General features: G+C 32.6%; 427 protein-coding genes, 3 tRNA genes, 2 pseudogenes and 2 riboswitches (2 of these 434 only partly in view). Of the genes and pseudogenes, 97 read left to right on the forward strand and 335 right to left on the reverse strand.

Features of this window, described 5'->3' with window-relative positions; translation table 11 throughout:
* Positions 1-66, reverse strand: partial view of a 30S ribosomal protein S14 gene (gene rpsN, locus LG295_RS08020; protein WP_107531360.1) — the beginning only. The gene continues 204 nt to the left of window position 1, outside the view; the window shows 66 of its 270 coding nt (coding positions 1-66); the start codon lies at positions 64-66; the stop codon falls past the left edge of the window.
* 150 nt (positions 67-216) lie between these two features.
* Here rpsN and rpmG point away from each other — a divergent pair, with 150 nt between their 5' ends.
* A complete protein-coding gene (rpmG, locus tag LG295_RS08025) occupies positions 217-366 on the forward strand; it encodes a 50S ribosomal protein L33 (RefSeq protein WP_017724369.1) in 150 nt (49 codons plus the stop codon).
* 399 nt (positions 367-765) lie between these two features.
* Here the strand turns inward: rpmG and LG295_RS08030 are convergent, their stop codons facing one another.
* Positions 766-2,253, reverse strand: a complete 1,488-nt coding sequence (locus LG295_RS08030) for a catalase (protein WP_107555683.1) — start codon at positions 2,251-2,253, stop codon at positions 766-768.
* Positions 2,254-2,479: 226 nt separating this feature from the next.
* On the opposite strand from LG295_RS08030, the gene LG295_RS08035 reads away from it, so the two are divergent.
* Positions 2,480-3,925: an amino acid permease gene (locus LG295_RS08035; RefSeq protein ID WP_107531362.1), complete on the forward strand. Its 1,446-nt coding sequence runs from the start codon at positions 2,480-2,482 to the stop codon at positions 3,923-3,925.
* Positions 3,926-4,215: 290 nt separating this feature from the next.
* Positions 4,216-4,530: a hypothetical protein gene (locus tag LG295_RS08040; RefSeq protein WP_017724366.1), complete on the forward strand. Its 315-nt coding sequence runs from the start codon at positions 4,216-4,218 to the stop codon at positions 4,528-4,530.
* Between the two features lie 263 nt (positions 4,531-4,793).
* Here the strand turns inward: LG295_RS08040 and LG295_RS08045 are convergent, their stop codons facing one another.
* From LG295_RS08045 to LG295_RS08060, 4 genes are read right to left on the reverse strand one after another with little or no spacing between them, the layout of a single operon-like run.
* Positions 4,794-5,600: a Cof-type HAD-IIB family hydrolase gene (locus LG295_RS08045; RefSeq protein WP_107531363.1), complete on the reverse strand. Its 807-nt coding sequence runs from the start codon at positions 5,598-5,600 to the stop codon at positions 4,794-4,796.
* Positions 5,601-5,644: 44 nt separating this feature from the next.
* A complete protein-coding gene (gene thrB / locus LG295_RS08050; RefSeq protein WP_107531364.1) occupies positions 5,645-6,565 on the reverse strand; it encodes a homoserine kinase in 921 nt (306 codons plus the stop codon).
* Position 6,566: 1 nt separating this feature from the next.
* Complete coding sequence (gene thrC, locus LG295_RS08055; protein ID WP_107531365.1) at positions 6,567-7,628, reverse strand: threonine synthase; 1,062 nt, start codon at positions 7,626-7,628, stop codon at positions 6,567-6,569.
* Positions 7,629-7,633: 5 nt separating this feature from the next.
* Positions 7,634-8,914, reverse strand: a complete 1,281-nt coding sequence (locus tag LG295_RS08060; RefSeq protein ID WP_318832912.1) for a homoserine dehydrogenase — start codon at positions 8,912-8,914, stop codon at positions 7,634-7,636.
* Positions 8,915-9,102: 188 nt separating this feature from the next.
* On the opposite strand from LG295_RS08060, the gene LG295_RS08065 reads away from it, so the two are divergent.
* Positions 9,103-10,470 carry an aspartate kinase gene (locus LG295_RS08065; protein ID WP_318832913.1) on the forward strand — a complete coding sequence of 456 codons (1,368 nt, stop codon included), beginning with the start codon at positions 9,103-9,105 and terminating at the stop codon, positions 10,468-10,470.
* 82 nt (positions 10,471-10,552) lie between these two features.
* Here the strand turns inward: LG295_RS08065 and LG295_RS08070 are convergent, their stop codons facing one another.
* Positions 10,553-11,146 (reverse strand): hypothetical protein, encoded by a 594-nt coding sequence (locus tag LG295_RS08070; protein ID WP_107531368.1) that lies wholly within the window; start codon positions 11,144-11,146, stop codon positions 10,553-10,555.
* 112 nt (positions 11,147-11,258) lie between these two features.
* On the reverse strand, positions 11,259-11,729 hold the full coding sequence (locus tag LG295_RS08075; protein ID WP_199193402.1) for a hypothetical protein: 471 nt from the start codon (positions 11,727-11,729) through the stop codon (positions 11,259-11,261).
* Between the two features lie 270 nt (positions 11,730-11,999).
* Between LG295_RS08075 and LG295_RS08080 the strand changes: the two genes are divergently transcribed.
* Positions 12,000-12,863 carry an NERD domain-containing protein gene (locus tag LG295_RS08080; protein WP_318832914.1) on the forward strand — a complete coding sequence of 288 codons (864 nt, stop codon included), beginning with the start codon at positions 12,000-12,002 and terminating at the stop codon, positions 12,861-12,863.
* A gap of 367 nt (positions 12,864-13,230) precedes the next feature.
* On the opposite strand, the gene LG295_RS08085 is transcribed toward LG295_RS08080, so the two are convergent.
* Positions 13,231-13,767: a thermonuclease NucI gene (locus LG295_RS08085; RefSeq protein WP_325999036.1), complete on the reverse strand. Its 537-nt coding sequence runs from the start codon at positions 13,765-13,767 to the stop codon at positions 13,231-13,233.
* Positions 13,768-14,045: 278 nt separating this feature from the next.
* On the opposite strand from LG295_RS08085, the gene LG295_RS08090 reads away from it, so the two are divergent.
* Positions 14,046-14,237, forward strand: coding sequence for a hypothetical protein (locus LG295_RS08090; RefSeq protein ID WP_107531964.1), 192 nt, complete (start codon positions 14,046-14,048; stop codon positions 14,235-14,237).
* Between the two features lie 400 nt (positions 14,238-14,637).
* Here the strand turns inward: LG295_RS08090 and LG295_RS08095 are convergent, their stop codons facing one another.
* The 7 genes from LG295_RS08095 to hflX all read right to left on the reverse strand — a co-directional run bounded on the left by LG295_RS08095 (position 14,638) and on the right by hflX (position 22,450).
* Positions 14,638-15,507: an AraC family transcriptional regulator gene (locus LG295_RS08095; RefSeq protein ID WP_318832916.1), complete on the reverse strand. Its 870-nt coding sequence runs from the start codon at positions 15,505-15,507 to the stop codon at positions 14,638-14,640.
* Positions 15,508-15,953: 446 nt separating this feature from the next.
* Positions 15,954-16,151 (reverse strand): hypothetical protein, encoded by a 198-nt coding sequence (locus LG295_RS08100; RefSeq protein WP_107530901.1) that lies wholly within the window; start codon positions 16,149-16,151, stop codon positions 15,954-15,956.
* A gap of 998 nt (positions 16,152-17,149) precedes the next feature.
* Positions 17,150-17,578 carry an organic hydroperoxide resistance protein gene (locus LG295_RS08105; protein WP_107530902.1) on the reverse strand — a complete coding sequence of 143 codons (429 nt, stop codon included), beginning with the start codon at positions 17,576-17,578 and terminating at the stop codon, positions 17,150-17,152.
* 389 nt (positions 17,579-17,967) lie between these two features.
* Entirely contained in the window at positions 17,968-19,308 is a 1,341-nt protein-coding gene (gene glnA / locus LG295_RS08110; protein WP_107530903.1) for a type I glutamate--ammonia ligase, read from the reverse strand.
* A gap of 20 nt (positions 19,309-19,328) precedes the next feature.
* Positions 19,329-19,697, reverse strand: coding sequence for a MerR family transcriptional regulator (locus LG295_RS08115; protein ID WP_017724349.1), 369 nt, complete (start codon positions 19,695-19,697; stop codon positions 19,329-19,331).
* Positions 19,698-19,959: 262 nt separating this feature from the next.
* On the reverse strand, positions 19,960-21,198 hold the full coding sequence (locus tag LG295_RS08120; RefSeq protein ID WP_318832917.1) for a methionine gamma-lyase family protein: 1,239 nt from the start codon (positions 21,196-21,198) through the stop codon (positions 19,960-19,962).
* A gap of 16 nt (positions 21,199-21,214) precedes the next feature.
* Entirely contained in the window at positions 21,215-22,450 is a 1,236-nt protein-coding gene (gene hflX, locus LG295_RS08125; RefSeq protein WP_107530905.1) for a GTPase HflX, read from the reverse strand.
* A 104-nt stretch (positions 22,451-22,554) separates the two neighbouring features.
* Here hflX and LG295_RS08130 point away from each other — a divergent pair, with 104 nt between their 5' ends.
* Positions 22,555-23,028, forward strand: coding sequence for a glutathione peroxidase (locus tag LG295_RS08130; RefSeq protein WP_107530906.1), 474 nt, complete (start codon positions 22,555-22,557; stop codon positions 23,026-23,028).
* A 503-nt stretch (positions 23,029-23,531) separates the two neighbouring features.
* Here LG295_RS08130 and hfq read toward each other — a convergent pair.
* From hfq to LG295_RS08235, 21 genes are all read right to left on the reverse strand, one after another.
* Complete coding sequence (hfq, locus tag LG295_RS08135) at positions 23,532-23,756, reverse strand: RNA chaperone Hfq (RefSeq protein ID WP_107530907.1); 225 nt, start codon at positions 23,754-23,756, stop codon at positions 23,532-23,534.
* Position 23,757: 1 nt separating this feature from the next.
* Complete coding sequence (gene miaA, locus LG295_RS08140) at positions 23,758-24,705, reverse strand: tRNA (adenosine(37)-N6)-dimethylallyltransferase MiaA (protein ID WP_404475635.1); 948 nt, start codon at positions 24,703-24,705, stop codon at positions 23,758-23,760.
* Between the two features lie 19 nt (positions 24,706-24,724).
* A complete protein-coding gene (locus LG295_RS08145; RefSeq protein ID WP_318832919.1) occupies positions 24,725-25,651 on the reverse strand; it encodes an alpha/beta hydrolase in 927 nt (308 codons plus the stop codon).
* 194 nt (positions 25,652-25,845) lie between these two features.
* Positions 25,846-27,519: a glycerol-3-phosphate dehydrogenase/oxidase gene (locus LG295_RS08150; RefSeq protein WP_107530910.1), complete on the reverse strand. Its 1,674-nt coding sequence runs from the start codon at positions 27,517-27,519 to the stop codon at positions 25,846-25,848.
* Positions 27,520-27,663: 144 nt separating this feature from the next.
* A complete protein-coding gene (gene glpK / locus LG295_RS08155; protein ID WP_107530911.1) occupies positions 27,664-29,166 on the reverse strand; it encodes a glycerol kinase GlpK in 1,503 nt (500 codons plus the stop codon).
* 182 nt (positions 29,167-29,348) lie between these two features.
* Positions 29,349-30,167 carry an MIP/aquaporin family protein gene (locus tag LG295_RS08160; RefSeq protein WP_107530912.1) on the reverse strand — a complete coding sequence of 273 codons (819 nt, stop codon included), beginning with the start codon at positions 30,165-30,167 and terminating at the stop codon, positions 29,349-29,351.
* Between the two features lie 171 nt (positions 30,168-30,338).
* The gene (locus tag LG295_RS08165) at positions 30,339-31,379 is read right to left on the reverse strand and encodes a S66 peptidase family protein (RefSeq protein WP_325999031.1); all 1,041 of its coding nucleotides are present in this window, start codon (positions 31,377-31,379) and stop codon (positions 30,339-30,341) included.
* Between the two features lie 171 nt (positions 31,380-31,550).
* Positions 31,551-32,084: a glycerol-3-phosphate responsive antiterminator gene (locus LG295_RS08170; RefSeq protein ID WP_017724338.1), complete on the reverse strand. Its 534-nt coding sequence runs from the start codon at positions 32,082-32,084 to the stop codon at positions 31,551-31,553.
* Positions 32,085-32,095: 11 nt separating this feature from the next.
* Positions 32,096-34,102: a DNA mismatch repair endonuclease MutL gene (gene mutL, locus LG295_RS08175; RefSeq protein ID WP_318832920.1), complete on the reverse strand. Its 2,007-nt coding sequence runs from the start codon at positions 34,100-34,102 to the stop codon at positions 32,096-32,098.
* Positions 34,103-34,114: 12 nt separating this feature from the next.
* Positions 34,115-36,769 (reverse strand): DNA mismatch repair protein MutS, encoded by a 2,655-nt coding sequence (gene mutS, locus LG295_RS08180; protein ID WP_318832921.1) that lies wholly within the window; start codon positions 36,767-36,769, stop codon positions 34,115-34,117.
* Positions 36,770-37,205: 436 nt separating this feature from the next.
* Positions 37,206-37,694: an energy coupling factor transporter S component ThiW gene (gene thiW / locus LG295_RS08185; RefSeq protein ID WP_107558227.1), complete on the reverse strand. Its 489-nt coding sequence runs from the start codon at positions 37,692-37,694 to the stop codon at positions 37,206-37,208.
* A gap of 41 nt (positions 37,695-37,735) precedes the next feature.
* Entirely contained in the window at positions 37,736-38,095 is a 360-nt protein-coding gene (locus LG295_RS08190; RefSeq protein WP_107530917.1) for a RicAFT regulatory complex protein RicA family protein, read from the reverse strand.
* Complete coding sequence (gene miaB / locus LG295_RS08195; protein ID WP_107530918.1) at positions 38,095-39,636, reverse strand: tRNA (N6-isopentenyl adenosine(37)-C2)-methylthiotransferase MiaB; 1,542 nt, start codon at positions 39,634-39,636, stop codon at positions 38,095-38,097. Before miaB ends, LG295_RS08190 begins: the two co-directional genes overlap by 1 nt.
* A gap of 474 nt (positions 39,637-40,110) precedes the next feature.
* Complete coding sequence (locus LG295_RS08200) at positions 40,111-40,407, reverse strand: MTH1187 family thiamine-binding protein (RefSeq protein ID WP_107530919.1); 297 nt, start codon at positions 40,405-40,407, stop codon at positions 40,111-40,113.
* Positions 40,408-40,515: 108 nt separating this feature from the next.
* Positions 40,516-41,412 carry an NAD(P)/FAD-dependent oxidoreductase gene (locus LG295_RS08205; RefSeq protein WP_318832922.1) on the reverse strand — a complete coding sequence of 299 codons (897 nt, stop codon included), beginning with the start codon at positions 41,410-41,412 and terminating at the stop codon, positions 40,516-40,518.
* 65 nt (positions 41,413-41,477) lie between these two features.
* The gene (locus LG295_RS08210) at positions 41,478-41,867 is read right to left on the reverse strand and encodes an Rrf2 family transcriptional regulator (protein ID WP_318832923.1); all 390 of its coding nucleotides are present in this window, start codon (positions 41,865-41,867) and stop codon (positions 41,478-41,480) included.
* Positions 41,868-41,939: 72 nt separating this feature from the next.
* On the reverse strand, positions 41,940-42,563 hold the full coding sequence (locus LG295_RS08215; protein WP_404475640.1) for a poly-gamma-glutamate hydrolase family protein: 624 nt from the start codon (positions 42,561-42,563) through the stop codon (positions 41,940-41,942).
* 117 nt (positions 42,564-42,680) lie between these two features.
* Entirely contained in the window at positions 42,681-43,313 is a 633-nt protein-coding gene (locus tag LG295_RS08220; RefSeq protein ID WP_318832924.1) for a poly-gamma-glutamate hydrolase family protein, read from the reverse strand.
* Positions 43,314-43,797: 484 nt separating this feature from the next.
* On the reverse strand, positions 43,798-44,664 hold the full coding sequence (locus LG295_RS08225) for a 2-oxoacid:ferredoxin oxidoreductase subunit beta (protein ID WP_107530924.1): 867 nt from the start codon (positions 44,662-44,664) through the stop codon (positions 43,798-43,800).
* Complete coding sequence (locus LG295_RS08230; RefSeq protein WP_318832925.1) at positions 44,665-46,425, reverse strand: 2-oxoacid:acceptor oxidoreductase subunit alpha; 1,761 nt, start codon at positions 46,423-46,425, stop codon at positions 44,665-44,667.
* Positions 46,426-46,540: 115 nt separating this feature from the next.
* Positions 46,541-47,329: a TIGR00282 family metallophosphoesterase gene (locus tag LG295_RS08235; RefSeq protein ID WP_107530926.1), complete on the reverse strand. Its 789-nt coding sequence runs from the start codon at positions 47,327-47,329 to the stop codon at positions 46,541-46,543.
* A gap of 166 nt (positions 47,330-47,495) precedes the next feature.
* Between LG295_RS08235 and LG295_RS08240 the strand changes: the two genes are divergently transcribed.
* A complete protein-coding gene (locus LG295_RS08240) occupies positions 47,496-47,711 on the forward strand; it encodes a hypothetical protein (RefSeq protein ID WP_107530927.1) in 216 nt (71 codons plus the stop codon).
* 218 nt (positions 47,712-47,929) lie between these two features.
* Here LG295_RS08240 and rny read toward each other — a convergent pair whose 3' ends face one another.
* The 17 genes from rny to rbfA form a co-directional block, all read right to left on the reverse strand.
* Positions 47,930-49,489: a ribonuclease Y gene (rny, locus tag LG295_RS08245; protein WP_017724323.1), complete on the reverse strand. Its 1,560-nt coding sequence runs from the start codon at positions 49,487-49,489 to the stop codon at positions 47,930-47,932.
* A 485-nt stretch (positions 49,490-49,974) separates the two neighbouring features.
* Positions 49,975-51,024: a recombinase RecA gene (gene recA, locus LG295_RS08250; protein ID WP_107531839.1), complete on the reverse strand. Its 1,050-nt coding sequence runs from the start codon at positions 51,022-51,024 to the stop codon at positions 49,975-49,977.
* Positions 51,025-51,197: 173 nt separating this feature from the next.
* The gene (locus tag LG295_RS08255; RefSeq protein WP_107558232.1) at positions 51,198-52,340 is read right to left on the reverse strand and encodes a CinA family nicotinamide mononucleotide deamidase-related protein; all 1,143 of its coding nucleotides are present in this window, start codon (positions 52,338-52,340) and stop codon (positions 51,198-51,200) included.
* 206 nt (positions 52,341-52,546) lie between these two features.
* The gene (pgsA, locus tag LG295_RS08260) at positions 52,547-53,122 is read right to left on the reverse strand and encodes a CDP-diacylglycerol--glycerol-3-phosphate 3-phosphatidyltransferase (RefSeq protein WP_107531837.1); all 576 of its coding nucleotides are present in this window, start codon (positions 53,120-53,122) and stop codon (positions 52,547-52,549) included.
* 51 nt (positions 53,123-53,173) lie between these two features.
* Positions 53,174-53,566: a RodZ family helix-turn-helix domain-containing protein gene (locus LG295_RS08265; protein ID WP_107531836.1), complete on the reverse strand. Its 393-nt coding sequence runs from the start codon at positions 53,564-53,566 to the stop codon at positions 53,174-53,176.
* A 31-nt stretch (positions 53,567-53,597) separates the two neighbouring features.
* Positions 53,598-54,428: a YmfK family protein gene (locus LG295_RS08270; RefSeq protein ID WP_017724318.1), complete on the reverse strand. Its 831-nt coding sequence runs from the start codon at positions 54,426-54,428 to the stop codon at positions 53,598-53,600.
* A gap of 131 nt (positions 54,429-54,559) precedes the next feature.
* Positions 54,560-55,264, reverse strand: coding sequence for an elongation factor P 5-aminopentanone reductase (gene ymfI / locus LG295_RS08275; protein ID WP_107558233.1), 705 nt, complete (start codon positions 55,262-55,264; stop codon positions 54,560-54,562).
* A gap of 2 nt (positions 55,265-55,266) precedes the next feature.
* Positions 55,267-56,559 (reverse strand): EF-P 5-aminopentanol modification-associated protein YfmH, encoded by a 1,293-nt coding sequence (gene yfmH, locus LG295_RS08280; RefSeq protein ID WP_107558234.1) that lies wholly within the window; start codon positions 56,557-56,559, stop codon positions 55,267-55,269.
* Entirely contained in the window at positions 56,559-57,848 is a 1,290-nt protein-coding gene (yfmF, locus tag LG295_RS08285) for an EF-P 5-aminopentanol modification-associated protein YfmF (RefSeq protein ID WP_107531840.1), read from the reverse strand. The genes yfmH and yfmF overlap by 1 nt, the downstream gene beginning before the upstream one ends.
* A 10-nt stretch (positions 57,849-57,858) precedes the next feature.
* The gene (locus LG295_RS08290; RefSeq protein WP_107558634.1) at positions 57,859-58,572 is read right to left on the reverse strand and encodes a GntR family transcriptional regulator; all 714 of its coding nucleotides are present in this window, start codon (positions 58,570-58,572) and stop codon (positions 57,859-57,861) included.
* 2 nt (positions 58,573-58,574) lie between these two features.
* Positions 58,575-61,025 carry a DNA translocase FtsK gene (locus LG295_RS08295; protein ID WP_318832926.1) on the reverse strand — a complete coding sequence of 817 codons (2,451 nt, stop codon included), beginning with the start codon at positions 61,023-61,025 and terminating at the stop codon, positions 58,575-58,577.
* A 308-nt stretch (positions 61,026-61,333) separates the two neighbouring features.
* Positions 61,334-63,007: a ribonuclease J2 gene (gene rnjB / locus LG295_RS08300; RefSeq protein WP_017724312.1), complete on the reverse strand. Its 1,674-nt coding sequence runs from the start codon at positions 63,005-63,007 to the stop codon at positions 61,334-61,336.
* Positions 63,008-63,422: 415 nt separating this feature from the next.
* A complete protein-coding gene (gene pnp / locus LG295_RS08305) occupies positions 63,423-65,516 on the reverse strand; it encodes a polyribonucleotide nucleotidyltransferase (RefSeq protein WP_107531818.1) in 2,094 nt (697 codons plus the stop codon).
* A 341-nt stretch (positions 65,517-65,857) separates the two neighbouring features.
* Positions 65,858-66,127, reverse strand: coding sequence for a 30S ribosomal protein S15 (gene rpsO / locus LG295_RS08310; RefSeq protein ID WP_017724310.1), 270 nt, complete (start codon positions 66,125-66,127; stop codon positions 65,858-65,860).
* 103 nt (positions 66,128-66,230) lie between these two features.
* Positions 66,231-67,202 carry a riboflavin biosynthesis protein RibF gene (ribF, locus tag LG295_RS08315; RefSeq protein ID WP_318832928.1) on the reverse strand — a complete coding sequence of 324 codons (972 nt, stop codon included), beginning with the start codon at positions 67,200-67,202 and terminating at the stop codon, positions 66,231-66,233.
* 13 nt (positions 67,203-67,215) lie between these two features.
* Positions 67,216-68,133: a tRNA pseudouridine(55) synthase TruB gene (gene truB, locus LG295_RS08320; protein ID WP_318832929.1), complete on the reverse strand. Its 918-nt coding sequence runs from the start codon at positions 68,131-68,133 to the stop codon at positions 67,216-67,218.
* A 260-nt stretch (positions 68,134-68,393) separates the two neighbouring features.
* Positions 68,394-68,741, reverse strand: a complete 348-nt coding sequence (rbfA, locus tag LG295_RS08325; RefSeq protein WP_026113574.1) for a 30S ribosome-binding factor RbfA — start codon at positions 68,739-68,741, stop codon at positions 68,394-68,396.
* Positions 68,742-69,371: 630 nt separating this feature from the next.
* Here rbfA and LG295_RS08330 point away from each other — a divergent pair.
* Positions 69,372-70,244 carry an HTH domain-containing protein gene (locus tag LG295_RS08330; protein WP_107531815.1) on the forward strand — a complete coding sequence of 291 codons (873 nt, stop codon included), beginning with the start codon at positions 69,372-69,374 and terminating at the stop codon, positions 70,242-70,244.
* A 446-nt stretch (positions 70,245-70,690) separates the two neighbouring features.
* On the opposite strand, the gene LG295_RS08335 is transcribed toward LG295_RS08330, so the two are convergent.
* The 26 genes from LG295_RS08335 to ylqF form a co-directional block, all read right to left on the reverse strand.
* Positions 70,691-71,689, reverse strand: coding sequence for a hypothetical protein (locus tag LG295_RS08335; protein ID WP_107531814.1), 999 nt, complete (start codon positions 71,687-71,689; stop codon positions 70,691-70,693).
* Between the two features lie 397 nt (positions 71,690-72,086).
* The gene (gene infB, locus LG295_RS08340; RefSeq protein WP_325999015.1) at positions 72,087-74,195 is read right to left on the reverse strand and encodes a translation initiation factor IF-2; all 2,109 of its coding nucleotides are present in this window, start codon (positions 74,193-74,195) and stop codon (positions 72,087-72,089) included.
* A 4-nt stretch (positions 74,196-74,199) separates the two neighbouring features.
* Complete coding sequence (locus tag LG295_RS08345) at positions 74,200-74,517, reverse strand: ribosomal L7Ae/L30e/S12e/Gadd45 family protein (RefSeq protein WP_101094237.1); 318 nt, start codon at positions 74,515-74,517, stop codon at positions 74,200-74,202.
* The gene (rnpM, locus tag LG295_RS08350) at positions 74,514-74,798 is read right to left on the reverse strand and encodes an RNase P modulator RnpM (protein WP_038678381.1); all 285 of its coding nucleotides are present in this window, start codon (positions 74,796-74,798) and stop codon (positions 74,514-74,516) included. Before rnpM ends, LG295_RS08345 begins: the two co-directional genes overlap by 4 nt.
* 17 nt (positions 74,799-74,815) lie before the next feature.
* A complete protein-coding gene (gene nusA, locus LG295_RS08355) occupies positions 74,816-75,988 on the reverse strand; it encodes a transcription termination factor NusA (protein ID WP_107531925.1) in 1,173 nt (390 codons plus the stop codon).
* Positions 75,989-76,011: 23 nt separating this feature from the next.
* Positions 76,012-76,479, reverse strand: a complete 468-nt coding sequence (gene rimP / locus LG295_RS08360; RefSeq protein WP_107531924.1) for a ribosome maturation factor RimP — start codon at positions 76,477-76,479, stop codon at positions 76,012-76,014.
* Between the two features lie 352 nt (positions 76,480-76,831).
* Positions 76,832-81,148, reverse strand: a complete 4,317-nt coding sequence (locus tag LG295_RS08365) for a PolC-type DNA polymerase III (RefSeq protein ID WP_318832932.1) — start codon at positions 81,146-81,148, stop codon at positions 76,832-76,834.
* Between the two features lie 411 nt (positions 81,149-81,559).
* Positions 81,560-83,260, reverse strand: a complete 1,701-nt coding sequence (locus LG295_RS08370) for a proline--tRNA ligase (protein ID WP_107558050.1) — start codon at positions 83,258-83,260, stop codon at positions 81,560-81,562.
* A gap of 20 nt (positions 83,261-83,280) precedes the next feature.
* Entirely contained in the window at positions 83,281-84,567 is a 1,287-nt protein-coding gene (gene rseP / locus LG295_RS08375) for an RIP metalloprotease RseP (RefSeq protein WP_318832933.1), read from the reverse strand.
* Positions 84,568-84,961: 394 nt separating this feature from the next.
* Positions 84,962-85,744, reverse strand: a complete 783-nt coding sequence (locus LG295_RS08380) for a phosphatidate cytidylyltransferase (RefSeq protein ID WP_107530594.1) — start codon at positions 85,742-85,744, stop codon at positions 84,962-84,964.
* A 17-nt stretch (positions 85,745-85,761) separates the two neighbouring features.
* A complete protein-coding gene (locus tag LG295_RS08385; RefSeq protein WP_107530593.1) occupies positions 85,762-86,523 on the reverse strand; it encodes an isoprenyl transferase in 762 nt (253 codons plus the stop codon).
* Positions 86,524-86,753: 230 nt separating this feature from the next.
* A complete protein-coding gene (gene frr / locus LG295_RS08390) occupies positions 86,754-87,308 on the reverse strand; it encodes a ribosome recycling factor (protein WP_107530592.1) in 555 nt (184 codons plus the stop codon).
* Positions 87,309-87,325: 17 nt separating this feature from the next.
* Positions 87,326-88,048, reverse strand: a complete 723-nt coding sequence (pyrH, locus tag LG295_RS08395; RefSeq protein ID WP_017724293.1) for a UMP kinase — start codon at positions 88,046-88,048, stop codon at positions 87,326-87,328.
* A gap of 131 nt (positions 88,049-88,179) precedes the next feature.
* Positions 88,180-89,058 (reverse strand): translation elongation factor Ts, encoded by an 879-nt coding sequence (gene tsf, locus LG295_RS08400; protein WP_017724292.1) that lies wholly within the window; start codon positions 89,056-89,058, stop codon positions 88,180-88,182.
* Positions 89,059-89,151: 93 nt separating this feature from the next.
* A complete protein-coding gene (rpsB, locus tag LG295_RS08405) occupies positions 89,152-89,940 on the reverse strand; it encodes a 30S ribosomal protein S2 (protein ID WP_318832934.1) in 789 nt (262 codons plus the stop codon).
* A 348-nt stretch (positions 89,941-90,288) separates the two neighbouring features.
* Positions 90,289-91,062: a GTP-sensing pleiotropic transcriptional regulator CodY gene (gene codY, locus LG295_RS08410; RefSeq protein WP_017724290.1), complete on the reverse strand. Its 774-nt coding sequence runs from the start codon at positions 91,060-91,062 to the stop codon at positions 90,289-90,291.
* A 23-nt stretch (positions 91,063-91,085) separates the two neighbouring features.
* Positions 91,086-92,495 carry an ATP-dependent protease ATPase subunit HslU gene (gene hslU / locus LG295_RS08415; protein WP_107530589.1) on the reverse strand — a complete coding sequence of 470 codons (1,410 nt, stop codon included), beginning with the start codon at positions 92,493-92,495 and terminating at the stop codon, positions 91,086-91,088.
* A 141-nt stretch (positions 92,496-92,636) separates the two neighbouring features.
* Positions 92,637-93,179 carry an ATP-dependent protease subunit HslV gene (gene hslV, locus LG295_RS08420; RefSeq protein ID WP_107530588.1) on the reverse strand — a complete coding sequence of 181 codons (543 nt, stop codon included), beginning with the start codon at positions 93,177-93,179 and terminating at the stop codon, positions 92,637-92,639.
* A gap of 3 nt (positions 93,180-93,182) precedes the next feature.
* On the reverse strand, positions 93,183-94,073 hold the full coding sequence (xerC, locus tag LG295_RS08425) for a tyrosine recombinase XerC (protein WP_107530587.1): 891 nt from the start codon (positions 94,071-94,073) through the stop codon (positions 93,183-93,185).
* Between the two features lie 118 nt (positions 94,074-94,191).
* On the reverse strand, positions 94,192-95,499 hold the full coding sequence (gene trmFO, locus LG295_RS08430; RefSeq protein WP_107530586.1) for an FADH(2)-oxidizing methylenetetrahydrofolate--tRNA-(uracil(54)-C(5))-methyltransferase TrmFO: 1,308 nt from the start codon (positions 95,497-95,499) through the stop codon (positions 94,192-94,194).
* A gap of 142 nt (positions 95,500-95,641) precedes the next feature.
* A complete protein-coding gene (gene topA / locus LG295_RS08435) occupies positions 95,642-97,708 on the reverse strand; it encodes a type I DNA topoisomerase (protein WP_107530585.1) in 2,067 nt (688 codons plus the stop codon).
* Positions 97,709-97,905: 197 nt separating this feature from the next.
* Positions 97,906-98,781: a DNA-processing protein DprA gene (dprA, locus tag LG295_RS08440; RefSeq protein ID WP_107530584.1), complete on the reverse strand. Its 876-nt coding sequence runs from the start codon at positions 98,779-98,781 to the stop codon at positions 97,906-97,908.
* Between the two features lie 313 nt (positions 98,782-99,094).
* Positions 99,095-100,000: a succinate--CoA ligase subunit alpha gene (gene sucD / locus LG295_RS08445; protein WP_107530583.1), complete on the reverse strand. Its 906-nt coding sequence runs from the start codon at positions 99,998-100,000 to the stop codon at positions 99,095-99,097.
* A gap of 21 nt (positions 100,001-100,021) precedes the next feature.
* Entirely contained in the window at positions 100,022-101,188 is a 1,167-nt protein-coding gene (gene sucC, locus LG295_RS08450; RefSeq protein ID WP_107530582.1) for an ADP-forming succinate--CoA ligase subunit beta, read from the reverse strand.
* Positions 101,189-101,295: 107 nt separating this feature from the next.
* Positions 101,296-102,066, reverse strand: coding sequence for a ribonuclease HII (locus LG295_RS08455; RefSeq protein WP_107530581.1), 771 nt, complete (start codon positions 102,064-102,066; stop codon positions 101,296-101,298).
* Between the two features lie 6 nt (positions 102,067-102,072).
* The gene (gene ylqF / locus LG295_RS08460; RefSeq protein WP_107530580.1) at positions 102,073-102,933 is read right to left on the reverse strand and encodes a ribosome biogenesis GTPase YlqF; all 861 of its coding nucleotides are present in this window, start codon (positions 102,931-102,933) and stop codon (positions 102,073-102,075) included.
* A gap of 369 nt (positions 102,934-103,302) precedes the next feature.
* Here ylqF and LG295_RS08465 point away from each other — a divergent pair, with 369 nt between their 5' ends.
* The gene (locus LG295_RS08465) at positions 103,303-105,882 is read left to right on the forward strand and encodes a YfhO family protein (RefSeq protein WP_404475655.1); all 2,580 of its coding nucleotides are present in this window, start codon (positions 103,303-103,305) and stop codon (positions 105,880-105,882) included.
* A 41-nt stretch (positions 105,883-105,923) separates the two neighbouring features.
* The gene (locus LG295_RS08470; RefSeq protein ID WP_326028904.1) at positions 105,924-108,557 is read left to right on the forward strand and encodes a YfhO family protein; all 2,634 of its coding nucleotides are present in this window, start codon (positions 105,924-105,926) and stop codon (positions 108,555-108,557) included.
* A gap of 410 nt (positions 108,558-108,967) precedes the next feature.
* Here LG295_RS08470 and rplS read toward each other — a convergent pair whose 3' ends face one another.
* The 4 genes from rplS to rpsP all read right to left on the reverse strand — a co-directional run bounded on the left by rplS (position 108,968) and on the right by rpsP (position 111,173).
* Positions 108,968-109,318, reverse strand: a complete 351-nt coding sequence (rplS, locus tag LG295_RS08475; protein ID WP_002483481.1) for a 50S ribosomal protein L19 — start codon at positions 109,316-109,318, stop codon at positions 108,968-108,970.
* Between the two features lie 102 nt (positions 109,319-109,420).
* Positions 109,421-110,158 (reverse strand): tRNA (guanosine(37)-N1)-methyltransferase TrmD, encoded by a 738-nt coding sequence (gene trmD, locus LG295_RS08480; protein WP_107530577.1) that lies wholly within the window; start codon positions 110,156-110,158, stop codon positions 109,421-109,423.
* Entirely contained in the window at positions 110,158-110,664 is a 507-nt protein-coding gene (gene rimM / locus LG295_RS08485) for a ribosome maturation factor RimM (RefSeq protein ID WP_107530576.1), read from the reverse strand. The genes trmD and rimM overlap by 1 nt, the downstream gene beginning before the upstream one ends.
* Positions 110,665-110,906: 242 nt before the next feature.
* On the reverse strand, positions 110,907-111,173 hold the full coding sequence (gene rpsP / locus LG295_RS08490) for a 30S ribosomal protein S16 (protein ID WP_107530575.1): 267 nt from the start codon (positions 111,171-111,173) through the stop codon (positions 110,907-110,909).
* 219 nt (positions 111,174-111,392) lie between these two features.
* Positions 111,393-111,491, forward strand: a riboswitch (TPP riboswitch).
* A gap of 111 nt (positions 111,492-111,602) precedes the next feature.
* Between rpsP and LG295_RS08495 the strand changes: the two genes are divergently transcribed.
* Positions 111,603-112,355, forward strand: coding sequence for a 3-oxoacyl-ACP reductase (locus LG295_RS08495; RefSeq protein ID WP_318832937.1), 753 nt, complete (start codon positions 111,603-111,605; stop codon positions 112,353-112,355).
* Between the two features lie 21 nt (positions 112,356-112,376).
* Complete coding sequence (locus LG295_RS08500) at positions 112,377-113,678, forward strand: LLM class flavin-dependent oxidoreductase (RefSeq protein ID WP_107530598.1); 1,302 nt, start codon at positions 112,377-112,379, stop codon at positions 113,676-113,678.
* A 452-nt stretch (positions 113,679-114,130) separates the two neighbouring features.
* Here LG295_RS08500 and ffh read toward each other — a convergent pair whose 3' ends face one another.
* From ffh to fapR, 10 genes are all read right to left on the reverse strand, one after another.
* Positions 114,131-115,498: a signal recognition particle protein gene (gene ffh, locus LG295_RS08505; protein ID WP_017724272.1), complete on the reverse strand. Its 1,368-nt coding sequence runs from the start codon at positions 115,496-115,498 to the stop codon at positions 114,131-114,133.
* Between the two features lie 23 nt (positions 115,499-115,521).
* Positions 115,522-115,854, reverse strand: coding sequence for a putative DNA-binding protein (locus tag LG295_RS08510; RefSeq protein WP_107558060.1), 333 nt, complete (start codon positions 115,852-115,854; stop codon positions 115,522-115,524).
* Positions 115,841-117,058: a signal recognition particle-docking protein FtsY gene (ftsY, locus tag LG295_RS08515; protein ID WP_107530572.1), complete on the reverse strand. Its 1,218-nt coding sequence runs from the start codon at positions 117,056-117,058 to the stop codon at positions 115,841-115,843. Before ftsY ends, LG295_RS08510 begins: the two co-directional genes overlap by 14 nt.
* The gene (gene smc / locus LG295_RS08520; protein ID WP_318832938.1) at positions 117,055-120,624 is read right to left on the reverse strand and encodes a chromosome segregation protein SMC; all 3,570 of its coding nucleotides are present in this window, start codon (positions 120,622-120,624) and stop codon (positions 117,055-117,057) included. Before smc ends, ftsY begins: the two co-directional genes overlap by 4 nt.
* A 148-nt stretch (positions 120,625-120,772) precedes the next feature.
* On the reverse strand, positions 120,773-121,477 hold the full coding sequence (gene rnc, locus LG295_RS08525) for a ribonuclease III (protein ID WP_404476853.1): 705 nt from the start codon (positions 121,475-121,477) through the stop codon (positions 120,773-120,775).
* Between the two features lie 268 nt (positions 121,478-121,745).
* Positions 121,746-121,976 (reverse strand): acyl carrier protein, encoded by a 231-nt coding sequence (locus LG295_RS08530; RefSeq protein WP_107531370.1) that lies wholly within the window; start codon positions 121,974-121,976, stop codon positions 121,746-121,748.
* Between the two features lie 155 nt (positions 121,977-122,131).
* Entirely contained in the window at positions 122,132-122,866 is a 735-nt protein-coding gene (gene fabG / locus LG295_RS08535) for a 3-oxoacyl-[acyl-carrier-protein] reductase (protein ID WP_122064839.1), read from the reverse strand.
* A complete protein-coding gene (fabD, locus tag LG295_RS08540; protein ID WP_107531372.1) occupies positions 122,859-123,785 on the reverse strand; it encodes an ACP S-malonyltransferase in 927 nt (308 codons plus the stop codon). Before fabD ends, fabG begins: the two co-directional genes overlap by 8 nt.
* Positions 123,778-124,764, reverse strand: coding sequence for a phosphate acyltransferase PlsX (plsX, locus tag LG295_RS08545; RefSeq protein ID WP_318832939.1), 987 nt, complete (start codon positions 124,762-124,764; stop codon positions 123,778-123,780). The genes fabD and plsX overlap by 8 nt, the downstream gene beginning before the upstream one ends.
* The gene (gene fapR, locus LG295_RS08550; RefSeq protein WP_107531374.1) at positions 124,757-125,326 is read right to left on the reverse strand and encodes a transcription factor FapR; all 570 of its coding nucleotides are present in this window, start codon (positions 125,324-125,326) and stop codon (positions 124,757-124,759) included. The genes plsX and fapR overlap by 8 nt, the downstream gene beginning before the upstream one ends.
* A 471-nt stretch (positions 125,327-125,797) precedes the next feature.
* Between fapR and LG295_RS08555 the strand changes: the two genes are divergently transcribed.
* On the forward strand, positions 125,798-127,357 hold the full coding sequence (locus tag LG295_RS08555; protein ID WP_107531375.1) for a M4 family metallopeptidase: 1,560 nt from the start codon (positions 125,798-125,800) through the stop codon (positions 127,355-127,357).
* 181 nt (positions 127,358-127,538) lie between these two features.
* Here the strand turns inward: LG295_RS08555 and recG are convergent, their stop codons facing one another.
* From recG to LG295_RS08580, 5 genes are all read right to left on the reverse strand, one after another.
* On the reverse strand, positions 127,539-129,584 hold the full coding sequence (recG, locus tag LG295_RS08560) for an ATP-dependent DNA helicase RecG (RefSeq protein ID WP_326020132.1): 2,046 nt from the start codon (positions 129,582-129,584) through the stop codon (positions 127,539-127,541).
* Between the two features lie 2 nt (positions 129,585-129,586).
* Positions 129,587-130,456 (reverse strand): L-serine ammonia-lyase, iron-sulfur-dependent, subunit alpha, encoded by an 870-nt coding sequence (gene sdaAA / locus LG295_RS08565; RefSeq protein ID WP_029377504.1) that lies wholly within the window; start codon positions 130,454-130,456, stop codon positions 129,587-129,589.
* A 12-nt stretch (positions 130,457-130,468) separates the two neighbouring features.
* Positions 130,469-131,134: an L-serine ammonia-lyase, iron-sulfur-dependent subunit beta gene (gene sdaAB / locus LG295_RS08570; RefSeq protein WP_107531377.1), complete on the reverse strand. Its 666-nt coding sequence runs from the start codon at positions 131,132-131,134 to the stop codon at positions 130,469-130,471.
* 381 nt (positions 131,135-131,515) lie between these two features.
* The gene (fakA, locus tag LG295_RS08575) at positions 131,516-133,174 is read right to left on the reverse strand and encodes a fatty acid kinase catalytic subunit FakA (RefSeq protein ID WP_107531378.1); all 1,659 of its coding nucleotides are present in this window, start codon (positions 133,172-133,174) and stop codon (positions 131,516-131,518) included.
* A gap of 14 nt (positions 133,175-133,188) precedes the next feature.
* A complete protein-coding gene (locus LG295_RS08580; RefSeq protein WP_017724257.1) occupies positions 133,189-133,560 on the reverse strand; it encodes an Asp23/Gls24 family envelope stress response protein in 372 nt (123 codons plus the stop codon).
* Between the two features lie 248 nt (positions 133,561-133,808).
* Between LG295_RS08580 and rpmB the strand changes: the two genes are divergently transcribed.
* Positions 133,809-133,997, forward strand: coding sequence for a 50S ribosomal protein L28 (gene rpmB / locus LG295_RS08585; RefSeq protein WP_002483503.1), 189 nt, complete (start codon positions 133,809-133,811; stop codon positions 133,995-133,997).
* A gap of 84 nt (positions 133,998-134,081) precedes the next feature.
* On the opposite strand, the gene LG295_RS08590 is transcribed toward rpmB, so the two are convergent.
* The 11 genes from LG295_RS08590 to LG295_RS08640 form a co-directional block, all read right to left on the reverse strand.
* Positions 134,082-134,717: a thiamine diphosphokinase gene (locus LG295_RS08590; protein ID WP_107531379.1), complete on the reverse strand. Its 636-nt coding sequence runs from the start codon at positions 134,715-134,717 to the stop codon at positions 134,082-134,084.
* Positions 134,718-134,722: 5 nt separating this feature from the next.
* A complete protein-coding gene (rpe, locus tag LG295_RS08595) occupies positions 134,723-135,367 on the reverse strand; it encodes a ribulose-phosphate 3-epimerase (RefSeq protein ID WP_107531380.1) in 645 nt (214 codons plus the stop codon).
* Positions 135,368-136,243 (reverse strand): ribosome small subunit-dependent GTPase A, encoded by an 876-nt coding sequence (rsgA, locus tag LG295_RS08600; protein ID WP_107531381.1) that lies wholly within the window; start codon positions 136,241-136,243, stop codon positions 135,368-135,370. It lies immediately after the preceding gene.
* Positions 136,244-136,841: 598 nt separating this feature from the next.
* Positions 136,842-138,902, reverse strand: a complete 2,061-nt coding sequence (gene pknB / locus LG295_RS08605; protein ID WP_318832941.1) for a Stk1 family PASTA domain-containing Ser/Thr kinase — start codon at positions 138,900-138,902, stop codon at positions 136,842-136,844.
* Positions 138,899-139,642 carry a Stp1/IreP family PP2C-type Ser/Thr phosphatase gene (locus LG295_RS08610; protein WP_107531383.1) on the reverse strand — a complete coding sequence of 248 codons (744 nt, stop codon included), beginning with the start codon at positions 139,640-139,642 and terminating at the stop codon, positions 138,899-138,901. The genes pknB and LG295_RS08610 overlap by 4 nt, the downstream gene beginning before the upstream one ends.
* A gap of 4 nt (positions 139,643-139,646) precedes the next feature.
* Positions 139,647-140,741: a 23S rRNA (adenine(2503)-C(2))-methyltransferase RlmN gene (gene rlmN / locus LG295_RS08615; RefSeq protein WP_107531384.1), complete on the reverse strand. Its 1,095-nt coding sequence runs from the start codon at positions 140,739-140,741 to the stop codon at positions 139,647-139,649.
* A gap of 3 nt (positions 140,742-140,744) precedes the next feature.
* Entirely contained in the window at positions 140,745-142,052 is a 1,308-nt protein-coding gene (rsmB, locus tag LG295_RS08620) for a 16S rRNA (cytosine(967)-C(5))-methyltransferase RsmB (protein WP_404476856.1), read from the reverse strand.
* A 2-nt stretch (positions 142,053-142,054) separates the two neighbouring features.
* On the reverse strand, positions 142,055-142,987 hold the full coding sequence (fmt, locus tag LG295_RS08625) for a methionyl-tRNA formyltransferase (protein ID WP_107531389.1): 933 nt from the start codon (positions 142,985-142,987) through the stop codon (positions 142,055-142,057).
* On the reverse strand, positions 142,980-143,468 hold the full coding sequence (locus LG295_RS08630; RefSeq protein WP_107531386.1) for a peptide deformylase: 489 nt from the start codon (positions 143,466-143,468) through the stop codon (positions 142,980-142,982). The genes fmt and LG295_RS08630 overlap by 8 nt, the downstream gene beginning before the upstream one ends.
* Positions 143,469-143,723: 255 nt before the next feature.
* On the reverse strand, positions 143,724-144,413 hold the full coding sequence (locus tag LG295_RS08635; RefSeq protein ID WP_107558856.1) for a GNAT family N-acetyltransferase: 690 nt from the start codon (positions 144,411-144,413) through the stop codon (positions 143,724-143,726).
* Positions 144,414-144,493: 80 nt separating this feature from the next.
* A complete protein-coding gene (locus LG295_RS08640; protein WP_107531388.1) occupies positions 144,494-144,688 on the reverse strand; it encodes a hypothetical protein in 195 nt (64 codons plus the stop codon).
* A 400-nt stretch (positions 144,689-145,088) separates the two neighbouring features.
* Between LG295_RS08640 and LG295_RS08645 the strand changes: the two genes are divergently transcribed.
* The 3 genes and pseudogenes from LG295_RS08645 to LG295_RS08655 all read left to right on the forward strand — a co-directional run bounded on the left by LG295_RS08645 (position 145,089) and on the right by LG295_RS08655 (position 146,602).
* The gene (locus LG295_RS08645) at positions 145,089-145,988 is read left to right on the forward strand and encodes an ABC transporter substrate-binding protein (RefSeq protein ID WP_404475664.1); all 900 of its coding nucleotides are present in this window, start codon (positions 145,089-145,091) and stop codon (positions 145,986-145,988) included.
* Positions 145,989-146,057: 69 nt separating this feature from the next.
* Positions 146,058-146,513: pseudogene (locus LG295_RS08650) on the forward strand (IS3 family transposase); the annotation flags it as partial.
* 32 nt (positions 146,514-146,545) lie between these two features.
* Positions 146,546-146,602, forward strand: a complete 57-nt coding sequence (locus LG295_RS08655) for a hypothetical protein (protein ID WP_326019603.1) — start codon at positions 146,546-146,548, stop codon at positions 146,600-146,602.
* A gap of 1,291 nt (positions 146,603-147,893) precedes the next feature.
* Here LG295_RS08655 and priA read toward each other — a convergent pair.
* From priA to gmk, 4 genes are all read right to left on the reverse strand, one after another.
* Positions 147,894-150,302, reverse strand: a complete 2,409-nt coding sequence (priA, locus tag LG295_RS08660; RefSeq protein ID WP_107531311.1) for a primosomal protein N' — start codon at positions 150,300-150,302, stop codon at positions 147,894-147,896.
* 1 nt (position 150,303) lies between these two features.
* Positions 150,304-151,512: a bifunctional phosphopantothenoylcysteine decarboxylase/phosphopantothenate--cysteine ligase CoaBC gene (coaBC, locus tag LG295_RS08665; protein ID WP_107531312.1), complete on the reverse strand. Its 1,209-nt coding sequence runs from the start codon at positions 151,510-151,512 to the stop codon at positions 150,304-150,306.
* A gap of 454 nt (positions 151,513-151,966) precedes the next feature.
* Positions 151,967-152,179, reverse strand: a complete 213-nt coding sequence (gene rpoZ / locus LG295_RS08670) for a DNA-directed RNA polymerase subunit omega (protein ID WP_029377521.1) — start codon at positions 152,177-152,179, stop codon at positions 151,967-151,969.
* Positions 152,179-152,802: a guanylate kinase gene (gene gmk / locus LG295_RS08675; protein ID WP_107531313.1), complete on the reverse strand. Its 624-nt coding sequence runs from the start codon at positions 152,800-152,802 to the stop codon at positions 152,179-152,181. Before gmk ends, rpoZ begins: the two co-directional genes overlap by 1 nt.
* Before the next feature lie 159 nt (positions 152,803-152,961).
* Here gmk and LG295_RS08680 point away from each other — a divergent pair, with 159 nt between their 5' ends.
* Positions 152,962-154,659: an NFACT family protein gene (locus LG295_RS08680; RefSeq protein ID WP_107531314.1), complete on the forward strand. Its 1,698-nt coding sequence runs from the start codon at positions 152,962-152,964 to the stop codon at positions 154,657-154,659.
* 515 nt (positions 154,660-155,174) lie between these two features.
* Here the strand turns inward: LG295_RS08680 and LG295_RS08685 are convergent.
* Positions 155,175-155,582 carry a VOC family protein gene (locus LG295_RS08685; protein WP_017724238.1) on the reverse strand — a complete coding sequence of 136 codons (408 nt, stop codon included), beginning with the start codon at positions 155,580-155,582 and terminating at the stop codon, positions 155,175-155,177.
* 150 nt (positions 155,583-155,732) lie between these two features.
* The gene (locus tag LG295_RS08690) at positions 155,733-156,587 is read right to left on the reverse strand and encodes a YitT family protein (protein WP_318832945.1); all 855 of its coding nucleotides are present in this window, start codon (positions 156,585-156,587) and stop codon (positions 155,733-155,735) included.
* Between the two features lie 833 nt (positions 156,588-157,420).
* On the opposite strand from LG295_RS08690, the gene LG295_RS08695 reads away from it, so the two are divergent.
* Positions 157,421-158,320: an Mph(C) family macrolide 2'-phosphotransferase gene (locus tag LG295_RS08695; RefSeq protein ID WP_107531316.1), complete on the forward strand. Its 900-nt coding sequence runs from the start codon at positions 157,421-157,423 to the stop codon at positions 158,318-158,320.
* A gap of 400 nt (positions 158,321-158,720) precedes the next feature.
* Here LG295_RS08695 and LG295_RS08700 read toward each other — a convergent pair whose 3' ends face one another.
* From LG295_RS08700 to bshC, 29 genes are all read right to left on the reverse strand, one after another.
* Entirely contained in the window at positions 158,721-158,903 is a 183-nt protein-coding gene (locus tag LG295_RS08700; RefSeq protein WP_107531317.1) for a hypothetical protein, read from the reverse strand.
* A 22-nt stretch (positions 158,904-158,925) separates the two neighbouring features.
* Entirely contained in the window at positions 158,926-159,537 is a 612-nt protein-coding gene (gene pyrE, locus LG295_RS08705; protein ID WP_107531318.1) for an orotate phosphoribosyltransferase, read from the reverse strand.
* A gap of 1 nt (position 159,538) precedes the next feature.
* Complete coding sequence (pyrF, locus tag LG295_RS08710) at positions 159,539-160,231, reverse strand: orotidine-5'-phosphate decarboxylase (protein ID WP_318832948.1); 693 nt, start codon at positions 160,229-160,231, stop codon at positions 159,539-159,541.
* 104 nt (positions 160,232-160,335) lie between these two features.
* Positions 160,336-163,509, reverse strand: coding sequence for a carbamoyl-phosphate synthase large subunit (gene carB / locus LG295_RS08715; protein WP_107531320.1), 3,174 nt, complete (start codon positions 163,507-163,509; stop codon positions 160,336-160,338).
* The gene (locus LG295_RS08720; RefSeq protein ID WP_107531321.1) at positions 163,502-164,602 is read right to left on the reverse strand and encodes a carbamoyl phosphate synthase small subunit; all 1,101 of its coding nucleotides are present in this window, start codon (positions 164,600-164,602) and stop codon (positions 163,502-163,504) included. Before LG295_RS08720 ends, carB begins: the two co-directional genes overlap by 8 nt.
* Positions 164,602-165,876, reverse strand: a complete 1,275-nt coding sequence (locus LG295_RS08725) for a dihydroorotase (RefSeq protein ID WP_318832949.1) — start codon at positions 165,874-165,876, stop codon at positions 164,602-164,604. The genes LG295_RS08720 and LG295_RS08725 overlap by 1 nt, the downstream gene beginning before the upstream one ends.
* Complete coding sequence (locus LG295_RS08730; RefSeq protein WP_107531323.1) at positions 165,873-166,775, reverse strand: aspartate carbamoyltransferase catalytic subunit; 903 nt, start codon at positions 166,773-166,775, stop codon at positions 165,873-165,875. The genes LG295_RS08725 and LG295_RS08730 overlap by 4 nt, the downstream gene beginning before the upstream one ends.
* Before the next feature lie 31 nt (positions 166,776-166,806).
* Entirely contained in the window at positions 166,807-168,111 is a 1,305-nt protein-coding gene (locus LG295_RS08735) for a solute carrier family 23 protein (protein ID WP_318832950.1), read from the reverse strand.
* Between the two features lie 277 nt (positions 168,112-168,388).
* Positions 168,389-168,916, reverse strand: a complete 528-nt coding sequence (gene pyrR / locus LG295_RS08740) for a bifunctional pyr operon transcriptional regulator/uracil phosphoribosyltransferase PyrR (protein ID WP_107531325.1) — start codon at positions 168,914-168,916, stop codon at positions 168,389-168,391.
* A 518-nt stretch (positions 168,917-169,434) separates the two neighbouring features.
* Positions 169,435-170,352 carry an RluA family pseudouridine synthase gene (locus tag LG295_RS08745; protein ID WP_107558077.1) on the reverse strand — a complete coding sequence of 306 codons (918 nt, stop codon included), beginning with the start codon at positions 170,350-170,352 and terminating at the stop codon, positions 169,435-169,437.
* A gap of 12 nt (positions 170,353-170,364) precedes the next feature.
* A complete protein-coding gene (lspA, locus tag LG295_RS08750; RefSeq protein WP_017724225.1) occupies positions 170,365-170,841 on the reverse strand; it encodes a signal peptidase II in 477 nt (158 codons plus the stop codon).
* 210 nt (positions 170,842-171,051) lie between these two features.
* Entirely contained in the window at positions 171,052-171,846 is a 795-nt protein-coding gene (locus LG295_RS08755) for a VOC family protein (protein ID WP_318832952.1), read from the reverse strand.
* Positions 171,847-172,093: 247 nt separating this feature from the next.
* A complete protein-coding gene (gene ileS, locus LG295_RS08760; RefSeq protein ID WP_325998976.1) occupies positions 172,094-174,844 on the reverse strand; it encodes an isoleucine--tRNA ligase in 2,751 nt (916 codons plus the stop codon).
* Between the two features lie 250 nt (positions 174,845-175,094).
* Entirely contained in the window at positions 175,095-175,712 is a 618-nt protein-coding gene (locus LG295_RS08765) for a DivIVA domain-containing protein (RefSeq protein WP_107531699.1), read from the reverse strand.
* 153 nt (positions 175,713-175,865) lie between these two features.
* Positions 175,866-176,645 carry an RNA-binding protein gene (locus LG295_RS08770; RefSeq protein ID WP_107531700.1) on the reverse strand — a complete coding sequence of 260 codons (780 nt, stop codon included), beginning with the start codon at positions 176,643-176,645 and terminating at the stop codon, positions 175,866-175,868.
* 89 nt (positions 176,646-176,734) lie between these two features.
* On the reverse strand, positions 176,735-177,025 hold the full coding sequence (locus tag LG295_RS08775) for a YggT family protein (protein WP_017724220.1): 291 nt from the start codon (positions 177,023-177,025) through the stop codon (positions 176,735-176,737).
* A gap of 12 nt (positions 177,026-177,037) precedes the next feature.
* Complete coding sequence (locus tag LG295_RS08780; protein WP_107531701.1) at positions 177,038-177,637, reverse strand: cell division protein SepF; 600 nt, start codon at positions 177,635-177,637, stop codon at positions 177,038-177,040.
* 5 nt (positions 177,638-177,642) lie between these two features.
* Positions 177,643-178,317, reverse strand: a complete 675-nt coding sequence (locus LG295_RS08785; RefSeq protein ID WP_107531702.1) for a YggS family pyridoxal phosphate-dependent enzyme — start codon at positions 178,315-178,317, stop codon at positions 177,643-177,645.
* A gap of 17 nt (positions 178,318-178,334) precedes the next feature.
* Positions 178,335-179,123 (reverse strand): peptidoglycan editing factor PgeF, encoded by a 789-nt coding sequence (gene pgeF / locus LG295_RS08790; RefSeq protein WP_107531703.1) that lies wholly within the window; start codon positions 179,121-179,123, stop codon positions 178,335-178,337.
* Between the two features lie 125 nt (positions 179,124-179,248).
* The gene (gene ftsZ / locus LG295_RS08795) at positions 179,249-180,424 is read right to left on the reverse strand and encodes a cell division protein FtsZ (RefSeq protein WP_107531704.1); all 1,176 of its coding nucleotides are present in this window, start codon (positions 180,422-180,424) and stop codon (positions 179,249-179,251) included.
* 29 nt (positions 180,425-180,453) lie between these two features.
* Positions 180,454-181,881 carry a cell division protein FtsA gene (gene ftsA, locus LG295_RS08800; RefSeq protein ID WP_107531705.1) on the reverse strand — a complete coding sequence of 476 codons (1,428 nt, stop codon included), beginning with the start codon at positions 181,879-181,881 and terminating at the stop codon, positions 180,454-180,456.
* A gap of 105 nt (positions 181,882-181,986) precedes the next feature.
* The gene (locus tag LG295_RS08805) at positions 181,987-182,874 is read right to left on the reverse strand and encodes an FtsQ-type POTRA domain-containing protein (protein WP_318832953.1); all 888 of its coding nucleotides are present in this window, start codon (positions 182,872-182,874) and stop codon (positions 181,987-181,989) included.
* 15 nt (positions 182,875-182,889) lie between these two features.
* On the reverse strand, positions 182,890-184,239 hold the full coding sequence (gene murD / locus LG295_RS08810) for a UDP-N-acetylmuramoyl-L-alanine--D-glutamate ligase (RefSeq protein WP_107531861.1): 1,350 nt from the start codon (positions 184,237-184,239) through the stop codon (positions 182,890-182,892).
* Between the two features lies 1 nt (position 184,240).
* Positions 184,241-185,206, reverse strand: a complete 966-nt coding sequence (gene mraY, locus LG295_RS08815; protein ID WP_107531862.1) for a phospho-N-acetylmuramoyl-pentapeptide-transferase — start codon at positions 185,204-185,206, stop codon at positions 184,241-184,243.
* A gap of 210 nt (positions 185,207-185,416) precedes the next feature.
* Entirely contained in the window at positions 185,417-187,732 is a 2,316-nt protein-coding gene (locus LG295_RS08820; RefSeq protein ID WP_325998973.1) for a penicillin-binding protein, read from the reverse strand.
* Complete coding sequence (gene ftsL / locus LG295_RS08825; RefSeq protein WP_107531864.1) at positions 187,713-188,105, reverse strand: cell division protein FtsL; 393 nt, start codon at positions 188,103-188,105, stop codon at positions 187,713-187,715. Before ftsL ends, LG295_RS08820 begins: the two co-directional genes overlap by 20 nt.
* 14 nt (positions 188,106-188,119) lie before the next feature.
* On the reverse strand, positions 188,120-189,055 hold the full coding sequence (gene rsmH / locus LG295_RS08830; RefSeq protein WP_107531865.1) for a 16S rRNA (cytosine(1402)-N(4))-methyltransferase RsmH: 936 nt from the start codon (positions 189,053-189,055) through the stop codon (positions 188,120-188,122).
* Positions 189,056-189,070: 15 nt separating this feature from the next.
* Positions 189,071-189,502, reverse strand: coding sequence for a division/cell wall cluster transcriptional repressor MraZ (mraZ, locus tag LG295_RS08835; protein WP_017724208.1), 432 nt, complete (start codon positions 189,500-189,502; stop codon positions 189,071-189,073).
* Positions 189,503-189,650: 148 nt separating this feature from the next.
* A complete protein-coding gene (gene bshC, locus LG295_RS08840) occupies positions 189,651-191,264 on the reverse strand; it encodes a bacillithiol biosynthesis cysteine-adding enzyme BshC (RefSeq protein WP_326020120.1) in 1,614 nt (537 codons plus the stop codon).
* A 271-nt stretch (positions 191,265-191,535) separates the two neighbouring features.
* On the opposite strand from bshC, the gene LG295_RS08845 reads away from it, so the two are divergent.
* On the forward strand, positions 191,536-191,982 hold the full coding sequence (locus tag LG295_RS08845) for an N-acetyltransferase (RefSeq protein WP_107558087.1): 447 nt from the start codon (positions 191,536-191,538) through the stop codon (positions 191,980-191,982).
* A gap of 134 nt (positions 191,983-192,116) precedes the next feature.
* Here the strand turns inward: LG295_RS08845 and LG295_RS08850 are convergent, their stop codons facing one another.
* The 7 genes from LG295_RS08850 to LG295_RS08880 form a co-directional block, all read right to left on the reverse strand.
* The gene (locus LG295_RS08850; protein ID WP_107531956.1) at positions 192,117-192,803 is read right to left on the reverse strand and encodes a YjjG family noncanonical pyrimidine nucleotidase; all 687 of its coding nucleotides are present in this window, start codon (positions 192,801-192,803) and stop codon (positions 192,117-192,119) included.
* A 114-nt stretch (positions 192,804-192,917) separates the two neighbouring features.
* Positions 192,918-193,052, reverse strand: a complete 135-nt coding sequence (locus tag LG295_RS08855) for a beta-class phenol-soluble modulin (RefSeq protein WP_107531955.1) — start codon at positions 193,050-193,052, stop codon at positions 192,918-192,920.
* Positions 193,053-193,095: 43 nt separating this feature from the next.
* A complete protein-coding gene (locus tag LG295_RS08860; RefSeq protein ID WP_037556990.1) occupies positions 193,096-193,230 on the reverse strand; it encodes a beta-class phenol-soluble modulin in 135 nt (44 codons plus the stop codon).
* 51 nt (positions 193,231-193,281) lie between these two features.
* Entirely contained in the window at positions 193,282-193,416 is a 135-nt protein-coding gene (locus tag LG295_RS08865; RefSeq protein WP_107531955.1) for a beta-class phenol-soluble modulin, read from the reverse strand.
* 43 nt (positions 193,417-193,459) lie between these two features.
* A complete protein-coding gene (locus LG295_RS08870) occupies positions 193,460-193,594 on the reverse strand; it encodes a beta-class phenol-soluble modulin (RefSeq protein ID WP_017724203.1) in 135 nt (44 codons plus the stop codon).
* 46 nt (positions 193,595-193,640) lie between these two features.
* A complete protein-coding gene (locus tag LG295_RS08875; protein ID WP_039066869.1) occupies positions 193,641-193,775 on the reverse strand; it encodes a beta-class phenol-soluble modulin in 135 nt (44 codons plus the stop codon).
* Positions 193,776-194,422: 647 nt separating this feature from the next.
* On the reverse strand, positions 194,423-196,306 hold the full coding sequence (locus LG295_RS08880; RefSeq protein WP_404475678.1) for a DUF5776 domain-containing protein: 1,884 nt from the start codon (positions 196,304-196,306) through the stop codon (positions 194,423-194,425).
* 571 nt (positions 196,307-196,877) lie between these two features.
* Here LG295_RS08880 and LG295_RS08885 point away from each other — a divergent pair.
* On the forward strand, positions 196,878-197,072 hold the full coding sequence (locus tag LG295_RS08885) for a hypothetical protein (protein ID WP_326000270.1): 195 nt from the start codon (positions 196,878-196,880) through the stop codon (positions 197,070-197,072).
* A gap of 556 nt (positions 197,073-197,628) precedes the next feature.
* Here the strand turns inward: LG295_RS08885 and LG295_RS08890 are convergent.
* Complete coding sequence (locus tag LG295_RS08890) at positions 197,629-198,048, reverse strand: MarR family winged helix-turn-helix transcriptional regulator (protein WP_186335304.1); 420 nt, start codon at positions 198,046-198,048, stop codon at positions 197,629-197,631.
* Positions 198,049-198,166: 118 nt separating this feature from the next.
* Between LG295_RS08890 and LG295_RS08895 the strand changes: the two genes are divergently transcribed.
* Positions 198,167-199,138, forward strand: a complete 972-nt coding sequence (locus LG295_RS08895) for an acryloyl-CoA reductase (protein WP_340082714.1) — start codon at positions 198,167-198,169, stop codon at positions 199,136-199,138.
* A gap of 48 nt (positions 199,139-199,186) precedes the next feature.
* Here the strand turns inward: LG295_RS08895 and LG295_RS08900 are convergent, their stop codons facing one another.
* From LG295_RS08900 to LG295_RS09065, 34 genes and pseudogenes are all read right to left on the reverse strand, one after another.
* The gene (locus LG295_RS08900) at positions 199,187-199,384 is read right to left on the reverse strand and encodes a YolD-like family protein (protein WP_404475681.1); all 198 of its coding nucleotides are present in this window, start codon (positions 199,382-199,384) and stop codon (positions 199,187-199,189) included.
* Positions 199,385-199,726: 342 nt separating this feature from the next.
* Entirely contained in the window at positions 199,727-200,494 is a 768-nt protein-coding gene (locus LG295_RS08905) for a hypothetical protein (RefSeq protein WP_340082716.1), read from the reverse strand.
* Between the two features lie 157 nt (positions 200,495-200,651).
* Positions 200,652-201,599, reverse strand: coding sequence for an N-acetylmuramoyl-L-alanine amidase family protein (locus LG295_RS08910; RefSeq protein ID WP_404475683.1), 948 nt, complete (start codon positions 201,597-201,599; stop codon positions 200,652-200,654).
* Positions 201,600-201,776: 177 nt separating this feature from the next.
* Positions 201,777-202,043, reverse strand: coding sequence for a hypothetical protein (locus LG295_RS08915; protein WP_404475685.1), 267 nt, complete (start codon positions 202,041-202,043; stop codon positions 201,777-201,779).
* Complete coding sequence (locus LG295_RS08920) at positions 202,027-202,284, reverse strand: phage holin (protein ID WP_186335309.1); 258 nt, start codon at positions 202,282-202,284, stop codon at positions 202,027-202,029. The genes LG295_RS08915 and LG295_RS08920 overlap by 17 nt, the downstream gene beginning before the upstream one ends.
* Positions 202,285-202,684: 400 nt before the next feature.
* Complete coding sequence (locus tag LG295_RS08925; protein ID WP_171915384.1) at positions 202,685-202,966, reverse strand: hypothetical protein; 282 nt, start codon at positions 202,964-202,966, stop codon at positions 202,685-202,687.
* A 34-nt stretch (positions 202,967-203,000) separates the two neighbouring features.
* On the reverse strand, positions 203,001-204,782 hold the full coding sequence (locus LG295_RS08930; protein WP_404476859.1) for a glucosaminidase domain-containing protein: 1,782 nt from the start codon (positions 204,780-204,782) through the stop codon (positions 203,001-203,003).
* 104 nt (positions 204,783-204,886) lie between these two features.
* Positions 204,887-205,507, reverse strand: coding sequence for an AP2 domain-containing protein (locus LG295_RS08935; RefSeq protein WP_404475688.1), 621 nt, complete (start codon positions 205,505-205,507; stop codon positions 204,887-204,889).
* Between the two features lie 412 nt (positions 205,508-205,919).
* Entirely contained in the window at positions 205,920-206,252 is a 333-nt protein-coding gene (locus LG295_RS08940) for a DUF2977 domain-containing protein (RefSeq protein WP_404475690.1), read from the reverse strand.
* Positions 206,252-208,111 (reverse strand): phage baseplate upper protein, encoded by a 1,860-nt coding sequence (locus LG295_RS08945; RefSeq protein WP_404475692.1) that lies wholly within the window; start codon positions 208,109-208,111, stop codon positions 206,252-206,254. Before LG295_RS08945 ends, LG295_RS08940 begins: the two co-directional genes overlap by 1 nt.
* Positions 208,111-210,018 carry a hypothetical protein gene (locus tag LG295_RS08950; protein WP_404475693.1) on the reverse strand — a complete coding sequence of 636 codons (1,908 nt, stop codon included), beginning with the start codon at positions 210,016-210,018 and terminating at the stop codon, positions 208,111-208,113. Before LG295_RS08950 ends, LG295_RS08945 begins: the two co-directional genes overlap by 1 nt.
* Before the next feature lie 14 nt (positions 210,019-210,032).
* On the reverse strand, positions 210,033-211,886 hold the full coding sequence (locus LG295_RS08955) for an SGNH/GDSL hydrolase family protein (protein WP_404475695.1): 1,854 nt from the start codon (positions 211,884-211,886) through the stop codon (positions 210,033-210,035).
* 11 nt (positions 211,887-211,897) lie between these two features.
* Positions 211,898-212,824, reverse strand: coding sequence for a phage tail protein (locus LG295_RS08960; protein ID WP_404475696.1), 927 nt, complete (start codon positions 212,822-212,824; stop codon positions 211,898-211,900).
* 11 nt (positions 212,825-212,835) lie between these two features.
* Positions 212,836-215,925, reverse strand: a complete 3,090-nt coding sequence (locus LG295_RS08965) for a terminase (protein WP_404475698.1) — start codon at positions 215,923-215,925, stop codon at positions 212,836-212,838.
* A 2-nt stretch (positions 215,926-215,927) separates the two neighbouring features.
* The gene (locus tag LG295_RS08970) at positions 215,928-216,236 is read right to left on the reverse strand and encodes a hypothetical protein (RefSeq protein ID WP_404475700.1); all 309 of its coding nucleotides are present in this window, start codon (positions 216,234-216,236) and stop codon (positions 215,928-215,930) included.
* Between the two features lie 62 nt (positions 216,237-216,298).
* Positions 216,299-216,793 carry a tail assembly chaperone gene (locus tag LG295_RS08975; RefSeq protein ID WP_404475702.1) on the reverse strand — a complete coding sequence of 165 codons (495 nt, stop codon included), beginning with the start codon at positions 216,791-216,793 and terminating at the stop codon, positions 216,299-216,301.
* 51 nt (positions 216,794-216,844) lie between these two features.
* Positions 216,845-217,390 carry a hypothetical protein gene (locus tag LG295_RS08980; RefSeq protein ID WP_041080385.1) on the reverse strand — a complete coding sequence of 182 codons (546 nt, stop codon included), beginning with the start codon at positions 217,388-217,390 and terminating at the stop codon, positions 216,845-216,847.
* Positions 217,391-217,395: 5 nt separating this feature from the next.
* Positions 217,396-217,818: a DUF3168 domain-containing protein gene (locus LG295_RS08985; protein WP_206236945.1), complete on the reverse strand. Its 423-nt coding sequence runs from the start codon at positions 217,816-217,818 to the stop codon at positions 217,396-217,398.
* A gap of 11 nt (positions 217,819-217,829) precedes the next feature.
* On the reverse strand, positions 217,830-218,243 hold the full coding sequence (locus LG295_RS08990; RefSeq protein ID WP_404475704.1) for an HK97-gp10 family putative phage morphogenesis protein: 414 nt from the start codon (positions 218,241-218,243) through the stop codon (positions 217,830-217,832).
* A complete protein-coding gene (locus LG295_RS08995; RefSeq protein ID WP_404475706.1) occupies positions 218,230-218,565 on the reverse strand; it encodes a phage head-tail adapter protein in 336 nt (111 codons plus the stop codon). Before LG295_RS08995 ends, LG295_RS08990 begins: the two co-directional genes overlap by 14 nt.
* 1 nt (position 218,566) lies before the next feature.
* Positions 218,567-218,863: a phage head-tail adapter protein gene (locus LG295_RS09000; RefSeq protein ID WP_119616026.1), complete on the reverse strand. Its 297-nt coding sequence runs from the start codon at positions 218,861-218,863 to the stop codon at positions 218,567-218,569.
* Complete coding sequence (locus tag LG295_RS09005) at positions 218,863-219,153, reverse strand: Rho termination factor N-terminal domain-containing protein (protein WP_404476862.1); 291 nt, start codon at positions 219,151-219,153, stop codon at positions 218,863-218,865. The genes LG295_RS09000 and LG295_RS09005 overlap by 1 nt, the downstream gene beginning before the upstream one ends.
* A gap of 16 nt (positions 219,154-219,169) precedes the next feature.
* Positions 219,170-220,102 (reverse strand): sugar-binding protein, encoded by a 933-nt coding sequence (locus LG295_RS09010; RefSeq protein ID WP_404475708.1) that lies wholly within the window; start codon positions 220,100-220,102, stop codon positions 219,170-219,172.
* Positions 220,103-220,113: 11 nt separating this feature from the next.
* Positions 220,114-220,638, reverse strand: a complete 525-nt coding sequence (locus tag LG295_RS09015; protein ID WP_404475710.1) for a phage scaffolding protein — start codon at positions 220,636-220,638, stop codon at positions 220,114-220,116.
* A 119-nt stretch (positions 220,639-220,757) separates the two neighbouring features.
* Positions 220,758-220,922 carry a hypothetical protein gene (locus tag LG295_RS09020; protein WP_326016486.1) on the reverse strand — a complete coding sequence of 55 codons (165 nt, stop codon included), beginning with the start codon at positions 220,920-220,922 and terminating at the stop codon, positions 220,758-220,760.
* A 66-nt stretch (positions 220,923-220,988) separates the two neighbouring features.
* Positions 220,989-221,138 (reverse strand): hypothetical protein, encoded by a 150-nt coding sequence (locus tag LG295_RS09025; RefSeq protein ID WP_182478212.1) that lies wholly within the window; start codon positions 221,136-221,138, stop codon positions 220,989-220,991.
* A complete protein-coding gene (locus LG295_RS09030; protein WP_404476864.1) occupies positions 221,135-221,686 on the reverse strand; it encodes an ADP-ribosyltransferase in 552 nt (183 codons plus the stop codon). The genes LG295_RS09025 and LG295_RS09030 overlap by 4 nt, the downstream gene beginning before the upstream one ends.
* A 96-nt stretch (positions 221,687-221,782) precedes the next feature.
* Positions 221,783-222,727, reverse strand: a pseudogene (locus LG295_RS09035) (phage minor head protein); the annotation flags it as partial.
* Entirely contained in the window at positions 222,687-224,099 is a 1,413-nt protein-coding gene (locus LG295_RS09040) for a phage portal protein (RefSeq protein ID WP_404475712.1), read from the reverse strand. The gene LG295_RS09040 and the pseudogene LG295_RS09035, both read right to left, overlap by 41 nt.
* Positions 224,100-224,111: 12 nt before the next feature.
* Positions 224,112-225,320: a PBSX family phage terminase large subunit gene (locus LG295_RS09045; RefSeq protein ID WP_404475714.1), complete on the reverse strand. Its 1,209-nt coding sequence runs from the start codon at positions 225,318-225,320 to the stop codon at positions 224,112-224,114.
* Positions 225,313-225,834 (reverse strand): terminase small subunit, encoded by a 522-nt coding sequence (locus LG295_RS09050; RefSeq protein ID WP_404475716.1) that lies wholly within the window; start codon positions 225,832-225,834, stop codon positions 225,313-225,315. The genes LG295_RS09045 and LG295_RS09050 overlap by 8 nt, the downstream gene beginning before the upstream one ends.
* Before the next feature lie 71 nt (positions 225,835-225,905).
* Positions 225,906-226,610, reverse strand: coding sequence for a hypothetical protein (locus LG295_RS09055; protein ID WP_404475717.1), 705 nt, complete (start codon positions 226,608-226,610; stop codon positions 225,906-225,908).
* A 183-nt stretch (positions 226,611-226,793) separates the two neighbouring features.
* Positions 226,794-227,216 (reverse strand): DUF1492 domain-containing protein, encoded by a 423-nt coding sequence (locus LG295_RS09060; RefSeq protein WP_404475719.1) that lies wholly within the window; start codon positions 227,214-227,216, stop codon positions 226,794-226,796.
* A 14-nt stretch (positions 227,217-227,230) separates the two neighbouring features.
* Positions 227,231-227,374, reverse strand: coding sequence for a hypothetical protein (locus LG295_RS09065; RefSeq protein ID WP_164972273.1), 144 nt, complete (start codon positions 227,372-227,374; stop codon positions 227,231-227,233).
* A 184-nt stretch (positions 227,375-227,558) separates the two neighbouring features.
* Between LG295_RS09065 and LG295_RS09070 the strand changes: the two genes are divergently transcribed.
* Positions 227,559-228,029: a hypothetical protein gene (locus LG295_RS09070; protein ID WP_061050638.1), complete on the forward strand. Its 471-nt coding sequence runs from the start codon at positions 227,559-227,561 to the stop codon at positions 228,027-228,029.
* A 15-nt stretch (positions 228,030-228,044) separates the two neighbouring features.
* On the opposite strand, the gene LG295_RS09075 is transcribed toward LG295_RS09070, so the two are convergent.
* From LG295_RS09075 to LG295_RS09115, 9 genes are all read right to left on the reverse strand, one after another.
* Positions 228,045-228,398: an SA1788 family PVL leukocidin-associated protein gene (locus LG295_RS09075; RefSeq protein ID WP_164972274.1), complete on the reverse strand. Its 354-nt coding sequence runs from the start codon at positions 228,396-228,398 to the stop codon at positions 228,045-228,047.
* Positions 228,398-228,583 carry a hypothetical protein gene (locus LG295_RS09080; RefSeq protein WP_119616189.1) on the reverse strand — a complete coding sequence of 62 codons (186 nt, stop codon included), beginning with the start codon at positions 228,581-228,583 and terminating at the stop codon, positions 228,398-228,400. The genes LG295_RS09075 and LG295_RS09080 overlap by 1 nt, the downstream gene beginning before the upstream one ends.
* 196 nt (positions 228,584-228,779) lie before the next feature.
* Entirely contained in the window at positions 228,780-228,980 is a 201-nt protein-coding gene (locus LG295_RS09085) for a hypothetical protein (protein WP_404475722.1), read from the reverse strand.
* On the reverse strand, positions 228,977-229,888 hold the full coding sequence (locus LG295_RS09090) for an ATP-binding protein (RefSeq protein WP_404475724.1): 912 nt from the start codon (positions 229,886-229,888) through the stop codon (positions 228,977-228,979). The genes LG295_RS09085 and LG295_RS09090 overlap by 4 nt, the downstream gene beginning before the upstream one ends.
* On the reverse strand, positions 229,881-230,729 hold the full coding sequence (locus LG295_RS09095; protein ID WP_404475726.1) for a DnaD domain-containing protein: 849 nt from the start codon (positions 230,727-230,729) through the stop codon (positions 229,881-229,883). The genes LG295_RS09090 and LG295_RS09095 overlap by 8 nt, the downstream gene beginning before the upstream one ends.
* A 41-nt stretch (positions 230,730-230,770) precedes the next feature.
* Positions 230,771-231,586, reverse strand: a complete 816-nt coding sequence (locus LG295_RS09100; protein ID WP_404475728.1) for a recombinase RecT — start codon at positions 231,584-231,586, stop codon at positions 230,771-230,773.
* 11 nt (positions 231,587-231,597) lie between these two features.
* The gene (locus LG295_RS09105; RefSeq protein WP_404475730.1) at positions 231,598-232,539 is read right to left on the reverse strand and encodes a YqaJ viral recombinase family protein; all 942 of its coding nucleotides are present in this window, start codon (positions 232,537-232,539) and stop codon (positions 231,598-231,600) included.
* Positions 232,540-232,614: 75 nt separating this feature from the next.
* A complete protein-coding gene (locus LG295_RS09110) occupies positions 232,615-232,794 on the reverse strand; it encodes a hypothetical protein (RefSeq protein WP_404475732.1) in 180 nt (59 codons plus the stop codon).
* Positions 232,795-232,799: 5 nt separating this feature from the next.
* Positions 232,800-233,105 carry a DUF771 domain-containing protein gene (locus LG295_RS09115; protein ID WP_101051287.1) on the reverse strand — a complete coding sequence of 102 codons (306 nt, stop codon included), beginning with the start codon at positions 233,103-233,105 and terminating at the stop codon, positions 232,800-232,802.
* A gap of 74 nt (positions 233,106-233,179) precedes the next feature.
* On the opposite strand from LG295_RS09115, the gene LG295_RS09120 reads away from it, so the two are divergent.
* The 3 genes from LG295_RS09120 to LG295_RS09130 all read left to right on the forward strand — a co-directional run bounded on the left by LG295_RS09120 (position 233,180) and on the right by LG295_RS09130 (position 234,706).
* Positions 233,180-233,383: a hypothetical protein gene (locus tag LG295_RS09120; protein WP_135059279.1), complete on the forward strand. Its 204-nt coding sequence runs from the start codon at positions 233,180-233,182 to the stop codon at positions 233,381-233,383.
* Positions 233,384-233,582: 199 nt separating this feature from the next.
* On the forward strand, positions 233,583-234,260 hold the full coding sequence (locus LG295_RS09125) for a hypothetical protein (RefSeq protein WP_404475734.1): 678 nt from the start codon (positions 233,583-233,585) through the stop codon (positions 234,258-234,260).
* Positions 234,261-234,436: 176 nt separating this feature from the next.
* Positions 234,437-234,706, forward strand: coding sequence for a DUF3892 domain-containing protein (locus LG295_RS09130; RefSeq protein WP_069838029.1), 270 nt, complete (start codon positions 234,437-234,439; stop codon positions 234,704-234,706).
* A gap of 3 nt (positions 234,707-234,709) precedes the next feature.
* Here LG295_RS09130 and LG295_RS09135 read toward each other — a convergent pair whose 3' ends face one another.
* Both LG295_RS09135 and LG295_RS09140 read right to left on the reverse strand, forming a co-directional pair.
* Positions 234,710-234,877 carry a hypothetical protein gene (locus tag LG295_RS09135; RefSeq protein WP_164972240.1) on the reverse strand — a complete coding sequence of 56 codons (168 nt, stop codon included), beginning with the start codon at positions 234,875-234,877 and terminating at the stop codon, positions 234,710-234,712.
* Between the two features lie 22 nt (positions 234,878-234,899).
* A complete protein-coding gene (locus LG295_RS09140; RefSeq protein WP_404475737.1) occupies positions 234,900-235,148 on the reverse strand; it encodes a helix-turn-helix transcriptional regulator in 249 nt (82 codons plus the stop codon).
* A gap of 167 nt (positions 235,149-235,315) precedes the next feature.
* On the opposite strand from LG295_RS09140, the gene LG295_RS09145 reads away from it, so the two are divergent.
* From LG295_RS09145 to LG295_RS09165, 5 genes are all read left to right on the forward strand, one after another.
* A complete protein-coding gene (locus tag LG295_RS09145) occupies positions 235,316-236,065 on the forward strand; it encodes a helix-turn-helix domain-containing protein (RefSeq protein ID WP_404475739.1) in 750 nt (249 codons plus the stop codon).
* 34 nt (positions 236,066-236,099) lie between these two features.
* On the forward strand, positions 236,100-237,254 hold the full coding sequence (locus LG295_RS09150) for an SAP domain-containing protein (protein WP_232164492.1): 1,155 nt from the start codon (positions 236,100-236,102) through the stop codon (positions 237,252-237,254).
* 167 nt (positions 237,255-237,421) lie between these two features.
* Positions 237,422-238,045: a DUF6037 family protein gene (locus LG295_RS09155; RefSeq protein WP_404475740.1), complete on the forward strand. Its 624-nt coding sequence runs from the start codon at positions 237,422-237,424 to the stop codon at positions 238,043-238,045.
* A gap of 17 nt (positions 238,046-238,062) precedes the next feature.
* Positions 238,063-239,040 (forward strand): hypothetical protein, encoded by a 978-nt coding sequence (locus LG295_RS09160; protein ID WP_232164494.1) that lies wholly within the window; start codon positions 238,063-238,065, stop codon positions 239,038-239,040.
* A 304-nt stretch (positions 239,041-239,344) separates the two neighbouring features.
* A complete protein-coding gene (locus LG295_RS09165; protein ID WP_404475741.1) occupies positions 239,345-240,388 on the forward strand; it encodes a tyrosine-type recombinase/integrase in 1,044 nt (347 codons plus the stop codon).
* A 133-nt stretch (positions 240,389-240,521) separates the two neighbouring features.
* Here LG295_RS09165 and LG295_RS09170 read toward each other — a convergent pair.
* The 13 genes from LG295_RS09170 to zapA form a co-directional block, all read right to left on the reverse strand.
* Positions 240,522-240,595: transfer RNA gene (locus tag LG295_RS09170), tRNA-Arg, on the reverse strand.
* A 318-nt stretch (positions 240,596-240,913) separates the two neighbouring features.
* Positions 240,914-241,423, reverse strand: a complete 510-nt coding sequence (locus LG295_RS09175; protein WP_107529702.1) for a YfcE family phosphodiesterase — start codon at positions 241,421-241,423, stop codon at positions 240,914-240,916.
* A complete protein-coding gene (locus tag LG295_RS09180) occupies positions 241,417-242,004 on the reverse strand; it encodes an XTP/dITP diphosphatase (protein ID WP_318832958.1) in 588 nt (195 codons plus the stop codon). The genes LG295_RS09175 and LG295_RS09180 overlap by 7 nt, the downstream gene beginning before the upstream one ends.
* A gap of 11 nt (positions 242,005-242,015) precedes the next feature.
* On the reverse strand, positions 242,016-242,816 hold the full coding sequence (gene racE / locus LG295_RS09185) for a glutamate racemase (protein WP_318832959.1): 801 nt from the start codon (positions 242,814-242,816) through the stop codon (positions 242,016-242,018).
* 208 nt (positions 242,817-243,024) lie between these two features.
* A complete protein-coding gene (sdhB, locus tag LG295_RS09190; protein ID WP_318833044.1) occupies positions 243,025-243,837 on the reverse strand; it encodes a succinate dehydrogenase iron-sulfur subunit in 813 nt (270 codons plus the stop codon).
* Positions 243,838-243,839: 2 nt separating this feature from the next.
* Positions 243,840-245,603 carry a succinate dehydrogenase flavoprotein subunit gene (gene sdhA / locus LG295_RS09195; protein WP_107529704.1) on the reverse strand — a complete coding sequence of 588 codons (1,764 nt, stop codon included), beginning with the start codon at positions 245,601-245,603 and terminating at the stop codon, positions 243,840-243,842.
* Positions 245,604-245,648: 45 nt separating this feature from the next.
* The gene (locus tag LG295_RS09200) at positions 245,649-246,260 is read right to left on the reverse strand and encodes a succinate dehydrogenase cytochrome b558 subunit (protein ID WP_107529705.1); all 612 of its coding nucleotides are present in this window, start codon (positions 246,258-246,260) and stop codon (positions 245,649-245,651) included.
* Between the two features lie 330 nt (positions 246,261-246,590).
* Positions 246,591-248,378, reverse strand: coding sequence for an excinuclease ABC subunit UvrC (gene uvrC / locus LG295_RS09205; protein ID WP_107529706.1), 1,788 nt, complete (start codon positions 248,376-248,378; stop codon positions 246,591-246,593).
* Between the two features lie 333 nt (positions 248,379-248,711).
* Positions 248,712-249,026: a thioredoxin gene (trxA, locus tag LG295_RS09210; protein ID WP_017724191.1), complete on the reverse strand. Its 315-nt coding sequence runs from the start codon at positions 249,024-249,026 to the stop codon at positions 248,712-248,714.
* Positions 249,027-249,107: 81 nt separating this feature from the next.
* Complete coding sequence (locus LG295_RS09215) at positions 249,108-251,456, reverse strand: endonuclease MutS2 (RefSeq protein ID WP_318832960.1); 2,349 nt, start codon at positions 251,454-251,456, stop codon at positions 249,108-249,110.
* 9 nt (positions 251,457-251,465) lie between these two features.
* Positions 251,466-253,178, reverse strand: a complete 1,713-nt coding sequence (polX, locus tag LG295_RS09220) for a DNA polymerase/3'-5' exonuclease PolX (protein ID WP_404475745.1) — start codon at positions 253,176-253,178, stop codon at positions 251,466-251,468.
* A gap of 116 nt (positions 253,179-253,294) precedes the next feature.
* Positions 253,295-253,816 (reverse strand): CvpA family protein, encoded by a 522-nt coding sequence (locus LG295_RS09225; protein ID WP_107529709.1) that lies wholly within the window; start codon positions 253,814-253,816, stop codon positions 253,295-253,297.
* Positions 253,816-254,082 (reverse strand): cell division protein ZapA, encoded by a 267-nt coding sequence (zapA, locus tag LG295_RS09230; RefSeq protein ID WP_107529710.1) that lies wholly within the window; start codon positions 254,080-254,082, stop codon positions 253,816-253,818. Before zapA ends, LG295_RS09225 begins: the two co-directional genes overlap by 1 nt.
* A 310-nt stretch (positions 254,083-254,392) precedes the next feature.
* Between zapA and rnhC the strand changes: the two genes are divergently transcribed.
* The gene (gene rnhC / locus LG295_RS09235; RefSeq protein ID WP_318832962.1) at positions 254,393-255,322 is read left to right on the forward strand and encodes a ribonuclease HIII; all 930 of its coding nucleotides are present in this window, start codon (positions 254,393-254,395) and stop codon (positions 255,320-255,322) included.
* Positions 255,323-255,633: 311 nt separating this feature from the next.
* Here the strand turns inward: rnhC and pheT are convergent, their stop codons facing one another.
* The 6 genes from pheT to LG295_RS09265 form a co-directional block, all read right to left on the reverse strand.
* Positions 255,634-258,036 (reverse strand): phenylalanine--tRNA ligase subunit beta, encoded by a 2,403-nt coding sequence (gene pheT / locus LG295_RS09240; protein ID WP_318832963.1) that lies wholly within the window; start codon positions 258,034-258,036, stop codon positions 255,634-255,636.
* Entirely contained in the window at positions 258,036-259,094 is a 1,059-nt protein-coding gene (pheS, locus tag LG295_RS09245) for a phenylalanine--tRNA ligase subunit alpha (RefSeq protein WP_107529713.1), read from the reverse strand. The genes pheT and pheS overlap by 1 nt, the downstream gene beginning before the upstream one ends.
* A 328-nt stretch (positions 259,095-259,422) precedes the next feature.
* Positions 259,423-260,163, reverse strand: coding sequence for an RNA methyltransferase (locus LG295_RS09250; protein ID WP_107529714.1), 741 nt, complete (start codon positions 260,161-260,163; stop codon positions 259,423-259,425).
* A gap of 26 nt (positions 260,164-260,189) precedes the next feature.
* On the reverse strand, positions 260,190-261,134 hold the full coding sequence (locus LG295_RS09255; protein WP_404475749.1) for a M23 family metallopeptidase: 945 nt from the start codon (positions 261,132-261,134) through the stop codon (positions 260,190-260,192).
* Between the two features lie 129 nt (positions 261,135-261,263).
* Positions 261,264-261,437, reverse strand: a complete 174-nt coding sequence (rpmF, locus tag LG295_RS09260) for a 50S ribosomal protein L32 (RefSeq protein WP_017724181.1) — start codon at positions 261,435-261,437, stop codon at positions 261,264-261,266.
* 80 nt (positions 261,438-261,517) lie between these two features.
* Positions 261,518-262,066, reverse strand: coding sequence for a DUF177 domain-containing protein (locus LG295_RS09265; RefSeq protein WP_107529715.1), 549 nt, complete (start codon positions 262,064-262,066; stop codon positions 261,518-261,520).
* A 126-nt stretch (positions 262,067-262,192) separates the two neighbouring features.
* Between LG295_RS09265 and LG295_RS09270 the strand changes: the two genes are divergently transcribed.
* Positions 262,193-263,326, forward strand: a complete 1,134-nt coding sequence (locus LG295_RS09270) for a nucleotidyltransferase (RefSeq protein ID WP_318832965.1) — start codon at positions 262,193-262,195, stop codon at positions 263,324-263,326.
* A gap of 118 nt (positions 263,327-263,444) precedes the next feature.
* Here the strand turns inward: LG295_RS09270 and coaD are convergent, their stop codons facing one another.
* Together coaD and rsmD are read right to left on the reverse strand one after the other, a co-directional pair.
* On the reverse strand, positions 263,445-263,930 hold the full coding sequence (coaD, locus tag LG295_RS09275; protein WP_107529717.1) for a pantetheine-phosphate adenylyltransferase: 486 nt from the start codon (positions 263,928-263,930) through the stop codon (positions 263,445-263,447).
* A gap of 1 nt (position 263,931) precedes the next feature.
* Positions 263,932-264,474, reverse strand: coding sequence for a 16S rRNA (guanine(966)-N(2))-methyltransferase RsmD (gene rsmD, locus LG295_RS09280; RefSeq protein ID WP_318832966.1), 543 nt, complete (start codon positions 264,472-264,474; stop codon positions 263,932-263,934).
* A 72-nt stretch (positions 264,475-264,546) separates the two neighbouring features.
* Between rsmD and LG295_RS09285 the strand changes: the two genes are divergently transcribed.
* The gene (locus tag LG295_RS09285) at positions 264,547-264,936 is read left to right on the forward strand and encodes a hypothetical protein (RefSeq protein WP_107529719.1); all 390 of its coding nucleotides are present in this window, start codon (positions 264,547-264,549) and stop codon (positions 264,934-264,936) included.
* Between the two features lie 119 nt (positions 264,937-265,055).
* Here LG295_RS09285 and LG295_RS09290 read toward each other — a convergent pair whose 3' ends face one another.
* The gene (locus LG295_RS09290; protein ID WP_107529720.1) at positions 265,056-265,307 is read right to left on the reverse strand and encodes a YlbG family protein; all 252 of its coding nucleotides are present in this window, start codon (positions 265,305-265,307) and stop codon (positions 265,056-265,058) included.
* A gap of 124 nt (positions 265,308-265,431) precedes the next feature.
* On the opposite strand from LG295_RS09290, the gene LG295_RS09295 reads away from it, so the two are divergent.
* Positions 265,432-266,358, forward strand: a complete 927-nt coding sequence (locus tag LG295_RS09295; protein ID WP_199193377.1) for a glycerophosphodiester phosphodiesterase — start codon at positions 265,432-265,434, stop codon at positions 266,356-266,358.
* A 59-nt stretch (positions 266,359-266,417) separates the two neighbouring features.
* Here LG295_RS09295 and LG295_RS09300 read toward each other — a convergent pair whose 3' ends face one another.
* Together LG295_RS09300 and LG295_RS09305 are read right to left on the reverse strand one after the other, a co-directional pair.
* A complete protein-coding gene (locus LG295_RS09300) occupies positions 266,418-266,852 on the reverse strand; it encodes a YlbF family regulator (protein ID WP_107529722.1) in 435 nt (144 codons plus the stop codon).
* Between the two features lie 17 nt (positions 266,853-266,869).
* Positions 266,870-267,919 carry a CAP-associated domain-containing protein gene (locus tag LG295_RS09305; RefSeq protein ID WP_318832967.1) on the reverse strand — a complete coding sequence of 350 codons (1,050 nt, stop codon included), beginning with the start codon at positions 267,917-267,919 and terminating at the stop codon, positions 266,870-266,872.
* 187 nt (positions 267,920-268,106) lie between these two features.
* On the opposite strand from LG295_RS09305, the gene LG295_RS09310 reads away from it, so the two are divergent.
* Complete coding sequence (locus LG295_RS09310) at positions 268,107-270,365, forward strand: excinuclease ABC subunit UvrA (RefSeq protein ID WP_107529724.1); 2,259 nt, start codon at positions 268,107-268,109, stop codon at positions 270,363-270,365.
* 383 nt (positions 270,366-270,748) lie between these two features.
* On the opposite strand, the gene LG295_RS09315 is transcribed toward LG295_RS09310, so the two are convergent.
* Both LG295_RS09315 and cyoE read right to left on the reverse strand, forming a co-directional pair.
* Complete coding sequence (locus LG295_RS09315) at positions 270,749-271,210, reverse strand: DUF420 domain-containing protein (protein WP_039066909.1); 462 nt, start codon at positions 271,208-271,210, stop codon at positions 270,749-270,751.
* 24 nt (positions 271,211-271,234) lie between these two features.
* Positions 271,235-272,146, reverse strand: coding sequence for a heme o synthase (gene cyoE, locus LG295_RS09320; protein ID WP_318832968.1), 912 nt, complete (start codon positions 272,144-272,146; stop codon positions 271,235-271,237).
* 286 nt (positions 272,147-272,432) lie between these two features.
* Here cyoE and LG295_RS09325 point away from each other — a divergent pair, with 286 nt between their 5' ends.
* Entirely contained in the window at positions 272,433-273,341 is a 909-nt protein-coding gene (locus LG295_RS09325) for a heme A synthase (RefSeq protein ID WP_107529726.1), read from the forward strand.
* Positions 273,342-273,946: 605 nt separating this feature from the next.
* On the opposite strand, the gene LG295_RS09330 is transcribed toward LG295_RS09325, so the two are convergent.
* From LG295_RS09330 to LG295_RS09340, 3 genes are all read right to left on the reverse strand, one after another.
* Complete coding sequence (locus LG295_RS09330) at positions 273,947-277,402, reverse strand: pyruvate carboxylase (protein WP_318832970.1); 3,456 nt, start codon at positions 277,400-277,402, stop codon at positions 273,947-273,949.
* 360 nt (positions 277,403-277,762) lie between these two features.
* Complete coding sequence (gene ftsW, locus LG295_RS09335) at positions 277,763-278,998, reverse strand: cell division peptidoglycan polymerase FtsW (RefSeq protein WP_107529728.1); 1,236 nt, start codon at positions 278,996-278,998, stop codon at positions 277,763-277,765.
* Between the two features lie 368 nt (positions 278,999-279,366).
* Positions 279,367-279,642 (reverse strand): YlaN family protein, encoded by a 276-nt coding sequence (locus tag LG295_RS09340; RefSeq protein WP_017724164.1) that lies wholly within the window; start codon positions 279,640-279,642, stop codon positions 279,367-279,369.
* Positions 279,643-279,991: 349 nt separating this feature from the next.
* Between LG295_RS09340 and LG295_RS09345 the strand changes: the two genes are divergently transcribed.
* Both LG295_RS09345 and LG295_RS09350 read left to right on the forward strand, forming a co-directional pair.
* Positions 279,992-280,474 carry a hypothetical protein gene (locus LG295_RS09345; RefSeq protein ID WP_107529729.1) on the forward strand — a complete coding sequence of 161 codons (483 nt, stop codon included), beginning with the start codon at positions 279,992-279,994 and terminating at the stop codon, positions 280,472-280,474.
* Position 280,475: 1 nt separating this feature from the next.
* Entirely contained in the window at positions 280,476-280,649 is a 174-nt protein-coding gene (locus tag LG295_RS09350) for a DUF2197 domain-containing protein (RefSeq protein ID WP_017724162.1), read from the forward strand.
* Between the two features lie 369 nt (positions 280,650-281,018).
* Here LG295_RS09350 and typA read toward each other — a convergent pair whose 3' ends face one another.
* Positions 281,019-282,866 carry a translational GTPase TypA gene (typA, locus tag LG295_RS09355; protein WP_017724161.1) on the reverse strand — a complete coding sequence of 616 codons (1,848 nt, stop codon included), beginning with the start codon at positions 282,864-282,866 and terminating at the stop codon, positions 281,019-281,021.
* Between the two features lie 99 nt (positions 282,867-282,965).
* Between typA and LG295_RS09360 the strand changes: the two genes are divergently transcribed.
* A complete protein-coding gene (locus tag LG295_RS09360; protein ID WP_017724160.1) occupies positions 282,966-283,157 on the forward strand; it encodes a DUF5325 family protein in 192 nt (63 codons plus the stop codon).
* A 102-nt stretch (positions 283,158-283,259) separates the two neighbouring features.
* Here the strand turns inward: LG295_RS09360 and LG295_RS09365 are convergent, their stop codons facing one another.
* Positions 283,260-284,075: an inositol monophosphatase family protein gene (locus tag LG295_RS09365; protein WP_107558624.1), complete on the reverse strand. Its 816-nt coding sequence runs from the start codon at positions 284,073-284,075 to the stop codon at positions 283,260-283,262.
* 262 nt (positions 284,076-284,337) lie between these two features.
* Between LG295_RS09365 and LG295_RS09370 the strand changes: the two genes are divergently transcribed.
* Positions 284,338-284,949 carry a YktB family protein gene (locus LG295_RS09370; protein WP_107529731.1) on the forward strand — a complete coding sequence of 204 codons (612 nt, stop codon included), beginning with the start codon at positions 284,338-284,340 and terminating at the stop codon, positions 284,947-284,949.
* Between the two features lie 616 nt (positions 284,950-285,565).
* On the opposite strand, the gene LG295_RS09375 is transcribed toward LG295_RS09370, so the two are convergent.
* Positions 285,566-286,075, reverse strand: a complete 510-nt coding sequence (locus tag LG295_RS09375; RefSeq protein WP_318832971.1) for a DUF4064 domain-containing protein — start codon at positions 286,073-286,075, stop codon at positions 285,566-285,568.
* Positions 286,076-286,278: 203 nt separating this feature from the next.
* Here LG295_RS09375 and LG295_RS09380 point away from each other — a divergent pair, with 203 nt between their 5' ends.
* Positions 286,279-287,634 (forward strand): Nramp family divalent metal transporter, encoded by a 1,356-nt coding sequence (locus LG295_RS09380; RefSeq protein ID WP_318832972.1) that lies wholly within the window; start codon positions 286,279-286,281, stop codon positions 287,632-287,634.
* 97 nt (positions 287,635-287,731) lie between these two features.
* Here LG295_RS09380 and auxB read toward each other — a convergent pair whose 3' ends face one another.
* The 12 genes from auxB to LG295_RS09440 form a co-directional block, all read right to left on the reverse strand.
* Positions 287,732-288,919: a lipoteichoic acid stability factor AuxB gene (gene auxB, locus LG295_RS09385; RefSeq protein WP_318832973.1), complete on the reverse strand. Its 1,188-nt coding sequence runs from the start codon at positions 288,917-288,919 to the stop codon at positions 287,732-287,734.
* A 72-nt stretch (positions 288,920-288,991) separates the two neighbouring features.
* Entirely contained in the window at positions 288,992-290,065 is a 1,074-nt protein-coding gene (locus tag LG295_RS09390; RefSeq protein ID WP_318832974.1) for a spermidine/putrescine ABC transporter substrate-binding protein, read from the reverse strand.
* Positions 290,062-290,874: an ABC transporter permease gene (locus LG295_RS09395; protein ID WP_107558474.1), complete on the reverse strand. Its 813-nt coding sequence runs from the start codon at positions 290,872-290,874 to the stop codon at positions 290,062-290,064. The genes LG295_RS09390 and LG295_RS09395 overlap by 4 nt, the downstream gene beginning before the upstream one ends.
* A 5-nt stretch (positions 290,875-290,879) precedes the next feature.
* The gene (locus tag LG295_RS09400; protein WP_318832975.1) at positions 290,880-291,683 is read right to left on the reverse strand and encodes an ABC transporter permease; all 804 of its coding nucleotides are present in this window, start codon (positions 291,681-291,683) and stop codon (positions 290,880-290,882) included.
* The gene (locus tag LG295_RS09405) at positions 291,676-292,770 is read right to left on the reverse strand and encodes an ABC transporter ATP-binding protein (RefSeq protein ID WP_107529738.1); all 1,095 of its coding nucleotides are present in this window, start codon (positions 292,768-292,770) and stop codon (positions 291,676-291,678) included. Before LG295_RS09405 ends, LG295_RS09400 begins: the two co-directional genes overlap by 8 nt.
* 12 nt (positions 292,771-292,782) lie before the next feature.
* Positions 292,783-293,322, reverse strand: a complete 540-nt coding sequence (locus tag LG295_RS09410) for a helix-turn-helix domain-containing protein (RefSeq protein ID WP_107529739.1) — start codon at positions 293,320-293,322, stop codon at positions 292,783-292,785.
* 168 nt (positions 293,323-293,490) lie between these two features.
* Positions 293,491-293,763: a UPF0223 family protein gene (locus tag LG295_RS09415; protein ID WP_318832976.1), complete on the reverse strand. Its 273-nt coding sequence runs from the start codon at positions 293,761-293,763 to the stop codon at positions 293,491-293,493.
* Positions 293,764-294,023: 260 nt separating this feature from the next.
* Positions 294,024-295,430, reverse strand: a complete 1,407-nt coding sequence (lpdA, locus tag LG295_RS09420) for a dihydrolipoyl dehydrogenase (protein ID WP_107529741.1) — start codon at positions 295,428-295,430, stop codon at positions 294,024-294,026.
* A gap of 3 nt (positions 295,431-295,433) precedes the next feature.
* Positions 295,434-296,729: a dihydrolipoamide acetyltransferase family protein gene (locus LG295_RS09425; RefSeq protein WP_107529742.1), complete on the reverse strand. Its 1,296-nt coding sequence runs from the start codon at positions 296,727-296,729 to the stop codon at positions 295,434-295,436.
* A gap of 133 nt (positions 296,730-296,862) precedes the next feature.
* The gene (locus LG295_RS09430) at positions 296,863-297,840 is read right to left on the reverse strand and encodes an alpha-ketoacid dehydrogenase subunit beta (protein WP_017724146.1); all 978 of its coding nucleotides are present in this window, start codon (positions 297,838-297,840) and stop codon (positions 296,863-296,865) included.
* 3 nt (positions 297,841-297,843) lie between these two features.
* Positions 297,844-298,956 carry a pyruvate dehydrogenase (acetyl-transferring) E1 component subunit alpha gene (gene pdhA, locus LG295_RS09435; RefSeq protein WP_107529743.1) on the reverse strand — a complete coding sequence of 371 codons (1,113 nt, stop codon included), beginning with the start codon at positions 298,954-298,956 and terminating at the stop codon, positions 297,844-297,846.
* 266 nt (positions 298,957-299,222) lie between these two features.
* A complete protein-coding gene (locus LG295_RS09440) occupies positions 299,223-299,849 on the reverse strand; it encodes a YkyA family protein (RefSeq protein WP_326000302.1) in 627 nt (208 codons plus the stop codon).
* A 123-nt stretch (positions 299,850-299,972) separates the two neighbouring features.
* Here LG295_RS09440 and def point away from each other — a divergent pair, with 123 nt between their 5' ends.
* Complete coding sequence (def, locus tag LG295_RS09445) at positions 299,973-300,524, forward strand: peptide deformylase (protein ID WP_107558469.1); 552 nt, start codon at positions 299,973-299,975, stop codon at positions 300,522-300,524.
* A gap of 61 nt (positions 300,525-300,585) precedes the next feature.
* Here def and LG295_RS09450 read toward each other — a convergent pair whose 3' ends face one another.
* Positions 300,586-300,858, reverse strand: a complete 273-nt coding sequence (locus LG295_RS09450) for a hypothetical protein (RefSeq protein WP_107529746.1) — start codon at positions 300,856-300,858, stop codon at positions 300,586-300,588.
* A gap of 502 nt (positions 300,859-301,360) precedes the next feature.
* Between LG295_RS09450 and LG295_RS09455 the strand changes: the two genes are divergently transcribed.
* Complete coding sequence (locus tag LG295_RS09455) at positions 301,361-301,576, forward strand: DNA-dependent RNA polymerase subunit epsilon (protein ID WP_017724141.1); 216 nt, start codon at positions 301,361-301,363, stop codon at positions 301,574-301,576.
* Positions 301,576-303,444, forward strand: coding sequence for a ribonuclease J1 (gene rnjA, locus LG295_RS09460; protein WP_107558467.1), 1,869 nt, complete (start codon positions 301,576-301,578; stop codon positions 303,442-303,444). The genes LG295_RS09455 and rnjA overlap by 1 nt, the downstream gene beginning before the upstream one ends.
* Positions 303,445-303,749: 305 nt before the next feature.
* Here rnjA and LG295_RS09465 read toward each other — a convergent pair whose 3' ends face one another.
* The 3 genes from LG295_RS09465 to LG295_RS09475 form a co-directional block, all read right to left on the reverse strand.
* Positions 303,750-304,409 carry a TrkA family potassium uptake protein gene (locus tag LG295_RS09465; protein WP_017724139.1) on the reverse strand — a complete coding sequence of 220 codons (660 nt, stop codon included), beginning with the start codon at positions 304,407-304,409 and terminating at the stop codon, positions 303,750-303,752.
* Between the two features lie 98 nt (positions 304,410-304,507).
* The gene (locus LG295_RS09470; protein ID WP_107529748.1) at positions 304,508-305,524 is read right to left on the reverse strand and encodes a cytochrome d ubiquinol oxidase subunit II; all 1,017 of its coding nucleotides are present in this window, start codon (positions 305,522-305,524) and stop codon (positions 304,508-304,510) included.
* Complete coding sequence (locus tag LG295_RS09475) at positions 305,521-306,876, reverse strand: cytochrome ubiquinol oxidase subunit I (RefSeq protein ID WP_107529749.1); 1,356 nt, start codon at positions 306,874-306,876, stop codon at positions 305,521-305,523. Before LG295_RS09475 ends, LG295_RS09470 begins: the two co-directional genes overlap by 4 nt.
* A 198-nt stretch (positions 306,877-307,074) precedes the next feature.
* On the opposite strand from LG295_RS09475, the gene LG295_RS09480 reads away from it, so the two are divergent.
* A complete protein-coding gene (locus LG295_RS09480) occupies positions 307,075-307,305 on the forward strand; it encodes a glutaredoxin domain-containing protein (RefSeq protein WP_107529750.1) in 231 nt (76 codons plus the stop codon).
* 204 nt (positions 307,306-307,509) lie between these two features.
* On the opposite strand, the gene ptsP is transcribed toward LG295_RS09480, so the two are convergent.
* The 5 genes from ptsP to auxA all read right to left on the reverse strand — a co-directional run bounded on the left by ptsP (position 307,510) and on the right by auxA (position 313,045).
* Positions 307,510-309,225, reverse strand: a complete 1,716-nt coding sequence (gene ptsP, locus LG295_RS09485) for a phosphoenolpyruvate--protein phosphotransferase (RefSeq protein WP_107529751.1) — start codon at positions 309,223-309,225, stop codon at positions 307,510-307,512.
* Between the two features lie 2 nt (positions 309,226-309,227).
* Positions 309,228-309,494, reverse strand: coding sequence for a phosphocarrier protein HPr (locus tag LG295_RS09490; RefSeq protein WP_017724134.1), 267 nt, complete (start codon positions 309,492-309,494; stop codon positions 309,228-309,230).
* 164 nt (positions 309,495-309,658) lie between these two features.
* The gene (locus LG295_RS09495) at positions 309,659-310,201 is read right to left on the reverse strand and encodes a DUF697 domain-containing protein (RefSeq protein WP_107529752.1); all 543 of its coding nucleotides are present in this window, start codon (positions 310,199-310,201) and stop codon (positions 309,659-309,661) included.
* 59 nt (positions 310,202-310,260) lie between these two features.
* Positions 310,261-311,430 (reverse strand): class I SAM-dependent rRNA methyltransferase, encoded by a 1,170-nt coding sequence (locus LG295_RS09500; RefSeq protein WP_122064406.1) that lies wholly within the window; start codon positions 311,428-311,430, stop codon positions 310,261-310,263.
* 313 nt (positions 311,431-311,743) lie between these two features.
* Positions 311,744-313,045: a lipoteichoic acid stability factor AuxA gene (gene auxA / locus LG295_RS09505; protein ID WP_107529754.1), complete on the reverse strand. Its 1,302-nt coding sequence runs from the start codon at positions 313,043-313,045 to the stop codon at positions 311,744-311,746.
* Positions 313,046-313,285: 240 nt separating this feature from the next.
* Here auxA and graF point away from each other — a divergent pair, with 240 nt between their 5' ends.
* The 4 genes from graF (at position 313,286) to LG295_RS09525 (ending at position 316,762) form a co-directional block, all read left to right on the forward strand.
* Positions 313,286-313,420 carry a glycopeptide resistance-associated protein GraF gene (graF, locus tag LG295_RS09510; protein WP_017724130.1) on the forward strand — a complete coding sequence of 45 codons (135 nt, stop codon included), beginning with the start codon at positions 313,286-313,288 and terminating at the stop codon, positions 313,418-313,420.
* Positions 313,421-313,784: 364 nt separating this feature from the next.
* Positions 313,785-313,886: riboswitch (TPP riboswitch) on the forward strand.
* A gap of 79 nt (positions 313,887-313,965) precedes the next feature.
* A complete protein-coding gene (locus LG295_RS09515; protein WP_325998957.1) occupies positions 313,966-314,541 on the forward strand; it encodes an ECF transporter S component in 576 nt (191 codons plus the stop codon).
* A 12-nt stretch (positions 314,542-314,553) separates the two neighbouring features.
* The gene (locus LG295_RS09520) at positions 314,554-315,963 is read left to right on the forward strand and encodes an ABC transporter ATP-binding protein (protein ID WP_318832979.1); all 1,410 of its coding nucleotides are present in this window, start codon (positions 314,554-314,556) and stop codon (positions 315,961-315,963) included.
* Positions 315,956-316,762 carry an energy-coupling factor transporter transmembrane protein EcfT gene (locus tag LG295_RS09525; protein ID WP_107529757.1) on the forward strand — a complete coding sequence of 269 codons (807 nt, stop codon included), beginning with the start codon at positions 315,956-315,958 and terminating at the stop codon, positions 316,760-316,762. The genes LG295_RS09520 and LG295_RS09525 overlap by 8 nt, the downstream gene beginning before the upstream one ends.
* A gap of 109 nt (positions 316,763-316,871) precedes the next feature.
* Here the strand turns inward: LG295_RS09525 and purD are convergent, their stop codons facing one another.
* Genes purD through purE form a run of 11 tightly spaced genes read right to left on the reverse strand, consistent with a single transcriptional unit; the run spans position 316,872 to position 328,100 of the window.
* The gene (gene purD, locus LG295_RS09530) at positions 316,872-318,110 is read right to left on the reverse strand and encodes a phosphoribosylamine--glycine ligase (protein ID WP_318832980.1); all 1,239 of its coding nucleotides are present in this window, start codon (positions 318,108-318,110) and stop codon (positions 316,872-316,874) included.
* Between the two features lie 20 nt (positions 318,111-318,130).
* Complete coding sequence (gene purH / locus LG295_RS09535; RefSeq protein ID WP_318832981.1) at positions 318,131-319,609, reverse strand: bifunctional phosphoribosylaminoimidazolecarboxamide formyltransferase/IMP cyclohydrolase; 1,479 nt, start codon at positions 319,607-319,609, stop codon at positions 318,131-318,133.
* Between the two features lie 15 nt (positions 319,610-319,624).
* Positions 319,625-320,191 (reverse strand): phosphoribosylglycinamide formyltransferase, encoded by a 567-nt coding sequence (gene purN / locus LG295_RS09540; protein ID WP_017724124.1) that lies wholly within the window; start codon positions 320,189-320,191, stop codon positions 319,625-319,627.
* 2 nt (positions 320,192-320,193) lie between these two features.
* Complete coding sequence (gene purM, locus LG295_RS09545; protein WP_107529760.1) at positions 320,194-321,222, reverse strand: phosphoribosylformylglycinamidine cyclo-ligase; 1,029 nt, start codon at positions 321,220-321,222, stop codon at positions 320,194-320,196.
* Positions 321,215-322,702 carry an amidophosphoribosyltransferase gene (gene purF / locus LG295_RS09550; protein WP_107529761.1) on the reverse strand — a complete coding sequence of 496 codons (1,488 nt, stop codon included), beginning with the start codon at positions 322,700-322,702 and terminating at the stop codon, positions 321,215-321,217. Before purF ends, purM begins: the two co-directional genes overlap by 8 nt.
* Positions 322,681-324,870 carry a phosphoribosylformylglycinamidine synthase subunit PurL gene (purL, locus tag LG295_RS09555; protein WP_318832982.1) on the reverse strand — a complete coding sequence of 730 codons (2,190 nt, stop codon included), beginning with the start codon at positions 324,868-324,870 and terminating at the stop codon, positions 322,681-322,683. The genes purF and purL overlap by 22 nt, the downstream gene beginning before the upstream one ends.
* Positions 324,863-325,534, reverse strand: coding sequence for a phosphoribosylformylglycinamidine synthase I (gene purQ, locus LG295_RS09560; protein ID WP_107529763.1), 672 nt, complete (start codon positions 325,532-325,534; stop codon positions 324,863-324,865). The genes purL and purQ overlap by 8 nt, the downstream gene beginning before the upstream one ends.
* Positions 325,534-325,794 carry a phosphoribosylformylglycinamidine synthase subunit PurS gene (purS, locus tag LG295_RS09565; protein WP_017724119.1) on the reverse strand — a complete coding sequence of 87 codons (261 nt, stop codon included), beginning with the start codon at positions 325,792-325,794 and terminating at the stop codon, positions 325,534-325,536. The genes purQ and purS overlap by 1 nt, the downstream gene beginning before the upstream one ends.
* Positions 325,795-325,796: 2 nt before the next feature.
* Positions 325,797-326,498 (reverse strand): phosphoribosylaminoimidazolesuccinocarboxamide synthase, encoded by a 702-nt coding sequence (purC, locus tag LG295_RS09570; RefSeq protein WP_318832983.1) that lies wholly within the window; start codon positions 326,496-326,498, stop codon positions 325,797-325,799.
* Positions 326,498-327,631, reverse strand: a complete 1,134-nt coding sequence (purK, locus tag LG295_RS09575; protein ID WP_107529766.1) for a 5-(carboxyamino)imidazole ribonucleotide synthase — start codon at positions 327,629-327,631, stop codon at positions 326,498-326,500. The genes purC and purK overlap by 1 nt, the downstream gene beginning before the upstream one ends.
* Positions 327,618-328,100 (reverse strand): 5-(carboxyamino)imidazole ribonucleotide mutase, encoded by a 483-nt coding sequence (purE, locus tag LG295_RS09580; protein ID WP_029379097.1) that lies wholly within the window; start codon positions 328,098-328,100, stop codon positions 327,618-327,620. Before purE ends, purK begins: the two co-directional genes overlap by 14 nt.
* 202 nt (positions 328,101-328,302) lie before the next feature.
* On the opposite strand from purE, the gene folD reads away from it, so the two are divergent.
* Complete coding sequence (gene folD, locus LG295_RS09585) at positions 328,303-329,160, forward strand: bifunctional methylenetetrahydrofolate dehydrogenase/methenyltetrahydrofolate cyclohydrolase FolD (protein ID WP_318832984.1); 858 nt, start codon at positions 328,303-328,305, stop codon at positions 329,158-329,160.
* 408 nt (positions 329,161-329,568) lie between these two features.
* Here folD and LG295_RS09590 read toward each other — a convergent pair whose 3' ends face one another.
* Positions 329,569-330,714, reverse strand: coding sequence for a globin domain-containing protein (locus LG295_RS09590; protein WP_107529768.1), 1,146 nt, complete (start codon positions 330,712-330,714; stop codon positions 329,569-329,571).
* 237 nt (positions 330,715-330,951) lie between these two features.
* Here LG295_RS09590 and LG295_RS09595 point away from each other — a divergent pair, with 237 nt between their 5' ends.
* From LG295_RS09595 to rihC, 6 genes are all read left to right on the forward strand, one after another.
* Positions 330,952-331,269, forward strand: a complete 318-nt coding sequence (locus tag LG295_RS09595; RefSeq protein ID WP_017724113.1) for an immunoglobulin-like domain-containing protein — start codon at positions 330,952-330,954, stop codon at positions 331,267-331,269.
* 264 nt (positions 331,270-331,533) lie between these two features.
* A complete protein-coding gene (gene qoxA, locus LG295_RS09600; RefSeq protein ID WP_107529769.1) occupies positions 331,534-332,655 on the forward strand; it encodes a cytochrome aa3 quinol oxidase subunit II in 1,122 nt (373 codons plus the stop codon).
* A complete protein-coding gene (gene qoxB, locus LG295_RS09605; RefSeq protein ID WP_318832985.1) occupies positions 332,655-334,643 on the forward strand; it encodes a cytochrome aa3 quinol oxidase subunit I in 1,989 nt (662 codons plus the stop codon). Before qoxA ends, qoxB begins: the two co-directional genes overlap by 1 nt.
* Entirely contained in the window at positions 334,633-335,238 is a 606-nt protein-coding gene (gene qoxC, locus LG295_RS09610; protein ID WP_029379103.1) for a cytochrome aa3 quinol oxidase subunit III, read from the forward strand. The genes qoxB and qoxC overlap by 11 nt, the downstream gene beginning before the upstream one ends.
* Positions 335,235-335,525 carry a cytochrome aa3 quinol oxidase subunit IV gene (gene qoxD, locus LG295_RS09615; RefSeq protein WP_017724109.1) on the forward strand — a complete coding sequence of 97 codons (291 nt, stop codon included), beginning with the start codon at positions 335,235-335,237 and terminating at the stop codon, positions 335,523-335,525. Before qoxC ends, qoxD begins: the two co-directional genes overlap by 4 nt.
* A gap of 169 nt (positions 335,526-335,694) precedes the next feature.
* Complete coding sequence (rihC, locus tag LG295_RS09620; protein ID WP_318832986.1) at positions 335,695-336,603, forward strand: ribonucleoside hydrolase RihC; 909 nt, start codon at positions 335,695-335,697, stop codon at positions 336,601-336,603.
* Between the two features lie 109 nt (positions 336,604-336,712).
* On the opposite strand, the gene LG295_RS09625 is transcribed toward rihC, so the two are convergent.
* Together LG295_RS09625 and LG295_RS09630 are read right to left on the reverse strand one after the other, a co-directional pair.
* The gene (locus tag LG295_RS09625; RefSeq protein ID WP_318832987.1) at positions 336,713-337,888 is read right to left on the reverse strand and encodes a serine hydrolase domain-containing protein; all 1,176 of its coding nucleotides are present in this window, start codon (positions 337,886-337,888) and stop codon (positions 336,713-336,715) included.
* A 19-nt stretch (positions 337,889-337,907) separates the two neighbouring features.
* Positions 337,908-339,569 carry a phospho-sugar mutase gene (locus LG295_RS09630; protein ID WP_318832988.1) on the reverse strand — a complete coding sequence of 554 codons (1,662 nt, stop codon included), beginning with the start codon at positions 339,567-339,569 and terminating at the stop codon, positions 337,908-337,910.
* Between the two features lie 454 nt (positions 339,570-340,023).
* On the opposite strand from LG295_RS09630, the gene LG295_RS09635 reads away from it, so the two are divergent.
* The 4 genes from LG295_RS09635 (at position 340,024) to LG295_RS09650 (ending at position 346,784) form a co-directional block, all read left to right on the forward strand.
* Positions 340,024-341,343: an LCP family protein gene (locus tag LG295_RS09635; RefSeq protein ID WP_318832989.1), complete on the forward strand. Its 1,320-nt coding sequence runs from the start codon at positions 340,024-340,026 to the stop codon at positions 341,341-341,343.
* Positions 341,344-341,364: 21 nt separating this feature from the next.
* Complete coding sequence (locus LG295_RS09640) at positions 341,365-341,835, forward strand: DUF2538 family protein (RefSeq protein ID WP_017724104.1); 471 nt, start codon at positions 341,365-341,367, stop codon at positions 341,833-341,835.
* Positions 341,836-341,904: 69 nt separating this feature from the next.
* On the forward strand, positions 341,905-342,327 hold the full coding sequence (locus LG295_RS09645; RefSeq protein WP_107531541.1) for a GNAT family N-acetyltransferase: 423 nt from the start codon (positions 341,905-341,907) through the stop codon (positions 342,325-342,327).
* A 233-nt stretch (positions 342,328-342,560) separates the two neighbouring features.
* A complete protein-coding gene (locus LG295_RS09650) occupies positions 342,561-346,784 on the forward strand; it encodes a glucosaminidase domain-containing protein (protein WP_404475785.1) in 4,224 nt (1,407 codons plus the stop codon).
* 99 nt (positions 346,785-346,883) lie between these two features.
* Here the strand turns inward: LG295_RS09650 and LG295_RS09655 are convergent, their stop codons facing one another.
* Entirely contained in the window at positions 346,884-347,306 is a 423-nt protein-coding gene (locus LG295_RS09655; protein ID WP_107531539.1) for a MarR family transcriptional regulator, read from the reverse strand.
* A 208-nt stretch (positions 347,307-347,514) separates the two neighbouring features.
* Between LG295_RS09655 and LG295_RS09660 the strand changes: the two genes are divergently transcribed.
* Both LG295_RS09660 and LG295_RS09665 read left to right on the forward strand, forming a co-directional pair.
* Positions 347,515-348,519 (forward strand): acyltransferase family protein, encoded by a 1,005-nt coding sequence (locus LG295_RS09660; protein WP_325999608.1) that lies wholly within the window; start codon positions 347,515-347,517, stop codon positions 348,517-348,519.
* A gap of 121 nt (positions 348,520-348,640) precedes the next feature.
* Entirely contained in the window at positions 348,641-349,804 is a 1,164-nt protein-coding gene (locus LG295_RS09665) for an aminotransferase class I/II-fold pyridoxal phosphate-dependent enzyme (protein ID WP_107531537.1), read from the forward strand.
* A 169-nt stretch (positions 349,805-349,973) separates the two neighbouring features.
* Here LG295_RS09665 and LG295_RS09670 read toward each other — a convergent pair whose 3' ends face one another.
* From LG295_RS09670 to LG295_RS09690, 5 genes are all read right to left on the reverse strand, one after another.
* Entirely contained in the window at positions 349,974-350,432 is a 459-nt protein-coding gene (locus LG295_RS09670) for a MarR family winged helix-turn-helix transcriptional regulator (RefSeq protein WP_107558665.1), read from the reverse strand.
* Between the two features lie 340 nt (positions 350,433-350,772).
* Positions 350,773-351,591, reverse strand: a complete 819-nt coding sequence (menB, locus tag LG295_RS09675; RefSeq protein ID WP_029379114.1) for a 1,4-dihydroxy-2-naphthoyl-CoA synthase — start codon at positions 351,589-351,591, stop codon at positions 350,773-350,775.
* Positions 351,584-352,390: a 2-succinyl-6-hydroxy-2,4-cyclohexadiene-1-carboxylate synthase gene (gene menH / locus LG295_RS09680; RefSeq protein WP_325999607.1), complete on the reverse strand. Its 807-nt coding sequence runs from the start codon at positions 352,388-352,390 to the stop codon at positions 351,584-351,586. The genes menB and menH overlap by 8 nt, the downstream gene beginning before the upstream one ends.
* Positions 352,377-354,059: a 2-succinyl-5-enolpyruvyl-6-hydroxy-3-cyclohexene-1-carboxylic-acid synthase gene (gene menD / locus LG295_RS09685; RefSeq protein WP_318832992.1), complete on the reverse strand. Its 1,683-nt coding sequence runs from the start codon at positions 354,057-354,059 to the stop codon at positions 352,377-352,379. The genes menH and menD overlap by 14 nt, the downstream gene beginning before the upstream one ends.
* Positions 354,052-355,404 (reverse strand): isochorismate synthase, encoded by a 1,353-nt coding sequence (locus tag LG295_RS09690; protein WP_325999605.1) that lies wholly within the window; start codon positions 355,402-355,404, stop codon positions 354,052-354,054. The genes menD and LG295_RS09690 overlap by 8 nt, the downstream gene beginning before the upstream one ends.
* Before the next feature lie 186 nt (positions 355,405-355,590).
* Here LG295_RS09690 and LG295_RS09695 point away from each other — a divergent pair, with 186 nt between their 5' ends.
* On the forward strand, positions 355,591-356,529 hold the full coding sequence (locus tag LG295_RS09695; RefSeq protein ID WP_325999604.1) for a 1,4-dihydroxy-2-naphthoate polyprenyltransferase: 939 nt from the start codon (positions 355,591-355,593) through the stop codon (positions 356,527-356,529).
* A 76-nt stretch (positions 356,530-356,605) separates the two neighbouring features.
* On the opposite strand, the gene LG295_RS09700 is transcribed toward LG295_RS09695, so the two are convergent.
* Positions 356,606-357,175: a GNAT family N-acetyltransferase gene (locus LG295_RS09700; protein ID WP_107558666.1), complete on the reverse strand. Its 570-nt coding sequence runs from the start codon at positions 357,173-357,175 to the stop codon at positions 356,606-356,608.
* Positions 357,176-357,356: 181 nt separating this feature from the next.
* Here LG295_RS09700 and LG295_RS09705 point away from each other — a divergent pair, with 181 nt between their 5' ends.
* A complete protein-coding gene (locus LG295_RS09705) occupies positions 357,357-357,569 on the forward strand; it encodes a TM2 domain-containing protein (protein ID WP_107531531.1) in 213 nt (70 codons plus the stop codon).
* Positions 357,570-358,478: 909 nt separating this feature from the next.
* On the opposite strand, the gene LG295_RS09710 is transcribed toward LG295_RS09705, so the two are convergent.
* The 3 genes from LG295_RS09710 to LG295_RS09720 form a co-directional block, all read right to left on the reverse strand.
* Positions 358,479-358,567, reverse strand: a tRNA-Ser gene (locus LG295_RS09710).
* Positions 358,568-358,569: 2 nt separating this feature from the next.
* Positions 358,570-358,644, reverse strand: a tRNA-Asn gene (locus LG295_RS09715).
* Between the two features lie 153 nt (positions 358,645-358,797).
* Positions 358,798-359,361 (reverse strand): competence protein ComK, encoded by a 564-nt coding sequence (locus LG295_RS09720; protein WP_107531518.1) that lies wholly within the window; start codon positions 359,359-359,361, stop codon positions 358,798-358,800.
* 253 nt (positions 359,362-359,614) lie between these two features.
* On the opposite strand from LG295_RS09720, the gene LG295_RS09725 reads away from it, so the two are divergent.
* A complete protein-coding gene (locus LG295_RS09725) occupies positions 359,615-359,833 on the forward strand; it encodes an IDEAL domain-containing protein (RefSeq protein ID WP_017722274.1) in 219 nt (72 codons plus the stop codon).
* A gap of 99 nt (positions 359,834-359,932) precedes the next feature.
* Here the strand turns inward: LG295_RS09725 and LG295_RS09730 are convergent, their stop codons facing one another.
* On the reverse strand, positions 359,933-360,919 hold the full coding sequence (locus LG295_RS09730) for a lipoate--protein ligase (RefSeq protein ID WP_107558605.1): 987 nt from the start codon (positions 360,917-360,919) through the stop codon (positions 359,933-359,935).
* A 199-nt stretch (positions 360,920-361,118) separates the two neighbouring features.
* Between LG295_RS09730 and LG295_RS09735 the strand changes: the two genes are divergently transcribed.
* A complete protein-coding gene (locus tag LG295_RS09735; protein WP_002483735.1) occupies positions 361,119-361,304 on the forward strand; it encodes a DUF2187 family protein in 186 nt (61 codons plus the stop codon).
* A 5-nt stretch (positions 361,305-361,309) separates the two neighbouring features.
* On the forward strand, positions 361,310-361,912 hold the full coding sequence (locus tag LG295_RS09740) for a type II CAAX prenyl endopeptidase Rce1 family protein (protein WP_107531516.1): 603 nt from the start codon (positions 361,310-361,312) through the stop codon (positions 361,910-361,912).
* Between the two features lie 47 nt (positions 361,913-361,959).
* On the opposite strand, the gene LG295_RS09745 is transcribed toward LG295_RS09740, so the two are convergent.
* The 7 genes from LG295_RS09745 to LG295_RS09775 all read right to left on the reverse strand — a co-directional run bounded on the left by LG295_RS09745 (position 361,960) and on the right by LG295_RS09775 (position 371,624).
* Entirely contained in the window at positions 361,960-363,468 is a 1,509-nt protein-coding gene (locus LG295_RS09745) for a bifunctional UDP-sugar hydrolase/5'-nucleotidase (protein ID WP_107531515.1), read from the reverse strand.
* Positions 363,469-363,759: 291 nt separating this feature from the next.
* Entirely contained in the window at positions 363,760-365,118 is a 1,359-nt protein-coding gene (locus tag LG295_RS09750; protein WP_107531514.1) for a TrkH family potassium uptake protein, read from the reverse strand.
* Positions 365,119-365,136: 18 nt separating this feature from the next.
* Positions 365,137-366,921, reverse strand: a complete 1,785-nt coding sequence (locus LG295_RS09755) for a trypsin-like peptidase domain-containing protein (RefSeq protein ID WP_325999600.1) — start codon at positions 366,919-366,921, stop codon at positions 365,137-365,139.
* 253 nt (positions 366,922-367,174) lie between these two features.
* A complete protein-coding gene (locus LG295_RS09760) occupies positions 367,175-367,972 on the reverse strand; it encodes a TerC family protein (protein ID WP_107531513.1) in 798 nt (265 codons plus the stop codon).
* Between the two features lie 363 nt (positions 367,973-368,335).
* A complete protein-coding gene (locus tag LG295_RS09765) occupies positions 368,336-369,898 on the reverse strand; it encodes a peptide chain release factor 3 (RefSeq protein ID WP_107531512.1) in 1,563 nt (520 codons plus the stop codon).
* A gap of 12 nt (positions 369,899-369,910) precedes the next feature.
* Entirely contained in the window at positions 369,911-370,150 is a 240-nt protein-coding gene (locus tag LG295_RS09770; RefSeq protein WP_325999598.1) for a YueH family protein, read from the reverse strand.
* A complete protein-coding gene (locus LG295_RS09775; protein WP_107531519.1) occupies positions 370,140-371,624 on the reverse strand; it encodes a UDP-N-acetylmuramoyl-L-alanyl-D-glutamate--L-lysine ligase in 1,485 nt (494 codons plus the stop codon). Before LG295_RS09775 ends, LG295_RS09770 begins: the two co-directional genes overlap by 11 nt.
* Before the next feature lie 441 nt (positions 371,625-372,065).
* Here LG295_RS09775 and LG295_RS09780 point away from each other — a divergent pair, with 441 nt between their 5' ends.
* A complete protein-coding gene (locus LG295_RS09780; RefSeq protein WP_107531510.1) occupies positions 372,066-373,241 on the forward strand; it encodes a diglucosyl diacylglycerol synthase in 1,176 nt (391 codons plus the stop codon).
* Positions 373,219-374,406 (forward strand): lipoteichoic acid biosynthesis MFS flippase LtaA, encoded by a 1,188-nt coding sequence (gene ltaA / locus LG295_RS09785; protein WP_107531509.1) that lies wholly within the window; start codon positions 373,219-373,221, stop codon positions 374,404-374,406. The genes LG295_RS09780 and ltaA overlap by 23 nt, the downstream gene beginning before the upstream one ends.
* A gap of 398 nt (positions 374,407-374,804) precedes the next feature.
* Here the strand turns inward: ltaA and LG295_RS09790 are convergent, their stop codons facing one another.
* The 3 genes from LG295_RS09790 to LG295_RS09800 form a co-directional block, all read right to left on the reverse strand.
* Complete coding sequence (locus LG295_RS09790) at positions 374,805-375,314, reverse strand: YjcG family protein (protein ID WP_017722290.1); 510 nt, start codon at positions 375,312-375,314, stop codon at positions 374,805-374,807.
* Between the two features lie 85 nt (positions 375,315-375,399).
* Positions 375,400-376,146 carry an alpha/beta hydrolase-fold protein gene (locus LG295_RS09795; RefSeq protein ID WP_326020469.1) on the reverse strand — a complete coding sequence of 249 codons (747 nt, stop codon included), beginning with the start codon at positions 376,144-376,146 and terminating at the stop codon, positions 375,400-375,402.
* A gap of 95 nt (positions 376,147-376,241) precedes the next feature.
* A complete protein-coding gene (locus LG295_RS09800; protein ID WP_107531960.1) occupies positions 376,242-377,813 on the reverse strand; it encodes a sodium:alanine symporter family protein in 1,572 nt (523 codons plus the stop codon).
* A 335-nt stretch (positions 377,814-378,148) separates the two neighbouring features.
* Between LG295_RS09800 and cozEa the strand changes: the two genes are divergently transcribed.
* Positions 378,149-379,234, forward strand: coding sequence for a lipoteichoic acid biosynthesis protein CozEa (gene cozEa / locus LG295_RS09805; RefSeq protein ID WP_107531295.1), 1,086 nt, complete (start codon positions 378,149-378,151; stop codon positions 379,232-379,234).
* Positions 379,235-379,572: 338 nt separating this feature from the next.
* Here the strand turns inward: cozEa and fabI are convergent, their stop codons facing one another.
* The 7 genes from fabI to LG295_RS09840 all read right to left on the reverse strand — a co-directional run bounded on the left by fabI (position 379,573) and on the right by LG295_RS09840 (position 386,682).
* Positions 379,573-380,343 carry an enoyl-ACP reductase FabI gene (gene fabI / locus LG295_RS09810; protein WP_107531294.1) on the reverse strand — a complete coding sequence of 257 codons (771 nt, stop codon included), beginning with the start codon at positions 380,341-380,343 and terminating at the stop codon, positions 379,573-379,575.
* A gap of 397 nt (positions 380,344-380,740) precedes the next feature.
* The gene (locus LG295_RS09815) at positions 380,741-382,585 is read right to left on the reverse strand and encodes a monovalent cation:proton antiporter family protein (protein ID WP_404475800.1); all 1,845 of its coding nucleotides are present in this window, start codon (positions 382,583-382,585) and stop codon (positions 380,741-380,743) included.
* Positions 382,586-382,594: 9 nt separating this feature from the next.
* The gene (gene mgtE, locus LG295_RS09820; protein WP_107531292.1) at positions 382,595-383,980 is read right to left on the reverse strand and encodes a magnesium transporter; all 1,386 of its coding nucleotides are present in this window, start codon (positions 383,978-383,980) and stop codon (positions 382,595-382,597) included.
* 27 nt (positions 383,981-384,007) lie between these two features.
* On the reverse strand, positions 384,008-384,862 hold the full coding sequence (locus tag LG295_RS09825; protein ID WP_107531291.1) for an RluA family pseudouridine synthase: 855 nt from the start codon (positions 384,860-384,862) through the stop codon (positions 384,008-384,010).
* Entirely contained in the window at positions 384,862-385,671 is an 810-nt protein-coding gene (locus LG295_RS09830; RefSeq protein WP_017722298.1) for an NAD kinase, read from the reverse strand. The genes LG295_RS09825 and LG295_RS09830 overlap by 1 nt, the downstream gene beginning before the upstream one ends.
* 11 nt (positions 385,672-385,682) lie before the next feature.
* Complete coding sequence (locus LG295_RS09835) at positions 385,683-386,318, reverse strand: GTP pyrophosphokinase family protein (protein ID WP_017722299.1); 636 nt, start codon at positions 386,316-386,318, stop codon at positions 385,683-385,685.
* Between the two features lie 16 nt (positions 386,319-386,334).
* Positions 386,335-386,682: a hypothetical protein gene (locus LG295_RS09840; RefSeq protein WP_017722300.1), complete on the reverse strand. Its 348-nt coding sequence runs from the start codon at positions 386,680-386,682 to the stop codon at positions 386,335-386,337.
* A gap of 188 nt (positions 386,683-386,870) precedes the next feature.
* On the opposite strand from LG295_RS09840, the gene LG295_RS09845 reads away from it, so the two are divergent.
* From LG295_RS09845 to yjbH, 3 genes are all read left to right on the forward strand, one after another.
* Positions 386,871-387,455 (forward strand): CYTH domain-containing protein, encoded by a 585-nt coding sequence (locus LG295_RS09845; protein ID WP_107531288.1) that lies wholly within the window; start codon positions 386,871-386,873, stop codon positions 387,453-387,455.
* A gap of 87 nt (positions 387,456-387,542) precedes the next feature.
* On the forward strand, positions 387,543-387,914 hold the full coding sequence (locus LG295_RS09850) for a truncated hemoglobin YjbI (RefSeq protein ID WP_107531287.1): 372 nt from the start codon (positions 387,543-387,545) through the stop codon (positions 387,912-387,914).
* Between the two features lie 17 nt (positions 387,915-387,931).
* On the forward strand, positions 387,932-388,720 hold the full coding sequence (gene yjbH / locus LG295_RS09855) for a protease adaptor protein YjbH (RefSeq protein ID WP_017722303.1): 789 nt from the start codon (positions 387,932-387,934) through the stop codon (positions 388,718-388,720).
* 405 nt (positions 388,721-389,125) lie between these two features.
* Here yjbH and pepF read toward each other — a convergent pair whose 3' ends face one another.
* The 4 genes from pepF to spxA form a co-directional block, all read right to left on the reverse strand.
* Positions 389,126-390,934 carry an oligoendopeptidase F gene (gene pepF / locus LG295_RS09860; RefSeq protein WP_107531286.1) on the reverse strand — a complete coding sequence of 603 codons (1,809 nt, stop codon included), beginning with the start codon at positions 390,932-390,934 and terminating at the stop codon, positions 389,126-389,128.
* 53 nt (positions 390,935-390,987) lie between these two features.
* A complete protein-coding gene (locus LG295_RS09865) occupies positions 390,988-391,986 on the reverse strand; it encodes a competence protein CoiA family protein (protein ID WP_318832999.1) in 999 nt (332 codons plus the stop codon).
* 492 nt (positions 391,987-392,478) lie between these two features.
* Positions 392,479-393,195 carry an adaptor protein MecA gene (gene mecA / locus LG295_RS09870; RefSeq protein WP_318833000.1) on the reverse strand — a complete coding sequence of 239 codons (717 nt, stop codon included), beginning with the start codon at positions 393,193-393,195 and terminating at the stop codon, positions 392,479-392,481.
* Positions 393,196-393,533: 338 nt separating this feature from the next.
* Positions 393,534-393,929: a transcriptional regulator SpxA gene (spxA, locus tag LG295_RS09875; RefSeq protein ID WP_002483765.1), complete on the reverse strand. Its 396-nt coding sequence runs from the start codon at positions 393,927-393,929 to the stop codon at positions 393,534-393,536.
* Between the two features lie 303 nt (positions 393,930-394,232).
* Here spxA and trpS point away from each other — a divergent pair, with 303 nt between their 5' ends.
* Positions 394,233-395,222 carry a tryptophan--tRNA ligase gene (gene trpS / locus LG295_RS09880; RefSeq protein WP_318833001.1) on the forward strand — a complete coding sequence of 330 codons (990 nt, stop codon included), beginning with the start codon at positions 394,233-394,235 and terminating at the stop codon, positions 395,220-395,222.
* Between the two features lie 71 nt (positions 395,223-395,293).
* Here trpS and LG295_RS09885 read toward each other — a convergent pair whose 3' ends face one another.
* The 5 genes from LG295_RS09885 to opp3b are packed head-to-tail and all read right to left on the reverse strand — an operon-like array spanning position 395,294 to position 400,998.
* Entirely contained in the window at positions 395,294-396,949 is a 1,656-nt protein-coding gene (locus LG295_RS09885) for a peptide ABC transporter substrate-binding protein (protein ID WP_318833002.1), read from the reverse strand.
* Positions 396,950-396,969: 20 nt separating this feature from the next.
* Positions 396,970-397,914: an ABC transporter ATP-binding protein gene (locus tag LG295_RS09890; protein WP_107558379.1), complete on the reverse strand. Its 945-nt coding sequence runs from the start codon at positions 397,912-397,914 to the stop codon at positions 396,970-396,972.
* Positions 397,904-398,986 carry an ABC transporter ATP-binding protein gene (locus LG295_RS09895; RefSeq protein ID WP_107531281.1) on the reverse strand — a complete coding sequence of 361 codons (1,083 nt, stop codon included), beginning with the start codon at positions 398,984-398,986 and terminating at the stop codon, positions 397,904-397,906. Before LG295_RS09895 ends, LG295_RS09890 begins: the two co-directional genes overlap by 11 nt.
* Before the next feature lie 18 nt (positions 398,987-399,004).
* Positions 399,005-400,072, reverse strand: a complete 1,068-nt coding sequence (gene opp3C, locus LG295_RS09900) for an oligopeptide ABC transporter permease (protein WP_107531280.1) — start codon at positions 400,070-400,072, stop codon at positions 399,005-399,007.
* Positions 400,072-400,998 carry an oligopeptide ABC transporter permease gene (gene opp3b / locus LG295_RS09905; RefSeq protein WP_039067772.1) on the reverse strand — a complete coding sequence of 309 codons (927 nt, stop codon included), beginning with the start codon at positions 400,996-400,998 and terminating at the stop codon, positions 400,072-400,074. The genes opp3C and opp3b overlap by 1 nt, the downstream gene beginning before the upstream one ends.
* A gap of 244 nt (positions 400,999-401,242) precedes the next feature.
* Here opp3b and LG295_RS09910 point away from each other — a divergent pair, with 244 nt between their 5' ends.
* Positions 401,243-401,617, forward strand: coding sequence for a DUF3899 domain-containing protein (locus tag LG295_RS09910; protein ID WP_042362993.1), 375 nt, complete (start codon positions 401,243-401,245; stop codon positions 401,615-401,617).
* 212 nt (positions 401,618-401,829) lie between these two features.
* Here LG295_RS09910 and LG295_RS09915 read toward each other — a convergent pair whose 3' ends face one another.
* From LG295_RS09915 to LG295_RS09925, 3 genes are all read right to left on the reverse strand, one after another.
* Complete coding sequence (locus tag LG295_RS09915) at positions 401,830-403,062, reverse strand: MFS transporter (protein ID WP_318833004.1); 1,233 nt, start codon at positions 403,060-403,062, stop codon at positions 401,830-401,832.
* 372 nt (positions 403,063-403,434) lie between these two features.
* The gene (gene fabF / locus LG295_RS09920; RefSeq protein ID WP_107531654.1) at positions 403,435-404,679 is read right to left on the reverse strand and encodes a beta-ketoacyl-ACP synthase II; all 1,245 of its coding nucleotides are present in this window, start codon (positions 404,677-404,679) and stop codon (positions 403,435-403,437) included.
* Positions 404,680-404,690: 11 nt separating this feature from the next.
* Positions 404,691-405,632, reverse strand: coding sequence for a beta-ketoacyl-ACP synthase III (locus tag LG295_RS09925; RefSeq protein WP_107531655.1), 942 nt, complete (start codon positions 405,630-405,632; stop codon positions 404,691-404,693).
* Positions 405,633-405,826: 194 nt separating this feature from the next.
* Between LG295_RS09925 and LG295_RS09930 the strand changes: the two genes are divergently transcribed.
* Positions 405,827-406,021 (forward strand): YjzD family protein, encoded by a 195-nt coding sequence (locus tag LG295_RS09930; RefSeq protein ID WP_318833005.1) that lies wholly within the window; start codon positions 405,827-405,829, stop codon positions 406,019-406,021.
* Between the two features lie 215 nt (positions 406,022-406,236).
* Here the strand turns inward: LG295_RS09930 and clpB are convergent, their stop codons facing one another.
* A complete protein-coding gene (gene clpB, locus LG295_RS09935; RefSeq protein WP_107531657.1) occupies positions 406,237-408,846 on the reverse strand; it encodes an ATP-dependent chaperone ClpB in 2,610 nt (869 codons plus the stop codon).
* A gap of 322 nt (positions 408,847-409,168) precedes the next feature.
* Between clpB and LG295_RS09940 the strand changes: the two genes are divergently transcribed.
* Positions 409,169-409,588 carry a nuclear transport factor 2 family protein gene (locus LG295_RS09940; protein WP_318833006.1) on the forward strand — a complete coding sequence of 140 codons (420 nt, stop codon included), beginning with the start codon at positions 409,169-409,171 and terminating at the stop codon, positions 409,586-409,588.
* 37 nt (positions 409,589-409,625) lie between these two features.
* Positions 409,626-409,856: an SDR family NAD(P)-dependent oxidoreductase gene (locus LG295_RS09945; RefSeq protein WP_318833007.1), complete on the forward strand. Its 231-nt coding sequence runs from the start codon at positions 409,626-409,628 to the stop codon at positions 409,854-409,856.
* A 265-nt stretch (positions 409,857-410,121) separates the two neighbouring features.
* Here LG295_RS09945 and LG295_RS09950 read toward each other — a convergent pair whose 3' ends face one another.
* Both LG295_RS09950 and LG295_RS09955 read right to left on the reverse strand, forming a co-directional pair.
* Positions 410,122-411,948, reverse strand: coding sequence for an acyltransferase family protein (locus LG295_RS09950; RefSeq protein ID WP_404475816.1), 1,827 nt, complete (start codon positions 411,946-411,948; stop codon positions 410,122-410,124).
* A gap of 226 nt (positions 411,949-412,174) precedes the next feature.
* Entirely contained in the window at positions 412,175-412,483 is a 309-nt protein-coding gene (locus LG295_RS09955) for a metal-sulfur cluster assembly factor (protein WP_017722322.1), read from the reverse strand.
* A 113-nt stretch (positions 412,484-412,596) separates the two neighbouring features.
* Here LG295_RS09955 and LG295_RS09960 point away from each other — a divergent pair, with 113 nt between their 5' ends.
* Both LG295_RS09960 and LG295_RS09965 read left to right on the forward strand, forming a co-directional pair.
* On the forward strand, positions 412,597-413,439 hold the full coding sequence (locus tag LG295_RS09960; protein WP_107531659.1) for a Cof-type HAD-IIB family hydrolase: 843 nt from the start codon (positions 412,597-412,599) through the stop codon (positions 413,437-413,439).
* 32 nt (positions 413,440-413,471) lie between these two features.
* Positions 413,472-414,794 (forward strand): CoA-disulfide reductase, encoded by a 1,323-nt coding sequence (locus tag LG295_RS09965; RefSeq protein WP_404475820.1) that lies wholly within the window; start codon positions 413,472-413,474, stop codon positions 414,792-414,794.
* A 247-nt stretch (positions 414,795-415,041) separates the two neighbouring features.
* Here LG295_RS09965 and LG295_RS09970 read toward each other — a convergent pair whose 3' ends face one another.
* Positions 415,042-415,953 (reverse strand): 2-dehydropantoate 2-reductase N-terminal domain-containing protein, encoded by a 912-nt coding sequence (locus tag LG295_RS09970; RefSeq protein ID WP_318833009.1) that lies wholly within the window; start codon positions 415,951-415,953, stop codon positions 415,042-415,044.
* A 138-nt stretch (positions 415,954-416,091) separates the two neighbouring features.
* On the opposite strand from LG295_RS09970, the gene LG295_RS09975 reads away from it, so the two are divergent.
* A complete protein-coding gene (locus tag LG295_RS09975; RefSeq protein ID WP_318833010.1) occupies positions 416,092-416,613 on the forward strand; it encodes a TetR/AcrR family transcriptional regulator in 522 nt (173 codons plus the stop codon).
* A 150-nt stretch (positions 416,614-416,763) separates the two neighbouring features.
* Here the strand turns inward: LG295_RS09975 and LG295_RS09980 are convergent, their stop codons facing one another.
* From LG295_RS09980 to LG295_RS10020, 9 genes are all read right to left on the reverse strand, one after another.
* Positions 416,764-417,153, reverse strand: a complete 390-nt coding sequence (locus tag LG295_RS09980; protein WP_107558164.1) for a YisL family protein — start codon at positions 417,151-417,153, stop codon at positions 416,764-416,766.
* Between the two features lie 231 nt (positions 417,154-417,384).
* The gene (locus LG295_RS09985; protein WP_107530108.1) at positions 417,385-418,290 is read right to left on the reverse strand and encodes a fumarylacetoacetate hydrolase family protein; all 906 of its coding nucleotides are present in this window, start codon (positions 418,288-418,290) and stop codon (positions 417,385-417,387) included.
* 391 nt (positions 418,291-418,681) lie between these two features.
* A complete protein-coding gene (locus tag LG295_RS09990; RefSeq protein ID WP_326020453.1) occupies positions 418,682-419,818 on the reverse strand; it encodes a DUF418 domain-containing protein in 1,137 nt (378 codons plus the stop codon).
* 24 nt (positions 419,819-419,842) lie between these two features.
* A complete protein-coding gene (addA, locus tag LG295_RS09995; RefSeq protein ID WP_404475822.1) occupies positions 419,843-423,499 on the reverse strand; it encodes a helicase-exonuclease AddAB subunit AddA in 3,657 nt (1,218 codons plus the stop codon).
* The gene (addB, locus tag LG295_RS10000) at positions 423,496-426,963 is read right to left on the reverse strand and encodes a helicase-exonuclease AddAB subunit AddB (protein ID WP_404475825.1); all 3,468 of its coding nucleotides are present in this window, start codon (positions 426,961-426,963) and stop codon (positions 423,496-423,498) included. Before addB ends, addA begins: the two co-directional genes overlap by 4 nt.
* 327 nt (positions 426,964-427,290) lie before the next feature.
* Positions 427,291-427,884 carry a signal peptidase I gene (lepB, locus tag LG295_RS10005; protein WP_107530112.1) on the reverse strand — a complete coding sequence of 198 codons (594 nt, stop codon included), beginning with the start codon at positions 427,882-427,884 and terminating at the stop codon, positions 427,291-427,293.
* 18 nt (positions 427,885-427,902) lie between these two features.
* Positions 427,903-428,421: a signal peptidase I gene (gene lepB, locus LG295_RS10010; RefSeq protein ID WP_107558161.1), complete on the reverse strand. Its 519-nt coding sequence runs from the start codon at positions 428,419-428,421 to the stop codon at positions 427,903-427,905.
* Between the two features lie 4 nt (positions 428,422-428,425).
* Entirely contained in the window at positions 428,426-429,001 is a 576-nt protein-coding gene (locus LG295_RS10015) for a TVP38/TMEM64 family protein (RefSeq protein ID WP_107530114.1), read from the reverse strand.
* A 477-nt stretch (positions 429,002-429,478) separates the two neighbouring features.
* On the reverse strand, positions 429,479-430,810 hold the full coding sequence (locus tag LG295_RS10020; RefSeq protein WP_107558160.1) for a glucose-6-phosphate isomerase: 1,332 nt from the start codon (positions 430,808-430,810) through the stop codon (positions 429,479-429,481).
* Positions 430,811-431,149: 339 nt separating this feature from the next.
* Between LG295_RS10020 and LG295_RS10025 the strand changes: the two genes are divergently transcribed.
* From LG295_RS10025 to LG295_RS10035, 3 genes are all read left to right on the forward strand, one after another.
* Complete coding sequence (locus LG295_RS10025; RefSeq protein WP_107555666.1) at positions 431,150-432,355, forward strand: argininosuccinate synthase; 1,206 nt, start codon at positions 431,150-431,152, stop codon at positions 432,353-432,355.
* Entirely contained in the window at positions 432,345-433,721 is a 1,377-nt protein-coding gene (gene argH, locus LG295_RS10030; RefSeq protein ID WP_107558159.1) for an argininosuccinate lyase, read from the forward strand. Before LG295_RS10025 ends, argH begins: the two co-directional genes overlap by 11 nt.
* A gap of 228 nt (positions 433,722-433,949) precedes the next feature.
* On the forward strand, positions 433,950-434,924 hold the full coding sequence (locus LG295_RS10035; protein WP_107558158.1) for a glycerophosphodiester phosphodiesterase: 975 nt from the start codon (positions 433,950-433,952) through the stop codon (positions 434,922-434,924).
* A gap of 102 nt (positions 434,925-435,026) precedes the next feature.
* Here LG295_RS10035 and LG295_RS10040 read toward each other — a convergent pair whose 3' ends face one another.
* The 6 genes from LG295_RS10040 to LG295_RS10065 all read right to left on the reverse strand — a co-directional run bounded on the left by LG295_RS10040 (position 435,027) and on the right by LG295_RS10065 (position 441,475).
* Positions 435,027-436,271, reverse strand: a complete 1,245-nt coding sequence (locus tag LG295_RS10040; RefSeq protein ID WP_107530119.1) for a Glu/Leu/Phe/Val dehydrogenase — start codon at positions 436,269-436,271, stop codon at positions 435,027-435,029.
* A gap of 110 nt (positions 436,272-436,381) precedes the next feature.
* Positions 436,382-437,572, reverse strand: a complete 1,191-nt coding sequence (locus LG295_RS10045; RefSeq protein WP_017722340.1) for an ornithine--oxo-acid transaminase — start codon at positions 437,570-437,572, stop codon at positions 436,382-436,384.
* Positions 437,573-438,008: 436 nt separating this feature from the next.
* The gene (locus tag LG295_RS10050) at positions 438,009-439,142 is read right to left on the reverse strand and encodes an NADH-dependent flavin oxidoreductase (RefSeq protein WP_318833050.1); all 1,134 of its coding nucleotides are present in this window, start codon (positions 439,140-439,142) and stop codon (positions 438,009-438,011) included.
* A 486-nt stretch (positions 439,143-439,628) separates the two neighbouring features.
* On the reverse strand, positions 439,629-439,856 hold the full coding sequence (locus LG295_RS10055; RefSeq protein ID WP_107558498.1) for a DUF6007 family protein: 228 nt from the start codon (positions 439,854-439,856) through the stop codon (positions 439,629-439,631).
* Between the two features lie 154 nt (positions 439,857-440,010).
* Positions 440,011-440,391 (reverse strand): S1 domain-containing post-transcriptional regulator Ygs, encoded by a 381-nt coding sequence (gene ygs / locus LG295_RS10060; protein WP_107530123.1) that lies wholly within the window; start codon positions 440,389-440,391, stop codon positions 440,011-440,013.
* Positions 440,392-440,881: 490 nt separating this feature from the next.
* The gene (locus tag LG295_RS10065) at positions 440,882-441,475 is read right to left on the reverse strand and encodes a peptidylprolyl isomerase (protein ID WP_107558499.1); all 594 of its coding nucleotides are present in this window, start codon (positions 441,473-441,475) and stop codon (positions 440,882-440,884) included.
* Between the two features lie 67 nt (positions 441,476-441,542).
* Between LG295_RS10065 and kapB the strand changes: the two genes are divergently transcribed.
* The 9 genes from kapB (at position 441,543) to LG295_RS10110 (ending at position 449,237) form a co-directional block, all read left to right on the forward strand.
* Positions 441,543-441,923, forward strand: coding sequence for a sporulation phosphorelay system protein KapB (gene kapB, locus LG295_RS10070; RefSeq protein WP_107530125.1), 381 nt, complete (start codon positions 441,543-441,545; stop codon positions 441,921-441,923).
* 128 nt (positions 441,924-442,051) lie between these two features.
* A complete protein-coding gene (locus LG295_RS10075) occupies positions 442,052-444,469 on the forward strand; it encodes a Na+/H+ antiporter subunit A (protein WP_107530126.1) in 2,418 nt (805 codons plus the stop codon).
* Positions 444,450-444,878: a Na(+)/H(+) antiporter subunit B gene (locus LG295_RS10080; RefSeq protein ID WP_017722346.1), complete on the forward strand. Its 429-nt coding sequence runs from the start codon at positions 444,450-444,452 to the stop codon at positions 444,876-444,878. Before LG295_RS10075 ends, LG295_RS10080 begins: the two co-directional genes overlap by 20 nt.
* On the forward strand, positions 444,878-445,225 hold the full coding sequence (gene mnhC1, locus LG295_RS10085; protein WP_017722347.1) for a Na+/H+ antiporter Mnh1 subunit C: 348 nt from the start codon (positions 444,878-444,880) through the stop codon (positions 445,223-445,225). Before LG295_RS10080 ends, mnhC1 begins: the two co-directional genes overlap by 1 nt.
* A complete protein-coding gene (gene mnhD1 / locus LG295_RS10090; protein ID WP_107530127.1) occupies positions 445,212-446,708 on the forward strand; it encodes a Na+/H+ antiporter Mnh1 subunit D in 1,497 nt (498 codons plus the stop codon). The genes mnhC1 and mnhD1 overlap by 14 nt, the downstream gene beginning before the upstream one ends.
* A gap of 1 nt (position 446,709) precedes the next feature.
* A complete protein-coding gene (locus LG295_RS10095) occupies positions 446,710-447,189 on the forward strand; it encodes a Na+/H+ antiporter subunit E (protein WP_325999565.1) in 480 nt (159 codons plus the stop codon).
* Complete coding sequence (locus LG295_RS10100; RefSeq protein WP_038678212.1) at positions 447,189-447,482, forward strand: Na(+)/H(+) antiporter subunit F1; 294 nt, start codon at positions 447,189-447,191, stop codon at positions 447,480-447,482. The genes LG295_RS10095 and LG295_RS10100 overlap by 1 nt, the downstream gene beginning before the upstream one ends.
* The gene (locus LG295_RS10105) at positions 447,460-447,816 is read left to right on the forward strand and encodes a Na+/H+ antiporter subunit G1 (RefSeq protein ID WP_029379187.1); all 357 of its coding nucleotides are present in this window, start codon (positions 447,460-447,462) and stop codon (positions 447,814-447,816) included. Before LG295_RS10100 ends, LG295_RS10105 begins: the two co-directional genes overlap by 23 nt.
* Positions 447,817-448,037: 221 nt before the next feature.
* Entirely contained in the window at positions 448,038-449,237 is a 1,200-nt protein-coding gene (locus LG295_RS10110) for an FAD/NAD(P)-binding protein (RefSeq protein ID WP_404475836.1), read from the forward strand.
* A 189-nt stretch (positions 449,238-449,426) separates the two neighbouring features.
* Here LG295_RS10110 and LG295_RS10115 read toward each other — a convergent pair whose 3' ends face one another.
* The 6 genes from LG295_RS10115 to LG295_RS10140 all read right to left on the reverse strand — a co-directional run bounded on the left by LG295_RS10115 (position 449,427) and on the right by LG295_RS10140 (position 455,346).
* Positions 449,427-449,804, reverse strand: a complete 378-nt coding sequence (locus tag LG295_RS10115; RefSeq protein ID WP_029377557.1) for a hotdog fold thioesterase — start codon at positions 449,802-449,804, stop codon at positions 449,427-449,429.
* A 29-nt stretch (positions 449,805-449,833) separates the two neighbouring features.
* On the reverse strand, positions 449,834-451,150 hold the full coding sequence (locus tag LG295_RS10120) for a Na+/H+ antiporter family protein (RefSeq protein ID WP_107530130.1): 1,317 nt from the start codon (positions 451,148-451,150) through the stop codon (positions 449,834-449,836).
* 384 nt (positions 451,151-451,534) lie between these two features.
* Positions 451,535-453,013 carry a leucyl aminopeptidase family protein gene (locus tag LG295_RS10125; protein WP_107530131.1) on the reverse strand — a complete coding sequence of 493 codons (1,479 nt, stop codon included), beginning with the start codon at positions 453,011-453,013 and terminating at the stop codon, positions 451,535-451,537.
* A 278-nt stretch (positions 453,014-453,291) separates the two neighbouring features.
* The gene (locus tag LG295_RS10130; protein ID WP_017722356.1) at positions 453,292-454,500 is read right to left on the reverse strand and encodes an NAD(P)/FAD-dependent oxidoreductase; all 1,209 of its coding nucleotides are present in this window, start codon (positions 454,498-454,500) and stop codon (positions 453,292-453,294) included.
* Between the two features lie 236 nt (positions 454,501-454,736).
* Entirely contained in the window at positions 454,737-455,096 is a 360-nt protein-coding gene (locus tag LG295_RS10135) for an iron-sulfur cluster assembly accessory protein (protein ID WP_029377561.1), read from the reverse strand.
* Positions 455,097-455,109: 13 nt separating this feature from the next.
* A complete protein-coding gene (locus LG295_RS10140; protein WP_029377562.1) occupies positions 455,110-455,346 on the reverse strand; it encodes a YuzB family protein in 237 nt (78 codons plus the stop codon).
* 406 nt (positions 455,347-455,752) lie between these two features.
* Between LG295_RS10140 and LG295_RS10145 the strand changes: the two genes are divergently transcribed.
* Positions 455,753-456,817 (forward strand): NAD(P)/FAD-dependent oxidoreductase, encoded by a 1,065-nt coding sequence (locus LG295_RS10145; RefSeq protein WP_017722359.1) that lies wholly within the window; start codon positions 455,753-455,755, stop codon positions 456,815-456,817.
* A gap of 195 nt (positions 456,818-457,012) precedes the next feature.
* Here LG295_RS10145 and LG295_RS10150 read toward each other — a convergent pair whose 3' ends face one another.
* Positions 457,013-457,324 (reverse strand): YuzD family protein, encoded by a 312-nt coding sequence (locus LG295_RS10150; RefSeq protein WP_107530132.1) that lies wholly within the window; start codon positions 457,322-457,324, stop codon positions 457,013-457,015.
* Positions 457,325-457,430: 106 nt separating this feature from the next.
* Between LG295_RS10150 and LG295_RS10155 the strand changes: the two genes are divergently transcribed.
* Positions 457,431-457,673 (forward strand): NifU family protein, encoded by a 243-nt coding sequence (locus tag LG295_RS10155; protein ID WP_002483816.1) that lies wholly within the window; start codon positions 457,431-457,433, stop codon positions 457,671-457,673.
* Between the two features lie 183 nt (positions 457,674-457,856).
* Here the strand turns inward: LG295_RS10155 and dltD are convergent, their stop codons facing one another.
* The 4 genes in view from dltD to dltA are tightly spaced (at most 18 nt apart) and all read right to left on the reverse strand, a layout consistent with a single transcriptional unit that may run on beyond the window.
* Positions 457,857-459,005, reverse strand: coding sequence for a D-alanyl-lipoteichoic acid biosynthesis protein DltD (gene dltD / locus LG295_RS10160; RefSeq protein ID WP_404475842.1), 1,149 nt, complete (start codon positions 459,003-459,005; stop codon positions 457,857-457,859).
* Positions 459,002-459,238 (reverse strand): D-alanine--poly(phosphoribitol) ligase subunit 2, encoded by a 237-nt coding sequence (gene dltC / locus LG295_RS10165; protein ID WP_029377566.1) that lies wholly within the window; start codon positions 459,236-459,238, stop codon positions 459,002-459,004. The genes dltD and dltC overlap by 4 nt, the downstream gene beginning before the upstream one ends.
* 18 nt (positions 459,239-459,256) lie before the next feature.
* Entirely contained in the window at positions 459,257-460,471 is a 1,215-nt protein-coding gene (gene dltB, locus LG295_RS10170) for a D-alanyl-lipoteichoic acid biosynthesis protein DltB (protein WP_318833055.1), read from the reverse strand.
* Positions 460,468-461,373: the 3' portion of a D-alanine--poly(phosphoribitol) ligase subunit DltA gene (gene dltA, locus LG295_RS10175; protein WP_107530135.1), read on the reverse strand. Its footprint extends 558 nt past the window's final position; only the last 906 of its 1,464 coding nucleotides appear in the window; the start codon falls outside the window, past its right edge; it ends in the stop codon at positions 460,468-460,470. The genes dltB and dltA overlap by 4 nt, the downstream gene beginning before the upstream one ends.

Consider the following 461,373-nt stretch of genomic DNA (forward strand, 5'->3'; position numbering starts at 1 on the left):
CTCATAATATGATTCAACTAATTGTTCTCTTTTTTGTTCTTTAGCTATTTTTGATTTTTTTGCCATTGTTCTAACTCTCCTTATAAATCGTAATCATTACGTTTTAAATAATAACATACTCACTTTATATTTCAACTTAAAAGTATTTGAAATTATTTTCTTTATATGCTAAAATTTTAAAACGTAATCATTCCTGTTAAGAAAGAGGTGTTAACTTTGCGCGTAAATATTACATTAGCATGTACAGAATGTGGCGATCGTAACTATATTTCTACAAAAAACAAACGTAATAATCCTGAGCGTATTGAATTAAAAAAATTCTGCCCTAGATTAAATAAATATACGTTACATCGTGAAACAAAATAATTTCTCTGCTAAAATTATCTTTTAAATACGACAATTTAAATACAACGGTATGTTGTAATGATATTTAGCTTATAACACTAGAGTTATCTTTATTAAATTAGGATGACTTGTCATTGCCAGCTACATTTTTATAATTGTGGTTGGCATTATTTATTTTCATAGAAAAAACACCTCCGTATGATTCATTTTAAATGAATTCAACGAAAGTGTTTTTATTTCATTCCCACTATTTAGGTCAGTTCATGGTTCACCTAAGGTTTGTTTTGTCTATGTTCTGAAGAGCCCATCACGAGCCTCTTTTCCACATGTAAGTAAATACTTCTAAACTAATCATCATTTTCAAAAGGATTGGGAACACTTATTTTAAAAGTATTCGTACCTCATTGTTTTTCTACATTATTAATCTTTAATTTCTAAGTCAACATCATTAATATCAATACCTAAAGCTTTCGCTACACCTTTACCGTATTCGCTATCAGCTTTATAACAGTGACGGATGTGACGATGTTGTACTTCTAATGTAGTTCCTTGCATCTCGTTTGCAGTATTTTCAAAAATGCGCTCTTGTTGTTCTTTAGATTGCAATCTAAATAAGCGGCCTGGTTGTTCAAAGTAGTTGTCGTCATCTTGTCTGAAGTCATATTCATAAGCTTCACCTTCAACTTTTAAGCCAGGTTTTTTGAATTCAGGTTGATCCTCAAATGAACCATCGCTATTTGGATAATAATGAGTGCCTCCACCTTGATTATTATCCAAAATTCTCATTTGACCATCTCTACTAAATGGACAGATATTTTCAACGCCAACACCTTTTGGTTGATTTACGGGTATTTGCCAATGATTTACACCTAATCTATAACGTTGAGCATCACCATATGAGAATAAGCGGCCTTGTAACATTTTATCTGGTGAAAAATCTAAACCAGGTACAATATTTGTAGGTGCAAAAGCAGCTTGTTCTACATCTTGGAAATAGTTATCTGGATTACGGTTAAGTTCCCATTCTCCTACTTCTATTAATGGATAATCACCTTTATACCATACTTTAGTTAAATCAAATGGATTATCTTTATGATTTCTCGCTTGTTCTTCCGTCATCACTTGGATGTACATCTTCCATTTCGGATAATCTTTATTTTCAATTGCTTCGAATAAATCACGTTGTGATGATTCTCTATCGTCGGCAATAATTTTCGCTGCTTCGTCAGGTTGTAAGTTTTCAATACCTTGTTGTGTTCTATGATGGAACTTCACCCAAACACGTTCACCTTTGTCATTGTACATTGAGTAAGTATGAGAACCAAAACCATGCATATTTCTATACCCTTTTGGAATACCACGGTCAGACATCAAGATTGTAACCTGATGTAATGCTTCTGGTAATGATGTCCAAAAATCCCAATTATTTTGAGCACTACGCATGTTTGTTCTTGGGTCACGTTTAACTGCATGATTTAAACTGGCAAATAATTTCGGATCTCTGAAGAAGAATACTGGTGTATTGTTACCAACTAAATCCCAATTCCCCTCATCTGTATAGAATTTCAAAGCAAATCCACGAATATCACGCTCTGCATCTGCTGCACCACGTTCACCTGCTACTGTTGAAAAACGCGCAAACATTTCAGTCTGTTTACCAACTTCAGAGAAAATGCTAGCTGAAGTATATTGCGTAATATCATTAGTAACTGTAAAAGTACCAAATGCGCCTGATCCTTTTGCATGCATACGTCGTTCTGGAATCACCTCTCTGTCAAAGTGAGCCATTTGTTCTAAAAAATACCAATCTTGCATTACTAATGGGCCTCTTGGTCCTGCAGTCATACTATTTTCTCTATCAGAAACTGGTGCACCAAATAGGCTAGTTAATTTTTTATTGTTGCTCATCACATTTCCCCCTCATTCTTTATCTAAATAATAATTATTATTACCTAGTACTTATTTTAATGTAAAGTAGTTTTAAAAGCAACATATCTAACATTAAATAATTAGACTATTTTCGCAATATTTAAACATTTTGTGACTTTTAGCCGATAAAAAGCATTGCTTGTGTCTATCAAAAGCATTAAAATGGAGTGTATATATATTTTAATTAACTATTAGGAGACTTATTATGGCACAAAATAATATGAATCGTGGTCTAAATTCTCGACATATTTCAATGATAGCAATTGGGGGTGCCATTGGAACCGGACTTTTTGTTGCTACAGGTAATGTAATTTCTCAAGCTGGTCCTGGTGGTGCTATATTAGCTTATTTAATTATTGGGGTGATGTTGTATTTCTTAATGTCCTCTATTGGGGAACTAGCTACATTTTACCCTGTTTCAGGATCTTTCAGTTCTTACTCTACTCGGTTTGTAGATAAGTCATTGGGATTCACGATGGGATGGCTCTATTGGGCAATATGGTTACTCGTTACGAGTGTAGATATCATTATTTCTGCAAGTGTACTTAATTATTGGGATACGTTTCAATTTTTCAGTCCAGTAACGTGGAGTATTATCTTTTTATGTTTACTTTTCTTATTAAATATATTTTCAGTTAAAGCATTTGGTGAAACTGAATTTTGGTTATCATTAATTAAAGTAATTACAATTATCGTCTTTATCGCCATCGGTGTTCTTACAATCGTTGGTATTTTAGGTGGTAAAACATATGGCCTTTCAAATTACACTGCGGGAGAAGCACCATTCGTTGGTGGTTTTTCAGGTTTCTTAGGCGTACTACTCGTTGCAGGATTTTCAGTTGGTGGTACAGAGGTAGTTGCAGTCACTGCAGGTGAATCATCTAATCCTGATCGTTCAATGCCAAAAGCAATAAAACAAGTATTTTGGAGAATATTATTATTCTATGTTTTATCTATCGCAGTTATTTCTGCAATCATACCTTATACTGATCCTTTGTTACTAAACGAAAGCGAATCTGTATCTCAAAGTCCATTTACAATTGTCTTTGATCGTGTGGGAATTGCTTTTGCAGCATCAGTGATTAATGCAGTTATCTTAACCTCGTTATTATCAGCAGCTAACTCTGGTATTTATACCACTAGTAGAATGCTGTACTCAATGGCTGAAGATAAACAGGCGCCAAGATTCTTAGCGAAATTAAACAAAACGACCAAACTTCCTTTGGTTGCACTATTCACAACTTTCATTATTGTATTAGCAGTAATTATATTAGCTCAATTCAAATCAGATATTGTATTTACATTACTTAATATCATCGGCTCTTTAGTTATTGTTATTTGGGCAGCTAGTATTCTAGCTCAAATCAGACTTCGCTTAGCAATTAAAAAGCAAAACAAAGACCCTAAAGATGTGCTACCGTATAAAGCACCGTTTTATCCTTTAGGACCGATTATTGTCATCATCGCTTTACTGTTCTTATTTGGAGGAAATTCTTTCGGTGCAGCATTATCAGGAGATATTGGCGCACTATTTAGAAACATAATACCTATGGTCATTTTAGTTCTAATATATTTAGTACATAAATTTATTAGAAAAACTAAAATTGTAAAACTTGAAGAAATTGACTTAAAACGTCACGACTTAAACTAGTTATATCATATTAAAGAAGCATAAACACGCTTTAGTATCATGATCACACTAGCAATTAAAAAAGGAAATAGCAAAGTTACGTAAACAGGAATACGAAAGCAATTTAAGCATTGCTTTCGTATTCCTGTTTTTTGTTATATGGTATTTTATTTAAAATACATAGATTTGTCAGTATAATACGTATACATTTTTATTAATTCTTTCCAAATACATAAGCCTCAGTTATTTTCACTTATATAGAAGTATAGTATAATCATTAATAACAATGACGTAACTTAGAGGTGGAGAATATGATTGGACAAACGAATTTATTTGACGATATTTTAGAAACTGAAGAACGCTTCGTTATAGTTGTGCAATCACTTGAAGATAAGCATCAACGCTTAATCAAACGTACATTAAGAGAGTATAGTAGTTTAGACCATTCACAAATGGAAAGTCTTTTTGAACATTTGAAAGACTTATTCTTGCAAGAAGACTTTGAGGAAAACCAGTCTGCATTTGCAATAACTGTTTATACTAACTTAGACTATGCGGCAGACCATGTATATGCACACGTCAAGCGACATCGTGGCAAAAATGAATGGACACACACTGCAAAGTGATATACACATACGTTGAAAACTTAGTGCATTAGGAATCTTACTATTGCAATTTTTATAAAGTCACAAATTACTCTAATTTAAGCATAATCAAGTAGGATGCCAAACTGAGATTTCATATTCATTAAATCAATGTCAGTTCTTATGTACAAAAGTAGTTCATTCATTCTAAAACTTGCTATAAACTACTTTTGAATGTTAACAAACAATCATTATCATTAAAAATAGAGCCCGAGACACATAACTGAATGTCTCGAGCTCTATTTTTAATTTAATAAAGTTTTTAAAGCATGTGGAATACCGTTATCACTGTTACTTAAAGTTATCTCATCAGCAACTTTTTTCACATCATCATTAGCATTTCCCATTGCTACAGCGTGTCCAACAACTTTTAACATAGAGATATCATTGGCACTGTCGCCAAAAGCAATCACTTCTGATAGATCAAGTTGTACTTTTTCACATAATTCAGTAACGGCATTTCCTTTTGATACGCCGTTAGCCATAAATTCTAAGAAATAAGGTTTACTTGTCGTAACATCAATTTCTTCATTAAAATGGCCGGCCAAATCTTTATTGAGACCTGCAATCGTAGGTACATAATCGACACCCATGACTTTAGGCACATCCTCTTGAATAAAGCCCTTTAAATCATCTACGCGTTTCATAGGCAATCCAGTTAATTCAGATTCAATATTCATATATTCATGTTCACCTTCGTAAACAATAAATCCATCTTGATAAGTTAATACGAATAATCCATTTTTCCGACAATAGTCGACTATAAAATCAAAATTTTCTTTAGAAACAGTACGGCTTACTTCCACCACTTCTGTATTAACATTCACGGTTTTCCCACCATTATAGCTAATCACATAACTTTGAAATTTATCTAATTGTAAAGTTTTAGCAGTTGGTAACATACCTTCTGTAGGACGTCCTGATGCCAATACAACTTTGTATCCTTTATTTTGTATGTCAATTAAATAACTTTCTGTTTCAGGACTCATCTGATTCTCATGGTTCATCAATGTATCATCCATATCCATTACTATCATTTTATATTCGCTCATGTTGCTTGTCTCCCTTCAACGTCTTCACTATATATTACAACAAATTATTGACGTTGGTACAACACTTTGAGTTCAACACCCGTCTCATTAATCGTCACCAACTCTGAACGACAATTTTCAAATGTTCTTTTTAATTCTCTAACCAATTCACCACTACGTTCAGGACCTATCATAGTTAGTACAGTTGGACCTGCACCACTAATCACTGTAGCGTATGCTAAATATTGTTTTGCTAGCCCTTTAATTGTCTGGAATTCAGGAATTAAATCTTGTCTGTATGGTTCATGAAAACCATCTTGCTCCATCATTTTTCCAGCTAATACGTAATTATGTTGAATAAGTGCACTAATCATTGTGTTACTAATTGCACTATTTTGAACAGCCTTTTTATGTGAAAAAGTATCAGGTAAAGCATTTCTTGAATCGATCGTTCTTAATTCATAAGATGGTACTGTGATAATGATATCTACTTTAGGTGTATCAATATAAGAAACATCAGTTACCTTGGTTTCTGGATTGTAATAACCTAAGACTAAACCACCATAAATCGTCGGTGCAACATTATCTGGATGTCCTTCAAATTCGGTAGCGAGTTGCAATAATTCATATTTCGACAACTCAATGTCACCAAAATAATTTGCTATGTATAAGGCACCTACTAAAGCAGATGCCGAAGAACCTAATCCTCTAGCCAACGGGATTTCACTTCTCATTTCTACTGCTAATGGAGGTAAAACGACGTTATACTTATGCGCAACTTTTTGTGCAATTTGGTAAATGTAATGACTACTATCTGTTGGTAAACCTTCTACATTAGGACCAATATGGTTAAACGACCAATGATCATCATCACTTATTTTCACATCTAAATATAAAAATTTATTTAAAGCCATACCAATCGAATCAAATCCGACACCTAAATTTGCAGTAGATGCCGGGATTTTCAAATGTAACCTTTCGCTCATGCTAAAGTGCCCCTTTGATATATTCTAAAATACTTTCTCTATCATTTGGCAATGGTTTAATCGGATTATCCAACAAGGAAATTGCAGTATCTGGATCTTTCAAACCATTACCGGTTAATACAGAAACTACTTTTTTACCTTGAGGTAATTTGCCTGCTCGATGTAACTTAATCAGTCCAGCAATTGATGCATTACTAGCTGGTTCACTGAATACGCCTTCGTTACGCGCCATCAATTGATAGGCCTCTAATATTTCTTCGTCAGTAACACTATCTATTTGGCCATTAGACTCATCAAGTGCGGCAGTTGCTTTATCCCAACTTGCAGGATTTCCAATTCTGATTGCTGTTGCAACTGTATCCGGATTTTTCACTACTTTATTTTGAACGATTGGTGAAGCACCTTCAGCTTGAAAACCAAACATTTGTGGTAATTGCGTATCATTTGCTTCATGGTAATCTTTAAAACCTTTCCAATATGCAGAAATATTTCCAGCATTACCGACTGGGATGGATAAAATATCAGGCGCAACACCATCTAATTGTTGGATGACCTCGAAAGCACCTGTTTTTTGTCCTTCGATACGATAAGGGTTTACTGAATTAACTAGAGCAATTTCTCCATTTTTAGCAATTTCCTGAACAATTTCTAAAGCTTCATCAAAATTACCTTCAATTGAAACAATTTCTGCTCCATACATCACAGCTTGTGACAATTTACCCAATGCGATTTTACCTTCTGGAATAACTACAATGGCTTTTAATCCAGCACGTGCAGCATATGCAGCTGCCGAAGCTGATGTATTTCCAGTAGAAGCACAAATTACAATTTTCTTGCCTTCTTCTTTCGCTTTAGCCATTGCCATGACCATTCCTCTATCTTTGAATGAACCTGTTGGATTGGCACCTTCATATTTTACGTGTAATTCAATTCCTAACATTTTAGACATGTTTTCACAGTAAATTAATGGTGTATGCCCTTCGTTTAATGATAAAGATGGTGTTTTTTCAGTTACTGGTAAATAATTTTTAAATTCTTCTACTAAACCTTTCCAATTCTTCATATTAATTAAACCCCTTCTACTGGATAAATTTTCTTAACGATATAACCTGACTCTGTAATTGACGCTTCTGGATTTTCATCGATTCCGATTACTGCAACACCTACTGTATGAGCGTCACGTTCAGTTACTGCTAATGATTTATGGAAAGGTAATGCACCCTTAAGTAAAGTTTCAACTTTATTGACATCTTCACCGTCTGTTTGCACTACAACGTAGTAACTTTCTTTTTCTTTAATTGATACCGTATCTCCATCGTCCATAATCGCTTTTGTTTTTTCAGTTTTTAATTCAAAATGTGGCGGTAAAGTGTGTAAGTTCGTATCAAAATTTAATGTTACATTTAATAGATCACTTACAACTGCACTTCCAGTAGCGAGACTACCAGCGCCTTTTCCGTAAAACATTGTTTCGCCCACTGCATCACCGATGACATAAATTGCATTAAACTCATCTTCAACAGCGGCTAATTGATGAGCTTTGTTTATAAGTGTAGGTGAGACAGAAGCTTGTACTTGGCCATGCTCATATGTACCTTTACCTATCAATTTAATCTTATAACCTAGTTCATCGGCAACTTTAATGTCTGAAGGCTCAACATCACTAATTCCATGTCTTACCACATCGTCTAAATTAATAACTTGGTTAAATGATAAATATGAAGTAATAACAACTTTTCTAGCAGCGTCGATACCTTCAACATCATCAGTTGGATCTGCTTCTGCAAAGCCTAATCTTTTCGCTTCATCCAAAGCATCCTCGAATGACGTTTGTTCTTTTGTCATTTTACTTAAAATAAAATTAGATGTTCCATTTAATATACCCATAAATTTACTAATGTTATTAGCATTTAATCCATTGTTAATTGCATTTACAATTGGGATACCGCCTGCAACACTAGCTTCATATTTTAAAGCTACATCATTTTCTTGTGCCAAATCTTCTAATACATTTAGATGCACTGCTAATAAATCTTTATTTGCAGTCACTACATGTTTCTTTTGACTTAATGCGCGCTTCAACCAATCCACTGTTGGCTCAATACCACCCATAACTTCTACTACAATATCAATTGAATCATCTTTTAATATTTCATCAATGTCTTCAGTTAAATTATAATTCGACACATTGATTGGACGTTGTCTTGATTTATCTCGAACCAATATGTGCCGAATATTAATGTTTTTATTCATTGTTTCTTTTATTTGTTCTCTGTTTTCTTCAATAATTTTTACTACACCAGAACCTACAGTTCCTAAACCTAGTAAGGCTACATTTAATTCCTTCATAATTTCATTCCTCCGATTGTTCTTCTAAAAAATACAGTTGTACAGTTGAAAAATACTTGAATATGGTATAGTATAAATTCATTCATTATTTTTGTAAAGGTGAAAATTTAGATTCTATATCTATCCTATCACTCTCGTGATAAAAACTAAACAAAATTTTCTGATTTTTTAGAAAGGTTGTATGTCCCATGAAAGTTGCCAAGTTTGGAGGAAGTTCTGTATCTACTGCAGATCAAATTAAAAAAGTATTAAATATCGTTAATTCCGATGAAGACCGGAAAATCATCATTGTTTCCGCACCAGGTAAGCGACATAAAGAAGATGTTAAAACAACAGATTTACTTATTCGTCTGTACGAGAAAGTCATTGATGATTTAGATTACATTTCTAAAAAAGAAGAAATTATTCAGCGTTACGCTGATATCATTTATGAATTAGATATGAGTGATAACTTATTAACTACTATTGATCAAACGTTAGAAAATTTTATTGCTACATTAAAAGATAAACCTTCACGTTTATTAGATGCTTTACTTTCATGTGGTGAAAATTTCAATGCACAATTAATTGCAGAATATAACAATAGCCAAGGCATACCAACGCGCTATATATCTCCTGGCGAAGCGGGTATTCAAGTAACTGATTTGCCCCAAAACGCACAAATTTTAGATCAATCATATGAAGCGTTATATAACTTAAGAGCATATGACGAAAAATTAATCGTCCCAGGTTTTTTTGGTGTTTCAAGACAAAACTATATCGTAACATTTCCTCGCGGTGGGTCAGACATCACTGGTGCTATTGTTGCAAGAGGTGTCAGAGCAGACTTATACGAAAACTTCACTGATGTTTCAGGCATTTTTAGAGCAAATCCAACCATTGTCAAAAATCCTGAAGTTATTGATGAAATTACCTATAGAGAAATGAGGGAATTGTCTTATGCTGGTTTCGGCGTCTTTCATGATGAAGCTTTACAGCCGCTACATAAAGATAGAATTCCTGTCGTTATAAAAAATACAAATAGACCAAATGATACAGGGACATTTATTCGTCATGATAGAGAAATTAATTCTAGCAATATCGTGAGTGGTATTAGTTGTGACAAAGGCTTTACTGTATTAAATATCAAAAAATATTTAATGAATAGACAAGTAGGATTCACTCGTAAAATCCTAGGTGTGTTAGAAGATTATAATATTTCTTTCGACCATATGCCTTCGGGTATTGATAGCATTAGTATCATTATGCGTTCAAAAGAAATTCATAACAGAGAAGAACTAGTACTTAATGATATTCGCGATAAATGTGACGTTGATGAGTTAAGCGTAGAACATGATTTAGCCATCCTAATGATTGTTGGTGAAGGTATGCACAGAATCATTGGTACAGCTAACACAATTACACATGCGTTAGCTGAATCTAAAATTAATTTAAAAATGATGAACCAAGGCGCTTCTGAGATTTCAATTATGTTCGGTATTGATGTAGCAGATGCCGATAAAGCTGTGAAATCAACTTATGAATATTGTTACAACGGAAAATACTTAAAAATATAGCATCACACATTATTTAACAAGCAAAAAATCCTTCAAATTCATTTTGTCTCCCTATTAGGACTGACGAATGATTTGAAGGATTTTATATTGCTTTTTTCTCTGAAATAAGTGCTTGGTTAATACGGTCATCTCCAACAACTAATCTCAAGATTACAAATTGATAATAACTTAATGAATCTATTACATTCCTATAATTTGGAAGTTGATGATAATCTATTGGATCTAATAGTTCATACATTAATACGATTTCTGGTTTAATATAATCAACATCCCATTTAATAGAATGGAAGTAAATATTTTTCTCTGGCAACCTTATATTATGGTTCCATCTAAACATCCACTCTTCATCTTTCACATCGTATACAATCACTGTCATAATCAATGTATCACCATCATATATATTAGCATGTGTTATTTTTGAAAAGTCGACTGCTGTATAATCAGAAGTACTTTGTGAATTATCATGCAATAACGTTCGATATTCATTGGGAATATATTTTAAAACTTCTCCTAGAAACTTTCTCTCTACACTAATATCAACTTTATTATCAAGATTAAATGCATCATGTAAAAACAGTTGTTTTGCCACTTCACCATTATATTTAATTAAATTTGGTACATTCGTGTTTAAAATTCCAACAATTTTCTTTATCGATTTATTTTTTTCATTTTCCAAATGTGCACCTCCCGACAAAAAGTAAGCGTTTCCAATAATAATTATTATATAGTTTGTCCTAAGATATTTCAATGTATTAAATACAAAATCGTGAAATAAAACACAAATTATTTTAAAAACTGCCTACCAATGTATAATCATGTTTAGAATGATTATCTAAAATATCTGGCCTGTTTAACAAAAAAATATCATTAGCATTTGTATTAAGTGTTCTTTGAATGTCGGCAATAGCAGGTATTGTCTGGTATAAATTATTATCAAATATATATGGTACAGTGATAAAGTAATATCGAATACGGTATTTTGAAAAAGTTTGTACTACATCAGAACCCACAATGATATGAAAAGCACTATCAACCACGCCATTAGGTACAATAATATTGAAAGTTGTATACCTAGATACGTATTTAATAATATCTGTAGAGTAACTAATCACAGATATTTTAATATCATAATTAGAAAGTTCGTCTAAAATTTTATATGCAAAAGGATGATTATCAAAAGCTATAATATCCTCATGTTTAATTGTTCGAGTAATATGCTCGAGATATTCTTTTATCGTACTCAAATCGCTTTTCACCATCTTCCTAATTTTATATTGCATATAATTTATTATAGCTATTAATCTCCATAAGTTAAACCGTTATCTATTTAAAAAAATACCACTTAAGTGCTCAAAAGATACGAAAGGAATTAATTTACAAATATATATTATGTACAGGTTAGTTATAATATATTACTATGAATATAATTATAGTAACTATAATGAATTAATTAATAGCATTTGTACAAAATTAAATAAAAGCGTAAAATGAGCTATGTTAAAAAATTTAATAAGATTAGGATGATATTCATGTTTTTACCACTTATATTACTAGTAATAATAATACTACTTATTATTATAGTATTTATAGATCATCGTGTTATGCAAAATAAACTTGAAACTGAAACTTATGCTAAGGATCAATTAGTAACTAAAATAAGTACAGTTACTCGTGAAAATACAAATTTGAAAAACAAAATGTTAGATATAGGTTCAAATAATGACACGCATCACCATGGTCTCAGAAAAGCTAAACAAGATTTAACAGTCATTTTAAATGAACAAAAAGAACAAGGTGTAATAGCGTATTTCGATATTATTGCTACTGGTAATTTAGCTGTTAAGCATCCTCTATTTGAATACGCAAGAGCTTTTGACTATATTGTTTTTACTGAAAAAGGAATCTTCAATATTAATGTCAAAAATTGGAAACAAAAAACTTTTTACCACTTTACGTCTGATTCAGCAGAACAATCTGAAATTGATAAAGTGAATTCAGTACATCAAATTGTAGGAAGATATATTGCCAACCAATTTCATGGCCAATTTCAATCATCACGTTCTACAACTTATACATTTATAGAACGAATTAAAAATAATTCTGTCATTTATGACTTCTACAATTATGATCCTTATGAACAAGCTTCTAAAAATACTCAAGCATTAGCAGCAAAAATTCACGAACGTTTAAATCAACAAATTCCAAATGTTGGTCTCGTCTACTTCACAGATGGTAGTGTTAATTTAATTGATGGTCCAGCAATTAGAAATAATTACGTGGAAACTGTTTCTTCAAAATCTTCTTTACAAGAAATGATCAAAGAGACTTTAAATTCAAAAAATGATGTTTTAACTAAAGAACAATATGATAAATTAGTTGCACGTTTTAGCTAATTTAACAAAACAAACCTTAGCTGATAACCTAAGGTTTGTTTATTTATATTTGTATAGGTGTATTTCAAAATAGTACTGAACGTTTAAACCAAAATCAGCTCTTTTTCAATTGCTTTTTTCAATATCATAAACACCGCTACTAGTTAAATTATATATTATAATCTCTTTAGTATAATATTGGTAGTGATTTGAGGATACTCCTATGGAAAGAATACTAGCCGAAAACAACGAGCTAAGGCAGTACTCACGGAAAGCGTGCACAAAAAAACTGCCAACAAAGTCTGAGACTTTGCCGACAGTCAGGTCTGTTGTATACTTTATCTTTCTACTAAGCAATACCAAGGCGTGCCACCTACTAAGAATAAGTTTACTTACTCCAAAGGTTTACTTGGTCATTTTTAGCTTGTGTTTCAGCTTGTTTAAATACTTCTCTATACTTTCCATTTGGAGAAAAATATTTTTCTCTAGCTAATCCTTTTTTCACCAATTCCTCATTGAACATCGTTTTATCATCTAGCCACACATATGCTAATGTTCTTCCATAACGATCTTCTTTTTCTTTATCATATTCTAAATACACATCTTTATTCGTTAAATGTTTATTAGAATAATCCGAGGCTTCTTTACCATAAGGTTGTACAGGCGTATTAGGTTTAACAGTCTCTGGTGTATCCATACCTATTAACCTTACCTTTAATTGTTCATTATCACTATTTTTAGCAACTAAAGTATCTCCATCTACAACACGATCAACATGAACCTTTTCTGAATTGTCAGGACCTGAAGATGTATCACTACTACCATTTTCTTGAAATGGTCCCGTATGATTAATAAATTGAAATGCTAATACACCCAATACAATTACTATTGCAATCAAAGATGTCGTTTTCTTTTTTGATTTCACTGTTGCACCCACTTCTTTTTAATTGTCCAAATTAGCATATAGAAAAAAGTGCCGTGCGTCAACATAACAAATATACTTTCTAAACAATAAAAAAATTATTGAGCTATTAATCGAGCCATTAAAATCTTCTTGTAAAGGGACTATTTATACTAAAAATTCCCATTTTCAATATAATCATTAGATTATATAAAAATTAGAAGTTCAATCAAATCTATTTTGTTTTATTTATCTATTTAAATAACTCATGCTATAATACTTGATGAATAGGAGTGAACAAGTTGAGTATATTTAAAGAGAACATGATAACGATTATCGCAGTTATTATTGCGATCATTATTGGTATGGTATTACAGTTTCAATTCCAATTACCCCCAATGGTATCAGCAGTTGTAGCTATTTTATTAGGCCTCTTAGTTGGTTTTATCGTATTTGTAATCCAAGCAATTGTCACTAAAAATAAGAATAAATAAATTTAACTGCCGCATATTCAATGCCGGCAGTTTTTGTCTGCTCTAACATTAAATAATTTTATATCCAACCTTTCCAAATTTATGTAAATAGAAGTTTAGAAAGCGTTTTCTCCTATTGATTTTATTTTTTTAATCTTTACATAATCACGTTTATATCTTGAAATCATAATCTAATACTCTTTCACATGAACTTAAAAATAATATTAGTGTGTGATGTCACAATTTTATAGTGACAAATGTCATGAGTTAAATTAACCTCAACTAAGTTTACATAATAAAGATATTGTTACTAAAAATAGCTAACCTCATATATTATGAGATTAGCTATGCTTTCTTTATGATTTAGTTGTCTATTAGATTACTTATCGATACTACAAATTAGGAAATTTAAATAATTAGACTAATAATTATTTATGGCTACCCAAATCTCACTGTAAGCAACGTCTTGTTCATTATCTTTAAAATTAGTAAATGAAAACATTGGCAAATCAGATAATTCATATTCTGAATCAGGTAACCATTCAGAGTAAATTTTAGCGTAAGTATCCTGTAAAACGCTTGGATACTCGCCTTCATTTTCAAAAACAACCCACTTACTTGCTTTAAAGTTTAAGATTTCTAATTGCTCACTAAAGTTACTTTCAGTAGTTAAAACACCAATCATATGTGTCAATTCGCCTTGCTCTTTTGTAAATGATTCATCAGCATCATATGACACGTTTACGATTTCTTTAGGTTCTATATTTTGTAATTGATGCATTTCTTCTTTTTGTGAATTTGTAATGCTTTTTGCCAATTCTACAATTTCCTGATTAACTCCTTTAAATTGCATAGGTACTCGTTTTTGAACACCGACAATATTAAATTCAGGTTGCTCTACGATTCTTGTTTTCATGTTTATTCCTCCTTTGGTATTAATAGAAAATGAAAGTTTAGGAAATGATATTAAAATTTGATGTTCATAAACTTGCGATGGCAAGTAACCACTCCAAGCTTTAAACGCTCTTGTAAATCCATCAACGGAATAGCCATATTTTGTAGCTACTGTTGTAACTGAATACTTATTTAGTAAATCTTTATTGGCAAAATATAATTTTCTCTTTTTGATATATTCTGACAAACTCATCTCAGATAAGAATATAAATAAATTTCTGTAATGCTGTTCAGGCATACCGATATAATTTGCTATATCAGACAATTTCAACTCATTTGTTAAGTTATTATCTATATAATCTATAGATTGATTTAATTGGTTTATAATCATTTCCATCACCTTTCACCTATATAGTAATCAATTTTTATAAATTCAACTCGACTATTCAAATATAAAATATATCGATTGCATTTGATTGCTTTAAATTCAAAATTATATCTAATATTAAAGAAGTAATACCTAAATTATACTACTTACGACACACTTAGATTTTTATATTATTTATGGTCATAAATACCTAGTTGCTAATCTTGATAAAATAAAAAGTGTTTATTAAATGATACTTAAGTCCCTTATTTTTTAAAAGCATTTTAATATAATATGATTTATGGATACAACGTATTTTAGCGAGACTTTTAAGGGAACAGGACTGGCTGAAGCTAACCCCTATGAAAGAGAGTCAGCAATACGAAGTATTGAATACAAAAAGAAGCACTCAGATGAATTGAATTAAATCACCTGAGTGCTATTTTGCTGGGATTTATGTCCCAGTCCCCTAAATATTAACGCTCTTTTATAAAAGTTAGAATTGCATGAAATTCTTGTTCATTCGCTGAAAAAGTACGTTCTTCAATTTCTCGCACTGTAGAGTTCAATAATTTATAACCAGCAACATCATCATCTTGTAAATAAGCATTAATGCTTGACTCTAATTCTTTTAACGATGTTGCCTTTAATGTAGATAATTTAACTTCTTGCATATTGCCATCCCCTTTAGAAATTTAAATTTATATTGCCTATATCATACTATTTAGGCAAATGACATTCAAACAATAAAACATAAATGTACACTATTCAATAAAATTATTCACTCTTAATTCAACTCTATATTGACGCGCCTTGTAGCTTATTTTAAAATTAAAGTTCACTAAGTATGATTGAGGTGATTATTTTCTTTAAAACAAAAGAAGTGCGTGCGTTTATTATCTATTTTGCAGTATGTCTTACTTTATTTATATTATATTTGATTCCATTTTCGCACGCAATATTTGGTTAATAGCTTATATGTAAACTAAAGCTATTTGATTGGAATACCCCAGTAATTTAAACTGTGTTATTCCAATCTTTTTTGTTATTCATCTCAATCAATTTCATTTTTCAAAAAATTGATTATTATTTAAACCTTTTGAAATTGTTAGCTACCGTTAATTCTTTTATTTATAAAACTACATACGCTTTCATCCATCCAATAGTTTTATAATCACTGTTGATCCTTTATTGCATCAGCTAACTGTGAATTTAAAGGCGCTTCAGTTTGCTTAAGTTGTTTCATAATATTCTCCTTTTTCTTTTGACTACGATTTTGACTCAATTTATATGCAGCTTCTAATTTATCTACTTTTACTTTAAATCCAATTATTCCATTTATTTGTTGCTTTGTTTTTTCTGATAATTTTTCCTACGTGGCACCGTTATACCGTATTCACAACAGTCTACATTAGTCAAACAAAAAAACACTCCCTAAATGTGTACACTTTAATATGACTAAAGTGGTTATTTTAGGGAGTGTCTTAGATTAAAATGGCTTTAGATAATCTACTTTCGAACTAGGGAGTTCTATATATAGTTTAGCATTATTAAGTTAATTACGTATATAAGGGAAAGCCCTAAATAAAATTAACTTCTCAATTTTATTTACGCACTATGTTTAAAAAACAAATCTCCATTAGTGTGTGTGACATTAATGGAGATTTGTTTTTTAATTAACACTTACATTGATTTCAATATCTATTGTTTCTTTTAATGCCTTTGAATATGGACAATAATTATGTGCTTTTTCTACATACGATTCTGCATCTTCTTGACTAAGATCTTTAACTGTTACATCTAATTCAGCAGCCAATTTAACGCCACCATCTGTTTTATCCGGTAATAAATAAGCTGTTGCACGCACTTCAGGTTCAATTGACCCTTTACCATCACTTTTTAAAATGTGCATAAGTGCATTGTTGAAACATGAGCTATAGCCAGCTGCAAATAATTGTTCTGGATTTGATTCAGTAACACCGTTTCCTCCCATTTCCTTCGGGACAGCTAAATCTTGATAAAAAGTATTGTCTTCACTAAATACTTTACCATCTCGACCACCATTGCTAATAACAGTAACTTCATATAATGGTTTTACCATTCCAATCACTCCTTTTAATCAAATAAATTATTCTTCTATTAATGAATTAACCTCAATTCATTAATAATATAACATTAATTTTAAAATATTAAAAATTAAAAGATTAGCTAAATAAAGCTTAATCAAATAAATAGCAATTTTTTTCAAATACATTAAGTGAAGTGGATATCTTTACAATTGTAAAGAAGTATAAGTTCTTGTAGTAATTACTACTAATTAGTCAAAAGTGAAAAATAACTTTTAACAAATTTTATTTTCATACATTGCACCCATTCTGCGCCCAAACACTCAACATAATAAAAATGAGTGCAAAAAAACAACCCGAAATCATCCTATTAGAATGACTCGAGTTGCTTATATACCTAGTGTTTAACCCCTTTGTTTAGCACCTAGTATTGTTTGATATATTGTTCTCTTTCCCATTCAGAAACTTGAGTTCTGTAGTAATCCCATTCAATCGATTTAGAATTAATGAATTGGTGATAAATATGATTACCAAGTGCTTGTTTAATTGGCTCATTGTTCTTCATAGCTTTAATTGCTGTATATAAAGTTGAAGGTAAATCTTCAATGCCAACTGCTTCGCGTTCTTCACGATTCATCTCATAAATGTTTTGGTTAACTGGTTCTGGTACTTCTAATTTATTTTTAATACCATCTAAACCAGCTTGTAAGATTGCTGCTAATGCTAAGTATGGATTTGCTGCTGGATCGACTGAACGTACTTCAACACGTGTTGATAATCCACGAGATGATGGTACGCGGATTAATGGAGAACGGTTTTTACCACTCCATGCAATATAACAAGGCGCTTCATACCCTGGAACTAAACGTTTATATGAGTTTACTAACGGATTACATACACCTGTAAATCCACGTGCATTTTTCAAAATACCTGCAACAAAGTGGAACGCATCTTTAGTCATTTGCATATCACCATCTGGATCAAAGAATGCATTCTCTTTGCCTTTAAACAATGACATGTTAAAGTGCATACCGCTACCGTTCACGCCGAATAATGGTTTTGGCATAAATGTTGCGTGTAGGTTATGTTGACGAGCAATTGTTTTTACAACAAGTTTAAATGTTTGGATATTATCACATGCTGTAATCGCATCTGCATATTTAAAATCAATTTCATGTTGTCCTGGTGCAACCTCATGGTGACTCGCTTCAATGTCAAAGCCCATATCTTCTAACTCTAATACGATGTCACGACGACAATTTTCACCTAAATCTGTTGGTGCTAAATCGAAATAACCACCATCATCATTTAGTTCTAATGTTGGTTCACCTTTTTCATCTAATTTGAATAAGAAGAATTCAGGTTCAGGTCCTAAGTTTAATTCTGAGAATCCTAACTCTTTCATATCATTTAACACACGTTTTAAGTTTGCACGAGGGTCACCTTCAAATGGTGTACCGTCTGTTTTGTATACATCACAAATTAAACGAGCAACTTTACCTTGCCCAGCAGTCCATGGGAAAATAACCCATGTATCTAAATCAGGGTATAGGTACATATCAGATTCTTCGATACGTACGAATCCTTCGATTGAAGAACCATCAAACATCATTTCGTTATCTAAAACTTTTTCTAATTGGCTAACTGGTACTTCAACGTTTTTAATAACTCCTAAAATATCAGTAAATTGCAATCTTAGATATCTTACATTTTCTTCCTTAGCAAACTTATGAATATCTTCTTTGGTAAATGAACGTTTTGGCATTGTAAATGTCCCCCATTATTTTATTTGATAAAGCGTGATAAATCTCCACGGTTTATCGGAATTGCTTCTCGCTGCGGTTTCTGAGTGGCTTCAACTATCATTTGTTTTCTTGTTTCTTGTTCATCATCAGTCAGGTGATCTTGATCATTTTTTATAATTTGTTTAATTCCTTTTATATTAAAACCTTTTTCAATTAAGCTTTTAATTTCTAAAAGTCGTTCCAAATCATTTAATGAAAATAGTCTTTTGTTCCCGTCTGATCTATGTGGTTTAAGCAGTTCATGTGTTTCATAATAACGAATTTGTCTTGCAGTCAATTCGCTTAATTTTGTTACAACACTCATAGGGAAAACGGGCATACTTCGTCTTAATGTATCATTTGACTTCAATCCGATCACCTCTATTTTTGAACTTGTAATAAATTTAGCATAATAATTAAATTAATTCAAAGATATGTCAAGTTTCCTTACATATCTTTGATTCCCTTGCTATAACTACTCTCAAGACGCTTTCTTTCCATTAATTAGATAAGTTTTTAGAAAATTCCTAAAAATTTTTTCAAAAAATACCATACATTTTACCTATGCTTCCTAAAATTAGTACTCAATTTCAGTTCTTCATAAAATAAAATATATGGTAAATAGTTATTATTTATACAAGTTGTTGTGTTTTTAATTTTTGTGCTGCTCTAGTAACAGCTAATTTAACGTGTTCATATGTTAAACCACCTTGGACATACACTTCATACGGTGGTCTTATTGGACCATCTGCCGACAGTTCTATAGAAGACCCTTGCACAAAGGTGCCTGCCGCCATGATTACATCATCTTCATAACCAGGCATGTAAGCAGGTTCTGGACTGAAATGTGCATTTATTGGAGAAGCTTGTTGGATACTTTGGCAAAATAGAATCATTTGTTCTTTTGTATCAAATGACACAGTTTGTATCAAATCAGTTCTATCAACGTCATAGCGTGGTGCAGTACGCATGTCCATTTTCTCTAATAATAAACTAGTAAACAATGCTCCTTTTAAACTTTGGCTTACTACATGTGGCGCAAGAAAGAATCCTTGATACATTTCCTGAAGTGAATTTAGCGAAGCACCCGCCTCTTTACCTATACCTGGTGCAGTTAATCGATAACCACATCTTTCGACTAGCGATTTTTCACCTGCAATATAACCACCAATTTTTGCCAAGCCGCCACCTGGATTTTTAATCAATGATCCTGCAATTAAGTCTGCACCACATTCAATAGGCTCACGTTTCTCAACAAATTCACCGTAGCAATTATCTACAAAAATGATTATATCCGGATATTGCGCTTTTATTTGTTGTATTGCCTGTTCGATAAAATCTAATTTAATTGAAGGGCGTTGATCGTAACCTTTCGATCTTTGGATAGCAATTACTTTTGTTTGTGGTTTAATTTGTTTAAACACGGCTTGAATATCGATGTCTCCCTCTCTTAAATCGACTTTATCATAACTCACACCATGTTCTTTCAAACTTTCTATCCCATTACCATTAATACCTATTACTTCTAGCAATGTATCATATGGGTTACCTGTAATATATAAAAGTTCGTCTCCATATTTCAAAACGCTCTGCAAGGCAATTGTAATCGCGTGTGTACCAGAGGTAATTTGAGGCCTTACAATGGCATCTTCTGCTTTAAAAGCATGTGCATAAATTGCTTCAAGGTGATCTCGGCCTAAGTCATCATAACCGTAGCCCGTAGTACCTTGTAAGTCGTTTTCTGTTGCTTTGACTACATGAAAAGCATTTAATACTTTTTCTTGGTTCTCATAGGCAACCTCTTCAATATATTTAAAATAAGGCGCTAATGTTTCTTCAGTTTCTGCAATCAGTTGTTTCATCTCTTCCATTAATCATTACTTCCTTCTACTCTTTTTTATAGCCTTTCACTTCATAAGTCGCAGTTGTTTCATTAAAATTCAATTCAGACACTAATGTATTTTGTTTTAAAAAATATAAACGATCGGCATCTGAACTCGGTACATGCTCCTCATAATAAGTTAATACTTTTTTCACTTCATTATATAAAAGTGCTTTAACCTTTTCTACATCTTCTTGTTCTTTGCTTGAAACAAAAACATGTGGTTTATTTGTAGCTGGCAATGTTCCTTCATGTAAATCTTTTTTATTAAAAATAATCGCTTGAGGGATTTGTCCCATTTCTAAATCACCAATAATTTGATTCACTGTATCATATTGCGCTCGGTATTCTGGATGGCTACTGTCTACTACATGTAATAGTAAGTCTGCATTTTTAGCTTCTTCTAACGTGGATTTAAAAGCAGCAATGAGCGTTGTTGGTAATTTTTGTATAAAACCAACCGTATCAGAAATAATGAGATTAAACCCATCGTTAATTTGAATTTGTCTCGTTTTAGGATCAAGCGTTGCAAACAACAAATTCTTTTCATATGTCGTTTCTTTAGCTAATGCGTTAAACCACGATGATTTACCAGCATTAGTGTAGCCAACAAGCGCAACTTGAAACACATGATTTTGTTCACGTTTGTTACGATAACGTTCACGATGCTCTACTACAGTTTCTAACTGATGCTTGATTTCATTCATTCTCGTTCTTATGTGTCTGCGATCCATTTCAAGCTTTGTTTCACCAGGACCTCTTGTACCGATTCCGCCACCTAAACGCGATAAACTTCTCCCGTGTCCTTGCAATCTAGGCATTAAGTAATCTAATTGAGCTAATTCTACTTGCAATTTACCTTCTTTACTACGTGCTCTTAAAGCAAAAATTTCTAATATAAGCTGTGTTCTATCAATGATTTTAACATTTAAATTACCGTTAAGCGTCTTAGATTGCGCTGTGGTCAATTCATCGTTCGCAACGATAACATCAATATCATGAAATTCAACATATGCTTTTATCTCATCTAATTTACCTTTACCAACATAATATTTGTTATCAACGTTTATTCTATTTTGAGTAAATTGCTCTTGAACATCCAATTGACAGGTTCTGGAAAGAGATGCCAACTCTTCCATCGTAGATTCGAAATTAAAATCATTGTCTGTTTGAGCATGTACTCCAATCAATATTGCTGTCTCTAATTTTTGTTTGGTTGTATGCGTTTGATATTGGGTCATTACATGCACCTCTTTTCCAAGTTTTCTTAGTCATTCTATCATAGTGCCAATATAAAGACTATAAACTCAAATTGTGTTAAATTAATAATAAGAGGTGAATTAAAATGACTATATATGATATAGAAGTTCAACAGCCAAATGGAGAAACATATCAATTAGACACATATAAAGATAAAGTTATGTTGATTGTGAATACTGCAAGTGAATGTGGATTCACACCCCAGTTTGAAGGTTTACAAGCATTGTATGAGAAATATAAAGATCAAGATTTCATCGTCTTAGGATTCCCATGTAACCAGTTTGGCGGCCAAGAACCTGGTAGCGGAGAAGAAGCAACACAAAATTGCAAAATTAATTACGGCGTTTCTTTTCCAATGCATGAAAAAATAGATGTTAAAGGGGATAATCAACACCCACTTTATAAATTTTTAACAGAAGCCCAAAATGGGTTATTCAACGAAAAAATTAAATGGAATTTCACAAAATTCTTAGTTGATAAACAAGGAAATGTCGTTCACCGCTTCTCTCCGCAGAAAAAACCAACTCAAATTGAATCTGAGATTGAAGCACTACTTTAATATAACTTGAAACAGTTAGAACAAGCCTATCAATAAATATTAGAACTATTTTTAAAAGCATAAGATTATTTTCATACTATACAATTTGATAAATTACATTTTAAACCGATGATTGTTATAGATTTAGTAATCACTAAAAAATAGAGGCTTAAATACTCTATCTCAAAAAGGACTAATCCAAATAATAAAAATGGATTAGTCCTTTTTATACACAAATCTCACTACTTTGAATTTGCATACTTGTTTAGCATATAAATTAAGCATTTCTTATAATGTTGTTTGTAATTAAAATCAAAAAAACTTATTTTGACTAGCATAATACTAAGTATAAGAATGAGCGTAGGTCATAAGCCATTTATTTTTAAAAAACGAAGAAAACGCCAGTTTCAAATTTATCTCAATAGAAACCGACGTTCATGCTTTAGACAGAGATATTTATCCCCTGCCTCTTCTACTTTATATATAAAGTATCATATTAAATATTAAGTTTTAAAATGTAGTATTTACGCTTCCTCTTCAGTGTTTGAATCGTCAATCGTAAATGTACTAATCGCATGTTTGTAAATTAAATGCTGTTTACCTTGTGATAATAAGCATACTAAATACTTATCATAATCTTCGATAATACCTTTCATTTGAAAACCATTCACTAAAAACACAACTACCTTTGTCTGATCAGCCTTAAATTGCCCAAGGAATTTATCTTGGATGTTTTCTGTTGTATTCATATTATGTTCTCCTTTTCTGTATTTGGACTGAAACCTCTTCTAACATCAATGATAGTGACTTTCTCTCTCTATCTAACCACAACACGTCGAGCTTGTTTTTAAACCAAGTCATTTGTCGCTTAGCGTAATTTCTAGAATGTTGTTTTAATTTTTCAGTTGCTTCATCTAAACTTAATTCTTTTTTGATGACCGGTACAATTTCTTTGTATCCTATCGCTTGCATACTTTGACTCGTTTCATATCCATTATCAACGAGTTGTTGCACTTCACTAACTAATCCACGTTCCAACATTATATCTACACGTTTATTAATTCTTTGATATAATATGTCACGCGACATTTCTATCCCTAATAATAATGTATCATAATTTTCAGTAAATTGTTGTACTTTCTTGCGAGAACTTAAAAGTTTTTTCGTTTTTAAATAATATTGTATCGCTCTTCTAACTCTTTTTCGATTATTTGGGTGTATATCTTGCGCAGATACCTCATCAAAAGACGCCAAGTATTGATGCAACGCCTCATTTGATAATTGATCAAGTTCAGATAACTTTGCTTCAATTTCTAAACTTTTTTGTTCAGAAATAGTTTCATCTTCAAAGTCATAATTATAGATAAGCGATTGAATATACAGCCCCGTACCGCCTGCAATAATAGGCACACGCCCTCTTGCTGTAATCTCTTTAATTAACCGTTGTGCTCTATTTTTAAATTCATATGCTGAAAAGTTTTCATTCGGTTCTAAAATATCAATCATATGATGAGGGATACCTGACATCTCGTCTTGCGTAATTTTAGCTGTTCCAATATCCATATGTTTATAAACTTGCATTGAATCACCACTAATAATTTCACCGTCCACTTTCTTTGCTAATTCAATGCTAAACTCTGTTTTACCCACAGCTGTTGGTCCTACTAATACGATTAAAAATAGTTTGTCGCTTTGCACGTGTATCAACTCTCTTTTTCTATTTATACTTTTTTAAAATTTGCTTTTCGATCCACTCATACATGTGTTGCCATGTTTCTGTATAACCTTGCTCGAATAATACTTCATGTCTCTTGTTTTTATACAAGTGTACAGTGATATGCTTAACCCCTGCTTTTTTATATAAATTTCCTAATTTCCTTATCCCCTTGCCATATTCACTTAATGGATCTTCTTTGCCAGATATTAATAAAATCGGAAGATTTGGATTAAGCTTTTTCATATTTTTACTGTTGCTTGTTAGTAACATATGTTTCATTGTTTCGTAGATCAATTGGTTAGATACCAAGAAACCAGTGTAAGGATCTTTGATAAATTGTTCCACCTCTTTAGGATCACTAGATAACCAATCACTTGCTGTTTGCTGATTGACTATATTTTTATTAAATGTTCTATACATCATACGATTCAACCAATTTAAACGCCGTTTTTTTCCTGTAATTAGCGTATTTAATTTCAAAATGATTCTTAGCAATGCAGCTTTATATTTAGGATATTGTGTAGTTCCTGATAAAATTACACCTTGTGCAGCATCGGGATATTTTTGAATAAAAATGCGCGCAATAATTGAACCCATAGAGTGTCCGATTACAATGTAAGGTATATTATAATAATACGCACACATTGTTTGTGCTATTTCATATGTATCATCAGCTACTTGCGACATATGATCAATATGTCCTCTTTCACTATCGTCAATCTCTTTACCGTGACCTCTATGGTTATGACGCAATACATCGTAGCCTTGCTGATTTAACGATTCAACTAGATGATCGTATCTATCCATATGCTCAGCCATGCCATGAAGTAAATGCACGATACCAATCGTTTCGTTTTTAGCCTTATCCAATTTAACTTCTAGCATTGTCCCGTCTGAAACTGTTATTTTAAATTCGTTTTTACTCATGTGTTTAGCCTCCCATACCATACGATTATCATTATCTATATTATACAATATACCTTCAAAATATCATGTTATCAAATACTACGCTAAGCGTTTAGTGACAAGCGACAATTTCTATAGCATAAAAAGCAGCTACCAACTTAATAGAGTCAGTAGCTGCTTTTCTTATAAACTTTGTAGCACAAAATCTTAAATGATTATTCTTTTTCTGCTGGTTGTTGATTACCAGTTTGTGCTTCATCAATAGCAATTTGTAATTCTTTTGTATAAGCTTCTTTTTGAATATTAGTGTATCCTAATAAGTCGCTCATAACTTCAATAACTTGCTCTTTATAATTTAATACATCATCAATTTTGAAATAAAGTTTACCTGTACGACGAATAAAGAAGTCTGTTGGACGGTACACCATTTCATTTTGTATTGAATAAATTAATTCTGTATAAATGTCTAATGGTAATCCAGTATCTTGATGTTGAGCTGTTTGTGCAATTTTAAATAACTCTTCCGCATTAGAACCATATTTAGAAGCAAAGTGACGCGCTGTTGCTTCATCTATTTGATATGATTTAGCTTCTTCAACTTTTTGGTCGATGAATTGTTCAAAGTTTTTACTACCACCAACATCTCCACCAGAAATTGTTAAATGTTTTGTAGCACATTTAGCAAATTTCATACCATATTGTTCTTTCAAGCGTTTTGATAATAGGTCTACAATTTCTAAAGCCATGTGACGGTAACCAGTTAATTTACCACCAGCAATTGTTAATAGACCTGATTTACCTTCCCAAACTTCATCTTTACGAGAAATTTCAGATGGGTCTTTACCTTCTTCTAAAATTAATGGTCTAATTCCAGCCCATGATGATTCAATGTCTTCATCTTTAACGTCTACATCTGGGAACATGTAATTAATTGCATCAATTAAGTAATCTCTGTCTTCTTGTGTAGCAAGCGGTGAAGCTTTGTCGTTATTATAGAATGTATCTGTTGTACCTACATATGCTTTACCTTCACGTGGTATAGCAAAAATCATACGACCATCTTTTTCAGTATCGAAATAAACAGCTTGACCTAATGGGAATTTAGATTGATCAATAACAATGTGAACACCTTTAGTTAAGCGTAACTGTTTATTATTTCTTGCATAGTCACCACTGCGAACTTCGTCTACCCATGGACCGCTTGCATTGATAACTTTTTTAGCTTTAACTGGATAAGTTTCATTGTTAATTTGATCTTCTACTTGAATACCATTAACTTGTTCATTGGAATCATATGTGAAATGAACAGATTTTGTATGGTTAATAATCGTTGCGCCTTTTTCTTCTGCACGTTTCATAACTTCTATTGTTAAACGCGCGTCATCAGTACGATACTCAACGTAAGAACCGCCACCTTTAAGACCAGATTTTTTAACAAGTGGTTCTTTTTCTAATGTTTCTTTAGCATTTAGCATTGTTTTGCGTTCTGCTTTTTTAACACCAGCTAATCTATCATACATTGTTAAACCGATAGCAGTAGTGAATTTACCCATTGAACCGCCTTTGTGCATTGGTAAAAGCATACGCTCAGGTGTTGTTACGTGTGGTCCATTTTCATATACAATTGCACGTTCACGACCAGTTTCTGCTACAACGCCAACTTGTAGTTGTTTCAAGTAACGCAAGCCACCATGTACTAATTTAGTAGAACGTGAACTTGTACCTTGTGCAAAGTCTTGCATTTCTACTAAAGCAACTTTCATACCTCTTTGACTAGCATCTAAAGCAATACCTGCTCCAGTAATACCGCCACCAATAATGACAACGTCAAAATCTTTATTTTTCAAATCTTTCTTGATCTGTTCTCTTTTTAATGTTGATAAACTCATAAAAACTAGGCCTCCTAAAATAATAAAAAAAGAGAGACTCATCCCATACATATATAATTGTACGAACTGAATCTCTCATTTCTCATCTCTGTATTATTAACTTACCCATATTGTAGCATACATAACAACTTTTAGTCTATTTTTTTATTCATCTTCTAATTTAAAGACTTGAGTTGCTTCTACGGCTTTTTTCCAGCCTTTATATAATTTTTCTCTTTCTTTATCTTCCATATTCGGTGTAAAGTCTTTTTCAAGTTTCCAACGATTAGCAATTTCATCTTTACTATCCCAGAATCCTACAGCAAGTCCTGCTAAGTATGCAGCACCTAAAGCTGTCGTTTCATTAATCTCTGGTCGTTCTACTCCAACATTTAATAAGTCAGCTTGGAATTGCATAATGAAATTATTTTTTACAGCGCCACCATCAACACGTAGATTATTTACTGTAATGTCAGAATCTTTTTCCATTGCTTCTAATACATCACGCGTTTGATAACATAATGACTCTAATGTTGCACGGATGAAATGTTCTTTTTCTGTACCACGTGTTAAGCCGAAGATTGCACCTCGTGCTTCTGCATCCCAATAAGGTGTACCTAAACCAACAAACGCTGGTACGACATATACACCCTCTGAAGATTCGACACGCTCTGCGTAATTCTCTGATTGTGGCGCAGAATTAATCATTCTAAGACCATCACGTAACCATTGAATTGCAGATCCAGATACGAAAATAGAACCCTCAAGTGCATAATTGACTTTACCGTCTATCCCATATGCAATAGTTGTTAACAAACCACTCTTAGATGTAACCGCTTCTTCACCAGTATTCATCAACATGAATCCACCAGTACCGTAAGTATTTTTCACGTCGCCACGGTTAAAACAAGCTTGTCCAAATAAAGCTGCTTGTTGGTCACCAGCAATACCAGAAATTGGTACTTCTTTACCGAAGAAGTGATAATCTATAGTATTCGCATAGACCTCACTTGATGCTTTCACTTCAGGTAGCATAGAATTAGGGATTTCTAAAATATCAAGTAATTCTTGATCCCATTCTAAGTCATGAATGTTATAAATTAATGTACGACTTGCATTTGTATAATCTGTGATATGTGCTTTACCACCAGATAATTTCCAAACTAACCACGAATCGATTGTTCCAAATAATAGTTCGTCATTATCAGCTTTTTCTCTTGCACCTTCAACATTGTCTAAAATCCATTTTACTTTTGTACCAGCAAAATAAGGATCTAATAATAAACCTGTTTTCTCACGGAATTTATCTTCTAGACCTTGATCCTTTAAATCTTGACAAATGCCTTGAGTTTGACGAGATTGCCATACAATTGCATGGTAGATAGGGCGTGACGTTGCTTTGTCCCATACTACTGTTGTTTCACGTTGATTCGTAATACCGATACTAGCAATTTGATCTGCACCGACATTTTCTTCATTTAAAACTTCAGCGATAACAGCTAAAACTGATGTCCAAATTTCATTTGCATCATGTTCTACCCAACCTGATTTAGGGAAGAATTGTTTAAACTCGCGTTGCGCTACGCCTTTGATTTTACCATCTTGGTCAAAAAGAATTGCTCTTGAACTTGTAGTTCCTTGGTCAATTGATAAGATATATTTTTCCATAATTATAATCTCCCTTTTATCATGTTCGCTTTCCACATAGTGTATGTAAAATTTGACACTTTATACGTCTAACTTACACATTGCCAAATATCTCACTCCACAAACATGCTTTTATTACTTATATTTATATATTATAAAGCCTGTTTATATTTTAACTTATAAACAGGACTGTTGAAACTTAATTAATAAACCGATTCGATACCTTTTGCACTTTTAGATTTATTTAACACAATACCAAGGGCAATTGTAACTATTAGTAATACGATTGCTAGAACTGACATCATATCAAATGCCCCTTTGTAAACTAATCTATAAATAACAGCACCGATCATTCCGCCTGTGATAGGACCTAAAACAGGTACAATTGCATAACTCCAATTCGAATTACCTTTACCTGCAATTGGTAATATTGCATGTGCAATACGCGGACCTAAATCACGAGCCGGGTTAATCGCATAACCAGTTGGTCCACCTAAACTTAAACCAATTGCAATAATCAAGCTACCAACGATTAATGGATTTAAACCATCAGCGATTTTATTCATACCGATAAACATTAAGCCTAATGTTAGAGCAGCAGTACCAATAATTTCACTTAAGAAGTTTGCAAAATAATTTTTAATCGCAGGCGCAGTAGAGAATACACCTAATTTTGCTCCTTGATCTTCCGTTTGTTTCCAGTGTGCTAAATACATTAACCAAACAACGATACCACCAGTAATACCGCCCAGGATTTGGCAAATTATATACCCTGGCACCATACCCCAACTTAAAGCACCATCCATTGCGAACGCAAGTGTTACCGCGGGGTTAAGATGCGCACCTGAAATATTACCCACAGCATAGACTCCCATTGTAACCGCAAGCCCCCAACCTAATGCAATAACAACCCAATCCGCGCCGTTACCAGCACTTTTTTTCAAATTGACGTTGGCACAAACGCCTCCCCCAAATAATACCAATATTGCTGTTCCCAAGAATTCAGCAAAATATACACTCATAGAGACTCCTCCTAAAAATAGATAGAGAGACCCCTACAATTATAGCCAGTTTCGAACCACCGGTTTAATTACTGTAGAAATCTCCCATCTCTGTTCTAATTATTAACTTAAATTCATCTTACACCGATTTTGTAAGCGTTGTCAAATATTTTGTTAAAATCTTGTCACAAATTAACCCTCAGTAACAGCATTTTCAGTAATAAAAAATTGTTTAGTTTCGCAATTAATCTGTGCTTCAACACCATAGGGCAATATATGTTTAGGTTCATTATGACCAAATGACAAATTATATAATATAGGTAATTTTTTGAGCGATTCTACGTTGAAAAATGTCAGTATTTCATTTTTATATTGCTCATAATAAGTATTGTTAAATGGTTTACCAAATATTATACCGTTAACTCTATGGAATACTCCTTTTTTAAGCAATTGAAATAACATGTCTCTAAATTCATCAGGTTTAGGCGTATCTTCCGAAGTTTCTAAAAATAAAATAGCCTGTTCAAAATCATTTAATTGTGGAAATAATTCAGAATCTTTAATATCTACAAGTGTTTCCAAATTCCCCCCTATTAAGTGTCCCTTGATATTAACTTGTCCTTGGCCCTGCAGGAAAATATATCTTTGTTGTTGTATAACCGGTCTCGCTATGGCTTTATTTTCAACATCCCAACTTAATCCATAAGGCCTAATATATTTTGCAGGTCTCACTTCACCTATTGGCTCACTATTAAACCAGTTGTTTTCTATATGCTTTATCGTATAACAATCCATGTTAATATTCTCTGCGAAATCTGTTAACAACGCTGGACCGTAAAAACTAGTGATGCCCATTTTATAAAACATCATATGTACTGTTGTTGAATCTGAATACCCTGAGAAAATTTTCGGAAAGTTTTGGAGTGCTTCACGATCTACATAGGGCCATATCCTAATCGCATCATCTCCACCAATACAACTTATAATAGCTTTAACTTCTCTATCTCTTATAGCTTCATTTAGGTCTGAGGCACGCAATTCTGGATGTTGTTGTATAAACTCACTGCCCTTTAGTGCATGTGACATTATTTTTACTTTCAAACCGAAAACCTCTTGTAACCTTTGTATTCCTTGATATGTTCTCCATATAATAGAATCATCACCTGCGAGACCTGATGATAGCGATACAATAGCAACCGTATCTCCCCGTTTTAACTTTTGTGGTTTTAACATCATTAATCCCCCTTTAAAAGTTTTATAAAAAAAGTTAGCTCATTTAAGGCGGCAATGAGATTACCTAATGCTTAAATGGCTAACTTTTGAATTTCATTTGTTGTTTTTGAATTAATTTTAGAAAAATGCTGTGCAATTGTTCTAATTTGAATTAATTAAAGTACGATTGACTTACCATAAATGTCTGTCACTTGTGGTAATATATTTAGCACCATTTTCGACTGCGACTTCAACTTCATCTACTGTGTTAATTAAGCCTCCAGCTATTACAGAAGTATTTGTTTCTTCATTAATAATTTGAATTACTTTACTGGCAATTCCAGGTAATACTTCTACATAATCAGGTTCTACACGTTTTATTAGTTCTATGCTACGTGATAAAGCGTGACTATCTAATATAAACACTCGAAAAACAGTCGTTGTATTCAATGATTTCGCTTTATTGATTACCTTTGTTTTAGTAGAAACTATACCCTTAGGATGATAATTCTGTATGATATATTCGCATGCAAATTCATCATGACTCATACCTTTAATCAAATCGATATGCATATACGTTTCAATTTTATTCTTCTTAAGTAATTCCATGATGCTTTTAACATGTCCAATATGTGTATCTAGTAACACACATTCTTTATAATCCGTTTGTATCATTTTCTCCAAGTCTTTCATTGATCGAATAGCTGGTAAAATATGTGGCTTCATCCACTAACCTCCTAGATAATTCGTTTGAACAGTCGCTCTAATTCATAATTTGAAAAGTTTATAATAATCGGTCTGCCATGTGGACAAGTAAAAGGATCTTCAGTTTCTCTTAATTGATTAACTAAATCAGCCATTTCATTATTTTTCAAATAGTGATTGGCTTTAATAGATTGTTTACAGCTCATCATAATTGCAGCTTCTTCACGTATTTTTTTGACATTAACTTTCTTATGCTCTAATACATATTCAATCATATCTTTTATAATTTCTTCCGCTTCAGACGCTGGGAACCAAACTGGATAACTATCTACTATATAATCATTACCACCAAATGGTTCTAAATGCACGCCAACTTTGTCTAATTCTTCTTTATGTTGATTGATAATCATCAGTTCGTCTGTAGAAAAATGGAACGTTAAAGGAATTAATAAATTTTGAATTTCATTTGAAACTTCGCCAATTTTCTCTCTAAAATACTCATATTTAATCCGTTCTTGAGCAGCATGTTGATCAATCATGTACATACCTTGTTCATTTTGAGCAATTATATATGTACCATGGACTTGGCCAACTACTTCCATATAAGGTACACGTCTTGAGGCATCTTTACTAACACTACCTTTGATATCTTGACTTGCGATATCTTGCTCCATGTCATCTTGGTTAAAAGTTTCGTGTCCGTTCTTTTGATCAAACGTTGATGCTTGTTCGTCAGTATCCATTTCATTTAATAACGTTCTTTGTGATTGTGCATAATCGTCATTATTGACTTCTGTTTCCTGTATAGTTGATTGAAAATCATTATTATGCGTATTCTCATTATTATATTGTAATTGAGGTTGCGATTTGGATTCATCACTTTCATTATTTTCATTATTTTCATGACTTCCATAACCTTGTATCTCATCACGAAGAGGTTGTTTTAATTCGTTTTGTTGTTTACGTTTTTCAAAATCCATTTTTTGCTGTTCAAATTTATCCAGCACTTTATTTTTCTTAGTGATTTTATCCATGTCGTTTTGCGGAATTAAAATACGATCTTGAAATGCTTCACGAATTTTTTCAACTATTAATTCAAAGAGTTGATCTTCTTTGGAAAGTCTTACTTCTAGTTTCGTCGGATGTACATTGACATCTACTAGTATAGGATCCATTTCTATATTAATGTAACAAATAGGGAATCGACCAATCATCAATAGCGTATGATAACCTTCCTGAATTGCCTTATTAAGTAAAAAGTTTTTAATATATCTACCATTTATAAAAATAGAAATATAATGTTTATTACTTCTAGAGTGCTCAGGTTTTGCGACATAACCTTCTAAATGATAATCACTCGTATCTCCAGTAATATGAACTAAATCTTTAGCTACTTTCATACCATATATTTCAGCCATAACTTCATTTGTACGACCAGAGCCATTTGTTTTAATGATAGTCTTACCATCAGAAACCAATGAAATACGTATATCAGGATGACTCATTGCCATACGATTCACAATATCCGTTATTTTACCTAATTCTGTATATAAACTTTTAATATATTTGAGACGTGCAGGTGTATTATAAAATAGGGATTCAACTAAAATATCTGTACCACGTTTAGCTTTTGCTGGTTTTTGTTTAAGAATTTCACCATTTTCAACATAAATTTCTTGCCCTTCTTCATTATCTGTACAAGTCTTCAGTGTCACTTTCGACACTGAAGATATACTTGCTAAGGCTTCTCCTCGGAAACCTAACGTACGTATATGGAACAAATCATCATCTTGATCTAATTTGCTCGTAGCATGACGATGAAATACGAGCCCTAAATCATCTATGGCAATCCCGGTACCATTATCGACTACGCGGATAGACTCAACACCAGACTGCGCTACTTCTATATTGATTTCGGTCGCTTGGGCATCAATGGCATTCTCTAATAATTCTTTAACTACTGACCCTGGACGTTCAACAACTTCTCCAGCAGCAATTTTATTTGCTAATGATGTCTGTAACTCTTTAATTTTACCCATTTGACTTCACCTCTATTTCAATTGTCTTTGTAATTCACTTAGTTTCACAAGTGCTTCTATAGGTGTCATATTAGATAAATTCAATGTTTTAATTTCATTTTCAACTTCACTTTGTTTTGCAGATGTATCGAATAAATCAAATGCCGCCTGTTCAAATTGACTTTGCTCTTGACTAGCAAATTCCTTAGCCTCTGGTATTTGATATTGGTACGTTGCATTTGAGTCATTTACTGAATCATTAAATGGCTCGTTACTACTATGCTCTAATTCCACTGTATTTACATCAACTTTAGTTTCTTGTTTATTGCTTTGTTCGAAATCATCTAATATGACTTGCGCTCTATCAATCACTGCATCTGGTAAGTTTGCTAATTTAGCTACTTGTATACCGTAACTATCATCAACTGCGCCATCTTTCACCTTATGAAGGAATATCAATTCACCTTCATATTCATTTGCTGCAACATGTATATTTTTCAAACAAGGCAACGACTGATCTAGTGTAGTCAATTCATGGTAATGTGTTGAAAATAACGTCTTAGCATTCGAAGTATGTGCAACATATTCGATCATTGCTTGAGCTAATGCTAAACCATCATAAGTAGATGTACCACGTCCTATTTCATCAAAAATGATTAGGCTGTCTTCAGTAGCATGAGCAAGGGCTTTTTGTGCTTCTAACATTTCAACCATAAACGTACTTTTACCTGAAACTAGATCATCGGCAGCACCAATTCTAGTAAAAATTTGATCAAAAACGGGTAATGTTGCCGATTCACATGGCACATAAGCACCCATTTGCGCCATGATACTAATTATGGCTACTTGTCTCATATAAGTGGATTTACCTGACATATTTGGACCGGTAATCAAATATATAAATGTATCTTGATTAAGCGCACAATCATTAGGCACGTAGTCGTTATGATCCATCACACGTTCTACAACAGGATGTCTCGAATTGATAAGTTCTAACGTTTTATCTTCGCTAAAAGTAGGTCGTGCATAATTATATTTTTGAGCAATTTCTGCAAAACTTTGTAAACAATCAAGCTCTGATATCACTTTTGCTTGTTTTTGTAATCGCTCTGTATATGATTTAATTTGTTCTCTAAGCCCTACAAACAATTGATACTCTAATTCAATTGCTTTGTCTTCAGCTCCTAAGATAATGTCCTCTTTTTCTTTCAATTCATCTGTTATAAAACGTTCAGCATTTGAAAGTGTTTGCTTTCTGTTATAACCATAAGCTGTCGGGTCAAAACCTTGTAAATTAGCTCGTGTGATTTCAATAAAGTAACCAAACACTTTATTAAAACTGATTTTAAGTGATTTAATGCCAGTTCTCTCACGTTCTTTGGCTTGTAATTCTGCTAACCATGTTTTACCATTTTTTGAAGCTTCTAAATAACTATCTAAATCACTGTTAAAGCCAGCTTTAAACAACCCGCCCTCTTTAACTGAAATCGGTGGTTCTTCCTTTAAACTTTCTTCTAATAAAGTTAATAAATCATCTAATGGTTCTAATGCTTTAAATTGTGCAGTCATTTGTTCATCAAAATCTTCTAATAGGCGCTTAATATTTGGAATTTCCGAAATGGAATGTTTCAGCTGAATCAAATCACGTGCATTGACATTGCCATAGCTAACACGTCCCACTAATCGCTCAATATCATATACTTGATTTAAATGATTACGTAAGGTGTCTCTTTCAATAAAATGATTTATAAATTGACTAACTGTATCTAAACGGGACTCAATTTGAGATTTTTGAATAAGTGGCCGATCAATCCATTGCTTTAAGCGTCTAGCCCCCATAGGTGTTTTAGTTTCATCCATTAACCATAACAATGTACCTTTTTTAGTTTTCAAACGTATGCTTTCAGTCAATTCTAAATTACGCTTTGCATAGAAATCCATTTTCATAAAATCAATCGCTTCGTACTTAATTACGGTTTCAATATGTGATAGATCTCTTTTTTGCGTATGATGGATATAATCTAATAATAGTTGAGTTGCATTAAACAAATATGTTTCCGTCATATTATTAACTTCATAACTCGCATTAGAAATATCTGGTAACACAGTAATTGTCTCGGTAGTTAAACTAATTTGGCGTTTTAACGTTTCACCTATTTCTTCATTAACAACGATTTCATTAGGGTTAATTGTAGTAATTTCATTAATTAATGTCGCTTCATCTTCAAAATGAGTAGCCTTCAATTCACCTGTAGACACATCACAATAGCTTAATGCGTATGATGATGCACCTTGAATAAAACTTAATATATAGTTGTTTTGCTTTTCATCAACGCCTCCTTGGTCCATCACTGTACCAGGTGTAACGATGCGTACTACTTCACGGCGTACCATACCTTTTGTCTGCCTTGGATCTTCCATTTGTTCACAAATAGCTACTTTATATCCATTACTAATCAAAGTTTCAATGTAACCATCCGCAGAATGATAAGGTACGCCACACATTGGTATTGGATTTTCCTTTTTAGCGTCACGTTTTGTTAATGTTATTTCTAATACTCTAGATGCAACTTTAGCATCCTCGTAAAACATTTCGTAAAAATCTCCTAATCTAAAAAATAAGAGACAATCTTGATATTGCGATTTGATTTTTAAATACTGTTGCATCATTGGCGTTTGATTTGTCATATTAATATGTCACAGTCCTTTTTTCATTTCTTATGTATTTATTTTCACTTAATATTTGTTGGTTTATAAATTAAATTAATGATTAATTTTCATCAATAGTCAGGCACATTTACTTACTGAATATAGATGTGATATCGTGCATTTCTGAATACTTTTCATTGATTTTTTAATCATACCCGTTCATTTTCTTTAACTAATTTAGTTAATTTAACTCTTAAATTTTAACATATGTTTTCAATTTTCGCCCATTTATTAAATTAATATACAGGCACTCATTTATTAACTTCACATTTTCATAAGTTAAAGATTAATTAAGAACAAAAAAATTAAGGCAACTTTGTAAATGATTGATTTAATAGATTTACTTCTGCAGTATATCTATCAAACCAAACTCATATGAGTAACAAAGTGCCTTAACTTGATTTATTAAGATTGATTATAAATATTTTTTTAATATACCTTTTCTTTTTAATATCATTAAAATGATATAACTAATGATGGCACCAATGACACTCGATACAATAAAGGCTGTCATTAAAGGTTTAACAGCAAAGTTTGAAAAGCCTAACACCCATGCTAACGGTATGCACATGATACTACCAATAATGCCTGTACCTATGACTTCTCCCACTGCCGCCATAAAGATATGTTTACGATAAAAATAGAAACCACTAGCAAGCAATACACCTACCATACTCCCTGGAAAAGCAAAGAAACTTCCCGTCCCAAAAATCATACGTATGATAGATGAAATAAAAGCTTGAGCAAGCCCAAACCATGGCCCTACTAGTACAGCACATAACACATTAACCAAATGTTGAATTGGTGCTGCTTTAACTGGGCCTAATGGAATTACAATAATACTACTTAACACAACGTTGATAGCAATAAAAATTGCAGTTAGCGTTAACTTTCTCGTCTTCATATGGCTCATTTCCTTTCCAACAAGTTCCACCACAATCTCTGTTAATCTTTATCTTCCTGTTGTTGATTCAAACGATCTGACATGGTACTAATCATCATTTGTAATAAATCATTAGCTTCAGTCTGTGATTCTCTAAACTCTTCTACAATAGGTAAAATATTAATATCTTCTTCAATATGCTGAATTTTATCCTCAGAATCTTTTAATGCTTGTGTCTTACCGTAGTTTTGTAGGTTAACCGATTGCTTTTGATTTTTTTTTAATTCTTTCATTCGCTGCTCTATATTTTTATTTTGATGTATTTGCGATTCAACATTATGATATTCCTTAACTGTATCTAAAGATTTTATGCGTTCACTAATACGATCCGCTTCTGCTAAAATTTCTTCTTTTTCATACATTATGGTGTCACCATCGCTTGTTTACTTACATTTAAGAATGTACCATTAAGAGAAAATTGTTTCGCTTCATCTACTTGTACATCTACAATTTTGCCAATCATAGATTTAGGCGCTTTGAAATTGACTAATTTGTTTTTTGAAGTGTAACCGGCTAAGACTGTTTCGTCTTTTTTACTAGATCCTTCACATAAAACTTGTACGACTTCGCCTTCATATGCTTGCATAGCACGTTCAGAATAGTATGCAACCTTTTTATTCAATTGTTGTAATCTATCTTTTTTCACGTCTAAAGGTACATTATCTTTCATTTTAGCTGCAGGCGTACCATCTCTTTGAGAATAAATATACGTATACGCATGTTCAAATTCAACTTCATCATAAAGTGTTAATGTTTCTTCGAATTGTTCATCTGTCTCGTTTGGATAACCGACGATGATATCAGTTGTTAAAGCAACATTAGGAATTCTTGACTTGATGCGATTAACTAAGTCTAAGTAACTTTCACGTGTGTATTTACGTCCCATAATTTTAAGCACGGCATTATTACCCGATTGAACTGGAAGGTGAACATGAGGAACAATGTTTCCGCCGTTAGCAATAACCTCAATCATTCTATCCGTAAAGTCCCAAGGGTGACTCGTTGTAAACCTTACTCTTGGAATATCAATTTGAGAGATATCCTCTAACAGATCACCTAAACCATATGCTAAACCATCTATATCTTTACCGTAAGCATTAACGTTTTGACCTAACAATGTAATTTCTTGATACCCTTGACGTGCTAAATCTCTTACTTCTTCAATGATATCTTCTGGTCGTCTACTACGTTCCTTACCTCTTGTGAATGGAACGATACAGTATGTACAAAACTTATCACAACCATACATAATATTTACCCACGCTTTGATATTGCCTTCTCTTACTTTTGGAAGGTTTTCAATGACATCGCCCTCTTTTGACCAAACTTCAACCACCATCGCTTTTGATAAATAAGCTTCTTCAAGTATTTCTGGTAAACGATGAATATTATGTGTACCAAAAATCATATCTACATTTTGGTATGATTTTAAGATTTTATTTACGACAGATTCTTCTTGAGACATACATCCGCAGACACCAATTACTGTTTCTGGTTTCTCTTTTTTCAAATGCTTTAAGTTACCGATTTCACTAAACACTTTATTTTCCGCATTTTCGCGGATGGCACATGTATTAATTAAAATAACGTCTGCCTGATTAATATCTTCCGTTGGTGTATAACCTAATGCCTCTAGAATACCAGCCATTACCTCTGTATCATGCGCATTCATCTGACAACCATATGTTTTAATTAAAAATGTTTTTCCTTGTCCCATATTTCTATATTTCTCATCTATTTGAAAATCACGGTTATAATTAATTTCTTCTTTTCCGCGTTTACGCGCTTCTTTTAAACTTGGCGGTTGATACACGTGTTCAAAATACTTGCTATAGTCTTTTTCCTTTTTATCTCGTTCCGCTAAAACATCTATAGAAGTACTTTTTCTTTGTTCTTCATTCACTCTACAAAACCCTTTCTATATCATAAAAACTAAGAACAAGTATTTTAAAATATCCCTCAAGATTCTGTTTTTCAACCTTGACGTTCAAAGTTCTTTAAATTTATCCATAGTCATTACTACATTATATTAAATTTGACTTCAAAGTGCAAAAAGACTAACAAATAACCAGTCTATTGCACAATATTTTCAATACTAAGATCATCAAATCACAATTTAGCGTTTTAAAATGCAAATGAGGGAGCGAGAAAGAGCGTCTGACTGAAATCATATCTTCCTAAAATGATTAATGTCTGGGCTCCACTTCCTGCTCCCTTAAATATATCTAAGTTCCAATTCACTTAATACATGTATTTTATCTGAAATTTAGATCATTTATATTATTTTGACTAGTCTACCTCTATTAAACATAAACAGAGGTTATAAACAAATACCGTATTTACAGTTTGTCTTTTAGTGTAATTTCACCTGTTAAATTTAAACTTCGTCGTATTTTCCAGTAAGTGTCTCAATAGTAATACCTTCTGGCACATGATAAAACTTAACTTGACTTATTGTACTAGGTATCTCTAATTCAACCATACGCTCGTTTAATTTTTGAATTAAGATTAGGCATTCATTCATTTCACCTTGAACAGTTGTTTCTAATGGCCCCACTCTGTAGGTTAATCCCGAATCATCAATGACTTTAATTGCTTCATCTACGTATGGAATAACATCTTCTCCGTTGGCGGTTTTAGGAATAATCTGAATACTCATCAAAGTATCATTCATGTTATTACAACCCCTTAATTATTTAACTTATTGTTAGTTTATCAAATTATAAGTTAAAGGCATAGTTAAAAGTGAATGAACCTATTAAAGCATTTTAGTCCCTAGTAATCAAAAATCTTCTTCTATCTGTTTCATCATCATCATTTTTGCAATCATACCACCATTAGCAGCTGAATCTAATAATTGACCCGCAAAATTATCTTTAGCTTCACCAGCTACATACAATCCTTCAACAGATGTTTCTCCGTATATATCAGTATCGAATTTACCATCTCCGTCTCGCGTTATACTTAATTGATTTAAGAAATCAAATTGTGTATCCCAATACATCTTTGCAAATGCACCTTCTACCGAAATAATTTGCTCATCGATTAACTCAATACCATCTAAATGTCCATTGTTTCCAATCAATCGTGCAATAGGTTCTGTATAGATATCAATACCTTTGTTATTTAACAATGCTTTGTCTGCTTCAAGAACCTCCTTTTCTCCATTTGTAAACACGACTATTTCTTGTGAAAAGTTACTTAACAATTTGACCATATGAAGCAGCATTTCACCTGAATAAATAACCGCAAGTTTTTTATTACGCATTTCATACCCATCACACCAAGGACAATAAAAGATCGATTGGCCATAAAAGTCATTAAAATTTGTAATATCAGGACTATGTTCTCTTAACCCTGTGGCTAATAACACTTGTCTTGCATTATAAGTCTGGGCTTGTGTTTTAACTATAAATTCCTTATCTATTTTCTCTATTTGTTCTACATGTGCTTCCAAGTAAGTAACATCGTTATAATTAACCACATCTGCTTTAGCTTTTCTCTTAAATTCGGTTGGTTTAACACCATCTTGCGTTAAAAAACCATGCGACAGTTGAGTAACCCTATTACGCGGTTTATCCTCGTCGATTATAAGTGTCCGTTTCATACCTCTACCAAAATTTAATGCAGCACTTAATCCTGCCGGACCTCCACCAATAATAATTACGTCATAATACATTTGATTCGCTCCTTTGCAACTTTTAAAGACTCTTAATATCTATAATTAGTTTAAATTATAAGAACTTAGCTATTAGCCAAGTCCTTTAATGTCTTACCTTCTAAATTGGTAATTAAACTATGCTCTGCTTCGTCCATAATTTGTTTAATTGGGCATTCTTTAGCATGATTAAAACTATCTTCCAATAAGCTTTGCTTGCCATCAATGGTAATAATGACTTCATATATCGAAACGTCTTCCCAACCAGTTTTTAATTGATAGCCACCTTTCGCGCCACTACTAGCTGAGATAATGCCTACCTTTACAAGGCGTGTCAATATTTTCGATAAATATGTCGTTGAGACTTTTAACGCTGTTGCTAAATCTTGCACTGGAATCCTACTTAATTCACCATTACTTTTAATCATATATAAAAGTGCATGTAATGCATAGTCTGTTGCTTTAGAACATTTCATATTTTATCAACTTCCTAATTGTAGATATCGTTAGTCTACAGTAACTCAATTAGTGATAATTTGCAATCACTATTATTGAATGTTCTGTATAGATTTCACGATAGTAGTGGTAAATTCATCCATAAATTGACTCCAATTATGTTGATCTTCACGACTTTCTTTATTATATTTTTGGTTGTCAAAACACATTTTTCTTAATCCAGGAGTTAACTCTAATTGCACGCCTGCACCTGTTTTACAACAATTAATAATATTATCATCATGAGCACCTGAAATATGTTCTGGTGCTTGCTCTACACTTATATACAATTGTTCAAATTGTCTAGTCATTTCATGAATAAGTTTTTGATCTTTTCCTCCGATATAGACAATGTTTTCATCACCTTCACAACCATGAATTGCTACTGCATATGTTTTGTTCTTTATCATTTCCATCAATACAGACTGATCACAATTTCGAGAAGTTACATGTAAATCTTCATTCCCTTTTGATTTAGTACCTTTAAAAGAAAAATAATCATACTCACCTTTTTGCGCAGTTAAATCAGCAATTTCAGTTGTACCTGGTTCGATACCTCCGCCATGTATCGCAGTAATAATTACTTGACTATCTAAGTCACGCGTTACAACTTCCCAGTCCTTATTTTCAATTGTATCCGCTTCTAACTCTGACATTGAATTATACTTATCAGCCATATAAAAACCCCTTCCAAAGTTTCTATATTTGTATTTCCCTCACATCATTCCTATTAACTTAAGATTTTGTAAAGGACAGCTTAATATTTTTAATTATCCATCGCAATACAATTATAATTATTTTGTTTCTTCTACATTGTTTATCGCTTTATTCACAGCTGTCGAAAATACATACATAAACTGTGACCAATTCTGTCTATTTTCTCTATCATTTAAATTATACTTATTATTTTTAAAGTATTGTTTTCTTAATGCCACAGTTAATTCTAGTTGAACACCAGCATTTTTTTGGCCAGCATTAACAAAATTATCCATATGCATACCTGATATATGTGAAGGCGCAGGTTTAACAATGATGTGTACTTTTTCAAGTTGTGATTTTATTTCAGATGCCAGTTCAAAGTCTCTACCACCAATATAAACTTCAGGCACGTCTCCCATACATCCATGCAGGGATACAATGTTATGGTGATCAGACACCATTTGCGCTAGTTTTGGTTCATTAAAATGTCTTGATGTAACATGTAATTCATTATTCTTATTATTTCTTATACCTTTAAAAGAATAAAAACTATGATCACCTTGCTCACTAATTAACTGTGCTATTTCTGTGGTTCCTCGCTCTATCGCCCCACCATGTATTGCAGTTATGAGGGTTGATGATTTCTTACTTACTGTTTGTATTTCCCATTCTCTATGTTCTGTAGTCTTTGCAATCAGTTCAGTCATCGACTTAAATTTATCTACCATAACTATTGCCTCCGTCAATTAATAACACTATAAAATGTTATAGTAATTTCATATTTAAATCAAAGCAAAAAAACGTTGCATTATCGCTAATTGTATTACGGCATATTTGCCTAATCTCATTGATCCATCATGTAACAATTCTATCTCTTAAGGATATTAAGTTTTAGAGCATAGACAAACTTTAGGTGATAGTTCCTCTAAGCTTTGTTCATTTATATTTGTATAGTAATTTTTCAAAATAACTGCGGTCTTTTATCAATTGATTTATCTAACATAATAAATATTTCACTTTTTAATTTATAAATTATAATCTTTTTGTGTAATATTGGCAGTGATTTGGACCATCTCCTACGTGAAACGCATTAGCTGATTACTACGGACTAAGGCAGTACCTGCGGAAAGTGTGCACAAAAAAACTGTCTACAAAGTTAGAGACTTTGTAGACAATCTGTTACTCAACGTAGTTAAGTTTCACTATATATAATTAAACGAATTGTTTTGTTAAGGCCTCAAATTGAGCTTCATCAATATGAAGGTCTTGTTTAGCAAGCGGCGTGCCATTCATTTCTTCAATTTGTGATTCATAAGATGGCGTTTCTGTATCCTGATAAACAATACCTTTAAGCAGTGAATTATATTCTAAAACTTTTTGAGTCGCTTTTTGTTTGTCAGTTGCGTCGAAGTCTTCGATTTCTTCAATACTTGTTAAATTTTCTTTAAACCAGTCATAAGTATTGACTTTATTGTATGTCACACAAGGTGAAAATACATTTACAAATGAAAATCCATCATGATTAATAGCGTCCTCAATCATTTTCGTAAGTCCTTTGATATCACTTGAAAATCCTTGTGCTACAAATGTTGCTCCTGATGAAAGTGCAAGTTCTAATGGCGCAACATTTTGTTCAATATTCCCTTTTGGTGTGGATTTAGTTACAAATCCTTGTGCTGAAGATGGTGATGTCTGTCCTTTGGTCAAACCATAAATTTGATTATCCATTACAATGTAAGTCATATTCATGTTTCTACGTAAAGCATGGATTGTATGCCCCATACCTATCGCATAACCATCACCGTCACCGCCTGAAGCAATTACTGTTAAATCTTTATTGGCCATTTTCACGCCTTGAGCAAGTGGCAATGAACGTCCATGTATACCATGTACACCATAAGAATTTACATACCCTGACAAACGTCCTGAACAACCAATCCCAGTAATAATAGCTACCTCTTCAGGTTCTAATCCAACATTTGCTGCTGCTTTTTGAATCGCTGCTTGAACTGAAAAATCACCACAACCAGGGCACCAATTTGGTTTAACGTTATTTCTAAAGTCTTTAAATGTTGCCATTTATACCAACTCCTTTATTTCTTTAGCAATTTCTAGTCCTTTAGCTTCAATTTCTCTTGGTAAAAATGGTGTACCATCATACTTGGTCTGATTAATTAATTTGTCACCTAAATTTACATTCATTTTTAAAATACTAGCAAGTTGACCTTGATAATTATGTTCCACAACAACAACTTTAGAAGCTTTATCTATTTCTCTTTGTATCGATTCACTAGGGAAAGGATGTAATTGTCTAATTTGAAGATGGTTGACTTTTAGCCCTTCTTCTTCTAATCTAGCTTTCCCTTCTTGAATAGCACCTTTTGTTGAAATAAAGCCTAAATATAAAATATCTGCTACTTCATTTTCTGCAGCTAGCTCAACAGGTTCTTGAATAAGTAAGTGTTCTGTTTTACGCATACGTTTATCCATTTGTTGTTGTCTATTGTCTGCAGCTTCGCTTGTTTTTCCTTCTTCATTATGTTCAACACCAGTTACATGGTGTATCCCACCTTTAACGCCTGGGATAGGTCTTGGTGATACACCACTGTCTGTAAGTGCATAACGTCTAAAGTATGATTTATCATCTTCTTCACGTTCAATATCTGATTGGATAATTTCGCCACGATTGATTTCAATTTTACTATAATCTAACTTTTCAACAGTCTGTTTACCTAATGATAATTGTAAGTCACTTAATACAATGACAGGACATTGGTACATTTCTGCTAAATTAAATGCTTCCATAGTTAAATAAAAGGCATCTTCGGCATCAGTCGGCGCTAATACAATTTTAGGGATATCACCGTGTGTGCCATATATCATCTGCATTAAATCAGATTGTTCTTGTTTTGTAGGTAAACCTGTAGATGGTCCACCACGTTGTGTATTAATAACTACAAATGGTGTTTCTGTCATACCTGACAAGCCAATGGCTTCCATCATTAATGAGAGACCAGGTCCTGCACTCGCTGTGAACGAACGCACACCTGCATAATTTGAACCAATAGCCATATTTGCCGCTGCAATTTCATCTTCCGTTTGAACAACCGTACCGCCAACCTTGGGTAGGTTTTCAATCATATATTCCATGATTTCAGATGCAGGAGTGATTGGATAAGCTGCCATAAATCTAGAACCAGCTGATAAAGCGCCTAGTCCAATTGCATCATTTCCAATCATATATAAGTGAGGTGCACCCTTTGTTTCCTCTAAAACAAAATCACCATCCACAGTAGTTAATTGTTCATGCATTAAACGATAACCTTCATTCAATGCTTCTATGTTCATTTCTACAACTTTGTCACCTTTTTTAGTAAACATATTTGTAATTAGCGTTTCAAAATCTGAAATATCAAAATCCATGATTGCACAAGTCGCACCTACTGCAACCATATTTTTCATTAAAGCAGTACCTAATTCCTTTGCAGTCGCAGTAAAAGGTAAATCTATTAATTGTGCGCGACAATCTTCTGGTTTTTCGGGTTTTGCTTTACTATCCGCAATAATCACACTATCTTCGCGCATTTCTTGATGGTTTAACTCTATTGTTTCTTGATCAAATGCAATTAAGATATCTAAATCATCGCTAATCGCATGTACTGGCGTAGTAGAAACTCTTATTTTATTATTTGTGTGGCCACCTTTAATCCTACTTGAAAAATGACGATATCCGTATAAGTAGTATCCTTTACGATTCATAGCAGTCGCGAAGATTTCTCCAGTAGATTCAATACCTTCGCCTTGTTGTCCGCCCACTTTCCATGATACTTGTGATTTCATATCATCTTGCCTCCTAGTGGTTATAATAATTCATTATTCATCATATCAAAAAACACCACTCTATTACTATGTTAAGAGTGGTATTTTTCAAATTCATACTAATGGACGATACTTTTTAAAAGGGATGATCATCATTAATTAACACACGTTCAATATGTGTTGTTTTCCCTTCTTTATTGATATCAATAATAATGCCGGATAGTACACTTCTGCCTTCGTCTGGCACTACGTGTCTTTGAGGTAAACTTGTTATAAATCGAGTAATTACTTCATCTCTATTAATCCCTAGTATACCATCATAAAAACCCGTCATTCCTACATCTGTGATATAACCTGTACCGCCGGGTAAGATACGTTCATCTGAGGTTTGGATATGGGTATGTGTACCTACAACCGCACTCACTTTACCATCTAAGAACCAACCCATTGCATTTTTTTCTGAAGTAGTCTCAGCATGAAAATCTACAAAAATATAGTCTGTTTCTTTTTGAGCTTCCTTGATCAGCGCATCAGCTTTTTTAAAAGGATCATCAATATCTTGCATAAATGCACGACCTTGCAAATTGATAATTGCTAATTTAATTTCATTGATTTGAATAAATCTCATACCTACTCCTGGCGCTTCTTCTGGGAAGTTCGCTGGCCTTACCATACGATTTGCCGATTCAATAAAATCATAAATTTGACGTTGACCAAAAGTATGATTACCCATTGTCATAAAATCTACACCTTCGCGCAATAGATCTTTATATATCTTTTCAGTTAATCCTTTGCCATGTGCAGCATTTTCCGCATTTACAATAGTAACTGTAGGACGATACGTTTGTTTCAATTTAGGTAAATACGTTGTAATAGCCTCACGACCTACTTTACCTACTATATCTCCGATAAATAATAATCTCATTTACATGTTCATCCTCTCTCTTAATGTTAGTTTAATGCAATTTATTTACGATGAAAAGTATCATTATAAAAATTTCATTAATTTCACTAAGTTTTAATCATAAAATTGGTGGTATAAATTATAGTAGGAATTAAATAATTCAAAATATAGGAGTTGGAAGTAATACATGGCAATTAATATTGACCCACAACATTTTGCTGACTTAGTTGTTACAGCAAATCCATCTAAAAGTGAAGATCCAGATGATATAGCAAAAGAAAGTTTAGAGCTCTATATCCATGCTTATCGTTTAGCCGAAAGATATGCTAATATTTCAACAAACTGTTATGATACAGCTGAAATTATTCAAGAAGTTAAAAATGCTGATTTAGAATTAACTTAGTTTTAGATTAGTCTTTTAGCACAAAACATTTAAAGTTAATTTGGAAATGAATATAAATGATTTTTAACACCTCATACGTACTTTTAGCGTATGAGGTGTTTTCATTTGTTAAGAATTATGTAACTATCAAATCTATATGCTAATTTAAATAAAAAAAACAAACTAAACGATAATTTCGTTTAGTTTGTTTAAAAATTCATTGTTAAATACTTTAAATCTTATTTTGCATATTCAATTGCTCTAGTCTCACGAACAACTGTCACTTTTATATGACCAGGATATTGAAGTTCATCTTCAATTTGGCTCTTAATATCTCTTGCTAAACGATGTGATTTTAAGTCGTCGATAGTATCTGGTGATACGATAACTCGAATTTCTCTACCCGCTTGGATTGCAAATGCTTTCTCAACACCATCATAGCTTTCTGAAAGTGTTTCTAGTCTTTCCAATCTTCTAATATAGTTTTCTAAAGTCTCTTTACGAGCACCTGGTCTTGCTGCTGATAATGCATCGGCAGCTGCCACTAATATAGAAATAATAGAAGTCGGTTCGACATCACCATGGTGAGAATGAATTGCATTAATAACGGTTTCATTCTCAGCATATTTTTTAGCTAATTCAACACCAATTTCAACATGGCTTCCCTCAACCTCGTGATCAATTGCTTTACCAACGTCATGAAGTAGTCCAGCACGTTTAGCCAATGTAACGTCTTCTCCTAGTTCAGCTGCTAACATACCACTAAGGTGTGCAACTTCAATAGAATGTTTCAATACATTTTGTCCATAGCTAGTACGATACTGTAAACGACCTAAGATTTTCACTAAATCTGGATGCATATTATGCACATTTATTTCAAATGTAGCTTGTTCCCCAGCATCTCTAATAATATCGTCTACTTCTTTTCGAGCTTTATCTACCATATCTTCTATACGTCCAGGATGGATACGACCATCTGAAACAAGATTAACTAATGCAGTTCTTGCAATTTCACGTCTAATTGGGTCAAAACCAGAGAGAATTACCGCTTCTGGTGTATCATCTATAATTAAATCAATACCAGTTAACGTTTCTAAAGTTCTAATGTTTCTACCTTCTCTACCAATGATTCGACCTTTCATTTCGTCATTTGGTAAATTAACAACTGATACTGTTGATTCAGATGTATGTTCTGCAGCTAATCTTTGAACAGTAGTTGCTAATAACTCTTTTGCATTTTTATCGACTGCTTCTTTTGCTTCTTTCTCTTTTTCCTTAACAAGTATAGCAATATCTTGTGACAATTCTTCTTCAACTCTTTGAAGTTGCTCCTGTGCAGCTTCTTCTTGAGAGAGACCAGAGATGCGTTCTAATTCTTGTTCATGCTTATTTATTAATGTTTGAACACTACTCTCTTTTGCATCTACTTGTTGTTGTCTTTCTTCAAGTTTAGACTCTTTTTGCTCTAAAATCTCATCCTTTTTATCTAACAGGTCAGATTTTCGCTCTAAGTTTTCTTCTTTTTGTAGAAGTCTTGCTTCTTGCTTTTGAAGATCTGCACGTCTTTCACGAAGCTCATTTTCAGCTTTTTCTCTTATGACTTGGTTTTCTTCTTTAGCTTCTAGAAGCTTTTCCTTCTTGATATTCTCTGCTTCTTTATTACCTTGTTCGATAATATCATCGGCAGTCTGTCTTGCTTGTAATTGCTTTTGATGCAATATATTTCGGGCAACAACGTACCCTACAACAACTCCGAGAATAATACCTAGCAAAATGAGTAGGAGGCTTAACAAATTCACACAAACACCCCCTTTTTATCTAGGATTTTGCTCTGTATATCAAAATTCAATATGATTATATGAAGTTATATAAGAATCATACAATGTAATTGTACGGTTTTAAACTAAGAAGTGTCAAGGTTTGACTACACAATAATTCAATATTTGAGGCATCTCTTTTACACTAAATTTACTTTAATGTTTGCTAGACCTTAATTCATCTTGTTTTTGAAACGAAATCGTTTAACATAATAATTTTATCTTCTTAATATGAACAACATACATAAGGGTGAAATATAATATTTTTTATCCTTAATTATATTATTTTTAAAGTATATCACTTTAAAATACGATAGAAACTATGTCCAAAGAATAATATAGTTTAAATTTTCACCTATATTAAACAAAAAAACAAACTAAACACCTTGTTACGGGTTTAGTTTGTTTGGCTGCTAAATAAAAACAATAATTTAATGCTCCACAATATATTATTGTAACTATTTCACCTATTCTTCTTCGTCAAAAAGTGTCGCTGTATTTTCAGCTTCCGACTCTTCAACATCTCCATCAAATATACCTAATTTTTCTCTTAGTTTTCTATCTATTTCTTCTTTGACAGCAGGGTTTTCTTTGAGGTAAGATTTGACATTTTCTTTACCTTGTCCCATTCTGTCACCATTATAAGAATACCAAGCACCCGACTTATCAACGATTTCGTTTTCAACACCTAAATCGATTAATTCTCCCTCTTTAGAGATGCCTTTACCATACATAATATCAACTTCAGCAACTCTAAATGGTGGTGCGACTTTATTCTTAACAACTTTAATTTTAGTTCTATTACCGACAATATCTTGTCCTTGTTTTAATTGTTCCGCACGGCGTACTTCTAAACGAACAGAACTATAGAATTTCAGTGCACGACCACCTGGAGTAACTTCAGGGTTACCGAACATAACACCGACTTTCTCACGGATTTGGTTAATGAATACTGCAGTCGTATTTGATTTAGATATCGCGCCTGAAAGTTTTCTTAGGGCTTGTGACATCAAACGTGCTTGTAAACCAACGTGTGTATCTCCCATTTCACCTTCAATTTCTGCTTTAGGTGTTAATGCTGCAACAGAGTCAACAACAACTATCTCAACAGCACCACTTCTTACAAATGCTTCTGCAATTTCTAATCCTTGTTCCCCATGGTCAGGCTGTGATAAATATAAGTTTTGAATATCAACACCCAATGCTTCTGCGTAAACTGGGTCTAATGCATGTTCAGCATCAATAAAAGCTGCCACGCCACCATTTCTCTGAACTTCCGCAATGGCATGAAGTGCCACAGTCGTTTTACCAGAACTTTCTGGACCATAAATTTCTACAATTCTACCTTTAGGGTAACCACCTACTCCTAAAGCATTATCTAATGTTACAGAACCACTTGAAACACTTGAAACTTTGCGTGCTTCGTTATCACCCAATTTCATTACCGCGCCTTTACCAAATGATTTCTCCATATTTTTAATTACTGTATCTAAAGCCTTTTGACGATCGTTATCCAATGTTGGACCTCCTATATGAGAATTCTCTCTGAAAAATATCTTAACCATACTATACCTTGATTTAGATTATTCCGCAAGTATTTTGCGAATATTTGTTCGCTAAAGAAAAGCGTTAATCACTCAAAAAGAGAACACACGTGCTATGTTTTTAGCTTTTAGCAAGGCGTTACTAGCTATTTAAATAAATTTAGTAACCTAATTAACACATAATTTTGTGTTCTACTTTTCATTAAATTTCTTTTGCGAGTCATTTTAAATGATTGTATCGTTAAGCTTTCGCCTGTTAAAACACCTAAATATACAATGTCACCTTGACTCAATATCGAAATACCAACTTTTACATTATAAAAATCTCTTATAATTTGCGCTGTTATCGAAAGTTGAGATTCAATTGTATCATGTTCATTTATAAATTGTGAGTGATGTGGTAACATACCTCTCAACATTTCGCTATCATCAAAATTTTTCATTCTAGAATATAATTCGCCGTCAGTCACACCATCATATATAGCAAAGGATTCAATAACTAATGACATAACAGCTTGTTCTAGCAGTATGTCGTCAGAACCATAATAATATTTACCAATGCGATTTAGTATTGTGCTTTTCACAGGTGCGATTAAATCCTTACATGCTTGTTGCGATGCCCCGTTTGCAGTTAATCTTATATTTACTTCATGTGTTCCAGCAAGCGGCGCAATAGTTGGATTTGTTTGTTGATCTATCAAATCCATTAATTCAGTTTCCACCTTTGACTCACCAATTCCGGCAAAACGTAGTAGTTCTGAAAATATAGTTTCCTCCCCATTAAGTAGATAAGGTAATAACTCATGTTTCGCCATTGGTTGCATTTCTTTAGGGGGTCCTGGTAGCAAAGCAATTTTTTTATCTTCGTGATTAACGAGCATACCCGGTGCCATACCGACTTTATTTTCTAAAATATGTGCACCTTCTATCACAAGTGCTTGCTGTCTATTATTTGGCGTCATGTCGATGTCCTGCTCTCTAAAATATGATTCAATATAATTTAGTGCATGTTCATCAATTACTAATTCACGCCCTAATATTTTAGCTACAGTATGTTTGGTTAAGTCATCTTTTGTTGGACCTAAGCCACCCGTTAAAATCACGGTATCATATTGATTAAGGGCTTGATTGACCACTCTTTCTAGACGCTGTGGATTGTCACCAATTACAGAATGCTCTACAACACTATGACCGACACCATTTAATAGTTTTGATAAATATTGGCCATTAGTATTAACAATTTGTCCTAGTAGCAATTCTGACCCTACTGCGATGATTGATATATTCACAAATACTCCTCCTCAAAAACAAAGTCCCCATTATCAAACTTATCATTTTAATGACCTCTGTTTATACAATACATTTTTACTTCCCTTAATTATAAAATGAAAACCACGAAAAAACGAAAAATCTGACTTCATATCATTAAAACATCAAAAAAACTGGAAGCTGTCTTTACTATAAGCACAACTTCCAGTTTATTAATCATTTTTAATTATACTTTAAAAACATCTTTACCTTTATAAAAATATTCTATGCCTGATAAAATCGTAAAGAACACACCAATATACAACAATACTTGTCCTATTGGGAAACCAACCCATGTAACTAACGGATCACCAAATAGTATCCAAATGATTGCTACCATTGTAACTGCAGTTTTAATCTTACCTAATTGACCAGCAGCGCTTACAAAGCCTTGTTCAATTTGCAATAAACGTAAACCAGTAACAGCAAATTCACGTGCTATGATAATAATAGCAACTACTGAATTTGTTAGGCCTAATTGAACTAAAGCAATTAATGCACTGGAAACTAATAATTTGTCTGCAAGTGGGTCTAAAAATTTCCCCATATTAGTAACAAGTCCCCACTTCCTTGCTAAATAACCATCTAAGAAATCACTAAGGGATGCAACAATAAAGATAACACCACTTATTAATAATTCAATTTTAATTTCATATCCACCGATAAATGAAACGTTACCAAATCCAAAATCTACTAATGCAAAAACAAGAAATATTGGAATTAGTATAACTCTAAACACAGTTATCCAATTCGGTATATTCATACAAAGTCCTCTTTTCTATTTATAACTTATAGCTTACATTTGTTTGCCACTTTAAAATATCAATACTGAAAATACCCACAATAATGCTGTGATAATAATCACTAAACTAATCACAACACCAACTTGTAAAGGTTCTTTATTTTTACTGCGGTATGTTGGTTTGTCATCATTAGCGAAGGCTGCAATTGTTTGATGTATCGCTTCATCATTATTGGGAATTTCTTCTCTGTGCGCATTAATCAACTGCACTGAATCAATATTCACTGCTTTAGCATATTTTCTAATAAAACCTTCCGCATACTCAGCTTTTTTTAATGATTCGAAATCATTATTTTCAATCATCACTAATGTTTGCCGTTTAATTTGTGTACGCGATTCTAATTCGTTTAATGTCATACCTAAACGTTCTCGTCGTCCTTTTAAAGTCTGACCAACTAAGCTCACGATATCAGCCCTCCTCAATCAACAATCTTTATTATTCAAAGAAACCAAATCCGCCACCAAATGGATCATTACCAAAATCCAAATTGTTTTTACTCTTAACTGTTTGTTTTTTCATTTCTTCATAATGAATTTCTTGATTTTTATTTTCTCTTAATTCGATAATATAATCAAAATCACTCATCTTATAGTCGCTTGCTTCAACAAATAAGTCAGGGTGTTCAACTACTTTAATCGCAGGAAGACTCATAACTTCTTTCACTAATTCCTGGTGTTTTTGGCTAGATTCTCTTGCTGTAACAGCACCATCAATGATATAGACATGATCTGAATCATATTCACCTTTAATTAATGAACTACGCACAGTCTGTTTAATAAGTGTAGAACTAATAAATAACCAACGTTTATGTGCACAGACACTTCCTGCTACAATCGATTCAGTTTTACCAACTCTAGGCATTCCACGAATACCAATCAATTTATGACCTTTTTCTTTGAACAATTCTGCCATAAAATCAACTAGTAAACCTAAATCTTCTCTTTCAAAACGAAATGTCTTTTTATCATCAGCATCTTGCTCTATGTATCTACCATGTCTAACTGCCAAGCGATCTCTTAACTCTGGCTTTCTTAACTTAGTAATAGAAATATCATCTATTTCGGTTACAATATTTTCGAAACGACTTACTTTTTCTAGACTATCAGATTTAATTAATAGACCTCTACGACCTTCATCAATACCATTGATTGTTACTATACTAATCCCCATCATACCTAACAAACTTGATATATCACCTAGAAGCCCCGCTCGGTTCATTGTTATCTCATACTCTAGATACCATTCTTTTTTAGTAGCAACTGTCATGAAATAAGCACCCCTTTATTTAGAAACCACGCACAAATCATTTATACGTGAACATATAACCATTTATTGTAATGACATTATATCATTGAATGTTTCATAGTTGGTTTATTTTTTGTACATTATTTAAAAATCTATACGTACCATCCACCATTAACTTTCTGGATCGTTCCGGTGATGCTTCTTGCCATTGGATGACACAAATAACTGCAAGTATGTGCAATCTCAATAGGATCAATAAGCCTTTGCTGTGGCAATTCTTCAGTAATTGCCTGTAATTCTTCTTCCGACCATACTCGAGCCATATTTCCACTGACAAATCCAGGAGCAATCGCATTTACAGTCACTGTTGTCATGGCTAGCTCTTGGCTTAAAGCTTTTACAAACGCAATTTGAGCACCTTTCATTGCAGAGTAAATACTCTCCATGCTTGCACCAGTTTCTCCCCAAATAGATGATATGACAACAATACGACCATGACTGCTTTGTCGCAATTGATCTACGAAAAACCTACAAATCCTAATTAGTTGGCGGACATGCATTTGATAACAATCGTCTATTTCTTTATCAGTCACATCTTGTAATTGACCATATAAAGCCGTCCCACTTGCATATACCAAACAATCCAGTTTTGTAATCCAAGAAAAATGTGCTTGTAAATCAATGTCTTGATTTAAATCACATTGTAAAAATTCAACTGGTTTTCCAATATAATCACTTTGAAGTGTTTCAATATTCGTATTATTATAATGTACAATTACTTCAAAACCATCTGATACTAATCTGTTAACAATTGCTTTTCCTATCGTTCCGGAACCACCTATAACTAATGCTTTCACTATTATTTCATCTCCAAGCGACTATCTACTACTTGTGTTAAATTCAAACATGTTTGTGCTGTATCATTCACACTTTCTAATGTGATACTTTCAACAATATCTAATAAGTCGAACAAACTTACGCCTTCAAAATATAATTTTGTATATTGGTTCGCAATGTATTCCGGTGAGTTCAACCCTGAAATAAATTCTCCAATAAACTGTTTCTTCAACAGACTAAAGGCTTCTAAATCATCAAGTTTCCCTAAATTATTTTTAATTTCATTTAATAATAGCGTTTTCAATTTATCTGGATATTGCGTCGCACTTGTTATAACTGAAAAACTATATGTAGGTTCTAATAAAAATTGATATCCAAAAGTTTCGTCTATTAATTCATCATTGAGAAGTGACTGATAAAAATCTGTTTCTTCGCCAAATATCAATTCATAGAATAAAGTCATTTCTAAATCACGTTTAACAAAAGCTTCATTAGGCTCGTCAGATAATGGTTCGTTTTTAAAACCTAACATTAATCTTGGTGATTGTAATTTCATCGTTTCCGAAATGTTTGGTTCTTTCACTGAAGCTTGTTCAATCAACGGGTCTCTTACAATTTGCGGCTGTGCTTCTTTATCACGTTGATTCTCATGTTCTTTAATGACATGATATATATGGTCCACATCCACATCACCAACGACAAACAATACCATATTCGAAGGATGATAAAATGTTTCATAACAGAGATATAAATCGTCTTTAGTTATTTCATAAATGCTTTCAACACTACCAGCAATATCAACACGTATTGGGTGTGTATCATACATAGCTCTTAAAGTATTAAACATTAGCTTATAGGCTGGTTGTTCTTGGTACATCTTGATTTCTTCAGCAATGATACCTTTTTCTTTATCTACTGTTTCTTTAGTGAAATAAGGTGTTTCTACCATAGTTAACAACCGTTTGATGTTACGTTCTATATTATCAGTTGCACTAAACAAATAGCTTGTTCTATCAAAACTAGTAAAAGCATTGACCTGTGCATTGTCTTCAGCAAATGCTGTAAACAAATCTTCTTCGTCGTCACCATTTTCAAATAACTTATGTTCTAAAAAGTGTGCCACTCCATCAGGAACCGTAACAAAATCATCACTACCATGTGGTTTGAATTTATTATCTAACGACCCAAATTTCGTCGTATAAGTCACAAAGGTTTTCTGAAATCCTTTTTTAGGAATTATGAATAATTTTAGACCATTTTTTAATTCAGTTTCAAATACTCTTTCGTCTATTTGATTATAGTAGGTTTCATTCATTAGTCATCGCCTCCTTTTGTCAAAATATAAATTGTATCTAATGTAGTTGCCTGTGCTAGCTGTTGGATATCTGATTTATTAACGTTTTGAATCCCCGAAATATAACTTTCTTCCGACATCGGTTCATCTAATAATATATTGTTATTCATAATTTCTATAATACTTTTAGCTCTATCATGAGATTCTTGTCTTTGAGATAGTATCACTTTTTTGGCAAGTGCAATTTTCTCTTCTTCAAAATCACCTTGTTGGAATTTCTCAAATTCAGACACAATCGTCTCTTTAGCAACTTCATATTTATCAGTTGAAACACCGCTTAATACAAATAAAAAACCATTTTTTGCGTCTATTTGGGAATGGATAGAATATGCTAAACTTTGCTTTTCTCGTACTTCATTAAATAATACAGAAGATGGGTCGCCACCAAACATAACATTAAACACAATCATCGCAAAATACTCTGGATCTCCGTATTTTGCTGGTAATTTAAAGCCCATATTTAATTTAGCTTGATCGACATCGTCTGTTTCTACAATAACTTGAGGTGTATTATGGTCTTGTCCTACTGGATTAAACTGTGATAATTCAAAAGAGAATGGATTAATATTAAAATATGTTTGAATTTGGGATTTCACCTGTTGTTCATCTACGTTGCCTACCACATATACTGCACAGTAGTCATTTTCCAACATAGATTGATATGTATGATATAGATTTTCTGATGTAATGTCAGCTATGTATTCAACTTGCCCAGTTGCTAAATGTCGATATGGTTGTTCTCCAAACATATATTTCAATAAGTTTAAAAATGAAATTTGTGATTTGTTGTCGATCATAGCATTTAATTTTTTAGATAATAATGATTTTTCTTGAGCAACAAATGTTTCATCAAATTTATTATCTGATATTAAAGGATTGTATATCATTTCTTTAAGCAATTCTAAGCCTTTCTCAAAAAGCGGTGTTTGATCTTTTAAATAACGTTCATTTACTAATTCTAAAGATATGGTAATAACATGCTTATCTTTAAATTTGGAAACAAAACTATTAACATACGCCCCATACAAATGAGATAAGTGTCGATTAAAATCCTTGTCTGACGGCCATTGTTTTGTAGCACGTACTAAAACCTTACTTAAAATAGATCGCGCAGTCATTGTTTCACTGTCTAACGGTGCCATAAATTTAAGCGTAATCGTTGTGGTTTTAAATTTTGTTGTCGGCAATACTTTAACATGTAAATCTTTCTGTGAATTTTCTATTTTCAAATTGTCATACCTCACTTTCATAAATTTATTATTATAATTTATTTTTAACCGTTTTAAACGTAACTAAACTACTTTTGAAATAATTAAATGAATATAATATTGGTTGATCATCTGTATCGTAATGCACTAATTTTAATAACATGAGTCCTTCGTGTGGTGAAGCTCCTAAGATATCAGAGATATGTGGTTCATAACTAATCGCTTCCATTTCAGTATCTGCATATGCAACCTTTTTATTAGTATAAGCTTCTATTGCACCTAAAAGTGACTCATCACTACTTTGATATTGTGCACAAGTTAGATAATTTGCAGGCACTTTATCTAAACAATAAACGACTGGTTTTCTATCTGCAGTTCTTAAACGTTCTATAATTGTTACAGGCGCCTTGTCTGTAATATTTAATCTTTTAGAATCTAAAGAGGTCGCTGGTTTTTCATCAAAACTAATATATTCTGTCCCCGGCGTGTAACCTTGATCTTTAATCATTCTACTAATACTCACAACTTCTCCTAATGGGTAATAGAATGGGTGCAGTGATTTAACACGTGCACCTTCTTCTAAATTATTGGATAATACTTGTTCAGTAATTAGTTCATCTACTGCATCATAAACGTCATCTGTTTTAACGTTTAAGGTTCTTGCTATGGCTAAATTACTCGGTAGTGGCTCCCCATGTTGTAATTTGCCTTCCTTAATTTGTTGAATCATCCATTCTTTTACTTTATAAACTGAAGTTAGTTCCATATTTACACCTCATCACTATCAATATCCACTAAAATTTGTCTAGGTTTACTACCTTTTTGTGGTCCAATAACTTGATTACGTTCTAAATCGTCCATTAATCTTGAAGCTCGGTTATAACCAATTCTGAATTGTCTTTGTAATAAAGAAGTACTCGCTTTTTGTTGTTCTAACACAAACAAATATGCTTCATCATAAAGTGCATCTTCACTTTTCATTTCTGATTTATCAACTGGTGCATCTGGTTCCATTTCTTTTACATAATTGGCTTTTTGCTGTTCTACGACATAATCAACAACATCTTGTACTTCTTGGTCACTTAAAAAGGCGCCTTGTACACGTGTTCTAGTAGAGCCACCGTTAGCAACATATAGCATGTCACCTTTACCTAATAATTTATCGGCACCAGCGCTATCAATAATCGTACGAGAGTCGATTTGCGAACTTACTGCAAAAGCTATTCTAGATGGTATATTATTTTTAATCAAACCAGTAATTACATCTACAGAAGGTCTTTGCGTTGCAATAATTAAATGAATGCCGGCTGCACGTGCCATTTGCGTAATACGTTGAATAGCATTTTCTACCTCTTTACCAGCAACCATCATTAAGTCTGCCAATTCATCGACAATAACAACAATATATGGTAATTCTGATTGTTTTTCTTCTAATTCAGCATTTTGACGTCTAATTGCCTCATTATAACCTTCTATATTCCTAGTCGAAGAGTGTTGGAATAAATCATAACGACGTTCCATTTCAGCAACTACTTTTTCTAGTGCTTGTGATGCTTTGTGAGGATTAGTCACCACTGGTATCAGTAAATGTGGAATGCCATTGTATATGTTCAATTCTACCATTTTTGGGTCAATTAACATAAGTTTTACCTCATGTGGTTTAGCATTAAGTAAAATGCTTGTAATTATGCCGTTGATACAAACAGACTTACCACTTCCTGTTGAACCAGCAACAAGCATATGTGGCATTTTGTTTAATTCGACTGTAATAGGATCACCTGATATATCTCTACCTAAGCCTACTTCTAATTTATTTTTAGCAGGGAATTTTTCATCTAAAACTTCTTTTAATGAAACAAGAGAAATCTTATCATTAGGAACCTCAATACCAACAGCAGAGCGACCAGGGATTGGCGCTTCTATGCGAATATCTTTGGCTGCAAGTGCAAGTGCAATATCATTATGCAAGTTAACAATTTTACTAACTTTAACCCCTTGTGCTGGTTGAATTTCATATTGGGTTACTGCGGGTCCTATTTTTATCTGCGTAACTTTTGCATCGACACCAAAATTCTTAAGCGTCGTTTCCAATAGTTGTCCTTTTCTCTGAACTTCTGCTTTAGAAGTCGCTTTTTGTTTTGCTGGTTGCTTTAGCAAAGTGAGAGGAGGTAGAGTATATGCTTCATTTTCCACTTCTCCTGCTTCAGATATTGAATTAATCGCTTCACCTTGTTCACTTTGTTCGAGTTCCATGTCATCTATTTGTTGATCGAGTGATGACTGATTTAAGTTAGCGTTTTGTTGTGTTGCTGTTTGATCTAGCTGTCCTTCTTGATCAAACATGCGCTTAGTACGTTTACCCATAGACTTTTCTGTGGTTTGCTTGTGGTCATCTTCACTATCACTATGTCCATATATAGGAATAGATAATTGCTGCTCAGATTTTGAACTAGGAATTTCTTTTAAATCGCTAACATCTGTAATATTATCATCCGATTGTTGCGCTTCAGATCTTGCTTGTTGTTCCGCTTTTTTCTCAGCCTTAACACGCGCTTTGGCTTCTTTTTTCACTTTATTCTGCTTACGACGTTCTTGATAATTTTCCGAAGCATCCTTACCTTTAACTTTCAGCTTTTCAAATAATAACTTAGATACGTCACGATGTTTTTGCTTAAGTAATAAAATGATACTTGAAGCGATTAGTAGTATTGTCACTATGATGATACCCACAATAGATATAAGCGGTATAAACAGTGCTAATAGGTAATGACCTATTAAACCACCACCAAATACTGGAAAATTAGAATGCTCATAAGATTTATATACAAAAGATAAAACTGGTTCACGTTGGGCCTGAACTTTATGTGTAAAGTAAAAGATAATATGAGTAACTAATAGCAAGGCTACTTGTAATACAAATGCGCCAACCGTACGTCTTGTTTTAGGTAGTGCTTTATAATATGTAATAAAAACTGTACCTATTAAAATAAGAATGTAAGTTAAGAATCTACTTGTACCAAATAAATAATTAAAGAAACTATCTATCATAGTTCCAATAATACCAAGTTGAAAGGCACCTAACGTCACTATTACAAATATAGCGATTGCCACAATATACCTTAATGGGCTATCTCCTTGTTTTTTCTTATTGTTAGTAGTTTTTTTTCTTGTATTAGTAGGTTTTCTTTTTGTTGTTTGTCTCTTTTTTGTTTGTGCCAAATTTACCACCTTCTTTTTCAACTGTGCTCAAAATCAGTTTATATATATTCACACACTACTGTATAAAATAAATTATTTCATATTGGCAATAATAATAATTTTATCAGTTAAATATATATAAATTTATGTATGATTAATATTTAATCCTTCCATCTATAATAACATAAAAGAGGTAAGACATTTAACGCCTATAGCCATTTCAAAGGTCGCGTGAATGTCATTTCACTTCAAAACATTCAACCGCATTTTACCTTTCAAAATATTTACCTAAGCGCTTGTCTTAACCTCTTTGTTTAGTACAGAAATTATTAAATTTCAGAAATTACTGGAATAATCATTGGACGACGTTTTGTATTTTCAAATAAAAGTTTGCTAATTTGATCGCGCATGTTTTGCTTGATTTCAGACCATTCGATACGTTTCTCTTGTAAACCTAGTTCAACGATTTCACGAACTTTTTCTTCAGCTTCATTTAATAAGGCTTCACTTTCCCTTACATATACGAAACCTCTAGATTGAATTTCTGGACCAGCAGCGATTCGTCTGTTTTTAGGATCGAGTGTTACAACTGCGATAAAGATACCATCTTCTGCTAACAGGTGACGATCTCTTAGTACGATATTGCCGACATCACCGACACCGATACCATCAATTAGGACATTACCTGAGTGAACTTTTTCATTTAAAATCATTTCTTCCCCATCGTAATTAACTACGTCGCCTTTTTCAACAAGAAAGATTTTTTCAGGTTGCACGCCTGCTTCGTTTGCTAATTTAGCGTGTGCAATCTGCATTTTAAATTCACCGTTAACCGGAATAAAGTACTGAGGTTTCATTATATTAATCATCATCTTCAATTCTTCCATGCAACCATGGCTTGAAGTGTGAATCTTTTTACTATTTGGAATAATCTCTGCACCAGCTCGTACTAATTCATTAAGCGTATTTCCGACAATAACTTCCATATTAGCAGAAGCAGTAATAGCTAAAAATACAGAATCTCCTGGTTCAATATTCATTATTTTGTGCTTTTTCTGAGCCATTTGGCTTAAAGCTTCTACAGGTTCACCTTGCATACCAGTAGCAATAATAATAACTTCATTTTTAGGATAATTTTCAACTTCATTAATTGGAATTAATAAGTCTTTTGAGATATCGAAGTACCCCATTTTTCTAGCCGTATTGAAAGAGCTCTCCAATGAACGACCTAGGAATGATACTTTTCTATTTAATCTTTGTGCAAGGTTTAAAACTTGTTGAATACGAATAAAATTAGATGCGTAGCAAGACACAATCAATCGACCTTTCACTTTTGTAAAGGCATCATACATGTGTGATTCAATTACATTTTCAGGTGTATTGTATCCAGGTTTTTCTGCTTCAGTAGAATCACTGATTAATGCAAACACACCCGCTTCACCAATTTCAGTCATTTTCTTTAAGTCTGGTGCATAATGTCCTTGTAAACTTTGGTCAAATTTAAATTCACCTGTATATACAATCGCACCGTATGAAGTATGAATGCATACACCTAAACTATCTGGAATACTATGTGTTGTATCAAAGAATGTTACATTAACACCTTTGAAACGCATGATAGATTCGTTATTAACTGTATAATATCTTACTTTTTTATTAATATTACGCGCTTTCATATTCTCTTTAATTAAAGCAATAGTAAGTTTTGATCCATAAACTGGCGCATCAACTTGTTCTAATACATACGTAACAGCACCAATTGCATGTTCGTGTCCATGTGTTAAAAAGATCCCTTTTAATTTATCTTTGTTCTCAATAACGTATTGAATGTCTGGTATAACAATATCTACACCTAACATCTCATCTTCTGGGAACATTAAGCCAGCGTCAAGCATGAACATTTCGTCATCTACTTCGACGATATACATATTTTTCGCTATTTCTCCAACTCCGCCGAGTGGAATGATGCGAATATTTTTATTATTTTTCTTTATTAAACTCAAAATGTTACCTCCTATTTAAATTCCCGTCCATATATAAACTCATAATTTATTATAAGTTAAAATAGGCTTTATGTACACTATTAAAGTAATAACTGATACACCTTAAAAACTTATAAATGTATGAACAATTCAATTAACTTAAATTGTTCATACAGAAAAATAAGTTTAAATTTCATAATAGTAATAAATATTTATTATAAACCATATATTGTATGGCAATAATTTCATAATATTGTGATTTTATGTATAAATTTATGTTAAAGATGTAATCATAGCCTTTTATATAATAAAAAAGAAACTAGTTTATACTGATTTTAAGCATGCTTTTACAATAGAATTAACGGCATTCTACTATAAAAGCACAAATCAATGACTAGCCTCTAATTAAAAATTCAATGCATATTAGATTTTGATTTTACAACAAGACTTTATGTGATGCATTAACGCGTCCTTGTTTATCAATTTCAGTTACTTTTATTTTAAATGTGTCTCCAACTTTCAACACATCTTCTACTTTTTCAATGCGTTCATTAGCAATTTGTGAAATGTGAACAAGCGCATCTTTGCCTGGGAACAATTCAACGAAAGCGCCGTATTTCTCAATACGTTTTACTTTTCCTTCGTATACTTGGCCAACTTCTGCTTCACGCGTGATATCTTCTATAATATTACGCGCGCGATCAATCGCGTCTTTATCAACTGCACCAATGAATATTGTACCATCTTGTTCAATGTCTAATTTAACACCGGTTTCATCAATAATTTCATTGATTTTTTTACCGCCAGGTCCAATTACGTCTCTAATTTTCTCTGGTTTAATTGTCATAGTTACTACTTTTGGCGCAAATGCACTTAATTCGTTACGTGGTGTATCGATTGTTTGTAACATATGATCTAGAATTGCAAGACGACCTACGCGTGCTTGCTCTAAAGCTTCTTTAATAATTTCTTTTGTTAAACCATCAATTTTGATATCCATTTGAATAGCAGTAATACCTTCAGAAGTTCCGGCAACTTTAAAATCCATATCCCCTAATGCATCTTCCATACCTTGAATGTCAGTTAAGATTGTATAACTATCATCGCGTGTTACTAAGCCCATCGCAATACCTGCTACTGGCGCTTTAATTGGTACACCTGCATCCATTAATGCTAACGTAGAACCACAAATTGACGCTTGTGATGAAGAACCATTTGATTCTAAAACTTCACTTACAATTCTCACAGTGTAAGGGAAATCTTTTACATCAGGAATAATATGACTTAATGCACGTTCACCTAGCGCACCATGTCCAATTTCACGACGTCCTGGAGAACGTACTGGTCCCGTTTCACCTACTGAATAGTTAGGGAAATTATAATGATGCATAAAGCGTTTTTGCTCTTCTTCGCCTAAACCATCCAAAATTTGATATTCACTCATAGAGCCCAACGTTAATACTGAAAGTGCTTGTGTTTGTCCGCGCGTAAATAAGCCCGAACCATGTGCTCTCGGCAACACACCAACTTCAGATTCTAGCGGGCGAATTTCATCCGTCTTACGACCATCTGGTCTGATTTTTTCATCTGCAATTAATCTTCTTACTTCTTCTTTAACTAAATCATTCAAAATGTTATTAACTTCTTTAATTAAAGCTTCATTGTCAGCATCAGTTTCATCGATAAATTCAGCTGCCACTTTTTCTTTTAAATTATCTAAGTTAATATCACGTTGTTGTTTATCAAAAGTTAAAACCGCATCTTTCAAACCATTCGCTTCAGTCAATTGAGTAACTTTTTCTACAAGTGATTCATCTTTTTCAACAGGAACAAACACTTTCTTCTCTGGTTGAATATGATCTACAATTTCTTGTTGGAAATTAACTAAACGTTGAATTTCACTATGTCCGAAGAAAATGGCATCTAACATTTCACTTTCGGTTATCTCACTCGCACCAGCTTCAACCATGTTTACAGCGTCTTTATGACCAGCAACTTCTAAGTCTAAACGTGATACTTCTTTTTGTGCAACTGTTGGATTGATAATGTACTCTCCATCAATATAACCAACATTCACACCAGCAATTGGTCCTTGGAATGGAATGTCTGAAACACTTAATGCCATTGATGAACCTATCATTGCTGCCATTTCAGGCGAACAATCAGGGTCTGCGCTTAATACAGTATTCATGATTTGAACGTCATATTTATAACCTTTAGGGAATAATGGACGAATTGGTCTATCGATTAAACGTGCAGTTAACGTCGCTTCATCACTTGGGCGACCTTCACGTTTCTTGAATCCTCCTGGAATTTTACCAGCAGCATACATTTTTTCTTCATAATTAACCATTAGTGGGAAGAAGTCACCATCACGCGGTTCTTTTGAAGCTACCGCAGTTGATAAGACAACTGTATCACCATAACGAACGAGTACAGCACCATTGGCTTGTTTAGCAAGTTGACCAGTTTCAATCGTCAATGATCTGTTTGCCCATTCAGTTTTAAAAACTTTTTTCTCTTGAGACATTACAAATCTCCTCTCATATATCTAATAGTACTATCATATCATTTCTTAGAAAATATTTATATTAGTATATTATTTTTTAAAAATGCTCATTTCAAATTATAAAAAAGGAGCAGGACAGAAATCTAATAATTCAAATAAGATTTCATTATCCCACCCCAAGCAAAGATGAGTAGAAAAAGCGTTTGAATTCTTGTATCAACACTACTCATATCATAAATTAAGTCATTTACATTAACAGTAGTATGTTTTACCAATACTTTTCTAATCTGTCAGTGCCTATATCAAAGTTGAGGCTGAGACATTTAATTATGCCCCAGCCTCTATCAATATACGCCCTAAAATTAACGACGGATACCTAATGATTTAATTAATTCACGGTAACGTTGAACATCTTTTTCACGTAAATAGTTAAGTAAGTGTCTACGACGACCTACCATTTTTAATAATCCACGACGTGAATGGTGATCTTTTTTGTGCTCACGTAAGTGTTCATTTAATGCAGTGATTTCTGCAGTTAATACAGCGATTTGAACTTCTGGAGATCCAGTGTCCGCTTCGTGTGTACGATATTCTTTAATTAATTCATTTTTACGCTCTTGTGAAATTGCCATTGTCAATTTCCTCCTTTAATTTTTATTCGCCTTTATCCGAGCAAATCGTCGGAGTTTCGATGTGCCAAGGTAAAGGTGCTAAAATGTGCTATACACATTCGACTTAAATATTATATGATACTTTATCGCCAAAATCAACCGATAACAAGTATTTCGCTTTTTCTTTATCTTTATTCATTTGTTCAACTAACGGATCAATACCATCAAATTTAATTTCAGGTCTCAAATAATGATGCCAAAATACTATTACGCGTTCACCATAAATATTTTCTCCAAAATCAAATAAATTCACTTCGATGACAACTTGGGCTTTAGAAGGATCATGAAATGTTGGTTTCACCCCTACATTAGCAACCCCTCTATAAATCTGTTTATCAGCACCTATTTCCATGCTAACTGCATAAACACCATTCTTAGGTAATACATAATCACCACTTGGTTGTACGTTTGCTGTAGGGAAACCAATAGTTCTACCTCGTTTCTCCCCTTGCACAACCGTACCTTTAATACGATAGCGATAGCCTAATTCTTCATTAGCTTTTTGTAACTCTCCAGTTTTCAATGATTTTCTGATATCAGTAGTAGAAATTTTTTCAGAATTAATTTCTTGTTTGCTTACTACTGTCGAATTAAATTCAGTCATTTCATCTAGAATCATCATATTGCCTTTGCCGTATTTTCCAAAAGTAAAGTCAAAACCAGCAATGACTTCTTTAACATGATTCTTGATAATATAATCTTGTATAAAATCCTCAGCACTTACTTCTGCAAATTTAGATGAAAAATTAATGACTATACAATAATCAATATCATAAGATTCTAGAATTTCTATTTTATCTTGAATCGGCGTTAAATAATCAGTTCTCTTTAGTTTAGGATTTAATACAACCGAAGGATGTGGATCAAATGTCATTACTGCCTTCTTTAAATTCGCAGCTTCTGCTTTTTGATTTAAAATATCAAATACTTTTGCATGGCCTTTATGCATCCCATCAAAAAATCCAAAAGCCATAGCAACATCTTCTGTTATATATTGTTCTTCCTGAATTGGATGAGTTACTTCTATCACTTTCATGCGTATTTCTCCTTTAGTTAAACACCTTTTTAGGTTTAATTTCATCTCGTTTTTCTGGATGAGGTTCATAAATTGCTAACACTTTGTGTGTGTGCTCATCTACCATTGTAACCATATCTTCTATATTTTGCTTGAACACTGTTTTTTCAAATTTTTGTCCATTTAAAATTTTAGACTTAATATTTTCTTCTGAAATTATAATTTGTGGTAATCCTTTCAAACCATATTCTATAGGAAATAACTTGTCTTGTAATGATTCATGCTCATGTAATGCTGCTACATCATTTAAAGTTAAACTGGCCTTAATGTCAAATCCACCACTCTGTGTACGTGTTAACTTTGACATATGTGCAGGTAATTGTAATGACCTACCTATGTCTGTTGCAAGTGTGCGTATATATGTACCTTTACCACATTCTACAATTATATCAAACTGGCAGTTGTTGTTGTCAAAACGTAGTTCAGAAGTACGCTTGATTTTATAAATATGCACTTGACGTTCAGGTCGAACAACTTCTTGGTTATTTCTAGCATATTCATATAATTTTTTCCCATTTACTTTGACTGAAGAATACATTGGTGGTATTTGTGTAATAACACCTTCAAATTGTTGAAGTATTGAATCAACATTTTCCGCAGTAATTTCACCATTTAATATATCTTTCTCTTCTATAACATCACCAGTGTGGTCTTCAGTAGTGGTTGCACTACCTAAACTAACTGTCGCTTCATAAGTTTTACCCATTTCCATTATGTAATCACTAACTTTTGTCGCAGCTCCTATACATATTGGTAACACACCAGAAACTTCCGGATCTAATGTTCCAGTGTGTCCTACTTTTTTAGTCTTCAATATTTTTCTCAATTTAAAAACCACATCATGACTTGTCAATCCACGATCTTTAAATACAGGTAATATACCATTATACATTCTTATTTCACCTTCAAAGTCTGTTTTTTTAAATCTCTAATTTCATATTAACATGTAATAAGTAATAAAAAGTTATGTAAAAAGAGCGGGACAGAAACCAAAACTAAATTTGATTTCGTATTCCCGCCCCACAATTTTGTCAAAACATCTAATTAAGCTAATTTAATTAGAATTTAGAAAATTAGTTCGACAAATGCGCAAGTTCTAAATTACAGCATGAATATCTCATGCTGTATGGATGTACTAGCTATTACGAAAGATTAATCTTTCTTATGCAAATCTTGGATCATTCGTTCTATCTTATTACCGTAATCGATTGATTCATCATATTCGAAATTTAACTCAGGAATAATTCTAAGTCTCATTCTAGAACCAAGTTCAGATTTAATAAAACCTTTCGCTTTTTCTAAACCTTTAAATGTATCTGCTTTTTGTTTTTCATTTCCTAAAACAGTTAGATAAACCGTTGCAATAGATAAGTCATTAGTTAATTGAACTTCTGTAATTGTTAAGAATCCTATTCTCGGATCTTTAACTTTATTATTAGCGATATCCATGATTTCTTGTTTCATTTGTTCGCCTACACGCTCTGCTCTCATATTCATTATATTTCACCTCTCATTGTTTATAAGTCCGTTAATCTTTCCCTTACTTACAGATTATATGACAGTTTATTTCGTAACGTCAAACAAATTTCACTTATTCAGAGCCCAAAATAATATATTGTAACTAGATATCATTGTTGAAAAGGTAAATTGTATATTATCAATAAAATCTAAACATCTTATGACAGTTGGGCATAATTTTATTTCCTAAGTGTTAAATTATGTAATAATTTTTCATGGAAACGTTATAAATTTCATTTTAAATTGCCTAACTGTTAATTTTTTTGCCTTAGTGTTAATTTTTTTGCTTTAGTGTTAAATTTAGTTCAGTAAATCTTTGTGATTGAACATTTTCTCACTATTTATGTGATTAAAAAATAAAATATTACACATTTTATAATTTATAATGGTATACTTCTAGGGAGCGAGACAGTATCTATATATTTTCAAAAATATATTATTGCCTTTCCTCAAATGCATGACTTAATTTAATGGTCACACACATAAATATATAAGCACCACTCACTTTAATTAGCAGATTACATGCATATTACTTATGCTTAAGTGCCACTTTACTGGTCGAAACATTTTAATAACTCGACCTTATTTTCAAAATTATAGGAGCGTATATTATTGGAGAAACCAGAACGCCTTTTGTACATTTATACACGATTTTTAAACGGAAAAGCATTAAATAAAGAAGAACTCGCACAGCAACTCAATGTAAATGTAAGATCTATCCAACGAGACATAAGTGACATAAATAATTTTTTATACGAAGATCAAGAATGGCATGGACTAGAAGGTCAAATTGTATACGACAATACCATAGAAAAGCATCGTTTAAAAATTGATAGGTATAAATTTAAGAATAATAGGTTACTTAATTTGATTTTTCGTATGAAAAACTTCACGCCTATCATTCATGAAGATACATATAATCTTATAAGAGGATTAAATGCGAATTCAAACTTAGCCGAAAAACTTTTGTCTAACAAAATGTTAAGTCAATTCAATATACATCGTGAATTTAGTGAATCAACTTTAATTTTCAGAATACAGTTAGCGATTGAAAACAATCATAAGATTTCGATTCAATTACAACATACACATGTTACAGATATTATCCCTATTTATACACGTTATTTTTCCGATAAATATTGGTTCACATATTTAGCTAATGGAATTGTTTATACTCTTGATTTATCTGCTGTAAAAGAAGTAGAACAACTTAACGATGTTTATGATCAATCTGTATTTGAAGACATTAATAGTGTAACTATGCTTATTCAAGATCATATTTGGCCAAAAATTAAACGCCAGTTTATCATTGTAAATACGAAATCTGTAGATAATGGACGAATTGCAGATATCATTATTTCAAAAGAAGAATGTATGCACATTGCTTATGAGCATCCAACTCAAATCACATTACTAAAACCTCAACATTATGTCGATGATTTCAAAGCAATTTTAAAATCATTGTTCAACTCTTACAATATTTAAATGAGATAACAAGGAACATATTAACTAAAGCGCTTTAATTAATAGCTACTGCTAATTTAATTAATAAATGTCTACTATTTATGGTAGCTTAACGATAATTTTTTGGTTTAAATTATAGACGATTAAGTTTCAAAAATACACTTATCAAAATGGCAACGTTATGTTAAAAATATTTTTAAGTTACAAGCGTACGATAATATTCCAAATTAACCGTTGAACAATCAACAAATGTCATAAAAAATAAGAAAACGTCAATTTCTATAATCTCAATAGAAATTGACGTATGTTTTTTGTACGAGATATTTAAATACTCATCTCTCATATCTATATTTATTATGATTACTAGATGATTAGTACTAATGCATGTATTCAGGTACTAACAATTTTACTACTCATTCATTTATTGATTCATATTAGTACTTTGCTTAAGACACTTTATCCGTGTATTAATGTTGTCTTTCCAATGTATGTTGTAAGTTTTTTATTTTTTCATGAAAATCAGAATTCCCATTTTCACGTGCTATTTTTTGTTCTTGATTCCACTTATAATATTCGATTTTACTAAGTTCCTGCTTTTTCTTAATACGAATACGATGTTCCCTATAACTCAACACATTACATACTGTAAGATGACGATTTTGCTTCGATGATAGTACGAATAAATGATCAATTAAATACTGACATAATTCACTATCTGCAAAATTCTTAAATATAGAAATATATAGTTCTTCCTCACTAACGACATAGATTCGTGGTTTATCATCTTTCAACATTTTTATTAATAACTCATAAGTTTTTACTTGAGATGGAAGTTTATGATTAAATGTTAAAAAATCTTTAGGTATACCTGCAGAATGTCCAGTCTGATATGGAAAGAAATTGAGCACCATAACCCTATTAGGATCGATATTAAATTGCTTTAATGTCGACGCATTACTATATAAATATTTCACAAACCATCTATGTCTATCTATATAAGGTAAAAATAATTTTTGTCCATCAAACAATAATTTGCCTTGAATGTCTAATAAAATTCTTTTTCTATATTCAATCGCTTCATCATCAGTTAGATTTAGTTGGTATGTTTTAAAATCATTTTCTGGTTGCTTCTTTAATATTACTATATCTGCAGTTTCTGGATTACCAAAATAAGGTCTTGCAATAGCTGGATTTAAATCAGCATTTTCAAATGTAACTCTTTGTCTATTTTTATTTAAAGTAACTTTGCCATTCGCAAAGTCTATCATTTTTTTAAACCTTGGAATGTCAGTAAAATTATCTCCGAATTGTTCTTGAAAATAAGCATAATCCATAGGATGTAAAAACGCTGTTGTATCATTATTTTTAATAATTGCCTTTAATGTCGATTCGTCATAAATAGAGTTATACTGACTAAAATATTGTTCCCAAAATTCATTTATATCTTTTAAATATTCACTCATCATTTATAACCTCCCATTTAACTTGATTATAATTAAAAGGATAGACAACTATTGTCAACCCACCTCAACAAGTGTATATTTACAATATTTTTTTGATCTAATTTACAACTATAAATAGGTATATAATTTATATAAATTAATACATCAACATTTGCAAGATTCAATTTTTGTATTTTATTATTCTTCAAAAAAGAAAAGTATAAGCATGTGTATTGTACATAATCTAATTTTTTAATTGTTAGAATTAAGACCTTTTTTATTAATTGTTTACAGAATATCACTGAAAATTAATTTAAGAAATTAGGACAAAAAAACAAAGCAAACAACGTAATAAAAGTTTGCTTTGTTTCTAATATATAAGTTTATTCCCAAAAAAGAAAATATCATGCAAGCTTAAAAGTTATCTTTTAATTTCAACCATTTCGAATGCTTCAATAATGTCGCCTTCTTTTAGGTCATTGAATTTTTCAACTGTTATACCACATTCATAGCCTTGAGCCACTTCTTTAACATCATCTTTGAAACGTTTTAATGTGTCTAATTCACCTTCGAATTGTACTACACCGTCTCTGATTACACGAACACCAGCATTACGTGTGATTTTACCATCTATCACATAACTACCAGCAATCGTACCTACTTTAGAAACTTTGAAAGTCTGGCGAACTTCTGCTTGACCAATAACTTTTTCTTCAAATTCTGGATCTAGCATACCTTTCATTGCAGATTCAATTTCTTCGATAACGTTATAAATAACACGGTGTAAACGCATATCTACGCCTTCATTATCTGCAGCTCGTTTCGCACCAGTATCAGGACGTACATTAAAGCCGATAATGATACCATTCGAAGCATTAGCAAGTGTAACATCTGATTCATTAATCGCACCTACTGCAGTATGAATAATTCTTACATTTACGCCTTCAACATCTATTTTCATTAATGATGCTGCAAGTGCTTCTACTGAACCTTGTACATCACCTTTGATAATTACGTTAAGATCTTTCATTTCACCTTGTTTCATTTGTTCGAATAGGTTATCTAATGAAACGCTCTTACTTTCTTGACGCTGTTGTAACACATTTGCTTCATGACGCGCTTCACCAATACGTCTTGCTTGTTTTTCATCTTTGAAGACAACAAATCTATCTCCAGCTTGTGGTACATCATTGATACCAGTAATTTCTACAGGTGTAGAAGGGCCAGCTGACTTAATACGTTGACCTAAATCGTTTACCATAGCACGGATTCTACCATAAGTGTTTCCTACTACTAGTGAATCTCCAACATTAAGCGTTCCGTTTTGAACTAATAATGACGCAGATGGTCCACGTGATTTATCCAATTCAGCTTCAATCACAGTACCCACAGCATGTTTACTTGGATTTGCTTTTAATTCTTGAATTTCAGAAGTTAGGACAATCATCTCTAGTAAGTCTTCAATACCATCTCCACTTAAAGCTGAAAGTGGTACGAAAATTGTATCGCCACCCCAAGCTTCAGGAATTAAACCGTATTCTGTTAATTCTTGCATTACACGATCAGGATTAGCTGTTGGTTTGTCAACTTTGTTTACAGCAACAATTGTAGGTACTTCTGCTTCTTTAGCATGGTTAATCGCTTCAATTGTTTGTGGCATTACACCATCATCTGCTGCTACTACTAAAATTGTAATATCAGTAACTTGGGCACCACGAGCACGCATTGTTGTAAATGCAGCGTGACCTGGTGTATCAAGGAAAGTGATTTTTTTACCATCATTTTCAATTTGGTATGCACCGATATGCTGTGTAATACCGCCCGCTTCACCAGCAGTTACTTTAGTATGACGAATTGAGTCTAATAATGTTGTTTTACCATGGTCAACATGTCCCATGATTGTAACAACAGCTGGACGTTCAATTCCATTTTCTTCATCAGCTTCATCTTCAAAATAAATGGATAAATCTTCTTCATCAATGATAACTTCTTTTTCAAGTTCTACACCATAATCATCTACGATTAATTCTAATGTTTCATCATCTAAAGATTGATTAATGTTTGCCATTATACCCAATAAGAATAATTTTTTAATAATACCTGATGAATCTATATTTAATTTCTCAGCAAGTTCACCTACAGTGATACCATCATGATACGTAATTTTAGAAGGTATTTCCTTTGGCTCTTCTTGTTTAGGTTGTTTAGTATTTTTATTGTTTTTATTAGTGTTCTTATTATTTTTGTTATTTTTCTTGTTGTTTGGTTTATTATTTTGATTACCTTTGTTGGCTTGGTTGTTTTTATGATTCGTCGTTGATTGTTTATTTTGAGCACTTTTCTGCTCTGATTTAGCAGCTTGCTGTGCTTGTTCTGGTTTATAAATTTTATCTAAAGCCTTAATTTGGTCGTCTTCTAACGTTTGCATGTGGCTAGTTACCTCAACGTCCATTTTAGCTAACTCATCTATAATATCTTTACTTTTTAATTTTAAATCTTTTGCGTATTCGTAAATTCTTTTTTTACTCATATAGTCACTCCTTACGATAGTCATCAATCATTGACAATAACTTTTTAGCAAAGCCTTGATCAGTGATTCCAATGTTTACACGTTCTGCTTTCCCTAAAGCTTGTCCTAATTCAGCTCTCGTTCCAAATATGCGTAATGATATATGGTAACTTTCACATTTGTTCTGTATCACTTTAGTTGTGTTATCAGAAGCATCTGTTGCAATGATTACGAGCTTTAACTTGTTCTTTTTTAAATCATTTAAAATGACAGATTCACCTGTTTTAACTTTTCCAGCACGCATTGCTAAACCTAAAAAATTTACGATGTTCTCCTTGGTCATTTAGGAATCTCTTCACGATAAATAAGACGTATAATTTCTTTATAAACAGGTTCTAATGTTTCAGCATCAGCTTTATAATATTTTTCTAATACACCTTTTTGCTGTGCCTCTTCTACTAATTTAACATCTTTTGATACATATGCACCACGACCTTGTTGTTTTCCAGTTGCATCGGCAAAAATTTCGCCTGCTTTATTTATCACAACTCTTATCATATCGTTTTTCGGATGCATTTCATTTGATAATATACATTTACGCATTGGAATTTTTTTCTTTTTCATAAAGTAATCACTCCAATTTATTTTTCAGTATCTACATCTTCTTCAATGATTTCGCTTGTAGTATCCTCAGAATGTGCTACTTCTGTATCAACTGTTTCTGAAGACGTATCAATTTCTTCAATGATACCTTCGTCTGTTGGATAAACCCCTGCTTCTCTTGCATCTGTTTCAGATTTAATATCAATCTTCCAACCTGTTAATTTTGCAGCTAAACGGGCATTTTGACCACGTTTACCAATTGCTAATGATAATTGATAATCTGGTACGACAACAATTGTAGATTGGTTTGCTTCATCAACAATAACTTGTAAAACTTGTGATGGACTTAAAGCATTTTTAACAAATACCTTTGGATCTTCGTTCCATTGAACGATATCAATTTTTTCTCCACCAAGTTCTTCTACTACAGCCTCAACGCGAGCACCTTTAGCACCTACACATGCTCCGACTGCGTCAATATCAGGATTGTCAGAGTGTACGCTGATCTTAGAACGATCTCCTGCTTCACGTGCTACAGATTTAACAATTACTGTACCGTCAAATATTTCAGGAACTTCTTGTTCAAATAAACGTTTTAATAAGCCTGGGTGACTTCTTGATACATAAATTTGTGGACCCTTTGTAGTTTGTTCAACTTTGTTTACGTATACTCTAATTCTTTCATTCGGAATATAGCTTTCATTTGGACTTCTTTCCGCTTCAGATAAAACGGCTTCAGTACGTCCTAAATTCACATAAACATAGCGATGGTCTACTCTATCAATTAAGCCTGTTACAATGTCATCTTCTTTATCAATAAATTCATCATATAAAATTTCACGCTCTGCATCACGTAAACGTTGCATCACAGCTTGTTTGGCCGCTTGGGCACCCACGCGTCCGAAGTCATTTGGTGTAACATCTTCTTCATAAATATCACCAATTTCATATGCAGGGTTTTTAACAAGTGCAGTACTTAAATCAATTTCTTCTCTATCATCCATTGATTCTTCTACAACTTCTTTACGTGCGATAACATGAAATGTACCATTATCCATATTTAATTCAACACGTACACTTCTTGCGCTATCATAGTTCTTTTTATAAGCAGTAATTAAAGCTGCTTCTATAGCATCAACTAACACTTCTCTAGGAATCTTTTTTTCTTTTTCTAAGTACTCAGTTGCTAATAATAATTCATTACTTGACACGACTTATCATCCTCCTTATCACGTTATATCATTACAGCATGACGTGCTTTAGCGATCTTACTTCTTAATATTTCAACTTGTTTTGTTTTTGACTTATCCTTAACTTCCATAGTTATCGTTTCGTCTTCAACAGATTTTAAAATACCCAACCATTCTTTAGAACCTTCAATTGGTGCATATAAAGATACAAAAATAGGTTTTGATACAGCATTATGGAAATCTTTTTCTTTTTTAATTGGTCTTTCTGCACCTGGTGACGCAACATCTAAGTAATACATTTCTTGAATAGGATCTTCTGCATCCATAACTTCGCTGATTTTTTCAGAAGCTAACGCACAATCATTTAAGTCTACGCCGCCTTCTTTATCAATAGATACTCTTAAAAAATGGTCTTTTCCTTCTTTTGTAAACTCAACTTCTACTAATTCAAAATTTAAGTCATTAAGGACAGGTTGAATAATTGCTTCAACTTGTTCAGTTATTTTACTCATGCTGACCTCCTTTTTTGGCAAATAGAAAAGAGCGGGTAATATGCCCACTCTTCCTGCCTGAGTCTAATTTTTTAAGCACTGTTATTATATCATATGTTTATTTTCTATACAAATAACTATATTTTAAAAATCCCGTAATGACAAGCTAGTCACTTTATTGTGCTATATTTTATACGTTTAAAGTATTTCTTTCATTGAAGAATTGTTTCAAATAAAGCCAAGTCATATGATTCAAAAATATAATAATAATTTAGTCACTTAAATGTATTTCTTCAAAGTTTAAATACTTCTTCAAACTAAACTTATTTTAACTCATGATACTATTGGCTTTTTGTATTTATAATACAACACGTTACATGTCAAAAATAGAAAGTTGTGCTTTGTCTGGTAAGTTAGGTAATGAGCCTAATTCATCCAAATATTCGATTACTTTTTGTGACAAACCAGCTTTCTTATTTAAATCTTCTTTAGACAAGAATGGCCCTTCTTCACGTGCTTCTACTATTCTTTGTGCAACATTTTCGCCAAGACCTGGAACAGATATAAATGGCGGGATTAAAGTATCACCTTCAATAATAAATTCGAAGGCTTTACTCTTTTCTAAACTAATCGGTTGCATACGAAAACCTCGTTGAGCCATTTCATTCATAATTTCCAGGACAGTTAATGTATCTTTTTCCTTTTTAGCTAAATCCATATATCTTGAATACATGTCATTTACTGTGTTACGAATGCTCTCTTTGTCTTTTATCATTGAAATCAAGTCAAAGTCAGAGGCACGCACTGTGAAATAACTTGCATAATAATACAATGGATAATGGACTTTGAAATAAGCAATACGTACCGCCATCAATACATAAGCTGCAGCATGTGCTTTAGGGAACATGTATTTAATTTTTCTACAAGAATCTAAATACCAATCTGGCACTTCATTATCAACCATAGCTTCAACCATATCGTCTGTTAACCCTTTACCTTTACGCACAAATTCCATTGTTTTGAAGGCAAGTGATGGTTCTAAACCGTTATACATTAAGTAAACCATAATGTCATCACGACAACAAATTACACTAGCTAGGTCACATTTTCCAGAACGAATTAAATCTTGCGCATTACCTAGCCATACATCCGTACCATGAGAAAGGCCAGAAATTCTCACAAGTTCTGAGAATGTCGTAGGCTTTGTATCTTCTAGCATTTGTCTAACAAAGCCAGTACCAAATTCAGGTACGCCAAATGTACCCGTTTTACATAGAATTTCCTCTGAAGTCACACCTAATGGTTCTGGCGAACTAAATATACCCATTGTTTCTTTATCATCAACTGGAATCGTTTTCGGATCAATACCTGATAAATCTTGCAACATACGTATCATAGTTGGATCATCATGTCCCAGAATATCTAATTTTAAGACATTATCATGAATGGAATGGAAATCAAAATGCGTCGTCATCCAAGATGATGCTTGATCATCTGCAGGGAATTGGACTGGTGTAAAATCATATATATCCATATAATCTGGTACAACTATGATACCACCTGGATGTTGTCCTGTTGTACGTTTAACCCCTGTACAACCTTTTACTAGTCGATCAATCTCAGCACCTCGTTTATGGATACCTTGATCATTTAAGTAACCTTTAACAAAACCAAATGCAGTTTTTTCAGCAACTGTACCTATCGTTCCTGCACGAAACACTTTATCTTCTCCGAAGAGTTCTTTTGTATAATTATGTGCTTCTGGCTGATATTCCCCACTGAAGTTCAAGTCAATATCTGGTACTTTATCTCCTTTGAATCCTAAGAACGTTTCAAAGGGAATATCTTGCCCTTCTTTAATTAAGTCACAGCCACAAGATTCACACTTTTTATCAGGTAAGTCGAAACCAGAACCAACTGAACCATCATTAAAGAATTCACTATTTTTACATTCAGGACAAATATAATGCGGTGGCAACGGGTTTACTTCTGTGATTTCTGTCATTGTTGCCACAAAACTTGATCCTACTGAACCACGTGAACCTACTAAATAGCCATCATTTAATGATTTCTTTACAAGTCTCTGTGAAATTAAATAAATAACAGAGAATCCGTTTCCGATAATACTTTCTAGTTCTTTTTCTAAACGGTCAATAACGATTTGAGGCAAGTCTTCCCCATATAACGCTTTGGCATTATTATAACTCATTTCACGAATCTCATCGTTTGCGCCTTCCATTCTAGGCGTATACAATTCGTCTTTAATGGGTACAACACGTTCAATTTTATCTGCTAATTCATTTGTATTTTTAATAACAAGTTCATAAGCTTTTTCTTCGCCTAAAAAATGTAATTCATCTAACATTTCATCAGTTGTTCTAAAATGTGCCTGTGGTAAAGTAGAACGATTTAATGGATTCCCTGGTTGTGATGCAATTAAAATTTTACGCGCAATTGCATCGTGTTCGTTTAAATAGTGCGCGTTGCCTGTTGCAATTACAGGAATATTATTAACATCTCCCGCTCTAATTAAACGATTATATATTTCATGTAATGTTTCATTATCTCTCACAAGTTCCCTGTCGATTAAATCTTGATAAAGTGCTGGAGGTTGCACTTCAATAAAATCATAGTATTTAGCAATTCGTTCTACTTGGGATTGGTCTTTTTGCATTACTGCGGTAAAGACTTCACCTTCATCACAAGCTGAACCTACAAGTATCCCCTCCCGATGTTCATCTAGTAGCGAACGTGGGATTCTCGGCGTACGATAGTAATATTGGACTAATGAAGCACTTACAATTTTAAAGAGATTTTTCAATCCTTCTTGGTTTTGAACAATCAGCGTAACATGGTTAGGTCTCGCACGTTTATACGCGTCCTCGTTGGTTAAAGAAGTATTGATGTCTTGGTGATTATGAACACCGAGCTCTTCTAATTGTTTCAACATTTTTATAAACATATATGCTGTTGCTTCAGTATCATAAATAGCTCTATGGTGTTGAGTCAATTCCACACCATATTTTTTAGCTAAGAAATTCAGACCATGCTTACCATATTCAGTATTAATTGTTCTAGATAATTCTAATGTATCAATAACACCGTTTGTAGAAGCACCTATACCTACATGTTCATAGCCCGTATCAATGAAGCCCATATCAAAGGAAGCGTTATGAGCAACAAAGATTGCATCTCCAACCCATGATTTGAATTCTGTTAACACTTCTTCAATTTCTGGCGCATCTACTAACATATCATCAGAAATATGTGTTAAATTTTTAATCGTTTCTGATAAACGTTCATGTGGATTACTAAAACGTTCAAACTTATCTATAATTTCACCGTCTTTAACTTTGACTGCGGCAAGCTCAATAATCTTGTCGTATTGGTTAGATAATCCTGTCGTCTCAACGTCAAATACAACATATGTTGCTGTTTTCAAATTACAATCTTTAGGTTTATACGCTATTGGTACTCCATCATCTACAAGCATGCCTTCCATGCCATATATCATTTTAATTCCATTTTTTTCTGCTGCAGCGTGTGCATCTGGAAATGCTTGGACAACGTTATGATCTGTAACAGCAATAGCTTTATGCCCCCATTTAGCAGCTTGGTCTACATATGTAGAAATATTGGGGATACCATCCATTTGGCTCATTGAAGTGTGCAAATGAAATTCTACTCGTTTTTCTTCAGCTTTATCTTGCTTTGTTGCTTTTTTAATTTCTTCTATGTCTGACATCATCATAACTAAATCTCGTACAAAAGTATCTTCTTCTATTCTACCTTGTGCACGCACCCATTTCCCTACACTTAAAGCTTTAAAATGTGCTAAGTCATCTTTGTTTTTACGTGTGAACATTTTTAATACGAGAGAATCTGTATAGTCTGTTACCTTGATTTCTACAATATGCCGGCCACTTTTCAACTCTTTGAGATTAATATCAAAAATGACACCTTCGACTGCTACTTTAAACTCTTCTTCAATAATAGAATCAATTGTACGTACGTTCTCAATTTGAATTGGTTTACCAATCTGACATTTTGAGACAGAACTTTCATTATTATCTTGTTGTTTCGCTTTTTCAGCTTTCATTTTTTCTAATTTTTCCGTTGCTTCACGCGCACTCTTTTCATCTTCTTCTTGTATGTGTGCCTCTAGTGATGCTAAATCACCATCGTTTACTGCACTATCAGTTTCAAAAACAACTTTACTTATGCTAAATCCACACTGTTGATATGCTGCAATTAAACTGCCGTTACAAGCTTTATCAAAATGATCGCGTTCAACGTCGTTTTGACACATCACTTTTAAAATATCTCCAGACATAATCAAACGCTTCTGTTTTAATTGGCCTTTAACTTTCGGTGATAACTTTGTTTGATCAATACAATGGCTAAAGTATTTAATAGCATATTCATCTTGGTTAGCTTTATCTTTTATCGTAATATTACACTTAACCTCAGCAATTGATTTGAATTCTTCAGTAATTGCACTTGTGAAAAGTAAGTAATCTTCTATTGCTAAAAAATATGGGAACGTGATTTGAAATACCCATGAACGATCCACTGTTTTAACGTCCACGCGTGTTAATTCACTTTTGGTTAATATTTCAGAATCCAAATGCTCTGCGATTTTAATTTGGTCAGCTAGGATTTTAAACTTTTCCTCGTTTGTCATTGACATGACGATAACCACCTTACTATTAATTACACTGTTTTACTTGTATATTATTAATTACATTTTATGACGGTGTATGTATTATTTTTCATTTTCTCTATTATAACTAAATATATTCGAAATTCTAATAGTTCAACTTATAGGATGCAATGCATAATTTTTACCAACAAATAAATAGGAGCGGGACAGAAATCAAAATTTTAAATTTGATTTCATATGCCCGCCCCACAAGACTGAATAAGTATTTAAAAATCTTGAAATCACTATTTTAAATACTAAACAGCTACTGTGTATGCTCAAACCTATACACATCAGCATTTAATGCTTTATTTTGTTTCAGCCTCATGATTTTTATAGGCATTATTTACCTATTTACATTAGCTATTGTAACAAATTGTCATCGACTCTGCTTTCAACTTATATATTTGAATATAAGTCATTTACATAATTTGTTAAGTTGTCAATGTGAACATCTTCACTGTCACCAGTATCTCGACGCTTAACCTCAACAATACCTTCAGCAGCATTTTTACCAACAACTACACGTATAGGTAAACCAATTAAATCTGCATCATTAAATTTCACACCCGCACGCTCTTTACGGTCATCATATAACACGTCAAATTGCTCTTTCAATTGTGTGTAAAGTTGATCTGCTAATTCACGTTGATCATCTTTTTTAGGATTGATTGTTATTAAATGTAATTCAAATGGTGTAACTGACTTCGGCCAAATAATACCATTTTCATCATTATTTTGTTCTACAATTGCACTTAATGTTCTAGAAACACCAATACCATAACAACCCATTAATAGTGGTTTGGCTTTACCTTGATTATCAAGGAAAGTCGCATTCATGCTTTCTGAATATTTTGTACCTAGTTTAAATACTTGTCCTACTTCAATGCCTTCAGCGAAGTGAGCTGAACCTGAACCATCTACTAATGGTTCACCTTCTAATATAAATCTGAAATCACCATATGCTGTAACTTCAAAATCACGACCTACATTTGCATTTAATAAATGATAGCCATCTTCATTTGCACCAACAACGATATTATTTAAGTCTTGAATATAATTATCGGCATAAATCTTAATATCTTTATCGAAAATAGGACCTAAAGAACCTGGTTTTGCACCAAGTAGATTAACAATCTCATCTTCCGTTGCCAATTCAATGTTATCTGTGGCAAAGTATGCTTTTAATTTAATATCATTAATTTCGTGATGGCCGCGCACTAAGACCATAATGAATTCTCCGTCTACTTTAAATATCATAGATTTCATAATTTCATCTAATGGCTTTTCAAGGAATGATGCTAACTCTTGTGCAGTATGGACGTTAGGTGTTTCTATTTTAGTTAATGGTTTAACCTCATCATGCTTTTCATTTGGTTGGTAAATAACTTCTGCCTTTTCAATATTTGCAGCATAATCACTTTGGTCGCTAAATACAATCGTATCTTCACCAATTTCACTTAATGCCATAAATTCATGCGTATGACTACCACCAATTGCACCAGAATCAGCAACAACAGGTCTCGCATTAATACCAACTCGTTTAAAGATACGACCATATGCATTATACATATCTTGATATGAGGCATCTAAAGATGCTTCATCAGCATGGAAAGAATAAGCATCTTTCATAATAAATTCTCTGCCACGTAATAAACCAAAACGTGGGCGTTTTTCATCTCTATATTTAGATTGAATTTGGAATAATGTCAAAGGTAATTGTTTATAAGATTTTAATTCATCTCTTACTAAAGAAGTAACTACTTCTTCGTGAGTTGGTCCAAGGGCAAATTCACGACCATTACGATCTTGTAAACGCATGAGTTCCGGTCCGTATGCGCTCCAACGGCCAGATTCTTCCCATAATTCTGCTTGTTGCAGTGCTGGCATTAAGATTTCCACTGCATCAATACGTTCCATTTCTTCACGAACAATTGCCTCTATATTATTTAATACTCTAGCTGCGAGCGGTAAATAACTATATATGCCACTTGTGCTTTGTTTGATTAAACCTGCTTTCAATAACAAACGATGACTTAATGCTTCAGCACCGGCTGGCACTTCTTTCATAGTTGGTATAAATACTTTAGACTGTTTCATTTATATACTTCTCTCCCTCTTTATAAGAAATAACGTTGTATATCGTTCCAAGTCACTAAGACCATGACGATTAATACAAATACTGCACCAATTGCAATAATTGTTGTTTCTGCTTTTTTATTTACAGTTTTTCTGAATATCGCTTCGTAAATGACAAATAGTATGCGACCACCGTCTAAAGCAGGTACAGGTAACAAATTCATTAATCCTAAGTTGACACTTAATAAAGCCGTCCAAGAAATTAAGTTTATTATACCAGTTTTAACTACAGAATCGACTGAATGATAGATACCAACAGGTCCATTCAACATATCAAAGGAGAAATTCCCTGTAAAAATACTAGCAATCATACCGACAATTGCAGAAAAAATAAGTTTTCCAGCTTCTAGTGTGCGGTCAATCCCCGAAACGATTGGCTTAAATAGAGTGTGTTCTGTGGCAGGAGTATAGCCAAATAAATATCTTGTTTGACTCTTGTTTTTAGTAACTTTTTGTTCTACTTTTTTAGGCTTTATATCCATCGTATGAGTCTTACCATCACGTTCTACTGTCATTTTTGTATTTTTGTCTTTATTTTGTTCAACAACTTTATCAATATCACTTTTGTCTTCTATTGTTTTGCCATCTAATTTCACAATTGTGTCACCAGATTTAAGTCCAGCTTGAGCTGCCGGCGTGCCTTTCGCTACTTCATCAACTGAATTCGTCGGTGTACCTTGATAATAAGCTAAACCGATAAATAAAACTAATGTAAGTAAGAAATTAAACAATGGTCCAGCAAATAGCGTTAAGAATTTTTGATAAGGTTTTTTATATGTGAATTGTCGATCTCTTGGGGCAATTTGAATTAAACTACCATTTTCTACAAAATATGATTTTTTTGCAATAGGGAAACGATGACGTTCATCATCATAGGCAGTCACACCTTCCACAAACAAGCCATCTTTGAAATCACATTGTTTCACTTCCATAGCTTCAATTTGTTGGAATTTATGTTGCTCATCTAAAATGATATGTGTAATTTCTTCTTTATCATTTAATTTAATTTTTACGTGCATTCCTGGTTGAACTGGTGGCTCTTCTAGGCCATCACCCGCCATACGAACATAACCACCTACAGGTAATAGACGTATTGTATATAATGTTTCATTTTTTCTAAAACTAAAAATTTTCGGTCCCATACCGATTGCGAATTCTGGACACATAATCCCTGCCCGTTTGGCAAAAAACATATGACCATATTCATGCACGGTTACGAGGACACCAAAGACGATTATAAAAGAAATAATTGTTACTAGAAAACTCAATTTGATACACCTCATATATTCTTAATAAATTAAATACGTTTCACTTTAAAAATCTAACGATTTAAAGTTTACTGTTCACACTACAGATTATAAAATTATAACACAATAATGCTAACTGACACACGTAACTATTATATATCATTGTAGCCGTTTTTTATGTAAAAACATATCAACTTATAGTTTAGTTTTATTTAATTCCTTAGACGCTATGACTATGTATTAATATTCACCTAATTTAACTTTTATATTTTATAACGACAAAATAAAGTATTAAGTTGAAATCTTAAGATTTATTAAAGGAGTTAAGAATCATATTAACTGTATGCTTTACGCAGTTACTCCAATTCATTAACTCCTTGTGTATGATTTATAAAATTTTTAAAAGTAAATACGTTTAGCTTTGAATTAGTAATATGTTCAATAGTGGCAACACAAACATAAAACTATCAAATCTATCTAAAATACCACCATGTCCTGGTAAAATTCTGCCTGAATCTTTAACTCCAAAATGACGTTTAAAACCTGATTCAACAAGATCTCCTAGTTGTCCGAACATACTTAAAATAATCGTAACTATAATTAATAACCAAATAGCTATATTAAAATCGACAAATAGTATCATTACAAGCGGTACAATAATACTACAAATTAATCCACCAATAAAACCTTCTATTGTTTTATTAGGGCTAATAACTGGCCATAACTTATGTTTACCCATCAATCTACCAAAAATATAAGCGCCAGTATCAGTTAACCACACAACTAAAAACGCAAACAATATATAATGCAATCCTTCTGAGCGAGTTTCATATAAATACATAAAACCAATACCAACATATGCTATTGACATAAGACAGAAAGCTGCATCCATAAAGCTAAATCTGTTTTTAGAAAGCACAGTATAACTTAATAATATAAAACTCATAGCTATTAAAGATTTCAATTGGAAGTTATTAACCCAGTCGCCTGCCTCTTGAGGCAACATTATAATTAATATACCTAATGCACTTATTATACCTGGTATTGATATGAATTTAATCATATTCATATTAAGCAATTCTTTTAATGCTATAAAAGCTAATAAATATGAAAATAGCATTAGAATAAAGCCGCCCTTTAGTAATACAGGGAGAAAAATGATAAGTGCTATGATTGCTGTTAAAGTTCTAACTTTCATACTAATCTCCTAACTATTTATAATCCACCAAAGCGACGTTGGCGTGATTGATAAATTTTAATACAATTTATTAATTCTTCCTTATTAAAGTCCGGCCATAATTTTTCATTAAAAATAAATTCACTATAAGATACTTGCCAGATAAGGAAATTACTAATTCTTTGTTCTCCTGAAGTTCTTATCAAAAGATCTGGGTCAGGATATGCATGAGTCATCAAATGCTCATCAATCATTTGTTCAGTGATTTCATCACTTGATAAACCTTTAGCAGTTAATTGGTCATAGATTTTTTTCACACTGTTTACAATTTCGGCACGTCCACCATAGTTCATAGCAAAGATTAATTTTAAGCCTGTATTATTTTTAGTATCTTCTTTCGCTTTAGCTATTGCTTTGAGTGTAGAATTTGGCAAATGTTCCAAAAAGCCAATTGTCTCTACTTTAACATTATTTTCTATCAATTCCGGTAGAAAAGTTTTTAAAAATGTACCTGGCAAGCTCATAATATAGTTAACTTCATTTTCCGGTCTTGACCAATTTTCTGTAGAGAATGCATATAACGTTAAGTATTTAATTCCTAAATCACTGGCTACTTTAGTGATGTTTTTAACGGTTTGTGTACCTTGGTAATGACCTTTAATTCTAGGCAATTTCCTTTGTTTCGCCCAACGACCATTACCATCCATTATGATTGCAACATGTTCAGGTATATTATGTAGATCCAATTCAAAATCGGATTGGTTAGGCTGATTTTTCTTCTTATTTAACTTTTTAAACATGGTATTTCCTCCGAGCGTGATCATCTATGTTTATTATAATAGGTTCTAGATGCAATTATCTACCATTTTATCATACTAGATAGGTGCATTGAATAAACAAATAAAAAAACTGTACCAAAGTCTGATTTGATACAGTTCAGATAAAATATGATAAACCTCTGATTCTTGAATTCCATTAGTTAATTTCTAACAATAGAAGTGAAGCGAAGTCTTACCATCCATTACCATGTTTATACTGACATAATATCTTGTTCTTTTTCTTCTAACAATTTATCGATTTCTTTAATTGAATCGTCAGTTAGCTTTTGTACATCTGCTGTTTGTGATTTTAAATCATCTTCAGTGATGTCAGCATTTTTTTGTTGTTTTTTTAGTTCGTCATTAGCATCACGACGTACGTTTCTAACAGCTACTTTAGCGTCTTCGCCGATTTTCTTAACTTCTTTCACTAAATCTTTACGGCGTTCTTCTGTTAAAGCAGGAATACTTATACGAATAACTTCACCATCACTCGAAGGATTGACACCTAAGTTAGCAGCATTGATTGCTTTTTCAACGTCTCCTACAGATGATTTATCATATGGCGAAATTACTAATAAACGTGCTTCTGGCACACTGATGCTTGCAAGTTGTTGTACAGGCGTAGGAGCACCATAGTAGTCAACAGTTACACCGTTTAATAAATTTGAGTTAGCTCTACCTGCACTGATATTAGCTAATTCTCTAGAAAGATTATCTACAGATTTTTGCATTTTTGATTTCGTGTCATTAATAATGTCACTCATAGTCATACACCTCTAAATTATTTTGTAATTAACGTTCCTATTTTTTCACCCATAACAGCGCGTTTAATATTACCTTCTTCTGTTATCGAGAATACATTTAATGGAATATTATTATCCATACAGAATGATGAAGCCGTTGAATCCATGACTTGTAAACCTTCTTGTAGCATTTGGATATGTGTTAAGTGTTCATACTTAATTGCATTTTGATCTACTTTTGGATCGGCAGAGTACACACCATCAACATTGTTTTTACCCATTAAGATAACATCAGCTTCAACTTCAGCCGCACGTAATGCTGCTGTAGTATCAGTAGAGAAGTAAGGGTTCCCTATACCAGCCGCAAATATTACAACACGTTTCTTTTCTAAATGTCTAATTGCACGACGACGGATATATGGTTCTGCAACTTGTTTCATTTCAATTGAAGTTAAGACGCGTGTATCACACTCTAATTGTTCAAGGCTATCTTGTAAAGCTAATGCATTCATAACCGTAGCTAACATACCCATGTAGTCAGCAGTACCACGGTCCATGCCTAAGTCACTACCAGTTTTGCCTCTCCAAATATTGCCTCCACCAACGATAACAGCAATTTCACAATCCATTTTTGCTACTTCAGCTACTTGTTTTGCCACACTTTTAATAATAATTGGGTTAATTCCAAACCCATCGTCACCTGCTAGTGCTTCGCCACTTAATTTTAATACAACACGTTCGTATTTAGAAGTTTGAGCCATTGTCTTATCCTCTCTATTGTAAAATATGTAATTATACAAGTAAAGAAGACACAATAGGTCTTCCAATACAAAAGTGAATCTTTCATACGGAGCACAAAAGGTGTCTTCTTTCTTGTTCTAACTATGAAAAATTATTTCATTTGTCCTTTAACTTCGTCAGCAAAGTTTTCTTCACGTTTTTCCATACCTTCGCCTACTTCATAACGTACGAAGTCAACAAGTTTACCACCTTTAGATTTTAAGAAAGCTTCAACTGTTTGATCAGGATCTTTTACAAAGTTTTGGTCAACCGCACAAATTTCTTGTAAATATTTACGTAAACGGCCTTCTACCATTTTTTCAACAATTTTCTCTGGTTTGCCTTCATTTAAAGCTTGTTGCTTTAACACTTCTCTTTCGTGATCAATTTCATCTTCACTTACTTGTTCTGATGAAACATATTTAGGGTTGATTGCAGCAATGTGCATAGCTACATCTTTAGCAGCTTCTTCGTCCGTTGAACCTTCAACTACTGTTAATACACCAATGCGTCCGCCCATGTGTAAGTAAGCGCCAAATGAATCGTTATCAGTTTTTGTTCTGATAGCAAAACGACGGATACTTAATTTTTCACCGATTGTAGAGATAGCTTCTTTAACACGTTGGTCAACTGATTTACCATCTGATAATTCAGTTTCTAATAAAGCTTCTACTGATTCAGCTTTTGTATCCAATACTTGGATAGCAATTTCTTTCACTAATTGTTGGAATCCTTCGTTACGAGCTACGAAGTCAGTTTCTGAATTAATTTCTACAATTGCTGCTTCGTTCCCTCTTGCTTCAACGTGTACTAAACCTTCTGCCGCAATACGGTCAGATTTTTTAGCAGCTTTAGCAATACCTTTTTCACGTAGGAAGTCTACTGCTTTATCGATGTCACCATCAGTTTCTGTTAACGCTTTTTTACAATCCATCATGCCAGCGCCAGTTTTTTCACGTAATTCTTTTACAAGTTTAGCTGAAATTGCCATTTCATATTCCTCCATTATTTAATGAATTTTATTATATTTATTTTAAAAAAAGGTGATAAGCTTAAATATCTTATCACCCATTTTACATTATTCTTAGTTTGATTCAACAGAAGTGTTTTCTTCAGTTGTTTCTGCTTCAGTAGCTTCAATTGATTCGTTTAAATCAATGTTTTGTTCAGCAGCTACTTCTTCATTTGATACACCTTGTTGACCTTCTAAGATTGCATCTGCCATTTTACCAGTTAATAATTTAACTGCACGGATAGCATCATCGTTTGCAGGGATAACGTAATCAATTTCATCTGGATCACAGTTAGTGTCTACAATACCAACGATTGGGATGTGTAATTTACGTGCTTCAGCGATTGCGTTGCGCTCTTTACGAGGGTCAACTACAAATAATGCTTGAGGCATAGATTTCATATCACGAATTCCGCCTAAGAATTTAATTAAACGGTCATATTCTTTTTTAAGTTCTACAACTTCTTTTTTAGGTAATACTTCGAATAAGCCATCTTCTTCCATTTTTTCAATTTCAGAGATACGTTTGATACGTTTAGAAATTGTTTTATAGTTAGTTAAGATTCCACCTAACCATCTTTGGTTTACATAAAATTGACCAGCACGTTCTGCTTCAGATTTAACTGAATCTTGTGCTTGTTTCTTAGTACCAACGAATAAAACTTTTCCGCCATCTTCTGATACTTGTTTAATGAAGTTATATGCTTCTTCTACTTTTTTCACTGTTTTTTGTAAGTCGATAATGTAAATACCGTTTCTTTCAGTGAAAATATATCTTTTCATTTTTGGGTTCCAACGGCGTGTTTGGTGACCGAAGTGAACACCTGCTTCTAGCAATTGTTTCATTGAAATTACTGCCATAATAAAATTCCTCCTATTGGTTTTCTACCTCCACAAAAAGCTCATATAAACACAACATTAAATATGTCGCACCCTTTATACTTTCACTTTTTATGTGTGTATTGGCTTCATAGCCGTCAATAAATATAACATATACATTTCTATAAATCAACACTTTCAAACTACTATTTTGAACATTTAAGAGGCTGAAACATCGCAATCTGTTTCAGCCTCTTAATTAGTATTGTATGTGTTCTATTGAATGTAATTTCATTTATAGAAACGCAGTATAGTGTCTTGGTATTTTCTTTGTTTGTATAAATATTTATACATATAAAATACATTTGCACGGTAAATAGTTCAAATGTATTATTTAATACGGTCTAATTCATCCAAGAATTTTTCTTTTTTAACTTTGATGAAAGTACCTTTCATTCCAAGTGAACGTGATTCAATTACACCAGCACTTTCAAGTTTACGTAACGCATTTACAATTACTGAACGTGTAATGCCAACTCGATCTGCTACTTTAGATGCAATTAAGAGACCTTCTTTGCCACCTAATTCTTCAAAAATGTGTTCAATCGCTTCACTTTCTGAGTATGACAACGAATTGATTGCCATGCTAATCGCAGCTTTATCTCTAGCTTCTTTTTCTACTTCGTTATGTTTTTCACGTAAAATTTCCATACCAATAACTGTAGCTGCATATTCCCCTAAAACTAAGTCATTTTCCGAGAAATCGTCAGTCACACGGCCAAGTACTAATGTACCTAATCTTTCACCGCCGCCTAAAATTGGGAAAATTGTCGTCTTGCTATCACCAAATAAGTCTTTGTTTTCTGGTGGGAATACAGTTAATACATTGTCAATATCGATATTTGATTGAGTTTCTTTAACATCCATCAACTGGTCAGTATATTCAACAGGAATGTGTCTACTTTCTAACATTTGGATAATACGTTCGTTTTTTAAAAGTTCATTTAAACTTGACCCTAAAATTTTACCTTTTCTTGAAACTATAAATACATTAGTAACTGTTACACTACTTATCGTTTGTGCTACATCTTTAAAATCTACAGCAATACCTTTATGTTTTTGTAAAAGCGTATTTAATTCTCTAGTTTTCGATAATAAGCTCATATTCCTTCTCCTTTTTATTTATATTATAAAATGAATGCACTTAAATCTTTATTTGTTGAAATTGTTTTCAACTTATCGTCTACATATTGTGGTGTAATGTCTACAACCGCATTAGGCATACTTGGTGCTTCAAAAGATAAATCTTCTAACATTTTTTCAAGTATAGTATGCAATCGACGTGCGCCGATGTTATCAGTATCTTGATTCACCTGGAATGCTATCTCTGCTAGTCGTTTGATTGCATCATCGGTAAATTTAACTGTTACTTGCTCTGTATGAAGTAACGCTTCATATTGTTTTATAAGTGATAGTTTAGGTTCAGTCAAGATTCTAACGAAATCTTCTACCGATAGACTTTCTAATTCAACACGAATTGGAAAACGACCTTGTAACTCCGGAATTAAATCACTTGGTTTAGACACATGGAATGCTCCTGCACCAATAAATAGCATATGTTCAGTATTAACAGTACCATACTTCGTTTGAACCATGCTACCTTCAAGAATTGGTAATATATCTCTTTGGACACCTTGGCGAGAAACATCTTGACCCGAACTTTGATTATTTGTAGCTACTTTATCTATTTCATCGATAAAAATAATTCCCATTTGTTCCGCTAATTCAATCGCTTCTTGATTTGCTGTCTCTTGATCGATTAACTCGTCGGCAAATTCGTCCGTCAATATTTTGCGCGCTGTTTTAACAGGTACTTCTCGTTCAACTTTTTTCTTCGGCATTAATTGGTTCATCATATCTTGCATCTGTTGATTTTGATTCGTACCTAACATTCCCATTGCAGCAGGATCTTGCTCTACCTTCAATCTTACTTTTTCTTCTTCTAACTTACCATCCAGTAGTTGTTGTTTAATTTCTGAACGCTTTGTTTTAACTTCTTCAGTAGGTGTTTCTTCCTCTTCGTCATTATTTTGACCGAAATTAGGCATCGAACCTCCGAAAAGTGACTCTAATGGGTTGTTATTATTGTTTGTCGTTGCCTTTTTCTTCATGCTTGGCACTAATAGTTTAACTAACTTCTCATTAGCTTTATTTTGAGCCTCATCATGTACTAGTGTTTTTTTCTGCTCTTTCACTAGCCTTACTGCAATATCAACGAGGTCACGTACCATACTTTCTACATCTCTACCTACATAACCAACTTCTGTAAACTTCGTAGCTTCTACTTTAATAAATGGCGCGCCTACTACTTTTGCCATGCGTCTAGCGATTTCCGTTTTACCAACACCTGTTGGTCCAATCATCAATATATTTTTCGGAGCGACCTCTTGTTTTTCTTCTTCAGTCAAAAGACTTCTTCTATATCGATTTCTTAAAGCTATCGCAACTTTACGTTTTGCGTCATCTTGTCCGACTATATATTCATTAAGTTTTGTAACAATATCTTTAGGTGTTAATTTAATACCATTCGTCTCCATTAGACAAGTTACCTCCGTTATAATCATTTTTTATCTCTGAAACATATTAATAGCTATTTATGGAAAATTTTTACTATTTCAACTATATCTTAATGTTAAACATTTTTACATTGCAAACAATCAAGTTCTCACTTTTATTATTTACAATTCTTCTACGATGATTTGATCATTTGTAAATACACAAATATCTGAAGCAACTTTTAAGCTTTCATATGCCATTTCACTCGCTGTTAAGTGTGTTGCGTTATGCTTTAGGGCTCTACCTGCACTTAGTGCGTAGTTACCACCAGAACCTATAGCGATTAAATCGTCATCTGGAGCAATAACTTCACCAGTACCACTAACTACAAGAATTGAAGTTTCATCCATAACTATAAGCATCGCTTCTAATTGTCTAAGTTGTTTATCTCCACGCCATTCTTGAGCCAATTCTACCGCAGCTCTTTCTAAATTACCGCTAAACTGTTGTAGTTTTGTTTCAAACTTTTCAAATAAGGTAAATGCATCAGCTACACTGCCAGCAAACCCTGCCAAAACTTTATCATTATATAAACGTCTTACTTTTCTAGCTGTTTGTTTCATAATGACTTGCTCTCCAAGAGTAACTTGACCATCACCAGCCATTGCCGAATGACCATTATGTTGTACTGCAAATATAGTTGTTGCATGGATAGATGTACTCATAAACTAATTCTCCTTTTTTGCACGTGGGTGTGCATTTAAATAAACTTTCCTTAATTGCTCATTTGTTACATGTGTATATCGACCTGTTGTGGACAAATTGGCATGGCCCAACAGCGATTGTACTGTTCGTAAATCAGCGCCTTGATTTAACATATGCGTTGCAAACGTATGTCTTAATTTGTGAGGATGAATTTCAGTCACGCCTGCAGTACGTTTTACAACATCATTTAATACATAACGTATGCCACGTTCTGTAATGCGCTCTCCGTTCATGTTGACTAATAAATACGCATGATCACTATTTGTTTTAGGTTTGAATTGTGTTAAGTAACGTTCTATACTTTGCTTGCAAAATTCACCAAAAGGTATAAAGCGTTCTTTACCACCTTTACCCAATACTTTGACTCCTGGTGCATACATATCTACATCTTGTTCTTTTATATTAACCAATTCAGAAACCCTAATTCCAGTTGCATAAAGTAATTCTAAGATTACTCTGTCTCTCAAACCTTTTTTAGCATCACTTTCAACCGTATCAAATAAGGCTTTCATCTCTTCTTCATAAAAAAAGTGAGGTAAATATTGTTCTTTCTTGGGGTGTACTAATTGTATGAATGGATTAACTACTTGTTCATCCTGAGTCATCCAATATTCGTAAAAACTTCTCAGCGTAGAAATTTTACGGGAAACTGATGTTCTTTTCAAGTTTTTTGTATATAAGTAACTTAAATAATTTCTAGCATCTTTGTATTCGAATGTAGCTAATATAAGATGTTCCTGTGATAAGAAATCATTAAACTGCTCTAAATCATCGTGATATGATTTCAATGTATGTTCTGAAAAATGTTTCTCAACTTTCAACATATATAAATATGCTTGTTGGATTTTTTCCATTAAAAACCCCTCCATCAATATGAATTGTAGCATATTGAAAGAGGAGTCTGCGAAAAAAAACTATTAAATTGAGTAAAACTTTCAAAATTTTCGAATTTGTTTGTTAAATACGAAATTTTTATAGCGTTTTTTTATAGTTATCTAAATAGTCCAGTGCACGATTTGCTAATGTTTCATAACGTAACTTTTTGTCTTTGATTCTATTTTCCAAAGTAGGCAAAAGTCCAAAATTAGCATTCATCGGTTGGAAGTTCTTTTCATTTTTAGCATGTGAAATATAATATGCCATACTTCCAATCATTGTTTCTCTAGGGAAAATGACCTCACCTTTGTTTTGAATTTTATGTGCAAGATTTATACCAGCTACAAGTCCACTCGCCGCACTTTCTACGTAACCTTCTACGCCTGTCATTTGACCTGCAAAATATAGTTCTTCTCTCCCTTTTAGTTCATACGTTTCTGTTAAAACATCAGGAGAATTGATAAAAGTATTACGATGCATCACGCCATACCTTACAATTTCAACGTTCTCTAAGCCAGGTATAAGGCGAATAACGTCTTTTTGCGCGCCCCATTTTAAATGTGTTTGGAAGCCAACGATATTATATAGCGTACCTGCCGCATCATCTTGACGCAATTGAACAACAGCATATGGTCTTTTACCAGTCTTTGGATCTTCGAGTCCTACAGGCTTCATTGGACCAAATAATAAAGTCTTTCTACCACGCTCAGCCATAACTTCAAAAGGCATACAACCTTCAAAGTATTTTTCTTTCTCAAATTCATTGACTGGAGCAACTTCAGCTTCCATTAAAGCATCATAAAATGTATTAAACTCTTCTTCAGTCATAGGACAATTTAAATAGGCTGCTTCACCTTTGTCATAGCGTGATTTTAGATATGCTTTGTCTAAATCTATACTATCTTTTTCAACGATAGGCGCCGCTGCATCATAAAAATATAATTGATCTTTACCAGTGGCTTCGACAATTTCATTTGCCAATTTATCTGTTGTTAAAGGTCCAGTAGCAATAATAGTATATCCTTCTGGAATGCTATTAATTTCTTCATTTAATACTGTTATATTTGGATGTTCTTTTAATGTTTCTGTAACATAACCTGCAAAATCATGACGATCAACCGCTAAAGCTCCTCCTGCTGGTACTCTTGCTTTATCTGCAGCACGAATAATCAATGAATCCAAACGTCTCATTTCTTCTTTAAGTACACCTACTGCATTTGTTAACGCATTACCTCTTAACGAGTTAGAACACACTAATTCAGCAAATTTATCAGTGTGATGTGCAGGTGTTTGCTTAACTGGCCTCATCTCAATAAGATTGACTTTTATACCTCGTTGTGCCAATTGATATGCAGCTTCTGATCCGGCAAGCCCAGCACCTACGACGTTTACTACTTGAGTCATTTATTTACCTCCTACTTATAAAATAGCAACTTAGACATTCTATCATATTTATAAATATATCATCTAAATTATAAATATATGTCGTAAGTTGCTACTATCATTCATATATAATTATTTAAAACAACAAGCGATATTACATTATTTATTTCTGTTCTTCTTCTTTGTAATCACAATTAGAACATACAACTTGGCTCTTACGTCCTTGTTTTTTCTCAACAAGATATTGTTCACATTTCGGACAGTCTCGACCTATTGGTTTATCCCATGTAACAAAATCACATTCTGGATATTTCGAACAACCATAGAACACACGATTTTTCTTCGATTTACGCTCTACGACGTCGCCTTCTTTACATTTTGGACAAGTTACTCCAATTGTTTTAACAATGGCTTTTGTATTACGACAATCCGGGAAATTTGAGCACGCCATAAATTTACCGTAACGTCCCATTTTAATGACCATTGGCGAACCACATACTTCACAGTCTTCACCAGCAGGTTCATCTTTAATTTCAATTTTTTCCATTTCTTCTTCAGCACGTTCAACATCTTGGCTGAAACTACTGTAAAAGTCTCTTATTACCTTTTTCCATGGAATTTCACCGTCTGCCACTTTATCTAGTAATGTTTCCATATTCACAGTGAAATCAACATCTATAATTTCTGGGAAGTAATCTTTTACTTGTTCGTGTACGATTTCGCCTAATTCTGTTGGCACAAACCGTTTACTTTCATTCTTTACATAATTTCTTTTTTGTATTGTATCAATAGTTGGTGCATACGTAGAAGGTCGCCCAATCTTCAACTCTTCCATTGTTTTAACTAGGCGAGCTTCCGTATAACGTGGTGGCGGCTGAGTGAAATGTTGTGATGGTTCAATATCTGTAGCTGTAACCATTTCGCCTTCTTCAATATTCGGCAATTTATTATCTTTACCATCATCGTTATCATCTTTTGCTTCAACATATAAGGTCATAAAACCTTTGAATTTGATCGTTTGACCATTTGCACGGAATTTTATATCATTTTGCGTTATATCCATGGCAACCGTATCTAAGATTGCTGGTGCCATTTGACTTGCTACAAAACGCTCCCAAATTAATTTATATAATCTATGTTGATCTCTAGTTAAAAATTGTTTCATTTCATTTGGTGTACGTAAAGTACTTGAAGGTCTGATTGCTTCGTGAGCATCTTGAGCCCCTTGACCTTTTGCTTTGCGAGTTGATATATATTTTTGACCATAAGTCTCTTCAATATAGTTTTTAGCTTCTGCTTGAGCTTGATCGGATATTCTCGTTGAATCTGTACGCATATAGGTAATTAAACCAACCGTGCCTTGTCGTTTTAAGTCAATACCTTCATATAGTTGTTGCGCTAACATCATTGTTTTACGCGCTTTAAAGTTTAACTTACGCGCAGCTTCTTGTTGTAACGTTGAAGTTGTAAATGGATTGGCAGGGTAACGTGTTTTTTCTTTCTTTGTTACTTTCGTTACTTCGAATTGATCACCGTCCAACTGTGTTGTTACTTTTTCAACGTCATCTTTGTTTGTTAATTTATATGGTTTGTTTTTTAAATGTAAAAATTTAGCTGTAAATTTAGATTTTTTGTATCTAAATTCGCCTTCAATTTTCCAATATTCTTCTGGTTTAAAGTTTCTTATTTCATTTTCTCGATCAATAACAAGTCTCAGTGCTACTGATTGTACGCGACCGGCCGACAGCCCTTTTTTCACTTTTTTCCAAAGTACTGGTGAAATATTATAACCTACTAAACGGTCCAATATACGACGTGCCTGTTGTGCGTCAACAAGTTCCATCTCAATACCTCTTGGATGTTTAAAGCTATCTTTCACAGCATCTTTTGTTATTTCATTAAACACTACTCTATTTTCTTTTGAATCTTCTAAATTTAATATATTTGCTAAATGCCAAGCAATAGCTTCACCTTCACGGTCCGGGTCACTCGCTAGGAAAACTTTTTTGGCTTTCTTAGCATGTTTCTTTAATTCTTTAACTACAGGACCTTTGCCGCGTATTGTTATATATTTGGGTTCATAATCATTTTCTGCATCTACGCCCATTTGGCTACGAGGCAAATCTCGAACATGCCCCATTGACGCGATAACTTTGTATTTTTTCCCTAAATATTTTTCAATAGTTTTAGCTTTTGCAGGCGATTCAACTATGACTAAATTTTCTGCCAAAGTAGTTACCCCCTTGCATTTTCTAATTACAAAGATAAATGATAAACGGTGTATTTTGTTTTTGTCAATGTTTTTAATTTTAGTGTGTATTAAATTAGCTTATTATTGTGGTCAAAATTTATTATTGTCATTACTTTTACATAGGTTTTTACAAAACTATATTTCTACCGATTTAAGTATTATATACGCTTATTTTATTATGATTGACGGTAATCTTCTAAAATATCACATGCCTTCACAACAATCTTTGCTCCTTCTTGTGCGCTAACTAAATTTCCTTGGACCATAGGATTGTATATAGATCCCGGTAATACATATACTTCCCTATTTTGTTCCAATGCACAATCCATCGTTATATGTGTCCCACTACTCACAGTGGATTCTGTGATAAAAACACCCTTAGAAAGACCGCTAATAAGTCTATTTCTTTCGGGAAAATAATGTTTTCGAGCTCCATCTGTTGGTAAATACTCACTAATTACTAAACCTTTGGACTCAATTTGTTTTCGAATGGCATAAGTTTCTTTAGGATAATGATGGTTATGACCAAATCCTAATACAGCAATCGACCCCATATTATGTTTCAGTGTTTGCTCATGAGCTATGCTATCTGCTCCTTTAGCCAAACCGGATATGATAATTAAATTCTCAGTTTTAAAATTAGGAAAAAATGTTTCTAGTGTTCTTCGAGTATAATTAGTAGCTTGTCTCGAACCGATAATAGCAAGTGTTCGCGTAGACTGCATTAAAGTAGGATTACCTTTATAGAAAAGGATGAATGGTGGATCATGTATTTCACGTAATAATTTAGGATAAGTATTGGAATCAATAGTCACATAACTAATATGCCATTGCTTTAGTAGTTTGAAAATATGTTCACACTCTAAATTTAAAAAATTGTCATAAATGATGTGTTTTCGAGTTATTGCTATTTTTGTTAAAAATCTTTTAAGGGTATGATTCTGCTCTAATTCGTGTTCATATATAAATGACGGTGAAAATTCAAATAGTTGGTGTAAATGACGTGTAGTTAACCCTGCAAATCTCAGTTTTAAATAAAGTTGTTCTTTCATGTATCGCGCTCCTTTATAAGTACATTATAAAGGAGCTTCTATTGGATTTATTTTACATTATAAAATCATTTTTCATGAAATTTAATATAACTTTAAAGAGTAATTCTCTCTATAGAAACGTGTTAGCCTGAAAAATTGAGAGATATTATTCTTAAAATATTCACTATGAAAAAATCCAAATTTTCAAAAACATCTTTAATTAAAAATTGAACACAATTTCAGCTGATTGACTATTAATATGGTAGAAACGCAACCTAAAAAAGCACAAACTCCGACATATTATCGGAATTTGTGCGTGTTATAAGACAAATAATTATTTAACAGTCAATAATTGTTCGTATATACCTGCTTCTTTTGCAGCATCTATCAATGTCGTACCAATTTCAGAAGGTGTATCTGCAGTTTTCACACCACAGCTATTAAGCGTTTTAATTTTCTCATCTGCAGTACCTTTACCGCCTGAGATAATAGCACCAGCATGGCCCATACGCTTACCAGGAGGCGCTGTTTGTCCACCAACGAACCCGACAACAGGTTTAGTCATATTATCTTTAATCCATTCTGCAGCTTCTTCCTCTGCAGTACCACCAATTTCACCAATCATAACAACTGCTTTAGTTTCTTCATCTTCATTAAATGCTTTTAATACATCAATAAAGTTTGTACCGTTAACAGGGTCTCCGCCAATACCTACTGCAGTAGTTTGACCAATACCTTCTTCAGTTAATTGATGTACCGCTTCATAAGTTAATGTACCAGAACGTGAAACTACGCCTACATGACCTTTTTTATGAATATAACCTGGCATAATTCCGATTTTACACTCATCAGCAGTAATAACACCCGGACAGTTTGGTCCAACAACACGTGTCTTCTTACCTTCTGAGTAACGTTTAACTTTAACCATATCAACTACTGGGATGTGTTCTGTAATACAGATTGCTAAATCTAACTCAGCTTCAATACATTCTAAAATTGCATCTGCAGCGAATGGTGCAGGTACGTAGATTACTGAAACTGTAGCACCTGTTTCTTCTTGTGCTTCTTCAACTGTATTGAATACTGGAACGCCTTCAACAACTTGTCCGCCTTTACCTGGAGTAACCCCAGCAACAATTTGTGTACCATATTCAAGCATTTGTTTTGTATGGAAAAGGGCAGTTGACCCTGTGATACCTTGTACAATTACTTTTGTATTTTTATCAATAAATACGCTCATCTTCGTGCTCCCATCCTTTCCTTATGCTTCTTTAACAAGTTTTACGATTTTTTGTGCACCTTCAGCCATTGTAGCTGCTGGTTCAATTGCTAATCCAGATTCTTTAAGGATTTCTTTACCTTTTTCAACGTTTGTACCTTCTAAACGTACAACAAGTGGTAGTGTAAGTTCTACTTCTTTAACTGCGGCAACTATACCTTCTGCAATGATGTCACATTTCATAATGCCACCAAAGATATTTACAAAGATACCTTTAACTTGCTCATCACCTAAAATAATTTTAAATGCTTCAGTAACTTTTTCTTTAGTTGCGCCGCCCCCTACGTCAAGGAAGTTAGCGGGATTTCCACCGAAGTGATTAATTGTATCCATAGTAGCCATTGCTAAACCGGCACCATTTACCATACAACCGATATCTCCATCTAATGCAATATATGATAAATCATATTTAGATGCTTCGATTTCTTTTGGATCTTCTTCTTCTAAGTCACGTAATTCTTGAATATCTTTATGTTTAAACAATGCGTTATCATCAAAGTTTACTTTTGCATCTAAAGCTAATACTTCACCATCACCTGTAGTTACAAGTGGGTTGATTTCAACGATAGAACAATCTTTTTCGATAAACACATTATATAATGATACTAAAAATTTAGCCGCTTTATTAATTGATTCTTTTGGAATATTAATGTTGAATGCGATTCTTCTTGCTTGATATGGTGCTAACCCGACAACAGGATCAATTGTTTCTTTGAATATTTTTTCAGGTGTTTCAGCAGCTACTTCTTCAATTTCTGTACCGCCTTCTTCTGAAGCCATTAAAGTAACTCTATCTGTTGCACGATCAATTACAAAACCAACATAATATTCTTTTTGAATATCGCAGCCTTCTTCTATGTAAAGGCGTTTAACTTCCTTACCTTCAGGCCCAGTTTGATGTGTAACAAGCGTCTTACCTAATAATTCATTTGCATAAGTTTCCACTTCGGATAGTGATTTTGCAATTTTCACACCGCCAGCTTTACCTCTACCCCCTGCATGAATCTGTGCTTTTACCACATAAACTTTCGAATCTAATTCTTTTGCCTTTTCAACCGCTTCTTCAGCAGTAAATGCTACGCGTCCTTCTGGGACAGCAACGCCCATAGAACGAAATATTGCTTTACCTTGATACTCGTGGATATTCATTCTCCATCCTCCTGTTTCTTAGGTTAAGTTCATAATCAATTATAAGAAATGAAAGCGCTATTGTAAACTCATTTATTCTACTTATTTCAATTATTTCATTTTAACTATTAATTTGTGAGCGATTTAATTGGCTCAAATGTTTTCCTGTGTTCAGGTATAACACCTAATTGTTTAATGCCGTCTAAGTGTTGTCGGGTCCCATAGCCAGCATTTTTTTCAAAACCGTACCCAGGATATTTTTCAGCTAATTCACGCATATATTTGTCTCTATGCTCTTTTGCCAGCACACTTGCAGCTGCAATAGATACACTTCTAGCGTCACCTTTGATTAATGATGTTTGTGGGATATCTATATCTAAAGTCATCGCATCTACAAGTAAGTGTGTAGGGCGAACTGGTAATGCTTTAATCGCTCTTAACATAGCAATTTTTGTGGCCTCATAAATATTTAATCGATCAATCTCTTCCACTGTTGCATAACCATAAGCATATGCAAAAACATCATTTAATAGCTGTTTCTCTATACTTTGTCTTTGCTTTGCAGATAATTTCTTCGAATCATTTAACCCTGTAAAATAATGATTCTCATTTAAAATGACAGCACATGTCACAACCGGGCCAGCTAATGGGCCACGACCAACTTCATCGATACCACAAATAAGCGCATCACTATTTTGCGCTAACAATGCGATTTCAAACTCTGACATTTCCTCATAATTTTTTAGCAATAACTCTTCTTTTTCTAATTGTTTACGTCTTTGTTTGATAGCATTTTGCACACCTTTACGTTCATCTTCAACAAATATGTGTGCATTAAGTTCTTCTATAGATTGTATTGTTTGCAATATCGTCTTCACTTCTTGAATCGTTTGTTTCATATTTGTCTACACGTCCATTTCATTGATGATATCAAACGTGTACGTACCAACTTTAGCATTTCTAACTTCATGAATAATCAAATCGATTACCGCTTCATAGTCTATTTCGTTACCTCGACGCAACAATCCACGTCTACGTCCGATCGCATCAAACCATTCTATGTTTTCTGCATCTACAGGGACATCAATTTTATAGTGCTGTTTTAAACCTTCGTAGTCATGTGCTTTCATGAAATCTAAAGCATAAATAGCAACTTCGTCTAAATGAACAATACTATCTTTAATTGCTCCAGTAACACTTAGTTTCTTACCAACGAGTTGATCTTCGAATTTAGGCCATAAAATCCCAGGCGTATCTAGCAATTGTAGTGAATTTCCTACTTTTATCCATTGTTGTTGTTTGGTTACACCTGGCGTATTACCTGTTTTAGCAATAGTCTTATTTGCTAATTTATTAATTAACGTTGATTTTCCTACATTAGGTATGCCCACAATCATTGCTCTAATCGCTCTAGGTTTTAATCCTTTTTGTTTTTCTCTTTCGAATTTTTCTTTGGTAGCTTTAATGGCCGTTTGTTCTACTTGTTTAAGTCCTTTACCATGTTTTGCATCAATTGCTACAGGGTAATAACCTTTATCTTTAAAAAATGATTCCCACTTTTCTAATTCTTTTAAATTTGCCATATCTTTCTTATTTAAAATAACTACACGTGGTTTTTGTTGTATCACTTCATCAATCATAGGATTTCTAGAACTATAAGGAATTCTAGCGTCAACTAATTCGAACACGACATCGACTTTTTTTAATTGTTCTGATACTTCTCTTTTTGCTTTAGCCATGTGGCCTGGATACCATTGTATTACCATATCTATATCACCTTTCTATTTTTGCGAATTTCAGATTTTTATTAATTTAAATATATCATTATACTTGCACGTTGCTTTGACTTTAAAATCATAACACGCTACATAGTGCTTGATAAACAAAATAACGCCATGGCTTATTTACCATCTTCAATTTTACACTATTATTTAATATATAAATATAGATGATTTATAGTTGCACTTTAGATATCTGTATATAGGTTAATATTTTATTTATCTCTGTTTTTTTGAGAAAATCAAGATATATATCTTAAAAAGATTAATTTCACACAAAATATATAGTCTTTTTAAACTAAATTTGTAAAAAATCGTTACAATAGCATTATATTTAATATATATAGGAGATTACCTATGACACGTAAATTATTGTACGTCTGTTTATTTATTATATTAGCAATTATTGGGCATAGTTATGTTATTTATAGATATGTTTATGATGGTGTATTGTTTACTGGTCCTAATGATGGGATAGAACAGATGGTGCCAATTCAAATGTACTTGTTTGATAATTGGAGCAAGGGGAATTGGTTCTACGCATCTGATTTCGGTTTAGGGGGAGATTTTTCCACTGATCTAAGCTACTATTTCTCCACTAACATTATTTTTATATGCAATGTAGTGGCCATTGTAATACTTAAAATCTTCATTCCAATAAACACTTCAGATGTTTTGTTTTGGACAACAAATGCCCTGATTATATCAATCATTAAATCTGCTATTGCTATGCTAGGAACCTTTATATTTGTGCGTAGTATTTCATTTAATCGTAATATCGCTATACTTGGTGCGTTCATTTTTGTTATATCACCGCTTTACTTTAGATTCACAGTATACTGGCCATTTTTCAGCGATATATTTATATGGCTTCCACTATTATTATGGTCCATAGAACGTTTCCTCAAAAATGGGAAAATAGGTTGGTTTATACTAATTGTTGCTATTTCACTAATTAATAATTTTTATTTTGCATATTATCAATTATTAACTGGTATTTTATACTTATCAATTAGAATCTTATTCAGACACAAAAACGATTTAGTCCCTAGGTTTAAAGCATTTTGGTCGTTAACTTTAGCATCTTTCGTTGCTTTGGGTTGTAGTTTATTTATTTTTTTCCACGCCGTCCAAGGTTTCTTAAACAATAGACGTACACCTTTTGATAGTAAAGTAGATTGGTTTGAACCTTTTAATCAGAATACAAATGTTTTTTACGATAACTATTTAATTGTCTTATCATTTATTGTTTTACAAGCATTATTATCTTTCAAATTATATAGGCACTATTATTTTAGATTATTTGCTATATTTACCATTGTATCTATTGGTGCAAGTTTCATTCCATTTATCGATCAAATATTTAATGGATTTTCTGCACCTCAAAAAAGATGGCATTATCTTATTGCATTGAATACTGCAGTTTTAATTAGCTTCTACATCAAATATTTTAGAACAATATCAATAAAAAATTATATTTTGTCAGCTATAGTTGCATTAAGTTATCTATTTATCAGTGCATGGTATTATAGTGACTTTGTGTCATGGTTATGGTTTACACCTATCGTAAGTGTCATTGGCTTTCTGATACTTTTAGTCAAAGAGGCGGAATCACGTGTTAAATTAACATATTTATTTATTATTTCTATTATGATTCTTAATTTGCTAATTTCTTTTGTCTTTATTCGCAATCAAATTTACTTTGAAGACCATGTTGAACGAGCTAATAAAAGTTATATTAATGCCAGTCTTTTTAACACACCTCTCCAACGACAATTAATATCACAAATGACACATCATAAATCTGAGGATGAACGTATTGATTGGCGTGTTAATGAACAAGATAATACACCTATGTATCAACACTTTAAAGGCGTGAGTATTTATTCAAGTATTTTTAATCATAATATTTTAGATTACTACTATGATGCGTTGAAGATCAATATGCAAGAAGAATCAGTTAGTAGATATCAATCCACCAATGCACGTCAAAATATTAACAGCTTATTTTCAATCAAATTTTTAATGCTTAAAGATTATCAAAATAACGTTCCAACCTATTTTAAGAAAATAAAAACTGAAGGACAGTATCAAATTTATGAAAATACATTAAACCTTCCATCTGTTCGTGTCACAAATAATGTTTATGATTCAAACTCTATTAATACAGCTATTGATAGAGAACATGCCATGATCGATGGCGTTGTAGTTAATGGTAAAGGAAACGAATATACAGATACCACTAAAAATTTATTAAATCAAACGCAAATATCGTATCAAAATATAAATAAAACAGATGGGCAACGTATACAATTTCGTAACGATAATAGCCAAATTCAGTTGCACATACCAGAACATCTGAGACAGCGTTTTAATGATTTTTATTTAACTTTAAAAGTAAAACGCGGTTATCCAGACAGTAACTTTACAGTGAATATAAATGATTATGCAAACCATCGATTATTCAATAATTCTACATATCGAACAGGCGTAGATACTCAACTTTACAAAGCACAACCAGATGAACATGGCAACATAAATATAAATCTCAGTCCATCTGGAAATTATCAATTAGATATTAAAAGTTTACACGGTGAAAATTACCAAAAATTAAAATCTGCCCATGGTTCTAAAACTAATATAGGTAGCTATCATGATATTAAAAATGGTGTCAAAGTTAACTTGTCCCCACATCAAAAAGGAATCGCTTCTATTAATATTCCATATCGTAATGGCATGACAGCTTATATTGATGGCAAAAAAGTAAAACCTTTTAAGGTAAACTATATGATGACGGGCGTTGCTGTAAATAGAGATACTAGTCAAATCATTCTCAAATATCGCCCTAAATATTGGTATACCATGATCATTATTTCCGCCATATTTACATTATCTACAATTACATGGCTAATTCGTAAAAGATTCAATCGCAATTAAATCACATTATAAAAGGAGTTTGTCAGAGATGAGGTATGACCATGTTTCGTAAGCTTTGGTCCAATAAAACAACGAGATTATTATGCATCATTACAATGGGTGTTTTCGTAGCACTTCTCACATTCACACCATATATTTATCGCTATCTAACCTATGGCGTTGTATTTAGCGGTTATGGTGACGGTTACAGGCAAATGATGCCTTTTCAAATGTACTTATATGAACATTTTAGTCAGTTTAAAAGTTCATATGATCACTCATTTGGCCTTGGGGGCAATTTTGTACAAGATTTATCTTATTACTATTCAACCTCCCCGTTTACTTATATAAATTTTATATTTGTGTGGTTATCGGAAGTGATATTCAATAGTAATCCAAGTCAAATTACGTTTTGGGCTAGTAATCAGTTAATCGTTGCCTTTATAAAAGGCGTAGCAACTTTTGTTATAACTTTTTATTTCTTTAAATATTTAAAGTTTAAAAATCATTCAATATTTTTAGCTGCATTGCTCTATGGGGCTTCTACAACAGTTATATATTTTAATTTTACGTGGTCTTACTATGGCGATTTACTAATTTTTCTACCCTTGTCACTATTAGGTATTGAACGTTTTTATAGAGAAAAGAAATTGGGGATTTTTATTTTCGCAATTGCATTAACACTTTTTTCAAATTTTTACTTTAGTTATTATGAAGCGATTGTGATATTAGCTTATGTAATTTATCGCTTTATATTTCCACATCCGAGAGACATAGTTTCTCGAAAACAGCAATTGTGGATGATACCTATTGCAGTTATATTGAGCACGTTAATTGGTATTTGGGGGTTCTATACTGGGGTATCTTCATTTCTTAATAACGATAGAGTGAGTAATCCACATTTCAGCATAAATCTATTTACTGACTTTGCACGTCAGAAAAACTTTTTTAGCAATGGCTTTTACATTACCGTATCATTGATTACGATCAGCGCTTTATTATCTTTCAAACTTTACAAGCATTATTACTATAGACTTTTTGCAATTGCAACATGGATTATGTTAATAGGTTCGTTAACACCTTATTTCGATAGTATGTTTAATGGTTTTTCAACGCCAGAACGTAGATGGGTTTATATTTTTGCATTAACAACATCAGGATTAATCGCTTTATTTATTCAGCATCTTTCTGAGTTAAATCTAAAATCTTATGTCATCTCTTGTCTACCAGTTTTAATAATTATGGGTGTGATGTCATTTGTAGTGACTGATCAAAAAATCTCCTGGATGGTCGTATGTTTAATGCTTATGCTTTTCATAGCATTTACACTGTTAAAAAAATGCTTATTGCAACAACGATGGGTTTTATTTACCATCCTATGCTTGTTTGTTGTGCAGCAAGCCTTTATATTATCTAACAATCATTTTAATAATGTTAAAAACTACGAATCAACCGTTTCAGCTATGCATGATGCTAAATATAAAAGTCCTGCATTAACTAAAAAAATAAATGCAATCAACCAGCAACATGGTGACGATCCATTAAATAGAATTGATTATATGTCGCAATACGGTTTGAATTCACCAATGTTATATCATTTTAATGGCACCGCTTTGTATTCAAGTATATTCGATGGTGATATCTTAAAATATTACGATAAAACTTTACAAATCAACATGCACACTGATAAAAATAGTACGTATCGTTTATTATCTAATCGTGCTAATTTAATGGCTTTATGGAATGTACAAGATCGTATACGTCGTCCAAATGACTTAAATATTCCATACGGATTTAAACATGAAAGTACTGTTGCGCATTCTAAAGAAGAGTCATTTTTACATTCTACTAATCAAATAACATACCCTAGCGCACACATCACGGATAAAGTTTTTGATTCCAAAGACCTTAAATCACCGTTAGATAGAGAACAAGCCATGTTACAAGGTGTTGTATTGAATGATAGTAGCACTTCATCCAATCAAACATTCAAATCTAATAAAAATTTATTAACTGAAGCGACACCAACATTTATCCATGCTCATAGAAACAAAGATAATCATTTAGTCGTTTCTAAAGATAATGGGGGCATAAGTTATCATTTACCTAAATCTATTGCTGACAAATATGAAGATATGTATGTTGAGATGGATGTAGAGTTACTCTCACCTGATAAAGCACATGATGTCCGTGTTAACGAATACAGCCAACAACGCAATGAATTGACCTATAAGTATAGACGCTTTGTTACACCAGTAACTATGCGCGTTAAAGCAAATAAAGATTTAAACATTCAATTATCTAAAGGTGATTATCGATTTAATATCAAAGGAATCTATGGTGAAGATTATCAAACATTACGTAACGCAAATAAATCTTTAAACCCTGTCAAAGTTTCTCAACAACGTACAGGTTATACAGTAACTAAGCACAAAGAAGATGAAGGATACATTGTACTTCCTATGGCCTATCGTAATGGTATGAAAGCCTATTCGGGTAAACAAGAATTGCCTGTCAAGCAAGGTAACGGTATTATGACGGTGATTCCTACTGAGAAAGATCAAGAAACAATCACCTTAAAATATACACCACCACACACCTTACTATTAATCACATTGTCTGTTTTCGGTGTTATTTCTAGCATTGTCTTTTTATGGTGGTTAAGATATAAATCAAAAAATCGTACACGCAAGTAGAAAATATGTTTAAGTGTGGCAATATCAAACAAAGATTTATATGGTATTGACACATCGATATTAAAACAATACTCATTTAGTTAGCTATACTAAGTCTATTATGCAGTAACTATCAATGGTAATTACCGTCTATTTACAGATTATATACGTCCAAATGGTTGTTTAGGGGGGCGAAGTCTTTATTTAAGCTCTATTCCCCTTTGTAGAGACATCTCAATTTATATACTTCACTTTGGAATCACTAATCTTAAGTAAAATGTTTTGATCTTGATATTTACCTCTAATCACACAAGTTTTAATTAGTTCCCATTGGATAATGAAGTTCGTCCAATATCTTTGCTTTTTCTTTATCAATAAACAAAAAAGCGGCCCTCTTTATGAGGACCGCTTTTTTATGCTGATTATGCTGATTAACGAATTTCTTTAATTCTAGCAGCTTTACCACGTAATTCACGTAGGTAGTATAATTTAGCACGACGAACTTTACCACGACGTGGAACTTCGATTTTTTCGATTTTTGGTGTGTGTAATGGGAATGTACGTTCCACACCTACACCTGAAGAAATCTTACGTACAGTGAAAGTTTCTGAAATACCTCCACCACGGCGCTTGATTACTACACCTTCAAATACTTGGATACGTTCACGTGTGCCTTCAATAATACGTACGTGCACTTTTAAAGTGTCACCCGGACGGAATGAAGGTAAGTCTGTGCGTAATTGCGATTGAGTTACTGCTTCGATTAATTTGTGATTACTCATTATTTTTCTCTCCTTCAACCTATGTTCTTGCCTAGACAAAATATAGCAGCGGATCATAGTGATTTTTCGTGTGTCGCACACTTAAAATATGTTAGCACATAGTTAGTCTTTTTTCAAATGCTTTTTGTATCTTTCTATAATCTCTTTGTCTTCTTGAGACATAGTATCATAGTTTAAAAGATCTGGTCGCTTCGTCCAAGTTCTGATCATTTTCTGTTCATGACGCCACTTTTCAATATTTGCATGGTTACCTGACAACAATACATCTGGTACACCCATCCCTTTATATTCACGTGGTCTTGTATATTGAGGAAATTCTAGTAAACCATCTTGAAATGAATCATCTTCATGTGATTGTTGATTACCTAACACACCGGGCAGTAACCTAACAATTGCATCAGTCATTACCATTGCTGGTAGTTCTCCACCAGTTAATACATAATCTCCCATGGAAATCTCATCCGTTACTAAATTTTCACGGATTCTTTCATCATAACCTTCATAATGACCACAAATAAAAACAATATGCTCCGCTTGACTAAGTTCATTAGCAATGGCTTGATTAAACGGACGTCCTTGAGGACACATTAGTATCACTCTTGTGTCAGCTGTCTTATTGATACTGTCCATCGCATTAAATATAGGTTCAGGCTTTAATACCATTCCTTGCCCACCACCGAAAGGATAATCATCTACTTGGTTATGTTTATTTTCTGCAAAATGTCTAAAATCTACAGTATTGACTTGTAACACATCTTTTTCTTGAGCACGCTTCAGAATAGAATGATTTAACACGTCATTAAACATATCTGGAAATAGAGTTAAATAATCAATCTTCATTAATCTAACAATCCTTCCATAGGTGAGATTTGAATACGTCTACCTTCGACATCAATTTCTTTAACTACGTCTGCAATATAAGGTATTAAATATTCTTTATCCCCTTTAACAACCCAAACATCATTGGCACCTGTTTCAAAAATTTCTATCACACGACCAATTGGCGTATCTTCTTCATCGAAGACCGTACAACCAATAATATCTGAATAATAATATTCATGTTCACCTAATTCAATTTCTTCATGGTCACGTTCTTGAACTAACGTTTCACCTTTTAAATGCTCAATATCATTAATATTATTGATTCCTTCAAATGTTAACATATGAAGTCCTTTATGCATTCTATATGATGAAATTGTAAATGTTAATGATTCTTTGTCTTTACGTTCGATCTCAACGATTTCCCCGGGTTGAAAACGTATATCGGTAAAATCTGAATTAGATTTCACCTTAATTTCTCCTTTTATTCCATGTGTATTTACAATCTTCCCTACTTCAACTTTCATATATGTTCCTCCAAAATAATTTGACTATTTCTGTTATCTTTAATTATGTATCTTCGCTATTTTATTAGCTCATTATAACACGTAAGTTCGATCACTGTGACTCATTACATTTAAAAAATAAAGGCTCTATGATATATCGCCATTTTTCATTATTATTGAATTATATTGGATATTTCACAATAAAAAAAGAGCACCTCTCGAGGTACTCTTACAAATATACAGAATGTATATTAGGTTGAAAATTATTTTTGCTCATCAAATTTTTTCAAGATACCTTCTCTTGATAAAATATTACGAACTGTATCAGTTGGTTTTGCACCATCTTTTAACCATTTAAGTGCTAATTCTTCGTCGATTTTAACTTCTGGTGCATTGACATTGTTAGGGTTGTAAGTACCGATTTGTTCGATATTACGACCGTCACGTGGTGCACGAGCATCAGCTGCTACGATACGATAGAATGGATTTCTTTTTGAACCTAAACGTGTTAAACGTAATTTAACTGCCATTTATATTCGCTCCTTTAATTTTCATAGTTTTTATTTTCTACAAGAAATAATAATAACAGTAATCTTCAACTTTGTAAAGAGTTTCTTCTTTACCAATTTCAACATTCCGCCAATTTCTTTTTTTCAAATCAAAATGACATCGTATAAAATCTTAAATTATCCTAAACTTGACATTATTCACTAAAAAATATACATTGAAATTAAATTAAATTAAATAACTAAATGCACTAGGGGTGTTTCTAACTGAGATGAGTCTAACTCAAACCCTTTGAACCTGATCTAGTTTGAACTAGCGGAGGAAAGTGTGAAATCAAGCATATTTCAAAAGCTTTTTGAAGCACTTTTTATACATATGTTGATATTTCTAATACACAACTTTCTTTCTGAAGGGTTGTGTATTTTTTTATTGAAAATGAAGGAGTGTATATAATGAAAAAAAACGTCATAGTAACTGGCAGTAGCCGTGGATTAGGTGCAGCTATAGTAAAAACACTAGCTCAGCATGACCATAACGTAGTTATAAACTATCATAAAAGTGAACATGCTGCACAAAAGCTTGTTGATGAAATTGGAACTCGACAAGCTATCGCTGTACAAGCAGATGTGACAAAACGAAATGAAATTGATAGATTAGTTGATGAAGCTACACAATATTTTGGTCAGATAGATGTGGTAATTAATAATGCCCTAGTTGGATTTAAATTTGATCCTGTTGAACAAAAAGCATTTGCAGATCTTACATGGGAAGATTACCAGCAACAAATTGATGGCACATTAAAAGCGGCTTTCAATATATGTCAAAGCGCTATACCTCAATTCATTCAAAGACAAAAAGGTAAAATCATCTCAATAGGTACGAATTTATTTCAAAATCCTGTTGTCCCTTATCATGAATATACCACAGCTAAAGCTGGATTAATTGGATTTTCACGTAATTTGGCTGCCGAATTAGGACAATATGGTATCACATCAAACGTAGTATCTGGCGGTTTGTTAAAAACAACCGATGCAAGTGCAACGACATCAACTGAGGTCTTTGATTTAATTGCGCAAACAACACCTCTCAAAAATGTTACCTCACCACAAGATGTAGCTAATATGGTCGCGTATCTCGTATCAGATCAATCTGATGGCATTACAGGTCAGAACTTTACAGTCGACGGCGGCTTAACAATGAATTAATAAGGAGGAGCGATGGATTCTATGACACAAACACAACATCTCAACATCGGTGTACTCATCTATGGATGTGGTCACCATCAGGCTGCATGGCGCATGCCCCATTCAAGCATTGAACGTATTGGTGATATTACGTATTATCAGTCGTTAGCAAAAATTGCAGAACAAGGCTTATTTGATGCTATATTTTTCGCTGACAATCAATCGTTTCCAGCTAATTCTAAAAGTGATATGCCTGCATTTTGGTTCGATCCTCTAGTTAATTTAACAGCGATATCACAAGTTACACAACATGTTGGACTAGTTGCTACTATATCCAGCACATTTTCTAACCCTTTTACAGCGGCTAGACAACTATTGAGTGTTGACCACATTAGCCAAGGCCGCGCTGGTTGGAATTTAGTCACTTCAATGACAGATTTGGAAGCTGCGAACCATGGTATGGATCACTTACCTGAACACGAAGCACGCTATAAAAAAGCAGATGAATTCGCTCAAGTGATGAATCGATTACTTGAATCTTGGAGTGTGGATGACTTTTTACATAATAAAGAAGACAATAGTTTAATTAATAATTCTGCAATCAATGCTATCCATCATAAAGGTTCACACTTCAGTGTACAGGGACCATTGACAACACCAAGTAGCCCTCAAGGAAAACCAATTGCAATGCAAGCCGGTGCATCAGATCCTGGTATCGAATTGGCAACTAAATACGCAGATGCAGTCTATGCTGTGGCTTGGAATTTTGATCAAGCAACTAATTTTAAAAAAAGATTAAACCAAAAATTAATACAACAAGGAAAGTCTGAAAATAGCTTGAAAGTATTCCCTGGTTTAGTAACGTACGTTGGACAATCATATGAAGAAGCTTATGCCAAAAAACAACAACTCGATAAATCTTTAGAAGTTGATACAGCTTTAAATCAATTAGAGTTTTTTATTCGTCAAGATTGCCATAATTGGGATTTGGATGAACTTGTACCCTCGTTACCACCCGTAGAATCTTTTAATGGACCTAAAGGACGTTATCAAACTGTGTTAGAAATTATCAAAGATAAAAATCCAACATTGCGAGAATTATTAGGCTATTTAAGTGCAGGTGGCGGACATTTAACACTTATTGGGACACCAAAGGATATTGTGGATGAAATGGAACGTTGGTTTAATGAAGGGATTGCGGATGGGTTTAACCTAATGCCCCCAGTATTCCCAAATAGTTTACAAGATTTCGTCGATGATATTGTACCTGAATTACAAAAGCGTGGTTTATACCGAACTGAATATGAAGGCAAAACATTCAGGGAAAATATCGGTATTCATTAATAAATATTTATCGGTATCTTCTCCTCAAAACAACACGTTTGTTATAAGCAAAATCGCCGTAATATAGGGAGCATATTATCGACAAAGCCTCCGACTTTGTTGACAGTTTTGTACACGCTCCGTAGGCATTGCCTTATCCTGTGATCGTTGGCTAGCCCTCTTTCCATAGGGGGTCGCCCCAAATCACATTTAAAAATCATATTATATACAAATTAAACAGCGGTGGCCGTTATTGTATTGAATAAATCAATTGATAATAGAACCTACTTTAGTCTGAAAGACCATTGCTATTTAAAAAAATTACTATACGAATATAATAAACAACCCTTAGATGATAATCCTAAGGGTTGTCTACGTTCTAAAACCACTACAAAAAAGTAGTAATTCACACTTTCGATGTGGATTACTACTTTTTAAATTATTATTAGATTACTCTTTTTAAGAAGCACATTTTAAAATGGTAAGTTCATACCATTCATCATATTTTCCATTTGCTTACGTTTACCTTTTTTACCTTTTCCACCACCGGAAAATTGTTTCATCATTTTCTTCATATCATTAAATTGTTTCATTAATCTATTTATTTCTTGAACTGAACGACCAGAACCCTTAGCGATACGTTTTTTACGAGATACATTTAATGTCTCAGGTTCATTACGTTCACTTGGTGTCATAGACTGAATAATTGCCTTAATATGATCGATTTGCTTTTCGTCCATATTCAATTTATCCATGCCTTTCATCTTGTTCATACCTGGTATCATTTTCATAATATCATCAAGTGGTCCTAGATTTTTAACTTGATCTAATTGTTCTAAGAAATCTTCAAGCGTAAACGATGAAGTACGCATTTTTTTCTCTAAATCTTTGGCTTTATCTTCATCAACATCTTGTTGTGCCTTTTCAATTAAACTTAATACATCTCCCATACCGAGAATGCGTGAAGCCATACGTTCAGGATGGAATGGCTCTAGACCATCAAGTTTTTCACTCATACCTACAAATTTAATTGGTTTTTGCGTTACAGATCTAATGGATAATGCAGCACCACCACGAGTATCTCCATCTAGTTTCGTCAATGTTACACCTGAAACGTCTAGTTGTTCATCAAATGACTGCGCTACATTAACAGCGTCTTGACCCGTCATCGCATCAACAACAAGCATAATTTCATTTGGCTTTGTAATTTCTTTGACGTCTGTCAATTCTTCCATTAAGGCCTCATCGACATGTAAACGGCCTGCAGTATCAATGATTACAAAGTCTAAATGTTCATCTTTAGCATGATTAATAGCATTTTCAACTATTTGTTGTGGCTTTACTTGATCACCTTCACTGTATACAGGGATATCAATTTGTTTACCTACAGTTTGTAATTGATCAATTGCAGCTGGACGGTATATATCTGCTGCAACAAGCAATGGTTTTTTATTATACTTTTTACGCATTAGTAGTGCTAATTTACCTGCAGTTGTTGTTTTACCTGCACCTTGTAAACCAACCATCATTACAACTGTTGGTGGTTTATTGGCCATTGTGATGGTTGAGTTTTCCCCACCCATTAATTGAGTCAGTTCTTCTTGCACTATTTTAATTACTTGTTGTCCAGGTGTTAATGATTTCATTACATCTGAACCTAGTGCTCTATCTGATACAGTTTTGATAAAATCCTTAACGACTTTAAAGTTAACATCTGCTTCTAATAATGCTAATCTAACTTCACGCATCATTAATTTAATATCAGCTTCTGTGACTTTACCTTTACCGCGGATTTTTTGCATCGTTCCTTGCAAACGATCGGATAATCCTTCAAATGCCATATCAAATACCTCCTTTATGTTCTCTAATCTAAATCTTCTAGTGCTTGAATATATTGTTGTATTTTTTCTGGATCATTAACATGCTGTTTAATTTGTTTATATAGTTTTTGTCTCTGTTCAAAATTACGGTATAAACCTAATTTTGTTTCATAATCTTCAACTAAATCGCCAGTTCTTCTTATGTTATCATACACTGCTTGTCGACTCACATCAAATGTATCAGCTATCTCACTTAAAGAATAATCCTGTAAATAGAATAACTCTAGATAATTTCTTTGTTTCTGAGTGAGTAACGCTTGATAAAAATCAAACAAATAATTCATCCGAATCGTTTTAATTAAATCATTTTGACTCATCTGAGTGACCTTCAATTTCTTCTTCGTTTTCATTAGGCGCTTCATTTTCATCTACATTTTGTTCAATCATATCAGCAAATAGTCCATAAACATAACTTTCTGGATTGAATGGTTGTAAATCATCTAATTTTTCGCCTAAACCTACATATTTCACAGGTATGTGTAATTCATTACGTATTGCTAACACAATACCACCTTTGGCAGTACCATCCAGTTTCGTAAGGACGATACCTGTAACATTAGTAACTTCTTTAAATGATTTCGCTTGTGACAATGCGTTTTGACCTGTAGTCGCATCTAAGCATAGTAATACTTCATGAGGTGCTTCTGGGACAGCACGTCCTATGACACGTTTCACTTTTTCTAATTCATTCATTAAATTAGATTTGTTTTGTAAACGTCCTGCTGTATCACAAATAAGAATATCTACATCCTTACTTTTCGCAGCATTTATTGCGTCATACATTACTGCAGCTGGGTCTGAACCTTCACTTTGGCTCATTACTTCAACTCCAACACGCTCTCCCCAAACTTTAAGTTGTTGGATCGCGCCCGCTCTGAATGTATCTCCTGCCGCTAACATTACTTTCTTACCTTCTGCTTGATAACGGTGGGCTAATTTACCAATTGTTGTTGTTTTACCAACACCATTAACACCTACCATTAATATGACATTAAGGCCTTCATTTTCTATATTCATCACTTCTGAATTATCATCATTTTGGTGATAAATTTCTACTATTTTTTCTACAATAACTTCACGCAAATCTTCTGTTTCTGAAATATTACGACGTTGCGCTTCTTCACGCAATTCTTCAACTAATTGCATTACCGTGTTAAATCCAACGTCAGCTGTAATAAGCATTTCTTCTAGAGCTTCGAAGAATTCTTCATCCACTTTACGATAACGCGCAATTAAATTGTTAAGTTGGGCTTGGAAGTTTTCACGAGATTTTTCTAATCCTGCTCTGAATTTCGCACCTAATTGCTGTGCTTCGATTTCTTCAAAGTCTTCTATTGATATTAAGCCATCATCATCAAAATCTGCTTCTTTTAATTTTTTTGGCTTTTTGGCTGGTTGTTCATCTTGAGGCTCATCTATTTCCTTTTGAGAGTCCTCAGATAATTGTTCTAAATCTTCTTGTTGCTTTGGTTCTTCTGAGGTACTGGAAAATTTATCCTTTAATCGTTTGAAAAAGCTCATGCTTGTTCCTCCTTAATAACTTCATCAATCGTATTTAAATTAACACTCACTAATTTGGATACACCAGATTCTTGCATTGTTACACCATATAATCGGTCTGAAAATTCCATCGTCCCTTTACGGTGAGTAATCACAATAAATTGTGTTTGGTCTGATAAAGCTTTAAGATATTGTGCATATCTAATAACATTTGCTTCGTCCAATGCAGCTTCTACTTCATCTAATATAACAAATGGTGCTGATCTTACTTTTAATATTGCAAATAATAAAGCAATTGCACTTAGTGCACGTTCTCCACCACTTAATAAAGATAAGTGTTGCAGTTTTTTTCCTGGAGGTTGAACAATAATGTCTACCCCTGCAGATAGGTAATCATCATCCGTTAAACGTAATTCTGCTTGTCCACCACCAAAAAGTGATTTAAACACTTCAGCAAAATGACCTTGTACAGCATGGAAAGTCTCTTTAAAACGGTCTTTTACCTCTTGATCCATTTCTTCTATAAGTTGTTCTAATGTTGCTTTAGCTGCCCTTAAATCAGCACGTTGCTCATCTAAAAATGTATAACGTTCGTTGACTTCTTCAAATTGTTCAATCGCATTTAAATTAACGTGCCCTAATTCTTCAATAGACATTTTTGTTAACTTGACTTTTTTACGCAATGCTTCAATATCCTCATCTAATTCGTATAACTCACTCGCACGTTCAAACGTCATATGATAAGTATCATTCAAGTGATTGATTGCATAATTGATCAGTACATCTAAACGTGATTGCTCAGATTTAATATCTTGGTAGCGATTTTCAATTGATAAAATATCTTGATTGGCTTCTTGTAACATTTGATCTGTTTCTTCAATTTTATCATTTAATTCTAGTCTACGCGATTTCACTTCTTCGATGTCTTGTGCTAATTGAGCTTTAGCATTTTTACTTTGCTCAATATTACTTTGAATTGTCTCAAAAGCTTTTTCACCAGTCATTTCATCAGAATTAAATAACTTTATTTGATCATCCAATTTTTCCTGTTGGCTAGCAACCGATGAGAGTTGTTTAGTAATTCTTGCGTAAGTTTGCTTTTGTGCACTTAATCTTTCTTTTACTACTGCTAAATCCGACTGCTTTTGGTGTAACTGTTGCTGGATTTGTGTTGTGCTTTCTTTACCTTCTTTAGATAATTTTGTATAAAGATTAATATCTTCTTCTAATTTTTGTAATTTGGCTTTAATTTCAGCTAATTTTTGTTTTTTATCATTTAAGGTTTGCTTGCTTGTTGCACTTTGGTATCCATCATTTTTTTCAAATTCAAATTCTTCATGTTCATCTTTTAGATGTGCTTCATTTTTACGTAATCTATCCAATTCTAATTCATAATCATGAACTTTTTGTTTCACTGAATTATAATTTTGACTTGTTTCGAAGTACTTTTCACTAATATGATCCGCATTTTCTTTAATTTCTTGGAATTGTTTTTCAAATTGAACAGTTTGCTTTTGATAATCTGCTAATTGTGCACGCATTTTAGCAAGTTCATCTTTTTGAGCTAAAATACTTTTCGATTTACGATCACCGCCACCGGTCATAGAACCACCAGGGTTAACTATGTCACCATCTAATGTAACAATACGTGTACGGTATCTAATTTTTCGAGCTAGTTCGTTAGCATTTTTTAACTCATCAACCACAATTGTATTACCTAATAAATTTTGTACGACGTTTTGATAATCCGCTTCAACTTGGATTGCTTGAGATGCGATATTAACGAAACCTTCTGCATCTTGAGCTGTTGTCAATATATCACTAGCGATTTGACGTGGCTGAATAACATTTAATGGTAAGAATGTTGCTCTACCTAAACCATGTTGTTTTAGGTATTGAATTGCTTGTCGTCCTTCTTTTTCAGAATCAACAATAACATGTTGCAAAGAAGCGCCTAAAGCCGTTTCAATAGCTTTAGTCAAATCTGAAGGTACTTGGATAACTTCTGCTACCGCACCTCGAATTCCTGTTAACTGATTATTTTTTGCTTTTAATATATGTTTAACTCCATTAAAGAAGTAACTATATTCTTCTTGTTGTGTCGCAGCACTATCTATACGTGACTTAAGCTTTTCATTAAACCGATAAGCCTGATGTAATTTTTCTTCATATTCACTACGTCGCTGTTTAAGTTCTGTTAATTTGTGCTCATACTCATTAAGTTGCTGCTCTGCTTTTTTTAAATCCTTCTGTGCCGTTGCACTATTTTTTTCAGCTTCGTTAATATCGTGTTGAATTTGTTTCAATTGTTCAAATGCTTCAACTAGTCTTGAATCTAAGCGTGATTGTTTAGTTTCATTTTCTTGTATAGTATGCTCTAAAAAGCGTATATCATTATTCACATCTGACTGTTCAGACATCAACTGATAATACTCGTCTTTAATTCCTTCTAGCTTTTCATCGTGTTGATCATCCGTTACATAAAGTTGAGATTCGAATTGTTGTATTTTTTCGTTTAATTCTTTTTGTTGTGATTTTAGTCGGTCTATCTCTGCTTGTGCATCAGCTTTCTCTTGCTTTAATGTAGCAGTTTGATTCAAGAGGCTTTCTTGTTCTTCTTCAAATCTTGCGTTTGTTTTAGATTGGTTCTTTTTACGTTCTTCTAATACATTTAATTGACCTGTATATTTTTCAACTTCTTCTGTAGCTTTAACGAGCTGATAATTTAAAGTTTCGATGCGTTCATCTAATTGTTGTCTTTCAGTTTTAAACTTATTAAGTGATTGTGTATGTTGTACTTTTTCACCGTCTTTTGTTGATTGTTGACTTTTTAAATAATTTAATTTTTCATCTAGCTCATGGATGTTATTATTATATTGTTCAATATCATAGACCGTTACTAATACATCACTCTTTTCCATTTCCTTTGAAAGATGTTTATATTCTTTAGCAATTGCAGCTTCTTCTCGTAACGGTTCAACTCGACCCTCTAAGTCATATAAAATGTCTTCTACACGTGAAAGATTATCTTCAGTTTGTTCTAATTTTTGTACTGAAGTTGCTTTTCTCTTTTTATATTTCAACACGCCTGCAGACTCTTCTAAAATTTGTCTTCTATCGATGGGTTTGGCATTTAATATTTCATCCACACGACCTTGTGAAATAATACTAAACGCTTCTTTTCCTAAACCTGAATCTAAGAATAAATCCAGGATATCTTTTAACCTTGCTCTATCATTGTTCAGGTAGTATTCACTTTCGCCACTTCTATACAAACGACGCGTCACTGTTAATTCAGTAGCTTCTACCTGTAACTTGCCTGCACTATTATCTAACTTTAATTTTACTTCTGCATAATTCTGGGCTTTACGATGTTCTGCACCTGAAAAAATAATATCTTCCATTTTTGCACCACGTAAAGATTTAGCTGACTGCTCACCTAACACCCATTTTATTGCATCAGTGATATTACTTTTCCCACTACCGTTTGGTCCAACTATTGCTGTTACGCCTTCATCAAACTGAACGTTTGTATGCTCAGCAAAAGATTTAAAACCAAAGGCATCTATAGATTTTAAATAAACCATGCTATTCTCCTTCAAGATGTTCCATCTCTTGTATCAATTTAGAAACACTTTCACATTAACCTTTAAGTTAATGCATTGCTTAATAAACGATATTTTTAGAATTAATATTATCAATATGTTACTTATTATAAAAATGCATTTAAGCTATTCACTTATTTTTTAATATTTTGTATGCTTGTTCAGCAGCTTTTTGTTCTGATTCTTTTTTAGTCTTTCCTTTTCCTTCTGCTACGGCTTTATCTTCTAAAATAACTTCGGAAGTAAACAATCGATGATGTGCCGGTCCTTCTTCATTGATGAGTCGATAAGTCACATCGCCTTGATTTTGTCTGTGCACAAACTCTTGAAATTGTGTTTTAAAGTCTACAACACCATCTAATTCATCATCTTCTACATAAGGGAATATAATCTTTTCAGAGAATTTCCATACTGCCTCTACGCCTTGATCTAAATATAGCGCACCTACAAATGCTTCAAAAGCATCAGAAACTAGCGAAGGACGAGTTCTTCCCCCTGTTTTTTCTTCGCCTTTTCCTAATAAAATTAATTCATTCAATTGAATTTTTTTCGCAAATATTACAAGTGATGGCTCACATACAATTGTTGCACGCATTTTTGTTAAATTACCTTCAGGCAATTCTGGATATTTATCAAATAAATAGCGTGAAACCGTCAATTCTAATACCGCATCTCCTAAAAATTCTAATCTTTCATTGTGATCTAAGCGATCCATATTAAAATCATTTATAAAACTAGAATGCGAAAATGCCTGTTGATATAAATCTACTTGATTAAAATTCAAATCTAATTCTTGCATTTTTTTGGCAAACTTTTTTTGGAATGCTTGAACCATTTCTTTCTTTTTATGATTGGTCAATCTCTTTCCTCCTCAGATAAAAACAACTATATGCTAAAAATACTGTATACGCTTTTATTCTACGTGAAAGTTCAATAAAACTAAAGAAAAAACTGTTTGTCATATATAGTTTGTAACGCTTTGAAACTAGTGTGTAATCAATTCGTGTTAACGTTTATCTAAAACATCTATGATTTAAATATAGATGTTTTTCAAACAAAAAAATCTGAGCCGTTTTTACCACGACTCAGATATTTGCTTATTATTATTGAATACTATTGATAAAGTTAACCGCGTCACCAACTGTGTTGATTTTTTCAGCTTCTTCATCTGGAATTTCAGTACCAAATTCGTCTTCTAATTCCATTACTAATTCAGCGATATCTAGTGAGTCAGCGCCTAAATCATCTTTAAAAGATGCATCTTTAGTAACTTTTTCAGCGTCAACACCTAAACGGTCAACAATAATATCTTTTACTTTGTCAAAGTTTTCCACGTCGATTCACCTCCTTTTAAAAGTCTACTTATAGACTTTTATATTTTCCCATTTTATCAATTGAAATACAAGTAGTAATTCATAGTATTACTCTAGAAATACTACTATCATGTTCAAATGAACAACGATTTGTGAACAATTGAATAGCTCATAGGTTACATATACATGCCACCATTGACATGAATTGTTTGACCAGTAATATATTTAGCTTTTTCAGAAGCTAAAAATGCTACAGTATGAGCAATATCGGAATCTTCACCAAATTCAGCTAATGGGATTTGTTCTAACATTTGTGCCTTAAGTTCGTCACTTAAAGCATCTGTCATATCTGAAACGATAAAACCTGGCGCAACAGCATTAACAGTAATGTGTCTAGATGCTAATTCTTTTGCAGCTGACTTAGTTAATCCGATAACGCCTGCTTTTGTCGCGACATAGTTAGCTTGACCTGGATTACCAACTGCACCAACAACGCTTGATAAATTGATGATAGAGCCGCCTTTTTGTCTTAACATTTGTGGTGTTACTTTTTGAATACAATTAAAGACACCTTTTAAGTTTGTATCAATTACATCATCCCACTCTTGCTCTTTCATTCTCATCAATAAATTATCGCGTGTAATACCTGCATTATTTACAAGTACATCTACTGAGCCAAATTGACTAACTACTTCTTTGATCATCGCTTTGACTTCATCGCCATTTGCTACATTTGCTTGAACAGCAAAACTTTCAACGCCTTTAGCTTTGATTTCTTCTACGACAGCATCAGCTTTTTCTTTATTACCGGCATAATTTACTGCGACATTATAGCCTTCTTCTGCTAATTGAATCGCAATACTGCGTCCAATACCTCTTGATGCTCCTGTTACTAACGCACTTTTAGTCATTTTCATTCCAACCTTTCACATCTTCTAGTGTTTGAATTGAAGTTACTTTTACATCTCTGTTAATTTTCTTAATTAAACCTGATAGTACTTTGCCAGGGCCAATTTCAATAAAGTGATCCACACCTTGTTCAATTAACCACTGCGTTGAATCTATGAATTGAACAGGTGAATATAATTGTTCTATCATATTTGCTTTAATGACATTTGCATCTGTTTCACCTTTGGCATGTACATTTTGTACCACAGGATATTGAGCATCTTGCCATTCGAACTGATCAATAAATGATGCAAAATCATCTTTGATTACTTGCATCATAGATGAATGGAACGGACCTGATACTGCTAAAGGTAGTACACGTTTAGCGCCTAATGATTTACCCTCATCTACTAACTGATCAATTAATGTTTTATGGCCTGAAACAACGATTTGTCCAGGAGAATTGATATTAGCTGGTTCAATAATTTCCTCTTTAGTTGATAATTGTTTACATATTGCATCAACTTCCTCGTAATCCAAGCCTAATACAGCCGCCATGCTCCCCACACCATTTGGGAAAGCTTCAGCCATAAGTTGACCACGCTTTCTTACAATTTTTACTGCGTCTTCAAATTTCAACACATTACTAGCGACTAAACTCGCATACTCGCCTAAGCTATGACCCATTGTGTAATCTGCATTCAAATCATTTAAAGCATTAAATAATGCTATGCTATGGGTTAATAAAGCGGGTTGTGTATTTTCAGTTTGGCCAAGTTTTTCTTCGCTATCTGTAAACATTGTTTCTAAGATATCGAAATCTAAAGCTTGTTGTGCTTGGTTTAGAATTGATGTTGCTACTTCGTCATGTTCATATAAATCGTTTGCCATACCAACTTTTTGTGAGCCTTGGCCTGGAAATATTATCGCTGTTTTACTCATCTTTTGTTCCCACCGTTTCTTTCATAGTTTCAACAATTTTTTGTTCACCGGCAATTTTCGCCTGACGAATCGCTGAATAAAATGCTTTAGCACTAGAACTACCGTGTGCTTTTACCACAGTGCCGTTCAGTCCTAATAATACAGATCCACCATACTCAGCATAATCCATTTTCGACATTAATCCTTTTAGGTCTTTTTTCAAAATTAGTGCTGCCACTTTATTTTTCAAGCTGCTTAAAAGTGTAGACTTAAACATTTTGCCCATTGCTTTAGCTACACCTTCTAAATTTTTCAAAATCATATTACCGGTATAACCATCAGTAACAACAACATCGGCAGCGTCATTCATCAACCCTTTAGCTTCTACGTTACCTGTGAAGTGAAAGTCATTTTGCGTTTCCATCAAATGATAAGCCTTCTTAGTCAATGAATTACCTTTGGCAGCTTCAGTTCCAATATTCAATAAACTTACTGAAGGTTGTGAAATACCTCTAATCTTTTGTGCATAAATATTACCAAGTTGAGCATATTGTAATAAATGTTCTGCCTTTGCTTCCGCATTTGCACCAACATCCATAAATACAAAGCCTTTACCCGAAACTGTTGGCAACGTCACAACTAATGCCGGACGTTCTACGCCTTTGATACGGCCGACTATAAATAACCCAGCTGACATTAGAGCACCTGTATTTCCTGCTGAAACACATCCATCTGCTTCTCCAGATTTTACTGCTTCTGCCATACGAACCATTGAGCTATCTTTTTTACGCTTAATTGCTCGAACAGGTTCGTCATGCATAGTTATAGACTCTGTACAATGACGTACTTCTACACGGTCATGTTTTAGTTTACATTTTGACTCATCACCAAATAAAATGATTTCTAAGTCTTCAAATTTGTTAACCGCCATTTCAACAGCTTCCAAAACGATTTCAGGTGCGTCATCTCCACCCATCATATCAATCGCTAATTTAACCATTTTGTTCATCCTCACTTGTATAATACATTTTAAATGTCCCTTTAAAAACAACCGTATCTTTAACATACGATTCAACTTTTATAATATAAAATTTATTTGTAATTTCAATGGTTTGCGCATTTGCACGTACCGTTTCGTTCAATTTCACTGGTTTTGTAAATGCAACATTACTTTCACTTGTCAATACGACTGGTTTATGTATAAGTGCTACACATAAAGAGTTTGCTTGAGCAAATAGAACGTGCCCTCTTGCAATTTTATTTTTTGTAAAAACAGAATCTTCATCTATATTAATAATTGAAGTAGCATATTGATCAGGTTCTACATTGATCACGTCCCCTATGATTTCATTACCTTCAATAGAACGAATACTCTCATAGTTTTTCCTAGCTACAGACTTAATTCGTGTTCTTAACTCAGGAATATTTAAGTGTGTACGATCCAACCTAATTGTTTGGATGCTTACTGAAAACAAAGTACTTAAATCTAAATCTGTAATAAACGGATTTTTAGCTATTTCATTTTTTATTGCATCGCGCCGTTCTTGTTTTTTTAATTTCATCGCATTCAAACTCCCATGTTTTTAGTACCAAGTCTTAAACACTCCTAACATATCATAACACTTTCCTTTTCAATTGCTCAACAAAAAACATACGTAAGTTTGAATTTAGTAACTTTAAAGTAAATATATTTTACTATACCTAGGTTAGAGTACTTTTTCAGCTAGTAAACAATAAAAGTTCATCTTTCATTAACTTCTCTGAACTTATTTTAAAAATAAGCTTATGGTAATCACTTTGAATTGTACAATGACGAAATACTTAATATCATTATTTAAATTTATATTTATAATAAATTTAAGCATTTGTTATGCATACTTTGCATTTATTTATTTTAAATAAAAAACTGTTTTTGCTATTTCCTATTGAATTAACTATGAATTATACGTATAATCTTAAATAATTTGAAATTTCAAATATATTTAAAATAATCAGAAATTTATTTTTATACCATTCATTTCTAGGAGGATATTATGAGGAAAATTTTTTCTACCACGTTACTAGCTACTTCAATATTAGCTATTACATCTGGTAACGTTCACGCCGAGGAAAGTAACAGTGTACAACCTGAGAGTTTTAAAAAAGCTGATAATTCAACTATTCAAAATGAGACGGATGTAAAACAATATTTAAATCAACATGCACAAGATTTAGTTAAAGATACAAGTAAAACTAAAAATGAAGCATTTAATAAAAATGCTTTTAAACAATATGAAGTAGCAAATAAAAACACAGATAAAACTGGTGTGACACACTACACACTGAAAGCTAAAATTAATGACGTCACTTCTAGTGATAGTACACTTAAGGTACATGTAAACAAAAACGGTGACGTAAAATTGATAAATGGTAGTATCGACAAACCATACATAAATGTAAAAAACTCAAACGAGATAACTTCTGCTCAAGCTGAAGAAAACGCATTCAAAGCCATTGGTAAATCAAAGGCAGAAGTTGAAAATATCAAAGGTTATGACATCGTCAGTAAAAATAATTTGGATATAAATAGTGATAAACAAAAACTCGTTTATAATATTGAATTGAATTATGTGTCTCCTAAGGTAGCACGTTGGAAGATTCAAGTTGATGCTACAACAGGTAAAATTATAAAAAAACAAAACACACTTCAAAAAGCAACAACTGAAGGAAAAGGTACCGGTGTTAATGGAGATGTAAAATCACCACTTAATTTAACTCAGTCACAAAATCAATATACGCTACATGATACGTCTCAAAACGCAACAATTGACACCCAAACCGCCAATAACACGACAGACACTATGGCCCCTATTACCAATGATAATACAAATTTCAATAAAAAGTCACAACGAGCTGGTGTTGATGCACATTACTATGCTAAAGAAGTTTATGATTATTATTTAGATACATTTGACAGAGACAGCTATAACGATAACGGGGGCGATATTAATTCTATTGTAAATTACGATAAGAATTTCAATAATGCTGCCTGGACTGGACAATATATGATATACGGTGATGGTGACGGCCAAACCTTTAAAGAACTATCGGGCGCTAAAGATGTTGTCGCTCATGAACTAACACATGCAGTAACTGAGCGTACTGCCGGCTTAGAATATAGCTATCAATCAGGAGCATTAAATGAATCATTCTCTGATGTATTTGGTTATTTTGTCGATCCAGATAATTGGTTAATGGGTGAAGATGTGTATACACCTGACCAAGACGGCGATGCCCTAAGAAGCTTAAAGAACCCCGAAGATTATAATCAACCAGCACACATGGATCAATACCAAAAAGGCAGCGAAGATAACGGCGGTGTGCATGCCAATAGTGGTATACCAAACAAGGCTGCTTATCTAACAATTACAGATATCGGTAAAGACAAAGCAGAACAAATTTATTATCTTGCCCTCACAGAATACTTAACACCAAATGCTCAATTTACAGATGCTAAAACAGCACTTACTATTGCTGCAGATAAATTATATGGCGATAATAGCGAAGAAGGTAAAGCGATTGAGAAAGCATGGGACGATGTTGGTGTGAAATAGCTAAAAAGTGCTTAACAATAGTAACCTCAGAAAATACATGACTATACGGACGATTTAAAATCAAATTCAAAACCAACATATCAATATCACATTAAGTTGGTATAAAAAACAAGGCACTCACCTGTAAAACAATGACAAAGTCATATTATTTTACAGGTGAGTGCCTTACTTTTACTCATTATTAATCGAAACTCATATACAGTAAATTCTTCTCTATAAATGATCTTAAAGTTTGATATTGTGGCTCAAAAAATATTCCTGTTTGAATCAATTCTGCCGCTTCATCTCTAGCAACTTCTAACATTTTATAGTCTTCGACGACGTTTGCAACTAAGAAATCTGGCAAACCACTTTGTTTTACACCGAAGAAATCTCCGGGGCCTCTCATTTCAAGATCTCGTTCACTGAGTTCAAAACCATCTGTTGTTTGTGTCATAATATTCATGCGTTCAATGCCTGTTTCGGTTTTTGGCGAAGCAATAAGTACGCAATAACTTTGATGCTCACTTCTACCCACACGCCCCCTTAACTGGTGTAATGTAGATAAACCAAAACGATCGGCATCATATATCATCATAAATGTAGCGTTTGGTACATTAACCCCTACCTCAACTACGGTTGTTGAAACTAAAATATCTATTTCATGATTACTGAATTTTTGCATAACCTCATCTTTTTCATCAGAATGCATTTTACCATGTAATAAGCCCACTTTGTCAGTACCATAATAAGCTTGTAATGATTCATATAATTCAACCACATTTTGAACATCTTCTAAATGCTCAGAGCTTTCAATCAACGGACATATAACATAAGCTTGACGGCCTTTCTTTAATTCATTAGTCATTTGATTCAAAACGCTCTCATACGCTTCATGTTTTGACCATGAAGTAATAATTGGTTTTCTACCTTTTGGTAACTGTTTAATTGATGAAACATCCATTTCACCAAATACAGAAATAGCTAACGTTCTAGGAATTGGCGTTGCTGTCATAAATAGTACATTTGTCATTGCACCTTTTTCTCTAAGTAGTTGTCGCTGATTCACACCAAAACGATGTTGTTCATCAGTAATAACAAGTCCAACATTATTAAATTTCACATCATCTTGAATCAATGCGTGTGTTCCAATCAAACAATCAATTTCATTATTATTTAATTGATCTAATAATAGTTGCCGTTTTTTACCTTTTACTGCCCCTGTTAATAACGCGACATTCATCCTGTCACCAAATATATCCACTAAACTTTCAGCATGCTGTTCTGCTAAAATTTCAGTCGGCACCATTAATGCCGATTGATAACCAGCAGTTTTAAGTGCGTACATGCAAATAGCTGCAACAACAGTTTTCCCAGAGCCCACATCACCTTGGAGTAAACGATGCATACGTATTGGAGCCTTCAAATCACGAAAGATTTCATTAACGCTATGTTTCTGAGCATCAGTCAGTTCAAAAGGTAAACTATCAATAAAATGCTTAACTAAATTGATATCATAATCAACTTCAATAGCTTCATCCGAAGTTTTTTCAAGTCTATTCAACCATTGCATTCTTAGTTCAAACATAAACAACTCTGTAAATGCATACGTTCTTCTTGCTTTTAGTAATGAAGCTTTATCAGTTGCAAAATGAAGTGCTTTAATTGTATTGTCTAATGATTCTAGTTTATATTTTTCCCTTAAATCTGCTGATAGCCATTCATGTATCGTTACTTGATCTAATACTTGACGTATCATATCTCTTAAGGGTTTTTGCTTAATACCCTCCTTAATGCGATACACAGGTTCAAATTGGGCAGACTCAGTAACCTGTTGATTGAAAAACATTCTATTTCCATTAATTTCTTGCTTTCTTCTGTCCCATTTACCTTTGACCGTCACCATTCCATGTAGTTCAATTTTCTTTTTCAAATAAGGCTGATTGAAAAAAGTACACTTTACTGCAATGTTATTGACCATGATATGTACTGTTAACTTAGATTTATTACGACCAAAAAAAGCGACAGTTGGTGTAGAATATACTTCACCTACCACTGTCACTGTCGCTTGGTCTTCTGCTTCATTTAAGTCAATTACAGTATTATCCTCGTAACGTGTCGGTAAATATAAGATTAAATCTTCAACGGTATAAATATTTAATTCATTTAACACCGCTAAACGTTTAGGCCCTAGACCTTTAATTTGAGATAACGGAAATGGGCTTTCTATTAAATTGACTTTTGACATTATTAATCACCAAATATTTCTTGTTTTAGGCGCTGACCTGTAGGCGTACCAGCTAAACCTCCACGACCAGTTTCACGCAAAGCAGACGGCATTGTTTGGCCAATCTTATACATTGCTTCAATCACTTCATCTGTCGGTATTCTAGATGTCACACCTGCCAACGCCATGTCCGCAGATACGATTGCATTAGAAGCACCTGCAGCATTTCTTTTTACACAAGGAACTTCTACTAAACCAGCAACTGGATCACATACTAAACCTAGCATATTTTTCAAACAAATTGCAAAGGCTTCAGCTGATTGTTGTGGCGTACCTCCAGCAAGTTCAACTGTTGCACCTGCAGCCATAGCCGCTGCCGATCCAACCTCAGCTTGACAACCGCCAGCTGCACCTGAAATGGACGCATTGTTAGCTACAACGAAACCAAATGCACCTGAAGTTAATAAAAAGTTAAGCATATCTTTACGTGTAGGTTCAAGTCTAGGTTTCAAGCCAAACAATACACCTGGCACTACGCCAGCTGACCCAGCAGTCGGTGTAGCACAAATTTTTCCCATTGCCGCGTTGACTTCATTTGTTGCAACTGCTTTACTAACTGCATCTAATAACGTTGCGCCTGATAATGATTTCCCTGTTTTTAAATATTCTTTGATTAATACAGCATCTCCACCAGTTAGTCCTGTCGTTGACGTTACTCCTGCTAGTCCTTCATCCAATGCATTTTCCATTGTTTGTAAATTTTTATCCATATGCGCATACACATCAGCTTCAGATAATCCTGTCACTTCCATCTCTTGTTCTAACATGATTTCATGAATTTTCTTATCTTGTGCTTCACACATCTCTATTAATTCTTTCACGCTTTTAAACATGCAATACCTCCGTTAGGCGTCTCCCATGAGTGAAACCGTCACTACACCATCGACGTTTTTAATTTTCTCTATAATATCTTTGTTTATAGCATCGTCTAATTCACAAGTCATTAACGCTTGATCGCCTTTTTCTTTCCTCGATACTTGCATACTTCCCACATTAATACTTGAATCTCCTAAAATATTAGCTACTTTACCAATCGTACCAAATGTATCCTTGTGGAATACAAGTAATGCCGGGTAATTTCCACTGATTGCAATATTAAAGCCATTAATTGCAACAACTTCAATCTTACCACCACCAATAGATACACCTTCCACTGAAATCTCCTTTTCAGCGTTACGCATATTTATAATAGCTGTATTGGGATGCGATCTCTCTTCAGCCATTTCTATAAAATTAACTTTCATTCCTGCACTTTCTGCTGCTTCCAAACTCGTTTGAATTCTATCGTCGTCAGTATCATAACCTAACAAACCACCTACAAGTGCAACATCTGTGCCATGACCTTTATATGTTTCCATAAATGAACCATACAAATAGATGTCAACTTGACTTGGTAATTGGTTAAATAAATCTCTTGCTACCAATCCAATTCTTACTGCCCCTGCTGTATGAGACGATGAAGGGCCTACCATTGTTGGACCAATTATATCGAAAACTGTTTTATATTTCATAATTATACCCCACTCTTGTTTTTAATGTTTCTAAAGTGTTGCGCTTACATTCTCAAACATCTAGTTCATTATAACAAGTTCATAAGACATTATAAACCAAAACTGGTTGCATTGTTCTTTTTAAGTTTAAAATATAATTGACCACAATTCGTATAAATTTACAAATCAATTGAATTATTACATAAAAACGAGAGCGAGATAGAAATCAAAACTAAGTTTGATTTCGTACTCTCGCTCTCACAACATCAGATTGTTTCATAAACATTCTATAGTAAAACTTGTATTCAAACCATTGTTCGACAACATAACTTATTTAAAATGACGTTTAAATTTCAAGCGCATGTATATGTCAATGTGTTGAAATCAATGACTATTCAGCAATTATTCTACTGAAAATAAATATTGATATACAGGTTGCTGACCATCATGTTGATCTAACTCAACATCTGGATAAGTTTCTTCTACCCATGCTGCTATTTCGGCAGTAACAGCCTCATTTGCATCTTCCCCAACAATCATAGTTATGATTTCACTATCTTCTTCAATCATTTGAGAAAGCAAGCCCTTAACTGTATCAAACTCATTATCTTCGCTAGTAACAATTTTATCTTCTACTAAGCCCATAAATGCGCCTTTTTTAATTTCAACACCATCTATTTTAGTATCTCTAACAGCATAAGTAACTGAACCAGAATTAACCGCTTCTAATGATTCAATCATACGAGACTTATTATCATCAAGTGAATCAGACACATCATAATTAAATAATGCAGCAATCCCTTGAGGAATAGATTTTGTTGGAATAACAATAGCTTCTGCTTCAACAATATCAGCTGCTTGTTCACTAGCCATAAGGATATTTTTATTGTTCGGTAAAATGATTGCACGTTTACATTGTGATTGTTCAATCATTTTCACTATATCTTCCGTCGATGGGTTCATAGTTTGGCCACCACTAATCATATGTGTTGCGCCCATTGATTTAAATAACTCAGAAACACCATTACCCATTGATATAGCAATTACAGCAGTATCAACAGTTTCATTTTCATCACTTTGAGTTACAGGTTGATTATTTTGCTCTTTTTTCACAACTTCTCTGTGTTGTTCACGCATATTTTCTACTTTTAATTTAATTAATTCACCGTATTGTTGACCAAAATTAAAAACATCGCCTGGTTTCTCAGTATGTACATGTACTTTAACTATTTCTTCATCATTAATTACTAATAAAGAATCACCAAATGCACTCATATCTTCTCTAAATTCTTGTTCATCGAAAGTTTTTTTATTTTTACCAAAACGAACCATCATTTCAGTACAATAACCATATTCAATGTCTTCAGTATTAATCACACCATGAAAATCATGTGCTTCACTTACCAATGAATCTTTGTCTAATTTTGGTGATTGTGCGGATACTTTTTCTCCTTTTAACGCTTTTAGGAAGCCTTCATAAACCACTACTAAGCCTTTACCACCGCTATCAACAACTCCTACTTCTTTTAAAACTGGTAATAAATTCGGTGTGTTTTCAAGTGAAATTTCTGCTTGTTCTAAAATATACATCATTAACTCAATACAATCTTCAGTTTCTTCAGCTTTACGCATCGCAGCATCTCCTGCATCTCTAGCTACTGTTAAGATCGTACCTTCTACTGGTTTCATAATTGCTTTATATGCTGTATCTACACCAGCTTTAAAGCTTTCAGCAAATTGTTGTGCATTGATTTCGTCATAATCTTCTAAATTTTTACTAAAACCTCTAAATAGTTGCGATAGTATTACACCAGAGTTACCTCTCGCACCCATCAATAAACCTTTAGAATATGTTTTACCTAGCTCACCTATATGTTGTGATAAATTCTCTTCTACTGCTTCTCTACCAGATGTCATAGTCAAGTTCATATTAGTTCCTGTGTCTCCATCAGGTACCGGGTATACATTTAATGAATCAACTAAATCTGCATGATTTGATAAATTTTGTGCCCCTTGTATAATCATTTCGGCAAATAATTTACCATTTATTTTGCTAACCATTGCGTAATGTCCTCCTAGTTCTTCGTGCCATTATTGACGCGCACACCTTGTACAAATATATTAATTGAGTTTACTTTTACTTTTAATGTTTGTTCTAATGTATATTTCACAGTTGATTGCACATTACTTGCAACTTCTGATATTTTTGTCCCGAAGCTAACAATTGTGTACATATCAACATCAATCACTCCATTGTCTTCTCTTACAACAATGCCTTTAGAATAATTTTCATGCCCTAATATTTCGGCAATACCGTCTCTTACTTGTTGTCTAGAAGCCATGCCTACAATTCCATAACATTCTACTGCTTTACTGCCCACCACTGATGCTATTACTTCGTTTGAAATATCTATGCTACCATAATCATTTGTGATTTCTAACGTCATAAAATTGCCTCCTAAAGTTTATGGTTCTGAAACTAACTGTAAATAAACAATTATTTAAGATGAGTTTAATAATAAAATACTATATTTATCCACAGTTTACAATTATACCATAATTTAGTTTGAACAAAAGTAGAAGTCATGTAAATCAGAAAAATTTCTCATTATATTGCTATATTTTTCTATTTATGGTACATTATTCAAGTATGTAGTAGATACGTGTATTTATATTTATTAAAGGAGGTACTTTCATGGGCAAACAATGTTTCGTAACAGGTCGTAAAGCTTCAACTGGAAACAATCGTTCACACGCTTTAAATTCTTCTAAAAGAAGATGGAATGCTAACCTTCAAAAAGTTAGAATTCTTGTAGACGGAAAACCTAAAAAAGTTTGGGTTTCTGCACGTGCTTTAAAATCTGGTAAAGTAACTAGAGTTTAATAAATATAATGCACGAAAAAACCAATCCTTATGTGGAGGATTGGTTTTTTTTTGAACAATTTTACCAACTTATGATGACTGACATTAATCTCTACTCCGTATCATTAGTACATTCCCTTTAATCAACTCAACTTCTCCATGCGAGGAATTAATCTCATTAGAAATAGTTAACGTTGACCCTTGTTTAAGCGTTTCTTTATAAAGGTTATATTTAAAATACTTTAATGTGATGACTGTTGGATACGTAACGGGAATAAATGAAATATATGGGTACAAGTCATTCACTTCAATATGGTATAATCCCCGATTTAAAAATTGAACCTCGTTTGACTGATCAATCAATTTGATAACTATACCATTTTCTACATATTCGGGTTTCTCCAAGATTTGTAAAGCGCCCAAAAAATGATCTAATCTACCACCGGTAGCACCAAACACATGTATTTCTTTATATCCACTCTGTACTGCTTGATCTATTCCTAATGCTAAATCTGTATCATTTTTTTCTGAATTATAGGGGTTTATTTCAATTTGCTGCTCTATAAATGATCTTTCTTCTTGTGTAATTGAATCAAAATCACCAACTGCAAATTGCGGTGTGATACCGGCTTCCAACAAAATTAACGCACCTCTATCTATGCCAATCCAGTCGGCATCAGCTCTATCAACCAGTATATCTTTAGGTAAATTTCTATTACCACATAATAAATTGGCTTTCATTAACGTCAACCTTTCAGTGTTTTAGTAACTGACTTATAATCATTTTGTTTGAAGAAGTATGACCCTGCCACTAACATATTTGCGCCATGCTCAATCACGGTTTGGACTGTTTTGTCATTAATACCACCATCAACTTCGATATCAAAATCTAAATTCAACCTTTGTTTAACTTCAGCTAGTTGATCTAGTTTATGAACTGTATCAACAATAAATGATTGTCCTCCAAAGCCAGGATTCACGGTCATTACTAATACATAATCTACCATTTTTATAATAGGTAGAATTGCATCTACTGGTGTTCCTGGGTTGATTACTACACCAGCCTTTACATTTGCGTTCTTAATTTGTTCTATCACGCGATGAATATGTGTTGTAGCCTCTACATGAACTGAAATCATGTCTGCACCATGTGCTGCAAATAGTTCTACATACTTTTCTGGTTCCTCAATCATTAAGTGTACATCAATAGGTAAATCTGTTCCCGCTCTAACTGCATCTAAAATTGGAATACCAATTGAAATATTGGGTACAAATTGACCATCCATAACATCAAAATGTACACCATCCACGCCAGCTTCCTCTAAAGCCTTTAATTCCTGTTGTAAATTTAAAAAATCTGCTGATAATAAAGATGGATAAAGTTTTGCCAATTAATATCTTTCCTTTCTATTTGCAATCTCATTAAATAGTTGAACATAATGATCATATCTAAATTGAGTAATATCGCCCTGTTCTACTTTAATTTTGACATTACACTTAGGTTCATTAATATGATTACAATCTCTGAATTTACATGATTCCCCATACTCATGAATTTCCATAAAATAATTTTTCAGTTCGTCTTTTTGAATATGGTCAAAATCTAATGCGCTAAACCCTGGCGTATCTGCAATATATCCATGCGTTCTTTCAAAAAGCTCTACATGTCTCGTAGTATGACGACCTCGATTAAGCGCTTTTGAAATATGTTGTGTTTCAATATCTAAATCAGGAAAATATTTATTCAACAACGTAGATTTTCCAACACCAGATTGACCGCTTAATACGGCTAATCCATCACCCCATTGTGCAAAAATATTTTCGATATCATCGTTGATACTGATGAATTGAGTCTTATAACCCATTTCTTCATATACGTTTAATGACTGTGTCACCTTTTGTTTTATTTCAATTGATGTTAAATCTTTTTTAGTTATAAGTATGCGTGGACGCATGTGATATGAGTGTGCGATAACTAAAAAACGATCTAGTAATTGTGTAGAAAAATCTGGTTCTACTGCACTCATTACTAAAATAAGATGATCAACATTACTTACAGGTGGTCTTTTGATCTCATTTTTTCTTTCATGGACATGTTGAATATAACCCTCTGTTACATTTTCAACTTCAAAATCCACTACATCACCGACGATAGGAGAGAATTTATTTTTTCTAAATAGTCCACGCGGTTTAGTGTCATACATTTCGCCTTCTACATCTACACGATATACGCCACTGATTGATTTTATGATGCGTCCTGTTTTCACTTAGGCACCTCTCTTATAATTACTTTTACTCTTTACATTATAGCAAAGCCTTTTTAAATTAAATATGATTTGAGTTTATTTTGAATAAAAAATTAGTGATTAGTATAAAAATTTACATTACGTACGCATTTCATCTTAACAAGTCACTTTAATTGATATACAAAACACCAATGTAATCAAATCAATGATTACATTGGCGTTAAATTTGTTATCGACACTAAACTCGTTTACTCGTTATACTTGGTTCGCAAGATCTTTGCTCTTGCATAAGCGACACTAAACTCGTTTACTCGTCATACTTGGTTCGCAAGATCTTTGCTCTTGCTTAAGCGACACTAAAGTCGTTTACTCGTCATACTTGGTTCCCAAGATCTTTGCTCTTGCTTAAGCGACACTATACTCGTTTACTCGTTATACTTGGTTCGCAAGATCTTTGCTCTTGCTTAAGCGACACTATACTCGTTTACTCGTTATACTTGGTTCGCAAGATCTTTGCTCTTGCTTAAGCGACACTATACTCGTTTACTCGTTATACTTGGTTCGCAAGATCTTTGCTCTTGCTTAAGCGACACTATACTCGTTTACTCGTTAAGTGTCGCTAAAAATCATAAGGTATGTCTTTATCAGCAACAACCTTATCATCAACACGAACAGTAAAACCAGCCGTCTTACCTTTTTCAATTGTCATTGGTATCTTAATAGTCTTGTTTTCTTTAATCTTATATGTCTGTGCTGCCGATGACCCTTGATCATCTTTATCTCGAATATATACTTTCACTTCTTGGCTTTCATCATCATCACCAGTATATTGTACCTGGTATGTTTCAGTATATTCTTTCGTTGCAGCTTCATCATCTTTAGAATCGTCTTTATCTTTGTCATCCTTGTCCTTAGCGTCATCCTTAGAATCTTCTTTAGATTCTTCTTTAGACTCTTCCTTACCTTTAGATACGACAAATGATATCGTAGAACCTTCATCTACTTCCTCACCTTTTGGTGATTGGCTAATAACATCATCTTTTTTGACTTTATCATCATTTCTTTCTTCTGAAACTTCTACCTTAAAGCCTTTAGATTCTAGCTCTTCTTTAGCAGTTTTAAAGGATTTATTTTCATAATCATCAACATAAACTTGTTTGGTACCAAGTGACTCAATTAATTCAATATTACTGTTATTCACTTTTACTTTATCACCAGGTGAAATATTTTGAGATTCAATTAAACCTTTAGCTACGTTTTGTTTGCTATATGACTGTTTAACTTTAGTATCTTTTATACCTAAATCTTCCAGTTTACTGATGGCTTCAGATTTTGACATACCATATAAACTTGGCATTTCAGCTAATTGTGGCCCTTTAGACATCACAATATCAACTTTACTGCTTTGTTCTAATCGTTCACCTTTTTCAGGCTTCGTTTTAATTATTTTATTTTCAGGGTATTTATCACTATACTCACGAGTCGTTTCACCCATTTGTAATTTATTTTCTTTTAAGATATGTTCGGCTTCTTTTTCAGTTTTTCCAGTTAAGTCTGGTGTTTCTAAATATTTATTACCAAACATCCCCATCGCCATAAATCCAAATAGACCAAATAATAATAAGACAATAATTAAAGTATATAAAAATTTCTTTTTCTTAGAACGTTTCTTTCTAGGAACCGCATAGATATGTTCTTCACTGGATTGAAATTGTTGTTGATTGACAATAGGGATTTGCATTGTCTCACTAATACTTTTACCTTTGTCTTCTTCACGTGTCTTATTTGCAATTTCTGATTTATTTATCGGTACTGTTTTCGTATTAGTGATAGAAGATTGATATCTGTCTTCTGATGCACGTTCATCTGACATAACAGTTTCTAAATCATTTTGCATTTCTCTTACTGATTGGTAACGCTCCATCTTGTCTTTTTCAGTTGCTTTTAATACAACGTTGCTCAAAGCTTGACGAATATCTGAACGTTCATCAGTTACATTTGGCATAGGATCTTGAATATGCTTTATTGCAATACTGACAGCTGTTTCTCCAGAAAATGGCGGTTTACCAATAAGCATTTCATATAATACAACACCCATTGAATAGATATCTGTGCCATTATCTGTAATATCTCCACGTGCTTGTTCTGGAGACAGATATTGGACAGTACCCAATACATGATTTGTTTCTGTCATTGTTGTTTCACTTAATGCTTTAGCTATACCAAAATCCAATATTTTTAATGTTTGGTTTTCATCCACTAAAATATTTTGGGGTTTAATATCTCTATGCACAATTTTTGTATCATGAGCATGTTTAATACCATTGATGATTTGGTTTATAAAATTTAATATTGTATCAACATCTAGCGGATGATTCTTTTGAATGTATTCAGATAATGTTAAACCTTCAATATATTCCATAACTAAATAGAAGTTTTCATCATCTTCTGTAACATCAAAAACGTTAACAATATTATCATGGGATAATTGCGTTAAATTATGTACTTCTCGCTCAAATCTTTTGATTGCTTCTTCTTTTTCACCTGATGGAATTCTAATAGCTTTAATTGCAACACTTCGCTTGAGAATCGAGTCTTCAGCAAGATAGACTCTACTCATTCCGCCGCCACCAAGTTTTTTAGTTATTTTGTAACGTTCATTAATTATTTTGCCTATCATACCTTATCACCTTCAACCTCAGCCAACACTAAACTTACATTATCATTCGTACCTTCTGTTAATGCAAGTTCAATCAAATATTGACCTTGTGTTTCTAATTCGTTGTCTTGGAGCAATGCTTCTTGAATTTTATGATTACGCACAAAATCTGTTAAACCATCAGAGTTCAACATGAGATAGTCATAAAACTTTGTCTTTTTTACAAAAATATCTGGTGTCACCAATCTATCTGTACCCATTACTTTTGTAATGATATTACGTTGTGGATGCGTATAAGCTTCTTCAGCGCTGATTTGTCCAATCATAACAAGGTGATTCACGAAAGAATGATCATTTGTAATTTGCTCAATCTCCCTACTATTTACTAAATAGGCACGTGAATCCCCAATATTGGCAACGACCACATAGTTATCAAATACTAAAGCACAAACACAAGTTGTACCCATACCTTGATATTCTGGGTTTTCTACTGATTTGTCATAAAGTTCCCGGTTAATAGCTTTTAAGGTTGTCTTCAACCAAGCTTCAGCTTGATCAGCCTCGATTAAATTTTCTTCTTCAAACCTTTGTTGCAACTCTTTTGTTACGAACTGGCTAGCTACTTCACCTGCTAAATGACCACCCATGCCATCACAAAGCACTAATAATTGTTGTTCTGTACGATTGTAAAAAACGCCACCAGCATCTTCGTTTTTATCCCGATATTGTCCTGTGTCAGTAAAAAATTGTGCATTTAGCATGTCTCTACCTCGTTTCTACTTTTCGTTCCTTAGCTCTTAGTTGTCCACAAGCAGCATCGATATCTGCACCTTGTTCACGTCTAATTGTTGCATTAATACCTAATCGTTTTAACTCTTTTTCAAACTTAAAGATATCTTCTTTTGGAGTCTTAACATAATTTCTTTCCGGTACGTGGTTTACTGGAATTAGGTTAACATGGCAATTCAATTTCTGTATTAAATGCGCAAGTTCTCTAGCATGTTCTACTTGGTCATTTACACCACCAAATAAACCATACTCAAAAGTAATACGTCTATTCGTTTTTTCCTGATAATAATTAATTGCTTCCATTAATTTTTCAACATTATATGCTCTATTAATTGGCATCAATCGTGAACGAACTTCATCGTTTGCACCATGCAAACTAACTGCAAAGTTAATTTGAATATCTTCATCAGCAAAATCATAAATTCGTGGAATAATACCTGATGTAGAAACTGTAATGTGACGTGCACCAATATTTAAACCATTATCGTCATTAACAATTTTCAAGAAATCCATCATTTCATCATAATTTTCAAATGGTTCACCGATACCCATAATTACAATTTGAGATACGCGTTCTTCTGTTTCGTCTAATGCCTTTTGTACTGTCAAAACTTGTGAAACGATTTCACCCGCTTCTAAGTTACGCTTTAAGCCACCTAATGTAGAGGCACAGAACGTACAACCAATACGACACCCAACTTGTGTCGTTACGCATACTGAATTACCATATTCATGTCTCATCAATACCGTTTCAATCGTGTAACCATCTTGTAGTTCGAAAAGGAATTTGATCGTACCATCTTTACTTTCTTGTTTCACTACTGTAGTCATTGTAGTCATAGTAAAACTGTTCTTTAAAACTTCACGTAATTCTTTTGATAAATTTGACATTTCATCAATACTATTTACACGTTTTTCGTATAACCATTCAAAAATTTGTTTTGCTCTGAATTTTTGTTGGCCATTACTAACTAACCATTCTTGCATCTCATCATATCTCAGTGAATAAATTGATTGCTTTTCAAAATCGGGAAGAAACTTATTCTTTTTTTTCTTTTCTGCAGTTATCATTTATTACGTTTCCTTTCTTTTTATCCTAGTAATGAAAAAGCCATCAGAGTTGAAATCTTGAGGTAAAACTTGCATTGTCTTCACTTTTTCTCCAGTTATTAGGTGTTCAAAAGCATCGAATTCAAAATCATTATTTGCTTTTAAGAACGTATATATTACGTTTTCATTCTCCATTTGTTCAATCGTACATGTTGAATAAATAATTGTGCCGCCTGGTTTCACGCTATCTTTCACATTATTCAAAATTTCTAATTGAATTTCAACTAATGATTGAATTGAATGTTGTGATTGTTCGTATTTAATTTCAGGTTTGTGTCTTAACACCCCTAATCCGCTACAGGGTGCATCGACTAAAATCTTATCATATACTTTATCATATTTTTCAGTTGCATCGTGTTCAAAAGCAGAAATGTTAGATAAACGTAATTTTTTGATATTGAAATCAATTAAATCAATTTTATGTTCATGGATATCAGTCGCATCAACATGACCTGTGCCGTTTAATAATTCAGCCATATGACAAGCTTTACCACCTGGTGCACTACATGCGTCAAGCACTTTATCGCCTTCTGTTAATGACATAACCTCACCAACGAACATCGAACTTTTATCCTGAATCGACACGAGTCCATCTTTAAATAATCTTGATTCAATAATTGGCTTACCACTAATATGCAGGCATGTATCAATTTCTTTATCTAGTTCTACTATATAATCATCATCTGTTAATCTTCTAATTGCTTCATCAACAGTAATTCTTGTTAAATTTACACGTACAGTTGTTGACACTTTATCTAAGAAAGATTGCGCAATCTCTTCTGTCTTTTCTATGCCAAAATGTGTAACCCAATGATCGACTAACCATTTAGGTAAGCTATATTCAATAGCAATTCTCTTCTTATCATCTGTAATTTCCGTGAAGTCTGGTAACTCACTGCGCATCATATTTCTTAAAATACCGTTAACAACGTTTCCATTATGTGGTCCGCCTTTATATTTAGCTATTTCCACTGCTTCGTGGATGATAGCATGTTCAGGTATTTTATCTAAGTACGCATATTGGTAAATACTCATCCAAAGTAATTGTCTTACCCAGCCTTTAAGTTTTGTCTGTACAAATGGTTTTAATAAATAATCTAATGTATATTTTCTTTTCAACGTGCCATATACAAGTTCTGTAAACAAACTTTTATCTGCTCTACTTAATTCATTATTTGATAATACTTCGTTAATAATAATATTACTGTAAGCTTTATCATTTATAATATCTTGGATTGTTTCAAATGCTAATAACCTTACATTTGTGTCTATTGTCATGTTAGTACCTTCCCAACAAGCGAAGTTTGTACTCCGCTTAAATAGTTTGCAGTTAACATACGTTTTTTACCTGCAACTTGTATATCTGTTAATGCGATAGCATCGCCAGAACCTGTAGCAACAATAATTGCTTTTTTTGTTGTTTCTATAATTGTTCCAGGTTCACCTGTCTTTCCTTGTTCAATACGACTAGCATATACTTTTAAGTTACCATCATTCATTTTTGTATATGCGACTGGCCAAGGTGAAAGACCTCTTATCTGGTTGTATATTGCTTCTGCTGACTGAGACCAATCTATTTTTTCCTGATCACGGCTAATGTTTGATGCGAAAGTTGCCTCGTCTTCATTTTGTTCTATACGCTGATTCGTACCATTTATAATTGAAGGTAGTGTCTCTTTTAATAAATCTGCACCTAAGAAACTTAATTTATCATGCATTGACCCAACATCATCTTGGTCTTCTATTGCAATTGCACGTTGAGAGATAATATCTCCTGCATCTAATTTTTTAACCATATACATAATAGAGATGCCCGTTTCTTTTTGACCATCTATAATAGCTTGATGTATCGGTGCGCCACCTCTGTATTTTGGTAATAATGATGCATGCACATTGATTGCTCCTAACTTAGGAGCATTTAATAATGATTCCGGTAAAATTTGTCCGAAAGCTGCTGTGACAATTAAATCTGCATCTAAAGCAATAAGTTTCTCTAAATCTTCTGATTGAGCTAATTTTTCTGGTTGATATACTGGTAACCCATGTTTTACTGCCACTTCTTTAACTGGCGGTGGTGTTAATGTTCTCTTTCTACCTACTGGTCTGTCTGGTTGTGTTACTACAGCAATCACATTATGTTCAGCAATTAACATTTCTAATACTTTTGTTGAAAAATCAGGTGTTCCCATAAAGATAATTTTACTCATTGTCAAAATACGCCTCCATCTCAGCTTCGTCTAAAATACGCTCTGCACGCTCTGTAAATAATATGCCATCAAAATGATCAATCATATGTAAAATCATTCTAGCGATATCATCGTATGCTGTCATTTCTACTTCATTACCATGCTTATCGTTACTTTTAACCACAATCATTTTACTTCTAGTTACTTCAGCGAATACATTGGGCATACTAATAGAACCTTCTAAATCTGTCACTTTTTCTTCAGATTCACTTACTAATTGAGGATTAATCAGTTGTAACAAACCATCTATTTCCATATCTATGATAGCTACTTTTTGTTCAATACCTATTTGAGGTGCACAAATTGCAGATGCTTCAACATCATACATCGTATCTTCTAAATCTAATAACAATTGCTCTAATCGTTGGTCAAATTGAGTCACGCTTGATATTGTCTTTTTAAGTATTGGGTGTTTGCTTGTTACAAGCTGCTTAATTGTCATAGTCATATCTCCTCATAAAAATTCATCACATCATTATAACTTATTTTAATAGAAATTGCATCATACATTCAAATTTAGGATTTTAATATACCGTATGCATTTGTATTGTTGTATCCCTTTTTAATGCGAACATTAAGTTCTTTTGTTACTATTATTTTCAATAAAAAAAGAATGATTTTATCACAATTTGATAAAATCATTCCTTGAAAATTGATTCATTTTTATATTATCTATATTATATATTAAAGGTTAATATTAGATAGACAAACGATAAATTTGATTACCAAATTCATCAAAATTCTTTTCATCTAACCATTTTTCATATTGTTGTTTAATCTTTGGCCATTCGCTATCAATGATGGACAACCAACAAGTGTCCCGATTGCGCCCTTTATAAACTTGATGATTTCGAAAGATACCTTCATATTTAAAACCTAAACGTTTTGCAGCTTTGATAGAAGGTTCATTATGTGCATCGCATTTCCATTCATATCTTCTATAGCCTAACGTTTCGAAGATATACTTAGCCAATAAAAATTGAACTTCAGTTGCAATACGTGTTCGTTTTAAAATATTGGCATAATGAATATGCCCAACTTCAATGGAACCATTTGATTGATCAATTCTAAGCAAAGCAACTATACCGACTGCTTGTCCTGTTTGTCTATCAACAATCACAAAAAAATATGGATCTTTAGATTCAACTTTTCTATTTAAGTATACTTTAAACGCTTCTATATCTTGAGGTTGCTCATCAGGTAAATAAGTCCAATTAGGCATATCCTCAACCGTTCCAAAATGGGCATATAAGCCTTCGCTATGTTTTGGTTTCAACTTTTCTAAGCGACAATATTGACCTTCTATTGATAAGGCATTCGGCACAATAGGTACTCGAAAACCATCTACTTGCTCGCCAATAGGTTGATTGAATTCATTATATTTCATAAGCTTTACCCCCTTGATTCCACATATCCCCAGTAGTTATTTATACTATATCCTATTTAGAACTACTTCATATTGTTTATCTAAAATACATCTTCTGAAGTTGTATTAAAAAATTCTGCTAATATTTGCGCATCTTGATGATTTAATTTCGCTTTTTTCTCCTCTATCAATTCAATCATTTCAGGACTAAGAGACGTATTATATAATGATGTAATACGATTTGATAACTCCACTACGCTTAAGCCAACCGCTTCTCTATTGCTAAGCAAACTCATATGCACAACTCCTTAAACATCCATTTTAAAAACCAACTTCAACACCAAACAGTAAACTTTACTTCTTTTTTACTACAAGCTTATTTCAACTTGTTAGCAATTTAAGTAGGACTCCTTACTCTTTAATATAACTTCATTTATCATTAAATGCAAAGTTAAAATTGATTATTTTTTGTAAATATTATTAAATTATATATTTCTTATACGTTTTATAAAAATTTTAATGTTAAGGAGCGTATTATACAAAAAACAAGTAGCATATGAATACTTTTACCAAATTAGCTACTTGTCTAGATGAAAAAATAAATTTTAATTATTTCTTTTATATTTTCACATTCTTTATTGATAATCAATATCAATTAGTTCATAATTAATTTAAATAATTATAAGGAATGATTTAATGAAAAAAATACTTTTTTTAATATTTTCTTTACTATTAATCTCAGTTGCTTGCGACCAGGAAAATAAAGAAAATAAAGAAACTAAAACGTTTCAAACTAAATCTGGAGAAAAAATTAAAATACCTAAAAATCCAAAAAGAATTGTAGTCCTAACTTCAAATTACGGTAACTTTAAAGATTTAGGCAATAAACCTGTCGGAGTCAATGCAGACTTTCCAAAATCAAAATATATAAATGAAAAAGGTGCTAAACGTGTAGGTTCAGAAGATGTAGAAAGCGTTGCAAAATTAAAACCCGATTTGATTATAACTTATGATGTTAATTCAAAAATCAAAAAATATCAAAAAATAGCGCCAACAATTCCTATAAAGTATAATGATTATTCATACAAAGAAATGCATCTTGCAATTGGAAAAATTTTAAATAAAGAACAGAAAGCTAAAAACCAAATTAAAGATTTAGAAAATCAATTACATCAAGATGGTCAAGATATAAAAAAGAACATTGGTAATAATAAAACATTTACCGTAATGGAAATACAACCAAAACAACTTTCAATATTTGGCGAAAATTTCGGTAGAGGGACCCCCATTATATATCAAGAATATAAGTTTTCATTTCCTAAAAATGCAAAAGCACAGTTATCTGAAAATGGTTTTAAAAAAATACCATATGAAAACTATAATAACTACGCAGCTGATTACGTACTAATTCCAACAAAAAATGGCAAACCTATAAAAGACAGTTTTACTAATTCGTCACTTTGGAAAAATCAATCAGCATATAAGAAAGAAAATATCTACTATTATCCTAAAAATGAAGCGACATATTCAAATCCATCTTCATTAAAAAAATTATCAACTCATTTCAAAAATATTTTAATAAGAAAGTCTACATAAAATAGGCGATCTCAAAACTTAGACAAACCCTACGCTTAATTTGGACTCACCCCAAATAGTGGAAATGAAATAAAAACAAAATATAAAACTATTGAAATAAAAGAAGATGGATATACTGTAAAAGAAATTATAGAAGCATTAAATATCAAAAACAAAACACAGGTAAAAACTTGGTGCGATGGTATCAATATGGTGAAACTTATAGATTTTATCAACAAAGAGGCAAGCAATACGCTTATGGCAAAGGAGTGGAAGAATTATCAGAAGTAGATCAATTAAAGTTATATAATAAGAAAAAGATATTGAATTAGATATTTAAAAAAGTAGAAGGAAGTGGTACCAAAAGTAATTGTAGAATTAGTTGATTAATTAAGGCATAAGTATTCAATCAAAATGATACTTGATGTTTTAGAAATACCTAAATCGACATACTATAGATGGAAACACAAGAACAATGAAAAAGATAAAGTGACTCAAAAGGCTATTGATTTATGTGAAGAAAATAATTTCACCTACGGTTATCGGTAAATTACATTAAAAACTATAATAGTAATCGAATTCAACAAAAACTAAACTACTTATCCCCTGTAAAATTCAGAGAATTAGCAGCCTAAAACCATTGTGTTTTTATTAAGCTCCCATTCTAAGGGTTCAGTACCAATTTGCGTAGGGTTTGTTTATTTCTATTTATATAGTTAGTTTTCAAAATAATATTGGTCTTTTACTAACTACATTGTAAATTTTTTAAAATCCAATATAGTACAAATTAGCACGGTATCCATGCAAATTTTGCTAAATCCTCTATATCTCATTCATCTTATACTACGATGTAATTTTACAACGATTTTATGTAATAAATAATTAATAGGTACCAATTCACAGATAGGGATTATTTCATATTGCTCTCTTTTATCAATTGGTTTATTTAACATAATAAATATCACCACTGTTTAAATTATATATTATACTATTTACATATAAAATTAGCAGTGATTTGAGCCGACTCCTGTGGAAAGAGTATTTTCCCAAGACTACAGGCTAAGGCAGTGCTCGCGAAAAGCTTGCAAAAAAAACTGCCAACAAAGTCAAATACTTTGTCGACAGTAAAAACGCAACTCCTAAACAGTATTGTATTACCATAAAAAATATATTAAATGTTTTTATTTTTTAAACTTTAATTAACATTTTTAAACCTATGTATATACATACGCACAACTCTTACTATCATAGAAATAGTTGGAAAAACCATGGCTAACAATATCCAATAATAAATATCAACAAAGGTATTTTCCCATTCTAAAGGGATTAAGATACCACATATTAAATATAGTATCAAAATAACAAAATTTATTAAAACACATAATAGTAAATGACTGAACTTCGAGACACCTTTATAATTAAAAGTGTTTTTCCAATATCTTAAATACATTTTTTCTCCTTTATATTAAATAAATTCTATAGTTATTTAATTAAAAACCACTCTAAACACAAGTGTGAACTTAAAAAGTTTGTCTGGATGTAAGCCTAATGGACATGTATTAGACTTATTCTATCTAACAGCACCCTTAGGTGTGCTACATAATATTATTATATTAGATATACTTAGTAAACTATAATTAATATAAAAAAGTTACATCACATACTTTCATACATATACATACACATACTGGTTTGTTAGAAGAATTAGAAGTTTCGTTAAAAGCTATTATGAAAAGAGCGGGATATATAAACGAAAAAACTACTACTCCAAATATATAGCCCTACAACAGAAAAATAGACAAACAGTCAACCGAGAAATTAGAAATATCCCAAATTGAACTACCTGCCCTTTTTCTGCCCTTAATTAAGTTTCAGTAACCGCATAAAGCTTTAAAAATACTACTATTAAGCACGTATACTACCAATCTACATCATCATTTGTGGATTTATATCAATCTTTAAGGATAATTTCTCTTTTAAGTATTGATCATGATAATAATCGTCTAAATATTTTAGTGCTTCGTGTAATGCAGGTTCACTTTTATATTTCACTAAAATTTGAAAACGGTATTCATTGTTGATGCGAGATAAAGCTGCTGGTGATGGGCCAAGTACTAATGCTTTATCGGTTAAATGTTGTAACAAAATTTTATGAATATGTTTCGATGCTTCCATAACTTTTTTCATCTCTTTATGAGCAATGGTAAAATTGATTAAAAAGAAATAAGGCGGATATTTACCCATTTTACGATAATTCATTTCCTTATTAAAAAAAGCTGTATAATCGTTAGCTTGAACATCTTTAATAGCATAATGTTCTGGATTATATGTCTGGATGATAACCTCCCCTTCTTTTTCATGTCTACCAGCTCGACCGGAAACTTGAGTTAATAACTGATACGTTCTTTCACTAGCTCTAAAATCCGGAAGATTCAACATAGTATCAGCATTTAAAACGCCTACTAATGTAATATTAGGAAAATCTAAGCCTTTAGCAATCATTTGTGTACCAAGTAAAATATCTCCTTTACCTGCTCCAAAATCATCTAAAAGTTTTTCATGTGCGCCTTTTCTTGAAGTTGTATCCACATCCATACGTATAATACGAGCTTCCTGGAACGCTTCTTGTAATAACTCTTCAACGCGTTGCGTGCCTGTACCTACTTGCCTAATGTGCTCACTTTCACAGTTCGGGCATTTATTGGGAGGCACTTCTTGATGTCCACAGTAATGACATTTAAGTTGATCTGTTGATTTATGATAAGTAAGTGATATATCACAGTTTGGACATTGTGGTACATGACCACAATCCCTACATAACATAAATGAAGCATATCCTCTTCGATTCAGGAATAACACGATTTGTTCGTTTTTATCTAATCTTTGTTGTATAGATTTGCGTAATTGCTCAGAAAACATCGAACGGTTACCTGAGCTAAGCTCAGCTCTCATATCGACAATTTCAATTTCTGGCAATGCTTGTTGATTTACCCTATTGGGTAGAGATAGCAATTCATAAACGCCTTTTTCTGCTCTTGCATATGTTTCAAGACTTGGTGTTGCACTCCCTAAAATTAATGGACATTGATGATACTGACTTCGCCATTGGGCTATGTCTCTTGCCTGGTATCTAGGGTAATCTTCTTGTTTGTATGAAGACTCATGTTCTTCATCAATTATAATCATCCCTAAGTTTTTAAAGGGCGCGAAAACACTTGATCTTGCACCTACACTTACACTCGCTTTACCGTCTCTAATTTTCTGCCATTCATCATAGCGTTCACCCTTGGACAAACCAGAATGTAATACTGCTACTTCGTCACCGAATCTTCTTTTAAACCTTAAGACCATTTGAGGTGTCAAAGCAATTTCTGGTACTAACATCATCGCTTGTCTTCCTAATTTCAATACTTCTTCAATCGTTTGTAAATAAACTTCGGTCTTTCCTGATCCAGTGACACCATGAAGTAAATAAGTACGTTGCTGGTGCGCCTGAATACTTTCAAGTATAGATTTATAAGCCTCTTGTTGATCATCTGTGAGTTGTTGTTTTTGATCTTGCTCAAAAACACGTGTTTCAAAGGGATCGCGTTCAACAATCGCGTCATATTTTTCTACAAAACCTTTACGCATTAAAGTATCAATACTCGATTTAGAAAAGCCCATCTCTTCTAAATCTTTTAATAGTACCGTATGATGATGTTCATCTAACAAATAAGCATAGAGCTCGTACTGTTTTTTAGATTTTTCCAATGAACCTAAGACGCTATCATAGTCGAAGCCCTCAATAATGCTAACGGCACGTTGTTTCTTTTTACTCACATTTTGAGATAAAAGTGTCACTTCAGATACTATACCTTGCTTGAGCAATGGTACTATCTGGCCTAAATCATCATTATATTGAGCTTCTTTATATGGGTATTGGCCATCCTTATCAAACTTAACTAAAAGTGATTCAGGAACAGCGTCAGCATCTACAATTGAAAAAACTTTTGTATATTTTGCCTTTATAGCACTTGGCAACATTACTTCTAACATTGAAATTCGTTTAGTAACGAAGTAATTATTATACCATTCAGTTAATTGGATTAGTTCTTCTGTTAATTCTGGTTTGATATCTTGTATTTCTTTAATTTCTTTTAATTTTGCGATATCTATATTGCCATCAGGTTCCTCAATGACTTGCATAACATAACCTTGAATGGTTCTTGGCCCAAATGGAACAATAACTCGCATACCTACCTGAACCATTGACTGTAATCTCGTAGGAATTATATAGTCGAATGTAAAGTCAACGCTCTTGGAAGGTATATCAACAATTACCTTAGCTATCATATTATTGCCACCTTGTTTCTAAACTATTCAGTATGTGCTCCGCTAATTCGACTTTTTTATGTTTTCCTAACGCTACCGTATCACCTGTTTTATAGTACATTGTGTAGTCATTATCATCTGAACTAAAACCAATGGTTCTATCGCCTACATTGTTTGCAATGACTACATCAGCATTTTTATTTTTTAGTTTCTTTTGAGCATATTCTGCTATATTTTGTGTTTCTGCTGCAAATCCTACTAAAAATTGATGTGTTTTATGCTCACCTAAATGCTTTAAAATATCAGGGGTACGTTTAAATGAAACTGACAGTGTACCTTCTTGTTTTTTCAATTTGTGTTCAAGTGTATCTACAGGGGCATAGTCTGATACTGCTGCTGCTTTAAACACAATGTCTTGATTTTCGAAACGTGCTTTTACTGCATGGAACATGTCCTCTGCACTTTGAACTTGAACTACTTCTACATTTGCAGGCGGTGTTAAATGAGTTGGTCCTGTAACGAGTGTAACTATAGCACCGCGTTTTGTAAGTGATTCTGCTAACGCATAACCAATTTTACCTGAAGCACGATTAGATAAATAACGCACAGGATCTAGTTCTTCGACTGTAGGGCCAGCAGTAATCAGAGCACGTTTGCCTTCAAAACGGCTATTTTTACAAATCGGATTTTGCGTCGATTCATTAAAATATTGATTCAATCGCTCTACGATTTGTAACGGTTCTTCCATTCTACCTTTTGCAACATAACCACATGCCAAAAAGCCTTCACCTGGCTCGAGGAAATAGTAACCATCTGAACTCAAAGTTGCTAAATTTTGTTGAGTTCTACGATTTTCATACATGTGCACATTCATAGCTGGCGCAATGAACTTTGGTGTCTCGGTAGCTAATAATGTAGAAGTCACCATGTCATCAGCGATGCCATTAGCTAATTTTGCAATTGTATTTGCAGTAGCTGGAGCAACAACAATGGCATCAGCCCAATCTCCTAGCGCAACATGTTGTATTTCCTCAGGATTCTGTTCTTTAAAAGTACTTGTATAAACTGGATTTCTACCAATTGCTTGAAACGCTAGTGGTGTAACAAACTCTTGCGCATGATCAGTAAGCATTACTCTTACATCATAATTTGCTTGTGTTAATTTACTAGTTAAATCGATCGCTTTATATGCCGCAATACCACCTGTAACAGCGAGTAATATTCGTTTCATATTATTGTCATTCTCCTTCAAATGAATTAAATATGACTTTTTAAGTCAACATTTTATGTAAAAGCCCAAATTTAAATTTGATGTTTAAGCTTTTAAGAATACTTTAATTACTCATCATTATACACAAATTAATAACTAAATTAAAAAGAGTGAGACGGAAATCTTATTTTCCAGAATGATTTCGTTACCTCACCTGTAAAAGGATGAATCATAGTTAAAAAGCTGTAATTGAAAATAGCATTTTAAACTGATACTCAAGTATAAGTGCCACTAGCTCGATAATTAGATAAAGGCTACGCACTAAATCTCTTGCACAAGAAAATTAGCAGTGCTTTATTTAAGTGTAGGCTTTATCATTAAAAAGCCTGAGACATTTGTTAATGTCTCAGGCTCACTTTAAAATTCCACTTTCAAAATGCATATGTTCTATACTCGTATCTCAAGTCTATTATTTTTAGAAAGATTTTAGGAATAGTTCGTCAGGAAAAACTTCACCGTCAGCAATTTCTTCTAAAGCTTTACCTACAGGTTTTTTTGAAATATATTTATTTAATAATGCAGTTTCAGGTTTTTCATCCAATTCACGTGCACGTTTTGCAGCAGTAGTTGCTACTAAGTATTTTGAGTTTATTTTATCTGTTAATTGGTTTAATGGTGGTTGTAACATTATTTTTTTGCCTCCAGTATCATTTTTCTATATTTTGCTTCAATACGTTCCCTCTTCAAGTGTTCAGCTGCTACTATTGATTGAATACGTTGTTTCGCTAAGTCTACTTCATCATTAACAACAACATAGTCGTACAAGTTCATCATTTCAACTTCTCGACGCGCTTCATGCACTCGGCTTTGAATCTTCTCACTGGATTCTGTTCCACGACCCACAAGTCGTTCACGCAAATGATCTAAACTTGGTGGCGCAAGAAAAATAAATAGTGCATCTGGGAATTTTTTGCGCACTTGTTTAGCACCTTCTACTTCAATTTCTAAAAACACATCATAGCCTTGATCCATTGTGTCTTTAACGTATTGTACAGGTGTACCATAGTAATTCCCAACAAACTCAGCATATTCTATAAATTGATCTTGTTTAATCAATTCTTCAAATTCTGATTTTGCTTTGAAGAAATAATCAACACCATCGACCTCACCTTCACGCTTATCACGTGTTGTCATCGAAATAGAATACTTATAAGATGTGGACGGATCATCAAATATTTTTTTTCTAACTGTACCTTTTCCAACGCCAGAAGGTCCAGATAGTACAATCAACAAACCTTTCTCATTTTCCATGACTTACTACCTCTCTAAACTGTTCTACTATTATTAGACAATGATACCACAATCTCTAATTACTTGTATAGCATAGCAAAGGACAAACTTTGACCATGAAGATTTCTTATTGCCATGTTACAATATGATGAATGACTAAAAATAAGGTGGCTGATAGTAATGGCATATGATGGTTTATTCACTAGAAAAATAGTGGAATCTCTTCAATTTCTAGTAGATGGAAGAATTCATAAAATAAATCAACCCGAAAACGACACGATGTTAGTCGTTATTCGACAAAATCGTAAAAATCATCAGCTTCTACTTTCTATCCATCCTAGTTTTACTAGAATGCATTTAACAAATAAAAAATATGATAATCCATTTGACCCACCCATGTTTGCCCGTGTTTTTCGTAAACACATCGAAGGTGGTATTGTTAAAGCAGTAAGACAAATTGGTAATGATAGACGTGTAGAAATAGATGTTCAAAGTAAGGACGAAATCGGTGATACAATTTACCGTACAATCATTTTAGAAATTATGGGCAAACACAGTAATTTAATATTAGTAGATAACAATCGTAAAATTATTGAAGGGTTTAAACATTTAACACCAAATACTAATCAATATCGTACAGTTATGCCCGGCTTTCAATATGAAGCACCTCCAACTCAAAATAAAATTAATCCTTTTGAAATTTCTGGTGCTGAAGCGTTAAAATATATCGATTTTAATAGTGGAAAAATTGCGAGACAATTGCTCAATCATTTCGAAGGTTTTAGCCCGCTGATAACGAATGAGATTGCAAACCGTAGACAATTTATGACGACACAAACTTTACCGGAAGCTTTTGATGAAGTACTCGAGGAAATTCAAGGTGAGCCCACACCTGTTTTCCATAAAAATCATGAATCTGGAAAAGAAGATTTCTATTTCATGAAATTAGACCAGTTCTATGATGACGTAGTACTTTACGACTCACTTCATGATTTATTAGATCGCTATTATGATGCGCGTGGAGAAAGAGAACGTGTTAAACAGCGTGCCAACGACTTAGTAAAATTTGTTCAACAACAACTTCACAAGTCTCAAAATAAATTAAGTAAGCTAATAGATGAACGTGAAGGTACCAAAGAAAAAGAGCTGCAACAATTATTTGGCGAACTTATAACTGCTAATATCTATCGTATTAAGCAGGGTGATGAATCACTTACTGCGCTTAATTATTATAATGGCAAAGAAGTGACGATACCACTTAATCCTACAAAATCACCTGCTGTTAACGCACAAAATTATTATAAAAAATATAATAAATTAAAAACACGTGAACACGAATTACAACATCAAATTCAATTAACTAAAGAAAATATTGCGTACTTTGAAAGTATCGAGCAACAACTTACACATATTTCTGTCGATGAAATTGATGATATTCGTGACGAATTAGCTGATCAAGGATTTATGAAGCAGCGTAAACAAAGCAAGAAGAAAAAGAAACAGACAATGCAAATCCAAGCGTATACATCTACAGATGGCGATACAATCTTGGTTGGTAAAAACAATAAACAAAACGATTATTTAACTAATAAACAAGCTAAAAAACATCATCTTTGGTTCCACACTAAAGATATCCCTGGTTCACACGTTGTCATTCTAAGCGATGAGCCAAGTGAAGAAACAATTAAAGAAGCTGCAATGTTATCAGCATACTTTTCAAAAGCTGGTAGTTCTGCACAAGTACCAGTTGATTACACTGAAATCAAACATGTTCACAAACCTTCAGGTGCTAAACCTGGTTTCGTAACATACGACAATCAAAAAACACTTTACGCTACCCCAGATTATGATCACATTCAACAATTAAAAGTTAAATAGCATAATGAGGCTGGAACATAAACCTCCATTCTCAAAATAAAGGACTAATCCGTTTTTTAAAACGGATTAGTCCTTTTTATATAAAAATCTCACGATTTTGATTGTGCGTACATGCCTGGAGTATGGTTCGAGCCTGTAGTCTCTCACTCACACTATCTCCCCAGGCGTCAGCACGTCACAAAATCGTTAAAAATCATGTGTTTTAATAAAAATAAAGCCCTTGCGATTAATTTAATAAATACTGCTAAACTAAATTAACGAGGCACCTTTTGTATAAAAATTATAATATGATTCAACTTACATTACCAATAGAAACTTCAGTTCTTACTCTGACAAATAATGTGGCTATCATAAGATCAAACACCTTCTTATAAAACCATTAATTGCTTTAAAGTAAATCTTAAAGTAGATGCCCTATTAAAATCTTTATTTATTTTCACAGTCAATGTCTGAAACAAAATCTTATAGATGATAAGACTATGTTTATAAAATCATTGATTCATTTATGTTTATGATTATTTGCTTTCTGGCAGTGCCAATTGGAAGTTCACACCAAATTTGTCTTGTATCCACGCAAATTCTCTAAAAGGTGGCATTTCTGTTTTAGGCATTAAAATTGCACCGCCACTTTTCAATTTATTAAATAATCTTTCCATTTCAATTGGGTTATCCACAGTTACATATAAAGACATTGCTGGATTCATTTCAATATCTACACCATTCATGTTGTCAATTGCCATAAACACTTGATCTTTCAATCTGAAAATTGCATGTTGCACTGCCCCAGTGGGCTCATTATCACTTTCACTATAACGGACCAATGCTAATATTTCAGCATCTTCAAAAGTATTTACATATAAATTTATTGCTTCTTCTGCGTTACCGTTAAACATTAAAAATGTCGTGATTTTTGGTATTGCCATTATTTTACCCCCTATATACTTCTTATCATTAGCATAAAGGATATTTCATAAAAAATCGACAAAGCAGAACAAAAACCAAAAGATTAAATGTGCTTTTATATTTATATCAATAACATAATTCACTAGCGTATCTTAAAAAAATATTATCATTTAAGATAAGTTGATAAAGCCATTTCCTAGCACATCCCGTACATCGTGAATAACTAAAAAGGCATTTTCATCTTCTTCATTAACCAATTTTTTTACTCTTGTTACTTGTGATTGAGGAACAACGACATATAACATACTCGTTTCATGCTTACCGTAACCACCTTTACCATTTAATAAAGTAGATCCTCTACCCGTAAAACTATTAATTCTGTCACTGATGACTTCATTTTTACTAGAAATAACTGTAACTGCTTTTTTAGGATTAAATCCTTCAATTATAAATGAAGTTGCTCTTTCTGTAACAAATAACATTATTATAGTAAATAGCACATTTATAAGTGGTAACACAAAAAGAAAAGATAGTACGACTAAACCATCTAATACGAAAATAGCTTGGGCTGTTTTTATATCTAAATATTTATTTAACATTTTTGCGATTACAGATGTGCCACCAATGACACCGCCTGCAGCAATAACTAATCCAATACCAACACCGACTAAAACACCACCGAATGTCGCATTTATAACAAAATTATCTATTCCTGTATTAAAGTTTTTAGTTAAATCTAAAAAGATAGAGATAGCTGTATTCGCTATAAATGTATAAACTGCAGTACGTGTACTTAAATATCTCCAACCTACAATGATAACAATTGTGTTAATAATCAATGATGTAAGTGCAGGTGACCATCCAAACGCATATTTTAATGCGAGCGATATACCGACTGTTCCACCGTCACCTAAATTAGATCCTAATATAAAGCAATTGACCGCTAGCGCACTTACAAAAGCCCCTAATATACATATAATGATATTTTTTGTATGGTCTTTCAACAACTGTTCTACCATTTTCATATAAGTCCCCCTCTTTTTAAAATAACTTTTCATAAATAACAAAGTGTTTTATAAATTAATTTAAAATTATTGTGCATCAATCTTCAAAAATTATCTTTTATATTGTAAGGCCAAATGTACCACAACCAATAAAGCCTTACTACCTTTAATCGCACACAACTTTTATAATATCATTTAAAGCGTTACATCTTAATGACTATTATTGTTATACTTTATTTATGACCATAACGCTTTTACTTTTTACATTTCAAAGTTAAAATATAAATAAAATTGCTGGAGGTATTTCATGTCTTATTATATTATTCCATTACTTATAGCTGCCTTAGTAATATTGGTGTGCTATATTATTATTAAAATAATGATACGCTAGTTTTAAAATTAAAATATGAGTTTTAAATTGCTCATCTATTTTAACAACATAAATCAACACCTCCGTTTAAACTTACGGAGCGTTCAGAACACAGGTAAACTCTATGCATTAATTTGTATAGGGTTTATTTATAATATAACTTAAAAGCTGTACCTTAATTTATGTTGAATGATTTTTTAAGTATTATAATAAAGTAAATAACATTTATCCCGTTTTTATAAAGTATGTGATAATAAGATTCTTCATCAAAACTATGTTCAATGAATTTAATATCTTTAATAGAAAAACAATGCTTATATAATGCTCAGAAAGTACAATCATTTATAATATTAGAACATAAATAATTTCATACTTTTATATACCAAACTCGTGTAGTTAGTTATCGTTTGCAGATTACGTTAATTTATATCAAGATAAAAATACGTTTATAAGAAAAATATAATAAAAATAAGGAGCCAATAAAATGACTCAACATAATGAAATTATTAAATGTGCAGAAAAACATCAATTACACATCCAACCTCGAACAATTTCATTGAATGAATCGGGCCTTGATTTCCAAGTTGCATTTGGAAAAGATGAATATGGTATAGAATGGGTTTTAAGACTACCGAGAAGACCTGACGTTTATAAACGAACAAAAGCCGAAAAACAAATAGTAGACTTTTTACAGAATAATGTTTCATTTGAAATACCGAAGTGGATAGTACATGCAAAAGATCTTATTGCTTACCCAAAACTTACAGGCAACCCTGCAGCGACAATTGATCCAGAAATACAAGATTATGTCTGGGAAATTGAACACAAACCAGTACCAGAAAACTTTATTAATACATTAGCCGAAACACTCGTAGATTTACACAATATACCAAAAGAAAACATTACCGCAAAACATATAAAAATTAAAACTATACAAGAAATAAAAAATGATTTTCAAAGAAGAATGAATAAAGTTAAAGAAACATATGGCGTAGCATATGAATTATGGGACAGATGGAAACAATGGTTAGAAAACGACGAACTATGGCCTCGACATGCGACCATGATACATGGAGACTTACATCCAGGACATATAATGGTTGATAACCAAGCAAACGTCACAGGTCTTATAGACTGGACTGAAGCAACTCACTCCGATCCATCAATGGACTTTATGGGACACCATCGTGTATTCGGGGAAGAAGGATTAGATCAACTTATAACTGCATACAGTAAAGCTGGTGGTCAAATATGGCCACGAATGAAAGAGCATATATTAGAACTTAATGCAGTATTTCCAATGTTTATTGCTGAATTTGCTATGAAATCAGGAGAACCAGCATTTGAGAAAATGGCATTGAAAGAGTTAGGTATGGAAGAATAGGGGTTTTAAAATAACGCATATAATTTTATTGAAGGTTCAATAATAGATTGAATTAGCTGTATCAAAGTTGTAACAGTAATGTACTCAATAATTATCAGAAGTTCATTCACATAAAAACACTGGGCGCAAATCAGACCTTACGTAAGTGCCCGAAGAAAACTTAAAAAAATGTCGACATTTTGAATCCTTGATTCTATTAAAATATATTTTTTTCTATGTACTATTTGGTTTATTACTATTTAAGCTAGAACTACTATTATGGCTTGTCGTGTATATACAATAATAAGACAGAAATTTAACTATTAAAAATTAAATTTCTGTCTCATTCTTTTTATTCTAAATTCTCAAATATGATGTTAAACAACATTAAAGCTATATAGAAGTCACATTAAGTTCGTTATTATATGTGTCCTTTTTGTTTAATCGTTGATTTAGATTTTTTATAAATATTTTCTTCAGCTGTTTGCATTGATCCGATTTTGTCATGTACTGCATTATCTTGATGTCTATAATCTTGCTCTTTTTTTAAAAATTTGTTTAAGTGTGCGAAATGATTATAAGCTTCTTTCGGGTCATTTGCCATAACATCCCCTCCACTTAGTATATTATGATAAGTTGTCTCTCCAATCAACTAATCTACTAATATCATTGTCAGAAATTTCTCCATTTTCTTTCGCGACTTCTATAAGTTCATTATAATCGCTCAAAGTGTAAAATGGTACTTCAACGTTTTGAAATGCTTCATCAGCTTTTTTCAAACCATAAGTAAATATAGCAACCACACCAATAACCTCTGCGCCTGATTCTCTAAGTGCATTGACCGCTGTAATTGATGAACCACCCGTAGAAATTAAATCTTCTATAACTACAACTTTTTTACCGTCACTTAATGCACCTTCAATTTGATTTTGCTTACCATGACTTTTACTTTTTGAACGTACATAATTCATAGGTAAGTTAAGTACTTCAGATACATAAGCTGCATGTGGGATGCCTGCAGTTGCTGTACCAGATAAGACTTCGACATTTTCAAAATTTGTTTTAATCAATTCACTTAAACCATCTCTAATGTCGCGTCGTACATCTGGATAACCAAGCGTTACGCGATTATCACAATAGATAGGAGATTTAATCCCTGAACTCCACGTAAATGGATCATTTGGAGATAATGAAACTGCTTTAATATCTAATAATGATTTTGCAATTGCTTTTGCCATTTTAACTCAACCAACTTTCTTTAATTTTATGATAGCTTTCGACTGGATTACTACTTTTAGTAATTGGGCGACCTACGACAATATGTGTCGCACCCATTTCTTTAGCATCTTCAGGTGTTGTTACTCTTTGTTGATCGTCTTTCGTCGAATCTAATGGTCTGATACCTGGCGTTACTTTTAAAAACGCTTCTCCTAGTTCACGTTTGAGCAATTCAGCTTCAAGTGGTGAACATACTACACCATCCAATCCAGATGATTGTGCCAACTGAGCATAATTAAGTACCGCTTCTTCAATCGAGCTTTGAATATTTTGTTCATCTCTCAACATTCTTTCTGTGGTAGAAGTCAGCTGTGTTACTGCTATCAGTTTAATGTTAGGGTTATGCTTTTTAAGTCCTGCTAAAGCACTTTTCATCATTTCAGTTCCACCGGCAGCATGCACATTTACTAAATCAACGTTCAATTTACTTAATCCTTCCATCGCTTTTCCAACAGTGTTTGGAATATCATGCAATTTTAAATCTAAAAAAATATCATGGCCACGATCTTTAATCGATGATATCAATTGTGGACCAGTTTGATAAAAAAGTTCCATACCAACTTTTACAAATAATGGTTCTTCAAATCGATCTAAGAATGCATCTACCGCTTCCACAGAATCAAAGTCTAATGCAATAATAGGTAAGTTTCTCATTTTATTTACACCCCAACACTTTAAATTTCTTTATTTACTTAATTAAAAGGTAAAATAGTAATTTATTCAAACACTATTTTACCTTAGATTATTTTGATGCCGTATTACATGTTTTTCATTGTGAAAGTCATACTTTCAAGCACACTTGTTAGTGCGTCTACTGTATCTAACGAGGTTAGACAAGGTACACCATTTTCAACAGATGCACGTCTGATTTGGAAACCATCACGTTCAACTTCTTTTCCTTTTGTCATAGTATTAACGACGATTTGAACTTCACCATTTTGAATGCGAGTTAATAGATCATCTTCGCCACCAATTTTGCCAACGACTTCTGAAGGAATTTGATTTTCAGCTAATTTCTGTGCAGTACCTTCTGTCGCTAAAATTTTATAGCCGACTTCGTTTAAGCGATGTGCGATAGATACAATTTCATCTTTATCTTTATCACTTACTGTCATCAACACTGTCCCGTGGTCACTGACTTCCATACCACTGGCAGTTAATCCTTTGTAAAGCGCCTTTTCCATTGTAGAATCTTTCCCCATCACTTCACCTGTTGATTTCATTTCAGGTCCAAGCGTAATATCTACGTTTTTCAATTTATTAAAACTGAAGACCGGTGCTTTGACAAACACGCCATTTGCGTATGGTTGGATTCCAGCTTCATAACCTAAATTAACAAGTTTTTCTCCCATAATGGAACGCATTGCCAATTGTGCCATTTGAATATCAGTAATCTTACTTAAGAATGGCACCGTACGACTAGCACGTGGATTTACTTCTAAAACGTATACGCCATCGTGTGCGATAACAAATTGAATATTAATTAATCCGACTATATTTAAACCTTTTGCCAATTTAATAGTAAAATCTTCTAGCGTATCCATTTCCTCTTGAGTTAATGTTTGTGGTGGATAAACCGCAATAGAGTCACCTGAGTGAACGCCTGCTCTTTCGATATGCTCCATGATACCCGGAATAATTACAGTCTCTCCATCACATATAGCATCAACTTCAATTTCTTTACCTGTTAAGTATCTGTCTACTAATACAGGATGATCTGGGCTAGCTTTAACAGCTTGATTCATGTAGTCTTCTAATTCTGCATCACTATTAACAATCTCCATCGCGCGTCCACCTAATACGTAAGATGGTCTTACAACGACTGGATAACCAATGTTCCTTGCATTTTCTAGTGCTTCTTGAGGTGATGTAGCCGTCTTACCATTTGGTTGTGGCACCCCAATTTTATGCAATAACGCTTCAAACTCTTTACGGTCTTCTGCTCTATTTAAATCTTCTAATGAGGTTCCTAGAATTTGAACGTCATGTTTTGCTAATTTATCAGCTAAGTTAATCGCTGTTTGACCACCAAATTGAACGACTACCCCTTTAGGTTGTTCTAAATCGATAATATTCATGACATCTTCTTCAGTTAGTGGTTCAAAGTATAATTTATCTGATATTGAAAAGTCAGTTGATACAGTTTCTGGATTATTGTTTACAATAATTGCTTCATAACCAGCTTGTTGAATCGCCCATACAGCGTGCACCGTTGCATAATCAAATTCAACACCTTGACCAATACGTATTGGACCTGACCCTAGCACTAGAATTTTCTCTTTTTCCGTAACGATAGATTCATTTTCGTATTCGTATGTTCCATAATAATAAGGTGTTGCTGACTCAAATTCTGCAGCGCATGTATCTACCATTTTATACACTGGTGTAATACCGTTTGCTACTCTTAAATCGTGAACTTCAGTTTCTGTCATGTCGAAACGATGAGCAATGACACGGTCGCTAAAGCCATAATTTTTAGCAAATTTCAGGTAATTTATATCCCCTTTATTAGCCTTTAAATCATGCTCTATATTAATAATATGTTGGAATTTGTTTAAGAAGAAATAATCTATTTTTGTCATTTCATGAATTTCTTCTAATGTCGTACCTCTGCGGATTGCTTCTCCTATAAAGAATAGACGTTCATCATCTTGGTCTTTGATACGTGATTTAATATAATCTAAATCGAACGTTTCACCATTTGGTAAGCCTAAATGATGTACACCATATTCTAAAGAACGAATCGCTTTAAGTAACGACTCTTCATATGTTCTTCCGATTGCCATTACTTCGCCTGTTGCTTTCATTTGTGTACCTAGAACACGTTCACCTTTTTCAAATTTATCAAATGGGAAACGTGGAATCTTAGAAATCACGTAATCTAATGTAGGCTCAAAGGCAGCATATGACGTTTCAGTAATCGGATTCAACATTTCATCCAACGTCAATCCTACTGCAATTTTGGCAGCTAATTTGGCAATTGGATAACCTGTTGCTTTGGACGCCAACGCAGATGAACGAGATACACGAGGATTTACCTCGATGATATAGTAATCCATAGAATATGGATCCAGTGCAAGCTGTACATTACAGCCACCTTCAATGCCTAATGCGCGTATCACTTTTAATGATACATCACGTAACATTTGATATTCCACATCTGACAACGTTTGACTAGGTGCTACTACAATTGAGTCACCTGTATGTATACCCACAGGGTCAATATTTTCCATATTACAGACAACGATAGCATTGTCATTTTTATCACGCATCACTTCATATTCAATTTCTTTATAGCCAGCGATTGATTTTTCAATTAAACACTGTGTGGCCGGACTATAATGTAAACCATTACCTACGATTTCTTTAAACTCTTCGTCGTTATAACAAATGCCTCCGCCAGTACCACCCATTGTAAATGCCGGTCTCACGATTAATGGATAACCAACTTCTTCTTTAAATGCAAATGCTTGCTCAACTGTATTGACGATATCACTTTCAGGAACCGGTACATTTAGTTCATTCATCAATGTTCTAAATAATTCTCTATCTTCAGCTTGTTGAATCGACTGCAATTCTGTACCTAATAGCTGTACATTATTAGCTTCCAGTTCTCCACTATCATGTAATTGGATTGCCATATTTAATCCTGTTTGACCACCTAATGTAGGTAGGAGTGCATCTGGTTGCTCTTTACGGATAATACGTGCAATAAAATCATGCGTTAATGGTTCAATATACACTTTATCGGCAATTTCAGTATCCGTCATGATTGTAGCGGGATTTGAGTTAACTAATATTACACGGTAGCCCTCTTCTTTTAATGCCAAACATGCTTGAGTACCTGCATAATCGAACTCTGCAGCTTGACCGATGATAATTGGTCCTGATCCTATAACTAAAATCGTTTCTATATCTTGACGTTTAGGCATTGATTGTACACTCCTTTGTTTTATATTCGTCCATCATATCGATAAATTCATCAAATAAATAATTAGAATCTGATGGTCCCGGACATGCTTCAGGGTGATATTGTACTGAAAAGGCTGGTAATGATTTATGTTTCAAGCCTTCAACTGTGCCATCATTAATAGCAATATGTGTAATTTCTAAATCTGTATTTATTAAAGAATCTTTATCAATTGCATAACCGTGATTTTGACTCGTTAATGCAATTTTTCCAGTTTTTAAGTCTTTGACTGGATGATTAGCGCCTCTATGACCAAACTTCATTTTGAAAGAAGTCGCGCCTTGAGCTAGTGCAAATAATTGGTGACCTAGACAAATACCGAAAAATGGAACCTGTCCTAAGATGCCTTGAATCATTACCACTGCTGTTTCAACCGCTTCAGGGTCACCAGGTCCATTAGATAACATCACACCATCAGGTGACATTCTAATAATTTCTTCTGCAGTAGTGTCGTATGGCACTACCGTTACATTACAACCACGTGCATTAAGTTCTCTTACAATATTTTGTTTTTTACCAAAATCAACCAAGACAACACTTAAGCCATAGCCAGTAGATACATAAGGAGATTTTGTAGATACAGTTGTCACTTCATTACGTGGTAATTCTTTTGTTTTTAATTGCGTAACTATTTGCTCAATCTCGGCTTTATTATCTGTAAACGCAGCTTTTAGCACGCCGTGTTTTCTAATTTTTCTTGTAATACTTCGTGTATCGACGCCTGAAATGCCTGGTATATCATACTCTACAAGTACTTCGTCAAATGTTTTTTGTTTTCTAAAATTACTTGGTTGGCTGCTGATTTCTTTTAATACAACACCGTTTAAAGTAGGAACAAGTGATTCAAAATCATCTCTATTTATACCGTAATTCCCTATTAAAGGGTAAGTAAATGTAATAATTTGACCGGTATACGAAGGATCCGAAATCGTTTCTTGATAACCTGTCATTGCCGTATTAAAGACAATTTCACCTAGTGTTAAATTATCGGAGCCTATTGGGTATCCTTCATAGTATGAACCATCTTCTAAAACAAGATAACGTTGCTTTAACATTATTTTTCCTCCTTAAATTTAACTTCACCTTCAACCATTGTTAATACTGGTGTTCCATAAACGCTATACCCTATAAATGGTGTGTTACGTCCTTTAGACGCAAAGTCATCTGCGTTGATTTCAGTTTCTTTGTCTAAATTGATAACTGCTAAATCAGCTAATCCACCTTCTTCTAATTTTCCGTATGGTAAATTAAATGTCTGGGCTGGTTTAATTGTTAAATAATCAACTAATTGTTGTAATGTCCACTCACCATTTTTAACAAAGTGTGTATAAAGTAACGGGAATGCTGTTTCACTACCTACGATACCAAATGGCGCTTTAGTCATTGGTTGATCCTTTTCTTCAGCTGCGTGTGGAGCATGATCTGTTGCGATACAATCAATAGTTCCATCTAGTAATCCTTCAAGCAATGCGTCTCTATCCTCTTTACTTCTTAAAGGAGGATTCATTTTATAAATCGCATCATCTCCAGGAACATCGTCTTCAGTCAATAATAAGTGATGTGGGGTAACTTCAGCAGTTACATGTATGCCTGCTTTTTTAGCATCGCGTATCGCTCTAACACTTTCTTTAGTAGATACATGGCAAACGTGATAATGCGCGCCTGCTGCTTCTGCTAATAACACATCTCTGGCTATTTGTACTGCTTCGCAAATATTTGGAATACCTGGTATACCTAAAGTTTTGCTACGTTCTCCTTCGTGCATGGCACCGCCATAAATCAAGCTGTTATCTTCACAATGTGCTACGACAGCTTTATTAACTTTTGCAGCTTCTTGCATAGCTTCGTACATCATATTTGCTTGCTGTACCCCTACACCATCATCGGTAAAAGCAAATGCACCATTTTGTGCAAGCGTAGAGAAATCAACATGTTCCTTGCCTGCTTGTCTCACTGTTATAGCAGCATATGGCAAGACTCTAACTTGCGCATTATCTGCTATCAATTGATTTAAATGATTAAGATTTTCTTCAGAATCTGGTACTGGACGCGTATTTGGCATAGGACAAACAGTAGTGAAACCACCTCTAGCTGCTGCCTTTGTTCCTGTCTCAATCGTTTCTTTATGTTCTCCACCCGGTTCACGTAAATGAACATGAACATCGACTAATCCTGGTGAAACAAATTGTCCTTTGAGGTCGATTTCTTCTGTGCCTGCATCAACATCTATTTGAGGTGCGATTTTCTTAATATATTTCCCATCTATTAAGATTGATACCTTTGTTAGTTCACCGTCTTGTAATATTTGTGCATTTGTTAATAATTTCATTTTGCTGTTGCCCCTTCCATTTGTAAGATATAGTCAATAATTGCCATGCGGATATACATACCATTTTCCATTTGTTTAAAAATACGAGACTTAGGTGCTTCTACAAGCGTATCTTCTATTTCTACGCCTCGATTGACCGGAGCTGGATGCATAATAATCGCTCGTTCATTTAGCTTGTTATATCGTTGTTGTGTAAGTCCAAACTGTTCATGGTATTGTGTTGTTTCAAAACTAGCTATTTCACTATCGCCATGTCTCTCGTGTTGTACCCTAAGTAGCATCACGATGTCTATTGAATCAATCACTTCATCTATTTCTACATACGGTGCTTCTAATGTTTCATCTTTCCATGACTCTGGACTTGAAAACATTACATTTGCACCTAAAGCACTTAGACTTTGAAAGTTACTTTTGGCTACACGTGAATTTTTAATATCTCCACAAATTAAAATATTTAAGTTCTCAAATGTTTTGTATTCTTCGTAGATTGTCATAATATCTAATAAACTTTGAGTGGGATGTTGTCCACTTCCGTCACCAGCGTTGATAATTGGGATGTTTAACTTTTCTAACTCATCATAATAATTTGTTTGAGGATGTCGAATTACTAACACATCTGCACCTACTTGTTCTAGTGTTTTACAAGTATCATATAGTGATTCACCTTTTTGAACAGAAGATGTATCTGTTTCAAAATCAATTAATTTTAATCCTAATTTTTGTTCGGCTACTAAAAAACTACTTTTCGTGCGTGTGGAATTTTCAAAGAATAAATTTGCTACGAATTTATCATCAAAACAACATGGTTTCACGTCACCATTTTTAAAAGCGCTCGCGCGTTGTATCAATTCATAAATTTCAGTCGTATTTAAGTGTTCCATTGTTAGTAAATTATCCATATTTTTCAGCTCCTTATTATGACAATTTTTATTAATCTACTGGTGTTTCTTTCGGTAAAATCAAATTCAGTGTTATGCCTGCTAAAGCAGCTAATGCCATGCCTTCAATTTCTAAATTAATACCTAGTCCGTTTAAATTAAATACAAGGTTCCCTATTCCTATGACTAAAATGACAGAAGCAATAACCAAATTTCTGTTACTAGCGAAATCCACTTCACTTTCGACTAGCATCCTCAATCCACTAGCGGCGATAATACCAAAGAGTAAAATGGATACCCCACCCATTACTGGTGTTGGTATGGATGAAACCAGTGCGGTGAATTTCCCAACAAATCCTAAAATAATTGCAATTGTTGCAGCGCCACCAATAACATATACACTATATATTTTAGTAATTGCTAGTACACCAATATTTTCTCCATAAGTTGTACTTGGAGGGCCACCAATGATGCTCGCAAACATCGTTGATACACCATCACCGATGATGGACTTATCTAAACCAGGATCTTTAAAAAAGTTGCGTCCTACTATTTTGTTTATTACCATTTGATGTCCAATATGTTCACTAACAGTCACAAACACAATGGGGATTAATACCAATACTAACCCTAAGTGAAATGAAGGTGTGTAATCTTTAAATGGTAAGTATACTTCTGGAAATTGTAACCATTTGGCCTCGGCAATGGGCGCAAAGTTTACTAATCCCATAGCAATTGAAACAATATAGCCAGTTACTATGCCGATAAGTACCGGAATTAAAGATAAGAAACCTTTAAAGTAACCTTGCACTATAATCGTTACCAGTAATGTAATCATTGCTACTGCTAAATAACTTAAGTTATAACCTTTCATATCTCCCGAGTTCTCAAACATTGCCATATTGACAGCAGTTGGTGCTAAACTTAAGCCGATAACCATAATAACCGGGCCAACAACTACTGGTGGCAATAAGTTCATTAACCAATTTGTCCCACTAATTTTAATCGCTAAACCAATCAGAACATACATGACACCACTCATAAAAAGCGCCACAAGCATGTCGCCTAAGCTATGTGAGTTTAGCCCTGTAATGATCGGTGTTATAAAGGCAAAGCTTGATCCAAGATAAGCAGGTATTTTTGCTTTAGTAATTAAGATATATAACAATGTACCGATGCCTGATGCTAAAAGTGCCGATGATATTGGTAATCCAGTTAAAAATGGCACAAGTACTGTGGAGCCAAACATTGCAAATAAATGTTGCGTACTCAAGAATGCCCATTGTCCAATTTTAGGTCTATCACCTACATCTAATACTGGTTTGACTGTTCGTTCAAACATTGTTTCATTTTCCATGTTTATGCTTCCTCTCATAAAAAAATCTCTTTACATTGAATTCATGTAAAGAGACTAAAAAGTATATATTATCTGTTTTGATTATAGAAAACTAAGCGTTATTCGTAAGTTAAAACGATAACTCAATATAATATAATCAAGATAATATGAAGAGGTGTTTGTTTTAAGCACGTAGCTTATTTTTCTAAAAGTCTATAAATATCCCGTTCAAACAGTAATTTTTATAGTGGCTTTTACCTCTTCCCTTTTTCAGTCTCTCGTACTGAATTAAAAGGTGCTATTCAATTACAACTGCATTTCTATCATCTATTTCTTGTAGAAATACTGATACATCTTCTTCTTTTGCTGTAGGAATATTTTTTCCTACGAAATCTGCGCGAATCGGTAATTCTCTATGACCTCTGTCTACTAAAGTAGCTAAGCCAATTTTTTTGGGCCTCGCGTACTGTAGAATAGCGTCTAATGAAGCTCGCACTGTTCGACCTGTGTATAAAACATCATCGATAATAACAACAACTTGATTTGTGATATTAACATCTATTTCATACGCTTTATCATCAACTTGATTTATTGTTTGTTCTAAATCATCTCTGAATTGCGTAATATCTATTGTTCCAGTTGGTACAGCTATCTCTTCTATTTGTTCGATCTTTTGTTGTATACGTCTCGCTAAAAATGCACCACGTGTCTTAATGCCTAATAAGATTAAATTATCAGTACCTTTGTTATATTCTAAAATTTCATGTGCAATACGTGTGACTGTTCTTTGTATTGCTGCCTCATCCATAATAACGCGTTCTGACATTTTAAACACCTGCCTTAAATTAAGTGATGATATAAAGAAAACCTCATGTCTTTATTAGACATGAGGTTTAGTTAAAAAGTCTACAAACTTCAAGAGACATCACTCAATAACATGAGATGCTTTCTCTTCCATAGTTAAAAAATAATACTATGGCTCCTATTGCGTTAAGAAACTATAACTACAACAGTGTTGCTTCATTCTTATGAACAAACAGTAAGTTTATAATCTTTTTATTAAATAACATGTCTTCGGAGCCTCTCTGGACTCTCAATTAAAGACGTTCGCTCTTTATTAAACTGTTATCATAATACCATGAATCATATTACCTTGCAAGTCGGTAAACATGAAAATAACAACTATCCTATAGTAATTGTTACTTCAATTCATCAAAAAAGAGCAATAAAATTCTTAAGACCATATACTTCATATAGACAAAGAAAACGTCAATTTCTATATACTCTCAATAGAAATTGACGTTTATTCTTTAGTCGGGTATATTTATATCCAAATTCTTATAATTACTTTTCGCTTCTACGTAATTCAGTTAATAATTGTTCAAAATCATCTGGTAATGCGGCTGATTTTTCAATATTTTCATGTGTAATTGGATGTTCAAATCCTATTACACCAGCATGTAATGCTTGGCCACCTAAATCCATCGTTTTTTTCGGTCCATATTTTGGATCACCAACTAATGGGAAACCAATATATTTCATATGCACACGAATTTGGTGTGTACGTCCGGTTTCTAGAATACACTCGATTAAAGTATATTTATCAAAATGCTCTAATACATTAAAATGTGTAATCGCATCTTTACCATCATCTACAACATCCATAGACTGACGATCGTTCTTATTTCTGCCAATTGGTGCATCAATTGTGCCATAATCATGTGGGATATTACCATGAACCAATGCGACATATTTACGAGTAACTGTCTTATTAACTAATTGGTCTACTAAACTACGATGTGCTATATCATTTTTAGCAACCATTAATAATCCAGATGTATCTTTATCGATACGGTGTACAATACCTGGACGAATTTCACCATTAATCCCTGATAAATTCTTCATTTGATACATAAGACCATTAACTAAAGTACCTGTGTAATGACCTGCTGATGGGTGAACTACCATTCCTTTAGGTTTATATACTATAGCTACATCATCATCTTCATAAAAAATATCTAAATTTAAATTTTCTGGTTGAATATCCGCTTCTACAATTTCTTTTTCAGTCACAACTATATGGTCATTTAACTTTGTCTTGTAGTTAGACTTAATAACTTTATCATTAACTTTTACAAGATTCTCTTTTATCCAATCTTGGATTTGAGTGCGTGACCAATCTGAATTATATTCAGGTAATAACTTATCAATACGTTGGCCTGTATCGTTCTGGTCTTCTATCTTATACTCATGTATTTCCATACGATATCTCTCCTATTCTTCTTTTTTCATATCTGTTAACAAAGCGATTACTATTAACAACACGCCTATGGTCAAACTAGAATCTGCTACATTAAATATCGGGAAATTATAACCAAAAATATTTGTATCAACAAAATCTACAACTTCTCCATGTAACACACGATCAATAAAATTACCTAATGCTCCTGCAAATAATAAACTAATAGCTACTTGCATTAATAAATGCTGTTTTGCTTCTTTAATGTAAAAAATAATTAATACAACAAGAATTATAATTGTAATAATATAGAAAAAACTCATTTTCCCACTCAATATACCCCAAGCTGCACCATTATTTCGGTGAGAAGTTATATTTAAAAAATTAGGAATTACGTTAAAAGAATCTCCAACTCTCATAGAACTGGCAACAATAAATTTTGTGATTTGATCTAATAATAATATAACGATTGTTATGAATAAAGAAATACTAATATAGTACTGACGTTTCATGCCTGTACCTCCTATTCTGCGCTGAGTCGCTTTTACAACATCTTTCATTATATCCTAATCAAACTTATAAAAAAAGTTACAGTTTGATTATATATATAAAACTTAATAATTCATAATCAACCATTGATTTAATGCTATATTTTTACATAACATTGATTTAATAATTTTCTAATATCATAGTAAAATAGTTTTGTCTTTGCTTCACATTAATTACACTACTTTATAAAAATTAAAACGAAACAGTATACCATCTGGTCCTGTAATATGCTTGTGAGTCGTCTCAGGATAGTGATAATCTACACACGCCAATCCATAAGTTTTATCGTTTTCAATACGCTTAATTCGAGAAAACCAATTATTAACTACTATATGTTGGTGATAACCATTAGAAGATAAATACAATGCTGTGTTTGTTTCTAAGGAAGAGGCTTCTAAACCAAAGAAATTTTTATAGTACGAAATCACACGCTTTAACTCTATCGTTTTAAGATTAACATATCCAATTATTGTTTCATCAGGCATGCCTTGCCATTTTTCATTTGAAACATAAGTTAATAAATTAGCAACATTGATTGGTTGTGTTTCTAAAACAACCTTGTCATCTTCAAATGCCCAATCTTCAATAGGATGATCTACATAAAATTCTAAGCCATTGCCTTCAGGATCATCTAGAAATAATGACGTTGTAATATCATGCTCTCCACCATTTATAGGTAATTCATACTCACTCAATTGAACGAGCAAATCCGCCAAATCTCTTTTCGATGGTAATCTAATTGCTAAATGAAATAATCCGGCTTCCGAAGTTAATGGTTCTCTACCATAATTGATTTGCTTTAAGGTTAGAAAATGATTTGAATTACCAATTTCATAATGGACAATCGAATATGATTCATTGACTACATTAAGCCCTAAGATATGTTCATAAAATTGTTTCATAGCTTCTTTATCTCTTACATTTAATGTTATGCCATTTACAAAATGTGCACTTTGGTTATGAAACATAAAAAAACACCCTTCTAAAATCAAGTTTTACTTAAGTTCTTCTAAATTAGTTTGTCCTGTTCTATTATCAATGTACGCCATCAAAAATAAAGGAAAGGAATCGAAAATATTGAGCGGTAATGACTTTATATTTTATAACACAAGTTTTAGTATCATCCCACTCTAGCAAAGATGAGGCTAAGACACTTAATTATGCCCCAGCCTCATCCAAATCAATATATTCAATTAATAACAACTAGTGTCTCAATTATACTAGTGTTTTGACAACTTCTTGACAACGCGGACACAAGTTATTTAGTTCACCTACAGAACCTAATGATTCACTGTAATTCCAGCAACGCTCACATTTTTCACCATGTGCATGCTCAATACGAATATCTCCATATTGATATGGTATGCCATCTTCCACATGATCGACTACTTCTGCTTGAGAAGTAATAAATAATTGTTGTAAATCAGCAAATTGTTGTAAGAATGATGTCGCGTCAAAGTTATCATTGCTTCCAATCACAACTTTAGCTTCTAATGATTTACCAATTACTTTTTCGTTACGCGCAACTTCTAATGCACGGTTAACATCATCACGTAATTTCATAAATGTATTCCATCTATCTACAAATTCACGGTCTACTTCAACACGTTCTGGCATATTCGTTAGGTGTACACTTTCTTCCTCAACATGAGGAATATGTGACCAAACCTCTTCAGATGTATGCACTAAGATAGGCGCTAATAACTTCGTCATATCAACTACGATTTGATATAAAACTGTTTGCATACTACGACGTTTATGAGAATCACGCTCTTCAATATAAAGAATATCTTTACCATAATCTAAATAGAAGTTACTCAGTTCTACATTAATAAAGTTTTGAACTTCTTGGAAGATATCTAAATAATCATAGTTATCATAGTGGTCTAACGTATTCGCAGTAAACTCACGTAATCTGTTCAATAAATATTTATCCACTTCTAATAAATTATCTTCAGCGATTGCATCTGTAGCAGGATTATAATCATTTACGTTACCTAACATAAATCTTAAAGTATTTCTAATTTTTCTGTAAACGTCAGAAGTTTGTTTTAAGATTTCATCTGAAATACGTACGTCTGCTAGATAATCCACACTACTTACCCATAGACGTGCAATATCTGCACCTTTTTGTTTCACAATTTGATCTGGCACAATCACATTGCCTAATGATTTACTCATTTTCTTACCTTCTCCATCCATGACAAAACCATGTGATAATAACATTTTATATGGAGATTGGCCTCTAGTAGCCACCGAAGTCGTAATTGATGAGTTGAACCAACCACGGTATTGGTCACTACCTTCAAGATACAAATCAGCTGGGTATGATAATTCCGGACGTGCCTCTAACACACCACGGTGTGATGAACCTGAGTCAAACCAAACATCCATGATATCAGTTTCTTTTGTAAATTCACCATTAGGGCTACTTGGATGTGTAAAGCCTTCAGGTAGTAAGTCTTTCGCATCACGCTCAAACCAGATGTTTGAGCCATTTGCTTCAAATAAATCAGCAACATGGTTCACTGTTTCTGACGTCATGATAATGTCACCATTTTCAGCATAAAATACTGGTAATGGTACTCCCCATACACGTTGACGTGAAATTACCCATTCGCCACGGTCACGAATCATGTTATAGATACGTGTTTTACCCCAGTCCACTTTGAATTGTGTCTCATCGATAGCATCTAAAATATCTTGACGTACTTTATCTATAGATGCAAACCATTGTGGTGTCGCTCTAAAGATAACTGGTTTTTTCGTACGCCAGTCATGAGGGTAACTATGTGTAATAAATTCTAAATGTAGTAATGCACCATTTTCTTTTAGTAGGTCTGTGATTGCTTTATTCGCTTTATCATAAAACATGCCTTCAAATTGACCAGCTTCATCAGTGAATACACCTTTATCATCTACTGGGCTAATCACAGGTAAATTATATTTTTGACCAACAATATAGTCATCTTCACCATGTCCAGGTGCAGTGTGTACACATCCAGTACCCGCATCAGTAGTGACATGTAAACCATTAATGACTAATGACTCACGCTCAAAGAATGGGTGTTGTGCTTCAACATATTCTAACTCTTTACCTTTAAATTCTTTTTCTAATACTAAAGTATCTTCGTCCCATCCTAAGGCTTCTACAACATCACTCGCTAAATCTTTACCAATGATATATTTTTGACCATTTACATTGTATTGACCATAAGTTAAATCAGGATGCACCGTAATCGCCACATTTGATGGTAATGTCCATGGCGTTGTAGTCCAGATAATAAATTTTGCATCTGGATCGACAATACCTTTACCATCTTTAACATCAAATGCTACATAAATAGATGGCGAACGTTTATCTTGATATTCAATTTCCGCTTCTGCTAATGAAGATTCACTTGATGGTGACCAATATACTGGTTTTTTACCTTTATAGATTAAACCTTTATCTGCCATTTCTCCAAATAAACGAATTTGAGCTGCTTCATATTCTGGTTTTAAAGTAATATAAGGGTCATTAAAATCGCCTTTAATACCTAAACGCTTGAAATCTTTTTTCTGATTTTCAATTTGTTCTAATGCAAATGCTTCACATTTTTTTCTGAATTCTGCTACTGACAATTCTTTACGTTTAACACCTTTTTTAGTTAACGCTTGTTCGATTGGCAAACCATGTGTATCCCAACCTGGCACGTATGGCGTATAGTACCCACGCATTGATTTATAACGTGTGATGATATCTTTTAAAATTTTATTTAACGCATGTCCCATGTGTAAGTTTCCATTCGCATATGGCGGGCCATCATGTAGAATGTATGAAGGATTTCCTTCGTTTTTATCTAATACTTTTTGATAGATGTTTTTTTCATCCCATTCTTCTTGTATCTTAGGCTCTTTATTTGGCAAACCACCACGCATTGGGAAATCTGTTTTTGGCATTAATAATGTATCTTTATAGTCCATTTCTATACACTCCTCGTTCCGATTTTCATACTTTATTCATTTGAAATAATAAAAAGAACTCTAAGTTCAATTAACAGGGACGATGTATACCGCGTTACCACCCTGATTAACTCAACTTAGAGTTCTCTCATTATCTTTATTACTTTTTGATGACATAACAGTGATATAAGAAACTAACATATGAAAGGCTCCCACTATCCCTAACTCGCTGCGATATGTTTAATGTTTCAAACGCGTCTGTTATATAAAATTATTTATTTTCTGAATCAGTAGCTGATGTTTGGTCGCTAGCACTAGCATGATTATCTGCTTCTGCTCTAGCTTTCATAGCTTTTTCTTCTTCAGTCAATTCATTATCGTTTAAATGATTAATGTTTTCTTCAGTAACTTGTTCAGAATCAAGATCATAATTTAATAAATAATCCCAGTCTTCATTTTTAAGTAAATCTAATTGTGCTTCAACCAACATACGGAAACGTGATCTGAAAATTTTGGATTGACGTTTCATATCTTCAGTTTGGAAAGAAAGTCTACGTGCTTTTTCAACTGCATCGTTAACAATTCTATCTGCTTCTGCTTTCGCTTTAGAAACTGTTGCTTCAGCATCTTTTGTCGCAGCTGCCTTAGTTTCTTCCCCTGCTTGTTTGGCGTGTATTAACGCATCACTTACAGACTGATGTACCTCTTTATATGATTGAATATTACTTTCTTTGTCTTCAATCACTTTTTCCAATTGCACTTTATCCTCTTTCAAACGTTCAATTTCATTACTAAGTTGTTCTAAATAACTTTCAACTTCAGTAGGCTCAAAACCATTTCTTGCATTTGTAAAAGTTTTATTCTTAATTTCATTTGGTGTAAAAGGCATAAATATCCTCCTTCTATAATACACTATTTTCTCCATTGGTTAAATAACAGAAATAGTGTTTTATCTACAATATGTTTTTATAATATATCATTTACTAAATTGTGCAAATCGTTAAAGACGTAGTCTCAAATTATATGATAGCTTATTATACCACTATTTGAATAACGTTTTGTAAGAAATTCTAATTTTATCTTTTTTAGTTTTACTGCCTATGTCAGTAATCATAGCTCTACCAAATCCTTGTATTGACAATAAGTCACCACTATCAAGTTGAAAGTCTGTGGCATCAATCACTGTATGATTTACTTTAACACGTTTTTTGTCTATTAATTGTTTTGCAATAGTTCTAGATTTTCGTATCATATCTTTTAATACAACATCTAACCTTAAGCCACTTACTGTTGTATCAAATGATTGCCAATTCTCTTTTGATTGTATCATATCTTTTATAGGAATAGAATTAAGTTTAACTGTTGCACCTTTGATTCTATTTAATTCTAATATAATATAAGATTCAAGTTGCTTTGTCAAAGTAAATTGAATCTTATCTGATACAACAATGTCACCTAACTGCTCTCTCTCAATTCCAAGCGACATAATTGTGCCTAAGATATGTTGATGTTGTAGTGTTACAAATTTTTGTGGGTAATCAACTTCAATCAATACAATTTCAAATTCTTCTTTAGTTGGTTCAAAGTAACTTGGCGCAATAAAAGCCCTTTTTCTTTCTGCGTAAGGCCCACCATAAAATGTAACGTTCAAATCATCAAAGCTACCTGCAACAACCTCCATTATATATTGACCACGTGGGTCAAGAAATGCTGTCAATACAGGCGCGTATTGATTATTGGCACGATTACATTTATCAATAAGTTGATCTATTAAATCATGTTCTTCTTTTCTGAAATGTTGGTAAATATCGATGTGTATCACTCCAAATACAATACAAAGCACCTCTCGTTATTTAACGTTAGGTGCTTGTCATTTATTTTATGTTAGTTCGTTAAGTTTTATACAATCCGTTACATTAATTTAGTTAAAATCAAATTAAATATGCTCGCTAAACCACTACGGAATAGTACAAGTACTACTATTGCAACGATTGATGAAATGTCAATCATCCCAATTGGTGGTATAACTTTACGGAACTGTTCTAAAAACGGCTCATATAACTTAGCTAAAAATTGACCGAATTTATTTTCACGTGCATTTGGGATCCATGACATAACAAAGTATACAATCATCCCATAATAATAAATCTGAACCAAGAATAAAATAAAATTAAATATGTTTGCTAATAAACCAATATCCATCTATTTTTACCTCTATTCACCTTGGTATTCCATATTTTCTATTTGATCAGTGATACTTCCTGCAACTTCAACATTGTCAGGTGTACATAAGAATATATCTGATCCAACTCGTTGAATATCTCCGCCAATTGCATAAACAGTACCACTTAAAAAGTCTATAATGCGTTTAGCAGAAACTTTATCAATGCGTTGTAAATTTACTAATGTAGCACGACGATTTTTAAGTTCGTCTGCAATATCTTGTGTATCTGAAAAAACACGGGGTTCAAATAAACACATCTTAGAACTTTCTTGTGCAAAATCAAATTGATCTTGTTCTTGATTATTCATATTCACAACGTTCCTTGTATTATTTTTAGATGAACTGTTATTCATTTGATACTTCCTTTCTCCCGATGATTGCTGTAATCTTGTTGATTGTTTCTTGGGAACGGACTGTATTGATCTTGGTTTTTCTGTATAACCATTGCTTGATTGTTCATTAAAGTTGCTTTGAGACTGTGCTTGTTGTTTGTTTTGGTTTCTATTTTGTTCTTCTTCATGCGGCGCTTCTAATTCGTCATCTTCCTCTTCTACAACGAAAAATCCATTAAATAAATCTTTTAAAGCCACGGGGCTCACTCCTCTTTTCCTACAAGTTTAGTCCCAATTCTCACAAACGATGCACCTGCTTCAACGGCTAAATGATAATCATTACTCATTCCCATAGATAGCTCAGTACAAGGTGCATAATTTAAATTGAGCGCTTTAATTTCATCTCTTTTTGTTTTCAATAATTGAAACAAGCTTTTTATATATGGCTCATCTTCAGTTAAAGGAGCCATCGTCATAAGGCCAACGACTTCTATATTTTCATATTGCTTTAACGCTTCAATAAAAGTGTTAACCTCTGATAATGAAACACCTTGTTTAGATGATTCACCAGATACATTCACTTGTACAAAACATTTAATTTTATGTTCAGCTCTTTTATCAATTTCTTTTGCTAATTTCAAACGATCTAATGCGTGAAAATAATCAACTTCATTGATAATTTCTTTAACTTTTCTAGTTTGTAAAGAACCTATAAAATGCATTACGGCATCCTTGGGTAGGGCTGCTTTCTTTTGTTGAAACCCTTCCAAACGATTCTCACCGAAATGTCTAATTCCTGCATTATATGCATCATTAGCTCGGTCTATTGTAACATACTTTGTCACTGCAATCACGTTTGGCATTGTTGAAATATTACCCTTTTCACAATGTGTTTGTATTTGTTCACTTATACACTTTAAATTATATTGTATGTCCAATTCTATACACCTCTTCGTTATTGACCAATAAATGCTAACATTCGACCCGTATTTCCTTTTTCTACTCTGTAAGAAAAGAATAATGATAAATCTTCAGATGTCGCATAGTCTGTGATATAAATATTATCTCTAGGAACGCCTGCATTTTCCAACAATAATGCATTCGCAAGTTTTAAATCAATACCATGTCTATCTGCACCTCTAGTTTTTATATATTGATTATTATCTATCGGTAATGCTTCAAATTTAGACTTTATATCATCGTTAATTTCATAAGAAGTCGACGTTGCTGGTCCAATGACAACATTTAAATCACATAACTCAAAATCTATATGTGACACCATTTCGATGACGATTTGACCAACAGTCCCTCTCCAACCAGCATGTGCAAGACCTATAAAATGATGTTTTTCACTATAAAAGTAAATAGGTACACAATCAGCATAACACATTGTAAGCAGAATATTTTCATCATATGTGTATAAACCATCTACACCATGCAAGCGTTCTGTCAGTGAATCAATATTAGTACCTCTATCTTGTTCAGTTACTTCTACAACACGATTTTCATGAGTTTGAATTGGAAAAACCCATTGTTCTCTAGGAAAATCAATTTCAGCAGCGAGCATTTCTTGATGTTGAGTGATACTCTGTTGATTATCATCAATATATCTTGCCATATTAAAGGCGTTTCGAGGGAAAGGACTCAAACCATCTTCTCTTGTTGTTATACCCAATTTTACTTTTTTTAAATAATCGTCCTCATAGTCTAATATATGATGCTTTTTAATAAATTTTTCTTGCATGAGCACAAACCTCCATAGGATATATAAAAGCAACATTTTATTATTACTTAAATTTAAAAAAGTCATCAGATCTACTGACCTGATGACACTTTATTATTTAATTTAGTCTACAAAAATTGTTGCGACTAACGTCTAGTTCTTCTTGAACGTCTTTCTTCTCTATTTCTGATGAAACTTGGAATATCATCTTCGTTAGTTGTGTGGGCTCTACCTTCACTAGCACTATCTGATGATGCTTGTGAAGCACCTACTGAACTTGAAGAAATTGTGTCTTCTTTAGTAGTACTTCCACTTGTTGCACTATTACCAAAACCAGTGTTCGAAGCTTTACGACCTTGTGATGAAGGTTTGTCTTCAAAACCAGTTGCAATAACTGTTACAACGATTTCATCTTGTAATTCTGGGTTAATTACTGTACCAAAAATCATATTCACATCTTCATCTGCTGCATCTTGCACGATATCAGCTGCTTCTTGCGCTTCGAAAAGTGATAATGATTCTCCACCTGTAATATTCATAAGTACACCTTGCGCACCTACAATAGAAGTTTCTAATAATGGTGAAGAAATTGCTTTTTTAGCAGCTTCTACTGCACGATTTTCACCTGAGGAAACACCAATACCCATTAAAGCTGAACCTTGGTTAGACATAATTGTTTTAACGTCTGCAAAGTCTAAGTTAACTTCACCAGATACAGCGATTAAGTCAGAGATACCCTGAACACCTTGACGTAATACGTTATCTGCTTCTTTGAACGCTTCCATCATTGGTGTTGATTTATCAACAATGTCTAATAAACGATCATTAGGGATAACGATTAATGTATCAACAGCAGCTTTCATTGCTTCAACACCTGCTGCAGCTTGTGTTTGACGTTTACGACCTTCAAAGCCAAACGGACGTGTTACAACGCCTACTGTTAATGCGCCCATTTCTTTAGCAATTTTTGCTACAACTGGAGCAGCACCTGTACCAGTACCGCCACCCATACCAGCAGTTACGAATACCATATCTGCGCCTTGGATAGCATCTTCTATTTGTTCACGTGACTCTTCAGCAGCTTTTTTACCAATTTCAGGGTTTGCACCAGCACCTAAACCACGTGTTAATTTTTCACCAATTTGGATTTTAGACTCAGCTTTTGATAAATTTAAAGCTTGTCCATCCGTATTAATTGAAATAAATTCAACATTATTCATACCATGGTCAATCATACGGTTTACAGCGTTATTACCGCCGCCCCCTACACCGATGACTTTTAACGTCGCTAAATGATTAAATCCTTGTTCAAATTCTAACATTTATATTTCCTCCTAGTTTTAATGGCCAATCAATCGAATAGAGATTTCATAAGTTTTTTGAATTTACCTTCTTCTTTGTCTTGAGGTTTACGTTCTTCATCATGATCGATGTTTACTTCGTTATCGTACACCTCTGGCTCTTCTTCTGCTTCAACAGCATTAGTTGCTTCTCTTGACTCAGTTGATGACGTTTGAGGTTCTTCATGTTTGTTCGATTTTTTCTTAAACCAATCAAATCCACTTGATTTTGTACTATAGTCTCTTTCATCAGATTCGATGACTTCTTCCTCGAATTCTTCACTATCATGATTACTAATTGTAACATAATCTAGTAATTCGTCGAAAGTAATGCTACTAGAAATTGTTGAAATTGCTGATGAGAACTCAGGTTTTCTAATTCCCATTTGTGATGGTGTGTGGATTCTCACTTTCTCACTCACCATATCTTGAAGCAATTCCTTAACTCCTAATAAGTTTGCAGAACCACCTGTGATTACAAAACCACCATTTACTTTTGTAAGTCCTAATTCTTGTAACACTTCAAACACATTAAAGAAAATATCTTCGACGCGTGCTTCAATTATGTCTGCTAAATCTTTTTGGGTAAATTCCGCTTCTTCGTCACTATTGACTTGTTCAACGGTAAACACATCATGATCAGAAGCAGAGTCAAAGAAAGCGTGTCCATATTGATGTTTAATTTTTTCAGCAGTCTCATATGAAGTGTTTAAGCCTGTAGCTATATCTTCAGTAATATCTCGACCTGCCATTTCTATTGCATCTGCATCAACTAATTCACCACGCTCGTAAAATGCAAGTTGCGTGATATCTTCTCCTATATCGATTACACATGCGCCTAATTCTTTTTCAGTAGCTGAAAGGACTGAGCCATAGTTATATGCATCTGAATATACATCAAGTACATCCACACCACATGATTCAACACATTTAATCATATTAATTAATATTGATTTCTGTATTGCAATAACGCCAGCTTCAACTTTCAGACTATGTCTAGCAATCAATTCTTTTGGATCAGAAACTTCATTCTCGCCATCAACAATAAATTTAATTGGGAAAGCGTTAATGATTTCAGTTTCTGGTACGTCATTTTTATCTCGAATACTTTCAAGTACACTTTCAATATGTGTACCATCTAATTCTGTATCTTCATAAAATTCTATTTCATTGGATTCATCAAATACCTCTGTTCCGATAATAGGTAGTTTTAAAAATACTTCCTTAATATCTACTCCTGAAGCAATAGAGGCTTTCTTGATTGTATCTTTAATTGCTTGTTTAGCAATATCGAAATCATCAATAAGACCATTTTTAATCCCACTTGTGTAGGTCTGTCCTGTACCTATCACATTTATACCGTTGTGAAATTTCTCGCCTACTATCGTTTTAACGCTCGATGAACCGATATCTATACTTACGTAATAATGCTCTTCCATAGATAGGCACCTCCTGACAATAACTTATTCTAATTCACACTATTAATAGTTTACAATAGGTTTTGATGCTTGTGAACTATAAAGATAAGTATTTGTCGAAATTTTTTAATTATTTTTGTCCGTTTTCTCATTAATCTTATTTAATGCACTTTGAAGCTCGTCTTTTGCCTTATCTTCTTCTGTTGTACCCTTATCCACATTTTGGTCACTTGAAGATTTTGTAGTGCTACCACCACTATATGGAATAAACGATGCACCTACTGATAAATCAATATATCCCGCTTTTTTTAATTCTCCAGATTCATCACGTTCTAATGATTGTGACATTTGCGGATAGTATTTCATTTTTTTACCAATTGTATTTAAATTGCCAAGAATTTGAATATCATCTGTTGTGAATAATTTGATTTGATTTTGTGCATTTTCTTGAGGATCAAATTTAATTTCCGCTATCATCCCTCTCACCTTTGCAGGCATTTCAGAAAGCGCTTGTATAATCTTTTCTTTTTTATCTTTTTCAAATCCTTCAAGAATTGGTCCATTATCAGTAGCGTTACCATCATAATCTTCTAACTCTGTACCGTCTTCTAAAACAGGTACATATTTATCTTTCTTTTTAGTTAGACCTACAATTTGCTTTTCTGACACTTTCACAGTTAACTTATTTGGAAAATGTTTTTTTACTTCTGCATTTTTAATAAGTGTACTTTCTTCAAGTTTGTTTTGAGCATTCGTGGTGCTATAAGTGTACATTCTCGAATTGTCTTTTACGTTTATAGCTTTATTAATTTGATTCTTAGATGTATTATCATTCCCGCTAATCTCTACACTACTAATCTTACTCAAAGGTGTAAACATATAAATCAATATTAAAATAATTATAAATAATAAAACACCAAATACTGAATATTGAATTTGCTTTTGTCTTTTACGTCTTTTTGCTCGTTTCTCTTTTAAGTAATCAGAGTCAAATTCACTAACTTTGTCAGACATTTAATATCACACCCTTTAAAAAGAAGGTAAATTAGCTTGGAAACTCTTAATAAATTTATTCCCACGCTCTTCAAAAGTATTGTACTGATCCCAACTTGCACATGCTGGCGATAATAATACCACGTCATTAGGTTCTATAACAGACTGTATCTTATCTACAGCATCTTGTACATCAGAAGCTGTAATGACGTACTTACCTTGACTTTCACCTAACTTCACGAATTTTTCTTTTGTCTCACCGAAAGTTACCATAACTCTTACATTTTTCATATGTGGAATAAGTTCATCAAAGTCATTGCCACGATCTAGCCCACCACATAACCAAATGATTGGTTGTTTAAATGAATTTAATGCAAATTGTGTAGCCAATGTATTCGTAGCTTTTGAATCATTGTAGTACTTATTCGTTTTATTCGTTCCAATATATTGTAAGCGGTGTTCAATACCTGAGAATGATGTCAAACTATCAATAATTGCTTTAACAGAAACTCCAGAAAGTAATGCAGCCAATACTGCTGCAAGGATATTTTCCAAATTATGTTCACCAGGTAGTACAAGATCATCTATATGAATGATTCTAAATCCTTTAAATACGATGTAACCATCCTTAACATAAATTCCGTCTACTTCTTGATGTGTTGAAAAATAATATGTTTTTGCTTTCAATGACTCAGATTCGATTAAGTGACGTTGATGATAATTACAAATTAAATAATCATTTTCAGTTTGATTAATATATATTTTTTTCTTAGCATTTTGATAATTTTCTAGCGATTCATGATAGTCAAGATGCGCTGAATATATATTCGTAATTATAGCGATATGAGGTTTATACTTGTCGATACCAAGTAATTGGAAAGACGATAACTCCGTAACCAAATAGTCATCAGTTGTGACTTCTTGCGCTACTTTTGAAGCCACATAACCAATGTTACCTGATAGCTTACCAGTTACCCTACTTTTTTGAAACATATCTCCAATTAATGAAGTGACTGTTGTTTTACCATTTGTACCTGTCACACCGATAATTGGTGCTTCTGATATTAAATAACTTAGTTCTACTTCTGTTAATATTTTTAATCCTTTTTTAGTTGCTGCTTCTATCAGCGGAACATTATATGGAATACCCGGATTTTTAAAAATAATAGGATTACTATCTAACAAGGAAAGTGGGTGTTCTCCACCAATTACAGTAATTCCCATATTTTCTAAATCTATTGCATGTGCATCTTGACTCAAATCTTTACCGTCATTGACGATTACATTTGCACCAAGTTTTTTTAATAATTTCGCAGCTTCATAACCACTTTTCGCTAATCCAATAACTAATACATTTTTATTTTCTAATTCTGTATATTTCAGCAATTTAGTTCACTCCAATCCATAAACCGATGAGTCCTGTAATCAAGCCTACTGTCCAGAATACTGTCGTAACTTTCTTCTCATTCCAACCAATTAATTCGAAATGATGATGCAACGGCGACATTTTGAAAATACGTTTTCCGGTCAATTTGAATGAAGTTACCTGTATCATAACGGATAAGGTTTCTGCCACAAATACAAAACCAATAAAAATCAGTGACAATTCTTGGTTTAGCATAATAGAAATCGTAGCAAAAATCCCACCCAAAGCTAAACTGCCTGTGTCTCCCATGAAGACTTTAGCTGGATTTAAATTGAATGGTAAGAAACCAATCAATGCAAAAATCATAATAACACAGAACAATCCGATAGATGTTGCACCTTGTAAGTAAGCCATAATTGCATACATTACAAAGCCAATGATAGATAATCCTGTCGCTAGTCCATCTAATCCATCTGTTAAATTAACTGCATTTGAAAATCCTACTTGCCAAAAGACTATGAAAATTACATATGCAATTGAAAGTGGTACTTCAATATTTGTAAAAGGCAAATGAATTCCAGTAGAAAAATCAGTTAAGTTAAAGACTTGGCTTAAAATAAAGAAGATAACTGCAATACCTATTTGAGCTAAGAATTTTTGCTTACTTGTTAAACCTTCATTGTTTTTCTTTACAACGATGATGTAATCATCAATAAATCCAATCAAACCAAAACCTATTGTTACAAATAATAACAAGATTATAGGATTAGAATTATCCATAAAAATGATTGCTAAAATTGAAGTTACAATAATACTAATCAGAAAAGTTAATCCACCCATTGTAGGTGTACCTGTTTTCTTCATGTGGCTCTGTGGCCCTTCTTCTCTAATGCTTTGTCCAAATTTCATTCGTTTCAATGTTGGTATTAGCATTGGAACTAATATAAACGTGATTAACAGTGCGATAATTGCGAGTAAATAAACCATATTGTGCTCCTTTATTTAATTGGATTAAGTCGTTATGCTTGTCGGTTAGCCATATGTATTGAGGTTCGTGGCTAATCAATTGAAAGTGTTGCTACTTTATTGCAACGCACAATGATTAGCCTACTTCTAATTTCCACCTCAAATTTGATTACATAATAGGTTTTAAATGCTAATGAAAGCTCTCATTTAGAATAATCAACCTAGCTCAGCCTATGATTCATTGTCTTTTGAATCTTTATTTTCATCTGAGTCTTTGTTTTCTTCTTTATCTTTTGAATCCTTATTGTCTTTAGCGTCTTTTTGGTCATCTGAGTCTTTATTCGAATCAGATTCGGTTTTTGAATTTTGACCGTTAACATCTTCCGATGATAACGTTACTTCAATTTTATCTTTGCTGCTTATTTTTTGTCCTTTAGTTACTGATTGGTTCGATACAAATCCGCTACCTTTTGTTGTTACTTTAGTCTTAGTAAGTAACTCAAATGCGACAACCTCTTCTTTCGACCAACCTGTCATATCAGGCATTGTAACATCACCGTCTGTCAGTAATAATACTTTACTGTTAGGCAATACTTCTTTATTAGCACTCACAGATTGCTTAGTAACTTTTTCTCCATTACCAATAACTATTGGTTTTAAAGACTTACCATTTATTTTATCTTGCGCTTTTTGAGTTTCTTGTCCTTCAACGTTAGGAACTTCACTATATTTCACATCTGAGTTGTCTTTAGAATTTTTATCTCCAACATTTAGATATTTCAGTGTATTTTCCATAATAGGTTTAAATGCTTTACTGACACCCATTTCATAGGCTTCTTGGTCATTTTTCTGGGCTAAACTCATACCAGCATAAACGATTACCTCAGGATCATCTTTGGGTGCATCACCTATAAAGCTAACAAAATATGGGTTTTCACCTTCTGCATAACCACCGTTGTCTGGATCCGCAACTTGTGCTGTACCTGTTTTACCTGCAACATCATAGCCATCAATCTGATAGTTCTTAGCATGGCTATCCTCACTATTTACAACTTTATCTAGTTCTGTACGCACTTTTTTAGCAGTATCTTTCGTTATAGGTTTACCATCATATTCTTTCTTACCTTTATAAAAAGTATCTTTGCTAACAGGATTCGTTACGTTATCAACGTACCAAGGCTTAATCATATTGCCACCGTTAAAGAAGGCAGATTGCGCTTTAAGCATTTGCACTGGTGTTACCGTGGTAGATTGGCCGAATGAAGAAGTTTTCTGTTGCGCTTCATTATCCCAAGCGATACCGCCAGTAGCTTCACCATCAAACATGCCGTTGGTAGATTGGCCGAAACCGAATTTCTCATACCACTCTTTCATTTTATCTGCGCCAACTAAATCTTGCAGGTGCATCATTAATGTATTAGATGAATATGTGAATCCTAGTGACATTGGAATTTCTCCCCAACCGACTTTGTTCCAGTCAGAAATTTTTGATCCCATGACTTCTCTAGGTTCAGCTGTATATTTTTTATCTGGGTCAAACTTACCTTCTTGAATAGCTGCTGCTAAACCGTAAGATTTAAAGGTTGAACCAGGTTCATACGTGTTTTGATATAAATCATTCGCCCATTTCTTACCAAAATCTTTTCCTGTTTCTGGATTAAATGTAGGTCGCTGACTAAACGCTAGTATTTCACCCGTATGTGCATCCATTACCACAGCGAATAAATCTTTCGGTTTATAATGTTCTACCATGCCATCTAATGCTTCTTCAACAAATACTTGAATATTAGAATCTAGTGTTAAATGTACATCATCACCACGTTGAGGTGTTTTTTCTTTCTTAGTATTAGGTGCAATATAGCCCCAAATATCATGGATATAAGATAATGCTCCTTTTTGTCCTGATAAATAACTATCAAAAATTTTCTCAACGCCCATAGCGCCTTTTAAATCACCGCTATCTGGATCTTTTTGAGCCATTCCAATTAGATGTGATGCAAAGTTTCCATTAGGATAAAAACGTTCAGTCTCTGGATAAAGTGTTACACCAGGTAACTTCATTTTTTCAATCTTTTCTTTTTCTTGATATGTTAAATCAGTTCCTTTTTGTCCAAATTCAACTTGGAATGCTTTTTTATTATCTAATTTGTCTTCAATTTCTTTTGCTGACATATCAATAACTGTTGCTAATTTCTTAGCTGTTTCTTTCTTATCTGTAACGTGTTTTGGCTTATCGCTACCTTCACTTGCTTTTTTATCAACAATAGCAACGACTTTATACCGTTCTACATCTTCTGCCAAAATTTTTCCATTTCGGTCATAGATTTTTCCACGTTCAGGTTGTTGCTGGCTATTAACTAAATACTTTTCGTTTGCCTTCATGATTAAATCTTCGCCTGAAGAATGTCCAGTTAACATTATATATGAGTATCTTAAAACCAACGTAAAAAAGAGCAGTCCGAATCCAAGAATGAGTAGGACTGCCCCTATTTTACTTTGTTTAATAAGAAACTTGGGTTTTTTTAATCTAATTTTTCGCTTCGCCATTATTACGCACTACCTTTACATTGTCGTTCTTAAGGCTCATTCCTTCGTTTTTGGCCTTATCGTAAATGCGTTCATATGAAGAGTTCTTTTTAATTTCAGATTCTATTGCGCTATTTTCACTTGATTGTTTTTCGATTTTTGTATCTAAATCTGCAATTTTTCCTCGAGTATCATACGCATCCATTTTTAAAGATAGCATATAAATACTTATCAATGCAATTACTGTTATAAGTCCTATGTATAACATTTTCTCAAATTTTGTAATTTTAACTACGACTTTGCGTTTTACGGTTTTGGGCTGGGTCGACGGTTGCGACTCAGGAATTTGTGTTTCTGGTTCATTATAAGGTTGATATATCTTTTCTACTGCCACTCAACATTCACTCCTTATTTTAATATTTCTGCAACACGTAACTTCGCACTACGCGCTCTATTATTATTTTCTAAATCTTCATCAGTAGCGGTAATAGGTTTACGGTTAACGCGTTTCAATTTAGGTGTGTATGCTTCGGGTATGACTGGCAATCCCCTTGGTACATCTGGCCCCTTTTCGTACTCTTGAAACATTTGCTTGCATAAACGATCTTCCAACGAATGGAAGGTTATGACTGAAATTCTACCATCTACTTTTACTAAATCTATCGCTTGTTCTAATGAGTCTTCAAATGATGATAATTCATCATTTACCGCTATTCTAATTGCTTGGAAAATTCTTTTCGCTGGATGCCCACCTTTTCGCCTTGCTTTGGCAGGTATACCTTCTTTTATGACATCTACAAGTTCTAATGTCGTTTCGATTGGCTGTTGTTCCCTGTTTTGTTCAATGCGTCGGGCAATTTGTTTAGCAAACTTCTCTTCGCCGTATCGATGGAAAATTTTCACTAATTTTTCAAACTCCCAATCATTAACGACTTCATAGGCTGATAATGATTGGGATTGATCCATACGCATATCCAACTTCGCATCGTGATGATAACTAAAACCACGCTCAGGAACGTCTAGCTGTGGGCTAGAGACACCTAAGTCGTAATAAATACCATCAACTTTTTCAATATTCAAATCATTTAAAATTTCAGTTAATTTTCTAAAGTTGTTATGGACAAAGGTTACTTTATGCAAATGATCTTTTAAAACTTCTTTTGCATTTTCAATAGCCGTAGTATCTTGATCTATTGCTATCAGTCTTCCTTTGTCACCCAGTTGATTTATTAAATATAGTGCATGACCTGCTCCACCTAATGTACAGTCGACATACACGCCATCTTCTTTTATATTTAAATAATCAATGGTCTCTTTGAGCATTACGCTGACATGATGAAACAAAATAACGCCTCCATATTAAAAATCAAAGTCAATTAAGTCTTCAGCAATATCTTCAAAACTATCTTCAGATTCATCATAGAAGCTATTCCAAGTTTCTCTATCCCAAATTTCTATTCTATTTGAGACACCTATTACTGTACATTCCTTACTTAAGTTTGCATATTGGCGTAAATTCTGCGGAATGTTAATACGCCCTTGTTTATCAAGCTCTACTTCAACAGCACCAGAAAAGAACATACGCATAAATTTACGTGCATCTTTCTTAGTCATTGGTAAGGTTTTCATTTTCTCTTCAATAACTTGCCATTCTTCCAAAGTATAACCAAACAAACATTTATCAAGGCCACGAGTGATTATAAAACGCTCATTTAAGTCATAACGAAATTTTGATGGAACAATCATGCGTCCTTTTGTATCCAACTGATGTTCGTATTCTCCCATGAACATTTATAATCACCTCACCTTCTCATATATATAATTTACCACATCTCACCACTATCCTCCACTAATTATACAATATTCACCAAAATTTATTGTTTTACATAAAAAAATGCCCGATTCATCTTTTTGATGAATCGAGCTAAAGCCTGTGGCTCTATGGTTTAACGATAATATGATCAAAAGTGTAAGAATGTGGTGGATAGGTGGAGGGATTGAACACATCCATCCCAAAATCATTCATAATTTGTAGTGGATTCCAGATTCTTTCTTGTAATCCTCCCATTGGATGGAGCACTTCACTTAATTCTTTAAAATGTTTAATGCTAATTTCATTTTCTCGTTCAATATTTAATAAATATCTCTTAATCAAATAATCATATTGCTTCTGGTGTATTTCATTATTTTTATCCAATAATTGTTTATTATCATTGTTGTCAGCTACTTCAGCTTGCAATGTTTGATATAACTGATCTTGTTGTTCTTTCAAACGTTCTATTTGATTTATAAACTCTTGTGAAGCTTGTGCACGCACAAACTGCGCTTTGTCATCTTCAATACCTTTTTCGATAATTGAATTTTTATCCAATTGATATTGTTGAATCAGTTTTTCAGTTCTCTCATATAAATAGCTAATACGTAAACGTGGTAATACAATCGGCATCGTTACATCTAAAGTTTTAAATACACCACTTAATTCAGTCCAATATTTAATTTCACTTGGTCCTCCGACAAAAGCAACTGTATTAAACAACCACTCTTCCATAACTGGTCTAGTAACAACATTATTTGAAAAGAGCTGCGGGTCAGAATCTACTATTTTTAACAATTCCTCTTTTGAAAAATATTTATCTGATTTATTCAAATAAAATTTATCATCTTTAAAAGTTAATAATTGTCTCATATTGTCATCATGCATGAATATATGGACATTCGTATCTGTTTGGATCATTTGTTCTAATCCACTTTCTATGGTTTGCTGTTGTGTCTTTCTAAATGCTTCATCTACTTCATTATGATGTTCAATTATATGCTTTATAAATGGTTGTTCCAAACTTCTTAAATTAGCATCATTTGCATCGATAATTAACAAACCATAAAACTTAAATACTTCATGTAACAAAGCTTTAAACATATCTGTCCAACTGTCATTCTCTTCAATAATGTCATTACACATTTTTAATAATGGTTTAGAGTGTACTGTTTCGGTCATTTGTTTAAAAAACTGTTCTAAACTTTCTTTTAATTGTGCTTTATCAGGATAATACCTAGAAACACTAGTTTCAGGAGGTGTCATTGTATGATATTTTATTTTTTGCAATTTAGCATATTGTGTATTATAGGCATAAGTATGGTTAACTTCATCAAAATCATGGTCTTCCCCAGCAATCCAAAATACAGGGACCACGTTTTTATCATATTCATTCGATAACTTCTCACTTAATGTAATAATAGAAAAGATTTTATGGAAAGTATATAATGGTCCACCGAACAAACCGGCTTGTTGCCCTCCAATAATCACCTTCGCACCTTCACTTAATAATGCAAGATTTCTTTCTTGTTGTTCAGTTAAAGATAAATCACTCATATATTCTTTTATGATATTAGCTAATTCAACTTCTCTACCATTATTAGAAGCTGTTAAACGTTCATCATAACTCTTTTCATCCATGGCATCTAAGTTATAAAACTGCCTTAACGTTGAATCACTTTTTTTTAGTTTTGATATAAATTGATCTTTTTCATTGAGTTTTGTCGTCATACAATCCATGCGTAATTCTCCTTATGTTACTCTATTCCTAATCAGTATAAAGTTTATATCCAATATTGACAATTATGCGGCTTATAAATATCAAATTTTCAAAATAGAGACTATTCAATATACCTAAACATTAATGTTGCAACTGTTCAATTTTTTTATGTTTAGATAGTTTTAAAAAAGATAATAAATTAACAAAATAGAGTTTCAAGCAGTCATTTTTGTGAAAAAAGTCATAAAATAAGGTATAATAATACTTAATAATACAAAGGGGGAAGATGCGATGACTAGTGTAAAGCGTCTTGATATTAATTACAGAACTGACGAATTATTCGAAGATTTTAGGAACTTTGGAAATGGTGATTTATATTTAGTCGATGAACTTCGTGGTGAGATGATTGATGCAAGTTCAGATTCACCATTTTATGGTATTTATGTCGGTGATCGATTAGGTGCAAGAATGGCACTATATCGTAAAGGTGATGTAGAAGAGAAACACTTCCCTAATTTCGACGATTATAATGTATTGTGGAAATTAGAGGTTTTACGCGATTTCCAAAATCGAGGTTACGGTAAAGCATTATTAGATTTTGCTAAGGATCAAGGATTACCAATTAAAGTAATTGCACGTAATCAATCAAAACCATTTTTCATCAAACATGGTTTCACCGATTTAGAAGAAGCAAACAAAGAAGGCCATGATGTTTTAGTGTGGTCACCAAATCAATAATTTAAATTTATTATAATAAGCATTTACTCTATTATCGACTGTGAACTCATTATAATTTTTTGAAATACAAAGCAATATAAAAAAGCGGGTCTATGAAATCAATTTTTAAACTTATGATTTCTGTCCCGCTTTTTTTATTGAATATGAGCTACTATTTCATCTAATGCATAAATTGTATAATCAGGTCTTATTGTTGTCTCATTAACCTTTTTTCGAGGGTTAAACCAACAAGTTACTATTTCAGCATTTTTGCCTCCTAATATATCAGAAGTCACTGAATCACCAATAATCATTGATTCTTCACGTTTTTCTTCGCCAATTTTATCAAATACATAATCAAAAAATTCTGGCATTGGTTTTTGATATCCTGTTTGTTCTGATACAAACACACCCTTAAACCAATGACCGATGTTAGTTTTCTCAATTCTACGTTCTTGTGTTTCTAAAACACCATTAGTGACTATATACAAATCATAATTATCTTTTAGTATATCTAGTGTTTCAACCGTATTTGTAAAATGTTTAATAGGTGCATTAGCTAACTCATCTCTAAATATATCATCTGCTTCTGCACCATCTATTACTAAATCATGTAACTTAAAGTACGCTTCAAATCTTTTACTTAACACTTCATCTTTAGTAAGCTCATTTTTTTGAAATGCATCCCAATGTGCTTGGTTAACTTTCATAAAAACTTCTAACTCTGCTTTATTGGTTTTTAAGTTATAATTTTTTGTCAGTTTATCAAATGCGTAGGCTTCAGCATCATGAAAATCTACTAATGTATCATCAAAATCTATCAGCAAATTTTTGATTGTCATTTGAATTCTCCTCCATTCATCACTATTTATCTTTAACCATTTCAGTATACACATTTTTTACACATAAAAAAATGGCCAAGGTTATCACCCTGACCATTGTATATATTTTGTAAACTAGAATCCAAATAATTTTGAAACTAAGCCTACACCATTTTCTACGATGCTTACGATGCTTGTTCCTAATTTAGCACCGTCTCCTGCAACACCTGCTTGTACTGTTTCTTTGATTGCTTCAAATAGTCCTGCCATAATTAATCACCACTTTAATTTATATTTTTTATTTATAAAAGACTTATAGTCCAAATAATTTTCCTACTAAGCTTGCACCGCTTGATACGATATCTACAATACTTGAACCTAAATCTGCACCACTACCTGATTTTGCTGCTTCTACTGTGTTTGCAATTGCTTCTGCTAATTTAGTCATTTGACATTTCTCCTTTATGAGTTATTAGTATAATTTATTTGAAATTAAAAACTAGAATCCGAATAATTTTGAAACTAAGCCTACACCATTTTCTACGATGCTTACGATGCTTGTCCCTAATTTAGCGCCGTCTCCTGCGACACCTGCTTGTACTGTTTCTTTGATTGCTTCAAATAATCCTGCCATAATTAATTACCCCTTTAATTTGTATTTTTTATTTATAAAAGACTTATAGTCCGAATAATTTTCCTACTAAGCTTGCACCGCTTGATACGATATCTACAATACTTGAACCTAAATCTGCACCATTACCTGATTTTGCTGCTTCTACTGTGTTTGCAATTGCTTCTGCTAATTTAGTCATTTAAATATCTCCTTTATGAGTTAATTGATTTACATTAAATTAAAATCTAGAATCCGAATAATTTTGATGCTAAACCTACACCATTTTCCACGATACTTACAATGCTTGTCCCTAATTTAGCGCCATCTCCTGCGACACCAGCTTGAACTGTGTTTTTGATTGCTTCGAATAAACCTTCCATTGTAAACACTCCTCGTTAAATTTTAATTATTATGACTGTTTTTATGTTGAAAACGATACTTTCAATTAATTATTTTGTTTAGCTATCGTTTCTTACATTCACTATAAGATATTACGTAATTAAATTGTCTATTTTTTCTTACTTAACTATAAATTAGCTTTATCTGTTGATTTATTTAATTTACGAAACAGTTTTGAATTCCTAAGTGTATTACGCACAATTAAATCAACTACAACTATGTAAATATTATATTAAAACAGTGTTTCAAATTCATTAATATTGTTAGATAATTCAAAAACTTACTTGTGGTGGACCTTTACTTTTTAGAATAGCCATGACCTTTCAGACCTATGTTGCTCGCTTTAACAATTGCTTTATTCAACATAATAAATACCACCACTATTAAATTTATATATTATAATTTTTTCAGTTAAATATTGGTAGCTATTAGGTTCGACTCCTACGTGAAGATCACTAGCCAAAGACAACAGGCTAAGTCAATACTCTCGTAAAATGTGCACAAAAAAACTGCCAACAAAGTCAGAGACTTCGTTGACAGTCTAAAGATATGAAGATATCTATACAGATAGTTTTATTGTCTTTCTTAATATTCTATAAATTATTATAGGTCAAATATCCGTAAAAATTTATGTTTCTGTTACAAATTCAAGATTTGCCGTAATAAAGGTGCCACGGTTAGTTTTGAGTCTCGGCGTGCCTTTAGACGATAAAACTATTTTTTGAATTTCTAAATTATCACCTGAATTTAAAATATTAACTGGTTCGCCCTCAAAATTTCTATTTTTGTACTCTTTACATTTCTTCAAAACAGTAACATCATTAGGTTTACAATATATATACTTATCTTTCTTGTCTTTATCAACAGGGTACACATTCTTTTTATTAGCAGTTAAATAGTAACCATCAGATGTAATAAACCTTGGTGTACCTTTAGCAGTTTCCACAACATCCGCAATTGCAACCAATTCTCCAATTTCTAAAGTTTCTTCAGCAAGTTGTTTAAATTCAACATCTTCATATAAATTCGCTTTTTTAACAAGCGATACCGAATTCGGTTTATATGTTAAATATTCGTTTAAACTATCGGCTTTATTTCTAGACTTTGTTGCTGATACAAACTCGGCTTTAAAGTTTTGTCTGTTTAAACTTGCCTTTTGACTTGCATTAGGTAAATTCATATTCACATAAATTGATTTATATCCATCATAGATTAAAGATATATTGAATGCGAAATTACATTGGTTCAAATCTTCCGTATTGATATAAATATAATTATTATTTATTTCAAAATCGATAGTCACATCATGTATTTCATTATTTATTTCATTCAGTATTACTTTATCAATAATTGTTTGATCATCTTTATATACACGAATTACATCTTTAAAAGTTCCCTCTATTAAATGTGTGCCTTCATATACAGCAAACACTGGATCTTTGATTGGTAAAGCATCACTTAAAGTTTCTGGCATTAAGAAATGGACTCGGTTATTTTCAACAAATTTATTTGCTTTACCACCTTGTTGTAGTATAGTTATCAATTCTATTAATTTTTGATATTCTTTGTTTTTCAAAAATTGATAGATATTTTTAAATGTATCAGTTAGTAAATAATCTTCAATATTTTTACCGTATGATGCTAGCATTAGTACCATTTCATCAAATAATTCATAAAATACAGGTTTATTTTCAGCTTTTAAAAACCGATTATTTTTAAATAATCGCGACATATAATCAACTTCGACAATTCGACTAATCGCTTGAAATTCTGCATTACTTGGAAGTTCAAGTTTCAGAACCTCATCTAAAACTGTTAAATTTAATTTAGTTTTTTCAATTATATCCGTTTGTCCAACTAATGATTGATTATAAGTATAACGGTTCACGTGATAAGTCGGTTTAGGATTCATTGAAGCTGTTTTACATTTTGATATTGCTTCTATAAAAAATAATTTATCTTCACCATATTTCATATGCTTAAAATAAATTTTATTATTAATGATAATATCGCGCTTAATTATTTTGCCTGGTGGACCAACTGCTCTAAATATTTTTTCAATTTCGTATGGAACCAAGTGATTATCATTTTTATAAGAACTAAATCTTCCAATTTTCTTTATAGCTTTTTCTGTATGTTTAACGCTTTGGCCAAAAGCTACATCAGAATGATGATCTTTTGCTTGATTTAATAATGTTGGAAGCCCTTCTGGATCTAACCAGTCATCAGCATCTAAGAAAGTTATATATTCACCTGTAGCATTCTTCATTCCTACATTTCTAGGTTCAGATGGGCTACCTGTATTTTCAGCTAATTGTATTACCTTTATAAAATCATATTTAGTAGCAAATGATTCAACAATTTCTAATGAATTATCACTTGAACAATCATCAACAAAAATCGCTTCTATTTTATCTTTATTGATATTAAGTTTATTGATAGATTCTATACACGTTTCTAGAAAATACGCTTTGTTGTAAACAGGTACTATGATAGATAGTAATTTTTCCAATTCAATAATCTCCTTCTAATTCGTTTTTTGTATTAAAACTGTTTATATTGATTATCAAAATATGTATTTTCTTTCGTATTTGAACTACTCAATATGGAGATATGTTTTATACAAACCCTTAATTATTTTTTTAAATAAAGCGCCCTAATAAGATAACATAATTTAATCACTTACAACACAAATAACCTATTTGATATAAATTTAAAATCAAAGTTCTTACTATTAAATCTATTTACACTTTTCAATTTATTTTTAAACAAACATTTTGAAAAAATTACATAAAAAATAACCACCTTCCAAGGGAGAAGGTGGCTCAAAAAGAATGAAGTAATGGAGTACTTCATAACACTATTTTATTACGCACAATAAAATTGTTCAATGCTTTTTACAATAACTTAACATTTCTTTTTTAAAATTTTTAAATATGAAGGTTATTTAAAAAAAGACCCTACTTATAAATGAGTTATAAGGGGACTAAATTACCTAAAAAGAAAGCGTGAAGTTTTTTACAATATTAGAGTGTGAGCAATTAAGAAAATACTTTAAACGAAAAACCTAGAAAAGTACGCTTATGTTATATATTCTTTTAATTACTGGATCAAGTTTTTCAGAAGTGAATAGAATGACTTATAAAGATTTATATTACAAACCTGGTTTAACTCATTTACCTGATACCAAATCGGAAAATGCAGACAGAGAAGTAGAAATATCTGAAAATGAATTAAATGACATTAAAAAGCAATTTCGAAACATCCACAAAAAATAAATATTGAATATATTAGTATAAGGTTAGGACATGCAAACATACCTATAACACTTGAGGTTTATAGATATTAACTTGACGAACACAAAAAAGAGCAAGGTCAACGCGTCAGAGAATTATTCTCTTGACCCGTTTGACACTTGCTCTCTCTCTCGAAACGTTGATATACCAACGTGTTATAGTGTCCTGGGAGGACTACTATATTGCCCATATTATCAGTGTTTTTGGTGTTTCAGTGCCATGTCAGTGCCATAAAAATTTTGAGTATCTATTTCTTACATTTTAATGGTAGAAACTAGGTTCAATATTTATCTTTACTAAATATATAATTATTAAAATTTAAGTGTTCAACAGATTCTTATTAGGCATATTTCCAACTGTTCGTCACTGTCTGAAAAATTTTTATATCAATGTTTTTGGAGGTTTTATATAAAATTAATATTTCTAAGTGTTTGCTCTTTTTTGCCCTTAAAAATACTCATCTATTCATATAAGTGAGCTTTTGCATATTGGTAAAGTTTTTTACTTGTCTTTAAATTTAATTTTTTCTATTACATAATTAAAGATTCGTATTGTTTATTTTCATCAGCGCCCTTTTTAAAACTACTATTTCATTATCAGTTAGATCAGCAAAACAATTATTATTCAACTCATCTGCTAATCTTTCTAAAGTCGGCCAAAGCTCATTTGCTTTTAAAGTACTACTAATTAAAACAGTTCTTCTATTTTCTTCATCAGTTTTACGTACTATCAAATCTTTTTTTGCCATTTTATATAGTATGCCAGATAAAGTTGGGGCTTCTAATTTTAATGCATTACAAATTAATTTTGGAGTATTTAAGTTGCTATTAATCAAACAATTTAATACTCCATACTCTGACGGAGTGACATTATAAGGGCTTAATAACTCCTTGAAATATTTAAACACTTTGTTTTGAGAAGTGCTTAATAAGTAGTTTACACAATTATCTATATCCATGATTTAGACCTCTCTTAAATTATTATATTGACTTAGAAATTATAGCATGTTATCTTTTTCAACGAAATACTTTTGTTACAAAAATGTTTTTAACCAAAATATGAAAGAAGGCTAGTTTATGTTCAACGCACTTGTAGTTAGAAAAAAAGATTCTGAAGTAAATTACGAAATAGAAAGTATAGATAAGACATTTTTATCAAAAGGTGATGTTTTAGTAAAAATAGAATATTCTTCCTTAAATTATAAAGATATGCTCGGATTACAATACAAAGGCGGAGTAATTAAAGACTATCCTATGATACCAGGAATAGATTTTGTAGGTACTGTTGAATCAAGTATAAATGAAAAATTTAATAAAGGGGACCAAGTTCTTGTAACAGGATATGATGTTGGAATGACTCATACTGGAGGATTTTCAGAATATGCACAAGTTCCTTCTGATTGGATAATACCTCTACCTAAAGGTTTATCCAATAAAGAATCAATGATATATGGTACAGCTGGTTTCACAGCAGCTCTATCAATATTTGAACTTCAAAAAAGTGGTATGACCGTAGACCAGCAACCCGAAATATTAGTTTCAGGAGCTACTGGTGGTGTCGGTAGCATTGCTATTCAAATATTAAGTAAAATTGGATATAAAAATATCACTGCTTTAGTAAGAAAAAACAGACAAATAAAAGTGGCTGAAAATTTAGGTGCTAAACAAGCTATTATAATGGAAGATGATAATAAACCAATTAAAAAAGAAGTATTCGACTATTTTTTAGATACAGTTGGTGGAGACATAACAATATTTGGATTAAAACATTTAAGTTATCAAGGTTGCGCTACTGTTTGTGGTAATGCAGCAGGCAATGAATTAAGCGCAAATATTCTTCCTTTTATTCTTCGAGGGATAAAATTAATTGGTATAGATTCTGTTTATATTGATTATGGAACTCGAGAATATTTATGGGAGAAATTATCAAATGAATGGAACATCGGTGGTTCTCTTTTATACAATGAAATTAATTTCAAAGAAATTGATAAAGTTATAAAACAACTATTAAATGGTGAACATCTAGGAAGAACAATCTTAAAAATTTAATTAAAATCCCTATCCTACTAAACAACCCACCTATTCATTTAAGTGGGTTTATTTTATCTCCACAATATATAACCAATTAACCTTACTGACCCCATTTTCTTCATGTAAATATAGTGTTTGTGTGTGAACGTCCACCTTATGAATATAACCCTCTTTGGTTTTAATATATCCATCTACAAAATAACGTAATTCAATTGTAGGGTCATTATACATTTTAAATATCAACTTATCATTTAAATAGTTCAATTGATGATCACTTAATGATGGTCTATCAATCTTATTTTGGTCTTGTATGTATTGGTCTTGTATGTATTGTTCTAGTTGCTCTTATTGTTCAGGCAGTGTCTTAAAGGCTTGCTACTTAACCACGCCTCGCCCTTGCGGTATACGTGTGTTAAGATATTCTCTAGGTGTATTACGGTAATCAGTTTCATATTTATATTCATCTGGTGCGTCTGGATTTATTACTTTCATATTATCACCTCATAAATATAACAGAACTCTTGTTCGTATATGTAAATAAAAAATAACCACCTACCTTAGGTGGTTTTGTATAATTCTATGTAATTATTTCGTTACTATTCATCCTCAATTGATATTTTGAGTTGTCTTATTAATAATATTATTTACTTCTTCATGAACACTGTCAAAATCTATGTCAATAAACGACCTTACAGCCGTTTGACCATCATTTGAAGCCATTAAAGGTACACTTAAATTTTCTAAATCATTAAAATATTTATCGTACTCTCTTATTATTCTATTATAATACATCACTGGATTTATAATAGAATCGTTTCCAGTATAGTTGAAATCATTAGTTACTAAATCATTAGATATTGTATGATTTTTGGAAATGATCTTTTCATTTAAGTTGTATTTTAAGTATTCATCGTATGGTTCTATAAATATATCGATTTGATACTTATAATATTCTAATTTTTTTATCAATTCATTTAAATCTGTTTTTAATTCAAAATACGTATCATAATCGAATTTAGAGTCTTCAATATTGTTAATATAATAAGACTCAATATTATGATTGATCTTCTTTAGATTTTCTAAAAAAAGATCATTGCTATAAGAATTAATGAAATAGGTGATAAGATCTATTCTATGATTAAATTCTTGTGAGGGTTGATTTTCTTTGGTTTCTTTATACATATCATAGTTATGCTCGAATTTATCATAATATTTTTTTAGATAATTTGTATTATCTTTTATATTTTTAACTAATATATCTTTTGTTCGGTTTCTTCTTATTTCTTCCTTTTTTCTATCTTTGTATAAAGTAAGCAATGTAAAAACAAACCCTAAAGAAGTGATAAATCCCATTGCAATATTAAATTCATCCATTTTAATACCTCCATTTATATAAAATAAACGAGCAAGTAAATAGTCATACTTGCTCATTATAAAAAGTTGATGTGCTGATATTACCTTTTATATTTTACCACACTATATATATCTAATTTATATAATAAAAAGAATTTAAACAAATACAATATCGATATTATTTAACTAATAACCTACCCCATAATGCTTTTTCTTTCAATAACTTCTCTTCTTTATCAGTAATCCTACCTATAGGCATAAAGAAATTATCCTTTTTGTTTGCTCCATCTGCTTGGTATTTAAATCTAATCCACCACAAGTCATTTTTCTTATCTTTAATAACTTGGTCAAATTTTACAAATTCCCCAGGATAAATCCAAGAACCTCTATCTACTTGCGCTTTATTTAATCCCATTGCACGTCTAACAACAATTGGTTCCGTATTATTTTTACTAGATGTGAATATACCATTCCACGCCCAAACTGTACGAGGTGATTTTGCTTTGATAGGTTCTTTTACGTCTTTTGCTACTTTTTGTGTTGGTGAATCACCTTTCATATGCTTGAGTACTAAATTATCAAGTACACTTATATCATTTCTTCCATAACCTGCTGCTGCTAATAAATTACCTGGATCTTGCTTATCATATTGTATTTGTTGGTGTCCAGGCATCTCATTACGTGGGTTGATTTCCCATGAATTACATAAAGCTGCCATAATACGACAAGCATTATCTAATGATTTATGCGTACGTGAACGATTTGTAAAATAACATGCTTCAAGTCCAAATGCGATATCATTAGCATCATCGCCATACCAGTTATTATCGATTGGCGTATCATACAATACATGCCACGCTTTCTCTGTAACTGGTATACAAATAATACATTCTTTGTCATCTACAAAAATATGAGCTGATGCTGTTCTATCCCAATCAATATTATAAGTATTTTTATAATAATTAACATTTTGTTGTGCTGTTGAATCACGATTACCTGTATCATGAAAAACTGCAAATCGTGGTTTACCACTATCTAATCTTTGTCCTGTTCGACGCGTACCAATTGGTAAAAAATCAGTATAAACGGGTACGCCATTCCATGTACCTATTCTTTTTTTATCCATGCTATCTCCTCCATTTTTTAAATCATTAATAAAAGGGAGTCTAATGACTCCCCAAAATCCGTTGCTATCATAATCATGTTGAACCTTTTTAACTGGTGAACCATTCCATGTACCCCAGTTTTGATCTAATGAGTAAAAGGTTTGTAAATTACCACTTAGGCCAATTGCTACATGCCTCTATTGACCACCTGTCCATACACAAATATCTAGAGGTTTAACAACCAAATCACGTGTATTAGGTAAAAACTTTGTTCCATTAGGTGCAGTTGCTCTGTTTTTATCATTAATTATATCTTTCGCATCACCTTGAAAATGCCAATTAAAATATTTTTTACACACATGAATAATCCAATCGGCACATTGACCTGGATAAATACCATCTTCGTCATGCTGAATGCCTATACGAGAATTAACATACTTTAATGCTTTACTCTTCTTTACCATTACGCATCACTACTTTTTCATACTTATTTTGGGTTTTTAATTCTTTCATCATTTTATTACTTTCTTTAGCAGCGCTAGTAAATGGATTATCTTTCCATGTCGTGAGCAATGCTACTGCAATTGTCATTAATGTTGACTCATCAACTGGAATAGGACTAATACCTTTATTTGATAACCACTGATTCACTAACACCAAAATTAAACCTAATACTCTTACGATTACTGTTACTTTTACATCCATTTAATTTCCTCCTCATAATAAAAAGCCGACATGTATATGCCGACTTAAACATTTGATAATATTTTTATGTTGTGTTAATTTATAGATAGAAAAAGGGCAACACACCATAAGTGTATCGCCCCAATGAGCCCGTTAAAAAGACGGTGGCTAGTTTATAACAATTATATAAAAATAATCATCAAAACCGTCCAAAGTTAGTGATGATTATTTTTTATGGTCATTTTTACTAACTAATACTAGGCCAATGATTGTCAAAACAATCATCAACATTTCATAATCAGTCAATGTTACTCCTTTCTAGGAGTCAAACCATATTTCATAGGCATCACCCCATTTATAATGAGATTAGCCACCATCTATCCAACTTGCTCACCTTTATATTTTACCATATTTTCTTTTATTACTTCTTCAAATCTTGTTTAATTTCATCCATCATTTTGAGCATCATATCACTCTGCGTATTGAGTTTATGAAGTAACTTCAAATCTTCATTTTGACTTTTTAAATCTTCTTTTATTTCCTTTAAATCTTCATCATGGCTACTTATCTTACCCTCAATTAATGTTAATCTATTTTCATTTTCACGCTTATCTTTATTAATTTTCATCCAAAAAGTCGTAATACTTATGAAAATTGGAATTAATATACTAAAAATCCAGTATATGAGACTAGTTTCATCCATTCTTATCCTCCTAAACTAATCAATTTTATCTTGCTTATTTATATTTATCTCTTATGAAATAAAGACCTACTAATCCCACATCTCCATACAGATTGTATATCGTACTAGCTTGATGTTTACACCAATTTATATCAGTTGCATATTGCATTGTACCTGGATTCCGTGGATTCCACCTCATACGATATAAAGTATTCTTGCCTTTATTAAAATAGTTATCTCTAACAAATTTAGCACCACCAAATATACCCTTAGCTGGTGTCGTCCATCCTCTATTTCTAGCGTAACTAATTGCTAAGTTTGGATTACTATCATGTGCATTAATACCGAAGAAATTATATATACCATACCTGCCACTAGCAAAATTAGAAGTACCATTGCCACTTTCTAAAAAGGCGTGAGCAATAAGGTATATTTCATTCACATTATATTTTTTACATGCTTCAGCAAAAGCTTTACCTTGATTTGAGAGTTTACCTTTACCTTTTAATATTTGATTTAATTTATCAACAGAGACACCTTGATATTTACCTAAATTCAGCATTTGATATTTTTGTTTACTATCATTCCATATTCTATTAGGCTCCATAGCAACACTCACTTTTGCACGACTAGCACTGAACCAACCACCACCAGTATTAACAACCGGTAAACCTTTAGACATCTGCGCGTTTAATGCCTGTTTAAATGTGTATTTGCTAGTTTCTATGTCTACTTTACCTTTACTATGCTTATTTGAAGTTACTTTATCAGGCTTTTTAATAAGCACACTATTACTCCCTTGTTTAAGTTTAATCCTCTTTTTGGATTTTTTAGTTACAATAACTTGCTTAAGTAAATCGTCTTTTTTACGATATATTGCCAATAATTTTTGTATAGTACTTTGATATTTTTCTAATTCTGGATAACCTTTTAATATCAAATCATAATCACTGATATCTTTCATAGTTCGCCATATATTCTTATCTAATTTCAAAGCTTCTTTACTTAATTTTAAATTGTTCCACTCTAGCATTTTCAAGCCATGAACCAGCGTATATATTAAAGTACGCATATACTGCTCTTTTGTTTCAGATTCAGAACCGCATACCTCTAATACTATCCAACCAGGATATTTTTCCACTTCAAACTTAGTATGACGACAATGCCATGTCATTTGCTTATCTACAAAACTGTGAGGATAAATAATATCATTATCATATTTATTTCGTTGTTTATAAATATCTTTAACACTTCTAAACATAATACTTTCTTTGATATATAATCCCTTAATAGATGAAGTTCTCTTATTACCATCGACAATATAATGTGTGACGTTTTCTCTCTCTTTATCATATCTAAAACTTGTATAGGTAATATTGATAATATTTTTGAATCTTGGCATATTATCTTTTTTAGTTTCTGTTGGTGTATTATTCTTACTTGGCTCTTTTCCTTTACTAGGCTTTTCTTTCTTCGGTTCAGGATGATATGGTGGCCTTACAAAATGTGTAACTCCACCTGGTGCATCAGTGTACCTATGTTTTATTTTATAAGGAGGGCTTCCAGACCAATTACCAGTATAATAATTTTGATCTACTGACCAGAAATAATCTTTAGTAGCTTTGCCAACAACGATTGAAACATGTCCTGGGTTACGATTAGCCCATACCGCCCAATCACCAGGCCTAGGTACAAAATTTTTCGTGTTTCTATAAATTTTAAAATTATGCCCGCGATAATTTGATTTTTGAGCCATTGCATTTGCATTTCCCCATGTGAAGAATCCCCAGTATTTTTTTAATATATAGTTAGGTAAGTCCCAACATTGCGTATATATTTAATTTAATGCCTTTCCCTGTAATAGTTTCTTATTACGCTTGTATAACATTAAATTGCTCTATAAAAAGAGCCTCATGCTTTCACATGAGACTAGACTATATCTTAATATTCATTTTTAGCTTTTAGGTATGCTTCATATGCTTTTTCAGCAGTTTCATATAAACCTAAATATATGAATTTTTTATCCTTATACAATTGTGCCTGAAACTTATTTAATCTAGGCTTAAACGTTACACCGGTATAACCAGTTTTATTATAATACTTTCTTCTATTATTAGAATTAATTTGATGTTCTACCCACCTGCAATTTGAGGGTTTATAGTCATCATTATTATCTATCCTATCTAATTTTGCACCTTCAAAAGGAATATCTCCAGCATCATTATAGAATTGAGCAAAATTATTTTTCCATTCCTCACAAACCTTTATACCTCTTGCTCCATAATATTTATAGTTTTGAGATTTAGTATTATAACATCGTTTTTTCATATCTTTCCACTTTTTGTATATTAGTGTTCCTGTCATACCATGTTTTTTTGTATGGCTATCTTTTACTAAACAACCACAACTTTTTGAGTATCCATTTTTCACCACTGTTCCAATCATAACTTTTTTAGTTCCACATCTTGTACATAAACATTTATATAACTTTTTCTTATGTTTATTTCTACTATGAAACTCTAATACTTTCAAATAGTTAAACTGCATACCTACAATATCCATTTGATCACTCCATTATAATCATCAAAAATATTGTATCACATATGAATATTTAATGTACTGCCTATCAATTGATAGTGCTTAGTCGTTGAAGCTTCTTCTACTATTACCATAGAAGCTTGCCTGCTGATTGCCCAATCCTTAATATTTTTAGACTTTCACGCTTACCATTACTAGTTACGTTGTAGTTATTAAGGCTCTAAGGGTGTTCCAGCAATTCACATTATTTTAAAGGGAGGCCGTTTAACCACCCCACTTTCCATCAACATTTATGGTTCTTTTTATTCTAGCAATAGTCAAAGCCCATGCCACAACTTCACTTGCAGTGGGTTTTCGTTTACTAGCTGAAGGCAAACCCATTTTCCCACCTCCTTTATTGGCATAATAAAAAGACCACAAAATTTATTTGCAGTCTTTATGCTTCAGTAGCTAACAGTTTTTCCACTTTTTCTTTCAACTCGTTAAATTCTTTTCTGAATTTCTCATTTTCTTTTTCTAATTCTTCAATTTTATCTTCCTTAAATCTAACCTCATCCGTTGCACTTTCTGTAAAATCAATTTCTTTAGGTGGCTCGTAATTAGGATTAATAATGATACCTTCATATTCATAGTAAAAATATTTTCTTGGTTCATACTCATCAAAGAAATCTTTCGGTAGCTCTTCCTCGGAAATTTCTATCGCATTTTGAATATGACCAACACGAGCATATCCTATAATTTCTCTAAATTCATTAATTGAAATTTCCATTATCTCCACCCCATTATTTTTTGAACAGTAAATTTATTCGCATTTGCCCCTGATGCTTTTCGTAAACCTAAATCCCAAAAAACATCATTAGCAATACGTAAAGTTGTGTTATTAACTTTTGAAATAATACCTTCATATGAAGCACCACCATCGCCAGTAGAATCTGGAATATTATTTTTTGAAACAATAATACTTCCTGGCATTGAAACTAAACTCACCTCGTTGAATGTTCCTCCAGGATATACACCAGAAACAATAAGGAAATCATATTTGGTATAATCATCAGTTAAAACAATGTCATTACCTACGCCATTTACAGAACCGTCAAATAACACTTTTTTTCTTTCTTCATTAAAGTTACTCCAACTACTTAAATTTGAATTATTTAAAATTCTAACTAAATTTTTTGATGTTCCTTTAGGTGTAAACTCATATAATTTATTCTTAGTGTCTTTTGCGGTAACACGTAGATACCCCTCAGTGTTTTCAATTCCTATTGGTAAATCAGGCACTTTAACTGCGTAAAAGTTTGCTGTTTTTAATTCAACTAATTCACTTTGAGAAAAATCTAAATCTATATTAATTGCATTACCTTCTGAATCGGTTAACCTATGTTTTTGTATAGTAGCAAGATTTAATTGATTTTCCATAAACTGCTTGTTTTCTGAAGTTTTAGCTTCTACAAAAGATTCAATATAATTTCTTGTAATAGTTTCATCATTAACTTTCAGCCAACTTAACCATATATTGTCTTTGTGAAAACATGTGTATATTTCATTTGAATCATCTGGATACCAAATAGCTCTGCCATTATTTTTAGATTTGTATATCACTAATAATCCTGATGCTATAGAATTGATTATTTGAATATCTGATAATTCTTCTTCATCATTTTCAATATACTCCGAATCTACTCTGTTATTATCTTTAGGTGTAACTTCAGAATTATCATTTTGTGGTTTTGCAGATGGAGCATCAGTTGCATTATTTATATGAACAAATTTGGTAGTTTGGGCATTTTCTAATACAAAATGTATTGTAATGTCATTTAATTCTTCAACTATTCCTGTATCCGTAGTTAATTTAGATTTTTGATAATTGACTACATCACCTTGTTTTAAAACGCCTAAATCATTTGCTTCTTGTTTGGCAGCATCTATATACGCTTTTATTTCATCTTTTACAACCACTACATTTTCTATAAAGCCGTTAGTTTTATTTTTAAATTCGTTTTCCTGTTCATTGAATGCATTATTTAAATTTGTTTCTACTTGTCTAGACTTAAGATTAATAGCGCTTATACCTTCATTAACTTTATTTTCTACACTTTCTATAAGGGAAGGAAAATCGCCTAATGCTTTATTAAATTTTGATAAATCACCGTTAAACTGTGCCATCATATCTTTAAGTGTTTTAATATAAACTAATTTTGTTTTACCATCAAAATCGCTAATTTGGTCATTCTCAATATTAAATGAAAACTTACGTATCACAATGATATTGTTATTGCCATTTTGAGTGAAAAAGACTTGACCGAAGACTTTACCTGTATATCTCAAAAGTTCATCTGGTAATATATAAGAAAGACGTCCGTTAATAGGGTCAACGAACGTCAAATCATCTGATATATGAGCGCCTGTTTCCGCGCCATAATTCTCTGTTTTTAAATCGATTGTAGCTTTCGCATTATTAGATCCTATTTCGAAAGGTCGATTATTCTTTGTGACAATAAAATTAAAAACCGAAGTGCCTGTATCTGTATTAAAAAAACTAATATTAGTATCTGTCAAAGACTTATATTGTGATGTCACCTCTAAAGGTATGACGTTATCGTCTTTTAAAAAGGCCTCCTCTTTCATTATTTAACCTCCTTAAAACTATTTACATTTGTAAACCACTTGGATTTTCTAGTACCTTGAGTAGTACGTTCTAATGTTTCAGGTGGTGAAATTATATTATTTCTGAATAGAAATTCTTTATATTGATTTTGTGATAACTTAACTCTTAAATATACAAAACCTGCTACACCTTTATATTGTGATGGAAAATCAACAAATCGTTTTGTATCTTCAGCAGTTAAATAAATTTCTAAACCAGGTATATTTAAATCAGCCAATTTATTTATGCTCTTAGGTGGTGTTTCCCACATTTCACCATAGGATTTAATGTAACTCCAATCTACTGAAGATTTACCTGTAAACACATCAACGTTCCTCATAAACATTATGGTATTACGACCAAATGAACTTCTAGTCAATACTTGTCTGACTACCCCGTTAATATCTCCTGGTAACACATCAAAAAACCACCCGTATCCTCTCCAGGCTTTACTTAGCGGAAAGTCTTTTATATTCAATGTATCTTCAGTGTACATATAATAGTGGCCAATTTCTGTTACATTACTTAACTTACTAAATCCTTGTGCAGGTAAAGGTTTGGCTCTACCACCAGTATCAGTCATCAATACGGGTGTAGCTCTATTTTTTAAACTATCATTTAAATCTCTTTGCCCAATCGAATGTATTTCATGATGCCTATTATTTCCTGGTCCAGTAGTAACACCAACTAAAAGCGCTTTTTTACCAGTTTCTTCATCATAATACATAGCCAAACCTTCTGCTTCTTGAAAATCACCTACATAGTTTCCATCAATACCACCAATTGTAACTATTCGCTTCCATAAATGTTTACCATTCTTAACATCAAATGCATGTAAATAATTAGGTATTTTAGGATTACTATCGCCCGTATACCAATAAAGAATTCCATCATCATAAGTAACACCTTGCATAGGTTGTGTTGGACTTGTATATTCGTCTGGAATATCAAATTTATATAATATTTTGTCTACATTATTATCAATATCTTTAATACTTCTAATTTCAATAAAATTCAATGATTTCTTATCTTTAAATTCTTGTTGTGTATATTCTCGTCTAAAAATCATCAACTGTTCTTTAGAGTTATATATAGCACTTGTATAACGATTATTAAATACATGAGGCATAACGTCTTGCATTTGTTCATCTTCATATTTAATTTCGCCAGTTTTATATTTAAAGCGTACAAATTTATTTTTCTTATTAGCACTTAGAACAGCCGAATAGATCCATAACTCACCGTTAATATAACGATAAGCATTATGTGTACCATGACCACCATTTTTAACTAATAGCCTATCTATAAATTGACCATTAGGTTTAAGCCTACTTAACATGTAATGACCGCCTGGTCTGGCTTGTGTCATATATATAATATGTGTACGGTAATCTACCCAAAAACTTTGCATTACTGCATTGGTTCTAGGTGATAAATCAGTAATGAATTGCATTTCTTGATTTAATGGATCAAAACGATATTCTGCATTTAAAAATTCTTCATGATTCTGTTTTGTTTCTTCTGTAAGTTCAGATATTAACTTTGTATAATATAAGTTTTCATGTCTAAGTCTTTCATGCAGTGTTGGATGAACACCCCCTTGATTATCAACTCGTGCATCCTTTACTTCATTAATTCCGTCTCCGTTATGCCCTAAAACTAAATTATTTAACCTAGCTACTAAATATTTATAGAAATCTGCAATACTTTGTCTTTGATAAATAATCTGGTCGGCATTATGTGCTTTCTTATCTGTTTTACCATGTGCATACATATATAAATTAACGGTTTGCATAAAACGGTTTAACTTTTGATAGTTAAATTCATGTTGATGTATATGCTTTTCATTAAATACAGCATGTAAACTTGTTATTAATTTCTCTGTCACTAAAAGCCCCTCCTTTAATCGTAAAAGTAATGATAATTTTTAATTAACTCATACATGATAACTTCGTGTGCTAATTCATTCGGATGCAGTCCATCAGGCATGTTTTTCGCTCTATACGCAGGATTATAAGGATCAATCAAATTAAATCGGTAAGCGTCAAAAACTGGAATATCTAACTCTGTACACGCTTCAACTTGGGCATTAACATAATCTTTCAAAACTAAATTTAATTTGTTTTTATCGGTGTCGCGTCGTCTTATTTTGTTATTAGCAACTGGGCATTGTCTTGTTGGTGTCATAGAAACTATCTTACAATTAGAATTATTATTTTTGATTGCTGTTACTGCTTGATAAAATGCTCCATAATAAGTTTTTATGTCTTTTTCATCTTCGCCAATTGCTATACCGCCTTGAAATAACCAATCATCATCTGTACCTTGAACAATAATCAAATCTGTATCTTTTATCTTTAAGGCTTGTTCATATATACTATTTGCTCTATTTGTAGACATGGTAGCACCACCAACAGCGCTATTTGTTACTTTCGCTTTTATTTTTTTACCGAGCATTTGACCAAAGTTTTCTTTAGCTCCAGAACCTTTTGCAACAGAATCACCTATAACATAAATAGACTTTACATTCCGAATACTAGATATCGGTGTAAAGTCTACTGTCATAGTTCCATTTTTAGTTTTTATTGATTTTCCACTTTTAGTTGGTTTTGGTGTGTTTTGTTCGACTAAGTTATTAATAGCCTTAATTGATCTATTCATATCTCTATTTCTTAATCGCTCTTTTTTTCCAGGTGTTTCGGTAGATGATACATCTAAATTTGAAACATATTTTGCTGCTTTTCTTGCCATTTTTTTATTTCTTTCTGTTAATGTAAAATCACCAAGTGTTACATCTTGATTTATAATATTATTGTTTACATCGCGTTTAGTAGTGATTTCAACAATTCTAACCTCATCATTAATATTATTGACCGAATCTTTTAGCACAGTAATATCGCCTGGCAATGGCTTCGCTTCTTTATATGATTCAAGATGAACAAAATCGGTTGAAACAGAAATTTTAATACTATCATTAATGATTTTTTCCATTTTTTCTTTCAACTTATCTTCATGTTTAATACGTCCATCTATTACAGGTGGTGCATGTATTTCGCCTATAACCTTTGCTACTGGATGAACGTAAGTTATTTGTAAAGCGCCCTCCATGTATGAGTCATTTTCATCAAAATCACCAAAACCTTTAATATAAGTAAAACGTTCTGATGCATCTTCTTCTAATTGCACATTATTCGCATTAATCTTTGTATCTATTCGATATTTAGCTTCCTTACCTATAGACGTTTGCAAATAAAATGTTCTCGTTTTTTCATCATAATAATATTCAAGATTATAACGTTTCAACCCCTTTTTAAATAATTCTAGCCTTGAATCTCCTTCACCTAGATTTTCAAACCTAGAAGCATAAACTTTACTTAAAAGTTTAAAGTTATAACCACTACCTTTAAAAATAAGTTTAAAATATTCTTCCCCAGTAAAACTACCAGTATAAGATTCATGTATCCGTTTAGCTTTCAAATCAAATATCTCTCTTTTAATAGCTTTAACATATACTTTCTGATTTTCGCCAATGCTACTCTTTTTAATATAAATAATTTTATATTGATTAATATCATCAGTTCCACCTACATTTGTTACTGTCCACATAGTAGAAATACTGGTAACTAAATCATAATTATATCTATCTTCTGTAATATCAAATGATAACACTGATTCTTCAGACACTTTATCCTGAGTAGTTGTATTAACAAATAATGGGAAACTACGCCCCACTAAACTGTTTATTATTATAGGCATAAGTATCCTCCTTATCTGTAATACATTTTAAATTTGAAAACAACCTTATTAACAACTTGATTAAAGTGAAATTGATTATAGCCAGGAACTAACGACGGTTGATTACCTGTGCCGTATTTTTTCCCATTGATAGGGAGGCCATTTTTATATGTTTGTATACCATCATATTTAATTATGTCCCCTTCTTTTAAATCAATATTTTTTACAGTCATCATTTCACTCTTATATCCAGTGTCAAATGTAAAATGATTTGTTCTCTCGCCTATAGTAATTTCCACTATAAATTTTTGATTAAATTGCTTTATCGGTACATCCCCAGCGTAATAAACAAAGTCATTATCTGTGTTATAAAACGTAAACTTCCTTTGATCGCTATTACTTATAAAAGTCATATTGCTAGTCATACCCCATAAATCTAAATTATTTCCACTTTCTAAATCTGTACTATAACCAATTGATTCATAATAGGGTAATTCAACGGTTTCAAATTCTAAAGATATAATTCCATCTGTTTTTGTTGTATCAAATGAAACGTTAGAAACTAAGGTAACTAACAACTGCTTCCCATCTACATAATTAAGCTCAAATTTATGCGTAGTATCTAACATAGTCTGAAAAGGTATCTCGACATCATTAGCTGCCATTTCTCTCAAATAAAATTGACCAGAAAATAAATTTTGGATACTATTTTTTAAGTGAGATGCATATGCAATTTTACTAACACTATAACGAAGAACCATCGTCGCTTTTTTATATCTTTCAACACTTGAATTAAGAAATCTGCCATTAATTCTCTCGATTTCATTAAAATCTAATTCTTTTTCAGAACCTTGTACATCGAATTCTACTACTTCTAGTTTTTGCCCAGTGATAGGGTTATCACTAACCTTATACAGTTCACCATTTTTATTTATTTCTACATCATGCGCTATAAACATATGCCACCTCCTTAAAAGTTGTCTCCGATTGCTTCTCTAGCTCCTAGTTCTTCAATTGTCGATTTAATCCATTCAGAATCTCCTTCATTTCTAACTAATACTTTTACTATTGGTTTGTTGTTTTCTTCTAAGCTATGTCTTACATCTATACTCATGTGAGCATTAATATCACTATTCAACGAACTACCTAATCCTTCTGTTATGCCAGGCGATAGATCTACTTTAAATGCATCCATTACTTTAGTTGCTGCTAATCTGCTTTCTTTAGCCGCTTTATTAGCATATTGTGCAATTCCATTTCCTAAACCAATCATAGAAAACATACCTAAAGATTTAAATTCTCTTGATGGTGATTTTATGCCTAATGCACTTTTAGCTGCATTTAAAGCTCCTTTAGCCGCGTCCCAGGCTGCTTGTGCCAAATCTTTAGCTTTATCTATAACACCTTGAATCATGCCAGCTATTAAATCAACACCAGCTTGAACAAAATCAGATACAAAACTTCTTGCCCTTGATACAGCATTAGTCACGCCTTGACCAACAGCAGATACTACTCGAAAAAATCCACCTACTATTTTAGCTAAAAATCTTCCCATACCTTGTTGAGCATGCGACACCATTTGAATAAATCCATTAACAATTTTTGCTAACCATTGACCTACATAAACAGAAATCGCAGTAATCAATGCACTAAATACGCTAGTTATTTTAGACCAAATTTGTGAGACTTTTGAGGAGACAGTAGCAAAAATTTGTTGCCAATTTGTACCGAAAATTCCAAGTATTCTATTTAGTGTACTTGATAAAAATCCAGTAATTATGCCAAAAATATTTAGTATCGTTTGCGAAATCAACTGTAAGTTTGTAGTTATCATATTCTTCAAAGTATCCCACGCTCCGCTAAAATCACCTGTCAAAAGTTGAATTAATGCTGTAAATAGCGAAATGATGGTATTTATGGTCATTGATACGGAAGCACCAATTAATTGAAACACCACTTGTATTACCGTCCATAATCCTTGAAACGCAGTAATAACTTGAGAAATTACCAACATGATTTGAATACCAAATATTTTATTAAAAAGTTTACCTATAAATTCTAAAATCGGCATAATTGGTTGCAATGTGGATTGAATACTAGCACACAATTCTTGGAACCATGAAATGACTCCTTGAATCGCACCACCGATAGTTTTAGTCAAATCTAGCCACATTTTAGTGATGAAATTTCTGAAATCTTCATTTGTTTTCGATAAATAAACAATCGCACCAACTAAAACTGCTATGATGCCAACTACAATGCCAATAGGACTTGTAAGCGCGCTAAATGCAGTGCCTAATAATGGTAAAAGTTTAACTATATTTCCTATTGGATTTAATAAAAAGCCTATTGCTCCTTTAAGAATATTAATTATCCCAGTGAATATCTTACTTGCGTTCCCTGATGTAATAAATTTCTGCGTTAAACCTAATAAAGATGTTCCGAACAATCCTAAAAAGCTATTCACAGCCATCAATGGAACTGCTAATGACCAAATCGCTCCTAATAATATACCTGATATACCAATCAATCGAGCAATCCAAGGGTGATTTTCCATTAAAGCAGCTGTAAATGCTATGACTTGAGTAATAACTTTTAAAAGTGCGTTTGCAATTGGTGCCATTGCTGTACCAAATGCTACTAATAAATTAACTATATTACCTATTAACTGCATAATAACTGAACCATTTTTTTGTACATAATCAATGAATTTTCTAAAGCCCTCTGATTTTCCAACAGTTTCTGACCAATTACGGAATTTTGCACTCATTTTATCTAAATATACAAAAATAGTAGTTGAATTTTGTCCAAATGCTTTCATTAAATTAAAAATACCGGCAAATACATTTTTAAAAATGTTGCCGATAATCGGTAAGTTCTTTTTAGTGTATTCTATAAATTGTTTAATACTATTTTGACCATTTGCACTATTAGCCCATTTTTGAAAAGATTGTCCTAATCGATCAAACCAATTAGCTGACCATTGAAACAAAGGAGCTAATTGAGTAAATACGTTAATTATAGCGTCACCAAAGCGACCTAATGCACTTAATAATTTATTGAATACTGAAACTCCAGTTGTATTCATCATTTTAAAGAATTTTTGTGCTACTTTTGAATTTTCTGCCCATTCTAACATCTTCTTACTAGCAACGTTCACAACGTCAGCTACACCTTTTAAGAATGGTGTTAATGATTTCATAGCACTTTCAACTGTATTTAAAGCATTAGCCATAGATTCAAATATTGCATTAGCATTTTGTTTAACTATATCTTGCCATGTATTTTTAACTGATTCTAAGGCAGTTTGATATTTTTTAGTAGCTGAACTAGCCTCAATCGTTCCATCTTCTAACATTTTGATTGCTGTTATTGCCATTCCTGCATAAGCAACAAAGCCACCAAAAGCAACGGCTCCTACTCCTGCAAATGCTACTACGCCACCAGTTAATACTTTAATTGCATTTAATACTGCAAATAGCACTGGAACTAATCCAGCTATAATAGGTATTAATGCTTGTATAGACGTTAACATTATCCCTTTAAAAGTTTGTGAAAAAACAATACCAAACGATTTGATGTCTCCAGCTAATCTATCTACATTATTTTTGAAATGATTAACTTGTGTTTCAACATTTCGAAATGCGCGTTGTAGTTTAGAGGTAGAAGTTGTATCAGCATCGATTTTTATTGTTTTCTTTTTGGGAATTATTCTCAAAGATTGTGTTACTTTTTTTAATTTAATCAATGCCTTTGTAATACGTGCATCAACATTAACTTTTCTATTGTTAGATAATCTATATAAATTTTGAGTTACCTTTTTTATGTTGTATTGGGCTTTTTTCACCTTTGCGACTATGTCTATTTCTTTTCGAGGAGGGATGGTAGTAAGTATCCCTTTAGCTCTAGTTAACTTTTTTTGCAGCTTTCTTAAATCAGCAGTAACATCTACATTTATTTCATTAGGTACTGAAGTTTTTGCCAATCGTTGTGCTTTTCTGATATTACGTTCAAAATTTCTAATAACTGCATATATTTTAGCCACAAAATTACTTTCCATTGTTACCCTCCTTTATGACTTGTATATCTATTATTTAATGAACTTACAAGTTTACTTGTACCTCTAATAACTCTTGCTCTCTCTCGTTTATTTTGAGCAAGTTTTTGTTTACGTTTCAATTCATATTTATCTTCTTCGCCTCTGACAATATATCTTTCGCGTTCAAGTTGATTTTGTAGTTTAGTTAATCTTTTACCTGCTTGAACTATACCATTTGCTTGTGCCATAAATAGCATGGATTCTTTTTGATCTATCAAAGCCTGACGTCTCCCGACAATCCAATCGCTCCATTTATGTGGAACTAAATTCATAAGTTCATCTTCTGGAAGATAACCTATATACTGGCTTGTCAGTTGCCTTACCTCTGAATAATTTAGTAAGGTGGTTCGCCCATGATTTCTTTGTAGTTGTTCTTCAACATTTCGATTCCGTGTTTTGTTGATTCTTTCTCTTCTTCTTTGACCATCGGTATAGATTGATTCATTTGTGACCAATAAGCACGTGATTTCTGCTTGAAAAAACCACTATTGTTCATCATGTCTAATGCACCTTGTAACAGTTCGATAGTGTCGTCTTTTTCTTCAATAACTTTCATCAATGCATCCTCAATATTTTCACGTTTAGGTGCTTTTTTACCTAAATATGCAGTAGCACATTCCCAAAAATCAGCAATAGATTTTGTATCTCTAGATAAAATACCGTTATAAATTGTATTAAATCCTGGTACTTTTTCTTTCTTACCACCTTCATGCTCACGTTCTTCAGTAAATTTTTCTGCTTTCATGTCAAAATTAAAAGTAGCTCTTGCTTTTATTTCTTCATCATTGATTATTAAAGTTGTTATTGGATTAAAATTTTTCTTTGTCATTTTTATACCTCTTTTCAAAATTTAAAAATAAAAAGTAGCTATACGCCCCTTTTATGCTCCTGTATCAGACGATTTTTTAGTTCTTTCTTCATAAGTTCCTTCATACTCATTCATGTTTTCAAACTCAACAGTATTAGCCGCTTCACTTGGATAAAGCCATTCTTCTGGTAATTCATCGACTTCTCCATCAGCACTATTAAATTTAACTTTGGCAGTAATTTCTATCTTGTCGTCCTCGTCATCAAATGACCAATCATGTTCTTCAATTACTACATATGCAAAAGTTCCATGATGTTTACCATTTCGTTTTTGAACTTCCCAGATCCATATACGTAATTGTTTAAATAACTTAACTGATTCTTTTAATGCTTCTTGTCCTTTATCACCTGGCACTTTATCAACAGTTAATTTTATTTCTTCCTCTACGCTATTACGTGAATAGTCTTTTTTATCTCCTTTAATCATTTCAGCTAAATCATTACTTATTGTATGACCGCCTTCATCAAGACTTGCTAGTAAAATAGATTCTTCAATCGATAATTTAGAGGCTAATTTCTTATCGGCTATTTGAATTGCTGCAATATAATTTTTCTGCAATTTATTCACTCTCCCTCATATCTTGTTTTATGTCTATATTTAAAAAGAAGCCGTAAAATGCCATGCTTTGTATACTGATCTATATCAGTAATAACTTGCTGAACACTTATACGACTTCTAATAAATTCATAATTGGGTATATCTAATCTTCTATTCACAACAAAAGCAATATCTCTTATTATTCTTGCTGCTTCATCCCTATTATATGTTTGACTATACACATGAATAGTAATTGCTACATCCTCTTTCATACTATTTGCTGTTTCTTCGGGAGTAACATTAGTTTCTCCTACCACAATATATGGATAAACAGCCTTTTTTTGGACACCATCATAAACTCTATGGTTAACATGTTTATGAACTAATGGATGATTTTCTATTTTATTATACAATCTATTAAAGAATTCAGGTTCAACGGATACCCACATGTTTAATCACCTCACCCAAAATACTTTCTAAAAAATTTCTCACCTTGGTCAACTGCAGGAAACCAAAAAGGCTGTGGTTCTTGGCCATATGTGATATACCATTGACCATCGTCACCTTTATATGACCACGGTATTTTTTCAGCTCTTGAACCACCTGGTCCAGTAGCAAAAATTCCACTGCCAAATTCAACGTAGACAGCATACTCTGCGCCAACACTAATAACTGCACTATAACCACCATCAGTAAATTTAAAATCAATGCTTTCTTTTAAATAACCTAAATCTACAGGAGCTAGTGCAATAGCAGCGTTATATATTATAAGTGTTGTTTTTGCTATACCTTTTTTAACCCACTCTTGCATATCTTTTTCGAATTTCTCTAAATCTACTACTAATTTGTCACTACCATATTTAACTTTGGCCAACTTCATACACCTTCAATCTAGTAAGAAGTACTTCATGCATTCCGCCTTGGTCTGTTGGTTCACCGATTACTTCGTATGTCTTACCTTCAAACTTAAAAATTGATTCTCTATCTATAGGTATATGATATGACGTATATAAATTACGATCATAAGAAGCATTCATTTGATAAAATTTAAGTTGCTCACTGGTAGATGGTGTATCCATAAATCCATTAATTTTTGTTATTGAAACAAATACTCTTTTTTGATTTGGAAATTTACCAAGTAATTCAAAACTTCCTATTTCTATTACATGCGGAAACTCATTTAATAGATCAAACATGTTACCACTTCAACTTTCTATATGGTGTTAAAGGTTTGTATAGCGTTACTGGTAATTCAGTAACAAAAGAATAGCTGACCGAACCCATAGAACGACCAGCTATATTACCTGTTTCTCCATATTTGATACAATCCGCTATAAACTTTTTAACTCCTGATGGGTATGGTGTCTTAAATTTGTTATTACAATATTCTTCAGCCATACCTTTATAGATTGTTATCATTGCCTCAATTTCCTCATCGTGAGAATGGTCATCTAATGGCTTTGAATTTAGTATTTTTACTTCTTTTACGTCCATTAAACATCACCTTGTAATGCTTTAATAAGTTCTACTTTTTTCATATCAGAATAGCCATCAATATCTTGTTTTTTAGCCACTTCTTTTAGTTCTGATACTTTCATACTAGAAAAGTCTTTCGCTTCTGAAATAGGCTTAATTAAGGGTACTCGTTGCCTATTTTCGTCAGTAGACAATTCTCTTAATCGCTCATCAGTCACTCGCAATCTTTTACGCGGGAAAATATCGCCAACATTATACTCATAGTCGTTGTCTTGTAAGTCGGTAAAGTATTTAATAACTTCATAGATCATAATTACTCACTCCTTATGCTCCTGTATCTTCGGTTCTAACTTCTTTAGCATGTGCGTCAATACCATCACGTTTGGTCTGTACCTCAGTTCCACCTATAGTATAAATGAATTTTTGTAAGTGTTGCGGAACAAAAGCACCAGTATAAATTAATTGTTCTACTAAAGTACCAAACATACCTGGGATATTTGAATTCATCTTAGCTAAATCAGCTTGAATTGGTGAGGCTAATACTTCACCAATAACGCCCATTGCTTGTACACCTTGTAAAAACTTAGTCGGTACTTTTACAACTAAGAAACCATCTAATTCACCTTGAATTCCTTTACCTAAAACTCTTTGCTGAGTATCTCCTTGTGGTAATTCAATAACAAATTTCTTAATTCCTTTATAGAAGCTAGGTGATACAAATAGCACACGATTTTGTGATGCATTAATCTCATCTAATTCAACAGATACATCTAATACAGCATCGTACTGTGCATCTGCGCCACTACCTAATGTTAAATGCTTGGCTTTATTGCGGGCTAATGTAGCAAAACGTAAGTTATCTAAATAAGGTGATACAACTTCTGCAGCTTGACGTGCCACCACATAATTAATATCAATATTACCTTCTGTATCGCATTTATCGAGTGCATCTACAAAACGTCCCCAGTATTTCTCTTGATCTAAGAAATAAGTAGTTTCTTGAATTTGTGGATGATCCCATTCATTTTGGGTATTTCGTTCATAGTCTTTTAGTTCAGTTATATCCCCTTTTAATACAGTAAATGAACGACCTTCCATAAAAATTGCGTCATTACTAATGATCGCAGGTGATGAATATGAGTGTTTAGCTGTTACTTTTTCAATAATTCCAATATGCTTGTTTTTTAATAAAGTTTCGCCAGGTTCAACTTTAGTTTGTTCTGCAAAATATTGTAAATCAAGTTTTAATTTTTCCATTTTTACCACTCCTAATTTAAAAATTCTTTCCATTGTTCAGTAGGTTTTTCTGCCTCAGGATTACCACCATCTAAAGGTGAATGACCTTTTGGTTTGTCAGCACCAAACAAATGAGCATTTTCTTCTTTGAAACTTTCTAAACGCTTGTCTAAACCTTTTACTGTTCCATCTTCTTTTAGTTCTAGTCCATCTTTATCAATAAGTTTTATAACATGGTCTACATTAACAGCATCTTTAGCTACTGCAACTTTAATAGCATTATCTAAACGCAACTCTTTCATTTTCGATTCATATTCAGCGTTAGTGTTTTTATATTCTTCAAGTTGCTTTTCTAATGCTTCTTTATCATTGGCCTTAGATTCCAGATCTGTAATTTGTTTATCTCGTTTAGAAATTTCTTCGTTTGCTTTATCAAGCTCTTTTTTAATTGAGTTGATATTATCTTTAGATTCTTGTAACGAATCATGATGCTTATCAATAATCTTTTTGATAATTTCATCATCTAATCCTAAATTACGTAAAAACTCTCTTTTCATATTAATTACTCCTCACATTTTTTATTACGGTGGTTTTGACCACCATTGAGCTTTGCACCTTTTAACGCCTTAAGCATATTTGGGCATAAAAAATAGCCACCACACACTGTGTAGTAGCTTTAATCACTTATTTCAGGTCTTATTTTAATTTTAACTGGTTCTCTTTCATCAGGCGTACTTCCTTTTATTGCCTTTCTTTCGTCCATTAATTTATCATACTTATGTGACTTAATTAACAATTCATTATAGTCATCTAAATACATAATCACTTTATTTTCTTCCATATAATCACTTCCTAATTATTGGTATAAAGAATAGACCTTTTAATGCCATGTTTAGGGCGAATCATCTTATTTTTCATCTTTCTTAGATTCTTCTATTTTCTTTTGTATTTTATCTATTTCTTCATCTGTAATCTGCTTATTGATATATTTTCCATCCAGTTTTCCATCTATTCTCCACCGTTCTTGAATACTCAAATGCTCATATTCTTTGCTCATATTAATTCCTCCACTATTAGATTTACTTTCAGAACTTTATTATTCTTATCTAAGCTATCTAAATAAAATTTCACTCCATGATTTAAAAGAATTTCTTCTTCCATTTTCAAGTTCGAATAGTTTTCTATAGGTAATGCATTGGCTCCTTTTGGAATTTTAATTACCATTTTCCACCCGTCTCCAAAATAATTAGTGTTATCTATATCTCTGGTGGTACTTTTAAATCCAATTCCAAAGCCGATTAATTTACCCTCTTTACTTTCGGTTAATCCGTTTAAAATCGTGGTCAATTCATTCTTAGATATCCCTCTATATGTAATGAAGTCTTCGGGTATTTTATAATTACTAATTGCTGAGCTTAGGTTTCTTATATCTTCAAATACTGAACTATATGCACTTGGATTTTGATGTACAGGTGTAGATTGTCCATTAAACTCACCTTTTAAGAAACCATTAATGAATTCTGCTTTAGGTGTCGTATAATCAGAAATAGATTTTTGTATATTTTTTGGTAATTGATCTATATAATTTGTACCATCATTAACCACTTTTACGCTTGCCTTGTTATCTGGTTCTTTTATCTGAGAATAGTCAATATTCTTTTTAACATACTGCTTAGGTTTCTCATTTTGTACCTTGTTTATTTTAGCTTGTTTCCACTCATTATATGTTTGAAGTGGTTCAATAGATGTACTGCCATCACCATTTCTTACTCTCATTGTTGTTGGCAATTCATCTTCATCTATATAATAAAATAACTTACATCGACAGGCAATGTTCTCACTTGCACTTTTGATTCCTACAAATAGTTTAGGTGCTGGTCCAACACATCCACTAGAATGAAATTGTTCATCTAGAAGTAAGCTAACACCATCTAAATCTCTATGCGTAACTCTAGTACGTGTGTCTTTAGTCGCAAACCATCGTTTTTTCATATCTAGACCATTTTTCTGTGCTACTTTAGCGCTATCTAATCCAGCTTGTGACATTGCTCTACCCGCTTCAGTACGTGCTACACGCATAGACTGTGCCTTTGTCATACCTATATCATCTCGCAATGATTTAGCTATTTTTGAATATCCTTCACCACTCATAATACCTTGCGTAATATTCATTCTGATTTTTCTTAGAACATTTTCACGATGCTTTTCTAATGTGGGAATTAATTTAATAAATTCTATAGGTTGCTCAATTGCGCTTAAAATCACTTCAGGACTAGGCACATCAAATTGCATGGGTATTTGACTTGCCATTTCATATAAATAAAGGCTCATAAGGAATTTTTCTATATAAGCATCTGCTTGTGATTTTTGAATAGCCTTAGCTACCTTTCTATAATCCTCTGTTAGCATTGTACCTATACGAAATAGTTCCTTATTGAGCCTATTGTATTTATTAAATTCAGTCCAAGTGACATGTGGACTATCTGATTGATACTTTTCGAACATGTCATTGATTTCTTGTTTTATTATCTTTAATCTTCGAGCAAAAAGCAATTCAATTTCTTTTTCAGCTTTTTGTATTAACAATTCTATATACTTATCTATATCATTCTGTGTTGTTATCTCTATGTTGCTCTTGTTGTTCATCGCTTTCCCCCGTTATAGAAGGTAATTGTTTATTTAGTTCATATCTTTCATTTTGAATTCTTTCTAATTCTGCTTCTAAATCTTCAACGAAAGGATGGTTTTCAATAACGGTTTCATGACTCACCACGCCCATTGAAGATTGCGCCATTTGTACTTGTAATTCTGTGTTTGCAACTTTGTTATAATTAAAACTTATATCAATCTCCTTATGATTAACTTTTAAATTATGATGTTCTATTACGTACCAAAGTAATTCTTGGATAGCCACTTTTGTTTTACGAGCTAATTTATCGGCTTTTAAATTTAAATTAGTGTATAAAAACTCTAATGCAACACCACTTGGTGCAGAACCAAATTTATCAGAACTAAAATCTACTGCTTGCCCAAATAACATTATATTTTCATATAACATCTTTAAATACTTTTCTGTATTTTCTACAGGTACTTTAATTTCAATTGTATCTACACCCCCATCAACGTTACTAACTTTAATAGCACCATAGTGACGCATGTTTCTTTTAAACTCTGATAAATCGGTGTCATCATAATTAGTTAGTACATATATTAATTCATTTGATTCTTTAAACATGTTTGCTGTATCAGATAAACGCCTATTATATGCATCTATTTGAGTTTTATACATAAACAAATCTGAGCGTTCGGCATCGTTATTTTTAAATGGTATAAAAGGAATACGCCCCCATGAACCAGTGCTAAAATGTGTTTCTTGACTGCTTAAATTACGTGAGTAATCTCTTATTAAACTTCCATTATCATATATATAATAATTAATGAATGTTTCGTCCCAGTATTCTACTTTCATATCATTATCTATCTTATAAAAGCGTATAAATGCTTCGAGTTTTTCGTGCTCTCTATCTTTCCATATCGGTACTGCTTGCTCAGCTGGTACTCTAAAAAACTTGAGTTCTCCCTCCTCATCAATATATGGATGAATCCACTCAATACCTTTATTACTTGCACCAGTTAATACACTGTGTAACTTGTCATCAAATCTACTTCCCAACGCTAGATTGATTTGCTCTATTACATTGTTATCTGTGTATTTGAATTCGATTGGTTTTCCAACTAAATAAGATACTTTTTGATCAACCAAATTTGCATGAAAATTAGTAATTAATCTTTCATCTGGCTTTAATGGGTCTACTTTACCTGTTGCATCCCTTGAAGGTGGGTCTCTTATAATATCTGGCTCTTGATCATAATATTTTTGGCCAATTTCAAAGTTTGGTATTTTTTTCTGATGTGCTTTAATGTATCTTATAATCATCTCTTCTAATGTTTCAGGTTTATTATTATTTTTAATGATGTCATTAAATATTTCTGTCTGTGTTGGTTCACTTGGATACAAAATATCTCCTCCTTACTTAAAACCAGTTCCTGAACCTTTGCTAGATGTATAAATTGCATATCTCAAAGCATCTAAACAATCATCATTAGCTTTTACTGGTTCATCTTTTTTCTCGTCCCAAACATAGTTATATATTTCATCTTTGAACAACTTAACTTTGTTCTCAATAATAAATAACTCATTAAGTTTGAATCCTCTAGCAACTACTTCTATACCAGATAAAACTGATTTATCCGCATATCTAGCTTTTATTCCTTCTTTACCAAATCTGCTTATATGTTCAGTTCGAGCAGTGTCACAATAAAATAAGATATTGCCATGTCGCTCTATAACACCTTTTGCGATTTTAACCCAATCATCAATTTCTTTATGTTGATAGGCATGTTCTTCAATTAGGTATCTTTTGCCTTCCATATCTTCTGCAGTTACAACAATTGATCCATGATGTTCATATCCCCAGTCGACACCAGCATATTTCTTTTTGATTTGCTTTTGATTATATTCTTCTTCTGTGATGTAGTGTATTTCTTCGTTAAAATCTTTATATACAACACCTTCAGCTGCTACCCATTTACCGTATATATCTCTATCGGTAAACATTCCTGTTGGCGTACTAGCAATAATTGATTCAACATATTCACTATCTAAAAAAGTATTATCAAATAAAGTAAATTGAAATGCTTTTATATTAAGTCTGCCATTGGATAATGTTTGTCCAGAATTATCAATATAATCTTTTTTAACTGGATGCATCGGATTTTCAGGGTTTGTGTCTACTAATATTCTTGCACCTTTATAACTACAACGAGAAAACACCTCTTTAATAAAAGTGTCATGTAGCGCTGTTCCTTCATTGAGAAATGCTCCAGCTGATGTAAAACCACGTGCTTTCTTCCAAGAATCTGCATTTTGACCGTCAAACACATAAACTTTATTTCCAAATATTTTAACTGCATTTGATTTATCTAGCTTAAGCTCTTTGCCAATTATTAATTCCATATCATCTAACACATTACGGCGAATAGATGCTTGAGTAGCACCACCTATAATAAAGTTCAATCCTTTGTTCTCATAACTAGCTATGTGCATTAAAAAAAGCAGTATAAAAACATACGTTTTACCTGCTCGCTTAGCTCCACTTGCTATTAAAATTTTAGGTTTTTCGTTTATAAAACAATTCCATACTTCTTGTTGTTTCGGGTTTAATACTTTATCAATCATCTGAAGCACCAGCTAACTTAATAAGTGCTTTAGCAATTTCAGATTCTTGATTATTGCCTTCTGCTTTATCCATTTGTTCAATTTTCTTCTGCAATATTTGTATTTCTTTTTCAAGCTTTACATTAGCTAAACGACCGTTTAAAATACCATGAACTTTCAATATATGTTCAATAGACCTTTGACGTTCTTCGATTCTTGGTGTAATGGTGTACGTAACTTCTTTATCAACTTTATCAGTTAAGTGATTGTATATTTTAGAACGTGCATTTTGTTCCTCGCCTCTAGCAATTGAAGCAGATAAAGTTAACGCTTCTTCTATGCTCATTAAACGCTCTTCTTTCAATTCATTTAAACGTTTATTTATATATTCCATAATGTAAGGTTTTGTAAGGTTTTCAGCACCAACTGACCTAGCTGTTTTCTTACTATAACCAGCATTTATTGCTGCTTCTGTAGCATTACCACTAATTATATATTCATCGGCAAACTTCTGTTGTTTTACTGTTAATTTCATATCATCGAATCACCTTCTTATGCTAATTGCTTAATTAAATTAGTATATAAAAAAAGCGCCCATTATAGGCACTATTTAATAGACTTTGCTTTTTGCCATTCATTTTTCAAATATTCTGCAGAAAAAATTGCAAGGTCTTTATTTGCGTTTTTTAAACTTAATTTATCTTTTGTTTTTAATTCAGAATTAGTTTTATGAGTTGAGGCATTTTGTTTAAGAGTTCTACTAGCAGACCTCACATCGTTTAAAACTTTCATATATTTCATGTTAAAATCATTAGGGAACTTTTGTTTTTCCCTTCTTTTAAACCAATTTTTCGGCTTTATTTTCTTATCTTTTTTATAAGTAACTTCTGGTAAATATAATCTTAATAAGTTATATTTCTTTGTTAATTCAAAATAGTTATTACTATACTCTGTCATTGCTACATTTACTTGATGAACAGTGCTAGCATTAATTATATTTGTGTGTAATCTGAACGATTTCATACTTATACTAATAAATTCTGCTGTTAATTTTCTCACTTCTTGAATCCACTCAATTCTAGATTTAGCAACTAAATCTGCCTTAACAGTCCTCCTATTAATAAAAAAATCGAATATTATTTTCAAAATAGAACTTAGCATAACACCTATAAATGCAAATAAACCAGTAAATAATGGTATCATGCTGGGATTTTGTTCTAAATAGTTAAAATATTCATGCAATATCATCTTCCCCTTTAGTTTAATTGCTCTCACACAACTATAATACTCTATTATCAAGTCTATAGCCATACATTAATCAACTTAAAAAACCTATCCAGTTCGTAGCTGGATAGGTCAAAGTGGTGTTAATTAAGTACATAGGTTTTAGGAGGAAAACCTATACAAGACATTACATGTATCGTAAACTATAGTTGTTTACATATATCATATTAATACATTCTAGGTATCGAAAACTGTCATTTTACTGTCATTCTATAATTCCCCTAATTCTTCTGCCAGTTTCAATACAATTTTCTTCTTTATTCTATGCCCTGTACTTTCAGATATGTGTATATCATTACATACATTAACAATCAGTTTTTGATTGAAATAATACTCCTGGATGAATTCATGCTCTTTTCGACTTGATGTATTAATTACACGTTCAATAGCCCTTTTGAATTCTAATATTTTATTTCTTCTAATATCGCATAAATAATTAGTTACGACCATTTCTGTTTTAGACTGATTAGAAGGTATGAACTCCCCACCAATGTTAGTATCCGTTCTTATCCATGGATTCATAACTTCTTCTTTTAGATCTTTCAACTGTTTATGGTAATTTGGATAATCAACAAGCTCATCTTCTAGTTTTCTAACCGTTGATAATTTTAAACCGTATTTCTTTTTGCTCATTATCCCCCCCTCCCTTATTTCTCAAATTGTTTTAGTCTATTCTGAAGTAATTGCTTCTCATACTCTCTCGACTCTAGTTGTCCCTTCAATTTACTATTTTCTGATATAAAACCTATAAGTAATAAAGCTAAAAATGCCATAATAATAAATAACCACATTTTAAATCACTTCCCTTTAATTCATAATGTAATTGTATTTATATAAAACTTGTCAAAAACTTAAACCTATTTCCCATTCCTACATTAAGTACTGTTATACTTAAATTTAATTGATATTGAATAATTACAATTAAATGTTTCTCATTATCATATTCACGAATAATTTTAAAAGGAGAATTTAAATTTGTTGAAACTTAAAGATAATATACTCAATTTTTTAATCACACCAAAAGGTAAAATAATAGCAAGATTTATAACTTTTCTTGTTGCCGTTTTTTCTTTTTGGTCTACTATTTCATTTTTCAATACATTTAAGCCATATTTATATAAAAATATGAAAAATTCAAATTTAGAAATATTAATTGAAGCAATACAAAGTCACTGGAAAATTGGATTTGGTACTTCTATTACTGTTGCTTTCTTTATTATTTCGACAATCACTTTAATTGCCTCGTTTACTAATATTATTTTCAAACCAATATATGTAAAATTGATTTTAGTTTGTTATTTGGGGATAATACCTATTATTTTCATTTTTTCGTTAGTGTTAGCCGCAACAGAACCTTCTGATACAACTCTAATATTTAGTATTTTATCAGCAATAGGTGCTTCAATTGCTTTTTGTATTACCGTATTTAAAAATCACAAATTTTGAATTTTTATAGTCTTATTATAATTTAGGAAACACATCATTTACCATCATATCTTGCACATATTGACTTCTTGGATGTACTTGAGGCGTACCATCGTATAACCATGGTTTCTTTTCTCTCTTTTGTTTTTCTTCTAAAAGTAATATGTGCAATTTCTTGTTATGTTCTATGCAAGTTACTTTTCGCTTTTGCTCATTTTCTCTAAACTCTTTTATCTTCATACCAACTGGAACATTTACTGATTCATATAATGACCAACCTAACTCAATTCTTCTGCATAATAGCGCCATAGATACTTTATTTTTCTGAAGATGTATTTTCATTTCTTTAGTTAAAGGATATTCCTTACCTTTTACTTTAAATTGATGCATTAGCATTTCTCCTCTACGTTTGCTATTCCTAAAACTGTAGCGTCTGTATAATCATTTTCATGTTTAAATAAATTATCTGCTAAGCGATCAATGAAATTTTGTCTAGTTTCGTATTTACCTTGTGCAGCCTTTATTCGCTTTTCGAATTCCACCGTATATCTAAGTGTTACTGTTTCTTCTGACAAAGCAATCACCTACTATATATACTCAAACATGCATGTTTGATATTCTTTTGTTAACTTATCACTTTTAATAAATGTGTTTAACTCATCTTCCGTAAGTTTCCAATGTTTTCCTGAGTAAAATGTTCGTTCAACACCCGTAAGTTCATATAGCCCATTAGGATATAAGCTCACATGAAACATTAATTTTCCGTTTCCATCATACAAGCCGAACTGTTTCATTTGAATTCACCTCGTAATCGTAAATACCATTTCTTGTTTCTCTTTCTAACTTTTTTTGAACTAATAAATTATCTAACTTATAAATATCACCATCAGCATAATCAATTAATTTTTCTACATATTCATCCGACAAACCTGGAACATTTAAATAAGCTCTGACATAATCTGTTGTAATCATCGAATCACCTTCAAGTTTTTCAATCTGTAATCTATACCGCTCATTTCAAGTACAGTTGCATTTTTAATCATTCTGCTAAATATCCGTTCTGATTCTAGACCATTCGTCATTTCCTCTAGCCTTAAATTCGTGGTTATAATATTATGCTTATCTACACGACTTTCTAGAATTTGGAAAAGTTTCCCCATTCCATAGTCATTAAGCTTAATTCCATAATCATCAATCACCATTAGGTCAACACTTTTTATTATTTTTAAAAGTTCTGATTCGTGCTCACTAGAATTATTGCTATATGTGCTTCTGAACATCGAGATAGCATCTTGAATATTTAAAAATAAAGCTGTATATCGCTGCTTCATTATCTCTTTAGCTATAGCCATTGCTAAATGTGATTTTCCTATCCCACAAGATCCAGTGAGGATTAATGACTGCTTGTTATTTAAGTCAAAGTTCTCTACATACCGCTCACAGATAGCCTTTGCTTTTTGTTGTATCTCATTTGCTGGTATGTATTCATCGAAAGTTGCTTTTTTAATTTCGTCGTTTACGTGAGAATACTTGAACATACGTTTAACTTTTTGGCTCTCTATTGCATTTTTACGACGTAGCTTTGCTTCTCTCAATTGCGCATTTGATTCACACGTACACCCGTCTTTATATTCATAACCACTCGCAAATTTGTAGTAGTCGTAGTTGTGCTTACACTTCTCACAGGTAAGCCCTAATTCCTCTACAACCACTCTGCTTATTTTAGGGTTGTTTTCTCGAAGTTTCTTTGCGATATCGGCTATTTTCGTCATTGGAGTAACACTTTGGTTCATGATGTTTCGGTGATATTCTTTTTTTCTGTTATCAACATATTTTCTTAATTCTTCACGCTCCGCACAACTCATAGTTTCACTATCCATTTCGCAACTCCTCAATCACTTTAAGATAAGGATTATCCCAATCCTTTTTCTCGCTAGCATTTAAATTTTGAGTATTAATCAATGCTTCAACATCACTCAATGACTTCACGCCGTTTTGATACCAGCGTTTAAGTATGCCGTTGATGTAATTCCAGCGTTTAGAATTATTACTTACTGCAATCTCCATTGCTTTAATAACAATTTCATCTGCATCATTTGGGAATTCATCAATCCATGCATTAATTTGATCAACAATATAGGGCTGTAAGTTACCGAAGCCGTTTTGTTGGAAGAAGTCATACGCCAACACCTTGGGGGGACTACTGTAAATTTCACAATCTCCTATACTCCTGTCTTTATTACTCATATCTAGTTGTGGTTGTTTCTTTTCATTCTTCTCATTCTTTACATTCTTCTCATTCTTGTTTGTGTGCTTTTGTGATGCATCTGTGTCGCTTTCGTGATGCTTTTGTGATGCATTGGTGATGCTTTTGCGTCGCTTTTCTGAATCTCTACTTTGATAAAACTCATAATTGACAACGGTTAAGAGCGTCTTTTTTGTGTCGCTTTTTGTTGTTAACATACCGTCGCTTTCCAATGTTTTCAAATACATTTTCACCTTGTTATTAGACCAAGACCATCTTTCACAAAGTTTTCTAATACTAATGATTTTTTGTCCACGTTTCACTAAAATTAATTCTTTTCCTAACAAGACTTTTTTATCCTCATGATTAACCATCAATAAAATATCTAACCATGCTTCAAAACGAGAGTACTTTCTCTTTTCTTCATATAACCAATGTTCTCTTATAGATCTATGAACTTTTATCCATCCGGTCATGTTTTCTCACCTCTTAAAACAGAGGGAGCTATTTGCTCCCCTTATTCACTTTTATCTTGGTGTTCTATACTTTCACTCTCTTCAACCTCTGAATAATCGGTAACATCGATTACAGTGGACATGTCTTTGTCTATCTCTTCCTTAATTGTGCTGTCATTTTCAACTGCTTTATTCATTTCAATAGATTTTGGTGCATATTTTAATACTTCTTTGAGTACTGTTTTCTTAGCCATAGCATCATAATTTGTAACCCAAGGAGATGTCCATCCTTTTTGAACAGCCTGGCTAAATGCTTTAGCATGTTTATCAACTCTTTCTCTTGTCCAATAAACAAAGTCATACCCACCATTTTTCAAATGATAAACTGCATAATAACCAATTGGTTCTCCCTCGGGTTCTTGCGATGGAATATGTATTAAATCTTTGAATAAGCCATATCTATATTCAAACTCATCATTGATATATACTTCATGTGAATAGATTGATTTATATTGGCCACTTCTAGTAGCTAAATCTATCAATCCTTTATAGCTCAATTGAAATTGCACTTTACCTCCATATGGTATTAAGTACGCTTGGCCTAGTCCTGTATTAGGTTCTACACCTAACTGTGATGCTTGCATTAACGCAGCAATAAAACTCATCTGATCACACTCTAATAATTTAGGGGTATTGCTTACTGCAGTCATAGCTATTCGAGCCATTCTATCTGAATCCATATGCTTAGGTAATGCTCTTTGAATTTCTGGTGCCATTTTCTTCAGTAAATGATTTAATTGTGTTTTTGGACTTTGTTCTTTGACTCCATTTGGTTTATGTTCAATAACTTTTTGTTTTAACGTTTCATTTGTTGCCATTTACTATCCTCCTAATGATTCAATTGTTTAATTCTAAGTACTCGATACTTTGATACTTTTGTATACTTGGTCGCTAAATCTGGATAATCTTGTTCAAATGCTTTTTTATCAAATGATGTTTTATTTTGCATTTTCCAACATACTTTGAAATTTTTAGATATTCCGAGTTCATCATTTCCTAGTGTTGCTTTTATTTCATTTTCATATTTTTGTTTAAGTGTTCTAATTTCTTTTTCTTCTTCTTTTACTGCATTTAATGCTTCAATGGTTGTTTCAATCTCATTGTTTAATGTTTTTTCACTATCAAAACTTTCATGATATTTTTGCTTCAAAAATTCACTTGTAGCATCTGAACCATCCATATCGGGTATCTCATTCCCCAATATATATCGCTCCCAAAAGTCTTTTTCTTTATCTATAATGAGATTAATTAATTCTTCATCACGTTCAATCTCTTTCCATATGAATCTATTACCGCCAATCAACACTGCAATATAAGCTTTTTTATAACCTGTAACTGCTAAATAATGTTGTACTTGAGCCAGATAAGAGCTGGGAATTTCATCATCTTCCCATTTGTCTTTATTGAATTCTGAAGTGGTTTTGCATTCTAATAAAGATTCTTCGCCAACTACGGAACGATCTATATTTGCGATCATAAAATCATATTTAGGATGTCTGAACATCTTATTAACTCTTCTAACCTTTTTACCTGTACGTTTACTAAACTCTTGAGCAACTATATCTTCTAAAACATTGCCCCAATAGATATATTCATTGTGTAAAACTGGTTCTTTAACTTCACCAATTTTTTCAAAATATAACTGTATTAGTGATTTCCATTTATTAACACCTAGTATTGAACCTACATCAGAACCACCAATTCCACTTTTACGAGCATTCAACCAATCTATATGAGACATATCTTTTGTATTTATAAAATAATTATTCAAGTTGACTAATCCCCCCTAACTTTGTGTATATTTAAGTTGTATATTTTTGTATCTGACTGTTAGTAATTGCTGTTGCTAACAGTCTTTTTTTATTGCTATATCGTAAAACCATCTTGCTAAACTGCCACTTATTATTCCCAAAGCTACACCCAACACAATACTCAGATGAAAATCTTCTGAAAGTAATAAAATGTAAAAAGTAGTTGTAACCCATACCATCACACCAATATAAAAAGCAAAATCAGTTTTGCTCATACTATTCACCTCCTTCTAAAAATCTCTTTCCAATTATCTTGAATAAATTGGTACATTTTAGGCCCATTAAATCTCCATTGATTAAAATCACGATTAGGTTCATGAACAATGTCTAATTCAATTAATTTTCTTTTAAACTTTGGCCTATCCAGTAATCTATCTTTAATAACTTCATCTGATTTAATCTTTAAATTTTCTTTTAAATCATCCATAGTCCATACTGCTTTTTGTTGATTCATAATAAGTTGATTGTGTTCATCTTTTGTAATGACTACATATTGTTCTGGTATGGTGACTGTTAATTGTGTCATGTAATCACGCCTTTCACATTTAGGTTGTGCTATACTATTTTTATCGCTACTGCGAAAGAAGGTGGTGTTGTATTATGGGTCGAAATAAAGATATAGATAAATTTTTCAAAGGTATTGAAAAGGATATGAAGTCTCATTTAAATGATGAATTATTAAATACAACTCACGAAATTGAGTGTCCTGAATGCCAAAAGAAAAGAAAGATTAAATTCAAAAATGGTAAGGGTAAATGTAGATATTGTAATTCAACTATTAATTTAGATTTGAATTATAAGTAGTTATAAAATTATCTACTTTATCTTTCAATATTTCTTTGTCTATATTCATCATAATTAGGTAATTAGGTTTTATAACACTCTTAATCTCTTCCGCCAAGATGACGATTAGGAGTGTAATTTTTAATACTTGTTTTAGAATCAATATAGTTATTCCTTTCATGTATAATATTCTCGTTATCTTATGGAGGTGTTTTAAGTCTTGAATCAAAATTATTTTATAGATCCTGCTATTCAAAGTGTCATTAATGCAAATAAGAAACAAATGGAAATGTTTCAAAGTATCCCTAAAGCACATATAAACAATATGATGGGGATTGCAGCTCATGCTAAGAGGATTGCAGAGAATAATCGTTCGACCATAAAAAGTATTGTAAATACTTTCAATAATTCAAATGTTGATGAAATATTAAAGATGCAAAACGTAATTCTTAAATCAATAAATTCTGCTAATACAGTAAACATACAAAGAAATTTATTTTCTGAAATTGCTATAAAATCGTTTAAAGAATCTTATAGGTTTGATAATGATGTAGTCCTTCAAGCTCAACAAACTATTAGAGATTTTTATATCAATCCAACTGCTATCTCTACTTTGACTGAAGCCATCAATTCGTCCTATCCAATAAATCAAAATGACGCTTATAGTAGATACAATGAATTTATCAATGCTTTCAAAAATGATTATCCACATCCTTTCAAAACAGTTATACGCTGGACAAGTGGAATTGTAGGAGGAGCAGATATAGAAAACTTCACTGTAAATTATATAAACAATGATGATTTGCAAATTCAAAATTCATTAATATTTGCAATAGTAAGTTTAATTAGTTTTCTATCAACTTATTATCCTTACTTTAAAAATAATGAATTTAAATAATTTTCAATCTTACAAACCTTCCAAGTTACAACCACCATTGTGATAAGGAGGGTTATTTTGTATAAATTGCTCATTCTGTTTCCTCCTAAATATCGATTTGTGTATAAAATAAATAGTATTTTGCTACGCTTTTTGTGCTATAATTTTCTTAACCTTTTAAGAAAGGAGTGAAAATTATGGCCATTGAGATCAAAAAGATTAGGTTAACTAGTAATGCAAATAACGGGACTGAGAAAATCAGTGAAGTTTTATTGCATAATGGTGATTCTGAAACTGTTGCTCAAGTTGTAAGATATTTGGATAGCGGATTTGAATATTTCTATACAACTTCTTACAACTCTAAAGCTAGGGTTGAATCTGTTCACCCAACAGGACGTTCTCCATACATTCGCACTGTAGGGAACGGAACCGAAACAGATAACTTACTTAGTTTGCCTAGGTTCTAATTTTTAGTCCTTCCGCTTTATTGGCGTAGGGACTTCATACTTAAATTTTGTGGTAATGATAGTTTTGCCACCGTTTACTTCTTCGTTTTCTTGAGCCCATTCAATAGATTTAATTTCTTTATTTTTCACTTTGTCTTGTAACTCTTTTAATTTGCCTTCAAAATTTTCCATTCCTTCACCTCCCGAATTTTCACTAACTCTCTACCTTCTCTTTACTATTCATGTGCATTTTTGGAACATTACTTTTAAAAAAATATTTAGGAAACAACATTTGAATTGGAATTTTCAAATCTTCAGAGAATATTTCTGCCTCATCTAAATTTATTGGTAAAATACCACGTTCTCTTTTACCATATTGCTGAGCTGATACACCAATTAATTCTCCCATGTAAGTCTGTGTTTTTTTAGCTTCTTTTCTGAAGCTATACAACTCTTTGTGCATTTTTGGAACACCTCCTTGATTCAACTGTACCTCATGTGTTCCAAAATTGCAAGTGCTAAAAGTTAAATTTTGCTACTCTTTACCTTATTCCATTATTCCATTGCATTTTTGGAACTCTGAATATATAATTACAGTGTAGAACGTAAAAATGAATGGAGAAATTTATAATGAATGAATTCCCAAAAAACTTAGAATATCTTATGCACAAAAACAATATAGATGATACTAAGCTTGGTGAGTTAGTTGATGTTAACAGAACTACTGTTACGCGTTGGAGAAAAGGAATTAGAAGTCCTAAACTAGAAAAACTTCCTGAGATAGCTCATGTATTTAATGTTGAACCCATTGATTTGGTTAGAAAAGAATTAACAAATCCCACCATTACACAAATAACAGAAGTATCTATTAAATTAACTAGTGAAGCACAACATCGTGTCCTTTCTTATGCTGAACATCAATATAAAGAACAAGAAAGCACAGTAAATGAAGATACTTTTAATGTAACTAATATATATAATCACAAAAAAGAAAATAAAGAAAATGAAGAAAATGTAATCCCCTTCCCTATATACGGTGCGACTGGTGCTGGTGTGGGTGAAGAACTATATGATGATGTTTTATATGAAGAAATTAATATCAATGTAAATGATCTACCTAAAGATGCTGAATTCGGAATACTGGTTAATGGCGATTCCATGGAACCAATTTTTGATAAAGGGAGCTATGCTTTCGTTAGCAAACAAACTCAAGTGTTTAACAACACAATTGCTTTAGTTGTATTAAATAATGCTGCATTGATTAAGAAAGTTGTTTTTAATGATAAGACAGTGAAGTTGGTATCAATCAATCCTTACTATGATGATATCTATGTAAGAGATAATGACAATTTTAGAGTTGTTGGGAGAATTGTAATATAAAAATTAGTATGAATATAAGTGAAGGAGATTATAAATGGAACTGAATGCATATGATTTACTTATTTTACATTTAAATGTAAATAGAAAAGTTGGAAATGAAGTCACTAACCATAATTACTTAATTGAAAATAAAATTTCAGTTAAGAATCATTTGAAAAATCTAATAGATAATAAAATATTGGTTTTAAAATCTGATTATGATAATTCCTTACCGTTATTAAAAGTTACTGAACTAAAGAAAATACTTAGAAATAACAATTTAAAAGTTGGTGGTAAAAAACAAGAACTCATTGAAAGAATAAAAGAAAATATCCCTATAGAAGATGTGGAGTTAGACGAAGTATATGTGGCTACATCTAGTGGGAAAGAATTACTAAAAGAAACTGATTACATTCTACATTTTTATAACTCACATTTAATTAGCTTAGCCTCAGCACATAATATTGCAAACCAAAATATTAATTCAGAAGATAAAATTGAAACTATATATTTAACACTTATAAAACATAATAATACTAAAACCAACCAATATAACTTAACTAGTATTCTAAATTCTCTAATAAACTATTATAAAAAAATAGGAAAAGATGAAAATTACATTCGGCAATATATAAACCTTTACTTCTATTTAGAATTTTATAGAGATTTGGAACTTCAAGGATATTGGTTTGAATATGAAGAAGACAAAAATATATTCGATTATTTTTATATAAGCTCTGATTATTTGGAATATTATGAAAATCAATTATTAATTAAAAATGTAAACGAACAAACACTTAAAACCTTATTTTATAAAGATATAACATTGTTTGTAGATGCAAATAAAAACTTATGCGAAGACTTCTTTAATATTATTATATCTAAAGTACATAACATTCCTTTATCAATAGAAGACTTCCCCTATATTAATAAATATCTAGATGAACAAGCTAACACAAAACCAGAAAAATACAATTTTAGAGGAATTGAAGCAAGGGTTACTAGGAATAATTCGATATCAAATTCTAGTATAAGGAAAACACCTAACTCCTCTGAATCAAAAGTAACTACTAAGTCACAAGAACCGCATAATAACTCTAATTCCTTTACCCTTTCACAAAGTAAAAATAATAATAATAATAAAATGGGGCTTGGTTGCTTGTGGATTCTTATTGCTCTATCATTTTTTGTCGGTGTACTAGTTTATTAGAAGGAAAAATAAAGTGTATTTTTAATGTCGTGCTATTAATAATATTGTTATCCGTTAATCTATATTGCTTCATATTTTTCATTAAGCGTAAAAAATAATGACAACTTCAGAGTTGTTGGGATAATTATAATATAAAAACCAGTTTACTTTATAAGGAGTAGATATCCATGTGCAATTTACATTTATCAAATATGCAATTAATATTCGATGATATGAGTAATAAAGATTACATTATTGATTCATTTAAATTCAAGTACAAAGATGAAAATTATTTAGTATTTATTCGTAGATTTAAAGGTGAATTTATTAAAAGGATAAATAAATATGCAAAGGTACAATTAACATTTTATAAAGAGTCAACTATTAAAGATTCGTTGGTAGTTGAAGCAAATAATAATGGTTTAATTATAGATGATTTCAATATTCTATATAATTTTTTTGGTATCAAATCATCTAGTTTTGGTAAAGGACTATTTCCTTTCTATGAGAGTCTTAATAATGCAATTCCCACTGAAGCAAATCTAAACTCAAGTAAAGAAAAAAATATTTCTTTAGCAAAGGAACTTTATAAAGATGACGTCGATGAAATGGATAAAATTTATTGTATAGGAGTTACTCGTTTACCAAAAGATAGAAAAAGATCAGAGCGAAGAAATGAAAAAGCAAAAAGATTAAGACCTGCCCTTTATGAATTTTTTGATGACCCAAGTATTACTTTTAACTTTTCACCTCATGACTGGAAAGAAAAATCTGATGAACAAATCATTAAGGATGCTGCAGGTAGAATTTGATAAAGAGGAGAATTTTCATGACAAAAATGAAAGATTTTGTGTATCTAGATACTGATGAGGTGTCTAGTATTTCTGCGCAATTATTCGAAGGTAAAATATTAGAATTGATAACTGAAAAATCACAACAAACAGGAAATAACACTACTGATCAATACGGTTCTGAAGAGACAACTGAAACGAAAGCAAATATTGGAATCACTGGTACTAATATTGGAGGACAGCAAGCCAATAATTCTTTTGAAAATAAATCAATAGAATTTTTAAACAATGAAACTTTTAAAAGTGGTGTTAAAAAAGCTTATGATGATTTTTTATATAATAAAATACTCGATGAATTAGAACAAGTAGGATTAATTAAAGATGATGATAATTCATCCTTGTATGATTTTATTGAATTGAAAGGAGATTTTGAATTTTACGATAGCAAAACTATTAGTTCTTTTTTTGGTTCAGATATTCTTCAAAGAATTACATTTATGAACGAAGAAAATTTAAAACTACCAACTACCGAAGAAATCAAAACTAGATACGGAGAAGCTAAAAAGATTCATAATAATCAAAAGCAACTAAATGCTAGCAAATATTTCAATGATAAAGAAGAAGTTGAATTTTACGTAAAAAACTACAACAATATACATATTTTCAAATTATTACAAGAACTAACAACTCATCTTAATCAATATTTAAAAGATAAAATTATTCTAATCAATGATAAACGTATTATTATTGGTGCTAGAGAAAATTTGAGAATATATCCAGAAACATTAACATTAGTTTCAGACTTAAAATTAGAAGGATTAGGAAAAGTATTAAAAAAAGATATCTCTTCTATAAACGCAATAAATATGAATCCAAGTACGCTTCAAGATAAAATATTAAAAGTCGGAATTTCTAATATGCTTATGATATTACTAGTTCCTTTATTAGGTTTAAAAGAAAATTGCAAATATGAGTTAATACATCCTGTAGGTTTAGAGTTTTCAAAAATGCCTTGATAATTCTTTCTCCACTTTATCTTGCAATTTCAAATTTTTATTTTCATAATTTGACCTATTAATTTTTGTTTTTCTTTTAAGCAATTCAGAATGATGGCTATTCGACATTTTCTTTTGTTTATTTTCAATTTGACGAATTTTATTAAATAAATTTATCACTCATATCACCCACTTAGTATTTCATTTGATTACTTAAGTAATCAATTTCGATATGATTATAACATATAAATTTTCATGTTACTATTTTATTGAGGGCAGTCTTCACTGCCCTATATATTTTTACCTTTTTTAGGAGGAACAACTTATGAAAACACATCAATATGATAAAAAACTTAAAAAGTGGATGTACGATTTTGTATATGAAGGCAAACGTTATAGAAAAAAAGGATTTAAAACAAAACGTGAAGCTGAATATGCAGGAAATGAAAAGTTTAATGAATTAACTAAAGGGCTTCATCTTGATAATGATTTATCATTTTATGATTACTTTAAGAATTGGTGCGAGACATTCAAACAACCTAATGTTACACCTAAAACTTACAAATCATATAAGGCAGCTATCAAACATATCGGTAATCATTCATTTTCACAGACAAGTCTTAAATCATTAACACGAAATATGTACCAGCAATTTATAAATGAATTTTCTAAAACACACTCAAAAGAAACAATAAGAAAACTAAATGGATATATTAGATCATCAATAGACGATGCTGTTTATGAAGGATTACTACCTAAGAATATTACTTATAAGGTCACATTTAAAGGGTCTAATCCTCCAAAAGATGAACAAAGTAAGTTTATTAACCTAGTAGAATATGAAACACTTAAACAATATTTCAAATCACAAAATAATCGTTCATCCCTCGCCCTATTTATAATGATTTGTACAGGCTGTCGAATAAGTGGTGTTTTAAATATGAAGTATGAATACATTAACCAAGTAAAAAATGAAGTATTTATAGATGAACGTAAAAATGATGTATCACCTCGTACTTTAACAATAGCTAAAGATGATATGAGACACATTACTAGTATGATTGAAAAACTCAAACTAAATACCAAAGGATTACTATTTAATTCTTTTGGTACTACACTTACTATTAACGCTGTTAACAAGCAACTGAAACAGGCCTGTAAGTTACATGGTATTAAACAGATTACTTCACATGCATTAAGACATACGCATTGCTCTTATCTCCTCGCAAATGATGTGTCTATTTATTATATTTCAAAAAGGCTTGGCCATAAAAATATTTCTGTTACCACTGAAATCTATTCCCATTTGTTAGAAGAAAAATATCTTGAAGAAAATAACAAAGCAATTGAAGTTTTATCAGCAATGTAAAAATATATTTCTCGGTGCCATGCCGGTGCCATAAAATTTTATTTTCTATTCTATCGTATAGTAGACAAAATAAAAGAAACCCCGTAACGACGGGGTTTCTAAGTTTGGAATGTGCGCTATTTAACGCTATTAGTGTCCTGGGAGGGATTCGAACCCCCGACCGATGGCTTAGAAGGCCATTGCTCTATCCAGCTGAGCTACCAGGACATATTCTTTTTGAACACAAGAATTATTATATCTAACTTATCGCTATAAAGCAATACTCCAAGCATTAAAAATAAATATGATTTTTCACTTTAATAGACTTTTTATCATCTTTTTTTAATTTCATTAAAAAATTAACTAATTTTAGCATTTTACTAGAATAAAATAGCTTAATAATTTAATGATTTTAGGAGCGAAAATGAAATCAAACTACATTAATCGCCCCTAAAAAGTGCTATCCTCACCAATATTACTTTATTATTCCAATAACTACGCATTATTTAACATAAATTATGTAATTGCTAGCTATATATTTAATCATTATAGACTGAACGTTTCACTATCAATGATTTGATGATTACGATTATAAAAATTTAATTTTACATCTTTTTCAACTTCATCAATCAACAATTCGGCATAGGTCTCTTCTATGTTACTTCTCGATTGTGAAATGCTCCCAGGGTTTATGACATGAACATCACCAATGTGCTCATGTTTAGCCACGTGTGTATGACCATAGAAAGCAAATTGACATCCTGACGCTTTGGCTTGTTCAGCAAGTTGTATACGTGTACGATTCACATTGTATAAATGACCGTGTGTATAAAATGCTTTAATACCATTTACTGCTATAATTTCTTCATTTGGAAATTCAGGGTAAAAATCCGTGTTCCCTTTAACTCTATAAAAATGGCTTAATTCGCTGTCATGATACTCAAATTCGGAATCACCTAGGTGAATCGCAACATCAATATCATTATGGTGGCTTATTACGTCAAAAAGAATACCTTGTTCTGTGTGATTATCACTTACTATAATCCATTTCAACATGATTGTTCACCTTCTAAGTATTGTTGTAACTTTTCAATTGCTTTACCTCTATGACTTACCTCGCTTTTTTCTTCAGCTGTAAGTTGAGCCATCGTTTTATTTTTGTCTTCTAAATAAAATATAGGATCATAACCAAAGCCTTGTTCCCCTATTTGACTTAAAGTAATTTCACCTTCAACGGTGCCTTTAAATTGAATGGTTTCTTCTCCAGGTGCACTCATACTAATAACACACACAAATTGTGCAGCGCGGTTTGTTTCATCACCTAGATTGGTTAGCAATTTTTCTATGTTAGCATTATCATCTTTTTCAGTTCCAGCGTAACGTGCAGAAAATATACCAGGTTCTCCACCTAAGGCAAATACTTCAAGGCCACTGTCATCGGCAATTACACGTTTATTTAATGCCTTAGCAGCCGCTTCTGATTTCAACTTCGCATTTGCTTCAAATGTATCTCCTGTTTCTTCTACATCAAAACCCTCAATTAATTCTGCGATGCCTATTACATTATAGTCAGGAAATATGACTTTAAAATCATTTATTTTGCCTTTATTGTTTGATGCAATTACTATATCTTCCATCGTTTCGTCTCCTATTCTTGTATTTCAATTTTTTCAACTTTCACTTTCATTTTTAACCATTCTTCAATAATTAATTCTATATGTTCAGTTTCTCCGGTAGCAAAAAATTTATGTTCAGGTTGTCGTTTATATCCTGCATGTTCATTACTAAAAGTTAACAATGCGCTAACCTCACGTGCAGTTTCTAACCCTGAAGAAATCACTACTTTTTCCCCGCCAAAATAATCATTTATTGGCTGATATAACAGTGGATAGTGCGTACAGCCTAAAATCACTGTATCAGCATTACTATTTCTCCAATGTTTTAATGTTTGGTGAATAATAATACTTGTGATTGTAGGGTCTTGGTAGCGCATCTGTTCAACTAAAGGGACAAAACCAGGACAAGCTATCCCAGATACTTCAACATTTGGGTTTATATTTTTAATATGATGTCTATAGGCTTCAGATTTAATTGTACCTTCTGTACCTAAAATCAAAACATCATTGTTTTTTGTAGTCATAATTGCTGTTCTTGCACCAGGCTCTATCACTCCAATTACTGGTATTGGCAATATGTTTTGCAAATGTTTTAACGCTACTGCTGTAGCCGTATTACAAGCAATCACTAACATTTTAATATCAAATGCCATTAATTTATGTGCTAATTCTGTAGTGAATTCCCTAACCTGTGAGCCCTCTCTTGGGCCATAAGGGCAACGCTTAATATCACCTAAATAATATATTGTTTCGTTTGGAAGTTGGCGCATAATTTCTTTGGCAACTGTTAAACCACCAACTCCAGAGTCAATTACACCTATTGGTTTGTCCATATTCAATTACATCCTTATTTATTATCTTGTACTTTATTGTAGCATAGTCTTGTTTTCAAAATCATTAATCATGCTAATAGTTAAGTCTTCATCCATAATATATACAATATGTATTTACCCTGTTTAACTTTCAAATAATTATCTGATTTTATAAAAAAAGACTTAACATTTGTTATTAAAATGTTAAGCCTTTAATAATATTGTTCAATTAGTGTACTTGATGATCTGAACCAAAGAATGATTTGAACATGTGGAATGACGTTTCTCTATTTAAAGCGGCAATAGATGTAGTCAATGGTATACCTTTAGGACACGCGTTTACACAGTTTTGTGAGTTACCACATTCTTGTAAACCTCCGCCGCCCATTAAAGCTTCCAAACGTTCGTCTTTTGTCATTGAACCTGTTGGATGCAGATTAAATAGTCTAACTTGTGAAATCGCTTGAGCACCAACAAAGTCGTTTTTACTCGTTACGTTTGGACAAACTTCTAAACAAACACCACAAGTCATACATTTGGAAAGTTCATAAGCAGTTTGACGTTTTTTCTCAGGCATACGTGGACCTGGACCTAAATCATACGTACCATCGATTGGAACCCATGCTTTCATTCGTTTCAAGTTATCGAACATTCTAGTACGATCAACTTGTAAATCACGAATAACTGGGAACGTGCTCATTGGTTCTAATTTGATAGGTTGTTCTAATTGATCAACAATTGCAGAACATGATTGTCTTGCTTGTCCATTGATGACCATTGAACATGCGCCACAAACTTCTTCTAAACAGTTCATATCCCAAATAACAGGTGTTGTTTTTTCGCCTTTACTATTAACTGGGTTACGTCTAATTTCCATTAAACATGCTATAACGTTTAGGTTCTCTCTATAAGGAATTTCAAATTCTTCATTATATGGTGTAGATTTGTCGTTGTCTTGACGTTTTATAATTAATTTAATTGTTTTTTGGCTAGGTTGCTCGTTTTGTACAGGAGTTTCATTAACTTCTTTTGTTTCTACCATCATTATTTACCTCCCTTTGACGCCTTAGAGTAATCACGTTTACGTGGTGGTATTAAACTAATATCAACTGGTTCATAAGTAAACTTAGGTGCTTCTGTTTTGCCTTGATACGTAGCTAATGTTGTTTTCAACCATTCTTCATCATTTCTTTCTGGGAATTCTGGTTTATAATGCGCGCCACGCGATTCATTTCTATTATAAGCACCAATCGTGATTACACGTGCAAGTACTAACATATTCCATAATTGACGTGTAAAGAATACAGCTTGGTTACTCCAAGTTTGAGTATCTTCAATATCGATATCTTGATAACGTTCCATCAATTCTACAATCTTCTTATCTGTTTCTAATAACGCTTTATTTTCACGCACAACTGTAACATTTGCAGTCATGATTTCTCCTAATTCTCTATGAAGTTTATAAGCGTTTTCAGTGCCCTTCATATTTAATAGGTGATCAAATTTTTCTTGTTGATCTTTGACGTGTTTTTCGTAAATGCTCTCATCTAAATCTGTATATGAATCTTCGATATTTGAAATATAATCTACAGCATTTGGACCGGCAACAGTACCACCATAAATTGCAGATAGTAATGAGTTAGCACCTAAGCGGTTACCACCATGTTGTGAAAAGTCACATTCACCAGCTGCAAATAAACCTTTAATATTTGTCATTTGATCATAATCTACGTATAAACCGCCCATTGAGTAATGTACTGCTGGGAAGATTTTCATTGGTACTTTACGAGGATCATCACCAGTGAATTTTTCATAAATCTCGATGATTCCACCTAATTTAATATCCAATTCATGTGGATCTTTATGAGATAAATCTAGATATACCATATTTTCACCGTTGATACCTAATTTTTGATTCACACATACATCAAAAATTTCACGTGTCGCGATATCACGAGGAACTAAGTTACCATAATCTGGGTATTTTTCTTCTAAGAAATACCATGGTTTACCGTCTTTATAAGTCCAAATTCGGCCACCTTCACCACGGGCTGATTCACTCATTAATCTAAGTTTATCATCGCCAGGAATAGCGGTTGGGTGAATCTGAATAAATTCACCGTTAGCATACATTGCACCTTGTTGGTATACAATTGAAGCAGCTGAGCCAGTATTAATCATTGAATTTGTTGTTTTACCAAAGATAATACCAGGACCACCAGTTGCCATAATCACAGCATCTGAACCAAATGATTGAATTTCAGCAGTTGTCATATTTTGAGCAACGATACCTCTTGCCATATTATCATCATCTTTAACTATACCTAAGAATTCCCAGCCTTCATATTTTGTAACTAATCCGTCAACCTCATAGCTACGCACTTGTTCATCTAATGCATAGAGTAATTGTTGACCTGTTGTAGCACCGGCATATGCAGTTCTGTGATACATCGTACCACCGAAACGTCTAAAGTCTAATAGACCTTCTTTAGTTCTATTAAACATTACGCCCATACGGTCAAGTAAATGAATAATTTTAGGTGCTGCATCAGTCATTGCTTTTACAGGTGGTTGGTTTGCTAAGAAGTCTCCACCATAAACAGTATCATCTAAATGCACTGACGGAGAATCTCCTTCACCTTTCGTATTTACCGCTCCGTTAATGCCACCTTGTGCACAAACAGAGTGTGAACGTTTAACAGGAACAAGTGAGAACAGGTCTACATGCGCACCCTGCTCTGCTGCTTTAATTGTTGACATTAGACCAGCTAGTCCACCACCGACAACAATAATTTTCTTCTCTGCCATAAATTGTCACTCCCTCAAATATATGTGAAACTTTATTTTGTAATTTTATAAAAATGCTAATATTGCGCTAATACCGATGTATGAAACAACTAGGAATACAACAAGTGAAACCCATGTAAAGATTTGTTGTGATTTTTTAGATTGTAATACACCCCAAGTAACTAGGAATGACCATAAACCATTCGCAAAGTGGAATGTTACAGCTAATAAACATACAATATAGAAAATCAACCAAAATGGATTAGTTACAATGTCGTGGACCATATCAAAGTTCACTTCATGTCCTAAGGCACGTTGTATTCTTGTCTGCCATAAATGAATCCCTATAAACACAAAAGTTATGATACCTGTGACACGTTGTAACAAGAACATCCAGTTTCTAAACGCTGAATAGTGCCCCACGTTCTCTTTTGCCGTAAAGGCAATATGTACGCCGTATACTGCATGGTACAGAATTGGAATGTAGATAACAGCAAATTCCAACACAATTAAAAAAGGTAATGATTCCATAAATCCAGCTGCCTTGTTGAACGCTTCAGCACCTTTAGTTGCCTGATGGTTAACAAGTAAATGGACTAATAAGAATCCACCTATTGGTATTACACCTAGTAAAGAATGTAATCGTCTTAAATAGAATTGATTTTTCGAGTATGCCAAAAGGAAGTCCCCCCTGTGAAACAATTAATTTTTTAGATTTCTTTTTTTTGATGTGAAAGTAATTGAAATTTCTAAATAACTACTGAGCACAATAACTTTCCTAGCATTGTATGTTTGTTACAACACAATATTATTGCGCATTTTTAAATATAGAAGTATTATACAAAGTCTATTTTTATACATAATTTAAAATACAGTGTCAATGAGAATATTCTCAATTAGAAAACGCTTCCACATACATGTAAAAAAAGAATTCCTGTTATTTGCTATTGTAACACTAATTAAATAGAAAATGGGCATGAGAATGATTCTCATGCCACAAAGTTTTTACTACTTTTTGTCGTATAACGCTTGATGAAGATTCTCAGCAACATTTTGTGGGAGTCCTGATTTTTTTAAATCTTCTAGGCTCGCTTCTTTCATTTTCTTAATAGAACCAAATGTACGTAATAATTTGGTCTTTCTTTTAGCTCCAATTCCATCTACAGTATCTAACACAGATTGTAATCCAGTCTTCTGTCTTGTTTGTCTATGGAATGTGATTGCAAATCTATGCACTTCGTCTTGTATTCTTTGAAGTAAATAAAATGGCTGACTATTTTTCTTCATAGGAACAACTTCGGCATTTTCACCATAAAGAATTTCTGATGTTTGGTGCTTATCATTTTTACGCAATCCTGCTACTGGTATATCAAGCCCTAATTCATTTTCAAGGACATCAAGCACGCCACTCATATGCCCTTTACCACCATCTACAATAATCAAATCTGGTAATGGACTGCCTTCGTTAAGTACTCGCGTATAACGTCGACGCACAACTTCACGCATAGATTTATAATCATCTGGACCAACAACTGACTTTATCTTATATTTGCGATACCCTTTTTTATTAGGTTTACCATCCACAAATGATACCATTGCCGAAACAGGATTTACACCTTGAATATTTGAATTATCAAAGGCCTCTATACGAATTGGTGTTTGAATGCCCATCACATCACCAAGCTCTTCTATTGCTTTAACTGTACGTGATTCATCTTTAGCAATTAACTCAAATTTATTTTCAAGTGTAATCTCCGCATTATGGTTAGCTAAATCTACCATATCTTTCTTCTTACCTTTTAGAGGCTGAACAATTTTAGTATCTACAACAGATTGGATGATATCTTTATCAAGATGCTTTGGAACGTGTACTTCTTTGGGTAAAATATGTTGATTCAAATCATAAAACTGACCAATAAAAGTATAAAACTCTTCTTCTTCGGTCTGTTGAATTGGTATCATTGTAGCATCTCTTTTAATCATATTTCCTTGTCTTATAAAGAAGACTTGAATACACATCCAGCCTTTTGACACACTGTAGCCGAATACATCTCTAACAGTACTGTCAGAGGACGTAACTTTTTGCTTTTTATTTAAATTGTGTATATGTTGAATTAAATCTCGATACTCTTTTGCGCGTTCAAAATCTAATGATTCACTGGATTCTTGCATTTTTTCTTCTAAATTATGCAAAATGGTTTTATCTTCACCGTTTAAAAAATCTGTAATTTCTTTGGTCATCTCTGCATATTTTTCTAAATCAACTGGATAAACACAAGGTCCTAAACATTGTCCTATATGATAATAAAGGCATAATTTATCAGGCATTTTATCACATTTCCTAAAAGGATAAATACGGTCTAATAACTTTTTAGTTTCTTGTGCTGAGTACGCGTTAGGGTATGGACCAAAATATTTACCGCTTCCCTTTTTAACTGTACGTGTAACAATTAGTCTTGGGTATTTTTCTTTAGTTATTTTAATAAAAGGATAGCTTTTATCATCTTTTAATAAAATATTGTATCGCGGTTGGTATTGTTTGATTAGATTCAACTCTAACAATAAGGATTCTGTTTCACTCGATGTTACTATAAATTCAAAATTACGAATTTCACTGACTAAGCGTGTCGTTTTAGCATCATGCGCTCCTGTAAAATAAGACCTTAATCTATTTCTTAACTTCTTGGCCTTACCAACATATATAATTTGGTTGTTACGATCTTTCATTAAATAACAACCTGGTTCAGTAGGTACTACTGTAAGTTTTTGTTTAATGTCTTTTTGATATGTTTCCATAATTCGAGCAGCCTCCTTTCTTTATCATTTACATATCGATTATGTGTAGTTTATAAAGTCATAACAATTACTATTAAAAATCTATATCTACACTATTATAAAATAGCTTAGCTATATTACACAATTTATTGAAATTTTTACGCTTTAACTCTATGAATAATTATATAATATAACTGGCATAAATTAAGCTATACTAGCACCTAAAAATAGGCTGTTTAAACTTATATTCATTTGTAAGATTAAATCGTTCTTATCTTTCAAATAAACTATTTTCTAACTGATTAAAAAATCCAGGACATTGATATGTCCCGGACTTGGTAGTTCTTTAGTATATTATAAGTGTTTTTCGATTACTTCAGCTAAGTTTTCTTTAGGTTGGAAACCTACAACTTTATCTACTGGTTCACCATCTTTAAATACGATTAAAGTTGGGATACTCATAACTTCAAATTTAGCAGCTGTTGATGGATTTTCATCTACATCAAGTTTTAAAATATTAGCCTTACCTTCAAAATCACCAGCTAAATCTTCTAATACTGGAGCAATCATCTTACAAGGGCCACACCAAGTTGCCCAAAAATCTACTAAATTTACCCCTGATTGAATATTTTCATCAAAGTTTGAATCCGTTACTTTTACGATTGCCATAACTGCCAATCCTCCTTAAATTTCAAATGATGAAGAAATTATAACAGACTTTATGATATTCTGCATACCTCTTGCTCACGATTATTTTAATTCTACTACGGTTACGCCAAATCCGCCTTCACTTGGCATGCCGTTTCTATATGATGACACACTTTTATGTCGTTTCAAATGATTTTGCACACCTTTTTGTAGAGCGCCTGTACCTTTACCATGAATAATATAAACTTGTTCATAATTACTTAATACAGCCTGATCTAAATATTGATCTACAGCAACCATTGCTTCGTCGTAGCGATAGCCACGTAAATCAAGTTCCATTTTGATACTTTGTCTATTTTCACGTTTGATCATTTTAGTAGGTTCTTCTTTAGTTTTCTTAGTTTTTTCCAAGTCCTCTAAAGGTAGTTTCATCTTAATGATACCCATCTGTACTACTGCTTCATTATTATCGATTAGTTCTAAGACTTCACCTTTTTGGCCATAAGTCAGTACTTTAACTTCGTCACCAGCTTTAATGGTATCCCATTTTTTCTTCTCAACATTTTGCTTAATTGATTTAGCTTCATACTGATCGTCCAGTTGTTTCTTCTTGTCAATTAGTTCATGTTCTTTTACATCTGCACCTTTTTTATCTCTCAATTCACGTAATTCTTTTAAGATTTCATCCGCTTCATTAGTAGCTGATTTCACACGTTGATTTGCTTTTTCTTTAGCTTCATTCATGAGTTGCTTTTCGTGATTTTGATATTGTTCATATTGTTTTGCTAAAGCATCATGTGTATCTTGAGCTTCTCTAAGCAGGCGGTCTAACTCGATGCGTTGCTCATCGACACGTTTTGAATTTGTTTCAAGCGAAGCTATCATTTCATTAATTTCTTGTTCGTCTTGGCCAATCATAGATTTAGCTTTTTGAATAACTTGAATGTTTAGTCCTAGTTTTTTTGAAATGTCAAAAGCATTTGAACGTCCTGGGACGCCCATCAACAATTTGTAAGTTGGGCTCAATGTATTAACATCAAACTCTACACTCGCATTCATAACACCGTCTCTATTATAGCTATATGCTTTTAATTCTGGATAGTGTGTGGTTGCCATTACTAAAGAACCAATATCATGTACATAATCTAAAATACTCATTGCTAGTGCGGCACCTTCACTTGGATCTGTACCTGCCCCTAATTCATCAAATAAAATCAAACTATGTTTTGTAGTTTCTTGTAAAATTTCAACAATATTTTTCATATGTGAAGAAAATGTAGAAAGTGACTGTTCAATAGATTGTTCATCGCCGATGTCACAGAACACATTTTCAAATACACTCAATTTACTGCCATCAAGTGTAGGTATCAACATACCTGATTGTGCCATCATAATAATTAAACCAAGTGTTTTTAACGTAACAGTCTTACCACCTGTATTAGGACCAGTAATAATAACCGTCTCAATATCTTGTGCAAATTCAATTGTATTAGCTACAACAGTATCTCTGTCCAATAAGGGATGATAAGCTTTTGGTAAATATACTGTTCTTTCAGCCGTAAACTCTGGTTTAGTTCCTTTAATTGAACTTGCATAACGTGCTTTAGCAGTTAGAAAATCAATTTGGCCCATTATAGATTCTGACATCAAACAAGATTCAGCTTCTTCAGCTACATAGCCAGTGAGTTCCGATAAAATCCTTTCTTTTTCAACGGCTTCGTCATTACGTAAACGGCTAATTTGATTACTCATTTCTACTATTGATGATGGCTCAATATATAACGTTTGTCCTGAAGCCGATTGGTCGTGAACTATACCATTAAAATCTTGTCTATATTCCGCTTTCACCGGGATAACATTACGCTCATTACGTACAGTCACAATTGCATCGGATAATTTTTTCTGATTACCTTGACTTTTAACAATTTTATCCAAGTTTTGTTTGATTCGCTGTGTCGTACTGGAAATTTTACTTCTAATACCTTGTAATTCATAACTGGCATTGTCATATAAATCATAAGCATCACATTTTTCATGTATACTTTGATATAAATCAGTCAAGATAGGTAACTGTTCCATTCTGTCATTGAGAATTGGGTAATTAATCGTTTCTTCTTCGTTAATAAGATTGTTGTAAAATGTCTTATATTGATTTTGTATTTGTATAAGACGTTTAATCACATTTAATTCACTCACATTTAGCACACCACCAATACTAGCTCTATGGATAAATGCTGAAATTTTTGCTAATCCGCTTAAACTAGGCATACGATGCTTATTGTAAATCTGTGAAATTTCATCGGTCTCATTCATTTGAAATTCTACAGTTTCAAAATCAGTTGCAGGTGCCATTGCGACAACTTTTTCTTTTCCTAAATCACTAATTGCTTCATTTTCAACTAACAATTTGATTTTATCGAATTCTAAGACATCTAATGATTTCTGTCTCATCTAATCCCTCTATTTCTTCAATTTAATATTATTTTCTATTAGCGATTTAAAATCTTCGCGAGACATTGTATTAATAACTCTGTCTTTTTTCACAAATCCTTTTTGTGCAGTTGCAATACCATATTTCATAAATTCTAAATGATCTACATGGTGTGCATCTGTGTTAATTGTTAAATTAACATTCGGATGTTTTTTAACAGTTTCGGCATTTAAATCTAAACGTTTAGGATTTGCGTTAATTTCTAAAATTGTATTTGTTTCAGCTGCTATCTCACATAATCTGTCAATATCCGGTTCATAGCCAGGGCGTTTCCCTATGATTCGTCCCGTCGGGTGCGCAATGTGTCTAACATATGGATTACGACATGCATTTTCCAAACGTTGCATAATTTCATCTTGTGATTGATTAAAACTTTGATGTATTGCAGCTATAACATAATCTAATTGTGCTAAGACTTCATCATCATAATCTAAACGTCCATCTGGTAATATATCCATCTCTATTCCTGAATAAATATCAATTTCATCATATTTCTCATTTAAAGCTTTTATTTCTTCATTCTGGCGTAATAACCTTTCTACAGACAAACCATTTGCTACTTTCAAACTCTGTGAATGGTCTGTAATCACCATAAATTGATATCCTTTCGCGATATTAGCTTTGACCATTTCTTCTAAACTAAATGCGCCATCACTATATGTTGTATGCATATGAATATCTCCTTGGATATCATCTAATTTTATAATTTCTGATAAGTCTTTATCAAACTCACTGCCATCTTCTCTAATTGCAGGTTCAATCCAATTAACACCAAAATGTTCGTAAATCTCTTTTTCACTTTGGTATTGAATGATGTTTCCGTCTGCTTGTTCAATTCCATATTCGCTTACTTTTTCATCTTGTTCTTTTGCTAATTGGCGTATGCGAATATTATGATCTTTGGAACCTGTAAAGTGCTGTAATGTATGATAAAACGCTGATGGTTCAATTAGCCTAAAATCAACACCAATGGTTTCATCATCAAAACTTAGTTCTAATGATACCTTTGTTTGACCAATGGCAATATCTTTAACTTTGTTCGGAATATTTAATAATGCTTGTTGTACATTGGCTGGTTCATCTGTACTAATTATATAATCCAAATCTTTACTTATTTCTTTATATCTTCTAAAACTTCCAGCAACTTCATATTGTACAATGGCATCAATTTGTGACAAGTATGCATCTATCATTTTATTTAACCCACGCATTTGATCAATAGGATAATTATCTTTTTTAGCGCCTAAGACTTTTACAGCTTCCAATATATTTTGTTCTGTTTTTTTGGCAAAACCACTTAATTCGCTTACTAACCCTTGTTCACATGCAGCTTGTAATGTTTCTTTCCCATCAATATTCAACGCTTTATACAGTTTAGTTATTTTTTTACTACCTAAACCTTGAATTTTCAATAATGGAATAAGACCTTCTGGTACTTCTTGCTTCAAAGATTCTAATGTCGATGAAGTGCCATTTTTACGGTATTCATCTATTACTTCACCTACGCCTTTGCCGATACCCTTTAATTGAGTCACATCTTCTATTTGTTCTATTGGACGTTCGTCAATTTCAAGGCTTTGTGCGGCTTTTCTATATGCCGATACTTTAAATGTATTTTCACCTTTTAATTCCATATAAGTAGCTATTTTTTCTAATAATTGAATAATATCTTTTTTTGTCATTATTTTCACTCCATAGAAAAAGGTCAAGACAGATTACTGTTTTAAATTCAGTAAATTGATTATGTCCTGACCTCCTATATTTTATAAAACCTTATATGTTTATATTCTAAAACACCCTATATATTTAGTACATATGACGATATGAATGGCGCATGAATTATAAAGTATTCAGCCAAATGCCCTTCCATCAACTGTTGTTGTATGAATTCAAGCGGGTATATTGAAATCATATAAAACAAAGTAGCACAAATAATAGTCGAAGAAATCACACTCATTATTACACCTAACGCACGACTTATCCAATTAGGTTGTCTAGATGTTATTACATTATCAAATAGAACGACAATACCATAGCAAAGTATTTTCGTAACAGTTGCTATCATCAAAAATGCTACGATATGATCAAAACGTTGCTGTAGGTTATCAAATTGGAATGCATAGTTCAAATCATATGCACGCGTTTTAGGAAACGGCACAAATAACTCTAATCGTTGTGAAATTTGTGAATGTAAACGATGAGCCACCCAAAGGGAGAACACAGTTGAACCTAAATGTAATGAACTTAACCAAGTGCCCCTTCTAAATCCAATCATGCCTATGTAAAGGAAAATAATTACGATTATTAAATCAATAATCATTATTCTTCTCTATTTTTTAATTGTTTTATTTCTTGTTGTAAACGGTAATTTTCTTCTTCTAACTGTACTTTTTCATGCATTATATTTACAGCTGTAAGAATAGCTTTTCTAGTAGTATCAAGGCCTGTGCTTTTACTAGCTAGTGTTTTCAGCCTCTCATCTACTAAATGCGCTACATAACGGATATGCTCAGGGTTGTCCTCTCCGACGATTGTATAATGTTGATCATTTATAGTTACGTTAATCCGATTTTTAAACTCACCCATATAATAACTCCTGACTTTGAATGTAAATTTCCGAACTTATTCTTTCATTAGTTTCATTAAGTATGTAATCTAGTCATTTAGAATATTTATCACGAACTATTATACACGACATAATATTATTTTGTAAGTGGTGAGATTTGTTATATTAAAAATTCTTGTGATTTATTTTTATTTTGCCTATATTGATAAAAATTTCCTTCAACTTATACATATGTAACTCGTACAATCTGTTCTCAAATTTCACACATGTGATATGATGTTAAATGTCTAAAATTTAATTCAGTTATTTATATAAAGTGAGGTCAATAATATGTCTAATGTTGTACACAAATTAACTAAACAACAGATCGACCAATTAATGTCGAAAATATCTTTTGATACTACAAATGTATCTCAGGGTATGAAAGCTAAAACAAAATATAAAAACACATCTATTTCTGTATATAATTCGAATAAAGTAATGTTTCAAGGTAAAGATGCTGAATCCATCGCATCACAATTATTACCAAATGTCGTTCCAGCTAAGAAAAATTCAGGTAAATCGACAAATTCACAGCAAACAATACAATATAATCGTTATAATTGTATTGGTAGTGATGAAGCAGGCAGTGGTGACTATTTTGGGCCACTTACGGTATGTGCCGCTTATGTTTCTAAAAAAAATGTTCAAATCTTAAAAACATTAGGTGTAGATGACTCTAAAAGATTAACCGACGCTAAGATTGTTGAATTAGCAGAACAACTTGTAACTTTCATCCCTCACTCGTTGTTAACAATGAACAATGATAAATATAATGAAAAACAAAAAGCAGGTTGGTCTCAAGTGAAAATGAAAGCCGTTTTACACAATGAAGCTATTAAAAATGTGACGCAAAAAATTGATACAGAAGCATTAGATTATATTGTCATTGACCAATTCGCTGAATCTGGTGTATACAAGCGTTATGCGTTGAGTGAACTACCCTTTAGCAGCAAAACTAAATTCGAAACTAAAGGAGAATCAAAATCCATTGCTATTGCAGCTGCAAGCATTATCTCAAGATACGCTTTTGTGAAACATATGGATAATTTATCGCGTTCAGCAAAAATGGAAATTCCTAAAGGCGCAAGTAACAAAGTTGACTTAACCGCCGCTAAATTAATTGAGCGTAAAGGCATAGCTTATCTTGATAGTATTTCCAAAAAACATTTTGCAAATAGGCAAAAGGCTGAAAACTTAGTACAAAAAAAGCATAAATAAGCGTGTATGTCTAATTTCAATTCTATTATTTACCATTCTCTTCTATTTGTAGTATGACCTGCACTAAAATGTTTTTCTAGTTACACTGTAAATCTAGTAAGTTATAATTAATACATCAAATAATTTTGGTATAAATGTAAAACACACCTCTAAGTTTGAAACCGTGCTGATCCCCAAAAGTTAGGCTAAAAATCTAACTTTTGAGCGCACGTCAAATGGAGGTGTGTTTTTTATTGATTTGTTTAAATCACTTTCAATTGTATACCATACTTTTTATAGCATTAAAAGCATCTATCACAATTTAAATATGACTATCTGATTGTAGCGCCTTCTGCCTGTAATGCAGTCAATATTGCTTCATGTACCGCATTTACTTTATCATCCGTAAGCGTATCTTCAGTGTCTAAATATGATAAACGAATTGCTATAGATTTTTCATCTTCTGCGACATGTTCACCTTCATAAACATCAAATACTTCAGCTTCTTGTAATATATCGCCACCGTTTTGCTGAATTGTACTTACTAATTTTGCTGAAGGCATATCACGGTTAATAACTAATGCAATATCTCTTGATACGCCTGGGAATCTAGGTATTGGTTGATAATTAATATAACCTACAGATACTGCCATTAATTCATCATAATTCAACTCGAATACGTAAGTACGTTTTAAATCATTGTCTTTTTCAATTTGTGGATGTAATTCTCCTACAAATCCAATAACTTTTCCATTTAATTTCACGTAAGCCGTTCTACCTGGGTGTAAACCGTTAATTTCACCAGCTTCATATTCAAATTGTATATCTAACTTCTCAGCCACTCGATCTACAATTCCTTTAGCTATGAAGAAGTCGATTTCTTCCTTTTTACCTTGCCAAGCGTTCACAGTGTAATCACCCGTTAAGATACCACTTAAATATTCAACCTCGTCTGGTAATTCACCTTCACCGTTACCAAAGAAGACACGACCAAGTTCATATAAGCGTACTTGGTTATTTTTACGTGCTACATTGTATGCAACAGCATCAATTAAATGTGGAATCAAACTTTGACGCAACGTAGAGTGAGCTTCACTCATTGGCATTAACAACGTGACTGTATCACGGTTTTGCAATGCAAAGTGATTAGCGCGTTCTTTATCGACAAGTGAATAGTTAATTGCTTGGTTTAAGCCTGCACCTTCTAAAGATGCTTTGACAATACGAGACTTAGACTGTCTATCCGTTAACGAACCATGTGTAACATGTTCAAATACTGGTAGTGTTGAAGGAATTTCATCATAACCATATATACGTGCGATTTCTTCAATTAAATCTTCTTTAATTGTGATGTCTTTACGACGTGAAGGCACCATAACAGTTAGTACATCATCAGTGTTCGTTGTTTCAAAACCAAGTTGCACGAAGATAGCTTCAATGTCTTTTGCAGCTAGTTCAAAACCGATTGTTCGATTAACTTTTGCTACTGAAATATCAATTGGTGTTACAAACTCGCCTAAATCACCTTCAGCAACACGTCCTTGTGTGACAGTACCACCTGCATATGTTTGAAGTAAATAACAAGCACGATCAACTGCTTCATCTACAAATTCTGTGGCAATTCCTTTTTCAAAACGGCTAGAAGCTTCACTTCTTAAATTCAAACGTCTTGATGTATGGCGAATTGATACTGGATCAAAGATAGCACCTTCAATAACAACATTTTTTGTCGCTTCAGTTACTTCTGAGAAATCTCCACCCATCACACCAGCAATAGCGATTGGGGAATCGCCGTTTGTGATTACGATATCAGATGCTACTAATTTACGTTCTTGATCATCTAATGTTGTTATAACTTCATCTGTTTTTGCTTGACGAACTTCGATTTGTTTAGAACCAATTTGGTCTTTATCAAACATGTGTAATGGTTGACCATATTCGATTAAAACATAATTTGAAATATCAACAACATTATTAATTGGACGAATACCTGCTTTAATCAAACGCATTTGCATCCATTCTGGTGAAGGTTCGATTGTCACATCATTTACAACACGTGCACTATAATAAGGTACCTTATCATCATTTTGAATGGTTACACTGATTTCATCCTTAGTTTGTTCATCACTCTCATTACTTTGTATTTCTGGTTTTGTCATTGGCGCATTATATAATGCCGCTGTCTCATAAGCTGTACCAATCATACTCAATGCATCAGCTCTATTTGGTGTAAGATCAAATTCCATAACTTGATCATTTAAGTATAATGCACTTAACGCATCTGTTCCTGGAGTTACTTCTGATGAAAATACATAGATGCCGTCCTCGTATTGTTTAGGGACTAAGTTAGCTGGTACACCAATTTCTTGAAGTGAACAAATCATGCCTTCTGAACGTTCTCCACGTAATTTTGCACGTTTTATTTTCACTCCACCTGGCAACCTACCTCCTACTGTTGCAACAATAACTGTTTGGCCTGCGTCTACATTAGGCGCGCCACAAACGATTTGGACTGGTTCTGCTTCACCAATATCAACTTGACAAATATTAAGCTTATCAGCGCCAGGGTGTGCTGCTTTTGATTGTACATAACCTACAACTAGGTTTTTAATATCTTTTGTATAATCAATGATATCGTCTACTTCTATACCAGTTCGTGTAATACGTTCAGCAAGTACGTTAACAGGTTGATTAACCTCAACATATGATTCTAACCATTCTTTTGAAATAAACATTATTTTTCACCTCTATCTTCTACTGCTTTAAATTGACTTAAGAAACGTACGTCATTGGTATAGAAATGTCTTATATCTTCAATACCATATTTCAACATTGCAATACGGTCTGGCCCCATTCCAAATGCGAAACCAGAATATTTAGTTGAATCAAATCCTGCCATTTCAAGTACGTTAGGATGCACCATTCCAGCCCCTAAAATTTCAATCCAACCTGTGTGTTTACATACATTACAGCCTTCTCCTTTACACTTGAAGCAAGATACATCAACTTCGACTGAAGGTTCTGTAAATGGGAAATAGCTAGGGCGTAAACGAATCTCTCTATCTTCACCGAATAATTGTTTTGCCAATAATTCTAATGTCCCTTTTAAGTCACTCATTTTAATATTTTCATCTACAACTAATCCTTCAATTTGTGTAAATTGATGGCTGTGTGTAGCATCATCTGAGTCACGACGATAAACTTTCCCCGGACATAAAATTTTAACCGGTCCTTGTCCATTACGCTTTTCCATAGTTCTAGCTTGAACTGGAGATGTGTGTGTACGCATTAATATTTCATCAGTTATGTAAAAACTGTCTTGCATATCCCTAGCTGGATGAGATTTTGGTAAATTTAATGCTTCAAAATTATAATAATCTTGCTCTACTTCAAAACCATCTACAATTTCGTAACCCAAACCTAAAAATAAATCTTCAATTTCTTCAATAGTGCGTGTTAATGGATGCTTTGCACCATTAGCAATTTTACGGCTAGGTAATGTCACATCGATTTGTTCTTCTTTAAGTTGTTGTTCTAATTGTTCGTTTGCTAACAATTCACGGCGTGAGTCAATTTCACCTTCAATTGTCTGTCTCACTTCATTTACTTGTTGACCGTAAGCAGGCTTTTCTTCATTCGGTAAATCTTTCATATGCTTCATTAAACCAGTAACCGAACCTTTTTTTCCTAAATACTTAACTTTTACATCTTGTAATTCTTTTTCATTTTGAGCTTCATTGATATCGACTAATGCTTGTTGTTTTATTTCTGACATAGTTTCTGTTTGTGTCATACTTAGCCCTCCTATTTTTAAAATATAATCGAGTTATTTAAATTAAAAAACACAAAAAGACTTTCATCCCTTAAAACTGGGACGAAAGCCTTCCGTGGTACCACCCAAATTTATGCATAAGCATACACTTGTTGTCATTGATAACGGAAATGATATCCGACTTAAATTTCTTTAAGTAACCAAAAAGGTGAAAAAAACTAAATACAGTGGATTATCTTTCAGTCTTGAACAATCTCCCTTATACATCTGTAGGATATAGTTTACGTCTTTTTATCGGTAATTATTTAAATTTCATTGTCTTTATTATATACGATGATTCACAAAGGGGTCAACCTTTCAAGTGATACATTACGATACTTCCTGCAATAGCAACATTTAAACTTTCAGCCTTACCATAAATTGGAATTATTAAATTTTGCGTTGTTTGTTCTAATAATTTCGAATTTACACCATCACCTTCATTACCTAGTAATAGTGCAAAAGCTTCTTGACTTGAAACTTGATGGTAATCTACTGCGTTTTCTAATGCTGTACCATATACTTCGCCTTCAAAGTTTTCAATAAACTCACTTAAATCTTTTGTGACAATAGGTAAGTGGAATACACTCCCTTGGCTTGCACGTAATACTTTATCTTGATAAGGATCTGCAGTACCCTTTTCAAGCACTATTAAATCTAATCCAGCAGCGTCTGCAGTACGGATTAAAGTGCCTAAGTTACCTGGATCTTGTATACAATCGATAAGTAACACTTGTTTGGCAGAAGTTATTTCATATTCAGGCTTTTCAATAACAGCGAAAAAACCTTGTGGTGTCACTGTACCCGATAACACTTCCGCAACTTTCAGATTAATTTCAAACACTTCTTGTGCATATTGCTTTAAGTTGTCATCCAATCTTTCTGCATCAACAACATATAATTGTTGGATTATCAAATTGCTTTTATATGCTTCTTCGATTAAGTGGTAGCCTTCAATAAGTGCTAATCCAGTTTTATCTCTTTCGCGTTTCTTTTTTAATTTATTCGCGCTTTTAACTTTACTATTTTGTGCTGAAGTAATCATTTCCATAGCATAGCCTCTTTATCATTTTATTTTCAACCTTTGAATAAGTGTGTAATATTTGTATGAATATTTTTTGCGATTTTAGAAAACGGTTGTTCTTTTTCTATTAATATACTATCACCATTATATGTTATTTCATCTCCTTTAACAGGAGCAATATCATTATGGAATTGGATTTTCAATGTTTGTGTTACTTGCAAGTTTTTATCATTCATTACTTGAAAATGAATATGCGGTTCTGATGAATTGCCGGAATTACCAACGTTAGCTATATGTTGACCACGTAATAAATCGTCACCTTTTTCAATTTTAAATGAATGTGGTTTAATGTGTGCAATCAAACTATATTCTTTATGACCATGTTTTATAACTATATAATTGCCTTCAGGATGAACTGTATTCATCTCACCCGGTATACTATCTGAGATTCCATCGACAATTTCTTCAACAACACCATTTGCTGGCGCAACAATGGGCAAATCGTAAATATGATAATTTTCACATTGATTTGAATCACCATTATATGTGCATCCATCTTCAACTTTTATAAGGTCCATTGCTAGTCTCTGATTTTTATATTGATAGTGATAATTGATTAATTCATTGTCACCGCCCCAATAGACAAGGCATTTGGATTTAATTGGTATTGTGTAATATTGCTTTGATTGTTTCATACCACGTATATGTTTAATCGGTACCAACGACATCGCTATAATTTCCTGATATTTATTCAGAAAAACACTTACACCTGTAGCAATTTTATTATCAAACCAAATGTATTCTTGATGTCGATTTATATGTAAGTGTCTATATAAATGATTCTGACCTCTAATGGCATTATAATGACTTAATATTTGTTCCAAGTCCTTTATAGATGTGACGTCTTGAAAATATTCACTAAAGTGATCATATAGCCATTGAACTTCATTGTTTTCTATTTTATTTATAATAATTTGCGCATTTATCGTTTCCATCATTTTTACACAACCCATCAGTTGATAATAAAAGAATTCTACCTCTAAAATAAAAAATCGTCCAAAAATTATCAAGTGAATAATTAATGAACGATTCGATTAGGTTATAACGTAACCTTTAAATTATTGAAATTATTTTGATACAACTTCTTCGCCATTGTATGAACCACAGTTCTTACATACACGGTGAGATAATTTGTATTCTCCACAATTTGGGCATTCTGTCATACCAGGTACTGAAATTTTTAAATGCGTACGACGTTTATTTTTTCTTGTTTTTGACGTTCTTCTTTTTGGTACTGCCATGATAATCCTCCTTATATTCAAACACTAAATAGATATTTTTAGATTCAATAATCCATTATACTATAGATTAGTTAAATCCGCTATTGCTCTTCGTCATATAATTGTTGTAGTTTTTGAAGCCTAGGATCGATTTGCTCTGATTCGGAAGATTCCTTCTCTTGTGCAAGTTCAATCGCTTGTTCTTCGTCAATAACTTCCCAACCATTACCTTCTCGTAACATCTGATCGCTTTCATTTGAAAAAGCACGCATTGGCTTTTCAATAATAACTAATTCTTCAGCAATATCCTTTAGATTTATCATACCGTCTGTTGCATCATGGTAATGTTCATCATCTTCTTCATCGTTGCCATACTGCTCATATCCCTCTAAATCAAAAATCTCTTGAGACTTAATATCTAAAGGAACTTCAACTGGAACCAATGTACGTGCACACGCCATTGTATATGTTCCTGTTATATGCATATCTGCAATGACTTCATTTGATTTGACGGTTAATTCACCCTCAACATCAATATCAGATAGATCTATTAAATCTAATGATTTTACTAAATGATCAAAATTAACCGTTTGATGGAACTCAAATGGTTTATCTTGGAATTTTCTTAATTGTGTTATTGACCATTTCATATGGCTTCACCTCTATCAAGCACAAAATTTATTTTAACTTTATAGACATAAGTTGTCAAGATTTTTTCTTAACACAATTATATCTGTTACAATAACTATAATGAATTCTGAAAGGAAGAATTGCAAATGAAAAGTGTTGCACTAGTCACTGAATATAATCCTTTCCACAATGGTCACTTATATCATGCTCAGCAATCAAAGTCAATAACCGGCTCTGAAGTTTCTGTCGCAATAATGAGTGGAAGCTTTGTGATGAGAGGACAACCAGCAATTTATAATAAATTTAAACGCACGCGTATGGCATTAAGTGCGGTCGACTTAGTAATTGAACTTCCTATCTTTGCATCGTTATCGGCAGGACAATATTTTGCTGAATTAGCCGTAAAAGTTGCTGATTATTTAAATATTGATCATTTATCTTTTGGTAGTGAGTCTGGAAACATTGATGCTTTTCTAACATTAGCAGAAGACATCTCAAATGCAGAACAATCCATACAATTTGCCGAAAAAACAAAAGAAGGTAAGAGTTATCCTAGAATACTAAGTGAACTCATAACTAACAATGAATTACTATCTTCACCCAATAACACATTAGGTATTTCTTATATCAGAGCAATTCAAAAATGGGCACCAACCATACAACCATGGACTATATCACGTTTACAAAGTGCACATCATGACAAAGAAATAGCAAACTTAGGTTTTGCGAGCGGTACTTCAATTCGCAAATCACTTCAAAATGCTAATACACAATGGAAACAAGTAGTTCCTGAGTCTGTTCACCCCTACTATACTGTTCCAAACGTTTCAGTTGATGACACATTTCACTATTTAAAATACGCAATATTAAGCCAAGATACAGATGCCTTAAACCAAATCTATACCATGAGTGAAGGATTCGAAAATCGAGTCATTCAATTTATTGACCAAGCAGAGAATTTCGAACAGTTTATGACACTATTAAAAACGAAACGATTTACCTATACACATATTCAAAGATTATTAATGAACATTTTATTGAATTTCAAACAACAACAAAAGCCTGAAGCAATACATGCTGTTAGGGTCTTAGGCATGACTCAAAAAGGACAACAATATTTAAAAGAATTGAAACAAGTTTTCCCTGAACGCAATTATATTACTCAACTCAATAAACAAAATGCACATTTTTTCAAACATGAAATACAAGCAACAAAAATTTATAACCTCATTTCAGGTGAAACTGCCAATGACTTCAATACACATGTCATACGTGTTTAAAGCATGTCTGTATAACATAAACGCATAAACTTTGTTAACCTTACTATTTGTTTATAAATCCAAAAAGAGTGGTTCAATAATCAAAATCACTAATTAGATTATTGAACCACTCTTTTTGTTATTTCTTGAATTTTTCATTTAAAGCTTTTTCAACATGTACAGGTACAAAATCTGACACATTAGCTTTATATGCTGCTACTTCTTTTACAACACTGGAACTTATAAAAGAATAATTTGTACTTGTCATCATATACATCGTTTCTACGTTGCTGTTAAGTTTTTTATTCATAGACGTTAGCCTTAACTCATATTCAAAGTCACTCACAGCTCTTAATCCTCTGATTATTGTTTGTGCGCCAATTTCGTCACAAAAATCAACCAATAACCCATTAAAATGATGTACTGTTACATTATTTAAATGTTTTACTGATTCCTCGATTAACGCAATACGTTCTTCAATAGAAAAAGTACCTGCTTTGTTACTGTTTTTCAAAACACAAATGTGTAACTCATCAAAGCGATCCGCACTTCTATCTATAATATCAATATGTCCATATGTAATTGGATCAAAACTCCCTGGAATGACTGCTTTAGTTGTAGACATTTTAATCTCCTTTTTCTAATAACAAAGTATCTGTCAATCCATAATGATAGCGTTTTATCACATGGAATGGCTCAGTTTTTATTTTCTCGTGATGATGGAACTCACAAACGATAATACCATTTTCTTTTAACAAATTAAACTTTGCGATACCTTCAAGTGCATCATCTATCAAACCTTTTTCATAAGGAGGATCCAAAAATATCACATCAAATTGTATATCTCGTTTGGATAATGCTTTTAACGCGCGGTCGGCACTGTTTTTATATACTTCTGCTTGCGCTTCAATATTTAATGTTCTTAAATTTGCTTTAATCACTTTCACAGCTTTAAAATTTTGATCGACAAAAATCATTTGATCCATACCACGTGACAACGCTTCGATTCCTAAAGCACCGCTTCCAGCAAATAAATCCAAGCCTATACCTGAAACTTCATGCAAACTATTAAAGATACCTTCTTTAACTTTATCCATGGTTGGTCTCGTATTGCGCCCTTCCATACTCTCTAACGCTTTGCTTTTATGTACACCAGATATTACTCTCATATAATAGACACTTCCATTCTTAAAATAAATTTTATATAATGCTTAATGCACAATTAAGGAGGAACAATATTAATGAAACAATCATTTATAAAATTAGGTGAGGGCCTAACAGATTTGTTTGAGTTTAATACATTAATCGAATACAATTTCGAAAGAATCGATCACCTTGTTTATTTCCATTCACCTAAATCTGAAAATCAACGTTCATCTGTCGCTCTAATTATGAAACCAACTAGTGGGCAACATTTTCAAGCAATGTATATTATGCTTAATGCACTTAATTATCCATATCCAAATTCAAACAAAAAATTTGAAATGATTAACGATCAAGCAGCTAAATATAATATAGACGTAAAAGCCATTGAAGTTCAACCACTCGAATTATTCCACGAAACTGAGCTATATTTCAATTATTTAACTAGTGTCTTAAGATTACAAAGATGGATACCACCTTTACAATAAAGAAAAAATAAGCCACATTAGACATATGTTGTACTATTGTGGCTTCCATATATTCATCCATTGATGAAACTATTATTTATACACTATCGATGTGTAAAAAGTTGTGACCTGTTGAAAACTTACATGATTTCATGTTGCTCTTTCTCATAAGTTTTCTTCAAATACTTATAAGGTGAACCTTCTACATGTTTTACATATTTAAGTTTCATCAATTTGTTTACAATATCATCTGCTTCTGCCTCATTAATATACATAACTACAAAACGACCTTGTCTATTTGTACTTACAATATGACCAAATTTTCTTATCTGTCTTTCGTGTTTCATGTGTTTCAAATATATAATCAAACTTGTTCTAGGTATAATATTCATATGCTTATCACTCCAATTATTAGCCATTATATAATATCATGTCTTTTTCAATTTATAAATAACAATTATTTTGAACTCACCTGTACTTTTGCTATATTACTTTATATACACAACTTGAGGAGGAATGTTCGTGACAAAATTCAACAAACTAATCAAAGGTGGATTTTTAGGTACTGTAGGTTTAATGGGTAGTATTTTCTTTTTTACTAAATACAACACTAAACCACATAACCAAAGTATACCACCTTTCTTTTCTAAACCTGCACCATATATTTTTGCACATCGCGGTGGTATGGCGGTTAGACCTGAACAAACTAAATTAGCTTTTGATAACGCGGTTGCCCACGAAATAGATGGCTTTGAAACAGATGTTAGATTAACAAAAGATCATGAACTTGTTGTTTTTTATGATAATGATGTCGATCGCACTACAAATGGTTCCGGAAAAATATCAGAACATACGTTAGCAGAACTTAAACAATTGGATGCTGGCTACCACTTTACTGATATTAATGGTGTCCAGCCTTATCGTGGCCATGAAGATGCAAAAATTTTAACATTTGATGAATTATTAAAAACGTATCCAAATCAACTTATAAGCGTTAATTTACAAGATGATCCAAAAAGTGAACAAGGCCAGCTTGCCCCTGAAATCATCTATGAAATTATCGTTGCTAATAATGCACAACAACGCGTTTTAGTATCAAGTTTCTATAGCAAACAGATTGAGCGTTTTAATATAATAAGTAATGGCACTGTAGCTATTGGTGCAAGTCAAAATGAAGTAGCAGAAGGATTGTTGAAATTTTATACTGGCCTAGGTAACACTTTTCAACCACGTGCTAATACTTTTCAAATGTTTGTATCATTCAAAGGTATAAAGTTAACTTCACCTAAGTTTATCAAATGGTTAAATGAGCGTAACATTGTCCCAGGTTATTGTGGCGTAAATAACATTGATTTAATGAACGATTTGGTTTTTCACGGCGCACACACACTAGTAACTGACAGACCTGATTTAGCACAACGATTTAAAAATACTTACCATTAAAATTAAAAAACAGGGCAACGATACCAAAATATATTTTTGATTTCGTTGCCCTGTTTTATTTATAATGAACAGCTACATGATCCACCTGTTGCACAACCACCTGCGTCTTTTTGAAAAAATGGGTTACCTGCTTCAATTTTTACATTTTCAGAAACAGCATATGCAATTTTCACAATCACTTGATCAATCAATTCTTGCAATGCGACTTCTTTTTGTTTGTGATCCATAACAACCGGTAACATTTCATAAGCTCTTTTACGTTTACGTGTATCTAACATCACGTTCTGATAATCTGGGTGGTACTTACCAAAACGCATAATTTCATCATATTTATCTTTTGACTTTAAAAAAGCTTGATACAAGAGATGTGCTTCGTCATTATTAGCAAGTGCTTGTTCTGCTTCTCTATATTCTTGATACAAACGAGATTCTAAAATTTTATCGCTTAAGGCTTCTATTTCGTCGAGTACGGTCAGCGTTTCTTCAGTTATCATAATCAACTAACTCCTATCTATTTATCTTCTACAAAAATAAGCGTATAGTAACCGTTCGTTACTTCCCCACCCATTTCATTATATTTTGAGTTCAACATTCTAGATCTATGAATATCCGAATTTAACCAACTATGAATAAGTGTTGGCACTTCATTGAAATCATAACCCACGTTTTGACTCGTTGATACAAATGGTATCTCTTGCTCATTTAATTGTTGTTTTAAAGCATCCTCAGTAAATTCAACACTATCAGTCCCAATTGCTTCATACAAGTTAAATGATGCAATATGTGCTAAATCATTATTTATACGCAAAGGTTTAGCATCTTTTAATTTTCTCATTTCATTAGTAATTTCATATAATGTCATCAATTGATTTGCATTTTGCTCATATGGTAAGTCTTTTTGATTACGTGCAACTTCTCCATCTTCTTTGTCACTTAACATTTGATAAGGTTTAAACGCTGCTAATGCGTCACTATCTAAATATCTTACTGCAACAATTTTATTAGCTTGTTGATCAATATAGATTTGAGCATAAATGTCTTTAAATTTTATAAGTGTTTGTGTTTTCATATCTGAATCAGAAATTTCTAACTCATATTTTTTCCCATTTGCATTGATTGTCGGTTCTGGATTTATGCTGAATTTCTCAAATACATTTGAGGCATTATCAGATATTTTAACTGGATTTACTTTTGCCTCTTTTCCAGTAGCATATACAGATTTAATTATATTATTTTTAGTTGTAACTAAATAATATTGATCCTTTTCTTTGAATACATAATTTTTAAAATCACCTTTATATGAATACACTCTTTCAGCTTGTCCATATGTATCTGTAAGTTTTTTTAGATTTTGGCCAACCCAAGTTCCTATCCCTTCCTTGGGCATTGGATTTTCAACATTTTGCTCATTTTCTTGAAAGTCTTTGTTTTGAGTTGTTTTTGTCGAATTTTTATTTGGATTTTCCAAAACGTCAAACTTCAAACGTGGCGAGTAAAAAAGATATATCAAGAAAGAAATCAATAATAGTACACCAATAATTTTTATTATTAGTTTTTTCATCACTCACCCACCTATAGTTATCTTTTGTTTATTGTACATGTTTCAATATATCACAAGCAAGGTATGTCATTATATAATGACGAATTATTAAAATATATGCTTTTTCCTAATAGCATATATTTTTCTAACCAATTTAAGTATTACACAATGATTTAAGGGTATACTGTCTTATAAGAGGTGAATGACAATGTCAATGATTCGCGTACATGGCGCTAAACAAAATAACTTAAAAAACATTTCAATCGATATACCTAAACATCAAATAAGCGTATTTACAGGACGTTCTGGATCTGGAAAATCTTCTTTGGTTTTTAGCACGATTGCTGCAGAATCTGAACGTTTATTAAACGAAACTTATTCAACATACATACAACATCAGTTGGCTCAATTTTCAAAACCCAATGTAGATTTAATTGAGCATTTGCCAGTAGCAATGATTATTAACCAAAAAAGATTAGGTGGTAATTCACGTTCTACAGTAGGCACAATTTCAGATATTTATGCCTCTGTCAGATTACTATGGTCACGTATTGGAGTGCCATTTGTTGGTTACTCAGACATATTTTCCTTTAATAATCCTAAGGGTATGTGTCCCGAATGTTCAGGCTTAGGTTATGTAGAAGATATCGATTTGGACGAATTGTTAGATTATGATAAATCACTCAACGAAGATGCAATTCAATTCCCCTCATTCAGACCGGATAGTTGGCGTGGTAAGCGCTATTTATATTCTGGGCTTTTTGATAATGATAAAAAATTAAAAGATTATTCTGAAGATGAATTCAATACTTTACTTTATACAAAACCAACTAAATTAAAAAACCCTCCACAGAATTGGCCGAAAACAGCAAAATTTGAAGGCTTAATCCATCGGTTTAGGCGCTCTTTCCTACTAAATGATAACTTTGAAAAAAATAGATTTAAAGAAGCTATCGATCGCGTAGTCACATCTAAAAAATGTCCAATATGTCTCGGTAAAAGACTTAATCCAGATGTATTACAATGTAAAATTAATGATTTAGACATTGCAGACTTTACTAATTTATCCATAGACGAAGCATTAAATTTCATAAGACGCATTAATTCACCAAAAGCAAAAGTTATCATCGAACCATTACAACAACAGCTATCTTCTTTAAGCTATATTGGATTAAATTATTTAACGCTTTCCCGAGAAACAACTACATTATCCGGCGGTGAATCACAGCGTATTAAATTAATAAGGCACCTTAATAGTGCACTAAGCGATCTCGTCTATATTATAGATGAACCAAGTATCGGGTTACATCCTGATGATATACAACGAATTAACGAAATCATTCAATCATTAAAAGATAAAGGCAACACAGTTTTAGTAGTTGAGCATGATCCTGATGTTATAAGCATAGCTGATCACATCATTGATTTAGGCCCTTTAGCTGGTAAAAACGGAGGAGAAGTTACTTTTACAGGAAGTTATGAAACTTTGTTGAAATCATCTACACGTACAGGTTTAGCCTTACGGAAACAACATAAGTTAAAACCAAATCCTAGAACCCCTCATGATTTTATCTACCTAGAACACATTGATAAAAATAATTTAAAAGACGTTTCTGTTAAATTGCCCAAACAGGCAATGACTGTTGTTACAGGTGTTGCTGGTTCTGGAAAAAGTTCACTGATACACGCAGGTTTAAAGCAAGAACCTAATACAATTTTTATAGATCAAAAACCCATACATGCATCAAGTCGCTCAAATTTACTCACTTATTTAAATATATTTGATGATGTAAGAACTTATTTTAGTGAAGCAACTCATTTAAAAAAAGCCATGTTCAGCTACAACTCCGAAGGTGCATGTCCTGAATGTCATGGTAAAGGTATCATCAAAACAGAATTAGCCTTTATGCCAGACTTTACTCAAACTTGTGATTTGTGTCATGGTAAGCGTTATAAACCCGAAGTATTAAATGCAAAAATAGAAGGATATAATATTGCAGATATTTTAGCATTAACAGTAGATGAAGCAATTTCATTTTTCCAAGAAAAGAAAAATATTGCTCAGCATTTAGAAGCGTTAAAATCTACTGGTCTGGATTATATGACTTTAGGACAAACTCTAGACACATTATCTGGCGGTGAAATACAACGCGTTAAACTTAGTAAATATTTAACACAAACTGTCCACCAACATATTTTCGTATTTGATGAACCAACTACAGGATTACATGAAGATGATATCCCAATTTTATTAGACTGTTTTGAAAGTCTAATAAATGATAAAAACACAGTAGTTATTATCGAACATAACTTAACTATGATGACTCATGCTGACTGGATTATTGATATCGGCCCATTTGCCGGAGAAAAAGGTGGTAGGCTACTTTATCAAGGAACACCTCAAGGATTGTTGGCTGTAGATGATTCTGTAACGGCTAAACATTTACAAAGATATATCGGAAACTAACAATATACTATATCAATTACCAAGTGGTAACAGAACTATATAAGTAGTTATTATTAGATAGATTGAGTTATATAACAAATTCATTTAAATCAAAACTGTTTCCCACTCTGTTCTTTTATTTAAATGGTACTATCTACCGCTCTTATAAATTATCATTAAAAAATAGCTATGAAAAAAATCTATCACGCTGGATAGATAGCTTCATAGCTATTTTTAATGAGTTGCTTATAAATATTACTTATCGAATTAGTAAATACATTTTATGTTTGCTAATTGTGAATAATGGAAACGGGCTATCGAACCTGTTTATAAAACAAATTCCTGCCCGCTGCCCTTTCCATATTCCCTAGTTCAAATAAAAGACTAACATTTTTCAATGTTAATTATAAACCGAATGTCGCTTTAATTAATGACGTTGTTTCTCCGCCTGGATAAAATACATAAAGTAATAAATACACAGCTACACCTGTTATTGCTGTGAAGAACCAAATTATAGAAGCAATTGGTCCAACAAATCTATGTACTTTGAACTTATCTTTAAAAGCAGTAATAATTTGTAAAAGTCCTAAAACTCCACCAATTGTTGCTAAATTTATGTGGAAGACTAAGAAAATTGTATAATAAAGTTTAACTGAGTCTGGACCACCAAATGCCGTATTACCAATAAAAATAGTCCTTGAGGCGTAAATAATAAAGAATGCTAGTGCAAAACCAGCAGCAGCTAACATTACTTTTTTATGGCTTTCAATTTTTCTCAGCCAAATTTTGCGCCAACCTATAGCGACAAGGATTGCACTAATTACAATAAAGCTTGTACTGATTGTAGGTAAGATAGGTAAATTCATATATTACATCCTTATTTATAATTATTAAAACATTTGAATTAATGAGACGACAACGACGAGTACAAAGAAAACCACTAAGTAGTTTAATGAGTATATAAACATTTTTGTTGCCCATTTTGTTTGATCTGAATTCTTTTTAAAGCTTGTTAATCCTAAATATAACCATCCTAAATTTAATAATGTAGCCAACACTATAAATGTTGTTCCTAAACTACTTAATAAGAATGGAAGTGGTAATAAGAATACTAGCCATAAAAACATACTTACTCTCGTACGTTTAAACCCTTTTACTGATGGTAACATTGGAATATTCGCTAATGAATACTCATCTTTACGTTTAATTGCTAAAGCGTAAAAATGGATAGGTTGCCAACAAAAGATCACTAAAAATAGTGCTACCGCTACCAAGCTGATATTTCCTTCAATTGCTGTCCACCCAATTAAAGGTGGTACTGCACCTGGAAAACTACCAATTACTGTATTCCATACCGTATGACGTTTAGACCAAATTGAGTAAAATGATACATAACCCACTATACCTAGCAGTCCAATTACACCTGAAGGCACGTTTAACGCAAATAGTAATGCTTCCCCTATTAGCATCATTCCAAAGCTGAGCATTAATAAATTTCTATTCGAAATTCTGTCATTAACTGTTGGTCTCTGTTGTTTACTTGGCATGATACTGTCAATATCTTGATCGTAGTAGTTATTTAAAGCACATGCGCCCCCCATAATTAACGTAGAGCCCACCAACATCATTAAGATTTGTGGTATTGACGAGAGGAAGGAATGATTTGCCAACACAATCGCTAACCATGATCCAGCAAATGCAGGGATCAAATTACCTTGTACCAATCCCATCTTGATAATTTGCTGCAACTCTTTAAAAGTCACACGACTAGAATTATGCGACAAAGTTTGTTCTTTGTTCATAATTTCCCTCCTAATTTTTCCATATAATACAATGATATATTAAATTTGTATCATTGACTACATTTATGTAAACTTATTTGTGACACTTTAACGACATTACTAAAAAGTCATTTTTGTGACACAATTAAAATAGTTTTTATTGTTATAATTATATGTGAGATTTATTAAAATAACTTTAAATGTATCATTACGGAATAAAATAATTACAGTGACAATAACTATATATTGACTAACTATTTGTAATTTAGTTTCTCAACTGTTTTATTTTTATGTGGGGGGTTAATTCTTGTTTAACAAAAAAAACCTAAAATGGTTATCCGTGTTGGCGGCTGTAATTATGGCTTTTGTTCAATTAGGTGGCGCTTTAGTTACTAAAACCGGATCAGCAGATGGTTGTGGATCCGATTGGCCTCTATGTCATGGCGCATTTTTACCTGAGAACTTACCAATACAAACGATTATTGAATTAAGCCATCGTGCTGTTTCCGGCTTATCTTTAATCATCGTTCTCTGGCTAGTCATCGTTGCTTGGAAACACATTGGTTACATTAAAGAAGTCAAACCATTATGTATCATTAGTGTCGCTTTCTTACTAATACAAGCACTTGTAGGTGCTGCAGCAGTGATGTGGCAACAAAATGCCTATGTTTTAGCGCTACATTTTGGAATTTCACTCATTTCATTTTCTTCAGTATTTGTATTAACTTTAATTATTTTTGAAATTGATCGTAAATATGAAGCAGATGAATTATTTATTAGAAAGCCATTAAGAATTTACACATGGATAATGGCAATTATCGTTTATTTAACAATTTATACTGGCGCATTAGTCAGACATAAAGAAGCTAGTTTAGCATATGGTCAATGGCCATTACCTTTTAATGATTTGATGCCTCACAATGTCCAAGATTGGGTAAACCTTACTCACAGAGGCATGGCATTAATCGCTTTTATATGGATAATGATTACATTCATTCATGCAGTAAATAATTACAAAGATAACCGTACAATACGTTACGGCTACACAGCTGCATTTATATTAGTTATCCTGCAAGTAATTACTGGCGCATTATCTATTATTACAGAAGTTAATTTATTTATCGCCTTATTACACGCTTTATTTATTACATTACTCTTTGGTTTAATAGCCTACTTCATTGTGTTGATGTTACGGACGATTAGAAGTGGTGGCTAACTGAAACATCGAATATGTGATAGCAATAAAAAACTGTCAACGAACTTTTTATGTTGTTGACAGTTTTTTATTGCATATTTTCCTGTACATATACTCGAAATAACCTTTTACATTAAATACATAATGCACCTTGAAAATTTTCTAACAAAATTATAATATCCATATTTTTTGTGTAATTTCCAATGTATTCTAGCTTAATTTAACGTTATTCTACAAGAATATAAAAAGACGTGGTTGAGACATAACCCCCACAAAAATAGCACTCAGATGATTTAATTCAATTCATCTGAGTGCTTCTTTTTTATTACATACTTCGTATTGTCGCTCACTTTCTTAGGGGACAGCTTCAGCCTGTAGTCTTCAGTTTGTCCTGTTAACTCAAGAATCTCTCCAAAATACGTCGCATCCACATGTAATTTCACATTATAATAGTTAAAATATTAAGTCCTTTCCGTATAATTTAATAAACACTACTAAACTAAACAATAATGAAAAAGACAATTTCTATATTATTTCAATAGAAATTGCCTTTTTAAACTTGTCCAAGAACTTTAAGTCCCAGAGTCGTTCCAATTTAAAATTTTATAATTTATTGACTATAAAATTTAATCCACAGGTTCTTTTTCAATTTCTATTAATAAATCACCTGTTTCAATTGCCTCGCCACTTTGAACAGTCACTTGCTTCACAACACCGTCGAACGGAGCTTGAATCGTTGTTTCCATCTTCATAGCTTCAGTTATCAATAATGCTTGCCCACTTGTAACTGTTTCGCCTACTGAAGTTTTAACTTCGGTAACAGAACCTGGCATTTGGGCACCGATATGGTTTGGATTTAATTTATCTGCTTTCGGTTTAACACTTTCATTTGCTTTTACATTTTCATCTTGAATGAATATACGTCTCGCTTGTCCATTCATATCATAGAAAATTGTTCGAATTCCTTTTTCATCTGGTTCCGTAATTGTCTTCAATGTAATGATTAGACGTTTACCTGTATCTATTTCTATTTCCACTGTTTCATTTGAACGCATTCCAAAGAAGAATGTAGGTGTATCTAACAAGGATACATTTCCAAACTGTTCTTGCGTAGCAATGAATTGCTCATAAACTTTAGGATATAAGACATAACTTATGATATCTTGTTCTGTTACTTCTCTCTCTTGTTTTTCTTCTAATTCTTCTCTTACCGCTTCAAAATCAACAGGCTCTAAATATTCACCAGGACGATCTGTAATTGCTGCTTGTCCCTTTAGAATTACTTTTTGTAATTCTTTATTAAAGCCGTTCACTGGTTGTCCAATATCACCTTTGAAGAATGAAACAACCGATTCAGGGAAATCTAATTTATAACCATCTTTTATCACTATTTCTTCATCTAAATCATTTTGTACCATATATAACGCCATGTCACCAACAACTTTCGAGGAAGGTGTCACTTTAACAATGTCACCAAACAAGAAGTTTACACGTTGATACATTTCTTTAACTTCATTAAATCTATTACCTAATCCTAAGCTCTTCGCTTGTTGGCTAAGATTTGAGTATTGTCCACCTGGCATTTCGTGTTTATAAATTTCAGTATTTGGTGATTTAATATCACTTTCAAAGTCATTATAATATTGACGTACAGTTCCCCAATAATGTGATAATGCTTCCATTCCGTCAACATCGGCACGCATATTTCTATCAAAACCATTTAATGCGTAATATAGTGAATTACCACTAGGTTGACTTGTTAAACCACTCATTGAAGCAACAGCTGTGTCAATAACATCTACACCTGCATCTATAGCTTCTTTATAAACTAATAAACCATTGCCACTTGTATCATGTGTGTGTAAATGAATTGGTAGGTCGACAGCTGCTTTTAATTCACCAATCAATTCATTTGCTGCTTTAGGTTTCAACAGACCTGCCATATCTTTAATTGCTAATATATGGAAGCCTTCACGTTCAAGTGTTTTTGCCATATTTACGTAATACTCTAATGTATAAATATCCGAGCGATTCGGATTTAGAATATCACCTGTATAACAAATAGTACCTTCTGATATTTTACCAGCTTTTAATACAGCTTCATTTGCTACTTTCATTTGATCTACCCAGTTTAATGAATCAAAAATTCTGAAGACATCAATACCGGCTTCCGCACTTTCTTTTACAAATTTTTCAATGACATTATCTGGATAGTTCTTATAACCGACAGCATTAGATGCACGAAGTAGCATTTGGAATAATACGTTTGGAATTGCTTTTCTAAGTCTTTCTAAGCGTTCCCAAGGGTTCTCTTTCAAGAAGTTATACGCTACATCAAATGTAGCACCTCCCCACATTTCTAAAGAGAAACTATCTTTCATTACTTCTGCTGTTTTCGAAGCAATGTTCATCATATCTTTTGTTCTAACACGTGTTGCTAGTAACGATTGATGCGCATCTCTAAATGTAGTATCAGTTATTAAAACGTCATCTTGCTGTTTTAACCATTCAGCTACAGCTTTTGGTCCCTTATTATCTAATAGTTGTTTGGTACCTTCTAATGCTGCAACTTCTTTTTTAGAGACTTGTGGTATAGGTGATGTTTCATAAATAGGTTTTGGTCGTTTTTCTACGTTTGGAAAACCATTAATTGACACGTTGCCAATATATTCTAATGTTTTTGTACCTCTATCAAGTGTTGGTGCAATATCAAAAAGTTCCGGTGTTTTTTCTATAAATTTAGTTGTGTAATCACCTGTTTTAAATTGTTCGTTTCTCATAACATTAATTAAAAATGGAACATTGGTTTTAACACCACGAATTCTCATTTCTTGTAATGAGCGGTCCATTTTTTCATTCGCTTGTTTGAATGACATTGCATGCGTTGATAATTTCACTAATAAAGAATCATAATAAGGTGATATTTCAGCACCTTGGAATCCATCACCAGCATCTAATCTAACTCCAAAACCACCACTTGAACGATAAGCAATGATTCTACCACTATCAGGCATGAAATCATTTGTCGGATCTTCAGTAGTAATACGACATTGAATCGCATAACCTAGCGTTTGAATATTTTGTTGTTGTGGCATACTGATTGCTTCATCATATAAATTCTCGCCATCAGCAACTAATATTTGTGTCTTAACGATATCTACACCTGTAATCATTTCAGTTATAGTATGTTCAACTTGTACACGTGGATTTACTTCAATGAAATAAAATTCATCGCCAGAAACTAAGAATTCTACAGTACCAGCATTCACATACTCGATGTTTTCCATTAATTGAATTGCAGCAGCACATATACGTTCTCTTAAATCATCTTCAAGCGCTACTGAAGGTGCTACTTCAACAACTTTTTGATGACGTCTTTGTACTGAGCAATCACGTTCGTATAAATGTACTATATTCCCATGTTCATCACCGATGACTTGAACCTCTATATGTTTGGGATTATCGATATATTTTTCTATATAAACTTCACTATTACCAAAAGATTTTTCAGCTTCAGATTTAGCACGATGGAATGCATCTTCTAGCTCATCTTCAGAACGGACGATACGCATACCTTTACCGCCACCACCGCTAGTCGCTTTAATCATCAATGGATAACCAGCTTCATTCGCAAATGCAATTGCATCTGATTGATTATCTATTGGACCGTCCGTACCTGGTATAACCGTCAGATTTGCATTAATTGCTGTCGTCCTAGCTTTTACTTTATCGCCAAACATATCTAAATGTTCAACACGAGGCCCTATAAACTTAATGCCTTCTTCCTGACATCTTTTTGCAAAAGTTTCATTCTCACTTAAAAAACCATATCCTGGATGAATTGCATCTACATCTGCTTGTTTAGCAACATCTATGATGCGTTCAATGTCCAAATAAGATTCAGCAGGTCCTAAATCCTCACCTACTAGGTATGATTCATCCGCTTTATATCTATGTAAAGACCCTTTATCTTCATTTGAATAAATAGCAACTGTTTTAACATCTAACTCTGTTGCTGCTCTAAAAATCCTTATTGCAATTTCACCACGATTGGCTACCAAAAGCTTGTTTATTTGTTTCACATCATGGTCCCCCTTAAATTTAGAATTTTCAAAAAAGTTTGATATAAAAATCATTATAGCAAAATCCGAACAATGTAGACAATAAAAAATATATAGCCATTATTTTAAAACAGCTTAAAATACACATGTCACTCACTGCCGAATAGTAACGACCATCACATTACAAACTACATAAGACCTTGATACCATCACTCTCTTACAAAATTATATCATAAGAATTCCATAATAAAAAGTTATTAATTACAATAACTTTTAGTTATAACAATTATACTTTGATAGAAGTTTTTCAAAATTACTTTAAAAATATAAAAAAAATAAGCAAACGTTTTCAATACATTTGTATCAAAACGTTTGCCTTAATTAAGAATATCTGGTTGGGCCAATGCTTGTTCTAGTTTTTCTTGTTTTTTTATATTTTGATTGTTCGATTTTAATTTGTTTTGCTGTTATTAATAATAAGCCCATCGCTATACTTAAACTAATCATCGAAGATCCACCAAAACTGATGAATGGTAAAGGCACACCTGTTAATGGAATAGTTCCAGAAATACCACCTAAATTAACGAAAGTTTGGCTACCGATATAACTTGCTACTCCTACACAAACTAACTTATAAAAATAAGAATTTGTTTTGCTTGCGAGTTCAAAAGCTCTATAAACAATAAAAAAGAGTAAACATATAACGAACAAACCACCTAATAAACCTAATTCTTCACAAATAATAGAAAAAATAAAGTCTGTATGTGGTTCAGGTAAATACCCTAATTTCATAATACTATTGCCTAAACCTCTACCTAGTAATCCACCATTACCAATTGCAATCAATGAATTTGAAATATGGTATCCTGTACCAGATTCTTGACTAAATGGATTCGTTAGCGTACTGAATCTTGCTGTTAAATAATCCGGAACCAATCCAACTAGCAAGAAAAGTGAACCAATAATTACAATCCCTACTATAATCAACAATCCGTATTTGATGGATTTTTGAACACCAATACCTGCATAAAATAATATTGCAAAGAAAATAATCATAATAAGTAACGTTTGACCAACGTCTCGTTGCAACAACACAAGGCCAATACATATGCCTGCTAAAACGATAGGATATGTTAGCAATTTAGGTTCTTTGAATACTTTAGGCCGTTTCTTTTCAATCATATAAGGTATATATAAAATTATGCCAATTTTTAATAACTCGGAAGCTTGTAAATTCATAAAGCCTAAATTAATCCAACTTTTTGAACCATTGATATTACTACCGATCAATAACGTCGCAACCAATAATATAACGATGCCAAGCATCATACCTTTTTGAAACCTGCTTGTTTCAAGAAATTTGACATTCATAAAGAAAGCCATAAAAAATACAATAATCAAACTCATAATTACATACATTAACTGTCTAGTATAAAAGTATGTTCCAGCTACTGATATACCGCCAGTTAATGATCCTTTAGTGGCAGCAACCATACTTGCGCTGTAAACCATTACCAAACCTATCAAACATAGTAATAAGTAGGTAATGACTAATGGATAATCAATATATTTTGCATTTCGACCTATATATCGAAAAAATTGTTTCACATTATTCATTTGACATATCATCCAATTCTCATTATTTATTATCACTAACTAAATACTTTGTATTAATTCGACTTATGTGCAATACCTTAGTTGTCTTTAAAACTTTTCAATGTTATGTAAAATAAATTGTACTTCAAACATTATAACAAACATTCTATCAATTTTTCGAATAAATATAACAAAATATCTTTTTTAGATGCTCATATATTTAACTTTTAAACATGACAAAAGTGGCTAAGATATAATCAACAATTATTGATATCCTAGCCACCCGTAGTATACTTATGTAGTTTGATAATGAACACCATATAAGTTTTTATATTTTTTGAACATGGAAAACAAGTTTTCCAGTTATAAAACTATTTTATTTAACCCAATTAAACATTTGTAAATGCATCATGCAATTTAGAAAGTTCTTTTTCTAATCGAAGCATTAAATCTTTGCCCACTTCTCTATCAACTAAACCAAGTTGTACAGCGAAATCTACTTCTTTTTGTAATCCAAACATCTGTGTATCAAGTACTTCTTCATACAATGGGCATTGAGGTAATGTAAGATTATCCATTTGTACTTTAATAAGTTGGAGAATCCTATCAGCATCTTTATTCAACTGGTCATATGCCACATTACTAATATTTTGATTTTTTACCAAGACATATTCCCCCTATCAATTGTAACTTTATATGACGAGTTTATCTTAATGCATACTAAAAAGCAAGTGAATTCAGGAATATACGTAATACTAGTATTTGTGATAAAATTGTAATTAACAATTATTTATTTTAATTTAATTTATAACGATACTAAGTGTCAGATGGGCAATGCCAATATATAAGCTGATTTTTGTCAGAATATTTTGCTTTAATAATAAGCTATACATTTTATTTCAAACATGTATTTGTTCACAAAAAAGTCAGATTCAACGTAATATATTAATGTTGTGAGTGATTACTTAATAGCGTTTTAATTTAGAAACAAGATATGCAAATAGGAGTGGGATTATGATTCAAATTAAGGGTGAAGTTAAATTTCCAATTACTTTAGATAGTACAACTTGGATTTTTGACGACAGAAAAGTTCAAATAGAAGATTTAGAGCAAGGTATATTCGACGGTACCAAACCAATCAATTTTGATGATAATCGTGAGTGGAATAGAGCAATTTTAGAAGGTCAAACTAATCCACCAACGTTAAATTCTGAAATTAAATATAAAAAAAGAGCTGTTTTAGAAAATTCGTTTGTCATTAATATGTCTCCATTTTTCAAAAATGCTGAACCGTTTGATCACGCAAAAACAATTCGTTTATTTAATGATAACGAGTCAATAGAACTACCTATCGACTTATTACCATATCTTTTTTTCCAATTTGCAAAAGACGGTAAAAAATTATATGACGATTATTCAGTAGATAGTTTTGTATTTATTCCAGAAGAAGGTTATTCATACGAATTTAAGTATGTCACTCATATCGAGGTGATTTAATATGAAAAAAGTTCAATGCATAATTTGCGATACTGAAGTATTTATAGATCAAAATACTTTAGAAGCTAAAAGATTACGCAATGATCCAATGCATACTTTTATGTGTGATGAATGTAAAAGTAGACTTGATACACCTAAACAACGTAATCAAATAACTACTTATGATCATCGTTGATATAAATCAGTACCTTCTTTTTTTGCCATGGGCTGATTTTAAACTGCCTACAAAGTTTCTGACTTTGTAGGCAGTTTTTTATGCATGCTTTCCGTGTTCATTGCCTTAGCCTGTAGTCTTCGACTAGTGCGCTTCCCACAGGAATCAGCCCAAATAACCGACTATATTACACTAAAAAGATTATAATATATAAATAAGCAAACCTTAGGTGATAGTTCGCCTAAGGTTTGCTTATTTTCTGAGCCATCATTTTTACAATCTGGCTTATTTATTAACATCGTATTATCACGCTATCGCTTTAATAATAAATAGAGCTGGGACGTTAATGTCCCAGCTCTACAATCATACTAAATTAAATTCAGTAGACTGTTATTCATCTTCTTGCATTAATTGTTTAATACGTTTTGCTTCTTTTTCACGAGCATTTTTTTCTAATACTGTTTTTCTAATACGGATATTTTCTGGTGTAGCTTCTACAAGTTCGTCGTCGTTAATAAATTGTAACGCTTCTTCAAGCGTTAAAGTTCTAGGACGTTTCATAGTTACTGTTTGGTCTTTGTTTGAAGAACGTACGTTAGTTTGGTTTTTCTCTTTCGTAACATTGACTGTTAAGTCATTTTCACGATTATGTTCACCAACAACCATACCTTCATAAACTTCAGTACCTGGTTCCATGAAGTTAATACCACGGTCTTCTAAGCCCATAAGTGCATATGAACTTGCTTTACCAGTGTCTAATGATACTAATGCACCATTTCTTCTACCGCCAATACGACCTTTAACACGAGGTTTAAATTCTTCAAACGTGTGGTTTATAATACCATAACCACGTGTTTGAGACATAAATTCAGTAGTATAACCAATTAATCCACGTGCTGGTACCATAAAGATAATACGTGTTAAGCCATTATCTGTAGTTACCATATCTAACATTTCACCTTTACGTTGGCCTAATGATTCAATAACAGCACCTGTGTATTCTTGTGGCACTTCACATTGTACGCGTTCAAATGGTTCACATTTTACGCCATCAATTTCTCTTAAAATAACTTGTGGTTTAGAAACTTGTAATTCGAAACCTTCACGTCTCATATTTTCAATTAAAATAGATAAGTGTAATTCACCACGACCGGCAACAATCCATTTATCTGGTGAATCAGTTTCTGTAACTTTTAATGACACATCTGTTTCTAATTGTTGATCTAAACGTTCTTGAATTTGACGAGAAGTTACATAATCACCTTCACGACCAGCGAATGGAGAATTGTTTACTCTGAACGTCATTTCTAACGTTGGTTCGTCAATTCTTAATACAGGTAAAGCATCTCTATTATCTATTGGAGTAACAGTTTCACCAACGTTGATGTCTTCCATTCCTGATACAGCAATTAAGTCACCTGCATGTGCTTCATTAACTTCTTCACGTTTCAACCCAAAGTAACCAAAGATCTTAGTTACACGGAAGTTTTTAACTGTACCATCTAATTTAATTAGTGAAACGTTATCACCTACACGCATTGTTCCTCTAAACACACGACCAACACCAATACGACCTAAATAATCACTATAATCTAGTAACGCCGTTTGGAATTGTAATGGCTCATCTCTATTATCAACAGGAGCAGGAACATAATCAATAATCGTTTCGTATAATGATTGCATGTTTTCGTCTTGTTTCTCTGGATCTAAGCTTGCTGTACCATTAACAGCTGAAGCATAGACAACTGGGAAATCTAATTGCTCATCATTTGCTTCTAATTCGATAAACAAGTCTAATACTTCATCAACGACGCCTTCAGGTCTAGCTTCAGGTTTATCAATTTTATTAACTACAACTACTGGTTTTAAGTTTTGTTCTAAAGCTTTTTTCAATACGAAACGAGTTTGTGGCATTGTGCCTTCATATGCGTCAACTACTAAAACAACACCATCAACCATTTTCATGATACGCTCAACTTCACCACCAAAATCGGCGTGACCTGGTGTATCTAAAATATTAATACGATTATCTTTATAATTTACTGCTGTATTTTTAGCAAGGATTGTAATACCACGTTCTCTTTCGATATCATTTGAATCCATTGCTCTTTCATCTACGTGCTCATTCTCACGGAAAATACCTGATTGTTTTAATAATTCATCTACAAGTGTCGTTTTACCATGGTCAACGTGAGCGATGATTGCTATATTACGCACATCTTCTCTTAATTTAGTCATTTTATACAATTTCCTTTCTCGAGTAAATTCCCACTTTTCTTTGCAACTTTTTTATTATATCATATAATTGGTTAAAGAAAACTATAAAGGTGTGGTATAATGCAACAAAAAAAATCCAAATCAATTTTCTGGGTACTCGCTATAGTAGCTATTGTCTTTTTACTATTATTCAGCTTTAGTATAGCTGCTACAAATGTTCCATTCATGATTTTAACATTTATATTATTCATTGCAACATTTGGTTACGGTTTCACATTAAAAAAGAAATATCGTGAAAATGATTGGCTGTAATTAAATGATTTTGACTATATTTAATAACTGAGTGTCCCATTCCTTCAAAACAGGATTGAGACGCTTTTTTTATAAGTTTATTTATAAAATATACACTAATTCTTAGTTTTTTAATCGCTGCTGTAATAATTCAATAATTTCGTTATTTTTTTGAAAATGATGTTCGATTAATTCAGAATGTAACTGTGCATTGGCCATAATAATTGAATTAGGTTCATAAATCGATAATGTATCGCCCATTAAATTTGTACCAAGCCCCCCTACTTCATTTAAAATAATCAAACCACCTGCGAAATCCCAAGGTTGTAATCTGGGGGTGACATAACCACCCAATTTTCCTGTCGCAACATGTATAATTTCTAAAGCTGCAGAACCATATGCTCGTGCACTCCTAGCTTCCTCTACTATAGGTTTGAACACTTCTCCTAGTCTCGGCTTTGTTAGCCAATTTGGATTAATTCCAATAATACTTGTCTTTAAAGGCGTGTTCTCGATTTTAGGTAACAATGTACCATTTTCATAGGCACCTTCACCAGTTTTAGCATGATACAACACATCATTCATAACATCATAGACAAAGCCAGCATATGGGTGCCCGTTATTATAAATACCAATAGATATTGCAAAATTTTCTTTTTGATGTACAAAATTTAACGTACCATCTATTGGATCGATGACCCAAACTACACCTGTTTCATCTTTTAAGTCATGCCCATGACCTTCCTCTCCAATCACTAAATGATTAGGATAAGTTTCTGTTATATTATCAAAGAGGTATTTTTCTGTAGCTTTATCGACATTCGTCACTAAATCATTAGGATTAGATTTAGTTTCTACTTTTATATCTTCTTTCATTATTTTTCTAACATTAATTCCTGCTTCTAATATAAGTCCTTTGGCAAATTCATAGACAGTCATCGTATCAGCTCCTTATTCATTCTTCATTATACATTAACTAACTTTCAAAAAGATATTAACCAACCTTTATTATTTCAATCATTATACGAATTAAGAATAAGGTGAATTTAAGATTATTCAATATAGTTTATCTTTACCCTGTTCAAACATAGTGTACACAATGCATAACAAATCATTTTCTATCTAAAAAAAGCATGTAAAATGTCTATCTGAGTATAATGTGCTACAATACATACGAAAATAATGATTATAGGAGGTACAAATGACTCAATATACATTTAAACCTAAAGACTTCAAAGTATTTACAGTAGATGGCTTAGATGCCAGAATGGAAGCACTTAATAACCATATTCGACCACAATTGCACGCTTTAGGTGATTATTTCTCACAATATTTAGAAACTGCTACAGGTGAAGTTTTCTATCCTCACGTAGCCAAACACGCTCGTCGAAGTGTTAATCCACCTAAAGATACCTGGGTAGCATTCGCAACTAATAAGCGTGGTTATAAAATGCAGCCTCATTTTCAAATAGGCTTATTTGAAAATCAATTATTTATTATGTATGGTGTTATGCATGAGGCAAAAGATAAAGCACAACAAGTTACAGCTTTCGAAAACCAATTTGAAACATTAAAAAATCTACCAAATGATTTTAGTATAAGCTTAGACCATATGAGCCAAGAAAAGACATACATACACGAAATGACCGATGAAGACATATACAAAGCGTTTAAACGTGTTAAAGAAGTTAAAAAAGGTGAATTTTTCGTAGCTCGTACGTTAGCTCCAGGCTCTGAAGCACTTAAGAATGATAAGTCATTTTTAGCATTCTTAGAAGACACATTTGAATATCTATTGAAATTTTACAAATAAGTAAATAAAAGCGAAAGTATGATGATAGTCATTTTCTCTATAATACTTGCGCTGTATTATTTTATTGCAAAATAATTATTGCATTAGAATATTTTGGGGTATAAATCCCAGAAAATAGCACTCAGATGATTCAATTCATCCGAGTGCTTATTTTTTATTCAATGTTCGTATCGTTGACTCGCTTTCTTAGGGGATCAGCTTCATCCTGTATTCTACAGCTTGTCCCATCCCCTCAAGCGTCTTGCCAAACTACATCGCATTCATGTGTAATTTCACATTAAAAAAATAAGTCCCTTATGTATAATTTAATAAATACTATTAATTTAAATTAACGAAGTGTCTTATGTATAAAATCTATAGCATGACTCTATTTACACTATCAATAGAAACTTCACTATTTCATACAATCAAAAAACATCAATTTCTATATACTCAGTAGAAATTGATGTTTTTACTTTAGTCGGAGATATTTATGTCCCATCCCCAATCTTTATATTGGAATTGGCTTGAACTTTCACTCTTTTAAAGGCCACTTCTAAATTTAATGAGTTAGTGGTCCTTATACGAGAGCACAAAATTTTGTATATTGACTAAACATCCTCTTCTCTAAAGTATTTTAGTAAATATATGGGTCATCCTCTTTTTTCTTTTTCATTTCATTTTCTGGGTTAATTTCTGTTTGTTTACGCTGATTATTTTGATTATCAAAATTCTGTTGAGAAAATGCTCTGTCATTTTGATTGTCCCTATCATGTGGACCTTTTCTTACAAACAGCATGATAGCAACAACAAACCATAAGATCAGTGCAATAAAGTTTCCTGCAAATATACCAGTAATCGCTGCAATAATTAAAATACAGCCTGCTAATATACGATTTCCTTTAATAGTCAATGTACCAATAATACCTAGTATCGTTGAAATAATTAAAAAGCTACCTTGGAAAATCATGGAAGTTTTAAATGCTTCAATCGACATTTCTACACCTTGTTGCTGATTCATCTCTTTAAATGTTTCTTGAAATTCTGGCACATTTAGGAAAGAAAATACAAGGATCATAAGTAACAAAAATAGTATACTTAGACCATTTGCTATCCAGGCTGTGATTCTTTCAGCTTTTCTTTTCATAATCTTCCTCCTATTTTTTATTAATTCTATCATAGCAAATTTATATTGAGTAAAAAATCATCACGCCCTAATTGCTACGTATTTTAATTATATATGTTTAAATATAATAATTAATTCAGTAAAAATAAAATACCTTTTATCACACTGTTTAGGTTGACCTAACATTTTTTTTGGAGTAATCTATGAAATATTAGTAAATGTATATGGAGGTGAGGGTATTGAGCAAAACGATTCAATCCCATAATAAGAGTTTAGATGAAATCAATAATACGGTTTCAGTCAATACTCACGGCAAGTTTAGCCAAAAACTTTTTTCTTATTTAGGACCCGGTCTACTAGTAGCTGTAGGATATATGGACCCCGGTAACTGGATTACATCTATGCAGGGTGGTGCACAGTTCGGCTACATTTTGCTATTCGTGATTTTACTTTCAAGTCTGTCAGCCATGTTATTGCAAAGTATGACAGTGAGGTTAGGAATAGCAACAGGTATGGACTTAGCACAAGCAACAAAACACTATTTAAATAAGCCTATTGCTTTTATATTTTGGATTATTGCAGAGTTAGCCATTATTGCAACAGATATAGCTGAAGTAATAGGTAGTGCAATCGCACTTGATTTACTCTTTGGCATCCCCTTATTGGTGGGTGCATTAATCACTGTGTTAGATGTTTTTCTATTATTGTTCATTATGAAATTTGGCTTTAGAAAAATTGAAGCTATTGTAGGCACACTCATTTTTACTGTACTTGCTATATTTATCTTTGAAGTCTTTGTAGCTTCCCCACATGTATCAGAAGTTTTAAATGGCTTCTTACCTAGTAAGACAATTATCACAGATAACAGTGCCCTCTTTATTGCTTTAGGTATAATTGGAGCGACAATCATGCCTCATAACTTATATTTACACTCATCCATTGTTCAATCAAGAATGTATGATCGTAAAAGCACTCAATCTAAAGCACAAGCAATTAAATATGCAATTATAGATTCAAACATTCAATTGTCCATTGCTTTTGTGGTTAACTGCTTACTTTTAGTACTAGGCGCTGCGCTTTTCTTTGGTGTCAATTCTGAACAGCTCGGTGGATTTTATGACTTATTCAATGCTTTACAAAATCAACCTATATTAGGCACTTCATTAGGAGCAATTATGAGTACGCTGTTTGCTGTCGCATTACTAGCTTCTGGTCAAAATTCTACAATAACAGGGACAATGGCTGGTCAAATTGTGATGGAAGGTTTTATAAATTTAAAAATACCCAATTGGTTACGTAGATTGATTACTCGTTCAATTGCCATACTGCCAATCATATTATGCTTAATTATCTTTAAAGGCAATGAAGCAAAAATGGAACAATTACTAGTATTCTCACAAGTATTTTTAAGTTTAGCTCTACCATTCTCTTTGATTCCCTTACAACTTTCAACAAATGATCATAGTTTAATGGGACAATTCAAAAATAAATCATGGGTTAATATCATATCTTGGATCTTAATCATCATTTTAAGTTTATTAAATATATACTTAATTATACAGACTTTCCAAGAACTATAAACGAAATACAAAAAAGGAGCGAGACATCAGTCTCGTTCCTTTTTTAAGTTTCAAATGAACTAGCAAATCTCATAGCACATTCTAAAATATTTATATCTTATTTGTTGTTTTCTGAGGTGTCCGATTCACGTGTTTCCTTGCTATCATGTTCAGCTGTATCATCAACAGTTTGTGAAGTCATTTTTTTACGTTCTTCAAAATTTTGTCTGCGTTGATTTACTGCACTTGGTTGTTGTTTACGTCTTTCTTTCTCACGTTTTCTACGTTCTTTCTTCTCTTCTTTAATACGAGCTTTTTCTTCTGCTTTCTCTTGTTTCAATCTTGCCGCTTCTTCTGCTTGAGCTTGCTTACGACGTTGTTCTTCTTCGTATGCTTCTTGCTTTCTTCGTTGCTCTTCTTCATACGCATCTTGTCTTCTCTGTGCAGCTTCTGCTTGAGCCTGTTCATCATACTCTGTTATATCATCAACTTCAGTTTGACTTTGTTTTGAAACTGAGTCTCCATTTTCATCATAAACATCACTTACTGGACCAAATTCATCTGTTTGTAGTTGATCATCTTCAGTTTGCTTTTTATGTTTATAATTGTATTTCGCTTGTCTCGAAAGTACTTGAGGTTCTTCATGTGCCTCTTGTGTATCAGCGTTTACTTTTTCTGCTACTTCAGAAGAATAGCCACCTCTTCTTAGCTGGTTATCTGTTCTCGCTTGTTGTTCAACGTCAGAAGTATGTTCCCTCTCGCTATATTGTGATGTTGGTTCAGCTTGTTGTTCATATTCTGAATAACGACCTAGATACCCTTCACCATAATAAGTAGGCATCGTTTCCACCTTATCTTTACGTGCAAACATCATAACTGCTACGATTAAAAACAGGATTGGAATAATCAGAGGAACAAATAATAACACTAACGGCAACGTAACTATTGTAGCTAAGAGGAATAAAAACCCTGACAGCATTCTAATATTCATTGAGATAAGTGCTAAGAATGATAATAATAAACACACAATAAAGTAAACAATAACAGCCCACACACCATTTTGTAACCAAATCACAAATTGCGTCGTATTCAAGCTATTATTAGCTAAAATTTGCTGAACAAAATCATTCCCATTTAATGTAGTTTCTAAATTTTGTATTGATGTCTCACTACTAAAAGATACTAGTGCAATAAACATCGTAATAATGGTTAGTAATAATAAAAATACCCAGCTTAACCAACCTAATACTTTTTCTGCTAGTCGACTCACAGGACGTCTAACTTGAGTATATTGCTCTCCTGACATGTCTATACAACTCCTTATAATGCTTTCAAACTATTATAGCGAAAATACGCTAAAATAACTACTAACTTAGATTTATTTTAATGACATTTTAAAATTTAAAAACCTTTCGTTATATTCACTCAATGTTTCTTTTCCTAAATCTCTGTAAACTTCTAAGTTTTCTTGTGACTCTTGGGATGGATAAAAGCGTTCATCATTTTTCACTTCATCTGGAAGTAAATGTCTTGCTGCTTTATTTGGTGTTGCATAACCAACCCATTCTGTATTCTGCTTATTATTTTGTGCGTCTAATAAGAAATTCATAAACTTATATGCGCCTGCTTTATTTTGAGCAGTTTTAGGTATTACCATATTATCAAACCATAAATTCGAACCTTCTTTAGGCACAACGTAATCAAATTCATCACTACCTTGAACCATAGGAGCAGCGACACCACTCCACACAACAGCAACATTCGCTTCATGTTGTTCTAGCATCATAGTGATTTCGTCACCTACGACACCTTTAACGTTTGGGCCTAAATGTCTTAAATTTTGTTCCGCTTTTTCTAGGTGTTGTGAATTCGTATCATTTAAACTGTATCCTAATTTGTTCAATGCTAAACCTATTACTTCTCTTGCACCATCTACTAATAATACATCATTACTATACTTTTTATTATATAATTGATTCCAAGAGTCAAAATTGTCATTGGGGTATGCTTTTTTATTATAGATAATTCCTACAGTTCCAAAAAAATATGGCAATGAATATTGATTATTTTTATCAAAAGACATATTCATATAATCTGAATCTAAATTTTTGATATTAGGAATCTTATCATGATTTATTGGTAATAACATGTTTTGTCTTTTTAATTTTTGAACAGTATATTCACTAGGAAAAGCGACGTCATAATGTGTACCACCGTTACGTATTTTTGCTTCCATAGCTTCATTAGAATCAAAAGTTTCATAGATTACTTCAATACCTGTTTCCTTTTGGAATTTTTTAATTAAACTAGGATCAATATATTCTCCCCAATTATAAACATAAATTTTTTCACTATTTTTTGAATGGTCTTTCGCTGTAAACTTATGACTGATAAACAGACATATTAATCCAACAACAATTGAAACTATAATTAATTGTAAGAATCGCTTCATTGCTGTATACCTCGTTTCACTTGCTTTTTATGTTTCATCATATTTTGGATAAAATAATAACCAAGAATACCTAACATAATGACTACGAATAATATTGTAGAAATAGCATTGATTTCCATGCTAATACCTTTTCTAGCCATAGCGTAAACTTCTACTGATAATACACTAAATCCATTACCTGTCACAAAGAAACTTACAGTAAAGTCATCTAGTGAATATGTGAGAGCCATAAAAAACCCACCAATGATTGCAGGCATCAGATGCGGTAACATTACTTTATTTAATACTTGGAATTCAGTTGCACCTAAATCACGTGCTGCATTTAGTGTGTAATCATTCATTTCATAAAGTTTAGGTAGAACAATGATGACAACGATTGGTATACAGAATGCAATATGAGAAATTAACACAGTCGTAAATCCAAGCCCTAGACCTGTAAAATGACCAATAGCCGTAAACATAATTAAAAACGACGCACCGATAACAACATCTGATGAAACCATCAACACATTATTTAATGTTAACAATGAAACTTTTAATTTTTTATTTCTCAGATGAAATAAAGCGATGGCCCCCATCGTACCAATCACCGTTGCAAAGGCTGCGGCTAATAAAGCAACAGCAATTGTATTAAAAATAACTGCCATGAGACGTTCATTATTAAATAAAGATTGATAATGTTCTAATGTAAATCCTTCAAAATGAATCATGTTACCTGCAGAATTAAAGGAATAAAGCATTAAAAATAAAATCGGGATATATAATACTGCCGTTAATATGTAGATATATAACTTACCATACCATTTCACTTGTTTCACCCTCTTCCATTCGAAGATTTAGTATTAGTAATAATCAAGACTAGCGCCATAAATATAATAAGGCATAGCGCAATCGTTGAACCCATCCCATAATTTTGAATTACAAGAAATTGCTCTTCAATCGCAGTTCCTATATTAATTACTTTATTTCCTGCAATTAATCTCGTTATCATAAACAATGATAATGCAGGAATGAACGTTACTTGAATACCTGTTAATACGCCTTGCTTAGTCAATGGAAGTATTACTTTTCTAAAAGTAGTAAACGGACTTGCACCTAAATCACTAGATGCCTGTAATATATTATTAGGAATGTCTTTCATACTATTAAAAATAGGTAAAATCATAAATGGAATATAAATATAACTTGCTACAATTAAAAATGCAGGAACAGTAAACAATAAATCCATTTCAGGTAAATGTAATAATCTTAACATTTGATTGATAATACCATCATGACTCAATAACCCAATAAATGCATAGGTCTTCAGTAGTAAATTAATCCATGTAGGTATGATTAATATCAGTAACCACAAATTTTGGAATTTTGAGGACCTAATAAAATAAGCTGCTGGATAACTGACTACCAATGTAATGAGTGTGATAACAGCTGCAAAAACTACTGAATCCCAAATCATACGAAAATATTTCCATGTCAGAATTTGCTTATAATTGTCAAAACTGAAATGTCTGTGTAAATCAAATAAGGAGAAGTACACAAGCAAAAGTACTGGAACTATAATAAATAGTATCATCCATAACACATAAGGAATGAACAAGAATTTGTTTATTTTACGCATGGTTATGCTCCTCATAACTTTCGATACGTTGATCAAATTCTGCTTCAGTTTCACCTGGCACCATAATATGAATCGCTTCAGGATCAAAATACAAGCCAACTTTACTTCCTATTTCTGCTTTTTTAGTAGAATGAATCATCCATTCATAGCCTTTTCTGTCTATACAATTAATTTCATAGTGAACGCCTCTAAATAACATCGAATCAACAGTGACCTCAAATAAACCTTCTGCAGCTGCTATCAAAGTAATATCTTCTGGTCTAATTACAACCTCAACCTTTTTCTGAGAATCTATGCCCATATCAACACAGACAAAATCTTGACCATAAATGTTAACTAAATAGTCATCAATCATTGTACCTTCAACGATATTAGATTCTCCTATAAAGTCTGCCACAAAGCGATTGACTGGTTCATCATAAATATCAGTTGGTGTGCCGAATTGTTGAATTTTACCATCTTTCATAACAAAGATATAATCACTAAGTGCCAAGGCTTCCTCTTGGTCATGAGTTACAAAAATAAACGTTATTCCTAATCTGGATTGTATCTCTCTTAACTCATATTGCATTTGTGTACGTAACTTTAAATCCAGCGCAGACAGTGACTCGTCTAATAAGAGTATTTCAGGCTCATTAACTATAGCTCGTGCAATTGCTATGCGTTGTTTTTGACCGCCACTCATACCATCAATTGTGCGTGCCTCATAACCTGTTAATTTTACAAGCTGTAAAGCTTCTTGAACTTTCCTTTTAATTTCAGACTTACTCATTTTTTTAAGTTTTAATCCAAAAGCTATATTGTCATAAACATTAAGGTGTGGAAATAAGGCATAATCCTGAAAGACTGTATTTACTTTACGTTTATTTGCCGGTGTTTCGTTTATTTTCTTGTTTTGATAAATAATCTCTCCATTATCTGCAGTTTCAAAGCCAGCAATAAGTTTTAATATGGTAGTTTTACCACAACCCGATGGTCCAAGTAGTGTATAAAAATGACCTGACTCTATATCAATATCAATCTTGTCTAAAATCTGTAAATCATCATAACTTTTACTTACAGATTTGAAAGATAATAAAGGTTCCATGTATATATCCTCCTATAAATAAGAAGCAGTAGCGACTATCATCACTTGAGCTTCTTCTGATGTTGGGTTTATTAATCTATGTAGCTGATTAGCTTTAAAATAAAGGGCATCTCCTTCTACAGCATGGTGATCATCATCACCTAATTTCAAAGTAATTTGCCCCTTTAAACAATAGATAAAAGTATCTGATTCTGAAGGTTCAAAGTTTTTATATGAGGCATTTCCTTTCAACGTTAGTAATAATGGTTCCATTTCAAATTCGTTAGACTGTGTAACCGGCCAATTTAATATATATCCTTTATCATATTCATCATAAGTGACTTGTGATGCCTTTTTATATAACACTTTTTCTGTTCGTGGTTCTTTGAAAAAATCACTAGGCGTCGTGCCCAATACTTCTAATATGTTCAAAAAGGTTTCCATACTTGGCGATGCATGTTGACTTTCTATTTGTGATATATAACCTTTTGATAAGTCAGTACGTTCTGCTAATTCTTCTTGTGTTAAATGTTTTATGATACGTAAATTCTTAATGTTTTTACCTATATCCATTAATTTCACCTTTTCAAAAAATTATAGTGAAAAATTTTAATTTTCATCATAACTATCATTTATGGCCTTAAAAAAATTAAAAAGCCATATTCTGTTTACTCTTATCAAACATTTTGTTTAATGCTTAATAAAAATATCAGAATATAGCTATTATGACAATAGTTATTTTTATTTTGCTGAAAAATATCTTTGTTCTGGTGAACTTTGCACTGCTTTAACTACTTGATAACTGTTATAACCACTACTATTTTCAAATTCTTTAAAGATCTGTTTCTCTTCAGCTTTGCCAGGTACAATTTCTTTAAATTGCTTATAGCGATCTAGTACGCGTTGTCCTTCAACTTTAGATTCATAATAAGCTTCAACAGCATTGAAAAATGACACGACTTGCATCATCTCATCATTTGTCCAATTTAAATCTATTGGATATTGATATTCCATTGTTCTTTACCTCCCATTCAACTGATCTATCTTCATTATATTTTAAACTAATACTTTGTATCACCTAAATGATATATACAGAAAAAATCCGAGACATCTATTTATGTCCCGGACTCAATTGTGATATTGGCAATACGTGATTACGATGAGCATAACTTAATTTAAGCTATGCTCAATCACAAACGTTTTTACCAGAGCGTGATAACAAATACTTGTTATGTCACATTCTTTTTTTAACTTTAGTATGAAATTCTAAGAAATTACATTGTATGGATAGGTAATCCTAATGCTTTTTCAGCAGCTTCCATAGACATTTCACCTAATGTTGGGTGAGCATGGATAGTTAAAGATAAGTCTTCAGCATTCATACCTGCTTCAATTGCTAAACCTAATTCAGAAATAATATCTGAAGCACCAGTACCAACTACTTGAGCACCTACTAATGTATTATCTTCTTTAAGTGTTAACAATTTAACAAATCCAGTTGTATCATCTAATGATAAAGCACGACCATTAGCTGCATAAGGGAATTTAGAAGCTGTAACTGCTAAACCTTCTTCTTTAGCTTGAGCTTCAGTGTAACCTACAGTAGCAAGTTCTGGTTCAGTGAAACATACAGCAGGCATACCAATGTAGTCTACTTCAGATGCTTCACCAGCGATTACTTCAGCAGCAACTTTAGCTTCATAGCTAGCTTTATGCGCAAGTGGTAAACCAGGAACGATATCACCAATTGCAAAAATGTTTTCAGCTGAAGTACGGCTTTGTTTGTCTACTTCTAATAATCCACGATCTGCAAATTTAAGGCCTAACTCTTCTAAGCCTAATTCGTCAGTGTTAGGACGACGTCCTACAGTAACTAATACGTAATCAGCATCGATTGTTTGTTCTTCGCCTTTTACTTCATAAGTTATTTTAACACCGTTTTCAGTTTCTTCAGCAGATTTAGCCATCGCTTCAGTTACAATTTCAACGCCTTTTTCTTTCATACCTTTTTTAACAGGTTGCGTCATTTGTTTTTCGAAACCGCCTAAGATGTCTTTTGCACCTTCTAATATAGTAACTTCTGACCCAAAGTTAGCAAAAGCAGTTCCTAATTCTGAACCAATATAGCCGCCACCAACGACAACTAATTTACCAGGAACTTCTTGTAAATTTAGAGCGCCAGTAGAATCGATTACGCGGTTACCAAATTTAAAGTTAGGGATTTCAATTGGTCTAGAACCAGTTGCAATAATCGCGTTTTTGAAGTTATAAGTTTGAGCACTTTTATCATCCATAACACGTAGGCTATTGTTATCAACAAAGTAAGCTTCACCTTTTACGATTTCAACTTTATTACCTTTTAATAATCCTTCAACACCACCAGTTAATTTCTTAACAACTGATTGTTTGAATTCTTGAACTTTATCAAATTTTAGTGAAACACTTTCAGCGATTACACCTAAATTTTCAGAGTTCTTAGTTTCGTCATAACGATGCGAAGCGTGTAATAACGCTTTTGAAGGAATACATCCTACGTTTAGACATACACCACCAAGTTCGCCTTTTTCTACGATTGTTACTTTTTGACCTAATTGTGCTGCACGAATTGCCGCAACATAACCACCAGGTCCTGCTCCGATTACAATAGTATCTGTTTCAATTGGGAAATCTCCAACTACCATGTTTTACCCCTCCATTAATAATAATTCTGGATTATTTAATAAACGTTTAATATGATTCATAGCATTTTGTCCAGTAGCACCATCAATTTGTCTGTGGTCAAAGCTTAATGATAATGATAATACTGGAGCTGCAACAATTTCGCCATCTTTAACGATAGGTTTTTGTGCAATGCGTCCGATACCTAAGATTGCAACTTCTGGGTTGTTGATAACTGGTGTAAACCATTGTCCACCAGCTGAACCGATGTTACTGATTGTACAAGTAGCACCTTTCATTTCATCAGCTGCTAATTTACCGTCACGAGCTTTAACAGCTAGTTCGTTAATTTCATCTGAAATTGCAAACATAGATTTGCGATCAGCATTTTTAACTACTGGTACTAATAAACCTCTATCTGTATCAGCTGCGATACCAATATTCCAGTAATGTTTGTGCACGATTTCGCCAGCTTCTTCGTTGAATTCTGTGTTAAGTGCTGGATATTTTTTAAGTGCAGAAACAAGTGCTTTTACAACGTAAGGTAAGAATGTTAATTTTGTACCTTGCTCAGCTGCAACTTCTTTGAATTTTTTACGGTGGTCCCATAATTCTTGAACATCAATTTCATCCATTAATGTTACGTGTGGTGCAGTATGTTTTGAGTTAACCATTGCTTTAGCAATTGCCTTACGCATTGCAGGTATTTTTTCAGTAGTTTCTGGGTATTCACCTTCAGTCGAAACTGCTGCTGGTTGTGAAGCGCTTGTGCTAGTTGTTTCTTCGCTAGCTGCTGCACTTTCATTAGAAGCAGTTGATTGACCGCCATTTAAGTAAGCGTCAACGTCTTCTTTAGTAGTACGTCCGTTTTTGCCTGAACCTGTAACAGCTTTAATATTAACGCCTTTTTCACGTGCATATTTACGAACTGAAGGCATCGCTTTAACACGTTTGCTTTCATCTACTTCTTCATCATTTGAAGATTGTGAAGTTGCTTCTGGTGTACTTTCTTCTGCTGGCGCCTCTGTTTCTTCACTAGCAGCTTCGTCACTTTCGCTACCTTTAAATTGCATGTCTTCTGCATCTGGTGCATCGATTTTAACAATTGTATCACCAACAACTGCTACAGTACCTTCGTCTACTAAAACTTCTTCAACAGTACCTGAAACAGGCGATGGAATTTCTACAACTGATTTGTCGTTTTGTACTTCAGCTAATACATCATCTTCTTCAATTGTATCTCCAGCTTTAACAAACCATTTTACAATTTCACCTTCGTGGATACCTTCACCAATGTCGGGTAATTTAAATTCAAATGCCACGTTATTATCCTCCTAAAAATTCATATTAAGTCAAAAATTAGAAAACAGGTTTATATATACTACTCATACCTTCTTTGTTGTATATATAAACTTGAATGGAGTATCGTATACGCTACTCCATTCAATGAGTATATTAAAATTCTAATGTTTCTTTTGCTTTTTCAATGATATCGTTTTTGTTTGGTAACCAAACATTTTCAGCTTGTGTAAACGGATAGACAGTGTCAGCCGCTGCAACTCTTGCAATAGGAGCTTCTAATGATAGAATTGAACGCTCAGCTAATTCAGATGCAACTGTTGCACCAACCCCAGCTTGACGTTGAGCTTCTTGAACTACTACCGCACGACCAGTTTTTTCAACTGAAGCGACAAGTGTTTCAATATCAATTGGTTGAACAGTACGTAAATCAATTACTTCTACTGAGTAACCTTCTTTTTCTAATTCTTCTGCTGCTTTTAATGACTCTTGTACCATTGCACCGTATGCAATCAGTGTGATGTCATTACCTTCTTGTTTAACGCTAGCTTTTCCGATTTCAATTGTGTACTCTTCTTCAGGTACTTCGTCACGGAAAGAACGATATAATTTCATGTGCTCTAAATATACAACTGGGTCATTACTTCTAATTGCAGAAATTAATAATCCTTTAGCGTCGTATGGATTTGAAGGGATTACCACGTGTAAACCAGGTGATTGAGCTAAAATACCTTCTAAGTTATCAGCGTGTAATTCTGGTGTATGCACACCACCACCAAATGGTGCACGAATTGTAACTGGAGCTTGTTTAGAGTTACCAGAACGGAAACGCGTACGCGCAATTTGTCCTGCTACAGAGTCGAATACTTCAAATACAAATCCTAAGAATTGTATTTCCATAACTGGACGGTATCCTTGTGTAGTTAACCCTAGAGCTAAACCACCAATACCAGATTCCGCTAAAGGTGTATCGAACACACGATCTTCTCCGAATTCTTTTTGTAAACCTTCAGTTACACGGAAAACACCACCGTTAACACCGACGTCTTCACCGAAAAGTAAGACATTTTCATCATTTTGTAATTCGGTTTTAAGCGCATTATTAATCGCTTGAACCATTGTCATTTGTGCCATCGGTTACTTCGACTCCTTCTCTTTATAAATTTCATATTGCTCAGCTAAATTTTGAGGCATTTCATCGTACATATTTTCCATCAAGTCAACAACTGTTTGTTTTTCAGTGTTGTCTGCTTCTTTAATCGCAGCTTTGATTTCAGATTTAGCACGTTCAATAACTTCGTTTTCTTTTTCTTCAGTCCATAAGCCTTTATTTTCAAGGAATTTTCTGAAGCGTACTAATGGATCCTTTTTCTCCCATTCAGAATCTTCATCAGATGTTCTGTATTTAGTTGGATCGTCACCAGCCATTGTATGAGGACCATAACGATATGTCATTGTTTCAATTAAAGTTGGACCTTCACCATTTACAGCACGGTCACGCGCTTCTTTAGTTGCTTGATATACTGCTAATGCATCCATACCATCAACTTGGATACCAGGAATACCAACTGAGATTGCTTTTTGAGCTAATGTTGTAGCTGCTGTTTGTTTACTACGTGGTGTAGAAATCGCATAGTTGTTATTTTGAATAACGAAAATTGCAGGTGCTTTATAAGCAGAAGCAAAGTTAATACCTTCATAGAAATCACCTTGTGACGAACCACCATCACCAGTGTAAGTGATTGCTACTGCTTGTTTACCACGTTTTTTAATACCTAATGCAACACCAGCTGTTTGAACATACTGTGCACCGATAATAATTTGTGGACTTAGAGCGTTAACTCCTTCAGGCATTCTATTTCCTTTAAAGTGACCTCTTGAGAATAAGAAAGCTTCTGTTAAAGGTAAACCTTGCCAGATTAATTGTGGTACATCACGATAACCTGGTAAAATAAAGTCTTCTTGCTCTAAAGCATATTGTGAAGCTAATTGTGAAGCTTCTTGTCCTGCTGTTGGAGCATAGAAACCTAGTCTCCCTTGTCTATTTAATGAAATAGAACGTTGGTCAAGGATACGTGTCCATACCATTCTTTCCATTAATTCAACTAATTGCTCGTCTGACAATTCTGGTAATAAATCTTCATTAACAACATTGCCATCTTCATTCAAAATTTGAATCATTTCAAATTTAGATTCAGTATCATTCAATACCTTCTCTGCATCGAATTGGGCTTTTAATTTCTGAGCCATTCAATTCACCAAACCTTTCCCGTATAGTAGAAATTCATTTTATCCTATCACATTGTACCACAAAACTGTTACACTGTTAAACAATTTGAAAAAGTTCTGTAATACTCAAAATGAATACAGTTTTTCGAACTGTACTAATGAAAATTATAACACTGTACTACTAAAATTCTGTGGCTATTTCTAAAATCTTCCATTTAAATGTAAGCGTACCCAATGATTATGCTAAAATCAATCAACACAAATTTCAAATGTATTGCATTCAATTTTTAACCAAGACTATCAACATCTTCTTTTTCTTGATTAACTTTGTTCATTGCATTTGAATATTTTTTAAACGCTTTATTCATATCTTTATATGATTTTGATACTGCTTCTGACTTTTTATCAATTTCAGATTGATCCACTTGATCACCTGAAGTGTACTTGAACATATCTTTTTCTTTAGTCAAAATATTTTTATAAGCTTTAGAATAATTGTCGTGCGCTTTGTACTTATCTTTAAGTGCATTATTCAATTCTTCAACTTCTTTTTTCTTTTGTTTATCACTTATGTTGTCGACATGCTCTTGTGCTTTTTTAAATTCTTTTTCAGAGTCATTAAGCGCTTTTTCTTCTTTTTTAAACTCTTTTTCTCTTTCTTCGACGTTATCCACTACTTTTTTTGAAGTTTCTTTAACTTCTTGCTGATCTTTTCCGTTTATTTCTTTTACTAATTTTTGTTTTTCTTGCTCAAGGCTATTTAACTTTTTACCCACTGATGACACAGGTTTCTCTTCATCAAATGCTTTTTGTACTTTTTCATTGTAGTCTTTAATTTCACCTTTATCAGTTGTACAACCTGCGACTAACATTGTAGAAGCAATTACTGCACCGATGCCATATTTTAATTTCATTTTGAGAAATCCTCCTTTATTTGTATGATATATTATATAATATTTTATGATAAATCAAATCTATTACTGTATTTTTCCTATTAAGTTTTGGTATATTTTATATTAAGGAAGGTGTATGAATAAATGTTAACAATGAAAGATATTATCCGTGATGGACATCCAACACTTCGACAAAAAGCACAAGACGTGCCGTTACCGATTTCTGATGAAAATCGCAATATATTGAAATCAATGAGAGAGTTTTTAATTAATAGTCAAGATGAGGAAACTGCTAATAAATATGGACTGCGTTCAGGCGTTGGACTAGCAGCCCCTCAAATCAATGTTTCTAAAAAAATGATAGCTGTATACTTACCAGATGATGGTAATGGTAAAAGCTATGACCTTATGTTAGTTAATCCAAAAGTAATAAGTCATAGTATTCAAGAAGCTTATTTACCTACTGGCGAGGGCTGCTTAAGCGTAGACGAAAATATTCCCGGACTTGTCCATCGTAAAAATAGAATTACAGTAAAAGCGACTGATATTGATGGTAAAGAAGTTAAATTACGTTTAAAAGGCTACCCAGCGATTGTGGTTCAACATGAAATAGACCATATCAATGGTGTTATGTTCTATGATCACATTGATCCAAACAATCCACTTCAACCACACGATGATGCAGTAGAAGTCTAACTTAATCAAGGTTAAAAAATACCGTTAGCAATTTGATAATTTCAAGTTGCTAACGGTATTTTTACATAAAGTCATCTCTACGTTCATGATAAGGAATTTCTAATTCTTTTAATTCTGATTTCAATACATTTAACTCCTGAATGTCTATAAATTCTGGATCATGATTATGTTTTACATAAATTTGATTTCCATTTACATTATCAATAATTTCATTATAATTAAAAAACATGATTACTTGTTCAGCACGCACCTCAAAAGTTACATCTTGAAATATTTTATCAGTTCGTTTTTTTTCAACTTTTACATCTTCCACAATTCTCTTTACTTGATCCATTTCTATCACCCTCAACATCACTTTCACTACGATAATCTACTGATTTTGCAATGATAATAATTTTTCCTTCTCATATTATCTTATAATAACTTTCATTTCTTACTCAAGCTTAAACTTATTTTTTTCAAATTTTCTGAAAAAACAAGAAGTTAATTTTACATTCTTTATAAAATATAAGCATAATTGTTCGTATTAATGGCACGCAACAAGATAAAACTGCTTTATTTATTCTACTACATCATGTAAAATGAGAAATAACTGAAAACATACAAGTAATTATATTTGTGTTTTTCTAATCGAACGAAATGAAGAAAATCGCCCTAGCAGCATACTGGGATTACTAGTATGTTCTATTTATATAATGGTAGTGTAAACATCACGTTTCTGAAAATAATGATGATATATTATAATCCTCATCATTTTCATCCCACTTATAACACTAGGGTTTTACAATAAAATAAAAAGAAAATCAATAGATGATTTTTAGGAGGAAAATAATAAAATGGCAGTATTTAAAGTATTTTATCAACATAACAGTGAAGAAGTAATCGTACGTGAAAACACACAAACGATTTATGTTGAAGGACAAACAGAAGAACAAGTTAGAAGATATCTAAAAAACCGTAATTTTAATATTGAATTTATAACTAAACTAGAGGGCGCACATTTAGAGTATGAAAAACAATCAGATCATTTCAACGTGGAGCAAGCTGAATAATGAAACAAATTCATAAAAATGAAGTTGCGGTTTATGCACTTGGTGGCTTAGGTGAAATTGGTAAAAACACGTATGCCGTTGAGTATCAAGATGAAATCGTTATTATCGATGCTGGGATTAAATTTCCTGATGACAATTTATTAGGTATCGATTACGTTATTCCTGATATTACTTACCTAGAGCAGAATCAAGATAAAATCGTTGGGTTGTTTATTACTCATGGACACGAAGACCATATAGGTGGTGTGCCCTACCTATTAAAGAAAATTAATGTTCCTATTTATGGTGGACCATTAGCTCTAGGCCTAATTAGAAATAAATTAGAAGAACATCACTTGTTAAGGACTACGGAACTTATTGAAATTGAAGAAAGTAGTGTAATTAAATCAAAACACTTTGAAGTTTCATTCTATTTAACTACACACAGTATTCCAGAATCATATGGTGTCATTGTAAATACACCTGAAGGTAATATTGTGCATACAGGAGATTTCAAATTTGATTTAACTCCAGTTGGTGAGCCCGCTAATATAGCTAAAATGGCTAGACTTGGTGAAGAAGGCGTTCTGTGCTTACTCTCTGATTCAACCAACTCGCTAGTACCTGACTTCACATTAAGTGAACGCGAAGTCGGTCAAAACGTCGAAAAAATATTCAGAAATTGTAATGGCAGAATTATATTTGCTACATTTGCTTCTAATATTTACCGTGTGCAACAAGCGGTAGAAGCTGCAATCAAGCATAATCGTAAGATTGTAACTTTTGGTCGTTCGATGGAAAATAATATCAAAATTGGTATGGAATTAGGTTATATCAAAGCACCACCAGAAACATTTGTTGAACCTAATAAAATCAATACAGTTCCTAAACATGAACTCTTGATTTTATGTACTGGTTCACAAGGTGAACCAATGGCTGCACTTTCAAGAATCGCTAATGGTACACACAAACAAATTAAAATAATTCCAGAAGATACGGTTGTCTTTAGTTCATCACCTATCCCAGGTAATACGAAGAGTATCAACCGTACGATTAACTCACTATATCGTGCTGGAGCAGAAGTTATTCATAATAAAGTATCAAATATTCATACTTCTGGACATGGTTCAAAAGGCGATCAACAATTGATGTTACGTTTATTACGTCCTAAGTTCTTCTTACCAATCCATGGTGAATACCGTATGCTGAAAGCACACGGTCAATCCGGAATTGAATGTGGTGTTGAACCCGATAATGTCTTTATATTTGATATAGGTGATGTATTAGCTTTAACACGAGATACAGCGCGTAAAGCTGGTAGAATTCCTTCAGGAAACGTACTTGTCGATGGTAGTGGCATTGGAGATATTGGTAATGTAGTTATTCGCGATAGAAAACTATTGTCTGAAGAAGGCTTAGTAATCGTCGTAGTAAGTATAGACTTTAATACGAACACACTGTTATCAGGTCCAGACCTTATTTCAAGAGGTTTCGTATATATGCGAGAATCAGGACAACTCATTTATGATGCGCAACGTAGAATCAAAACAGATGTAATTGGTAAATTAAATCAAAATCCAGAGATTCAATGGCATCAAATTAAATCATCAATTATCGAAACGTTGCAACCTTATCTATTTGAGAAAACTGCACGTAAACCAATGATATTACCAGTTATTATGAAAGTTAATGAAGATGATAATCAATCATTTTCTAAAAAGCCTAATAATAATCAGCCTAAACCTAAGAAAAACAACACGAAGGCACCCGCTAAATCTAAAAAACCAACAGATAAGCATAATAAAAAAGTTAATAATAAAAAACCGAAACAAAATATTAATAAGAAGCAATCAACAGATTCATCAGATACGCCATCAAACAAAGAATAATGCGTCGTTGTACAAAATGTTGATTTGCGATAACAAACCTAATCAGAATTAAAAGTAAATTAATAGCTATTCGTTTAGTAAAAGCTAATAAAAAGATGAAGTTGAGACTTTAAATGACGTCCCTACTTCATCTTTTTTTATTGAATTTTAAACGACCACTTCTTAAGCAACTATTAAAAAATGCGCTTAAAAGTAGCTATCCTATATGTGGCTACTTTTAAGCGCATTTTCTATTATTAACTTATAAGAAATATACAATTATTATAACTGTTCATAAAGTACTAACTTAAATAATCTAATAATGATTATCTTACTACTTTTTTCTCGAAACGATTTAAATCGTTATCGTGTCCTATCATTATTAAAATATCACCAATCTCTATACTTAAATTAGGATCTGGAGATACTAAGATTTCTCTACCACGTTTAATAGCAATAATACTAATACCAAATTGTGCACGAATATCCAACTGTATAATTGTTTGCCCTGCCATTTTCTCACTTGCTTTGATTTCAACGATGGAATGTTCATCTGCCAGTTCTAAATAATCTAACACACTTGCACTAGCAACATTATGCGCAATTCTTCTACCCATATCTCTTTCTGGGTGTACAACGGTATCAGCGCCGATTTTATTTAAAATTTTGGCATGATAATCGTTTTGTGCTTTTGCCGTTACTTTCTTCACACCTAACTCTTTTAAAATTAAAGTCGTTAGGGTACTAGATTGAATATTCTCTCCAATTGCAACAATAACATGATCAAAATTTCTGATGCCTAAACTTTTCATTACAGCTTCATCCGTTGTATCTGCAACAACAGCGTGTGTTGCAATATCACTGTATTCGTTTACTCGGGCTTCATTCATATCTATTGCCATAACATCCATGTCTAATGCATTTAATTCTCTTACTATACTGCCACCGAATCGACCTAGGCCAATCACCACATATTCTTTATCCATATGCGTCCTCCAATTTAAAAATTGTGGCATATTAATCGAAACCTTTACTTTGAGAAGTATTGCTTTCAATTAATATAACCACATTTGAAAATATTAAGTTATTTTTTGCCTTCCACATATTTTTTATCGAAGACAAATAATCTTAATAATAATATTAACGATGGAATGAGTAAAAGTAAACCTAAAATAAACACAATAATTAAGGCTATTGCCATGCTACTATTTACGACGCCTTCATCTATGCGAATGTACGGATACAATATATACGGCAATTTACTTGCGCCATAACCAAAGAATGCAAAGCCCATTTGTAAAATTACTAACGTAAAAGCATAACCATGCCCTTTTTTCATAAGTGTTAATACCATTGCACCAACAAAACATATAAAGCTTAATAGGAACATCCACCAATAATTTGTTACTGCATTCAAGAAGTGCCCTTCATTTTGTAAACGCAATGACAAGAATACAAATAATGATACAGCAATCATAGGAGCTCCCCAAATTAAGAACCAATATCTCAATAAATTGTATGCTGGCTTATCTTTTGCTTTAGAAGCGTAAAATGTAAGAAAACCTGACGAGATATAAAGTACTGAAATAATCGCTAAAAATACTACCGACCAAGAATATGGACTAAGCAATAGTTCTAACCAATTTAAATCTAAATGATTCTCTGTGCCAGTAATATATCCGCCTTCAGATATTGTTAACGTTGTAGCTAGCGCAGCCGGAATCAATAATCCAGCAATGCCGTACATCGCTAACCATGGTAACTTAGTATCTGGGCCATAGTTTTCAAACGCATAAAAGCCACCTCTAATTGAAAGTAAAATTAACGCGATTGACGCTGGCAATAATAACACTGTGCCAAAATACTTGGCTGTATCAGGGAAGAATCCAACCATTCCTACGAAGAAAAATACAAAGAACACATTTGTTACTTCCCATACTGGATTAAGATAACGAGCGATTAAATGATTAATTTTCTTATCTTGCTTCGTAATTTTTGCATGTAGTGTAAAAAAGCCTGCACCAAAATCAATTGAGGCGATAATGATGTAACAGAATAAGAAAATCCAAAGCACTGAAATACCAATGTAAGCAAATATCATTCTGCTTCACCTCTTTCTGAAGCTAATGCTTCAACGTCTTTATATGCTGGTTTATGTCTAAACATACGAATCAATACATAAGCAGAAGTAACCATAAGTACGATATAAAGTAAACCAAATAATATCGTCACGAGTGTAAGGCCACCTGCTTGTGTTGCCGCATCAGCTACTTTTAGATAGCCACGAACCAACCATGGTTGACGACCTTGTTCTGTTAAGAACCACCCAAACTCAATTGCCAACATTGCCGCTGGTCCAGTCAATAAAGCACCATATAACATCGGTTTAGAATGTGTGAATTTCCGTAATTTTTTAAACACAAGCGTCAACACGTATGCGCCTGATACTATAAGGCAAAATACACCCATAGAAACCATTAAGTCAAAATAATAATGTACAATCATAGGTGGATGTAATTCCTCAGGGAAATCATTTAAACCTTTTACTTCTGTATTTGTATTATTATCTGCTAAGAAGCTTAAAATACCAGGAATTTTAATTGCACCTGAAACTTCTTGTGTTTTTTCATCTAACGAGCCAAATAATATTAAATCTGCATTCGATTCTGTATCAAAATGCCATTCATATGCTGCTAGCTTTTCTGGTTGCTCTTGATGTAAGAATTTTGCTGACAAGTCTCCAGCCAGCATTGATCCCAAGGTAAATACTACACCTAAAATCATAGTTAATTTAAGTGCTTTCTTATGATACTCAGTATCTTTTTTAAATTTATTTTTTAACAATTTAAATGCTGCAATAGCAGCTAATACAAATGCCATCGTCATTAATGCAGTGGCTACAACGTGAAATGAACGTATTAAAAATGAATCATTAAACATTGCTGCTAGTGGCTCTACATTTACCATTTTTCCATTTTGCATTTCAAATCCAGCAGGTGTATTCATAAATGAGTTAACTGCTGTGATAAAGAATGCGGAAAATGACCCACCTAATATAACTGGAATGCTTATAAGAAAATGTGTCCACTTCCCTTTAAAACGATCCCAAGTATATAAGTAAATACTCAAGAAAATTGCTTCAAAGAAGAAAGCAAAAGTTTCCATAAATAACGGTAATGCTATAACATGACCACCCATTTGCATAAAGGTTGGCCAAAGTAACGACAATTGTAAACCAATTATAGTACCGGTTACAACGCCAACTGCCACTGTAATGGTATATCCTTTGGACCATCTTTTAGCCATAGCTGTATATGATGGATCATTTTTCTTAATCCCTAAAAATTCAGCAACAGCAAACATGACCGGTACACCTACTCCGATTGTTGCAAAAATTATATGAACTGCGAGTGTCATCGCAGTTAGAAAGCGTGCTAATTCAACTGAATCCATAATATCACCTTTTTTATTTATTTGTGACAAAAATCACAACGTCCATTCATTATAAACTGCTTTACATTTTTTTGAAATAAATTGCGCTCAAAATAAAGTGACAAATTAATGACCAATAGCATGTAATTTTTAAACTTGAAATATTTATTAAAGTTTTTTATATTTAAGTAAATTACGATGGAGAAAGGACATAGTACTATGACTGAAATTATTATTTACACCCAAAACGATTGCCCACCTTGTACATTTATCAAGAATTACTTATCAGATAAAGCAATTGACTATATTGAAAAAAATATTAGCAATTCAAAATTTAGAAACGAAATGATGGATTATGATGCATTTGCTACACCATTTATCTTAATAGATAGCGAACCAATGTATCAAATTGATATGGATAAAATCAATCAACGTTTGAATTTAAATTAGTTACCCTTCGCCATCCCATTAACTTATATATCAAACCTAACTCAGAAAGTTGCATTTTACAATAATTGTGTATTAAAAGATTTGAATAATCAAAAAAACTGTTCACAAAGTTATTTAACTCTGTGAACAGTTTTTTTAAATGTAGCGAAGCATTAAAGTAATTCAACACTTATATGCATTCGCTTACAAAATTATTCAAAAATTTTATTTCGCGTATTGTTCAACCAATTCTTGTACTTCTTCTGAAGTCGCACAATTAATTGCTCTATTCGCTAGTTCTTCCATTTCATTTTGACTTAAACCTTTGATTTGTCGACGCGCTTTCAATATAGATGTTGCACTCATTGAAAACTCATCTAAACCTAGGCCTAGTAGCAATGGAATAGCAGTTTCGTCTCCAGCCATTTCTCCGCACATACCAGTCCATTTACCTTCATTATGTGAAGCTTCAATCACTTGTTTTACTAAACGTAAAATTGAAGGATTGTATGGTTGATACAAGTAAGAAACACGTTCAGACATACGATCAGCAGCCATTGTATATTGAATCAAGTCATTTGTACCAATGCTAAAGAAATCAACTTCTTTAGCAAATACATCTGCTAAAGCAGCAGTAGATGGTATCTCTACCATAATACCTAATTCAATATCATCAGATACTTCAATGCCTTCGTTAGTTAAATTTTCTTTTTCTTCTAATAACAATGCTTTTGCATCGCGGAACTCTTTGATTGTGGCAACCATTGGGAACATGATATTTAATTTTCCGTAGGTAGATGCACGTAATAATGCTCTTAATTGCGGTCTGAAAATATCTGGTTGATCTAAGCATAAACGAATTGCACGATATCCTAAGAATGGATTCATTTCTTCAGGTAAATTTAAATACGGTAACTCTTTGTCGCCACCGATATCTAAAGTACGTACAACAACACGCTTATCTTCCATTGTTTCCAATACTTTTTTATAAGCCTCAAATTGTTCATCTTCAGTTGGCATTTCATCTCTACCCATATATAAGAACTCAGTACGGTATAATCCAATACCTTCTGCGCCATTTTCGATAACACCTTTTAAGTCATCTGGTGTACCTATATTAGCAGCAAGCTCTACATGCGTTCCATCAGCTGTTGTTGATGGTTCATCACGTAATTGTTGCAACGCTTGCTTATCTTCAAAGAAACGCTCACGTTTATTTTGATACGCTATAACTTCATCTTCAGTTGGGTCAATAATTACTTCACCAGTTAAACCATCAACGATAATCATATCGCCTTGTTTTACTTCTTTAGTAATTGACTTAGTACCCACGACTGCAGCAATTTCTAATGAACGACTCATAATTGCAGAATGTGATGTTCTACCACCAATATTTGTAACAAATCCTTGTACAAATTCTTTGTTTAACTGAGCAGTATCTGAAGGTGTTAAATCATTTCCGATTATAACAACGCTTTCATCAATCATACTAGGATTTGGTAATTCTACACCTAAGATATGTGCTAACACACGTTTTGAAACGTCTCTAATATCAGCAGCACGCTCTTTCATGTATTCATTATCCATTGATTCGAATATTGTGATAAATTGTCCAGTTACATCAGATAATGCAGTTGGTGCGTTAACTTGTTCGTTTTTAATTTTTTCTTCAATCGGTTGAATTAATTCAGGATCATCTAAAACTAATAAATGTGCATCAAAAATCGCTGCCTTATCGGCACCTAAATTCTCTTCTGCATTATTCCTAATCTTAGTTAATTCAACTTTAGATGTTTCGATAGCATGGTTAAACTTTGCAATTTCAGCGTCGACATCTGTTACCTTTTCACTATCAAATGAAAGGTCAGGTTCAACTAATAAATATGCTTTAGCAATAGCTACACCATCAGATGCAGCTATGCCATTAATATAATTAGACATAATTATTTAGTTAATCCTTCTTTAGATAAGATATCTGTTATTGCTTCAATTGCGTCAGTTTCATCGCTACCATCAGCGTAGATAGTGATTTCAGCATCTTTACCTACACCTAAACTCATAACACCCATGATTGATTTCAAGTTAACTTTTTTACCGTTATATTCTAATTGAATATCTGAGTCGAATTTTGAAGCAGTTTGAACAAGCATTGTCGCTGGACGAGCGTGGATACCTGTTTCGTCAATAATTACATATGATTTTTGTTCCATAATATGATATCTCCTTCGTATAGTTAGAATCGTTAGTTTATTATAAAACCTTGCATAGTTTTATATAATAACATTACCAAATTATACATATAAATTCAATTCGTTGCACCCATGATATGACAATATTCAACGAATTTTAATCATTTTGTGAAAACGCTATAGTTTTAAACAAGTGTTTTTACAACTTTTTCACATTTTTGAATATGTTCTTCCCCTATTTTCTTCATGAAGTAATAGCTTATTGAAGCTGAAATTGCTTGACCAAGAATAGGGAACCATTTAGTTTGTTTTGCCGCTACTCGTTTGGCAACATCTCGGATAACCACTTTCAATATCGCATTGGATACTTTTTTACCTATAAATTGACTTCCTTGAATTGCCGCCGCTGCAAAAACACGTTCTTTCATATCATCTCCCATATTATTAACCTGTTTATGGTCAAGACCATATATCTTGTTAACATCTTCAATAATATCTCTCATAAGCTTAATATCTACACCAAAGTCTAAACCTGGAATTGGCACAACACTTACACTTGAAGATAAAACTGATTTTTTTCTAACAAGTGCTTGTGCCCTTTCACGACGTTCCTCAATCTCAATATTTGTTGTAGGTATATTATTTTTTTGTTTAATATCCTCAATTTTCAGTACTTTATTGCCTACTTTATTTGTAAATTTATTTGTTATTTTATTTTTAAAGCTCATCTCGTTCACTCCTTAAGTAAATTCATTCACATTAAAAATAATACCCTTTTTTCAAAGTTTTACTTTATTTTTACAAAAATAGCTTTTAGATATTTAGATGGTTTGTAATGAGGATGTGTTTTAAAGTCTTTAGGCAAGCCCATTACATCAACAATTTCATAATCTACATTTTCAGCTTTTAATGTTGTATTCACTACATTTTTAAATGCTTTTAATGAAAATGCACTATTATTTGTACACAATAGTAGTGTACCATCTGGTCCAAGTATATCGAGTGCACCTAAAATTAATTTATCGTAATCTTTTTGTACAGAAAACGTTTTTTTCTTATTTCTAGAAAAACTTGGTGGATCTATGACAATCGTGTCATAAAATAAATCATGACGACGTGCATAATTATAAAAATCAAATGTATCCATTACATAAATATATTGAGATTTAGGATCAATACTATTTAATCCAAAATTTTCTTCTGTTAAAGGACGAGAACGGTTTGCTAAGTCTACACTTGTCGTCATTTCAGCCTTTTCTGCTGCAACTACTGAAAATGCACCTGTATAACTAAAAACATTTAACACTTCTTTATCTTCTGCGTATTGATCTTTTAATTTTTTACGTACTTCTTTCTGATCTAAAAAGATGCCAGTCATTGGCCCATCATCTAAGTGAACATTGTAGAAAGTATAGTTTTCTTCAATTACTATTGGGAATTCTGGTGCATCACCATCAACAAAGCCACCTTTAATTTCTGCATCTTTGAAACGCATTTTCTCGTATATTGAAGTATAAGGAAATACAGCTTTTAAGGCTGATAGTACATTATAACGGAATTTATAAATCCCTTTTGAATACCATTGAATTAAGAAATGGCCATCATAGTTGTCTATTGTCAGACCTCCAACGCCATCGCCTTCACCATTAAACACTCTAAAAGCGTTTGTTCCATCGATATTATAAAAATACGTTCTTTCAGATTTTGCTGTTTCAAATAATCTCTCAAAAAATTGCGTGTTAATCACTTCATTTTTATCGTAACTTAAAACCCAGCCAATTCCTTTATGTTGCTTACCGACATATGCAGTAGCAATATATTGTTCCTGGTTATTAACTAAATAAAATAAATCTCCTTCTTTTAAATGATCGTGTGAGTAAATATCATCTTCGTCTATCAGTGGATATTCATTTAAGTATTTTGTTTCTTTACCTCTATTTAATGTGGCAGTTTTCATAAAATTATGTCAGCCTTTCTGCTTTTTATATTTATAATTTTTCTTCGCTTACTCATTCTATCATCTCAACCTTATCGTAACATCAATTATCTTTAAATCACTACATTATTATGAGTAAAAATTAAAGGCCGAGACAACAAATATTTGTCTCAGCCTTTAAAAAATAATATTGGTAAAACCTGACTAACATAGAAAGTGCGCTTATCATAAACTTTATGCTTTGATAGTCAACTTTAACGGAGCCAGTCGATATAACCTTATTTATTCATTAAGATCTAATCCTACGCTTTATCCGCTTCAATATTTTAGTCAATTAATATTTACTTGGTTCACGCAATTTCATTACAAAGGCTACAACAATAGCAATTAACATAATTAGTAATATTGGCGTTATGAAAATTGATAGTAATAAGCCATGTACCATAATATTCATGAATTCAGTAAGTAATTTGAAGAATAATAGACTAACCATAAATAATTGTAAATAGTAAAATCTATCTTTTAAGAAATTCGTTAATGTTGTTAATATATAAATAATGATAATAAACATTAAGATTAGCAATGTTATCCATTCAATTACATATTGCGTTTGAGAAATCTCCCAATTGCCAGAAACGAACAATGAATTTCGATTGTTAAATTCAATTAAAGTGAAAAATAATAGCACTGCGCCACAAAATAATTCTACATACGCTGATTTTACCCATTTTGGTATTTTCATCCAATTAGGAATATCATCCTCTTGGATGTCTATTTTATCTTTCCACTTTGTAATGAATTTATCTTTTTTATCTCTTACTTTTTGAATATCTACACTTCTGCGTGTTTTTCTAGTAAATTCTGTTGTTTTATCTTGTAAGTTTTTCCAAGTTTCTTTCGTTTGATTCGTTACTGTGCCTTTACTTGTTCTTGATAATTCTGGTTCTTCTTCACCAAGTTCTTGCTTAGTTAACGGAAGAGATCTTCTTAAGAATAAGAAGTTCCAAATTGACATTTGACCTAATAACCACATAATTATGAAAAATGTGTTCACACTTAAAATATCAATCGGTATAATTTCATCACTATCAATTCTCCCATATAGCACAATTTGCGTAATTAAATAACTAAAACCATAACTGAAAATAATCCAAAGATAATGGTATTTTCTATGATCTGTATTTAACTCATCTTTATAAACGATGTAACCAATGTGAATTGCAAACGGTATTACGAAAATAATAGCAAAGAAGCTATAAACTTGAGTCATTAAAATTAACGTGATAATAAAGAACAATATACCAACAACTAAAAAGAATATTGAAATATCATAGTCGTATCTTGTTGTTCTAAATAGAGTAAAACCAAGCAAAACAACACCAATACCAAATAAAATGATTATAATGGCACTAAATACCGGGAAGTTCCCAATATAATTGCTTATCACCCTAATTATTTCACCAAAAAATGCGTTTATAAAATCCCATACATTATGAATATGTAGATCAATTTTCCCCTTGTTATTTAATTTATCAATTAAAGGTAAATTGATTAAAATGATGAGACCTGTGAAAAGCGAAACGATGCCTATAATATAACTATATAATATCTCAGCGTGTTTCTTCAAAAAAGACATACCATTCACCTCAAAAGTTATTATATATTAACATTTAGTTCTTGTCTTTAACAATTTAATAAATACGTCCATAGTATGATATAAATCGATGTATAGTCAACTTTCCACTTATACCATTCAATTAAACAATAAATTGATTATAACTAAGACTAAAATCTAAATCACCAGTTTTGTTTGATTTTTTTATGTTGTGGTATATATTTTATAGAAGTCATATAATTTAAAAGGAGTGTTTAATCTATGAGCAAAGAAGAATTAAACAAAAAAGCCGCAGAACAAGCAAAAGAAGCAGAAGATAAATTAAAAGATAAGAAGGAAACTGCTGAAGATAGTACAGAAGAAACCAAAAAGAATGTACAAGATTCATTAGACTAAATGTTTCAATAATATAGGTATCACATGCTTTAAAATATAAATGTAAATCCGACAAGTGAGACTGGTTCATAATAAATGAACCAGTCTCATCTTTAGTGTAATTTTTTATTACCCTTACATTGGATAGGTATTATATGTGTGAAAACAATATCTTTAGAAATACACCATATACATTGTGAAGTCATGCAATTGGATACAAATAAAATAGCTTACCTCCTTTTGTATGAACAATTTTTAGTTTGATTAAGGCGAAATAATTATTAACCTATATGGAAGTAAAGTACATATGTAATATATTAAATTTAAGGGGCAGTCTTGACATTATCCCTTAAAAGTCATACATTATAGTTAAATTTAAATTAATCATTCGCACTAGGGGTGTTTTGTGACTGAGATGAGGTATACCCTCAAACCCTTTGAACCTGATCTAGATGAAACTAGCGTAGGAAAGTGTACTAATCACCTATTTTCAGGTATTTGTATGCCTATATGTTAACGCGCAACTTTCTAGAAGGTTGTGCGTTTTTATATTAGGAGGATTTATTATGTCAAAAGGATTAAAGCTTTCAGAGATTCTAGTAACTGTGCTCATTGCTGTTGTTTTTGCAATCATTTACAACATTTGGAATTTTGTATATAAAGCGTTACAAGTTACAGGGTTACATTTTGAAGAATTAACATATGGTGCTTGGTTCATGGCTGCTATCGTCGCATACCTTATTATCCCTAAAGCTGGTATTGCAATATTAGCCGAATTTGCTGCTGGTGCCGGAGAAACTATTGTCATGGGTCGTTTTGATATTGCAACTATGGTCTATGCCTTATTACAAGGTTTAGCATGTGAAATTATATTTGCTATTTTCAGATATAAATCTCGTTCAGCAATGGTCGCAATGCTCGCTGGTCTCTTAGCTTCTATTTCAACATTGCCTTTAGACTTTGCTTATGGTTATTTAGGTGAAGTTGCCGGTTGGAATCTAGCGTTATATATCGGCTTTAGACTTATAAGCGGAATCGTCGTTGCCGGCCTAATATCCTACTATATAGTAAAAGCATTGGATCAAACGGGTGTAACCAAATTGTTCAGACCTGCCACAGAAAGTGACTATGATAATTTATAAGGAGCAATCACGTTGATAGCTACAAAAAATTTACGATTAAAATATCCAAACGGTAAGAAAAAGATATTTGATCATTTAACACTCCAAATCAAAGAAAACGAAAAAGTACTATTATTAGGACCATCAGGTTCTGGCAAAAGCACTTTATTAAATGTATTAAGTGGTATTGTACCAAATCTTATTGATTTACCTATCAAATATGATGAATTGATTATCGATAATTCCAGTAGTGTTATCTTTCAAGATCCGGATAGTCAATTTTGTATGCCTAAAGTTGACGAAGAATTAGCATTTGTTTTAGAAAATCAACAAATCCCTCGTCACGAAATGGATGAACGTATAGATCATGCATTAAAAGCCGTCGATTTAAAAGTGGATAAAAATCAATACATTAATCAGCTAAGTGGCGGTATGAAACAGAAATTAGCAATTGCAGAAACGATATTACAACAGTCGAAAACCTTGTTTTTAGATGAACCTACTGCAATGTTGGATGTTGAATCGACTGCAGAACTATGGGGTAAAATTAAATCCCTATGGCAAGATAAAACAGTGGTCATTGTCGAACATAAAGTAAATCATATATGGCAACATATGGATCGTGTCATCTTATTAAATTATGAAGGGGACATTATTGCTGATAACACGCCCCATGAAATTTTGAATGAACATGAAGATTTGTTAACAGAGTATGGTGTTTGGCACCCTAATGCATGGCAATATGCCCCACCAACTATGCATTTCAATAGCAGCTGCTCAAACTTAGACCTTGAATTTGATCATGTAACCATAAAACGTGGTAAACGTAATCTTATTAATATCCCTCAATTAAATGTAGGTACTGGAGAATGGATTACAATTACAGGCGCAAATGGCTCTGGAAAAACATCATTACTCGAATCAATGATGCAATTAATTAAATATGAAGGACGTATGTTATTGAATAATCGTTCTTTCAATAAAATTAAAGTAGCTGCTAAATATATGTATTTAGTTTATCAAAATCCAGAATTACAATTCATTACCTCTTCCGTTTATGATGAAATTCATATTCAATATAAAAATAAATTTAATTCTAAACAAGAAGCTGCTACTCAGACTGAATCAATGTTGAAAACACTTAATTTGCTATCCGTAAAATCTCAACATCCTTATGAACTTTCAATCGGTCAAAAGAGACGCTTAAGTGTTGCAATTGCACTAAGTTCATCATCTGAATTCATATTACTTGATGAACCTACATTTGGTCTCGATAGCCATAATACATTTAATTTAATAAAATTATTTCAACAACGTGTAGCTAGTGGTCAAACTATTATTATGGTGACACATGATTCAGAAATCATATCTCGTTATCCAACACGAAGACTCCATTTATCACAACATGCCATAGAAGAAATGGCTGGTGATTATTATGTTTGATCTTTGGAAGAAACATTATACTTTTGTAGATAATGTAAATATAATTACTAAATTAGCAATCGCTGTCATTTTATTTTTCTTTGTTATACTTGTTCATCAGTTTGATTTCATGCTCTACATTACATGTTTAATGCTGCTATTTTTATTAGCTTTTAATGGTTTGCAATTAAAAATTACCTTAACTTTTGTTATTTTAACGATGCTATTCAGTCTCATATCTGCGTTGTTTATGATTTTTTATGGCGATGGTACGCACACACTATTCCAATTCGGCTTTGTCCATATTACTTCAGAGAGTTTATATCGTGGCTTACATTTAGCCATGCGTACGACTACCATTTCATTTTTCGGGATTTTAATTGCTTTCACTTCTCAGATTGTTTTAGTATTTTACAGTCTAATGCAGCACTTAAAAGTAAAGCCTAAAGTTGCTTATGCATTCATGGCAGCAATTCGTATGGTTCCTTTGATGTTCATTTCATTAATACAACTTAGAAAATCATTAAAAATGCGTTATCAGTTAATTAACGCACAAAATTACCGTGGCTTTAAAAAATTAAAGCACTTATTAATTCCTTTATTAAGCCAAAACATTCGTAAAGCACATCAGCTTTCTGTAGCAATGGAAAAAAATGGATTTAAAGATGGTCCAAGAACGTACTATTATTATGCACCATTCTCGTATAAAGATTTTCTATTAATTTTAGTAATGGGTATCATTTTATTAAGTGCTTATTTATTAGCTCAATACATTCCTATTACCGGTATTGAAGATATACGTGTAACAAATATTTATTAAAAAGGTTAACCGACTTTTTAAGTAGACATATTATCCAAAAAGAAAAGCGATTGGACAAAACTTAAACCACTTTGTCCAATCGCTTTTTAACTTTATGATAAACTTTCAACTATTTTATCGCTTTATTACTAATATCTTTACGGTAGAAAAGTCCATCGCTTTCTATGTTATCGACCGCTTCATATGCATTAAATTTAGCTTCAGCAATATCTTCACCTTCGCCTAATGCTAATATGACACGACCGCCCGAAGTAACATACACATCATTTTCTTTCTTTAAACCACTTATAAAGTAATCGCCATTTAAATTAAAACCTGTTACTTGATGTCCTTTTTCATATTGTCCTGGGTAACCTTTTGAAGCTAACATAACGCCTACAACCGCATTATCTTTCCATTCGAAATTGATAGGTGCTTTTGCTTCTAAATCAATGATATGTTGCATCAAGTCACTCTCCATACGTGTGAGTAACACTTGTGCTTCAGGGTCACCAAAACGAGCATTAAATTCTATTACTTTTGGTCCGTCTGCTGTAATAATGGCTCCTATATAAAGTACACCAAAGAATGAGTACCCTTCTTTGACCATAGCTTGGGCAATTGGCTGAGCAATTTCGTCGTTAGTCCGTTTCAAGATGGATTCATCAATATGAGGTACTGGACAATAAGCACCCATGCCACCTGTATTGGGTCCTTTGTCATTATCATATGCACGTTTATGATCTTGCGCAATACAATCAAATGGCACTGCATAGTCACCATTAACCAACGTCATAAGTGAAAATTCTTCGCCTTCAAGAAATTGTTCAAATACAACAATACCATCTTCCTCAGGATATAAAGTTTCTACACCTGCTTGTGCTTCTTCATAATTATTTGCAATAATAACACCTTTACCAGCAGCCAATCCATCTTTCTTTAATACAACAGGATATTCACAAGATGCAATATATTGTAAGGCACTCTGTTTATTAGTAATTTCTTTGTATTCTGCCGTTGGTATTTTATATTTTTCCATTAATTGCTTTGCAAATAGTTTTGAACCTTCTATTTGCGCAGCAGCTTGATTTGGACCAAACACTTTAACATCTGCTGCCTGTAATTTATCTGTTAAACCTTCTGTAAGTGGTTGTTCTGGCCCAATAATTGCCCACGCTATTTCATGTTGGCGCGCAAATGCTACTATTTTTTCATGATCGGTTTCAGCTATTTCCTTATGGATTATTGCTACGTCTGCCATTGCATCATTACCTGGAATAGCATGTATTTCATTAACGAGAGGTGATTGATTTAACTTATGTGCTAAAATATGTTCTCTACCACCTGCACCAATTACAAGTACTTTCATATAATATATGGCCTCCATTATTAATGTTTAAAGTGTCTAACGCCCGTAGTTACCATAGCAATACCATGTTTGTTTGCCATATCAATAGATGCTTGATCCTTAATTGAACCACCTGGTTGAATAATCGCTTTAATTCCTGACTTGGCAGCTAGCTCGACAGTATCATCCATTGGGAAGAACCCGTCGGAAACCATTACTACATCGTCATTTATTTCGATTGCACGATCAATAGCGATTTGTGCTGAACCAACACGATTCATTTGTCCTGCACCTATACCGACAGTTTGTTTGGCATTACTTAATATGATTGCATTACTTTTAACTGAAGCAACTACTTTCCACCCTAATAACATCGCATCCCATTGCGCTTCTGTAGGTTCAACATCAGTTACAACATTCATTTCTTCACGTTTCAAAGCTACATTGTCTTTATCTTGTACTAAGTAGCCGCCTGAAACGGATACAACTTCTTGTTCACTATTATCAATAGTCATATCAATTTCTAATAATCTAATATTTTTCTTTTGACTTAAAACATCTAAAGCTTCTTGCGTAAATTTTGGTGCAATAATAACTTCTAAGAAAATACCGTGTAAAGTTTCAGCTAATGATTTTTCAACTGTTCTATTTAAAGCAACAATACCACCAAAGATAGATTGACTATCAGCTTCAAAGGCATATTGATAAGCTTCATCAATTGAATCAGCTACACCAACACCACAAGGATTCATATGTTTCACAGCAACTGCTGCGGGTTGTTCAAACTGTTTAACAAGTGACAAGGCAGCATCAGCATCTTTAATGTTATTATAACTTAATTGTTTACCGTGTAATTGGTTAGCACCAGCTAGTGTATGTGATGCATCCGAAGTACGTACAAAATATGCAGACTGCTGTGGGTTTTCTCCATAGCGTAAACTTTCTTTGTTGTCTTTGAAATAATCGACAATCGCAGCATCATATTCATTTGTATGTTCAAATACTTTAATCATTAATGATTTACGATAAACTTCATCTAATTGGCCATTTTTTAATCTATTTATGATTTCATTATAATCAGCAGGATGAACTACCGTTGTTACGTGTTTAAAGTTTTTAGCTGCTGCACGCAACATTGTCGGGCCGCCAATATCAATATTTTCAATTGCGTCACCTTCTGTTACATCTGGGTTAGCAACCGTTTCTTTAAACGGATAAAGATTCACAACAACCATATCTATTAAATCAATATGTTGTTCTTTTAATTGTTCTAAATGTTCAGGTTTATCACGATCTGCTAAAATACCACCATGCACAGATGGATGTAATGTCTTAACTCTACCATCCATAATTTCTTCAAATTGCGTTAAGTCAGAAATAGACTTTACAGGTACACCTGCTTCAGCAATTGCACGCATCGTTCCACCTGTTGAATATAATTCATAACCATTTTCTATTAGTGATTGCGCAAACGCTACAATCCCTGTTTTATTAGACACACTTAAAATTGCTTTCTTCATTATTACTTGCACCTCTTATTGAATGATTTTTGAAATGACTGCTGGGTATAATTCATGTTCTAATGCTTTTATTCTCTCTTCTAAATCAGCTTTAGTATCGTCCGGGTATATATCACATGTTCTTTGTTCGATAATTTCTCCTGTATCCATCCCACTATCGACATAATGTACTGTTGTACCCGTTATGTCATCACCACTTGCTAACGCTTGTCCCACCGCATCTTTACCTTTGTACTTAGGTAATAAAGATGGGTGAATATTTAAAATCCTTTTATCATAGGCTCTCAAAATATTTTCGCCAATTAATTTCATATAGCCTGCTAAGACAATCCATTCAACTTTTTCTGAAGTAAGCCACTCTATAATTTTTCGTTCGTAGTCTGCTTTAGAATCAAAGTTTTTCAATTCATTAATATGTACATCTAGATTGTATTTCCTAGCGCGTTCAATACAATATGCACTAACTTGATCTGTATATAATGCTGTCACTTCAATATGAGGAAGATTACCTTGCTCAATTTGTGTCATTATGCTTTCAAAATTACTACCTGACCCTGACGCAAAAATAGCTATTTTGGTCACTTTTATACCCCCGTTAATTGAATTGGTTCTTCGCCTTCAACGATTTCTCCAATTGCATAAGCATTTACATTTTGTTTGTTTAGTATATCTAAAGTTGTTTGTACTTGAGCCTCATCTACTACAATTGTAAAACCAATACCCATATTAAATATGTTGTACATTTCTTCAGTTTCAATTTGTCCTTGTTGCTGTAACCAATCAAAAATTGGTAATGTTGGAAATTTAGTTACATCTATTTTAGCAGTGACACCCTCGGGTAATGCTCTAGGGATATTTTCATAAAATCCACCACCTGTAATATGTGTCATGGCATGAATCTTAACCGCTTCTTTAACAGCTAATATTGGACTAACATATAATCTCGTTGGTTCTAAAAACGCTTCTAAATATGTTTGTTCATCATTATAGTTAGCTTGTAAATCAATCTTAGATTTTTCGATTAATTTTCTAACTAAGCTATATCCATTTGAATGAATTCCACTAGATTCAAGTCCTATGATAACTTGACCTGGCTTTACTGAAGAACCATCAATATATTCACTCTTTTCAACAGCACCTACAGCAAATCCTGCCAAGTCATATTCACCTTCGTGATACATATCCCCCATCTCTGCAGTTTCTCCACCAATTAAAGCAGTATGTGTCTCTTCACAACCGTCACTTACCCCTTTGACAATTTGTTCGATGACTTCTGGGACAACTTTATGTGTTGCAATATAATCTAAGAAATACAGTGGCTCTGCGCCTGTAGTTAAAATATCATTGACGCACATGGCAACGGCATCAATACCAATTGTGTCGTGTTTATCGTGATCGATTGCTAATTTCAGTTTTGTACCTACACCGTCTGTACCAGAAACAAGTAATGGTTCTTTCATGTTTAATTGTGATAGATCAAATGTTGCTCCAAAACCACCTAAACCACCAAGTACTTCTTTGCGCATTGTTCTCTTAACGTGACTAGACATACGATTTACTGCTTCATAACCTGCATTAATATCTACACCGGCTTGTTGATATGCTTTAGACATTTAAATTACCCTCTCTATCAAAGAATTGTTTATGATCTGCTATATATGCTTTTTGGCGATCGCTTAGATGTGCTATATAATCTTCTTCATAGTCATAAAGTCCTGCTGGATAGTCACCAGTAAAACTTTCTACGCATAATCCACTGTATGGTGCATCTACATCAAGTCCAATGGAATCAATCAATCCATTAACTGATAGATAAGCTAAAGAATCTGCGCCAATATGTTCGCTTATTTCTTCTGGTGATTTGTTAGCAGAAATAAGTTCCGCTGTTGTAGAAACATCAATGCCATAAAAACTTGGGAACATAAACTCAGGCGACGCGATACGTACGTGTACTTCTCTGGCTCCAGCATCTTTTAACATTTGCACGATGCGTCTACTAGTTGTACCTCGGACAATTGAATCATCTACAAGCACGATATTTTTATCTTGTACAATATCCTTAACCGCTGATAATTTTACGCGTACACCTTGTTCACGTAGTTCTTGGGTCGGTTGAATAAATGTTCGTGCAACGTATTGGTTTTTAACTAAGCCCATTTCATAAGGTAAGCCGCTTTCTTCTGCGTAACCAGAAGCAGCAGATAATGAAGAATTCGGCACTCCGATGACCATATCCGCACTTTCAGCTGGACTTTCTTTAGCTAGTTGCTTACCAGATTGCTTTCTAACTGCATGTACATTTTTACCAGCAATTGTAGAATCAGGTCTAGCAAAGTAAATATATTCCATCGCAGAAATAGCTGTCGTCGTGTGTCTCGTGTATGACTCTACTCTAATACCTTCGTCATTAATCACAACATATTCTCCTGCATGAATATCGCGCACAAATTCCGCACCTAAGACATCAATTGCACATGTTTCACTCGCAATCATGTAAGAGCCGTTTTTCATTTTACCTACAGCTAATGGTCTAATTGCATTAGGATCAACTGCACCGTATAATGCATCTTTAGTCAAAATAGCAAAAGTAAATCCACCCTTTATCTTTCTCAAACTTTCTTGGAATGCATCTTCAAAGGTTGGTGCTTTACTTCTTCTAATTAAATGCATGATGACTTCTGTGTCCGATGATGAATGAAAAATAGACCCTTGATGTTCTAATGAACGCTTTAAACTTTGTGCATTTATAAGATTTCCGTTATGACAAACTGCAACACTCATATCGTAAAAGTGATATAAAAATGGTTGGATATTTTCAATACCTTTATTACCAGATGTTGCATATCTCACGTGACCAATAGCGTGTTGGTATGATTTGAAAGTTTCAAGTTGAATATCCGATATTGCTTCTGTTAACAAACCCAAACCACGTTCACCAATTAACTTTTCACCATTAGAGCACACTATACCAGCACCTTCTTGCCCACGATGTTGTAAACTGTGTAACCCCATATAAGTTAATTGTGCAGATTCGGGATGGTCCCAAATACCAAATACACCACATTCTTCATTTAGTCCGTTGCTGTCATACATTTAGGTATTGCTCCTTCCCATATATCAGTAAGGTTTTGAACATCACGTGTTACTTGAACCTCATTATTAGCTACTTTAAATTGACCGTCATTTGTTAATTGACCAATTTCCACAGCATTTTCAATTTCTAACGTTTGTCCTTCTTTTACTACAACAATATAGCGCCCTTGTGTTTCACTAAATAATTGCGCATTCGTTACGTTTAATTGTACGTTTAATCCAAGTTGGTAATGTGCGCTCATACGTGCTAACGTCAACAATAATCCGCCTTTTCCAACGGTTTGAACATGTGATGCCACACCATTACGAATCACCTGTTTAATAGATTCACCCTTTTGTACTTCATTAGATAAATCGATTGCTTCAAATTCATGATTTACTTTCTTATATAGTAACTTCTCAACTTGGCTACCACCAAAGTCATCTTTTGTGTCACCTACTACATATAAAGTGTCGCCAACACTCGGTTCGAAATCATTTAAATAATCGATGTCTTCGATTAACCCTACCATGCCTACAACTGGTGTAGGGAAGATAGATGTTTCTCTAGTTTCATTATAAAGTGATACATTACCTGATACGACTGGTGTATTTAATACTTCACACGCTTCTGACATTCCTTTCGTTGAATCCGCTAACTGTTGATAAATTTCTTTCTTTTCTGGCGATCCATAGTTTAGGCAGTCAGTCATTGCTAAAGGCGTAGCACCTACGGAAATCAAATTACGGTACGCTTCTGCTACAACCATTTTCCCACCTTCATAAGGGTTGTTAAATACATAACGTGCTTCACCGTCAATCGTAGATGCGATTGCTTTATTCGTACCTTCTACTCGAACTACAGATGATTGTAATCCTGGTTTCACAATTGTATTAGCACCAACTTGTTGATCATATTGTTCATATAAATAACGTTTAGATGCAATAGTTGGATGTTGTAATAGTTCATCAAACACAGACTCTACATCCACTTTGCTATAATCATTTTTACGCTCATTATAGTTTGGCGCTTCACCTTCTAATACATAAACAGGCGCTTCATCAGATAAAGGTTGCACAGGGATGTCCGCAAACACTTCGTCTTCGTACGTTAATACAAAACGATCTGTATCCGTTACTTCACCAATCACAGCACTATCTAATTCGTGTTTATCAAATAGGTCTAAGAATTTTTGTTCTGTTCCTTTTTCAACAACAAGTAACATACGCTCTTGTGTTTCTGATAACATCATTTCATATGGTGATATACCCTTTTCTCTAGTTGGGACTTGTTCTAAACGTAAATGTAAACCACTGCCACCTTTTGCAGCCATCTCTGAAGAAGATGAAGTTAGCCCTGCAGCACCCATATCTTGTATACCTACCAGTTCATCAAACGTAATCGCTTCTAATGTTGCTTCCATAAGTTTCTTACCAACAAATGGGTCACCAATTTGTACTGATGGTCGTTTACTTTCACTATCTTCGCTTAGTTCTTCAGAAGCAAATGTAGCGCCATGAATACCATCACGTCCAGTTTTTAATCCTACGTAAATGACTGAATTACCTACACCTTTTGCTGTACCTTTTTGAACCATATCATGATCGATGATACCTACACACATAGCATTGACTAAAGGATTTCCATCATATCTATCATCAAACTCTATCTCACCGGCAGTAGTTGGAATGCCTATACAGTTACCATAACCACCGATACCAGCGACCACACCACGTAATAAACGACGATTTTGTTTTTCAGTAAGTTCACCGAAGCGTAGGCTGTTTAATAAATTAATAGGTCTTGCGCCAATAGAAACGATATCTCTAATAATACCGCCGACACCAGTTGCCGCGCCTTGATAAGGTTCTACAGCAGATGGATGGTTATGGGATTCTACTTTGAATACAACAGCTTGATTATCACCTATATCCACAACACCGGCACCTTCACCCGGTCCCATTAATACATGCTCACCAGAAGTTGGAAATTGTGTTAAGAATGGCTTAGAGTGTTTATAAGAACAATGCTCGCTCCACATTACTGAGAAGATACCTATTTCTGTAAAATTAGGTTCTTTACCTAAAATTTCGCAAACTTTTTCATATTCTTTATCACTTAAACCCATATCTTTATACAATTGCTCTAATTTAATTTCTTCTGCACTTGGTTCAATAAACTTAGACATTTTGTTCCCTCCAACTATTTACCATCGCTTCAAATAACTTCACACCACTGTCAGTACCTAAAATAGATTCAATTGCGCGTTCTGGGTGTGGCATCATACCACAAACATTTCCCTGTTCATTTACAATACCGGCAATATCATTAAATGAACCATTTGGGTTATCAACATATTTTAAAATAATTTGATTGTTTTGATCTAAAGCTTCATATATTTCCGGCGTGCAGTAGTAGTGTCCCTCACCATGTGCAACTGGATAAACTACCACTTCATTTTCATCATATAAATTTGTAAATGCTGTTTGATTATTAACAACTTTTAAAGACTCATTACGGCTGACAAACAAGTGCGAATCATTATGTAATAATGCGCCAGGTAATAGTCCTATTTCCGTTAATATCTGAAATCCATTACAAACACCTAATACTGGTTTACCTTCTGAAGCAAATCTTTTCACTTCTTCAGTAATCGGTGCCACGCTAGCCATTGCGCCTGAACGTAGATAATCTCCAAATGAAAAACCTCCTGGAATTAACACGCCATCAAAACCATCTAAAGAAGTATTTCGATAATCGACATATTCTGCTTGTACACCAGACTTTATAGCCGCATTGTACATATCTCTATCACAATTGGAGCCTGGAAATTTTAGCACTGCAAATTTCATTATGCTTTCTCTCCTTCTTCCAATACTTTATAGCTATATTCTTCAATAACAGTATTAGCAAATAGTTTTTCACTTAATGTCGTAACCACATTGTGTACTTCAGCATCTGTAGCTTCATCTACTGTCATATATAAAACTTTTCCAACACGGATATCATTAACTTGTTTATAGCCTAAATCGTGAACTGCACGGTTTAATGCTTGTCCTTGTGTATCTAATACTTGTGGTTGTAATGTGATGTGTAATTCAATTGTTTTCATTTTTATAAAGCCTCCAGTTTATTTAAAAAAGTTTGATATGTTTCAATGATTGATCCTCTATCTTCTCTATATACATCTTTATCAAAATTTGTATCGCTATCTTTATCCCAAATACGGCATGTATCAGGAGAAATTTCATCAGCTAGTAAAATTTGTCCATCATTTGTACGACCAAACTCTATTTTGAAATCTACTAATCTTAAGTTCATTTCATTCATCAATTGAGCTAATACTGCATTTACTTCCTTTGCTGCTTCTTTTAATATATTAATTTCGTTATCTTCAGCTAAATGTAGTAACTTAATATGATCTTCAGTTATTAACGGATCGTTTAGGTCGTCATTTTTATAGAAGAACTCAACAAGTGGTTCATCAAATTCATGTCCTTTATCAAAACCAAGTCTTTTAGTTATAGATCCTGCAGCAATATTCCTTACCACTACTTCTAAAGGTATAATTTCAACTGATTGTACTAGTTGTTCCGTTTCAGATATCTGCTCGATAAAATGGCTTTTCACGCCTTTTTCTTTTAAGTAATTAAAAATGCGAGAAGTGATTTGGTTATTTAAACTTCCTTTACCTTCTATTAAATCTTTTTTTGCACCATTTCCTGCAGTAACTTCATCTTTATATTCAACGCGTAATACATCATTTTCACCAGTTGAAAATATTCTTTTTGCTTTACCTTCATATAATAAAGACATTATTCAGATCTCCCTTCAAATTTACCAAGTAGCGTTTGTTCGCATCTATTTATGTCAGTAGTCAACACTGTTAAATGACCCATTTTCCTATTTGGTTTTCTAGATGTTTTACCATATATATGTACATGCCATTCAGCATGCTCACTAAATTGATCCTCTAATAAATCTAAATCTTTACCTAATAAGTTCATCATGATTGCGGGTTTTAACAATTCAATTTGTTTTGGTAATTTTTGACCAGTAATCGCTAAGATATGTGTATCAAATTGTGAAAAATCACAGGCTTCTATTGAGTAATGACCAGAATTATGCGGTCTAGGTGCGATTTCATTTACGTATAAACGATTTTCACCATCTATAAAGAACTCCACAGTAAAAGTACCTACGAAATGTATTTTTTTGATTATTTTATCAACTTCATTTCTAGCTTCTGCTTCTTTTGCATGTTCTGTACGTGCGGGTACGACTGTTTTAAAGAGAATTTGATTCTGATGTTCATTTTCTTGCAGTGGAAAATATGTGATTTGATTATCACTACCAATGGTTACTGTTAAAGATACTTCTTTCTCTAATTGCAAATATTGTTCAGCAACACATTCTTGTTTTTCTACAAGTGCCCTTGCTTCATCTATGTCTGATGTTGAATTAACTAATATTTGTCCTTTACCATCATAGCCACCAAATCTTGTTTTCACGATAAAAGGATAACCGATTGTTTCTATTGCAATGTCCAAATCATCCGGCTTGGATAATTGTACAAATGATGCAATTTTGCAATTTGCTTCTTGTAATGTTTGCTTTTCAGTCAATCGATCCTGAAGTAGTTGTATAGCTTGATACCCTTGAGGAATATTATATTTTGAGACAAGTGTCTTTAGTTGGTTTGCTGATATATTTTCAAATTCATAAGTGATGACATCAGATAACTCACCTAGTTGTTCCAACGCTTCTTGATCATCATAGTCAGCATTGATAAATTCATGTGCAACATGTTGGCATGGACATGCTTTGTCAGGATCGAGCACGATCACTTTATACCCCATCTTTTGGGCTGACTGTGCCATCATCTTTCCTAACTGACCGCCACCAATAATGCCGATTGTCGAACCGAACTTTAATTTATTGAAGTTCATCTTGCATTTCACTCACTTTCTGAACCAATGATTTTTCATAATTTTCCAAATTCTTTTGGATTGATTGATTACCAATACTTAGTATTCTTGCAGCTAATACACCTGCATTTTTAGCACCAGCTTTACCTATAGCTGTAGTCGCAACAGGAATACCTCCTGGCATTTGGACAATTGATAATAACGAATCTAAGCCTTTTAAACTTTTTGACTCAATTGGCACACCAATTACTGGTAATGTTGTCATCGATGCAACCATACCTGGTAAATGAGCGGCGCCACCTGCACCTGCAATAATGACATCATAACCATTCGCTCTTGCTTCTTTAGAAAAATCAACCATTAATTGTGGCGTACGATGTGCTGAAACAACTTTCTTATCATACGGAATTTCCAATTGGTCTAACATAGAACAACTTTCTTTCATTGTTTCCCAATCTGACGAACTACCCATTATGACTACCACTTTCAAAACGAACACCCTTTCAGAAATTTGAAATGTTACTACTATTAGATGTATATTACAGATATAGCATAACAATTAAACCTTGCTTTTTCAATCAAAAATCGAACTTTAAACGTAAAAAACTTAATAATTTACGTCTTTTGGTTGTTAATTGCTATCGTTTTTATGTTAATGTTAAGTAAAGTTCATACATACAAGGAGGATTTTTATGGTTGCAAAGATTTTAGATGGAAAACAAATTGCTAAAGATTACAGACAAGGGCTCAAAGATCAAGTTGAAGCTTTACAATCTAAAGGTTACACACCTAAATTATCTGTGATTTTAGTGGGTAATGATGGTGCTAGCCAAAGTTATGTCAATTCAAAAAAGAAAGCTGCTGAAAAAATTGGTATGATTTCTGAAATTGTACATTTAGATGAGTCAACTTCTGAAGAAGAGGTATTGCAAGAACTTAAACGCTTAAACGAAGATGATAGTGTTAGTGGTATATTAGTTCAAGTGCCATTACCTGAACAAGTAAGCGAACAAAAAATATTGGAATCTATAAATCCTGCTAAAGATGTGGATGGTTTTCATCCAGAAAACATCGGTAAGTTATATATTGACCAACAAACATTTGTACCATGTACACCACTCGGAATCATGGAACTGCTAAATCATGCTGATATTGATTTAGAAGGTAAAGATGCCGTTGTAATTGGCAGAAGTCATATTGTAGGTCAACCTGTTTCTAAATTATTACTTCAAAAAAACGCAACTGTTACAATCTTACATTCTAGAACAAAAGATATGCATAGTCATTTAAAAAATGCTGATGTTATCGTAAGTGCAGTCGGACGTCCAGGCCTAGTAACTAAAGACGACGTTAAAGAAGGTGCCGTTGTAATAGATGTCGGTAATACACCGGATGAAAATGGCAAATTAAAAGGTGATATCGCTTATGATGAAGTTAAAGAAGTTGCAGGCGCAATTACACCAGTTCCAGGTGGCGTTGGTCCAATGACAATTACTATGGTATTAAATAATACACTTATAGCCGAAAAAATACGTAGAGGCATAGAATAGTCGAATAAATAACGACTGTTCAACACTTAATAAGTTTAGAATAGCAGTGTTTCTTCTCATATTAAAACAAGATGAATAAACGCACTGCAATAGCAATTATGACTAATTGTCAAGTACTTGTAATAAACGCGTTTACTCGCCTTACCTTGACTTTCTACTATTGCTAATACAAAAACTACGAAGTTAAAACATTAAACGTTTATTTGTTTTATGATTTTTATGACCTACGGAATCTAGATGAATAATGAGCAAACTACACGATCAGACCACATAATCCTTTGATAATCTATATACAATTAAAACAATAAAATTATAAATATAAATGAGAGCTAGCCACATAAGCTAGCTCTCATATTTTTAAAGCTGATAAAGATATTTTTCATCAGTAAAGGGAGCAATTGTTTACAGTTAAACGCCCACACTTAATCTAGGAATAAATGATTCGAAATGTATACGTTGTGCTTCAACACCGATTTCTTTTAATGTAGTAATAATTGATTGAAGGAATTTAACGCCTCCACAAACGTAAATTTCAGTATCTGTTGAAATAAACTGACTTAGATATGTTGCGTCCATATATCCACTTTTTTGTTTATCGTGAATAATATACGACGCATTATCACTATTATTTACAATGTGTTCTATTCTACTGGTAAAAGGTATTTCTTGTACACTTTCAACATTTTGAATAAAGTCTACTTTTACATTTGATTTTGCAACGTCATTAAACATTGGAATTAATGGCGTTACACCGATACCTGAACCGATAAACAACTGAGGCGCTGTGTCATTTACTATTCCAAATACTCCTACAGGAGCAGATAAATCTATCGTATCGCCAACTTCCATCTCATCATGTAAAATGGTTGATACTTCTCCCTCGTGTGAATCTGTCACATCTCTTTTCACTGCAAAAGTTAATGTATGTTTATCACCTTCAATAATTGAATAGTGACGTTTGGCACGATATTCCAATTTATCACTTTCTACATCTACAGTAATATATTCTCCAGCCTCAAATTTACTTAGGTCATATTCATCTGACTTAACAGTAAACATTTTTATATCTGAAGTTATTGCTTCTATATGAGTAATTTTAAAAGGTTTAAAGCCGTCCCAAGCCATATCGTTATAAATTTCTTTTTCCACATTAATAAATACGGAAGCTATTTCACCGTATGCTTTCGCCCACGTAGCAATAATCACATCATCTTCTGGTAAGTCTAATACATTTTGAATAGCTGCTAATAAATTTTCTCCTACTATATCATACCCAGCTTCTGGCACTTGTAGCGCACAGTGTTTATAAGCAATTTCTTTAACAACTGGCATGATGCGCGTTAAATCATCGATATTAACTGCAGCAGCTAATACACTTTGTGCTAACGCAGTAGATTGCAAACCTTTTTTCTGATTGGTCTGATTGAACATATTTTTCAATTCAGGATGTCTCGTAAACATTCTATTATAAAAATACGAAGTGATTTCTTCTCCCTTTTGTTGTAATACAGGAACCGTCTCTTTAATTATATCTCGTTCTTTTTCATTCAACATTTAATCCACCCCTAATTTTATTGCTTTTTACATTTTTATCTTATTACAAAATTGGATGTTACAAAAGACTTATGTGATAAAATTCACAAAAAGTTCAATTTACATACTTTTAACCGGAAATTACAATGAAATTTATAGAAATAAGATATATTAGGACTATAGTATGATGTATAATATAGCAAATTAAAGTATAGTAATATTTAATAAAATTAATGTTTTGCGTTCGGAGGTTACGTAATGAATAAATTAATACAATCTTTGTCTGCATTAGGTGTATCTGCTACGCTTGTATCACCTAACTTAAGCGCAGAAGCTACTGACAATTCAATTCCAGAACTTAAAGGGATTAATGATACAATTATCGATAAAGGCGACGACTACAATATTTTAAACGGCGTGCGTGCTTATGATAAAGAAGATGGAGATTTGACACATAAAATCACAGTTGACGGTAATATTAATACTGAAAAAACTGGTAAATATAAGATTGAATATAAAGTTGAAGATTCAGATGGCGCAACTAATAAATCTATTCGTTATATAGAAGTAAAATAATTTTATAAATTTAATACATATACCCCTAAATGATAATGTTTATCACTATTTTGTGTGTGATTTTCGTTTATTGTCTTAAATATGACACTTTTCACAAAATGTACACATAATTTTAACAAATCTTTGAAAGCCCACCAGACGTTGAGTTTGTTGGGTTTCTTTTAATTTTACAATATTTTTTTTCGCACAAACACTTGTAAATATTGCGTAATATCTTAAAATTGATGGTAAGCCCTACATTTGTAGTATTAGGAGGTCAAAAAAGTGTCAAAATTTAAGTCTTTGCTTCTACTCTTTGGCTCGCTAATTTTGCTTAGTGGTTGTTCTAACGTAGAAGTTTTAAACCCAAAAGGGCCGATGGCAAGCGATACGAAGTTTTTGATTATGTATTCAATCATCTTCATGCTTGTTATTATTGCCGCTGTTGTTATTTTATTCACAGTTTTCCTATATAAATATAGAATAGGAAATACTAAAGAATCAGGAAAGATGCACCACAATTCTTTAATGGAAACAATTTGGTTTATTATTCCTGTAATTATTGTAATTGCTTTAGCCATCCCAACGGTTAATTCACTTTACAGTTATGAGGAAAAACCACAGAAAGAAGACGATCCACTTGTTGTTTATGCGACAAGCGCTGGTTATAAGTGGTTCTTCAGTTATCCTGAACAAAAAATCGAAACAGTTAATCATTTAACTATTCCGAAAGATCGCCCTGTTGTCTTCAAACTCCAATCAATGGATATGATGACAAGTTTCTGGATTCCACAATTAGGTGGCCAAAAATATGCGATGACAGGTATGACAATGGACTGGACATTAACAGCTAGTGAGGAAGGTACGTTCAGAGGACGTAACTCAAACTTCAATGGTGAAGGCTTCGAACGTCAAACATTTGATGTTAACTCTGTAAGCCAAAGTAAATTTGAGGATTGGGTAAAAGATGCGCAAAGCAAAAAAGTATTGGACCAAGATACATTTGATAAGCAACTTTTACCAACTACTGAAAATAAAAACTTAACTTTCAGTGGTACACATTTAGCATTTGTTGATCCTGCAGCTGATCCTGAGTATATTTTCTATGCTTACGATCGTTACAATTATGTGCAGAAAGATCCAAACTTTAATACACCTGAAGAAATTAAAGAAGATGTATTAGATAAACCAGATAAACCTGCACGTAAGCCGCAAATTACAAATGCAAACTATGAACGTCATGGAATGAAAGCCATGATCCTAGGCAATAATGAACCATATGATAGTGAATTCAAAGATGAAGAATCACATAATATGGATGAAATGGAAAAAATCTCTGAAGGTGTTAAAGATGATAAAGCATCTAAAATAGAGAAAAAAGACCATGAAAATGGAGGTGGACATTAATGAATTTTCCATGGGATCAATTACTCGTTCAAGGTAACTGGATGATAACGATGGCACAAATTGGTGCACCGTTTGCAGTCATAGCTGTGATCGCAGTAATTAGTTATTTTAAATTATGGAAATATCTATACAGAGAATGGTTCACATCTATTGACCACAAAAAAATTGGTGCGATGTACTTAATCTGTGCGGTATTAATGTTCGTACGTGGTGGTATTGATGCACTAATGATGCGTACACAATTAGCAATTCCAGATAACACATTTTTAGAAGGAAACCATTATAATGAGGTCTTTAGTACGCACGGTGTAATAATGATCATCTTTATGGCAATGCCTTTCATCTTTGGTTTATGGAATGTCGTAGTACCATTACAAATTGGTGCACGCGATGTCGCATTCCCTGTATTAAATAACGTAAGTTTCTGGTTATTCTTCTCAGGTATGATTTTATTCAACCTTTCATTTATAGTCGGAGGTTCACCTGCAGCTGGTTGGACAAACTATGCACCGCTTGCAGGCGAATTCAGCCCAGGACCTGGGGTTAACTATTACTTAATAGCAATACAAATTTCTGGTATCGGTACATTAATGACCGGTATTAACTTCTTTGTTACTATACTTAGATGTAAAACACCAACTATGAAATTCATGGAAATGCCAATGTTCACGGTTACTACTTTCATCACATCATTAATCGTTATCTTGGCTTTCCCTGTTTTAACAGTTGCATTAGCACTATTTACGACTGATAGAATATTCGACACTGCATTCTTCTCTGTCGCAAATGGTGGTATGCCAATGCTATGGGCTAACTTCTTCTGGGTATGGGGGCACCCTGAAGTGTATATCGTTATCTTGCCAGCATTTGGTATCTACTCTGAAATTATTCCTACATTTGCACGTAAACGTCTATTCGGTCATCAAAGCATGGTTTGGGCAACTGCAGGTATCGCATTCTTAAGTTTCTTAGTTTGGGTTCACCATTTCTTCACAATGGGTAATGGTGCATTAATCAACTCATTCTTCTCAATCTCAACCATGCTGATTGGTATACCAACTGGTGTTAAAATCTTTAACTGGTTGTTTACGCTTTATCAAGGCCGTATCACCTTTGAATCACCAATGCTATTCGCATTAGGTTTCATACCTAACTTCTTAATAGGTGGTGTGACTGGTGTAATGCTCTCTATGGCAGCAGCAGATTACCAATACCATAATACGTACTTCTTAGTAGCGCATTTCCACTACACATTAGTGGCTGGTGTTGTATTTGCTTGTCTAGGTGCTTTAATTTTCTGGTGGCCTAAGATGACTGGATTTAAGTTAAACGAAACATTAAACAAATGGTGTTTCTGGTTATTCATAATCGGATTTAATATTTGTTTCATACCACAATTCATTCTTGGTTTAGATGGTATGCCTCGTCGTTTATATACTTATATGCCAGAAGATGGTTGGTGGTTACTAAACGTAATTTCAACTGTCGGTGCCCTAATGATGGCATTAGGCTTTATGTTCTTAGTTGCAAGTATCGTATACAGCTTCTTCAAAGCACCACGTGAAGCTACTGGCGATAACTGGGATGGTTTAGGTCGTACTTTAGAATGGGCAACTGCAAGCGCAATGCCACCTAAATACAACTTTGCTATCACTCCAGATTGGAATGACTATGACACATTTGTAGATATGAAAGAACATGGTCGTCATTATTTAGATAACCATAATTATACTGATATCCATATGCCAAATAACACACCTGTTGGTTTCTGGATGGGAATTTTCTTCACTATTGGTGGATTCTTCCTTATCTTCGAAACAATTATTCCAGCAGTAATTTGTTTATTAGGTATCTTCGGTACTATGATTTATCGTAGTTTCCAAATAGACCATGGTTACCATATACCAGCGTCTGAAGTAGCAGAAACTGAAAAACGTTTACGTGATGCACGTATTAAAGAAAGGGAGGCTGTAAGTCATGAGTCATGATGCAAACACAATTGATCAACGTTCGCATGAAGGTAATTTAAATAGACTTGGCTTTTGGATTTTCCTTACAGCAGAATTCTCATTATTCGGTACGTTGTTTGCGGCATTATTAACACTTCAACATGGCGGCGATTATGCTGGCAAAATGACTACTGAATTATTTGAATTACCACTTATATTAATAATGACATTTGCATTATTAATTAGTTCTTACACTTGTGGTATAGCAATATACTATATGAGAAAAGAAAAAGAAAAATTAATGATGATCTGGATGATTATCACAGTGCTTCTAGGTGCAGTATTCGTAGGATTTGAAATTTATGAGTTCGCGCATTATGTACACGAAGGTGTTAATCTAACTATTGGTTCTTATTGGTCTAGCTTCTTTATTCTATTAGGAACACATGGTGCCCACGTATCATTAGGTATTGTTTGGATTATTTGTTTATTAATTCAAGTTGCAATGCGAGGATTAAATAAAGACAATGCTCCTAAATTATTTATAGTAAGTTTATATTGGCACTTTTTAGATGTTGTATGGATTTTCATCTTTACTGCCGTATATATGATAGGGATGGTGTTTAGCGGATGAATACAATTGTAAAACATACTGTAGGTTTTATTGCCTCAATCGTTCTAACAATCTTAGCAGTATTCGTAACCTTATACACATCTATGGCACTTAATGCTAAGATTACCATCATCTTTGGTTTCGCTTTTATACAAGCTGCAGTTCAATTATTAATGTTCATGCACTTAACTGAAGGTAAAGATGGGAATTTACAAGGATTCAAAGTTGTATTTGCGATTATCATTACTTTAATTACTGTTATTGGTACTTATTGGGTAATGCAAGGTGGACACTCAAGCCACTTATAATCCTAGAAAAGACTTCTCTTCGGAGGAGTCTTTTTTATTATTTTTAAAACTTCACTCCCAGTATCCCCCTATTGTTATTTCTACTATATTCAATACGTTTTTTAAGCATTTAACCTACAAAAATTGTAAAATAAATACATACCCTATTTTTAAAGGAGGTTAAATAATAATGAAACAACCCATAATTATAGACACTGATCCCGGTATCGATGATGCAGCGGCAATCAGTATTGCTTTAAATCACCCTGCGTTTGATTTAAGAATGATTACTACTGTCAATGGAAACGTAGGAATTGAAAAAACAACAGCAAATGCATTGAAACTTAAACAGTTTTTCAAGAGTAATATCCCTATACATAGAGGCGCTTCACAACCCTTACTTTCAAACATAGTAGACGCGAGTATAGTCCACGGAGAATCAGGTATGAATGGATATGATTTTCCTGAACCTAACTATAATGATTTAGCTTCAGTACATGCTGTGGAAGCTATGTATAAAGAATTAATAACGAATGAAGATCCCGTAACACTCATTCCTATTGGCCCATTAACAAACATTGCTTTATTAATATCTACTTATCCTGAAGCGAAAGATTATATTAAAGAAATTGTCTTCATGGGGGGTTCCGCTGGTCGTGGTAACATAACGCCATCTGCAGAATTTAATATTTACTGTGATCCAGAAGCTGCCCAGATCGTATTCAATTCAGGTTTACCTTTGACTATGGTTGGTCTTGATGTTGCAAGAAGTTCTACATTGAGCCATCATACAGTAAATGAACTTCAGGCCTTAAATCAAACTGGAGATATGCTACATCACCTTTTCAAACATTATAAAGGTGATGATTTTGAAAAAGGTATTAATGTTTATGATGTATATACTGTGCTTTATCTGCTTCATCCTGAAAAGTTTGATGTACAAGAAGCAGATGTTCAAGTTGAGACTAATGGTACATTGACAAAAGGCGCAACGGTTACAGATTTTAAATCTGCTTTCCCTAATTGTAGTGTAGTCATGTCTATTGAACCTGAGGTATTTAAAGAGATTTTTATAGATGCACTCAAGTATTGTAAATAACTAATCGTTTATTAATGCATAAAAAGACACTCCTTTTATGCTATTTAATCTGTAAGTTTTAAACTTTGATTAAATAGTAAAGGAGTGCTTTTTTTATATACATTTTATTTTAATATTTTTGACCGACAATATTATATGCCCCGCCTTGTTTTAAGATATCATAATAGATATGTTTGATTTTCTTTTCGTTATTAGTCTTACTATTTTCATAATTAGTACCTAAGACTACTATATATTTGTCGTTAAAATAAGCTGTAAATACTTGGCCAAAAAATCCACCATTTATTCTATTTTTATCTGGGAGTGAATAAAAACCATATCTATAAGGTTCAGGGTACTGTGATGTTAAACTCTCATGTAAAAGTGGTTGCGTTATTTTACTATCAAAAAGTTTGTTTTTTTGTAAGCTTAAAATTAATTGCCCCATATCGTATGGCGCCATAAAGAGATTTCCCGCACCATAATACTGATCTAATATATTGGGTGTTTGTTTTACTGGATTACTGGACGTTTTATCTTTTTTATAACCAATTGCCATATTCTTTTGATAATCTAAATCATTGTAGAATGCTGTGAAATTCAAATTATATGGATTTGCAAGTCTATCTACAAAGTTCTTTACATAGGATTTACTAGTTACCTCTTCTATCACACGTGACAATACTAGGTAATTCGCATCGTTATATCTATTTTTATTATAATATTTTGCTTCTATTCCTTTTTCTTGTATAGCATGAACAGCTTCATCTAAATTTTTATATTGAGGTGAAGCTCTATATTTATATAAACCACTTTTATGCTGCATCAATTGATTTAATGTAATCGGTTGCGCTGTTTTAAACCAAGGCACGTATTTTGTGACTGGATCATTCATATTGATCTTCTTTTCATTTACCAGTTGCTTTAGCATTAATCCAGTAGTGAATTTTTGAGAAGAACCAATTAAATATAATGTATCCGCCTTGTTCTTTTCATCTTCTTTAAAATTTTTTATACCATAGCCTTTATTTAGTTTTAATTGACCATTTTCAAATACAGCAGCTGTACCATTAAATTTGATCTGTTCTAAGTATCTATTAACTTCTACTATATCAGGATTGTTTGCATCAACAACGGTATTTAATTTACCTATTTTTTTATGACCTTTTGATGCATCTTCATAAGTTTTAGTATCATTATATTCTTGGTTGTAACGTTGATAATGCTTAAATACAATCAAAATTGCTATTGCTATAAGAAGTATGGTTAAAATAATCGTTATCCGTTTTAGTTTTTTCGTAGTCATCTTTTTGCCTCTATTTTACTCAATCTATATGATTAATATAGTCTTTTTCAAATTGATCCGTTATGGCATCAATGTCATCTACATTAAGCGAGAAATACAGTTTGATTTTTGGTTCTGTTCCTGACGGTCTCAGAGCAATAAAACCATTGTCAAATATGAATCTAATTAAGTTTGTATTAGGTAATGATAATGGTTCAGTCGCCCCCTCTTTTACATTCCTAATTTCTCCAATTTGGTAATCTTCAATTTGTTTAACATCCATACCACAAATTGAAAGAATATCTTTATTTCTAAACTGACTCATTATTTTAGAAATTTTTTCATTACCTTTTGACCCTTCAAAGCTTGGTGCGATTGTTCTATCTTTAAATTCACCAATATTTTGATAAATATCATTAATTGTATCTTTAAATGTTATACCGTTTTTATTTAATAAATTTTTATATTTAATTAACAGTGGTACCATTTGAATTGCATCTTTATCTCTGGATATTGGTTTTGCTAAGTATCCATGACTTTCTTCAAATGCTAACAACAATTGCTTATTTGTTGTGTTGTGATTTTGTTCGATTAAGTCAGAAATAAATTTAAACCCAGTTAAAACGTTCGTCACTTCAACGTCTAATGATTTAGCTAATCTTTCTGCTAACTCACTCGTAACGATTGACTTTATAATATATTGTGGTTTATTAGATTCTACTAAATCTTGAAATCTCAATTTCATAAATAATAAACCTATTTCATTACCATTAAAATATCTATAGTCGTTATCTCCATAACGTTCAATAAATCCTAATCTATCCGCATCCGGGTCTGTAGCAATGATGAGTTGTGCATCTGTTTCATCTGCCAATTTTTTCCCTAGTGCAAACGCATCTTCGTCCTCTGGGTTAGCAATTGCAATCGTCGGAAAATGACCATCTGGTTTTGATTGCTCTTCTTCTATTACATAATTATGATAATCCAACTCTGACAATATATCTGACATTAATGGTAAACTCGTACCATGTAAACTCGTGAGTACAACTTTGGCATCTTTTTCTTCAATCGTACCTACTAATGATTTAACCTCAGCTTTGTATTTTTCTGTCACTTCATTAGCCATGAATTGAATTTTCTCTTCCTTCAATAATGTCTCAAAATCACCTTTTTCAATTAACAATGGTGATTCAATTGAATTTATATATGAACTTAACGTTTCTGATGCTTCTGGTAACAGTTGACCACCATGATGATCATAAATTTTTATACCGTTATAGTTTTTAGGATTATGACTAGCAGTTATCATGACGCCAGCACTTACATTTAATTCTCTTACCGCAAAAGATAACTCTGGTGTAGATTTATAATTTTCTGATACAATCGTATGCACACCATTTTCAGCTAAAACACTTGCCATTTCTCTAGAAAATGCTTTTGATAATAATCTAGTATCAAAATGGATAACCACTGATGAATCGCTACTAACTGTATTTTTTAAATATTGTGCTAATCCTAATGCAACTTTTCGAACAGTAAAGGCATTTAATCTCCCTGGACCTAAGCCAAAAGTACTTCTTATACCTGCAGTACCGAAAGATAAAGTAGTTTCAAAGCCTTCATTTTTTTCTTCCTCTGTTTGTAATTGATAAAATGCTTTAACTAAACTTTCATCAATTCTCTCTAACCAAGCTTGTTTCACGTCGACGTTTCCTCCTTATATCTTTCAGAATAAAGATATATTTAGTTTTAGTTTCATTTTAAAATCTAATTCTCAATAAATCATCCCATACATTCTGCTATCCAAATAGAATCTATTAATTATTCATTAGAATTGATATTGTCTACAAGTTTATATTTCCAATGTATATTATATCCTATGTTTTAAAATAAATCATTTTTAATCAAATGACATAAATGTAACATCTAAATCTAAACCTTGACTGTTCCAGTCCTAAGTATCACGAATATCTTTAATTTTCACCTCAAACTCGTAAATAACATATTGATAGTTGATATTTTTTAATTATAGTAATAAAATTATAAGTTATAGTACATTTTCTTCTTTACAAATATTTAACAAAGTTAAAAAGTTTAACAACTTCAACAAAATGATAGTTACATGTACCAAATCTTATACATGGGGAGCTCCAAACATGAATAAATTTTTAAAATATTTTTTAATATTTCTATCTTTACTTCTTGTAGTTGTTCCAGTGATATTTGCCGTTTTACTATTAAAATCTTCTCAAGGTGCTTTTGAACATTCATACAATGACCAAGATTCAGCGAGGCAATCTAACATCCGTGAATCAAAAGTTGATCCTTCAAAAGATCCTATCTCTATCTTATTCTTAGGTATTGATGATAATAGTGGTCGTGAAAAAAACGGACAAAGTACTGAACAATCAAGATCAGATGCAATGATTTTCTCTACACTTAATACCAAGAAAGAACAAATAAGAATGTTAAGTATCCCACGTGATACTATTAGTTTTATCCCTAAAGTGGGTTATTACGATAAAATTGCACATGCTCATGCTTATGGAGGTCCTAAATCATCAATGGACTCTGTAGAAGCTACGTTAAATGTGCCAGTTGATTACTATGTAAGAATTAATATGGAAGCTTTTGTCGATGCTGTTAATGAACTTGGCGGTATCGAATACGATGTCCCTTATGACATTAATGAGCCAAACACAGATGATTCTGGAAAAATAAAAGTTAAAAAAGGCCATCAAAATTTAAATGGCGATGAAGCATTAGCCGTTGCGCGAACAAGACATCAAGATTCTGATTTAGAACGTGGTCAACGTCAAATGGATTTAATAAAAAAACTATTTGCTAAAGCTCAAAAAGCAGATTCAATTAGTAAGTTAGATGATGTTGTTGAAATTGTTGGTAAAAATGCCAAACACAATTTAAGTTATAAAGAAATCAAAGTACTTGCAACATCTTATTTAAAAGATGATGTTGATATCAAGAGTACACAACTAGAAGGTAAAGACGACTACTTAAATGGCATATATTATTACAATCCTGATATAAAAAATATTCAAGATACGTCAAATCTTTTGCGTGATGATCTAGAATTACCTAAAATAAAAGATAAGTTAGAATTTTTAAACCAACGTGTTATTGATTTTTATGGTACACTCATACCACAAACAGAGATAGATAGTTCATTACTAAGAAAATCTCAAAACGATAGTACGAGTAATGATGATAATGATGAAAATCAATCATCAGATAATAATTCTACAGATTCAGATATTCAAGAAAATAAAAATAATGACAATAGCCAACAATCTGACGCTAATCAATATGAAAATCAACAAGACGACCCGAATCAACAAAACGATCAGAATCAACAAAACAGTGATCAAAATACGCAACAACAGGTTGATCCAAATCAGCAGCAGCCTGATGAAAATCAACAACCAAATGCACAAGAAATACCTACAAATCAATATTAACTTTAGAGAGGAGCTCACTGTATGTCACGTAAAACATATGACAAACTTAACCAAATTAATGGTATGTTTAATGTATTAGAACAACAATTGATTCACAGCAAAGATATGGCACTTTTCAGGAATGAATTTTTCTACGTCAATCATGAACATCGGGAGAATTATGAAGCACTACGAATTTATTATAAAGATAGTGACAATAATCCAATTGTTGATGGTGCGTGTTATATTGTTGCGCTTCCAGAAATTTTTGAAAAAGTTGATGTATTTGAATCTGAACTCCCCTTCACATGGGTTTATGACCAAAATGGCATAACAGAAACAATGAAGCAAATCAGTGTGCCAATTCAGTATCTAATTGCAGCTGCATTAGAAGTAACTGATGTAAACTTATTCAAACCCTCAGGCTTTGCCATGGGAATGAATAATTGGAACATTGCACAAATGCGTATTTTTTGGCAATACACTGCAATTATTAGAAAAGAAGCGTTATAAATATACTGCCCTACCATATATTTTATGGTAGGGTATTTTTAATATTAAAAATTGAAATGAGGAATCTTTATGTTCAAAATTGTTACAACTCAAAATATGATAGAAGAAGCTCACAATATACGTAAAAAGGTCTTCGTTGAAGAACAAGGTGTGCCTTTAGAAAATGAAATAGATCAATATGAAACGATTGCTACTCATGTAATAGGCTATGATCAAAATGCTGTGCCATTTGCAACTGGTAGACTTCGTCCTGTAGATAATGCCGTAAAAGTAGAAAGAGTGGCTATTTTAGCATCGCATCGCAATAAAGGTTATGGAAAATTACTAATGGGCTTTTTAGAAGACGTAGCAAAAAATAAAGGCGATAAAAAGTTAATGCTTAATGCACAATGTCATGCGCAACCATTTTATGAATCTCTTGGATATGAAGCTTTCGGAGAAACTTTTATGGAGGAAAACATCAAACACATTGCAATGTCAAAAACAATTTAATATTATTTGTCATATTTTTACAGTAATATTTCATCTAAATTTTGTAATATTCTTCGGTGTGTATTTTTTTAATATATTGTGAATAAGGCGTTATAACGCTTTAAATCGTATATTAAATCTTTTCCAAAACTTAATAAGATTAATTTTATATTACAAATCGGTGAAAAATAAGTCACTCGATCCTTAGACGTATTATAATGAATTTAAATTTATAAAGTTAAAGGGGCAGTTTAATGGCTAAGAATAAAAACACTTATAAAGTACCTTCAATTATAGCACTTACATTAGCAGGTACAGCTTTGACAACTCATCACGCACAGGCGGCAGATAAAACACAGGAGCACTCGCCTAATAAGAATATTTTAAATGATGATAAAGCACTTAACCAAAGTGAAGAAATTAAATCTGAAATTAGTAAACCAACAGCTAACATTTCAGGTACACAAGTCTACCAAGACCCTACACAAATCAAACAGGCATCTAATGATAATGACTCAAACTATGATGCTCAAATTGATGAGTTGAACAATCAAACTTCTGATCAAACACCAACTCAAGATACATATAACCAAAATGGTCAAGATCAAGAAGCGCAACAAAATGACAATCAAGATTTAGAAACAAATCAAAACGCTCTTGAAAGTAATGTTACTTCTAATGAAACAGCTAACAATGAAAACACATCAGAACAGGATACTGACGCTGTTCAAAACGATAGCACTAGTACTGATAAGGATGAAATCATTGCTGAAGACAAACAAGATGGATCTAAGGATAGTGTGAATTCAGATGCTTCTTCTACTGAACAGGATACTGACGCTGTTCAAAACGATAGCACTAGTACTGATAAGGATGAAATCATTGCTGAAGACAAACAAGATGGATCTAAGGATAGTGTGAATTCAGATGCTTCTTCTACTGAACAAGATACTGACGCTGGTCAAGATGATAGCGCTAGTACTGATAAGGATGAAGTCACTGCTGAAGACAAACAAGATGAATCTAACGATAGTGTGAATTCAGATGCTTCTTCTACCGAACAAGATACTGACGCTGATCAAGATGATAGCGCTAGTACTAATAAGGATGAAGTCATTGCTGAAGACAAACAAGATGGATCTAAGGATAGTGTGAATTCAGATGCTTCTTCTACTGAACAAGATACTGACACTGTTCAAGATGATAGCGCTAGTACTGATAAGGATGAAGTCACTGCCGATGACAAACAAGATGAATCTAACGATAGTGTGAATTCAGATGCTTCTTCTACCGAACAAGATACTGACGCTGGTCAAGATGATAGCGCTAGTACTGATAAGGATGAAGTCACTGCTGAAGACAAACAAGATGGATCTAAGGATAGTGTGAATTCGGATGCTTCTTCTACTGAACAAGATACTGACGCTGGTCAAGATGATAGCGCTAGTACTGATAAGGATGAAGTCACTGCCGATGACAAACAAGATGAGTCTAAGGATAGTGTGAATTCGGATGCTTCTTCTACTGAACAAGATACTGACGCTGGTCAAGATGATAGCGCTAGTACTGATAAGGATGAAGTTGCTGCCGATGACAAACAAGATGAGTCTAAGGATAGTGTGAATTCGGATGCTTCTTCTACTGAACAAGATACTGACACTGGTCAAGATGATAGCGCAGACACTACTAAAGCAGCCAATGCTACTTTATATAGTACACAAGCGACACCTAAACTTAGAGTAGCTAGAAATGCCGATTCAAAAGTCGCAACACGTTCTGCACTTACAAATGAAGCGACAACGCGTTCAACATTGACAAAATATTCGCCAAAAGTAAGTTCATCGATTAACAATTATATTCGTAAGAACAACTTTAAAGCACCTAACTACGAACAAGATATAGCATCTTATCTACCAAAATATGATTATCGCTACGGTAAACCCGAAGGTATTGTTATGCATGATACTGCAAATGATAATTCAACAATTACTGGCGAAATCAATTATATGAAGAATAATTATGAGAATGCTTTCGTACATGCTTACGTAGATGGAAATCGTATTATTGAAACAGCAAATACTGATTACTTAGCTTGGGGTGGCGGTGCTGCGGCTAACCAACGTTTCATACACGTTGAATTAGTTCATACTCATGACTATGATTCATTTGCTCGTTCAATAAATAACTATGCTGATTATGCAGCAACAAACTTACAGTATTATGGTTTAGTCCCTGATAGTGCAGAATATGATGGATCTGGTACTGTTTGGACTCATAAAGCAGTAAGTAATTACTTAGGCGGTACTGACCACACTGATCCTCATGGTTATTTAGCTGCACATAATTATAGTTATGATGAATTATATGACCTTATTTATGAAAAATATTTAATTAAAACAGGTCAAGCTGCTGCTTGGGGTACATCCTCTTCAGGTAGTACGAGTGGAAATAGCTCAAATAATACAGGATCAAGTAATACTGGTGTAACTACTCCGCCTAAAACAGGTAGCGTAAAAGTAACAACTAACATTAATAAAACTTATCAAATCAAACCTGGAGAAACGATATATACTGTTCCTTGGGGTACAGGTTCTCAAAAAGCGGGTACAGTTTCAGGAAAATCTACACAAACGTTCAAAGCAACAAAACAACAACAAATTGGTAAGACTAACTATATTTATGGAACTGTAAATAATTTATCTGGTTGGGTCAGCCTAAGTAAATTATCTTCAACAAGTAATACAGCTACATCTCCTACTACAAATTCAGGGAAATTAACTGTAAATACACTTACAAATCAACAAGGTACTGTTGCCAAAAACAATCACGGTGTATATACGACTGTATATGATAAACAAGGTGTGCAAAAGCCATATGTTAATGGCCAAACATATAAACTAAGTAAAAAAGCAACACTAGGTAAAAATGCATTTTACTTAATTACTGATAACAAAACCAATACTAATATAGGTTGGATGCAAACTGGTGACATTAAAGTTAAAGAAGTAGCGAAAAAAGCAACTACTAACCAAACACAAAATGTAAGTAAAACTGGTCAGTTAAATACCAAAAATTCTGGTATTAAAGCGACTGTTTATGATCAGCAAGGTAAAGACGCAACAAAACTAGCTGGAAAAACTTATAATGTTACAAAACAGCGCACTGAAGGCAACAATACTTATGTATTAATACAAAATGTAAATCAAAATACGCCAATTGGCTGGATTAATACAAAAGATATTAATACTCGTAATTTAAGCCAAACAAATGCTAAAAATGGCCAGTATACTGTTAAAGCGACTAATAATGGTCTTTACGCAGTACCATGGGGTACAAAATCACAACAACTAGATACACTCAATAATCTTAAAAATAATCAATTCAATGCATCTAAATCTGTCTACGTCGATAAAGACGAATACGTTTATGGTATTGTAAACAACAAAACTGGTTGGATAGCTGCTAATGATTTAAATAAGGTACAACCATCTAATCGTACGGATGTTTCAAATTCGCAAAACGTTACTAAATCAGCGGTAACTCCGTATAAATATGATTATGTGATCTTCAATAAAAATGGTAACTATTATTTAGATCCAACATCTACTACTCCATCAGGTTCACTTAAAGATTTTTATGAAAGTATTTTTACAGTTTATGAAACTCAAGTGATTAATGGTACTACTTGGTATCATGGCAAACTATCTAATGGTAAAGTCGTTTGGATTAAAGAAGCTGATTTACGTAAAGAATTAGTAAAATACTATGATTCAGGCATTACTTTAGATCAAGCTGTTGCTATCCAAAAAGGATTAACTGCTAAACCACAAATCCAACACACACCTGGAAAATGGGAAGATGCTACAGCAAACGAAATCAAAAATGCTATGGATTCAAGTAAGCTAATAAAAGATGAAACTCAAAAATATCAATTTTTACGTTTAGATAAAACTCAAAATATTGATGCAACTGATTTAGATAAATTACTTGTTGGTAAAGGTATTTTAGAAGGTCAAGGCGCAGCGTTTAGTGAAGCAGCTCAGACTTACGATATCAATGAAGTGTATTTAATATCTCATGCATTACTTGAAACTGGTAATGGTACATCTAAACTTGCAAATGGTGGCGATGTTGTAGACAATAAAGTTGTTACTGATGGTCCAAACAAATATTATAATATGTTTGGTATCGGCGCAGTTGATAGTGACGCTGTAAAACAAGGGTTTATAACAGCAAAAAATAATGGCTGGAATACAGTTAAAAAAGCTATCGTTGGAGGCGCTAAATTTATATCTGAATCATATATTGATAAAGGTCAAAATACACTTTATAAAATGCGTTGGAACCCTGAAAATCCAGGTGTTCACCAATATGCAACAGACGTAGCATGGGCCTCTCATAATGCCACTCGTATTAAAGGTTTCTATGATTCTATGGACAAATTAGGTAAATATTTCGACGTAGATACGTATAAATAATATTAATTTAAAACATTAAACCAATTAAAAGAAGCGTACTAATGACAATGCTTATCGCAAGTTATTGTCATTATGTACGCTTCTTTTTTAACTAATTAACTAATGCATATATACTTGATGTACATTTAGCTTATATAATAATTGGTTTAAATTTTCTATGTCTTTAGAAGTAAGGTTTTGGCAACGTGCTTCAATCAAAGCTACCCTAACCTCATTAATTTGTTGTACCAATTCTTTCGCCTTTTCTGTAACCATCAAATCTTTACATCTCATGTCTTTATTGGATTGCTTGCTCGTTATATACCCCATCTGGCATAACTTTTTTATCCAACGTGAAACAATTGATTGTTCTTTATTAATTTTCATAGTCAAATCATACTGAGATAACACTTCATAATTATATAATATTCTTAACATTTCTAATTGCTCAGAAGTCAAATCAGTTCTCTGACCAAATCTTCTACTTACCAGATTTAAATCATTACCTGTAAGTGTAATTAACTGTTCTAGTTGTTTATACATGTTGCTCATCTCCACTATTATTAATTTAGCTTTGTTAAAATCATAAGTTTTTTTACACTATTTTATTTCTTAATATTATAATCGTATCCTTCATGATATACAATAATAAAAGACAAATTGTAGTATTTTGTTGCATTTCTCATAGGTTTTATAATAGATTAGAACTAGTGTATATAAAATTTATCGTACTACTTAAAGGAGAAAACGAATGTCACAGTTGAAAGAAAGAGATTACTTTTTCGATAATGCAAGAGCTGCGCTGATTTTTCTTGTAGTCTTTGGTCATCTATTACAGCCATATACAGAAGCCAGCCCTCATTTATCTTCATTGTATTTAACAATATACAGCTTTCATATGCCAGGCTTTTTATTTATTTCAGGCTATTTTGCCAAAAAAGCTGGTGAAGTTGGTTATTTAGAAAAAGTATCAAAAAAACTACTAGTTCCATATGTTATATTCTTTGGCTTTTTCTCTTTTTACTATTACTTAACTGGTAAAGAAGATAGTGTTCAGTTTGATCCTTTCGATCCAGTATTTGCATTATGGTTTTTACTCACATTATTCTTTTTCCACGTAATATTAGTAATAGTTAAGGATTATAAACCATATTATGTATTACCTATAGCAGTGATTATTTCACTATTCGCTGGGTATTCTGAGAATATAGATAATTACTTAAGCTTTTCTAGGACGATTATGTTCTTCCCAATATTCTATTTAGGCTATTTATTTACTAATAAACATACACAGCTTTTAAGAAATAAAAAGTTTCTACCAATAGCTATTATCACGTTACTAGCCTTTTATGTTATATACACATATCATCCGATTAACTCCAATTGGTTGTTAGGCGATTCGCCCTATATGTCGCTTGAAGGAAAGCTAGATTTCTATAGCCCAATCAAAAGATTGTTATTATATTTTATCGTTTTAATTACGATGTTTGCTTTCTTTAATTTAATACCTGAAAAAGAAAAATTTTATACGTATATAGGTCGTAGAACAATGCACGTGTATTTACTACATGGCTTATTTATTGGTATTATCCGTGGCTTTGGAATATATCCATTTAAAGATCATATCAGTATCTTAACTTATTTTTATTTAGTTATTGTTACGTCTATAATCGTGTATATACTATCAACACGATTTGTATCTAAATGGACAAATCCAATTATAAATTTACAATCCCCTTTTAAATTCAAAGGATAAATAAGTATTAAACCGAATTGTATTGATTTTAAATATGTTATGATAAATATTGAAGTACTTCCAATCAATCTATACATATTTAAATACAATTCGGTATTTTTAATTTTGAGGTGAAAATATAATGCAACTTTCATTAAATAACAATTCAAAACATTTATCAGCACCTAGCATCCGCCAATTTTCAAATCGCATTAAAGGGATTGAAGATTGCATTAACTTAACGATAGGTCAGCCAGACTTTCCTATGCCTAAAGAAGTAAAAGATGCGTACATAAATGCGATTAAAGAAGATCAAACGAGTTATTCACATAACAAAGGATTAATTGAAACAAGGAATGCTGTGAGCCAATATTTTGAACAACGCTATGGCTTTACATATAGTTCAGAAGAAATCATTATCACTAATGGTGCTAGCGAAGCCTTAGATACTGCTTTAAGAAGTATCATAGATGAAGGAGATGAAATATTAGTACCTGGACCAGTATATGCTGGCTACATACCACTTATCAAGACACTTGGCGGTATTCCAGTTTATATTGATACGACAATTTCTGAGTACAAAGTAACACCTGAAGCACTGGAAAAACATATAACCCAAAATACCAAAGCAATACTATTAAATTATCCTACTAATCCAACCGGTGTGATATTGTCTTATAATGAAGTACAAGCTATTGCTAATAAATTAAAAGATAAAGAGATTTTTATTATTAGTGACGAAATCTATGCTGAAAATACTTTTACTGGAAAGCATACTTCTTTTGCTGAATTTGAAATAATTCGCGATCAATTATTACTTGTTGGAGGGTTAAGCAAATCACATTCTGCAACTGGCATACGCATTGGATTTTTGATTGGGCCAGAGTATTTAATTGAAAAATTAACTTTTATGCATGCTTATAATTGTATCTGTGCCAACGTTCCTGCTCAAATTGCATGTATTGCAGCTTTAAATGAGGGTTTAGAAGCACCGCAATACATGAATGAAGCATATATTGAACGACGTGACTTTTTAATAAATAAGTTAGAATCAATGGGATTTGAACTAGATGCTAAACCTGAGGGTGCATTTTATATTTTTCCTAGTATTAAGCGTTTTACAGACAATGACTTTGACTTTTGTGTAGATGTTTTAGAAAATGCACATGTTGCCATTGTTCCTGGTTCTGCGTTTACCGATATTGGTAAAGGACACGTACGTATTTCTTATGCATATGAACTTGATGCATTAAAAGAAGCTATGAGAAGACTAGAACAATATCTTACTCTAAATTATAAATCATAATAAAAATCACCAACTAAATGTGAGTTTGAAATATGCCCCTTTGACGTTTCTATTAATAATTATACGCATGTGGTATAGCTTAACTTCAACATTGATGTTGGTGTTTTAATTTTTAATCAATATAGCGATTAGTTTACTTTATTGTGCTTATTAAATTATAATTTTTATTTTAAGATTTCTTATTCTCACTTTTAGCATAAATATTTTTCTCAGCAAACGTTTTCAATATCTGATAATATGCTAATGAATCTTCCTCTTCCATGTCAAATTGCTGAATCACTTCTTCCGAAATTTTCGAAAATTCTTCTTTTAATTTTATACCCTTTGTAGTTAACATTACTTTCACTCTTCTTTCATCATCTTCTGTTCTAAGACGACGAATCAATTCTTTTTTCTCTAGCCTTTTAATGATTGGACTGATTGTTCCTGAATCTAAGTATAATTCATCACATAATGTTTTTATGTAAATTGGGGTTTCATTTTCAATATACAGCAAAACAATATAGTTAGGGAAACTTATATCATATCGTTTTAAATACTTATTAAACCTGTTTGCAACTTCTTTACTTGTAATATAAAACAAGTAACACATTTCTTTTCTCATTTGATCATATATATCAGTTGTCATGTTTTCTTCTCATCCCTTCTCAATTATAATATTAATCCACGTTTTAATTTTAGTCAAATACAATAATTAAATGTAAAAAAGTTTTCACATTAAAAGTTTCTCACTATATATTAGTGTTAAATTAATTTTATATTACTTGATTTATAATATTTGTATGTCTCATCATATTACGTTGATAATTTAAATAGTAAATAAATTTTTAACTCAAATCACAATATATAATAATATTTATCATTTTATGTTTTCAACATTATAGATATAAAAAAACTAGGTGAGACACAGCTCCACCTAGTTAATCGATAATGCTTATTTATTTTTAGTATTGCTCTTCATTCAAATTCTATGGGAATTTAGGGAATTGATCAAAATCTGGATCACGTTTTTCTTTAAATGCATCTCTGCCTTCTTTTGCTTCATCTGTTGTATAGTAAAGTAAAGTAGCGTCACCAGCCATTTGTTGTAATCCAGCTAAACCATCAGTGTCTGCATTCATAGCTGCTTTCAAGAATCTTAAAGCCGTTGGTGAATGTTGTTTCATTTCTTGGCACCATTGAACTGTTTCATCTTCGACTTGATCTAATGGAACGACTGTATTTACTAAGCCCATGTCTAAAGCTTGTTGAGCGTCATATTGGCGACATAAGTACCAAATTTCACGAGCTTTTTTGTGTCCTACGATACGAGCTAAATACCCTGAACCGTACCCAGCATCAAATGATCCAACTTTAGGTCCAGTTTGACCAAAGATTGCATTGTCTGCTGCGATTGTTAAGTCACAAACGACACTAAGCACGTGCCCACCGCCGATTGAATAACCTCTCACCATTGCAACGACAGGTTTCGGAATCACACGAATAAGTCTTTGTAAGTCTAATACATTTAAACGAGGAATTTGATCGTCACCTACGTAACCACCGTGGCCACGTACTTTTTGATCTCCTCCTGAACAAAATGCTTTATCCCCTTCACCAGTTAGGATAATAACAGAAACACGTTGGTCATCACGTGCTCTTGTGAATGCATCTATCATTTCTTGTACTGTATTTGGTGTAAATGCGTTACGAACCTCAGGACGATTAATCGTCACTTTTGCAATACCATCATATATTTCATATTTAATTTCTTTATATTCTTTAATTGTTTCCCACTGTCTAGTCATTTTGCTCCTCCTTATGAATAAAACCTAATACTATTCTATCAAATTCTGCAAATTCTTCCACATGTACTGTATGACCACTTCGTTCTATTTCATTTAACTCCGTGTTGTGAATCATAGTTTCCATTTGTTTAGCAATCTTACAAAATTTACCATCTAAAACGCCTACGATTATGCAAGTCGGTACTTTAATTTGCTTTAACTTTGGCCATAAATTAGGCATTTGTCCAGTACCGTAATCACGCAATGCCTTCGCTAAACGTAATGGATTTTGACGTAATCGCATATCACGTATTTCTTTTTTAATGGATTTATCTAATTCATGCTGTGTATAGAAAAGCGGTAACTTTTCCCAATCATTTACAAAAATTTCTAAACCTGCAATTTCTAGCACTTTCGCTCTAGCTTGATCAACCAGTTGCCTTTCATTACGGTCTTCCAACTCTTCAATTCCTGGAGATGTGCTTTCTAAAATCAATCCTGATAAGGTGATTTCTCCTTCAATGACATAGTATAACGCTATTCTACCACCCATTGAATAACCGTGTAAAAACAATTGATAACTTTGGAATGACTTTAATAACTCATCTAACTGGTTGGTAATAAATGGAAAATCCCAAGTTTGATTTGTATCTGAGCCATCTTGTCCATGGCCAGGTAAATCTACAGTTAAAATATTCAATTTTTCTTGTAAGACACATACATGTTTACTAAATGCTTGTTGATCACTTATGAATCCATGTAACATAACCAATAATTCATCTGTATCACATTTCGCTTGATAAAATTTATAGTTTAACATTAACAATATCACTCAACTTTTTATAGAGTTTTAGATGCTGTTGCTTATTTTCTTCACGTTGCGTGATTATTTCATATATATGAGCGCCAAATTTAGATAAATCAGCATATTTAAACGCTTCGATTGATTCATATCTATCAAATGCAAAATCATATAGCAAAGCTGTATGTTCAAAATTAAGTCCTGTTGGTGTACCAAACAGACGCTCAAAATAATCTTCTGCCGATTCCTTTTGAGGTAAATATGAAAAAATCCCACCACCATCATTATTGAGTAGAATAATATTTAAATTAATATCATTTAATTTAGACATTAATAAACCGTTCATGTCATGATAAAACGCTAAATCGCCTATTAATAGTGTTACTTTCTTATGAACTGCCATACCTAATGCTGTAGATATTACACCGTCAATACCGTTCGTACCACGGTTTGCAAATACTTCTGCATCGCAATCGATAAACAGATTATCAACATCACGGATTGGCATACTATTACTCACAAACAAGGCATCAGAAGTTGTTAATTTATCTAAAACATTCGCGACATATGCAGCTTCATCTGTTGCCGTTCTTACATAATCTTTAATCTCAACAATCGCATGTTTCTCTAATGTCTGCCACTTCTCTAACCAACGCTTACGCTCAACAATTGGTGTCTCTGACAATTGTCTAAAGAAATCATTGGCTGACATCTCATAGGATACATGTGGTGTAATTGGAAATGCATCTGGTCTATCATTATTTTGAATTAAAATTTGAAATGCTTCTGTTTCTTTTAACCATTGATTTAATTTTTTAGAAACAACTGGTTTACCAACCCTAATAATAAAATCAATATCTAATTGTAAACCTGCTCTAAACAGTAAGTCATAGCTCGTCACAACATTGGGATGACGTTCACGTCTTAGTTGACTCAATGGATCAGCTAGTATTGGCATATCATGTATCGTTGAAAAAGTTAGTACTTGATCAATATCCTGATGTTGCATATCTCCAACAATAATCAAACCTTTACTCTTTTTAATAATCGAACTGATTTCATTCAAACTAGTTGTTTTTTGATAATGCGGCAATATTTTCATATCTGATGTTAACCATTCAACCTTTTCAATGTTTGGAGTTAATGGCTCTCTAAATGGTAAGTTCAAATGAATTGGGCCACGATGCGGTCCATATAAAAATTGACTTGCTTTTTGAAGCTGGAATCTAACAGTATTCATCATGAAATCTTCCGCTTCATCCGTATCAACTATTGGAAAATCAAATTGATATTGCACATAATTTTGAAACATATTCGTTTGGTTGATTGCTTGAGGCGCGCCAATATTTCTAAGTTCATGCGGGCGGTCACTTGTAAGTACTACTAAAGGTAAATGGCTCAAACTACTCTCTGAAACAGCAGGCGCATAGTTTGCAGCAGCACTACCTGACGTACACAAAATGGCAACTGGCCGCTCGCTTCCTTTCATTAAACCCATAGCAAAAAACGCAGCACTTCTTTCATCTGGATGAATCCAAGATTTTAATTTAGGGTGTGCCTCAACTGCAATTGCTAACGGTGTAGAACGTGATCCCGGGCTTATTACTACTTCTCTTATGCCATAAGCATATAATTCTGAAACAAAAGTAAATACTTGTTTCGTTAACGCATCTGTATGATTATTCATATTCCTCGACTCCTAAAGCTTTCATCATAGGGTTAAATTTAACTGCAGTTTCTTCTACTTCACTATCTGCATCAGAATCACTTACAATACCACAGCCTGCAAATAATGTGGCTTGATTTTTCTTAATCAACATCGAACGAATAGCCACGATAAACTCACAGTTGTCATACATATCAATATAGCCTACAGGTGCGCCATAAAGTCCGCGTGTGCCAAATTCATTTTGTTCAATATATTCTAATGCTTCAAATTTAGGATAACCACCTAGTGCTGGTGTTGGGTGCAGGTTATCTAATAAGCCTATATAAGATTCATATTTCAATTGACCTTTAATTTTTGTATACAAATGATATAGATGGTCATTAGTTAATATCTGAGGTTCTTGATTATAAGCCACATCTTCTACATAAGGTGATATATCATTCAATATACTTTCAACAACGAATCGATGCTCATTTAAGTTCTTTTCATCATTTAAAAAAGCTTGAATATTTTCATTGTCTACTTCAGCTTCATGTGTTCGCTTTATCGTACCTGCCACAGCTTTTGTAGATAGTATTTCATTATTTATCTCCATTAATTGTTCTGGTGTTTGCGAAAAGAAAATACTATCTTGTGATTCTAAAATAAATAAATAACTATTATGTTCTCCTTGAGAAGCTTTATTCAAAATATAAGGTATTTTAATCTGTTTATCAAAGATTATTAAACGTTTTCTCGCTAACACAATTTTTTTATTTTCATCTAATATGTCAATCGTGTCTTTGACTAAATCACGCCATTCATCTTTATATATGTCTTCGATGCGCTTAATATCCCCAATCTCAAAGTCAGGATACACATTAGTTTGCGTTAATTTATCTATAATCGATAAAAACGTACTAATTTTAAATTGATCTGATTTCACTGTATAAGTTATATAGGTACATCCTTGCTCCATTGTTACTAATACTTCAGGCAAGATAAAATGATTAATACCAAATTCACGCCATTCATCACCAGATTTATGTGTTGAGAATTGGAAGCCTCCACATATTTTCAAATGATGTTTGTCAGAATTTGGATGAATTAATTCAATGTCATTTTTATATTTTTCCCATTCACGAAAAATAGATTGTTTATTTTCAAAATCATTTTTAAATCTTGTAATAGCATGATAGCCAAAGAATGAAGTTTCGTTGTCATTTTTCTTAAAATAAAAACGGTCTCCCGCACAATCTTCCGTTATATGAAATAATAATGTAGGATCTAATTCATAATTCAATTTTGCTTCTACAGAGACCCAAGTATGATTACTTTCGTATACCGCTTCGACAATTTCACTTTCCTTGACGTCAAAAGTCATCTATTTCACTTCTTTCATTTATCAGTTTGTACTCATTATAATATTGTACCACTTTTCACAATGTGTGTATGGTTTCTAGCTTATTTCATTCATACATTTTTACGTTATTTGACCTTTCTAAGTTCTTCCATTAAAATATATTTGATAAAAAATATTATAAATTAAAAGAATACGAGGTAAATCATTATGGCATCTCAATATCAACAATATTCTACTGTCAAAAAATACTGGCAGTTAATGCGACCACATACTTTAACTGCTGCAGTGGTGCCTGTACTTGTCGGTACTGCTACTTCAAAAATCTTTATCCTTGGTAGTGAAAACAAACTAAATCTTAATCTTTTTCTAGCAATGTTAATCGCATGTTTGTTAATTCAAGCAGCAACAAATATGTTTAATGAATATTATGATTTTAAGAAAGGGCTCGACGATCACACTTCTGTAGGTATTGGTGGCGCAATCGTTAGAAATGGTATGAGTCCTAAGTTAGTCTTGAACTTAGCCATTGTATTTTATATCATAGCTGCAATATTAGGTATATTTATTGCCATTCAAAGTTCATTTTGGTTATTACCTATTGGTCTTGTATGTATGGCTGTTGGATATTTATATACTGGCGGTCCATTCCCAATATCATGGACTCCTTTTGGTGAATTATTTTCAGGCATATTCATGGGTATGATCATCATTTTAATTTCTTTTTTCATTCAAACTGGAAATTTACAAAGTTTAGTTGTTTGGATAAGCATCCCAATCGTTATTACTATCGGGTTAATTAATATGGCGAACAATATCCGTGACCGCGTTAAAGATAAAGAAAGTGGCCGTAAAACGCTCCCTATCTTACTTGGTAAAAATAATTCTATTCGTTTCTTAGCATTAATGTATATTGTCGCTTATGCATTAATTATATATATCACTTTCTTCCAACCTGGTGGTTCAATCTTTTTCTTATTAGCATTGTTATCATTCCCTATGCCTATTAAAGCAGTACGTAGGTTCAAGAAAAATGACACACCACAAACAATGATGCCTGCCATGGCAGCAACTGGTAAAACTAATACGTTCTTTGGTTTATTATATGCGCTAGGTATTTATATCAGTGCAATATTAGGTGGAATTTAATAAAGTACGTTTTATGTTAACATTAGCTATCACTACAAAGTTTATTATCGGCCTTCATTAAATGAAGGTCGATTTTTTATTCATTACCATCGCTAATTGGTAAAATCATGTGATAATGCATATGTCCATATAAGTCAAATTCACTCTCAATTTGAAAGCCTAGTTTTTTATAAACGTAAAGCGCCCCATCATTATGAACATCACAATTTAAACTCCACTTTTCGTCACTGTATGACGCTGTAACATGCTGTACTAACTGTGTTGCTACACCTCGACCACGATATTGAGGAAAAGTCGCAACAGTTTCAATATACCATTCATCATCATTTGCTTCTTTCATAGGCATAGGTGTGCCGTATGAGCGGATATCATCATCTAGATCTAAATCTAACCAAGCCTGTTCAAGTGCAATTTCTTTATCACCAGGATATGCGATTAAGCAACCAGCTACCTCACCTTCTATTTCATAGACCCACGTGTTACTATAATGACCTCTATAAGGTACATCAATCATACTTTGTTCCATAATTTTAAGCAGTCGTGACTTATCTATATCTTTAACCATTTGTATATCAAGTTCACTCCAAATGATATAACATAGTTCAGCAATTTTCGGTGTATCACTTGGCTTTGCTTTTCTAATCATCATTATTGCTCCCCTTATCCATAAATTCTTTAATTCTATTATATATGAATCAACTAAAAAATTCGAAGTAATCACGATACTAAACACCAATTTTTATGGAATCAATAGTTTTTTATTGTTGTAAATCTCGATTTAAGAGATAATTATAATAATCACTTTAATACGAAAGGATATAAGAGACATGAAAGTAAACAAAGTAATCTATGTTGTACTCGCATTCATATTAGGCTGGTGCGGAATTCATAAGTTTTACTCTAACCAACTTTTACAAGGTATTATCCATCTCATTTTCTTCTGGACGGGCATTCCATATATTATTGCAATAATAAGTGGAGTGATTACTATTTTCTTTCATAAGGCCGACGAAGATGGTTTAATTACTTTTGAAAAATAATGCGCATTGTAGAAAATAATTTATAAATTTCCAAAAACATCTATATTTCATTAAGAAAAGGGTAAAGAAAGTATAATCCAAATTAAAATTTGAATTGTAACTTAGGAGGTTTAAAATGAAAAACATAATTCAACGCGTATTTAGAGCATTAGCTGTAGGCTATATTGTCAGAGCAATTAGAAATCTAATTAGTAAAAAATAAAAATCATATCACTATAAAATGAACCACTAAATAAAAAACATGATATAGCATTTATCAAAAGGTATTATAGTGCATTATACTAAATTAATTGAGATCATATTAATCAAGAACCAATCTAGATAATCAAATCATGTTATCATACTATCTAATACAACTTTAAAAATCATAAAAAGAAACAAACCAAAAGCTACATTTCTAGCTTATGGTTTGTTTCTTTTTATAATATCACAGTAATAATACCGTAATATAATATCTCACTTAACGGATATATGTAGATGTCTGAAGTCCACTTGCTACAGATTATCACATTAATTATACAAACCAAATTAGGGAATTTCCTTATTTTCAAATAAAAAGCACCCTACTATTATCAAATTTTAATGACCATTTAATACTATCACACTAACTATCAATCTTAATCTTAATAATAATTACTTTCAGCATTTAAATCTCACGCACCACTCAATATATTAATAGGCATGATAATACCTTTGAAATAAAAAAACCATCCCGAAGGATGGCTGTGAAAAGATACTTTGAGGTGGTTAAGGGGGACCACCATATACACTATATCACTAATATGATCACACTCATATTAGTATATTCCCTTAACTTTTCAACAAATAATGCAGTCACTTCATCGAAACAAAAAACTCCCGTTAAACTAACGATTCATTTACGTTAATTTAACGGGAGTTCTTTTCTTACGGAAACGGAGGGATTCGAACCCTCGCGCCGCTTTCACGACCTACACCCTTAGCAGGGGCGCCTCTTCAGCCAACTTGAGTACGTTTCCAATGGCTCCACAGGTAGGACTCGAACCTACGACCGATCGGTTAACAGCCGATAGCTCTACCACTGAGCTACTGTGGAATAATTAATACCTTTAATCAAGCACAAATACTATTATATCAACTATCTTTAATTTTTCAAGAGGTATGTAAAAAAAATATGCGGAATATTTACACTAAATTAATATAATATTCCACATATACCTTTTTTACATTTTTTATTCACTAATTTTCACTATTTCGCTTCAAATAACGAATATTTTGCCAATGCTTCATATATATTTAATTGTGGTTTTGTATAATCAATAGGCGAATCAGGATCAAATGTAGCAACTCTAGCCGCCCTATCCATCATGTAATAATAATATATGCCATTTAAATATTGGTGATGCATACTATGAGCAGAAATATTAGCTACAATACTTTGATTATCTACAAAAGTAACTTTACATTTCTTTTCTTTTAACGGTCTAATATGATGTACGTAATGGATATTGATCCAAGTATTATCTGCTTTACGATCAGAGTGTGTGGGAAAGAAATACGTGGGAAATAATGGAGTGAATAGAATAGGTGGTTTACTACTTATACCGGTAATACGTATAGTATCTTCCTTTTTAAATACATAACTGCTACCATAAAATCTACAAGAACGGTCGATGATTTTAGACACACGTTCTTTAATAATTTGACTGTCAGCTTTATACCTAAGCAAGTAACTACCTTCATATTGTCCAGTAGCTAAATTACATGGTTGTAAAACCATATCACCTTTTTTAATAATGTACGGTTGAATCATAGTTGTTACCTCCTTTATAACTTTTGGTGATACTCAAATAATATATCATCAACATCTTAAAATCAATAAATAATATAAATATTTTTATAAATTTTCTACAATTAAATTTTAGTATATCACCTTTTTCAATTTTTCATTTTCAGTAAACTTGCAATTAGCATTAATTTTTTCGGAAAAGTCAGAATATTCATTGATTTAAAAATTAAAACCTTGTATACTATATGTAAATAAAGATAGAGAGGTTGTGGCGTTTATGAAACACAATACACATGTAAAATACAATACATTAGAATCATTTGTATCAACAATTAACGACTTAGGTATTGAATTAATCATCGACGAATCTTTACGTAATGTCCGCAAGCAACAGTTAGAACAACTTATCGATAATGCGCTTAAAAATAAAAACGAGAATGATTTCAAACGTTATACGGAAGAATATAGAAACTTGGAGGAATTCCTCGTTGGTTAATTTAAAAGCTTGTTATTTAAAATAAGGTCTATTCCCTACTTATCAATTAAGTTAGCGAATAGACCTTTTACATTTTAAAAATAATCTATATTTAAATTTTTATGACATGAGTCTAATCAATTCATGTCTATCGATATCTCCAAAATAATGATAAATGTCATAATTTGAAAGTGCCTCTTCAATACTATCAAATTCATGCATTGTACCTTCTAATGCATTTTCTAATTCCGTAATATCTCCTTCACCGAAGAAATCACCGAAAATTTTCGCGTGTTCTATGCGTCCTTTCTTAACATCTAATTTAATCTGCACAAAACCTTTTTCAAATTTTTCTTCTCTTTCAAAATTATATTTAGGATTTCTACCATAATTCCATTCCCAAGTACGATATTTTTCATTGCTTAACTTTTCTATTTTTTCCCAATCTTCATCCGTAAGTTTATATTCTTCTACTTGAGTTTCTCCAAAAATACTTTTTAGAATTATTTCTTTAAATTTATTTATATCTATAGGCTCATCTAAGAATTCAGAAATATTCGCAACTCTACTTCTTACAGATTTAATACCTTTAGATTTAATTTTTGCTGGGTTCACTTTTAAAGCATTCTGAACTTCATCAAGTTCACTATTCAACATTAAAGTACCATGGCTAAACATGCGATCTTTTACTTTTACCATAGCATTTCCTGATATTTTAGCTTCACCAACTTGAATATCGTTCCTTCCGCTTAAGTTTGCATCAACCCCAAGCGATTTTAATGCTTCAACAATTGGTTCAGTAAATTTTTGGAAATTATGGAAACTATTACCATCATCATCTGTAACAAAACTAAAGTTTAAATTCCCTGTATCATGGTAGACTGCGCCCCCGCCAGATATACGTCTTACAACATCAATACCTTGTTCATCAATATATGATTGGTTCACTTCTTCAATAGTATTTTGATTTTTCCCAATTATGATGGATGGTCTATTTATATAAAATAAAAAATAACTATCATCTTTTGGCATGTTTTTTAATACATACTCCTCCATTGCTAAATTAAGCGTTGGATCCGTAATATTATTGTTACTAATAAACTTCATTTACTACACTCCTTTTCCATATTATATACCCTTACCTTATTTATGCTATATTTTCACAAAAATTGCCAATCATTCACTTTGAGAATAAAGTAAAATTTATAAATTGTCTTATATCAAGCAATTTAATGGTTATTTGTTTATTTGTACGAGGATTTTTTGTATAATACTATCTAGTTAGCATTTCTAGGGAGGACTAAAAATGACTGTTGCAGAAGTTGGAAATATCGTAGAATTTTATGACGGCTTAAAAGGTCGAGTAGAAAAAATTAATGACAACTCAGTAATTGTTGATTTAACAATTATGGAGAACTTCGAAGAACTAGACTTGCCTGAAAAGACTGTCATTAATCATAAACGGTATACAATCGTTGAACAAGAAGGATAGTTAAAATGAATAGACTTTCTAAGGCATTAATATGGTTTATCGTCAGTTTTCTTGCATTTCATTTGATCTTATATGTTATGTGGGGTGAAAAACAAGAATATTGGTATCTATATACCGGTATCATGCTAATCGCAGGTGTTAGTTATGTTTTTTACCAAAGAGATATAGAGTCTAAACGACTACTGACGTCTTTAGGTATAGGTATTATTACAGGTATTGTGTTAATCATTATTCAGCTTATTATCGCAGCTATAGCTACCGATATTAAATATGCTGAATTAATCAAAGAGCTAACACGTACTGGTGTGTATTATAAATGGCAAATGTTAGTTACATTAGTTTTTGTAATACCTTGTCACGAATTATATATGCGTACCGTATTACAAAAAGAATTACTTAAATTAAATTTACCTAGTTGGTTAGGTATTATAATTACAGCATTTTGTTCAGCTTCTTTATTTTACTACCTAGATAATTTATGGATTGTGTTCTTTGTATTTGTTATACAAATCGTACTTTCATTAAGTTATTTTTATACACGTCGAATTGCCACAACAGTTATTGCACAAATTGTTGCTGTGGTAATCTTATTAATATTTAACGCATAAACCTTAAAAAGCTGGGAGACTCATTATAAAATGAATCTCCCAGCTTTTTATATTATAACCTCAAATGTTTGTTTTTGCTGAATTTGATAGTCTTGATTTTTTAAATTACGCGAAATTAATTCGACCATTGTGATTTCACCAGTTTCATGAATCACAGCATCTTCTAAATATTGTCTATAATTTCTATAACAGTAATCTGTCATACTTACACGATACATATGATCTAATCTAATATTTTTAAGTGTAACGCGGTTAAACGGCTCCGCATTCATATCTATAATGTAGTCTACACCTTGCCAGAACGTACAAAGGGTTTCATCTACAATAGTTAAACTAAGCTCACCTTGGCTAAACTCAATATGACCATAACAATATTCTAAAATATCTTTAATTTGTTGACCCTTTATCGTTAAATCAATTGGTATATCAGGATGAGGATGTGCATTATATAGTTCCTCATTCGTTATAGTCCCTGACAAACCTTCTTCTCCACTTATAGGTAAGTGTATACATGAAATATCGTAATCAAATGCTAATCGTATACTATCATGTAAGAGCTGTGTAAACTTATGCGGTTTAGTGATAACATCCGCCAATCCTTCAACTTTAGCATCAATATCTGTGGTAGTTAAAATTTCCTTACTCCAATGTTCGACCGTTTTCCTGTCATAAAAAGTCAAATCTAATAAATCCTTATCTTCATGATATTCGTTCAAATCAATAATCTGAGATTGAATATCTTCTAATTCATATGAAGTAGTACGTTTTTTAAAATCAATTTTCACATGAATTAACTGTTCGGCATTTTGTCCTGCTTGAACATAAACAGTTTTATCATTTTGGCCTATAAACGTTTGATGTTGATGCCCGGTAATTAATAAATCTATAACTCCTAATGTCTGCATTAATTTTTCCGCTTCATTTACGTTTTGTTCATGTTCATTTGCTGACTTATTTAACTGATTGAGACCACCGTGATAAATTACTATAAGAAATTCTGGTTTCTCTGTTTCATGTATAAAACGAATCCAACGTTTAGAAGATAATAAAGTCTTTTCAATTTGAACATCTTTTTCCATTTCAAAGTGTTCTCTTTCCATTAATCCATCAGAGGTCAAACCTACTATAGCAATTTTCACACCTTCAATTTCTTTAATGGTATATGGTGTAGAAAAATAAGGCTCACGTGTACGCTTATATTCAATATTTGCCGATAACCATGGAAATCTAGATAGCGATACTGCTCTTGAAAAGAATGACAAACCAAATTTAAACTCATTGGGACTAATACCACTTGCATCATATTGCATTGCATTCATCAGTTTTATCATTGGATGACGTTTATATGGTGCAACTACAGCATAATAGAATGCTGCTAAAGAGCCTGCTAAACTACCACCACTATCTAATAGGATAACATGGTCGCTTTCTTCTCTTATCGCTTTAACATAAGTACCAGCTCTATAAATATTTGAACTGTAATCCCCGTTAAGAAAATAACTATGCATATCTGAAGTTGTGATAACGTCTATTGCAATCTTTTCACTTTTTTTCATATGCCTCTCTCCTCATTAATCACAGTTTAACATGTTTTGAAAATACCATGATACTAAAATACCATTTTTATAACTTCAAATTTTTTATATTCACATGAGCTTTTGCTCATGTGTAAGCGTCATTATCTCAATAAATTGAGAGTGATACTTCGTTCACCTGAGCTTTTGCTCATGTGTAAGCGTCACTATCTCAATAAATTGAGAGTGACGCTAAAAAGGTCCGAAGCATATAACTATGCCCCGGACTCCCATACTAATAATTATTATATAACGCTACTTATTTCAATATCATTAACCAATCTGTACACGCTCTTTTGGATAATGATATTTATCTGGTTCACGACGCCCACCAATCATAATGATGAAACTAATTAATCCGACACGACCGATAAACATCAATATCATAAGTGCTGTTTTCGACATATCATTAACATCACCTGTTACGCCTAAAGATAAACCACAAGTTCCGAATGCTGACATCACTTCAAAAAATGCTTGTAAAAATGTTATTTTTCCATTCTCCACAACAAGTATAAAAATCATACTTGCAAAGGTTAATATTCCTGCCATCGTAAATACTGCAAATGAACGTTGAACATCAGTCGTATGAATTTCACGATTAAATGCTTTAATTGATAATTTTTCTGTATTATTACTAAAGTTAAATAGGAATAGTATTAAAATAGCAAATGTTGTTGTTCTGATTCCCCCACCTACTGAACTTGGAGATGAACCAATAAACATTAAAATACTCATAATAACATTCGTACCTTCACCAAAATGGCTAACATCAATGGTCTGCAACCCAGCACTTCTAGTAGTTGCAGATTGGAAAAATGCATAAAATAACGACTTATGCCAACTCATATTTTGGAATGCATGATTATATTCCAACAATAAAATCATAATCACACCGAACACAAATAAAACTAAATATGTAACAGTTGTAATTTTTGCAAATAATGAAAACCTAAAATTAGGAATCCTATTTTTAATATAAGCTTTCACTTCAATCAAAACTGGAAAACCAATTGAGCCTAAAATAATCAAAAACATTACAATCGTTTGTACAAAATAATCATTTGCATATGGTATTAATGATTGACCTGTTATGTCTAAGCCACCATTTGTCGTAGCAGATACCGCAACGAAGAATCCTTGCATAATGGCATATTGTAAGTCCGGTGTATCTCTATAGAAATAGAAAGCCAAAAGTGCTGCACCAACCACTTCAATAATTAAAATCGTACGTACAATATCTAAAATAAGTTTAACTGTACCGCTCATTGTGTCTTTGTTATTATCTAACATAATCAATTGGCGTTCGCGCATACCTATATGCTTCCCTAACACTACCCATAACATGGTTCCTATTGCCATTACGCCAATGCCACCAATATTAAGGATAATCATAATAATGATTTGACCAAATGTTGTATAAGTTTCAACTATATTAACTGGAGAAAGACCTGTAACACTTACACCAGAAACAGCAACAAATAGTGAATCTATCGGATCCACCTTTATACCTGGTTTATGAACAAAAGGCAAATTCAGCAATAAAAACGCTACGATAATTGCTATAATATAATACATCACAATACCTTGTTGAGGGCTTGATTTTTTAAATAATTGATTGAAAATGGACAACGTTTATTCACCCCAACGCTACTTCAATTTAATGTTAATATCTTGTACTTTTCCATCTCTATATACTTTTGCAGTTAGTGTTTTCAAATCATCTTTATGACTAAATATGATTTGTCTATATCTAAGATTATCTTCTACTTCTTTACCATCTAATTCTACTATTACATCATTTTTTTGCAACCCAGATTTTTCTCCAATAGAATTAGCTTTGACATTTCCTATCAATACACCATTTTTCACATCATCAGGTAAGTTGATAGATTGTCTTGTCGTATCATCAATATCTGCAATATTAGCTAGCTCTACACCAGTATTAGGATATATTACTTCACCTTTAGCTTCAAGTTGTTTTGCAATTGATTCTGCGTCATTGACTGGGATAGCAAAGGCAATACCTTCCACATTATCCATGTCAATTTTCAATGATGCTATACCAACTAACTTACCATTTTTATCAATTACCCCACCACCAGAATTACCTGGATTTACAGGTGCATCCATCTGGAACGCACTCATTAGTACATCGAACTTATCGTCTTTATCAATATCTACTGGCACATGTCGATTTAACCCTGACACAATACCTTCTGAGACACTGCCTTTAAAATCAACACCTAAAGGATTACCTACCACAATAATAGGTTCGCCTAGTACTAATGTACTTGAATCTCCCATTTTAATGGCTTTCACGTCGCTATCAGATTTCACTTTTGCTTTGATGACTGCGATATCCGAAAATTTATCTGCTCCAATCACTTTACCTATTGAATAGTCATTATTACCGTATGTAATCTTTTGTTCTTTTTTATCACCAACAACATGTGCGTTCGTCATGATAAAAATAGAGTCGCCTACTTTTTTGTAGACGACACCTGAACCTAATTCGTTTTCTTTACCTGCTTCCTGTGTCTCTTTCTCTGCAGATGATGAATCATTACTTGTATCATTTTCTACTGTTACAACTGAATGAATTGCACTATTTGCACTTTTCATTGTAGCAGTATAAGTTTTGTCTTTATCACTATTATTTTGAAATACATAATCTTTTCTATTCCCATTATTATCTACATTACTAAAGATTGCTTGAATTAAAATCAACAATAATATAACTGCAACAACGATTAATATTTGTGCCCATTGTTCTATAAAAAAGCACTTAACTCTATCCGTAAATGACTGCGGTTGATTATCATTGTGTTGGGAAGCCATTTTTCTTTGATGTTTTGATTCGTTGCTAATACCGATATGCTGTTGTGATTTACTTTCATTTTCGTCCTCTATATAGTTATTGACACGTGATTGTTGCGCTTCTTCAGAATAAAAATGGTCGTCTTGTGCATTTTTCAACTCATCTTTTCTTTCTGAATAATCGTGTGTAGCTTCTTTATTATGCTCCACTTTAGCATTTGAATGCTTTGCAGTTGATTTAGTATCATTCAAAGTTGTTTCAGCCGTTTTTGCTGATTTATCTTTAGCATTTGTTTCTTTTTGTTGCCCTCCTTTATATGATTCATCAATTTGATTTTGACCACTTGTAATACCACTGTTATTGCTACGTTCTTTCATAACTTGTTGTTGCTGTTGAATTTCTTCCTGAGTCAGTTTCTCGATGCGTGCTTTTCTCAAATTCTCTTTCACACGTTCTTCATTATTTTTGGCTAACTCTTCTGCTTTTTCTGCACGTTGTTTTCTTGCTTTACGCTCAAATTGTACACGTTGTTCCCGTTCTTCATTATGAAAATACTCGCGTCTTTTACGGCCGTATTTTTCTTTTGGGATTACATGTTTTTTATTATCTTTCACCATAACGCCCCCTAAAACTGCATGTTTCTTTAACTTCTATTATGACATATCACATAAAATATTTCTGCTTTATTTTTATTTTATTACTATATATAAGTGATTATAAGCACTTTAAGTATATATTTCTATCATTAAGACGTCTTTAATTTTATATTAATATATATATATAAACTCCTTCCAAAATTTCCACTTTTATAGTGTCCACTTTAGAAGGAGTATATTAAAAAGTTAATTCGTTAATTTTTAATCAATTTTACTTTTCTTGCTGTTTATTTTTACGAACAGAACCTAACCATCCGATAATCACTAATAAGATCATAATCGACCAGAAGATTGACTGCCATAAAGCGCTATGTGGGAAATGCTCATCTAAAACGCCAATATCAGGATGAGCAAGCACCATAACAACTAATTTGACACCTACCCAACCAACAATCGCAAATGCTGCACCTTCTAAACCTGGATATTTATTCAATAGATTTACAAACCATGTTGCAGCAAAACGCATAATAACAACACCTAGCATACCACCTAGGAACATAACAATAAATTGACCTAAATCCATACCGCCAAAATGTATACCCACTGTCGGTAAAGTAACGGCTATAGCTAGTGCCGCAAGCATTGAGTCAATTGCAAAAGCGATATCGGCAAATTCTACTTTTAACACTGTGCCCCAAAATGATTTAGCACTTGCATGTATCTCTTCTCCAGATTCATCAAAGTGATGATCATCACTGCCATCGTTCTTATCATGGTCACTTTCCTTAAAGAAGGATATCAAATTTCGTATAGACATATATAGCAAGTATAAGGCACCTAGTGCTTGTATCCACCAGAAATGTGCAATCACACTAATTAAGAATAAGGATAAGAAACGGAATACAAAAGCACCAAGCAAACCATAAAACAGTGCTTTTTTACGTTGTTCGGGTGGTAAATGTTTAACCATTACTGCCATTACAACTGCATTATCTGCAGCTAATAAACCTTCTAAAAATACGAGTACTACTAACACCCATAGGTAAGGTAAAATCAAACTCGGATCCATATAGGACATCTCCTTTAGTTTTTTACATAAAAATAGAGACCTAAGCTAAGTCAATGCATACGAAAACTATTCACCGTATTTTAAAAAACATAAAGTAAATTAAATACAATTCATAGATAATATACACTGTTAGCAAAGGTCTCACTCGACAGTTTTATTTCTGCCCATCTTACCGGAAGTATTATACTTCGTAATGACGATAAAAATGACTAAGTTAAAAAGAATATATCAATATGCATTCAGCTACATCTAGACAATACTTGCATGCTTCATATATCAATTTAACTTTAGTTAAGTTACTCCCCTCTGACTACATAGTCATAGGTATTCTATTAATATGGTTATTATACACAAAAACAAAATTTATAACAATCCATATAATTTAATTTCTGGGAATTTCTCTTCAAACCATCTTGTGGCAAACTCATTTTCAAATAAAAATACATAATTATCATATACATCTTTCACTAGAATAGAACGTGTAGAACTCATCTTATCTTTGATGTCTTCTTCGTTTTCTATCCAGCGAGCAATTTTTTGACCAACCGGCTCCATAACAACATCCACATTATATTCATTTTTCAAACGATGTTCGAATACTTCGAACTGTAACTGTCCGACAGCACCGATGATGATTTGATTCGTGTGTAATGCTTTATAATATTGAATTGCGCCTTCTTGAACTAATTGTTCAATACCTTTATGGAAATGTTTTTGCTTCATCACATTTTTGGCTGATACTTTCATAAATAATTCAGGTGTAAATTGTGGTAAGTCTTGGAAACTAAATTTTTGGTTGCCTCCAACTAGCGTATCACCAATTTGATAATTCCCTGTATCATATAGACCGATAATATCACCAGCCACCGCATGATTTACAGTTTCTTTATCGTCCGCCATAAATGACGTTGAGCGAGTGATTTTTTGTTTTTTATTTGTTCGTTGTAAGTTAACATCCATACCACGTTCAAATGCGCCGCTCACAACACGCATAAAAGCGATTCTATCTCTATGTTTCGGATCCATATTCGCTTGGATTTTAAAGATAAAACCTGAAAAATCTAAATCAAACGGACTTACTTCTATGTCTTCTTTTGTTTGACGTGCATTTGGCATAGGCGCGTGATCAACGTATGCGTTCAAGAAATTTTGAACACCGAAGTTTGCCAATGCCGAACCAAAGAATACAGGCGTTAAATTACCGTTTAATAACGCTTCATTATCAAAGTTTTCGCCCGCTTCTTCAACTAACATAAGCTCATCAATTGCTTGGGCAAAGGCACTATCGTTTTTCATATCGTGATCTTCTTTGAGTTCGTAATCATCATCTAAGTGTAAGATGTTTTCTTCATCTCTAAACGGTTCAATTGTATGCGATGCTCTATCAATTATTCCGAAAAAGTTTTGCCCCATTCCGATTGGCCAATTCATAGGATATGTTTCTATATCTAATGTAGACTCAATTTCATCTAATAATTCAAATGGTTCTTTCCCTACTCTATCCAATTTATTGATAAACGTAAAAATAGGGATGCCTCTCATTTTACAAACCTTAAATAGTTTTAATGTTTGTGGTTCAATTCCTTTTGCACAGTCAATAACCATAACCGCGCTATCAACAGCCATTAAAGTTCTGTATGTGTCTTCAGAAAAATCTTCGTGACCCGGTGTATCTAAAATGTTTATCTTGTAATGATCATAATCAAATTGCATTACCGAACTAGTAACAGAAATACCACGTTCCTGTTCAACTTTCATCCAGTCACTTGTAGCAAACTTCCCACTTTTTTTACCTTTAACTGTACCTGCTTCTCTAATTGCACCACCAAATAATAATAATTTTTCGGTTAATGTTGTTTTACCAGCATCTGGGTGAGAAATAATCGCAAAGGTTTTTCTTGATTCTACTTCTTCCTTTATATTCATTTATAATCTCCTTTAATTCTCAAATATCCATTTAACGATGTCATCAGCAAGATGTGATGCTGTTGACTCATCAAGTAATGTAAATAAGTGTATCACAAGTTCCTCTTTCATATCATCTTCGTTTAAAGTTGATGCTACTTCTAATGACCAATTTATTTCAGGAATGGCTATAAGAAATAATTGGTTTACTACATTTTCATATATATACACATTAGCCTGAACGTCAATAAAATTGATTTTTTTAACCTTCATGAGGACCTCCACCAAATTTTTTATAAGCCGCTTCTAATCCAATAAGATCATCACGATGCGGTACTTTGATGTGGCCAGGCATAATTTGATATGGTTCTCGACCTTTAGAAGCTAATACCACAGTATCCCCTGGCTCAGCAATATCTATAGCATGTCTTATGCCATCAGCACGATCGTAAAATTCAATATAGTTATCATGCGTTGCCCCTTTAGCTAATTCTTGTGTTAATTTCTTAGGATCATCATCTGCAGGATTATCAGGCGTAAAGATAACGTAGTCTGCTCGGCATGCTACACGTCCCATTTCAGGTGTTTTAGTTAAATCACGTTCACCTGCCATACCACATAAGAAAATTAATTTTTGTTTGGCGAATGGCTTAACCGCATCAATTAATTTATCCATTCCATCTGCTGTATGTGCATAATCTATAATTAGATCAATTGGTAGTGAAGAATCTAATACTTCTAATCTTCCTTCTACAGGTTCTAAATTTTCAACAGCTTTTATAATTTCACCTAACTCAATACCCTTACTCCACACAGCAATCATAGCAGCCATAATGTTAGAAACATTAAACAAACCAACATATGGTGAATGCACCTGAAATTTTCCTTCAGGCGTATTAAAAACGAATTTAACACCTTGTAATGATTCTTCAATTTGTTCCGCTGTAAACTGGGCGTCATTATTGACACCATAAGTGAACACTTCATATGGTGTTACTGAGCTAAGATATTCTGAAAAAGCATCATCATTATTCAACACAACATATTTATCTTGTGATAAATCCTCACCTAATTGGCTAAATAATAGTGATTTAGCATGTCCATAGGACTCCATTGTGCCGTGAAAATCTAAATGATCTTGTGTTAAATTTGAAAAAATGGCTACATCAAAATCCACACCACGAAGACGACCTAAAGATAGACCATGACTAGATACTTCTAAGGTCATAGATTCAGCGCCTGCTTCAACTGCTTCATTTATTTTCTTTGTTAATAACACTGTTTCAGGGGTTGTGTTTTCCCCTTTTGATTTAACTTCATTTATTTGAAAGCCATTTGTTCCTAAATAAGCACTGCCTTTATTTAATTTCCTATAAATATGATGTATCATCGTAGCGATTGAAGTTTTACCATTTGTTCCTGTTACACCATATGTTACGAGTTGCTTACTTGGATAATCGAATAACATATTAACTAACAAACTTGCTACACGTAAAGTATCTGGGACAACGACTTGCGTTACGTCTCCTACAATTTGTTGTTTGTGATTAACGATGATAACCTCACATCCCTGATTCACCACATCTTGGCAAAATCTATGACTGTCTACTGTATAACCTTTTGATGCTACAAATACACTACCTCGCTGTGCAGTACGAGAGTCTGTTGTTATATCTGTTATATTTCTATCTAACGTGCCGAAAACTTGTTTCACTCTAATTTTTTCAAACAACACATTTGCTTCCAACATATATCGCTCCTTTATTTCCAATACTTCTATTATACACATTTCCCACTGTTTTTATAGAATCTAATGATTTGATATTTATAATTTCTTCCTATTGTATTTAGTTCATTAATCATTTAATTATGCTCAAGCACTATTTACCTAGGTATTATAATCTTTATGGTTAAGAATATTAACCATATGTTGTGAAAATATTAATTCTTTCTATATATTTTGTTATTTGTAGAATATAAGCTTATTGTCTTATCAAAAGTGGTATTATATAGATATATAACAACTTTATTTTATTAAATTTTAATTTCCCAATGTAGTATGAATCATTTCACAAGTGTTTGTAAAATGATATAATCAAAATTAATTGTGTGTATTTTCTTTCACACCTCAAGTAAATACGTTAAAATTACCTTGAGCTAAATATAAACTATTGGAGGGTGGCTCTTAATGGTTACTCAAAATAAAAAAATACTGATAATTACTGGATCTTTTGGTAACGGTCATTTACAAGTTACGCAAAGCGTAGTAAACCAATTTAACGAAATGAATCTAGACAATTTAACAGTTATTGAACATGATTTATTTTTAGAAGCTCACCCGATTCTGACTTCTATTTGTAAAAAATGGTACATTAATAGTTTTAAATATTTTAGAAATATGTATAAAGCTTTTTACTATAGTCAACCAGACCAATTAGATAAATGTTTCTATAAATACTATGGACTTAATAAATTAATGAATTTACTTTTAAAAGAAAAGCCAGATCTTATTTTACTAACTTTTCCAACACCAGTTATGTCTGTACTAACTGAACAATTTGATATGAACATACCTATTGCAACAGTTATGACAGACTATCGCATGCAAAAAAACTGGATTACGCCACATTCACATAAATATTATCTTGCTACAGAGGAATTAAAAGACGAATTTGCAAGTATTGGCATTCCTCGAGATAAATTGAAAGTAACAGGAATTCCTATTTCAGATAAATTCGAAGCGGATATTAATGAAGAAGATTGGTTACGTAAAAATAAGTTAGATCCTAACAAACCTACTATATTAATGTCTGCAGGTGCATTTGGAGTTTCAAAAGGATTCGGCCAAATGATTCAAGAAATTCTAAACAGAAGTCCTCAAGCACAAGTAGTTATGATTTGTGGTAAAAATAAAGATTTAAAACGTTCGTTATCGAATCAATTCAAAGCTAACAATAACGTACTTATTTTAGGTTACACCACACATATGAATGAGTGGATGGCTTCAAGTCATTTGATGATTACAAAACCAGGTGGTATCACGATCTCAGAAGCATTAACGCGTCAAATACCAATGATTTTCTTAGATCCTGCACCCGGACAAGAGCTTGAGAATGCAGTTTATTTCGAAGAAAAAGGCTTTGGTAGCATAGCGCTTACACCTGAGGCAGCAATAGAGCAAGTTGCTACATTAACAAATGAGCCAGCCAAATTAGCTGCAATGTCACAAGCAATGGATTCTTCTAGAATCCCATATTCAACATACAAATTATGTAAAGACTTATTAGACTTACTTAATCATTCATCTCGATATGAGGAAGTTTACGGAAAGGTTCCTTTATATGCAAAGCTCTTCGTTAAATAATTATGGTACAAATAAAAATTTTATAATCATGCTAATAATCTTATTCTTAATGGAATTTGCTCGAGGAATGTATATTTTAAGTTATTTATCATTACTTCCAACAGCAACCTCAATCGCGGTAGGTATAACATCTATCGCTATTTCTATACATTTCATTTCAGATGCGGCTACAAACTTTGTTATTGGTTTCTTACTTAAACGCTTAGGTGCCAAATTAGTACTAACTTTAGGGTTTTTACTTGCTTTTGCTAGTTTATTTTTAGTTATTTGGTTCCCTACCGCACCAATAGTATTAATTATCAGTGCGGTCTTACTAGGTATTGCTGTAAGCCCTATATGGGTAATCATGTTAGCAAGTGTTGATGAAAAGAATCGCGGTAAACAAATGGGTTACGTGTACTTCTCTTGGTTACTAGGACTACTAGTAGGTATGGTAGGCATGAATATTATATTTAAATTTCATCCGACACAATTTGCGTTTTTAATGTCACTAGTTGTATTAATTGCTTGGATATTATATTATTTTGTAAAAATTAGACTCACAAATTATAATACTCGCCCTGTTAAACAACAATTAGGTCAAATAGTAAATGTCACAAAACGACATTTAATTCTTTTTCCAGGTATTTTACTACAAGGTGCTTCAATTACCGCTCTTGTACCTATACTACCTACATATGCAACAAAAGTGGTCGGTGTTTCAACAGTTGAATATACGATGGCAATCGTATTTGGTGGCATTGGTTGTGCGTTTTCAATGTTGTTCTTATCTAAGATAATTGATAATCATGGCACATTATTTATGTACAGTGTAATATTTGGTGGTTTTGTACTATACACACTCATGATATTTGCTTTATCGCTAATTACAGAAATTACATTGGTTTGGATACTAGCAGTATTTATTGGCCTCATGTATGGTATTTTACTACCGGCTTGGAACACATTCATGGCAAGTCATATACATTTGGATGAACAAGAAGAAACTTGGGGTGTATTCAATAGTGTGCAAGGCTTCGGATCTATGGTCGGTCCGCTTGTCGGTGGTTTAATCACTGAGTTTTCAAATTCAGTAAATAACACATTTTACTTTTCAGCTTTTGTGTTCTTATTCCTAGCTGTCTTTTACGGCATCTATTTTATCAAACGTAAAAAACAAGTTTAAAGCGTTCAGAAGCTTTAATGTTTATAGAAAAGTTTTATCAGCCATACTTAAGTTATTATTGCGAAACAATATTAACCAAACTCAAATATAAATGTATGCATGAGTTATCATAACTCAAACATTTCAGTACATCAGACATAAAATATATAGTTAAAAAAACGTCAATTTCTATTAAAAACTTATAGAAATTGACGTTTTTATTTTCATGAAATTTTTACATAGCTCATGCCTAGAAGTGTATGTGCTACAACATCATACTATTTTAAAATATAAAAGAGAGCCAACCTAAATTGATTAGCTCTCTCTTATTTGGGAGGGGCGTGTTTATGCTCTCCCAACTCTATATCTTCTTATGTCTAATCATGGTGCGTTCAGACAATCATCAAAATGGAACACGTTTATGCTAAATTAAAGTTTTCTAAAACTTTCCATTTATCTTCTTTTTCATCGTAATAAACTAAAGAAAGTTGCTCAATAGTTTCTTTGTAGTCAATCCCCGCTAGCTTCAATTGTCCATAAATATCTTCAAATTCTTGACTCGTCAATCCTTGGGCAATAGTAAAATGTGGTACAAACGAATGATCTGCAACCCCATAAAAATCGCCTTTATTAAATTGATTAAATAAGTTTTCTAAAGTTTCTGTTTTTTCAACTTTAAAATAAATAACATTTGTTATCGGCGCAAAATTAGATGCTTTTGTTGCATGAACATCAACCGTTGGAATGCCTTCGATTCTTGATTTAATTGTCTCTTTTACAGACTCTAAATCACCATCGTTTATTTTAAATTGCCCCTTTATCGTAATATGCGGCATAATAGATGCATAATGAGCATCATAACGCTTACGATATGCATTCACTTCATCTTGAAATGCTTTTGACGGAATTAATGCCAATCCTAAAATCATTTAAATTCCTCCTTTGTTTAACATAATTACATTATAGCAAATTTCTGAAAAATTCGTTACTCTAAAGTCAATTAATTTCAGAATATTAAAATGAAATATTATCAGATAAAAAATATTTTAACATTTCATCAAGTAAATATTGCCATGACTTCCATCTATGACCACCTTCAAATTCTAAATAGTGATACGTAAAATCATTTGCTTTAATAATTGAATTTAATTCTCGATTTGGCGTTAAAAAATCTGCAGTTTTACCTGTAGTCGGTAACTTGAAATCATTTTCTTCTAATCCTACAGCATGCCAAATTGATAGCTGCTCTTTAAATTGGCAACGTTCAATTAATGTCTGGATTGCTTCATCATGTTGCGGACTTAATAATCCCACCTGACTAAATACACGCGGATATGATAACGCAGTAATTAATGCAGCACTACCAGCTAAACTATCACCTAATAGAACACGAGCATTGCCTACTTTAAACGTTGGAAATGTCTTATCTATAAACGGTAGTATTTCATTAGCCATAGCTTTCACAGTCAACGGTGTACGAGCGCCCTGTGGATGAAATTCTGCTCTTCTTTTATCAACATCTTCATAATGAAAACCTACAAAAATTGCTCGCTCAATTTCATTGGTTTCTCTTAACTTTTCATAAGTACGATGGATTCTGCCAAAAGCAAAAAAGTCTGCCCCATCAAAGCAAAAAACAACTTTATATTTAAATAATTCTGTAAAATCCTTAGGTAAATAGATAGATAATGTCACATCTCTATCTAAAATCTCGCTAGGAAAATCAATCTTATTGATATTGCCTGGTTGAAAGTCATACATAAATCATGCGCCCCCTAGTAGTCTTATAGACATTGTACCAAGAGACGCATGATTTTAAAATATTTCAACTTACTTTTTACAAATTGAATGATATGTTAATCATCAATTTTTTCTTCTTTCAGTCGCTGTGGGTAATCTTTCAGCCAGAAAATAGCATTCGGTACTTTACTAGGATCTGGTCTGTAAATGGCGCGTTTACCTGATCCAAGTTTTTTCTTTTGCTTTTCATAATCTTTCAGAGCATTGATTGCTGGCTTATGTAGTATCCAAATGGCAATAATATTTAACCATGCCATCATACCTACACCCAAATCACCCATCATCCACGCCAAATCTGCAGTTTTAACTGCACCATATACTGTAGCTAAAATTAGAACGATTCTTATAATATTAATATATATAAAAGTGGTTTTCTTCGAACTTCTTCTAGTTAAGTACGTAATATTGGTTTCAGCAATATAATAGTATGCCAATATTGTTGTAAAGGCAAAGAAGAATAATGCAATTGCAATAAAGTATGATCCAAATCCTGAAAATGTCGGATCAAAGTGATAACCACTACCCTGGAAGGCTTTATCAATACCAGCTTGTGCATACATTGCTGTACCTGAATAATCTTTGTCACCATTGGACATTTCTACAAATATACCATTGTCTTTAATCATACTCGCTTTACCGTCTGACATTGAACCGCCATCAGTAACATTATATGTACCCGAAAGTAAAATAATTAACGCAGTTGCTGTACAAACAAATAATGTATCTATATAAACTGAAAACGATTGCACTAATCCTTGTTTAGCTGGATGAGATACTTCTGCTGCCGATGCAGCATGTGGACCTGTACCTTGTCCTGCTTCGTTTGAATATAGTCCTCTTTTAACACCAATTTCAATCATAGCCCCTACAATACCACCAAAAGCTGCTTCAAAACCAAATGCTGATTTAAATATTAAAGCAATTAGAGCAGGAACTTGTTCGATATTGATAAATATAATTATAACTGCCATTAATATGTACGCAATTGCCATAAATGGAACTACTGCAGTTGCTGCATTTGCAATCCACTTTATACCTCCAAATATGATTAAACCAATTAAGATCGCCAAGAATATTGCTACTATCCAAGGTTCTAAACTGAATGCATTTTTCATTGAGCTTGAAATAGCATTAGACTGCACACCTGGTAATAATAGCCCAACTGATATAACAGTAACGATTGCAAATATTAAACCATATATCTTTCCTAGTTTTCCCTTAATACCGTACTCAATATAGAATGCTGGACCGCCTCGATATTGCCCTTTCTCTTCACGCTTATAAATTTGTCCAAGTGTTGATTCAATAAATGCACTACCTGCGCCTAAAAATGCCGATGCCCACATCCAAAATATAGCACCAGGACCCCCAATAAATATAGCCGTTGAAACACCTACAATATTACCAGTACCTACTCTACCTGCTAAAGATAAAGCAATTGCTTGGAAACTAGATATACCAGTCGGCGATTTTTCCCCTTGAAACATCAAGCGTATCATTTCTTTAAAATGCCTAATTTGGAAAAAGCGCATCATAAATGAAAATAACACTCCTGTAAGCAATAAACCATAAACCAAAGGTTTGCTCCAAACAATATCATACAACCACGTAAGTAACCCCTCTAACATAATGTATCCCCCTTGTTGTACCATTATGTGAAATGATATATTTTTCATTATTATACACATATATAATATTCCGTGCAACGTATTCATTGAGTTATCTTTTTCACAATTTATATATTGTATTTCTAAATTTATATTAAATATTTCAGATTACTTTATTCTAATACACAAATAGTTTTACACTATTTAACACAAATTATTCTTATTCATAGGTATAACTTTCTATTTTTTTATAATTGCACAACAGAAATTATTGAATTCTATTTTCATCTTTTGTTCTTTGTATATTTGAGATATACTAAATAGTACTAAAAAAAGAATTTAGGAGGAACTGTCCTATGCTAAATAAGGTTTGGTTTAGAACAGGTATTGCATTATTAATCCTGTTTTTACTAATCAAATTAGTTATGGAAGTCCATAGTGTATTTTTACCTTTTGTAATTATTATTCAATCGGTATTATTACCATTGTTATTAAGTGGCTTCTTGTTCTATATTTGCTTACCTTTTCAAAAAATACTAGAAAAAAACAAAGTCCCACGTTGGGCTAGTATTACAATTATCTTTATCGCTTTATTTATCATTATAGGTATCATTATTAGGTTTATCGCACCACCTATTGCAGAGCAAATTGAAAACTTAATCAATCAAATTCCAGCATTACAACATGAAATTCAATATATTATCAATTTTGCTTTAGATCAAATGGAGAGATTACCTGCTGATGTAACAGATAGAATAAATAAAATGGTTCAATCTATGAGTGATAGTACTGCAGATATATTATCTAATTCATTTAGTTATTTAACTTCATTTATCTCAACACTATTTTTACTTATCATGGTGCCATTTTTCTTAATCTATATGTTAAAAGACCATGAACGTTTTATACCTTTTATTGCTAAGCTATTTAAAGGCGATAGAAAAGTTTTTATTGTTGATTTATTGAAAGATTTAAATCATACAGTACAGTCTTATATTCAAGGTCAAGTAACAGTTAGTATTATTTTAGGTATCATTTTATATATCGGTTATTCAATTATTGGTTTGAATTATACATTATTATTAGTTATGTTTGCCTGTGTAGCTAATATGATTCCATTCCTTGGGCCATGGATGGCATTTGCTCCAGCAGCCATTATCGGAATTATTCAAAGTCCAACTACATTTATATGGGTATGTATTATCACATTAGTTGCTCAACAATTAGAAGGTAACGTTATTACACCAAATGTTATGGGCAAATCTTTAAATATTCACCCATTAACAATCATTGTTGTCATCTTAGCTGCGGGTAATCTCGGTGGTTTTGCCCTAATACTTGTAGCTGTGCCACTTTATGCAGTAATTAAAACGATTGTGCGTAATGTTTTCCAATACAGACAGCAAATTATCGAAAAAGCTAATAGCGATGTTAAAGAATAGCTTAGATAATACATCAGTGTTTAAATTGAGACACATTTATTAAAGCACTTAGTCAATTTGTCTAGGTGCTTTAATTTTATAAATTGAGATTGTAATCAATACATCTCCCAATCTCAATTTATAAATACAAAAAACCTCTGATACCAAGTATCAGAGGTTTTAGACTGTCGACAAAGTCCCGAACTTTGTTGGCAGTTTTTTTACACGTTTTCTACGAATACCATCTTAACCTATAGTGTTCGGCTAGTGTTCTTTTCACAAGCGTCGCCCCAAATCACTGCCAATATTATAATATATAAATTAAACAGTAGTTATATTGACTTTGAGGTTTTACAATATTATTTAACGATATGATAACCGCTATCTACATGAATATTTTCTCCGGTAACACCACTTGAAAAATCACTTAATAGATAAGCTGCAGTTTTACCAACTTCTTCTTGATCAACATTACGTTTTAATGGTGCACGTTCTGTGATTTCATTTAAAATTGAATTAAATCCGCCTACACCTTTTGCACTCAATGTACGGATAGGTCCAGCTGAAATCGCGTTAACACGGATATTTTCTTGTCCTAAATCTAATGCTAAATAACGTACATTTGCCTCTAAACTTGCTTTCGCAACACCCATTACATTGTAATTTTGAACTGCGAATTCGCCACCTAAATAAGTTGTAGCTACAATACTACCGCCTTCAGGCATAAGTTTTTTGGCTTCACGTGATACAAGTGTCAATGAATAAGAACTAATATCTTGTGCTAATAAGAAACCATCACGTGATGTATCAATAAAGCGACCACGTAAATCTTCCATATTTGCAAATGCAATTGAATGGTAAACGCCATCTATATTGCCAACTTCTTCTCCAATTTTAGCAAAACCATTTACTACATCTTCATCACTTTGAACATCAATTTGATACATATGATGAGTTTCTTGATTTAATTGTTCAATTAATTTTTCTAATTCTTTTTTACTACGGTCTTTACGGTATGTAAATACTAATTTTGCACCAAGTTGGTCCAATACTTTAGCTACGCCAAAACCAATACTACGTTTGTTTGCAATACCCATAATGACGAAAGTTTTGTTTTCTAAATTTAACATGAAAATAACTCCTTTATTTAAATTTTCATTTTTAACTGGTTCGAATTCAGATGACACAGATATTTACTTTTTTATTCGATACCAATATCAACATTCTTTATTTTAACATTGGTTATAATGAATAAACAATTTATTTTAATATCAATTGAACTTTTTATGCGTTTACATAGCTAAAGTTAAATCATCATCCTATAAGGATGATGATAAAAAAATTCAAATATACATTGATATCAAATTTTACATGGAGTAGCACAAAATACTTGTTTTAAATTCTATTTTAATATAACAAAAGCTGAGACATTTCTATATGATATGCCTCAGCCTTCGCTTTTAAATATTAAATATATGATTAGTTAAACGATATGAGATTAGAGTATCATTTACTGTCATACGTATTTTAATAATAAAACTCTAATTCACGTTTCAATTCGTCAACATATTCTTTAGAACCTGTAACGATAACGCGGTCTCTGTATCGTAGTTGGGTATCTCCATGTGGTACAATAGATTCATTATTTCTAATAATACGAACAAAGATAATATCTCCATCGAATGGGAAATTACGTAGTTGAATCTGGTCATATTGATGATTTAACATCGCAATTTCATATAATGATGTTTCGACATTACTTAACAAGTTAAGCATATTAGGTGTTTCTATTAAGCCTTTTAATAAAATCTTATTACTCATATAGCTACTAAACACTTCAATACCTTCTCTTTGCAGAGATTCGTCATTAGAACTAGATTCTAACCTACAAATAACTCGTTTTACACCATGAGCTTTTGCCATTAATGCTACTTTGCGATTAATATCATCATCGTTTGTCGAACATACAACAATATTACGCTTAAATAAGCCGAGGCGCTCAAGTAATCCTTCTTCATAATCTGCAATTTCAACCATTGAAATTGCATCAGATAATTTACGTTTATCACTTAAATCATTTCGATAATAAAGTGAAACTTGGTACAGTTGTGAAGATAAATTTTGAGCAATAGGGATGGTTAATTGGTTCTTCCCTATCAAACTAACTTCAATTTGTCTTGTCGCTTCGTCTGGCATTGGGAACATTTTCTTAAAGATAATAGGTACAAATACACAAGTGATAACAGCACTTAATATCAAAATACCAGATATTTCTGGTGAAATTGTGCCAAGTTGTTCAGCAATTTTAGCAGAAGCAATAACTAATGATAATGTAGATGTTAGTAAAAATGCAGAAGAAATTGTAGTTTTCATATCAAACCATCTACGTATATAAAATACTGGTATCAATTTAGATATTAGAAAAGCGAGTATTAAAAACGGGATAATCAGCAATAATGCTGGTTCCTTAATCAACTCTGGTATATTTAAATCTACACCAACCATGATAAAGAAGATTGGAATAAAGAATCCATATCCAAATGAATCTAACTTTTCAACCATATCCTCATCTGGATTAAGAAGAGAAACTACAACTCCCGCTAAAAATGCGCCTAAAATATTTTCTGCTCCAACACCTTCAGCTAAAGCTACTAACAATAGAATAAGTGCAAACACAGCACGTATACCGATTTGAGTCGTACCATCCATTAGTTTTTGTAAGAATTGTGCTTTCTTGAAGAAACCACCTAATAAGTAAAAAACAATTGTAAATACCACTAAACTACCGATTAACCACAACGATGTATTGCCTGAAGCATGTAACGTACCATATGCTGTTAATAAGATCATTGTTACTAAGTCTGCTAGTACAGCGACTAACAAGATAAATTGTCCGATTGTCGTACGCATGATATTCATTTCTTTTAATGTCGGTACAACGACACCTAATGAAATCGTAGATATAATAATAACCATTAATAAGACATCATCAATTAGGCCGAACCATTTGAACATGTATGCAAAGACAATAGATATAATCATAATAAACATAAATACAACTAAGGCAAGCTGTAAATGACCTGGCTCTTGCTTTTTAACTTTTTCTTCTTTTTTAGTTGAACTTTTATCTTTTTTAAAAGCTTTAAAATCAATTTCTAAACCACTCAAAAACATTAAGAATATAAAACCTAAAGTTGATAATATATTAAGTATTGAATCACGTTCGACTATATTCAAAAAAGAATGGCCTATAATAATACCCATTAATATTTCAGCTACTACTATAGGTAAAAATGTAATCCTTAGTCTATTGACTAATATTGGTGTAAGAAATGCCGCTAAAACTACGACAACAAGTGATACAAATTCCATATAACCCCCTTATGTTAAATAAGACATAAATGATGTTGCTAAACCAAAATAAATCAACATACTGACAATATCATTAATTGTAGTGATAAACGGACCACTTGCAACTGCAGGGTCAATTTTTAATTTGTTCATCACTAACGGAATCATTGAACCTACTAATGTACCTACTGTCATCGCGATTGTTAAACTACTGCCTACAATAGTTGCTAAGATTGGTTGGCCGTATAAGACCATAATAATGATAAATAACAAAATTGCACAGACCAACCCACTTAAAAATCCACTACCAGTTTCTCTTAATGCGACTTTAAATTTACTTTGTTCATCAATTTCACCTGTTGAAATATTACGAACAGAAACGGCAAGCGATTGCGTGCCCGAATTTCCGGACATCCCGCTAATAATTGGAATAAATGCAGCTAATAATGCAACTTTTGATAATGTGTCTTCAAACGACCCTAAAATGGTCGCAGTAATCATTCCTAAGAATGTAAGTATAATCAACCATGGCAACCTTTTTCTTGCAGTTTTAATTACAGAATCATTTGTAGCATCGACGTCTGAGACACCGGCTAAACGAGAGTAGTCTTCACTTGCTTCTTCGTCCATAACGTCTAAAATATCATCGATTGTGATTATACCAAGTAAATGGTCTTGATAGTCGACAACTGGCATCGCAATGAAATCATAGTCTCTCATTTTTTGGGCAACATCTTCTTGGTCATCGGCTGCATTTGCACTAATAACACGCTCACTCATGATATCTTCGATGTAAGCATCATTTTCGGCTACAATTAAATCTCTAAGTGAGAGCACGCCGGCTAATTGTTTATCATCATTCACTGCAAAAATAACATAAATCGTTTCTGCATTAGGGGCCTGTTCTTTGACATGAATAAGCGCTTCTTTTACAGGCATTGTTGCTTTCAATGAGATATATTCGGTAGTCATGATACCACCGGCAGTATCTTCATCGTAATGTAATAATGCTTTAATTTCTTTAGCATCTTCACGCTTCATTAGTGTGAGGAGACTAACTGTTTTTTGTTTAGACAACTGATTCATGATATCTACAGCATTATCGTAAGACATGTCTTCTAAAATCTTACTAGCATAATTAGCATCCATCGTATCAAACAATGCTTCGTATTCATCTTCATCGATTTCTAATTGTTCAAAGAAATCGGCAACTTCTTCTGGTGATAGTACTTCAAAGATACGTTGTCGTATATCTTCATCACTATCTTCAAAGTATTCACTTTGTTCATATGTATGCATAGATAGGAATTCATCTCTAAATTCGTCAATATGATTATTAATCAACAAATCATCTAGCAATACTTTATCATATACTTGCTCGTCCTCTAATGTAATTGATTCTTTTTCATTAGCCATTAGCCCCACCTCCATAGTTCTTTTAAATTATATCATATTAAATATAGTTTCAATCGCGTCATATCTATCGTTTATTATAATTTTTTGCTTTTTGATTGGGTGAATAAATGATATTTGAATACAACGTAATAATTGATGATGATAAGTTTCATCTTTACCGCCATATAAGTCATCACCTACTAAAGGATGACCAATATATTGAAAATGCACGCGTATTTGATGTGTTCTTCCTGTTAGCAAACTCACTTCACATAAAGTATGATTATTCGTATGTTCAAGTGCTTTATATTTAGTCTGTGAGGACTTTCCTAGGCTACTGACTTGACGCTGGATAATACTATCTGGATGTCTTGCAATAGGAGCATCAATTAAACCTTCACCGTCTAATAGACCCTGACAAATACATAAATATTTTTTATCGATTTTAATTTGGCTCATTAAATGATGAATAAATCCATGCTTTGCCAACACAACAATTCCCGAAGTATTACGGTCTAAACGCGTAACAATATGTGGGGTCAACGATAACTTTCTACCATTAAAATAACCCAACACTTGCTCTACTAAACTAAAATGTAAATGATCTCTAGAAGGTGCACAATTTTGTTGGGCAGATTTCGATACAATAATTAAATATGAATCTTCATATAAGATATTTAACGCATCGTTATATGGTATTAAGTTAGAACTTGGTGTTTCATCACTTAAAAAAACTTCTAAATTATCATTTATAGCTAATTGCTTTCTGACTGTAACTGGTTGTCCATTAACTAATAAAGCGCCATTATGCTTAATGGCGCTTATCGTCCGTTTAGAAAATGCTTGTTGTTGTAAAAATGTGCGAACCATTTCTGGCCGTTGTATTGTATAAGTAAATTTCATTACTCATCATCTCCACTTGAAATGAAGGAGTCATGTACTCTTTTCCAAAACGGAAACGGTCTAAATCTAGCGAATCTAATCTTTTCATTGGCTACGCGATATTGTATCGCATTAACATTTTTGTGTTTTATACTAACATGGTCAATCGTTGTTAAAATAGTATCATGATTAACTGGGGTTATTAAACACGTATGGTGTTTGGGTAATACTAAAGGAGAACCCACAGTTCTAAATACCCGATTGTTTATTGATGCAATTTCAGCAATTTGCATCGCTTCTAATGAGGGATGTATCAATGCGCCACCTAATGCCTTATTGTATGCTGTAGAACCTGATGGTGTAGAAATACACAAACCATCACCTCTGAAGCGTTCAAATTGGTTACCTCTAATATTCACATCAACAACTAAAGTAGAGCCATTTTCAGTTTTCATAGTAGCTTCATTTAATGCTAAATGTCGCGTCTCGTATCCATTATCATTATAACGCACAATAATCTCTAACAAAGGATATTCAATGACTTGGAATTCAGAGTTATTAATTTCAATTATGAGTTTTTCAACTTCATGTGGCACCCAATCAGCATAAAAACCTAAATGCCCTGTATGAACCCCTACAAACGCACAGCGAGATAGCATATGACTATACTGATGAAAAGCTTGTAACAGAGTTCCATCTCCCCCAACAGAAATGACGATTTCTGGATTATCTGGGTCTTCAACCATCTGAAAATCTTTCATATGGTTAATCATTTTATGTTTTAAAGCATTCGATTTTGAATCACCTTTAGATAAAATCGTATAACGCATCGTAACATCCCCTAGTCATTATTATGCTTTTTCGCACGCTTTTTAGAATAATATTTCTGAGCTTCTTGAATTTCTTCTTTAATTTCTGACATTTCTTCATCTAGCAAAAATGCCGCTTCTGCAGCTCTTTCCAATCGATGTTGTATCTCCGGTGGATAATCTCCATCATATTTATATCTCAAAGTATGTTCTATCGTTGCCCAAAAGTTCATAGCTAACGTTCTAATTTGAATCTCTGCCAATATTTTCTTTTCTCCATTTAATGTTTCAATAGGATATTCAATAATGACATGGAATGAACGATACCCACTTTGTTTGGTATTACTAATGTAATCCCGTTCTTCTACAACTTTAAAATCTTGACGCTGCCTTAATAAATTAACCACAATATCAATATCATCAACAAATTGACACATTAAACGCAAACCTGCAATGTCATACATTTCTTCATGTAAGCGATCAAAAGAAATTTGACGTTTATTCGCCTTATCAATAATGCTTGTCATGGGTTTGACTCGCCCTGTTACAAATTCTATAGGAGATGCATTATCTTCTACTTCATATTGTTTTCTAAGCCCTTTTAATTTAATTTTCAATTCGTCTACTGCTTGTTTATATGGAGATAAAAACTGATCCCATTGATTCATTGTGCCTCACTCCGCTTCAATCTAATTCGAAAATATCCTCTACAACGGAAACAAACTCCTTACCATAATTTGAATTACCTTGAATGTTATCCAGTATGTAATTAAACTCATTTTCGAATTGTTTTAATTCTAAGTCGTCATTAACGATAATTTTTTTGCCTTTGTTTTCATGCAGCATAGACCACGTTTCTTGAACAAATATCAAGTAAGAATAGTTTTGTCCGTCGTCTAAAATGTATGCAAAGCTGTAATTATCACTATCAACAAGCATTTGTCCTGCTTCTTGTAAACCTTCTGTGGATTGTTCTGTATAGCAATTAATGCTATCTTCTGTAATTTTAATTTCATTCACATAAATACGCATGCTTGTTCCTCCTTATTCTTCATTATTTTAACATAATTTCATACTACATAACACGTTACAACATAATGTTATACCAACATCAAATCATCAATTTCAACTATTTATGTAATCATAAATGCAGTTCAATTTAAATTAAATAAAAAGTGTTTTAAAATAAATGAATATACGCACCAGAAGGAGAGATTATAGTGGCAACAAATAACGAGATTGAATTCAAACAATTGTTAACAGAAAGTCAATACAATGTTATTCATAAAACCTATTTCAACGAAATTGAACCTTTTAAACAAACAAATTTCTATATTGATACGCCAGACTTTGATCTAAAAGATCATAAATCAGCTTTGAGAATTCGTGTGAAAGATGACTACTTGGAGATGACATTGAAAATACCAGCTGAAGTCGGCCTAACTGAATACAATTTTGAAACACATGTCGTTCCTGAATTAAACAAGACTATTCCAAAACAATCGTTGCCTTCTGAAATTGCAGAACAGCTTACAAAAATGGATATCAATTTAACTGAATTAATTATTCTTGGTTCACTTAAAACTGAACGCTTAGAAAAAGAAATAAATGGAAACTTACTTGTACTTGATAAAAGTACTTACTTAGATTTTGAAGATTTTGAATTAGAATACGAAGTAGAAGATTATGATGAAGGTTTAATTCAATTTAAATCAATCCTTGAAAAATTTGATATGAAACATGAAATTCCAGCTAATAAAGTACAAAGATTTTTTAATCGTAAATCAAATTTATATCATAATTAATCACATGCAATTGTAAGAAGTCGAATTACTTCCAAATGTAAAAATTCATGTTATATTAGTATTATATTAACAGGATACGGTGATATTATGACGCAAACACCATATGAAATCATTGGCCAAAAAGCCTTATATGATATGATTGATTACTTTTATTATTTAGTAGAACAAGATAGTAGAATTAATCACTTGTTTCCTGGAGATTTTGCAGAAACAAGTAGAAAACAAAAACAATTTTTAACACAATTCTTAGGTGGTCCAAATCTTTATACACAAGAACATGGTCATCCAATGTTGAAAAGACGTCATTTAGATTTTATTATAACAAATCATGAACGCGATGCTTGGCTAGAAAATATGTATAAAGCTTTACAGCATGCTGATTTTCCCGAAGGTGTCGGTGATTATTTATACGAGAGATTACGTTTAACAGCGAATCACATGGTTAATTCCGAAAATTAATTGTAGGTGGAATAGACATGACTGAAGAATTAAGATTAATACAACCCAATAGTCGTGAAGATGTAAATCTTTCACCTGTTAGTAAGATAGAAATTTATTCCTTTTTTGATCCATTCAGCAAGGAATGTTTTAAATTATCTGCAATCCTTTCTAAATTACGCATTGAGTATAAACAATATATAAGTATTAGACATATATTGAATCCTTCATTACGCGTTTTGACAAAATGCCAAGCGCAAAGTACATCTGATTTAGATAATATCGCACTCGCATATAAAGCCGCTGAACTTCAGGGACGCATACGTGCAGAGCGTTTTATACACCTTGTACAAAATGAGATTATACCCAAGCGAGATATTATTACAGAATCGATGGTTAATAATTGTATCAGTAACGCAGGATTAGACTACGAAGTTTTTAAAGAAGATTTGCAAAGTAACTGTTTAAAAGATAGTTTACAAGTAGATTTGCATATCGCACGAGAAATGGAAATTGAAGAAGCTCCTTCCCTCGTGTTCTTTAGCGAGGATGTGCACGAAGAAGGATTAAAAGTAGAAGGATTATATCCTTACCATATTTATACTTATATTATTAACGAACTCATTGGTTCAACAATTGAAAAAGAATTACCACCAAGTCTTGAAGAATATATTCAACAACAACAATTAGTTACTAAAGAAGAGTTACTAACAATATATGAGTGGCCAGAAAAACTAATGAATAAAGAGCTAAAAAAGTTAGCAATCCAACAAAAAATTGAAAAACTTAAGTCGCCAGACGGTAAATTTTGGAAAGCTAAAAATTAATGCGCCTATGATTTAACTTTATAACCAAATAGCCTTTATTAAATAGATAGTGACATAAAATGTACTACCTTAAATTAAAAACGATGATTTTTACTGAATTGTAGTAAAAATCATCGTTTTTTGTTTTTCTTATATTTTCCACTTAAAGTTAATTGAATAGTTATTCAATTATACTCATTTTTAGAAGAATCATTAAAAAAAAGTATAAAAAAACGCCGTGTCTGATTACACGGCGCTAAACAAAGGGGATGGGAGAAATTTTTCACTTCAAACAAAGGGGTATGTTTGTTATGTGATTAATTTCATGTTTATAATATAACACGCCAAAATACACCTTTCAACCTTTTAAATTAAATAAATTTAGTTTGTCACAAACTTGTCATATTGTAAACGAATACATTCATGCTAAGCTTTCATTAACTTTTCAAAAGCATCTAATTTTTGTTCGAATACTTGGCAAGCTTGTTCAATTGGTTCAGGTGTTGTCATATCTACCCCAGCATTTTTCAAGATTTCAATTGGGTAATTTGAACTACCTTTTTTCAAGAATTCATTAATGTATCTATCTACTGCTGGTTGTCCTTCAGTTAATATTTGATGACTTAAACTTTGTGCAGCGCTATATCCTGTTGCATATTGATACACATAATAGTTCATATAAAAATGAGGAATTCTTGACCATTCTTTACTGATATCTTCATCTGTTTCAACTGAGTCACCAAAATAAACACGGTTTAATTCAGCATATTCTTCGTTCATACGATTTGCTGTTAATGGCTCTCCCGCTTCTTCTATCTGATGAATTTTGTGTTCAAATTCAGCAAACATCGTTTGTCTAAATAATGTAGCACGGAAACGCTCAAGTTCTTGGTTTAATAACAACAATCTACGTTCATCATCTAAATGTTTATCCATATAATCACTTAGTAATGCTTCATTACATGTAGATGCAACTTCCGCGACAAATATTGTATAATCACTTGAATTTGATGGTTGATTTTTACGACTGAAATAACTATGAGCTGAATGACCAAATTCATGTACCAACGTGTATAAATCAGACACAGTATTTGACCAATTTAATAAAATAAATGGATTTGTTAGATGTGCACCGGAAGAATACCCGCCTGAACGTTTACCTTTATTTTCATATACGTCTACCCAACGATTATTTAATCCTTCATTTACTACTTCCATGTACTCTTCACCCATAGGTTGTAAAGCTTTAACCATCCAATCTTTTGCTTCCTCGTATGGCATTTCAAACTTCACGTCTTTAACTAAAGGTGTATATAAATCGTACATTTTCATATCTTCAAGACCTAATAATGCTTTACGTAATTCTGTATAACGGTGCAATAATGGTAAATATTTATGGACTGTTTTTACTAAATTGTCATAGACTGCTTCTGGGATATGATTATTACTTAAAGCTGCTGCTCTTGCAGATTCATAGTTATGTGTACGTGCATTAAACACATTCTTTTTAACTTCTCCTGCTAATGTAGCACTTAAAGTATTATTATAGGCACCATAAGCTTTATATAAATTTTCAAATGCAGATTTTCTTAATATACGATCATCAGATTCTAAACACTTTATGAATGTACCTTGTGTAAGTGAATGACGATTACCATCCTTATCGATGGCATCTTCAAACTCTAAATCAGCATTGCTGAACATACCATATACATTATCAGCTGTTGACAAAGCATCTTGTGCCTCTGTAAGTAGCTTTTCTTTATCCGCACTCAACACATGTGGACGTTTTTCATTGATTAATTTCAAATCAAATTCATATTGTTTTAAATTATCATTTTCATCAATAAATGACTGGATCTTGTCTTCATCAATTTGCAATATTTCAGGTACTAAGAAACTCCATCCTGAACTAAACTTAATTATTAATTGATGCGCACGCGCTTCATAACCTGTGTATTTATCATTTGCTGTGTCTTGATCTTGTTTTAAATGTGCGTATACATAAACTTTTTCTAATTTAGAACCTAATTCATCCTCTAAAGCTAATGCTTGATATAAAGTCTCAGCACTATCAGCTAAATGACCTTTAAATTGTTGTTCTTTTCCTAAATTTTGTTCTGCTTCTTTAAAAGCTTCTTCAAAAGCTTCATCCGATTCGAATATGGTAGTTAAATCCCATGTATATTCAGGATATTTACGTTCTTGTTCTTCTCTTGTTAATTGTTGTGTCATAATTTTAGTAAACCTCCTATTAAATTCAATACTATAATTTTCTCATGTAAGACTCAATTTTGCACGTTATTATACCCAATATTTCGGTATGTTTTTTGAAACTTATGGATAATTGCTTGAACTATCACTCGGCTATTAACATCATAATTATAAAAATGATTATACTTAATAGTATTTAAGAGTACACTTTCATTAATATTATTTTTAACTAACATATTTAGCAATTGCAGTTGCCAATAAATAGGATGAGATTGTATAAATAGTTGTTCAGGATACACCATGCCTAAATTTTCACATACCCATGATTCCTTTAGTTGTAAATTATAAATAACACTCAAACTAGGCTCATGAATAGTTCCTTGACGTCTGCAATTCTTGATATATTGTTCAATTGAAGACTTCGTTAATTTAAAATGACATGGTAACATTGCAGCGTCATTTTTATTAAAATAATTTGTAAATTGTTTATATGAAAGTTGTTCCCTAATAGCTATGTAACGTTTTCCCCCAATAAATTGTACTATTTTATATCTATATAATAAAAACGTGTCACTATGCCACGAAAAGAGTTGTCTTCTTTTTAAATTAATATAAGTGCGTTCAGACTTATTTAGAATTAAAATTTTTGTTCTTTCGTTATATTTCAACTTACCGATAATCCAAATAACGTCATAACCAATATGAGCTAAACCATCGCTTCGTTTTTTTATATTATCTATAGTTATATTTGAAAATTGTATTTCAATCGCAATTGTATTATTAATGATTAAATCAGGATATTGGTAGCACTGTGATATATAAGGTTCAATTACAACATGATAATCTAATTTATCTAATTGCTGTGCCAATTCATATTTAAACATATAATGTTCATAGGTCTCGCCTTTGTCACAAAAGTTTGAATTTCTGTGACCATGAGCAAAATGCGATATTTTCATTGGACCTTTTTTTAGAATAACTTTATTTTGACAATGCGGACATTTATAATCACAGTTTCTATTAGCATTGCGCGCATTCATCAATATTTCGTTATCATCTTTAGCGTAAAACATGTTTTAATCACCTCATTTAATATACACGGTAATTTCACATAAATTACTTTAGTAAATTACACTTTCCATTTACCTGATACAAAAAACAACAAAGTCTAGGACTTTGTTGTTTTTTTGTGCACGCTTTTCTCGATCACTGCCTTAGTCTGTAGTCTTCGGCTAGTGCGCTTCCCTCAGTAGTCGGCCAAATCACTGCCTATATTACACTAATATTTTTTGGTATTTATAAATTAAACAGTAGTTTATATTATGTCGCATAACGACATTGATTATAGCGTCAACTTTGGTTTGAAAGACCACTTTATTAAAAAATAACTATACCAATATAAATAACCCTTAGGCGAACTATCACCTAAGGGTTATCTATGGTCTGAGCCGACAAAATATAAACTTTGTCGACTTTAAATCTTTCTTAAAAACATAACCCTTACTATACATTGTAAATCAATTTTAATAAGGGTTATATTATTCATTGTATTTTATTCACGTTAATTATTCTGCAGTGTTTGGAAAATATCGACGCACTTGTGACGCGACATTGTGGCTCATGATTATTTTTGCATAGTCATTTAAATATACTTCAGATTTATCAGTAGGATATGCGAACTCAAGTAATTGACTATAACTATCATTAATTGTTTCTTGATCTACATTTTCGTCAAAATGCACAGCATAATAATAAATATTGTTAAGACTATATAATAAATCTTCAAATGCATCTGTCACTTGATCGTTGTGATGTGCATAATCGATTACTTCTTCTAAATCACTAAATTTAACAATAACAGTACGTGTATTTTGCTGTTTATGGTCGTCTCGTTCTTGGCTATAGTTATTTTCTTTCTGTTGTTGACGTTGCTCAAATAAATCTTCTAAACTATCATCTTGATCAAACGTCTGTGATAATAAATCGTTCACTTGATAATCAAGTTGTTCATTATCTTCATCTGACATATTGATCAAATCTTCATTTTTAGATTTAGATATCGTTACCTCAACACCCTTTTCAAAAGCGTGTACTTGTATCCATAACGGGCCTTCAACAACAAAATCTTCTTCTTCATTGATTTCTTCCATCATATTCCAAAAGAATTCTTCTCCACGTTTGCGATTAGTCCACAAATCTTCACGTTTAAAACCTCTTGCTTCAATATCACTATATGTTATAAATAATTTAACGGTAGTATCGTCAACGCGCTCTATTCTCATATCATCTCACTCCTTACAGTCGATGAATAGTAATCATATTGTATTAGAACATAGCAATAATTACAATTGATTTGTTTGATTAAATTTCACTAAATTCCAATTAGTATCTTATATTAACATATACCCTTGTATTAGCCAAAAAAACAGCACGAACTATTCAAGCGTGCTGCACCAAAATTAACTTAACTCTATATTAAATCGATTTTTCCACTTAGACAATCTTTGCGTTTGACCTAAGCCCATGAGTATTTGTTATGTTAAATATAACAAAACCATAAAGCAATGAATTAAAAATTGCTTTATGGTTTATGATTTATTTATTTCACTTATAATTTATCTTAGTCAACCATACGTTGCGCTTCTTGCAATTGGAACGTACGAACTTTTCTAGGTAAGAAACGTCTGATTTCATCTTCGTTATAACCAACTTGTAGACGTTTTTCGTCTAAAATAATTGGACGACGTAATAAACCAGGGTTATCTTGAATAATTGAATATAAATCTTGAAGTGGTAGCGCATCAATATCTACATTTAATTTTTGATAAGTTTTAGAACGTGTAGATATGATTTCATCAGTACCGTCTTCAGTCATTTTTAAAATTTGTTTGATTTCGTCAATTGTTAAGTGTTCTGAAAAAATGTTACGCTCCGTATACGGAATGTCATGTTCTTGTAACCATGCTTTCGCTTTACGGCAAGATGTGCAACTTGGTGAAGTAAATAATGTTACCATACATCTCACTCTCCTATTTTTCATGAATGTAAATTCATTTGATTTCAATATTTATATGATTAGGAAACTTTATAGTTTTCTTCGCCTTCCTTAACCTTACAATGAAAGTATACCCTTTCAACATTAAAATTAAATGAGAATTCTCTAATTTTTTTCAAAAAATTTAAAATAAAGTATTTCTCAATAAATTCAACTAGAAATATTGATATACATGTAGTTTAACATAACTTACAAATGATTGAAATACTGTTATAATGAACGTATTGTGTATTAAATTAAATTTCAGAAAGTAGGCATCATAAAATGGAAACATTATTTTCAGGCATCCAGCCTAGTGGGATTCCAACAATTGGTAATTACATTGGCGCATTGAAACAATTTGGTGAAGTACAAGATGATTACGATTGTTTCTTTTGTATCGTTGACCAACATGCAATCACGGTACCCCAAGATCGATTAAAATTACGTAAACAAATTAGACAACTTGCTGCAATCTATTTAGCATCTGGTATAGACCCAGAGAAATCAACACTATTTATTCAATCTGAAGTTCCTGCGCATGTTCAAGCAAGTTGGATGCTCACTACAATTTCTTCAATTGGTGAATTAGAACGTATGACGCAATTTAAAGATAAAGCAGGAAAACAAACTGAAGGAGTACCAGCAGGATTGTTAACTTATCCACCATTGATGGCTGCTGATATCGTCATTTATAATACTAATATCGTACCAGTTGGTGATGATCAAAAGCAACATATGGAGTTAACACGTAATCTTGTAGACAGATTTAACTCCCGTTATAATGATGTTTTAATCAAACCAGAAATCCGTATGCCAAAAGTTGGTGGCCGCGTGATGAGCCTTCAAGAGCCAACTAAAAAAATGAGTAAAAGTGACGATAACCAAAAAAACTACATCTCATTACTTGATCAGCCAAATGTTGCCGCTAAAAAAATCAAAAGTGCTGTAACCGATTCTGACGGTATCATTAAATTTGATCGTGATAATAAACCAGGAATTTCTAATTTATTATCAATTTATTCAAGCTTAACTAATGAATCTATTGACTCACTTCAAGAAAAATATAAAGACTCAAACTATGGTGTGTTTAAAGCAGATTTAGCAGAAGTTGTGAAATCATTCTTAACTCATTTCCAAGAAAAATATGACTATTATTTCAATTCTGATGAGCTTGATACAATTTTAGATAATGGTAGAGATAAAGCACAAAAAGTGTCATTTAAAACATTGAAAAAAATGGAAAAAGCAATGGGACTAGGGCGTAAAAGATAAGTTACGAATCTCAAATTTTCCAGAGCATTAAAAAAAGAGAATCCAAAGTACTGGATTCTCCTTTTTAATGCTTATTTTTCTTTCTTTTTACCCGTTTTAGGGTCGATACTCTTATCAATTTTCACATGTTTTAGTGTCGTGTCTCCACCAATTTGATGGTACACCAAACCTTTAACTTGAGGGTTAGTTAAATGCGCTTCTCCTTTTTGATAAACTGGCGCAACTGGTGCTTCTGCTAATAATAATTCTTCTGCTTCCTTCATTGCTTCATTTCGTTCTTCAGGTTTCTTCAATAATTTGCCATTGGCATCTTTAACTAATTTATCGAATTCTTTATTACCCCATCCTGTATTATTAGATGGATTACCTGTCGTCATAATATTCAAGAACGTTAATGGATCTGGGTAATCTGGTCCCCAACCAGATAATGATGCTTCAAATGTTTCAGAGTGTTCTTGGTTCACCCTTTGTTTAAATGGTAATTGCTTAATATTCATTGTAACTCCTGGCAAATTACTTTCAACTTGAGATTTAATAAATTCTGCTGAAATTTTCGAACCTGGAGTATCTTCCGTATTCATTGTAAATGTTAACTCTTTGATACCTAAATCTTTTTTGGCTTTTTCTAAGTGTTGTTTTGCTGCTTTAGGATTATATGTTAATGGCGAATTAATTGATTCGGTAAAATCCTTTCCATTTGGCGATTTAGCCGTTAGTTTAGATGTAAAGCCATCTGTAGCTTCTGAACCGTTATTTAAAACTGAATTTACATAGCCTTCTTTATTAATAGCTTGAGAAATTGCTAACCTTAAGTCTTTGTTTTTAAATTCTGGTACATTATCTCGATTTAACTTAATATAAAATGTACTTGCTAATAAGCGTTTCTTTAATCCTGGGTTATCTGCATATTTATCAACTTGGTCGGCAGTTATCGTTGTATCGTCTACAGAACCTGTGTCATATAGTGATGCCCCTGCTTGTTGGTCTTTCAACACTTTATAATTTGCACGATCTAAATTCACTGCTTTTTTGTCCCAATAATCATCATTTTTCACAAGCTGTATTTTATCTTCCACTTTCCAATCTTTTACTTTAAATGGTCCATTATATACTGTTTTATCAGCTGTCGTACCATATTGTTGTCCAGCTTTCTTCACAGCTTTTTCATTTTGTGGCATAAAAGTTGCAAAGGCCAACATCTCATTCATATATGGTATAGGTTTTGTTAATTCCACTTTTAATGTGTGATCGTCAACAGCTTTAACACCTAGCTCATCTACGTCTTTTTTGCCCATATTTATTGCTTCAGCATTCTTTAAATCATACATAATATAAGCATATTCTGATGCTGTATCTGGATTAACGACACGTTTCCATGCAAATTCAAAATCCTGCGCTGTAACAGGGTCACCATTAGACCATTTTGCATCTTTACGCAAATCAATCGTTAAAGTTTTACCACCATTACTTTCTTTTGGCATAGATTTGGCCACGCCTGGTTTCGCTTTATCATTTTTATCTAAGGTATATAACCCTTCATATACCTGATTATATATATCAAATGAAACTGTATCAGTGGCTAAGGCCGTATCTAATGAAGAAATATCTTGTGGTATCACTTTTCTAAATACCTGACCTTTATCTGAGTAGACACCTTCAGCATTGCCACACCCTGCTAATACAACCGATAGTGCTACTAAAATAATTAAAAATTTGAATTTTTTCATCATTTTCCCCCCTTCCCCTATTAAACAGAAGCCTCTTGTGTTTGAGATTTTAATGCTTCAGCTTCTTCATCTGTAGTAAATACATAATGATTTACTCTAATTTCATGTAATGCGCGTTGATTATTCTTAGTATCATCCTCTTTAAAATGCGTTCTTTTTCTAACTCTTTCACTTTCAGGGTCAGGCTGTGGTACAGCAGAAAGTAATGACTTCGTATAGGGATGCATTGGGTGGTTGTAAATTTCATCTGCACTGCCTATTTCTACAATTTTACCAAAATGCATAACCGCAATTCTGTCTGAAATGTATTTAACCATTGATAGGTCATGGGCAATAAATAAAAATGTTATGCCACGTTCTCTCTGTAATTTTAATAACAGATTTACGACTTGTGCTTGTATAGAGACGTCTAACGCCGAAATAGGTTCATCAGCAATAATAAACTCAGGCTCAACTGCTAATGCTCTTGCAATACCAATACGTTGACGTTGACCACCTGAGAATTCATGAGGATAACGATTAGCATGCTCTTTACTTAAACCAACAGTTTCTAACAAATCGTAGACACGTCTTTTTCGGTCTTTTACCCCTGTTGAAAGTTTGTGTATATCAATACCTTCAGCTACAATATCCATTACCTTCAGTCTTGGGTTTAATGAAGCATAAGGATCTTGGAAAATCATCTGAATTTTTTTATTGAATTTCAAAGAATCTTTACGATTTTTAATTTTTTGAATATCCACGCCTTCATATAAAATCTCGCCATCCGTTATTTCATTTAATTTAATAATCGCTTTGCCTGTGGTTGACTTGCCACACCCTGATTCACCAACAAGTCCAAATGTTTCGCCTTTATAAACATCAAAAGAAATGTTTTCAATAGCTCTAACTTCATTACGTTTACCTTCGTTAAAATATTGTTTTAAATTTTTTACTTGCAATAATAACTCATTACTATTCTCCATTGAAAGACACCCTTTCTACCTGTTGTGGTTTATCAAAGTTATTTGGCATTTTACGCAAACGTTTTTTGACCATTTCGGGTGGTTCTACGTGAGGCGCACGATCGTCCAGCAACCATGATTTCACAAAATGTGTTGACGATACTTGATACCATGGTGGTGGTGTCTTGAAATCAATATCTAAAGCAAATTGACTACGATCCGCAAATGCATCCCCTTTGGGTGGATGTAACAAATCCGGTGGTGTACCAGGAATCGCTAGCAGTTCTGTATCAGTACCAGTTGTTAAGTCTGGCATAGAAGAAAGTAATCCCCAAGTATATGGATGTTTAGGATCATAGAAAATTTCATCTACATCACCTGTTTCTACCATTTGACCACCATACATGACAGCAACTCTATCCGCTATATTTGCTACAACGCCTAGGTCATGTGTAATAAATATAATAGAGGTACTGATTTTATGTTGAAGCTCCTTCATAAGCTCTAATATTTGTGCTTGCATTGTCACGTCAAGTGCAGTTGTAGGCTCATCTGCGATAAGTACTTTCGGTTCACATGCGAGTGCCGTCGCTATAACGATTCTTTGTCTTTGTCCACCTGAAAATTGATGAGGATACGCATTAAATCGTTTTTCAGCATTTGGTAAACCAACTAGGTTCAGAATTTCAAGTGCTCTTTTTTTAGCGTTTGCTTTATTATAATTTTTATGTTTAATGAGTGGTTCCATAACCTGTTTTCCGATTTTCATTGTTGGGTTTAATGAAGTCATCGGGTCTTGGAAAATCATAGAAATGTCTTTACCACGCAATTTAATTAATTCTTGCTCAGATTTTTTCGCTAAATCTTCACCTAAGAAATTAATTTGTCCTTTTTTAATTCTTCCGGCGTCACCTTGAAATAATTTCGTAATAGCTTTTGTTGTCACTGATTTACCTGAACCAGATTCACCGACAATTGCTAAAGTTTCTCCTTTATCGATAACAAAGTCAACGCCTCTTACCGCTTGCACTTCCCCTGCGTCGATATCAAAGGAAACATGCAAATCACTAACTTCTAATATTCTTTCTGACATATCTGTTGCCTCCTTTTATTATCTACGCATTTTCGGATCAAATGCATCACGTAATCCATCACTAAATAGATAGAAGAATAAGATTAGTAAACTTAATACTAACGCTGGTATAAATAGTTCATGTGGATGAATGAGCAACATAGCTCTTCCTTCATTCACCAAAGAACCCAATGATGTTCTTGGTGCAGGCACCCCAATACCAATAAAGCTTAAGAATGCTTCAAAGAATATTGCGTTAGGTACTGTAAACATTGAAGTTACTACAATAACACCTAACGTGTTAGGTAAAATATGTTTGAAAATCAGTTTGAATTTTGATGCACCCAATGTTTTTGAGGCCAAAACAAATTCTTGGTTTTTCAACTTTAAAAATTCTCCACGAACAACACGACTCATACCAATCCAGCCTGTGATAGCCATTGCTAAAATAATCGTCCATATAGAGGGTTCAAAGATCAATACAAATAAAATCACAACAATAAGTGTTGGAATAGAAGCAACAATTTCTATGATACGTTGCATGACATTATCTAATCGACCGCCAAAAAATCCTGATATTGCTCCATATATGACACCTATAAATATGTCTAGTAAGGCAGCGACAACACCAATAAATAATGATACTTGTGCACCTTGCCATGTTCTTGACCATAAATCTCTACCTAATTGGTCTGTACCGAACCAGAAGTTTTCTTTGACCCCAGCTTCTTTATAAGCATCAACGCCTTGTGCACCTTCACCATCAAATGGTAAGAATGAAATTTGGTCTAACACTGGTATCTTAGCCGGTAGGTTACGACGCTCAACATCTTGTTCAGCATAGTCATGTGAACTTAACAGTGGCCCTATCAACGCTAATAGCACAATAATAATTAAACCAACCATTCCTACTACTGCGAGCTTATTACGTTTCAATTGTGTCCATGCATCTTGCCAAAAGTTTTTGCTCTCTCTTTGCATTTCAGGTTCTTTTTCAATATCATTGTTACTTCTAATAAAATCAGAAGCCGGAATAGCTTCAGAGGTAGTAGTCATCACTGCATTTGAATGATCATCTTTTAATTTTTCATCTCTTTTATCAGTCATTATTTTTTACCCCCTTGTACACGAATACGCGGATCAATAACACCATATAATATGTCTACAAGGAAAATGGAAACAATAAATAGTGTACTGAATAAAATCGTGGTTGCCATGATAACTGGGAAGTCATTTGTTGTTATTGATCTAACGAATTGATCCCCCAAACCAGGAACACCAAAGATATTTTCAATTGTTAGTGTACCTGTCAAGATACTCGCTAACATCGGCACAATAATTGTTATAACTGGAATTAATGCATTCCTTAATGCATGACCAAATAATACTCTCATTGTTGAATTACCTTTGGCACGTGCTAACAAGATATAATCTGAACTTAATACTTCAATCATTTCCGCTCTTATGTATCTAGCCACGGTTGCTAGTACTGCTGCAGATAAAGCTAGTGAAGGTAGCACTGCTGTTGATATCCCTTCCCAACCCGCAACAGGAAACCATTGTAACCTTACCGAAAAGACATACTGTAATAATACTGCTAATACAAATGACGGTACTGAAACTGCAATAACTGAAATTACCGTTGCAGAATAATCCACCCAGGTGTTTTGCCGTACTGCTGCTATGACCCCCAAAATCAAACCTAGTATTACGCCGATAACCATCGCTGTCATCCCCATCTCAAACGACGGTAATAACCTCGGTTTTATTAAATCCCAAACAGGTTGATTGTCATATTGGAATGAGTTACCAAAGTCCCCCGTAACTACATTCTTTAAATAACTCGCATACTGTACAGGTACCGGATCATTCAGACCATATTTTTCATTTAAAATTTGTTTCTGCTCTTCATTTAATTTTTCATCATTAAATGGTGAACCTGGCATTAACTTCATTAAGAAAAACGTGATCGTTATGATTATGAATAATGACAAAATCATATACCCTAAACGCTTCATAATATACTTAAGCATATTTTATCCCCCTTTAATTTCAGAATAAACATTCCCTTCAAAATATTCAGAAATATTTAATAACATTATACTTTTAGTTCATATTTTAATCAACATTGTTTTACTTTACATTATTAAAGGAATCATTTTTTAAATAAATTTATAAATCTTATAAGTATTGTTATAAAAGAAATTCCATCAATTATTATTCATTTCCAAGTAATTTTAAGTTACAATAAATTTATTAATTAAAGGAGACAAAATAATGAAAAATTTAACTTCTATATTGGGTTGGGCGCTTTTAACACCTATCCTTTCTTTGCTATTTTGGTTTTTCGTTTCACATACCTTAATATATTTCATTAATATTTTCTTCTATATTTCGATTTCATTAACCATATTCTTTTTTATTATTATTATCGTACAAGAAGGTATTTTTGATCCTACAAGTTATGGTTTTAGAAGACTAAAATATCAACTTTCAAGTAAAAAGCACAAAGATACCATGGAAAATGATGAATTTTTTAAACCTAAGCAAGTCAAAAAAGATGACTATTTTGTCTCTCCATGGGTGAAAATTGCATTTAGTTTTAATTTATTTTATTTAATACTCACAATCGTCATATCATTTTCAATTTAAAGTCCAACCTAATTGGTTAATTTAATTAAAATAGTGATGTGTTATATATTTTTTGTAATGCTATCAAACATTAAAACAAAAATTAGTCCGAGACATAACGAGTTGTCTCGGACTAATGCGTTATATGAAAGAAAATGGTTATATCTTTACTAAAAACAGATTGATTCTACTAAATCATTATAGCCCACAATGATTGCTTGCTTTCTTTTTTATTATTTCGTTTCAATATTCGGGTTACAAAACAAAGCATAATATAACAATACAAACCCTATTAAAACAACGATTGCAACGTATACCGACATCATCCATGGTAAAACAAAAGCCCCTATAATTAATCCAGAACGTGCTAATAAGTTACCACCATAAAACGAAATCATACCAAATGTATTATATGTACTTCGTTTGTCATTTGGTATCATTAAAAATCTTTGTGCGTTTTGTATAGGTGAATATATCAATTCCCCTAATGTAGCAATCATTGAGAATAAGCATAAAATCCAAAATGAACTCGCAGATGTCAGCACACTATAACCAACGGTATATAATATAATACCTATAATAAATGCAATTCTTTTGGATGTTGATTCCACAACTCTATTGACTGTAAAAGTTAATGTAGCTACAACAAGTGTATTGATTATCATAATAACAGTAAACATTCTTACCCCATCTATGTAAAAACCAAAAAAGCTTAAAGGTTCAAAATCAGACTTCAATCTAACCACAATATAAGAATTTAAACTTAACTCTGCCATAATTACTAACATAAAGCCTAAATTTAACATCATAAAGTACTTATCTTTAATAACAGTATGGTAACTATTAATAAAATGTTTAAATTTTGATGTTAATTCTTCTTTTTTATTATAAATTTGCTCTACATCATAGTATTTCTCAAAAAGGTACCAGCTTATAAGCATTGCTAAGAAAAATATCATAAATAATAATCGTTTATGACCTAAATAGAGTAAAGCACCTAGTACCATACCAATTGCTGTACTAATATTAAACATCCAATAATTTAGTTGATACACGTATTCGCGAACTTCTTCATAAATTGCATCCATAATCGCTGCCTCAAAAATAGGTTCACTTGCAGCAAACATAATTTCAAAAATAAAAACTGTCACACAAAAAATAACTAATCCTATGCCGTCCATAGTAACGGTTACACTTAAAATAATGAGGCAAATTGCATAAAGAAAATGAATGTAATTTACCACTTTCTTCCTATTATAATTATCTCCTATATATCCACCTATGAAGGACACAATGAAACTTACAATAAGATTTGTAATTAAGAAAATACCCGCAAACACTGCATTCACTTTACTAGTTAAATATAATGCCAAAAAAGGTAAAATCGCTTGGCTTGCAATAATTAATATAAAATCTGCTATAAGTCGTGTTTTTAATGTTGTGGATAGAGTTAAAAACCTTTTCATCTTATGTCCCTCCCTTGCTCATTTTATCAATGTTTACTATTATACATTAAATGTATATTGTGAACAGATGATTATTAAATAAATTATACTTTTAATTGCTAATATTGCCACTAAGTATACGTTTAAACTATTACAATAATTCATAAGATTTTATTTACTTAAATAAATAGAATTTATACTAATAAGAGTAATTTAAAGTATTGGTCTGCCTATTTTCAATAAAAAATCAAATAGAGGTTAAAGTATTTCAATAAATTTTTAAAGTATAGCTCTCTAAATTTATCCGAACGCAAAATAAACCAAACACTAAAAATATAGTGTTTGGTTTATTTTAATATTTATAATATAACAGTATGAAAATACGATACAATTTTAGTCACTAAATTTCTTCAATACAATGACCGCATTATGTCCGCCGAAACCTAAACTGTTACTCATTGCATAGGTAATATCTAAATCTTCTGCTTGGTTAGGAACGATATCTAAATCACATTCTGGATCTGGTGTGTTCGCATTAATTGTTGGTGCAATACGGCTATCTCTAATTGAAAGCGCAGAAAAGATTGCCTCAATACCACCTGTTGCACCAAGTAAATGACCTGTCATTGATTTAGTTGAGCTTATTTTTAATCTGGAAGCAGCTTCACCAAAAGTATTTTTTATAGCTTGGATTTCAGTTAAGTCACCTACTGGCGTACTTGTTCCATGCGCATTAAGATATTGAACATCTTTAGCTTCAATACCAGCATCATCCATAGCAGCTTGCATAGCACGAGAACCGCCTTCACCTTGTGGTGCTGGAGCAGTAATATGATATGCATCTCCAGTTGAGCCATAGCCTACAACTTCTGCGTAAATTTGAGCACCACGTGCTTGCGCTGATTCTAAAGACTCTAATACTAAAATACCAGCGCCTTCACCCATGATGAATCCATCACGACCTTCTTGGAAAGGACGACATGCTGTTTCTTTATCATCGTTTGTAGATAATGCGCGACTAGCACTAAATCCTGCAATTGCCATATGTGTGATTGGCGCTTCCGCTCCACCTGTAACCATTGCATCTGCATCGCCACGTTGAATAATTTTAAACGCTTCTCCGATTGAGTTTGTACCAGTTGCACAAGCTGTTACTGTTGAACCGTTTGGACCTTTGGCCCCAATATCAATTGACACTTGTCCAGTTGCCATATCAGGTATAAGCATTGGTACAAAAAACGGACTCACTTTTCTTGGACCACGGTTAACTAATTGGCTATGAGAAATTTCAAATGTTTCCATACCGCCAATTCCTGAACCAATCCATACTCCAATTCTGTTAGCAGTGTTCTCATTAATTTCAAGTTTAGCATCTTGAACCGCTTCTCTAGCAGCTACTACCGCATATTGAGTAAAACGATCCATTCTACGTGCTTCTTTTTTCGGAATATGGTCTTCTATATTAAAATCTTTCAGTTCTCCAGCTAAATGAACACTGTAATCTGTCGTGTCTAGTCTTGTAATATTATCAATACCATTAACACCTTTCAACGCGTTATCCCACGATGATTTAGCATCGTTGCCTAGAGGTGATAATACGCCAATTCCTGTTATTACAACACGCTGTTCTTTGCTCATAATTTATCCTCCTATTTTCCCCATCTTAGTGTGACAGCGCCCCATGTTAAGCCGCCACCAAAACCAACTAATACAAGGACATCGTCATCTTTAATTTTGCCTTTTTCTAATTCTTGGCCGATACTTAATGGAATAGATGCTGCTGACGTGTTTCCGAATCTATCTACAGAAACACTCATTTTTTCTTTTGGTATACCCAAACGTTCTCTAGCAGATTCCATGATTCTAATGTTTGCTTGATGTGGTACAAACATATCAACGTCATCCGGAGTTAAATTTGCTTTAGCCACTGCGTTTGTTGACGCTTCACCCATGATTCTTACAGCAAATTTAAATACTTCACGACCGTTCATAAATATTTTGCCATTTTCTGGGTTTAAAAATAAATGTTTTGCTCCTGAGCCATCTGAACCTAGTTCATAGCTTAAAATACCACGTCCTTCTGATACCTCACTAATAACTACTGCCCCAGCACCGTCTCCAAATAAAATAGCTGTTGAACGATCTGTAAAGTCAGTAATTTTAGACAATTTATCTACGCCGACAACTAATATATTTTTATAATCACCAGATTGTACAAATTGTTTTGCATTAATCATTGCATACATAAAACCACTACATGCTGCAAGTTGATCCATGGAAGCAACTTTCCCAATGCCTAATTTTTCTTGTAAAATATTAGCAACTGTTGGGAAAGGAAAATCACCTGTCGATGTCGCTACAATAATCATGTCGATTTCTGAAGCTTCAATCCCTGCATCTTCGATTGCTTTTAAGCTCGCTTGATAAGCCATGTCAGAAGTTTCTTCGTTTTCATCTGCCCATCTACGCTCTTTAATACCAGTCATTTGTGAAATCCACTCATCTGAAGTTTCTAAAAATGATTCAAAATAGGTATTTTCAACAACTTTTTCAGGTGCGTATGCACCAAAACCTTTAATACCCACATCCATGGTTGTACACCTTCTTAATCTTAATTTTAATTTTCCTTTGAATTAAACTTTTAATACCAGGTATTAATTTAACATAATACACATTTCAAATACAAGAACAACACATCGGAATTTTAAATATTACTTCTCTCTATACAAACTACACTTAATTATTTATAATGAAGTTATATATATTATATTGGAGGCATTACATAATGAAATACCTCGCAGTTTTATTTTGGTCTATTATCTTATTACAAATGATTAATTTCGTACTTAATAGTTTGAATGGTGGCGGTGCACTGAACTATGTAACACCGATTTTTGGAGCAATTGCTTTCACAATCATTATCGTTTTATTTGATATGGTGATTAAACCTAAAAAGCATGATACCAAAGAACAACACTAAATACGGTGTAAGACAGCAATCGGATAATTCCATTGTCTCACCCGTCAAAGATAACTATATCATTAAACAAGTCCAAGGCATATAAATGTCTTGGACTTGTTTTTTTTATAATAAAAAGGACGCGTCAGAAAACAAATGATTACTTTGCTTTCTATAACGCGTCCCCAACTAAATTAGTTTAATTAGCGAAATTGCTTTCTATTTAATAGTATTTATTAAACTATTTCAGGTTTATTTTCAGAAAATGTTAAACCATCATCAGTCAATGCAATATCAATAGTTGTACCTTCTGGTAAGTTTTCTCTTATCATTTTACGTGCTAATGGTGTTTCAATTTGTCTTTGGATGAAACGTTTCAATGGTCTTGCGCCGAACTGTGGTTCATAAGCTTCTTCCCCTAACCAAGCTTTCGCTTCATCTGATACATCGATTGAAATACGTTGTCCCATTAATCTAATATTTAACTCTGTTAATAATTTATCAACAATCAAACTCATATCATTAATAGATAACGGTTTGAATAAAACAATGTCATCCATACGGTTAATAATTTCAGGTTTAAAATATTGGTTTAAACTGTTCATCACAGCTTTTTCTGTTGTTTCAGTTATCACACCTGAATCTTTAACATTTTCTAATAAAATTTGGGAACCTATGTTGCTAGTCATAATGATAATTGTATTTTTAAAGTCTACTTCACGTCCTTTAGAATCCGTCAAGCGACCTTCTTCGAGTATTTGTAACAATACGTTAAATACATCACTGTGAGCTTTTTCAATTTCATCTAATAGAATTACAGAGTATGGATTACGGCGAACTGATTCAGTTAATTGTCCACCTTCGTCATGTCCTACATAACCTGGAGGTGCACCAATCAGACGAGAGACAGAATGTTTTTCCATATACTCACTCATATCAATGCGAATCATATGTTTCTCAGAATCAAATAACGTTGATGCTAATGATTTAGCTAATTCTGTTTTACCGACACCTGTAGGACCTAAGAATAAGAAACTACCAATAGGTCTGTTAGGATCTTTGATACCTGCGCGTGCTCTAACAACCGCATCAGAAACTAAATCTACTGCTTTATCTTGTCCAACAACACGTTCATGTAGTATATCTGAAAGGTTCAACAGTTTCTCTCTTTCAGTTTCTACAAGTTTTGAAACTGGAATACCTGTCCACGAACTAACAATATCTCCAATTTCTTCATCAGAAACAATTTCACGAATAATACGTTCATTATCTCCATTTTGTTCATTTTGGAATGCATCTTCTAACTCGCGTAACTCTTTTTCTAATTCTGGAATTGTACCATGTTGTAGTTCAGCTGCTCTTTCTAAGTTGTAATTATTTTCAGCATCTTCTAATGCTTTTCTATTTTCATCTAATTCCGTACGTTTTTCTTGTAATTTAGCAATTTTTTCTTTCTCTTCCTCTACACGAGATTGAATTGCATTTTGTTTTTCTTTTTCATTGGATAGTTCTTGTTGTAACTCTTGCAAACGCTGTTTACTTGCATTATCTGATTCATTTTTTAATGCGCTTTCTTCGATTTCTAATTGCATTACACGACGATTAACTTGGTCTAATTCTGTTGGATTAGAACCCATTTCTGTTCTAATTGTCGCACATGCTTGGTCCACTAAGTCGATTGCTTTATCTGGTAAAAAGCGATCTGTGATATAACGATCTGAAAGCTCTGCAGCGGCTACTAATGCTTTATCTTGTATACGTACACCATGATAAACTTCATAACGTTCTTTCAAACCACGTAAAATTGAAATTGTGTCTTCTACATCTGGTTCCGATACATTTACCTTTTGGAAACGACGTTCTAAAGCTGAATCTTTTTCAATATATTCTCTATATTCATTTAATGTTGTAGCCCCAATACAGTGCAATTCACCTCTAGCAAGCATTGGTTTCAACATGTTTCCGGCATCCATTGCACCTTCTGTTTTACCAGCGCCAACAAGCATGTGAATTTCATCTATGAATAGTATGATTCTACCGTCTGAATCTTTCACTTCTTTCAAGACTGCTTTTAATCGCTCTTCAAATTCCCCGCGATATTTTGCACCTGCAACAAGTGCACTTAAGTCTAATTCAAAAATTGTCTTATCTAATAACGACTCAGGTACGTCTTTTCTAACAATTCTCTGCGCTAAGCCTTCAACAATAGCTGTTTTACCGACACCTGGTTCACCGATTAACACGGGGTTATTTTTTGTTTTTCTACTTAAAATTCTTACTGTATTTCTTATTTCTTCGTCACGACCAATCACTGGATCCATATTACCTTGACGTACTTCTTCAACTAAGTCTCTACCATATTTTTCTAAAGCTTCATAATTTGCTTCTGGATTTTGTGTTGTCACATGATTTCCCCCTCTTATTTTTTTAATAATTTCTACGATAACTTCTTTTTTATTATCTACATATTGTTTTGTCGTATCATCAATGTCCATTGCAGCTAATATGATATGTTCCATTGAAATGTATTCATCTTCATATGATTTCATATATGACTCTGCACTATTGAATAATTCATTTGCTTTTTGACTAATATATTGTCCGTATTGAATATTATCTCCTTGTACGGTTGGATAGTTTTTCAATTTGTTCGTATATGCATTATTTAAATGTTCAGTATCAATATTAGCTCTCTCTAGCACACTTTTAAATAAACTTTCGTTTTCTTCAAGCGCTGCTTTTAACACAGCTTCAATTTCTATATTTTGGTTTTCATTTGCTTTTGCTAATTCAACAGCTTTTTGTAAAGCGCCTTGAACAGCATAGGTCATTTGATTAATATCCAAAATGATTCACCTCACCATTTAGTATTTGATCAAGCGTCTTTAAGTTTGACTTTGACTTTCTTTGACCTTAAATATATTATAATACTTCCTATTAAATTAATCAACAATAAAGGACGCTTTTTTATATTCTTTTCATAAGACTTGAAAGCTTACTACACCTTATATTTTGCCTGCTTAACATAGAATAAAACATACATTTATTATTAATAAATAATAAAACTCAACTAGCATTTTCGTATGGATTAACTCAATAAACACAATGACAGTTCTTAGAATTGTGTTACGATTATTGTAAATAGTCATTATAAGGGAGTGTGCTTACATGGAACAAGAAATTAAAAAACCAATACCACCTTTCAATAAGCAGACAGCGTTGGAAAAAGTAAAGATGGCTCAAGATGCATGGAATACACGAAATCCAGAAAAAGTTTGTCTTGCTTATACGGAAGACTCAAAATGGAGAAATCGTACTGAATTTTTTGAAGGACGCGAAGCAATCAAATCTTTTTTATATAGAAAATGGAATAAAGAACTTGATTATAAATTAATGAAAGAATTATGGTGTTACACAGATAATCTTATTTCTGTTCGTTTTGAATATGAATGGCGTGACGCAGAATCAAATCAATGGATGCGTACACATGGCAATGAACATTGGGAATTTAATAAAAATGGCCTCATGACTAGAAGAGATATGAGTGCAAATGATTACCCGATTAACAAAGAAGACAGAAAATATTAAAGGTTTGCTTTACGGTGTTAATTCGGTAGTTGGAAATATGGTCAATAATCAAAAAGGTCATATCGTCAATATTTGTTCCGATTCAGGATTTGAAGTTATCGAACGTTTATCTGTTTATTGTGCTACAAAATTCTCTGTGCGCGCTATTTCTATTGGTTTAGAAAAAGAACTAGCTAATACAGGTGTACGTGTAACAAATGTATCACCAGGTATGGTGGAAACGGAACTCAGTTCGAAAAGCCCTTTTGAAGAAAACAGAAAAAATTAGAACCTAAAGATATTGCTAACGCTGTATCCTATGCTATTTCTCAACCAAAACATGTTAATGTTAACGAAGTCACTGTGCGCCCCTCTTAAAATAGTTAAATTATAAAAAAACGTATGCTAAGAAAACAAGTGCTTTCTTAGCATACGTTTTTAAGTTCTAAACTTTGATTTGATTTATAATATCATTGACATTTACATGAAATCTTTTTTCTACAATTTTAGATTTTAATAGAAACAAAAACTCAAACATTATTATGTTGTTTAGTCTATTGAGATTTTTTGGTAATATGTTTTAATATTTCATCCGTTAATGCTTTTACACCTTTTGCTTCTAAATGTATACCATCTGGTGCAAAATATTCTGTATGGCCTTCTGAACGTTTATACCAGTCAATTAGAGTAACATTACCATGTTTTTTGGCAGCATTCGCTATCAATTCATTAACGTGACTTTCATAACTTCTAGGTACTCGTGTATTTACTAAATACACTTGCGCTTCACCGAATTTTTTAATTAATTCATTTAATTGTTCTTCGGAAAAGTCTCCATTTGTTCCCAATTCTAAGATAACTTGATCTGATTTTTGATTATAATTTTGATATTTTTGATCCACTAATGGTATGGCTTCATATAAATTCCTACCAACTTGGCCATCAATATTAGCATGAGGTACTTGCGTTTTAAAGGTTTCTCCAATATCAACCATTACAGAATCTCCAATTAGTAATGGTTTTAAATCTGCATATACTTCATTATCTTTATCTTTTTTAAAGTCAGAGTCACCTAAGAAGTTAACGTCATTCACCGGAATGGGTCTGACTAAATATTTATCTATGTCATCCGTATTGTATGACGTTGCTTTATCGTTTATATCATTTTTTCCTAGTTTGTCAAAGCTCCCTGCAAAGACAAATATTGTAGGTAATAAAAATAGCATTAACACGATTAATCTAATTACTGCCTGTTTATTTACACGTGAGATACTAAATACTTGCACCCCCCGTTTTCTAAACGGCGTCTCTATATAACGATAAGACATTTCTGACAAAACAATAGTTAAAATAATATCAGCAACATAAACGTAAACAGGTAATTGCCCATCTACATAATATGAATGTATGAAGCTAATTACAGGGAAATGCCATAAATATAAACTATAAGAACGTTTCCCTATGTATATAAAAAACGGGTTACCTAATATTTTAGCAAAATAGCCGGAAGGGTGTACTGCACTCATAATTACAAATAACGTCAATCCTGAAATTAAATAAAAACCACCATTATATATCCAATTACTATCATCGTTCACTATAAAGAACAGCATTAACAATAGTACAATTCCAACAAAGCCTATACTATCAATGATAGTTCTCAATATATGGTTTGGATTTTTCTTTAATTTAAACGGCGGCCAAACAAAAGCGAAGATTACACCTAATAACATAGTCTGTAATCGTGTGTCAGTACCAAAGTAAACACGTGAATGACCAGTTTGTGCTTGGCCAATAATAATCATTGTTAATAAAGAAACTAATGAGACTATCCAAAGTACTAAAGTTACATTTCGATATTTCTTTATTGTGAGCAGTAATAAAATAAAGACGATAGGAAAAATAATATAGAATTGTTCTTCAATTGCAAGTGACCATAAATGTTTTAGCGGCATAAAAGCAAACTGTTCGAAATAATTGACATCTGTTGCAATGTACCACCAATTAGACACATAAAAAATAGCTGCAAAGGCATCTTGTTTAATATTTAGAATTTCAGCAGGTTTAAATATTAAAGTTGCTACCGTTACAACCATCACAAGTACCAACATGGCTGGAATTAATCTTTTAATTCGCCTTAACCAAAATTGTTTTAAATTAATAATACCTGTGGACTCATATTCAAAAAGTAATAAGCTAGTTATCAAATACCCGGAAATCACAAAGAATGTATCTACACCTAAAAAGCCACCAGTCAGCCACTGTTTGTTTAAATGATAGATTATAATACCTATGACTGCGATTGCTCGCAATCCATCTAAACCCGGCATATAGCGCGTACTATACTTTAACTGCTTATGCTTATTTAAATTATTGTTCATTTCTATTCATTCTTTCATCCCCAAAATAAAATATTTTACTATTATTTCTTATTATTCACTCAATCATTGTAATACTTCTGTAATACAACTGCAATTATTTTAATGAATTGCACTATAGAAAAAATATGTTTTTAAATACCCTGAATTTTAAGAATATTAGCTAAAAAAATAGCCCAATGTACATTAAGTACATTAGACTATTTTATAATTACTATTTTAATTTTGCTTAACCGATACCTAAAGCGATTTTAGCATAACGAGACATCATTTCTTTGCCCCATGGTGGACTCCAAACAATATTTACTTCTGTATCTGAAATCTCTGGAATTTCTGCTAATACCATTTTAACTTGGTTTACAATTTGAGGTCCCATTGGACAACCCATAGATGTCAATGTCATTTCTACAGTACATAAACCTTCGTCATCTACATCTACATTATATATTAAACCTAAGTTTACGATATCGATACCTAACTCAGGGTCAATAACCATTTCTAAAGCATTCAATATGCTATCTTTTAATCCTTCATCCATACATTTCACCTCTTCGTAATTAATCATACTAACAATATATCAAATATCTTACAAAACGCCAATAAAATGCTATGATATTCATACGTCAATTATTAAACATTAAGGAGAATTCAATGGAACCTTATTTAATTTGTCTAGATTTAGACGGAACACTTTTAAATGATGAAAAAGAAATCACATCTTATACAAAAGAAGTATTAACTCAATTACAAAAACAAGGACATAAATTAATGATTGCCACTGGTAGACCATATAGAGCTAGCCAAATTTATTACCATGAATTGAATATGGATACGCCAGTTGTGAACTTTAATGGTGCATTCGTACATCATCCCAAAGATGATCAATTTGAAATAAAACATGATGTATTAGATTTAGATTTATCTAAAAATATAATAAAAAGTTTAAATGATTATGGTGTATCTAATATCATTGCAGAAGTCAAAGACTACGTGTTTATTAATAACTATGACCAAAGATTATTCGATGGATTTTCAATGGGCAATCCAAAAGTAGAAACTGGAGATTTACTCACTTCATTAACTGAATCCCCTACATCTATTTTAGTTGAAGCAGAAGAATTCATGATTCCTAGAGTCAAACAAATGTTAACACGCTTTTACGCAGAAAACATAGAACACCGTAGATGGGGATCACCATTTCCAGTCATTGAAATTGTTAAACAAGGAATTAGTAAGGCGCGTGGTATAGATTACGTAAAAACTCATTTAGGTATCGACAGAAATCATATCATCGCGTTCGGTGATGAAGATAATGATTTAGAAATGATTAAATATGCTAAATACGGTATTGCCATGGACAATGGCTTGGACGAACTTAAACACGTTGCAAACCAAGTTACATATTCTAATAATGAAGATGGTATTGGACGATATTTAAATGATTATTTCCAATTAAATATGCCTTATGAAGAAACTATAAAATCTCAAATTTAATTTGCGATTTTAATTTGAGGAGGCCATTCAGTATGAATAAAATTGTAGTCGTTGGTGCAGTTGCTGGAGGCGCAACTGTAGCTAGTCAAATAAGAAGATTGGATCAAGAAAGCGAAATTGTTGTTTTTGAAAAAGATCGTGACATGAGTTTTGCTAACTGTGCGTTACCTTACTATTTAGGCAATGTCGTTGATTCACGCGACAAAGTACTTGAAGCAACACCAGAAGCTTTTTATGATTCTAAAAATATAATAGTAAAAACGTATCATGAAGTGACATCTATAAATGATGATTCACAAACAATTACTGTCTATGATCACGTGCATGATACTTCGTTTGAAGAACACTACGATACTTTAATATTAAGTCCTGGATGTAGTGCAAATTCGTTGAACTTGAATAGTCCTATAGCATTTACTTTAAGAAATATGGAAGATACAGATGCAATTGAGACTTTTATTGAACAACAAAATGTAAAAAAAGCACTTGTTGTAGGTACAGGTTATATAGGATTAGAAATTTTAGACAACCTTTATGAACGTGGTATCACGCCTACGCTAATCCATCGCTCAACTCACATTAACAAATTGATGGATCAAGATATGAACCAAGCTATTATTGATGAAATGGATAAACGTCATATCGCTTATCGCTTTAATGAAGAAATAACAAAAGTAGATGGTAACAAAGTATGTTTCTCCTCTGGTAAAGTAGAAACATTTGATTTAATTATTGAAGGTGTCGGTGTAAAACCAAACTCAGGTTTTATCCAATCATCGAATATCACTTTAGATGACAAAGGTTATATCCCTGTGAATGACCAATTTCAGACTAATATACCAAATATATATGCGCTTGGCGATATCATAACATCACATTATAGACACGTTGACTTAAGTGCACACGTGCCCCTAGCATGGGGAGCACATCGTGGTGCAAGTATCATTGCTGAACAATTGGCTGGTAATCCTAAAGTGAAATTCAAAGGATTTTTAGGTTCAAATATCGTAAAATTCTTCGATTTTACCTTTGCTAGTGTAGGCTTATCGCCACAAGAATTAAAACATTTTGATTATGGCATCGTTGAAGTTAATCAAGGTGAACATGCGGGATATTACCCTGGAAATAAAAAATTACACTTACGTGTTTATTTTGATAAATCTAACAGACGTATTATTCGTGCTGCTGCAGTTGGAGAAAAAGGTGTAGACAAACGTATCGATGTCTTATCGATGGCAATGATGCAAAAATTAACAATTGATGAACTGACAGAATTTGAAGTTGCTTATGCACCACCATATAGCAGACCTAAAGATATCATTAATATGATAGGTTATAAAGCTCGAAGTAAATAAAAAATTCAACTTTATTTTACTAACATAAAAAACAAAAAACGATGATTTTTAGCCACATACTGACTAGAAATCATCGTTTTTTATTGGTAATTTAACTTTTAGGCTTGCTATAAAGCAGAATAATTCTAAAAAGTGGATCTCTTTTTATAGAAATTTCCGTATTAACTTAACTACACTTTTAACAACTATACTTATGGATAATCTTCTTATTTATATCAAAAGAAATTGATTATAATACAATTAAACTTTATGATCTTAATTCTATAATCATTTCATCTAAATAATTTGTTGTTAACGCTGTTTGTTTATTTAACAATTTTATGTCTTTGTATAAAGCATTAACTTCTGAATTTGAACCTTGAATTTGATTCATTATTTTGATATTAATAATTAATTTTAACAGTGGATAAGCAAGCCATTTAAAATTCTTAAAAAGCGTCGACTGTAATTTTGGGACAATGTTATAGTTACTATGTTCAATTAGTGAATGTAATTCATTATATGACTTAATCATATTACTAAGAAGTTGTTTTTGATTATCTTTATATTTATTTTTCAACGATATCCCTGCATTTAGAGGTATTATCATTGCGGCATGTGACATTAACCAATCTTCGAACCTTGTTTCGTAAGTTAATTTAATAGATGAATTTTTAAAAATTGCATCAAGTTTATTATGGAATGGTATTACTCCATTAAGATGGCTTACTTTTAATTCCCCTGCATTAAATCGAATAACAGTTGTTGCACTATCCCCTCTATTTCCTCCAGTCATTAAAAAACCAAAAGATATATTTTTATGTGTGATTGATTGTCGAAGTACTGTTTGACGAAGCTTATGAGGATCGGTGTTATTACCTATAAAAATAATATTGGTACTTATATTTTGAGCTAATGAAGGTACAACTGAGTAAAAATCTGAATACTTCATTGTTACAAAGATAATATCGTAGTTATCATGCTTATCTAAATTACTTACATAATTAAAGTGATCCGTAGTTCTTTTATTTTGTAAATAATGATTCAATACAACACCACTGTTATTTAAGCGTTTATAATTTTGACCTCTAGCTAATAATGTTATGTTATTTTCAGGTTGATTTAATACATGTGCCAAATATTGCCCTTGTACTCCAGCGCCATAAATAAGCATATTCATATGCGTCCTCCTTTTTTAATGAACATTTGTTCATTAACTTGAACTTATCATTATAAAAAGTTAAACTCAATAAACAAAATAAGTATATTGATGCTTATTGTACAGATTTCAAAAATCGTTGATAAATGAGGTATCTTTATGGATAAAAGAAAAGAAAAATCACGTCAACTTATTATCGAAAATTTTATAATGCTAATGCAAAAAAAGGACATTGCTAAAATATCTATGAAAGATATCGCCGAAGTTTCCAATATCAATAGAGGAACGATTTACTTAAACTTTTTAGATAAATACGACATACTTAATCAATCATTAGATTTTATCTTAGCTGAAGCAATTGAAAAATGCGAAAGTACGATGAATCTTCAACAAGATGGTAAGGCAAATATGCGTGAAATACTCATAGCTATAGATAAACAATATTTTATCTTAAAACAATTAATACAAAAATCTGATTTAAATATATTAAGACAAACACTTTCTGAAAAATTTATGAAAAACATAAAGCAAAAAGATAATGAAATAGCGTTACAATTTTTAGGTTCGGCAATAGTAGGTGTTATTATATGGTGGATATCCTACTCTAGACACTGTTCTATTGATGAGTTAAGTAATGAACTATGGCATCTGTTAGAGCCACATATTGATACATTTCTATAGATTAAATGAAAAAAATTCAGCGCAATCTTAATACACTATGTTAACGTTTGTTGTCTCACACTATAATACCTTTTAGTTTAAATATATTTATCTACCGACAAAACAACAAAAGAGGCTATGACAATGAAGTCGTAGCCTCTTTTATATAACTTACAAACCAAACATTTGGGTAATTGGCCCCATCGGTAAAATAACACCAATAATGATAGTCAAGATGATAACTACAATAGTAGTCCATAATAAACTATGACTTGGTTGACCTTTTTTACGTTTAGTAATTGTCACTTCCATCAATGCAACAACTGCTACGCCGCAAATCATTTTCAATGTTAGTAACATATGTCCACCTGCGTTATCAGATGAGAATGATTGAATCCAAACCCAAAAACCTGAAATTAACACAAGTAACATAAATAATCTTAAAACCATATGAATTGGTTTGAAATAAGGTGAAGCACCTTGTTTTTCAGAAAAGTTAAAGTAAGCTGCAAAGAATAAAATAATTAATAATACCCAACTTGCTATATGCATATGTAACATATAATATAACCCCCACACATTTTTCACTTCAAAAGTATATAAAACAGAAGTATATTGTAGTCTTTTAATTATAAAATTAAAAGATTACTTACCCTATCATACTTAAAATCACTTCATTTTTCAAAAAGAATTCTATATTACTCTATTAAAGATAAAGTAAAAAGAGCGGGATACAAATCAAAATTTTAAATTTGATACGTATACCCGCCCTCTATATTATCTTAATAATTTTTATTTATCAGCAATAAAATTAGTTAATGTACCAATGTTATCGATAGTAACTTTAATCTCATCACCTGGTTGTAAAAATTTAGGTGGATTCATACCTGCGCCCACGCCTGCTGGTGTGCCAGTAGCAATAATATCACCTGGATGTAGTGCCACAAATTTAGAAATTTCTTCTATCAATTCATCTATTTTAAGAATCATTTGACCTGTATTACCATCTTGACGGATTTCATTATTTACTTTCGTAACAATGTTCACATCTTCTGGTGTAGGTAATTCATCTTTTGTCACAATATAAGGACCTATTGGGCAACCACCAGTTAAACTTTTAGATAAGAATGCTTGGTCTTGTTCATTTTGAGCTTTACGGTCTGTAATATCATTGATAATAGTATAACCATATACGTAATCTAGCGCTAAACCTTTAGGAATTTTTTCACCTGATTTACCGATTACAATACCAAGTTCACCTTCGTAATCTAATTGTTCAGTAATATCTTTATGGTTAGGTATCGTGCTATTATCACCAGTTAATGACGAAGCAGCTTTTGTAAACACATATAATCGCTGAACTTCATGATTTAGCTCACTAGCATGATCCTGATAATTACGTCCAAAGGCAATCACATTATTTGTTGGCGTGACTGGCGGTAAAAACTCTATTTCGCTAAATTGTACTTTATAGTCGTCGCCTTTGCCACTATCTTCTGCTGCAACAACAGCTTTACGAACTTGTTCTTGAAAATCGACAACTTGGTTTTGTTGGAGTCCGTTTAATAATGTTTTCGGGTGGAATTCGCCTTCAGCAAAATCTGCAAAAACTTTTTTTAAGTCCCATGCAGCCTCTTCACGTTTAACTTTCACACCATAAGATGTCTGTCCTTCATGTCTGAATGATAGGAATTTCATTCAATATCAGCTCCTCATCTATATCTTATTACATATTATAACTATATTTACCCATAAATAACAAATAAATAACTAGCGCTTACAAAAATTCTCCTGAACTTAATGAAAACGCATTTTTTCATGTTGTATGTCTGATTTGATTACAACTTCAACTTATTATTTGTCCTTTGAAACATTAAAAACAGTTTTAAAGTTTAAAAATGAGAGTAGAACGGCAATCTACTTTATTTAAAAAATTTGCCATCCTATCTCTACAAAGATAACTAGTTGTCATAAAGATAAAAGCTATGCATGAGCCGCCTCTCACCTATAACTCCCACTAACATATTTCACATTAATGATGTTCTATACTCATTTAATAATTTTTACAATTCATTCGCATTATCTAAATTCATTTAAGATATGTGATCTTACGCCACAGCCATTCAAATGGTCCCATTTTAAAATGTTTTAAATAATAGTAACAGCCTATGAGTTGTAAAACATAAACAAATAATGCAATGATATAGGATTGATATAATGACAGTTGGTTATATAAACCGAAGCCTATACCTAAAAATATAATCGACATCACAATGCTTTGAGTTAAGTATACGGTCAAGCTTAATTTACCTGGATAAGTAAATACCTTAAGTAATTGTCTAGCACGTGTCCTTTGATACATAGCAATAAAAATTAATATATAGCCTGCAGCAACAATTGGACCACCAACAATGTTGATATACTGGTATGCACTATTTGAAAAATCAAGTGCAAAAGGTATTTTGATAATATAACCTATAATAAGGCATAATATCCCCCATTTAATTGCACTTTGTCTTTGCAGTTGGATGTGCTTAACTAATTTTAATTTTTGTGCAGCCATTCCTAAAAAAATATATGGTAAAAATTCTAAATAAGCCGACCCCGTGACAACATCTAATATATTATATAAATTTTCAAACGCATTTATTTTCAGAAAATCTATATACCCTCCTTGTTGTTTGATTTCTATCAATTTAGTCAAACTTACACCACTAAAATTATGCCGAGCATAAGGGTCATTTACAAAAGAAAACACTGCAAACGGTATAACTAACAATATGATTTTCAAGATAAATAAAATGATTGCCGACTTTATTAAACGCTTTGCTTTAGATTTAATAAATAACACCGCTATTATACCTGTAAATGCATACCCAAATAAGATATCTCCTGAAAACACAAAAAATCCATGTAACACACCCATCAACATAAGAAAAATTAACCTTCTCAATATGATTGGATAATAGTTAATGCGTTTCATCTGGCTATTGTCATACATAATACTTAAACCATAACCAAATAAGAACGTAAAAATAGGATAAAATGAACCTATAACAAGCAAGGTAATGATGTGTAATAAAATAGCGTCAGTTCCCTGCACCACATCAGACAATAAGCTTTCCTCATATGGAAAACTAAAAACTAATATATTCATTAAAATAATACCGAGCAAACTCAATCCTCGTAATGCATCAATTTCATATAATCTTTGCTGTGATGACACAACATGCACTCCTTATTATTTGTTTTATTCATCGATAGAAAGTTGTCCAAATTTAAAGAAATATAAATAACCTTTAACATTTGTATTCAATATAGTTTCTAAAGTGTTTCGATAATATTCCATTTGTACCTTATAACGTTCTCTTAACTGCGCCCCTATTGCTTCATCTGACATATTGCGACGTCTATTAAAGGCATCTGTCTTATAATCGACGAAGTAATATTGGCCATCCTTCTCAAATATAAGATCAATCATCCCTTGAATAATAGAAGCATCTTCTTCCATATTTTCAATACGGTCTACTTTAGCTTGATTGACAACAAATGGTAACTCACGATATATACGTTCACTCATAGCAATCGTTGAATATAATTCACTTTCAATAAACTGATAAATATCTTCATATCGGATATCCTTTTTAGCATCTTCATCAATAATATGCTTGTCTATTAACTGATTGATAAGTACATCCACATCACTATGAGACAGCCCTTCCTTTTTAAACGGTAAATGTTGCATTACCGTATGCATAAGCGTACCAATTTCATTTGCTTTTCGTTTCGTAGTATGGCTTAAAAATTTCGGTCTTTCATATGAAGCTGAGCCAATTCGATATTGTCTAACTCTATCGTAGTTAGTATCAGCTTGTTCTGTTTCAAGTTGTCGTTTCAGTTCTGATACGGATTGTTTTGATGGCTTTTCAATAGCTACTTGATGTGGGTATTTGAAACTTAATTGTTGATGAATCCGCGACTTAAGCTCATCATTACCAGTCTGAGCCGACTGTATATCTACTAGCGTACGTTGTTCACTTTCAGCTATAACGATTTCTGACGCAATATCTTTATAAAAATCTGTTTTTAACTGTACAAAAGGCATCATTGAGTCATCGATGTCATTGATTGTTGTTTCAAAACGTAATTCTTTTGGCAGTGACGTAGATTGATATTTAGCTAATATTGGATAAATCATATCAATCGGGCGTTGTGCGGTTAAACGATAGCTCACAGGTAAGTGCGTCTGCGACACTGAAACCTGTTCAAATTGAGTTAGTTCTTTTTCGTCTTTTACACGGCCTATTAAAAATAATTGTTCTTTAGCGCGTGTCAATGCAACGTAAATTAACCTCATTTCTTCTGAAATCATTTCTTTTTCGGCTATCGCTTTATACGTAACAGATGATAATGATGGATAAGACAAGCGACTATCAATATCATAATATGTCATACCCAAACCATAGCTTTGATTTAAAATAACTGGTCTGTGCAAATCATCTCTTCTAAATCGTCTTGATAACCCAGAGTAAATCACGAATGGAAATTCTAACCCTTTACTACTATGAATTGTCATCATTCGCACAACGTCATCATTCGGGCCAACAATATTTTCTTCACCAAAGTCCTTACCTCGTTCTATCAATTCATCTATAAAACGAATAAATTGATATAAGCCACGGAAACTAGAATTTTCAAATTCTACCGCTTTATTGAACAGTCCATATAAATTTGCGCGTCTACCTTTACCACCAATGATGCCACTAAAATATTGAATGACATAATGGTCATTATAAAACTTATCAATTAATTGATAGACAGGGTGACTTTGGCTATAGCGTTGATACATTTCTATATCTTTCAAGAAATATTCGAGTTTAGTGACTAATTTTTTATTAGCAGCGTCATTGGCTATATAATGCTGTATCGATTGATAAAAATAATCATCATTTGGACTAAACACCCTGATATTTGATAACTCATCCTCAGTAAACTGATAAATTACAGAACGCATAAGCCCAACTAAATAAATATCTTGTAATGGATTATCTACCGTTCTTAAGAAAGATAATATGAGTTGAACTTCAGTCTGTTCAAAGTACCCCTCTTTACTATTTACATGAAATGGAATGTTATGATCTTTAAACGCTTGTTGTATCTTACGTGCTTGCCCATAGGAACGCTCTAAAATGACAATATCTTTATAACTTGGTTTACGATACTGCTCAGTTTTCATATCATAAATCTCATGTTCCGACATTATCTTTTCCACTTGTTGGACAATATATTCTGCTTCTTGTTCTGAACCATTCAAGTCCGAAGAAGCATCTTCCACTAACATGTTCAACTGGACATTATGTGGCTCATTATCGAAAGGAGCACCGTAATAAAGTTGGGCAGCATCATCATAGTCAATTTCTCCAACCGCTTCATCCATCATATGCTTAAATAAATAGTTCGTTGTAGTCAAAACTTCTTTTCTAGAACGGAAATTTTGTGATAAATCAATACGCATACCATTCTCTGAACCATCTAATGTAAAACGGTTATACTTCCCTATAAATAAACTGGGATCAGCTTGTCTAAATTTATAAATAGATTGTTTTACGTCACCTACCATAAATAAATTCCCATCTGCCTCACTTCCCCGTTTAATACATGCAATAATTTGCTCTTGTACACGGTTGGTATCTTGGTATTCATCGACAAGTATTTCTTCAAACTGTTTACAATACATATCAGCAATATCTGATGGTGTGCCATCTTCATTCATCAATACGCGCAATGCAAAATGTTCATAATCTGAAAAATCAAGTAAGTTTCTACTGCGTTTCTTCTGATTAAATAAATCAATTACATCCCCTGTTACTTGTGCTAAATATGCTACTCTAGGCGCTAAGCGCTGCATATCCATTTTTAAATCTTCAGCATTACGTGAAAAATAATCTTCTTGTACCTTAGTTACCAACGCTTTATATTGATCGTAATGTTTTTTACCATCATCGTATGCATCTAACATCATTTCATTGGCTTCTTTTATTTTTTTATTCTTAGCTGGAAAACGTGCTTCAAACTGGTGTTCTGCAATAACTTGTGTGTTTAATATGCCGCCTTCCATTGCTTGAGCAATAAAACGACGTTCTTTTTCTAACACTTCAACTTGTTTATCTACTTCTTCAAGCATCATGAACAAATCATAACTTTTATTCAAAGCTTCCAATGCAGAATTCATAAAAATCATAGCTAAATCATTTAATAGTTTTAGTAAATCAGCTTGTTTCGTAATATCATCGTATGGCGCTGATAGCTGATCCAACCAAGCCGATGGATTTGGATTCGCCACACTAAAATAAAACATTTCTTTAACGGTGTTTCGTAGCTGATTGTCATTCCGATCTGAAGATAGTTGTTCCGTTAAATCAATGAAATTAGGATCAAGTTGGTCGTAATGTTTTTCTAACACTTCATCTATTGTCTGTTCAAGTAGCAATATATTTTCAGCTTCACTACTTGTTCTAAAGTTAGGATCAATATCTAGCACATCATAGTGATGTTGAATTAATTTCAAACAAAAGCTATGTAACGTAGATATTTGTGCTTGATGTATCTTCACACGCTGATTCTTTAAATGTGTGTTATTTGGGTCTTCATTCGAAGCTTCTTGAATCCTTTGGTCTACACGGTGTTTCATTTCTCTTGCACTTGCATTCGTAAAAGTAACAACAAGCAGTTTATCTACATCAATTTCATCTTTAATAATACGTTGTATAATGCGTTCTACAAGTACGGCAGTCTTTCCAGAACCTGCGGCAGCAGCAACAAGTATATCCTGACCTTTGGCATAAATACTCTTCCATTGGTTATCTGTCCATCTCGTATCCCCAGGTTTCACTGGTATTTGACTCATTCACCATCATCCTCACTTTCTAAAACTACATTTTGTACCGCTTCTAATGGATCAATAGATTCGTCAACTGTACGATAACGTTTACTATCTATCATACCGTCTACATGACAGACTGATTTATAGCTACAAAAATCACACGGTAATGTCTGATTGTATTTCATTGGTGCCACTTCTGTATGTCCATCCATGATATTTGATGCTGTTTCAATAAAGTTTTGTTTATTATGATGAATTAATTTATAAATGGTATCCTCATCTGCCACCTTACTATTACTTTTAATACCACCATCTTTCTTTAACCCTAAAGGTACAATATCAGAATTATAACTTGGCTCCAGTCTAGTATCAAAAGCATCTAATACTGATTCATCACTATTTAGTAAGCCGCTCAACTTGAAGGATTGGATGAATTCAGAGTCTCTTTTTTCTTCCGACAATTGATTCCATGCAAGTTTAATGCGCGGTTCATGTACATGGAAGTATAATAGCCCACCAGGCTTAGTTAGCTCTGTTAATCCTAAACGTGATTTATTTTGAAGTACAATATCCATATATGTCATCATTTGCATTTGCATACCGTAATAAACTTTTGTTAAATCCAACGTACCGCTATATTTAGATGACTTGTAATCTATAATATTTACAAAACTCTCTTCCCCTTTTTTATACGTATCTATTCTATCGATTTGTCCACGTATATTTATAGGAATACCTTGTTTTGTATGTAACGATTCAGCTAATAACTCACTATTATCTCTTGGTTTTCTTCTAAAACCAGCTTCAAACCGTTGTGGCGTAAATTTAGTATAGTTACCCTGATATTTTAATGCTGTTAAAGTCGTTTCTACAATGGCACCAATACGTTGTGATAAATAACGGTAATAAGCCGTTGAATTTAGTAAGTTAAATTGGACTTCAGGTAATATTTCACTTAAAGCTTCAACTGTGAGCTTATGAATTTTTTGTTGGTTTAGATTCTTAAAATCACCGTTCACTTTTTCTGAGATAAATTTCAATACTTGATGGAAGATATCTCCTAGATCAAAGTTTTCCAACTTGTATTTTGTACGTTCATTTAAACGTAAGCCATGTGATGCAAAGTGTTTAAATGGACAAGCTTGATAGCCTTCAAATCTAGAAACACTTGCATTAATTGTAGAACCATACAATTCTTTAGATAATGATTCACTTAATTGAACCGTTTCATTATCGTAAGTTAAGGCAGTTAATAAATAATCTAAACCATCATTTAAACTTTCATCGTCTCGCATCACTTGATACGTATCTAACCAAGTTTCCGCAACAATTTCATCATCTAACCACGCTTTTAACGATTCAAATAAAGCAATTTTAGTTTGATGTGGGTGTTCCATTAAAGTAAGTGGTTGAGCTTGATGTTGATGATGTATATTTTGAACTTCTAAATTTGTAAATAATTGTTGAATTTGACTTAAAAATGGACTTGGTTCTTTTTGATCACCACTAGACCCCATAAGTGAATATGAAAATGTAACTTGTTTACAACTACGTGTCATTGCAATATAACATACAAATGCTTCATCCATTTGCAGTATATCTGCCGTAGGACTTAATTCTATAGAGGATTGTTCTTGGAAATATTTCTTTTCGTCATCCGTAATTAAACTTGAAGATGAAACAGTTTGTGGTATAACACCATCATTCGCTCCTACTAAATATACGTGTTGTTTATTATCTACTTTTGCTAAATCCATAGTACCAATACTCACCTGATCAAGCGTTTGAGGAATCATTACAAATTCTAACTGTTCTAAGCCAATATCAAACAATTCTAGAAAACGCGATTTAGACATTGTTTGCTCACCAAACACTGTAACTAAGTCATCCAACGTTTGAATAAAGCCATGCCATATCTGGTCAATTTCCTCAGCCGCTCTATGTTGACCGTTAAAATCTAACGTATCACGTTCAGTCATTAATTGGCTCGGTAAGTCGAATGCTTCCATCGATTCGTAGAAAGCAGTGGCAAATTCAATAGCTGTAGTTGCACGATTCATATTTTCTTCAAATAACATCACTTTATTGATAACATCTGTTTTCATTTGAATAACACGCTCAAAGGTCTCACGTTCTTCATCTGATAATTGTTGACGTTTTAGCCCCATTTTTCTAAATTGCTCAATATCAAAATATTTTTCATCCAACCAGCGTTTACCGTAAATACCACGTTCTAGAACGAAATTCTCTAATATATCTATCAAATAATTACTATCTTTAAATTTCTTCGATAGTATATCTGTTTTAAAAAGTCGCATCAGTGGATCAAAATTCCAATTAGTTTGTATTACTTCAATAAGTGATCTTATCATTTCCATTATAGGATGATGTGTCATTGACGGCTTCACATCGATATTATATGGTATGCCAAATTGTGGCAAAATTGATTCCATGAGATAGGCATAGGCTTCATCTCTATATAAAATTGCTATATCTTGATATCTATAGCCTTTCTCACGTGTTTCTCTTAAAATACGACGAGCAACTTCATTTATTTCTTCTCTCATCCCACTTGCTTCTAAAATTGCTATATCGCCATTTGCAACTGTGGGCTCAAATTGTAATGCATTAAAATTACGTTCTAAATTGGCTAGATCAGAATTAGCAAAGCGATATACTTCATCAAAACGTTTCGTATGTAATTGTACATTGAGATCGTTTGCAATTTCTTCTATGTGTGACAGTGATTCCGAAGGTTTTCTAAATAAACTAAACATATCTTTATCGCCGTCAGTTGTTAATACCACTGTAACTTTTTTAGCACATTTAACTAAACTACGAATGATTTGATACTCTAGTGTCGAGAAGTTATGGAAGCCATCAATATAAATTTCCGCTCGCTTTAACCATTCAGATTGATCCATCATCGTAATGAATCTTTGTAAACTATCTTCTGTGGATACATATGTCCCGTCAATTCTATCTTCTAAATGTTTATAAACCAGTGCAATATCTTGTAATTTATGCTTTGTTCTTGTTTGCAAGTCATTTTCTGAAATATAATCACTTAATTGTTGTGGAGTTACTGCATATTTTTTAAAATCTTGTATTTGTTCATAAAGTTTTTCACTAAATCCATAATATTTAACTTGAGAGCGATATAGTTTCAATTCTGATTGATGTTGTTGTATGATGTCATAAATCATCATTTCAGTGCCTGCTTTAGATAATTGTTGTTCTATCAAACCACCGACTTCTTGAAACACACGATAACTTAATCGTTCAAAGTGTAAAACTTCGGTTCTCATACTACCATTTAATGATTTATCACTTACGAATGATTGTTCAAGCTGGAAAGTGTTTTGTGTAGGCGCAATTAAAACAACAGGATCGCCTAATGGATCTTCTCGCATTTTTGTTTTAATTTCTTCAATTATTGTTTTCGATTTCCCTGTGCCTGCTCTGCCAATATAAGCATTTAATTCCATGATTTACGCCAACTCCTTTGACTCACATTTTAACATATATATGGTTGTGTATAACTATTCTTATACCTTGAATGTCGAATAAATTAGAATATGGCTTTACTGTAAATTTGATTATTTGTTAGTAGTTTATAATAAAAATAGGATCGAGACACAAATAGTTATCTCGATCCTTTTTCTATACGCTTTACAATAGCAACTGATATTGTACATATTATTGTTAGTCAATATACACTGTTCTAATTTTCGAACGTTTACTTTATTAATAAGTTAGGGCAATAAAACCTTATTTGATTAACAAAATTTCACTGCCCTACGCTCAATATTTTACTATTCATATTTTGTATCTGGATTAAATCCAAATTTCATTTCGCTTAACGGCCAAAAACTGAATGATACTTTACCAACAACTTGGTCTTCGTCAATTAAACCAAACGAACGACTATCTTTACTTACTTCACGGTTATCCCCGAGAACAAGTAATTTACCTTCTGGGATTTTATTTTTATCTTTTACTTTTTCTACACCTTCAGATTGTTCGTTCATCTCTTTTGTTGTAAAACTACCAGTTATATAATTATAATCTTTATGTTTTTCATTATAATCTAAGTACGGTTCGTCTACTTTTTTACCATTAACAAATAACTGATCTTCTTTATATTCGATGTTATCACCTGCTGTACCAATAACACGTTTGACATAATCATTATCCTTAGTTGCATGGAAGACAATCACATTACCTTTTTCAACATCTCCAAATCTTTGGCCAATCAAATTGACAATAACGCGTTCCCCATCTTTTAATGTAGGATCCATAGAGTCGCCTTTAACTGTATATGATTTTCCCACGAAGTTAACAATTAGCAATACTAAGGCCACTGCAACAACGATGGACACAATCCATTCTACGATTTCTTTTCTCAATTCCTTCACCTCGTTTATTTAATTAAAAGTCACTGTAAATTTTTCAAACGGATAATATCTTAAACTTGTATTGCCAATGATATCTTTCTGATGCACGAAACCTAATGTTCTTGAATCGTTTTTATTATCACGATTATCATTAAGTACAAAGTAAGCATTCGGCGGAATAATATCACTTTCAGAATCTTTGATGTTTCTAAGTGACAAGTTATTGATGTTATTGTTTGTATAAGGTTCATTTACTTCTCTATCATCTCTGTACAATGACCCGTCTTTAAATGAAATAGATTGTCCAGGTTTTCCGATGATTCTACTAAACTGGATTTCTTTTCCGTTACGATACATAATAATATCATTATTATCTAAAAAATTAAATGTCGTTTTTATCTTATTAACAATAACGCGATCATCTTGCTTTAGATTTGGAGCCATTTTATCATCTTTTATAACTGATCCTGTAAGTACAAATGCCTGAATCAATAGTACAATAATAAGCGCAAATATTATGGAAATCAAATGTTTTAATAATTTTCGCAAGTTGTCACTCCTCTGACGAATGCATAAAATGTTTCTCTAGTTTTCTACCAACGAGCCATACCACAGCAATTACTACCACTATTGTTATCAGCCTTATCGGATTAGTAAAAAGTGTTGTAATATCATTACCTAACCAACCTACAAGACCAATCATTATAAACTTAGATGCAATTAATACAATTAGATAGGCATGCGCTTTAATATGGGATAAACTTGCTACAATATTAACTAAAGCACTTGGTGTAAATGGAAAGCACATTAAGATAAAAATAGGTATGACACCCTTTCTATCAATAAAATGTATTAAACGTTGAACTGATGTCCGTTGCTGAATTTTTTGCATATATTTTGTATGTGTTAATCTTCTAAAAAATAAAAATACAATATAACTTCCAGCTACAGTGCCTAACCAAGCTAATAAAGTACCAACGAACCAACCAAATGCATTAACGTTTACAATTACAAACACAATGATTGGTAAAATAGGAATAAAAGCCTCAATAAATGGTAATAGAAATCCTGCGATGTATCCTAAACTCCCAAATATATCAAACCAATACTGTACTTGTTCCTCTGTCATCAAACCCATCCTCGTCATCACTATTCTTTATAATTATAAGTGTAAAGTTGCTTTTTTAAAACTATAAAGCGTTCTATATAATATAAATCAGTCTTAAGAATGACCTGCTTTCGAAACCCAGATTGAATGACTATCTACGGTTTCAATATAGCACTAATTTTAAAGAGCGTGAGCAAAATCATAACCACTGTAATGTTGACTTTGAGTCAAATCAGCTTGTTAAATACGCCTGTGTATACATATTAGAAAAAGAGAGTGTGTGAAAGTTTTTAAATTATTAAAACTTTCACACACTCTCTTTGCCAAAGATGACTAAAGCCGAAAAAATAAAAACTTCACCTGAGTTGTATCTCATACATAAGTGCCCCTATCTCAATATAATGATAAAGGCTGAGACAATTAATTGTCCCAGCCTCCTCAAAATACAAATTTAACATCAACATAATGTTATATACTATATAACATTATGTTGAAAAATTATAAACGGTTTTCTAATTCTTCTTTTTTATCTTCAAAACCTGGTTTACCTAATAAAGCAAACATATTTTGTTTGTATGCTTCAACTCCAGGTTGGTTAAATGGATTAACACCTAATTGATAACCACTCATAGCACATGCTAATTCAAAGAAGTAAACGATATAGCCAAATGTCTCTTCATCTAAACGAGGAATATTGACAACAATATTAGGTACGCCACCATCAGTATGCGCTAATAATGTACCTTCAAATGCTTTCGTATTTACTTCGTCTATAGATTTACCAGCTAAATAATTTAAACCATCTAAATTATCACTATCTTCTTCGATGGTAATATCATGTTTAGGATTATTAACTTTCACAACGGTTTCGAATAAGAAACGACGACCTTCTTGAACATATTGTCCAAGTGAATGTAAATCTGTTGTATAGTTAGCGCTAGAAGGATAAATACCTTTATAGTCCTTTCCTTCAGATTCGCCAAATAATTGTTTCCACCACTCATTAAAATATTGCATTGATGGCTCATAGTTAATCAACATTTCAGTGTCATAACCTTTTGCATATAAAACGTTACGAATTGTTGCATATTGATACGCAATATTTTCTTCTAAATCTTCTGAAGACAATTCTTCACGTGCTTTTGCAGCACCTTCCATCATTGTTTTAATATCAATACCCGCAACAGCGATTGGCAATAAACCAACTGCAGTTAATACTGAATAACGGCCACCTATATCATCTGGCACGACAAATGTTTCATAACCTTCATTAGTTGCAAGTTGCTTTAATGCACCTTTTTCTTCATCTGTAGTAGCAAAGATACGATTTTTCGCTTCTTCTTTACCATATTTATTTTCTAATAATTGTTTAAACAATCTAAATGAAACTGCTGGTTCAGTCGTAGTACCTGATTTAGAAATAACATTCACTGAGAAATCCTTACCATCTAAATAGTCGATTAACTCTTGTGTATATGAAGAAGATAAATGATTACCTACAAAGACGATTTCTGGGTATTCATTACTATTTCTAAATGATGATGTTAACATTTCGATAGCCGCGCGTGCACCTAAATACGAACCACCGATACCAATTACTACAAACACCTCTGAATGTTTTTTGACACGTTTTGAAGCTTCTAAAATACGCGAGAATTCTTCTTTATCATAGTCTACAGGAAGATCAATCCACCCAAGGAAGTCACTACCAGCGCCAGTTCCTTCATGAATTGTTTTGTGAATTGACTTAACTATATCTTTTTGTTGCTGTAATTCATGTTCGCCGAAAAATTCTAAAGTTTTACCATAATCTAATTGAATATGAGTCATTTTGAATTGCCTCCAGTGTTTTTAATTTCATCATTATTTTACTAAGTTTATTTTGAGTATTCAAACAACTAGCCTATATTATATTGATATTTTACTTATTAAAGCGTTAAATCACTCAACACCCTCAATTGATTATTCATTATTTTATACAAAGACAAACATCCTACAAACCTACAAAAACCCTTAAAATAGGTAAAAAGAAACGAAAAACATAATGAACCCTATATATCTTTGTATATTTATGTATAAAAGTGGTTTTATTTTCATTTACTTTCTGCTATACTAATCAATATCAAATTCTTATTAATAAATTATAAAAATTCAATTGAGGTGGAACTTATGAAAGAGAAAATAGTATTAGCATATTCAGGTGGTTTAGATACAAGTGTGGCAGTAAAATGGTTATTAGATAAAGGTTATGACATCGTAGCTTGTTGTTTAGATGTCGGCGAAGGTAAAGATTTAGACTTAGTGCATCAAAAAGCGTTGGATATGGGTGCAATCGAATGTCATATCATTGATGCTACAGAAGAATTTAGTGAAGATTTCGTATCCTATGCAATTAAAGGTAACTTAATGTATGAAGGTACATATCCGTTAGTTTCTGCATTATCAAGACCATTAATTTCAAAAAAATTAGTTGAAATTGCTAGCAAAACAAACGCAGTTGGTATTGCACACGGTTGTACTGGTAAAGGTAATGACCAAGTACGTTTTGAAGTAGCAATTAAAGCTTTAGATCCTGAATTAAAAGTTTTTGCACCAGTAAGAGAATGGGCATGGAGCCGTGAAGAAGAGATTGACTATGCAATCAAACATAATATCCCAGTTCCAATCCAACATGATTCTCCTTATTCTATCGACCAAAATTTATGGGGAAGAAGTAATGAATGTGGCATACTTGAAGACCCTTATGCTGCACCTCCAAAGGATGCATTTGACTTAACAAACGAACTAGAAGACGCACCAGATGTAGCTGATGAAATTGTACTTTCTTTTGAGAAAGGTATACCAACAGCTTTAGATGGCACACCTTATAAACTTAGCGAACTTATTTTAGAGCTCAATAAACTTGCTGGTAAACATGGTATTGGCAGAATCGACCATGTTGAAAACAGACTTGTTGGTATTAAGTCTAGAGAAGTTTATGAAACACCAGCAGCAGAAGTAATTGTCAATGCTCATAAAGCACTTGAAACAATTACGCTCACTAAAGATGTTGCACACTTTAAACCAGTGATTGAAAAACAATTTTCAGAACAAATTTATAACGGTTTATGGTTCTCACCTTTAACAGATAGCCTCAAAGTATTTGTAGATAGTACGCAAGATTATGTAACTGGCGATGTACGTCTTAAATTATATAAAGGTAACGCTATTGTTAATGGAAGAAAGTCACCACATACACTTTATAATGAAAAATTAGCTACTTATACAAAAGAAGATGCATTTAATCAAGAATCAGCAGTTGGCTTTATTGATATCTTTGGCTTACCAACTAAAGTAAACTCTATGTTACATGGTGGATACAAAGATGAGCAGTAAAGCTTGGGGTGGTAGATTTAGTGAGCAACCAGAAGCATGGGTTGATGAATTCAATGCTTCTATACACTTTGATAAAACATTAATCAAATATGATGTTCAAGGTAGTATTGCTCATGCAACTATGTTGGCCAAACAAGATATTATTTCTGATTCAGACTGCGATCAGATTATTGAAGGTTTAAATGCCATTTTAGCTGATTATGAACAAGATAACTTAGCACTGGATGTCTCATTGGAAGACATCCATTTAAATATCGAACATGAATTAATAAAACGTATTGGTGATGCTGGTGGTAGATTGCATACCGGTCGTAGTAGAAACGACCAAGTTGCAACTGATATGCACTTATATACAAAAGCAGAAGTATCTCAATTAATCGATTTAATTATTTCGTTTCAACAAACAATTGTAAAAATTGCCGAGTCTCATGTAGATACAATCATGCCTGGTTATACTCATCTCCAAAGAGCTCAACCTATTTCATTTGCCCACCACATCTTGACGTATTATTGGATGCTAGAAAGAGATAAATCACGTTTTCAAGACAGTTTGAAACGTATTGATATCTCTCCACTAGGTGCTGCTGCGTTAAGTGGTACTACTTATCCAATAGATCGTCACGAAACACAGTCATTATTAGACTTTTCAGCTGTTTATGAGAATAGTATGGATGCCGTTAGTGATAGAGATTATATTGTTGAAACACTGCATAATATTTCATTAACAATGGTTCACCTGTCACGTTTTGCAGAAGAAATTATTTTCTGGTCATCTGCGGAAGCAAACTTTATTACATTATCAGATGCATTTTCAACTGGTTCTTCAATTATGCCACAGAAAAAAAATCCTGATATGGCTGAATTAATCAGAGGTAAAGTTGGACGTACAACAGGTAATTTAATGAGTATGTTAATGACGCTTAAAGGGTTACCTTTAGCATATAATAAAGATATGCAAGAAGATAAAGAAGGTCTATTTGATGCAGTGCATACACTAAAAGGTTCCTTACGTATCTTTGAAGGAATGATTGATACGATGACTGTAAATGTAAATCATTTACAGGAAACTGTATACAATGATTTTTCCAATGCAACAGAACTTGCTGACTACTTAGTCAACAAAGGGGTCCCTTTTAGAAACGCTCATGAAATTGTTGGTAAAATCGTACTTTGGGCAATTCAGCATAACGTATACTTATTAGATGTACCTTTAGCACAGTATCAAAGCGCCCACGAAAGTATCGAATCGGATATATACAATTATTTAAAACCTGAAAATTGTATCAGCCGTAGAATAAGTCACGGTTCTACTGGACAAGAAGCTGTAAAAAAACAATTAGAAATTATAAAACAAAACTTAAATTAAAATTTTTGCACGGATACCCTATTTAATAGGTGTGTCTGTGCTTTTTTTATATGATAACCCAAGCGCAATATTTCTATATGGTTAAAATATTGTAATAGCATTCATTGATTGTATGTAATGTTAAAATTAATTTTTTATAGTTTAAATTAGAATATTGTAAATACTATTTTCAATTTAAGTTTTTTTATGTAATGTAAAAAGAAAGTTCATATTAAGGAGTGACAGCTTGTGAAACATTCGAATAAATTTTTGATTTCAAGTATAGCAATATTGGCTTTATCTGGTATAGGGAGCTCAACAATTACTGAAGCATCTAGTAACGACCTTGGTGTCAACAACCAAAATGAAAATACTTCAGTTCAAACAGTTAATGAGAATAATAAATCAGATCAACAAAATTGGATACATAATCTAACTGGCGAGAAATTCACAACAATTGCACATAGAGGTGCTAGTGGCTATGCTCCAGAACATACATTTTACTCATACGACAAAAGTCATAACGCTATAGGCGCATCATATATTGAAATTGATCTGCAAATGACTAAAGACGGTCACCTAGTAGCCATGCATGATGAAACAGTTGATAGAACTACCAATGGAACCGGTCGAGTTGATCAGTATACACTTAAAGAATTAAAACAACTTGATGCTGGAAGTAAGTTTAATGAACAAAATCCACAATATGCTAATTCAAATTATAAAGGTGCAAAAGTACCAACATTAGACGAAATATTAGAACGTTATGGCACTGATGCCAATTATTATATAGAAACAAAATCTCCTGATGTATACCCTGGTATGGAAGAAAAATTATTAGATACACTTAATAAACATCAATTATTAAATGAACAATCTCTCAAAAAAGGTCATGTGATGGTTCAATCATTTTCACAAGAAAGCTTACTTAAAATGAAAGATTTAAATTCAAATGTGCCACTTATAAGATTATTAGACAAAGGTGAACTACCAAATATGTCACAACAAGATTTGAATTATATTAAACAATATGCCATCGGTATCGGTCCTGAATATACAGATTTAACTAAGCAAAATGTTGCTAATCTTAAAGATACTGGATTTCTAGTTCATCCTTTCACTGTAAACGAAGTAGCAGACATGGAAAGACTTAATGACTATGGCATCGATGGATTATTTACAAATTATCCCGATTTATATAAACAAGTCATCAATGAACAATAACTGATAACTTACCTTTAATATTTTATTTATATAATCCAAAAAGTCCGAGGCATCTAATGATGTCTCGGACTTTAAACTTACTATTATTATTCAAATATTTATTTATGCCCATCCACGGTAACGTGCTGCTTCTGCAGTACGCTTGATACCAACAATATAAGCTGCTAAACGCATATCAATCTTTCTGTTTTGAGCTAATTCGTAAATGGTATCAAATGCTGTTGTAAGTTTTTCACGCAATTTCGTGTTTACTTCTTCTTCAGTCCAATAATAACCTTGGTTATTTTGTACCCATTCGAAATATGAAACAGTTACACCACCAGCACTAGCTAATACATCTGGAACTAGCAACTTACCACGTTCAGTTAAGATACGAGTACCTGCTGGTGTCGTTGGTCCATTTGCCGCTTCAACCACAATATCAGCTTTAATGTCATGTGCATTTTCTTCAGTAATTTGATTTGCAATTGCTGCTGGCACAAGAATGTCACAGTCAATTTCAAATAATTCTTTATTAGAAATTGTTTCATCAAATAGATTAGTCACAGTTCCAAAGCTATCTCTTCTATCTAAAAGATAATCAATATCTAATCCTTCTGGATCATGTAAAGCGCCGTAAGCATCAGAGATACCAACAATTGTTGCTCCCATATCATACAAGAATTTCGCTAAGAAACTGCCCGCGTTTCCAAATCCTTGTATAACAATACGAGAACCTTTAAGTTCTAAACCTTTTCTTTGTGCTGCTTGTTCAATAGCAATAACAACACCTAACGCAGTCGCACGGTCACGTCCTTGCGAACCACCTAACACGATTGGTTTACCAGTGATAAATCCTGGTGAATTGAATTTGTCTAATGAACTATATTCATCCATCATCCATGCCATAATTTGAGAGTTTGTAAATACGTCTGGTGCTGGAATATCTTTCGTTGGTCCAACGAATTGAGAAATTGAACGCACATATCCACGAGATAAACGTTCGACTTCGTGAATACTCATTTGACGTGGATCACAAATAATACCACCTTTACCACCACCATATGGTAAATCAACAATGCCACATTTCAATGTCATCCACATTGATAATGCTTTAACTTCTTCTTCGTCCACATCTGGATGGAAGCGTACGCCACCTTTTGTAGGTCCAACAGCATCATTGTGCTGCGCACGATAACCAGTAAAAGTTTGAACAGTACCATCGTCCATGCGCACAGGAATTCTAACTTGAAGGAATCTTAAAGGTTCCTTTACTAAATCATACATCCCATCATCAAATCCCAGTTTGTGCAATGCTTCTTTAATAATTTGTTGCGTCGAAGTAACTAAATTATTATTCTCAGTCATGATTCATTTCGCCTCTTTTTCGTTACTAATGATTTCGCTTTCATGATAATTGTAACATAAGATTTTCCTTTTTAAAGGGTTTTCAAAACATATGTTACAGAACTGTGAATTTACTCAAAAACGCTTCTAATTTTATCTAATGCAAAGTCTAATTCTTCTTTAGAAATAATGAGTGGCGGTGCAAATCTAATGACCGTATCATGCGTTTCTTTACATAATAAACCTTTTTCTTTTAATGATTCACAATAAGGTCTCGCTTCCTCATTTAATTCAACACCAATAAACAAACCACGTCCTCGTACTTCTTTAATTGATGGATGATTTATTTTTTCTAATTCTTCTTTGAAATAGTTACCTAATTCTAATGAACGCCCTGGTAAATCTTCGTCAATGATTACATCTAATGCTGCGTTTGAAACCGCACAAGCTAGTGGATTACCACCAAAAGTAGAACCGTGAGACCCTGGTGAGAACACACCAAGTACTTCTTCGTCAGCTAATACTACAGATATTGGTAATACGCCCCCACCTAATGCTTTACCTAAAATGTATACATCTGGTTTAACGTCATCCCAGTCCGTAGCAAATAATTTACCTGAACGTCCTAAGCCAGCTTGAATTTCATCAGCAATAAACAATACGTTATGTTCATCACATAGAGCTCTTATTTCTTTTAAATAACCCTCAGGTGGAACATTAATACCTGCTTCACCTTGTATTGGTTCAATTAAAATTGCTGCTGTATTTTCTGTAATAGCATTTTTAACAGCTTCAATATCACCAAAATCTACCTTACGGAATCCATCTAATAATGGACCATAACCACGTTGATATTCTGGTTCTGATGATAAAGATACAGGTGCCATTGTACGACCGTGGAAGTTACCATTGAAAGCAATAATCTCTGCTTTATCTGGGTCTATTTTTTTAACATCGTAAGCCCAACGACGAGCTGCTTTTAAAGCTGTTTCAACTGCTTCAGCACCCGTATTCATTGGTAAAGCTTTAGCTTTTCCTGAAAGCTTACAAATTTTTTCATACCATTCACCTAGATTTTCACTATGAAATGCACGTGAAACTAAAGTAACTTTATCTGCTTGATCTTTCAATGATTGAATAATCTTTGGATGTCTATGACCTTGGTTTACAGCTGAATATGCTGACAACATATCCATATATTTGTTACCTTCTGGGTCTTTAACCCAAACACCTTCAGCTTCCGATATAACGATTGGAAGCGGTACATAGTTTTGTGCTCCATAATGATTTGTTACTTCAATGATTTCTTCTGATCTTGACATGATATCTCCCCTTTGTAAAAATTTAAGAGTAAAATGACTCTTAAGTAATACTCATTCATAGCATAACGTATTTATCGATTAACTGAAACTATTTTCTAAAAATGCTTGGACTTTATGTAACAAACACTTTTATATCAGTTAAATTAGCGTAAATAATAAAATTATAAAACACTAAAATACCATTGTAAGCCCTTACATACATAATGACACATTTACTCATGCTAATACAAGACTATTTTGTTAATTTTAGTATTTAATTATTTTTTATTATTATTGCACGAAATTGCATATTTAATTATATTTTCTATCGTTTTCCTTATAAATTTTGCTTTTATAAATACAAGCGTGAATTTACGATTATTTCATAAAGTTATATAGTATTCGAGGCCGAAACATATCGTTGATGTTTCGGCCTCGAATAGTGTTATAAATGTTATTATTTATTATCTGTTCTTGGTAATGGATAAAACCCTTTATTGAATTGTTCCCAAAGTTTAGGTGGTAAATGATGTCTGTCTTTTCTATTTGGATCAAAGTGTGAAATAATTTCATCTTCTTTACCATCTTTAATTTTACTTATAAAGTTATGGTCTAACAATATTTCTCTGCCTAATGCAACAAGTTCAACGTTAGTAGATTCAATCGCTTCAAGCGCTTGTTCCGCAGTAAAAATAGAACCGATACCTACTAAAGGCATGCGACCATCTATCCACTCTAATAATAATTTAATTCGTTCTTGGCCTGCATATTTACCTTCACGTGTTTCTGAATGTATATCCATTAGTGAAACATGTAAATAATCTAAAGGCTTATCAATTAAGTGTTTTACTAAAGATTCGGTAATTTCCATACTTATGCCAGGTGATTCTGCTTCTTCAGGTGAAAATCTATAACCTACAATAAAGTCTTCATTACCATATTGTTGAACTGTTTCCGTTACTTCATCAACAACGTTTAATGCAAATTTCAAACGGTCTTTGCCCCACTCATCTTCACGGCGGTTATAATAAGGTGATACAAATTGATGAATTAAGTAATGATTGGCACCATGGATTTCAACACCATCGAATCCAGCTTCTATAACTCTACGAGTCGCTTCGCCGAATGCTTTAATAGTTTGCTTAATTTCATCTTCTGTAATTTCACGTGCATGATGTTCTTCTTGCTCACCAAAACTTTTTAGTGAAATTGGCGTTGGTGCAGCTACATCTCCATTTGGCGTTAAATTCGGTAATGATTGTGCGCCACCATGATGAATTTGGACGACAGCTTTTGCGCCGTTTTTCTTCATAGCTTGAGCTAGACGTTTTAATCCATCAATATTTGAATCATGTGCTACAGATGGTTGTCCAGGAAATGCTTTCCCTAAATCTGTAACATTACTAGCAGCTGAAATAGCTAAGCCAACATCTTTTGAACGTTGTTCCATATAAACAACTTCCTCATTTGAAATAGATCCGTCATCATTTGATGAAACGTGCGTAAGTGGTGCTAAAACAAATCTATTATCTAAAACTACTTTATTAGGTAATGTTAATTTTTCAAAAAGTGGTTGAAACTTTTTATTCATTTTACTTTTCCTCCTATGCGTTAAAACATTCGAAAATCTTTAAAACACTTAAAGTTCGTAGTGCTTTTATAATTCTAACTATAATAATCTGATATATAAATAAATATGCTCACGCATATATTTCTGCAATTTTCCAAAGTTAGCTTCTAAATTGTTGTTTTTAAATCCTTTATTATATGAACACTATAAATAAAGGTCCCCTCTAAAAAGTGCTCCTCACAAATTATGAAGCACGCTTCAAACTGTCGACACAACCTCCAATTTTGTTGACAATTTTTGTGTACGCTATCCACAGACACTGCCTCAGCCTATAATCTTCGACTAATGCTATTCCTACAGGAGTCGTCCCAAATCAATTGATAATAATGACAACTTCGCTCTGAAATAACACAGTTATTTTGAAAAACAACCATACAAATATAAATAAACAAACCTTATGTGAACTAACTAAGGTTTGTTTATTCTTTGAAACGCTCCTCATTATTTTTAGTCATATATAAAAGGATTATTTCTGTGGCTTATTATTTTTATAAGGTTTTTTATTGAAAAAGATAAAGAAGACAACCCTATAGATACTAAAATAATAATTAATACATTTAGCAAAATACTTATAAAATTATAAGTGGGTAAATATATGTCTAGGAAAAAAAGAGGGATTAGGAAAACCAAATCTAACCAACCTAAACCATTCATTGCTTCTTTTAAATCATTCATTCTCTCACCTTCTTTATATCTACGAATAAAATATGTCTTATCATTACTTCAATATTTTTCGACAAATGTTTTAAACATAACCATTAAAAATCACCCTATAAATCACTTAAAGCTGAGACATAAATTTATGTCTCAGCCTTAAGAAAAGATGATTTCATTCATCTTTGATCGCATTTTTGGACTGTTTAATCCAAACCGGTAAGCGTTCTTCAATTGTTTGAAACCCATATCTTTCGGTTTCTTTAATTTCATCTAATACTGATTGCTTTTCTTTCTTACGCTCATAATTTTTAAAATAGTCATTATCTTTTAATGAAAGGTTTAATTTCCCTTCATCATCAATTGAAATTACTTTCGCTCTTACAATTTGTCCTTCTGATAAAAACTTTTTCAAATTATGGACGTAATCATCCATAATCTCAGAAATATGGATTAATCCTTCAGCATTGTCAGGGGTTTCTACAAAAGCGCCATACGGTTGAATACCAGTCACACGAACTTTAATATGTTGACCTACTTTATAGTGATTATTCAACGTGATAACCCCTTAATTCGTTTTACTTAACACTATTATAATAGCATACATTATAGGAAGGCACTAACATAAACATAGAAAAATTTCACATTTTACAATTTTATATTGATAAAACTATTACTAAATACAATGTTTAAACACTGAGAAATTGTCTTTGATAACCATTTTTCATAGTAATTTCGAATAAATGATTACTCCTTTTTTAGCTAAAACTGACTATATGTACCTTAATTCAAGTTGTAAGCTTAATATTTAGATCTGAGAAAAATCCTATTACTTCCTATTCAAAAATAGTGTGCTGTTGAAATATCCCAATTCATAGTTAGCAATTCTATACCATATGATTTTTAAATACGCATAAAAAAAGAGAAGAGTAAAAATCAACATCACATTGATGTCTAAGCTCTTCTCCTAAAGTTTAGACTAAATAATCATCAGCTTTATACATACTGAAAAAGATAGTTAGCTACAACTTCATATATTCCGTTAATTATTCAACAATATCGATTGAATCAATTGTAATATCATATAATGGTTTGTCTTGTGGGCCTACTTTTGTATTAGCAATGTCTTCTAATGTAGTTTTACCTTCAATTAATTGACCAAATACAGTATGTTTTTGATCTAACCAAGGTGTGCCACCAGTTTCACTGTAAGCTTGTACAATCGGCTCTGGCCAACCTCCGTCTGCTAATTGGCTCAGCATTGATTCTGGCACTTCATTCATTTGAACAATGAAGAATTGAGAACCATTTGTATTTGGCCCTGCATTTGCCATTGAAAGTGCACCGTAGATATTAAACGCTTCTCTTGAAAACTCATCTTCAAAAGGTCCACCGTAAATACTTTCGCCACCCATGCCTGTAGCAGTTGGATCTCCACCTTGTACCATAAAGTCGTTGATTACACGGTGGAAAGTAACGCCATTATAATAACCATTTTTAGCATGTGTAACAAAGTTTTCTACTGTTTTAGGTGCAACATCAGGTAATAATTTAAAGGTCATATCTCCCTTATTTGTATGCATTACCATTTTAATTTCATTGTCATTTATTTCTGTGTTTAATTGAGGATAGTTCGTCATTTTTATTCTCCATTTCATGTTAAGATGATATATGTATTCTAACACAAAAGAAGGGATGTATTGAATTATGTTATACCGTTTTTCACATAAAACTGGCAGTTATGGCGTAACAATTAAGGAAGCAAATGAAAATAGCGTTCTCGTTCAAGTTGAACAAGTAATTAATCACCCTAAACAAGGAGATTTACACAATCCTACAGAAACTGAAAATGTGTTTTTCCATGAACGTAAAGCACTTAGTCATTATGAAAAGCGCTATACGACAAAATCACATCTTAGAGCGTTCAATGTAGAAACTATGCCTTACACAGAATCATTACAACAAGCTATATCTAAATTAGAAGCGCAATTAAAAACTCAAAATACATTGCACGCAACTATGTCACTCGACAATTTACAGCGTCTAAAGCATGATTATTCCATTCAATATAAACAAAATTTTGAATAAAAATACCGTGTTTCTTCTTATTTAATAAAACATCTAACACAAGTGTTTCAAGGCTTCCTGACGTTTTTCAGAATAGTCTACTTCATGTATAATGGTTTTATAATACATTTTTAAAGGAGGATAAAATAATGAGTTTGTTACATATATCGGTGCTTTTACCGTTAATATTCGCACTCATTATTCCAATTGTATATCGTTTTTATAAACGCATACATTTAGGATGGTTTGTGTTACCTATCCCCGTCGTCTTATTTATATATTTCCTATCATATATTTCGACAACCATGTCAGGAAATAACATAATGCAAAAAGCCAATTGGATGCCGCACTTCGGTATGAATTTTAATTTATACGTTGACGGTTTAGGCTTATTATTCAGTTTGTTAATAACTGGCATAGGTAGTTTAATTGTACTTTATTCTATTAGTTATTTAAGTCGACAAGAGCAACTGGGGAATTTTTATTGTTATCTATTGCTCTTTATGGGTGCTATGTTAGGTGTTGTATTATCAGATAATTTAATTATTTTATATTTATTTTGGGAATTAACTTCATTTTCTAGTTTCCTACTCATCTCATTTTGGCGTGATAAGCAAGCATCTATATATGGTGCTCAAAAATCCATGCTCGTTACGGTATTCGGAGGATTGTCACTTTTAGGTGGTATTATTTTACTTTCAATCGCCGGTGGGACAACAAGTATTCAAGAATTAATTCACAATGTTTCTGAAATTCAAACTAGCCCATTTTTTATTCTTTCAATGATTTTAGTTTTAATTGGGGCTATTACTAAATCGGCACAATTTCCATTTTACATATGGTTACCAGATGCCATGGAAGCACCAACACCGGTAAGTGCTTACCTACACTCAGCAACAATGGTTAAAGCTGGCCTTTATTTAGTTGCGCGAGTGACACCAATTTTCGCTGTTTCACAAGGTTGGATTTGGTCAGTAACTTTGATTGGTCTAATTACATTATTATGGGCATCTTTTAATGCTACAAAACAGCAAGATTTAAAAGGTATTTTAGCATTTTCTACAGTGTCACAATTAGGTATGATCATGTCTATGTTAGGTATCGGAGCAGTTAGCTATCATTTTGAAGGCTCTGAAAGTCAACTTTACGTTGCTGCATTTACTGCTGCTGTTTTCCATTTAATTAACCACGCCACTTTTAAAGGCGCGTTATTTATGGTAACTGGTGCCATCGATCACTCAACAGGCACACGTGATGTAAATAAATTAGGTGGACTATTAACTATCATGCCGATTTCATTTACGATTACAATCATCACTTCATTAAGTATGGCTGGTATACCGCCATTTAATGGTTTTTTATCTAAAGAATCATTTTTAGAAAGCATGATTGAAATTACAAATGCTAATATATTTAGCTTAAATACGCTTGGAATATTAATTCCTATTATCGCAATTATTGGCAGTATTTTTACATTTGTTTATTCTGTCAGATTTATTGGTCAAATCTTTTTAGGTAGTCATAAAGCTGATGAATTACCTAAAAAAGCTCATGAAGTATCTATACTCATGCTAATTTCACCTGCTATTTTAGCAGTATTAGTTATTGTGTTTGGTTTCTTCCCATCAATATTAACTGGTACAATCATTGATCCTGCAGTAAATGCAATTAGCCAAACAACAGGCAAACCTGCAGAATTTCATATGTTTCATGGCTTTACCCCAGCATTCTTCTCAACCATTGTTATTTACGTTGTAGGTATTCTACTCATATTAACTTTTGGTTATTGGATTCGTTTATTGCATTTACAACCTACCAAGCTCACATTAAATTATTGGTATGATAAATTTGGCGAAGTTACACCTGATTATTCAGGTAAATTTACCGACTCTTATGTCACTGGATTTACTCGTAATAATTTAATTATTATCTTTGCTTCATTAATAGTAATTACATTCGTAACACTTTTAGTTACACCATTTAATATTGACTTTAAAGATGTCAGTGCAGTACGTCCGTTTGAATTAATCATTGTAGTATTAATTATTACCGCTGCTTCTATGATTATATTTGCTAAATCTAGATTATTTAGCATTATCATGGCTAGTGCTGTAGGTTATTCTGTTGCCATATTCTTTATTTTCTTTGGCGCACCAGATTTAGCTCTTACACAATTTGTAGTTGAATCTATCTCAACTGCACTGTTCTTATTATGTTTCTATCACTTACCTAATTTAAATAGACATAAAGAAACACGTTCTTTTAAATTAGTAAATATTGTTATTGCAGTCTGCGCGGGTATCGTTGTAACGGTACTTGGTTTAATTGCTTATGGTAATAGACATTTTGGCTCTATCGCTGAATTTTACAAATCAAATGTTTATGACTTAGCCCATGGTACCAACATGGTTAACGTTATCCTTGTTGACTTCCGTGGTACCGATACTTTATTTGAATCTGCAGTACTTGGTATTGCTGGTTTAGGTGTGTATACAATGATTAAATTACGTACAAATAATAATAAAAATGATGAAGGAGGTAAAAACGTTGAACAGACAGAAAAATAATTTAATCTTTCAATATTCAGCAGTTGTTATCTTCTTTCTCATCGTGATGTTTGGCTTATATTTATTTTTAGCCGGACATTATACACCGGGTGGTGGTTTCGTAGGAGGTTTATTACTTTCTAGTGCACTCGTGATTATTACAGTAGCTTTTGATATAAAAACGATGCGTAAAATTTTTCCTTGGGACTTTAAAAAATTAATCGGTATTGGCTTTTTCTTTTGTCTAGCCACGCCAATGGCAAGTTGGTTTTATCATAAAAACTTTTTCACGCATACACCATTTGAAATCCCACTAGTAATTTTAAAACCAATGGAAATGCATACTGCTACATTTTTTGATTTAGGCGTATTATGCGCTGTTGTAGGTACAATAATGACTATCATATTAGCGATTGGAGAGAATGAGTAATGGAAATAGTTATGATTTTTGTTTGTGGTATTCTCACTGCAATGAGCGTCTATCTCATTCTTTCTAAAAGTTTGATACGCATCATTATTGGGACTACTTTACAAACGCACACAGCCAATTTATTTTTAATTACTATGGGCGGCCTTAAAAAAGGTGAAGTGCCTATTTATGAAAAAGGAATCACTTCTTATGTAGATCCGATTCCACAGGCATTAATACTTACAGCTATAGTAATTTCGTTTTCTGTAACAGCATTTTTCTTAGTGTTAGCTTTTAGAAGTTATAAAGAATTAGGTACAGACAACGTAGAAAGTATGAAAGGAGTGCTAGACAATGATAGAGAGTAATCTCATTATTTCATTACTCGTCATACCAATGATTACTATTATCGCACTCATATTCATTGGTAAGCGCCCTAGGATAAAGCGCTACGTTGCCTTATCAGGTACAGCAATTACATTAATTTTTGCAATTATTAATTTCCAGAATGTGCTTAAAGATGGCCCTATCACATTAGAATTAGGTTCATGGGAAGCGCCATATAGTATTGTCTTTGTTCTTGATATCTTTAGTGCCTTACTTGTCATCACCAGTTTGATTATCACGATGTTAATCATCCTTTATTCTTATCAATCTGTAGGTATAGAGCGCGAAACGTACTATTATTATTTCGCAGTGATGTTTATGGTTACAGGTATAATTGGATCATTTATTACTGGAGATATATTCAACTTATTTGTATTCTTTGAAGTATTCCTTTTAGCCTCATATATCTTGTTAGTTATAGGCGGAACAAAAATACAATTAAGTGAAACTATTAAATATGTGCTTGTCAATGTAACTTCATCAGCTTTCTTCGTTATAGCTGTAGCCATGCTCTACTCTGTAGTCGGTACTTTGAATTTAGCTGATATTAGTGAAAAGATAAGCCAACTACCTGCTGAAGATAGCGGTATAATAACAATCGTATTTATCATGTTTATCTTTGTTTTTGCAACTAAAGCTGGTGCATTTCCAATGTATATTTGGTTACCAGGCGCATACTATGCCCCACCAATTGCAATTATTGCATTCTTTGGTGCTTTATTAACAAAAGTAGGCGTATATGCCATTGCGAGAACAGCTAGTTTATTCTTTAATGATTCATCGAACTTCTCGTTTTATACAATATTATTTCTAGCATTACTCACTATTGTTTTCGGGTGTGTTGGTGCTGTCAGCTATTTTGATACTAAAAAAATCATACTTTATAACATCGTAATTGCTGTAGGCGTTATCCTAGTTGGTATTGCTATGATGAATCAAGCAGGTATGATGGGTGCGATTTACTATACACTACACGATATGTTAGTAAAAGCAGCACTATTTTTCCTAATAGGAGTTATGTATAAAATTACGAAAACACATGATTTACGTAAATATGGCGGTCTGATTAAAGATTATCCAGTTTTAGGATGGACATTCTTTATCGCTGCACTAAGCTTAGCAGGCATACCGCCACTAAGTGGCTTTTATGGTAAATTTTATATCGTACAAGCTACATTTGAAAAAGGATTTTACTTAAGCGGTATTGTTATTTTACTTTCAAGTTTAGTAGTGCTTTATTCTGTTATTCGTATTTTCTTATTAGGCTTTTTCGGAAAATCTGAAGGTTATCAAGTAAACCCTAAATTGCAGTATAAAGGAATACTTACAATAGCAATCATTTCAGTCATTATCACAGTTGTTTTCGGACTTTCTGCAGATTGGTTGCAACCAATTATTAAAGATGCTGCTGAGACATTCTACAATCCTAGTATCTATAGAGACGCAGTATTGGGAGGTAAATAATATGGCAGTTCAAATATTAGTAAATTTGATGCTTTCTGTATTTTGGTTATTCGTCACAGGCAGTTATACATTTAATAACTTTATTTTAGGTTACTTATTTGCACTTTTATTAGTTTACTTAATGCGCGGCGTATTACCAGGTAGATTCTATATCATTACTGTCTATAAAATTGTGAAACTATTCTTAGTGTTTTTAATTGAACTAGTAAAAGCAAACATAGATGTTATACGAATTGTAATTAAACCAAAGATCGATAATGAACCAGCCTTCTTTACGTACCATACAGACTTGAAAAACGACTGGCAAATTGCATTATTATCTAATTTAATCACATTAACACCAGGCACAATTGTGTTAGGCATTAGTGATGATCGTACCAATATATATATACACAGTATCGATTTCACTACAAAAGAAGAAGAAATAGAGAGTATCAAATCATCCCTTGAAAAAGTGGTCAGAGAGGTAGGCGAAAATTAATGAACTATAATATTATTTTAATCATTGCACTGGTTATTGTAGCTTTATCAATGCTAGGCATGCTTGTTCGTGTAATTATCGGCCCTTCTCTCGCTGACAGGGTCGTCGCACTTGATGCAATGGGTATTCAACTCATGGCTATTGTTGCACTATTTAGTATTTTCTTAGGTACAAAATATATGATTGTTGCCATTTTATTGATAGGTATATTAGCCTTTCTTGGTACAGCAGTATTTGCAAAATATATGGATAAAGGTAAGGTGATTGAAAATGATAACGACGATCGTCATTAGTATTGCACTTATCTTAGTCATTTTAGGCTCACTTATCAGTGCCCTAGCTGCTATTGGTCTATTACGTTTAGACGATGTATACGCCAGAGCTCACGCAGCCGGTAAAGCTGCAACACTAGGTTCAATGCTGTTAATTAGTGGCGTATTCTTATATTTTATTGGTCGAGAAGGTTATGTGAATATGCAATTACTTGTGGGTATTTTGTTTATTTTAATCACTGGACCATTAGCAAGTCATTTAATTATCAAATCAGCTTATAATTTACAAACACCTGCTTCAAAGAGAACGAAGCATGATGAAATTAAAGAAGATTTAAAAGATACAAAATTATAAAAACAGTTTACTAGGATTTGGTTAAATACATTTCTCCTTATCCTAGTACTGACTATAAAATATTTGTGGGAGAGACATGTGTCTCTCCCACTTTTTTGTTTTTCAAACATTTTATACAATCAATACGTTCATAATTTATTTACAAAATGAGTTGTTATGAAGGGTATTACATGATATATTAAATCGTAATAATTACGATTTAAATAAACAGGAGTGTTTTTATGACAACATGGACTATTATTGGTGGCGGATTACATGCAGTAACTATCGCTATTAAATTAAGATCTTTAGGTTTAAAGGCATCACAATTATCAATTATTGACCCAAACCCTAATTTATGTGCTCAATTCGATCATTTTTCCCAACGTATCGACATGCCTTATTTACGTTCACCATGTGTACACCACGTACACCCTAACCCTTTTCATCTAAATCAATATGCTAAAAAAATGCATTATACAAATGCTGCCTATGGACAATACAAACGTCCTAACCGAAATATGTTTATGGAACATACACATGATTTAATTCACTCATATCATTTAAATTCATGTCATGTTCAAGGATATGTCAGTGATATTAAGATGAATAAACAACAATGGCACTTGCAATTGAACAATCAAAGCTGGATCAGTTCAGACCATGTAGTAGTTGCATTTGGTTGTAATCATGAAATATTTGTTCCTAAACTATTTCAAAATCAACCTGACATTTCTCACATTTTTGAAAATGAACAAAATAATTATGCAGGTACATCGCATATCATTGGTAGCGGTATTTCTGCAGCGCATCTCACGTTAAGGCTATTAAAGGAAAACAGTAATAATCAGATTCATTTATGGATGAATAAAGCCATAGATGTTCATGACTTTGATGCAGACCCTGGATGGCTAGGACCTAAAAACATGAAAAAATTTAGTGCTATGCAATCCTCTATTGATCGTTTAAACACTATTAAAAACGAGAGACATAAAGGTTCTATGCCTAAAGAACTAGAATTAAGACTTAAAAAGTATATTAAAGACGGTCGTCTTAAAATACATATCAACGAAATAACAGATATAGTGAATCACCATATTTGTACTGACACTTATTGTATACAGTACGACCATATATTATTAGCTACAGGCTTTAAAGAAACGATTATGCAACAACCTTTAATCCAGCAATTAATAACAGCATATCAAGCTCCTGTATGTAGCTGTGGGCTACCTTCAATTACACCAAATTTAGAATGGCTCCCTAACCTTTATGTAAGCGGCGGATTGGCTGATTTAGAACTTGGCCCATTTGCGCGCAATATTATGGGAGGACGTGAAGCCTCATTAAGAATCGGTGAAGCTTTCGAACACAAACAGTCCAATGAATCACAGCAGCATTATTATCATCGTGAACCCTTAAATACCAAACAAACCATATGAACATATTTTGGCGAGACGCTTGAAGGAACTGGGCAAGCTGAAAACTACAGGCCAAAGTTGCCCCCTAAGAAAGCGAGCCAACAATACGAAGTATTGAATTAAAAAAGCACTCAGATGAATTGAATTAAATCAAATCATCTGAGTGTTTTTTGTTTGGGATGTATGCCCCAAGCTCTTTATTGTTATTAATTAACGTTTTAATGGTTTTATAGCAATAGTCCCTCGCATTACACAAATTAATCTATCTTTATCATCTTTAATATCGATAGACCATACCTGTGTGGTTTTTCCTTCATGAATAATCGTAGCAGTTGCAAATATAGTCCCTTCAGTAGTTGAACCGATATGATTACCATTCATTTCTAAACCAAGTGGTACATATTGCTCAGTATCAATTAAATAAGCAGCTCCCATCGAACATGCTGTTTCACCAAGCGCAAGACTCGCACCTCCATGCAGATAGCCAAAAGGCTGTTTTACATTGTCTGTCACAGGCATAGACATTACCATTAAACCACGTTCTTGTTTCACAACTTTAATATCTAACGCATCTAACATATTAGCCATTGTGTCACCTCATTTTCTTTATATACCTTTTATAGTACCATAGCAGCAATTGTTCCAAAAATAATTAATGGAATATTGTAGAATAGAAAGTTAGGTATACAAGTATCTCTAATGTGATCATGTTGTCCATCAACATCCAAACCTGCAGTAGGACCAAGCGTAGAATCACTTGCTGGCGAACCTGAATCCCCTAATGCACTCGCTGTACCTATTAAGGCAATTAGTGCCATTGTGCTTAATCCTAACGATTCTCCTAAAGGTACAAATAATGTAGCAATGATTGGAATAGTGGCAAATGACGAACCAATGCCTAAGGTAACTACTAAACCAATTATATACATCACTATAATACTTAATAACTTGTTATCACCAACAACACCACTTAAATTCTCAACAAGCTTGCTAATGTCTCCGGTTTCATTCATCACCCCTGCAAAACCATTAGCAGACAATATCACTACTCCGATAAATGACATAATTTTTATACCATCAACAAATTGCTTGTCTAATTCTGTCCATTTATATGCTCTTGAAACAAAGAATACAAGCACACCTGCTAACGCACCAAAGATCATAGAGTCTGTTAATAATTGCACTAAAAATGTTGCTATAATTGAAATAACAGTAACTACAAGTACGTAGGGTTTAATTTCTATTTGGCTATTATCTTTAATCTCTTCATGTTGAATGTATTTTCTAGGCTTTCTATAATAAAAGATACCTGCAACCAATCCAAAAATATAACCTAAAGATGGAATAATCATCGCTTTCCAAATCATGTTCATTTCAATTGGGTGATTTGCTTTGGTAAAACCATTCTGAATAATTTGGTGGAATATTTGACCAAAACCAAAAGGTAATAAGACATATGGCCAACATAAACCAAATCCTATAATAATTGCTATTTGTCTTCTATCTATATTCAGTTCATTAAACAAACTGATTAACGGTGGTATTACAATAGGAATAAACGCAATATGGACGGGTATTAAGTTCTGACTCATAATGCTCATCACTAATAAAGCTAATATGATGATCACTTTCACTTTAATACGTGACATCTTGCTATTTTCAGCATGGATACCATTTATAATTTTATTCACTAAATAATCGGTAATTCCACTATAAGAAATTAGCGCTGCAAAGCCACCAAGCAATGCATAACTTAGTGCTACTTCTGCACCATCTACAATATTCTTACCAAAAACAGACACGATATCTGAAACACTCATACCTGCAATTAATCCACCTACTAAGGCACTGATAAACAAACTGATTACTACATTTAATCTACATAAACATAAAATAATCATCAGTACCACTGCTATTACTACAGCATTTATCACAAAGCACAACTCCTTTACCACGTTATCGAACTAAAGCATCATGAAAACTATATTATCAATAACATGATCACTTGTCAAACACAACAAATAATTTATTCATAGATTTCATATGCTTCATTTAATAGTTAATAGTATGATGTTTACTTTTGTATCTCAAAAAGCCTACTAACGCACGATTAATAGCATTACTATTTTATCTCTTTTATTGATTAAAAAACTTAAAAAGCGGAAGTATGAAATCAATATTATAAAATCAATTACATACTTCCACTCAAAAATAACTGTATTGCTATTAATTTTTAAAGTATTAGTTATATTATAGTATTAACAAAACGACCAATTAAAAGGGATATGTTATGTTAACCGCTTTCTAAACTTTCATAATTATTTTAAATTGCGTAACCATTCAACTATGGTAGGAATTAAGTAGCCCGTCGGCCCTTTTGGACCTTTGTACGTATTTTTATTGATAGTTGCAGGGCCAGCTATGTCAAAATGCATATGAGGTGTATCTCCTGCAAAATGATTGATAAATGTTGCTGCAAATAAAGCTTTGCCTTGGCCATTTGTATGATTAACTAAGTCTGCAACATCACTATTTTTGATTAGATTACGTTCAGTCGTTGTCATAGGTAATTCAAATACAAATTCATCATTAGTCTGGGCATAATTAAGTATTGTTTGTAAATGATTGGTAGCATTATGGTTAAACACGGCAGCCTTATCATCTCCTAAAGCTACAATGGCTGCACCTGTTAATGTTGCAAAATCTAAAATTACTTGTGGCTGGAATTGATTCGCATAGAATACTGCATCACCTAATACCAAGCGTCCTTCTGCATCTGTATTCAACACTTCAACTGATTCACCGCTTAAAGCGGTATATACATCATCCGGTTTCATTGCAGCTTCATTTATCATATTTTCTGCTGCAGCAATAACAGCGACAATATTTATTTTCAATTTAAGTTTGCGAGCAACTTCTATGATTCCTACGACATTAGCAGAGCCACACATATCGAATTTCATCGTTTGCATGCCTACTTTTCCTTTTATAGAATAACCACCTGAATCATAAGTAATACCTTTACCTACTAATGCAATAGGTGCTTCATCTGTTTTCCCACCATTATATGTTAATGTAATGACTCTCGGTCCATGTTTAGAACCTTTACCAACTGCATGAATTAAGCCAAAGCCCTCATTTTGTAATGTCTCATGATCTTTAATATCAACATCTACTTCTGTCTCTTTAAAATGATCGTAGATAGTGTTTGCATAATACTCAGGAGTTAAAATGTTTGGTGGTATATTACTATAGTCACGTGCTAAGTTTATTGAACTACCAATGATTTGACCCGCTTCAATAGATTTCAGTATGTCATCATCGTCTGTATGTATATCTAATGTTAGTTCATAAGGCGTAGGTTTATCTGTTTTATAATTATCAAATTGATAAATCGCACGGTCGCCTTGTTGTCCTAATATCTCTGCAACTGCATTGCTAGATAAAGCTTGTGTTTCAAATGTTTCTAATTTAAAAGCGCCTTGTGTAATACGGTTTTCTTTTAAATATTGAAATAGATTACCAAATATTTTCAAATAGTCGTTATAAGTCAAGGTTTTAACATTACCTATGCCAACAGTAATTAGTTTTATATATTCATCACGTATTGTGAACATCGTGCTAGAAACTGTACCAATATTAGTATGAACTATTTGATTTTGCTTTAATAATTTTAATTGATCATTAATATTCTCACCATTAACAATGATTTCCCCTAGCTGATTTAAATGTTCAGGCAAACCGATAATCAGCGTGTTTGTTGCTATGTCGTTTGTATTTTTTAAATTAACTAACATATAACACCTCTCCTTTATTAGTTTGAACTTCTTTTTAATGCATTTTAAAGCAATACGATTAAAAAGTGTAATAAAAAGAGACCGGACATAAATCATGTCTCGGCCTCAGATATGTTTTAGATAATGATGACTGGCGTATAGAGTGTTTCCCCTATTTATCCCCTTGTCATCAAAGTCTCGTCGGGACAATAAAATCATTTTAGACAGTATTTTTCTATCCCACTTCTTTAAAATTTTCATCACAGTTAAGTATGTGAATTACATATTTAAATTATATATTAAAATTTACCTTTTTTGAATGCTAAACCGATACCGCCAAGTTTAAATACTGCACGAGTATCAATAACTTTCTTCATGAATGCTGCTTTTTTACCTTGGATATCTTTACCATAAACAACACCAACACCATCATGCGCACCTAATGAACATACAGTACCACGATCAACATAATCAAATTCTTGAGTTGGTTGACCTTCTAATACATTTTTAATGTTTTTAGCAGTATGTTCACCTTGTTGCATAGCGATTTGTGCTGTAGTTGGTAATGGGCGTTCTTCTCCAGCAGGGATAAATGCAGAACAGTCACCAATAACAAAGATATCGTCATAACCTTCGATAGTTAAATCTTGTTTAGTTACAATACGTCCACGTTTTACGCCTTCGAATGATTCTTCCATTAATTTACTACCACGAACACCAGCAGCCCATACAACTGTATTAGCTTCTAATTGTTCTTCTTTGTCATTAACTTTTACAACGAAACCTTTTTCGTTAGCTGCAACAATCGGTGTACCAATTTTGAATTCTACACCTTTACCTTCTAAGTAACTTACTGCATAGTTAACTAGCTCGTCAGAGAACATTGGTAACATTTTAGGAGCAGCTTCAACACAAGTGATTTTCACTTTGCTTTGCTCAACACCATATTTATTACATAATTCTGGAATTCTATCAGTTAATTCACCTAAGAATTCAACACCAGTAAATCCAGCACCACCAACAATAATTGCTAAATCTTTATCATCTTTTTGTTTTGAAGATGCATAGTTAGCAAATTTATCTTCGATGTGACGAGATAATTGACGAGCAGTTAATATGTTTTCAATTTGGAAAGCATGATCTTTCATACCTTTGATACCAAACGTTTCACTTTCAAAGCCTAAACCTACAACTAAGATATCAAAGTCAAAGATTCCAGCATCTGTTTCGACTTTTTTCGCATTGCGATCAATTTTAGTAACTTCTGCCTTAACAAAGTTAACTTTGTTTTTGTCTACAACACTTTCAACTGGATATAGTAAATCTTCATAGCTAAGAGTACCTGCTGAAGCCTCGTGTAACCACGTTGCTTCATAGTGGTAATCATTTTTATTAATTAATGTAATTTCAGCTTCATCTGCTGAAATTTGCTTTTGTAATTTTGTAATAGTTTGTAAACCGGCATAACCAGCGCCTAGAACTAATACTTTTTTACGATCTTGAGCCATTTCATTCACCTAAGCTTTCTTAATTTTTTTGTTGCTATAGTCTTTTTCTGTACCCCATTCACAATATAGTAATTCACAAAAAAGACATTTTTCATCCAACACTAATTTTATAGTTTTTACTGCTGATTTTCAAGCACCAACGACCATATTGTTTATTATTTCACATAAACGATTAAAAGACTATAGTTTACACTTATTTTAAGTGAACTATAGTCTTTTAAACTAGATATTATAATTTAGCAATCTTCTGGTGAGCCAGCAACTTTTGCAGTTCTAAACGAACTGCCACAACCGCATGAAGCAATTGCATTAGGGTTGTCTATTTGGAAGCCACCGCCCATTAGTGATTGTTTAAAATCAATAGTTGTTCCATCTAAAACTGGTTTATCATATTTATCTATTAATACTTTTAAACCATGAAATTCATATATTTCATCATTTTCAGCAGGTTCAGCTTCAGCAGACATACCATAAGTTAATCCGGTACAACCGCCACCGTTTACCTTAACTTTTAAATAACCATCTGCCATATCATTTTGCTGTAACATATCTTTAACTTCATATGCTGCAGCTTCAGTCATTTCAATAATAGCCATTATTTTTACCTCCCTAAAAAATCCATGTTTCTTCTATATGTGCGTAAATTTTTTGTAATAAATCATCTGGCGAATCACCTTCAACGATATCACCATTCACTAATGCATACAACCCACTAGAACAAATGCCACAATTTTGCAAACAACCGTATTCTAATACGTCTACATCTGGGTCATTTTCAAGCTGATTATATACATAATCTCCACCCTTCGCTAAATTCGAAATGCAGAACTCGATTATTGGATTCATAATACACCCTCTCATAAAATATCAGTTAAGCAATTATAACAAAAACGTTATTGTTATTTCTACATACTAGCTTATAAAATATCACTTACTACTTAGTTCGAATTAATATGCACTTTACATTACGCACACAATAAAATTGCAGGAAATAATGTCCGTTAAAATAAAATATATATTTTTAATAATTACAATTTGTCTTCTTTATTTGTAGTAACAAATAAAAAAGCATATAATAAATATAAGTAAGCTGATTATAGAAAATTGGTATATCGATGCAGGACGAAATATGATTTAACCACATTATATTTAATAACTTACATTGACGAGATAACAAGTTCAATTACCTACTATAGAAGTAAGTAATTGTATGTTTATGCTCAATACAATTTTTACTAGAGGGGTATCACAAATGAAAAACTTAGTATTATTAGGTGGCGGTTATGGAAATATGCGTATCATGTCACATATCTTACCATCTGCACTGCCTGAAAATTATACGATTACATTAATAGATCGTATGCCTTATCATGGTTTAAAACCAGAATTTTATGAATTAGCAGCTGGTACAAAGTCAGATAAAGATATTCGCATGAACTTTCCTGATTCAGATAGAATTAACAATGTCTATGGTGAAATCAATGATATTAATTTAGAAGATCAAATAGTTTCTGTTGGTAATACGAAAGTAGACTATGATGAATTAGTGATTGGTTTAGGTTGTGAAGATAAATATCATAATGTCCCTGGTGCTGAAGAATACACGCATAGTATTCAAACACTTTCTAAATCCCGTGAGACTTTCCATCATTTAAGCGAACTACCAAATGGTGCCAAAGTAGGTATCGTTGGCGCTGGTTTAAGTGGTATTGAATTAGCTAGTGAATTAAGAGAAAGCCGTAAAGACCTTCAAATCTTTCTTTACGATAGAGGCGAACGTATTTTATGTCGTTTCCCTGAAAAACTTAGTAAGTATATTGAAAAATGGTTCAACGAGCATGATGTAACAGTTGTTCCTAATTCTGATATTAACCGCGTGGAACCAGGTCGCATTTATAATAATGACGTACCTGAAGATGTAGATTTAATTGTCTGGACTGCTGGCATTCAACCAGTAGAGTTAGTCAGAAATTTACCTATAGACATTAGTAAAAGTGGTCGTGTGATCTTAAACCAATATCACCAAGTACCAACATACAAAAACGTATATGTCGTAGGTGATTGTGCAGAATTACCGCATGCACCAAGTGCTCAACTAGCAGAAGCCCAGGGTGATCAAATTGCAGATGTTATGAAATTACAATGGCAAGGTAAACCTCTACCTGAAAAAATGCCAGAAATCAAAATACAAGGTTTCCTTGGTTCCTTAGGAGACAAAAAAGGATTTGCTTATATTATGGATCGTACGGTTACAGGTCGCTTAGCTTCCATTTTAAAATCCGGTGTACTTTGGATGTATAAATATCATAATGGCTAATTAATGACTTTAGTAAATATAAACTGAATGAGTTAAGTTTATTGAAAGTTCATTTTCATACTTATAAAACCCAGGCGGCACCATCATTTGTTAATGGTGCCGCCTGGGTTTATTTTAAAAACAAAATTTTAGTACCGTAAACTTTATATGATTTATAGTCATAACTTAAATATCTTTTTGATCGAATTAATTGATCTAATGATTATCTAAAAAACGAGTTATATCTTTCAATTGTACATATCCATCAGAAACATACTCGTCATTCATGGTTACGAGTGGATAAAAGAGTTCGTCATCTTGAATACGCTCAATAAATTGTTGATCATGATCCGACAAATTTTCGGTATCTTTTTCGATATCGATATACGTAAATTCAAATTGTTTGTCTGGATACTTTCTCTGTAATAATGGTTGTAACCAGTCATACGTATTACGGGACGTCGGTGCATTGACACAACTTGCACAAATAACATCTGCCCCATAAACAACAACACTTATTTTGTCCATATATCTTTTCCCCTTTTATCTTGAATTATAGATTTTTCGTTACATTTCTATTATAATAAAAAGATAAGTAGAAAATGAAATAATATACTTGAAAGGAGGCATTTCCATGCCAACTGAAAACGTGACAATGTTTGATCAAGTAGCGGAAGTTATCGAAAAATTACGTCCCTTCTTACTACGTGATGGTGGTGACTGTTCCCTTGTTGACGTAGAAGACGGAATTGTTAAATTACAATTACATGGTGCTTGTGGTACATGCCCAAGTTCAACAATTACATTAAAAGCAGGTATAGAACGTGCTTTACACGAAGAAGTTCCGGGAGTAATCGAAGTAGAACAAGTATTCTAAATAATAGATGCTTTAAATATAACATCAGAAAATTTAGTTCCTTTCGAACACTTTTATAAGAAACAGGACAATGAACCTTCAATATGATTGATTTCATTGTCCTGTTTTAATTTTCACGCGAAAATTCCTTTCAACATTTCACTAAATTGTGTAAATATTGAAAGGAATTTTTATTTTTGTATGTTATTTCTGGTGTATATGTTCATCGATATTTTTAGTGATGTATACCCAGCCTTTCCAGCCAATATGTACTGCATCACTTACAACATATGGTTCATAGTCTTTATCTGACATGTCGTACGTCTGTCCACCATGATCCACTATTGTTTTATCAATTTTTTTGTATATTTTCTGACGTCTATCTTTATCAATACCAATGTGATCATACCACTTACCGTTAGACGGTATAATTATATAGTCAACATCCGCGCCAGCTTCTCGTAATGTATCTACAAGTAACTCTAAATCTTTAAATTCGGGCGAATTTTCCCTGAATTCATGATTTCTATTAATTTTTCGTTTATGCTTTTTGATTAAATCCCAATATTCATCTCGAATACCAAATTCATTTGTTTTTGTATGCTTTGCACCATAGATTTCAGCTTCTGTCATCACATCATTCCAAGAATCATTTTTTGAGGTAATAGGATCAATATGCGATACAGGTGATGTTCTCAATGGATACACAGCTTTAATAGCTTCAATTTTTTTCAATTGTTCATCTTTAAATGTTGAAAGATAATTTTTATTTTCTTGTGTTTTTCCTTGCGCAATTTTTTCTAAATATGCGCGATTCTCCACATCTTTAAATTGTAATAATCGTTTGGCATAACGTTGTTTAAGTTCCGGACTTAATTGCTCTTGGTTAAACAACTGATTGAGCTGTGCCTTTGAAATACGCGCCTTAAAATTATCTTGCGTTAAGCCATTTTTTGTAAACCACTGTGGCGAAACTATAAATGCCATTTTCTTACCTTTTAAATTCCCATACTGTGAACCTAATTCCACAGCGTTTACTAAATCTGTCGAACCACCCGTACCAATCAAGAATGGTTTCTTACTAACTTGACTTCGATTATTTAATAAAATTGCTGGATTAAATGGATCGTCTTTCTCTAATTCACTGGAACCATATATCGGATAATAAGCATCAGACTGATACATTTTATCTTGCACTAAGGTTCCTTTCAACACTTGATCTGTTAGAGCAACACTTTGCGTAGCTACTGTTTTGGAATTAATTAATCCAGTGAACCAACTTGCTGGCAACACTAAGAAAATTCCAAACAATGCAAGACTTAAAATAATAGGTATAAACGGTTTTAACTTCATCGTAATTCTTCTAATACCGCTACAATCTTGTTAGGTGTCGCCCATTCATCTCTATCAAAATCCATAATCGATACTTCAATATCTAATTTATTTTGAATCTCTAGCAAAAGACCTACCGTTTGAAAAGAATCAATAATACCCTCTTCAAAAAGCTCTACGTCTGGATTTTCCTTAATAACATTATTTTCAGCAACTTCAGTTAATAAATCTAATACTTGTTCTCTAAATTCCATAATAAATCCTCCTCATAATTAAAACAGTTTCCCAGAAAAGATAAGAAAACCAAACGTTACAAAATGGAATGTAACGATAATACTTAACATTGATGTATATCGGTTAGACCATCTTGGCGGATGATTTTTTCGCCATTTTTCATAATAACCATAACCAATAAATAAAACTGCGTGATATAAACCATACAAAATATAATGAACTTCAATGCCATGCCAAATGCCCATAATTAAAAAGTTTAATGAAAAAGCAATATTAGACATGGTAAATTGATTTTTTAATAAGCGTTTTTTCGACATATAAAATAAAGCTCTCATATAAATACAATCTCTAAACCAAAATGATAAAGACATATGCCATCTATTCCAAAAGTCTTTGATATTCTTTGCTTTAAACGGTTGCTTAAAGTTTTGTGGTGTCTGAATGCCATATAAATAGCTAAATGCCATAGCAAATAATGAATAACCAGCGAAGTCAAAGAATAGATATAAACTATACGCATACATATATAACCATTTAGCAGTGAAATTTGAAAAATCTAACATTAATGGATTAATCGCATAAACTTGTATTAAATAAGCAATAATGTATTTATATAAAAAACCTAGCATGATAAAATTTATGGCTTTATTTAGTGATGCTCGATAACTTTCACTACTTTGTATCTTGCTTTCATCTTTGACAAAACGTTTGTAGCGGTCAATTGGACCAGATGAAATTGTCGGGAAAAACGAAATGAATTGAAATACTTTAGTAGCTTTCACTTCTTTTATAGAACCATCACGAATTTCCATTAATAATTGAACGCTTTTGAAAGTAACGTAAGAAATACCTAAGAAGCCTATAAATTCAATCACCTTATTTTCATGGAGCTTTAATTGTGCAGCACCAAACCACGAACTTTGCATTACTTTCACCACTACAAGTGGCAATATGGATAAAGCAATCACTGTGAAAAACTTTATAAATGAGTTGTTTTTTGAACGTGATTTCCAATAAAACATAATGATTGCAACTTGCCATAATAGATATAAAACAAAGTTTATAAGTTGAACACTTAAATATGCTTGGCCAAATAAATTATGTTTATCTGAAGAAAAAATGAGCACAATCATAATAGCTGTACTTATACCATTATAAATACGGCTTCTCTTTCCAGCTAAACCTAATATAATAACCGGAATTAAGACTATAAATGCTATAAGAAAGAACGTAAACGTACCATATGGAATCATGCTAATACATCCTCGGCAATCTGCTTACGATCTAATTTCCCATTTATTGTTAAAGGAAATTGCTCTTTAAATATAATCTTTCTTGGAATCATATATTCTGGCATCGCTTGTTTAAGTTCTTGTTTAATATCATGTATCAATGTTAGTTCATCTTTAACATCGTTTAAGTCATTTAAGACTACAACACCTTGTAATTGCGTTACTTTATTATTTTTGTATACTGGTACAACTATTGCTTCTTTGACTACATCTACTTGTCTTAAATGAAATTCTATTTCTTCTAGCTCCATACGGTATCCATTTAGTTTCACTTGAAAATCTATACGCCCAGTGATAAACCATAAGTCATCTTGGATGGTTGCTTTATCACCAGTAAAATAAGATCTGCGATTATTTATATCTTTAAATACTGCGTTAGAACGTTGCTCATCTTTCACATAACCTTCACTTACGCATTGTCCGGAAATGATTAATTCTTCATTTTCAGCTAAAGACAATTGCGTTCCCGGTCTCACTTTGCCCACTGGTAATGGATTATATTGATTGATAACCGCTTCAGTAATTAAGATACTTGTAACTGCAACTGTCGCTTCTGTAGGTCCGTATGTATTATAAATATATGCAGATGGGAAGCGTTGTAACAACATCTTAGCAGTTTTATGTGGTAAAATTTCACCACAAAAGAAGAATTCTTTTAAACTTTCATAACGTTCTTCTGTTAAATTAGGTAACATTAAGCACATTTCCATAAATGATGGTGTAGACACCCATACGTTTATTTTGGATTGCTCTAGCATATCATTTAATAATTTAGGCTTATTAATCATTGTCTTATCTACTAAATTTAATGTTCCTGCAGTAGCTAAACATGGATAAATTGCCATGACAGATAAATCAAATGA

Origin of the sequence: Staphylococcus pseudoxylosus (assembly GCF_044794325.1) — a bacterium.
Taxonomy (GTDB): Bacteria; Bacillota; Bacilli; order Staphylococcales; family Staphylococcaceae; genus Staphylococcus; species Staphylococcus pseudoxylosus.

What these genes read in the sequence shown, in the direction of transcription:
- LG295_RS08690 (WP_318832945.1), bottom strand. Translation starts at nt 156,587, where the DNA reads ATGAAAATGGTAGAACAGTTGTTGAAAGACCATACAAAAAATATCATT.
- LG295_RS10040 (WP_107530119.1), bottom strand. Translation starts at nt 436,271, where the DNA reads ATGACTGAGAATAATAATTTAGTTACTTCGACGCAACAAATTATTAAA.
- LG295_RS09670 (WP_107558665.1), bottom strand. Translation starts at nt 350,432, where the DNA reads ATGACAACTGATATATATGATCAAATGAGAAAAGAAATGTGTTACTTG.
- addB (WP_404475825.1), bottom strand. Translation starts at nt 426,963, where the DNA reads ATGGAATTAAATGCTTATATTGGCAGAGCAGGCACAGGGAAATCGAAA.
- LG295_RS08240 (WP_107530927.1), top strand. Translation starts at nt 47,496, where the DNA reads ATGGCAATTAATATTGACCCACAACATTTTGCTGACTTAGTTGTTACA.
- LG295_RS09150 (WP_232164492.1), top strand. Translation starts at nt 236,100, where the DNA reads ATGGAACTGAATGCATATGATTTACTTATTTTACATTTAAATGTAAAT.
- LG295_RS08945 (WP_404475692.1), bottom strand. Translation starts at nt 208,111, where the DNA reads ATGAAAGAGGAGGCCTTTTTAAAAGACGATAACGTCATACCTTTAGAG.
- LG295_RS08865 (WP_107531955.1), bottom strand. Translation starts at nt 193,416, where the DNA reads ATGGCAGGATTATTTGAAGCAATCAAAGAAACAGTACAAGCAGGTGTC.
- lpdA (WP_107529741.1), bottom strand. Translation starts at nt 295,430, where the DNA reads ATGGTAGTTGGAGATTTCCCAATTGAAACAGATACTATTGTAATCGGA.
- LG295_RS08105 (WP_107530902.1), bottom strand. Translation starts at nt 17,578, where the DNA reads ATGGTAAAACCATTATATGAAGTTACTGTTATTAGCAATGGTGGTCGA.
- LG295_RS09915 (WP_318833004.1), bottom strand. Translation starts at nt 403,062, where the DNA reads ATGAAAAGGTTTTTAACTCTATCCACAACATTAAAAACACGACTTATA.
- LG295_RS09145 (WP_404475739.1), top strand. Translation starts at nt 235,316, where the DNA reads ATGAATGAATTCCCAAAAAACTTAGAATATCTTATGCACAAAAACAAT.
- LG295_RS08035 (WP_107531362.1), top strand. Translation starts at nt 2,480, where the DNA reads ATGGCACAAAATAATATGAATCGTGGTCTAAATTCTCGACATATTTCA.
- dltB (WP_318833055.1), bottom strand. Translation starts at nt 460,471, where the DNA reads ATGATTCCATATGGTACGTTTACGTTCTTTCTTATAGCATTTATAGTC.
- rnjA (WP_107558467.1), top strand. Translation starts at nt 301,576, where the DNA reads ATGAAACAAATTCATAAAAATGAAGTTGCGGTTTATGCACTTGGTGGC.
- priA (WP_107531311.1), bottom strand. Translation starts at nt 150,302, where the DNA reads ATGATAGCTAAGGTAATTGTTGATATACCTTCCAAGAGCGTTGACTTT.
- cozEa (WP_107531295.1), top strand. Translation starts at nt 378,149, where the DNA reads ATGCTAAATAAGGTTTGGTTTAGAACAGGTATTGCATTATTAATCCTG.
- tsf (WP_017724292.1), bottom strand. Translation starts at nt 89,058, where the DNA reads ATGGCAATTTCAGCTAAACTTGTAAAAGAATTACGTGAAAAAACTGGC.
- rihC (WP_318832986.1), top strand. Translation starts at nt 335,695, where the DNA reads ATGAAACAACCCATAATTATAGACACTGATCCCGGTATCGATGATGCA.
- LG295_RS08210 (WP_318832923.1), bottom strand. Translation starts at nt 41,867, where the DNA reads ATGAAATGTTCTAAAGCAACAGACTATGCATTACATGCACTTTTATAT.
- sdhA (WP_107529704.1), bottom strand. Translation starts at nt 245,603, where the DNA reads ATGGCAGAGAAGAAAATTATTGTTGTCGGTGGTGGACTAGCTGGTCTA.
- LG295_RS09455 (WP_017724141.1), top strand. Translation starts at nt 301,361, where the DNA reads ATGGCAGTATTTAAAGTATTTTATCAACATAACAGTGAAGAAGTAATC.
- LG295_RS10130 (WP_017722356.1), bottom strand. Translation starts at nt 454,500, where the DNA reads ATGGCTCAAGATCGTAAAAAAGTATTAGTTCTAGGCGCTGGTTATGCC.
- LG295_RS08765 (WP_107531699.1), bottom strand. Translation starts at nt 175,712, where the DNA reads ATGCCTTTTACACCAAATGAAATTAAGAATAAAACTTTTACAAATGCA.
- codY (WP_017724290.1), bottom strand. Translation starts at nt 91,062, where the DNA reads ATGAGCTTATTATCGAAAACTAGAGAATTAAATACGCTTTTACAAAAA.
- LG295_RS09110 (WP_404475732.1), bottom strand. Translation starts at nt 232,794, where the DNA reads ATGAGCAAAACTGATTTTGCTTTTTATATTGGTGTGATGGTATGGGTT.
- auxA (WP_107529754.1), bottom strand. Translation starts at nt 313,045, where the DNA reads ATGTCTTTTTTGAAGAAACACGCTGAGATATTATATAGTTATATTATA.
- rnpM (WP_038678381.1), bottom strand. Translation starts at nt 74,798, where the DNA reads ATGAAAAAGAAAAAAATTCCAATGCGTAAATGTATATTATCAAATGAA.
- LG295_RS09400 (WP_318832975.1), bottom strand. Translation starts at nt 291,683, where the DNA reads ATGCGTAAAATAAACAAATTCTTGTTCATTCCTTATGTGTTATGGATG.
- LG295_RS08645 (WP_404475664.1), top strand. Translation starts at nt 145,089, where the DNA reads ATGAAAAAAATACTTTTTTTAATATTTTCTTTACTATTAATCTCAGTT.
- LG295_RS09640 (WP_017724104.1), top strand. Translation starts at nt 341,365, where the DNA reads ATGTCACGTAAAACATATGACAAACTTAACCAAATTAATGGTATGTTT.
- sucD (WP_107530583.1), bottom strand. Translation starts at nt 100,000, where the DNA reads ATGAGCGTATTTATTGATAAAAATACAAAAGTAATTGTACAAGGTATC.
- menH (WP_325999607.1), bottom strand. Translation starts at nt 352,390, where the DNA reads ATGTTAAACTATAAATTTTATCAAGCGAAATGTGATACAGATGAATTA.
- LG295_RS09480 (WP_107529750.1), top strand. Translation starts at nt 307,075, where the DNA reads ATGACTGAAATTATTATTTACACCCAAAACGATTGCCCACCTTGTACA.
- lspA (WP_017724225.1), bottom strand. Translation starts at nt 170,841, where the DNA reads ATGAAACGTCAGTACTATATTAGTATTTCTTTATTCATAACAATCGTT.
- mraZ (WP_017724208.1), bottom strand. Translation starts at nt 189,502, where the DNA reads ATGTTCATGGGAGAATACGAACATCAGTTGGATACAAAAGGACGCATG.
- infB (WP_325999015.1), bottom strand. Translation starts at nt 74,195, where the DNA reads ATGAGTAAAAAAAGAATTTACGAATACGCAAAAGATTTAAAATTAAAA.
- LG295_RS08205 (WP_318832922.1), bottom strand. Translation starts at nt 41,412, where the DNA reads ATGTATTATGACGTAATTATTATTGGTGGAGGTCCGGCAGGATTAAGT.
- LG295_RS09725 (WP_017722274.1), top strand. Translation starts at nt 359,615, where the DNA reads ATGAAACACAATACACATGTAAAATACAATACATTAGAATCATTTGTA.
- LG295_RS08170 (WP_017724338.1), bottom strand. Translation starts at nt 32,084, where the DNA reads ATGAAGCCACATATTTTACCAGCTATTCGATCAATGAAAGACTTGGAG.
- kapB (WP_107530125.1), top strand. Translation starts at nt 441,543, where the DNA reads ATGTTATACCGTTTTTCACATAAAACTGGCAGTTATGGCGTAACAATT.
- qoxC (WP_029379103.1), top strand. Translation starts at nt 334,633, where the DNA reads ATGAGTCATGATGCAAACACAATTGATCAACGTTCGCATGAAGGTAAT.
- LG295_RS08165 (WP_325999031.1), bottom strand. Translation starts at nt 31,379, where the DNA reads ATGTTAAAACCACAAAAGTTAAAACGGGGAGATACGGTTGCTATTGTA.
- LG295_RS09830 (WP_017722298.1), bottom strand. Translation starts at nt 385,671, where the DNA reads ATGCGTTATACGATTTTATCTAAAGGTGATTCAAAATCGAATGCTTTA.
- LG295_RS08935 (WP_404475688.1), bottom strand. Translation starts at nt 205,507, where the DNA reads ATGGATATTGTAGGTATGCAGTTTAACTATTTGAAAGTATTAGAGTTT.
- hflX (WP_107530905.1), bottom strand. Translation starts at nt 22,450, where the DNA reads ATGACCCAATATCAAACGCATACAACCAAACAAAAATTAGAGACAGCA.
- LG295_RS09375 (WP_318832971.1), bottom strand. Translation starts at nt 286,075, where the DNA reads ATGAAAAGAAAAGCTGAAAGAATCACAGCCTGGATAGCAAATGGTCTA.
- rpsP (WP_107530575.1), bottom strand. Translation starts at nt 111,173, where the DNA reads ATGGCAGTTAAATTACGTTTAACACGTTTAGGTTCAAAAAGAAATCCA.
- LG295_RS09960 (WP_107531659.1), top strand. Translation starts at nt 412,597, where the DNA reads ATGGAACCTTATTTAATTTGTCTAGATTTAGACGGAACACTTTTAAAT.
- LG295_RS08235 (WP_107530926.1), bottom strand. Translation starts at nt 47,329, where the DNA reads ATGAGATTATTATTTATCGGAGATATAGTAGGTAAAGTAGGTCGTGAG.
- LG295_RS09360 (WP_017724160.1), top strand. Translation starts at nt 282,966, where the DNA reads ATGCAACAAAAAAAATCCAAATCAATTTTCTGGGTACTCGCTATAGTA.
- sucC (WP_107530582.1), bottom strand. Translation starts at nt 101,188, where the DNA reads ATGAATATCCACGAGTATCAAGGTAAAGCAATATTTCGTTCTATGGGC.
- LG295_RS09180 (WP_318832958.1), bottom strand. Translation starts at nt 242,004, where the DNA reads ATGGAAGATATAGTAATTGCATCAAACAATAAAGGCAAAATAAATGAT.
- LG295_RS08060 (WP_318832912.1), bottom strand. Translation starts at nt 8,914, where the DNA reads ATGAAGGAATTAAATGTAGCCTTACTAGGTTTAGGAACTGTAGGTTCT.
- LG295_RS10105 (WP_029379187.1), top strand. Translation starts at nt 447,460, where the DNA reads ATGATAACGACGATCGTCATTAGTATTGCACTTATCTTAGTCATTTTA.
- gmk (WP_107531313.1), bottom strand. Translation starts at nt 152,802, where the DNA reads ATGGAAAATGAGAAAGGTTTGTTGATTGTACTATCTGGACCTTCTGGC.
- LG295_RS09370 (WP_107529731.1), top strand. Translation starts at nt 284,338, where the DNA reads ATGACTCAATATACATTTAAACCTAAAGACTTCAAAGTATTTACAGTA.
- LG295_RS08590 (WP_107531379.1), bottom strand. Translation starts at nt 134,717, where the DNA reads ATGAAAGCCAATTTATTATGTGGTAATAGAAATTTACCTAAAGATATA.
- LG295_RS08380 (WP_107530594.1), bottom strand. Translation starts at nt 85,744, where the DNA reads ATGAAAGTTAGAACTTTAACAGCAATCATAGCACTTATCATTTTTCTC.
- LG295_RS09010 (WP_404475708.1), bottom strand. Translation starts at nt 220,102, where the DNA reads ATGGAAAAATTAAAACTTGATTTACAATATTTTGCAGAACAAACTAAA.
- LG295_RS09895 (WP_107531281.1), bottom strand. Translation starts at nt 398,986, where the DNA reads ATGTCAGAAAGAATATTAGAAGTTAGTGATTTGCATGTTTCCTTTGAT.
- LG295_RS09345 (WP_107529729.1), top strand. Translation starts at nt 279,992, where the DNA reads ATGATTCAAATTAAGGGTGAAGTTAAATTTCCAATTACTTTAGATAGT.
- purH (WP_318832981.1), bottom strand. Translation starts at nt 319,609, where the DNA reads ATGAAGAAAGCAATTTTAAGTGTGTCTAATAAAACAGGGATTGTAGCG.
- LG295_RS09410 (WP_107529739.1), bottom strand. Translation starts at nt 293,322, where the DNA reads ATGGATATAGGTAAAAACATTAAGAATTTACGTATCATAAAACATTTA.
- LG295_RS09745 (WP_107531515.1), bottom strand. Translation starts at nt 363,468, where the DNA reads ATGAAAAAAAGTGAAAAGATTGCAATAGACGTTATCACAACTTCAGAT.
- rlmN (WP_107531384.1), bottom strand. Translation starts at nt 140,741, where the DNA reads ATGATAACTGCAGAAAAGAAAAAAAAGAATAAGTTTCTTCCCGATTTT.
- LG295_RS09760 (WP_107531513.1), bottom strand. Translation starts at nt 367,972, where the DNA reads ATGGATCCGAGTTTGATTTTACCTTACCTATGGGTGTTAGTAGTACTC.
- LG295_RS09290 (WP_107529720.1), bottom strand. Translation starts at nt 265,307, where the DNA reads ATGAATATTATACCTAGAACAAGTTTGATTATATATTTGAAACACATG.
- LG295_RS08915 (WP_404475685.1), bottom strand. Translation starts at nt 202,043, where the DNA reads ATGGTAAAGAAGAGTAAAGCATTAAAGTATGTTAATTCTCGTATAGGC.
- thiW (WP_107558227.1), bottom strand. Translation starts at nt 37,694, where the DNA reads ATGAAGACGAGAAAGTTAACGCTAACTGCAATTTTTATTGCTATCAAC.
- LG295_RS08145 (WP_318832919.1), bottom strand. Translation starts at nt 25,651, where the DNA reads ATGAGTAAAAACGAATTTAAAATAACAGTTTCAGACGGGACAATGCTA.
- LG295_RS09690 (WP_325999605.1), bottom strand. Translation starts at nt 355,404, where the DNA reads ATGACTTTTGACGTCAAGGAAAGTGAAATTGTCGAAGCGGTATACGAA.
- trxA (WP_017724191.1), bottom strand. Translation starts at nt 249,026, where the DNA reads ATGGCAATCGTAAAAGTAACGGATTCAAACTTTGATGAAAATATTCAA.
- LG295_RS08940 (WP_404475690.1), bottom strand. Translation starts at nt 206,252, where the DNA reads ATGGAAATTTCAATTAATGAATTTAGAGAAATTATAGGATATGCTCGT.
- yjbH (WP_017722303.1), top strand. Translation starts at nt 387,932, where the DNA reads ATGACTGAAGAATTAAGATTAATACAACCCAATAGTCGTGAAGATGTA.
- LG295_RS08230 (WP_318832925.1), bottom strand. Translation starts at nt 46,425, where the DNA reads ATGAAATCACAAGTATCATGGAAAGTGGGCGGACAACAAGGCGAAGGT.
- LG295_RS08970 (WP_404475700.1), bottom strand. Translation starts at nt 216,236, where the DNA reads ATGAATTTAGTTCCACATAAATGGAGCGATTGGATTGTCGGGAGACGT.
- LG295_RS08685 (WP_017724238.1), bottom strand. Translation starts at nt 155,582, where the DNA reads ATGGCAATACCAAAAATCACGACATTTTTAATGTTTAACGGTAACGCA.
- pheS (WP_107529713.1), bottom strand. Translation starts at nt 259,094, where the DNA reads ATGACACAAACAGAAACTATGTCAGAAATAAAACAACAAGCATTAGTC.
- truB (WP_318832929.1), bottom strand. Translation starts at nt 68,133, where the DNA reads ATGTATAATGGTATATTACCTGTATTTAAAGATCGTGGATTGACAAGT.
- purL (WP_318832982.1), bottom strand. Translation starts at nt 324,870, where the DNA reads ATGTCTAAGTTTATTGAACCAAGTGCAGAAGAAATTAAATTAGAGCAA.
- LG295_RS10150 (WP_107530132.1), bottom strand. Translation starts at nt 457,324, where the DNA reads ATGGACAAAATAAGTGTTGTTGTTTATGGGGCAGATGTTATTTGTGCA.
- LG295_RS08860 (WP_037556990.1), bottom strand. Translation starts at nt 193,230, where the DNA reads ATGACTAAATTAGCAGAAGCAATTGCAAACACAGTAGAAGCAGCAAAA.
- LG295_RS08215 (WP_404475640.1), bottom strand. Translation starts at nt 42,563, where the DNA reads ATGGCTGATAAGTATAATTCAATGTCAGAGTTAGAAGCGGATACAATT.
- LG295_RS09835 (WP_017722299.1), bottom strand. Translation starts at nt 386,318, where the DNA reads ATGAATCAATGGGATCAGTTTTTATCTCCATATAAACAAGCAGTAGAC.
- LG295_RS09815 (WP_404475800.1), bottom strand. Translation starts at nt 382,585, where the DNA reads ATGGAATTTGTATCACTTGTTGTCGTAGTTTTAGCGGCATTTCTTACA.
- LG295_RS08075 (WP_199193402.1), bottom strand. Translation starts at nt 11,729, where the DNA reads ATGGTGAAAAGCGATTTGAGTACGATAAAAGAATATCTCGAGCATATT.
- fmt (WP_107531389.1), bottom strand. Translation starts at nt 142,987, where the DNA reads ATGAGTAAAATTATCTTTATGGGAACACCTGATTTTTCAACAAAAGTA.
- LG295_RS08365 (WP_318832932.1), bottom strand. Translation starts at nt 81,148, where the DNA reads ATGTCAATGACAAACGAGGAAAAGTTTAAAATCCTAGCTGACCAAATT.
- LG295_RS08925 (WP_171915384.1), bottom strand. Translation starts at nt 202,966, where the DNA reads ATGGATGAAACTAGTCTCATATACTGGATTTTTAGTATATTAATTCCA.
- purQ (WP_107529763.1), bottom strand. Translation starts at nt 325,534, where the DNA reads ATGAAATTTGCAGTGCTAAAATTTCCAGGCTCCAATTGTGATAGAGAT.
- thrB (WP_107531364.1), bottom strand. Translation starts at nt 6,565, where the DNA reads ATGAGCGAAAGGTTACATTTGAAAATCCCGGCATCTACTGCAAATTTA.
- LG295_RS09765 (WP_107531512.1), bottom strand. Translation starts at nt 369,898, where the DNA reads ATGAATATAAAGGAAGAAGTAGAATCAAGAAAAACCTTTGCGATTATT.
- mgtE (WP_107531292.1), bottom strand. Translation starts at nt 383,980, where the DNA reads ATGGCTAATGAAAAAGAATCAATTACATTAGAGGACGAGCAAGTATAT.
- rpmF (WP_017724181.1), bottom strand. Translation starts at nt 261,437, where the DNA reads ATGGCAGTACCAAAAAGAAGAACGTCAAAAACAAGAAAAAATAAACGT.
- pgeF (WP_107531703.1), bottom strand. Translation starts at nt 179,123, where the DNA reads ATGCAAGAAAAATTTATTAAAAAGCATCATATATTAGACTATGAGGAC.
- LG295_RS08850 (WP_107531956.1), bottom strand. Translation starts at nt 192,803, where the DNA reads ATGACAATCAAAAATTTGCTGATAGATTTTGATGATACATTAGTAGAT.
- LG295_RS09015 (WP_404475710.1), bottom strand. Translation starts at nt 220,638, where the DNA reads ATGAAAAGAGAGTTTTTACGTAATTTAGGATTAGATGATGAAATTATC.
- mutL (WP_318832920.1), bottom strand. Translation starts at nt 34,102, where the DNA reads ATGGGTAAAATTAAAGAGTTACAGACATCATTAGCAAATAAAATTGCT.
- racE (WP_318832959.1), bottom strand. Translation starts at nt 242,816, where the DNA reads ATGGACAAACCAATAGGTGTAATTGACTCTGGAGTTGGTGGTTTAACA.
- LG295_RS08735 (WP_318832950.1), bottom strand. Translation starts at nt 168,111, where the DNA reads ATGGAAAATGAAACAATGTTTGAACGAACAGTCAAACCAGTATTAGAT.
- LG295_RS09075 (WP_164972274.1), bottom strand. Translation starts at nt 228,398, where the DNA reads ATGCATCAATTTAAAGTAAAAGGTAAGGAATATCCTTTAACTAAAGAA.
- LG295_RS09295 (WP_199193377.1), top strand. Translation starts at nt 265,432, where the DNA reads ATGTTCGTGACAAAATTCAACAAACTAATCAAAGGTGGATTTTTAGGT.
- LG295_RS09925 (WP_107531655.1), bottom strand. Translation starts at nt 405,632, where the DNA reads ATGGATGTGGGTATTAAAGGTTTTGGTGCATACGCACCTGAAAAAGTT.
- LG295_RS08895 (WP_340082714.1), top strand. Translation starts at nt 198,167, where the DNA reads ATGTTCAACGCACTTGTAGTTAGAAAAAAAGATTCTGAAGTAAATTAC.
- LG295_RS08270 (WP_017724318.1), bottom strand. Translation starts at nt 54,428, where the DNA reads ATGACAGTTGCTACTAAAAAAGAATGGTATCTAGAGTATGAGATAACA.
- fabF (WP_107531654.1), bottom strand. Translation starts at nt 404,679, where the DNA reads ATGAGCAAAGAACAGCGTGTTGTAATAACAGGAATTGGCGTATTATCA.
- LG295_RS09140 (WP_404475737.1), bottom strand. Translation starts at nt 235,148, where the DNA reads ATGCACAAAGAGTTGTATAGCTTCAGAAAAGAAGCTAAAAAAACACAG.
- LG295_RS10125 (WP_107530131.1), bottom strand. Translation starts at nt 453,013, where the DNA reads ATGTTAGTTAATTTAAAAAATACAAACGACATAGCAACAAACACGCTG.
- LG295_RS09100 (WP_404475728.1), bottom strand. Translation starts at nt 231,586, where the DNA reads ATGGCAACAAATGAAACGTTAAAACAAAAAGTTATTGAACATAAACCA.
- LG295_RS09850 (WP_107531287.1), top strand. Translation starts at nt 387,543, where the DNA reads ATGACGCAAACACCATATGAAATCATTGGCCAAAAAGCCTTATATGAT.
- typA (WP_017724161.1), bottom strand. Translation starts at nt 282,866, where the DNA reads ATGACTAAATTAAGAGAAGATGTGCGTAATATAGCAATCATCGCTCAC.
- mnhD1 (WP_107530127.1), top strand. Translation starts at nt 445,212, where the DNA reads ATGATAGAGAGTAATCTCATTATTTCATTACTCGTCATACCAATGATT.
- LG295_RS09975 (WP_318833010.1), top strand. Translation starts at nt 416,092, where the DNA reads ATGGATAAAAGAAAAGAAAAATCACGTCAACTTATTATCGAAAATTTT.
- LG295_RS08725 (WP_318832949.1), bottom strand. Translation starts at nt 165,876, where the DNA reads ATGAAATTATTAACAAATGCACAAATATTACAAGACGGTGAACTAACA.
- LG295_RS08820 (WP_325998973.1), bottom strand. Translation starts at nt 187,732, where the DNA reads ATGGCGAAGCGAAAAATTAGATTAAAAAAACCCAAGTTTCTTATTAAA.
- LG295_RS08495 (WP_318832937.1), top strand. Translation starts at nt 111,603, where the DNA reads ATGAAAAAAAACGTCATAGTAACTGGCAGTAGCCGTGGATTAGGTGCA.
- rsmD (WP_318832966.1), bottom strand. Translation starts at nt 264,474, where the DNA reads ATGAGAGTAATATCTGGTGTACATAAAAGCAAAGCGTTAGAGAGTATG.
- LG295_RS09595 (WP_017724113.1), top strand. Translation starts at nt 330,952, where the DNA reads ATGAATAAATTAATACAATCTTTGTCTGCATTAGGTGTATCTGCTACG.
- fabD (WP_107531372.1), bottom strand. Translation starts at nt 123,785, where the DNA reads ATGAGTAAAACAGCGATAATATTTCCAGGCCAAGGCTCACAAAAAGTT.
- fabG (WP_122064839.1), bottom strand. Translation starts at nt 122,866, where the DNA reads ATGACTAAAAGTGCGTTAGTAACAGGAGCATCAAGAGGTATTGGACGC.
- LG295_RS10055 (WP_107558498.1), bottom strand. Translation starts at nt 439,856, where the DNA reads ATGAATGATTTAAAAGAAGCAATGAATGGTTTAGGTTGGTTAGATTTG.
- rpoZ (WP_029377521.1), bottom strand. Translation starts at nt 152,179, where the DNA reads ATGTTACAACCACCATTAAACCAATTAACAGATAAAATAAACTCAAAA.
- LG295_RS08905 (WP_340082716.1), bottom strand. Translation starts at nt 200,494, where the DNA reads ATGGATGAATTTAATATTGCAATGGGATTTATCACTTCTTTAGGGTTT.
- LG295_RS09115 (WP_101051287.1), bottom strand. Translation starts at nt 233,105, where the DNA reads ATGACACAATTAACAGTCACCATACCAGAACAATATGTAGTCATTACA.
- purK (WP_107529766.1), bottom strand. Translation starts at nt 327,631, where the DNA reads ATGAACTTCAATAAATTAAAGTTCGGTTCGACAATCGGCATTATTGGT.
- dprA (WP_107530584.1), bottom strand. Translation starts at nt 98,781, where the DNA reads ATGAAAGAACAACTTTATTTAAAACTGAGATTTGCAGGGTTAACTACA.
- mraY (WP_107531862.1), bottom strand. Translation starts at nt 185,206, where the DNA reads ATGGTTTATTTACTCGCAATTATCGCACTGTTAATCACGTTTATATTA.
- LG295_RS09365 (WP_107558624.1), bottom strand. Translation starts at nt 284,075, where the DNA reads ATGACTGTCTATGAATTTGCCAAAGGACTTATATTAGAAGCAGGAATT.
- LG295_RS08470 (WP_326028904.1), top strand. Translation starts at nt 105,924, where the DNA reads ATGTTTCGTAAGCTTTGGTCCAATAAAACAACGAGATTATTATGCATC.
- LG295_RS09065 (WP_164972273.1), bottom strand. Translation starts at nt 227,374, where the DNA reads ATGTGGTTATTTATTATTATGGCATTTTTAGCTTTATTACTTATAGGT.
- pheT (WP_318832963.1), bottom strand. Translation starts at nt 258,036, where the DNA reads ATGTTTATTTCAAAAGAATGGTTAGAATCATATGTTGAGGTTAATCAA.
- LG295_RS10095 (WP_325999565.1), top strand. Translation starts at nt 446,710, where the DNA reads ATGGCAGTTCAAATATTAGTAAATTTGATGCTTTCTGTATTTTGGTTA.
- hslU (WP_107530589.1), bottom strand. Translation starts at nt 92,495, where the DNA reads ATGGAGACGAATGGTATTAAATTAACACCTAAAGATATTGTTACAAAA.
- carB (WP_107531320.1), bottom strand. Translation starts at nt 163,509, where the DNA reads ATGCCTAAACGTCAAGATATAGAAACGATTTTAGTTATAGGATCAGGA.
- LG295_RS09470 (WP_107529748.1), bottom strand. Translation starts at nt 305,524, where the DNA reads ATGATATTTGCTTACATTGGTATTTCAGTGCTTTGGATTTTCTTATTC.
- LG295_RS08220 (WP_318832924.1), bottom strand. Translation starts at nt 43,313, where the DNA reads ATGGTAGATAAATTTAAGTCGATGACTGAACTGATTGCAAAGACTACA.
- LG295_RS09350 (WP_017724162.1), top strand. Translation starts at nt 280,476, where the DNA reads ATGAAAAAAGTTCAATGCATAATTTGCGATACTGAAGTATTTATAGAT.
- LG295_RS08775 (WP_017724220.1), bottom strand. Translation starts at nt 177,025, where the DNA reads ATGGATATTGGTTTATTAGCAAACATATTTAATTTTATTTTATTCTTG.
- yfmH (WP_107558234.1), bottom strand. Translation starts at nt 56,559, where the DNA reads ATGAATGAAACCTACTATAATCAAATAGACGAAAGAGTATTTGAAACT.
- LG295_RS09515 (WP_325998957.1), top strand. Translation starts at nt 313,966, where the DNA reads ATGTCAAAAGGATTAAAGCTTTCAGAGATTCTAGTAACTGTGCTCATT.
- LG295_RS09490 (WP_017724134.1), bottom strand. Translation starts at nt 309,494, where the DNA reads ATGGAACAAAAATCATATGTAATTATTGACGAAACAGGTATCCACGCT.
- ylqF (WP_107530580.1), bottom strand. Translation starts at nt 102,933, where the DNA reads ATGGTAATACAATGGTATCCAGGCCACATGGCTAAAGCAAAAAGAGAA.
- LG295_RS09085 (WP_404475722.1), bottom strand. Translation starts at nt 228,980, where the DNA reads ATGATTACAACAGATTATGTCAGAGCTTATTTAAATGTTCCAGGTTTG.
- LG295_RS09910 (WP_042362993.1), top strand. Translation starts at nt 401,243, where the DNA reads ATGAAAAATTTAACTTCTATATTGGGTTGGGCGCTTTTAACACCTATC.
- LG295_RS09790 (WP_017722290.1), bottom strand. Translation starts at nt 375,314, where the DNA reads ATGATTTTAGGATTGGCATTAATTCCGTCAAAAGCATTTCAAGATGAA.
- addA (WP_404475822.1), bottom strand. Translation starts at nt 423,499, where the DNA reads ATGAGTCAAATACCAGTGAAACCTGGGGATACGAGATGGACAGATAAC.
- uvrC (WP_107529706.1), bottom strand. Translation starts at nt 248,378, where the DNA reads ATGGAAACATATCAAAAAGACATTAAACAAAAACTTACAGTAGTACCT.
- fabI (WP_107531294.1), bottom strand. Translation starts at nt 380,343, where the DNA reads ATGTTAAATTTAGAAAACAAAACTTTCGTCATTATGGGTATTGCAAAC.
- LG295_RS09465 (WP_017724139.1), bottom strand. Translation starts at nt 304,409, where the DNA reads ATGGATAAAGAATATGTGGTGATTGGCCTAGGTCGATTCGGTGGCAGT.
- rpmB (WP_002483503.1), top strand. Translation starts at nt 133,809, where the DNA reads ATGGGCAAACAATGTTTCGTAACAGGTCGTAAAGCTTCAACTGGAAAC.
- trmD (WP_107530577.1), bottom strand. Translation starts at nt 110,158, where the DNA reads ATGAAGATTGATTATTTAACTCTATTTCCAGATATGTTTAATGACGTG.
- LG295_RS09495 (WP_107529752.1), bottom strand. Translation starts at nt 310,201, where the DNA reads ATGAGCTTTAAAAATAAAATAACAAATAAATTTACAAATAAAGTAGGC.
- menD (WP_318832992.1), bottom strand. Translation starts at nt 354,059, where the DNA reads ATGAATAATCATACAGATGCGTTAACGAAACAAGTATTTACTTTTGTT.
- LG295_RS08890 (WP_186335304.1), bottom strand. Translation starts at nt 198,048, where the DNA reads ATGGATATAGATAATTGTGTAAACTACTTATTAAGCACTTCTCAAAAC.
- LG295_RS09635 (WP_318832989.1), top strand. Translation starts at nt 340,024, where the DNA reads ATGAATAAATTTTTAAAATATTTTTTAATATTTCTATCTTTACTTCTT.
- LG295_RS09405 (WP_107529738.1), bottom strand. Translation starts at nt 292,770, where the DNA reads ATGGAACCTTTATTATCTTTCAAATCTGTAAGTAAAAGTTATGATGAT.
- LG295_RS08120 (WP_318832917.1), bottom strand. Translation starts at nt 21,198, where the DNA reads ATGGAAGAGATGAAACAACTGATTGCAGAAACTGAAGAAACATTAGCG.
- ileS (WP_325998976.1), bottom strand. Translation starts at nt 174,844, where the DNA reads ATGGACTATAAAGATACATTATTAATGCCAAAAACAGATTTCCCAATG.
- LG295_RS08130 (WP_107530906.1), top strand. Translation starts at nt 22,555, where the DNA reads ATGACTATATATGATATAGAAGTTCAACAGCCAAATGGAGAAACATAT.
- LG295_RS09730 (WP_107558605.1), bottom strand. Translation starts at nt 360,919, where the DNA reads ATGAAGTTTATTAGTAACAATAATATTACGGATCCAACGCTTAATTTA.
- LG295_RS09270 (WP_318832965.1), top strand. Translation starts at nt 262,193, where the DNA reads ATGAAAAGTGTTGCACTAGTCACTGAATATAATCCTTTCCACAATGGT.
- LG295_RS09780 (WP_107531510.1), top strand. Translation starts at nt 372,066, where the DNA reads ATGGTTACTCAAAATAAAAAAATACTGATAATTACTGGATCTTTTGGT.
- LG295_RS08455 (WP_107530581.1), bottom strand. Translation starts at nt 102,066, where the DNA reads ATGAAACAAACGATTCAAGAAGTGAAGACGATATTGCAAACAATACAA.
- pyrF (WP_318832948.1), bottom strand. Translation starts at nt 160,231, where the DNA reads ATGAGAAACTTACCTATTATTGCATTAGACTTTGATTCTGTGGAAGCG.
- LG295_RS09840 (WP_017722300.1), bottom strand. Translation starts at nt 386,682, where the DNA reads ATGCGTATTTATGTGAATGAAATTAAAATTACAGAAGATAGCATTAAT.
- LG295_RS09255 (WP_404475749.1), bottom strand. Translation starts at nt 261,134, where the DNA reads ATGATGGAAACGATAAATGCGCAAATTATTATAAATAAAATAGAAAAC.
- LG295_RS08610 (WP_107531383.1), bottom strand. Translation starts at nt 139,642, where the DNA reads ATGCTAAATGCACAATTTTTTACTGACACAGGACAATATCGGGATAAA.
- LG295_RS10050 (WP_318833050.1), bottom strand. Translation starts at nt 439,142, where the DNA reads ATGAATAAAAAGTTTCAACCACTTTTTGAAAAATTAACATTACCTAAT.
- LG295_RS08100 (WP_107530901.1), bottom strand. Translation starts at nt 16,151, where the DNA reads ATGCAAGAAGTTAAATTATCTACATTAAAGGCAACATCGTTAAAAGAA.
- LG295_RS09770 (WP_325999598.1), bottom strand. Translation starts at nt 370,150, where the DNA reads ATGAAGGTTAAAAAAATCAATTTTATTGACGTTCAGGCTAATGTGTAT.
- LG295_RS09500 (WP_122064406.1), bottom strand. Translation starts at nt 311,430, where the DNA reads ATGAAAACTGCCACATTAAATAGAGGTAAAGAAACAAAATACTTAAAT.
- LG295_RS09090 (WP_404475724.1), bottom strand. Translation starts at nt 229,888, where the DNA reads ATGGATAGTGAAACTATGAGTTGTGCGGAGCGTGAAGAATTAAGAAAA.
- LG295_RS09165 (WP_404475741.1), top strand. Translation starts at nt 239,345, where the DNA reads ATGAAAACACATCAATATGATAAAAAACTTAAAAAGTGGATGTACGAT.
- coaBC (WP_107531312.1), bottom strand. Translation starts at nt 151,512, where the DNA reads ATGAAACGAATATTACTCGCTGTTACAGGTGGTATTGCGGCATATAAA.
- LG295_RS08555 (WP_107531375.1), top strand. Translation starts at nt 125,798, where the DNA reads ATGAGGAAAATTTTTTCTACCACGTTACTAGCTACTTCAATATTAGCT.
- LG295_RS08855 (WP_107531955.1), bottom strand. Translation starts at nt 193,052, where the DNA reads ATGGCAGGACTATTTGAAGCAATCAAAGAAACAGTACAAGCAGGTGTT.
- sdhB (WP_318833044.1), bottom strand. Translation starts at nt 243,837, where the DNA reads ATGGTAGAAACAAAAGAAGTTAATGAAACTCCTGTACAAAACGAGCAA.
- rpsB (WP_318832934.1), bottom strand. Translation starts at nt 89,940, where the DNA reads ATGGCAGTAATTTCAATGAAACAATTGCTAGAAGCAGGTGTTCACTTC.
- LG295_RS09650 (WP_404475785.1), top strand. Translation starts at nt 342,561, where the DNA reads ATGGCTAAGAATAAAAACACTTATAAAGTACCTTCAATTATAGCACTT.
- LG295_RS09735 (WP_002483735.1), top strand. Translation starts at nt 361,119, where the DNA reads ATGACTGTTGCAGAAGTTGGAAATATCGTAGAATTTTATGACGGCTTA.
- pknB (WP_318832941.1), bottom strand. Translation starts at nt 138,902, where the DNA reads ATGATAGGCAAAATAATTAATGAACGTTACAAAATAACTAAAAAACTT.
- LG295_RS08290 (WP_107558634.1), bottom strand. Translation starts at nt 58,572, where the DNA reads ATGGAACTAACTTCAGTTTATAAAGTAAAAGAATGGATGATTCAACAA.
- LG295_RS08045 (WP_107531363.1), bottom strand. Translation starts at nt 5,600, where the DNA reads ATGAGCGAATATAAAATGATAGTAATGGATATGGATGATACATTGATG.
- LG295_RS08910 (WP_404475683.1), bottom strand. Translation starts at nt 201,599, where the DNA reads ATGGATAAAAAAAGAATAGGTACATGGAATGGCGTACCCGTTTATACT.
- LG295_RS08965 (WP_404475698.1), bottom strand. Translation starts at nt 215,925, where the DNA reads ATGGAAAGTAATTTTGTGGCTAAAATATATGCAGTTATTAGAAATTTT.
- qoxB (WP_318832985.1), top strand. Translation starts at nt 332,655, where the DNA reads ATGAATTTTCCATGGGATCAATTACTCGTTCAAGGTAACTGGATGATA.
- fapR (WP_107531374.1), bottom strand. Translation starts at nt 125,326, where the DNA reads ATGAAATTAAAAAAACAAGAACGGCGCGATGCAATAAAAAATGAAATA.
- LG295_RS08200 (WP_107530919.1), bottom strand. Translation starts at nt 40,407, where the DNA reads ATGAATGATACTTTGATGAGTATTCAGATTATTCCTAAAACCGCCAAC.
- LG295_RS09315 (WP_039066909.1), bottom strand. Translation starts at nt 271,210, where the DNA reads ATGAATTTACCTATCTTACCTACAATCAGTACAAGCTTTATTGTAATT.
- LG295_RS09660 (WP_325999608.1), top strand. Translation starts at nt 347,515, where the DNA reads ATGTCACAGTTGAAAGAAAGAGATTACTTTTTCGATAATGCAAGAGCT.
- LG295_RS09020 (WP_326016486.1), bottom strand. Translation starts at nt 220,922, where the DNA reads ATGGAAGAAAATAAAGTGATTATGTATTTAGATGACTATAATGAATTG.
- yfmF (WP_107531840.1), bottom strand. Translation starts at nt 57,848, where the DNA reads ATGAAAGTGAGGTATGACAATTTGAAAATAGAAAATTCACAGAAAGAT.
- LG295_RS09825 (WP_107531291.1), bottom strand. Translation starts at nt 384,862, where the DNA reads ATGAAATTTACTTATACAATACAACGGCCAGAAATGGTTCGCACATTT.
- LG295_RS08580 (WP_017724257.1), bottom strand. Translation starts at nt 133,560, where the DNA reads ATGACGTTAGAAATCACAAATGATTATGGTAGCATAGATATTTCAAAC.
- LG295_RS08885 (WP_326000270.1), top strand. Translation starts at nt 196,878, where the DNA reads ATGTTATATATTCTTTTAATTACTGGATCAAGTTTTTCAGAAGTGAAT.
- LG295_RS08920 (WP_186335309.1), bottom strand. Translation starts at nt 202,284, where the DNA reads ATGGATGTAAAAGTAACAGTAATCGTAAGAGTATTAGGTTTAATTTTG.
- LG295_RS09045 (WP_404475714.1), bottom strand. Translation starts at nt 225,320, where the DNA reads ATGATTGATAAAGTATTAAACCCGAAACAACAAGAAGTATGGAATTGT.
- opp3C (WP_107531280.1), bottom strand. Translation starts at nt 400,072, where the DNA reads ATGACTGATAAAAGAGATGAAAAATTAAAAGATGATCATTCAAATGCA.
- LG295_RS09720 (WP_107531518.1), bottom strand. Translation starts at nt 359,361, where the DNA reads ATGATTCAACCGTACATTATTAAAAAAGGTGATATGGTTTTACAACCA.
- LG295_RS09980 (WP_107558164.1), bottom strand. Translation starts at nt 417,153, where the DNA reads ATGTTACATATGCATATAGCAAGTTGGGTATTATTAATTATTTTATTC.
- purD (WP_318832980.1), bottom strand. Translation starts at nt 318,110, where the DNA reads ATGAAAGTACTTGTAATTGGTGCAGGTGGTAGAGAACATATTTTAGCA.
- LG295_RS09160 (WP_232164494.1), top strand. Translation starts at nt 238,063, where the DNA reads ATGACAAAAATGAAAGATTTTGTGTATCTAGATACTGATGAGGTGTCT.
- LG295_RS09440 (WP_326000302.1), bottom strand. Translation starts at nt 299,849, where the DNA reads ATGAAATTAAAATATGGCATCGGTGCAGTAATTGCTTCTACAATGTTA.
- LG295_RS09265 (WP_107529715.1), bottom strand. Translation starts at nt 262,066, where the DNA reads ATGAAATGGTCAATAACACAATTAAGAAAATTCCAAGATAAACCATTT.
- fakA (WP_107531378.1), bottom strand. Translation starts at nt 133,174, where the DNA reads ATGGTTAGCAAAATAAATGGTAAATTATTTGCCGAAATGATTATACAA.
- mecA (WP_318833000.1), bottom strand. Translation starts at nt 393,195, where the DNA reads ATGAGAATAGAGCGCGTTGACGATACTACCGTTAAATTATTTATAACA.
- LG295_RS08040 (WP_017724366.1), top strand. Translation starts at nt 4,216, where the DNA reads ATGATTGGACAAACGAATTTATTTGACGATATTTTAGAAACTGAAGAA.
- LG295_RS09135 (WP_164972240.1), bottom strand. Translation starts at nt 234,877, where the DNA reads ATGGAAAATTTTGAAGGCAAATTAAAAGAGTTACAAGACAAAGTGAAA.
- auxB (WP_318832973.1), bottom strand. Translation starts at nt 288,919, where the DNA reads ATGTCAGGAGAGCAATATACTCAAGTTAGACGTCCTGTGAGTCGACTA.
- sdaAB (WP_107531377.1), bottom strand. Translation starts at nt 131,134, where the DNA reads ATGAAATATAAAACAGTTTTCGATATAATTGGTCCAACAATGGTAGGC.
- coaD (WP_107529717.1), bottom strand. Translation starts at nt 263,930, where the DNA reads ATGTCTACAACTAAAGCAGTCATTCCAGGGAGTTTTGATCCAATTACA.
- LG295_RS08745 (WP_107558077.1), bottom strand. Translation starts at nt 170,352, where the DNA reads ATGGAAATACATGAGTATAAGATAGAAGACCAGAACGATACAGGCCAA.
- LG295_RS08955 (WP_404475695.1), bottom strand. Translation starts at nt 211,886, where the DNA reads ATGCCTATAATAATAAACAGTTTAGTGGGGCGTAGTTTCCCATTATTT.
- LG295_RS08985 (WP_206236945.1), bottom strand. Translation starts at nt 217,818, where the DNA reads ATGTGGGTATCCGTTGAACCTGAATTCTTTAATAGATTGTATAATAAA.
- LG295_RS09300 (WP_107529722.1), bottom strand. Translation starts at nt 266,852, where the DNA reads ATGATAACTGAAGAAACGCTGACCGTACTCGACGAAATAGAAGCCTTA.
- LG295_RS08160 (WP_107530912.1), bottom strand. Translation starts at nt 30,167, where the DNA reads ATGAGTGTATATTTTGCTGAATTCTTGGGAACAGCAATATTGGTATTA.
- LG295_RS08960 (WP_404475696.1), bottom strand. Translation starts at nt 212,824, where the DNA reads ATGTTTATAGCGCATGATGTAGAAATAAATAAAAATGGTGAACTGTAT.
- LG295_RS08385 (WP_107530593.1), bottom strand. Translation starts at nt 86,523, where the DNA reads ATGTTTAAAAAGTTAAATAAGAAGAAAAATCAGCCTAACCAATCCGAT.
- LG295_RS08870 (WP_017724203.1), bottom strand. Translation starts at nt 193,594, where the DNA reads ATGACTAAATTAGCAGAAGCAATTGCAAACACAGTAGAAGCAGCAAAA.
- LG295_RS09890 (WP_107558379.1), bottom strand. Translation starts at nt 397,914, where the DNA reads ATGGAGAATAGTAATGAGTTATTATTGCAAGTAAAAAATTTAAAACAA.
- LG295_RS08755 (WP_318832952.1), bottom strand. Translation starts at nt 171,846, where the DNA reads ATGTTTCATAACCAAAGTGCACATTTTGTAAATGGCATAACATTAAAT.
- opp3b (WP_039067772.1), bottom strand. Translation starts at nt 400,998, where the DNA reads ATGCTTAAGTATATTATGAAGCGTTTAGGGTATATGATTTTGTCATTA.
- LG295_RS10135 (WP_029377561.1), bottom strand. Translation starts at nt 455,096, where the DNA reads ATGGCTATTATTGAAATGACTGAAGCTGCAGCATATGAAGTTAAAGAT.
- LG295_RS09795 (WP_326020469.1), bottom strand. Translation starts at nt 376,146, where the DNA reads ATGTATGACTTTCAACCAGGCAATATCAATAAGATTGATTTTCCTAGC.
- LG295_RS09310 (WP_107529724.1), top strand. Translation starts at nt 268,107, where the DNA reads ATGTCAATGATTCGCGTACATGGCGCTAAACAAAATAACTTAAAAAAC.
- LG295_RS09000 (WP_119616026.1), bottom strand. Translation starts at nt 218,863, where the DNA reads ATGGACGTAAAAGAAGTAAAAATACTAAATTCAAAGCCATTAGATGAC.
- ftsY (WP_107530572.1), bottom strand. Translation starts at nt 117,058, where the DNA reads ATGAGCTTTTTCAAACGATTAAAGGATAAATTTTCCAGTACCTCAGAA.
- pdhA (WP_107529743.1), bottom strand. Translation starts at nt 298,956, where the DNA reads ATGGCTCAGAAATTAAAAGCCCAATTCGATGCAGAGAAGGTATTGAAT.
- LG295_RS10140 (WP_029377562.1), bottom strand. Translation starts at nt 455,346, where the DNA reads ATGAATCCAATAATCGAGTTCTGCATTTCGAATTTAGCGAAGGGTGGA.
- LG295_RS08190 (WP_107530917.1), bottom strand. Translation starts at nt 38,095, where the DNA reads ATGTATGAAAAAGAAGAAATTTTAGCAGAAGCGGATCGTATTAGTGAA.
- thrC (WP_107531365.1), bottom strand. Translation starts at nt 7,628, where the DNA reads ATGAAGAATTGGAAAGGTTTAGTAGAAGAATTTAAAAATTATTTACCA.
- LG295_RS10100 (WP_038678212.1), top strand. Translation starts at nt 447,189, where the DNA reads ATGAACTATAATATTATTTTAATCATTGCACTGGTTATTGTAGCTTTA.
- LG295_RS08975 (WP_404475702.1), bottom strand. Translation starts at nt 216,793, where the DNA reads ATGACAAAGAAAAATTTTAATCCAATAACAACTTTAATAATCAATGAT.
- xerC (WP_107530587.1), bottom strand. Translation starts at nt 94,073, where the DNA reads ATGGAAAAAATCCAACAAGCATATTTATATATGTTGAAAGTTGAGAAA.
- plsX (WP_318832939.1), bottom strand. Translation starts at nt 124,764, where the DNA reads ATGGTTAAATTAGCGATTGATATGATGGGTGGAGATGACGCACCTGAA.
- LG295_RS09705 (WP_107531531.1), top strand. Translation starts at nt 357,357, where the DNA reads ATGAAAGTAAACAAAGTAATCTATGTTGTACTCGCATTCATATTAGGC.
- rnhC (WP_318832962.1), top strand. Translation starts at nt 254,393, where the DNA reads ATGTCTAATGTTGTACACAAATTAACTAAACAACAGATCGACCAATTA.
- ptsP (WP_107529751.1), bottom strand. Translation starts at nt 309,225, where the DNA reads ATGTCTAATTATATTAATGGCATAGCTGCATCTGATGGTGTAGCTATT.
- LG295_RS08700 (WP_107531317.1), bottom strand. Translation starts at nt 158,903, where the DNA reads ATGGCAAATGACCCGAAAGAAGCTTATAATCATTTCGCACACTTAAAC.
- polX (WP_404475745.1), bottom strand. Translation starts at nt 253,178, where the DNA reads ATGACAAAAAAAGATATTATTCAATTATTAGAAAAAATAGCTACTTAT.
- rplS (WP_002483481.1), bottom strand. Translation starts at nt 109,318, where the DNA reads ATGAGTAATCACAAATTAATCGAAGCAGTAACTCAATCGCAATTACGC.
- purM (WP_107529760.1), bottom strand. Translation starts at nt 321,222, where the DNA reads ATGTCTAAAGCATATCAACAAGCCGGTGTAGATATTAATGCAGGTTAT.
- LG295_RS09955 (WP_017722322.1), bottom strand. Translation starts at nt 412,483, where the DNA reads ATGGATGAAGGATTAAAAGATAGCATATTGAATGCTTTAGAAATGGTT.
- LG295_RS10115 (WP_029377557.1), bottom strand. Translation starts at nt 449,804, where the DNA reads ATGGCTAATATGTTAGATGCGTTAGATATTAAAGTTGTGAAACAAGAA.
- rimP (WP_107531924.1), bottom strand. Translation starts at nt 76,479, where the DNA reads ATGAGTAAAATAACTGAACAAGTTGAAGCAATTATTCAACCTGTCCTT.
- LG295_RS08695 (WP_107531316.1), top strand. Translation starts at nt 157,421, where the DNA reads ATGACTCAACATAATGAAATTATTAAATGTGCAGAAAAACATCAATTA.
- pyrH (WP_017724293.1), bottom strand. Translation starts at nt 88,048, where the DNA reads ATGGCTCAAACTTCTAAATACGAACGTGTTGTATTAAAATTAAGTGGC.
- LG295_RS09985 (WP_107530108.1), bottom strand. Translation starts at nt 418,290, where the DNA reads ATGAAATTCCTATCATTCAGACATGAAGGACAGACATCTTATGGTGTG.
- LG295_RS09590 (WP_107529768.1), bottom strand. Translation starts at nt 330,714, where the DNA reads ATGTTGAATGAAAAAGAACGAGATATAATTAAAGAGACGGTTCCTGTA.
- LG295_RS09665 (WP_107531537.1), top strand. Translation starts at nt 348,641, where the DNA reads ATGCAACTTTCATTAAATAACAATTCAAAACATTTATCAGCACCTAGC.
- pnp (WP_107531818.1), bottom strand. Translation starts at nt 65,516, where the DNA reads ATGTCTCAAGAGAAAAAAGTTTTTAAAACTGAATGGGCAAACAGATCA.
- zapA (WP_107529710.1), bottom strand. Translation starts at nt 254,082, where the DNA reads ATGGGTGAGTTTAAAAATCGGATTAACGTAACTATAAATGATCAACAT.
- LG295_RS10065 (WP_107558499.1), bottom strand. Translation starts at nt 441,475, where the DNA reads ATGACGAACTATCCTCAATTAAACACAGAAATAAATGACAATGAAATT.
- hslV (WP_107530588.1), bottom strand. Translation starts at nt 93,179, where the DNA reads ATGAGTACATCTATCCATGCAACAACTATATTTGCAGTACAACATAAT.
- LG295_RS09250 (WP_107529714.1), bottom strand. Translation starts at nt 260,163, where the DNA reads ATGGAAATGATTACTTCAGCACAAAATAGTAAAGTTAAAAGCGCGAAT.
- LG295_RS10155 (WP_002483816.1), top strand. Translation starts at nt 457,431, where the DNA reads ATGCCAACTGAAAACGTGACAATGTTTGATCAAGTAGCGGAAGTTATC.
- LG295_RS08150 (WP_107530910.1), bottom strand. Translation starts at nt 27,519, where the DNA reads ATGAGTTTATCAACATTAAAAAGAGAACAGATCAAGAAAGATTTGAAA.
- graF (WP_017724130.1), top strand. Translation starts at nt 313,286, where the DNA reads ATGAGCAAAGAAGAATTAAACAAAAAAGCCGCAGAACAAGCAAAAGAA.
- ftsZ (WP_107531704.1), bottom strand. Translation starts at nt 180,424, where the DNA reads ATGTTAGAATTTGAACAAGGATTTAATCATTTAGCGACGTTAAAAGTC.
- LG295_RS09380 (WP_318832972.1), top strand. Translation starts at nt 286,279, where the DNA reads ATGGAGGTGAGGGTATTGAGCAAAACGATTCAATCCCATAATAAGAGT.
- cyoE (WP_318832968.1), bottom strand. Translation starts at nt 272,146, where the DNA reads ATGAACAAAGAACAAACTTTGTCGCATAATTCTAGTCGTGTGACTTTT.
- LG295_RS09525 (WP_107529757.1), top strand. Translation starts at nt 315,956, where the DNA reads ATGTTTGATCTTTGGAAGAAACATTATACTTTTGTAGATAATGTAAAT.
- purF (WP_107529761.1), bottom strand. Translation starts at nt 322,702, where the DNA reads ATGTATGACAGCAACGGACTAAATGAAGAATGTGGTGTATTTGGTATT.
- LG295_RS09055 (WP_404475717.1), bottom strand. Translation starts at nt 226,610, where the DNA reads ATGGCTATAGACTTGATAATAGAGTATTATAGTTGTGTGAGAGCAATT.
- LG295_RS09225 (WP_107529709.1), bottom strand. Translation starts at nt 253,816, where the DNA reads ATGATTATTGATTTAATAATCGTAATTATTTTCCTTTACATAGGCATG.
- hfq (WP_107530907.1), bottom strand. Translation starts at nt 23,756, where the DNA reads ATGAATACAACAGAAAACATCCAAGATAAATTCCTTGGGCAATTTAAG.
- frr (WP_107530592.1), bottom strand. Translation starts at nt 87,308, where the DNA reads ATGAGTGACATTATTAATGACACGAAATCAAAAATGCAAAAATCTGTA.
- pgsA (WP_107531837.1), bottom strand. Translation starts at nt 53,122, where the DNA reads ATGAATATACCGAATTGGATAACTGTGTTTAGAGTTATACTAATTCCA.
- LG295_RS09025 (WP_182478212.1), bottom strand. Translation starts at nt 221,138, where the DNA reads ATGAGCAAAGAATATGAGCATTTGAGTATTCAAGAACGGTGGAGAATA.
- purS (WP_017724119.1), bottom strand. Translation starts at nt 325,794, where the DNA reads ATGAAAACAATTGAATTACACATCACATTACAACCACAAGTATTAGAT.
- glpK (WP_107530911.1), bottom strand. Translation starts at nt 29,166, where the DNA reads ATGGAAAAATATATCTTATCAATTGACCAAGGAACTACAAGTTCAAGA.
- LG295_RS08030 (WP_107555683.1), bottom strand. Translation starts at nt 2,253, where the DNA reads ATGAGCAACAATAAAAAATTAACTAGCCTATTTGGTGCACCAGTTTCT.
- LG295_RS10145 (WP_017722359.1), top strand. Translation starts at nt 455,753, where the DNA reads ATGAAAAACTTAGTATTATTAGGTGGCGGTTATGGAAATATGCGTATC.
- LG295_RS08720 (WP_107531321.1), bottom strand. Translation starts at nt 164,602, where the DNA reads ATGTTAAAGCAACGTTATCTTGTTTTAGAAGATGGTTCATACTATGAA.
- pyrR (WP_107531325.1), bottom strand. Translation starts at nt 168,916, where the DNA reads ATGTCAGAACGCGTTATTATGGATGAGGCAGCAATACAAAGAACAGTC.
- ltaA (WP_107531509.1), top strand. Translation starts at nt 373,219, where the DNA reads ATGCAAAGCTCTTCGTTAAATAATTATGGTACAAATAAAAATTTTATA.
- LG295_RS08500 (WP_107530598.1), top strand. Translation starts at nt 112,377, where the DNA reads ATGACACAAACACAACATCTCAACATCGGTGTACTCATCTATGGATGT.
- trpS (WP_318833001.1), top strand. Translation starts at nt 394,233, where the DNA reads ATGGAAACATTATTTTCAGGCATCCAGCCTAGTGGGATTCCAACAATT.
- LG295_RS09475 (WP_107529749.1), bottom strand. Translation starts at nt 306,876, where the DNA reads ATGGATTCAGTTGAATTAGCACGCTTTCTAACTGCGATGACACTCGCA.
- pepF (WP_107531286.1), bottom strand. Translation starts at nt 390,934, where the DNA reads ATGACACAACAATTAACAAGAGAAGAACAAGAACGTAAATATCCTGAA.
- recG (WP_326020132.1), bottom strand. Translation starts at nt 129,584, where the DNA reads ATGTCAAAAGTCAATTTAATAGAAAGCCCATTTCCGTTATCTCAAATT.
- rimM (WP_107530576.1), bottom strand. Translation starts at nt 110,664, where the DNA reads ATGAAAGTTGAAGTAGGGAAGATTGTAAATACACATGGAATAAAAGGA.
- LG295_RS09175 (WP_107529702.1), bottom strand. Translation starts at nt 241,423, where the DNA reads ATGTTGAAATGGATTATAGTAAGTGATAATCACACAGAACAAGGTATT.
- LG295_RS09305 (WP_318832967.1), bottom strand. Translation starts at nt 267,919, where the DNA reads ATGAAAAAACTAATAATAAAAATTATTGGTGTACTATTATTGATTTCT.
- LG295_RS10020 (WP_107558160.1), bottom strand. Translation starts at nt 430,810, where the DNA reads ATGACTCATATTCAATTAGATTATGGTAAAACTTTAGAATTTTTCGGC.
- folD (WP_318832984.1), top strand. Translation starts at nt 328,303, where the DNA reads ATGGTTGCAAAGATTTTAGATGGAAAACAAATTGCTAAAGATTACAGA.
- LG295_RS09885 (WP_318833002.1), bottom strand. Translation starts at nt 396,949, where the DNA reads ATGAAAAAATTCAAATTTTTAATTATTTTAGTAGCACTATCGGTTGTA.
- LG295_RS08680 (WP_107531314.1), top strand. Translation starts at nt 152,962, where the DNA reads ATGGCATATGATGGTTTATTCACTAGAAAAATAGTGGAATCTCTTCAA.
- LG295_RS09095 (WP_404475726.1), bottom strand. Translation starts at nt 230,729, where the DNA reads ATGACCGGATGGATAAAAGTTCATAGATCTATAAGAGAACATTGGTTA.
- rpsO (WP_017724310.1), bottom strand. Translation starts at nt 66,127, where the DNA reads ATGGCAATTTCACAAGAGCGTAAAAATGAATTAATTAAAGAATATCGT.
- LG295_RS08080 (WP_318832914.1), top strand. Translation starts at nt 12,000, where the DNA reads ATGTTTTTACCACTTATATTACTAGTAATAATAATACTACTTATTATT.
- ffh (WP_017724272.1), bottom strand. Translation starts at nt 115,498, where the DNA reads ATGGCATTTGAAGGATTATCCGATCGTTTGCAAGGAACGATGCAAAAA.
- LG295_RS08630 (WP_107531386.1), bottom strand. Translation starts at nt 143,468, where the DNA reads ATGACAATTAAGCAGCTTGTAACAAGCAAACACCCAATACTTAAAAAG.
- LG295_RS09865 (WP_318832999.1), bottom strand. Translation starts at nt 391,986, where the DNA reads ATGTTTTACGCTAAAGATGATAACGAAATATTGATGAATGCGCGCAAT.
- def (WP_107558469.1), top strand. Translation starts at nt 299,973, where the DNA reads ATGTTAACAATGAAAGATATTATCCGTGATGGACATCCAACACTTCGA.
- bshC (WP_326020120.1), bottom strand. Translation starts at nt 191,264, where the DNA reads ATGGATTGTATGACGACAAAACTCAATGAAAAAGATCAATTTATATCA.
- smc (WP_318832938.1), bottom strand. Translation starts at nt 120,624, where the DNA reads ATGGTTTATTTAAAATCTATAGATGCCTTTGGTTTTAAATCTTTTGCT.
- mnhC1 (WP_017722347.1), top strand. Translation starts at nt 444,878, where the DNA reads ATGGAAATAGTTATGATTTTTGTTTGTGGTATTCTCACTGCAATGAGC.
- LG295_RS08995 (WP_404475706.1), bottom strand. Translation starts at nt 218,565, where the DNA reads ATGTTTGATCTATTAAATGAGTTTCCGCATGTAATAGAAATAGGAAGT.
- LG295_RS09285 (WP_107529719.1), top strand. Translation starts at nt 264,547, where the DNA reads ATGAAACAATCATTTATAAAATTAGGTGAGGGCCTAACAGATTTGTTT.
- argH (WP_107558159.1), top strand. Translation starts at nt 432,345, where the DNA reads ATGAGCAGTAAAGCTTGGGGTGGTAGATTTAGTGAGCAACCAGAAGCA.
- LG295_RS09950 (WP_404475816.1), bottom strand. Translation starts at nt 411,948, where the DNA reads ATGAACAATAATTTAAATAAGCATAAGCAGTTAAAGTATAGTACGCGC.
- LG295_RS08875 (WP_039066869.1), bottom strand. Translation starts at nt 193,775, where the DNA reads ATGGAAGGTTTATTCGAAGCAATCAAAAACACAGTTCAAGCTGGTGTC.
- menB (WP_029379114.1), bottom strand. Translation starts at nt 351,591, where the DNA reads ATGACTAGACAGTGGGAAACAATTAAAGAATATAAAGAAATTAAATAT.
- LG295_RS08065 (WP_318832913.1), top strand. Translation starts at nt 9,103, where the DNA reads ATGAAAGTTGCCAAGTTTGGAGGAAGTTCTGTATCTACTGCAGATCAA.
- LG295_RS09625 (WP_318832987.1), bottom strand. Translation starts at nt 337,888, where the DNA reads ATGACTACGAAAAAACTAAAACGGATAACGATTATTTTAACCATACTT.
- LG295_RS08845 (WP_107558087.1), top strand. Translation starts at nt 191,536, where the DNA reads ATGACTAGTGTAAAGCGTCTTGATATTAATTACAGAACTGACGAATTA.
- LG295_RS09740 (WP_107531516.1), top strand. Translation starts at nt 361,310, where the DNA reads ATGAATAGACTTTCTAAGGCATTAATATGGTTTATCGTCAGTTTTCTT.
- LG295_RS09655 (WP_107531539.1), bottom strand. Translation starts at nt 347,306, where the DNA reads ATGTATAAACAACTAGAACAGTTAATTACACTTACAGGTAATGATTTA.
- pyrE (WP_107531318.1), bottom strand. Translation starts at nt 159,537, where the DNA reads ATGGCAAAAGCAATTGCAAAATCATTATTAGATATTAAAGCAGTTTCA.
- glnA (WP_107530903.1), bottom strand. Translation starts at nt 19,308, where the DNA reads ATGCCAAAACGTTCATTTACCAAAGAAGATATTCATAAGTTTGCTAAG.
- LG295_RS09965 (WP_404475820.1), top strand. Translation starts at nt 413,472, where the DNA reads ATGAATAAAATTGTAGTCGTTGGTGCAGTTGCTGGAGGCGCAACTGTA.
- LG295_RS10015 (WP_107530114.1), bottom strand. Translation starts at nt 429,001, where the DNA reads ATGACAGAGGAACAAGTACAGTATTGGTTTGATATATTTGGGAGTTTA.
- LG295_RS08635 (WP_107558856.1), bottom strand. Translation starts at nt 144,413, where the DNA reads ATGAAATATAATGAATTCAATCAACCTATTGGCGAGCAAGTAGATGGT.
- LG295_RS08225 (WP_107530924.1), bottom strand. Translation starts at nt 44,664, where the DNA reads ATGGCAACATTTAAAGACTTTAGAAATAACGTTAAACCAAATTGGTGC.
- LG295_RS10075 (WP_107530126.1), top strand. Translation starts at nt 442,052, where the DNA reads ATGAGTTTGTTACATATATCGGTGCTTTTACCGTTAATATTCGCACTC.
- LG295_RS09120 (WP_135059279.1), top strand. Translation starts at nt 233,180, where the DNA reads ATGGGTCGAAATAAAGATATAGATAAATTTTTCAAAGGTATTGAAAAG.
- trmFO (WP_107530586.1), bottom strand. Translation starts at nt 95,499, where the DNA reads ATGACTCAAGTAGTAAACGTCGTAGGTGCTGGGCTTGCCGGATCAGAA.
- LG295_RS08345 (WP_101094237.1), bottom strand. Translation starts at nt 74,517, where the DNA reads ATGACCAAGGAGAACATCGTAAATTTTTTAGGTTTAGCAATGCGTGCT.
- LG295_RS08465 (WP_404475655.1), top strand. Translation starts at nt 103,303, where the DNA reads ATGACACGTAAATTATTGTACGTCTGTTTATTTATTATATTAGCAATT.
- qoxD (WP_017724109.1), top strand. Translation starts at nt 335,235, where the DNA reads ATGAATACAATTGTAAAACATACTGTAGGTTTTATTGCCTCAATCGTT.
- LG295_RS10045 (WP_017722340.1), bottom strand. Translation starts at nt 437,572, where the DNA reads ATGTCAAGATCAGAAGAAATCATTGAAGTAACAAATCATTATGGAGCA.
- LG295_RS09215 (WP_318832960.1), bottom strand. Translation starts at nt 251,456, where the DNA reads ATGAGACAGAAATCATTAGATGTCTTAGAATTCGATAAAATCAAATTG.
- LG295_RS08640 (WP_107531388.1), bottom strand. Translation starts at nt 144,688, where the DNA reads ATGAGTTTGCTTAGCAATAGAGAAGCGGTTGGCTTAAGCGTAGTGGAG.
- ftsW (WP_107529728.1), bottom strand. Translation starts at nt 278,998, where the DNA reads ATGAATAATGTGAAACAATTTTTTCGATATATAGGTCGAAATGCAAAA.
- LG295_RS09130 (WP_069838029.1), top strand. Translation starts at nt 234,437, where the DNA reads ATGGCCATTGAGATCAAAAAGATTAGGTTAACTAGTAATGCAAATAAC.
- LG295_RS08335 (WP_107531814.1), bottom strand. Translation starts at nt 71,689, where the DNA reads ATGATGAGTGAATATTTAAAAGATATAAATGAATTTTGGGAACAATAT.
- rnc (WP_404476853.1), bottom strand. Translation starts at nt 121,477, where the DNA reads ATGGTTCAAGCATTCCAAAAAAAGTTTGCCAAAAAAATGCAAGAATTA.
- mutS (WP_318832921.1), bottom strand. Translation starts at nt 36,769, where the DNA reads ATGACAAATCAAACGCCAATGATGCAACAGTATTTAAAAATCAAATCG.
- LG295_RS09695 (WP_325999604.1), top strand. Translation starts at nt 355,591, where the DNA reads ATGGCATCTCAATATCAACAATATTCTACTGTCAAAAAATACTGGCAG.
- LG295_RS09155 (WP_404475740.1), top strand. Translation starts at nt 237,422, where the DNA reads ATGTGCAATTTACATTTATCAAATATGCAATTAATATTCGATGATATG.
- LG295_RS08510 (WP_107558060.1), bottom strand. Translation starts at nt 115,854, where the DNA reads ATGAGTCAAAATGATTTAATTAAAACGATTCGGATGAATTATTTGTTT.
- LG295_RS09930 (WP_318833005.1), top strand. Translation starts at nt 405,827, where the DNA reads ATGAAATACCTCGCAGTTTTATTTTGGTCTATTATCTTATTACAAATG.
- LG295_RS10110 (WP_404475836.1), top strand. Translation starts at nt 448,038, where the DNA reads ATGACAACATGGACTATTATTGGTGGCGGATTACATGCAGTAACTATC.
- LG295_RS09645 (WP_107531541.1), top strand. Translation starts at nt 341,905, where the DNA reads ATGTTCAAAATTGTTACAACTCAAAATATGATAGAAGAAGCTCACAAT.
- LG295_RS09430 (WP_017724146.1), bottom strand. Translation starts at nt 297,840, where the DNA reads ATGGCACAAATGACAATGGTTCAAGCGATTAATAATGCGCTTAAAACC.
- LG295_RS08730 (WP_107531323.1), bottom strand. Translation starts at nt 166,775, where the DNA reads ATGGATAATTTACTAACAATGGAACACTTAAATACGACTGAAATTTAT.
- dltD (WP_404475842.1), bottom strand. Translation starts at nt 459,005, where the DNA reads ATGAAGTTAAAACCGTTTATACCTATTATTTTAAGTCTTGCATTGTTT.
- spxA (WP_002483765.1), bottom strand. Translation starts at nt 393,929, where the DNA reads ATGGTAACATTATTTACTTCACCAAGTTGCACATCTTGCCGTAAAGCG.
- LG295_RS09390 (WP_318832974.1), bottom strand. Translation starts at nt 290,065, where the DNA reads ATGAAGCGATTCTTACAATTAATTATAGTTTCAATTGTTGTTGGATTA.
- LG295_RS08370 (WP_107558050.1), bottom strand. Translation starts at nt 83,260, where the DNA reads ATGAAACAGTCTAAAGTATTTATACCAACTATGAAAGAAGTGCCAGCC.
- purC (WP_318832983.1), bottom strand. Translation starts at nt 326,498, where the DNA reads ATGTCTTTATTATATGAAGGTAAAGCAAAAAGAATATTTTCAACTGGT.
- sdaAA (WP_029377504.1), bottom strand. Translation starts at nt 130,456, where the DNA reads ATGTTTAAAAGCGTGAAAGAATTAATAGAGATGTGTGAAGCACAAGAT.
- LG295_RS09700 (WP_107558666.1), bottom strand. Translation starts at nt 357,175, where the DNA reads ATGATTAGAAAAGCAAAGCCAAGTGATACACCGAAAATTGCTGAACTA.
- LG295_RS09940 (WP_318833006.1), top strand. Translation starts at nt 409,169, where the DNA reads ATGGAACAAGAAATTAAAAAACCAATACCACCTTTCAATAAGCAGACA.
- LG295_RS09970 (WP_318833009.1), bottom strand. Translation starts at nt 415,953, where the DNA reads ATGAATATGCTTATTTATGGCGCTGGAGTACAAGGGCAATATTTGGCA.
- LG295_RS09060 (WP_404475719.1), bottom strand. Translation starts at nt 227,216, where the DNA reads ATGAGCAAAAAGAAATACGGTTTAAAATTATCAACGGTTAGAAAACTA.
- LG295_RS08805 (WP_318832953.1), bottom strand. Translation starts at nt 182,874, where the DNA reads ATGTCTGACAAAGTTAGTGAATTTGACTCTGATTACTTAAAAGAGAAA.
- LG295_RS09450 (WP_107529746.1), bottom strand. Translation starts at nt 300,858, where the DNA reads ATGGATCAAGTAAAGAGAATTGTGGAAGATGTAAAAGTTGAAAAAAAA.
- ribF (WP_318832928.1), bottom strand. Translation starts at nt 67,202, where the DNA reads ATGAAAGTGATAGAAGTAACTCATCCAATTCAGGAAGAACAATATATA.
- ftsA (WP_107531705.1), bottom strand. Translation starts at nt 181,881, where the DNA reads ATGGAAGAGCATTATTACGTAAGTATAGATATCGGTTCATCGAGCGTT.
- LG295_RS09050 (WP_404475716.1), bottom strand. Translation starts at nt 225,834, where the DNA reads ATGAAATTAACAGTAAAACAACAGAAGTTTGCCGATGAATATATAATT.
- LG295_RS10025 (WP_107555666.1), top strand. Translation starts at nt 431,150, where the DNA reads ATGAAAGAGAAAATAGTATTAGCATATTCAGGTGGTTTAGATACAAGT.
- LG295_RS09415 (WP_318832976.1), bottom strand. Translation starts at nt 293,763, where the DNA reads ATGGAATATCAATATCCAATAGATTTAAATTGGACAAATGATGAGATG.
- LG295_RS09800 (WP_107531960.1), bottom strand. Translation starts at nt 377,813, where the DNA reads ATGTTAGAGGGGTTACTTACGTGGTTGTATGATATTGTTTGGAGCAAA.
- dltC (WP_029377566.1), bottom strand. Translation starts at nt 459,238, where the DNA reads ATGGAATTTAGAGAACAAGTATTAGATTTATTAACTGAAGTTGCTGAA.
- LG295_RS08095 (WP_318832916.1), bottom strand. Translation starts at nt 15,507, where the DNA reads ATGGAAATGATTATAAACCAATTAAATCAATCTATAGATTATATAGAT.
- LG295_RS09945 (WP_318833007.1), top strand. Translation starts at nt 409,626, where the DNA reads ATGGTCAATAATCAAAAAGGTCATATCGTCAATATTTGTTCCGATTCA.